This is a genomic window from Cyclobacterium xiamenense (genome assembly GCF_042140265.1).
Taxonomy (GTDB): Bacteria; Bacteroidota; Bacteroidia; order Cytophagales; family Cyclobacteriaceae; genus Cyclobacterium; species Cyclobacterium xiamenense_A.
This window is the reverse complement of record NZ_CP159481.1, coordinates 230,687-692,059: the sequence shown is the minus strand read 5'-3', so window position 1 is coordinate 692,059 and position 461,373 is coordinate 230,687. Positions and strand designations below refer to the sequence as shown.

Below are 461,373 nucleotides of genomic sequence, written 5' to 3'. Positions count from 1 at the left end.
GCCACCAGCACCACGACCATGGCCGAAACCGTGGAACTCGACTGAATCAGGGCCGTAGTCAACAAGCCTATAAACAAGCCAACAAAGGGATTGCTGGTCGCCATAAATAATGTATTGGCAACCTCGTTATTCAATCTGGCCAGGGAATACGTCAAAAAATCAATGGATACCATGAAGAGCAGCAAACCAAAAATAACGGTGACTGCCAAAATCAGATTTTTCTTATAGGTATTTCCGGCAGGAGCGGTGGTCATTCAAAAATGGGATTAGAAACGGGCCCTTTCAGCTTGCAAAATACGGACAGACAAAAGAGAAATACACACTTTTTGGATAAAACTTGTGTTAAAAGTTAAATCTTCTGTCCATTGCTGGTAGAAACGATTAAAAAGCAAAAAAGCTCGGCTAAGAAATAAAATTTTCTATTTTTGACCGGAGAAGGGCGGAAGAGATTGCGCTACATTCCGGCCTGGTTTCTACCTTTGGGTGGGGACTTAACAATTTGGTAACATTATCCTTAGAAAATCTTGTTTAATTTGCGACCGTATTCCACCGGCAAATCCAGCTTATGGCCAAACTAAAAGATCAAAACATCAACCAGGATGCTTTATCCAAAGCCGCCTATTCCCTTTTTGATTTTACCAAAAAAGAAAAATCCTTTCTTTTAATCATTTGTATTCTGATATCCATTGCCGGAATCATTACGCCTTATACCTACGCGGCCATGTGGTTTGGTTTTGCGCTGGCGGCTTATTCTGCCATCGCCAACGATAGTATTCAGACCATTGGTACCTTCATTGCATCCAATCAGAATAGAAAATGGTACTACCTATGGCTATTCATGGGCTTGATTTTCGTGGGAACGGTGACCTATAGCTGGTTTACCTACAACGGAGACGTCAGCTACCAACGCCTGCAAGTAGACGGTCTGGACAAAGCTCCCCAAAGCTTTGTTTTTTTGCAAATAGCAGCTCCGATCGTATTGTTGATCATGACCCGTCTCCGAATGCCGGTATCAACGACCTTCCTGCTGCTAAACGTTTTTACTTACAAAGCGGGAACCCTGCTCGGGGTGATGCAGAAAAGTTTTATCGGATATTTTTTGGCCTTTTTTGTGGCCATACTGGTATGGTACGTTCTCGAAAAGTTTGTGACCAATTACCTGAAAGGAAAGCCCGGAAACTACTGGTACGTCTTGCAATGGATTACTTCCGGCTGCCTGTGGGCAGTCTGGATCATGCAGGACGCAGCGAATATAGCGGTATTTCTTCCAAGGCAGTTGGGTGTTTGGGAATTTTCGGCCTACACGGGCTTTGTGTTTTTGGGTCTGGGCGCCCTCTTTTACATGAAAGGGGATAAAATTCAGGGTATCGTCAACGAGAAGACCCGGGTGACAGACGTACGGGCAGCCACCATTGTGGATTTGGTATATGCCGTCATACTGTTTTATTTTAAGGCCTACAGCAATATGCCCATGAGTACGACCTGGGTTTTTATTGGACTACTGGGCGGCCGGGAACTATCCATTGCCCTGGCCAAATCTAAAAAATTAAAAAAACGCAAAGCCCGGTTGGTGCGCGCCTACCGTCTGGCCAAAAACGACTTGGTCAAGGCGGGCATCGGACTGATCGTGTCTCTGGTATTGGCGTTAATCATCAACGAAGGTGTACGCAAAGAAATTCTGGAGCTGTTTTTTTAACATAGGAATTGGAACGGTACTCGGACGAATATTGGATGTACGAAGCCCTCAAACAGGCGGAAATTGCCTTTGAAGAGGGCGAAATCCCAGTGGGAGCAGTTATCGTGGTGAGAGACCGGATCATTGCCCGGGCCTACAATCAAACCGAAAAACTTACCGATGTGACCGCCCATGCCGAGATCCTCGCCATTACCGCGGCTTCCAACGCCCTGGGCGCCAAATACCTGTCCGAATGCAAACTTTACGTCACCCTTGAGCCTTGTCTGATGTGTGCTGGCGCCTGTTTCTGGGCCCAATTGGGCGAACTACACTACGGGAGTGCAGATCCTCATCGCGGCTACAGCCGTATTCCTCAGTCCCTGCTCCATCCAAAAACGAAAGTCAGCAGCGGCCTGTTAGCAGATGAATCCAAGAATTTATTGCAGGCATTTTTTAAAAATCTGAGAAATTAGATATTCAAGAGAATAAAAGAACCATTTTGAAGGTTCGTTGGTTTGTACTAATAGGTTTTTCAACACGAACCTACACCATCAACTAACTTTATGTTTCACTAAAAAACAGAAAAAATGGCTTTTGAACTTCCTAGTTTACCTTATGAAAAAAATGCATTGGAGCCCCATATCGATGCAAAAACCATGGAAATCCACCATGGAAAACACCACAACGCCTACGTAACCAAGCTAAACGATGCCATGGCAGGAACCGACCTGGCCTCCAAAAGTATCGAAGAAATCATGCAGGGGATATCCTCCGCTTCAGGAGCTGTGCGAAATAACGGGGGAGGCCATTACAACCATTCACTTTTTTGGACGATCCTTTCACCTAATGGAGGTGGAGCTCCCACCGGAGATCTCGCTGCCGCCATTGATAAAAAATTCGGATCCTTTGACAAATTCAAAGAGGAATTCTCAAATGCCGCTGCTACCCGATTTGGTTCCGGTTGGGCATGGTTGAGTGTTGCCAATGGAGAATTGCAGGTAAGTTCCACCCCAAATCAGGACAACCCGCTGATGGACATTGCGGAAACAAAAGGAACACCTATCCTGGGTCTGGACGTATGGGAACATGCCTATTACCTGAATTACCAAAACAGAAGACCCGACTACATCGCAGCTTTCTGGAATGTGGTCAATTGGGAAGAAGTGGCCAAAAAATACGCTGCTGCAATCTAAGCAAAGTAAACGCAACAGCTTTCGACTGAAAAATCCGTCCGGTGTATACCGGACGGATTTTTTTTTGTCCGCTAACCGTACAGGCCAGGTGTCCGGTATTGACACAGTAGCTAAATTCCTCCTTTATTCATCTATCTGATTTTCTGATGGTTATGTATTTTTATATGGTTTGGCACCTTTTTCCCATGGCATAGGCTGAACCGAATCAATGCAAACTATCATGAACGTCACCAGGCACATCTTTATTACCGCCTTCTTTTTTCTACTTGGCTTCAGTCACCTGGCAGCACAGGACCCAACGGCTACGGTCTCAGGCACCATCCGGGACGACGCCGGCGCGCCGGTACCCTATGCAAATGTCGTCCTGCTCGATGCAGCTACCGGGGAATTGGTAATCGGCACCGTGTCTGAGGAAGGGGGCGGATTTCTTCTGTCGGCTCCAGCCTTGCGGGAACTAACCCTCAGTATCTCAAGCATTGGGCTCGAATCCTTCCGAAGCGAGGCCTTTCGTCTGGACCCGGGGACGAAAAAAGATTTCGGCAGCCTGCGTTTGGGATCTGAGCTGGCAGGATTGGACGAGGTAACGGTAAGAGCCGCCCGTCCGAACGTAGTAATTCAAGCCGACAAAACCGTGGTAACCGTGGAAGGTACCGTATTGGCGGAGGGCAACACCGCTCTGGACGTCATCGGCCGTTCTCCCGGCGTCTTCGTAGACGCGGACGGGAACATCCAATTGAACGGACGCACGGGCCTTATTGTCCTGATTGATGACCGGCAAACTTACATGAGTGCAGCCGATCTGGCTAATTTTCTCCGGGCGATGCCAGCGGATAATATCCGAAGCATTGAAGTGATCCAAAACCCTCCGGCGAAATACGATGCCGAGGGAGCTGCCGGAGTGATCAACCTCGTCTTGAAGAAAAACACGATCAATGGTACCCATGGGAACCTTCATGCCGGCAGTCAATTCAACGGCCTGCACACGCCTTCTGCAGGGGCCACCCTGAATGTGAAAAAAGACAAGTGGACCTCCAACGTCGGCCTGAACTACAATCAGTGGGGTAGGTTTACGGATCTGGAAATTTTAAGACGGTTTCAATTGGAAAATGGCCTGTCTGCCTTTGACCAGGAGGCCCGTCTAAAATTACTCCGAAACAATCTGTTCTTCTCCGCCGGGACGGAGTACCAGATCAACGACAGGCATTCGCTGGGAGTCAACGTACAGGCTTCCGGACAAAAAGGTACCGAAGACGGAAACTCGCTGACGGCAATCACCAATCCTGACAATGCAAATCTCAACTACCTGAACGCATTGAACGATTCCGAATCGGACAATACCCGGACGTTTGGAAACCTTCACTATACCGGCAAACTCGATACCCTTGGCACAAAAATCTCTGCAGATATTGATTATACCCACATGGATGCCGGCAGCCTGAGCCTATTGAGTAACCAATATTGGCAGAATGAAAACAGCTCCGCCGGGAGTTCCGACAGAATTCGTACGGCAAACGAAATGGACTATACCATTTTTACTGCAAAAGTTGACTTCACCAAGCCCCTTGGAGCAGAAAAGGAACTGGAAACCGGATTAAAGGGAAGTTGGGTACGCTCGGATAATCTGTTGGATATTTCGAAAAGCGAGGAAGAAGGACCCTTTGCACCGGACCCCAACAGCAATCGTTTCATCTATCGTGAAAACGTTCTGGCTGCCTACGCTTCTTACAAGATGCCACTTAGCGAAAAACTACGCTTTCAGGCAGGACTTCGGGCAGAATATGCAGCCATAGAGGGCCATTCGGTGACTCGATCGGAGATCAATACGCAGGAATACCTGGACCTCTTTCCCAGTGCCTACCTGCAGCATCAGGTGTCCGAAGACTACCAAATCGTGTATAACCTGAATCGTAGAATTACCCGGCCGTACTACCGGCAATTGAATCCTTTTGTCTTTTACATTGACCCGCTTACTACAGAAGAAGGGAACCCCAAGCTCCGACCGCAATATGCGAACAACCTGGAGATGAACCACATCCTCAAAAACGCGTACCAGTTTTCCCTCTCTTTTTCTCAAACCGAAAATGCCTTTGGCCAAATCATGGTCCAAGACGAGGAAACCCGGAAAACGAGCATACAGATGCAAAACCTCGACCGCATCCAACACCTGAGCCTGAGGGCGGTGGTACCCGTAGAGTTTGCCGAATGGTACAGCACCAGCAACATGCTGCAGCTCAACGGCAATACGTTCCAATCGCAGCTGGGTGAGGAATTGCTGGACGAAAAACAATTTTCATTCATGGTCCGAAGCCAACACAACCTGCTGCTTCCCAAAGGCTTTAAGCTGGAAATGGTGGGAATGTACCGGAGCCCCTTTAGGGACGGGCAGTTGGTCATCCAGGGCATGAGCTGGGTGGATGCCGGTATCACCAAAACCTTTTACGAGGATAAATTGAGCCTGACCCTGAATGGATCCGATATTTTCCGAACGATGAAATTTAAAGGAAACATTGATTTCGACCGCATCGATACCGACGTGAGACAGTACAATAGCATGCAAAGTATCCGGTTTACCCTTCGCTGGAAGTTCTCCCAGGGAGAACAATTCAACGTGAGCCAACGAAGCGGCAGTACCGAGGAAAGAAACCGACTGGAATAAGTTTAGATTAGGTTTTTTGAATTCGCTAAAAACAGCATCCGGTGGATGCTGTTTTTGTTTTATCAGACACGAGGCCGGCAATGGCCCGCCTACTGAAAATGGTATAGAAAAATGAGGTGTGCAGCCAGTGCAGGCTTTCGCTCGCCCTTGATCTCAATTTTTACCTTCATTTCGGTTTTTATCGTTCCCCTGAGGTCGCTGATATTCGCCAGGGTGGCGGTCATTCGAATTTCGTCGTTTACCTTCACCGGATTGGCAAATCGGAGGTTCTCAATTCCATAATTGACCATCATTTTGAGATTATTTACCTGCACGATCTGGTTCCAGAGAAAAGGGACCAGGGAAAGGGTCAGGTATCCGTGGGCAATGGTGCCTCCAAAAGCGCCTTCCGCCCTGGCTTTTTCCGGGTCCGTATGGATCCACTGATGATCCAGGGTGGCATCTGCAAACAGATTGATCTGTTCTTGGCTCACCCGGTGAAAATCCGACTGCCCCAATTCCTCACCAATGTACTGTTGGAAATCTTCAAAGCTATTTATGATCAGTTTGCTCATCGTTGGGTTGGTTATAAAAAAATAAAAGTATCAAAACCCCTTTGATTTTAAAAAGAAAATCCAAAACAATACCCTTCTATGCCTAATTCTGGTCCAAAACCGCTAGCTTTTTTTACGGTAATACAAAAATCCCAGCACCAGGGTACTCAAGAAAAACAACAAAGTGGTCCATTCGTAACTTCGCTTTCCCTGTTTTTCCTTCCGGATGGCTTCGTCCTTTTCGGACAATGCGCGCTTCAATTTGACAATGTCGGCCTCGGCTTTTTGGGCAAGGTACTTGTAATCCTCTTTCTCGTAGCTGATCTCCGTGGTTTCTATGTCCTTCAGCATTTCCAGCTCTTGCATGATCTGGTTGTCCTTACGGATGATACGATCCATCCAGCGGTTGGTCGCAGTCATGTCTTTTTTCGTTCGGTTGCCAAAAAGGCCCGACGTCTTGCTTTCCGATGCCTGCCATTCCTGATGGAGGGTTTCCCGTTCCCTCAGGAGTTTGTTCAATTTTTCCTGAGCCATCGCCAGGGGAGTCAGGGTCATCAACCCTGCCACCAGCCAAAAAAATTAAATCCTCTTTTTCTTTGTCGCACAATTCCTTTCCATAGCTGCTTTTAGTTCCTGGAATTTAGCCCCACTCAAAAAACATGCCTGAATCCGGGTCATCTTCCCGGGATTCGAGACGAGGAAAAGCCTTAGGCACCATTGCCGGGCAAAAACTCGTTCAGCACCTGCCGCAGGTAATCCCTGTCCAGATGGGTATAGATTTCCGTGGTCGTGATGCTCTCGTGGCCAAGCATCTCCTGCACTGCCCGAAGGTCGGCGCCGCCTTCCACCAGGTGCGTGGCAAAGCTGTGCCGAAAGGTATGTGGACTGACTTTTTTGGTGATTCCGGCACTTGCGGCTGTCTTTTTAATTATCAGAAAGACCATTACACGGGAGAGTTTTTTTCCACGGTTATTCAAAAACAAGTACTCCTCGTGCCCTTTTGCAATGGGCCCCTGGTTGCGCACTTCCTCCAAATAAATCCGAAGGTAGCGTGCCGCTGATTTTCCCACGGGCACCAACCTTTCCTTACTACCTTTTCCCATCACCCGCAAAAATCCGATGTCCTCAAAGTAATGACTCTTTTTCAGGTGGATCAATTCGGATACCCGTAGCCCGCTGCCATACAGCATTTCCAGCATGGCCCGGTTTCGGTGCCCTCCCGGAGTGCCCAGGGGAACGGCATCCAGGATCCGTTCAATTTCCGGAAAACTCAGCGTATCCGGCAGCGTTCGGGTAAGCTTGGGGGCCTCCAGCAGCAGAGCAGGGCTATCCTTAAGCTTGTCCTCGTAGAGCAGGTACTTGTAAAATGCCTTCACGCCCGATACGATACGGGCTTGGGAAAACTCGGAAATTGAGCTGTCGGCCAGGGAGTTGACAAATAGCCTCAAATGGTGCAATTCCGTGGTCAGCGGCGTTCGCTCAGGAAAATTGCAGGTCATAAACGCCGCTAATTTTTCTACGTCCTGACGATAGGCCAGCAGGGAGTTTTCGCTCAGGGAGCGCTCAATTTTAAGGTAATAGCCAAAACCGCTGATCTCCTTTTCCCAACTCATCAGGCAAAGGTACGGGGTTCCGGTCGAATTTGAAAAGCAGCTCCTAAGAACAGTCAACCTACATACCGAAAAATCCCAGGAGTAAGTCCCTTGCTTCCTGCCCGGTTTGCCCGCGATCTACCCGGACAAACACTGTTTTCCCTGGTATTCCGCATTAACCACCAAAATCTGATGGAATAAATCCCCGAATTACCGGCGATTGTTTACCTTTGTCGCTTCTCTCAGTACCATTCATAAACGCCAGAAAACGTGAAAATAGCGATCATAAACGGACCCAATCTAAACTTGTTGGGAAAACGGGAACCGGAAATTTACGGTAGCCGCTCGTTTGAAGAATATTTTGAGACCCTGGTTCGGAAGTACCCGGAACTGGACCTTTCCTATTTTCAGAGCAACGGGGAAGGGGAACTGGTGAACTACCTGCATGAGGTGGGGTTTGAGGTGGACGGTATCTTGATCAATGCCGGTGCCTATACCCACACCTCCGTTGCCATCGGGGATGCCCTGGCTGCCATAACCAGCCCTGCACTGGAAATTCACATTTCAAACATTTACAAACGGGAAACGTTTCGACACAAAAGTTTTCTGTCCAGCCAATGCCTGGGCATGATCGCCGGGCTGGGCCTATTGGGGTACGACCTGGGAATACAGTACTTTATAGCCAAAGAAAATTCCAACCAATGATGTTAACATTTGCTCCGGGGCCTTCCAAAGTATACGATAAGCTACCCGACTATTTCCAGGATGCGTACCGGGATGGGATCCTTAGTGCCAACCACCGCAGTGCTGTTTTCATGGATTTGTACCGGGATACGGAAAAACGTATGAAGGAAAAACTAGAAATTCCGGCCGACTACCGGCTATTGTTTACCTCCAGCGCAACGGAAAACTGGGAGATCATCACCCAGTCCCTGGTAGAAAGTGCTTCTTTTCATGTTTTTACCGGGTCTTTTGGGAAAAAATGGTTTGGTTTTGCCCGCCACATTCTTCCGAAAACGGGGTCATTGGTCCTGGATAAAAACGAGCCTTTTGCTGTAGAAGACCTGGCAGTAGGCCCTGAATTTGACGTGCTCGCCATCACCCAAAACGAAACATCAAACGCCACACAGGTGTCAAACGCCACGCTGGCCGCCATTGGAAAGAAATTTCCAGACAAGATGCTGACCGTGGATACCACCTCCTCCATGGGGGGGATCTACCTGGACTTTGGGCTGGCAGACGTGTGGTTTGCCTCCGTACAAAAATGCTTCGGGCTGCCTGCGGGCCTGGGCATCCTGATTCTATCTCCGAAAGCCATCGAAAAGTCGAAGCAGAAAGGAGAATACGGCCGCTACAACAGCCTGAATTTCATGTTGGAAAATGCGGATAATTACCAAACGCACTACACCCCAAATGTGTTGGGCATCTACCTGCTAAACCGCGTGTTAGGGGACATGCCAGGCATTCGCGTACTGCAGGAAAAAACCGAAAGCAGGATGAGGCAATTGGAACAACTTGTGGAAAATTCCTCAGCACTGGAATACCTGGTGACTGAAGCCGGCAACCGAAGCCGCACCGTGCTGGGAGTAGGGGGAGAAGAAGGCTTTATCCAATCCATCAAAAAAGCAGCAGAGGCACAGGGCATGCAAATGGGCAGTGGTTACGGACCGCTAAAGCCGACCAGTTTTCGGATCGCCAACTTCCCGGCCATTACCGACGGGGAATTCAACAAATTGATCCACTTTCTGGAAGCGTATTGATACCATGGCGACATGTTTGATTTTAGGGAAATACTTTCGATCACGTTGATCCTCTTCTCGGTAATTGATATTCTGGGCTCCATCCCCATTGTCATCAATCTCCGCAAAAAAGTAGGACACATCCAAAGCGGCAAGGCGACCATTGCTGCCGGTGTTTTGATGGTACTCTTCCTGATACTGGGCCGGTCCATCCTGGAACTATTCGGCATTGGAGTGGAAGACTTTGCGATCGCCGGGGCATTGATCATCTTTGCCCTGGGAGCAGAAATGATCCTGGGCATCGAGATTTTCAAACCCGATCCGGCAGCGAGCGCCACCAGTACGTCCATCGTACCTATCGCCTTTCCCCTGATCGCAGGTGCAGGAACCCTGACCACCATCCTTACACTTAAATCCGAATATTCCCAGGCCAATCTTGCGGTGGGCATTGTCCTAAACCTGGTTATTATCTACCTGGTCCTCAAAAGTACCAATTGGCTGGAGCGAAAATTAGGGCAAACCGGACTGGATGTATTGCGACGGATTTTTGGCATTATTCTGCTTTCCATCGCGATCAAAATATTCAAAAGCAATGTTTTTCCAGAAGTATAATCCCCGCCAACCGCAAGTCCGGGAAAGCGGGGCCTTAACCGGCTAAATTATCCGATAATTTATTTTTATCATTTTTGAATTGCCAAAAAAAGAATTACTTTTGTCATCGCTTTGGTCGCACAAGCACGGGGTGTAGCGTAGCCCGGTTATCGCGCCTCGTTTGGGACGAGGAGGTCGCAGGTTCGAATCCTGCCACCCCGACACAACGCCTAAAAAACCTGCCCTTTTCCGGCAGGTTTTTTTTATCTCTTTTTTTTCAAAAAACGTAGAAAATCCAGCCCAGAAACCCAGAAGTACTTTAGTGTCCAATAGAAGGCGATTCGAAACTATTTTTCACGGAACTTCGGGATTTTCATCCGAATCAGTCCAATTACTTTCATACGATCTGCACTAAATCCACCTAGGAACACCGTATCAAAAATGTTGGTTTTAAAGAATTATTTTCGATATATTAACAACCAGTAGGATCGTTAAGGCTGCTAGATCTTAACAAACATAGTCTGGTACATTCCCAAAGAACCATCAATATTTTTCACATTTTCTCTCAGCTTACCTAAATTCTAAAAATACCGTGGAAATGACTCCCTCAGTGATATATCTAGCTAGGAAAACTCCAAATAAAGCTGATTTTTCCAGGCCTCCCGGAATCAGTACATCGCGTCCAAAAGGATTGCAACTAAAAGAATCTATACAGCTCAAGGCCAAAGAGCTTAATCGAACTTCAGTGGCCATAGATGTTGACAAAGGTGATGTACTCAAGAAAATTTTTGTTGGTGTTGAACTGGAAAATTAGTAACTAGGGAAATAAATAAAAGCAACGGAAAAAGTGAATTAGGAAATAGTTGTTATGAATGATATTGTAACCATTCAAACGGAAATAATAGAGAACTTTCAATTATTTGAAGATTGGGAAGATAAATATGAATACCTTTTAGAGTTTGGCAGCGGAGTAAAACCTTTGGACGAGATTGAAAAATCAGATCATAATTTGGTTAAAGGTTGCCAATCACGCGTATGGCTGTTGAGCGAGTTTCAAGATGATCGAGTCTGGTACAGAAGTGATGGGGAGGCTCCTATTCCCAAAGCAATTGCGGCTTTACTGGTAAAGGTTCTTTCGGGCCATGCGCCTGAAGAGGTTGTAACCGCGGATATAAATTTTCACAAAGAAACAGGACTGGCGCTGTACTTATCGCCAGCAAGAGTTAAAGGGATTGAGTCGATGATTTTGAAGTTTAAATCACTGGCTGCTAAATATTTAATCAAGCATTAATGTCAAGAAAAATTGACTATATCATAGATGAAATTATCGATCAGTATTTATACGCTGATGATACGAACAGACCTTGGATTATTGGTTTTAGCGGAGGAAAGGATTCGACCGTATTGCTGCAATTGGTTTGGAAGGCAATCGAAAAAATAAAAGAATTTTCAGGAATTGTTAGAAGAGACATTTATGTGGTTTGCAATGATACGATGGTTGAGAATCCAATCATAACAAATTATGTAAATAAGGTATTGAGTAAAATAGAAGAGGCCGCACGTGACCAAGATATGCCAATCTATGTCAAAAAAACGACACCAAGACTTGAAGATTCCTTTTGGGTCAACTTGATCGGGCGTGGCTACCCTGCTCCAAACAATTCATTCCGATGGTGTACCGAGCGATTGAAGGTGAAGCCTACTTCGCGGTTCATTTTAGAACAGTTAGACATTACCGGAGAGGCCATTATACTGATCGGAACCAGAAGCGATGAAAGTGTAAGCCGGGCCAGGTCCATAAAGAAACATGCCGTGCGTGGAAAACGGCTCACCAAACACCCGAATCACCAAAACACGTTTGTATATGCTCCTATCAAGCACATGATGCTTGAAGAAGTATGGTATGTGATCAAGGCTATGCCCTCCCCCTGGGGTTCGGATAACGACGAATTGTTCCAGATTTATGCCGATGCCAGTGCTGATGATTACGAATGCCCGACAATGGTGACGAATAAAAATCATTCATCATGTGGTCAAAGCCGCTTTGGTTGTTGGGTTTGCACCGTGGTAAAAGAGGATAAATCAATGTCGGCCTTGATAGATAATGGAATGACATGGCTGGCGCCATTGCTAAAATACCGAAACGCCATAGTTGAAGAACGCAACATGGTCAAAAACCGGATGGATGAAAGGCGAAATGGCCAAAAAGTAGAAAAGGGAAAAGGAACTTATGAGCCAGAATACAGGGCCAGCCTCCTCAAACGGCTTCTAGAAACTCAATTAGAAATACAGCAAACTTTCCCGGAGCTCGAATTAATTACTAATCAGGAATTGGTGGCTATCCAGGTGATTTGGTACCGAGATTTTATATTCGACCAGAAGGTTTCGACAATTTACAATGCTGTGTATCGCAAAGAATTGGATATGAAAAATCACGATGAAAATTTCCGGAAGGAAGAGGAACTCCTCAAAAAAGTATGTCAAAAGGACAAAAGGTTCGAATTAATACAAGACCACTTATCGCTTCTTAAAAACAAAGCACTCTTGACTCGGAAGAGGGGGTTAAAAGAGGACCTAGAAAGGCGTATTGAGGAGTACATTAAAAAAGAATAGGGCTTTATGTTCATTAAGGAAATTGAACTGAACAACTTTAGAATCTATAAGGGCCGAAACCGGGTGGAGCTCTTACCAACAGAAAACCGTAACATTATTGTTATTAGCGGGAAGAACGGCTTTGGGAAAACCACTTTTTTGATGTCACTGGTATGGTGCTTATATGGCCGCCAAATGGAAAAGGTAGATGAGCTTTACAAAAAGGAAATAGAGGACAAAGGAAATTACGGTAAATACATAGGTAACAGTCTGAACCGATTGGCGGAAGCCGGGGGAGAAACCAAATTTTCTGTTTCGGTTACTTTTACTGACGTTAAAATTCCGGACATCACCTGCAATGAGGTAAGTATTAATCGCTCTTTTGATATTAAGACAGGTACAAAAGATGAACTTGAAATACTCATAGATGGCCATCCAAATCAGATCATTCAAGATTTGTCAGTGAACAATCAGGATGGTGGAGAAGTTTTCATTCGCGAGTTTATTTTACCCCTAGAAATTGCCAAATTCTTCTTTTTTGATGCCGAGAAAATAGTTTCGCTCGCCGAAGTAAACTCTTCTGAGCAACGTAAAGCGTTAGGCACCGCATATTCCCAGGTACTGGGTATTCATAAATATGAAGAACTGAAAGAGCAATTGATAAACATACAAGATGATTACCGCAAAAAAGCAGCACAACCAGCAGAGAGGAAAGCATTTATAAAAGTTGAAGCTGAGATAGAACAAGTAGAGATCGACATTGAGGAAGTCAACCTGGAAATTGACAAAAAGGCCCATCTAAAAGCAGAGTATAAGCACGAATCAGATCAAATTCAACGAACATTAATTCGTGAAGGAAACTACATGTCAGTTGACCAAGTCAATGAACTCAAAGACCAAGAAGAGGCGCTCGATAAAAGGATTGGAGACTTACAAAATGAGTTGAAACAATTGTTTGACCTAATCCCATTTGGCCTAGCTGGCGAGACTATGATTGAAATTTCAAAACAGGTAGCGGACGAACGCATACGTGCGCAAAATGAATACAAAGAAGCGGATGTTGAGAATAAGGCGAATCAGTTTTTAAATGATCTAGAAAAGGTTAAAAATAAATCTAACATTGTTGTTGACACCAAGATTAGGCGCTTTTATGAAGATCGGATAAGAGAGTTAATTAAAAAACACTTTTTTGCCGATATAGCTGACTTACCGGCTGACTTTGAGCCTCTACATGACTTTTCTGAAGTTCAAACCAATGAGTTGAATGGAATCATTCAAAACCTTCAACATTCATTTAAAGGAGATTTTAAGAAAATCAATCAGCAGTACGCGGCAACAAAATCAGAGATAGAAGGCATAAGAAGAAAATTACGGGATGCAGAGAAAAATGCTGCTGATACTTACATTGCGAGCCAACGAAAAAGGAAAGAGGTGTTGGATAATCTGATCAGTGAGACTGAAGGGGATATTGACAGGCTAAATCAGTCACTCGGTTCACTGAAAGCCGACTTAAAAACACACAGGCAACGGCAAGAAGAGTTGCGGAAGAAATTGGATGTTCTCAGACGATAACAAGGCCAAAAATGAGATCATAGAAGAAGAAATCAGAGATCTCAAAAAGTTTATTTCACAGTTCAAGGAGGCCAAAAAGAAATCACTCGAAGAAAAGATTAAGAAAGGGTTGAATACGCTGATGCATAAGAAAGATTTTATTTATCGGGTTGAGGTTAACATTAGTGTTTCTGGAGAGGATGTAGAAATCACACTCTTCACTAAAGTAGGTAACAAAGAGCAAAAGGTAGATAAAGGCTCATTATCGATGGGTGAGCGCCAAATGTATTCCTCCGCTCTATTAAGTGCCTTGGTCGATGAGTCGAATATTGAATTTCCCGTATTCATCGACAGCCCCATGCAGAAATTTGACCAGGAGCATGCGAAGAACATTATCCAGCATTTTTATCCCTCAGTTTCAAATCAGGTGGTGTTATTTCCTTTGATACATAAAGAGCTGACTCAAGGTGAGTATGAACTTTTGAAAAAGCGTGTAAGCCGAAGTTTCCTTATTGACAATCTGAGCAATGATAGTTCAACCTTCCTTGAAGTTGAACCAGATTTACTTATCCAAAAATATGATGAGCTCTATGTGGCATCAAATTAATATACATACATCTAAAGCCAATAAAGAGGTTGTCCAGAAGCTTTCGAGGAAAATTTTGGGTGGAGCTACAGAGAATGTGATTGCCCGTATTGCTTTAGGGTACTCTTTACAAACAGGACGTAAATTTACAAGTGGCGAATTCAAGCTGTACGATTCAGGGGGAAAGAATACAAAGAGCATATTCTTTTTGATGCCAAGTACAAGGACTACTTTGTAGCCCTCATTTGCCAGCACTACGAAGTGCATAAAACGAATGACAATATCCCAAGATACATCAAACTACACATTGATCACGGTTTAGAAGCGATTAATCAGCTTTTTGAAAGCAACCCTAAATACACCATCTTCGATTTTCTTACCGACCATTTAGAAAACGGTATCGCTAGCCTGGAAGATGTTGAAGTAAGCCTAGACGCGGTAAAGAACCTGAGCCAGAAAATTCAAAAGGGGTACTTTGCTTCTCCGCTAAAAATTGAAATTGGAAAAGAGATTAAGGAAGATGGCTCACCGATTTTCCTGAACCTGAACAACACAGAGAACTACAATAATTGCCATGTGGCAGTTGCCGGAAATTCCGGAACCGGTAAAACCCAATTTGCCCTGGAACTATTGTTCCAGTTTACTCAAGCTTCAAATGGTCAAGTTAACTTTATCTATCTCGACTTTAAAGGGTTGAAAGATGATGACTTGGTTTTCTATGAGCCCTTTTTCAAACGTACCAAGGCCAAGTTTATCGATGCACCGCAAACTCCTTTCCCTTTAAACCCGCTGACGTTCATCGACAATGTTAACGATAAGAATAAGTTGATGGGGATCAACAAGTTTGTCGATATCATTGCAAAGTATGCCAACATTGGCAAGAAGCAAGAACAAAGCCTGAAAGACGCTACAAAAGAGGCATTCTTAGAGAAGAAAAGTGGTGAGTACCCTACTGTTAAAGATGTGAATGATAAGCTCTTAGAACTTTATGGTGATAAACGAGATACGTTGACCGAGGTGATGGAAGGTTTGAGCGAATTAGAGGTCTTTGATAAGAAACCTAAAGGTAGTTTCCTGAACCAGAATTACTATCTATCCCTTTCGGGAGACTTGCCAAATTCTGTGCGCTTTACTTCCATTTTCCTCATCATCAATTACATCTACAACACCTTTATGAACATGGAAAATACCCCGGTAGAAAATGATTCCAAGGGTATGCGCTATGTCTTGCTGATTGACGAAGCACATGTGATTTTTAAGGAAAAGAAGTCGCAAGACCTTCTTGAAAAAATACTGCGAGAGATACGGTCGAAAGGTGTTTCGGTGGTACTGCTTTCACAGGGAATTGAGGAATTCAACCAACCAAGTTTTGATTTTTCGAGCATGTGCGAAATCGCATTTTTGCTTGACATCAAGAACAAGGGAAATATCAAGATGATCAATAAATTCCTCGGCTTAGGGGATGCAGAAGGCCGTAAGGTCGCCCGAAGCATGGAAAAAATTGAAAAAGGACAAGCCATTTCCAATATCAAAGAATTTGATGTAGGAAGATTGTTTGAGTTGAAACAGTTTAAGGATAGTTAGGTCATGGCGATAAACCAAGGCGAAATAGAAGTGTCAAAGAAAACCTTGCTTCACATAAGCGAAGGTATCTATAGAACAGAAGGTAGTTCTATCAAGGAATTAATCAGCAATGCCTTTGATGCAAAAGCCACAAAGGTGGTGATCAATACTAACTATCCCACTTTTGATATTCTAACATGCCAGGATGATGGTGTCGGTATGACTGAGGGTGAGTTCCTCCGAATCGTTCAAGGAGGAATTGGCGACAGTCCTAAATCCACAATTTCTCAGATAAATGCAGGCGACAGACCAACAATTGGAAAATTAGGAATCGGAATACTTGCTATTGCTCAAATATGTCGCAGTTTCACAATAATTAGCCATCATGAAGAGTCGAAAACTGGTTTTAAAGGTCGTATGGTTTTTAGAACAGATGTGGATAAGGTTGCAAAGAAAAAATCGCTTGAACCAGGGGATAAACAAAAGAACTATGAAATAGGAACATGGGAGTTAGAAGAACGATACGAATACGATAGTAAAAAGAAAGGCGTCTTGATTTTCACAAAAGATTTACGTCAGTCTTACGCAAAAAGATTTAGAGAAAGTAAAGCAATTTTGCAGGCTCCAAAAAATGATACCCCACTTAATTTCTCAACTCTGCTCGACTACTTCTATATAAATGATTACCGGGCAATAAAAGAGCTTGGTCCATACTATGAGCTTATCTGGGAGTTATGCCAGCTTGCTCCGTTGCCATACTTTAACGACACGCCACTAAGAGAGGAAATAAAAGATCATATTACTGTTTATCCTTTCGAAAATGCAGGACTACATAAACATGGACTAAGTTTTATCAAAGCGAAACAAGCAGAGTTAAAAGCATTTGACTTCACGGTAATATTTGATGATATAAGACTATATCGAGGAATTAAATTACCGTACCCCATTTGGCGACATAGCCACCTACAACAGTGTCAGTTCTTCTATTTTGAATATGATAATATAGTACGAAAAAGGCCCTTGAAATTTCAAGCCTACTTCTTCTCCCAGGAGTGCGCAATAAAACCTCGGGATTTGAAGGGACTTCAAATTCGGATCAAGAACGTTGGAATTGGTTTGTATGATGCCACTTTCATCAAGTATGACAAAATCGAATCTCCAAGAGATAACTGGATTTCTGGTGAAATTTACGTTCATGAAGGGCTTGAATCTGCTTTGAACATAGATAGGGATAGCTTCAATGAGAATGATGAACACTATTTCATTCTAAAGCAGCAGATTCATAGATTTCTTAGTTCAAAGGTGTTTCCTACCGTTTCCAGCCTGCAAAGGAAACGGAACAAGGAAAAGCGAATCCGTGATGCGGAGTCAAGGGTATTGGAAATGCAGGAAGAACTAGAAGTTTTATTTAATGAGTACTCGGAATTTGATGTAGAGTTTCGTGAAAATGGTCAGGAGTTAATCGTGGACTTGGATGAACAGACTATTTCGTTCCCCAACGACATTCTTCTAGCCACATTCAAAAAGCGTAGGGATTTTTTCTCCACCAACATTTTGGAGTTTATAGAAGTGTTCAGACATTCATTGGGAGACAATAGCGATGTCAGCGATGGGATCAAAAAACTAACCTCAATCATTCTCGGCTAGCAGATATGAGTAAGAATCTCAATTATAACACTGATGTCGTAAAGCACTATGTCCGCTATTACGGGTGGATAAAGCCTTTTAAATCCATTTTGAACTTCGTTGATGCTGAAATTAAAAAGGGACGCAGAGATAACAATTGCAAATACTTAACCTTTTGTGCCGCCCAAGCAATAGATGTGTTTCTTTTTGAATATCTCAAATACCTGTATCGAAATGAAAAAACCAACAGGTTGGAAAACGTTTACTTCTGTGAAAACGATGAAGAATCCTTCTCGATCATTCAAAAAATGATTGGAAGTTCCGAGCAAGGCTTTTTTGGAGATTTCAAGCAGATCATTTTGCAAGATGAAACCGAACAAATAGGAAATATTGATGACCCTTTTGATGAGCCGGAAACGGAAGACGAGAGAGAAAAACTCAGACTAATTGAACTAAAGAAGGGGCTGCTGGCGAAATTTCCGTTTGATGTGATTAACCTTGATATCTACGGCAACTTTTTTCCAAACTCGGAAAAAAGGTATTCAGATGCATTTCAGACATACAAAGGTGTACTTGAACAACAAAAGCGAGGTAATACTTGTAAACGGTTCTTAATGTACTTGACCGTTTATACGCCTGTTTTAAATAAACCACGGTACGTAAACCCTGATGTCATTACATCTTTTGAAATGGTTCTTTTGGGCAACCTGGTTTACCCAGAATTTGAGCAAGCGTTTTTAAACAAGTATGGACACACCGACCCGAGAAACATTGAAGTGTATCAAAAATTCATCTTAGGCTTTACCAAACAGATTCTGTTTAAAGAGACATATAAGCTCGGATGGAAACCTAAACTACATAACATGATGGCTTACGATAGAATCCATCACGACAATAATGCCAAGTACAAGATTACAACATTCGTCGTGGAGTATAGGAGGGATTCCGCCTTAGATGGTTTTGACGATTTTGATGGAAATGTTTACGAAGAAATTGAAGAAGATTATAAGGCGCAGCTTTTCAATATAGTCACAAATAAACCGGAGTATGTACCTTCCGAAGACCAAATTCCGAAAGAGGTAAGTGAAAACTTACTCAGTACGGTTGCCTTCAGAAATGCATTTTTGAAAAAAATAGGGCTTTACAAATCAGAAATCTTTGATTAGGCTTGTCGATAAACATAAAGCAGCTATGACAAATAATCACAACTTCTCGCACTAAAGCTGCAACTAACATTAACAAATGTTGACCGACCAGCCCGATAGGCCCGCCTTAATTAACCCTGCGCCAGAAAATGATACATATACGAGCCAAAACACCTATCTTTCCCTCAAAAAATGAAATGAGGCATTCGACCACCCATGCGCTGCTTTGGCTGCTGCTTTTTATTCCTTCCGTATTGTTTGCCCAACTCGCGGACTCCATCGCCATTGTCACAAAGGAATGGAAGGCCACACCCATCAAACGGGGGGTGGTATGGAAAAAAGGCCATTTCGAAGACCTCTTTCAAAGCCAGCAGGAGATCAATTTTGTCGAAATTGATCTCAAAAAGCACGGCAAAAAACTGGGGCTCGCAGCAGATTCCAGCCTACTGAAAAAAACCAGCCAATTCGCTGCTGAAAATCAGGCCATCGTTGCAATCAACGGGGGCTTTTTCGATATGAAAAACGGAGGATCCGTCGACTACATCAAGGTGAAGGGAACTGTCATCAACAACACCCGGGTAAAAACCGACCGGGGGAATGCCCTGCTAATGCTTTCAAAAAAAACCATCGCCATCCTCCCTACCGAAGGGGTTGATTACGAAAACAGCGCTTTTCCAAATGTGTTGCTTTCGGGCCCGCTCTTGCTCCAACAAGGGAAAGCGACCAACCTGGAACAAAACGCATTCAACAAAAATCGCCATCCCCGCAGCGCACTGGCCCTGACCAAAGAAGGGAAACTCTTGCTGCTGGTAGTGGACGGTAGAAATGCACGCGCACAGGGAATGCGATTAGAAGAATTGGCAAAGGTATTGCGCTGGCTGGGCGCACGGGATGCCATGAACCTGGATGGTGGGGGAAGTAGCAGCCTGTATGTCAACAGCAAAACCAAAACCGGACTGGTCAATCACCCTTCCGATAACGGGGCATTTGATCCGGAGGGAGAACGACCGGTAGCCAATATTCTTTACCTGAAATAACACCCTCCTCCGGAATCGCAGGAAATCAACACGTTTTCTTACGCTCCGCGCCTTCCCCTTTCTTTTTGCCTGGATCCGGTAAAGCCACCGGATACATCCAAGCAAAATACTGCGGCTCGTCCGCTACAGGCACAGCCCAATCCATGCGTTCGTACGTTTACGCAGCACAGGTACCTCTATCAAATCTATAAACGCAACTCTGTTGCATTATAAATAAAAAACCGTAGTTTTGCACTTCTGTTGCCTGTAGAGAAGCACCGCCATGAAAAGTCATTTTATAGGGTTCCATTTGGATTTTGTCGGTTTTAGCACCTCGCTGCTTTGTGCCATCCATTGTGCAGCCCTCCCCTTCCTGTTGAGCCTTGCTCCCCTAACGGGCCTTCAATTCCTTGACCATCCGGCGATCGAAACCCTCATTATTTTTCTGAGCTTCTTCATTGCCAGCTTTGCCCTCGTGAAGGGCTACCGCAGGCACCACCAACGAACGTTGCCCTTTCTGCTAGTCAGTGGTGGATTTCTTCTCCTCACAATAGGCCATCTCCTCCACGGTACCTGGGCAGAGACGCTACTTGTCACGCTTGGCGGAGGTAGCATTGCCCTGGCCCATCTAGTCAACTGGAAGCTTATCCGGCAATCGGCTACGGCATGCAAGCCCTTCAAAAAATCTGTCAAACGATGAAAAACATTAAAAAACTACCCGTGACGGTGCTCAGCGGATTTCTTGGCGCAGGAAAAACCACCGTACTCAGGCACCTGCTGCATAACCGACAGGGCCTAAAGGTGGCCCTGATTGTCAACGATATGAGCGAAATCAATGTAGACGGCCAACTGATAAGGAATGAAATCAGCCTATCACGCACCGAGGAGAAATTAGTTGAAATGAGCAACGGATGCATTTGCTGCACATTGCGGGAAGATCTGATGCTGGAAGTAGAAAAGCTGGCAAAGCAAAATAAATTCGATTACCTACTCATCGAAAGCACCGGAATATCCGAACCCATACCGGTAGCCCAGACCTTTTCCTTCGCCTCCGGTGAAGAACTACTTGATTTGAGTAAATTTAGCCAACTGGACACCCTGGTCACGGTAGTGGATGCCTTCAATTTCTTCGCTGATTTTGGGACTGCGGATACCCTTGTGGACCGGGCCATGACAGACGATCCACACGATCAGCGTTCGATCGTTAACCTGTTGACCGATCAAATTGAATTTGCGAACGTGATCCTGCTCAACAAAACAGACCTGGTGTCTGAGGAGCGATTGGGGCTGTTGGAAGGCATCCTGAGTAAACTCAACCCGGAAGCCCGAATCATACGTAGCACCTACGGGCAGGTGGACCCGAAAGAGATTCTTCACACCAAACTATTTGACTACGACCGGGCGGAGCAGGCCGCCGGATGGATCAAAGAGCTAAACAACGAACACCTCCCGGAATCGGAAGAATACGGCATCAGTTCCTTTGTATTTCGGGATCCCAGGCCCTTTCATCCGGAACGCTTCTGGCAGTATGTCAATCAGGCTTGGCCTGCTGGAATCATCCGTAGCAAAGGCCTTTTTTGGCTGGCTTCACGACCCGATCAAGCCCTTATCTGGAGCCAGGCCGGAGGCTCTTTAAAGGCAGAGGTTTACGGTCGCTGGTGGGCCGCCTCCTCCCCGCAGGAGCGACTGCTCCATCCGCAGTTCCTGGAAAATCGCGGCGAAATCGAGAAAAAATGGGATGCCACCTGGGGCGACCGAATGAACGAACTGGTGATCATCGGCCAGGATTTGGATCGGGAAGCAATCAGCAGGGAGTTGAGGGATTGTCTGGATCGATCGGCCCTGCCCCATTCTGCCCTGCCGTATACGGATCCCTGGCCAGTCTAACATACCGCCGGGCTGCTTTGTCTACTCCGCTAGCCATTCCCACCTTTTGGCCCAGTCGAGTAAAAACTCCTCCCGGAATTTGGCAATGGTCTGCGCCCCTTGCTGGTCTTCAATAAACAACGCCGGATCCGGGCGGTCACTGTACCAATGGGCACCCAGCGGAATATCGGTAGCGGAGGCCTTGCCCGGCCAGGGATTGGTACTTGTGTAGCCACCTCGCAATCCATGTAGCTCGGGAAACCCACTTTCTGTTTCGTAACTACCAGTTTCGGCTCGCTTGGGGGAATACCGAATACCGTATCTCCCCTGACCCAAGTAATAGCCCGGCCAAACCTGATCTTCGATTTTCATCCGAAAGCAAATACTATCGGCTGGTGCCGCTCGCCTTGTTCCTTCAAACTGCCATTCCAGGGTAGCATAGGCCGGCAAGGTATCCATTTGCTGACTCGCTCCATCAAAAATATGTCGGGCACTACGGGTTATCCGTACGAAACTTCCGCCCCAACTTTCACCCTCCGGTTCCTCTGGATTTCCATGAAGCAGGTAGGCCAGAGATGGTGTGTCTCCCATTTTGATTCGACCCCCGTAGTAGTCCTTAAATGCCTCGCCCATTGCACCCTTCCCCTGGATATAACCGGCATAATAGGCCTCTCCTTTTAGATGATCTGGAGATTCCGAATCCATGAACCAGCCCCGATACGTAGCGTTCGCTTCAATCATCCACAAGTCCGAATGGTTTTGCGCAATGTATGCATAGCTGTTGACGCTCCACTTTTTGTTGGGGCCACCAATCCAGTAGATACGAATCTTGTCTTTTATATCGGGAGCATCGTGCAGTGCCTGCGCCAGGTCTTCCAGGCCGCCCCAAACCAATACCCACAGGGGTCGCTCGCTTTCCCTCCGGGCACAGCGGATAATCCAGTCCGAGCCTTCGGTAGACCGGGCATGGCCCGCATACGGTGCACTGCTCAGTGCGCCCTGTTTGGACACGTCACGCAGGTAGCCCGGCGAAGGGAAATGCTCCGACCTTGAAGCGAGCCGGGGAAAGTCTTCCTCATACAGATCGATTATTTCCAGAATTGCTGATTTTCGCCCCCCGCCAAAAGGAGATGAAACCAGACCTTCGATGGACACCCGATCAGCATACATAAACAAGTGAATCAGTGACTGAAAATCGTCTGGGTCTGTCCCTCCCACATCTGTACTTACCAAAACCCGGTGCTTTACTTCTTGGGCAGGTAAGGGCGAAACAAAATACAAACAGAACAAGCTGAGCACTAACCCCGGTATTCGAAAAACAAAAGGCATACAGCGGTTTATTTTAGGTCGTTACAAACGTCGTTCCCACGGTTATTTGCCGCAGGTTAGTCAAATGTAAAAAAAAGCAAAACAAAGGCAGTACCCGGCATTGGGGAAAATTTAATAAATTGTCGAAATGAAAACACTTTCGATCTATTTCCTGACCAATGTCTTCCTACTGCTTACTGGCACTCTAACCGCCCAGGAAACGCTGGAAAAAAACCGAGTGCTTGTGCTTACCGACATTGAAAATGAACCCGACGATGCGCAGTCACTGGTTCGATTTTTGACCTATGCCAATCAATGGGATGTGGCAGGTCTTGTAGCCACCACTTCACGGCACCAGCCGGATAAAACGGCCGCCTGGCGCATCCTGGAGATTTTGGATGCCTATGATGACGTTCGGGATAACCTCGAACAGCACGAGAAGGGTTACCCGGAGGCTGCCTATTTGCGGTCGTTGGTAAAAGAGGGCAAAGCCAGCTACGGCATGGAAGCGGTCGGGCCGGGAATGGATTCCCCGGGCTCCGATTGGATTATCCAAACCGTGGACCAGCCCGATCCGCGACCCCTCTGGGTACTTGTCTGGGGTGGCTCCAATTGCCTGGCGCAGGCCCTTTGGAAGGTGCGGCAGACCCGTTCTTCTGACGCCCTCCATCGCTTCGTCGCCAAGCTACGCGTGTATGCGATTTCCGATCAGGACGACAGTGGTCCCTGGCTAAGGAAAAACTTTCCAGCGTTGTTTTACATCGTCAGCCCTGGTGTACACAGCCTGGGAGCCTATCATTTTGGTACCTGGTCCGGCATCAGCGGAGACAAATTTCATGGCAGATTTGCTGGGGGAGACTTTGAAATCGTAGACAATCCCTGGCTAGACGAACACATTCGAAGCAAGGGACCCCTGGGCGCCGAATACCCCATTACCGAATATTTGATGGAAGGAGATTCGCCGAGTTTCCTGTACCTGATTCCAAATGGTCTGGGCAATCCGGAGCATCCCGATTGGGGCAGCTGGGGAGGACGGTACGAGTATTATCGGCCCCGGACGGAGGCCTGGTTTTCCGAACCCGAGACCCGCCCGCTCTGGACCGATGCCATGGATGAAGTCCTGGGCGCAGACGGTGCCTGGCATACCAGCAATAAAGCCACCATCTTTCGCTGGAGGAAGGCATTTCAAAACGATTTTTCTGCCAGAATGGATTGGACCATCAAGAGCTATTCGGAAGCCAATCATCCACCGGTTCCCCGGTTGGGCATGGAGGAACGCCTACAGGCAAAGGTCGGCGATCGGATCGACCTGAATGCGACCGAAAGCTTTGACCCGGATGGAGATAATCTGCAGTTTCATTGGTACCTCTATGGAGAGCCCGGAGAATTCACCCTTTCCAATGGACGCACGGCCACGCCGCTAACCATCGTCAATGCAGACCAGGCCAATGCGCACTTTGTAGTTCCGCAGCCGGGTAGAACAGGCGCCCTGCACCTAATTTTGGAAGTAAGGGACGAAGGCATTCCTGCCCTTACCCGTTACAAGCGAATCATTGTGGATGTTCTCCCCCGGTGATCCGTTTGGAAGCATTAAGTAAGGGAGCCTAAGGCGACGAACGCTTGCGTATACCGATGAAAAAAGCAGTGAACCCGAGGTTTCGGGGAACGTTCCGGTCCGAAATGTGGATCCGATCGGTCGGGTGGATGTCCTTGCAGGGCCTCCTTGCCAACGCCAGGCTTCTTTTTCCTGACGAAGGAGCCCTCGCCAGAGGTACGCGTCGCCCTGATTTCCATCCCCGGAAGACAGGAAATAGCGGTAGCTGACGGTACTCGCCCTGCCGGTCGCGAATCGGTAACATTCAGCTCGGATAATGGAAGAGCTGCTAAAAAACAGAGAGCTGATTTTGTCCTTCGGCGTACATCGCAAGGCCCTGTCCTTGCCAGCCTAAAATTTGAGAATGTATTCTTGCAGGTTATCGCTTCGCTCCATATTCAGCTTTTTGCGGAGTCGGTAACGGGCGATTTCTACGCCCCGAACCGAAATGTTCATCAGGTAGGCAATTTCTTTGGTCGAAAGGTTCATGCGGAGGTAGGCGCTCAATTTAATCTCTTGTGGACTTAGGTTACTGTAGGTCTTTTTAAATCGACTCATAAAATCACCGTGTACCTGATCAAAGTGGATTTCAAACTGCTCCCAGTCCCTGTCTTCGGCAATGTTTTTTTCGATGGTTTTGATCACTCGCTGAATTTCAGCCTTCACCTCCTGGTTTTTGCTCTTTTTGGTAATGGCACTCAGGTTGTTTCGCATCTGATCGATAAATCCATTCTTGTTTAAAAGGTGCATGGTAGCAGCGGCTAGCTCCTTGTCCCTGATTTTGATTTCCTGTTTTCAGGCTCTCGGTTTTCAGGCGTTCTACTTCCTTTCGGCTTACCTTCAACTCGGATTCCTTTGCCTCGATGGCTTCCCGGGAAGCTGTTGTTAACTCCTGTGTCTTCTTTTGAAATCTTTTTTCGGTCGTCCGGTAGAGGACGAAGGCAAACAGCGCCGATAAGAAAAAATACGTCAGATAAGCCACCCGGCTTCGGTACCAGGGGGGTAATACCTGAAAGGAAAATGTCGCCTCCGGACTGATTACCCCAAACAGATTTTTACTTCGGACGTGAAAGGTGTAGTTCCCTTCCCTGAGATTGGTATAGGCCTTTTCCCGCTGCGGTACCCAATCTCCAAAATTCGATTCAAACCCCTCCAACCAATACTGGTACCGTAAGTCTTTCTCGTTATTTGGCGTTGGATTGCTATTCTCGAAGCGCAGATTGGCCTGGAGATAGGGAATGACAATCGGATTCCTTGCCACATACTCTTTTGCATTTCCTCCAAAAATAAGTGAATCGGAAACCCCGGTAAGGTAGGCGGCCCGAATCAACGTCGGGAAAACCGGCGGTGAAAAGGTGTTGTCATTCAGACTAAACCGAACGAACCCTTCATTGGCAGCAAAAAGAACTTCGTTACCCCCAATGGGAGCAATATTCTGTAAATCATCATTCAACAGAGGTATTAGGGGATTGAATACCTGAACGCGTTTGGAATAGCTCCCGTCAACTTTCTTTTCCAGTACTCCGGTTTCCTTTTCTCCGATAAAGTAAATATTTCCCATTTGGTCTTCTGCCATGAAATGGATTAAACTCTGAGTATCAAAATGACTTGAAAAAAACGGATCCCTTTCAAAGGAATTAGCCGCATCATCGAATCTAAATATCCCTGCTTCCGTGGTGAACACCAACCGGTTGTTTATTTTCCAGACATTGTTGAGAAGATCGGTGGGCAGACCTTGATCCGAACCAAAGTATTCCACTTGCAGAACGTCCAGCCCCTCATCCAATTGCAATTTAAACAGGCCCTTGTAACCGTGTGCAACCCAGATGTTACCACGTTCATCTTGCTCAATGATCCGGCTGGATTCATCGAATCCGGTAATCTTTTTCAGGTACTGAATGGAATCCTCATTCATTTCAAAAAGGTGTAATCCGAAATAACCTCCGGACAGTAGCAAGTTGGGACGGTTCCTAAGAGGCTGAAAATTCCAAATTCCTTCAGGACCTTCGATCCGTTCCGCAGCACCCTCGTTCAAGACAAAGGCCCCGTCATTGTGGGCCACGAGGATCTTTCCCTTGATGCGCTTTATTTGATACACCTGCCCGGTGGAATTGGAAACCCGTTTGATACGGGTATCCTTCCCCGTTTCCGCCAAGAATACCCCGTTGTTGGTACCGAAATAAACGGTGCCCCGATCCATTAGCGCATGGTATCCCGTGCCGCTCAGCCCGGAAAACTGGTCAATTTTACTAAAAGGAAGGCTAAGCTGAACCAGACTCAGGCCATTGTTATGCCCCAACCAAAGGTTGCCCGATAAATCCTCAAAAAACGAAATGATGGAATTGTTGTTCAGCCCATTTTCCCGGTTGAGTTTGAGCAACTCGGTTCCATTTGGATCCAGGAGGTGCAGTCCATCCAGTTGCGTAGCGATTGCGATGCTTCCGTTCCGTAGCCGGAGCGCAGCATTGATGGTACGGGTTCGGATTCCATGCCAGAACTCCAGCCTTTCGCCGGCACTGGTGTATACTCCATCGTCCCGGGTGAAGACCAGGTGCTCATTTTGCCCATAGGGCAACAAGCCAGTCACTAATTTGTCTCCAAAAAAGGGCTGGATTACCCGAAAAGTACCGTTCTGGAGTTGTTTTAGGCCCAATCCTCTTTCGTTAACGAATAATTGGTTGTTGCTGAAATGAAAACTATCAAACCCAGTACTACTTTCGATGGCCTGGACAAACGTGTTATCCCTACTGAATTCAAAAATACGGTTACTTGTACAAAAAAATAGCTGTTCCTCTCCAATGTATACTTTCCACACTTCCTCCAGGTCTTGCAACGCTTCAGGTAGGCTGTCTTTTAAGGACTGAAACCGAAGCTGCCCCAGCGTATCGGGCGAAAAGATACCGAATTCCCCTTGTCCGGATGCATACACCGAACCGGTGTCATCCACTTGTACATGCCGAACCTTGGTACTGTTGGGAAGCGAAAATCTCCTCCAGCTAGCTCCGTCATGAACGAGTAAGCCATAGTTATTCGCCACATAGAGTATCCCACTGGCATGTTGAGAAATGGCATAATTCTGAATACCCCCCTGGTATTCCTGACTGGAATAATACCGGGAAAATGGCAATCCACTGGACTGAGACAGGCCCGGAACCATTCCTGAGAAAAAAAGGAATAGTAGGAGAAAGTGATGTAAATGGCCTGAATACCTCATACCTATTGTGAATATAGCTCTTTTCTGATTGATGTAATAGCCTTTTCCCAAATTGAGATTGTAAAAAAGAAAAATAAGCCTTTTTTTAATTTTCAGGCCTATTTTCAACCGATTTGTAGTGTTTTTGTGAAAAGGGTAATGGGTTCGTGTAGTACTATTGATGTAGCGATATTTTTCTGATTGTAAGAAATGCAAAGGAAATTTCGGTCGAAATAAATCCAAATAATATGAAACATGTTTTTGTTCTTTATGCGACCTTGCTCCTGTCGCTTAGCAGCTGGGCGCAGTCCAATGAGATCATTGGAAGGGTAACCGACGAAACAGGGTTTCCTCTTCCAGGAGTAAGTATCCTGAAGATAGGATCCAGTTCGGGAACGGTAACGAATATTGATGGTAACTTTTCCATCAATGCGAAATCAGGAGAGCAGCTTCAATTCTCCTATCTCGGTTTTAAGAGTCAAACGCTCACCGTCGAAAACAGCAACGAGCTCACGGTAGTATTGCGGGAAGATGTATCCAATCTGGATGAGGTCGTGGTTATTGGTTACGGAGCTTCCTCCAAGAGGGAATTAACCGGAGCAACGGCTCAGGTAAAAGGGGAGGCGATCGAAAAAATGAACATGCCTCGAGTGGATCAAGCCTTGCAGGGAAAACTCGCCGGCGTAAACATTTCCACCAATTCGGGGGCTCCTGGCGGGACTTCCAACATTCGGATTCGGGGTATCGGCACCTTTGGTGACAACGATCCGCTGGTCTTGGTAGATGGCGTGATTTACGATGCCGCCGGGCTGAACGCGCTCAATCCCAATGACATAGAATCAGTGAATGTTCTTAAAGATGGTACAGCCGGTATATACGGTGTCAGGGCAGCAAATGGCGTAATATTGATTGAAACCAAAAAAGGAACCCTGGGATCCAAACCCCAATTGGATCTCAGCGGCTATTATGGCGTACAGGAAACAGCCAGAAAGTTAGACCTGCTGAATGCCCGGGAATACGCGATCTTAAAAAACGAAGCCTTTGCCGCAGGTGGACAGGCCCTGCCATTTGCCAACGTGGAATTGGGTGAGGGGACCAACTGGCAGGATGCCGTATTCCAACAGGCACCCATTCAGGAATACAACCTTACCATGACCGGAGGTTCCGAAAAAACCAGTTATTCCATCGGCGGAAGCTATTTTGCCCAGGATGGCATTGTGGGGGGTGCCAAAGCCAATTTCGAGCGGTACAATGCCCGGATAAACTTCACCACCCAAGTAGCTCCCAAACTCAAGTTTTCCAATGTCTTGCTATTTACGCACGAAGAAAGCAGCGGTTTGCCTCAAGGAGGGATCGGATCGGTCCTTTACAATACCGTAAACGCCTACCCTACGGAGCCCATTCGTAGGAATGACCGCTATTCCTACCTGGAAAATGTAAACGATATCATCAATCCGCTCGCTCAGATGGAAAACACCTACAACAACAGCTATGTGAACAAGCTGGTGGGCAAGGAAGAGCTAGAATACGCCATCAACGAGCATTTTACCTGGACCGGAAGAGCCGGGTACAATTTTGCCATGGTGGATGCTAAAGCGTTTAACCCGCTAGTTTGGTACGGTCCAGGCAAATTTGCTAACAGCGCCAGAAATGCCAATCTGGATCCGGTACTGGTGGATGTGGGCGAGCTGGAAATTGAGCGGGGTGCCAGTGTATTTGAGTCACGAAATACTTTTCTGGACTACAATCTGGAAACCTATTTGAATTACGACCGCACCTTTGCGCAGCTGCACCGGGTCAAAGGAATGGTCGGGCTGTCCCTGGTGGGCAACCGAAGCGAAGGCTTGAACGGTACTGGGTTTAACATCCCCAACAACGACCTCGCTTTTGCAGACATTTCTGCAAACCAGGCGCCGGGTGGGTTTTTGAACAATACGGGCTCCTTCCAAAGCCGGCAGCGCCTTACCTCTGCCTTTGTCCGGGCGGAGTACGATTACAAAAAACGGTACTTGTTTTCCGCCATTCTCCGCAGAGACGGCTCCACCAATTTCGGCCCTAACAACCGGATCGGCTATTTCCCCGCCATTTCAGGCGCCTGGGTCCTTTCCGACGAGCCATTTTTTAATGTCAACGGCATTGATTTCATGAAACTCCGGGCCAGTTTCGGTGTATCCGGAAACGATCAAATCGGCTTGTTTCGCTACCGTGGTCTGCTCAATGGCTCGGCAACGTACGTGTTTAACGACCTTATTGTAAACGGAGCCGCCATCGGTAACACCAGTAATCCGGACCTAAAATGGGAAACCACCTACCAAACAAATATTGGTTTGGACTTTTCGCTTTTCGGTAACGTAGATTTTACTGCCAACTATTTTGTTAAAAACACCAGGGACCTGTTGTTTCAACCGGATGTATCCGCGCTACTGGGAGCCTATGGCCCCGGAGGTTCGCCGCCGGTAATCAATGCTGGTAATGTCATGAATCGTGGCCTTGAGCTGGAACTTGGCTACACCACGGCAAGAAGCCAGGGAGTAAACTTCAGTGTGGACTACAACCTGACCCTACTAAAAAATGAGGTGACGGCCGTTCCCCTGGGATTTGAATTCATCCCAGGGGCCCCCTTTAGTGTGGGAGGCAACGTGGCCAGTAGGTTTGAAAAAGGCTTTCCGGTAGGGTACTTTATTGGCTACCAGACCGATGGAATATTTCAAAATGCCGAGGAAATTGCTTCCAGCCCCGTGGATCAACCTGGTGCCCAACCGGGAGACTTTCGCTTTGTGGACCAGAATGGCGATGGAGTCATTAATTTTGGGGACGACACTGACCGAACCGACTTGGGTTCACCCATTCCAAACATGACCATGGGATTCAATTTTGCAGTAGACTACAAAGGGATTGATCTCGGAGTCAATGCCTACGCTGCACTGGGGCAGGAGATCATCCGAAATTACGAGAGGCAACAGCCCTTTGCGAACCAACTGGCATACAACCTAAACCGCTGGACCGGATCAGGCAGTACCAATGAGTTTCCAAGACTCACCACCGGAGCCACCCGAAACACCGCTTTCTCCGATTTCTACGTGGAAGACGGCTCCTTTCTACGGCTCCGAAACGTGCAGGTGGGTTATACCCTTCCGGGAAGGGTTTCACAAAAAATCGGCATGAACTATTTTCGGTTCTATTTGGCCGCCAACAACTTGCTGACCCTGACCCGTTACCAGGGCTTTGACCCGGACGTAGGTTCAGGAAACCCGCTATTTGCCGGGGTGGACAATGGGATATACCCACAGGCACGAACATTTATGGCTGGTTTTACCATTAAATTTTAACGACATGAAATACATACATCAATGGTCACTCGTCCTGCTTTTTGGGACGGCCACCGCATGCGATAGTTTATTGGATATCGATCCCGAATATACCCAGGATGCCGAAAACTTCTTTAACACGGAAGAGGATTTCAACCGGGCCATCGTCGGAGTATACGACATGATGCAGCCTGCCTACCTCAATCTATGGATCGGCGAAATCGCTTCAGACAATGCCATTGCCGGGGGAGAAAGCGTCAACGACTCCCGCGGACTGCACGAAATAGAAAACATGAGCCATGGAGGCGTCAATGACGAATTGAGAGCCGTACTTCGGGTCAACTATACCGGTATTGCCCGGGCAAATTACCTATTCGAAAATCAAGACAAAATAGATTTCGATGGAAAGGACCTGATCCTCGCAGAAGCCAAGGCTATTCGGTCCTATTTCTATTTCAACCTCGTAACCTATTTTGGCGACATGCCCCTGATCGTGGACCGTCGAATTTCCATCAACGAAATTCCTAACGCTCCCCGTACCCCAAAAGCCGAAATATACGCCCAAATTGAGTCCGACTTGCACGAGGCCATCGCCGTACTTCCCTGGACGGTGAGTGAAACCGGCAGAATGACCAAAGGAGCCACGATGGCCCTTCTGGGAAAAACCTTGCTCTATCAAGGAAAATATGCCGAGGCTGCTACCCTTCTAGGCGAGCTAATCGACACCAACGAGGCCGGATACGCGTTGTTTCAGGATTACGAAACCCTGTTTCTGGTTCAGAATGAGAACGTATCGGAGGATGTATTTACCATTCAATTCAGCGGATTGCAGGGCGGAGACTACGGTTGCCTTATTTGCCTGAATGGCAACGCAGCCGTGGGATTTCAAAGCATCCGCCAATACACTGGCCCGGTTTATGGCGATGGCAATAGCTACAACTTGCCTACGGACGACCTGTACCAAGCATACGAAGCCGGAGATATTCGCAGAGATGCCAGTATTTTAAACCTGGAAGCCTTTATCGCGGCGCAACCAAATCCAGATGAAATCACTTATGCCATTGGAGGCGGCGGCCACACCGGCTATTTCAACAATAAATACATCAAGCGACTGGACGAACTTGGTTTACCGGACGACGACTTAACCAGCCCCCTTAATTACCGCGTAATTCGCTGGGCAGATGTATTGTTGATGGCTGCTGAGGCATTTCAGCGATCTGGAAACGATGAGCGTGCACGAACCGAACTCAATAAAGTAAGGGACCGCGTTTCGCTTTCGCCAGTGAGTAATTCCGACGAAGCCCTCTACCTGGCCATTCTGGAAGAACGAAGACGCGAACTTGCCGGGGAAGGACACCGCTTCTTTGATCTGGTGCGTACCGGACAAGCGGCTGAAAAAATCGACGGCTTCGTCAGCGGAAAACACGAACTATTTCCAATCCCACAGGTGGAGATCGATCTGGCCGGTGGCAACTGGGAACAAAATCCGGGATATTAACTGCATAAACTCATGAAAAGATACCTAAACTTCATCGTACCGATGCTGCCACTGTTTTTGCTGGCTGCATGCTTCGAGGAATACACGCTTCAAGAAGCACCTCCGACAGAGGAAGAGGCCGATTTTAGCTTTCAACCTACCGAAGAAAGCGATAATATTCTTCGGTTTACCGCTGCCAATGACTTCTTTATAATGAACTGGGACCTGGGTAACGGAAGCTCCGGCACCGGATCCACGGTCACCGGTACCTATCCTTCCGCCGGTACCTACACGGTAAGCCTGACGGTTTTTAACGCCGGCGGCAGCGTCACCATGCGCAAGCAAATCGTCATCGAACAAACCGACCCCTTGCTTCTGGACAAACCCCTTTACAACCTGCTGACCGGTGGGGCCGAGGCAGCAGAAGGAAAAACCTGGAAAATAGATGCCGACAGACTGGGCCACTTTGGCTTAGGACCAAACCCTTCTCAAGCAGGCGATTTCCCCGAGTGGTACCAAGCCCAACCCAACGAAAAAGCGGGATCGGGCATGTACACGGATCGGTACACCTTCTCCCTGGCCAATTTTAATTTCGACATGGAAACCAACGGGCTGGTATACCTGAATTCAGCCCAGGGAAGTAATTTCCCAGGCGCTTTTGATCCGGGCGTAGGGGACCTTTCCGCTCCCTACGAAGCGCCTGACGGACTCAAATGGAGCATTGCCGAACCGGAAGACAACTACCCGGAACTGACCATCTCCCAGGGAGGATTTCTGGGTTATTTCGCCGGTGGACGAACCTATCAGATCATTTCTATCGAAGAAAACGAGATGTTGCTTCGCTTCGTGGACCAGGCCAATACCGGTTTTGCCTGGTATATTCGGCTGATTCCCGAAGACTATGTGCCGGAGGAGGAAACGACGGAACCCGAGCCCGAACCCATAGACCCGGGAAAATTATCCCTTCAATCGCTAATTGGAAATGGGACTAAAGCCTGGAAACTGAAACCCGCGGCAGGCGCTTTCGGAGTAGGCCCGGTACCGGGAAGCGATGAGTTTTATCCAAATGGACAGGATATTTCGGAAGATCGTGCCTGCTTGTTTAACGACCGCTTTGTTTTCAACGAGGACGGAACCTATACCTACGATCCGGTAGACGATATCTACGGAGAAGCGTATATGGGGGTAGAAGAAGGCTGTCAGCCGGCATCTAACCTGGTGGGAACCGCCGGAGAAGCCTGGGGAGCAGGAACGCATACCTTTAGCTATACGGACGCAACCGAGTCTGAAAATGCCCGCATCACGGTTACAGGAACAGGGGCGTTCATTGCCCTACCCAAGGCCTTCAATGGCGGAGAATACCAATCGGCCCCGCCTGAACCGGATCGAGCGGTCAGCTACGAGGTAATTGGATACGCAAATGAAGAAGGGGTTGAAGAACTGACGATTACTATTGATATCTCCGGCTCCGGTACCGTATATTGGACCTTCGTATTAATACCCGATACCGAATGATGCTGATTGTGATGACCAAGCTAGTACCAATACGGTTCCTTATGCCATTGTTGCTCGCCTTTTGTGGCTGCGAACAGGAGGAGGTGGATTCCCGGGTGGTATTGCCGGAAAACCTCGTAGTCTCCCTGAATAAACAAGAAAATGGCCAGGTTCAAATTGCCTTCACTGCAGAAAAAGCCAATTTCTTCCGGGTGAGTTTCGGAACCGAAGGGGAAATGCCGGAATTGGTGAGCGGAAACCAGGCCAGTTTCCGCTACACCGAGCCGGGAGTGTTTACGATTCGCGTACAGGCCCATGCCACGGAAATCGATTTTATCAGCGAGGAAACATCGGTCACCATCTCCGAGGCGGATCTGGGTCTGGGAATTCCAGACTCCGGATTTTCTTCTCCGGAGAGCTATGAGGGGTACTCCCTTTCCTGGCAGGACGAGTTTGAAGGGACAACGCTTTCCGACGATTGGGTGGCAGAAATCGGAGACGGTTGCCCGAACCTATGTGGATGGGGAAACAACGAGTTGCAGTTTTACCGCAGGGAAAACGCAGGCGTGAACGACGGCTATTTATTGATCACCGCAAAAGAGGAATCCATGGGAGGAAGGAACTACACCTCCGCCCGGCTAAAAACCCAGGGGCGGCAACAGTTCCGGTTTGGCCGGATCGACATTCGCGCTGCGCTGCCGAAGGGACAGGGTATTTGGCCTGCATTTTGGATGCTCGGAGAAAGCATTACCCGTACTCCCTGGCCCGCCTGCGGAGAAATAGACATCATGGAAATGATCGGCGGAGCAGCTGATGGCCGGGACAATACGGTACACGGTACGCTCCATTGGGATACGCAGGGGACCTATACTACCGCTAGCGGTAAAACCTCACTTGGGGAAAATGCCATTTTCAATGACCGCTTTCATGTATTTTCCATCATCTGGACCGACGAGACAATCACCTGGCTGTTGGACAACGAGGCGTATCACGAAATCCCCATAACCGGAGATGCGATGGACGAATTTCGCGAACCGTTTTTTTTACTGATCAATCTGGCAGTTGGCGGTAACTGGCCCGGAAACCCGGATGCCAGCACCAATTTCCCACAACAGCTGGTGGTAGATTACGTGCGGGTGTTTGAAAAAGAATAGTGCGTGTTGCTTTATTTATAAAGAGGCTGCTCATTTGAGACAGCCTCTTTTTATGCGCCCAAACCGGGAAGGACCAAGCGGGGCCGATCCCGGGATAGTACCCGCAACCTAACTTTTTGCGCAATGCGCTCCAACCTTTGTCGTACGCACAGCTAACCGGGCCTTTTTTGGTTTCTACCACCGGAAGGGGGCAGACACTTCCATTTGTACAGACCTGCCTGGCCGGTCGGGTTCCTGGGTTCCTGGCTTTCCGGTTTTCGGTCAGTCGGCGCCAAACTCAGGTGCAAATCCCTGCTCCATTGCTTCGAAAACAGGCGCATCGGATCTAGTCCCCTTCATTCCATCGGCTTCTAAGGTAGTGAGCGGCCATTTTGGGCCTACGGTCCCTGGTAAATACCCCTTTGTAATTGTAACCACCGAATCGAATGATGCCCTGACTGGTCTTGAAATCCGCAAAATTCCAAACGTGCATACCCGTCACGTAGTCTTTGGAATCAGCGACATCCAGATAGGCTTTGATAAATTCCATTTGGTATTCTTCCGTAAACATTTCCACTTGTTGGGCATGCATACCGGGATAGGCGTCTGCTCCAAATTCCGTGACGATGATGGGCTTGTTAAATTTTTCGTGGATCCCGTCCAATTCCCTGCTCAACATCGCCGCCCCCTCTGGTATATTTCCCGGAGAGGTGTACCAGCCCCAATACCGATTGATGCATATAACATCTGGAAGGGCAAACCACTGCGAAGGTCCTCCCATCACCCCTACATAAGTGACCAGGCGGCTTTTATCCAGTCTCCTGACCGTTTCGAAGTGCTCGGCAAATGCATCGTAGGCATTCTGGTCAAAGGAGCCCCCCGCATTAAAACCAATCTGTGCCTTGTCGTTTGGTTCATTCGCCACACACCACATGATCACCGAGGGATGGTTTTTATCCCGCAAAATCATTTCCTCAATGTATTGCTGATTCGCTGCCTGCCGCTGCGCCAGTTCCGCGCTATCCCCTTCAAAAAACATTCCAACGGCCGGAGTTTCACCAATAATCAAAAAACCCTGCCGGTCTGCCATGTCGTAGTAGGCTTCCTCATAGGGGTAGTGCGTAGTTCGAAAGGAATTGGCGCCTGTCCATTTCATCAATTCAAAATCCTTGACCATTACGGGGTAGGCCGTGCCTCTGCCCAGTACCGGAAAATCCTCGTGCTTGCCAAATCCTTTTAAAAACAACGGCTCTCCGTTTAGCAGTATTTGCCTGGTGTTTACGGAAACCGTCCGGATTCCCGTTTGGAGCTCGTACAGGTCTACCGGTTTGCGGTGATCCCCCAGGGCCACCGATACCGAATACAAAAAAGGATCCGCTGGTGCCCATTTTCGCACCTCGGGGATGGTTACGGTTACTTCAGCCAAGCCATTTTTAAAGGTCAAGGGCGCGAAAATCTCTTTCCCATCGCCGGATAGTACCACCTCGCCTGTAGAAACAGCCCCTTCCTGCGCTACGCGAACGGTAAGCAATCCCTCTTCCCCTTTCAAATCGGGAAGGAGCGTAATGTCCTTAATGTGGGATTTTTTTGGCACCGTAAACAGTACTACCGACCGGTTTAATCCCGCATAGGGAAAGAAGTCATAGTTGGCCCCCGGAAAACTGGAAAAGGAGCCGCCAGGGACTTTTCCGGTGGGTAACCGGGCCGGAGAAAGCTGATTTTCTACCTGAATGGTGATCCGGTTGGTTGCGTTCCAACGTACCTTTTCCGATATATCAAATGCAAAAGGCACATGCGCCCCTTCGTGGTAGCCCACGGCCTGCCCATTGATCCACACTTTTGCAGCATAGGTCGCATCGTTGATTCGAAGGTAAACGGGCTTCCCTTTCCAATCAAGCGGCAAAAAAGCCTCGGTCTCGTACCAAACCCAGTCCATATAGTCCCGCATATCGGTAAACTGTTCGTTCCAACTTCCCGGGACCGCAATCTCAGAATACTCGGTTAATCCGCGGTACCATCCCTGCGACAGTCCCTCATTGGAGGGGTCTGCTTTGAATTTCCAAATACCCGACAGATCCATCAATTCCCGAAACTCGTTATGAATCGGCCGAAGTGCGATATTTTGGGGATCGGCCGCGGGAAATTCCTGAGCGGAGGAGGGCCGGTACGCGGACAGGAACAAGGCAACAATAAGTAGCTTTTTCATGGCATAAATTTCTATTGTGTCTTTTTGATACAATAATAAACATTCTTGTTGACAATCAAAAAAAAAGATTGTTACTTGTCCAGACCATGAAAAATAAGATACAGCAACTGGAAAAGTTCCAGGCCGAAGCCAGAGCAACGTACCTTCCTTCAGTTGCTATCAATACCGTCATTTTCGGATTTGATGGGCTTTCGCTCAATGTACTCCTCATGGGCTTTGCCGAGAGCCCGTTGTATTCGCTCCCGGGAGGCTACGTGATGAAAGAAGAGGACCTTGAAGCCGCTTCAAGAAGGGTGCTAACGGAACGAACCGGTCTGGAAAACGTCTACCTGGAACAATTTTTTACTGCTGGAAATGTGGACCGGCTTAGCGAAGCAGTCGTGGAAAAAGAATTCAAAAAGCTCGGGTGGAAACCCGAATCACCCTCCTGGTTTAGCGAACGTAAGGTTTCTGTTTGTTATTATGCCCTCGTGGATCCCCAAAAAACGGTTCCTCAAAAATTGGACTTTTTCGTTCGGGACTTCATATGGAGGCCCGTTTCCAACCTTCCAGCATTGATGTACGATCATTCGCTCATCATCGAGAAAGCGGTGCAGCGTTTGCAATGGGACATGGACCGAAAGGTAATCTCCTCCAACCTGATGAATGAAACGTTTACCATGAACGAACTTCAAACCCTTTACGAAGCGGTCTACCAAAAACAATTTACCCGTACCAATTTTCACAGAAAGATGCTTCAGTCGGATTTCTTGGAACGTCTGGAGAAAAAGTACGAGGGGAAATCCCACAAGGCTCCCTACCTCTACCGATTCAAAAAATAATTGGTTCTGCTCCCACCGATGCCGGCTTTTTTGACGCGGTGATCACAGAAAGTAATGCGCCCAATTGCCGCGTTGAAAACGTTTGGAGAAACAGCTTTCGTTTTTTTTGGCAGACCATTGCTACGATTTGTAAAAATCCAGTCGAGGGTTTGCTATTTCCGCCAAATCAGTACCTACAGCACATACCTGGATAGGCGGTAGGCGTATCTACGCGAACAGGGATCCAACTAGGATTTTGAGCAAGCCCAGGTAATCGTCAACGGCAATTCGGCCCTGTTTTACTTTCAACAGCTCGCGATGGTTTCGTCTGATTTGGATTTCCTGATCCAAGTAAGTCGATTGCTTGCTTGCCTGATAGACCCCTCGTATCTGACGAAACGGCAAATAGAAAGCGGATCTACCGACGATATCCACCAACAATCGTTCATCCGTTCCGGAAAGCGTGATCCGATGTTTGGTACTTACCATCGATACATCCGCGTGCACTACTACTTTTTTCATCGGATGGCTATTTCGCCCCATCGGACGTGGTGATGCTCAATTTCCCGTTAAGCGTCCACTCGGTCTTCTCAGCGGATCCCACTTTTTTGTGCACGCCAATGCTAAAATCGTTGAAATCGTAATTGATGCGTGCATTTCTACCCGTCAGCTTATCGTAAAGCCCTATGGCCAAATCTGGCCATGTTTCTTGATTGGTTGTTCTCAGTACTCATTGGTTTTGTCATTTAATTCATCTACAAAACCCAAATTACCAGCCTTTGTTTAGATATTTTGTAATAAAAATAAGAGGAATGGTACAAAATAGCTTTATGAGCGTACCTCTGTCCTGCATGGTACCTACCGGGCCAATCGAGTCGGAAATACCCAGGGGGTATCCCTATCGACAGGGGTACGGCTATCCAAAACCTTTGGCTCAGGGCTGATTGGCCGGGACAGGCAAGGCCGTATCATAGAAGTACCTCCTGCACGTGTTACCAACGATTCGGACCAAAGAAAAGCGTAACCCACCGGGTATTCCTTCAAGAATTTCCCGAATCAATCAGGCCGGACTGCTCCTGCCTCCTTGCTCACCGCCTCCGGTCAAACGCTTCTTTGGCACCGTCCAGAAATTCGATGAAGGCCAGAATGTCCGTTTCGTAGCCAATGGGGCTTGCGAGTAACTCTTCCTCGTGGTCCAAGATCACGTAATAAGGCTGGGCGTTGTTATTGAAACGCGTAATCTGAAAATCGGCATTTTGCTTCCCGATGGTGGTTTTTTCTTTGTTGTCGTAGCTGGAAATGTACCATTCCGACTCGGGAAGGGGGTAGCGTTCGTCGATGTACAGGGCCACCATTACAAAATCCTCTTTTAACCGCTTCAGCACCCGTGGATCGGACCATACCCGAGCCTCCATTTCCCGGCAATTCACACAACCGTGTCCGGTAAAATCGATAAACAGGGGTTTGTCTTGTCTTCTGGCAGCGGCCAATCCCTGCTGGTAATCAAAATAGCCTTGAATCCCGTGTGGAAAATGAAGAAAATCAGCGTACTTGGGAACTTCCTCCAGTTCCTGCTCCGCGAAGGAAGCATTTTCCCTGCTTATCTTTACCAAATCAAAATCGTGGGTAGACAAGGGCGGCAGGTAACCACTGAGTGCTTTTAACGGTGCTCCCCACATGCCAGGGATCATGTACACCACAAACACGAACGTGGCCATGGCCAGCATCAGTCGAGGTACCCCCAGGTAGTCCAGGGGACTGTCATGCGGCAACCGTAGTTTACCGAGCAGGTAGAGGCCTAATAGGGCAAAAATTACGATCCAGATAGCCAGGTAGACTTCCCGGTCCAGTATACCCCAATGGTACACCTGATCGGCAATGCTTAGGAATTTAAAAGCCAGCGCGAGTTCCAAAAAGCCAAGCACCACCTTAACGGAATTGAGCCAGCCACCCGACTTTGGTAGCGAATTTAACCATTCGGGAAAGATCGCAAACAGGGTGAAAGGGAGGGCAAAAGCCAGAGAAAAGGCAAACATTCCCAAAATGGGTTTCAATAGTGCGCCACCGGCTGAACTGATGAGGATGGACCCAACAATTGGACCGGTACAAGAGAAGGAAACCAACACCAGCGTGAAGGCCATAAAGAATATACCGGCCATTCCACCCTTGTCGGCTTTGGCATCAATTTTATTCACCAATCCGGAAGGAAGCGTGATTTCAAACAGACCCAGAAATGCCAGCGCGAAAAAAATAAACACGCCAAAAAAGAACAGGTTCGGAAGCCAATGCGTGGAAAGCCAATTTGCAAACTCTGGCCCCTGCACGGCCGCGACGATTGTCCCGGCTACGGTGTAAATAGCGATGATGGAAAATCCATAAAGGAAGGCGTTTCGAAAACCCTGGAATTTGGAGTGCGCCCTGCCAGTAAAAAACGTAACCGTCATGGGGATCATTGGAAATACACAAGGCGTTAGTAAAGCCGCCAGTCCGGCAAGAAAGGCAATCAGCATAAAGCCTAAGAGGGAGGGTTCCGGCTGCTCCAGGCTGATTTCGGGGGAGGCCTCCGTTGAGGACTCGGGTTCCTGCTGGGAAAACAGGTCCGTATCGGACGTTTCGGAGGCGGTGGCAGCCCCACCCAGCGAAATAGAGAAATCCTCCTGGTAATTGATGCATTGGTTGGTAATATCGGAACACATTTGGTATTCCACGGTGCCCCGTATCTGCACCGTTTCCGACTCAATCTGCAAGGTTTGCCTGAATTCCCCCTCCTTGATAAAATACGTAACGTCTCCTTCCCAAACCTCCTCGTATTTGGTTTTCGGGTCGATGGCTTTCAGCGGGCCCACCGGGCGAAAACCACGTGGTTCCTCCCAAACGATTTCTGTAAGTAAAGGCCCCAAATCAGGATCGAAATCGTTGGAGTAGATGTACCAATTGACCGGTATGTCTGCTTTTAAAATCAGCGTGACTTCCTCACCCACTTCGGCCGCTGGATTATCGACCCGTATGTCCCATTTGGGAGGAGAAATAACCTGTGCATGAGCTGTAAGAGCCGATACCGTGGAAAACAAAAAAACAAGGAATAGAAAATAAGGTGCCTTCATAAAACTCATTAACCGTTGATCGAATCAGGAATCAAATCATTGCTTCTATTAAGTAAAAAGCGACTGGATTAGTTCCTGTGGAAAGCAAATGGAGGCTTACTGCTTCGCTTCTTGTGATAGTTGCTGAAAATACTTAAAAAACAACGCAATGGTCTCGATACCCTTAAGGTAGTTGGCCACTCCGTAATGCTCGTTGGGGGAATGGATCGCATCGGTATCCAGCCCAAAACCTAGCAAAATCGGGTCCAGTCCAAGGACTTTTTGAAACAGTGCCGTGATCGGAATGGAGCCGCCCTCCCGGGTTGGGATGGCTTTTTTCCCAAACGCTTCCTGAATCGCTGCCTCTGCCGCCTTGTATCCAATGGAATCCGTAGGTACCACGGCGGCCTGTCCTCCGTGATGCGGCACCACCTTGACTTTTACCGCGGGAGGCGCAATTGCCTGGAAGTGTTGCTCGAATAACTGCGCAATACGTTTGTGGTCCTGATCCGGTACCAGACGCATGGATATTTTCGCATAGGCTTTCGAGGGCAACACGGTCTTGGCACCCTCCCCGATGTATCCTCCCCAAATCCCGTTCACGTCCAGCGTAGGCCGGATACCCACCCGCTCGATCGTGCTGTATCCCTTTTCTCCATAGGTTTCTTCCACGTCCAGTTTTCGCTTGAACTCATCCAGGTCAAAGGGCGCTTTATTCAACTGCTCCCGGTATTCCGCATCGTATTCCTGCACCTGATCATAAAAGCCTGGGATGGTAATCCGGTTGTCTTCGTCATGAAGGGACGCGATCATTTTGCACAGAATGTTTATGGGGTTGGCTACGGATCCCCCGAAGGTACCGCTGTGCAGATCCTTGTTTGGCCCCGTTACCTGCACCTGCATGTAGGCCAGTCCCCGCAAACCCACCGTGACAGAGGGATGCTCCAGCGAGATCATGGAGGTGTCCGATATCAATACCACATCTGCCTTCAATTTTTCCTGATTTTGCTGAACGAAGCGGTCCAGGTTTTCCGAGCCGACTTCTTCCTCTCCCTCAATCATAAACTTTACGTTGCAGTGCAGATAACCTTCCGCCAACATGGCTTCAAACGCCTTTACGTGCATGTAAAACTGCCCTTTGTCATCTGCCGAGCCTCGGGCAAAAATGGCCCCCTCGGGGTGCAGATCGGTCTTCTTGATAACCGGCTCAAAGGGCGGGGAATCCCACAATTCGAGCGGATCGGCAGGCTGAACGTCGTAATGTCCGTATATCAGGATGGTAGGGGCTTCCGTATCTACAATTTTTTCCCCGTAGACGATGGGGAAACCAGCGGTCTCACAAATTTCCGCTGTGTCTACCCCGGAAGCAAGCAATTTTTCTTTGACAAAATGAGCTGCCCGTGCCACGTCTTCCTTGTACTTCGGATCCGCGCTTACGGAGGGTATTCTCAATAAGGCTACCAGTTCATCTAAAAATCGAGGGGAATTTGCTGCAATGTACCGCTGAATGGACATGTGTGTATCGGTCTTGGTTTCAAAGCCGAAATTAAAACTTTTTGGAGGATTTTACCTTATAATTTAAAACTAACCAACTTTCCCTCCTGGTTCGAACGCATGTGTGCCGGTATCACGTTGCGAATTTCATCAAAGAGTAAAGACACCAGTTTTTGTTTTAAAAAGCTTCGGGTCAGAATGATGCTGACTTCCCGCACAGGAGCTTCCCCGCGAAAGGGTCTCAGCCGTTTTTTTTCCTCCTCATTCAAGCTCTCTGTGGCCAGTTCCGGAAGTAGGGTGATCCCTTTGTACCGATTCACCATGTTTTTCAACCCCTCCAGCGAACCGCTTTCGTAGTGAAAATTCATCCGTTGAAACTTGTTTTGATCACACAGGTTGAGCACCTGATCCCGAAAACAATGCCCTTGCTGCAGCACCCAAAGGTCTTCGGACAGAATCTCTTCCGCACCTACCTGGGTTTGCCGGAGCAAGCCATGATTCTTAGATAGGTAGGCAAAAAATTTCTCGTAAAAAATCGGTTTTTCCACAATGCCCGCCTCGTGGAGCGGCGTTACCACCAGGCCAATGTCCAACTCGTCGTTTTTGAGTTTTTTCAGGATGTCCTCGGTGACCATTTCCTGTACTTGCAACTGCACCCGAGGATACTTCTGTATGAAGTTTTGGATAAAAAGTGGTAGCAGGTAGGGAGCGAGCGTGGGAATTACACCCATTTTGATCAGGCCACTCACGTCTCCCTTCATCTGTGCGACCAACTCAAAAATACCCTTACTTTCCGAAACGACTTTCTTTGCCTGCACAATGATTCGCTCGCCAATTTCGGTCGGTATCACCGGCATTTTCGACCGGTCAAAAAGGATCACACCCAGTTCTTTCTCCAGTTTACTGACCTGAGCACTCAAGGTAGGCTGCGTGACAAAACAAGCCTCTGCTGCCTGGCCGAAATGGCGCAGTTTGTCTACGGCCAAGATGTATTCCAGTTGTTGAATGGTCATTTTACCGAGCGTAAGGGATACGGATTTGCCTTCCTGTTTCCAAGGCCTTGCAAATATAAAAATCTTTTTCTTTTTATTTAGATTTGATATAAATAATGCCTAATTTTGTGCGCAAACGAATCAAGGCATGAAACGAATCCATTCCCTATTTCTATCGTCACTTCTTTTCGCGGCGTCTTTTTCTTGCAATCAAAAGGCTGCCGACCAGGAAGTTGTCAACGTTTATACGCACCGACATTACGAAGCCGACCAGCAATTGTTTGAAGCCTTTACGGAAAAAACCGGCATCCAGGTTAACGTGGTGAGTGCCAGCGCAGACGAACTGATCCAAAAGCTGGAGTTGGAGGGGGAAGGGTCACCGGCAGATGTACTCATCACCGTAGACGCGGGCCGGCTTCATCGGGCACAGGAAAAGGGCCTGTTTCAACCCATTTCTTCCGAAGTATTGAACGAAAACATCCCTTCCAAATTTCGGAATCCAGAGGGACTTTGGTATGGACTGACCTACCGGGCGCGAATACTCGCCTACCATAAGGAGCGGGTTAACCCCGAGTCGCTGGACTCCTACGAAAGCCTTACCGAACCGCAGTGGGAAGGACGAGTGCTTACACGATCTTCCGAAAATATTTACAACCAATCGCTTTTAGCCTCGATTATTGTGGCTCATGGCCCCGAGAAAGCCAAGGAGTGGGCAGCCGGTCTTTTGGCCAATATGGCCAGAGACCCGAAAGGCAGTGACCGGGATCAAGTGAAAGCAGTGGCTTCCGGGGAAGGCGACGTCGCCATCGTCAATAGCTATTACATCGGAATCATGCTGAAAGACTCCAATCCGGAAACGGTGAAGGCCGCCGAGCAGGTGGGCATCTTCTTCCCCAATCAAAACGATCGCGGGACTCACATCAATATATCTGGTGCCGGCGTCACCCGGCATGCCCCCAATAAAGAAAATGCAGTTCGCCTGATCGAGTTCCTATCCGAGGAAGAAGCACAGCAAGTGTTGGCCAACGTCAATTACGAATACCCAGTCAATCCAAACGTGGCCCCTTCCGAACTGCTTCAAAGTTGGGGTACCTTCAACGCCGACTCCATCAATCTTTCACTGCTGGGTGAAAACAACAGCCAGGCGGTGATGATTTTTGATGAGGTAGGCTGGAAATAAGCACACGAAAGAAACGATCGGAAATTGGAAGTTGCCAAACTGCGAATTTATTGGTGGAACCACTGGATGACAGGCACGTTACTGGCCCTGCTACTGATTGCCACCCCGATTTTTACCATCTTATTCGAACTGCTGCATCCTCCCGGAGAAAGCTGGACGCACCTTCGGGATACCCTACTGGCGGGTTATTTTACGAATACGCTATTGCTATTACTCGGGGTGGCCTTCTTCACGTTTTTGCTGGGAGTATCTACCGCCTGGATGGTCAGCAGCTATCAATTTCCCGGAGCTCGGCTTTTCGAATGGCTACTGATTTTGCCTTTGGGCTTCCCAGGGTACATCATGGCCTATACCTATACGGGCATGCTGGACTATTCGGGTCCCTTGCAGGCCTTTTTGCGTAACCGCCTGGACCTCCAGGTAGTGGGTAGTATTGTGGACATCATGAACCTACCCGGAGCTATTTTCATTTTATCCATTACCCTTTTTCCTTACGTCTACCTGCTCTCCCGAGCATCATTCCTCCAGCAGTCCCGTACCTTGCAGGAGGCTTCTGCACTTTTGGGAAGAAACGACTGGTACACCTTCCTACGGATCGCTCTGCCCATGGCACGCCCTGCGATCGTGGGTGGCATTGCGCTGGCGTCCATGGAAGTATTGAACGACTATGGCACGGTAAAGTATTTTGGAGTCAGCACCTTTACCACGGGAATATTCCGGTCTTGGTTTTCGATGGGGGATGTGACCACAGCCATCTACCTCGCGGCCATCCTGATGTTGTTGGTTTTTGGAATTTTGCTCCTGGAAAGCTTGCAACGGGGAGGCAGGCGCTTTGCCTCGAATAAATCGGTCTCCAAGCCGCTTGTGAAACGCCGCCTGTCCCCCCGCAAAAGCTGGATGCTGACGCTAATCTGTTCCCTTTTGTTTTTCCTGAGCTTCTTTGCACCGTTTCTGCAGATCTTGCATTGGGTAAGCCTGACTTACCAAGAAACGATGAATGGGGAGTTTTTTCGGCTAATATTGCGCACCTTCGGGCTGGCCGCTGGCACTGGCGGGCTGGTAGCGATAGTATCGGTTATCTTATTGTACAGCCTTCGTTTAAGCCCTTTTAAATGGTTAAAAAACGTGACCCGAATCGCTACCCTCGGCTACGCCATTCCAGGCGCGGTCATTGCCGTGGGAATCATGATTCCCGTGCTGGGTCTGGATCGCTGGTTGCAGGAAAGTCTTCCCGCAGACACCGTCGGAACGCTCCTTTCCGGAACCGTGTACGCCTTGGTATTTGCCTACATGGTGCGCTTCATGGCAGTCGGCTACCACCCGATAGACGCAGGATTTCAGAAGATTGGCATTCACGTAAACGAAGCTAGCAGGCTTTTGGGAAATAACAACTGGAAAACACTTTGGAAAATCGATTTGCCCTTGATCCGGGCCGGGTTTTTGAGTGGCATATTACTGGTGTTTGTCGATGTTTTAAAAGAATTACCCTTAACTTTGATCCTTCGTCCGTTTAACTATCAAACCCTGGCCACCAAAGCATTTGACATGGCCACCAACGAAATGATAGCCGAATCGGCCAATGCCTCCCTGATCATTATCCTCACGGGAATACTCCCCATCGTTTTTCTAAACAGGATGATCCGGAGGGTAAACCTATAGCATACTCAGAAATTTTTGAATGAACATACTCAGGCTGCAAGGAATCGATAAAAAATATTCGGCTTCTGAAGACTATGCGGTAAAGGATATTTCCTTTGATGTACGGAAAGGTGAAATTCTAGCCCTTGTGGGCGAAAGTGGATCCGGTAAAACCACCTTGCTTCGCCTTATTTCAGGATTGGAGCATCCGGATGCCGGATCCATCGTTTTGTCAGGAAATATCCTGGTGGAGGGAAATCGATCCGTCCCGGCCAACGAGCGCAATGTGGGCATGGTCTTTCAGGATTATGCCCTCTTTCCCCATCTGACCCTGCTTGAAAACGTGCAATTTGGGGTTCGGAAAACGCAGGGAAATCCGGTGGAAATCGCTAAAAACACCTTGCAACTGGTAGGGCTGAAAGAAAATTATGACAAATACCCCCATCAGCTATCGGGAGGGCAACAACAACGCGTAGCCCTGGCAAGAGCCATCGCCCCAAACCCATCCATTCTGCTTATGGACGAACCATTCAGCAATCTGGACGCACTCCTTAAAGATCAGGTTCGGGAAGAAATTCGGCAAATTATCAAACGAACAGGCGTTACGGCAATCTTTGTTACGCACGACACACGTGATGCACTTTCTACCGCAGATCGGATTGCCATCCTTCACAAAGGCTATCTCCAACAACTAGACCGTCCCAAAAACCTATACGAACACCCCGCCAACCCCTACGTGGCCAACTTTTTCGGTCGACGGAACCAGATCCTGGCTACTGCTACCGAGGATGGCTTTTATACCCCCTTTGGCTTTATTGCAGACGAGCGATCCCGCAATTTCCGGAATAGTGTCAAGCTTCTTTTCCGGCCTGAGGAAATAAAAATCAAAAAAAGCCTGAGGCAAGCGCTGATAGGAACCGTGAGGCAATGCGCTTATTTCGGTGATCACCAAATGGTCCTGCTCGCGGACGAATCGGGTAAAACCATCCACGTGCGGGCAAGCCCCACCCGCTATTTTGTCGAAGGAAGCAACGTGTTTTTTACCATTCGGTCCTTTAAAATAGAAGAAGCCTTCTGATAAAAAACGTCCTTTGCGAAAAACCGCAGGTGGGGCAAACCCTCTTTTTCATAGGTCGACAGCCATCCCGGAAAGCGGCGGCGGTTTCATTCTGCCGGATTTATTCTGTATATTTAATATCGGGCTACGGATCCTTTTGCTGTACGTCCATTTCCGGATTAGTAAACCCTTATCGAAATGAATCGCCTATACGTTGTTACAAATCCACCTGGATCCTCATTAATGCTGTTGTTCGCATGCCTGCTGGTACATGCCTGCGGAGCACCCACGAAGGAATCCGGGCAGGAAGTCTCCGGTAGCTCCGAAAGTTTTTTCACTCCCAATCCTCAGGTGGTCGCGGAAAAACCCTTGGAAACGCTTTCCATAGGAGATCCGGCGCCGGATTTCCGCCTGCCGGGTGTGGACGGCCAATACCATGAACTTTCGGATTACCGGGACAAGGAGGTACTGGTGATCAATTTTACCTGCAATCACTGCCCCACTGCCCAGGCATACGAACAGCGCTTCATCGATCTGGCTACTGCCTACAGCGAAAAAGGGGTCCAGTTTATTGCCATTTCTCCCAACTCCCCGATCGCGGTACTGCCCGAAGAGTTGGGGTATACCGATTTGAACGATGACTTTGAAAGCATGAAGATTCGTGCGGAAGAAATGGGTTTTAACTTCCCCTATTTGTACGATGGCGACACGCACGAATTTTCTACCGCCTACGGCCCTACAGCTACGCCGCATGTATTCGTCTTTGATAAAGACCGCAAACTTACCTATCAGGGAAGAATCGATGCCTCGGAAAAACCGGGTACCGGAAAGGCAGAGGATGCCATTTACGCCATTGAGAAAACACTCCGGGGAGAAGCGCTCGCTGCCGACCGGGCTACCACTCCGGCTTTTGGCTGCTCCATCAAATGGGCTTGGAAAAACGAATACACCCTCAAAGTAAACGACGACTGGAAGAAAAAACCGGTCAACCTGAGCAAAATTAACCTGGAAGAATTGGATCAGCTGCTGAAAAATGATAGCGATCGGCTTCGTCTGGTGAACTTCTGGGCCACCTGGTGTGGACCCTGCATCGTGGAATATCCCGAATTCGTAGAAATCCAACGCATGTACGGAGACCGGGATTTTGAATTCGTATCCGTCAGCCTGGACGATCCGGCATCGGCGGATAAAGCCCATAAATTTCTAAAGAAAAAATACTCCTCCACCACCAATTATCTGGTGGATACTGAAGACAAGTACGCGATCATCGACCTGGTAAAAAATGACTGGGATGGCAGTCTGCCACTGACCCTACTGATCGAACCCGGTGGAAAGGTACATTACAAAGTCCCCGGCACCATTGATCCGTTGGCACTTAAGAAGACCATCGTCGACCATCCCCTGATCGGTAGGTACTACTAATCTTCCGAAAAATAATAGCTTTCTTGCCAATTCCAGGAAATCTGGCAGAAGGGGCTGGCAAACCCAACCCGTTTGTTGGAACCCAGGTAATGAGCCGCTATTGAAAAGGGTTCTCCTCGTCGTCCTCGTCCATTCCCGGATTCCCCAGATCAAACATGCTACTAAACAAGTCCTTAAACTGCATACCGGTATCGAGTAGCTTCTTGCTTAACTGGCTGTACTCTGCCAGGCCATGCAAGGCAAACTCCATGTAGAATTCCTTTTCCTTCTCAGGAAGGTCTTTCACAAACTCGGTCACGATCTTTTCCAATCCGGGTACATTATGAAGTGCCGTTTTGTACGCCTTGTCACTATGCGACGCAAGAATATCTAACTCGTTCCCCTCTCCAAACCAGGACAATGGCAATACGTACGGGTTTCCTTCCTTGTCTTTCTTTTTTTGTTCCGGAGAAGGGAAATACCCGGTAAACAAACTTCGAATGGCTTTTCCTATTAAGTTATGGGCCACCAGACCTGCTCCTTCCTGCTCTCCTTCATAAACAAGTTCCACTTTACCGGTGATGGCCGGAACCACACCGATCAGGTCCACTACGCGCACCATGGTTTCGTTTTCATTGTTGAGGTACAGGCGGCGTTCGGCTGCGGAGACCAGGTTTTCATAAGCCGAGATGGTAAGTCGGGCAGATACCCCACTTTTCTCATCTACGTATTCACTCTCCCGGGCTGCGATTGCCAGTTGTTCGATCAGGTCTTTCATTAATTCCGGAACGTGGATTTTTTCCAACGGCCGGTTTGCCAGTTTGGCTTCCTGCGCGGTTATTTTTCTGCCAATTTCAATACTTTTCGGATAATGGGTGATGATTTGACTTTCAATCCTATCCTTTAGCGGCGTCACAATGCTGCCCCGGTTGGTATAATCTTCCGGATTGGCAGTAAATACAAATTGTATGTCCAGCGGCAACCGCAATTTAAAACCCCGAATTTGAATGTCTCCTTCCTGGAGAATATTAAACAAAGCCACCTGAATTCTTGCCTGCAGATCCGGAAGTTCGTTGATCACAAAAATGGAGCGATGCGAGCGAGGGACCAGCCCGAAGTGGATCACCCGTTCATCGTTGTAGGAAAGCTTCATGGTTGCTGCTTTGATGGGGTCCACGTCTCCAATCAGATCGGCCACGGATACGTCCGGGGTTGCCAGCTTCTCGGTATATCGATCTTCCTTCGCCCACCAGTCAATGGGCGTGTCATCGCCTTTTTCCCGAATCAATTCAATAGCGAAGGAGGAAATCGGCCGCATGGGATCGTCGTTAAGTTCGGAGCCTTTGACAACGGGCACGAAATCATCGAGCAGAAGCGTCATCATCCGGGCGATCCGTGTTTTTGCCTGCCCCCTTAGGCCCAGGAGATTGATGTTGTGTCCGGATAATATGGCCCTTTCTATATCTGGGATGACCGTGTCCTCGTATCCCCAAATACCTTCAAACACGTTTTGCTGCTGCTTGATTTTATGGATGAGGTTTTGTCTTAATTCTTCTTTTATGGATTTGCTGGTATAGCCGACGGCTTTCAACTGGCCCAGCGTTTGTATTTTTACTCGTTCTTTGTTGGTCATTTTTTCGTATTCCATGCGTTAAAGGCGTTTCGTTCGGTTTCTCCTGTAATCTTCGAAAATCAAATGACCCAGGCCTTTCAGATTACTGTAATAGGCGTTGCCGTTATTGACGGTAGTAAATTCTTTCACAAATTCCTTAAGATAAGGGTCGGAAGCAATCATAAACGTGGTGACGGGAATTTTCAATCGCCTGCATTGGGCAGCCAATTTCAACGTTTCCTTGAGAATTTTGCTATCGATACCAAAGCTGTTTTTATAGTACTTGATACCGACCTTGAGGCAGGTAGGTTTGCCGTCGGTGATCATAAAAATCTGCTTGTTCGGATTTTTTCGTCGCCTTAGCAAATCCATCGCCAATTCCAGGCCAGCTACGGTATTGGTATGGTACGGGCCTACCTGTAAATACGGGAGATCTTTGATCGCTATCTGCCAGGCATCGTTTCCAAAAACGATCACATCCAGGGTATCCTTTGGGTACCGGGTTTTGATCAGCTCGGCCAGTGCCATGGCTACTTTTTTTGCTGGTGTGATGCGGTCCTCCCCGTAAAGAATCATGGAATGCGAGATATCGATCATCAACACGGTGGAAGTCTGGGTACGCACTTCGCTTTCGACCACTTCCAGATCGTCTTCCGTCAGTAGGTAATCCCAGGAAAAACCGTGATTTATCTGAGCATTCCGTAAGGAATCGGTAAGCGCAATTTGGTCCAGGTTGTCACCAAACTGAAAAGGCCTTCGGTCCGTACCTCGCTCCTCGCCCGGGCCCGTGTGGGTGGTTTTGTGCTGCCCACCTTTTCCCTTTTTTAGCTTTCCAAAGATTTCCTCCAGTGCACTCTTCCGGATCGTTTGCTCGGATTTGCCGGTAATCTTGAATTCCCCCTTGCCCTGCTTTTCGTCAAGGTACCCTTTGCTTTTCAAATCTTCGATGAAATCGCCAATACCATAACCGGGGTTCGTCATTTGGTAGCGCTTATCCAGGTTGGTCAGCCAGCTAAGTGCTTCCGCCACGTCTCCACCGGTCATGGTGACCAGCTGAAGGAATATATCCAGGAGCTGTTCAAAGGTATTTTTGTCGGGATCCTTTTGGGGAGAAAATTTGGTGAATCTGAAACCTTTCATACGTACACAACAAAATTTAACTGCTGGAGGTTTTCACTTTCGAAAATACCTTAGTTATTTTCAATGAGTGCGGCGATCTCATCTGCCTGAAGGTGACAATTGAGCCATTCGCCCTCGAAACTGGCGCCGTACTTTTTATAAAAGCCAATCGCCGGTTCGTTCCAATCCAACACCTGCCACATCATACCCGTGCAGCCATCCTCCAGTGATTTGGCCAAAACAGCTTCAAAAAGTAGTTTTCCTGCGCCTTTCCCCCGTTGATCGGCCGTGATGATATAATCTTCCAAATACAGGCGTTTGCCCTTCCAGGTGCTGTACCGGTAGTAATAGATCGCCGTACCGATAATGGAAGCATCGTCTTCTTTTTCTACAACAAAAAATCCGTAAACGGGATGGGGACCAAACCCGTCCTCCTCCATTTGCTCTACCGAATTCGTGACTTCGTGCGGTGCTTTTTCATACAAGGCCAATTCCTGTATGAGGCGAAATACCGCCGGCAAGTCCGCCTTTTTTCCTTTTCTCACATGAAACATGTGTTGAAATTACTAAAAAGGAGCAAATTTGTCCCAAATATCCGCCGGTTTCTTACAAAATAAAGCACCGGAGCTGCAAGCAGGACTGGCTTCCCTTTTTATCTTTGGGAAACCAACGGCACATCCCATGTTTTTATCCGTCGACGCAGGAAATTCAACCATTGTTTTCGGCTTGTATAACGAAGAAACCGCTACCTGGCATCCAACGCTTCGGGTGGATTCCCACCGGAAAATAAGTGTCTTGCAGCTGGAGAAACTACTGGGTCACTTCTTTCTGGAAAACGATTGGAACCTGGAATCGGTGCATGGGATAGGATTAAGTACCGTGGTTCCTGATCTTGAGCCCGTCTTGATGCAGTGTTGCGAAAACTTTTTTGGCAGGAAACCCTACCTAATCAACGGCTACAGTTACGAAAAACTGCTCGTACAAACCGGCAATCCCCACGAAATTGGTAGCGATTTAATGGCGAATATTACGGCAGCATACGACGCATTCCGGGATGCCTGCATTGTGGTGGATTTCGGAACGGCACTTACTTTCAGTATTGTGGACGAGCAGGGTAAGGTCATCGGCATCAACATCTTCCCGGGTATCAAAACAGCCATCAATTCCTTGTTTAGCCGAACGGCCAAATTGCCAAAGGTACGGTTGGAGATGCCGGATTCCATTCTGGGAAAAACCACCGTTCACTCCATTCAGGCGGGAATCTTTTATGGGTATACTGCCTTGGTGAAAGGCATGCTCTCCTCCATAGCCGCTGAAACCAACCGTAGCTACAAGATCGCGGCTACCGGAGGTTTATCGCCCGTGATGGAGCATTTACACGATCGGTTTGACCTGGTGGACATCCACCTCACGCTGAACGGAATCCGTCAAATTACCAGGGCGAACAGCTGACCGTTGGCTGGGAAAAGATTTACAGCGCCGAATCAGTTGGATTATTACTCAAAAATCGGTAGTTTATTTGCCGTAAACGTCCACACATAAAACCATTCCGTTATGAATCCCCAACCTCAGCCTTTTGACTATTATCTGAATGCATTGAAATACAAGTACGCCAAGTTTGATGGCCGGGCCAGAAGAAGCGAATACTGGTATTTTGTCTTGTTCAACATCCTGGTGAGCATCGGCATTGGCATCATCGGCACTTTTCTGGACACTACCTTTCTAAGCGGGGTGTACAGTCTGGCCGTATTGATACCCGGAATTGCCGTCGCCGTACGCCGTCTCCACGATACGGGCAGGTCGGGATTTTGGATAGCCATCGGACTGATCCCGATCGTGGGACTGATTGTGTTGCTTGTATTTTTTGTAGAGGACAGCAAGCCAGACAATCAGTACGGCCCCAACCCAAAAACGGTCTTGTAGAAAAAAAAAGCGAGTCTTACTCAGACTCGCTTTTTACAATAACTTCTATAGGTTCTCCTGAACTATCCAGGAATTTGTACTCCGTCACCGGTAGTGAAGAATCTTTAATCAGACTGATCCATTTGTAATAGTTAAAAAACCATCGTATCCTTTTGGAAAAGATGCCGTGTGTGAAATAGGCATACAGATAAGGATGCAAGGCTATTTTAATCTTCGATTCGTTTTGGTGGGTTGCAAGATGGTTTAAATCTTTTTCCAATTTATCTGCTACCAGGATTGATGCCTGGATTTTTCCGGTTCCATTGCAGGAAGGGCAGGTTTCTTTGGTGACAATGTTCATTTCGGGTCGGACGCGTTGACGGGTGATTTGCATCAATCCGAATTTCGTCAGCGGGAGAATCGTGTTTTTAGATCGGTCATCCCGCATCGCTTCCTTCATTGCTTCGAAAATCGCCCGTTTGTTATCGGCCTTTTTCATGTCAATAAAATCAATGACGATGATACCGCCCATGTCGCGTAGCCTTAATTGTCTTGCAATTTCCTTTACCGCCACCAAATTGGTTTTGAGGCCGGTATTTTCCTGATCGTTTTCCTGGTTGGATTTATTTCCGCTATTTACATCCACCACGTGAAGGGCTTCTGTGTGCTCAATAATGAGGTATCCACCCTGAGGCAGACTAACGGTGGTTCCAAACAGGCTTTTGATCTGCTTTTCTATACCAAAACTTTCAAAGAGCTTTGCTTTTCCGTTGAAAAGCTTAACAATTTTTTCTTTTTCTGGAGCAATGGATCTTATATAAGATCGCATCTGATCGTAAATTACTTCATCCTCTACCGTGATTGCGTCGAACGATTCGTTGAGCAGGTCTCTGATAATGGAGGAGGCCAAACTCATTTCTCCGATGATTTTGTCTTTTACCTTGGCTTTTTGCAGCTTACGCATGCCATCTTCCCAGGTTTCAAGCAGATTTCTGAGATCTTTATCCAGTTCGGTGACAGATTGTCCATCTGCCACGGTCCGAATGATTACTCCAAAATTTGCGGGTTTGATGGATGTAATAAGCCTTGCAAGTCTTCGCCTTTCTTCGGCGCTACGTATCTTTTTTGATACGTTTACCGTGTCCGAAAAAGGCACCAACACCAGGTATCGACCAGCAAGGGAGAGCTCACAGGATAGACGCGGACCTTTGGTTGAAATTGGTTCTTTCACTACCTGAACCAACACCTGATTGTTTTTTGACAGCACCTGAGAAATCTTCCCAAGCTTGTCTATTTCAGGTTCGTTTTCGAAGCCCTTCAGGCTAGTTCCCTGGTGGCTTTTGTTTCGGATAAGTTTTACCAGCTTGTTAAGGCTGTTTACCCTTGGTCCAAGATCCTGGTAATGCAGAAAAGCGTCCTTTTCAAAACCCACATCAATGAATGCGGCGTTTAGACCATTGACAATTTTCTTTACGGAACCAAGATAGATGTCTCCAACTTTAAACTTGTTGTCTTCCTCTTCTACGTGAAGCTCAATCAAGCTTTTGTTTTTCAACAAGGCAATGCGACTACCGTTTTGAGATGAATCAATTAATAATTCTGAACTCAAATTGTGTCTCTGTTATGAAATAAAAGAACTTTTTGATGGAAAGAAGGGTAAAAATTACTTCTTCTTGTGCCGATTTTTTCTTAATCGCTTTTTTCGCTTGTGCGTAGCGATCTTGTGTCGCTTTCTTTTTTTACCGCAAGGCATAATTTTATGGTTTAAAGTTTAACACTCATTTAAATTATAGTCTGTCCAGATAATTTTCGATCCCGGATAATATCTGCGGATCGTCCGTTTTTTCCCTCAGGGATTCCAACTGCTCCTTTGCACGACTGCGTTGATCCGATTCAAATAGGCTTACGCCCAAATAAAATTGACCCTGGATATTGTCAGGATGATTGGCAACCAGCCGCTCAAACCGCTCAACGGCTCGTTTGTACTGACCGCTTTGCATGGACAATATCCCCATGTTAAACAAGGCCTCCTCGTTGTCAGGATCTTGTTCAAGAATATCCCGCAACATGGTGATGCCCTGCATGGGGTTAGCGGAAGACACGTAGGTCATCGCCACCTTCGTCTTTAAATCCAGCCGATCGGGCGACACATCCAATACCTTTACCAGGTACTGCCGCGTTTTCTCGGCCAGTCTTCTGGTTTTTTCCTCTTCCATTGCAAACCCAAAGGCCTCGTAATACTGATTACCGGCTTTTTCCCAATTTTCAGGACCCGGCACCTTCTCCGCGATCAGCCCGAAATAATAGGCAGCGCTATCGAGTTTACCGCTTTTCTGGTAAACCCCGGCAATGGAATCAGCAAATATAACAAAATTTTCGTCATCCGGTTCCCCTTCCATTTCGGCCATCAGCTTTTCGATCATTTCCTGATCGGCCGCATTCAGGGAGCCGGCGTGGGAATTTGCCTCCGGGTTAACGTCAGATCCCAAACTACTTCCGCTATCCGCCATCCCTGATTGCTGATCATTATCCACCACCACCAGGGGTAGAGAATAAAGAAAATAAATCAGCACCAGACCTGCTGCAACGAAAATAATTTGGGATCTCTTCATCTTTTCTCTTTACCAGGGATTAATCCTGGGGAGCCAATTCTTTAACGCTTTTGCTATTCTTGATTTTTTCGATAAAAGATTTTGATGGCTTAAATGCCGGAACGTAATGTTCGTCAATCACGATTGCCGTGTTTTTAGAGATGTTTCTAGCAATTTTTTTAGCCCTCTTTTTATTGATAAAGCTGCCAAAACCTCTGACATAGATATTTTCTCCCTCTGCCATTGAATCTTTAACGACCTTGAAGAACGCTTCCACGGTTTGTGTAACATCGTCCTTCTGAATTCCTGTCTTCTCCGAAATCTTTGTGATTACCTCTGCTTTAGTCACTGTCTTAAAATTTTATTGTGTAATTCCTTAGAGGCTTAACCTCCTATTAACCAAGTAATTTTGGGAGTGCAAATTTACAATAACCATTCCAATTAAAAAATAAAATGGATAAAATTACCTTGTTTTGTTAGATAAGTGGTGAATAAGCAAATTTTAAAAATTTTGAATAGCAGCAATTTTACTGAAAAACTTCTCCGTTGGTATCCCCTTCATCGTCGGGATTTACCATGGAGAGCAAGCCGGGATCCATATATCATTTGGTTGTCCGAAATCATTCTTCAGCAAACCCGGGTGGCCCAGGGTTTGCCGTATTTTCATGCCTTTGTCAGCCGTTTTCCACGCATAGAAGATCTGGCAGCAGCCCCAGAAGAGGAAATTCTCCGAACCTGGCAGGGACTGGGGTATTACAGCCGGGCCCGAAATCTCCATGCCTGTGCCCGGGAAATCGTCCGGGAGCGAGGAGGTAAGTTCCCGGAAAACTACCAATCCTTGCTAAATTTGAAGGGTGTAGGGCCCTATACTGCTGCGGCCATTGCCTCCTTTGCTTACAAAGAACCCGTAGCAGTGGTGGACGGAAACGTGTATCGGGTGTTGGCCCGGTATTTTGGGATATCCGCCGATATCGCCTCCCATGCGGGCAAAAAAGAATTTCAGGCCCTTGCTGACAAACTCATTTCAAGCGAACGTCCGGACGAATACAACCAGGCCATTATGGAATTTGGCGCCCTGCAATGCGTGCCAACGAATCCGGATTGCGGGAATTGCCCTCTTTCGCCCGACTGCCAGGCCAAAAACCGGGAACTGGTGGGCAGCCTGCCACACAAAGAAAAAAAGACGAAAATCCGTTCCCGGTATTTTACCTATCACCACATACAGGTAGCCGGACATGTTGTCGTGCGGAAACGCACCGCAAACGATATTTGGCAGGGTTTGGTCGACTTTCCCCTGGAGGAGTTTACCTCCCTGGAGGACATTATTTCCCCAAGACCTGAAAACCTGTCAGTCGTTCGGGAGCTTGCTCCGCTTGGACCGGTTTTTGACCAGGCAACGGAGCAACCGTTGAAACACCTACTTAGTCACCAGAGAATTTTTGCCTCTTTTGTGAAAATTTCCATTCCGGAGAACCGAAAAAGCGGGCTTGAAAAATGGGCGATTGAGAACGGGTTCCAACTGGTGGACGGGCAAAGCCTGGAGGATATGGGCAAGCCCAAATTGATGGTTCGGTATTTGAATCAAATAAAATAATTCAGTATATTTAAACTGCAAGGAGTACATCCAATCTGACAAAAAACGACATACCATGGCAGGAGTTAATAAAGTAATTTTAGTAGGCAATTTGGGGGCCGACCCGGAGGTAAAACACCTGGAGGGGGACAAAGTGGTAGCCAATCTACGGCTGGCCACCACGGAAGCGTACAAGGACCGCAACGGAAACCGTGTAGAAAACACCGAATGGCACGATCTGGAGCTTTGGGATGGGCAGGCAAAAGTAGCTGAGCAATACCTTCGGAAAGGAAGTCAAATCTACGTGGAAGGTAAAATTAAATCCGATACCTGGCAGGACGAGCAGGGCAACAATCGAAAGAAAACGAGGATTCGTGTGCTTAGTTTTACCATGTTGGGCTCCAGAAATATGGGGCAGGACACCGCGTCAACCGGATCGGGACAAGCTACCGGTACTTCGGAAGGCATGCGTGGTAACCAAATGGCACAGCAGCCATCCTTTGAAAATGAGGAAGATGGATCGGACGATTTACCGTTTTAAGCCGACAGGATTCCATTAAAATTCTGTAGTTTTGCAAAAAATAATTTTCATACATTAATGGACGACCCCTACCCGAGTTTGCTGCTGCTGGCAGATGTTCTGGCTGTTTCACCGGTATACGTGGTATCCAATGCGATTCTATTCGTCGTTTTATTGGTCATTTCTGCATTGGTTTCCGGCTCAGAGGTAGCTTTTTTTTCGTTGAACCACGATGATATTGCGGCAATTCAGGAAACGCAGGATGCGCGCTCTGAAAAAGTAATCGCATTAATTGAAAATCCACAGAAACTGCTGAGTACAATCTTGATTCTCAACAATCTGATCAATATCAGTATTGTCACACTTACTACCTTTTTTACCTGGACTGTTTTCGGAACGGACACCACTGCCATCGTTATCATCCTTTTTCAAACCGTAGGCGTTACCTTCGCCATCGTTTTTATAGGAGAGATCGTACCAAAGGTGTATGCAAATGCGGCAAGGGTGTCCTTTTCACGGTTGACCGCCACCTTTTTACACTTTTTTTCCGTACTGCTCAGCCCCCTGTCCTACGCACTCATGGCCATGAGTAACGTTATCGAAAAACGTATCGAGCGGAAAGGCTATTCCTTGTCTGTTGATGAATTGCATCAGGCCTTGGAAATCACCTCGGTGGATACCAGTAATAACGAACGGGACATTCTGAAAGGCATTGTCAATTTTGGCACCCTATCTGTCAAGCAAGTGATGCGTTCCCGGATGGACCTTACGGCAGTAGACGTGGAAATGGATTTTCATGAATTGATGGATAAAATCAATAAAAGTGGCTATTCCCGGATACCCGTATACGAAGATACCATCGATCAAATCAAAGGAATCCTTTACATCAAAGACCTGCTAGACCATATCGACAAAGACGAGCATTTTCGTTGGCAGGAACTGATTCGAAAAGGTTACTTCATCCCGGAAAACAAAAAACTGGCAGACCTATTAAAAAATTTCAAAAACAAACGGGTCCACATGGCCATCGTCGTGGACGAGTACGGCGGAACATCCGGCCTGGTGACCCTGGAGGACCTGATTGAAGAAATCATTGGAGACATCAACGACGAATTCGATGACGTGGAAGAGCACCTCTTTCGAAAAATCGACGAGCAAACGTATATTTTTGAGGGAAAGATTTCGCTGAATGACTTTTGCAAAAAGCTGGATTTGGACATTCAGTTGTTTGACGAGGTCAAAGGGGAAAGCGAATCCCTGGGAGGCTTGTTGCTTGAATTAAACTCCAACCTGCCGAAAAACGGAACCAAAATCAGATTTGAAAATTTTGAGTTTACGATCATGGCCGTAGACACCCGGAAGATCAAGAAAGTAAAGGTGGTATTGGATGGTCTGCTAGATAAAAACATTCCGGATCAATCCGACTGATTTGGAAGCCAGCCAACCGGACTATTAAAAGATTCAGTTTAAATTTTATGAGAACCGGTTTATTTTTCTGATTTTTTTTTGTAGTTTTAAAATTACGAAAAGAGAACCTGTATGGGCTTTTGGGCTGCTAAGCTTCCTAAAAATCGGCTAAAATCCATGCCGTAAAGTTCAAAATAAACGTAAAATAAGCTCAATTACGTTCTGATTAAGGGGTAATCTGTTATTCCGTTAATCATAATTTTTTATTTGGTTCTGAACATTTCTTTCATTTTTGTTTTACCTTTATTGTCGAGAATTTAAATTTTGAAAAATTTATTGTGAATTTTTCAAACCGATTGCAATACCTATTACAAAAAAATATACCAGAATGAATCAAGGATTATATCGTTCACAGTTTGAGCACGATGCCTGCGGAATTGGGGCTGTTGTAAATGTGAAAGGCCAGAAAAGCCACGAAACGATAAGTGATGCTTTGCTGATGCTGAGCAATATGGAGCATAGAGGAGGAAGAGGAAGTGATCCCAAAACCGGTGATGGCGCCGGTATCCTCATCCAGCTCCCCCATACGTTCTTGAAAGAAGTGACCCTTAGGTTAGGTTTCGGATTACCGGACGAAGGAAGCTACGGTGTGGGCATGGTCTTTTTCCCCAGAAATAAACAATTATATAGGAAAAGTAAGACACATTTAAACCGGCTTATTCAGGAGCTTGGTTTCGAATTGCTGGGCTATCGGTCCGTACCCACGGACGAAACGGTTCCCGGATCCGGTGCCCTGGAGGTAATGCCGATTATCGAGCAGGTTTTTGTCAAACATCAGGATGGGCTTTCCGGTATCGAACTGGAACGTAAATTGTACGTGCTGAGAAATTATGCCACGCGGATCATCAACGCTACCATTCCCGGGGTCAACGATGCCTTCTATTTTGCGAGCTTCAGCAGCCAAACCGTCATTTACAAGGGACAGTTGCGCACGGATCAGGTGCTAACTTTCTACAAGGACCTGCAAAATAATAAGCTCACTTCGGCGATTGCATTGGTGCATTCTCGATTTTCTACGAATACTTTTCCTAACTGGCGATTGGCGCAACCCTTCAGGTTTTTGTCCCACAATGGTGAAATCAACACCATCCGGGGCAATTTGAATAAAATGCGGTCCAAGGAAACGCTAATGAAAACGGCGCTATTTACCGACGAGGAACTTCAAATGCTCCTGCCCATCACCAATGCCAAACATTCGGATTCTGCGAATCTGGACGCCATGGTAGAGCTATTGACCCTTTCCGGAAGAAGCCTACCCCACGTCATGATGATGCTGGTGCCGGAAGCCTGGCAGGATAACAAAACCATGGACAAGAAGAAGAAAGCCTTTTACAAATTCCATGCATCGCTGGTAGAACCCTGGGACGGCCCTGCCGCGCTATTGTTTACCGACGGAAAATCCCTGGGTGCAACCCTGGATCGTAACGGTCTGCGCCCTCTTCGGTATTTTGTGACGTCTGACGATCGGCTTATCTTATCCTCTGAAGCAGGAGCCTTGCCTATTCGCGATGCCACTATTTTAGAAAAAGGCCGGATCAGTCCGGGTAGAATGCTACTCGCCGATCTGGCAAAAGGAAAAGTCGCCTTCGATGAAGAAGTCAAAGCCGAAGTATGTAACCGGAAACCCTACGATGCCTGGATTCGAAAAGAGCGGCTGAAGCTGCGGCTGATTCCGTCACCAAAGGAGCTTTCGCTACCCTACACCACCGAAAACATCCGGAAGCGACAAACGATCTTTGGATACAGTCAGGAAGACCTGAAAGTACTATTGGCTCCCATGGGGGATACTGCCTACGAGCCCATTGGATCCATGGGTGCAGATACGCCACTTGCCGTTTTGTCCAAGCAAAGCCAGCACATCTCCAATTACTTCAAGCAGTTGTTTGCGCAGGTAAGTAATCCTCCCATCGACCCCATCCGGGAACGATTGGTCATGTCGCTCTTTACCCGAATCGGTGAAAGTCACAACATACTGGAAGAAAGTCCGCAACACACCCGGCAGATCCACATCTCTCAGCCAGTTTTGCTAAACGAGGACCTGGAAAAGCTTAGAAATCTGGAAGATAAAGGGTATCGTTCTGCCACTTTGCACGCGCATTTCACAGCGGATCACCAACCCGGTCGCCTACTGGAGGCATTAAACCGCCTCTGCCAGGATGCGGAAGATGCGATCACGGCAGGGAAAAATATACTTATCATTTCGGATAGAGACTGCAAACAAGAAACGGCCCCCATTCCATCACTTTTGGCCGTTGGAGCGGTGCATCACCACCTGGTCAATCAGAAAATCCGAACGAAAGCAGGAATCGTGGTGGAAGCCGGAGATATCCGTGAAACCCACCATTTTGCTACCGTAATCGGGTACGGTGCCAGCGCCATAAACCCGTATCTGGCTTTGGAAACGCTTCTCTACCTCAATGAGAGCGAGATGCTTTCCAAAAAAATACCGCAGAAAAAACTGTTTGAAAATTACAAGGACGCGATTGGAAAAGGCCTGCTCAAGGTCCTGTCAAAAATGGGGATCAGTACGCTGCAATCGTACCAAAGCGCACAGATTTTCGAAGCCATTGGTTTGGGTCCCGAGGTCATTGAAAGGTGTTTCAAAGGCACCGTCAGCAGAATCAGCGGGGTATCCTTTGACGAATTGGCCGACGAAGTACTGGTACGTCACCATGCGGCTTACGAGACCGAAAGTCCGTTGCTGGAAGCAGGAGGGATTTACCAATGGAAACGGCGAGGCGAAAAGCATCTGTTCAACCCCGAAACCATCCATTTATTGCAAAAGTCTACCCGACTGGGCGATTACGAACTGTACAAAAAGTTTGCGAAAAAGATAAACGATCAAACCAAGGATGCATTGACCTTGCGTGGGCTCCTTGAGTTCAAAAAGCGTATTTCCATTCCCGTAGAAGAAGTGGAACCAGTGGAAAAAATCATGAAGCGCTTCGCTACGGGTGCCATGTCGTTTGGGTCCATTTCCCACGAGGCCCATACCACCCTGGCCATTGCCATGAACCGAATCGGTGCCAAAAGCAACAGCGGAGAAGGTGGAGAAGATGAAATTCGCTTTGAGAAAAAACCAAACGGGGATTGGGAACGTTCCGCAATCAAACAGGTGGCCTCTGGAAGATTCGGTGTAACGAGTAATTACCTCGCCAATGCCGATGAGTTGCAGATCAAAATGGCTCAGGGAGCCAAGCCCGGAGAAGGCGGACAGCTGCCGGGGCATAAGGTAGACGACTGGATTGGCCGGGTGCGGCACTCCACACCAGGCGTAGGATTGATTTCGCCTCCGCCACACCACGATATCTATTCGATAGAAGATCTGGCGCAACTTATTTACGACCTCAAAAATGCAAATCGAAAAGCCAGGATCAACGTAAAATTGGTCTCCCAGGCAGGCGTGGGTACCGTGGCCGCAGGCGTAGCCAAAGCCCAATCGGATGTCATATTGATTTCCGGTGCCGACGGGGGTACCGGCGCTTCTCCCCTAAGTTCCATACGTCACGCCGGTTTGCCCTGGGAGTTGGGCCTTTCCGAAGCGCACCAAACCCTGGTAAAAAACAATCTGAGAAGCCGGGTAACCCTTCAAACAGATGGACAATTGCGTACGGGTAGGGATCTGGCCATCGCTGCCCTTCTTGGTGCAGAAGAATGGGGAATTTCTACCGGAGCGCTGGTGGTAGAGGGGTGTATCATGATGCGAAAATGCCACCTCAACACCTGTCCGGTTGGTATTGCTACCCAAAACCCCGAACTCAGAAAGCTATTTACCGGTGATCCCGACCATGTGGTGAATTACTTCCGCTTCCTTGCTGAAGACCTGCGGGAAATCATGGCTTCACTGGGCTTCCGTACCGTAAATGAAATGATCGGGCAAAGCGACGTATTAAAAGCAGCCAACGGGCAAATGAACCATTGGAAATGGGATAAATTGGATCTAAGTCCGATTTTCCATAAGGTAGAAGTGCCGGACCATGTAGGCGTTTACAAGCAAATTGACCAGGATTTCCGACTTAAAAAAGTACTGGACAGAAAGTTAATCCAGGCGGCCACGCCTGCACTGGAGCAAGCAAATCCGGTAAGGGGAAATTTTGAGATCAAAAACGTAGACAGAACGGTGGGAGCCATGCTTTCCAACGAGGTTTCCAAGTTTTTTGGAAGTCCCGGATTGCCGGACAATACCATTCACTTCCGGTTCAAAGGTTCGGCAGGACAGACCTTCGGTGGTTTCCTGGCCAAAGGTATCACCTTCGAGCTGGAAGGAGAAGCCAACGACTATTTTGGAAAAGGCCTTTCCGGAGGAAAGTTGGTTGTCTACCCCAGCCGTAATGCCAATTTCATTGCCGAGGATAACATCATCATCGGAAACGTAGCCTTCTACGGGGCCACTTCGGGCAAAGCCTTTATCAAAGGCAAAGCGGGAGAACGCTTCTGCGTCCGGAACTCGGGCGTGGAGACAGTGGTTGAAGGTATCGGAGATCATGGCTGCGAATACATGACCGGTGGTTTGGTAGTGATTCTGGGTGAAATAGGCCGAAACTTCGCTGCCGGTATGAGTGGGGGTATTGCGTACATTTTCAAAGAAAATATCGGTAATATCAATAAAGAAATGGTAGACATCGATCCACTGAATGAAGACGATTTCGCTACCATCAAAGCTTCTTTACAAGAGCACTTGGAATACACTTCCAGCAATATCGGCAACAAAATACTGGAAGATTGGGAAGCAAACAAAGCACGCTTTATCAAAGTTATTCCAAGAGATTACAAAGAAGTATTGAGAAAAAGAGCGTTGGAAAATACAAAAACATTAGTGTAATATGGCGGATAAGGAAGGATTCTTAAAATACAAACGACAGCTGCAAAGCTCACGATCGCCTGAAAATAGGAAAAACGATTACAAGGAAATATACAAACCCTTGGATCCCAAGGTATTGAACCAACAGGCAGCCCGCTGCATGGATTGCGGCATCCCTTTTTGTCACAACGGTTGTCCCCTGGGCAATGTGATTCCGGATTTTAACGATGCGGTTTATCACAAGGAATGGGAATTGGCCTACAACATCCTTCGCGGAACCAATAATTTTCCTGAATTCACCGGTAGGATATGCCCTGCCCCTTGCGAAGCAAGTTGTGTACTTGGAATCAATAAAGACCCGGTAGCCATCGAGTTGATCGAAAAGAGCATTGCCGAAAAAGCCTACGAACTTGATTTGGTGAAGCCAAAAATTCCGGCTCACCGAACCGGCAAAAAAGTAGCCGTGATTGGTTCCGGCCCTGCAGGTCTTGCTGCGGCCGATCAATTGAATCAGGCAGGCCACGAGGTTACGGTATTTGAAAAAGATAAAGAAGTAGGCGGCCTGCTTCGGTACGGTATCCCCGATTTCAAAATGGAGAAATGGGTGATCGACCGAAGGGTGAATGTCATGAACGAAGAGGGCGTTATTTTTAGTAAGGATACCGAGGTTGGATTCAATATCAAAGCTGAAAATATTCTTCAAAATTACGACGCCGTCGTTCTGTCCACCGGGGCACAGCACCCGCGGGATCTGAAAATCAACAACCGCGACGCGCAGGGTGTACACTTTGCGATGGATTTTTTGGGCCGTCAAAACCAGGTAATTGCCGGAGAATTGGATGAAAATCCCATCAATGCAAAAGGTAAGCACGTAATCGTTATTGGCGGCGGCGATACCGGAAGTGATTGCATCGGTACGTCCAACCGACACGGAGCAGCCTCCGTAACCCAGCTAGAGCTGCTTCCCAAACCTCCGCAAGCCAGGACTACACTTAATCCATGGCCAGAGTGGCCCATGACCCTGCGAACGTCCAGTTCTCACGAGGAAGGTGCGGAGCGGGTATGGTCGGTACTTACCAAGGAGTTCACGAAGGACGCAGACGGAAAGGTTACCGGGCTGACGGTAGTGGAGATCGAATGGAAGGAAGAAAATGGAAGGATGCAGTTTTACGAAATAGAGGGCACCGAAAAGACGCTACCCTGTGACCTGGCCTTACTGGCAATCGGATACCTGGGTCCCAAGTCGGGACTGCTAGAGGCCTTTGACGTGGAATTGATGGAAAACGGGCTGCCTAAGTCCAAAAATTACCAGAGTTCTGTCCCCAAAGTCTTTCTTGCAGGAGACATGCGTCGGGGTCAATCCCTGGTGGTATGGGCCATCGCTGAAGGCAGGGAGTGTGCTGTAGAGGTGGACAAATTCCTCAGTGGAGGGAAATCCTCGCTGGCCAGAAGGGATCAATCCTTCTACTCGTACGAGCAAAGCGAGGCAGAAGCCTGATGTGTCCGGTACGTAAGATTCAAAAAAAGGCAGTTTGAAAAAGCTGCCTTTTTTTGTTTCTAAAGCCAATAAATTGATTTTTAAGTTGTCTTGGTTCGGTTGCGTACCCTCCCTGATCATCGTGGGAGGCGGGATCACCGGATGGTACCGGGGCGAATCCCGCGGCTATTTCCTCCCCCCGTACACCGACTTGACGGGTCGCTACGCCCCTACCCGATGAAATGATCTCAGGCTTTCCTGAGCAGGGAAAAATATACCGGCGAATCAGAAGGCCTTCGGGAGCTTCCGGCTACCTTCGGAAAAAAGGTCCATACCCACCGCTTCGCCTCACTTCCACCTGCATTCCTCACCATTTTTTAACTTCCGTATGCCCTAGATGACACGGGGTAGCTGCCCGGATGGAGTAAAGTAAAAAAAAATTCTACACGCGTGGCAGGAGAGCATAATTAGGTCTTTATTAGATTAAATCTAAATAATAATTGTATATATTTGACGGTGATTTAGATGAAGCCGTAGCTGACCGAAGATTCATGCAGACAACTGGGCCGCGTATCCCAAAACGGCCGGACGCTCCCACCGACTCAGCTTGAGTCGAGAAGTGGCGGGAGATCGCTTTCCCACGATCCTTCTCCGAACTTGCCGCGCAGACCCTAATGGCTACCCGGTAGCGCTGGGGAGTCCAGGCGCTGAGGAACCTATTGCCCTTGATTTGAATTCCTGCCGGGTAGGAAAGTTAGCCCCTTAACTGGTAGGAAAAACCACCAATAATTGCCTGTAGCATGCAAACACCTGACACCAACTTGTCCTGGATTAGGATCCGAAAATGTATCAACGATATTCACCTCTGGGCCGGATTGATTAGCGGCCTTGTGCTACTGATTGTATGCCTGACGGGCACGCTCTATGTGTATAATACCGAAATCAGGGAATGGGCTGCCTCTCATCTGTATCGCGTAGCCGAGGTGCCTGAGGAACAACGCAGATTGACTGTTGAGACCATTCTTGGCAGTGGACGGGAATTCATCGAAGGAGATATCAAAGGCGTCAGGATTCCCTACGAGGCCAACCGCAGCATTCAGGTCGTCGCCAGGGCCGAGGGAGATCAAAGTCGTTTCGGGACGACCTATTTTTTCGATCCCTATACCGCTGCCTACCTGGGGAACAGCAAAGAACCCAATCCGGCAGCAGAAGTGATGGGATACCTGTTCAGCCTGCACCGCTGGCTGCTTCTGGATAGAATCGAAGAGCCATTGATCGGAGAATTGGACAACCGCAAGCTGGGAAGTTACATCACCGGAAGCGCTACCCTGCTGTTCACACTGGGCGTCCTGACGGGGCTGGTCATTTGGGTGCCGAAAAAAACCCGGTATTGGCGGAAGGGACTAAAAATCAAGTTCGACAGCAATTGGAAGCGGATCAACCACGACCTGCACAATACCCTGGCCTTCTATTCCGCCATCGTTCTTTTCCTTATGGGGGCAACGGGTCCCTATTGGTCCTTTCCCTGGTACCGGGAAGGACTGAAAAAGACCCTGGGTACTTACCAGGAGTGTAAGGAAACCGGCCCGGAAAAAGGTCTTGCAGCGGATAAAGCAGCCAAAGATACTGAAGAGGTAGCGGTGTTTCCCTTGGATGAGTATGTAGAGGTCGTGGAGCGAGCCTTGCCCTACAGTGGGAGCTACAGCATCGATTTGCCTCAGCAGGGCTCCAGGGAAATTCGCATTCGCAAACAGAGAGCCGGCTTTTTTGCTCCCGCCGCCGCAGACCAGGTGGTAGTGGATGCCGGCACCAAAGCAATAACGGAAATGTCGCTATTTCGCGACCAACCCTTTAACCAACGTGTCTCACGATCCATCAAAGCACTGCATGTAGGGAACGTGTACGGCTCATTTAGCAAGCTGTTGTATTTTATATCCTGCCTGATCGCCACCAGCTTGCCCGTAACCGGCACGCTGATCTGGATCAATAAGATGAAAAAAACCAAGCAGACCCGAAAAACAGCAAAACGGCAAGAGGCCCTGGCTTCCTATTGACGGTTCTACCTGCCTAAGCCGAAAACGATGCGGTAAATACCGGGATCAATCCGGGAAAAGGCTTGCGTCCATATTGGGGATGATACGCAGGGCATTTTTGTAATACACTTTTTTGAGCACCTCGTCAGGCAAATCCAGACCGTACATGCGCCAGAAGGCATGGTATTTCTTGTAGTAGGGAAAATACTCATCGGCTGTTTCCAGTACCCGGAAATACGTATAGAACTCTTCTTTGTTGTAGGCGTCCTTTCCAAAAAGGATCCGATCCTGGTACCGGATAAAAAATTCCCGGGCCATGCGTGGCTGCCTGCCGAATTCGGCAATTACCGCCCCAATCCCAAAGTTTACATTGGGGTATTCCTCCAGGTGGCGCCCGGCCTTCCCCAGATCGTTGGCCATCCAGCCCATGTGGGCATTGATAAAGGTGGTTTTGGGATGCTTGCGAAACACATGGTGTTGTTCGGCAATGATTTGTTCGAAGGGGGCGGGATTATCCGGGCCTCGTTTTCGGTTAGGATTGATCTTTAACTCCAGCCAGCGCTCGTTGCGAGCATCCATGGGCTGCCAAAAAGGAGCAGGGTCTGCCGCATGTATCAGCACCGGAATGCCGAGTTCGCCGCACTTTGCCCAAATCGGATCCAGATCAGGATGGTCAATGGGCACCCGATTCCCATGGATGTCGTTGATCGAAAGTCCCAGGCTTTTGTAAATCTTCAAGCCATTGGCCCCGTTTTTTACATCTGTTTCCAGTTCTGCGACTGCCTTTTCTACCCAATCTTCGCTTCCAAAACCGTCGAATCCCAGGTTGGTAAACACGATAAACCGACCTGGAGCCACCCCGTTAAACCGACGGATCATCGAATTCAAGTAGGCCTGTGCGTCTATTTCACTCCGGCTTCGGGCAAATCCCTTCCCGCTTAGATTGACCATGGTGGCCATGTTCAATTCATCCATCTCGGCGACCAGACGATGAACGAGTGCCTGAGTCACGTTCCATTGATGGCTGTGAATGTCAACAAAGGGGAATTTAGCGGATTTTACCGGGTTTTCGGGAACTACCAGCGTGGATACGGGCTCGTATTCCTCGAAACCCATTTCCTGAGCATCGGCGGCAAGCGGACAACATACGAGCAGAAGAAACAGGCAGGGAAGCAGCGATTTGGCGAAGGAAAAAAGGGTGAAGTACATAGGAATCGGGTTTGGATTAGCCTTGAATTTACAACAGAAAATTTAATCTTCCAGCACATTGACGCGGCTTCTTTCAAAAGCTCCGCGCATTTCGTACCGCATTCCTCACAGCTGTCGATTTTCACGGGATATGGAGATGAAATTTTAGCGCTACGAGATTTTAATGTACTTTTAAGCGTTGATTTGACGAACGATTATGATAAAAATCTATACGGATGGTTCCTCCCGAGGCAATCCGGGCCCCGGGGGATACGGGGTAGTACTGCTTTACAAAGACTTGCGAAAAGAACTGGCAGAGGGCTTTCGCCTGACCACTAACAATCGCATGGAGTTGTTGGCGGTTATCCGGGGCTTGGAAGCGCTTAAGGTAGAGGGCCTGCCCATTACTATTTACTCGGATAGTAAATACGTAGTGGATGCCATCCAAAAAGGATGGATCTGGGGATGGCAGAAGAAGGGATTCAAGAACAAGAAAAACCCCGACCTTTGGCAAAAATACGTTCCCCTACACCTTCGGTTTAAACCGAAGTTTCATTGGGTAAGGGGTCACGATGGGAACATAGAAAACGAACGCTGCGACCAATTGGCCGTCGCTGCTGCCTCTGGCTCCGGGCTGAAGGTGGACGAGGGATACGAAACCGCGGATAACAAGGGGTTGTTCTAGGGATGGGAAATAGTTTCTTTCAATTCAAGCAATTTTCGATCCGGCAGGATCGCTGTGCGATGAAACTAAGTACCGACGCGGTCATTTTAGGCGCATTGGCTCAGGCTGAAATACCAGATTCCATGCTGGATGTAGGAACCGGTACCGGCATCCTTGCGCTGATGCTCGCCCAACGATACAGACACGCAGTGATTGATGCTGTCGAATTGGATCCGGAGGCAGCCCGGCAGGCAGGCGAGAATTGTGCGGCAAGTCCCTTCGCCAACCGCATTCGGGTACACCACCGTGATTTTTCCGAATTTGCCATCGATTCGCAGCAGGAATTTGATTTAATTCTGAGTAATCCTCCCTTCTATGCGGGCCAACTGAAAAGTGGTCGAACCACTATTGATCTTGCGCGGCATGAATTGGGCTTGGATTTTGACGGGCTTTGGAATGGCATACAAACACTTTTAAAAAAACAGGGCGTTTTCTGGCTGATACTACCGCCGGTAGAAATGGACCGGTTCCGATCGATTGGAAGCAGCCGGGGCTATACCCAGGTCAAGCGGATACAAATTTACGACAAACCCGACGCAAAGGCCCACCGGGAGGTTGCGGCTTTCGCTCGCAAGGAGGAAGCAGCCCTCCAGGAGTCCATGCTCGTACTCAAGAACGCCTCCGGCTCCTACACTTCCGAGTACCGCGAGCTGTTACGGGGTTTCATGCTTCATTTTTGAGATGACCTGTTTTTTTTTTCGCCTGAATTAAATTTGAACCAATTACCGCCAAAGCGCAAGAAGCCACCCCAACTACCTTCCGACTTGCATGAAGGGAGGTATCGTTTTCCATTTTCGCAAATCAAACGGGTTTTGTATCTTTCCTGCCATGGCACAATTTCAAGGGCAGTTTATAGTCTTTTGTTCTCTTTTTTGGGGATATCTGTTCGCAGATTTACCGCCTGACCCAGCACTCACCGTAGTCAATCTAAACCTTCGCTACAACAATCCCGACGACGGAAAAAACCGCTGGGAAAACCGGATTCCCCTTGTGAAAGCATTCCTCGCCGAGTCTGCTGTAGATCTGCTGGGATTTCAGGAAGTAACTCATCGCCAGCTACTTGATTTACAACGGATAATGCGGACATACGAATCGGTCGGCCAAGGTCGTGCGGATGGATTGACCAAGGGGGAATACAACCCCATTTTCTACAAGAAAGACAGGTTTGAATTGCTGGAATCCGGTACCTTCTGGCTATCCGAAACCCCGTCCGTTCCGGGCAGCATTGGATGGGATGCCCAACTTCCCCGGATTGTTACCTGGGCAAAGCTTTATGACCTGGCATCTGGGAAAACCCTTCTGCACGTCAACACCCATTTTGACAACAAAGGCACCCGGTCCCGTTTTGAAAGCATTGCTCTGCTTTCTGCCAGGATCCGGGAACTAGCCGGCAACTTGCCCGTTATTGCTACAAGTGACTTCAACATTCGCAAGGATCATCCCCGGTACGGCTCCAAGCCATACCTTCAGCTGATAAAAACCTTGAAAGAAGATCTGAACATGGAGAGCTCCGAATTTCTTGCCTCAGGGGTCATTTCTGCAGGTGCTACCGGAAATGGATTTGAAGCCGACTGGCAGCTCAGACCTCCCCACGCGGTGGATTACATCTTCGTCAACGAAAAATTTATCGTCCATACCTACGAAGTAAGGCATCTCCTAAGGGATGGAATCTTTATCGCGGATCATTGGCCCGTTATCGCAAAAATAGCTTTTTCCCATTGAACCCGATTGGTTTTGGAAGAGCGGTTTCGGTGGCCCTTTCAGTTGGATGGGCCTGGCGAACCTGCCTGGAAAAGCTTGCTTTGGCTTTCCCCGGCAGTAGTGAAAGGGGTTCCCGGAAAATGCCCGGTTCAGAAAACGAAAGCAAATAAAGCTATCGCAGACAACGGTTGAGTTTGTGGCGGGGACCCGTCGCAGGAGACAGATGCTACCTCTCCATCACCGGGGCACAAGCAACCCCAGGGGGAACGGTAGCCGATGCTATCCGTCGTGCTTTTGGACACGGTCTGCCGAAATGCCTGGAACGAAAATCGTACCCTATGGCCTAGGCTGCCCCAAAGGAGTGGGCCACGCATTTGTTCTTCAGAGAGGTTTTGTAGGGCCATTTGATGCGCCGGCAACATTTCTTATAGAGCACCGATACAGCGGCAGCTTGCTCCGGGTGAATGGGCAGCCTCGTGTGACGGTAGACGGAAAACCGGTACGGATTTTTGTGAAGCAGTTGACGAATCCATTCGAAAATCAAGCCTGGAAGGGATTCCGGCTGAAAAACGTACCGGTCAACGGTCCATTCTATTCGCAAAAAGAAGGTGGGAAACACGAGACGCTGCTTGTCTTACCAGCGCTGCTTTTTTGATTGGAACTTGCTGATACAATTGCAGCGCTTTTCCGGGCGCGTTTGTTTGGGGGCAAATTTCAACGGGCTATGGTGCTCGGAAGGGTTGGCCCTATCGACAGCAATCTTTCGGTCCGCAAGACGATTTTCGATTTACCCGATTACCGGCCTTTCAAAAGTTTCGCGATATTTCACTAAACTTCCTTTTGCTGATCCCGGAGCTGCGGAGTCTTATCCTCGCTCAAGCTCCTTACAAAACCTTTTACAAAGCTAGCCAGCCAATCCAGGAAAACGATAAAAAGCCAGAAAGAGACGAGAAGAATGCTTGCAAGGATTTTGGCTACAAAAACAATCAAGACTACTCCCAAATAAACCACCTATAGGGTGGCTGCATTTTTTCCTCGGATGTTAACGCCTGCAATAGAAATACTGGAATACCTCGGTTTAATAAAATTGAAAGTTCCCAAGCTGTTTTTGGCCGATCCACTCCCACCACTTTTTGAAAGATTCCAATCAAAGGGCCTTTTTCTTAACCTGCCAATCAATTGAAATCTTCCATTCTGCCATCCTACCCGGAAACCTTTGCCTATCCGCTGATGCAACCGCAAGCCATGGTGTGAATGGACGGTCAGTCCTCTTCCGTTCTTTGAAGCAGACAATCGACCCGCCAATCCTCCCGTTCGGGATAACCTTACCTGCTTGCCTTTGTACTCAAAACGCTTCATTGCTCCTCTTCTTTTTGTTTTCACCTGAAAAACAATAATCGATCAAAGCAACTAAATGTTTACGTTGCCCTTTGTCAGCAACTAGCGGTACCTCTGCGTATTACTTCGGTCAACTGCCGGGGATTGCCGGAAAGAATTAGTACCTTGACCAAGTGGGGTGCAAACACAGCGGCAGCAGCGCGCTCGGATACGGAGCAGAATGGGTTTATCTTTGGCTTCTCCGATTCTTGGCCCGATTGCCCGGAACTTCTAACTACAACCACATTGAAAATACTACTTACCGGAGCAACCGGATACATTGCCCAGCGTTTATTACCAGTACTTTTACAAGAAGGACATCAAGTGATCTGTTGTGTCCGGGACAAGAACCGCTTCAATAGCCGCCGCTTTGCTTCGGAAAACCTCCGCGTTATTGAAGTCGATTTTTTGGATGCAAAAAGCCTGCTGACGATCCCTGAAGAAATTGACCTGGCTTATTACCTCATTCACTCCATGTCTACTCAAAATGGGAAATTTGAAGAAATGGAGGCTACCTGCGCCAATAACTTTCGGGACCGTCTCGAAAATACCCAGGCCAGGCAGGTTATTTACCTAAGTGGAATCGTTAATGAGGAAGAATTGTCCAAACACCTCTCTTCGCGTAAAAACGTCGAACATATCTTATCCAACGCCCGTTTTGCCCTGACCACCCTCAAAGCCGGGATCATTGTTGGCTCCGGCAGCGCCTCCTTCGAGATCATCCGGGACCTGGTAGAAAAACTACCGGTGATGATTGCGCCCCAATGGCTAAAAACCAAATGTCAGCCCATAGCCATTCGAAATGTCATCGAATTTTTAGAGGGAGTCATCCTGAAAGAAGAGACCTACCATCAAAGTTTCGATATCGGCGGACCGGACATCCTTAATTACAAAGAGATGTTGCTCCGTTTTGCAAAAATCAGAGGGTTGAAGCGAAGAATTGGGATCGTGCCGGTCATGACCCCAAGGATTTCTTCGTATTGGCTGTATTTTGTCACCTCCACCTCTTATGCCCTGGCCCAGAACCTGGTGAATAGCATGAAAATTGAAGTGATTTGTTCCCCGAATAACCTGGCGTCCACCTTGGGCATTACTCGGATCGGCTACGATGACGCCATCCGAATGGCCTTCGATAAGATCGAGCAAAACCAGGTTTTGTCCAGCTGGAAGGATGCGCAAACCAGCGACCGCCTCCAGAAAGGGCTTACGCAATACATGGAGGTACCGGTAAACGGCTGCTTTGTCGAGGTACGCAGGAAAGAAATCAGCGATCCGGAGCCTGTACTTGAGGCTGTATGGAAAATCGGGGGAAAAACCGGCTGGTATTATGGCAATTGGCTCTGGGAAATGCGCGGATTTTTGGATCAGTTAGCAGGCGGTGTCGGCATGCGCCGGGGACGGAAAAGCGAGACAGAAATTTCAGCCGGCGACACCCTGGATTTCTGGCGCGTACTGATTGCCAGCAAGGAGGAAAAACGGCTCCTGCTCTACGCCGAAATGAAATTACCCGGAGAAGCCTGGCTGGAATTCAAAATTGAAGACAGGGTATTGATCCAGACCGCTACCTTTAGACCCCTGGGCTTATTGGGTAGGTTGTACTGGTATTCCGTGATGCCCTTTCACGGATTTATTTTTGGAGGGATGATTAAAAATATAGCGGCTATTCAGTAACTTAAGCACTGAAGTTTCACCTCTGAAAAGGACAGCGCTGCTTTTTCCGCAGTTTGTATACCCTGAGGCTGGAGTGTACAAAAATCCTTGGATACGAAGAACTACCCCGGTATTCGAGCACGGAAACCGGATTACTTTGGGCAGTCTGCAGCCAAAATCGAAGGCCGGCAGAAAGGTTAGACGTTTTGCTACGCAGCAGGACCGCTCGCAGTCCTTCACGAGAAGGGAGGTTTGCGCGCAGATAGCACCTGAGGAGCTACCGAGCCTTTCACTTGCCTGCCTTACCAGTGCCGGAAATTTGGACCTTTCACAGGATAACATAAAAAGAGCCGACCAAAAAATAAATTGCGATGCACGAACGCCTACTAAGTACTGCACCTGGGAGGAATTTGCTGCTACTAGCCCTGTTCGGATGGGCCTTTGGCTGCCAATCCGTATCCCAGGAAGCTAACACACCCTTTTCCGCAGCGGTAGCTCCTTACAAAGGGAAGCCCGCCCTATTTCTAAATGAAGCGCCGGTAGCTCCGGTACAATATGGGTTGACCGACGTGCCTGGCGGCCGCTGGTCCTGGGAGGAAATTCCCCAGCACAATATCCGGCAATTTTGCGAACAGGGAGTACGGCTATACCAGTTGGACCTGTTTTTGGAGCAGTTTTGGCAGGCGGACGGAAGCCTGGATCTCTCTCTTGCCAAAAAACAGGTAGACGGTGTCCTGGAAGTTTGCCCCGATGCCGGGGTGGTTTTTCGATTCCACCTCAATGCGCCCAAGTGGTGGATGGAACTACATCCGGAAGAGATGACCTTATACGACGGCGTAGAACCCATGCCGGATGAACAACTTGGCTTTAGCCGCCTGGTGGAAGCAGATGCCCGAATTCCGATTCGGGCCAGTTTTGCCTCCAAACGCTGGCAATCCGAGGCCAGGGAAAAATTGGCTGCCTTTTGCCAATCCTTTTCAAAAACTCCACAGGGAGATCGACTCATCGGAATGCACCTGGCAAACGGAGTCTATGGAGAGTGGCATCAATGGGGCTTCATGCGCAACGAAGCGGATTTTAGTTCTGCCATGGAAGCCCATTTCCGCGAATGGCTGCAACAGAAATACGGTAGTCAGACCGCCCTGCAGCGGGCGTGGGCGGACAGTACGGTTACTTTTGCTCGTGCAAGAATTCCCGACACCGAGGAACGCAGCCATACCTCTGCCGGCATCTTCCGCGATCCGCAAGCCGAAAGAAACGTCATCGATTATTACAGCTGCCAGCACGAGTTGGTTGCCGATCTGATCATCGATTTTTCTTCCACCGTGAAAAAGAATTGGCCCCGGCCCATCCTCACAGGAGCCTTTTACGGGTACTACTTTTCCGTATTTGGCCGGGAGGCCGCCGGAGGGCACCTGGCACTTCAGAAGGTCCTGGCCTCGGATCAGGTCGACTACCTGAGCGGACCCCAATCCTACTATCCGGATAGTGGCTACCAACCAGGTGAACCTTACCGGTCCAGGACGCTCAACCAATCCCTATTGCTCAATGGAAAACTATGGCTGGACGAATACGACCAACAACCCAGGAGAGTCTGGCCCTATCAGGGATTGACCGAAAACCGGGAAGCCTACGAACAAGCCCTGACTGCCAATGTATCCATGATTCGCCGCAACGTCTTGTACCCGCTGCTGAAAGGGCAGGGCCTCTGGTTCTACGATTTTGGGCCGGCCAGCATGCACCTCCACCCAAATAACCAACGAAACGACCAGGCCGGTACCAACGGCTATTGGGACCATCCGCGGTACATGGAAACCATCGGTACCTTAAAGGCCATTGCCGACACCCTGCTCCACCAGGAATACGAGTCCGGGTCAGAGGTACTTGCCGTGTTCGACACGGAAAGCATCAAATACACGAGAAGCACCCGGCAGCAACCCTGCCCCATTACCCCCCAATTGATCAATTACAGCAGCCTTGCCTTGTTTTATTCGGGAGCCCTTTTCGATGCCATACACCTTGCGGATTTGGAGAAAGCAGACTTATCCTCTTATAAAGCGGTGGTTTTCTTCAACACGTTTGTAATGGACGCAGGCAGCAGAGCACTGATAAAAAATAAAGTAGCGGCTGAAGGTCGGCATCTGGTTTGGATGTATGCACCGGGATACCTGGACGGAAATGACTACCAATCCAGGTTTGTTTCGGAATTGACCGGAATCAACCTAAAGACAACCCACTACGGTGAAGCCCTGAAAATTATTTTTGGAGATACCTGGACAACCCTCGACCCAATGGAGGCTACGGCAGCCTATGATCCCGTCTTTTACCCGGAGGATCCCGAGATGACCCAACTGGGTAGCTATCAGGGCCTGAATTTGCCCGCAATTGGCAGGAAGGAGCAGGCAACCCATACGGCCTGGTACAGCGGAGTTCCCATAGTTAACCCGGAAGTGTTTCGCCAAATCTGGAAAAAAGCGGGGGTAAGCATCTATACAGACGCCGGAGATATCGCGTATGGAAACCGGGACTGGATCATGATTCATAGCAAAACTGCCGGTACCAAAACGCTACCGGGTGGGAAGGAGATTGAAGCGAAAAGCGCTCCTTCGACCCTCTTGCTGGAACGCCAATCGAACCGGCTCCTTCTGGAATAGGCCCTTGTGAAGACCTGGTTTACCTTCCCATGGAGCTGCTTCGTTTTCTTTATTTTTGAAGCAGATGCCTTCCCAGATACTGTACGGTGGCTTCGTTTACCCGAACCCGGTTCGAAAACTGCATCCAATGGTGCGTATCTCCCGGAATGACCAGATAGTCGTAGGGTTTTCCCAACTCGTCAAAACGCCGGACCAGATCGGCGCTGTGATAAAATCCCACGTTGCGGTCATCGTCCGAATGAATGAACAAGACAGGGGAGGTCCATTGATCCAAATCTGCCATGGGAGAGGATTCCCAGGCGATTTGTTTGGCCGCTGCATAGTCCGGTGCCACTTCAACGCCCTCGGGCAGCTCGTACCGATGATCCATGTCGTGCACGCCACTGATGTCAACGCCTACCTTGAACAAGTCAGAGTCGCGGGCCAATGCCAAGGCCGTCAGGTAACCCCCATACGAACCTCCATAAATGCCGATGCGCTCTGGGTCCACTTGCTCCAAACCGGCCAGGAATTCACCCGCGGCCTTGATGTCCTGGTATTCGGCAGCTCCCTGATAGTAGGTGCCTGCAGGCCGATGGAAGTCGTATCCGTATCCAATACCCAGCCGGTAATTCACCGACAGCACCACAAAGCCCATTTCGGCCAGCTTTTGATTAATGGCATAGGTATTGGAATAATAATCCATGTAGCTCCAGCCCAAAAGCATCTGCCGCTGTGGTCCACCGTGAACGAAAACCACGGCTGCTTTTTCGCCGGGCCGCCAGCCGATTCAAACAACTGCCCGTACACCCGGGTACCGTCCCCGGCGGTAAAGGATACCTGTCTGGGGACCACCAACGCTTCCGAAGGAAAATCGGCTGGAAGCAGATTTTCACCCAGCAAACGGACCTTGCCCTCCCGTACAACTGCTGGAAGCAAAGGCCGCTTCGGTGTCGCAGAGAAAAAGGCGATTTCATCCCCCTGACCGGTAAAAACCGGATAGGCTTCGATGCCCGCTCCGGAGGTCTTCCAGGCGAACGTTCCGCTGGTCAAATCAACCGTAGCCAGATGGCGTCTATCCAGGTCGCCCGGCAGGTCTCCCCCATTGGCCGCAAAAACCAGGCTTTTTCCATCGGGATGCAGGGAGAGCTGCTCCACCATAAATTCCCCCGGCGTGAGCAACCTCGCCTGCTGATCCTTCAAATGAAACGAATACAGGTGTGGCCATCCGTCTTCGTAGGACAAGTACACCAGTTGCTCCTGTACTGGCCAATGCAGGTTAAATCCACCCTGTGTGGTGGGTACCGAACCGGCCAGCGTTTCCGGAGCCTTCCATTGTCGGACGGCTCTTCCGGACTGCACGTTCGCCGTCCAGATCTCCCAGGGTACGTGGCGCTTTTCCAACAAGGGCAAAGCCGCTCCGGAGCCCCCCAGGGTACGTACAAACGCAATGGATTGTCCATCCGGTGACCAACGTGGCGACCGGTCCCGTTGAAAGGAGGGAGCAAGCCATTTCACCGGAGTGGAACCGTCCCGGTACACGCCAATCAGCGCGTGCGTCCCCCTATCGGCTACAAAAGCCAGTTGACTGCCATCCGGAGAGAAACGAAGCTCCCCGAGCCGACCTCTGTTTTGAATAATGGCTTTCGCAGGGGCCTCGCTTGCCAGGTCCTTAATCCAGACTTCGCCGTTTTTGATAAAGGCCAATTGATAACCCTCTCCCCATACGGGGTAATCTCCGCTGGTCAAAGGACTGGCTTCTCCGGAAGCCAGATGTAGTGTCCAGATTTCCACGCTGCTCAATATTGGCATGTTTTGGGTGTTTACCGGTCGGGAAGCGTTACCCCCGCCATGGTCTCCTCCCCGTACAAACACCAGGTACTCCCCATCCTTACTAAACTGCAAACTACTGATTTCCTGACCATCGTCTTCCTGAAAATGGGTCATCCTGCGGACAGCATAATCGGGCGCCTCGGCAACGTATACGTTCCGTTTGCCTTGCTCGTCCATGGCCCAGGCAATTCTACCCTGGGGAGCATGAGCGGTGAGTTCGGAAGGAAAGGAAAACCGGGAAACAGAAAGGGTGCTAAAACCTTGAGCAAACGACAAACCGGGCAGTGCCAGTACAAGAAGGGCCAGTACTAATCCTAAAATCGATTTGGATTGGGGCATATAAAGATCGGGTTCAATAATTCGCGTGAATAAAATACAGTACCTTCTGAAGTTCGGTTTTCTGGACACTGGAGCTGCCCGTATAATTGTTAAAAAAGGTACTAAAGAGCAGTGTTTTGCCGCTTTTGGTAAGCAGGTATCCACTTAGCGCCGCGCTCATGCTCAGCGTGCCGGTTTTTGCATAAATATAGGGCGGTTCTCCGGGGTCTGCAGGGTACCAGTTTCGGATGGTGCCGGATTCACCTCCAGCGGGAAAATACGCCTTGATCTTTTCCATCGGCACCTCCTGCTGAATTTTTTCAAGCAATTTGATGACCGATCGGGGAGTAAACATGTTTTGTGGGGACAGCCCCGATCCATCCACCCACTGCGGTTTGTCCGGCAGGTCCGCCAGTAAACTGTCGGTGGCATAGGCGATGGCTGCGTCCATGTCCAGGGAGTCAAAAAGCGCATCTGCCACCAATACCATCAGTTGTTCTGCAAGAAAATTATCACTGATTTTCATCATTTCGGCATAGATGGAATCCACTTTAGCGGTTTGCAGCGTTTGATGGCGCGTGCGGGTATACCCCCGATCATCAATCAGGTTGATCTCCCGGCCAACGGCTTCCTGAAGCAGGTTTTTGGTCAGGTTCGAAGAGGTAATAAAAGGTTTGTCAGTTTCAAAAGCCAATTCCTTTACTTCCGGGTTCAATGCATAGTAAAACAAGTTTCGTTCGAAATCCCGGCGAATGGAATACTTTTCCGGCAGTTCACCCATCTGTTTACTCAGCGGTAGAAAAGTGCTGTTGGGATAGACGTCGGCGATGGGGGAAGCAGCGATTTTGGAATACCGGACTACATTCCCATAGATTGGCATGGCCGATCGTTCCGCAGCAAAGTAATACGGGTACCAATTCCAGGTCCATCCCCGACCGTACCGCGGTACCTGCTCAAAATTATCGACCATATACAACGCTTCGGGACGATCTTTTAAAAATCGAAGGACCGTACTATCCTGAAAATCCGGGTGCAAGAGGGAGGGGTCCCCTGTCCCCCAAAACAAGAGCGAATCTCCCTTTTCAATATAATTAAGGCCGTTGACGCGATCGTCTCCCAGCACTTTGTAGCTGGTATAGAAAGTAAAGATCTTTGTATTCGAAGCAGGTATAAAATACTTTTTCTCGTTAAGGCTGACCAGTGTTTTTTCTTTTACCGGATCGTATAACATGAATCCCATGTGTCCTTTTTCAAAGACCTCGGAGTCGTAGACGGATTTTTTCACTTTTTGTACCGTGCAGGAACAAAAGAGCAGGAGTAATAGCCAGTAAATATGCTTCATGGGTTAAATTTAACCCTGCCTTGCCAATAAAAAATAAAAAGCTAAAAAAAATATCGAGGTATTGGCCGTTTTTTGGGAAAAAAAAGGGCTAATTTTGAGTCTCATCCTCTTTTTTAAACTGCATGCACTTCTTGATCCAGGCAAGCCCACGGAGGGAAATGGCAGCCCTATCCCGGCAGAACTGCCGAGCAGACCCTGGCCCGGCCGGCTGGCCTTGATCCTGCGGTAAAACATCTTCAGTAAATGGAGGCGCCCGGGCATGAAAAAGCCTTTTGATCATTGCTTTCAATCGGGTAAAATGATTACTTTTCCTTCAACTATTGCAGACAATGCCTGACCAACTGAAACGACACCGGCCCGAACCGGACTTGGGGGAGGCAAGGCACCCGATTGGCTGCACGGATAGCCTTGAAATTTACCAAATCGGTCTGGGGAAGGGCTCTCCCGAGCTTCCGGCTGCGCCAAAATATGACCTATCACAACCAAACAGCGAATCAATGAAAAAATATATTGGCTTTTTTGGCTGCCTTTTTCTCGCACTTTCCGGTACCCTCTTTGGCCAAGGAAATGACGCCGATTGGCCTGCCTACGGAGGTGATCCGGGCGGTATGCGGCATGCTGCGCTTTCCCAAATTACCCCGGAAAATCTCCATCGGTTGAAGGTGGCCTGGACCTACCGCACCGGAGAATTGGCATACTACCAACGAAATAACGCCGCAGAAAAAGCCGCATTTGAAGCCACGCCTTTGATGGTGGAAGGCGTTTTGTACCTAAGCACTCCCAGCAATCGGGTCATTGCCCTGGATCCAGCAACCGGCGCCGAAAAATGGACCTTTGACCCAAAGGTTGACTTAACGAGGGATTATTCCGAAATCACCTCCCGGGGCGTATCTACCTGGCCGGGGCCGGATGTGGTGGGAAAGGATAGGAAACGAAGAATTTTCCTGACCACGATTGACGGTCGTCTGATTGCACTTTCTGCCGCAACCGGAAAACCTATTCCCGAATTCGGAAGGAAAGGCACCATTGACTTGCGCAGGGGAATCGGCCCCATCAGCGTCACCTCCCCTCCGGCGATCATTGGAAATACACTCATCACCGGCTCATCCATGGGCGATAACCAACGGTTGGATTACGAACGCGGAGTAGTTAGGGCCTTTGATGTGTTGACGGGTAAATTAAAGTGGCGTTGGGATCCCATACCCCGCAAGGCCGACGATCCGGCCCGGGCTACCTGGAAGGGGAAAAAAGCAGCGCAGACCGGTGCCGCCAATGCCTGGTCCATCCTGTCGGTGGATCCCGAACGGGACCTGGTATTTATCCCCACCACGAGTCCGAGTCCGGATTATTATGGGGGAGAACGCGTCGGTAGGAACGAGTACGCCAATTCAATAGTTGCTCTCCGGGCCAGCACCGGCAAGCTGGTCTGGCACTTCCAGACCGTACACCACGACCTCTGGGACTACGACAACGCTGCCCAACCCGCATTGATCACAGTAGATCGGAAAGGGGAACCAATACCGGCAGTGGCAGTGGGAACGAAGATGGGGCATATTTTCCTCCTCCACCGGGAAACCGGAAAACCCTTGTTTCCGGTAGAGGAGCGACCTGTTCCTCAAAGCAAGGTGCCCGGGGAAAAAACCTATGCCACCCAGCCCTTTCCGGTGTTGCCCCTACCCGTAGGGCCGCAGCAGGTCCGTACAGCAGATGCCTGGGGATTAACGGAAGCCGACAGGCAAACTGCGGAAAAGCGAATCGCATCCTTACTTAACGAGGGTCCGTTTACCCCTCCGAGCTTGCAAGGTACCATGGTGGCCCCCTCCAATGCTGGCGGAGTGCACTGGGGAGGGGTTTCCTACGATCCACAACGAAGCCTCCTCGTCACCAACATCAACCGTCTCGTAGCCGTTATCCGGCTGATCCCCAGAGAAAAACTAAAGGAAGAGGAAGGAAAAAACGAGGCCCTACTGCGGGCAGAAACCGGACTTCAGGAGGGAACCCCCTATGTCTTGAAAAGGGATTACTTGTTTACGAGAAGCCAGGAGGGATTGCACATGCAGACAAAACCGCCCTGGGGAAACCTACTGGCCATCGACATGAATTCCGGGGAACGCAAATGGGAAGTACCGCTGGGATTTATGTACGATCCCCAAACCTATCCCGATGCGGTCAATTGGGGCTCCATCAATTTTGGGGGCGCCTTGACCACGGCCAGCGGACTGACGTTTGTAGCCGCATCCGTAGATGGTTTTTTCCGGGCCTTTGCCACCGAAACCGGTGAACTACTCTGGCAAAGCCAGCTTCCTGCAGGTGGCCAATCCACCCCCATGTCCTATCAATTGAACGGGAAACAATACCTGGTGATTTCAGCGGGCGGGCATGGCAAGTTGGGTACACCACTAGGTGATTACGTCGTAGCCTATGCCTTGGATTAAATGGGGTATGGCCCGCATTTTTCCCCGTTCTCGCCCACACCGCTTCTTCCTGCATCCGAAAAACGACCGGGTTTCCGATTCAATGGGCATTGCTTCAACCGGAACAACCTGCTACCGTAAAAATAGATTGAGGTGTACCGGGGTTCATTGGGATTGAAAACGCATCGGCTTGGGTAAACCCGAAATAGGCAATAAGCCTATCTAGTCCAGGTCACACAGGTAGTACGAACTAAAATTGCTTCAAAATCAGTCGCTACGCTGCGGTTTTCGATTTCACCCTAGCAGCGCGATGCCTCAATCTCCAAACAGCCTGAATTTCTTGCCGTTTCAATTCTCATAACGATTGGTTTTGCTTAATCCGGGCCAAAGGGAAGGTGCGGTATTTTCCAGCGGTTCATAGAACGCAACGATCAGTAGGGGTCGCAAAAAAAGAAAGGGCGAAGTTTGACACTTCGCCCTTGAAAATCTGAATTAACTTGCCTGTTCTACTGATCCCACCAGATTCGATCCAGTAGGGTTACGGTTGGAACATTTTGTCCGTTTCTGCTGACTTCATTGTCCGGATAAGCGAGCCTTCGGATAAATTGCCCGTTCAAATCGGGATTGAGGTTATCCGGCACGGTCATGTCCTTATAGCCATAGTCAAACCTCCGGGCATCGTTCCAGGTTTCCGGATGAAGAAAAAGGGCTACCCATTTTTCTTTAAGTATGGTATCCAGAGTGAGGGATTGTGCTCCCACGGCCACACTTGGGTCGGACAAATAGGCATCCTTCTCCGCTTGAGGTACCTCCAGCATGTCCATGTGCGCTTCGATCCCGGCCAAATAAGCCGCATAGGCTCTTCCCGGATCCGTCGATAAAGCGGCTTCCGCTTCGATAAATTTTTGCTCCGCAAAGGTCGCGATCAATAGCGGCGACAATTCGGAAGTATAGAACTGCCCGGGAATAAGGGTGGATCGGGCACCTTGCTCTGGCGCATCTCCCCGGCCCGCCCCGTTGGTCACACCGATAAATTCTCCCTCATCGGTGGTTCCAATCATCAAGCCCAACCTTGGGTCCATTGCAGGATACGAGGTGCCGTCCAGCGCTTCAATAAATTGGCTGGAAATCCACCCGCCCAGGAGCAGGTTTGCGTTGTTAATGGCCACCTGGGCCCAAGGATTGAAGCGCTGCTCGAAGAAGGTCACGTAGGCATCGTCTTCGTTGCCCGAAAACCCATTGTCGAGGGCAGCGAGCAACTCGCTTTCGTTGTAACTACCGGTACCTTTGGTGTGAAGCATAAAACGGGCTTTGAGTGCATTGGCAAACTTGCCCCACTTTTCCACGTCTCCCTGGAAGATAAAATCATCTGCTCCCATGGAAATGGTGGTGCTTCCCGCGAGGTTTTGAATGCCACTGTTCAGCAAACGCATGATTTCGGCATACAACTGCTCGTCGTCGTCGTACGCGGGAGTGACGGCACTGAAATCAAAGCCTTCGGAATAGGGTACGTCGCCGAAAATATCGACTGTCATTCCCAGGTTTAATGCCATCAGGACCTGTCCTGCACCCAGGTAATGTCCTGCATCGGATTCCTCGGCTTTGCTGATCAGGTCGGTCAGGTCGGTCATCACGTTGTACAAGTTAAACCAGGTACCGCTGTAGTTAACCGGATCCATCACATCGGAGGAAGTCGCGGGATTCGGCGATGCCAGGTACTGCACGTAATTGGAAGTAATGCTCCCGACACGCTGCACATTCAGTGCCGTTTCGTACGTAGCGTTGGTCATCAGGCCCGTAATGGGTGCATCCTCGGGATTATTCGGATTTTCATTGACGTCCAGAAACTCTTCGCAGGAAGAAATTCCTACCAGAAGTAACAGACCAAGTAGTCGGATATGTATCGATTTCATAATGGCTGAAAATTAAAGTCCAAGGTTGAGGTTAAAGAATACGCTTTGTACTCCAGGGAAGCCAAGGCCGGTAAAGCCCACGGCATTTCCCCCGGCTCCGGCCGAAAAGGATTCCGGATCAAAGCCATCCCAGGGCGTATACAGGATTATGTTATTCGCTGCCACCGATACTCTGGCAGAGCGGAACGGTGTGCTATCCAAAATCCCAGGGCTCAGGTTGTAACCCAATGTGAGATTCCTCAACTTTATAAAACTGGCATCGGTAACAAAGTTCTCACTGGTAGTCCGGTAGTGATTCCTCCAGTAGCCGGCCCCGTAGTTTACCCCATCCGGGCCTACGCCTTGCCCCAGCCACACTTCCTGGGTATTGGGCGATCCATCTGCCAGGACTCCTTCAAACACCCGGAAATCTTCACGGGCTTCGGTAAACTCGTTTTTACCAAAGGCAGAAAGGAAATTTGCAAACTGGTTGTATTGCTCTACACCGGTTCGGAAGTCCACCAAAAAGGACAATTCAAAACCCTTGTAGGTAAAGTCGTTGCGGATACCGCCGATCCATTTGGGCACGGCATTCCCCAGCACCAATTGGGCGCTGTTTCTAATCGGAAAGCCGTTCGCTCCAATGACTACTGGCAAGCTTCGGTCAAGAAACAGGTTATCCGGATCAGATCCAAATCGCTGGTATGACCGCCCGAAAATATTTCCATAGGCCTCTCCCTCGATCAGTTTCATGGTAACGGTAGATCCTGCGTAGCCGAACTGGCTGCCCACCACAATCTCATCAATCCCTTCCCGAATGGCCTTGATCTCGTTGTTATTGATGGAGAGGTTGGCATTGATGGACCAGGAAAAATTCTGCGTTCGAACCGGGGTACCGCCTAAAATAAACTCGAAACCGCTGTTTTCAATTTCCCCGGCATTCGTGATATAGGAAGAGAAACCGGTTGCATCGGAAATCGGAACCGGTATGATTTGATCCTGCGCATTGGACTTGTAGTAAGTCACGTCGAAATTAGCCCGATTGTCCCAAAAAGCAGTCTGCAAACCGAATTCCAGGGAGGTGGTTAGCTCCGGTCGTAGATTCGGGTCGCCAAAGACGGAGTTCCGGGTAAACCCTACCTGTCCGTTCAAGGGGAAAATGGAAGGGGACGCATACGTAGCTCCCAGGATGTGGGGATTGGTGTCTTTTCCTACTTGCGCCCAGGAAGCTCTCAATTTACCAAAGGTAACCCAGGAGGGCAGGCTTAGGTTTTCGCTAAACACGTAGCCCAGGTTTACCGAAGGATAGAAGAAGGAATTGTTGTCCTTCGGCAGCGTGGAGGAGATATCGTTTCTTCCGGTAAGATTCAGAAACAGAAAGTTTTTGTAATCCACCATCAGGTCTCCGTAAAACCCTACCAACCTTCGCAGACTTTTGCCCTGACTAGCGAAGATTTGGGTGGTATTATTCAGGTTGTAGAATTCTGGAATGACAAAATTCTCTCCCCTCGCCGTAACGCGATCAAAACGCCGCTCAAAGATATCGTTCCCGAGCCGAAGACTTGTGTTCCAGTCAGAGTTGAATTGCTTTTTCAGCGTTACGTAGAAGTTTGAGGTAAGGTCCCGGCTGTTGATACGGGTTTCTTCCAGCAGCCCGGTAGAGCTCAGAGCCACCTCTCCATCGATTCCCTTCGGTCCGGGTGTAATCTCGGTTCGGGTATCGCTGTAGAAGTCGTTCCCCAATCGGTAAGAAAAGGACAACCAATCCGTCGGGTTGTAATTTAAGTTGATGTTCCCGATGATGCGGTTCACATCGTCCTCGTAGGTAGCAAAGCGAGCGTCGTAAATAGGATTGGTATTGCCATAGGTACGCATGGTGCCGTCTTCGTTGATATAATCCCGGACGTCGGTCGTTTCGGACCAGTACATCATGCGTTCCATAAATCGATCGTGGGGGACACGATTTCCTCCGGTATTGGAAAAGTTGATGGAGCCGGAGAAGTCAAATTTTTCGTTGGCCTTCACCGAACCGGAGAGTTTGGCGGTAGTACGGTCCCAGGTGGAGAAAGGAATAATTCCGTCCTGAGTCAAATTACCTATGGAGCCATAAAAGGTGGCTTTCTCATTTCCGCCGGAGATACTGACGCTATTGTCTATCTGTACGCCCGTGTTAAACGCCCGGTTCCAGTTATCCTGATAGCGATGATCGGGTACGGTTTGTTGCACCTCACTGATCGGCGCGCCCCAAGAGGGCCAGAAACTATTGGGTTGGTATTGTCCACTAAAGCCCTACCCGTACTCGTCCTGCAGCAAAGGCAAGCGGTTCAACTCTTCGAAGCCCACAGATCCGCTGTAGTTGACGCGGATTTGCCCTTCTTTTCCTTTTTTTGTCGTAATGATGACCGCTCCGTTTGCCGCGCGTACCCCGTACAAAGCAGTGGCTGCTGCACCTTTCAACACGGACATGGATTCGATATCGTTCGGATTGACATCGGCCATACGGTTCGACAGTCCTCGGGGTGTTCCGCTGGATTCGATGGTAGAGTTGTCTACCGGCACACCGTCTACTACGAATAGCGGCTGGTTGTCTGCACCAGGATCCAGGGAGTTGATTCCCCGAATGATGATCCGTGCCGATTGACCCGGTGCACCTCCGGAATTGGTAACTTGTACCCCCGCTACCTGTCCCTGAAGGGCATTTACCAGATTGGGCTGCTTCATTTTGGTGATGGCTTCCGAATCAATGCTCTGCGCGGAGTAGCCCAGTGATTTCTTTTCCTGGGAAATACCGAATGCCGTGACGATGAATTCGTCCAGGTCGCCCGCTTCCGGACTCAAGGCGATGTTCAAGGTTTGGCGATTTCCCACCTGTTCGGATCGGGTACCGAATCCAATGAATGAAAAAAGTAAGACCGCATTCGGACCGGGCACATCCAGGGAGTAATTCCCTTCCAGGTCGGAAACCGTACCGTTGCTGGTTCCTTCGATTACGATGCTCACACCCGGGAGCACTTCCCCATCTTCTGTGGAGGTAATGGTGCCACTAACGGTCCGCTGCTGTGCCAGCAGAAAGGACCCCTGCAATAGAAAGCAGGTAAGTAACACGAAATACGTGGTAAATTTTCTTTTCATACGTTTGTGTTTGATTTGGTTTGAATCGTTTTTTCATGGGAATTTTTGCAATCAAGGCCATTTGGATCGATAAGGCCCGCAAAAATACACCCAAAATCTCAAGTAATTAAACCCTTCCTCGCCGATTTGGTTCACTATGTGTCCAAAACTCAAATTTAAGGTAGGCATAAATTCCAGTAAAACGAAAAGCTACGGTACTTATTTGTTCGAAGTTTAAAAGAAAAGTTCAATTTTTGACTCGCTTAATTCAATGCATTTGAGGCAAATTCCAAGTTTTTGCCGTATGTTTAGAAAGCGATAGGCCGAAATACCCATGGAAAAAAACAGGAAAATCAGCAGTAACAGTAGCCTGGAAATTGTACAGCGGGAAGACCTGGACGCCATTCGTCTCAATCTGGCCCATCTGGCCCGAAAGGCGGCGGATTTGGCCTATGCACCCTATTCGAACTTTAGGGTAGGCGCCGCTGTGGTTCTGGAGGACGGACAGACCTTTTGGGCTAACAACCAGGAAAACATTTGCTTTCCCGTGGGCGTCTGCGCAGAAAGAATCCTGCTCGGATACACCCATGCCAATTTTCCGCACCTCAAACCGGAGATATTGGTGATCGCAGCCCTGAAATCAGACAATAGCGGACTGGCAACGGTGACCCCCTGCGGGCTTTGCAGGCAAAGCATCAGTGAATTCGAAATGAAGTTCAAGGCTCCCCTCGAAATCCTGATGTGCCGCCCAGACGATACCCTCCTTCGTGCTTCGGGAATCGATCAGCTTTTGCCTTATAAATTTGAAGACCTGAATCGGTGATAGTACCCCAGTCCCTTACGTATGCCCACCGTCATTTGTATTACCTAAGTCAGCCGATTTCGGGAAAAGAAACCAGCCTTTGGATCGTTTTTCACGGATACGGGCAGCTAGCCAATTATTTCCTGCGAAAGTTTGCACCGTTTACTTCCGAAGATCGGCTGATCGTCGCTCCCGAAGGTCTCAACCGACAGTACCTGAACGGCTTTTCCGGTCGGGTCGGAGCGAATTGGATGACCAAACACGAGCGCTCTACAGCCATCGAGAATACCAATATTTACCTCAACGCCTTGATGAGCGAGCTGCTTGCCCGGCTTCCACACCTTCAAGTGGTACACAGCCTGGGCTTTTCGCAGGGCGCGGCCACCATGAGCCGTTGGATCTGCCAAACGGACATTTCCCTGGACAAGGTGATCTTTTGGGGCGGAGCGCCTGCCTACGACCTGGAACCCGATTTGCTTCGCGAGCAGCTACAAAATTGCCGGGTCCTGGTTGCACGGGGAGAAGCCGATCCATTTCTGGAGACCGAACAATTCCGGGAAGCCCAGGCGCGGATGCTGGAGGCAGGAATACCGGATTTGCGCACGTTTACCTACCCCGGCGGACACGAACTGGAGCCCGCATTGCTCAAACAACTATTTTTGATGTAATTTTGCGGGATGAGCGTGGTATACCATCTGGGCATGTATTTGCTGGACTTTTTGATGAACATCGGAAGTCTGCGATCGAAAAAGCTAAAACAAGCCGTGGAAGGCAGAAAAGAGCTGTTTGATTCCCTCGACCGCTTTCGAAAAAGTCACCCTAGTCCGTTGGTATGGTTCCACGTGGCTTCCCTTGGGGAATACGAACAGGCCAAGCCCGTTATTGCCGCATTTAAGGAAAAATACCCCCTTTGGGCCGTAGCGGTTTCTTTTTTCAGCCCCTCGGGGTACGAACAGGTTCGGAAGAAAAAACAACGCTGGGTAGACTATTTTACCTATATTCCGATCGATACGCCCGTAAACGCCAAAAGATTTGTAGAGACGCTGGCGCCCGATAAGGTCCTTTTTGTAAAATACGACCTTTGGGCAAACCACCTTCGGGAAGTGAAAAAGCGAGGGATTCCTTGTTTTTTGGTTGCCGCGTCGTTTAGAAAGGAACAGGTATACTTTTCCTGGTACGGGGCATTTTTCCGCCGGATTCTTTTCCGCTTCGATTACGTGTATACCCAAAATTCCTCTTCCCTCAAACTATTGGAAAAAATTGGCTACCGGCAGTGTATACAGACCGGCGACCCGCGTTTTGACAACGTAGCCGCGATTCGCCTCCAGCCAACGCCGTTCCCTCGAATTCGAAACAGTATCCACCAGCCCCTCATGGTGCTGGGAAGTGTCTGGCAAGCGGACATGGACCTGCTCATTCCCTGGATGAATCAATCCCAGGACAGGCAGTTTATCCTTGCTCCCCACGATATCAACCCGGCCACCATCCACCGGTGGCAGCAAGCCATCCGGCTCCCTTCCCTTACCTATACGGCGTTTGAATCCGCAGAAACGCCCCCGAATTGGAAGGTATTAATCATCGACAACATCGGCATGCTCTCCTCCCTGTACCAATTTGCTCGATGGGCCTATGTGGGCGGTGCCTTTGGCAAGGGGCTCCACAACATATTGGAGCCGCTGGCATTCGGCATTCCGGTTCTGTTCGGAAAGGTCCGACAGGTCTCTAAATTTCCGGAAGCGGGCATCAGCCAGCAGTACGGTTGCGGGTTTCCCGTCAAAAACGGGAAGGAATTGGCAGAGGTTTTGGAACGGCTGACCGACGCCGCCGCCTACGAAAAAAGCAGGCAAGGGGCAAAAAAGTTGCTCAGGGATAACCTGGGCAGTGCCGAAAAAACCATCGCACACATAAAAACGCTGGAATGGAAGGAAGGGTAATCAAAACCACGGGCTCCTGGTACGCTGTGCAAACCTCCGACGGTCTGCTGAAAGCACGCCTTCGGGGCAAATTCAAACAAGAGGAGCTGAAACTGACCAACCCCATTGCCGTGGGGGATTATGTTCGACTCGACAAAGAAAAAGATCAGGAAACGGCGGTGATTTCGGAAATTCTCCCCCGGGAAAACTACATCATTCGAAAATCAACCCGAAAACAACACTTTTCCCACATCCTGGCCTCCAACATTGACCAGGCCTTCCTAATGGTCACCGTCCGAAACCCCCGGACCTCACTGGGATTCATTGACCGCTTCCTGGTTAGCACCGAAAGTTTTCGCATTCCGGCCACCCTACTGGTCAACAAGGTGGAAACCCTGAGCAAAGAGAAAGACCTGGAATACAAGGAATTGATCCGGGAGCTGTACGAGCCTCTGGGCTATCCGGTACTGGAACTCTCCGCCCTGAGCGATCCGAACCTCAGCGAACGGTTTATCCCCCTGTTAAGAGAAAAGACCACCCTGATCGCCGGACATTCGGGTGTAGGCAAATCCACCTTGCTTAACCGATTGATTCCGCAAGCGCATCAGGCCACTCAGGAGGTCTCCCGATTTTCGTCGAAAGGGGTACATACCACCACCTTTGCCGAAATGTTTCCACTGGCTACGGACAAGGGTTACCTCATCGATACACCCGGCATCAAGGAATTTGGAATCCTGGACATTGGGGAGCAGGAATTGTCGCATTATTTTGTGGAAATGCGCGCGTACCTGGGCCAATGCAAGTACAACAACTGCACCCATGTGAACGAACCGGGGTGCAAAGTCATCGAGCAACTTGAAGCGGGATACATCCACCCCTACCGGTACGAAAGCTACCTGAAAATACTGGACGAAGAGGACAGCCACCGCTAAGAAAATCGGGCCGTTTCCAAAGAATCTATGCTGCGTCGCCAGCGAGTATTTTAGTGCTTTGCTTTGAAAGCAGGGTCTTTTCGGTTAATTTCATTAAAATTTTAACAAAGGCATGGAAATGACGCAACAGGGAAAAACGATGGTATTGAACCATCGACAGATCCAACAAAAAATAACCCGAATCGCCTTCGAAACTTTCGAAAGGAATGCAGAAAAAGAGGTGCTGGTAGTGGCAGGCCTCACGGGAATGGGTTATGTGCTGGCCGAACGAGTGGTCGAAAAACTGCGGGAAATTGCACCCATCCGCCTGCATCTTATCAAAGTAGACCTGGATAAATCTCAGCCAAACATACACGAGGTGCACCTCTCCGAACAGGTACCCCTGAAGGATGCGGCCGTCATTCTGGTGGACGATGTGTTGAATACCGGAAAAACCCTTGCCTATGCCATGGTTCCTTTCCTGGAAGCCGGGGTAAGGCAGATGGAAGTGCTGGTCCTGGTAAACCGAAGCCATAAGTTGTACCCGGTAGCTCCCGATTACACGGGTTTTGAATTGGCCACCACCCTTAGCGAACACATTACCGTAGATTTAAACGCCGACGCATCCACCGTTCACCTGCACTAGCCATGTCTGTAGATCAATCCTCCCATTTGAAGCGGATCACCACCCACATCCTGCAGGAAATGAAAAAGCGGAACGAGAAAATTTCCATGCTCACCGCCTACGATTTTTCCATGGCCGAAATTGTAGATGCGGCCGGTATCAACATGATATTGGTCGGGGACTCGGCTTCCAATGTCATGGCAGGCCATGAAACCACCTTGCCGATTACCCTGGATCAAATGATTTACCATGCCACTTCAGTGGTGCGGGCGGTGCAAAGGGCATTGGTAGTCGTGGACATCCCCTTTGGCTCGTATCAGGGCAACAGCTCCGAAGCCCTACGATCCGCCATCCGTATCATGAAGGAGTCCGGCGCTCATGCCGTAAAGGTGGAGGGGGGCGCAGAGATCAAAGAATCGGTGGTCCGGATTTTAAGTGCTGGTGTGCCGGTTATGGGTCATTTGGGCCTTACCCCTCAATCGATCTATAAGTTTGGCACGTACACCGTCCGGGCCAAAGAAAAAGACGAAGCCAACAAATTGCTGGAAGATGCAAAAATACTGGAGGCATGTGGCTGCTTTGCACTGGTCCTGGAAAAAATTCCCGCCAAACTGGCCAAAAAAGTAGCCGCGCAGGTGGCCATTCCCGTCATTGGGATAGGAGCTGGCCCGGATGTGGACGGGCAGGTGCTGGTATTGCACGATATGCTGGGCATCACCCAGGAATTTCAGCCCCGCTTTCTCCGGCAATATGCCGATATCCGCAGCACCATGCTGGAGGCGGTCAACAATTACATCAAAGATGTAAAAGCAAAGGACTTTCCCAACGAAAAAGAAAGCTACTGACTTTCCAGAAAGGCCAGTAAATCCTTCAGGTCCTGATTGCTAAGGCGCCTTTCCAGGCCTTCGGGCATCAGGGATGCCTTTGATAGACCGTATTCCGAAACATCCGCTTTCTTTACCCGGATAAACCCTTCTGCCTGGGTATACAACTTGATGCCTTCGTCCCCCACATCTATTTGCCTGCCTTCATAGCGGGTACCGTCTTTCATTGCCAGGTACCAGCCTTGCCATTCCGGGCTCATTTCCTCGGATGGCAACAGTATGGAACCAATTAGTCCCTTTCTGTCCTTTGATTTGCCTACATTGCTCAGGTCGGGTCCGAGGTCCCCGCCCCGGCCTTCCGCCAGATGACAGGTGGAGCAAAGCGAAGTATTGGAATAAAAGACCCTCCTGCCCCGGTCCGGATCGGCGGGGCCTGCAAGCAGAGCGTGCCACGCTTCCAAATCCCGCGGATCGGGTCGTTTGCTGGTATCCTGTGACAGGGCCAGCATCAGTTGCTGCCGCAGGCCTTCGCTGTCACAACTGCTTCCGTCGTTCAATACCCGTTCCATGGCTAGTTTCACCTCATCTTGTCCGGTTTTGTCCCGCAGGTACCTTGCTGCGGCTATGGCCAGATTTTCACTAGACACTTCCAATAGGGGAATAACTTCCCTCCAGGCCTGAAGAGGTTGGCGGGAGAGGGCGGAAAGTGATTCTGCACGTACCTCGATCGGCCTATCGGCTGACAGACTGACCTGAAGCAGGGCTTCGGCTACTTCCGGGTCAGGTAGTTGGGCAAGGGTCTGAATAATTTCCATCAGCAGCTGCTCCTCTTTTTCAAGGGATAAAAATTCCAGCAGAAGGTCTTTCTGCATCGCCGGATCTTCCAGGTAGCGGAGGGCATGGGCCCTCATCGGTGATGGCTGGGAGGAATCAGAAACTATATCAGCAATGAAGCCCTCCGGTAGTTTCAAGGGGATCCGTTTGGAAATTTCTTCCTTTCGGGAAATGTATGCGTTTAAAAACTCTGGCTCCAGGAGTTTAACCGTTTCCAAATCAGGTTTTCGAATAATGGCGTCGTAAACTCGCCGGTGGTAAGGGCCAATTCCAGATTTGCTCGTTGAGAGACCAATCCCTGGCTACCGATCCATATCAGTGCCATTTTTCGGATCTCAGGATCAGGATCTTTCAAAAATTGACCTGCAAGTTGAGCCCCATCGGGATGTTTCGATTCCTTCAGGGCCAACAATACGCCTAGCCGCACTTCCGGGGAATCGTGCCGCATGGATTGCACCAGTTTTTCCCGGTGCATTTCTTTGCTTAACCCGATCACAGCAGCATGTCTTACAAAGGGATCATCCGATAGCAGGTTGTTGAAATGCCGATCAAAAGGAGTGGAGTCTGAAAGCAATTGGTTTAACTGTTTCACCTTTTCATTGGCTTTTGGGGGATCATACAGGCTTCTTTGGGCTAAAAGTTTTGTATTTTCTTTTGCCGAAAGCTTCCATACCTTACCTTTTCCGTGATTGGGGTACACCCGTTCTACCCAATCGGTAAAATAGATCGTGCCCTTACTATCAGCGGCAAAAGCCACCGGCCTGAAGTCCTTGCCTCCCTGCAGGATTACCTCTGTAGCTCCCGTTACCGACAGTCCATTTTCCTTCGTAGTGATGCGGACAATGCTGCTTTCCTCCCAAATGGTACAAAGCATTTGATCATCGTAATCCCGGGGTAACCTGCCCAGGTTGGCGTTCAAGAGTCCGGAAGGCGATTCTCCCAAGGAGACCGCATACGGTAAGGTACCCGGCAATTCCCCATTCCAGGCCAGATAGGGGTGGATACCGCTTCCGCCAAACAAGGACTGGTAGCCAAAGTCGGAGCCTTTTACCGCATGTACCAGGCGATTGGGGCCGCGGCTGTCGGGGTCGTTATCCGCTACCAGCAAGCGGCCGTAGTTGTCAAACTTCAGGTCAAACGGATTCCAATAGCCGGTGGAAAAGATTTCAGGTTCGGAGCCATCTGTTTTGGCACGGATGATATTGCCCCCATCTCCATAACCCGATACTTCCTTGCCATCACTTCCCTGAAAAATCCAGTAGGCTGCTCCGGTGTTGCCCCGGCCAATGTACATATATCCTTCCCTGTCAAAGGTGATGCTCAGGATGGCTGCATGGGCATAGACTTGTTTGGGTTGGGTAAAGGCCATGAGTTTTTCACGTCGCTCACTGATGCCATCCTTGTCTTCATCGTAGAATTTCCAGACCTCCCTGGAAGTAACCGCGTAGAGGTACCCTTCCGGGGAAAAAGCCAAATTGAGGCCCTCCACAAGTTCTTCGGCAAAAAGGGTTTCCTGGTCCCAGCTGCCGTCACCATTGCTGTCCTCGTACACCTTGATCCGATCACTATCGGGACCCGGGTAATCGGATGGCCGTAAGTGCGTGTGGGACTCCAGGACGTAGACCCGATCCTGCGCATCCACTGCGATGCCGACAGGAGTGACAATCTCCGGGTCCTGCTTCATCAGCGTGAGTTCCAGCCGCTCGTCCAAAACGGTGACTCCCTCCACTACCCTTGGCCCGGACGTTTCCTCGTGGCTTCCACAGGAGAAAATAACAGGTACCGTTAACATGATTCGTAGAAATAGGAATAGCTCTGGTTTATTTAATGGCATATCGGTGTTGTTTGTTCTTTCTGAAACGCTGAGTAAATGAAACCTGACAGATTTTACGCTTTCTTATTTTTTCATGGGTTTTTATTCATCAAAACGCAACTAAGATCAGCGGATGATGGCATAAAGCAATCACTATTTCTGGTATTTTTCGAACAATTGGTAGGCCCGGGTCAGGTCATTTACCAGGGTAGCCTCATTGATTGGTGGTGCCATTTCTACCAGCAGGTAGCCTTCATAGCCATGTTCCAGCATTTTCTGAATGACACCATCATTGTCAGTAACTCCCTGGCCAAAGTTCACCACTTTGTGAACGCCCATTTTTTCGGTGTCCTTGATGTCTATGTGTAGGATTTTTTCGTGAAATCTATCTACCACCTCCATCAGGTCCACATGGGAACCATTGAAATGGGCATTGTCCATGCAAATGCCCACATGAGCCGAATCGACCGCTTCGAAAATTTTTTCGTAGTCCTCAATGAATTCAATATTATTATTGGCGTGGTTTTCCAGCAGGAGCAGTACGTCCATTTCTTCGGCAGCAGGAGCCAATTCACGCACGATTTCCACGACGGCTTCGGGGCCTCCGGCTTTCCCCCTTCCGGAGCCGGTAAATTTCACCCTGCGGCAGCCAAGTTGCTTGGCCGCCTGCATGTTCCAGAGTTTGTGGGTCACATCCTTGATGATATTTCCCTCGGCGCCGAAGGAACTGCCCTGTACGCAGATGGGTGTCAGGTGGTGCCGCTCGCAGCGCTCCTGTATGCTGCGGATACCCGATGGGGTAAGGTTTCTGGCATACCAGCAGTTGAACTCCACATTTTTAAAGGGGAGTTGGGGAATGATTTCGAAGGCTTTCTCAAAGTTCTCGTCCCCAAAACCGTCGCAGGTAATGGTGGCGATGGCCAATTCTACTTTTTTTGCCGGGCTTGACGAGTCAGGAAGATTTCTCAGCGAATCGGGCGGAAAAGATGCCAGGCTTGCCAGGCCCAAACCTGCTTTTTTAAGAAATTTACGCCGGTCATGCGTTGAATCCTGAAGGTTTACGTTTTTCATGCGCTGCTTTTTATAGTTCCCTAAAATACTAAAAATTAAGATCAGCAAACGTTTTTTTACGGCTTTAATCCCAGGTATACCGTTAACCAAGGATCATGGAACGCAGGCCCAATCAACCCGTCCTTCCATCCCTAACCTGACTAAAGTTTGTATTTACCCCACGGGTATCCGTTGACAATCGAAATCGGAGGCACTTTGAAATGGCGGATACCGTAGAAAAGCTGTATGGATTCTCGTTCGGTACGGGGTTCAGCTTTCGCCATGGCAAATGGCTCTTTTCTGAGTCTTATCTGTTTACGATACGGAAGATAACAGGCTGAAGCGACATGCTTCACCCATTCGTTCATCTGCCTAATCTGTGGTGCAATCTTTGTTTTTACCACCGATTCGCACCGATTTTCACAGATTTTTTAAGGGCCAGGATTGACCTCACTCAATAGCACTCTCCGCCCCTTTTTTAATCTGTGTACATCTGCGTAAGCTGTGGTGCATCCCTTTCTCTTAACCACAGATTTTTATACTTTTTGCCATTTAAAAGCCGAGCTGGAATGGGTGTGGTTTGTAACCACATTCCTAATATACGTTGGCATACGAAACCTCAGGCAGCTGCAGTGCCGGATCGTAACGGAAAGCTATAATGAATTTCGATACAAAAAACAATCAGTTTTAGCCATTGCAAATGGCTTTCGGGCGGCTCCTATCGGTTTATAACTTCGGAGGTGTCAGGGTGAAAGGACATACTGCACCCAGCACCAGTCTTCACCCCGTCTCAATTCTTTTTTCCTGACTGGGTGTAGATTGTATCTACATCCCTTATATTACTTAACTTAAGCGACTGAGGCATTTGCAATGCCGGGTATATGGTCAGAACGTTAGGGAAATCATTTCTGAAAGCTTGTACATTTAGCCATTGCAAATGGCTTTCGGGCGGTTCTTATCTGTTTAGACTCCGAAAATACCAGAGTGAAGTAGCAAAGTTCACCCAGAAAACTATTCTTTATCTATATCAATCTGAGCTATTTGGAGTGCTCTTTTTCGATAAGGATTTAAGGAATATCCTCCATCTCCCCAAACCAGACCACCGCATATTCCTTATAGATTCCCACGCCCATAGCTTTCCAGTTGGCCGCATTAAATGGTGGCAAATTGGCCAGGACAGCATGGTGACCCGGGCTTTTTTTCCAGACTTCCAGGGCCTCTTCCGGCTGGGCGGCGGCAGAGTGCCAGTAGGCAATTTCGTAACCGGGGCTATCGTATCCGGCGATTTCCTTAGGCTTGTCCCACATGCAGTTGGGGTCCTTGTGATTGTCGGTATAGCAGCAGTCCGTCCAGGGCCCTTCCCTGGACCAGGAGTGCATGTTGCAGCGCTTGTTGGGACGGTAGTTTTCCATCAGGTCCCGTGCGTGGACTTTTGCAACTTTGCTCAATGCCGCCGAAAAAGGGACGGCAGGAAGGCTCCGGCTTTCCCGGTACCGATTGATTGCGTCAAAAAGTTCCTTTTCCTTCGGCGAATCCTGGAAGGGGCTCGGATTGCGGGGTGCAAGGCCTCCGACACAAACCCACCAAAAAAGCATCAAATACCCTATCATTTGGCCATCATTTTTGGAAGAATAAACGTCGCCGGCCCACAAATGTTATCCCCTCACAAAATTGGTGCATTCTGTACCATCGGTCTTTTTATACGGTTTTTTTTCGTATTTTAGCGCCTCAATTGAATCAGGCGTTCATTTTTAACGAAATCGAAAAATAATGAGTGACAAAACCCCTAAAATTCTTTATACCCTTACCGATGAGGCACCGGCTTTGGCCACCTACTCTTTATTGCCCATCATCAAAGCATTCACGGATTCGGCTGGAGTGGTGGTAGAGACCCGGGACATCTCCCTTTCCGGAAGAATCATCGCCACCTTCCCGGAATTTTTAACACCCGATCAGCGGATCAACGATGCACTGGCAGAATTGGGCGATATCGCCAAAACGCCGGAGGCCAATATCGTAAAACTCCCCAACATCAGTGCTTCCATCCCTCAGTTGAAAGCTGCGATCAAGGAACTGCAGTCCCAGGGCTATGCCCTTCCGGACTATCCGGACGATCCCAAAAACGAACAGGAAAAAAACATTCGAAGCAAATACGACAAGGTGAAGGGCTCCGCCGTGAACCCCGTATTGCGGGAAGGAAATTCAGACCGCCGGGCACCGCAAGCCGTTAAGCAATTTGCCCGAAAAAACCCGCACAGCATGGGAAAATGGTCAGCGGAATCCAAGTCCCATGTATCCAGTATGAGCGAAGGGGATTTTTACGGCAGTGAAAAATCACTGACCCTCCCAGCCGCAACCAGTGTATCCATTCAGTTGCACCAGGCCGATGGAAAGGTCACCACCCTTAAAGAAGGGCTGGCATTGCAGGAGAGCGAAATAATCGATGCCGCCGTGCTAAGTACCCGCATTCTGCGCGCGTTTTTGCAGGAGCAAAAAGCCGAAGCCAGGAAACAAGGGGTCCTGTTTTCCCTGCACCTGAAAGCCACCATGATGAAGGTGTCGGATCCGATTATTTTTGGCCATGCCGTGACGGTATTCTTCGCGCCTGTGTTTGAAAAGCACGCCGAAACACTCAAAGAATTGGGCGTAGATCCAAACAACGGTTTCGGTGACCTGATCGCCTCCCTGGAAAAATTGCCGGCAGACAAACGAAAAGCCATTGAAGCCGATATCGAGGCCTGCTATGCCGACAGTCCGGACCTGGCCATGGTCAATTCCGACAAGGGCATCACCAACCTCCACGTGCCTAGTGACGTAATCATCGATGCTTCCATGCCGGCCATGATCCGCAGCAGCGGAAAGATGTGGAACAAAAACAACCAATTGCAGGATACGAAGGCGATCATTCCGGACCGTTGTTATGCCGGTGTGTATCAGGAAACCATCGATTTCTGCAGGGAAAACGGGGCCTTTGACCCCACCACCATGGGTTCCGTACCCAATGTGGGACTAATGGCCCAAAAAGCCGAAGAATACGGCTCGCACGACAAGACCTTTGAAATCGCCTCCGATGGCATCGTGACCGTATCGGACGATAGCGGAAAAATACTGCTGGAGCACCCCGTGGAAAAAGGAGATATCTGGAGAATGTGCCAGGTAAAGGATGCGCCGGTACAAGATTGGGTGAAACTTGCCGTCAACCGTGCCAAAGCCACCGGGGCACCGGCCGTATTCTGGCTGGATAAGGACCGGGCACACGATGCTCAGCTGATACAGAAAGTAGAAACGTACCTGAAAGACCATGATACCGAGGGGCTGGACATTCGCATCCTTTCTCCGGTAGCTGCCACGCGCTTCTCGTTGGAACGCCTGAAAGCTGGAGAAGACACCATATCGGTCACAGGGAATGTTTTGAGAGACTACCTGACGGACTTGTTTCCAATCCTGGAGTTGGGTACCAGTGCCAAGATGCTGTCCATCGTACCCCTGATGAATGGGGGCGGCTTGTTTGAGACCGGTGCCGGTGGTTCCGCTCCCAAGCACGTGCAGCAATTTGTGGAAGAAGGGCATCTCCGCTGGGACTCTCTGGGTGAATTTCTGGCGCTAGCCGTCTCCCTGGACCACCTGGGAGATACCTTCGCTAACAAGCGGGCCAAGGTATTGGGGAAAACCCTGGATCAGGCCACGGCGAAGTTCCTGGAAAATGGAAAGTCTCCCTCCAGGAAAGTCAATGAAATAGACAACCGGGGCAGTCATTTTTACCTGGCGATGTATTGGGCGGAGGCCCTGGCCAATCAGGACGAGGACGAAGCCTTGAAAAAAATATTTGGTCCCGTAGCCAGGGAGATGGTAGCAAAAGAACAAGCCATCAATGAGGAGTTGATCGCAGCGCAGGGCAAGCCCATGGATATCGGTGGCTATTACCGGCCCGATGGGGAAAAGACCTCCAAATTGATGCGGCCCAGTGCTACGTTGAATAAGATACTGGAATCCATTGTCGCTTAGTTTAATTACTTACACCTTACTTAAAAAAAGCCGCTGAAATCAGCGGCTTTTTGCTTTTGTAAAAATACGCGAAAAAACCCCCCTCGCCCCCTTGAAAAGGGGGAATAGCGGTAAGGCTGCTTTCAAGCTGGATTTTATCCAATCCAACGGGCTGAAGGAACTCTATCGTGATTCCGTATCCGTAAATTCAAACGTATCCAAATCCCCCTTACCAAGGGGGAAACAGGGGGATTTACTACCAAAATAGAAAATCGATCGAGAAATATACCTTTCATTCCCAAAAAAAAGCCGCTTTAATCAGCGGCTTTTTTTGCTTATACTAACTACTATCACAATCTTTTAATCCGGATATTCCTGAACCAGACATCGTCATTGTGATCCTGCAAGGCGATTTTACCTTCCTTAAAGGTAGCAAAATCCTCCCATTGCTTGAATTTACTATCGGCAACCATGGCCTTCCAGGCATCGTCCCAGAGTGTGGTTTCCACTGTTTTTACACCATTCAGAAAGAACTGCAGTTGCCCATCTTGAACTTTGATTTCCGTGAGATTCCACTCTCCTACCGGTTTGGCGGCCTCCTCGGAGGATTCGATCAGGTCGTACAAGTCCCCGGTGCGGTGGGTCACGATCTGCCCGTCGCGGTGGCCGTCGTTATCGAGCAACTGGTATTCCGGACCCGTATGGTAGGGAGCGCCGTAATTTCCATTGTCCTGCACGTGAAACATGATGCCACTGTTCCCATTTTCAGAAATCTTCCATTCGATCTGAAAGTGAAAATCCTCATAGGTATCTCGGGTCACCAAATCTCCTCCGGTAGCACCTTCTTTTTTCTTTTCCGAATTAAAGTACAGTACACCGTCTGCCGCCTCCCAGGCCTCTCCAGGCTGATCTTTTCCGTATCCTGTCCAGCCGGTAAGGCTGTTGCCATCAAAAAGGCTGATCCATTCTTCTTCCGTCACGATAATTTCTTCGATTTGTTCGTCAGAGGCGGTATTTTCCTGGGTTCCGGGGCCACAGCCCCAAACCAACAGCGAACCCAACGCCAACGACAGCGGTAGTTTTCTCATCTTCTTATTTCTTTAGCAAGAGTACGTAGCGAACCAAGTCCTTGGCATCGTCTTCAGACAAAGCCGGATGCGCCGGCATGGGAATTTCTCCCCAGACTCCAACGTTCCCTGCGATCACGCGTCCGGCGAGCATTTCCACGTTTTCTTCCGTCGTTTCATATTTGGCAGCTACGTCCGCGTAGGAAGGCCCGACGATTTTACGTTCGATCATGTGGCAACTCGGGCAGTCGTTTTGCTTCATCAACTCCACACCACGGATAAAAATGGGATCGTCTTTGTACTTTTCCTCCAGGCTGATTTCCTTCACCGGTTCCGGTGCAGCAGGCGCGCTAGAAGAAGAAGCAGATTCCGAGCTGTTACCAGAACCACCACAGGATACAGCCATCATTGATCCGGCAATGAGGGCCAGGCTTAATTTAAGATTTAATTTCATTGTTCGTTATAAATAGATTAATTGATTCCTAATATTTTTTTGTTCAATCCCTCGTCTGCTCCCGTAGAAGCAAAGTCATCAAAGGTTTTCTCGGTTACCCGGATGATCTTTTCACTAATGAATTTGGCACCTTCAATAGCACCGTTTTCCGGGTGCTTCAAAGCGCATTCCCATTCCAACACGGCCCATCCATCAAAATCATACTGTGATAACTTGCTGAAAATGGCATTGAAATCCACCTGCCCGTCACCAAGGGAACGAAACCGCCCGGCGCGTTCTACCCAGCTGGAATAACCGCCATAGACACCCTGACGTCCGGTAGGATTGAACTCCGCATCTTTGACGTGAAACATTTTGATACGGTCTTTGTAAATGTCGATAAACTCCAAATAGTCCAGGCATTGCAAAACAAAATGACTGGGATCGTACAAGATATTGGCTCTTTTGTGGTAGTTTACCTTTTCGAGAAAGCGCTCGAAGGTGACTCCGTCGTGCAGGTCCTCTCCGGGATGTAGCTCGTAGCACACATCCACTCCCTGTTTATCAAACTCGTCCAGGATGGGCAACCATCGTTTGGCTAGTTCTTCAAAGCCGGTTTCCACCAGACCTGCGGGACGCTGGGGCCAGGGATACACCGTATGCCACATCAATGCGCCGCTAAACGATGCGTGGGTGGTCATCCCGAAATTTTTTGAAGCTTTGGCAGCCCACATCAATTGCTGAGTAGCCCACTGTTGCTTTCCTTTCAGATCCCCAGCCAATTCCGCCGGCGCAAAAGCGTCGAATAGTTCGTTATAGGCAGGATGAACAGCCACCAATTGCCCCTGTAGGTGGGTGGAAAAATCCGAAATCTCTACACCGGCCTCTTTAACGGTAGCCTTGATTTCGTTCACATATTCCATGTCCTCTGCCGCCCGCTGCAGGTCTATCAACCGGGCATCCCAGGTCGGAATTTGAACGGCCTTGTAGCCAATGCTTGCTGCCCAGGTACAAATGTCTTTCAGGTTATTAAAAGGTGCGGTATCGTCCGCAAATTGAGCCAAAAATAAGGCGGGTCCTTTAATGGTTTTCATAAGGGTTCGTTGTTTTAAAGTTCAAATTTAGTCCATTTTTCATTAGATTTCCCACTTTTCACGACATGTTCTACAAAGGCCATGCCGCGCAGTCCATCTTCCGCGCCGGGGAAATCTTCCCATTCTTTTTTGGGAGTCTCTCCATTTTTGCGCGCGTACAGACAGCGGGCAAAATTACGGTAAAGGTTGGCAAATGCTTCCAGGTAGCCTTCCGGATGCCCGCCTGGGGTCCGGAGATTTTCCATCGACCAGGAAGACAAATAGGGAATATTGCCTCCGGTCCGATACACCTGATCGGGTGCTTCGGGGTGTCGCACGATCAGCGTGTTGGCATTGTCTTGCTCCCATTCCAAACCAGCCTTATCTCCAAACACTCGGATTTTGATATTGTTTTCAGCACCCGTGGCTATTTGCGTCGCCATCAAGACACCTGAAGCGCCGTTATCAAATTTGAGCAGAACTGCACCGTCATCATCCAGGGTCCTTCCTTCCACCACGATGTTCAGATCGGCACACAACTTGGTCAGCTTCAGTCCACTTACGTACTCCGCCAGATTAAAGGCATGGGTACCGATGTCCCCCATGCAATTGGCAATGCCACTTTTGGAGGGGTCGGTTCGCCAGATCGCTTGTTTGTAATCCGTCTTTTCCAGGCTGGTCCACAGCCAGCCTTGCGGGTATTCGACGTACACCTTCCGAATTTCTCCCAGGACTCCCGAAGCAATCAGGTGTCGGGCTTCCTTTACCATGGGGTACCCGGTATACGTATGCGTCAGGCAAAACAGCAGGCCTGTCTCCTCAATAATTTTATTGAGCGTTTTCGCCTCCTCGTAATTAAAGGTCATGGGCTTGTCCAATACCACATGAAAGCCATTTTCCAGCGCTTTTTTGGTCGGATCAAAGTGAACGTGGTTGGGCGTGACGATGGCAACGAAATCTATTCGGTCTGCCTCTGGCAACTGCTTTTCTTTTTCAAACATCTCGTCGTAGGAGCCGTAGACCCGCGTTGCAGGCAAAAACAGTTCCTTACCCGTTTCAGCGGATTTCTCCGGGCTGCTGCTAAACGCTCCTGCAGCCAATTCGATCATGCCGTCCATTGCTGCGGATATCCGGTGTACGGCTCCGATAAAAGAGCCCGGTCCGCCACCGATCATGCCCATTTTAAGTTTTCTGTTGCTCATTCGTCCAATCTTTGGTTTTTTGGTTTTTAAAGTTCCAGTATAACGTCTATATTTCTAAGGGAATAGGCGAAATCAAGGTCCCCTACCGAACCTGAGTACGGCCCGGTTTATTGGTTTCCTTACTTTCTGAAGTGATAAATTTACATTAAATTGGCTTAATTTTAAATATTTCCCAGAATAGTTTGAAGGTCGGTACCTACCGCTTTTCAACAGACAAAAAACATAATTCGACCTACCATGACAACTGCCAACCGATTTAAGCTTTCCCTGATGATGTTTTTGGAGTTTTTTGTCTGGGGCTCCTGGTACGTGACCCTGGGTACGTTCCTGGGAAATAACCTGGAAGCCAACGGGGCACAGCTCGCCGCAGCATTTTCTACCCAGTCATTCGGTGCCATCATCGCTCCTTTTATAATAGGACTAATCGCCGACCGGTACTTCAATGCAGAAAAAATTCTTAGCGTGCTGCACTTACTCGGAGCCGTACTGATGTACCTGATGTATCAAGCGGAAAGTTTCACCGCGTTTTACCCCTTTGTACTGGTATACATGCTTATTTACATGCCCACGCTTGCATTGGCCAATTCGGTTTCCTTCAGCCAAATGAAAGACCCCTCCACCGAGTTTAGTAGCATTCGGGTATGGGGTACCATCGGCTGGATTGCCTCGGGTCTGATGATCAGTTATTTCTTTGTGTGGGACAGTCCGGGAGCCATCGGCGAAGGCGCGCTGCGCAATACATTTCTGATGGCCTCTATTTCATCGGTGGTATTGGGCCTGTTTGCGTTGAGCCTGCCGGCTACGCCTCCCGCTACCAAGCGTGCGGGAAAACAAACCCTGTCCGACCTGCTGGGCCTGGATGCCCTGAAACTCCTTAAAGACAAGGATTTCGCTATATTCTTTGTGTCCTCCGTCCTCATTTGCATCCCATTGGCTTTTTATTATCAAAACGCCAATCCGTTTTTATCGGAAGTGGGGCTTGCCAATCCAACCGGAAAAATGACGATTGGACAGGTTTCGGAAGTACTTTTTCTGCTTCTCATGCCCTTCTTTTTCCGAAAGTTTGGGCTAAAGGTCACACTGATAGTCGGCATGTTGGCCTGGGTAGTACGCTACGTGCTGTTTGCATTCGGAGATGCGGGTGAGGGCACCTATCTCTTGCTTATCGGCATCGCCCTGCACGGCATTTGCTACGATTTCTTCTTCGTATCGGGACAAATCTACACCGACTCCAAAGCCGGGCCGCGGTACAAAAGCGCCGCACAGGGGTTGATTACGCTAGCAACCTACGGCATCGGAATGCTGATCGGTTTTTGGATCGCTGGCATCGTGTCAGACCTGTATTTTGATGGTACCGTACACCAGTGGGAGAACATTTGGCTGATTCCTTCCGGGATTGCCCTGCTTGTTACGATCCTGTTTACCTTTTTCTTTACGGACAACGATTTTCGAAAAGCCAATGCCCTGCGAAAGCAGGAGAAAAACATTCAGGAATCCAGTAAGTTATCCTTAGAGTAGAAATAAATAAACCTAATTTAGAGCAATTATAAATTGAGAAATGGAAAAAGAGGAAATGGAAAAAATCTAACGTTTTCTTTGAAAATATCAATATAATTGCACAACCTAAAATAAACAAGTAAAGTATATGGCCAATCAAAGTTATGACGCTATTGTCGTTGGGTCTGGAATCAGCGGCGGATGGGCGGCAAAGGAACTCACGGAGAAGGGACTAAAAGTTCTTCTGTTGGAAAGAGGTCCGGACGTAAAACACGTGCAGGATTATAAAAATGCTACCAAAGCTCCCTGGGAAATACCACATAGAGGGAGAAGAACGATTGAAATGTTGGAAAACCACCCGAACCTACGTCGGGATTACGTGTTGAACGAACTGAATCTCGACTGGTGGGCACACGAGGACGAATCGCCTTACATTGAAAAGAAACCGTTTACCTGGTTCCGCGGCTATCAGGTGGGCGGGCGATCCCTGCTTTGGGGCAGGCAAAGCTATCGCTGGGCCGATATCGACTTTGAAGCCAATGCCAAACAAGGCATTGCGGTGGACTGGCCCATTCGGTACAACGACCTGGCTCCCTGGTACAGCTACGTGGAGAAATTTGCAGGCATTTCCGGAAACCGCGACGGACTGGACATCCTTCCTGACGGAGAGTTTATGCCGGCCATCCCACTTAATTGCGTAGAAAAAGACATCGCAGATCGGATAAAAGACCATTTCAAGGGTTCCCGGGTGATGACCAACGCACGGGTAGCGAACATTACGCAACCCCTGCCGGGCAGACCCGGATGCCAATACCGGAACAAGTGTTCCCTGGGATGTCCGTTCGGCGGCTATTTTAGTACCCAGTCTTCTACCCTTCCCGCGGCCGTTGCTACGGGCAACCTGACACTACGGCCCTGGTCGATCGTCACCCGGGTGATTTACGACAAGGATTCCAAAAAAGCCACCGGCGTAGAAGTTTTGGACGGAGAGACCAACCAAACCTATGAATTTGACGCCAAAATCGTATTTCTTTGCGCTTATGCGTTTAACTCGACAGCCGTTTTGATGCGTTCCGCGACGGATATTTGGCCGGAGGGCCTGGGCAGCAGTTCTGGAGAATTGGGTCACAACGTAATGGATCACCATTTTCGCCTGGGGGCCAACGGCACCGTCGAAGGATACGAAGACAAGTATTATTTTGGTAGACGTCCGGGAGGTTTTTATGTACCCCGATACCGAAATACTGGAAATGAAAGCCGGGATTATGTACGAGGCTTTGGCTACCAGGGCGGTGCCAGTAGACAAGGCTGGAGCCGAACGGTGGCCGAACTGGATTTTGGTGCTCCCCTGAAAGCGGAACTCACCGAACCAGGCGCATGGTCCATCGGAATGACGGCTTTCGGAGAAATCCTTCCCTACCACGACAACACCATCAAGCTCAGCAAGACCGAAAAGGACAAGTGGGGCATGTACGTATTGGAAATGAGTGCGGAGATACGGGATAACGAAAAGAAAATGCGGGTAGACATGATGAACGACGCGGCAGAGATGCTGGAAGCGGCCGGTGTAAAAAATGTCTCTACCTATGACAGGGGATACACCTTCGGACAGGGTATCCACGAAATGGGAACGGCCCGGATGGGAAGGGATCCCAAAACCTCCGTGTTGAATGGGAACAATCAGGTTTGGGATGCCAAGAATGTGTTTGTAACCGACGGTGCCGCCATGGTTTCCGCAGCCGCACAAAATCCCTCCCTTACCTACATGGCAATGACCGCCCGTGCGGCTGACTTCGCCGTGAAGGAACTAAAGAAAGGTAATTTGTAATACCCAAAAAGAAATCGACATGAATGCAATGAATAGACGAGAGGCCCTGAAAAGTGTGGTACTCATGATGGGAGGCACCATGGTGGGAGCCAACGTGATCCTCACCGGTTGTGCCCCTGAAAAACAAATTGAAGGCCTGGACTTCTCCGAAGAGGAACTGGCCTATATGGATGAAATCGGTGAAGCCATTATTCCGGAAACCGACACCCCGGGAGCGAAAGCTGCCGGCATTGGTGCCTTCATGGCCATGATGGTCAAAGACACCTATACCGAGGAACAGCAAAAAACGTTCATTAACGGATTGAACAGCCTCAAGGCCGATTTTAAATCCGAAACCGGAAAGGCGTTTATGGATGCCTCGGTGGACGAACGCACGGCCTTCCTGAATCAACTGAACAAAGCGGCCATGAAAAAAATGAGCGAGGGAGATTCGACTCCCAATTACATTCTGATGATCAAAGACCTGACCCTGTTGGGCTACTTTACATCGGAAGTGGGCGCCACCCAGGCACTGCGCTTTATCGAGACACCCGGCAGGTACGATCCCTGCATCGACTACAAAAAGGGAGACAAAGCCTGGGCCATCTGATCGACCCCGGTTTGTCGTTTTCCAAAGCTACCAAAAGCCCACCTTACTGGTGGGTTTTTTGGTTTTATTCGGAGCATTTGTTGGATAGGAACGTGATTATTGGTATACTGAGGGTAAAAATTACGCTGCTTACATGACCTATTTTGTTCTGAACGCCCTTTTTTCGCTTCATTTTCTTTTGACATACAATTTCAGCGATCTGATCAACAAAAACGAGCCCATAACCCCACCGCCCGCAGCCAGCGTCCACTCCGAAGACCTGGAACGGTTCTCTGCAAACAAAACCATTCCTCAAGAAATCCGGCAGGTGGCACTGGAAGCCCTGTCCTATTTTCCGGACCTGATACCTACGAAAATAGATTTTCAGTTTAAAAACGCAATACACGGATCTGTAATGCAAGCGCAACCCAAGATCTCCTCGCTCCTTTTTCAAAACAAGCAAAACAGAGCCTATCGCATCAAAATCAGCCGGCACCTTGTCCTGGAGGACGAAGCGCTGCCAATTGAAAGCCTGCCCAGGGACGTACTCCTGGGATGGATTGGCCACGAACTTGGGCACATCAAAGACTACCTCGATAGAAGTGCCGTCAATTTACTAGGTTTCGGCGTCAAATATTACCTATCGAATACCTTCCTTTCGGAGGCAGAGATCGCAGCAGACAGCTATGCGGTTGCCTACGGGCTGGGGGAGAAAATTATCGCTACAAAAAACTTTGTACTGAACCACGAAAAAATCCCGCTGGACTACAAAAAGAAAATCGAAACCCTTTACCTATCTCCCGGAGAAATCCTTTCCATGGTCGAAACAGCGGAAGAATCCTCGACGGAGGAAAATTAATGGATGCGACAGCTGAAACAGCGGGCGGACCGCTTGCACCGTAAGAAAGCCGGATAGTGTCAAGGGGACAAAACCATCCGCTCAGGTAGGAGTTTAAAAGACTCAACCCTTCCATCGCTGGATTCAAACAGGTAGACCATGACGCAAGAATTGCCCCTATTTCCTTTAAAACTCATCGCTTTTCCCGAGGAAAATCTTAACCTCCATATCTTCGAGCCCCGGTACAAACAATTGATCAACGATTGTCTCCAGCTTGGGAAGACTTTTGGCATTTGCACCTTTCTGGATAAACTAATGCCGGTGGGTACGGAAGTATCCCTGCTTGAGATTACCACCAGGTACGATGACGGTAGACTCGACATCAAAACCAGAGGCTTGCGCACGTTTAAGATCCTGGAATTTGAAAACCCCATGCAGGGGAAACTGTATGCGGGCGGGAAGGTATCCTTCGTCCCACTGCAGCTGGACGCCTCCCTGGAAAAAAAGGCTGATTTTCGCAAATCGCTGGAAGAACTGTTTAAATGGATGCAATTTTCCGCGGACCTGGAAACTACCCCACTCACTTCCTTTACCTACGCCCATAAAATGGGACTAAGCCCAAAACAAGAATACCAACTCCTGGAACTTGAGACCGAAGAGGAACGACTGGATTTTTTGGCCGCACATTTGGATAAAGCGATTCCCATCCTCAAAGAGATTGAGGCTTCCAAACACCGCATCAAAATGAACGGTCATTTCAAATACCTGGATCCATTAAATTTTTGACACGTCGGACTTCTTGATGTAGGCATCCCGGTTGCCCCAGCGAATTCGGTACCAGATATCCTCGCTGGAATGGATGGTCACCCGGTGCCCCATTTCCACCCGCTTCACCAGATTACCAGCAGCTGAGGGTGCATCCATGATCAATACAGGGCTGCCTGTTACGATCGCTTTTTCGGGAGGATCGGTAAAGTTATTCCCCACAAAAACCAGCAGCAAGAAGATAAATGCAGGAATCAGAAAGGGGGATTGCCTGGCCGACGAGAGGTAAATCATGATCAAGGACAAAACCAACAAGAGCGCGAAAAAGGCCGTCAACTCCATCTTGTAATCGAGAATGACAGACAGGAATCGGTCCTGATCGGAAATCTCGTACCCCTCCAGTCGATTCTGGTCCGTCAGCGACTTGATTTTATCGATCACCGAGGGGTTTGGGTTGTAGTCGTAATACTTGGATAGAAAAAGAGAGGCTTTTCCAAAATCTCCCATGCCTTCCGTGATAAAACCCATCTTCAATAACATAGCCGGCGAGTAGGTCTCCTCCTCGTACAGAATCTGCTCGTACATTTGCAAGGCTTCCTTGTATTGTTTTTGAGAAAAGAGGCTATCGGCCTCCTGAAGCAGGGAAAGGCTCTGCCCCTGACAATCAGCCTTCTGGGGAGAAATCAGCGAAAAAGCCAACAAAAAAACAATAAAGATCCATCTAAGATTTGGCATTATCAATCCAGTGCTTTAAATTTGCAGTCCAATTACGGAAAACTCGTGGGGAAAACCAAGTTTTCTTTTGAAATTATCAAGCGCTGAAAAGCAGGTAGTTGGCATCATTCGATTCCGTAGCTCAGCTGGTAGAGCATAACACTTTTAATGTTAGGGTCCTGGGTTCGAGCCCCAGCGGGATCACCATAAATAGAAAACTTGTTCTTCGGAGCAAGTTTTTTTGTTTTTACACCTCCCGGTCTGGGCGAGAAGTTTATCCCGAAGAAGGGCTGGCCAGCAGGCTGATTCGGGAAGCCCCAGCGGGAGGACAAGCCGTGAAGAAAATGCCCAGTGGGTATTTTTAGGCTTGGGCCCGGCTGCAGGGCTGGACGCGATTTCTTAATGCCTTTTTATTTATTGTTTGTTTTCTACCGACGCTAAAAAAGTTAGAAGTTTATCCCGAAGCAGGGCTGGCCAGCAGGATGATTCGGGAAGCCCCAGCGGGAGGACAAGCCGTGAAGAAAATGCCCGGTGTACATTTCATTAGCTGCTGTCCACCTGGCCTGCAGCAAGCTATTTTTAATGAATGCCTGTTTCCCGGGTGAGGCAGATTTTCCCCCTGAAGAGTATCTTTATTTTTGGAATGTGTTTTGCTCTCTTTTAAAGGAATTGAAAAATTACCAGGGAGGCAGGTAGATCCGTCCTCTGGCATTGATTGAATCTTAAAAAAAGAAACAACGCATATGTCTAGTCCAGAACACAAAAAACTAATTTGGGAGCTGATAAAACCCATTAAGGTGGGGATGCTCGTCACCAAAACAACTGAAGATAGCGGAGGCATGAGGGGACGTCCCATGAGCCTTGTACAGGATGCCTACGATGGCACTTTATTTTTTTACACGTCCAAGAGCGATGCAAAGGCCTTTGAAATCGCAAACGATACCGACGTCTGCCTAACCTTTAGTAATCCAAAAGACAACGTGTACGTATCGTTGACAGGAAAGGGCTCCGTCACGCAGGACAAGGAGTTGATCGATAGGTATTGGAATCCCTGGGTCGCTGCCTGGTTTGAAAACGGAAAAGAAGATCCCGACCTGGCAATGCTAGAAATTAAAATCAGCAAAGGCGAACACTGGGATTCAAAAAACAACACCTTGGTTCAAATTTTCGAACTCGCGAAAGCCAATATAAAACCAGCGACTACCCCTGATTTGGGCAAGCATGAGAAGTTTGGCAAGGAATAGCGGTACCAATTCCTCTAATCGCTACGACTATGCCCTGAGGGTTTTGTAGAGGGCTCCTCCGGATGAATGTTTGGATAGATTCCTGATTTACCAACCATACTGCCGCTCATATTTTGATGTTTCGCTTTTAAATTTTGTAATTTGTGGATGTTTTATTATTTTTAACTCACTACCTGATCCTTCCAAAAAAATGGCTGGCCTCTTTCCTTTTTCCTTCACCCTAGCCTTCCTTTCAACCTGGCTGATCTTTTCCAGGACGCCGGATTCGCACGAACTAGCCGCAGGGACATTTGTCGGAAGTTTTGATTTCATCGCCAGTCAGGATTATCCCAATGGTACCACCCGCAGCGATACCATTTCCTATTTTTTTGGCATCCGGGAGACTGCAGTCCTGATTCATTCCCGCAATAATCAACCCGATATGCGATTGGTTATCAATCCTACTGATTCAACCATTACCGGGCTTTTTGAAATGCAGGGCAATAAAGGAGGCTATGTCTTGCCAATGAACGAACAGTATTGGCCCGGCATGCGGCATGCTTTCCCGCCTGCGGGAAGTACCGTTCAGTCCGCGAAAACCCCCTCGGGTGATTCCAAAATAATCGAAGGCTATTCCTGCAGAAAAGTGCTCACGGAAAGCAGTGACTATTCCGCTGAACTTTGGATGACCGACGAAATTCCACTCTCCATGCCGCAGCTGTTGAGTTACCAAGCCATAGGTGCTGGAAAATCACAAAAAGAAGTGGAACAATTTAACCAATTCAAGGTCAGCGGACTTCCGCTGGAAATGACGCTGACAAGCAAAAAAGGAAAAGCAAACGTTACCATTCGCCTCACCAATTTCCGGAAGAGCGTAGACGAATCGATCTTTAGCAAGGAGGGGCACAAGCTCGCTACCATCGAATAAATGAGAACCCCCGCAGTATTTCAGCTGCCCCTATCCTTTTTCATACCGCCCCAAAAAACCCTTACACCGGATCCGGGACCAAAACAAGTGCATCCCTTGTCCCGACAAACGCCTGGTCAGCACCAAAAGACAATAGATCGAATGTATTAAATTAGTAAAGAAGCTGTTTTGGGTAAAAAATCCGTTATTTTTATCTTTGTGAAACCGATCGTTTAACGAATACCCATGCTCCACCGTTGTTTTCTCCCCATTATTGTACTGCTGGCATTCGGCTGCGCTCCCGACCTTCCGGAGGGCGTTGCAACGGCTATGGACGAACTACCAGAGCAATTGGATTTTAACGTTCACGTAAAACCCATCCTGTCCGATAACTGCTTTTCCTGCCATGGACCGGACGAAGCGGCCCGGCAGGGAGGCCTGCGCCTCGACCTGGCAAAATCAGCACTCACCCCTTCTGAGGAAAGTGGAAAAACTCCGATCAAGCCCGGGAAACCGGGAAAAAGCGAACTCGTGCATCGCATTCTTTCCGAGGATGCTGCGTACCAGATGCCCACACCGGAGTCCCACCTCCAGCTTAGCGACCGGGACAAGGCCGTACTTATTCGGTGGATCGAATCCGGGGCAGCGTACAAAAAACACTGGGCTTTCATTCCTCCGGAAAAACCCGAACCTCCGGCACCTGCCATTGCCGATTGGTCCGAACAGCCCATCGATCGGTTTGTTGCCCAAAAATTGAAAGAAAATCAACTGGCTCCGAGTCCCCGGGCATCGAAGGAACTGCTCCTCCGTCGGTTAAGCCTGGACCTGACCGGTCTGCCGCCGACGCTGGAGGAGTTGGATGCCTTCCTGGCCGACGACTCCGAACAGGCGTATGTACGGCAAGTGGATCGATTGTTGGCCTCTCCTCATTACGGCGAGCAAATGGCCATGCACTGGATGGACCTGGCCCGATTTGCAGATACCCATGGCTATACCGTAGACCGGTACCGGGACATGTCCCCCTGGCGAGATTGGGTCATTGACGCCTACAATCAGAATATGGGATACGACCGCTTCATTACCGAACAGCTGGCGGGCGACCTGCTTCCCAACCCATCAAAGAACCAATTACTCGCTACCGCATTTAATCGGATCCACCCCCAAAACATGGAGGGAGGCATTGTGCAGGAAGAATTTCGGGTGGAGTACGTAGCAGACCGTACGAATACCCTGGGAAAGGCCATCATGGCGCTGAGCCTGGAATGCGCCCGCTGCCACGACCACAAGTACGATCCGATCAGCCAAAAAGAGTATTTTCAACTCAGCAGTTTTTTCAATCAGGTGGACGAAGCAGGACAGATTTCCTGGGACAATGCCATGCCGGTCCCTACCATGCTTTGGACGGATGATGAAAAAGATGCACTGCTGGCAATGTTGCAGACGAATATCGATGAGGCCAGGGAAGGCCTGAATGCGATCGTGCGAGCAGAAAAACATCTTTTTGAGGCCTGGTTAAGCGATCAAGGATACAAAGATACCCGCTTCTACCGTCCGGCAGCCTCACTGCTGGCTCATTTTGATTTTGACGAGGTCCCGCTGCGGGACCGGCTCAATCCTTCCGTTACTGGCATCATGGAGAGCATTGGCGAAAAGAGCAAGCAGCCCCCATTGGTGGATGGCTACCGCGGCAAGGCGGCTGCTCTAAATGGAGATGCCTGGCTGAAAATGGGAGGAGTCGGAAGTTTTTCCAAAGACCAGCCCTTTAGTGTAGGACTTTGGGTCACTATTCCGGAAGAACTGGAAAACGGCGCTATCTTTCATACAGGTGACGGCGCCGTCCTCTACAACCGCCGGGGCTATCATTTGTATCTGAAAGACAACAAGCTGGAAATGATCCTGGCCCATACCGCTCCTTACAATGTCATCAGCAACCTAACGCTGGAGGGAATCCCAAGAGATACCTGGATCCATCTTTTGATGACCTACGATGGGTCCTCCACCGCTGCCGGCATCAAGACCTACCTGAATGGGAAGCGCATGGCAAGTGAGCCCATTCGGGACAATCTCTACAAAGACATTCTATTTGGCCGGGACAAAGAGCCCGGCATTCAAATCGGTGCCGTGTGGCGGGGCAAAGGGCTAAAAGGCGCCGCAGCCGACGAGCTAACGGTTTTCAACAAGGAATTATCCGAACTGGAAATCAGGGAATGGCTGCAACCCGACCTTCTGGAGGAGCTACGCCGTAAGTCTCCAGATGCCTTGACCCCGGAAGAACGAGCCGCGCTGGAGTCCTTTTACTGGCACAATCTCTCCTCGGCTTACCAAAAGCAGTTCAAGGCCTTAATAGCTGCCCGAATGGAACATTCGGCTACGGTAGAGCCCATACAGGAGGTCATGGTGATGGATGAAATGGACCCGAAGCGACCCACCTATGTATTGGAACGGGGGGAGTACCATGCTCACGGAGAAGAAGTACAACCGGGAACACCCGAAGCGGTATTGCCCATGGCGGATAGTTACGAAAAAAACCGTCTCGGATTGGCCAAATGGCTACTGGACGAGCGGCACCCCCTGACCGCCCGGGTAGCGGTCAACCGCCTCTGGCAACAGTTTTTTGGCAAAGGGCTCGTTGCCACCGCGTCTGACTTTGGCAATCAGGGTGAAATGCCCAGCCATCCGCAGTTACTCGACTGGCTGGCGGTGACGTTCCGGGAATCCGGATGGGACGTAAAAAACCTACAAAAAATGATTGTGCTGTCCGAGACCTACCAGCAAGCCTCGCTGACCTCTCCGGAATTGCTCGAAAAAGACCCGGACAACACCTGGCTTGCGCGAGGTCCCTCGGGACGCATGCCTGGAGAAATGATCCGCGACAATGCCCTTCTGGCCAGCGGGATGTTGGGCAAACGCATTGGGGGACCCAGTGTAAAACCGTACCAGCCCGAGGGCTTGTGGTCGGTAAACGGCGGCCAATACACGGAAGATACCGGAGAAAACCTGTTTCGCCGTAGCCTATACACTCTATGGAAACGCTCCGTTCCCCATCCTACCCTGCACATATTTGATTCCCCGGAACGATCGGAATCTACCATCCGAAGGCAGGAAACGAATACACCGCTGCAAGCGCTGGTGTTGATGAACGATCCCATCTATGTGGAGATTTCCAAAGTGATGGGTGCCCGGATTGCCCGTCACCCGGATCCGAAAAAAGGCATACAGGAGGCTTTCCGAAAGCTTACCGGCCGATTTCCTACCGACAAGGAACTGGGCGTATTGCTGGGCCTACGGGAGCAGGAAATGCAGTCCTTCTCAACGAACCCGGAAAAAATGAAGGGTTGGCTGGCTACCGGCTCCTATCCCGTTCCGGACAAGCCCGACCCGCTACCCTGGGCAGCCAACTCCGTGGTGGCCAGTGCCATCCTTAATTCCGACGCGACCATTACCAAACGATAACATGTGTCATCACTCAGATAAATACCGCTTTTCGAACATACAGGACCTACACGAACTGGAAAAAAAAATGGACCGCAGGGATTTCCTTTCCAAGACCGCCATGGGAATGGGCGCCCTGGCCCTGGGTTCGCTCTTTTCTCAGGAGGGACTGATGGCAAAAAGCCTTTCCAAAGGCGGGGGCCTTCCCGGCCTCCCCCACCATCCCCCCAAGGCAAAACGGATCATTTACCTGTTTCAAAGTGGGGGACCCTCCCAATTGGATCTGTACGATTACAAACCCACCCTGCAACGCATGCAGGGGCAAGACCTTCCTCCCTCCATTCGGGGGGAACAGCGCCTGACCGGCATGAGTGCCAATCAAAGTGTCTTCCCGATCGCCCAATCGGCCTTCGAATTCAAGCAATACGGAAAAAGCCGCGCCTGGGTAAGTGAACTCATGCCGTATACGGCGGAAGTGGTGGACGAACTCTGCTTCATCAAATCCATGATCACCGAGCAGATCAACCACGATCCGGCCATCACCTTCATGCAAACCGGCCACCAACTGCCCGGAAGGCCCTCCACGGGCGCCTGGATGTCTTACGGCCTGGGCTCGGAAAATCAAAACCTGCCTGGCTTCGTTGTCCTGGTATCCAAAAATGCAGTCCGTGACCAACCCCTCTACGCCCGGCTGTGGGGAAATGGTTTCCTTCCCTCCCAACATCAGGGCGTGCAATTTCGCTCGGGAAAGGATCCGGTGCTGTATCTGGGAAATCCGGAGAACTACGAGGGTGAGGACCGAAAACAAATGCTGGACTACCTCAAACAGCTCAACAACCTACAATTTGATACCTATGGCGATCCGGAGATCAACGCCCGTATTGCCCAGTACGAAATGGCCTTTCGCATGCAGACCTCCGTTCCCGAGGTGACGGATCTTTCCGACGAGCCGGATTGGGTTTTTGACTTGTACGGTGAAGACAGCCGGGATCCCGGTACTTATGCGGCCAATTGCCTGCTTGCCCGCAAACTCATAGAAAAGGATGTACGCTTTGTGCAGCTCTACCATCAGGGCTGGGATCAACACGGCAACTTGCCGGGAGGTATCCGCAACCAATGCGCTAAAACCGATCAGGCTACCGCTGCCTTGATTAAGGACCTGAAACAACGAGGCCTGCTGGAGGATACCCTGGTCGTGTGGGGGGGAGAGTTTGGCCGTACGGTTTATAGCCAGGGTACCCTTACCGAAGACAATTACGGCAGGGACCACCACCCCCGGTGCTTCACCATGTGGATGGCTGGTGCGGGCGTAAAACCCGGCTTTTCCTACGGCGTCACGGATGATTTTGGTTACAATGTGGTGCAGGACCCGGTGCACGTGCACGACTTTCATGCCAGCCTTATGCACCTGTTTGGTGTGGACCACGAGCAGTTGATCTTTAAACACCAGGGAAGACGCTTCCGGCTCACCGATGTGGCCGGGAACGTGATCCATGACCTGTTTGCCTGAGTTATTTCTTCAGAAAAGCCGAGTACATCCAAACCAACTTTTCCTGTTCCCGGATATAATCACTCATCAGGGCGTTGGTGCCCTCGTCGCCGATTTCTCCGGAAAGGTCCAACAATTCCCGCTGCAGGGTAATGATGCTTTTTAACGAGGCCAGGATGTTTTCTACCGCTTTCATACCATCGGTTACTTCCTGGCTTTCGGCAATGGCCGAGCGCTCCTGATACTTGGAATACCGGTGCTGCGGGGCGTGGCCCAGCGTCAAAATGCGTTCGGCGATATCATCGATTTTTACCTGCAGATCGGTATACAGCTCCTCAAATTTTAAATGCAGTTCAAAAAACTTGTCCCCTTTGATATTCCAGTGATACCCGCGGGTGTTTTGATAGAATATCGAATAATTTGCCAGTAAAACGTTTAACTTATGAGCCAACTCTTCCGAGCGCTTCATATCCAGGCCGATTGCGTTTAAATTTTCCATTTTTTGATCGAATATACGTTGATAATTGTACGCGTTAAATTTAACCCATTTCATCCAGACTATCGTCCCAAAGAAAGATAAAACCGCGTTTTTGTTACTGGCTAACCCGTCTTGTGGCGTATCTGGACACCCATTCCCAAATCCATCCAATAGGAACGATGGCCCTCATCGCCAACAGCTACCGACTAAACCGTAATACGAGTAAATGGTTCGGCTACGTTTCCAGGTAGTAAAAAATCTAGCAGGTTTTGTACACCCAACGGCTATTACTGGCTGCCTACAGGCAAAATCATAGCACCTATTGGTGGTAGTATTACAACCGATAGCTCAGTTCAGGTCCCCAAAAGCTACTGCGGATGCGCACCTGAGAATCTAAAAAGACACCTGCCTGCAGACCCAAGTGCCAGCGGGTGCCCAGGGCCTTCTGCACGGAAATTTGGCCGGGAAAGATAAGTCCTGTTTCGTATTGCTCAACCAAATTAAATCCCCGGTAAGCCCCCAGCTCTTCGTCAAACAGGATCGGCTGATAAAAGCGGTTCCCGTGCATAGCAAGGCCCAAACCCAACCCAATCTGCCCCTTCAGGCCCAATGGAAACGGAATTTTTCTCCGAAAGACAAAATAAAAGTGATCCGAATTGACCTCTCCCCTTGTGGGAAAGTTTCCGATCAATACGGGAGTATCTGCCAGTGATTCGCGGTAATACACATTGGAGGAACGTGTAAAAACCGTACCCATGGCCCATTCCGGCGTGTAATCGTACCTAAGGTCGAGCGACACGTACCATCCTACTGCGGGCCGTTCGTAGCCATACTCCCGATTCAGGTGAAAATACCCCAGCCCCAGCCTGCTTTCCAGACCTTGTGCGCATACCGCCTGCCCCGTGGCGATGAAGAGTCCAAGTAAAAGAATTGCCCTGTTTCTCATAATTAAAAATGAAACCGGATTTCCGGACCTAGATGAAAACCACCAACGGCGTAAAATGGTGTGAGGAATACGCCCGTTTTAACGCCAATCGATCCATAAGTACCGAGTGGCTTGGAGAGATTGAGTAGTATTGGCATGCTAAAGTCCCGGCTAACTACCGGCAGACCCGACTGCCCGTCCCGCTCGTCCGGATAGCTCGACAGGAAAAACCCCGGACCAGTACCCACCGCCAGATTCCAATTTTTTCCAACAGGAAAATTCCGCTGCAAGGTCCAGAAAATTGAATGGGTCTGCACCCTGGAAGCCGCCGGTAAACCTTGTTGCTGATCCGCACTCGGGGCATAGGTAAACCGTCCAAATTGGTAATGCGATCCCAGGGAAAGCTTTCCCGGAAAGCGGTAATCGAAACTCAAACCGGTGAAATGGCCCAAACCAGCGCCCTCATAACGTCCATAATCCATAGGTGTAAAAAGGCCGGCTTGTGCCCCAATGCTGTACTGCTGCGCCCGAACGCCAAAGACGCCCCAACTCGTGAGCAGAACCAAAAAGAACACCCGAATTTTTAATCGGATGGAAGAATTGAAACTTCTGCCTGCTTTATCTGTCGATTCCATTGTCTCCTCAAGGAAAATGCAAATGGACGAAAAATATTTTCGGAAAACAACACTGGTTTAAGAGATTTTCTGGTAGCGTTCTTTCAAATCATCCAGATCTTGTCCTTCCGCAAATTGCCTTTTAGCTAGATTCCAGGTCATCTTTGCGTGCTTTCGGATCGCCTGCTTTTGCTCCGCCGTTACGGCAAATTTTCCCAGTGTTACCATGGCTTCCATGAGCCGGATTAGCACCGCGGGACTATCTTTGGCATATTGGCGTATGGCATTGAACGCCGCGTCCATCATGCCATCGAAGGTGAGTACATCGGCAAATATCCGTAACCGGCCGGCATCGTCCACGCGATAAGGCGAGGGAAACCGCACCCGGGTAAGGTAAGCCAGGCTACTGCTAAGATTGTCTATACAGGATATCGCCGTGTAGGGATCGTTTACCCCCGGTGAGAGTGCCCGGGCTGCTATCTCCACCATTTGGTGAATCGCATGCTCCGCATCTTGTTGAGGTGTTCTGGTTTTTCCACCCAAAAACTGCTGTCTTAACCGATCCAGCGCCGCTTCTTCTAGTTTTTCGTAGGCATGTACCTCAGCTAGTTCCAGGCCCTTTATCAAATAACTGCCCGGCCGGTGGTACAACTCCAAAAACACATCCAATTCACACACCACGTTGATTAATTCCTCGCTGTCGATGTACTGCAGGTAGCCGTCAAAACTGCATTCCAGGCGTTGCGAGATGGGATAACCGCCCTTTACTTTTTCCGGATCGAGGCGAAGCGGATTCCCTTCGTCTCCCATCGCCTGCGGAAAAAGGCGCGTTAAATTCCGATGGAGATTTCCCGAAATGTTGGCAATGATGTAATCTGCCTGAATGCTGGTTGCCACGTGGTGAATAAAGACAATCAATAACACTATGTTGGCGATCGCCATCATCAAGGCAAAAGCCACGGAAAAAACCGGAGTAAACTGCATCGCTCCGGTATCTTTTACAGTGTTGAGCACAATCAGGCAATAAATAAACAAAGAAACGTACGTTCCCAACACCGTCTGATTGATCCGGTCGTACATGAAATTCTTCACCAGACGGGGACCAAATTGATTGCTCGCCAAGGTAAGGGCCACCAATGTGATGGAAAAAACCGTTCCTGCAACACCAATCATGGCCGCGGCTATGGTGGTCAGAATCCCTTTTGCAGCGTCCGGACTGCCGGGAAAGAAAAACCCAACTCCTCCGACAGGCTCAAATTGGGAAAGGTTGTCTCCATACACCAGGCCAAAGGCGAGAAGTACGCCGAGGAAAATGATGAATACGGGAACGAACCAAAAAGTGGATTTGAGTTCGGACCACCAAAACAACAATTTTTTCATGCTGGTGAGCGGGAAGTTACTGAGGGAAGGTACCCAAACTGTCGCACATATCCATTTCGGGAGTGAATTTTTACCCGTATAAGGCAATTTTATTTTTTTCGGGTAAAGATAGCTACGATTGCCGTGGTCAATATTCCCATTATTGGAGCTCCCACAATACCCTGTATCAGGTAATTCGTAAAAGAGAAATACGCATCCGCTGCTTCCTGCTCCATTTTTCCAGATTCCACCGCATAGCCCCTGGCGTTTTCAAGAAAATCGGGAGTGATGAGGGACAAGGTGAGCCACAGGGTAAGCGGCGAAAGAAGGGTGACTACCAGGGTTATGAACAGTCCCGCTTTGAAACCCTGCCCGTAACTCATGGTACCGGCGTAAAACTTTTTCCTTTTCTCTAATAGCCCCAAAACGTAAATCGCAATGGCAGGAATTGCAACCAGATTGGTATAGATGGCATGCTGCTCGATGTGGGCATCGTGTAGTCCGGCCAGCCGCTCCAATACCATCCACAGCAGACTCATCAGCGCAAAAATGATCCCCCACTTTATTTCTATCGCGTACTTTTTCATTAAGAGCAGGTTATTTGTTAGAATGGAAGCCAATAACATTGCCCTCGGTATCCATGCAAATGGAGCAAAACCCATTTTCCCCGATGGGAAATTTCGCCTGCAGTACCTTGCCTCCGGCTGCGGGAACCCTTTCTTCTTCCACCGAGCAATCCTCACAGGTAAAATACACCAGCGTACCTCCGGCTCCCGGCTTCGTGTCCGATGATTTCACCAGTGCCCCGGCGGCATTGGATGCATCCTCCACCCAGGGGAAAGCAACCATTTGCATATCGCCGGTTTCGGTTCCCTCCGGAACGGGCATGTCCGACAGCGTTTCCGCCAGTACCGTCGCGTAAAATTTTCTGGCTCGATCCATGTCTTCTACATAGATCTCGAACCAGGTCACAGGATTGGTGTTTCGTGCCATGGGTTGGTTGGTTTGATTTCCACTAAGTTAAAAAATTGTTCGGCATTTTTTCTTGTCCTAAGACAAGAAATACAAGCTATCCGCGGATTTCCTTACGTATTCTGCTGAGCGAACTGTCAGTAATGCCGAGATAGGAGGCGATGTACTTCAAGGGCACCACTTTCACGATCTCCGGTTGCTCTTCCTGCAGACGGAGGTAGCGCTCCCGGGCGGTTTCCGTAATCATTCGCAAGGCCCGCAACTTATGGGTGAGCAGCGCCTGGGTCATCCATTCCCGGCCCCAGGTGGCAAATGCCGGTATTTCGTTAAACAACTGCTGAAATGCCTCCAAACGGATTCTCCATACCCGGCAATCGGTAAGCGCCTGCATGTTTTCTTCGGTAGGTAGCCCCAGAAACAGGGAGGCTACCTCAATGGCTATTTCACCCGGACCCGTAAAACCTGTGGTGATGGCATCTCCGGAGGGGTTTGTCGCAAAGGAACGAATCATTCCCAGGTCCAGGCAGTAGTACGCATCCGCCCGCTGTCCTTCTTGCAGCAAAAGCGAGCCTTTTTTGAATTCCCGGTATTCGTGAGCCGCGGCAATGCGGTTTAAGTCCTCCGGTAGAAGCCCGGGGCTTTTGTAAAATTCCGCTACTAAAAAGCGGGGTTTTTTCCCGGTTGCGCGGGATGCTTGAGGAAGGTTCTTTCCCATGATTCAATCTATGTTTTCTCCCGGAGGAAACAGCCCCATTTTCAGCGCGCGCTCCCTCCATTGATTTCTGGCCAGTTCCTGCATGTCGCTTACCCCATCCGTTTCGTCCTGAATTTCCAGGCCCAATAACGTTTCTAAAATATCCTCCATGGTGACGATACCCGCCAGACCTCCGTACTCGTCGGTTACCATGGCCAGATGCTCCCGTGCTTGCATCAGTATTTCCAATACTTCCGGGATGGGATCGTCTGTTTGTACCACCAGGATGCTTCGTTTCAGGTCCTTGAGTACGTAGCCAAACTGGTCCTGTGCCAGCCTCTCCAACACGTCGTATTTCAGGATGTAGCCGGTTACCTGATCGATTCGCTCTTCGTAAATGGGAATCCGGGAAAACTTCCTGATGCTGCTGTCCAGCAAAAAGTCTTTTAAACTCGTGCTTTCCTCCAGGGCTACCGTCACGGTGCGGGGAGTCATCACGTGATGCACCAAAATGGACCGAAACCGAATCAGGTTGTAAATGATTTTTGACTCATTTTCTTCAAAAACCCCATCACGCGTGGCCATATTGGCCAGGGCGGCCACTTCCTCCCGAGTGGTCTTGTTTTCGTCCCGACCTTTAAAAAACCGGGTCATCCACTCGGATACCTTTACCAGCGGATAAATGGACAGGATCATGAAGTGAAGCACCTTACCCATTACCGGGGCCAGCTGCTTCCAATAGGTAGCTCCCAGGGATTTTGGAAAAATTTCTGAAAAAACCAAAATGGCCAAAGTCAATAGTGCAGAAATAACTCCAAAGTAAGCTTCTCCAAAAATTTTGGTTGCCTGGGCTCCCACTCCTGCCGCGCCCACCGTGTGTGCAATGGTATTGTAGCTCAGAATAGCCGCCAATGGGCGGTCTACGTTGGATTTTAAATTTGCCAACTGTTTGCCATACCGCTTGCCGGACTGTTTCAGCGACTCGATATAGGAAGGAGTAATGCTCAAAAGAGAGGCCTCCAGCGCCGAGCACACAAAGGATACTCCAATGGCTAAAAACAAATAGAAAAACAATAAAAACATCTGGTTACATTTTGTTTACCAGGTCCCACGGCAGGCCCGGAGCACGCTCCTTCTGGGAAGCACCGTTCCTACCAGTATACGTATACTTTTCCCCGGCTAGTACCGGATTCCAGCAAACGATGTGCCGCTGCGATGTCCGCGACAGGAAAACTTGCGCCGATTTGGGGACGTATGGCCTCCTTTTCCCAGAGGCTGACGAGCGCCTGCAGACAAGCGCCGATGGTATCAATCCGCTGGTCTGCCACCCGGAGCATGTTTACACCGATCAGCCCCTGGGATTTCATCATCATGAAAAGCGGACTAAGAAATCCGGTTTTCAACAAGAAAGCCAGATCGGATAGCAGGTTCTTCTTCTGGCCGGATCGATCCGATCCTCCGTAGCAAAACAACCGTCCTCCTGGCGCCAGTAATTTCAGGTCCCGTTTAATGCTCTTTCCCGCAACCGAATTGAAAATAAGATCCAGTTTACGCTTACCAAATTCTCTTTCCACCGCCTTCACGTAATTCACTGCCCGGTAATTGATCGGCCATTCCACGCCCATTTCTTCCAGGTAGGCCAACTTTTCATCCCGGCCACAGAGGCCTATCACCCGGACCCCCTGCATTCGACACAGCTGGGTAAGCGCCGTTCCGACTCCTCCCGCACAGGCATGGATCAGTGCGAGGTCTCCTGCCTGTAGGCGAGTCAGGTAATTGCTCATAAAATAGGCCGTGCAATATTGGGTCGCCAGCGCACAGGCCTCGCCCGCAGGCATGGCTTCCGGAATCGGCACCAGCGCCCGGTAATCCACCAGGGCCCGATCGGCGTAGCCGCCAAAACGGGTAAATGCCACTACCCGCTTCCCGACAATTGCATCCGGTACCTCGGAACCTTTGTCCACCACTTTGCCTACCACTTCGTAGCCCGGAACAAAGGGAATGTTCGGTGCCTCCCGGTACAAACCTTTCCGGGCCATGACGTCTGCGTAATTCAAGCCAAAACCCTCTACCTCCACGAGGACCTGAAAATCACGGGGTGTGGGATCCTTTGCTTCGAGTAGCCGAAAGGCCTCCCCGGCGGTTCCGTACCGAACGATCGCTAGTTGTCGCATGGAGTTCTGAGAATGTATGGATCAATATAGGGTATTTTTACCTTAGAGAAAACCGTAACCGCCTCCGTAGGCCCGGGTACCCGGCGGTTTTCACCCTCATCGGTCGGTTTTTTTTAGTTTTTCCGCTATTCCAGTCCCAAACGAGGCCGACAGTTCCAACGATAATCGCTATTTTTAAAGACACCAAAACCACCAAACATGACACATCGACTCAACCGCAGAAAATTTCTCCACTATACCGGAATGGCCGGTGCGGCATTGTTGCTGCCCGGTAAGGGTACGGCCAGCAACTATCCGGCATTCGCATCCGATGAAATCGGGCTTTCCAAATGGGAACTCGAAACCCCCTCGCTATGCCTGGAGCTGGAGGTCATGGAAAGAAATCTCAAAAACGTACACGAAAGACTGGCCGGTAGCGGCATTGGGGTCCGCCCGCATATCAAAACCCACAAATGCCCCGCGTTAGCACAGATGCAACTGGACGCCGGCGCGATAGGGGTTTGCGCGGCAAAATTATCGGAATCAGAAGTCATGCTGGAAAATGGCATTTCTCAGGTACTGATGACCGGAGTAAACGTAAGCCCTGTTAAAATAGAGAAAGCAATGGCTCTGCGAAAAAAACACCCGGGATTTATCCAGGCAGTCGATAACCCCGTAAACGCTCAGGATCTTCAGGATGCCGCCAAGGCAGCCGGCATCGTCGCCGATGTGGTGGTGGACCTGGACGTGATCAAACGGTCGGGCGTCCGGACGGGTCCGCCCGCTCTGGAATTGGCGCAGCTAGTAGACCGCTCTCCCAACCTGCGCTTTATGGGAATTTTGGCCTACGACGGGGGTGCCCAACATGTCAAAGGCTACGCCGCCCGAAAAGCCCGCACCGATCAATCCTTCGAACCGGTGGTGGCAACCTACGAAAGCCTGGTAAAATCCGGATTGAACGTGGAAATCTTCAGCGGTGCAGGCACGGGTACCTACGACATGATGGGCGAGGTTCCCGGGTTCACCGATGTTCAGGTAGGTAGCTACTTGTTTATGGACGCCCAGTACATGGCCATCGGAAGTGAAAACAACGAGGAACTGTATGATCATTTTGACCCTTCGCTGACGGTGTTGACCACGATCATTAACACCAACTATCCCGGACGGCTGATCACCGACTCGGGAGCCAAGGCCCTAACCATCAACAAGCCGAGCGGAATCGTGATCGGTGAACCGGGCTTTACCTACAATGCCGGATCGGACGAATACGGTACCGTCACCTACTCCGAAGCGAACCGGGACTACAAGGTAGGAGATCGGTTGGAGGTGATCGTTCCCCACTGCGACCCGGCCGTTAACCTGTACGATCGCATCTACGGCATCCGAAGAGGAAAAGTAGAAATGATCCTACCGGTATTGGCCAGGGGCATGTCCCGTTAGTATTGAAAGTCCGACGGCCAGGCCAATGCCCTCAGGAGTCCCCTTCGGAGGATTCGGCCGGTTTGGGTTTGGCCGTCAACATGCCCAGCATCATGGCCAGGGAGGTAAGAATGATTACCTGAATGATCAGCGAATCGTTCACGACAGCAATGGCCGCGCCGCCGGGGATGCTCAGGTAAAGCAGGATGGTCACCAAACCACGCGGCGCAATGAAAACCAAGGGCAACAGTTTGGTCTTAAAGAGCTTTAATACCAGCCCGCGGACGAGAAAAATTCCCAGCACGATCGACACCGACCAAATGAGCGTTTCGGTGTTGATCAATTCCCGGGTATCGATCAGAAAACCAAACACGAGAAAAAACAAGGTGCGGATGAGAAACGTCAGTTCCAGCGTCAATTCTTTGAATTTCTTGATCTCCTTTTTAAAGCTTTTTGTGTGCAGATTCTTTATCACGACCAGGTGACGAAGTTGAACCAGGTTCCCAATAAATAAGCCAAACAAGAGGATAAAAATCAACGCCGGCAGGTGATAGAGTTCGGAGACAGCAAAAATGAGCACGATCACCAGGATAATCGGCGCAAACTTCACCGGGTGCTTGATCTTACTCAGCAGATAGGCCAGAATGATACTGGCAAAGAACGTAATGATCAATATCAAAACAATTTCTCCCAGAAAAAAGCCAATGGAGCCTGCTCCGATCTTTTCATTTTCGAGCAGGAAATTGAAAAAGATCACGCCAAAAATATCCGATAGGCTGCTTTCATAGGTCACGAATTCCTTGTTTTTTGCCGACAGGTTGCTCACCGAGGGGATGGCGATGGCACTACTGATGATGGCAATGGGAATCGCATTGATTAATCCTACCTTCAATCCACAATCCGCAAACTGCATGAACGCAAAGGCAAAAAGAAAACTTAGGGCCAGGACCGGAATAATGGCAATTAGCACCGTTCGACCCACAAAGGAAAACTTGGATTGGTCAAAATCCAGTTCCAGTGATCCCTCCAACACAATCAGGATCAAGCCTATGGTGCCAAGAAAAGGCAATACGGTGGAAAGGTCTGGAATCTCCAGCCAAAAGATATCCGCGAGCTGACTTACCGCCCAACCCAGGGCAAAAAGCAAGACAACGGGCGGTATTTTCGTTCTCGCTGACGTAATGTCAAAAAAATACGCCGAGAGCATCAATACACACAATGCGATAATTATCGGTAAGGTCATGTATTCGGTTTTTGAATAGGCCAATCGGTAATTCTGTGCTGCAAGCAACACTTCCCAACCGGCTGTTTGTTGGTTATTGCTAAAAATACAACAAACAAAGCCAAACAAAAAACCTTACTTTCCGGATCAGAGAATTTTCATTACTTTGTTTTACGAAAGAAGCGCCGTTTCCCATGAAACCTTTACTAGGATTTTTCCTGATCGTCACCTTGCTTTGCCTGCCCTACCCCGGCAGCTCCCAAAGCAGGCTACCCCGCGGTAGCTATCCCCCTGCGCTTACCTTTGAGCATTTTCCCAACAGGCTTTTCGCCTTTGTGTGGCGAAATTGGAACCTGGTCTCCGCCGAAAAAATGGCCCGTCTGCTGCATTGCGAAACCTGGCAAGTGCGGGACATTGCCCAAGCCATGGGCCTGGAAGAGAAAGAGCCGCTTTTTCCAGCGTATTCCAGGCAATTGTACATCAGTTTGCTTCGGAGGAATTGGCACTTGCTTCCCTACGAGCAACTCCTGGAACTCACCGAGCTGTCAGAAAACCAGCTGGACTTCGCACTAAAGGAAGATGACTTTCTCTTCCATAAATTTGGCCGCCTAAAACCCCGGGTGGAACGGCTGCAGTATTCGCTTCCCACCGCAGAAGCCTGGGAAAAAGCCGCGCAAATCTATGGCCAGGTAGACGGGCATATCCAGCCTCCGCTACCGGAAGAACCACGCTTTGCCTTTATTGAGCAGTTGAGCCAGGTCAGGTCTTCGGCAAACCCATCCGAAAACGCCGGTTCTTCCGGGAAGGGACTTCGGTTGATTTATTCCTATTTCGGCGTTTTTGGCGACCCGCTAGTGGATCCCAAAAACGACCCCTTCCCCGATGGGCTTTTGCAAAAGCTGGCAGAAAAAGGCGTCAATGGTGTCTGGCTACACGTGGTACTGAACCAGCTGGCACCCGGCGGCGCCGACTTTCCGGAATTCGGTGATCGGTCCTCCGAAAGGCTGGCAAACCTTCGGGAGATGGCCCGGCGTGCGCAAAAATACGGGATTTCCATCTACCTGTACATCAACGAACCACGAGCAATGCCGGCACGTTTTTTTGCCTCCCGACCGGATATGGCTGGCCTGAGTAAGCAGGGATTGACCACCCTTTGCACCAGCAACGAAAAGGTACAGCATTGGATCAGTCAGTCGCTGACGCATGTTTTTGAACAGGTACCGGAACTCGGTGGTGTTTTTACCATCACGGCTTCCGAAAACCTGACGAATTGTGCTTCCCATGGGGGAAAAGCCGCCTGCTCCCGGTGCAGCAAACGCCCCTATGCGGAGATTATCGCAGAGGTCAATCGGCTGATAGCCGAGGGAGTACACCGGGCCAAACCTTCGGCACGCGTGGTTGCCTGGGATTGGGGATGGAACGGCCACGGCCCCGCGCGGGACGTGATCGCAGAATTACCCGAAGACGTGGAACTTATGTCCGTCAGTGAATGGGGCCTCCCCATCGAACGAGGAGGAGTGGAAACCCGCGTTTCCGAGTATTCCCTGTCGGCCGTGGGACCGGGACCCCGCGCCCTCGATCACTGGGCCGCAGCCAAAGAACGGGGGCTGAACACCGTGGCCAAGGTACAATGGAATAGTACCTGGGAGCTCTCCGCCCTCCCCTGGCTACCGGTGATGGACCTGGTCGCCAAGCATGCGGCCAATCTGAACCAGGCCGGGGTAGACGGGTACATGCTGAGTTGGACGCTGGGTTCCTATCCTTCGCCAAACCTGGAAATTGCCCATAAATTTTCTCAAAACCCCAGCGCCACCGTAGAGCAGGTTCTGGACGAACTTGCCTGGGAACGCTATGGCAGGCAGCGGGTATCCCTGGTCCGCAAAGCCTGGACGGGCTTTAGCGATGCATTTCAGGAATTTCCCTATCACCAAAAGGTCGTTTACAACGCGCCCCAACAATACGGCCCCGCCAACCTGCTTTTTTTGGAACCTACCGGATATGCATCCACCATGGTGGGTTTTCCGTACGACGACCTGGCCGGATGGTCCGGACCCTATCCGCCGGAGGTGCTGGTACGTCAGTTTGAAAAAGTAGCCCTGGGTTGGAAAAAAGGCCTGGATTTACTGGGGGAAGCAGCTGCACTTCCCTCCACGGATCTGCAGAAAGAAAATCTTGCCGAAGATCTTATCCTGGCAAAAGCGGCCTACCTGCACTTTCTTTCGGTGGCGCAGCAGGGTCGTTTTATTTTGCTTCGGGAGCAATGGCGGCGATCGCCCAGCCCTTTCGTATACCTTCAACTGAGAAATTTGCTGGAAATGGAGATCCAAAGTGCCGCTCGCCTGTATGCGCTGGCACGGGTCGATTCCCGAATAGGGTTTGAGGCCTCCAATCAGTACTATTACCTGCCACAGGACTTGCTGGAAAAAATCATCAACTGCGAACAGCTGCTGGATACCCTGGCGGTACAAGCAGCCAGTCTACACCGGGGTACCGGCTGGCAATAGTGGGGCTTCAACCGCTTCCTTTTAGGCGTAGCCATGCGCAGGGCGCCGCTCCACCACCCATCCTAACCGGTATTTCTATGGCTCGGCTGGCACCCATTTATTGGCTTTGAAACCGAATTGCCGCTGACCTGATCCTCACTTTCCCCTGACACCGAGCCCTTCATTTCCCTGCCTCTTCGCCTGGCTAATTGCACCCCTACCTATCCCCTACTTTTCAACCAAAATAGGCAAAGACCACGGAGTGCGAATCTTCAGGCGAAGGGGGTCCACCAAGAGTTTCGGCGGGCCGGGGATCCGGGCGATGCCCGTTTGAACCGAAAAAACCCGCAGGCAATCGGCAACAAAATGAGGGAAGCCATTGGCAGCTACTAACGGAATTATTTCGTACCTTATCACCCGTATCCACCTACCCACATTGGTTTTAGTAAAAATACCCATTTCCCGACCCATTACATTTGAACGGCAATGAATAAAATAATCGTCGGAATGCTTGCCCTTGTTTTGGTTGCCGTTTCGGTACAGGCACAGCAGGCAGATGCGAGGGCAGCTAAGAGAGCGCTGGCCGAATACCGACTAGATCCTCATGCTTCTACAGCCAAGCTTAAAAAAGCAATAGCGGCCATTTTGCCGGAGCCTGCTGGTGAAGATGTATCCGATCCGAGATTTTACATCCTGAAAGGGGAGATATTTAACACGCTGGCTAGCCAGATTGTGCTTGTGAAACAAACCGGCCTGGGTTCTCTGGAAGAACTTCCGCAAGTAGACGGGGTAGCGCTCAAGGCTTTTAACGCCTTGACAACGGCTGTGGAAAAGCATGCGCAATCCGTAAACTCACCGAGCTATCTTCTTCGGGATGCGATGAAAGGTATGCAGGAGGCGCAAGGGATGCTGTACAACTTCGGGAGCTATGCCTTCGAAGCCCTGGACTACGGATCGGCTTATTTACACTTCTCCTCGGGTCTGGCTTGCCATGAAATCCTGAAAAGCCAAGGCGAGGGTAGCGTTTTGGATGATGCCTACGCCCTGATGGACCAGAAATACGTGACTGGGATGGCGGCCCTGAACAACCAGATGCCCGAAGCGGCCAAGCCACTTCTTGAAGAGCTCTACCAGGCGAATTACGATAATCCAGCTATCTATGAAGGCTTGTATACCGTCCATGCCAACGGCGAAGCCGCGAACTTGGATGCCGCCTATCGGTACCTGAAGACCGGTCGGGAAAAATATCCCCAAGACGCATCGCTGCTTTTTGCCGAGATCAATCATTTCCTGAAGCTCAGCCGACTCGACGAGCTCACCGATCGTTTGAAAACGGCCATCAATCGTGAACCGGAAAACCAATCACTCTACCTCACCCTGGGTAGCGTATACGATAACTTGTACCAGCGTGAATCCAGTGCCGGAAACAGCGAACAGGCCGACAAATACTTCGACCAGGCTTTCACGTATTACAGTCAGAGCCTGGAAAAAGATCCGACTAATTTTGATGCGCTGTATAGCACCGGCACCCTGTACTACAACCGCGCTGCGAGCCTGACGATGACGTTGAGTGAGATGTCCGGGGACTTTAGCGCAGCGGGTAGGGGCCAATTCGAAGCCCTGGAAGCCGAGGTATTCGCCGCCTTTGACAAGGCGCTTCCCTATTTCCAGAAGGCAGAGGGGATCAATCCCAATAGCGTTGAGACGCTGATCGCGCTTAAGGAGATTTACGCCAGAATTAATGAACCGGAAACTTCCGATGCCTTAGAGGAACGCCTGGAACACCTGCGAAACGGCGGCACCAACGCAACCTCTTTTTTCAACAAATAGCCGCCAAGACCGCTGGCGAATTGCCAATCTCCCTTGTGAAAAAATCAGAAGCGATTTTTTGTCTTTTATAGGCAGCGATGTTCGAAAACCAAAAATGGTTTATTCCCTGCCGATTCAGGCACCCGATTGCCACCGGATTCTCCAGCTCAGTGGTAATGGGATTTTCAGGTTCAGTAAACCTTGTAACCGTTGCCTGGGAATTCGTGCGCTGCCCATACGTGGTTTTTACGGCCTTACGCACAAAATTCTTCTCGGTAGGGGCGTGCGTAACCGGGAAACCAATCTGCTCGTCCCAATCGGTCAATTTGAGAGACTGAATAGTTCAACCCGAATTAAACGTAACCAGAAATGGTAGGCTGAATACCGGCTATAGGGCGCGTCCGATTCAAAACCATTCGGTACAGGTACACCTTTACCCCTGTTTCACCAAAACGATACCAGGGGTACAGGCGACCGGAAGAAGCTTTTTTCGGCGGGATTCGAGGCTTGCCGCCTTGCTTACCATAGAAAAGAAGCCCCCGGGGAACTGATTTTTACACAGCAGGAAAGCTGCGCATTTTATACTAGTGGACTTGTCTTTGTCCTTCATTCTCCTGGCGATTGCCTTCGCTGGGAGCGGTCGCTTTTTTCCACAAAGGCCCCACAGCAAGCAACAGTACCAGAAGATTAAAGAATACATTAGACGGATTCCCTGAAGCAATCGATCCGGCGGAGTCTACCAGAAACCAGCAAATAACGCCCGTTAACATTGACTTGCGAACGCCTTCCGGAGCCGCATCGTAGACCCACCGGCGTAATGCCCAAAGCGTTGCTCCCCAGCCGATCAAAAAGCCGCCAGTCAATGCGGATAAAAAACGGGTGGTTGCTGCGTCAAATTGCTGCGCCCCATCCAAAGGAAAACTTAATAGGTCCAATGTCCAACTGGCAGGACCGGAGGTTTCAGGCATGGATCCCAGAAAGAAAACCGGCCCAAAAGAGGCAACCACCAGGGCCGATACAAGAAGGTACTGTTTGTGCTTGGTTTGTGTCATCGCTTGCGGGTAGCTTGTTTCTTATCGTTGAATCAAAGGTAAGCAGACAAGGGATGGGATTGTAGACGCATCCGTACAAACCGCTTAACGGAAACTACTGGCCAGTGCCTGTAGCCGGATGAAGTAGTCGGTCAACCAGTCTCGGTGGAGGTTTTGGGGATTGATTTGCAGGAAAAAGTTTTCCAACGCCAACTGAAAAATGGCGTCAAGTTGGCGCTGATTGAGGCGCAGGTTTAAGTCCCTCACCCAAACCAACACAAAACTGTCTCCGACCAGCTCGTTTGTTTTTGCAAGGGTACTTGCGAAATCGGGTCGGTTTCGGTGGATGCGCAACTGTCTGTTAAAAAGCAAGTCGGTTTTGTGTGCCAATAAGGCATCGATGAGATCCGGAAAAATGGCCCCGGCCTGTCGCTCCTTTTCCGCCAGGTCCTGGGACTGATGAATGTGTCGTTCCAGCAGCACCTGGATAAAGACTTCCCTATCGGCAAAATGGTGATAAAACGAGGACTTGCTGATGCCCATCTTTTTTGCCAGACGTTCAATTTTTAGGGCCTGATAGCCTTCCCGGGCAAAAATACCGTATCCCAGGTCTATCCACACCTCTTTGTTTGCAATCACGTGGAGCTTTTTTTAGGGCCTGTAGCCGAGGTTCCTGCCTAAGGTATCGATTTATTAAAAAACTTCCTCCAAAAAACCAAAAAAAGAATTTGAACCCTAGTAGAGCGAACCCAACAATGTACCGAACCGATAAGCCGGACGAAGTTAGAAAATTACAAAACGGCTAAAAGCGAATCCGGCATCCCTTCTATGCGGTATATGGTTTAAAAAAATGACCGCACAAAAAGGGATTGAACCATAGAAGGGCATGGAAAAACGTAAAAGCGGGTTACGTAAGCTTATCCGAACCGGTCTACTGGACAGGATGCAAAAATTATGGAAGGGATGAAAGCGTATTTGGGCTCCCTTATATGCGGTATATGGTTCAAAAAACTGACAGATCAAAAGAGCTGAAGCAGGAAAAGACCTTATTGCTACTGCAATTTATGCTTCTCCCGCTGCACAAATTCCCCAAAACCAACGGCTTTTCTTCCCAGCAATTCCTCCACCCAATCGGAAGTTTGCGGAGTGGGTTGAAACCGGGGAAGGTAATGCAATAGGATCATCACCAGAATGTACGAAGTCGGTACTCCCTCTTTTCGCTTTTGCAGGTAAAACTGCAACAGGTTGGGAGACACAAATGCAATCTTTCTTCCCAGTACCTTGCTCAACAGGTCACACATGGCCTTGAAATCCAATGGCTCGGAATTTGTAAGCTCGTAGGACCGATTGCGGTGGGCATCCGGATGCAGAAGGACCTCCGCCGCTACCGCCGCCAGGTCCCGGATATCAATCAGCGTAAACCGGGCTTTTCCGGCCGGGAGGTAGACCCGGCTTCGTTTGCGGATGTCCTCGCGCAAGGTGGTGGTGAAATTTTGCATAAAGTAAGCGGGACGAAGAAAGGTATACGGAATCCCCGAGGCCACTATCCGTTTCTCAATCTTGTGGTGAGGGATCAGGCTGCTTTTCTCCGCTCCCTGCACCGAAAGAAACACCAGGTGCCCAATCTTTGCCTCCACGCAGGCAGCGATCAGTGGATCAAAATACTTCTTTACGTTGGAAAGCTGCGGTGGGCGCAACAAAAATACCACCTGTATACCTGCCAATGCCGCAGGAAATTCATCCGGACGATTGAAATCAAATTCCACCGGCTGTACTGCAGGAAAGCGGCGCAGAAAATCGACGGACTGTGTGGCATTTCGTAGCCCGGCAAAAATCCGGTGTTCCGTACCAGGATGCTGCAAAAACCGGCAGACTTCCTGCCCCACATTTCCACTGGCTCCGCTGATCAAAATGTTCATCCTATTCGCTCACAAAGGGCATTTGGTGAATAAAGGTTTCGTCTTCTACCTGGGTCAGGATAAAATCCGCCAGGTCGGCACGGCTGATTTTGGTGCTGGCATTCACACCTACCCATCCCACCCGATAGGCCCCTTTTCGGGGAGCATCGGTCAGGCGCGGCCCGCGTACAATGACCCATTCCAAGCCGCTTTCCGCCAATACTTCGTGATGCCGGATGGCATCGTTCAGAACACGGGGAACGGCCAGTTTCATAACGGTGCGAATCAGTTTATCGGCAAATTTGGGCCGGTCCTTCTCCGGAAAGGGCAGCCCTCCACCGGACAGCGAAACGATCGCTGGTACGCTCAAACGTTTCATCGCTTGGATGATATTCCGGGTGCCTTCGGTTTGCAACCAATCCGGGGAACCCTTGACATGCCCAAACAGGCTCACCACCCGATCTGTACCTTCCACCGTGGCCGCCACCACATCGGCGTTCAGTACATCTCCCCCGACAATTTCCAGTGCCGGGTGACGAAGGTTTATCTTTTCCGGATCACGGGCCAGGGCCTTTACCGAATAGCCCTTTTCCAGGGCCTGGGACAAAAATAGGCGGCCGGTTCGGCCGGTCCCACCAAATAAGGAAATTTTTTTCATGATGTGCTTTATTTTTCTATAATACTACGTAGATTTGACCTACCTGCATACCGGTAGGGTACTAACCTTTTTGTACGTATGAAATCCATTCGCATTACCGCTCGTTGTCCGATACGCACCACCCTGGAATTGGTGGGGGGAAAATGGAAATTGTTGATCTTGTTCCAGCTTATGGAAAACCCATTTAGACCGTCGGAATTGAAGAAGCGAATCCCCGATATCAGCGAAAAAATGCTCATACAGGAGCTCAAAACCCTGGTAGAAAGCGGACTGGCCCTTCGGAAAAACTTCGGCGAGGTACCGCCGCGGGTGGAATATTCGCTGACCGAAATGGGTCGGGAGGTACTGCCATTGATCGAAGAAATGCGAAAATTCGCCGGTCGGTACGAGGAAAACCTGTTGCAGCAGCGCAACTCCGGTACTTGAAAAAGTACGGAATACGAAGGGTTAAACCATAAAAGAGCATAGAAGCGAGCACGAATAAGTCCGCGGAAAGGATCTGACCGGGTTATTTTGAAAATTTCAGAAGTTCGTTCATCCTATCTTATGCCCTATAGGATTTAAAAAAAGAGCGGAATCGTAGCAGGGCATTGAAGGACATAGAAGGGGGTAGGAACAAAATCGCGCAAACCTCTCCGCCAAGACAGCATCCAAAAATGGGGAACGGAAGAAATGGGAGTTCGGAATCCCTTCTATGCGGTATATGGTTTAGAAAACTGGGATAGCAAATGGGTTGAATCCTAGAAGAGCATAAAAGAGCGTAGAAAGCGGAGTGAACCGTAGGGACTCACCGGTCACCTGGCAGGGTAACGGATGGATAAAACCGGTAACAAGCATAGCGGTCCTCCGCTGGAAAAAACATCTGTTTTGTAGTCAATTGAGGAATTTCAATTGCTGGAAACAAGGGTGTAGCTGTTTTCTACGGGGATTTTGCTGCGTTCCCTACAACGAATGCCCTAGCTAATCTTGCATTTCATCAGTTCCGTCAGGCTGCAGGTAAAGGGCAAGGCCGAAGCCCTTCCGGCCTTATAGCGCGAAAGGCGCCTAAAATCCCAGACAGCCCCTTGAAATTCCGGGTCGCTTACCGGTTCCAATTTTACCAAGAGGTAATGATCCTGAGAGGGATCGGGGTAGTTTTTCTTAACCAGGTCCTCCCTGGAATTAACCGATAGGCCATTGCTTACGATTCGCCAAAGTGCTCCTGAACTCCTTTCTCCTTTGGTATGGAGGAGCAGGTATTTGGCATCTACGGTTTCTTTGTCCAGAATAAGAGATCCTGCGCCAGTACCCATTCTGAAGTTGTAAAGTTTATGCCGTTTTATCCAATGGTAGTGTTCTGCCGATTGGTAATACCCAATCAATACGAATGTCTCATCCGGCAGAAGTCCACGATTGTTGTAAAAGGCCTCTGGTAGAGCTTCTCGTACCTGATTTTCCGATTGTGGTGGATCTTTATGGATAGCAAAGGTTCTAAAGGCCATTTTCTCGCGCTGCGAAGCCCTATTAACGAAATGATCCAGGATTTCAAGGAGGAAAGCCTTTAGTTCACCAATGCCACTATCGGTTTTCGACGGCCGAACCGGGAAAGCACCAAGCCCTGGAATAATTTCGTGGAATCCCCTTTTAGTCAGGGTCTTTTCTCCCGGATACAACACATAAGCCCCACCGGTTCTTCGAATGGCGTCCTTGTAAGCGTGCATTTTTAGCAAATCCGCATTTTTGTAGATGCCTTTTCGGTTTTCATTTTTTTCTTCATTCAGTCTTTCTTCTAAATCTGGATTCAGGTAATCCGACATATTAGCTATTTTGTACTTCGCATCAAAATGAACGTGAACGATTAATTCCTGCAATTCAGCCTCCTCTTCCGTTATTCCTACCGGCCAGAAAGATAGGCTATAATCCGGCCGAAGGGCTGTGGTCCAACTACCTGAAGCCGGGTAATCCCTTTTTCCTGAGAAAGAGCGATTGTACGTAAAACGAATATTGATTTTTCTGCTGCCTGCATCGTAGATCCCATGGAGAGGAATCGTTTTACCCTGCTTGATGCGGAGGCTTAAGCCATCGTCGGTAGGTTCAATTAAATCGGAAATGTCCTTTGGAGCAATAGCTAGGATTTCCTGAAGCAATTCCAGCAGTTTAAAAAATAACCAATATTCGTACAAAGTGGCGATGTCCTTTTTGCCCGCTCCATAAACATCCTCCCCTCCTTTCCAGATCAGTTTTGCCGCGAGGTCGAATAATAGCCAAACATGCAATACTTCTCGATAGCCTTCCTTTCTTTGAAGCACGGGGCTATTCAACTTTAGGGTAGTTGGGTTTGAGATATCTCTAAATACGGTATGGTGCAATTGACCCTCCAGCTCCTGAATAAGCAGGTAAGACTCATTATATAGTTTTTTATGATTCTTAACCTTGGCTATGGAATTAATATCTGAGCAGAATTTTAAAAAGGTTTCGAGTGCATATTTGATAAACCTATTTTCAGGAGTATCGACTGAATCTGCTTTTCGAACAGCCGCAATTCGCTCTGGAAGCGTTTCAATTCCAAATCCTTGCAAATAATGATTTTTGGGCAAAACAGTTCGATTTCCCATGCTGAGTATTTGCCGAATATTTGAATTAGAAAACCTCCGGACATTTCGAATATCCCTGGCTTCAGAAATATCCGCCCATTTGGTAACAGGCATGCTGACTATTCTATGAACAGCCTCAGCAAATTCATCGGTTCCTATCACCGATTTGACAAAAGAAAAACGCTGATAAAGGGATTTGCTGTCCTGATTAAAATCAATTTCAAATCGATGGGATACAGGTGAATTGGCCTGCAATAATAAATCGGTACATTTCTCGGTGATCATGGCCAACATATCCCGATAATCATCCCGGTATCCTGATTTAACGGACTGCACTTCCAGGAAAATGTCGAATATTTTTTCGCCGGTCTCTTTCCTTATCAACGGTAATTCGAGGGTTCCCACATAAATATTAGGAGCGATAGTGCCCAGGTTGGGCCTGCGCTTGTGTGCCTGGACGATGCTATCGAAAGGATCTTCAAGCAGATAATCTTCACTGTTTATCTGATAATCGTAATAACAGCCCTCCACCAGCTGAATATTTGCTTCATTATTTTCTGAGGCGCTTTTTGAGGCATCAAAAAGTGTTTTTGGCTGTCGGGAATCGATACATAGACGCAATCCTTCACGTACAGAATCTAGGTTAATCTCTATGGAGTCCGAAGATATCATGGATTAGGCTTCAGCAAAACTAGCAAATCCATGGTCTAAAGCCCCTTTGTACATCCTCGTAATCTTTTCCAAAGACAAGGGATAGATTACCCTGGCATCATTAAAATCAAAATCTTCCCTATCAAAAACTTCTGTCAAAACATTTGTACGATCTGAAAAACAAAATGTACCCAACGTTTCTAGTACCGGACAAAGCTTTCTTCGGGAACCGTGGAGCTTGGGCAGTAATTTTTGCATGATCGCTATATCTATTTTCTGCGCCTTTGTAAGGTTACTGTCTAAAACGGAAAGGTGATGGACTAATCGCAAAATCTCTGTGGCACTCCTATAGCCGAATTCTGCTCCTGTCTTTTTTAACTCCCCAAAGAATTGTATCAATGCCTCATTTATCTCATAATCTGATTCCAACGTTTTGCTTGACGCCATGTCTAAAAAACTTTTAGCCATTCCTGAACCCTTGCCGGTTAAGGCATTCATGTTAATGTTTTTAATATTGTCCAGGAACTTTTTCATTTCATCCTGTGTCACCCGAAACTCAATGGTATTGGCTCTGTCCAGCACCTTTGGGCTGAACATATTGGTAGTTTCGTCTATGTTGACTGTTCCGATAATGAATAAATTGGAGGGAAGAGAAAGTTGATTCGGCAGCTCGTTATCCGATGTCCCTTCTGAGTACAATGGTATCGTCTCGTCAGATTCCATTACGCTCAAAAAATCCGCAAAGTACCTCTCCACGTGGCTTAGATTCATTTCATCCAAAATTAAAAAATGAGGAGAATCCGGACGATTGTTTGCTAGTAGAATTAAATCCAATACCCCGTTATCTGGTTTTACATATTCCCCTGGTTTTAATGCATTGGGATAGCCTAATAAAGGTTCGCGATTCGTCCAATCGGCGCCAACTGGAATAATCCGATACTGGTTTTGATCCTTACAAATCCACTGCACAAAGGCTTGGGCTAGCTTTGTTTTTCCAGACCCGGATAGACCAGTAAGGATTACGAAGGGCTTCGTCAATAATGAGCCCGTTAACCTTAAAATTAGTTCATCGGAATACCACAGTCCTGAGTCTCTAATATCTTGCAATAGCTGAATTCTATTGAAAGGTAATCCCTCTATTGTATCAATATTTTGCAAATCGGAAGTCAAAATATGAGGCAAGTTTCCATTAGATAGTCCTAAATAGGCCCTATTAATCAAAGTCAACAATTCTTTTGGGCAAGGAGTTAAATATGCACCCTGTCGAAGTTCTAACTTATTATTATAGAAAACTTCCGATTGGGAATTTATTTTATCAAGTATTGTTTTGTTGTCAGCGCTTAAAATACTGTTGCGGGAGATTTCTGGATTTATTTCTTCATAATCTTCCAACTCAATTAGGTAAGCAGGCCCATCCCATTCTGTTCCAGAAATGCCATGAGATTCAACAGCTGATTTCCTTACCTTAGATACACCGGCTATTTTAGAGTTATTCACCAGGTGAATAATAATATCACCTTGTCTAACTTCTCTCATGTTTTTGTAAATATCCGCTCCCCTTCTATCCTTTTGAGGTGACCAAAGTGCTTTTCCAAGTGCACGATCGCCCTCTATTCTATCCTCGCGTCCATTTACAATAGTTTTTTCAATCCAGTATTTCATGGCATAAATTATTATTCGTTACTTTTTTCTTCCTTATGCTGTAACTTTCGCATACATCTGCCACCATTGTTTCTTAGGTAAAATAATTAACTCATCAATGCCCACATCATGAGTTTTTGGACGCCTTGATTGATTCATATCTTCTGTAGATAACTATTAGCTAAGTCGTAAATTTCTCAAGCTTGCCAATCAACCAAGTATATTTAATTGCTTTCTCCTCGTTTACTTGCTTGATCGATTCATGTTCGCATTAATTTAAGCCCTTAAAATAGCCTAAATCTTTCATTTATCTCATTTTACGATAGACTTTTCAATCTCTTCCCTTTTTGTCCGTCCGAGCGTAGCAAAAAAATGCCTCATTTGGATTCTTGTCTTTGGCTTTTGAATCGGTAACAACCAAATGTACCTAAAAGCGCATTGGTGTTTTCAACATCTTGGACAAGAAAAAGTGAATAGGAGAACCACGGGGAGTATAAAAAGTGGTGAAGCACTTCACTTTACCTTTTATGCGGGAGTAATCTGTGTTTTCAGTGTTGTTCCTATTTTTCACCACTGATTCACACCGATTTCCACCCATTTTTTGTTGCCTCAAACAAACCAGCTTATCCCTAATTAATCTGTGCGAATCTGTGTTATCTGTGGTGAGTGACATTATTCCGTAGCTGCCTGATACGCCTCGATACCTCCCACCACTGGCAGCCTCAGCGAACTGGCATCCAGGTCCACCGTCAACTCGGTACCGGGCTCGGGCCAAAGCGTAAATTCCTTGTCGCTGGAAAAAATCAATAGGGCGATCTGCTGACCCTTCGGAATGACCTGGTCGTCGGGCTGCAAGTCAAAACTAACCGTGTAAAACCGGCCCGGTTTCAAGGGCTCGCTTTCTGTCAGGGAGCGGTGATTCTGCGGGTCCGCCCATCCCCGGGTAATGATATTGTCGGTGATTTTCGTATTTTTCCGCTCGTTCCAGGGCAGGGAGACCAACCATACGGACAAGTTGGCGGCTGCTTTGCTGGAGGCCAATCGAAGGGTTATTTCCGGCAGGCCGGACAGGTGCAGGTCTTCCTTCAGTGAAGGACTCACAAACAACAAGCGGTGATCGGTGAGCTCCGCCTTTGCCAGCGAAGCCCCGTCAAAAGAAAAATTATCAATCAGGGTCTCCCTTCCTTGCCGGGCGGGTTTCTCCAGCTGCAGCTTTCCAGCGGCAGGAGCCGCACCTTCCAAAAACAGCGACACGGACTCGGATTGAGGATGGGGATAGGCTTCGTAGGGAGTGGGATTGTCCTGACTGTCCCCCTCTCGCACAATCCAAACTTCCGGGTCCTCTTCCACGCCATTGTCCACTCCGTGCAGGTAACGGGTAAACCAGCGGTTCATCATCCGCAACGGTGGCGGGCCGCCGTGCCCGTCCTGGTGGTAATATACCTGCACCGGAAGTCCCATGTCCCGTGCTTTTTTATAGATCCTGTAGCTGTGTTCGGGCATCACGTTCCAATCGTTGAAGCCATGGGCCATCAGCAGGGCGGCCTTCATGGGCTCCATTTGGTTCAGGTAATCCCGGCCTGCCCAGAAATCATTGTAATCCCCGGTGACCCGGTCCATCCCGGCTTTCATTTCGGTATCGCGGATGCGGGCATTGTTACTTGCCCGTTTGGCCGGATCCCCACTGTGAATAAAGTCGTACAGCACGTCAATGTCTTCGCCCAGGTAGCCCCCCGGCGAACGTACCAATCCGTAGGAACGGTAATAGTGGTAGTAGGAGGTATTGGGTGCAATGGGAATGATGGCCTCCAATCCCTCCACACCGGTGGTTGCGGCAGCCAGGGGCAGGGTGCCGTTGTAAGAGGTTCCCGTCATGCCCACTTTTCCGGTGGACCAGTAGGCTTCCACCCGCTCACCACCCAGGGGAGCGGTATAGCCCCGGGCCCTTCCGCAGAGCCAATCGATCACGGCTTTGGGGGCCAGCGACTCGTTTTTGCCACCCACGGTCGGGGCTCCCTGGGAAAGGCCGGTGCCGGGGGAGGAAGAGTGGACGACAACGTATCCGCGGGGAACCCAGGTTTGCAGGTGTGAATCGGAAATAAAGGGGCGGTTATTGCGGGCGGTCACTTCCGGTGAAACCCGGCTCTTTGGCGGGGATCCCAATTCGTGGCGCACGTCCCAAAAAAGGCTGTCCACATCGGGTGCGACCCCGGCGAAATAGGGGCTACTGACGTAAATCACGGGTAGTTTCAATCCCTGGTATTCGGTCTGATAGGGACGGGTAACGGAAACGTGCATGCGGTCGGGTTGACCATCCGCATCCGAATCGAATTCGGTTTCCACCCATAGGTCGTGCCGAATCCAACGAGACGGATCCTTGAAGGCCGGTACTTCCTGGGCCTCCCCGTCCAGAAAATAGGGCTTGGCCTCCGATTGGGCGGCCAGGGGTGAGACAACTACTCCGGTTGCCAGCCAAAGGCAAAGGGTCAATAGGGGATGGTTTCGCTTCTTCATGGCTCTAAAATAGGGATTTTTTGAAAGGTACCGAAATGAACGGCCAACCGCCTGCCGCCTGGCTGTGGAAAAGTTGCCCGAAGAAAAACCGCCCGAATGAAGCCCCGGCATTTGACCAGGGCGCCCTTCCCAATCGCCCGGCCCCACAGGGACGTCTCCGCGCGGATTCGGTCCCCCTGTCCGCTAAAGGTATTGCCTGTTGCGGTACTTCCTTTTTTCTAAAAAGAACCTCGTACGGCTTCGGATTCGCTTTTTTCAAAAAAGTTTTAAACTATTCTGATTATCAGTTGTTTAAACTCCGTACTAACTAAAATCAACAATTGATTATGAAACGAATGATGTATGTATCCGCACTCCCTGCACTGATGGCCTTGCTCTGGGTGACGGCTTGCGGAAGCCCTCAAAAAGAAACCACGGAAGAAGAAACGGAGATGACGATGGAAGAAGCAACACCCGAAGAGGTGGAGCCTTCCATTGTAGACATTGCGGTGGGCTCGCCGGACCACGGAACGCTGGTTACCGCTTTGACTACTGCCGAATTGGTAGAAACGTTAAGTGGTGACGGCCCCTTTACGGTATTTGCACCAACCGATGCCGCTTTTGCCGCCCTGCCGGAGGGAACGGTGGCCTCCTTGCTGGAGCCGGAAAACAAGGATCAACTCACGGGAATTCTGACCTACCACGTCGTTGCAGGAAAAGTCATGGCCTCGGATCTGTCGGACGGGCAGGTAGTGGAGACACTTAACGGCGGCACAATTACGGTTTCCATTGCCGGAGGCACGGTGCAAATCAATGGAGCCACCGTGACGGCGGCCGATTTATCCGGAAGCAACGGGGTGATTCACGTGATCGATGGCGTGCTTTTGCCTGAATAAATGGTTCAATAAGCACCGCTTTTTCGGCCGAAGTCGCAAAACGCATTAAAACATTATTGCTCTACCTAACCAACGGGAGGCTGTCCATTTCTATGGGCAGTCTTTTTTTGTAAACCGGGGACGGAAAAGGGGATGCACCCGGGCCGCTCGTCCAGCGGTCTGCTGAAACCCGATCAAAGCCCAGGGGAGAAAGGACGCTGCCAAACCAGAAAAATTGACTATTTTCGAAGCAGATACCATGTCATTTCCTTTCCGCATGAACCGTAGACACTTTTTCCAAAAACTCAGCCTGGTTGGCGCGCCACTGTTGGCGCTACCAATGCTTTCGTTTGAAAATCGGGTTTTTCCGAAAACCGGCCGATTGAAATTCATTACCGCCTCCGATGGGCATTGGGGGCAACCGGGCACCGATTACGAAGTGGCGCACCGTGAACTGATCGAGGCGATCCACCGGGAAAAGGATGTGGATTTCGTGCTGTTCAACGGAGATTTGATCCACGACGATGCAACCTTGCTTCCCGAGGTAAAGGGCATTTACGATCAGCTGCAGGTGCCCTATTACCTGGCTCGTGGCAACCACGACCGGGTTTCCGAGGCGGAGTTTTTCCGCATCATGGGACAACCGACCAACCATGCCTTCCCGGTCGGGGACGACATGGGCGCAATTATCCTGGATTGCTCCAACGAAAAAGGGGAATACCGCTGCGTGGATCTGGATCTGGCAAAAACGTTTCTCGACGAGTACGCCGATCTTTCGCATGTTTTTGTTTTCGTACACATCTCACAAAACGATTGGACCCGGCACGGGATCGATTGCAAGCCCTTGTTGGATTTGCTGGCCTCCTACCCGGCGGTCCGCGCCACCTTTCATGGCCACGACCACGATGTGGACGGACAGATGATTTACCGCGGCAAACCCTTTCTCTGGTCGGGGCACTTCGGTGGCTCCTGGGGCAACCCCTTCCCCTCTTATCGGGTTTGCGAGGTAGACGCTAGCGGCAAGGCAAGCACCTACCTTAAAACAATCAGGGAAGGAGTCATTCTAAATGCGCACAGCCTCTAAGCCGGACTTGGCGTCAATGGTTCCTTGATGCTGCCAGCCAAAGCAACACTGCCCCGGAACTGACCGGCGGGTTTCACGGCATTGGTTTTCCGTCTACCCGCCAGGTATCGTCCATGGCAGCACCCACTTTTCCTTTCACCGCCTGCAGTAGTTTTTGTGGATCGTAGCCCTTTCCCTCTTTGAAAACCAAAACCGGATTACGGATAACCCGCGGATCTGCCTGCAGGTCTCCGTCCAGCAGTAGTAGGTCGGCACGCATGCCCGGCTGCACCTTTCCGATATCCGTTCTTCCCAGTAATCGGGCCCCATTGGCGGTCAGAATCTGCACCGCGGCTTGCGGCTCGAATCCTGCCTCGATAAACAGCTCGTAATTCTTTTGATCCCCGTATCCCGGCAATACGTGCAAACCCGGGTCCGGTCCCGCTGTCAGTAGCCCTCCGGCCCGAAAAAATGCCCGGTCAAATTCTAGCGATCGAAGGAGCCACGCTTCTTTGACACCCCCTTCTCCTGCGCGGGACTCTCTTTCTTTCCGCCTCCGCTGGTACGCCTGGACATGAAAGGCATCCATGGCCTCCAGGCTTCGTGGGTCGGCGAGGCCCCTGGCCTGGGCTTCCAAAATGGCGGGGGTACTGGAAATGGCAACTCCCTGCTTAATCAGCAACTGTATCAACTCTTGAACGACCGGCTCCTGCACTCCCAGCGTGGATCGAAAATCCACATTACCCGAACAGGTTCCCGGCACCCGGTCGGAAGCGAAATCAAAGGCGTGGATAAACCCGTGTTCGATAGCATCAATCCCGATTTGTGCCGCCTCGCTATAGCTCGTTGCACACAGGTGTCCGGTGACTTTGGCCCCCTGCCGGTGGGCCTCGTCTACGATGACGCGAAGATCTTCCGGTCGGGTATTCCGGTACACTTTAAACCAGGCCACACCCTGTCGGGCCCAGTAGCGGATGGTATCCCGAACCTTTTTCTCCTCGGTGAATCGCACGAAATGATCCCTTCCTTGCCTTCCGGTAAAATAGGGAGAAGAGGGAATGATCTCCGGTCCCGGGTAACGTCCCTCTTCGATGGCCCGGGCCAATGCCAATTCCTCGGCCGGATGACCCGTTCCACAGGTTTGAATGGTTGTGACCCCACAAGCGAGGTATAGCTTGGGGCCGGTGTAGAGCAACGCTCCCTGAGGCAAACGGAGGTGGTTATGGGTGCCGATCAGGCCCGGTAACAGTGTCATGCCCGATGCGTCCCAGGTTTCGTAAGCTTCTGGAACGGGCACATCTCCGGAGTGGCCAATCGCCAAAATACGGCCATTTTTGATCAACACCGTTTGGTCCAAAAGGGCGGGATTGCCCGAACCGTCGAATACTTTTGCGTGTACCAGGGCAATCGAGTCTGCCGATGTCTTTATAAATGCAGCTGCCGTATCAGAAACGACCAATGGTTGATTCCAGACAAGGATACGCAAAAGGTGAACGAGTAGGTAAACGGTAAAGGGATTCATTTTGCTGCGGTAAATTCATCCAGGATGTGTCCATCCAGGTCGTATGCATGGAATTGCATCCGCGTGGAATCAACGTTGAGTATGCCGTAATGGTGTTTTTTGATTAGCCGGTCCATTTGTGGCGCTTCGGATTGCTCCCCCTGGGGTTCCAGGCCTCCTCCTGCCCCACCTACCACCAAAAAATGTACCGGATTACCGGAAAACTCGAGGGATAAACGCTCGTAATCGTGTGTATGGCCTGCCACAACCAGGTCCACCAGGCCTTGATGAAAAAAAGGCTCCAACAGTTGGCGGATCGTCCATTCCCCGGGGTAGCCCGGCCATCCTTGAGAATAGGGTGGCTGGTGCAGCAACAGCATTTTCCAGCGGGCAGTTTGCCAGGCTTCGGACCGCATGTTTTTCTCCAGCCATTCCCGCTGACGGGTACCTTCCGGTATGGATACCGGAAAATGAAGGTTTGGATCCAGGCTTAGAATGGCCAGGGGACCGAACACCTGCACGCCAAAGGTCGGGGTTTCCGGCAAAAATAGATACCGATGGAGCTGCCGGGCATACAAATCGTCGTAGTGCCCGTCGTAGTCATGGTTGCCGGGTACAAGGAATTGAGGGGTTTGCATGCGGGCAAGCAGCTGCAAAAACCGCGGATAGGCCCCTTCCTCCGAACCGTTATTGACCAAATCACCCGCTCCCAGGCTGAGATCCACTTGCTTAGCATGGACGGCATCGGCAACCTCCCGAAAGGTTTTCCATCCACCCTGCGAATCGCCCCAAAGTGCCAAACGGATGGATTCATCGGCAGGGTCGGGAGCAGTCAGGCTAAAATGCCCCTGGTACGATTTGTTTTGGTAGAGGTCAAAGGAAATCGTTTCTCCCGGTTTCACTGGATGGGTAAAAATGCCATCACTGGATTTTACCCGCTGTTCTTCTCCCCGTTTGGTGCGCAGCAGGGCTGTGCCGGCAGATTCACTCACCCATCGGATAAAGGGCTTCCCGGACGTTCCCCAGATCAGAACGGGTTCGGTAAATAAAATGGGGAATTCCGTGAGGCGGTCCCTCAGTTCGGGAAAGGATAATTCTTCGCATTGTTTCAGCTGTTTCGGGTCCTGCAACAATTCCAATTTACGGTCCACGAGGAAACCTTCCCGGATTTGCATTTTTTTGTCCTGCCAGGCCAGGTAGTCCTCGTTGGAGAGGAATTGGACCCGCCGGAGCCCGCCGGCCATGGCGTTATTGACTACCCGAAGTCCCAATTCGGTCTTCCCTCCGGTCGGCAGCACAAAATAATCTCCGGCCCCGGCCCGTCGAACACGCCTTCCGTTCATCCAGCATTGTACCCCATCGTCTGCATCTACCAGCAAAATGCCGGGTTCCAGCGTTCCTTCCCAGCGGTACCAAAAAGAATGATTGGGCAAGGTGAGGCGGTGGGGCAAAGAAACTGCCTGGGACTGTAAAAAATGAGCGGGCCATTCTCGATCGATCCCGGACATAGAGTCCGTGCCCAGAAATATCCAGTTGGTATCGAGAAGCTGCAGTGCTTCTTCCGGCAGCCGGGGATGAAAAAAACCAGCGGCTTCGTGGTCGTTGTACAAAAAGACCTCTTTGAAGGTCGCTTTTTCCGGCCCGGTGCGGCAGGCCGGCAGCGCAAAAAGCATGCAGAGGAAAAGAATCCGAAAACTCATGGCAGCACCGCCTCAATGGCTGGGTCTGCTTTTTCATCCGGATAGGAGAGGCCCAGCAGCTGGAAAATGGTGTTGGGAATCATTGCCGCATACAACCCGGCGTCTGTTTTTACCTCACCGAGGGAAGGACTATCGGGTCCAATGGCGGCTATCCAAATCTCACGGGAACGGGGAATGCCCGATCCATGCCCCGTCCAGGTAGACTTTTCCACCCCTCTTCCGTGGTCGGTGGTGACGATCAGGGTGGTTTTGTCTGTATATCCCGGGGTAGTCTGAATGTATTCCCAAAGATCCTTCAAGTAGGCATCAAATTGGCGAATGGAATGCAGGTATTCGTCGTAGCGGTTGTCGTGCGCCCAATCGTCCGGTTCTCCATAAGCTATCAAGACCACTTTGGGCCGTTGTTTTTTAATCGCCTCCATCGCATAGTGATGGGTAAAGGGATCCAACCTGACGCCGGCCCAGGGACCTCGGATTTCCGCTTGTAAGCGATTGATCAGGCGTTCCGTGTCGCTCAGGTTGGGACCGGTTGCGGTGGAAAATCCGGCGTTCACCGGTATGCCACTCCGCTCCGTATTGATAATGTAAGGGAACACATCCCAGCTGCCAAAGGCAAGGACCTTTCCCCGGTAGGCGGGCATCTGCTGCAGGTGTTCGAGCAGGGTGATGTTCGGATTGTTGTTTTTATCGTTTGAGGTGATACGCGCATCGTCTGCCCTACCGGTCAGTATTTCGTTGTAGCCCGGATAGGAAAACAACATGTTGTTTCGCAAATCTACCCGGTTGCCCAGGTAGCGATTGCCATGCAGCTGCCCCGCTTTTGCCAACGTGCTCCAGGTAAAAGGCATCAGCAGCTCCCGTCTGCGTGAGGGATCCGTATGCCAGTACTCTTCCAATAATTCGCCTTGCTTTTCAACCATACCGGTATCGTCGACAAACAGCGAATCGGCGCCCCGAAAGAGTTCCTGCCAACGCAGGCCATCCACGGTGATAAGGAAAACGTTTTCTGTCTTTGTGGTTTTTTGTGCATGAGCCATGCAAATCGGTAATGCAAAGCCAATCAAATATAGGACAACTTTTTTCATCGGTTTATACGGGGTTTGGTAGCGGCCATTCGATTCCCCTTATGGAAATCGCGGCGAAATCAGGTACGGGGTATCCCCTGTGAAAAGGATCCGGATCGGGCGAGCGTTATCTCGTGACATTAAATATATGGATTTTGACGGTGACCATTCCGGTTAATTGCTATTTTTCTGGAGAGGATACCGTTTTCGGCCATCCGGTCAGGTCCAAGAGCTTTTTTCCGGCAAGCTACTGCCGATTGGGTCCATTGAAAAGGCAGCGATGCGCCTCCTTACTCGGCAGTGAATTCTGCCTGCTGATGCTTCAAAACAGTAGCCGTTACCAACAGCTGGCCCAAATGACGCTGGCTATGTTCGGCTGCGTGAAAATAGAGGCCCATGACCGTGCTGGGAAGCTTTTTTCTACCAACAACTCTGATTTCCCGAAGGCTCGCTTCGCTGGTTCGTTTAAAAATTTCCAACGTTTCCGTTACTTTTTGGTCAAAGCGGTGAATGAGGACCTCAGTACTCAGCGTTGGATGTGGTTTCGATTCCTGACGAAGGTATTCCCATTGGGCTTTGGTTAACTGCTTCCCTTCGGCATAAGCAATGAGACGGTCCAAGACGCCCGTTAAGTGCAGCAGATGGAAGCCAACCGATGCCCTTCCTGCCAGGGATACCCACAAGCGTTCCTCGGGAAAACCCTTCAAGCAGCCGGGTAACTCTTCCCGGGCCTGCAACAAGGCATGGGCCGCCGGCTGCAGAAAGAAAGGGATATCCGGGACGGGTCCGCGTAACCAAACTTCTGGCTTACTTGTCGTCATCGTGATCTACTGGTTTTTCCTGGTCCGAATCAATCAAGCGTGAAAGAAGAAATACTTTCCTTCCCTTATCAATGCCTGGGCAATTTCCCTCCGAAGCTTCGTTGGGTTAATCGTTTCTCCATAGCGGGTGAACCGTTTCAATCCCAGTAAAAGAAACTTTTTTTCATCAGCCGAAGCAAACGAAAGAATGGCTTCCCTTCCGGCCGCCTGGATTCGTTCGACGGCTTCGTAAAGGTACACGCTGCTAACAGCCCGGTGGTAGGTCACTGCCTGCTCTCCGCGCTCTGCCAGAAGTTTTTCCGAACGCAATACAGTGGATTCGGCCGCATAAATCTCGATCAAGATATCGGCGAGGTGCATCAATAGTTCTTGTTCCCGCTCCAGCTTGTCTCCCAAGCTATTGGAGGCCTGTCCACCAATCATTAAAAACACTTTTTTCAAGTTCTTTAAAACTTCTTTTTCTTCGGAGAATGGCTCGGATAGATCCGGTTGGGAAAAGTCCGGTACGCCCTTCAATTCTTCTGCCACCGCCATCGCCGGTTGCATGATGGGCAATTCACCCTTTAAGGCCCGTTTGAGTAACATGCCAACCATCAGCATGCGGTTTATTTCGTTGGTTCCTTCGTATATTCTGGAAATCCGTGCATCCCGGTAGGCGCGTTCCATGGGAGCTTCGGCAGAATAGCCCATTCCTCCGTAGATTTGCACGCCTTGATCCACCACGTAATCCAGTACCTCCGATCCGTGTACTTTGGCGATGGCACATTCAATGGCAAATTGCTCCACCCCTTTTAAGCGGGCTTTCGCCGGGTCCATCCCCTCCGCTTCCAGCGCATCGATCCGATCTTCAATGTCTTGACCGGCCCGATAACACAGGGATTCACAGGCAAAAGTCCGGATGGCCATTTCGGCCAACTTCGCCTGTATGGCACCAAAAGAATCAATCGTAACACCAAACTGTTTTCGTTCAGCGGCATAACGGATAGCCAGACCCAGTACGCGGCGACAGCCGCCCAACACGCCGGCACCCAGTTTGATGCGGCCAATATTCAAAATGTTTACCGCTATTTTAAACCCGTTTCCTCGCTCGGAAAGCATGTTTTCCACGGGTACCGGGCAATTGTTAAAAAACACCTGCCGGGTGGAACTGCCCTTGATGCCCATTTTGTGTTCTTCTTCGTTCATGGTAATCCCGCCGAAACCCTTTTCTACCAGGAATGCAGAAAGGTTGGCGTCGTCGTCCACTTTTGCGAAAACAATAAAAAAATTGGCAAATCCCGCATTGGAAATCCACATTTTTTGCCCATTTATCAGGTAGTGGGTTCCCTCCGGGTTCAGGGTAGCTTTGGTCTTTCCGCTATTGGCATCCGAACCCGCATCGGGCTCTGTAAGACAATAGCAGGCAGCCCATTCGGCATTGGAAAGTTTGGGGAGGTATTTTTCTTTTTGGGCGTCATTTCCGTAGTACAAAACGGGAAGTATCCCAATGCCCGTGTGGGCACCATAGGTCGTTGAAAAGGAACCGGCTGCTCCGATAATATCGGCTATTAACATGGAAGTATTGAAACTCATGCCCAAGCCCCCATAGGTTTCGGGGACCGAAATGGCCAGCAATCCCAACTCCCCCGCCTTTTTCAAAATAGCGGGAACCAGGTCCGGCTGCTGCATGCTGTCGATATCATCCATTCGCACCAGGATCTCCCTGTCCATAAAATCCTGACAGGCCTCCGCCATCATCATTTGTTCTTCGCTAAACGATTCTGGGATAAAAATATCGGAAGCAGCGGTATCCTTGATAAGGAATTCGCCTCCATTTAAGCTATTTTTTTTTCGTAATTCTTCCATGGTTTATTCATTTGAGAACGGTCATTGGCTCCAAGATGCGGGGCACCGGCCTTTTCAATAACGTTCGAAAACGCCCGCAACGCCTTGTCCCCCACCCACGCATGCAGTCACCAGTCCGTATTTTTTTTCGCGCTTCTTTAATTCATTCAGAATCTGTACGGATAGTTTGGCTCCGGTACATCCCAATGGGTGGCCCAATGCAACGGCTCCTCCGTTTACGTTTACGATCGCAGGATCAAAATCCAGCGCCCGGATTACCGCAAGCGCCTGCGCAGCAAACGCTTCGTTCAATTCAATTAAATCAATTTCCTGCAAAGAAATACCCGCTTGCTTCAGTGCCTTAGGAACGGCATATTTTGGTCCGATACCCATTATTCGGGGTTCCACGCCCGCTACAGCATAGGAAAGCAAGCGTGCCATGGGTTCCAGACCCAAGTCTCTCATCATACGCTCCGACATCACCAGCACGAATGCGGCCCCATCGGAAGTTTGGGAAGCGTTGCCCGCCGTAACCTGGCCTCCCTGTTTGAATACCGGTTTCAATTTGGAAAGCACCTCCATACTGGTACCCGGGCGAGGACCTTCGTCGGTATCGACCGTAAACTTTCGCTTCCGCCGCTTTTCCTCCTGATCCAAATAGGTTTCTTCGACTTCCACGGGGACAATCTCGTCTTTGAAGCGCCCCTCACGGATAGCGTTAATGGCCTTTTCGTGGGATTGAACGGAAAATTGATCGGAGTCTTCCCTGCTGATCCGATAGTCGTTGGCCAATTCTTCGGCTGTCAAGCCCATGCTCAGGTAATAATCCGGATGCTGGGAGGCAATCCCGTAATTCAACGCCGTCTTGTGGCCCATCATCGGTAGCAATGACATGGATTCCGTGCCTCCGGCAATGATGCAGTCGGCCATGCCCATATTGATTTTTGCGGTGGCCAACGCGATCGCTTCCAGCCCGGAACCGCAGTAGCGATTGACAATGAATCCGGGACATTCTTCTCCAAGTGCCAATAGGGAGATCATCCGTCCCATCTGCATCCCCTGCTCGGCTTCCGGAATGGCATTTCCCACGATCAGGTCTTCTACCTGTTTGCTTTCCAAACCAGGGGTGTTGGCAAGCAGGTGCCTGATAACGTCTGCCGCCAGGTCGTCCGGACGATAGAATCGAAAACTGCCTTTTTTTGCTTTTCCAACTGCGGACCTGTATCCATTTACGATGTATGCATCCATTTCTTTTTTGTTTTCGTGTACCAGCAGTAGTTTGATCAGCCGAAGGTGCCGTAGTCATTTCTTTCCGAGGAGGACGCGGCTACCTGATTTCGATTTCTACTGCGAGAGTTTTCCATGAATCAATTTCTCAAAGGTTTGCCTTTGAATAAAATACTATGAATCCGTTCGAGCGTTTTCTTTTCCCCCGTCAAACTCAGAAAGGCTTCCCTTTCCAAATCCAATAAATACCGCTCGCTAACGGTAGTCGGTGCTGAGAGGTCTCCGCCGCTCATAACCCAGGCCAATTTTTGCGCGATTTTGGCATCGTGTTCGGAAATGTACTTTCCATAACGCATACCGGTGATCCCCGCTTCTATCAGGGCAAGGGCCGATTTTCCCAAAACCCGGATAGCCGTGTTTTCTACCGGTTGGGTATAACCTGCATCCGCAAGTAACAGCACCTGTTCTTTCGCTTCTGCAAGTTGGCGTTTTCGATTAATGGAAACGGCATCTTTCTGCTCCAGATAGCCCAAGGCCCGGGCTTCTTCGGCAGAGGTAGATACCTTCGCCGTCGCAATATTCATAAATACCTCCTGCAGGCGATTCAATTCCACATCTCCGGCTACCAAATTTTTTGACACACGGGCGACCATTTCTTTGGTTCCTCCTCCAGCCGGAATCAAACCGACGCCCACTTCTACCAATCCCATGTACAATTCGGCATGTGCCTGAATTTTATCGGCATGCAGGGACAGTTCGCATCCCCCGCCAAGGGCCATATTGTGGGGTGCCACGACTACCGGGACAGAGGAGTACCTGGCCCGCATCATCGTGTTCTGAAACTGAGCGATCATTAAATTGATTTCATCGAAATCCCGGTCTCCGGCAAACATGTAAAGCATGGCCAGGTTGGCGCCAGCAGAGAAATTTCCACCCTCATTCCCGATTACCAAGCCTTTGTAAGATTTTTCCGCCATGCCAATGGCTGTGGTAATACCCGCCACCACCTCTTGACCGATCGAATTCATTTTGGTATGAAATTCCAGTCCAAGTACCTCGTCACCCAAATCAAATATGGTTGCTCCCTCGTTTTCCCAGACTTTGTTGCCGGCAGCTCTTAACGTGTCGAGTACTATGAATTCATCCAATCCCGGGATTTCCTGATAGGATTTGGAAACCTGATCGTAGTAGTGACGCTTTCCATTTTCTACCTTGTAAAACGAATCAATCCCGGTTTCCATCATTTCATACACCCAGTCCGCAGGCTTTTGACCCGCCGCCTCCATCTTGGAAACGGTCTCTTTGACACCCAGAATGTCCCAATTTTCAAAAGGTCCGTACTCCCATCCAAACCCAGCGCATACCGCCTGATCGATCCGATACAGCTCATCGGCTATCTCCGGTATTCTGAAAGAACAATAGCGAAAAAGGTCGTAGAAACTGGCCCGATAAAATTCTCCGGCCTTGTCTTCGTAATTTACCAAAAACCGAATGCGCTCCTTCAGGTTATCGATTCCTTTCGCCTTCTCAAGCGCTTCTATTTTAGGTTTTTCTACCGGCTTGTACTCGTAGGTCTGAAAATCGATTTCTTTTAGTTCTTTTTTTCCGTTTTCATGCCGGATCATATGAAAGAAACCCTTGCCACTCTTGTCTCCGTACCATTGGTTTTCATTGAGCACCTGCACACTTTTAGGAAGTTTGAATACATTACGCGATTCATCGTGCTCCAATACATTGTAGAGATTTGTCGCGACGTGCACGGTAGTATCCAATCCTACCACATCCAAGGTTCGGAAGGTAGCTGACTTTGCCCGTCCGATTACCGGACCTGTCATCTTATCTACTTCGGACACGCCCAATCCCATTTTCTCTATTTGATGAATGGCAGCCATGATCGCATATACCCCAATGCGATTGGCAATAAATGCCGGCGTATCCTTGCAAAGCACGGTTTCCTTTCCTAAAAACCGGCTACCATAATCCATTAAAAACGACAGGTGTTCAGGAGCCGTGGCTGGTCCGGGAATTATCTCCAATAATTGCAAATACCTGGGTGGGTTGAAAAAGTGAGTCCCGGCAAAACAGGCTTGAAAGTCGCTGGATCGGGAATCGGCCATTAGGTGAATGGGTATACCGGAAGTATTGGAAGTAATCAACGTTCCCGGTTTTCGGTATTTTTCGATTTTCTCAAACAGCTGTTGCTTTATCTCCAAATTCTCAATGATCACTTCTATGATCCAATCACAGGTTGCAATCGCCGGCAAGTCATCGTCAAAGTTTCCTGTTTTGATTCGTTCCACGTATTCTGCCAAATAAATCGGCGACGGCTTTGAACCTACGGCCTGCTGAAGGGCATCGTTTACCATGCGGTTACGGACCGCCTTGTCCTCCAGAGTCAATCCTTTCTCCTGCTCTTTCTTTGAAGGGGCCTTGGGTACGATATCTAAAAGCAAAACCTCTACACCGATATTTGCAAAATGACAGGCGATTCGGGATCCCATTATTCCGGAACCTAAAACAGCTACTTTTTTGATCGTTCGTTTCATAGATAGTTTGGTTATTTCCGGGAGCTTATGCCCTGTACGGGAAATTATTTCTGAATGGTTTCAATGACACGATGAATTTTGTTAAACAACGCAAAAAAAGAATTTAGCTCTGTTTCTGTTAACGAACTTTTCATCTTTTCGTTAAACGCTTTTATTGTTTTCACCGCAGCCAGTTTTTTTTGCTTTCCCAACTCGGTCAAAATGATCCGAACCGATCGCTTGTCCAGCGCATCCGGTTGCCTAACAATCAACTTTCGTTCCTCCATCGACTTTAATATCCGCGTTAGACTTCTGCTTTCCAACCCCATCATGGGAGCGATTTTTGTAGCCGCTGTCCCCTCCTGTGAATGGATATTAATCAATACAAATCCCATGGAAGCAGTGATTCCCTCTTTCTGAGCTTCCTGGTTATAAATCCTCGATATGGAGTGCCAACAGCATTTGATATGATAATCGATGGTTTCCTCTTTCTTCATTCGACCTATAATTGATTCAATTTACTAAAAAAAATTATGCATGCATAATAAACGTTTTGTTTTTTCGGCACGATCATCGACGATTATCGGACAAGATTCCTGTCAGCGACTGTACTCATTCCCGTAGGAAAAAGAATCAGATCGTCAGTGGTATTTGGCAGCCGTTTCAACGCAAGGGTACAATGGCGTTATGCACATCCCTATAATTAGTTGATTTTTAATTTTAAGAAGAAATTACTGTTATTATTAAGAGGTGGATATGTGGGTAAGCGGAGGGCCAGGATAGTTGTGGACATGCTCTGCCAGGTTCTCAATCGCTATTCACATACTATCCACGACAGTTTTTTAGGCTAGAGTCGAAAGAAGACTGCTTTTTGGTTTTTCTGTGAATAGAGTGGATAACGGACAGCGTATGTTTTGGGGATAAATTTTTGTGTGCGAAGTGGTGGATATTTGTGTATAACCCAGGCATTATCCCCAGGAATTATGTTTGGCCTGGCAGGTAGTGTTTTTTGTGAGCTGCGGGTGTGCATGACATTGCTTTGTACCGGAGTTTTCCTCATTTACCAGGTGTTTGTGAACAATTGGGATGTATTAGATTTAACTATTTGATAATCAATTCATTAAATCCTCTTCTTCTAGTATAAGTATTTCCAGAGGCAACCGAATGGATTGGGTTTCCCGGATGGATTCTTCCGTGTTCGCAGGGAAGCCGGATTTTCGTCTGGGTTCAATGATCAGGTCTTCCAATGTCCAGCCTCCTCGAACGATCAATTCGTCTGTTTGTTCTTCTGCGTCATAGAAGTAGTAAATGGGTTCAGGTTGCCGTAGTAAACGATAGTTTCCGGGGTCCCATCGTTTGTTTTGGTTTTGATCGACTATCACTTGGATTTTATAGGTGGTTGCTTCGATATTCGTGAAGGAAAAATAATTGGTATCCGTCAGGTATTGCTCGAGGACCGGCTCGTCGCTGGTATTGAGTAATTGTACCAATAATGGCCGTTCATTGGTGGCAACAACACCTGAGATCCCATCGGCGAGATTATCGGTTTTTAGTCTGCTAAAGGTCGTTTTTATTGTTTCTTCGTTCCATTGGTTTTCTATGTCCTGGAACGTGGAATCGCTGGCGTTGAGGGTTAATTTAGCAATGGTTAAGGTATCGGGCACGCGGTAATTGAGCTGTAGCCGGGTTCGTAGGTGGGTACTATCTGAGAAGCTCAGCATTTCCGGGGTAATGGGGATGCGACCCGCGCTATCGTAGGAAAAAAAAAGGGAGTCGTACTGGATCTGATAAAGGGGTTTATTAAACGTTAGCATAGCGTTTATTTCGTCGATGAATTCGTTTGTCGCATTGCTTGTAACGGTTAGTTTTTCTTTGTTTCGTTGACTTTCCTGGAAGTTTGCGTATAGCAAGGTGTCTACTCGGTTTCCGACGGAGTCTTGCAGTTGCAAACGGATTTGTGTACTGTCATTCTGCAGGTTGCGGTGATACAGGCGAATGCTGTTGTCCTGCTGCCGATAGAACAGGGATTCGTTTTTATCGGGGTGATCGATCTGAAAATCGACGATGGGTTTACTTAGGACTACGTCGTAGTTGGTTCCTGTACCTGAGGAGCGACTGATTTTAAGCTCGGATAAGTTGGCTTTTGCCAGGTTGATGTGTAAATCCGTTACATTGGTGTTTATGTCAACTGGGTCGGTGAGGAATCCATAGGCCTCGTTACGGTATTCTGCCTTCAACGAGTTGTTGTCGTCATACCAAGCGTAGGCTTTAAATTTACCAGCTTTAATGTTGGTGATAACAAATCCACCCGCTGAGTCTGCCTGCGTGATGTAGTAGGGTGGCGCAGTGAATAGGTCGGTGGTATCCGTTTCCCGATAGAGGCCTATCAATACATCTTCAAAATTAGGTTTATCGAAGGGTTGCACAAAGTCCACAGTACCGGAGAGTTGTAGGCTATCGATGGTTGGTCCGGTGGAGAACACAAGTTTCAGGCGTTCGGCCGGGTTTTTTTCGGTGATGTCCTGTATGCTGGTTTGGAAGTTAAAGAGGTAGGTTGTGGTATCTTCCAGTTCTTGATTCAGCGTAATTGTCACCCGGTTCTTATTCGCTAAGAATTCTACTTTTTCTGTTTCTATCCTGGGGGTAATGATGATGGATTGGTTGGGTGTTTCCAGCGTGATGTATTCGTCAAAATCCAGTGAAATCTCCTCGGGTTTAACTTCTGTGCTTTGATTGGTTGGATTGGATCCGATCAATACCGGGGGATCTTCGTCTTTTGGCCCTCCCATAGGAGAGCTTTGCTTGGCGCAAGCGCTAATCAAGAGAATCGAACATCCCAGGAGGTATCGTAGTAGTTTCGTCATTTTTTCTTGAGGACAAAAAGTAGACTGGAGTAATTGTTTGCGTGTTTTTTTGCTTCTTGATTTGATCGGTAGCCGGATTGGATTGCTTTGAGAAAGGTATTGGCTGATCCCAGGTATTGATGGCTTAGGAGGGACACGTAATAGCTGTCGAACTTCATTGGTAGCGTGTCTACAATTCTGCATCCGTGCCGTTCTGCCAGGTAGTGCATCGATCGTATATTGAAGTGGTACAAATGCCTGGGTACATCCCATGCCGCCCAATTTTCTTTAAATGCGGATGCATCTGCTGCGTCCCGATTGGGTACGGCAATAAAGAGCAAGCCTCGTTTTTTCAATCGGTCCAGGAGTATCTTGAGTGTCTTGTTTAGAAGATGTACGTGTTCAAGTACATGGAACAGGGTGATCACATCAAATTTCTTTTCTTGTTTGAGAGCTTGTAGGTTTGGAACGAGCGGAATTTCCAGGTCATTTCTGGCGATTTCAGCGGCCGTAGCATTTGGTTCCATACCGTAAGCCTCCCAACCGTCCTTTTGACAGGTTCTCACGAAGTGGCCGATGCCGCAACCAAAGTCCAGGAGGCGTCCTTTTTTTGTATAACGCGTATTGATCCAGGCAAGTTTTTGGCGTAAGGTATAGGTTCGTACGAGTTTATAGACGATATCGGTGATTCCTTTGCTTTGTTTCTGGTGGGAGATGTACCGATCCGACGTGTAGTAATGGGTGCTATTGTCTGGGTCCGGCCTGGGGTTGGTAAACCAAAGGTCACAGTTTTTGCAGGCACAGATGATAAAGGATTCCTGGCTTATGGCTTTGTCTTCAACGATAATATGATTAGTGAAGAGCCCACTTTTACATAAGGGGCATTTGGTTAACCGTTCGTACATGTTACCTTCCTAAATAGATGGTCAATATTGACATATCTGCGGGTGAGACGCCACTAATTCTAGAAGCCTGGCCCAGGGTTTCCGGGCGAATTTTTCCTAATTTTTGGCGGCCCTCGGCAGAAAGTGCTTTGATGGCAGCGTAATTCATTCCCGAGGGTATGGCAAGGTTTTCCAGGTGACTCATCTTTTCGACCATTTGTCGTTCCTTTTCGATATAGGAAGCGTATTTTATTTGGATTTCTGCTTGTTCTTGTACGGCTTTTGGGTAGGAAGTCAACGTGGATTTCACGTGTTCCGGGCTGCCGTCAATTAATTCTTTTAAACCGATTTGGGGCCGTTTGAGCAGTTTATCGGCGGTGATCTTTTCTTTTATTGAGGCAGTGTTTAATCGTTCCAACTGATTATTGATCTGATCCGGGCTGTAGCGTATTTGTTGCAGGGTATCGATTAGCTCTTCCGTTTTCGCTGCTTTTTCTCTCATTTGTTGGTATTGTTCCGCATCTGCAAGACCTTGTCGGTATCCCGATTCGGTGAGGCGAAGGTCGGCATTGTCCTGGCGTAAGAGAAGGCGGAATTCAGCCCGGGAAGTAAACATGCGGTACGGTTCTTCGGTACCTTTGTTGATGAGGTCGTCGATTAGCACACCGATATAGGCCTCTGATCGTTTGATAACAAAAGGTTCTTTTTCGTTGACCTTGTTATGTGCGTTCATGCCGGCGATCAATCCCTGACAGGCTGCTTCTTCGTATCCGGTGGTGCCATTGATTTGCCCGGCAAAATAAAGGTTTTCGACCAGTTTGGTTTCCAGTGTTAGTTTGAGCTGTGTGGGTGGAAAGTAATCGTATTCGATGGCATATCCGGGTCGGAACAGTTTCGCGTTTTCGAAACCTTCAATCTTCCGCAGCGCCTTGTACTGCACTTCCTCCGGCAATGAGGTGGAAAATCCGTTTACGTAGATTTCTACCGTGTTCCAGCCCTCCGGCTCGACGAATATCTGGTGGCGTTCCCTCTCCGCAAAGCGGTTGATCTTATCCTCTATGGACGGACAATAGCGGGGACCCAGTCCCTGGATTCGGCCGTTAAACATGGGAGATCGGTCAAATCCAGTCGCTAGTTGTTCGTGCACGGCTGTATTGGTATAGGTAATCCAACAGTTGCGTTGCTCTCTTACCGGGCTGGTTTCAGAGGAATAAGAAAATTTTTCAGGGAGGGGATCTCCTTCCTGGACCTCCATACGGGAGTAATCGAGGCTACGGCCATCGACGCGTGGGGGTGTTCCGGTTTTCATGCGACCTGCTTCGAACCCCAAAGCTACCAGAGTTTCGGTGATGCCTTTGGCGGCTCGTTCGCCGGTACGCCCCCCACCCATTTGTTTTTCGCCAATATGTATGATTCCATTTAAGAAGGTGCCGTTGGTGAGGACAACTGCACGACTACGTATTTCCAGTCCCAGGCTGGTTTTTACACCGATTACCCGATGATCTTTTACAAGGAGGTCTGTGATCATCTCTTGCCAAAAATCAACCCCTGGTGTTGCTTCCAGTGCCAGACGCCATTCTTCCGCAAAGCGCATGCGATCGTTTTGGGTTCGGGGAGACCACATGGCCGGCCCTTTGGATCGGTTGAGCATGCGAAATTGGATCGTGGATTTGTCAGAAATGATTCCGGACTTTCCCCCAAGCGCGTCGATCTCCCGTACAATTTGTCCTTTGGCCACCCCACCCATTGCAGGATTGCAAGACATTTGAGCGATCGTGTTCATGTTCATGGTACAGAGCAATACACGCGACCCCATTTTGGCTGCTGCGTGAGCGGCTTCACAGCCCGCATGCCCGGCCCCTACTACTATTACATCGTATATTGGAAACATAATTTCTCTTTTGGTGTTCCACGTGGAACAGTTAGATTAGGTTTTGGTCTTTTGGTGTTCCACGTGGAACAGTAATTTTGGAATAATGCGCCACCGCCTGATCTTCCTCTTTTCGCATCCGGTGTTTTTCGGATGGGCTTTTGTCTTTGTATCCGCACAAATGGAGCAAGCCGTGTGCGATGACGCGTAGAAGTTCGGCCGGGTAGGTTTCGCCTTCTTGCTTGGCGTTTTCCCGCACGCGGTCGACGCTGATAAACACATCGCCTTCAATGGTACGGTCTTGTTCGGACTGATCAAAGGTAACGATATCGGTGTAGGTATCGTGTTTCAGGTAGTTGAGATTGATTTGGTGCAAATAATCGTCTGTGCAAAAGACATAATTTAAAGAGTCGATACGGTAACCTTTGGCAGCAGCGATAGCGTGTAGCCAGCGTTTGATCCGGCGACGTTGCCTGAGTTGCGCATTTATCCCTTCTTCAAAGAAGTTGACAGCCATGTTAATTCATGTAAAAAGTGAGAATGATTCGGCTACCCTCTTTTTCAAATTGAATTTCGTCGCATAGGTGCTTCATGATGAACACCCCTCTCCCACCCGATTTTTCCAGGTTTTCCGGAGCGGTGGGGTCGTTTAAGTGGTGGTAGTCGTAACCCTCCCCCTCGTCCTCAATGATGAACTTAACCTGGTCTTCCAGAAATTTCAATTCCAGTCGAACGCTCTTTTTTTTGTTTTCTTTGTTGCCGTGAATGATCGCATTGCTCACACATTCGGTTACGGAAATCATGATATTGCCGTATATGTCATCGTTGATGTGAAACTTTTCCCGGGCATTATCAATGAAACTCTCTATGATTGTGATGTTTTCAATCAAAGATGGGATTGATATTTTTATTGATTTCATTGATTGTTTAGGCTTTAATCATGATTTAATTAGTAGTATCTCCTAGCGCTATCAGGACAGGGCAGTGATCCGAATGGTGTGCATCCGTCAAAATCTCGGCTTGCCTTATCCGCTTGCTAACACCCGGTGTGGTCATGTGATAGTCGATTCGCCAGCCCTTGTTATTGGCCCGGGAATTCGCCCGGTAACTCCACCAGGTGTACTGATCCGGTGATTGATTCAGCAGACGGAAGGTATCTGTAAAACCGGAATCGGTAAATTTATCCATCCATGCCCGTTCTTCGGGCAAAAAACCGGAAGTATTTTTATTGGCTACAGGATTGTGTATGTCTATGGCTTTGTGGCAAATGTTGTAGTCCCCACTCAAAATGAGGTTTGGATGGGTCTTTGTCAGGTCTTGACTGTATCCGTAAATATCGTCCAGGAATCGGTATTTGAAATCCTGGCGAATATCTCCGGTGGTACCGGATGGAAAATAAGCACTGATAAATGAAAAGTCCGGATAATCTGCCCGTATCATCCTGCCTTCATCATCGTAGTCTGCGATACCCATGCCGTACGTTACCTCAAGGGGTTTGGGCTTCGTTAAAATAGCTACCCCGCTGTATCCCTTTTTAACCGCAGGATACCAGTACACCTGATACCCCATATCCTCGAATTCCGAAAGGTCTACCTGGTTTTCCAGGGACTTGATTTCCTGCAGCCCGATGATATCCGGATCGGTTGCCTTCAGCCAGTCCGAAAAGCCTTTTTTTAGGGCTGCGCGGATTCCATTGACGTTGTAGGATACGATCTTCATTTGATGTCTATTTCAAATTCGTCTTCGAAATACTCCAAAACATGAATCTTGAGCATCTTTTCTTGTTCCATGGCATTCAAATGTGGCAATGTTTTTTCTAATTTCCAATGTGGCCAACCGTCCTGATCAATAAAATCAAGGGAATAAAACCCGGAGCGACTCAGGATCCGGCAGACCGCAATGTGCATCAAATCCTGTTTTTCTTCTTTTGAAAAATTTCTGGGTCCACTGCCCAATTCCTGTACGCCGATGATGAACAATACGGCATTTAGGTCCGTTGGTTTTTTCCCCAATAATTGCTGTAATCCTACCAGTAGTTTGCCCCACCTTTTCTCAAGATCCAAATCCTTTTTCACCAATGCCATGTCTGTTTTTGTATCTGGCTAAAAAAGCCCTTTTCTCACGTTGGTATTTTTGGTACCTTTAATTGTATGACGGTCCTACAAAGATAGCAGGTTAACCGGCTCGTTACGTATAAACAACCCATTTTAGGTATGCGTTTCAATTATTGGCAGGATTTTATCTCTTTGGTTTTTCCTGAAACCTGTTGTATTTGCAAACGCAGCCTCTTTCCTTTTGAAAATCAGCTCTGCAAAATATGTATTTCTCGTCTTCCGCTGACAGATTACCACCTCATTCCCGAGGATAACGACCTTAAAACCAAGGTTTTGGGCCTTGCTCCGGTAGGTAGGGTCATTTCTTACCTCCGGTTTTCAAAAAATGGCATGAGTCAGAAAATCCTCCACCAAATAAAATATAGAAACAGGCCGTTACTTGCCCGCCAGATGGGGTACATGTACGGCGACTTGCTTCGGGAAAGCGGTTTCACTGCTTGTTGGGACCTATTGGTCCCGGTTCCGCTTCACAGGAAAAAACAAAGCGCCAGGGGTTATAATCAAAGCGAGGAATTGTCCGGAGGAATGGCTGCGGCCTTGCAGGTACCTGCTGCCAACCTCCTGATTCGGGAAGTGCCCACGAAAAGCCAAACCAATAAGACCCGAATGGAGCGATGGGAAAATGTACGGGACGTGTTTGCTGTGAGGTTTCCGGAACGCCTGTACAGTCAACGCATATTGCTTGTGGACGATGTGATGACTACAGGTGCCACGCTGGCGGCATGTGCACTTTCCATGCAGCAGCACCATCCGAAAAGCATCGATTTTGCCGTATTGGCGGCTGGAAAATGATTCTTAGCCAAAAAGTTCATTCAAAATTCCCGCTAAGCGAATGCCGCCGGCCAGCAGACGTTCTTCGATCACCGGAAAACATCGGTAGCCGTATTCGTAAAAAAGACGTTTGTCTTCAGGCAAATCATAAATCAGTGGACGTAGATCCACGGCTTCCTGAAGCCATTTTTCCATTGGGTCGCTCTGGTAGGAACGTATGCGTTCCGTACTTGCTCTCCGATTCAGGTGTTCGGCAAGTTCCGTATAGCTCAGTTCTTTACCAGCTATGATTCGGGTATCCCAGACGGCATGCAGATTGGTAGGCTGATTGAAGTATGTGACTTTTACCTCGTTTCCTCCCCGGTCTTCCCCCGTGCCTACATGGAGCGGCTGGTGCAGGTCTCCAACCAGGTGGACCAGCATTTTTACGTATTCAATTTTGGCTTCTGTATCCAGATTCCCATCACTCAGGGCCGAAATGATTTTTTTGGTTTGACTAAACGCATCGCCGCCCGCTTCCTGTAGTGAGGGATCGTAGCCGCCTCCTGTTTTGACCGTAAGGTAATGCCAGGGATCCATGAACCGGTAATCCGGATCGGATTTGATTTCATCCATCCAATTGGAAACCATGGGAAGAGATTCGGAGCCAAGGAGTTGCTCCAGGGCTCGTTGGGCTTTTTTATTGAGGTGCCAGGCAGCAATTTGCCCCACCACCCGGTGTCCCGTCTGGCCCCATCCAAAGCTACTTCCTACCAGTAAGCAGCCAACCAGCAGGGCGAGTGCCATTTTTTTCGCAAGGATTACTGTCATTTTGTTAAAGGCTTTCCGGTCAGTGATTTAATTCTTCAAGGGCCAACCAGGCCATCAAACCGGTACTAAGGCCCAGGGCGTCCTCATCGATATCGAAGGTGGGCGTGTGTACACCGGAAACAATGCCCCTGGCTTCGTTTCGGGTGCCTAGCCGGTAGAAGCAACCGTCCATCTCCTGGGTGTAGTAGGAAAAATCCTCAGCAGCCATCCAAATGTCCAGATCGACTACATTTTCTTCACCCAGATATGCTTTCGCTGCCTGAATGGAACGTTCTGTTAGTTCCGGTTCGTTTTTCAGGAAAGGATATCCTCTCCGTACTTCGAAGTCTACGGATCCGCCCATTCCCTCGGCAATTCCGGTAGCAATTCGAATCATTTGCTCGTGCGCTTTCTGCCGCCAAGCTTCGTTCAACGTCCGGAACGTGCCCTCAATGTGTACTTCATTTGGAATCACGTTTGTTGCCCCTTCTGCCATCACTCTCCCAAACGAAAGAACGGATGGGGTTTTCGGGTCTGCTTTCCGACTTACCACTTGTTGTAGCGCTACCAAGATATGCGCACTGATCAATACGGGGTCCACCAGTGTTTCAGGCATGGCACCGTGCCCTCCCTTTCCTTTGACAGTCAGGTACAATTCATCCGCGCTGGCCATGTACATTCCTTTTCGGAACCCGACTTTTCCCACGGGTATCAGTGGCATGACGTGCTGTCCCATGATCGAGGCAGGGCGGGGGTTGGACAATGCATGGTCAGCAATCATCATCGAAGCGCCACCTGGAACTCTTTCTTCCCCAGGTTGAAACAGCAATTTAACCGTTCCTTCAAAGTGATCGTTTAGTTCGTGTAAAATCCGTGCAGTTCCCAATAAGGAAGAAGTGTGTACGTCGTGTCCACAGGCATGCATGACGCCAGGCCGGGTGGATTTGTAGGGTACCTCATTGGCTTCGTTTATCGGCAAGGCATCCATGTCTGCCCGCAGGGCGATGACTTTTTTCGAGGGGTTTTTACCCTCAATCAAGGCTACCAAACCGGTTTTTGCTTTGGGTTCGATGTTGTGGATCCCGATGGACCGAAGGGTTTCCGCTACAAAGGCTACGGTATTCTCCTCCTGGAAGGACAATTCCGGATGGGCATGCAAGTGCCTTCTGATCCGGATCGTTTCAGATTTGTAGCTGGCTGCGAGGCTTTGGATTTTATCTTTCAGCATTTTCTAGTTTTTCTTCTTCTTTTTTCTGTAGCTCCTGATCTTTGAGGTAGCGATCGGAAATAATCCGGGAGCCGGGAAAAACAGCTTTCATTTTTTCGTAGGTAGCCAGGGCCTCGATTTTGTTGATGTATCGGCCCACTTTTACCAGGTACCGGGGCTGTTCGTATTCCATATAGGTCTGTATGTCTGGAATTTCGGAATAGGCCTCGTTACGTATTTCAAATGCAGATTCCCTGTCTATGCCACTGTAAATCAATATGGTGTATCCAGTCAGAAACATTTCTTCATCGTTTTCATCGATGATTTCGTTGATCCGTTTTCCTAGCTCTTGATCAATAGGAGCGGCTGCTTCGCTGGCGTCCCATGCGGGCTCTTCCGGATCCGGAAGCGGATCGAATAGAATCCTGCTGCTTTCAAGGTTTTCAGAATAATCTGCATACATCTCGGCACTTCCTCCGCTGGTGCGGATATTGATGATGCCACAGCTACTGATAAGAAAGGCGCCAATGAGAATTGAAAGACTGGTTTTTCCTGCCATGGGTCTGCATTTTAATTGTCGATAATGATGCATTTTGCATCGGAAAGATCCTGTTCGATGCTTTTGAATTTTACATCTTTCTTCACCTTTCCATCCACATACTTTACGGTTACCTTATCATTTCTACCGTAGGTTTTATCCGATTTTCTGGGTTTTACCGGCTCCCGCGATGCAGTTGCCCGGCTGCTGGCAATTGCGGCTCGTTGACCCGATGGATTACCGAGGCTGCTTGCCGCCTCTGCTTTGGAAGCGGTCACTTTTGGTTCCGCTTTCTGTTGGGCTTGTGCCGCTTTCACTTGTTCCGGATCTTGTTTGGGGAGATCGGATTTGGAAATAAAGGAGACGATATCGTCGTTGAGTTTACCCAGAAATCGTTTAAACATCTCAAATGCCTCGAACTTGTAAATCAACAAAGGATCTTTTTGCTCGTATACGGCATTTTGTACCGACTGCTTCAAATCATCCATGTCCCGCAGGTGCTCTTTCCAGTTTTGGTCAATGATCGCCAGCGTTACGGTTTTTTCTATCGCCCGAATCAGTTCTCGTCCTTCGTTTTTCAGGGTAGATTCGAGGTTGACCACCACACCGATTTGTTTGATTCCGTCTGAAATCGGAACCATGATTTCCTTCACCGTGGCTCCCCGGTTTTTATGCACGTCCCGAAGAATGGGCATGGCCCTTTCGAGAATGGATTCGTTTTTCTTCCGGTAGCTTTCGTAAGCGGCATTGAACAAGGTCTTGGTGAGGGAAGGAAGGTCTTTTTCTTTCAACTCGCTGGCGGTAAATTGAAAATCGATTCCCAGCGAGCTGAACACATTCATGCGGAAGTTTTCCAGGTCTTCGGTGGACTTGGCCATTTCTATCAGGTCTTCCGAAACATCGTACATGATATTCAGGATGTCCAGTTCAAGCCGGTCACCGATCAGGGCATTTTTCCTTCGTCGGTAGACCACCTCCCGCTGGCTATTCATTACGTCATCGTATTCCAGCAGGCGTTTTCTGACGCCAAAGTTGTTTTCTTCTACTTTGCGTTGCGCGCGCTCTATGGATTTGGTGATCATGGAATGCTGGATGACTTCCCCTTCTTCCAGGCCCATCCGGTCCATTAATTTAGCGATTCGCTCAGAACCAAATAGCCGCATGAGATTGTCTTCAAGAGAGACAAAAAACTGAGAGGAGCCCGGATCTCCCTGCCTTCCCGACCGACCCCGAAGCTGCCGGTCCACTCGCCTTGATTCGTGCCGTTCGGTACCAATAATGGCCAATCCCCCTGCCTGCCGGGACTCCGGGGTGAGTTTGATATCGGTACCTCTACCGGCCATATTTGTGGCGATTGTTACGGTCTTCGGTTTTCCTGCTTCGGCCACCACGTCAGCTTCCCTGGCGTGTTGTTTCGCATTCAATACCTGATGTTTGATTTTTCGGATGGTCAACATCCTGCTCAGGAGTTCGGATATTTCCACCGAGGTGGTACCCACCAATACCGGGCGGTTAGCATCGGTCAGCTCGTTGATTTCATCAGCAACCGCATTGAATTTTTCACGGACAGTTTTGTATACCTTGTCTTCCCGGTCTTTTCTTTGAATGGGTTTGTTGGTCGGAACCACAATGACATCCAGCTTGTAAATTTCCCAAAACTCACCTGCTTCCGTTTCGGCCGTTCCCGTCATCCCGGAGAGCTTGTGGTACATTCGGAAGTAGTTTTGCAGGGTAACGGTCGCGTAGGTTTGGGTAGCATCCTCTACCTTTACGTTTTCCTTTGCTTCAATCGCCTGGTGCAGTCCATCGGAATACCGCCGGCCCTCCATGACGCGTCCGGTTTGTTCGTCCACGATCTTCACTTTCCCGTCCACCAGAATGTACTCGGTGTCCTTTTCGAACATGCAATAGGCCTTAAGCAGCTGATTAACGGTATGAATTCGCTGCGCCTTGATGCCATAGTCCTTGATCAACTCCTCTTTTCGTACCAGTTTTTCGCGGTCATCGATGGATTCGTCTTTTTCCAGATCTGCGATCTCACTACCGATATCGGGCAAGATAAAGAAACTGGCATTTTCATTTTTTCGCGTGATGGTTTCGATTCCATTGTCTGTCAGGTCGACGCTATTGGATTTTTCGTCAATCGTAAATAACAGCGGCTCGTCCGCTTCCGGCATGTTTCGCTTGTTGTCCTGCAGGTAGTAATTCTCCGTTTTCTGCAAAATCACCCGAATTCCCGGTTCGGACAAGTATTTGATCAACGGCTTGTATTTTGGTAGGCCGCGGAAGGCCCGAAAGAGGGCAAGGCCCCCCTCTTTCTCATTACCCTCTTTGATAAGGCGTTTCGCCTCTGTCAGGTAGTTTTGTACCAACTTTCGTTGTTCGTCCACCAGGGTAGAGACCCGAGGTTTCATGTCATAGAACTCATGTTGATCTCCTCTGGGTATGGGCCCCGAAATAATCAGCGGCGTCCGGGCATCGTCAATCAACACGGAATCGACCTCATCGATCATGGCAAAATGGTGTTTTCCCTGTACCAGGTCTCTGGCATCCCGGGCCATGTTGTCTCTTAGGTAATCAAAGCCGAATTCGTTGTCGGTACCGTAAACCACATCGGATGCGTATGCCTTTCTGCGGCCTTCGGAATTGGGAGGGTATTTGTCAATGCAATCTACCGTCAAGCCATGAAATTCAAACAAAGGGGCATTCCACTCGGAATCCCGCTTGGCCAGGTAGTCATTTACCGTAACAATGTGTACGCCTCTTCCCGAGAGGGCGTTCAGGTAGGCGGGCAAGGTGGACACCAGCGTTTTACCTTCACCCGTGGCCATTTCGGCAATGTTTCCCCGGTGAAGTGCTACTCCGCCCAGGACCTGCACGTCGTAATGCAGCATGTCCCAGGTAACTTCCACTCCGGCCGCGGTCCAACGATTGCTCCAGACGGCCTGATCTCCCACTATCTCTACGTAAGATTTCGTAGCTGCCATCTCCTGATCCCTGTCCGTAGCGGAGACGGTCAATTTCGTGTTTTCCTTCAAGCGTCTGGCCGTTTCCTTTACCACTGCAAAGGCTCTGGGCAACACCTTTTCCAAACTGACTTCCAGTGCTTCGTCCCGTTCTTTTTCTACCCGGTCGATTTCATTGAACAAGGCGTCCTTGGCCTGCACCTGATCGGGACTCAAGGCTTCAATTTCCTCTTTTAATCCGCTAATGCGCTCATCGAAGGTCTTCAGGTCTTCTTCGATAATCGCCCGGATGAGCAGGGTTTCGTTCCGCAACTCATCGTCGGATAACCCCGCTAATTTTTCGTATGCGGCGTTAACAAGGCCTACCACCGGGCTGAGTGTTTTGATATCCCGGTCAGATTTTGTGCCAAAAACTTTTGCTAACCCCTTTGCTATTGCTTCTATCATGTGTATTACTGCTTTATCGCGCTCGTTCTTTTTACTACTTTACTCCTGTCCCTTGCATTAGGTTGCTTCGGGCAGGGAAATCTTGCCGGAAAACACTTGTTTGGCGGGTCCCGCCAAAACAATCTGCTCAAAACCCCCATCGGGGTTTTTTACAAAACGTACTTCCAGCTGTCCACCCAAGGTGCTGATTTTTATTGATTGTTGGTTGCGTTGTGCGCCGTAAACCAGCGCACAGGCGGTGACTCCCGTACCGCAGGAAAGGGTCTCGTCCTCAACTCCCCGCTCGAATGTTCGTACTTGTATTTCGTTATCGGATAAGGGTTTCATGAAATTCACATTGGTGCCCCGGGGATAGGTAGCAAGGTCGTTTCGAATTGCTTTTCCCGTTCCTACTACATCGTATTGGTCCAAATTGCTCACCAGCCGTACGTGATGAGGGGATCCCGTATCTACGAAAAAGTCCTCTCCTGCCGGAAAAATCTCCTGTACAGGGCCCATCTCCAACGCTACCCAGTCTCCTGAAATTTTTGCCCGATGGGGTCCGTCAATAGCCAGGAAGTGGGTGACATCTGTGATGATTCCCAAAAATTTAGCAAAAGCTACCGCACAACGTGCCCCGTTTCCACACATGCTCTGCGTGCCATCTGCGTTAAAATAGAGCATTTCGAAATCGTAACCGGATTTGTTCTGCAAGAGAATCAAACCGTCGGAACCAATTCCGAATCTTCTGCGACAAAGCGCCTGGATTCGGGGAATCGGATTCGCACCCAGGGAAAATGCGCGCCCGTCCACCATAATGAAATCGTTTCCTGTTCCCTGATATTTGTAAAAGGTTATATCCATTTGATAGTAAAGCGGTTACGTTGCCATCGCTATCCGAGCATTTCTCGAAAGTTGTACGGAATCCGGATCTTTCACACTGCAAAAATCCAACCAATGAGCGAATGGAATACAAAAATAATCATCTTGTTTGAAATTACGGGGTTATATCGAATTAACTGTCGCAAATACCCGCTAAACCTCTGGCACCCTCTGCTGCCGGCACGGCCATGCCGCTCGTTTTAAAGGCTGGCTGCTCCTCGCCGGAAGCGAGGCAAGTTCGCAAAATCCAGGACCCGGAAAAAAATCACCTTGACGAACTGCCGGCCCTATTGGGAACCTTGGAGTCTGTACTTCCCAGGCGAAAGACAATTTCTACCCCTTCTTCAAATTAATTCGAAAGCGCTTGTTTCCTAGTCTGCCTTTTTTTTATTTGGTAGCTCATAGCGCACTATCCCATGAAAGATCCTCAAAGCCTCTCAGCAGTAGCCCAATTTCACCAGACTTTCAAGCACCCGGTTGTATCCGATCCAGGGATTCCTTCTCCGGCCCGCTGCCAGTTACGCGTATCGCTCATCCGGGAAGAGTTGCGGGAATTGGAAACTGCCATTGCCAATAACGATTTGGTAGAGGTTGCGGACGCCTTGTGCGACATACAATACGTGCTTTCCGGGGCCATTTTGGAGTTTGGTCTGGCGGAAAAATTCCACGCCCTCTTTGACGAAGTGCAGCGTTCCAACATGAGTAAGGCTTGCAAAAACAAGCAGGAAGCCGAAGAGACGGTACACCATTACAAAAAGAAAGGAACGGACTGCTATTTCGTAGCCTCCGATGGCCGGTACCTGGTCTACCGTTCGGAAGATAACAAGACATTGAAATCCATTTATTATTCACCGGCTGATCTGGCCTCTATTTTAGAAAAACCCTAGCCCATGCGCCTTTTCCTTCCATTGATCGTTTTATCCGTATTTTCTTCAACATACCTTTTCGCACAAAACAGCGCCAGAAATTACGGAATCAGGCTGGGCGTATTGAGCCCGGGTGAATGGAATGCAATCACCGATGTGCCGGGTGTGGCCGTGGGGCATACCACGCTGCTGGAAGGAAACGAGGTACGCACCGGAGTTACAGCCATTCTGCCCCACCCGGAAAATCTCTTTCAGATGAAAGTCCCGGCTGCGGTTTATGTGGGCAATGGCTTCGGGAAATTAGCCGGGAGCACCCAGATACAGGAGTTGGGAAACCTGGAATCCCCGATAGTCCTGACCAATACGCTGAGTGTCGCTGCGGGAATGGAAGGCATTTTGGATTACATGTTGTTTCTGGAGGGAAACGAAGAAGTGGGCTCGCTCAATGCAGTGGTTGGAGAAACCAACGATGGTTACCTGAACGACATCAGAGGGAGGCATGTCCGGCCTGCACATGTAGTCGAAGCGATCAAAAAAGCGAAAAATGGACCGGTGAGAGAAGGCAATGTGGGGGCCGGAACCGGTACGGTGTGTTTTGGATTCAAGGGAGGAATTGGTACTTCTTCCCGTACCCTGCCAGCCAACTTGGGAGGCTATACGGTAGGCGTGTTGGTACAAAGTAATTTTGGAGGGGTTTTGCAGATTGCTGGTAAGCCCGTAGGTAAAATACTCGGTCAGTACAGTTTCAAAAACCAGTTGGAATCTGCCGATGGTTCTTGCATGATTGTCGTCGCAACCGACGCTCCGGTAGATTCGCGTAACCTGGAACGAATTGCCAAACGGGCAATGATGGGACTTGCCCGTACCGGAGGAATCGCCTCCAACGGAAGTGGTGATTACGTGATAGCCTTCAGTACTGCCAAAGCGCTCATAGCCTCCCCGGGCACTGTAGCTCCGTTGGATAATGGGGCGGTTACCCCTTTATTTCTGGCCGCCATCGAGGCCACGGAAGAAGCCATCATCAATTCCCTCTTTGCCGCCGAAGACATGAGGGGAAGAAACGGGCGGCAGGTAAAGGCCTTGCCCAAAGAAGCCGTCCGGCAGATGTTTGCCGAATAAACCGAATCCCATGTCTCGTTTCCCTGCAGGGGAAGTTTTATTTTGTTAGGTAAAACCGAGTCCAATCAATATTTCTTTGTATACTTGAGCACGAGAACGTAATTTCGTTTCCAGGTGCTTCGTACGCAAAAAACTCATACAGCAGGTTGGCGAAAGGTGTTTTTCCTGACGCTTGCGTGTCTGATACTTCAGGCAGTGCAGGGTCCTGCGCAGGTACTCGATCCTTTTGTGCCTCGCGTTGGTCCCAACGGGCCGAGTACGTCCATTTACAATATTAACGGGGATTTTACCATCATTGGGAACACGAACCTGACGCTTGAGGATTACAGCCTGAATTTTCAGAACAACTACCCGATGGTGTACATCGACGAAGACGAGGATCCCGAAACATTTAATTCCTCGGCATCCACGCTGGTTTTTTCCAACGAGAACGGTGCGGACCCCAACTGTTCCCGGGTACTGTTTGCCGGGCTTTACTGGACAGGGCGTTCTTCTGAGCAAATGGAGTTTCGGGTGTCCAAATCCGGGATTACCCAAATCTATGACAAAAAGGAAGTAAAAATCAAAGGTCCGGGACAGGCAGACTACACCCGTGTTCGCGCCCAAAACGACGAAATCTGGTTTCCAGCATCTTACCTGGAACAGGACGGTTTGTTCGTAGGCTATGCCGATGTGACCGACCTGGTACAAGCCTCCGGTCCGGGCGAATACTGGCTGGCCGATGTGGCTTTGTTGGAAGGAACCGGTGGATCCATAGGGTTTTATGGCGGCTGGGGCATGGTAGTGGTTTACGAAAATCCCGCCATGCTGGCACGAGACGTGGTGGTTTTTGATGGCTTTGCCTATGTGGAATCCTACTTAAATGAAAACAATATTCTGGACCTTCAGGGATTTTCTGCAGTGGCTTCCGGACCGGTATCCGTGAAACTTGGCATCATGGCTGCCGAGGGAGAGCGGGGAGGCACCGGGGATTTTTTTGAAATTGAACGCGGTGTCAACTCGGGTGAGTTTATCCGATTGGAGCACGAAAGCAACGATACCTTTAACTTTTTCAATTCCAGTATTTATACCGGCGGAAACCCCCGAACTCCCGAATTAATCAACAATACCGGCATGGACCTGGCCGTTTTCGACCTTCCAAATGCAGGAAACACCATTATCGGCAACGGTCAAACCCGTACCCGTTTTAATTATGCCTCCGTCATCGACACCTATGCCATTTTTGGGATCACTTTTTCCATCTCGGCGCGTCGGACCCAACTGGAAGCCCTTCAGCAGTTTTCCGGAGACAATCCTCAGTTGGAAGAGGTCTATCAGGTAACGGGCGGCGATCCGCTGGATTTTCGTGTCGAAATCAGAAACAAAGGGCAGGAAGCCGTAACGGAGGGAAGACTAGAAATCCCCCTACCTCAACAGGTGATTTTCGAGGAGGTAGACGCTACCTGGCTGGACGGCAGTGGCAATCCGCCACAACCCTTTTACGACGCCTCCCTGGGTCCTGGAGGCAGCTTGGTTTGGGAGCTAGGCGAGGTCGCTGTTCCGGCAGATCCGGATGCCCTGCTGGGATACCTGGAATACCGCCTCCTCGCTCCCGATAATTGTTCCGGTCCGGCGGGTTTTCAATGTGCGGCTTCCTTTGGCTTAAGTGGGGAAGTGACCGGAAAAAATGCGGCCACCCAAGTGCCCTTCGCCAATCCGGTTATCCATGGGTTTGGTAGTGATCAGACCTGTGCTTTCACCCCCTTGACCGCCCCCCTTCGTTTTGAAGCGCGAGGGGAAGCCGGTGCTTGCGAGAATTTGGAAGATCCCCTGGCCATTCAGCTTTGCAATCTGAGCGGAGACGATATACCGCTGTCGCTGGTAACTGGCTATTTTCCGCCGGACACGCGTTTTTACGCCAGCTATCCAGTGGAAGCGGAAACGGTGGAATACACCGTCGAAAATCCCTTTCCCAAAATTGAGGCAGCCCAATCCTATGTGGCAGTGCTTGCCGGGGAAGGCGATTGTTTTCGTCCGTTTACTTTGAGCCATCAACGCATGGAGGTCCTTCCTATTGTGACCTCCTCTTACGACGGGGCTCAGGTTTCTTGTTTCGGAGCAGCAGATGGGGCGGTGCTCGCCCAGGTAGAGGGAGGCATTCCCCCCTTTACGTTTCAGTGGGACGATCCGGGGAATTCGACTACCGCCAGTGTGGAAAACCTGCCGGCAGGAACCTACACGGTAATTGTCACCGATAGCCTGGACTGCAGCGCTACGGGCACCGTCATTGTAGAGCAACCTCCCGCCCTGGAGATAGTTATCGATGAGTCGTTGTCGTACCTGAACCTCGGCTGCGACCCCGGTGATGCGGCTTCGGTAAGCTTTGAAATCTCCGGAGGGACCTTGCCCCTTCGTGCGGAATTGGTGCGCCTCGACGAAGAAGGCAGGGAAGAGATCGTTCAAAACCTGGATTTTGACAGCTCTCGAAATCTACGTTTTGGAGGGATGCTTGCGGGGAGCTACCTGATCCGGGTCGCGGACACCAACGGCTGTCAGCAAGCGACCACCTTCCTGGTCACAGGAGCCGAGCCGTTGGCGTACACGCATGCTATCAGCCCCCCACAGGGCTGCGAAGAGCTACAAACCGCTTCCATAGAAATTTTTCCTGCGGGAGATCCAAATGCCCTAAGTTACGCCTGGTCTACCGGAGCGACCACTCCTCTTTTAGCCAATATCGGCCCGGGAAGCTATTCGGTGATCGTTTCCAACGAGTCCGGCTGCAGCCGGGAGGAAACGTTTGTGATTGAAGCGCCGGAACCTCCGGTGTTTACCGTTGCCTCTTCTACAGAAGTGCTATGCGGGGAACCTGGTTTGAAAACGACCTTTCTGGTGGTTTCGGAGCAGAACGAAGCGGGGTTGGAGATTACGTGGAGTGGTGGAGAAATCTCAGACAATGGATTTACAATGAGCAGTTCTCAGCCGGGATCCTACACCGTCACCCTGACTGATGAGAAGGGCTGTGCTTCCACCCAGAATGTATCGGTCCTTCCCTATGCCTTGGATGCTACCTTTACCTATTCCGGACCCGGAGGGGTGACTACCGATGTGTTTATCGGAGATGGGGTATCCTTTGAACCACAATTTAACGGAAACGTTATTTCGTTTCGTTGGGATTTTGGGGACGGGACGCAGTCCACTGAAATGAACCCGACCCATGCGTACCGGCAGCAGGGCACCTACTGGGTGCATTTGGAGTTGCTGGATGGGAATGGCTGCACGGCTGAGTTTAACAGGGAGATCACCGTTCTGCCTTTTGAAGTACGCATGCCCGATGCCTTTACCCCGGATGCTCCGGATGGCAGCAACAGCCATTATTTTCCTGTTTTTACCAAAGTAGACGGCCTCGAATTCTGGGTGTTTACTAAATGGGGAGAAGTGATCTTCTATACCAGGGATACCTTGTCACAGGGATGGGATGGCAACTACCAGGGGAATCCGGCTCCTGCAGGCAGCTACGTGTACCGGGTCAATTATACCGCTCCCAATGGAGGTACCGAAACGCAATCGGGTTCATTTTTATTAATCCGCTAGTAGAAATCAAAAAAGCAGCACGACTTCCCTGGGAAGGGCATTGGGCAACTCCACCTCAAAAGGCTGGGCTCCCGCTGTACTCGGTTCTGGTGGGCTTTTGCACCCTCACCGAGGGAGCAGGGCATTGAGTGAAGCAGGTTTTTGTCGGATCGCTAGGCTGCTTTCAGTCCAAAAAGAGATTCGGAGGATTCTGCAGGCAATAGCACCCTCCGGTAGCTACCTATTCCGGGAATCAAGTTCCGCAGCGACAAATCGGATCTCTAGTCAATAAAATGCCGGGTCCTAGCTATTTTTCTCGTCGATAAATTGTTTTTGTACGTCATCCTCCTCCTCGGATTTGTTCGCTTCATCAAAAAACCGCTTTTGGTAGAGAAGAATGATGGCCACCCCAACAAAAATAGAGGCATCTGCGATATTGAAAATCGGCCAGAGGGCGGTATAGCTGCCTCCAAAAATGGGAACCCATTCCGGAACAAAGCCTTCCCAGATATCGATGTAAAACATATCGATTACCTGTCCGTGAAACCAGGGGTTGGGCGCATCAAATGGGGCATTGCCAAGCAATACGCCGTAGAAAACGCTATCGATCAAATTTCCAATGGCTCCGCCCAAGATCATGGAGATACAAAAAATGTATCCCGGGTGGGCCTTTTTTTGTATCAAGGCATACAAGTAATAGCCAATGCCAAACATCGCCACCAACCGAAAACTGGTTAAAATTAATTTTCCATATTCCGAGCCCAGTTGCATGCCAAAGGCCATTCCCGGATTGGTGGTATAGTGTAGCTTAAACCAATCTCCGAACACCTTGATTTGTCCGGCGGTACCAAAATCCATACCGTTGTGTACCAGCATTTTAACTGCCTGGTCCAAGAGGATCACGACTAGGGTGATGCCAAAATACTTGAAATATTTCATAGCCTAAACTTTCTCTACAGCGACGGAGAGTGTAAACTCGTCCATGTCTAGTACGGTTGGATGTACAATTTCGTTCTCTATCTCCAATGCCATTGCCTGGGTTTCGGTTTTGATATAGTCCGAAAAATGGCTCAGCGCATCGGTTACCAGCTGCTCCGAGGCTGCTGCCTGTATGCGTATTTTGTCCTGCACTTCCATCCCCAAATCTTTTCGCAGGTTTTGAATGCGGTTGACAAAATCCCGCGCAATGCCTTCCTCCTTGAGTTCGCTGGTAAGTGTAACGTCCAATGCAACGGTAATGCCGTTATCGCTGGCCACGGACCAACCGGGAATGTCCTGGGATTGAATCAAAACTTCTTCCAGCGAGATGACTTCTTCGGTCTCGTCCACCCGAATGTGCAGCTGTCCGGCGCGCTCGATTGCGGCGATCTCTTCCGGTCCCCATTTTTGAATGATTTGGTTGACTTGCTTCATTTTGGGACCAAAGCGTTTCCCCAAAGCCGCGAAATTGGGTTTGATGCTTTTTACCAAAATTCCGGAGGTATCGTCAATGTACTCAACGGATTTAACGTTTACCTCGGATTTGATCAGTTCTTCCACGTGTTGAATATAGGCCTGGGTTTCGGATTGCAGCACCGGAATCAGTATTTTATGCAGGGGCTGACGGACCTTCAGCTTTTCTTTTTTACGGAGCGAATGCACCAATGAAGAGATTTCCTGTGCCAACTGCATACTTTTTTCGAGCGGCTCCTGTATCAAAGTCGCGTCGGCATCTTGCCAGTCCGTAAGGTGTACCGACTGGGCGGCTTCTTTTTGGCTGGCAGTAAGGTTTTTGAACAACCAATCGGCATAAAACGGAGCTACGGGCGCCATTAACTTGCACAGGGTTTCCAGGCATTCGTAGAGGGTTTCGTAGGCGGCCTGTTTGTCGGCGTTCATTTCTCCCCTCCAAAACCGTTTTCTGGCCAGTCGTACGTACCAGTTGGAGAGCTGGTCCACGGTAAAGTTCATGATCCCCCGGGTGGCAGGGGTTACATCGTAGTTTTCGTACGCTTCACCTGTTGCATGGATCAGGGATTGCAATTTGGAAAGGATCCATCGGTCCAATTCCGCCCGGTTTTCCACAGGAATTTTGCTTTCCTTCTGGTAGACAAATTCGTCCAGATTGGCATAGAGCGCAAAGAAATTATAGGTGTTTTGAAGCGTACCAAAAAACCGGCGTTGAACCTCCGCTACGCCCTCCTGATTAAACTTGAGGTTGTCCCAGGGGTTGGCATTGCTAAGCATGTACCAGCGCAAGGCATCCGGCCCAAATTCTTTCAACGTCTGAAAAGGATCCACAGCATTTCCCAGGCGCTTGGACATTTTGTTTCCATTTTTATCCAGCACCAGGCCGTTTGCAATCACATTTTTAAACGCTACGCTATCAAAAAGCATCACAGCCAGGGTATGTAGGGTAAAAAACCAGCCCCGGGTCTGATCGACCCCTTCGGCAATAAAGTCGGCCGGGTAATTGGCTTTGAAGCGTTCCTCGTTTTCAAAGGGATAGTGCCATTGCGCATAGGGCATGGCCCCGGAATCGAACCAAACGTCGATTAAGTCGGGCTCGCGGAAGAGTTTGTCGCCCTTGGCTCCTACCAAGACAATATCGTCCACGTAGGGCCGGTGCAGGTCGGGTGTTTTTCCCTTAAAAGGGGATGCGGTCATGTAGCCTTTCGCTACGGCCCGTTCAATTTCCTCCTCCAGTTCGGCGATGGAACCGATGCAACGGGTCTCTGTGCCGGCTTCGTTTCGCCAAATCGGCAAGGGTGTTCCCCAGTACCGGGAACGACTGAGGTTCCAGTCCACCAGATTTTCGAGCCAGTTTCCAAACCGACCGGTTCCGGTAGATTCCGGTTTCCAGTGGATACTGCGGTTATGGGCGACCAATTGCTCTTTGTAAGCGGTGGTTTTGATAAACCAGCTTTCCAGGGGGTAATACAGAATGGGCATATCTGTACGCCAGCAATGGGGATAGCTGTGTTCGTATTTCTCTACTTTAAAAGCCTTGTTTTCGTTTTTCAGAATAATGGAAATAATGACGTCGGTGCTTTTATAGGCCTTGTCTTCTTCGTCTTCCAGCAAGTAGTTCTTGACGTAAAAATCATTTTCACTTAGCGTTTTATGGGCCTGAATCCCGTGGGTTTCCATTTTGGCTTTGAGGTACCTGCCTACAATGGGCAGGAATTTGCCTTTTTTGTCCACAATCGGGATTTCTTGTCCCCGCTCGTCTTTGACAAAAATACCCGGAACCTGCTGCTGTGTCAGGGTTCGAAAGTCATCTGCGCCAAAAGCTTTTGCCAGGTGAACGACCCCGGTGCCGTCTTCGGTGGTCACGTAATCTCCCGCAATTACCGAAAATGCAGGATCGGGAAGGGACAGTTCGGGAATGGGAAACAATTGCTCGTACTTCAGCCCCAACAGGTCTTTGCCTTTGAGATGTTCCAGGACCCGATAGGGAATAATCTTGTCTCCCGGTTTAAATTCGTTAAGTTCCTTTCCGCCGCCCTCTGGATGAAAATACGCGGACATTCGGTCCTTTGCCAAAATAACCGTTTCTGGCTCGAAGGTGTAGGGATTGAATGTTCGTACCTTTACATAATCCAGTTTTTCTCCAATGGCCAGGGCCGAATTGGAGGGCAGGGTCCAGGGCGTAGTGGTCCAGGCCAGGATGTAAACGTCTTTCTCTCCCCGCACCTTAAACTGAGCGGTGATAGACGTATCTTTTACATCCCGGTAACACCCCGGCTGGTTGAGTTCGTGCGAACTCAGGCCGGTTCCGGCTGCAGGTGAATAGGGCTGTATGGTGTATCCCTTGTAAAGCAGGTCTTTCTCGTAGAGTTTTTTCAGCAGGTACCAGAGACTCTCCACGTACTTGGCGTCGAAGGTGATGTAGGGATCGTTAAGGTCTACCCAATAGCCAATCTTTTCGGTCAAATCGTCCCATTCGTCCTTGAAGCGCATGACTGTTTCCCGGCATTTTTGGTTGTATGCCTCTACAGAAATTTTGCTGCCAATGTCTTCTTTGGTGATGCCCAGCTCTTTTTCTACCTGGAGTTCCACGGGTAGCCCGTGGGTGTCCCAACCGCCTTTTCGTTTAACCTGAAATCCTTTCTGGGTTTTGTAGCGGCAGAAAACATCTTTGATTGCCCGGGCCATGACATGGTGAATTCCCGGAGTGCCGTTGGCAGAAGGCGGTCCTTCGTAGAAAGTATAGGTAGGAGCCCCTTCCCTATTCGCGACCGATTTTTCAAAAATTTCGTTGCTTTTCCAAAAAGCCAATATATCTTCCCCAATGCGGGGGTACTCCACTTGTTTGTACTCCTGATATTTTTTCACTGCAACTAGAAACGGTTTTCGGTTTAGGTATTCCCTATTCTTGGTTTGGAGCAGCTGACAACTGCCTCAAAAGGAGGCGTAAAGTTAATAGAAAACCAGGGGATATGTATGGCAATTGTGTAAAAACTGCCAAGAACACAATCAATGCTTAAAAAGAAGGAAACGAAAGAAATCCTCCGAACGCAACTCCCGGCAGTGGATGCCGGAGGTTAACGATCGGAGACAAGGGACCATTTTTCCAGATTGGCCTTGTCAAGCAACAGCAGCAACCAGTCGCTTTGGGGATCGGGAACCTGAAATCTGGAGCTTATCCTGCCTTTCACCTCGGTCTTTTCTCCGGTTTCGGGGTTCAGCCAAAAGGCCACCTTTTCTTTTTTACGGAAGAGGGCAGACCTGACCGTCAGGGAATTTCCTTGCGGGCTGTATATCAAGACCCAGCTTCTGTCGGGACTGGCCAGTGCAATTTTTACGGGTCTCGCCCACCAGTTGACTCCCCGAAGCAGGGAAGGATCCGGCACCATCTGTTGCCATGGCAGACTGTCGAAAATTCTCCGAAGGATGCCCATTTGCCTGGCACCGGGAAGGTCAAGGGCTTCCTTCCAGGAAAACTGTGCCCCAAAAAGAGGTTCGGTTTTTCCATCGTACATTTGCCAGATCTCGTTGCATCCGTACGTATGGCCTGCGGCTCCGGAGAGCAAGTTCCAGTAGGCGGCCCGGCGTATATCGCTGGCATCCAGTCGCTGAAAGTGCCATTTATTTAGCAGGTTTGGAATGTTTTCGTAGCCAGGTTCACCGTCAATGATGGGCCTTGGCGGGTTGCGTTTTCTTCCTTTTCGGGTAAACCGATACTCCCGGAACCCTTTCTGATGGCGACTTTGGAAAAGATCTATGTCCAGCCAGCCAGCCTTTCCGAAGTGATCGCTGGCCAGGTTTCCCCCACTCGGATGATAGCTCATGAGGCAATGGGCTTGCTGGTTCCGGATACCGCCTGCCATTTGTTCAATGATTTCCCGATGCAGCGCTGTTTCCGGAATTCGGTCCCCGCCGAGAATCCAAACAATGTGCGGACATTTGGCATAGCGCTTGCCAAGAAATTCTCCGAAGGCTCGGGCGTTCGCCGGAGTGAAAACTTCCGGACCGCTGCCCCATTTCTTATTGAACTTGTCGCCCCAGGTAGGCAATAAGCCCAGGTACAAGCCCATTTTCTCTGCCATCGCCACTACCTGATCCACGTGCGCAAAATAGGCTTCGTTGGGCCGCGTCGGGTTGTCCTCGTGTAGGGGAACTTCCCCATTGGCGTTGGGGCGGTGCAACCCGTCCAATTCGGCCAGGACAACGGTTTGAATCAAGGAAAAGCCTTTGTCTTTCCGGTTTTGAAAATAAAGCTCCGTTTCGTTCAGGCTCAACCGGTGTAAGAGTTCCCAGGCGGTGTCCCCTACCCATAAAAATGGCTCCCCGTCGGTATTTTCCAGGTACCTTTGGTTGGCCGTTATTCGAAGCGGTTTCACAGGGAGGGGGGTAAATGTTGCATCCAGTTGATGAGACTCTCCATCCATCCTTTTTGGGTTCCCTCGCTATTTACAGACAGGGAAAACCCGTGTCCGCCGGTCGGATACAGGTGCATTTCTACGGGAATTTGTTTTTCTCGCAGCCCTTGATACATGAGCAAGCTATGCTCTACCGGAACGGCTTTGTCGTCCTGGGAGTGGAACAGAAAGGTGGGTGGGCTGTCTGCCCGGACCTGCGTTTCGTTGCTAAAATAGCTGACCCACTGCGGGTCGGGCTCTTTGCCGATGAGGTTGTTTCGGGAACCCATATGGGTAATGTGTTCGGTAAAGGAAATTACCGGGTACCCAAGAATCATAAAATCCGGACGGCTGGATTCGTGTTCAACGGCATCCTCATCGCCCGGGTTACCGGAATCAAAATGTGTACCCAACGTGGAAGCAAGGTGACCTCCTGCGGAAAATCCCATGATCCCAATTTGATCCGGATCTATGCCCCATTCTTCCGCATGGTGGCGCACCAGGCGAATGGCCCGCTGACCGTCAGCCATGGGTACCACGTGCGGTCGTGTTTGGGTTTCTGAGGAGGGCAAGCGGTATTTCAGGACGATTCCTGCGATTCCCTGGCTGTTTAGCCATTTGGCGATGTCCAGTCCCTCCCAGTCGTAAGCAAGTACTCCGTATCCACCCCCCGGGCAAATAATCACAGCTTTTCCGGTAGCGGATCTTTTGGCTGGAAGAAAAACCTGGATTTGAGGAAGTTGGACCTTGCTGATGACCAAAATGTCGTTTTGTTGAACGACCTCGGTGACGGCTGTTTCTTTCTGGAAGGGCACTTCTCCCGGATAGATATTCAGCGTGATGGGTTCGGTTTGTCCCCAGGAAACGTTGGTAACCATAAGCAAGCAGGCCAGGAGGTATAAGGAACGCATGTTTTTTGATTGGTATGAGTTAAGAATAGGCTTTGAGCATCAAGGCGGCACCGTAGGCAGAACCCAGGGGAAAATCAGAAAACTCCAATTCGTAGCCTTCCAATAATTCCGTTAGGAACCGGATAAATACCTTATTGTGTACAAAACCACCGTCAATATACACTTTTTTTGTATCCGACCCACCCTTTGCAAGGATGAGAGAGGCTACCTGCATTCTGGCCAATCCGTAGACCAACTGGTGGTAGGCGGTTTCAAAATCTGGAAAAGCCGAAATCTCCCAGCGATTTTCCGGAAAAATCGATTTCACCAGAGGGGTTCGGGCAATCGTTTCCGGATAAAAGGTACCCGGGGTTTCTCCCTCCAATAGGCGCTTTACCAATGCTTCATCCGGAAGGATGTCTTTGTAGTACTTGCTTTCTTTTCCGAAGAGAGCATTTAGTTTTTCCAACTGATGGTCCAGTTCGTAGCCAAGAAAGAATCGACTTGCTTTGACCGTTTGGCCATGAATGGATAGAAAGTTCAGGCAGTCGTTTTGCAACTCCTCCAGGCTTAGTTCTTCGTGGGGAAAGGGATTGAGGGTGATGCTCCAGGTGCCGGTCGAAATCAGGATAAAGGGTTCGTTGATTTTGATCAGATAGGAAGCCAATGCAGAAGAGCTGTCGTGGATTCCCACGCCTACCTGTACTTTTTTGCCACAAATCAACCGCTCAAAGCTTTGGGTGGTTGGTACCTGGCGGGGTAGTTTTTCGGCGATCCCTTCTTTATAGACCCATTCGTGGTAATCTTTCTTCGGAAAATCCCAAAGCTTGGTGTGACAGCCAATGGAGGTAGGTTCGCTCACTGCTTCACCGCTGAACAAAAATGAAATGTACTGCGGCAGGTGCAGGGAATACGCGACCTTCTCGAAAATTTCAGGTTTCTTTCGTTTCAACCAATACAGCTGCAGACCGGAATTCAGCATTCCCAGGGTAGGCGAAGCAGTGGCCAGGTTGATCGTTGCTTCGGGATAGGCTTCGTAGAATTCCCGGTGCAGGTCCTCCGGAAAGTCTTTCAGGTAGTTGTAAATAGGCGTCAGGGGCTTGCCATTCTCGTCGATGGAGACGAAGGAAGCGCCGTAGGTGGAGAAATTAAGGGCTTTGATTTCGTAGGCGGGATGCTTGCACAGCGCTTCTACGGTGTCTTTGGCCCAGCGGGTAATTTTCTCCAAATCGTCGCATTCGTCCCCATCGTCATCGGTGATCGTCGGAAACTTTACGTATTCTTCGTTTATTTCATTCAGGTCCTCATCGAACAGGAAGAACTTTTTGTTGGTTTTACCTATGTCAAAGATGGCAATTACCGGTTTAGGCATTGGATGGTTGGTTTAACGAAAAGAAGGGATACATTACAGGCCAGTGGCCAGGCTTTTGGTTCCGCGCTCCCCTACGAGTGTTTTTCGAACCTCCAGTTGGCGAAAAACGCGAATAGGGTGCAGGGCCGCCCCGGACTGAAGCCTCGCTTCGGCAATCAAGGGCCTCAGGTCCGTACGGAAGGCCTCCTGCAGGATTTCTTGCGCCAGCACAGGATCATTGCTATCCCGGGCGTTTTCCAGGGCTGCCCGATCCACGATCAAGGCCTGCGCATACGCCAGTTGAATGGCCTCCACGGATTGCAACAGGTCTTCCATGGGGTCCTTCAGATTATGGCTGGCATCGATCATCCAGGCGGGGGAAGGATTGGCCGACCTGGGGTCCTCCATTCCCTCAACCAATTCGTTGAAAATCAGAAATAACTGGTACGGTTTCATGGCGCCTACCGTGAGGTCGTCGTCACCAAATTTGGAATCGTTGAAATGAAAGCCACCCAGTTTTCCCTGCATCATCAGGGTAGCTACTACCTGCTCAATATTGGTATTGGGCAGGTGGTGTCCCAGGTCTACCAGGGTATATGCCCGCTCTCCTAGTTGGGAGGCCAGCAAATGAGACGTACCCCAGTCCTGAATAACCGTGTGGTAAAAGTAGGGCTCGTACGGTTTGTATTCCACAAATAACTTCCAGTCTGCAGGCATGCCCTCGTAGATTTCCTTGAGCGAATCCAGGGTCCGCTGCAAAGCTTTTCTGAAATTCATTTGGCCGGGAAACGAGGAGCCGTCGGCGAGCCACACCGTGAGGGATTTGGATCCCAGCATTTTTCCATATTGGATGACTTCCAGGTTGTGGTTTACCGCTTGTTGTCGCACACGGGCGTCCGTGTGACAAAGGGAACCAAACTTGTAGGAAAGCTCCTGATCGGGTTGGTCCTGGAAGGTGTTGGAATTAACCGCATCGAACAGTAATCCGTTGGCGGCTGCATGTTCCCTTATTTTTTCAACGTTGTCCGGAATGTCCCAGGGAATGTGTAGGGAAATGGCCCCTGACCCGGCGTTCAAGGCATGCAGGATGCCGACATCCGTGATTTTTTCTTCCAGTGAGCGTGGTTCACCGCCTCCGGGAAACCGACCAAAGCGGGTGCCTCCGGTACCCAGTGCCCAGCTAGGGATGGCGACCTGGAACTCCCGGATCTTTTTAATCAGCTCATTTACCTGGATGCTTCTTTGCGACAACCTGTGGCTTAGATACTCAAAACTCTCCCGGTGATCCGGGAGAGCTTGGTCATTGAGTGTATGGATTTGGTTTTTATCGAATAGCATGGTACTGATTTATCGTACAAACGCGGCTGCTACTCCGCCATCTACATTCAGGATATTTCCGGTACTCTTGCCGAGATGCCCGCCGACGAAGGCGAAAACGCCATTGGCAATGTCATCTACCCCGATGATTTCATTCATGATCGTGCGCTTGGCATAAAAAGCAGGCAGTTCCTCTACGGTGATGCCATAGGCTTTGGCACGACCTTTGGCCCATTCGCCTTCCCAAATCTTACTGCCTTCGATCACTGCATCTGGATTAACCACGTTGACACGAATTTTATCCGGGCCAAGTTCTGCGGCCAGAAGTCGGCTCATATGAACCTGAGCAGCTTTTGCGGTGCCGTAGCCCACGTTGTTTGGACCGGACACCAACGCGTTTTTACTGGCAATATTGACGATATCTCCACCTTTGTTTTGGGCCCTGAGGATGACTACCGCTGCTTTGGAAACGGCAAACTGACCTTTTACCAGCACGTTTTGAAGAATGTCCCAGTCTTTTTCGGTGGTTTGATCGATTGGCTTGGAGATGGCCAGCCCCGCGCAGTTTACGACGATATCCACGCCTCCAAATTTCAAACAGGCGGCTTGCAACGCAGCTTCGATGTCTTCCATCTTGGTGACGTCCATCAGCGAACCGGCGCCGGTATCCCTGTTGTAACTATCCACCGCCGCTTCCAAATTGCTTTGGTTGATGTCGGTGATGAATACACAGGCGCCTTCTTTGGCTAGTTTGTCCGCAATGGCTTTTCCAATGCCGCCTGCACCCCCGGTCACAAAGGCTACTTTACGGGAAAGGGGTTGTTCCTTGGGCATGCGCTGTAACTTGGCCTCTTCCAGCAACCAATATTCAATATCAAATGCTTCCTGCAGGGGAAGGGAAACGTATTCGGAAATCGCTTCTGCACCTTTCATCACGTTGATGGCATTGGTGTAGAATTCACTGGCTACGCGAGCGGTTTGTTTGTTTTTGGCATAAGAAAACATGCCCACGCCGGGCCATAAAATCACCACTGGGTTGGAATCTCGAATAGCTGGACTGTTGTCCCGTTTGTGGTCTTCGTAATACTTGGTATAATATTGCCGGTAATTTTCAAATTCTTTTTCCAAATACGCGGTCACCTCGCTCATATCGCTGAGATCCTTGTCGGCCGGAATGTCCAGTACCAGGGGTCGGATCTTTGTCCGCAAAAAGTGGTCGGGACAGCTGGTACCCAGCGGAGCCAGTTTTTCAAGGTCTTTACTATTGATGAACTCCAATACCCGCTCGTCATCAGAAAAATGGCCGACCATGCGGTTAAAGCTGGAAGCCAGCCCTCTTAAATGCGGCGCAAGCTTTGATGCTTGTTTTTTTCTCTCGGGCTCGGGTAGGGATTGAACCTTCTGTCCACCGAAGACCGGGCGTTCTTTTCCGTAGTTTTCTTCCAGGTATTGAGAGGCTTTGTCAATAACCTCCAGGCTGTTGATGTAGCATTCGTAAGAAGTCTCTGCCCAGGTAAAGAGCCCGTGGCCTCCGAGCATGATGCCCCGAATTCCCGGGTTCGCTTTCAAGGCTTCGTCCAGTTTCAATGCCAGGTCGAAACCGGGGCGCTGCCAGGGAACCCAGGCGATTTGGCCTTCAAATAGCTCCTGCGTGATCTTTTCTCCATCTTTAGAGGCAGCGATGGCAATGGCCGCATCCGGATGGAGGTGATCGATGTGTTTGAATGGTAAAAACGCATGAAGCGGGGTATCGATGGAAGGAGCCTTTGAATCCAGATCGTAGATGCAATGGTTGAAAAGAGCCACCATTTCATCTTCAAATTCCAACCCTCTGTACACGTTTTTTAACGAAAGTAGCTTGTCCATGTACAATCCTGCCAGGCCATTTCTTTTCAAGGTACCGATATCTCCACCTGAGCCCTTGATCCACATTACTTCGGTATCTTTCTTGGTAAGGGGATCTTTTTCGATGGTTTTGCAACTGGTGTTGCCGCCCCCGTAGTTGGTTATCCGCAAGTCCGCACCCAAAATATTGGACCTGTAGAGCAAAAGCGCGATTTGATCGTCTCCCAGAGATTTTGCCTTTTCCTCATCCCACAAGTAATCTACGTGCTTAAACGTGTCTTTTGTAATTGCCATATTAAAATTGAATAGATTTAACTGCTTTTAATTTTATAGATTTAGCGAATATAATTTATCATTAGTTTTTAACTGTCCTGTTCTATGCTGATTAGGAGGAAAAAACGCCAGCGCCTTGTATCCGGTGCTTCTCGCTTCGTTTTCACAAACTTACCTGAAATCATCAAAAAACATGTTTTTCTAGCCGGATTTCCTCGAATTTGCCCCAAAAAATTGCGTGAAAGAACGAATTAGGTATATGGAGACGGACTGGTGGCGGTCCACCCCCCGTCAATTACCAGACTTTGACCGGTAATGTGACGTGCCTGGGGAGATAGCAGAAAAGCGACTGCCTCCGCAATATCCTGAGGACGGGCCGGTCTCCCCATCGGGGTAATGCGGGACCAGGTTTCCGAATAGCTGGCCTCCTGGGCCGTACGCTCGGTAATCGTTGCCCCGGGAGCGACCGCATTTACATTGATTTTGAACGGAGATAGTTCCAATACCAGGGTCTTTGCCAACATTTCGAGGGCGGCTTTGCTCATGCCATAGGCGGCCAGGTTTTTGTGTGCCTGGTGGCCGGTTACCGAAGACATAAACAACAAACTGCCTCCTCTTTTTTGTGCGATCATTTGCCGGGATGCCTGCTGGGCCAGGAAAAAGCTTCCGGCCAGGTTGAGTTGCATGACCTTGTGAAAATCCGCTTCCTTGTAGCTGAGGAATTCTCCGAATAAGGTGATGCCTGCGTTGGCCACAACCAGGTCCAGGGAACCAAATGCTTTTACCGTTTCCCGGACCATTTGGCTAATAAAACCGGTGTCTCCCGCATCTCCCGGGCATCCTTTGCAAAAGCCTGGGTGGGATGCGTTGATCGTTTGGGTTGCTTTCTCGGTGAGTAGGGGATCCAGGTCGTTGAGCATCACGTACACTCTCCGGGAAGCAAGCAGGCGGCATATTTCGAACCCGATGCCGGTGCCTGCTCCGGTGATCAGCGCCACCTGCGGATCGGGTTGGTTTTGCGTATTCATGGTGTGTTTGGAATCAAGCACGCGTTTGGGAGGACCGGTGGGTCCTTCCCGAACGCATGCATGGGATTTAGTGAGAATCTTTGGTGACTTCACTTCCGGAATTTCCCTTTAGAAAATCCAGATCGGCCCCCAGATTGGCTTGTTCCACGTGTTTGACATACAGACTGACATAACCCCTTTCGGTCATTGCCGCGGGCTTTTGCCAGGCTGCTTTTCGTTTCGCAAGCTCCTCCTCAGAAACGAGTAGGTTCAGTTTTCGCTGTTCCACATCCAATTCGATCAAATCACCCGTTTTTACAACGGCAAAGTTGCCACCTTCTGCGGCTTCGGGTGTGGCGTGTAGGACCACGGTACCGAAACCGGTGCCGCTCATTCGGCCGTCCGAAATGCGAATCATGTCCTTGATGCCTTTTGCCAGCACTTTTGGTGGCAAGCCCATATTTCCTACTTCCGGCATTCCGGGGTAGCCTTTGGGCCCCACATTCTTCAGAACCATGATGGAATGCTCGTCTATTTCCAGGTCGGGGTCGTCAATTTTGTTTTTGTAATCGTCTATGTCTTCAAAGACCACCGCCTTCCCCGTATGCTTCATCAATTCCGGACTGGCTGCTGAGGGCTTGATAATGGCTCCGGTCTCGCAAAGGTTTCCCTTGAGGACCACGATTCCGGACAACGCGTTAAAGGGGCGATCGATCGAGGCAATTACCTTGTCGTTATAGTTTTCGAAACGCTCGTTGATTTTGCCGATTTCCTGCCCGGTGACGGTGATGGCCTGGTTATTCAATCGATCCTTTAGCTGCCGTATGACCGGCGGCAGCCCTCCGGCATAGTAAAAATCCTCCATGAAGTAGCTACCTGAGGGCTGAAGGTTTGCCAGCAGTGGTATGTTGGATGAAAAGGTATCAAAATCCTCCAGGGTAAGCGGGATACCCATTCTGCCCGCAATGGCTAGCAGGTGGATCACAAAATTCGTGGAACCACCGATGGCCGCATTTACCATGATTGCGTTTTCAAACGCTTCGCGGGTAAGGATGTCCGAAAGTTTCAGATCGTTTTCCACCATCTTTACGATTTCCATGCCGGAAAGATGCGCCAGTACTTTTCGTCCGGTATCCGGTGCGGGAATCGCCGCATTGCCCGGCAGGGAGAGACCAAGAGATTCCACCATGCAAGCCATGGTGGAGGCAGTACCCATGACCCCACAATGGCCATCGCTGCGACACAGCGCGGATTCCGCTACATATAAGTCTTCCTGAGTCATTTTGCCCGAGCGGGCTTCTTCGCTAAAACGCCAGATATCGCTGGTGCTTACTTCTGTGCCCCGGTACCTGCCGGTGAGCATGGGTCCGCCCGATACCACGATGGTGGGTAGGTTGACGCTGGCAGCGCCCATCACCAGGGAGGGGGTGGTTTTGTCGCAGCCGCAGAGCAGCACCACGCCGTCCAATGGATTGGCGCGGATCGACTCTTCTGTGTCCATGCTGGCAAGGTTGCGGTACAGCATGGCGGTTGGTTTCATGAGCGTTTCCCCGAGCGACATCACCGGAAATTCTACCGGATATCCTCCCGCTTCCAGCACTCCTTTTTTGACAAACTCTGCCAGTTCCCGGAAGTGAGAATTACAGGGCGTTAATTCCGACCAGGTGTTGCAAATGCCGATGATGGGTTTTCCACCCAGTTCGTGGGTGGGAATCCCCTGTTTTTTAAACCAGGACCTGTAAATCAGGCCGTCTTTGCCGGTTTTCCCAAACCAGCCCTGGCTTCGCCGTTCCGTTTTCTTCATTGTTAGGTTTGTATTGTCAAGTTGGATGAAATGCCTGCCGGAGGCAGCTAGTACTTTTTTTTCTTTCAAAGTATAAGATTAGTAAATGTTTGGTCAAAATAAAATATTCCGATTCAAAAACCCTTGCCTTCCCCCGGGAGTTATCATCAGAAATGGCAAATCCCGCAATCCGGCAGAAAGAGAGCTTTTCAGCTGTCAGGCTTTTCCGTTGATCCAGCGGATTTCTGAGGAGCAACAAATGATTCTGAATTGAAATGATGGAACTTTAGGGATTATCTCCTATTTTAGGCAGTCAATTAGTCACAAACATCAAATCGATAACCAATGAGTTTTGAAATAAAAGCATCCATGGATACCTACGATGTCATCATCGTGGGTTCCGGAGCGGGAGGAGGCATGGCCAGTAAGATCCTTTCGGAGTCGGGGTTGAGTGTAGCCGTGGTGGAAGCGGGAAGTGATTTTGATCCCGCGCTGGAAGAATACCGTACCCAACTCCGTTGGCCCTGGGAGTCTCCCCGTCGGGGGGCAAACACGGTGCGTGCATTTGGCGATTTCGATGCCGCTTACGGTGGATGGGAAATAGAGGGAGAACCCTACACCCGCAAGGATGGTACCCAATTTGATTGGTTCCGTTCGCGAATGGTGGGGGGTCGAACGAATCACTGGGGTAGGATTTCCTTGCGTTTCGGCCCGGATGATTTCAAGAGAAAAAGTATAGACGGGCTCGGTGATGATTGGCCCATTGGCTACGAAGATGTAAAACCTTATTACGACCGGGTCGACCAAATTGTGGGTGTTTTTGGTACCAAAGAGGGAATTCGGAATGAGCCCGATGGGTTTTTTCTTCCCCCGCCCAAGCCCCGACTTCACGAGTTGGCATTCATGAAGGGAGGTAAAAAGATCAACCTGCCCGTCATCCCCTCTCGTATTTCTGTCTTGACGCGTCCCGTAAATAACGAACGCGGAGCCTGTTTTTTCTGTGCCCAATGCAACCGCGCCTGTCAGGTATACGGGGATTTTTCTGCCGGAACGGTTTTGGTAAAACCGGCCATCAAAAAGGGAAAGGTGGATTTGTATACCTACGCCATGGTCCGTAAGGTAACCACCGATGAAAAAGGAGAGGCGACCGGGATTTCCTACGTTAGCAAGGTAGACATGCAGGAGTACAAGCTAAAGGCGCGGGTGGTGGTTTTGGGTGCGTCTGCCTGCGAGACCGCCCGGATCATGATGAACTCCAGCTCCACTCAGCATCCCAATGGAATTTCCAACAGCAGTGGAACCCTAGGGAGGTATTTGCACGATTCCACGGGCGCGAGCCGCTCCGCCTTAATGCCGGAATTTTTGGGCAGGGACAAATACAACGAAGATGGCGTGGGCTCGATGCACGTGTACACCCCCTGGTGGCTGGATAACAAAAAATTAGACTTTCCCAGAGGCTACCACCTGGAATTTGGTGGAGGCATGCGCATGCCGAATTATGGTTTCGGCTTTGGTATGGATTCCATGCGAAGCTACCTCAAAGACGAATTTGGAAAACCCCGGCCGAATGGAGGCTACGGAGAAGGATTGAAAAAAGACATTCGCAGTGTTTACGGAGCCACGGTTGGCATCGCCGGTAGGGGAGAGAGCGTACCGCAATACGACAATTACTGCGAGATAGACCCGCAAACCGTGGATAAATACGGGATTCCGGTGTTGCGTTTCCATTACAAATGGACCGACTACGAAGTTCGGCAAGCTCGGCACATGCAGGAGACCTTTGAAGAAATTTTTGATGCCATGGGGGCACAGGTGATGGGTAAAAAGCCTGGGGCAGAAACGCAGTACGGTCTGGCTGCGCCAGGGAGAATCATCCACGAGGTAGGTACCACCCGCATGGGGAAAGATCCCAAAACGTCCGTGTTGAATCCTTATTCCCAGGCCCACGAATGCAAAAACCTGTTTGTGGTCGATGCCGGTCCTTTTGTATCCCAGGCAGACAAAAATCCTACCTGGACCATCATGGCACTCTCCATTCGTACGTCCGAATACATAATCGATCAGTTGAAAAAGAAGAATATTGGGTAAAACGACCTGCGGTCCGTTAAAATCAGAAAGTCTGCACCCATGCGGACTTTCTGACTTTTTTATGTTAGGTATTTATCCCAATTTCGCCCCGTGAACTGGCAATACATCGCAAATGGACTGACGGAGGGTCTGCAGGAAATGAGTTGGCTGGAAGCGACCGCCGTTTTCTTCGGTCTGGCCTCGGTGTACTATTCCATGCGGGAAAACATACGGGTGTTTCCCACGGGGATTATCAGCACCCTTATCTACGTCTGGATATGCTTGAAGGTGGGCTTGTACGCCGACATGGGAATCAACGCGTATTATTTCTCCATGTCTATTTTTGGCTGGTACGTTTGGACCCACCCCAGGCCTGGAAAGAAGGCAGTACCCGTGACCTGGATGCAGGGAAGGGAAGTACTGGAAGCCCTGGCTTTGTTCGTGGTGGCCTATACCTTGCTATATATTCTGTTGCGTTTTTATACCGACAGTGACGTACCGTATTGGGATTCGTTTACCACGGCGACTGCCTTTGTAGGCATGTGGCTCATGGCCCGAAAAAAAGTGGAGAACTGGATTGCATGGATCCTAACCGATTTGGTATCCGTTCCGTTGTATTTTTACAAGGGGCTGATATTGACCTCGTTTCAGTTTTTGGTTTTTACGGTTTTGGCGGTGCTGGGCCTGATCGCCTGGATCCAGGCGGCCCGAAAATATGCAGCGACCGATGGATAAAGTGGTAATCATTGGTCCCGAATCTACCGGCAAAAGTTCGCTTAGTGCCGCACTTGCTGCCCATTTCAGAGCGCCTTGGGTGCCGGAATATGCACGGGAATACCTACAGCAGCTCCATCAGCCCTATACCTACGAAGACCTGTTGCAAATTGCCCGGGGCCAGCTGGCATCGGAAGACCAGCAGGTGGCTAAGGCAGACGAGCTGTTGTTCTGCGACACCGATTTGCGGGTCATCAGAATCTGGAGTGACTACAAATACGGGAAAACCCACCCCTGGATACAGGAACAAATCGAAGAAAGAGCCTATGACCTGTACCTGCTCACCGATATCGATATTCCCTGGCAGGAGGATCCGTTACGGGAACATCCCGATCCGATCCTTCGAAAGTACTTCCTCGAACAATACGAACGGGAGCTGGCGGCTTCGGGGGTTTCCTGGGTAAAAATATCCGGGACGCCGACCGTCCGCCTGGAGGCGGCCGTTCAGGCCATTCGAGCAAAACTCGGGAGAAGCCCCCATCGATAGTAAAGGGAAGACCAATTATCTTGTTCTTTCGCCGAATCTGGGATAATTTGCAGGGATTCCCCGAATCATGCTGTTGGTTACGGAATTTTTGAATATTTTCAGGATTATTCTCTAACAATAAACCAAACATACCGCTACATGCCTGCCCACAACGAACAAATGAAAAAGTACTGGAAACGCAACATTCGAACGGTACTGATACTGCTTTCGATTTGGTTTGTCGTTTCTTTTGGTTTTGGTATCCTTCTGGCCGAGCCCTTGAATGCCGTACGGATGGGTGGCTACAAACTGGGGTTTTGGTTTGCCCAGCAGGGTTCCATATTTACCTTTGTAATTATAATTTTCGTTTATGTATACCGCATGAACAAATTGGACGAAGAATTTGATGTCAACGAAAAATAACCCTGTAAACCTACGATCCCAGCTATGGATATTTTAACCTGGACCTACATTTTGGTAGGCCTGTCTTTTGCCCTGTACATCGGCATTGCCATTTATACCCGCGCAGGCTCTACAAAAGAATTTTATACCGCAGGAGGAGGTGTATCACCCTTGGCCAATGGCATGGCCACCGCGGCCGACTGGATGTCGGCGGCATCCTTTATTTCGATGGCGGGCATCATTGCCTTCTCGGGTTACGACGGTTCGGTGTACTTAATGGGCTGGACCGGGGGTTACGTTTTGTTGGCCCTTTTGCTGGCTCCCTACCTGCGGAAATTTGGGAAATTCACGGTTCCCGACTTTGTAGGTGATCGGTATTACAGCAACAAAGCCCGTGTGGTGGCCGTGTTTTGTGCTTTGTTCATCTCATTTACCTATGTTGCAGGGCAGATGCGGGGGGTAGGCATCGTATTTTCCAGGTACCTGGAGGTCGACATCGAAAAGGGCGTGATTATCGGCATGACCATCGTGTTTTTTTATGCGGTATTGGGTGGCATGAAAGGCATTACCTATACCCAGGTCGCGCAATATTGCGTGTTGATTTTTGCCTTTATGGTTCCCGCGATTTTTATTTCCATACAACTTACGGGAAATCCCGTACCGCAGCTAGGCTTGGGAGGAACGGTGCAGGACGGCAGCTACCTGCTGGATAAATTGGACGGCATTTTGGTGGATTTGGGTTTTCACCAGTACACGGCGGGCAGAAAGTCGGTGACCGATATATTCGCGATTACGCTTGCGCTAATGGTGGGCACGGCCGGCTTGCCGCACGTCATCGTGCGGTTTTTCACTGTACCCCGAGTAAAGGACGCCCGGCTATCGGCAGGCTACGCCTTGGTTTTCATTGCCATTCTCTACACGACGGCCCCAGCTGTGGCGGCCTTTGGGATATATAATGCCATCGATACGGTAGCCGGACAGCCGGTGGACCAATTGCCGGACTGGGTGGAAAACTGGCAAAAGACCAATCTTATCGTCGTGGATGACGCGAATCAAGACGGGGTAGTACAATACCTGGCCGACCCGGAAACCAATGAACTCACGGTAGACAAAGACATCATGGTTTTGGCAGCCCCGGAAATCGCCGAATTGCCCAATTGGGTAGTGGGCCTGGTAGCTGCTGGCGGGATGGCTGCTGCCTTGTCCACGGCAGCAGGACTGCTTCTGGTTATTTCTACCTCCGTATCTCGGGATCTTTTCCGCACCTTCGTACCTCAGATGACGGAAAAAACGGAATTGATCATCGCCCGCTTATCTGCTGCAGTGGCGGTGGTAATTGCCGGCTATTTCGGCATCAATCCTCCCGGATTTGTCGCAGAAGTGGTGGCGTTTGCTTTTGGGCTGGCAGCCGCTTCGTTTTTTCCGGTGATTATCATGGGGATTTTCTCTACCCGAATGAACAAGGAAGGCGCCATCGCGGGAATGGTGACCGGTTTGATCTTTACCATGGCGTACATCGTGTATTTCAAGTTTATTAGTCCGGAAGCCAATGTGCCGGAAAACTGGTGGTTTGGCATTTCTCCGGAGGGCATCGGCACGGTTGGGATGCTGATAAATTTTGTGTCCTGTTTTCTGGTGTCCAAATTTACCGCGCCGCCCCCAGAAGATGTGCAGGAGATGATTCAGGATATTCGTGTTCCAAGGGGAGCAGGAAAGGCCCATGATCATTGATCTTGATGATCCATACCGGGGCTATTGGAAGAAAAAATGATTGCATTACCATAAGTTTATAGCATAATCAAAACCTAAAATATCAGACGATGAGTGATAGAATTCATACCTTGAGCGGCTATTTTCACGAATACCAGAAAAGCGTAGCGGATCCGGAAAACTTCTGGGCCCGAGTAGCGGATTCGTTTCATTGGAGAAAACGCTGGGACAAAGTAGTGGACTGGAATTTTGAGGGACCGGATGTGAAATGGTTCCTGAATGGGAAATTAAATATCACGGAAAACATCCTGGAAAGGCACCTGTATACAATTGGCGATCGCCCGGCCATAGTCTGGGAGCCCAACGAACCGGGTGAAGAAGGCCGGACGCTTACCTACCGGCAACTGCATGCAGAAGTATGCCGGTTTTCGAACGTACTCCATGAAAAAGGCGTGCAAAAAGGCGATAAGGTAATCATTTACATGCCCATGGTGCCTGAGGCGGCAGTGGCCATGCTGGCCTGTGCCCGGGTGGGAGCCATTCACTCCGTGGTGTTTGCAGGATTTTCCAGCAATGCGCTTTCCGACCGGATCAATGACTGCGAGGCAAAAGTAGTCCTTACCTCGGATGGTAATTTTCGGGGCAAGAGAAAAATTCCAGTGAAAGCGGTAGTCGACGAAGCCTTGGAAAATACCGCTTCCGTAGAGACGGTGATCGTTTACCAACGTACCCGGCAGGAGGTCACCATGAAGGAGGGCCGGGACTTTTGGTGGCACGAAGCCATTGCCGGTGTGTCTACCGAGCACCAGGCCGTGGAAACCGACAGCGAGGACACCCTGTTTATCCTGTATACTTCCGGCTCCACCGGCAAGCCCAAGGGGGTGGTACATACCTGCGGTGGCTACATGGTCTATGCCAAGTATACGTTTGAAAACGTTTTCCAATACAATCCGGGAGATGTCTACTGGTGTACGGCCGATATTGGATGGATTACCGGCCATTCGTACATTGTTTACGGACCCTTGTTGTCCGGAGCTACTTCCATCATGTTTGAGGGCGTCCCCACGTATCCGGATGCCGGACGGTTTTGGGCCATCGTTGATAAATACAAGGTCAATCAATTTTATACCGCACCAACTGCCATTCGTGCGCTGCAGGCCTACGGTACGGAGCCCATTGCTCCTTACTCGCTGGAATCATTGAAAGTACTTGGCTCCGTCGGAGAACCCATCAACGAGGAGGCTTGGCACTGGTACCATACCCATATTGGAAAAACCAAGTGCCCGATAGTGGATACCTGGTGGCAGACCGAAACCGGAGGCATCATGGTGTCCCCTTTGGCCGGGATAACTCCCACAAAGCCCGCGTACGCCACCTTGCCCCTTCCGGGGATACAACTGGCAATCATGGATCCTGAAGGAAAAGAACTGACCGGAAATTCGGTGGAGGGAAATCTCTGCGTGAAATTTCCCTGGCCCGGAATGATTCGCACGACGTATGGAGATCACGAACGGTGCAAGCAAACCTATTTTTCGGCGTATAAAGGCATGTATTTTACCGGGGACGGGGTAAAACGAGATCACGACGGGTACTACCGCATACTCGGTAGGGTCGATGATGTGATCAACGTTTCCGGTCACCGAATGGGTACCGCTGAAGTAGAAAATGCAATAAATGAACACCCATTGGTAGTCGAGTCCGCAGTGGTAGGCTATCCCCATCAGGTCAAAGGACAGGGAATCTATGCCTACGTAATCTGTGATATGACGAACCGTACGGAGCAAAATTTGGTGAACGAAATCAAGGACACGGTGACAAAAATTATCGGGCCCATCGCAAAACCAGATAAAATTCAGATCGTTCCGGGTCTTCCCAAAACCCGCTCGGGCAAAATCATGCGGCGTATCCTTAGAAAAGTAGCCGAAGGCAGTATGGACAACCTGGGAGATACCTCTACCCTCTTGGATCCGGAAGTAGTCGATCGGATCATCGAAGGTCGAATTGAGTAAATTCATTTTCATTTCTGACACTCGTCGTTGATTCTGTGCACGGAACAATCCGTGCGCCTTCCTCTACTTCTTAGCAACCCGTTTCATGGCCAATGTCATCGTCAACCGGATCATCGATTTCCTAAAGAATTACCCGCCTTTTAGTTTTCTTTCGGAAGAATTGCTCGGGCAGGTCGCCCGAGAGGTGGATGTGCTGTACTTTGAAACGGATGAGTTGCTGTTTCAAAAAGGTGATCCCGCCAAGAGTTATTTTTTTGTGGTCAAGGAGGGGGCGATCAAATTGACGGACCAGGGGGAAGAAATGGAAGAGACCGTGGAATTCTGCGACGAAGGCGACGTCTTTGGTGTGTTGGCACTACTGGGAAAACGGCCCTATATACTTAATGCAAGAGCCAATGAACCCAGTTTGGTGATCGCGGTACCGGTTGGGGTTTTTGAAACCATCCTAAACGAAAACAGTCAGGTCAGCCTTTACTTTGCTGCAGGGTTTGCTGCCGGTCAGGTGGTGGTACGTACCGGTCTGTCGCAGGAACAGAAAGTCAAGGCACTTTTCGGAACGAAGCGAAACGAAAATGGGCTGATGTTGTTTTCCGGGCAACGGACCATTCGCTACTCCGAGCCGGTGATTCATTGTCCGTTGGAATCGACGGTTGCGGCGGCGGTGGCAGAAATGGCCCGGGCCAAAGTAGGCTCCATATTGGTAGTAGACCAAGACCGGCACCCCCGGGGAATCATTACGGACAAGGACCTTAGAAATCGCCTCATCGCCAGGGGGCTGTCCTACGAAACGCCGGTAGAGCAGATCATGAGCCATCCCGTGATTACTGCCAAAAGGGACCTGGAATTTTCCCAGGTGTACCTCACCATGATCAAACACCGCCTGCACCATTTGGTATTTACCGAGGACGGAAGCCCGGATTCTGCGGTACAGGGAATTATATCAGACCACGACATACTGCTATCCCAGGGAAATAGTCCCGCCGTGTTGATCAAAGCCTTACAGGAAAGCAGGGACGTGCACGACTTGGCCAAGCTCAGAAACCAGGCGGAAGAAATGCTCCGCTACTACCTGGATAACGAATTGGCAATCGATTTTATCGCCGGAATTCTGACAGAAATCAACGATACGATCATTTGAAAAGCCATCGAAATCGCCAAAATCAAACTGGAGCCGGGATTTCCAGAAGTTCGGGACCTGGAATTCTCCTTTTTGGTATTGGGTTCCGAAGGCAGGGGCGAACAACTCCTAAGAACGGATCTGGACAATGCTTTGGTTTACCAGGACGTGCCCGAACAGCTGCGGGAACAGGCGGAAACGTTTATGCAACTTCTGGCGCGCGAGGTGATGGAGGTGCTGTTTTCTTGTGGCTTCCATTCCTGCCCCGCGGAAATGATGGCCACGAACCCGCAATGGTGTCAGCCGCTCGCCCAATGGAAACGGTATTTTAGCGAGTGGATACGCGAGCCCGATCCGCAATCCCTGATGATGGCCAGCATTTTTTTTGATTTTCGTTCCGCTGCTGGCAAACAGGCGCTGGCGGATGCATTGACCCAACACGTATACGAGGAAATCGAACAAGGGAAGGTTTTTCTCAATTTTTTGGCAAAGAATGCCTTGCTAAATCCGCCGCCCCTGGGTTTTTTCAGGAATTTTCTGGTAGAGAAGTCGGGCAAACATGCCGAGAAATTCGATATCAAACTACGGGCGATGATGCCTTTGGCTGATGCTGCCCGGGTGTTGGCGCTAAGCCACCGGGTAGTGGGCATCAACAACACCTTCAAACGGTACGAAAAACTGGCCGAACTGGAGCCCAATCAGGCATCCCTGTTTCGCGATGCAGGGAAAGCGTACGAGATTTTTATGCGTATCCGGGCTCTGGAAGGGTTGGCCTCCGAATCTTCCGGACGGTTTATTCTACCGGACCGTCTGGGAAAATTGCAGCGGCAATTGTTGAAAAACGCGTTTTTTCCCATCGATGAAATCCAGAAAATATTGAAGGTTCGCTTTCAACTGGATTATTTTGGCAGCTGATATGAATTGGAAAGCGCTGTTTGGTTCCTCCCCCCTGCCTAAGCCGGAGTATATCCGGACCTACGAGAAATCGCTGGAACGAAAAATTGCAAAGAGCAAGCCCCTGTCTGAAGTGGCATTTTTGGTGTTGGATACGGAAACAACCGGTTTGGATACCAAAAAGGACCAGATTCTTTCCTACGGGGCCGTCCAGGTAGTCCACAACCGAATCCGGATTGCTACTTCCAGGGAATTTTACCTCAAACCCAAGTTTCGGAACCGGGAGGCGATTAAAGTTCATGGCCTCGTACAGGAACGTCCTTTCGTAAGCCGGGAGGTATTGGTTCGGTCATTTCTTGAAGATGCCGCCAACAAGGTTCTTGTGGGTCACCACCTCGGTTTTGACCTGGCTATGCTTGAAAAAGCGGGCAGATCCCTGGGCTTGGGGAAAATAAAAAATCCCGGGCTTGACACCTACGATCTGGCCGTCCGCCTGGACCTAGGCAGGTATTACGATCCCCGGGCCATCTCCGGTCGCGATTATTCACTGGATCGGCTTTGCGAACGATACGGAATTGGGCTGGATGACCGGCATACAGCTGCCGGGGACGCTTTTTTAACGGCTCAATTGCTGATCAAACTATTGAAACTGGCGGCAGTAAAGGGCATTCGGAGCTACGGAGAATTGATGGGCTGAGTTAGTCAAGAAACTGTGCGTCCAGCTGTCCACTCGCGCGAACATGAATCACCAAATCGCTACGGGTAGGATAAATTCCAGAAATACCGATTTGGGGATCTTGCAGCCGTACCCGGGCTACAGGAATTTGCCATTCCCCGAATTGAGCCAGTAGCGTTTCTGCCTCCTTCAGGTACTGCTGCATGGGAAAAATGGCCCGCTTTTCCAGATTTTTACGTATTTTTCTCCGTTTGGACCAGTTAACGGTATTGGTTAACATATTTTTGGTTTTCACCTTAAATTCGATGTTTGTAAAGAGAATGCGTTGCTTTTGCGCATCAAAAACGGGTTTACCTGCCAGGTAAAATAGCCCGTTCAGGTCTTTCTTACCTTCCCGCAAGCCAACGAAATCCATGGAAAACAAAAGACGCTCTCCAAGGTGTCCCACGGAGATTGTTCCGGGCCGCATACGGGTTTTGCTGTTCAAAGCGATGCTGCTGTCTGCCAGGGATTCATTCAGCTGCCTGGCAATCTCATCGAAGCTCAGCGATATTGGCAGGGTAATTTCCAGGTCGTTGCCCTGTACCTGGCCCAGAGTCAGTGCTGGGAGCGGCGACAGCTCGGTTGCCAGCGGTCGGTCTTTCTGGCTGACCATTTCTGCGGTAAGGCCGATACCCAGTTGAAGTTCCTGGTCCGGGGTGAGTTCCTGGTGCATACGCAAGCGCTCGGGACGAGGAAACACGTAGTTTCCCGACAGTCCGTTGGCAATGTAGCGGGGCTTTCCGAAGCTATCCCAAAAGGTTTCCGCGAGGCGTCGAAAATCCAAGGCGGCCAGCGCGCCGCTTCGTAATTGATTTTCCATGATGGCGACCATCTGACGCTTGACCAAGGGTTCAAAATCGAATTGTAGTCCCAGCACATCTAAAGAAAGCGGTTTTCCGAATGAGCGAATTTCCAGATCCTGGATATCAAAACTCCAATCTTTTTGTAACACGGGAAGAAAATCAATCTCAGGAGACAATGCCTGTTCGAAAGGCAGGGCCGTCGCGATGCGCTGACCGAAGATGCGCTTTTCGAGCCGGAGGGTTCCATCGGCTGTCAAGGGCATGCCCAATTGAAGCTTCCCTTGTTCGGTCGCAAACAGAGACAGGTTTCCGGTTTTTTCGAGGTGGACATCGGCTACCAGTCCGTTTCCCAACGAAAGGTCCTTTTCGTCCATCAGCTCCTGGTTCAACTCGCGATTGATCCGATTGGCAATGGATCCGAGAGGAATGTGAAGCTGAAGGTTTATCCTCGCGGTGGCCTCGGGAAGCGGAGGAGGGGGCGCCGGATTGTCTACCTGAAGGCTGCGGCAGGCTACTCCTGAAAGCAGCAGCATCAAAAAAAGAAAGTAACGGTTTCGGTGACAGCTCATGGCAGTAGAACGCAGAAATTGAATAAATCGGTTGACCTCAGGTAATAAAAAATTACGTAGCCGGCACAAATATAGGACTATTCCAAAATTTTGTGCAGCGGTTGAACTTTAAAGCCAGCAAAATCGGTTATAAAATTCGAAACAAATCACGGTATATGAGCTGGAAAAAATTAGCGAGTTTATCTCAAATAGAGCAATTAAAGGAAGAAAGCAAGGAGAAACCGGTGGTGATTTTCAAACATTCCACCCGATGCTCGATCAGTAGCATGGCCTGGAACAGAATGGAACGCAGTTGGAAAGCAGAAGACAGCGAGCGTTTGTCCCCCTATTTTCTGGATTTGATTGCGCATAGAGAAATTTCCAACGCCATTGCAGAGGAGTTTGCGGTAGCCCATGCTTCTCCCCAGGTGATTGTCATTCGAGATGGGAAGGCCGTTTATAACAACAGTCATATGGGTATCAATTACCGGGAAATTGTTTCCGTAGAGAGCTAAGTTTCGGTACGGGATCGCATTCGTCCCGGTTATCCGCCATTGAATCCTGAATTTTTCCCTTTATACTTTTTTTTCCCTGCCGTTAAACCGGAATGCACTTTTGCAGTCTAATCCTCACACAAGTTAACAAACGAACACGATGAGGATTTTTACGCTTATTTTCTTTTTCCTGGCCATCTCCTTGATGGGAAGTACCCTTCAGGCCCGGCAGGATCGACCCAGTCCCCCACAGATACGCGGCAAGATTGTCGAGCAGGCCAGCCAGGACCCCATGATTGGCGCCAATGTGGTGCTTAGAACGCAGGGCGATAGCCTGATCAATTCCACCACTACCGGTCCTGATGGAAATTTCAGTATCCCCTACCCGCGTTTGCCGGTATTCAAATTGGAAGTATCTTATGTAGGCTTTGAGAAAGTGACCCGGGAATTTTCCCGAGGCATGCCCCTTGATTTGGGTGTGATCGCCATCCGGGAGGACAGTCAGCTCCTGGGAGAAGTCGTGATTGAAGGCCAAACCAGCGTGGGCGAAATGAAAGGAGATACGGCAGTTTTCAATGCGAGTGCGTTCAAAACGAAGGAAAATGCCATGGCGGAGGATCTTATTGGTAAGTTACCGGGCGTCACCATAGAAAATGGACAGGTGCAGGCACAAGGCGAACAAGTTCAGAAAATACTGGTAGACGGAAGAGAGTTCTTCGGAAGTGATCCCTCTATCGCCCTCAGGAATTTACCGGCAGATGCCATTTCCAGCGTGGAGGTTCTGGATCAGCGCTCCGATCAATCCCGCCTTACCGGCCTGGACGATGGGAATTATGCGAAGACTATCAATATCATTACCAAAGGCAATATGCGGAATAGCTATTTCGGCCGGGTGTACGGAGGCTATGGTACGGATAATACCTATTCGGTGGGGGGAAACATCAATTTTTTTAACGGAAACCGACGAATCTCCATCATCGGCATGTCAAACAATGTCAATCAGCAAAACTTTGCCTCTGACGATCTACTCGGGGTAAGTGGAGGCCTGGGGGGTGGCGGACGCAGGGGCGGTCGAAGAGGCGGTCCCGGTGGAGGAGGCAATAGTTTTGGCGTGCCTGCGAATAACGGGATTATCACGACCAATTCCCTGGGCGTAAATTACAGCGACAAGTGGGGCGAGAAGATTAATTTTACCGGAAGCTACTTTTTTAATGCCACCGACAATACCGTCTTTGAAAATACCAATCGGGAAACCGTCATCACCGAGGACCAACGGCAAGTGTATCAGGAAAGTCAGATCAGTACAATTACCAATAACAACCATCGGATGAATGCGCGGATGGAGTACGATATCAACGAAAAGAATGCGTTGATCATCAGCCCCAGCATCAATTTTCAGGACAATTTTCGGTACAGCAACCTGGAAGGTTTGAATCTGGACCAGTCCCTGGACTCCCTGAGCGATACGCGAAATCTAACGGAAAACGAAACTCAGGGCTACTCCATTTCCAACAACCTAACCTATCGGTATAAGTTTGACAAAGTGGGCAGAACGTTTTCTGCTGATTTATTTACTTCCTGGAATCAACGGGACCAACTGACCGACCTGATTTCGTCCAATAAGGACTATGTGCGAAATGCATTCGATACGCTGGTTCAGGAAACCACCGCACTTTCGGATGGCTTCAACTACCGGACAAATTTCACCTACACCGAACCCATTAGTGAGCGATCCGTCGCGACCCTTTCCTATCAGATCGGTAATAACAAAAGCGCTGCCGATCAAAAAACCTTTCAGTTAGCCAACGAGCAGGGCATAATGGTCCTGGACACGGCTTTGAGTAACGAATTTGACAATAAATTCCTTACCCAACGAGCTGGATTGGGATATCGGTACAACAACAAGGGACTGAATATCAACATGAACCTGGACTACCAGTATGCAGTATTGGACAATCAGAGTGAGTTTCCAACGGTGGGCACCTTTTATCGGGATTTTAAAAACCTCATGCCTACGGTTACCATGAATTACCGTACCGAGGGAGGTACCAGCTATCGGTTTCGTTACCGTACCCGTACCGATGAGCCCAGTGTCAACCAGCTGCAAAACGTGATCAACAACAGCAATCCGTTGAACCTTTCGGTGGGCAACCCTTCCCTTGGACAAAGCTACAATCACTCCATGTTCGTGAACATGTCTCGGTTTAATATGGAGACGAATAAAACGTTTTTTGCGTTTTTGTTCACGAATTTCAACAGCAATTTTATCGGCACGAGTACCTTCGTAGCTCCTCAGGATACCCTGATCAATAACGAGGTCCTGCTCAGGCGGGGCGGGCAAATCACCAGCCCGGTCAATCTAAACGGGCAAATGAATGCCCGGCTATTCCTAAGCTACGGCACCAGCATCCCGAAATGGAAGACCAAGGTGAACCTGAATCCAGGTCTTAGCTACGGACGTACGCCGGGAATTATCAACGGACAGACCAATACCAACGAGAATATCGACATTCGGCAAGGCGTCACATTTGCCAGTAATATCAGCAAGGATGTGGATTTCACCCTGTCCACTACCGGTACTTATACCATTGTGAACAGCAGCTTGCAAAGCAATCTGGACAATAACTATTACATTCAAAGCAGTAACCTCCGGTTTTATTACTCCCCGAATGACGGAAAGACCTTTATCGCCAATAACGTCAACAACATGTTGTACCGAGGCCTTTCAGAAGGGCTGGACCAGTCCGTTTGGTTATGGAACATCGAAGCAGGCTACCGATTTCTTAAAAACAATAAGGGAGAGTTAAAAGTGTATGTCTTTGACCTATTGAAACAAAACAATAGCATCTCCAGAAGTATTTCCGATGTGGCGGTTACCGATACTTTCTCAAACGTACTCACCCGGTACGGCATGATCTCTTTTACCTATATTATCGGTAACTTCAAAAAGTCCGATTTGCCAGACCAGGAGCAGCGACCGGGAGGGTATTCGGGTGGAAGAGGTGCCCGAAGCTGGTAAATTATCCGTATATTGGTCAAGACCAATACGAAAATGCGATGACGAAGGAAATCAGGCTCAGGTGCTGGATTACCATTGGAGGAGAGAAATTTTTCGGACCGGGCCGGGTAGAATTACTCGAACGCATCCAATCGGAGGGCTCGCTTTCCAAAGCAGCCAGGCAAATGGGCATGTCCTATAAAAAGGCTTGGGACATGGTCAATGACCTGAACAGCCGGGGGAGCGAGCCCTTCGTACGCCTAAAGAAAGGGGGCGAAAAAGGCGGTGGAGCAGAACTTACCGACCATGCCCTCCTACTTATCCGACGGTTTAAAGCCCTCTCCGAAAAGTTGAAGAAAATCAGCAGGGAGGAGTCCGGGTGGGTGGATTCCCTCTGAACCGCGGGTCGATCTTCCAAAATGGAAAAATATCGGCCCGGCATCCGGCAGGTGATTTTTTGCTTTTAGGCAAATTTCGATATATATTTATGCATATATCGATCCTTGTTACTCGTACTGTATTCGATGAAGCCTCGTTTTGCTCCCCTCTGTTTTTTACTCTGTGTATTTTTGAGCGCTTTCAGGCCAGCATTGGCCCAGAAGTCTGATCATCCATCCCTTCGTTTGCATGGTCTTTTGCCCCAACCGATCGAGTTGACCATGGATGCAGTGAGGCAGACGGGCGTTCGGGAAGTAGAGGTATTGGGCAAGGGTGGAGAAAAGGTCCGGTACAAGGGGGTGAATTTATCCGCTGTGCTCAAAGAGGCAGGGGCGCCCTTGGGTGAGGCGCTTCGGGGGCAGAATATGGCTCAGTACCTGGTCGTCCGTGCCCGGGATGGGTACCGGGTCGTTTTTTCTTTGGCGGAAATTGATCCAGCACTCACCGATCAGGTCGTGTTGCTGGCGTTTCTATCCAATGGAGAACCTCTTGGGCCGGGTGTAGGCCCCTTTCGCCTGGTGGTCCCGCAGGACAAGCGACAGGCGAGGTGGGTGCGAGAGGTTACCGATATCGAAGTGAAAATAGCAAAGGAATGAAATCCGGAAAAGTAGCCCTTTTTGTTGTTGTTTTTAGCCTCTCAGGGATGTCCCAATCCTGGGCGCAGCGGGAGAAACCCATCCTGGTGGCTGCAGCCTCTGATCTGAAGTTTGCGCTTGACTCCCTTATAGCCGCGTATTCGAGCGAACATTCCGCATCCATTGAACCCATTTATGGCTCTTCGGGCAAATTATACGAGCAGGTTTCCAACGGAGCTCCGTTTCATCTATACATGTCGGCGGATATCCGGTACCCCGAATTATTGGCTGAGAATGGTTTTGCCGCTTCCGCAATTTACCGGTATGGGGTGGGCAGGTTGGTACTATGGAGCAAGCGGCGGGATCTGGACCGATTGGGTATGGATGCATTTAAGCAAGACTGGGTAAAGAAGATTGCCATTGCCAACCCCGATCACGCACCCTACGGCAAACGCGCGGTGGAAACCCTTACCTACTATCAGTTGTACGGCGACCTTCGAGATAAAATGGTTTTGGGTGAAAACATTTCCCAGGCCGCTCAGTTTGCGTCTTCGGGCGCTGCTGATTTGGGGCTGATCGCCTTATCTCTGGCAGTTGCTCCTGCTATGAAAAAATTCAACAGGTCACACTACCTGATTCCGGAGGAAAGCCATTCCCCATTGATTCAGGGGGCAGTTATCACCCGCTATGGGGCGGATAGCGACATCGCGGCTGCGTTTATGGCCTATTTACAGACCGAAAAGGCCATTGCCATTTTTCGAGAGTTTGGTTTTTCTCAACCCACCGATTGATGGATTTTGGCCCTTTTGTTCTAACCCTCCGGCTCGCCCTGTTCACCACCTTGTTATTGTTTTTGATCGGGATTCCTCTGGCCTATTGGCTTGCCTATAGCAGGCTTCGGATCAAGTACGCCGTGGAAGCCGTGGTCAGTTTACCGCTGGTGTTACCTCCAACGGTTTTGGGCTTTTATCTCCTGGTTTTTCTGAGTCCGGAAAACTCCCTGGGAAGTTTTCTGGATCGCTACCTGGACCTTCGCCTGGTATTCACCTTTCCAGGCCTTGTTCTCGCCTCGGTGATTTACAGCCTTCCCTTTATGGTGCAGCCCTTGCGTTCGGGATTTGCCGGCATTCCCAGGGCCTGGATTGATACCACACAAACCCTGGGAAAGGGGCGGTGGGTAACCCTGACACGTGTGATGCTCCCCAACATGAAAAGTGCCTTGCTTACGGCTGCTGTATTGTCCTTTGCGCATACGGTCGGAGAGTTCGGGGTAGTACTAATGGTAGGGGGAAATATTCCTCAGGAAACGCGGGTGATTTCGGTCGCCATTTACAACGAGGTGGAAGCGATGAACTACGCTCAGGCCAACACCTACAGTTTGCTACTGATCGGATTTTCGTTTCTGGTTTTGCTAGGCACTTATTGGATCAATCACGACAAAAACAGCATGTTGTCCTATGATTGATATGCACCTGGAAAAATCCCTGTTTGGTCCGGAGGGTAGACTTACCCTGCGGGTTTCCTGTCACCTCGAAAAAGGAGCATTTGTGGGGCTGTACGGCCCCTCGGGCGTGGGAAAGTCGAGTGTATTGCGTATGATTTCGGGATTGATGAAACCGGAAGCAGGCCAATTGAAAGTAGCTGGTGAGGTATGGTTTTCCAGCGAGCAACAAATAAACCTGAGACCCAACAAACGAAATATAGGCATGGTATTTCAGGAGCATTCGCTTTTTCCAAACATGACCGTCCGGCAAAATCTGGAGTTTGCCTTGGAAAAGGGGCAGCAGGCAGCGATTGTCGATGAGCTGCTGGAGCAAGTGGAGCTAGCGAATCTGGCCGATAAAAAACCGATCACGCTTTCGGGTGGGCAGAAGCAAAGGGTAGCCCTGGCCCGGGCAATGGTGCGCAAGCCCGGGTTGCTGTTGTTGGACGAACCCTTTTCGGCCCTGGACATGAAGATGCGCGGAAATTTGCAAGAATACCTGATGCGGTTTCACCAGGCGTACGGGCTGACCACGCTACTGGTGAGTCACGATGCTTCGGAAATCGGCCGCATGGCCCAGCGGGTTCTGGTAATGGAGCATGGAACCTTTAGTTTTGACGGTCCGCCTGAGCAATTTTTTTCCCGGTAAGTTTTCGTCAATTTTTTTTACCTGCTTTGTATTTATTAATTATTGAGCAAATTTGGTATTTTACTTTGAAATTTCTCAACGGAAATCCAAAACAGGAACAACTGGCGGCATTTCGCCTCCTGTTCTGGAACATTCGTATCCCTAGTTATCAGGTATCCATGAAAGAAGTCTCGTCCTTATTGCAACGCATGAACGAACGCGTGAATGGCTGGAAAGGTGTCGGTGACCAACGGCACGTTTTCCTTGGCTGTTATGCGTTGATGAGTCAGGCCATGCACGAAGCCATTGACAAAGGGCAGTTTGCCAATGCCAACTGGGTTTCCAGCTTGTTGCTTCGGTTTTCAGAATATTATTTCGATGCCCTGGACTGCTACGATCGGGATCCTGAGCGCTCGCCGCTGGTGTGGCGGCAGGTTCACGACGCCTGTTTGCGCTCCGAAATCAACGTCACCCAGCATTTGTTACTAGGGGTAAATGCGCATATCAACTACGACCTACCCCTGGCGCTTTACGATTGCCTGAGGGAGGGTTGGGCGCAATTGCCTGAAAAAGAGAAGGAATTACTACGCGCTGACCATGAATGGGTAAACGAGATCATTGCCCGGACGGTTGACACGGTCCAGGAAAGCATCGTTAATCCTTCCTCCTGGTCCATGGAAGCGTTGGATGTGCTTATGGGCCGGCTGGACGAGTGGTTGCTTTCGAAGCTCATCAGTTCTTGGAGGAACGATGTTTGGCAGGTAAACCTACAGCTTTTGGAAAGTTCTTCCGAGGAACAGCGGAAGCGTATTCAACAGGAACAGGAAGCATTGGTGGTAAAACGGGCGCACCAGGTAATCCGTTACCTGTAAGCAGCTCATTTCTTTTCTATCGGGATCTGGAGTTTTTGCGGTTTGCAAAGAAGGCTTGCTTCTTTCGTTGCTTTTCCTTGTTGTGTTCTTTCTTTTCCTGGGCCGTCATGGGTTTGTCGGTTTGGGGAAAAGGATTGTTGTCTGCCACATCAATTTTCTGCCGGATTAGGTTTTCAATGGCGCGTACGTCTCCGTTTTCTTCCGGCTCGCACAGGGAAATGGCTGTACCGGATTCCCCGGCTCTTCCAGATCTCCCGATCCGGTGAACATAGGTTTCCGGATCTTCGGGAATATCGTAATTGATAACGTACTGGAGCTTGTCGATATCGATGCCCCGTGCGGCAATGTCGGTGGCCACGAGTACGCGAATGGACCCATCTTTGAATTGGTTGAGCACTTTTTGCCGGTGGTTTTGCGCTTTATTGCCGTGAATGGCAGCCGCCTCTATGCCGGCCCCTTTTAGGTTTTTCGTTATTTTATCCGCCCCGTGTTTGGTTCGTGAGAAAAGGAGGACCTGGTCAATTTTTTTGTCTTTCAGAATATGGAAAAGCAAGTCTTTTTTGGTGGACTTGTTGGTATAATATACCTTTTGTTGCAGGGTTTCGGCGGCCGAAGAGACGGGACTCACCTCAATTTTGATTGGATCGGTTAGTATTTCATTGGCGAGGCCTACGATATTGTCGGGCATGGTGGCCGAGAAAAAGAGGGATTGTCTTTTCGAAGGCAGCAATTTCAGCAGCTTTTTGATATCATTGATAAAGCCCATGTCCAACATGCGGTCGGCTTCGTCCAGAACAAAAATCTTGATTTGATCCAGTTTGATGTACCCTTGATTGATCAGGTCCAGAAGCCTTCCAGGCGTGGCGACCAGCACGTCTACGCCCCGGTTCAGGGCGCTTACCTGCGATCCTTGTTTTACACCCCCGAAAATAACCGCATGCTTTAGTCGGGTATATTTCCCATAAAACTCAAGGTTTTCGTGGATTTGTATGGCCAGTTCCCGCGTAGGGGTAACGATGAGTGATTTGATACGGACGCGGCCTTTCTCTTCCGAAGAATCGGTATGAAGGAGCTGAATGATTGGCAAGGCAAAAGCTGCGGTTTTGCCGGTACCTGTCTGCGCACTACCCAGAATGTCTCTTTTGGCCAATACCTGCGGAATGGCTTTTTTTTGGATGGCTGTCGGCTCAACATAATTTTTTTCCTGAAGCGCTTTCAGTAAGGGTTCTATTAAATGTAATTCTTTAAATGTCATGTAATCGTATGTTTCGAATGACCGAAAATGGTCTTAAATTGAATGGTTGATTAATTTTTGTGGAGAAATGAGTGGCAATTGGTACCTTCGGGTGGCAATGGATACCCTTTTCCAGCCGCGGGACCTGCACCTTTACCCCATCCTGAGGCAGCTTAAAAGGAAAATTCGCCTGTGCGGAAAAACTCTTTTTTTCGCGATCCAACAGCTGTTTCTTGCAGTCGTTTCGTTTATTCCGGTTAAAGGTAGTGAGATTTATTGAAAGGAATGCGGGAAGCGACCTGAAATATTTGTTTTCCTGGTTAACCCATACCCCTTAAACGAAGGTTTTTCGGCATTTGGTTCCATTCATTCCCGGCAGGTTTCACCCCTTAGCTGAAAGAAGGAGGCTATCCTGGACTGGAAAGAACCGGAACCCAGTCCTGTCCTCAGGAAAAGGGGTAGAACTTTTGCCGGCATGGCTGGGTTTATAGTGGAAGTATCTTAAATGCATGAAAAAAGAGCGGCTTTTACTATGGACGCTGGCAGCGGTCAATTTTACCCACATCGTCGATTTTATGATCATGATGCCCCTGGGCCCCCAACTTATGCGGGTCTTTGCCATCTCTCCACAGCAGTTTGGCCTATTGGTATCCTCCTATACGTTCAGCGCTGGCATCAGTAGCTTCATTGGGGCCTTTATTTTGGACAAGTACGATCGGCGAAGTATTTTTCTCTGGGTGTTCGTGGGTTTTCTGATGGGGACGCTGGCTTGCGCGCTTTCACCCAATTATGGATTTCTACTCGCCGCGCGAATTGTTTCCGGATTGTTTGGTGGGCTTACGTCAGCATTGATTTTTGCCGTGATCGGGGATGCGGTTCCAGACGGTAGGCGGGGAAGGGCCATGGGACTGGTGATGGGGGCTTTTTCCGTTGCATCCGTTTTTGGAGTTCCCTTTGGCCTTTTTATTGCCAGCCTTTCCAGCTGGCACGCTCCATTTTTCTTTCTGGCGGTATTGGCAGTGGGGATACTTTGGTTGATTTACCGGTACGTACCCAGCATCACGGCCCACCTGTTGCAGCAAGGCGAAGGCCGGCCAAATCCCCAGCAAGTGATTCGCAGGGTTACTGGCAACGCCAATCAGATGCGCGCCATTTCTCTGACCGTGCTGATGATGTTGGGCCAGTTTATGATCATTCCTTTTTTGAGTCCCTTTATGGTATCCAACGTGGGTTTTTCGGAATTGGAATTGACCTATATTTACATGGCCGGGGGTTTTTTTACGGTGTTTACCTCTCCCTGGGTGGGTAGGTTGACGGACAAATACGGAAAGGTCCGGGTTTTCTCCGTATTCATGACCTTAAATGTGATCCCGATCGGAATCCTAACACACCTGGGAGTTACTCCCGTATTTCTTGCCTTGTTCGTGTCTACGGTTTTTTTCATCACCTCAAACGGCCGGATGGTTCCAGCGGCTGCGCTCATTACCGGTACCGCCAAACCTGAAAACCGAGGAAGTTTTCTTAGTTTTAATGCTGCCGTACAACAATTGAGTGCCGGCTTGGCTTCGTTTTTAGCAGGCATGGTGTTGGTGGAAGGAGCAGATGGACGATTAATGAATTTTGAATGGGTGGGTTACCTGGCCATTTTGCTAAGTCTCCTCTGCATTCCGCTGATACGAAGAATACAGGTAGTGGACACGGAGGCGGTGCTGGAAAAGGTACCGGCTGGCGCCACCGTAGAAAAATAGCCCGAGGAGCGCAGCTCGCTTTTTGGGCCTACAAAGCTAGAACGATGATGCACCGATTGCTGGGACACTTGCTGAACGCCCTCGCCCGCTTCTGGTCAAAGCAAGCGGGAAGGACGACTTTTTACCTATTTTGCCGGCCAATCCGAAGACGCCTAAGCGGTTCGGAGCGCGCGTTTCTGCAGGCAGGAAACCCGCAAAAAATACACTTCAACGGGCAGAAGATTTGTCTGTATGAATGGGGAAGCGGTCCGAAAAGCGTACTTTTTTTGCATGGCTGGCAAAGTAATTCCGCCCGATGGCAACCGTACGTGGAGGCCCTGAAGGGTTCAGGTATTCGCGCGCTCGCGTTCGATGCACCCGGACACGGGTTGAGCAGTGGCAGGCAGTTTACCATACCCGAAAACGCCGCATTGATCCACCGGGTGATGACCTCGGTATCGGGGATAGAAGCGGTGATCGGTCATTCCCTGGGTGGGTATTCCTATTTGTATGCGCGGTCCCTACATGCGCTTCCCCGAATTGAGCGGTTGGTTGTTCTGGCCTCTCCGGTTACACTTGATGCCTTGGTTGGGGTATTTAGCCAGAGCCTTTCCCTGCATCCGGATACGGTAGGCTGCATGATGAAGGAAATGGAAGCCAACACCCCGGAAGGGTTGCAGTCCTTCGCGTTGGAAAGGCTATCGGAAACGCTATCCCTGCCCGGGTTAATCGTCCACGATCGGGACGACGATCGAATTCCTTTTTTCCATGCGGAGCAGCTGGCTGCGGTCTACCCGCAGGCAAAACTAATCGCCACTCGTGGTCTGGGTCACCGATTGCGTTCCGAAGAAGTGGTCCAAATGGTCGCCGGATTTGTAATCGGATAGGAGTTGAGAGCGTGTGAAATAAAAGAGTAGTGCGCTGCCCTTCAAGGAGAAGAGAGCATTTCATTTTTGTCAAGGCTACATCAGCCTATTCTTCTCAAAAAGAAAACGCTAACCCTATGTCTGCTGGGTGGGACCCAGGGTATTATTTTTTGTTTACCTTATGCATTAGCACCTTTGCTTCGGACTTAAAATGCTTCAAAATCAGCCGCTTTATTCGACTTTTCGTGTTCACTGCAGGGGCAGCCATGCCTCCGTCTCCAAAGCGACCGATTAACTTGCGCTATAAGCACTTCCAAATATCCGGGACAGGCTGTCACGAACCCTGAAGTACAATCCGGGTTTAAAGGAACCGCTACGGGTGAATTCTACGTATTTTTTTGGGTGGCAAGCTGAATCAGTTAAGTACAGGGTTCGATATTTTCCCCTCTGCAGCAACGATGAGATTTTCAGTGTTAGAAGGGCTTCGTAGAATGGTTATTTGCCCGGACCTTTAGGCAGGGTAAAATGAAACTGGCTGCCCTTTCCTGGCTGGGAGGTTACCCAAATTTCGCCACCATGGTTGCTGACGATCTTTTTGCAGGTAGCCAGTCCCAGACCGGTTCCGGCAAAAGTCTGTTTGTTGTGGAGGCGGTTAAACGGTTGGAAAAGCCGGGGTAGGTCTTGCGGATCGATACCAATGCCATTGTCTTCGACCGTGAAATGGTATTTTTGGGGATCCTGCCGCACACGAATGCGAACCATCGGTTGGCTGTCTGGAGGAATAAACTTCAAGGCATTGGATATCAGGTTCAAAAATAATCGATAGATCGAATTTTGATGACCCAGTAGTTGCAGGTCCTGCGAGGGAAGCTCCAAGTGGGCTTTTTCATCGGAAATTCGTTTCTTTAAGTCGTTTTGTACCAGCGCCAATACCTCCCTCAATGAAAAAACCGACATGGAGGTCAATTCCCTTCCGGCTTTGGAGTACTCCAGAATATCCTTGATCATCTGCTGCATGCGGATGGACCCGTCCATGGCGTAGTGGATGTACTGAAGGCCTTTTTCGTCGAGCTGTTTTTCGTATTTCTTTTTTAGCAAGGAGGTGAATCCAGAAACCATTCGCAAGGGTTCCTGTAGATCGTGCGCGGTGATGGAGGCAAATTGCTCCAATTCCCGGTTGCTCTTCTCCAGCAATTCGTTCAATTCCTGCAGTTGTTGCTCGGTCTTTTTCGTTTCGGTGATATCGATGATAATGGCTACGAGTGCCGGCTGCCCTTCGTACCGCATTTTTTGCAGGTGCACTTCCACGGGGTACCGTGTCCCATCTTTCCGCTCGTGGACTGTAACAAAAATTAATTTTTCCTGCTCTTCGGAGATCAACGGATCAATGAACGATCGAAATTCTGCTTCTCCAAATTCGGGTTTGATGGTATAGGGCGTCAATTTTTGAAGTTCATCGATGCCGTAGCCAATATTCAGCAAAGCACCCCTATTCGCATAAGAAAAACGAAGGCTTTTTGTATCAAAAATGTAGATCTCGTTCAGGCTGTTTTCCATGATGTTCGCCAATTGCGACTTCATGGACTGGGCCTGCAACTGTTCGGTATGATCGTTTAAAATTGCCATCACGCATTTTCGGTCGTTATACACCAGTTCGTGAATCAGCAATTCCCCCTGCAGGAGTTCGCCCGTTTTTGTACGGTGAATGGAGGGATTTATTTTCTCAGGGACCCCTTTTCCCAGAAATCGCTGGATACCCTCGTAAAATAGGCCAATTTCGTCCTCCTGTAGCAGCATTCCCATGCTATATCCCAGGATTTCATGTTTTTCGTATCCATAACAACGCAAGGCAGCCCGATTGATTTCCAGGATTTCCAGCGTATCCACATCCAGAAGTATTTTGGGTAATGGGCTGAGATCAAATAACATGCGGTAATTGGCCTCCGATTCTTTGATTTTATTTTCGGCCAATTTTCTCTCGGTAATGGTTCGGGCAAAAAAAGCGGCTCCGGTTATCGTCCCCTGCTGTCGGATGGGGTGGGCACTTAATTCAATCCAAATCTCCATGCCGGATTTTAGTTTTTCCGGCCTGCAATAGGTTTCCGTAAAAGATTCGCCGGATAGCGCGCGACGAAAAAAGCCGCTAAAAGCCCGATGCATGTCCGCAGGGATCAGCTCTGGAAATAGCGCTCTGGAGCCCGGAAAGACCTTTTGACCGAGCAGCTGTTCCATCTTTTCGGCAAAAGCATCGTTAAATGCAATCAATCGATGGTTGGTATCAATGCTCCAAATGTCATCGGTAGTCGTATTGATCAGCGCATCGCTGTTCACCCGGTCCAGTGCCCGCTGCTTTTCCATTTCCCGGTGCAGCCGGTAGCTTTGGCGCAATACGCGTTGCTTTTTCCGGTCTTCCAGTAAGGTGGTAACCTGGCCCGCCAGCAGCGTAAGGCTGTGCTTTTGCTGCTGGTCCAGTACGGATGGCTGGGTATCCAGTATACTTAGAAAACCCAAGAGAAATCCATTGGGAGAAACGACGGGAAACCCCGCAAAAAAGCGGTATTCGGGACCCAGTTTCCCCAGGCGGAGGCCAGCGTCCTGGCAGTCCGCGACAACGATTGGTGCATGCGATCGCTCCTGTTGCGCGTTCAAGGGAAAGGCGATTTCGGTATGGCCGTTTTGCTCAACACCAAAGGTAGATTTAGTAAAGGACCCATTCTTTCCCAGAAATGAAAGCATTGAGACGGGCGTTTGTCCGATTCGGGCTGCCAACTCGGTCAGGGCATCGTATTCAGCCTCGGGTTGGCTGTCCAGAATATCGTACGAATACAACGTGGCCAATCGTTCCTCTTCGTCCGGTTTTGTAGAAGTGGATTTTTTCATGAAAAAAAATTCCGAAGTACAAATTTGGAAATTTTCCTAATTAGGATTACCAATAAATGTAAATTTAATGGAATTTGTCTGAAAAAACACCCTGCGTCAAAAAAAGTCCCTGGCAAAAAAGAAAAGGATTTTCAGTTTGCCAGGGAGGGTTTACCAACAAGCCATCTGATTAATTCAGTTTAAAACGTATCGGAACACGTATTTTTACCGGTACCTCTACTCCTTTGTGTTTCCCCGGGTTCCAGGCAGGGGCCGTTTCCAGTACCCGGACTGCCTCGTTATCCAAAAGGGGATTGACGCCCCGGACCAGGCGAACATCGTTAACACTCCCCTCGGTATCTACGGTAAATTGTGCATACACGGTTCCTTCGATGCCATCGGCCCGGGCTGATTCCGGATACCTGAGGTTTTCCTTAAGGAACGTGTTCCAGCCTTCCAGGCCGCCGACAGGGAAGGGCATTTCTTCCACTACATCAAATACTTCTCCACGCATCACCCGCTCGGAAATCTGTTCCGGGCCGTTTTGATCCATAACGGGCTGTTCTTCCGTGGATTCGCAGGAGAAAACTACCAGTAGCAGGGTAAGTAAGGGTAGCGACAAGGCGTAGCCAAATCGGGCCAGCGGTGAGGAATGAGATCGGTACATCATCGTTAATCGTTTTTTGAGTTGAAATTGATTGAAATTGTTTACCAGGGAACGCGGAGGAAGCGGTTGAATTACCTGTAAGAGTAGGTCCGCGTACGCGTCTTTGGAGTGTTTTTGTGTCATTTGCCGGTCTACCTGGTACTCGTGTACCTCCAGGAGTGCCTTTTCGAAATACCGTAGCACAGGATTGAACCAGAAGCTAATTTTTACGAGTTGAAACAAAAGCAAATCCAGGCTGTGGAGGTAGTTTGCGTGGGCCGTTTCATGGGCAAGTATCCAGTCGCGGTTCGTGGTTTCGTCTGCAGGTGGTTGCAGAAATATCCAACGAAAAAACGAGGAGGGTTCAAAGTCCGGGTGCTCCAGAAGCGTAAACCTGCCCCAGGAGACCTTCTGCGCCCGGGAAGCTTTTTGATAGAGTAGAGCCAGACCTACCCCCAGGCGACCCACGAAAAAAGCGACGCCACACCAATAGATTGCGATCAGGATAGGTTCCAGGCCCAACCAACCAAAGGTAGATGCCCCGCCGGGTTCACTTGCGTAGAATTCGAAAACGGGAAGATCAATCGCCAGCGCATCCCTGAACGCCGCCGTAGATTCGTTGAGCGGCAGTCGGAGCGCAGGGATCACCCAGGCCAAACCAAAGCTGCCCAATAAAAAGGCGCGGTTCCAGGCGAAAAAGGTGGTTTCTGCGAGAACGAACCGGTAGAATAAGCCTAGGACAGCGAGGCAAAAACTTGCTTCCAAAAGATAAATGAGCAGTGGATTCATGACTTTTTCTGGTTTTTTAATTCTTGCACCAATTTTTCCAGATCCTCCAAATCCTTTCCGGAAAGCTTTTTCTCTTTTACCATGAAGGACAGCACGTTTTTGGCAGATCCTTCAAAATAATTGGTGACCAATTGATTGAAACTTCGGTTTTGGTAGGTTTTCTTGCCGATCAGGGGAAAATATTCGTGGGTGGTGCCGTATGTGCGGTGATCCAGAAAGCCTTTTCTTTCCAACTGTTTCATGATGGAAGCAAGCGTAGTATAGGGCGGTTTTGGTTCCGGATACGCGTTTAAAACGTCCCGGACCAGCGCTTTTTCCAGCTGCCAAACGATGGCCATTACCTGTTCTTCGGTGGGTGTCAATGTTTCCATAAACCAAAGATATAGATATAAAATTAGTTTTCCTACGAAAATATCGTAAAGTTACGAATTAATCGTATTAGTCCTTTCGGAGCCGGCTTTTTCCTGGAATGCCTGTTCAAAGCAAAGGAATACGCTCGGGAACATTGCAAGTCAACGGGGGATTTTGTACATTCATCTACGTAAAATCACATGTCATGGAAAAATACCGCCTTTCGGTCAATGGAGAAATGCAGGAAGTTACCGCTCCCGCTGATATGCCCTTACTTTGGGTAATTCGGGACCTGCTATCACTTAAAGGAACCAAGTTTGGTTGCGGGCAAGCCCTTTGCGGCGCTTGTACGGTTCACGTAGACGGCGTCGCCACCCGTTCCTGTAGTTTGCCGGTTTCGGCGGTAGGAGACCGGGCGATCACCACCATTGAAGGCCTGTCCGCGAACGGAGATCATCCCCTGCAGCGGGCATGGGAAGCGCACATCGTCCCGCAATGCGGGTACTGTCAATCCGGGCAACTCATGAATGCCGCAGCGCTTCTCGCAGAAAACCCCAATCCCAGTGAATCGGAAATAGAAGCGGCCATGGCGGGCAATCTCTGTCGCTGCGGTACGTATAACCGCATCAAAGAAGCCATCCAAACCGCTGCCTCCCAGTCCTAACCCCCATTGCTCATGCTACCGAACCTTCCGTTTTTCTCAAAAAAACAACCTATCGACAAAAGTAGGGTATACTCACCTGGCAGAAGAGAATTTTTGAAAATCAGCTCCCTGGTTGGGGGCGGCTTTCTGCTCGGCGTCAATTTTCAGTGTGCCGGACCCAATGGCGAAACGCGCACCTTCGCCCCGAATGTCTACCTGAGAATAGGTTCCGACAATACAGTTACCATCATCGCCCACCGTTCCGAAATGGGGACGGGTATACGAACCACCCTTCCCATGGTGGTGGCGGATGAGTTAGGCGCGGACTGGAAGACCGTTCGTATCGAACAAGCGGTAGGCGACGAAGCCACCTATGGAGATCAGAATACCGATGGCTCTTATTCGGTACGCATGTTTTTTGAACCCATGCGCAGGGCGGGAGCTACTGCCCGCCATATGCTTCGCCAGGCAGCTGCCGAGCATTGGGGCCTGGATATTTCCGGCTGCGATACCCGGGATGGCTTGGTGGTCCACGAAGCAAGTGGAAAGGAAGTTTCTTTTGGAGATCTGGTGGAACGGTTGCAGGAAATGCCTGTTCCGGCAGAAGATAGCCTGGCATTGCGATCCCTTTCCGATTACAAGCTCGTGGGAAAGGATGTTCCGATTTACGATATCCGGGAAATTACCCAAGGAAAGGCGCGATTCGGAGCGGATCTGGATCTTCCCGGTCAACAAATAGCGGTGATTTTGCGAAGTCCCGTGGTTGGGGCAACGATTCGTTCCTATAAAGAAGATAAAGCCTTGCAGGTACCTGGGGTCAACCAGGTGATCAAAATATCCGGGAACGGCTTGCATCCGGGCTTGAATAAACCCCTGGAGGGATTGGCTGTTTTGGCCGACCATACCTGGGCAGCCATGAAAGGGAGGGAAGCGCTGGAAGTGGACTGGGAGCTAGGTGATAACAAGGATTATCAATGTGCCAGCCAGATGGAGGCCATGATTGCAAGTACCCTTCAGGAGGGTCGCCTACGAAGGGAGAAAGGGTCCGTGAAAACCGCCTTTGCTGGCGAAGGAAAGACGTTCGAAAAAACGTATCGGGCGCCCTATTATGCCCACGCCACGATTGAGCCCCCCGCCGCCCTTGCTCATTACAAAGAAGACGGAAGCGTTGAAATCTGGGCACCCACCCAACACCCCCAATGGGCCCGGGATTCGGTAGCGGAAGCTCTGGACATGGATGTCTCCCAGGTAACGGTTCACGTGACCTTGCTTGGCGGAGGATTTGGAAGGAAGTCCAAGCCGGACTTTGTGGTAGAGGCTGCATTGCTGTCAAAAGCGATTCTAAAGCCAGTTCGGGTACAGTGGACCCGGGAAGACGATCTTCACCATGACTTTTACCATTCCCATAGCGCACAGCGGATCAAAGCACAGTTGGATGGCAGCGGAAAATTAGTGGCTTGGAACCACCATACCGTTTTTCCTGCAATTGGAGGTACTTCCAATGCGGAGGAACTGCATCCTTCTGACGGAGAGATGGGATTGGGGTGTACCGACTTTCCTTACGATGTTCCCCATATCCGGATTGAATCCCACGAAGCGAAAGCCCATACGCGGGTCGGCTGGCTGCGCTCGGTCAGCAACATTCACCATGCCTTTGCTACCTGTACCATGTTGGACGAACTGGCGGAAGATACAGGAAAGGATCCTGTGGCCTACGTTCTTTCCCTGCTCGGTGAGGACCGGAAACTCTCTTTCGGGGAAGAAATGAAAGGGGCCTATCCGAACTACGGCGAGGCCATAGACGAATATCCCTGGGATACTGCCCGCATGAAGGAAGTGATCCGTCGGGTAGCCGCCGAGGCGGGATGGGAAGCCGGGATCAAACAAGGAAAAAAATTGGGATTCGCGGCACATAAAAGCTTTCTTACCTATGTGGCCTGTATCGTAGAGGTTGCAGAAGATGCGTCAGGAAACCTGATCATTCCGGAAGTGCATTACGCCGTAGATTGTGGGATTGCCGTCAATACAGACCGTATTCGCTCCCAATTTGAAGGTGGAGCCCAATTCGCTACCAGCCTGGCGTTGCTCTTCCGCCATACGATTTGAGAGTGGGCAGGTAGTCCAAAACAACTTTGATGGCTACCAGATTATTCGCATGCCACAATCCCCGAAAAAGATTTACACGCATATCATAGAGAGCACCGAAAAACCTACCGGAGTGGGGGAACCACCCGTTCCCCCCTTTATCCCGGCCCTGTGCAATGCCTTGTACCAATTAAAGGGAAAAAGAATCTACGAACTACCAGTGAACGAAGCCTTGGCTTGATAGCCTGACCTTAAATTCTCTTGGGCTACGATCCGTGCCCATGGGCAACGGATTTTTGAGGACGTGATTGCTTCTCATAGGCTACAAACAGGAATGGCAGGTACTTGATACCATCGGTCTCCAATGTATCCGAAGGTCCGGATACCCCTGGGTTCCACCGCCCCGGGCTGATTCGTTTTTGGCAGGAAAAGCCGCATCGAAAAAAAATTCATCGGCGTAAATACAGAAATTTTGGTTTCCGCTTGAAGCCCGCGCAGCTCCATTAGGAAAGGAGTATCTGGTTTGTCGCTAGGGCTATGGGCAGGAGTCAGATTCAGAAGGGTAGGAAAACAGCCCCACAGCGAAATAGAAATCGAGGGATAATCCACCCGGCGGAACGATTCTCTATCGGAGTTTTGGAATGATCGTTCCAAAACTTTATATTTATCCCCTATCACCATTTTCCAATCTTGCCAATGCCCAGAAACAAGTCTTTCAATGAAACAGTACTCCTTACCAAAGCGATGGAGCTGTTTTGGAAAAAAGGATACCATTCTACCTCTGTGCAGGATCTGGTCGATCACCTGGGAATCAACCGCGCCAGTCTATACGATACCTACAAAGGCAAAAAAGACCTGTTCATGAGGGCTTTTGAAAACTACCGAGAGACCACCAAGCGTAGGTACTACGAGCTATTGTACGCCCAGCCAAACGTCTTGGAGGGCTTTCGAAGACTTTTTCAATACGTGGTACGCGAAAATACCGATCGTAGGGGTTGCTTTTTAGTGAACATTACCACCGAATTGGTGCCGGAAGATGGCGATTTGAAAGCCATGCTTCGGGAAAATCAGATTCAATTTGAAAAGCTTTTTTTTGATTACCTGAAATCCGGTGAAGCGATGGGCGAATTTTCCAGAGGAAAAGACCTAAAGGCCTTTGCCAATCTTCTTTTTACCCTTTACAATGGGGTGCAGGTCATCTCCAAAATAGAATCCGCCCCCTCCCGGCAATTGGCTGCAGTGGAGGTGGTGTTGCAGCTTCTGGAGGAATAGTGAAAATCCTTCCGGATTACTCCGTTTCATGAACACCGCCCGTTGGTTCACACTACCGAGAGTCTTACCGAATTATCTCGAAAGGGCTTCCAATTGTTCTTTCCATTGGTTTCGCCTACCCGGTAGGGCACACCCAACTCGAAATTACAATCCCCTTCCATAAAAAATGGAGCAACTGAGTTTTTCTCATCTACATTCAGACGCTTCCAAACTTGGGTTTCTTTGTTGAATGTATCATTCGGATCATGGATAAATGGATCGAGACATCTGTATTCCGTACCTGTCTGAATGATTTCTTCCGTATCCCCGGTGGTAATGAAAGCTATTACCGGCATGTCGGTACCGTAACCCTCTACGGTATCCATAAAGGAAACGATAGAAGCAAAAGGCTTTTGGAAACCAACACCCGTTTTTTTCGGCATGAATCCGATCAGGAGCAAAGGGAATACGGTACGTGACCTGATAGGTTTTCAGGTGTTCTGTAAAAACTATTTTATCTTTAGTAAGGCTCCAACCAAGGAAAACGCCGTGGATAGTTGACAGCAAAACCGGGGCATGGGTACGGATAAGTATGTATGGATTCCTGCCTGAGCACGGGAACATCTAAGTAACAACTAGTCCGGAACTATCAAAAATCAACGAATAATAAAACCGGGTTATCTCCCTCCTGAACCATCGGGCTGTCGTCCGGCAATTGATCTGCTTCAAGTTTTAGGTAATCCGGGGCTTGTGCGATGAATACCAGAAACTCGTCGAATACCCCAACGGGATGGTAAAAGGCCGCTAAGTCCCTGGTAGAAGCAATCCTTTTTTTTGCTTGCAGGTCACGCTTGTCCAAAATGATTTGATGGTTTTTACGCTCCCCGTCCGCTTGTACATCTACTCCGAAAAAGGCCTTCTTTTCGCTTTCCCAGTGCTGGGAAATGACGGCAAACCCTTGTTGGCTGAGCATTTCGAACCCGGCCATCCAATCCATCTCAAAAAACCGTTCGGGAATACGGTAGGTTCCAAAATCAAATTGATAGCTAGGAGCAAGACTGTCCTCCAGTATCTGGTAGGTACGGTTGTTGTAAATTTCATGGAAAAATACGGACCCATTTGCTGCGTAAAAATTTTTTTCCTGCATGGGCAAAAGCGCATGGGTATTCGGTAGAAAGGTCTTTACTGTTTTCCCCTGCTCGTCAATAATCGCCAGCCTGTTTTCGACAAAAGGAAGATTATAGCTTCCGGAAGCGGCATAGTAGCCCCCGGGTAATTTCGCAAAGGACGTTCCGTAATAATCCAGCGTCAGTTGTCCGGTCATTTCCCCATTTCTATCAAGCTGAATAATGGTAGACCGATCTCCTTTAACGCTAAGGATTTCCAGGCCTTCCGGCGTCGGAATAAAATCATTCACGCTTTCAATGCGGTTCGGTCCGTCTCCAATTTCGATAAACCTGCCAAGGTATTTTCCATTGAGGTCGTACCGATGAATGGCATCCCGGGCGCTTTCATCAAAAACAAAACAGGCCTTTTCAGAAAATTTTACCGTAAGATAGTCTCCCAAAAGGTTGGCAGAAGTAGTTTCCAAAGGAATTACTTTTTCAATCGCGTAGGCTGTAGGGTTTAACTCGATTGCTTCCAATTCCAGCAAGCGTAGGTCCCCGTTTTCAAGGGTCTCCCGCTGGCAGGAAAGCAGGAGCAACAGGGCCAGGGGATAGGCGTAATAAAGCAGCTTTGGTTGTTTTTTCATTTGAAAATTTTCTTTAAACTAAAAAATTAGCATCCAAAATCAAAGGATATTACAGACAAATAATTTTTTACAACTAAAAAAAAAATTGATTTTTCGCCATCGTTGAGTGAGGAGCCTATCGATTCTGCATAAAATCAGCTTGCCTATCTAAAACCGTTCGTTGATCCGCGTTTTCTCCAGAGAGGGTATGCCTTTTTTTTCGGATTGAAGATTAAATGCTCCCCTTCTAATCCTTCGGATAATTCGCACTCGTTTTGAAACGGAGGGAAATCTGGACTAGCATTGTTCGGTAGGTACGGGTCTTGAATCTGTAGCAGGAAACGAATTTTTCCAGTAGGAGTGGTAACCCATCTACTGCTATTGCTTTACGATTCGCTCGTTTCATTCGCTTTCGGAGAACAAGCGTACCCCATCAAAAAAACGTGGCTGTAGGCTGGGTTGCGTGAACGCCAGACTCAGGCAATATTCCCGGTCCATAAGAAAACTTCTCACCTGCCAGTCCCGGATAGCACTTCGTTCGGGCATTTCCATTTCCTGTCTTCCGTCAAGTAAGGTATAATCCATCAGATGATCCGTAATGCCCAAGCCCATACCTTTTAGGAGCGCCTCCTTGCGTGTCCAGAGGGTATAAACCGACTCAGTGGGCCGAGCGGACTGCCGAATGAAGGCAATTTCCCGAGAGGAAAAAATGTAGGGAAGTAGCTCCTCAAAAGAAAACCGAGGATCGACACGTTCGATGTCTATTCCCACTTCGCTGCCGGCAAGTGCGATGACAACCCAGTCGCCCGCATGGCTACTGTTGAAATGAAAATCCTCTCTACCCACCAGAAATGGTTTACGGTACCGGTTTTTTCCAAATTGGAGGGCGTCGGGGTCTTCATTCAAATAGATCTGCAAAAGCTTTCTAAGAAGTCCCTTACCCAAAATGTACCGGATCCGATCTTCTTTTTGGGCAAATCGATGGGCCTGCCGCAGTTCTTCATCGGACAACCGTTCTTTGAGTACGTCGATAGAATGGCCTGGGAGAAAGAGGGGAATCCTCCAGACGTCAAGAAAGCTTGCGGTTTGGGTCGGGTTCTGGCCATTCCATTCCGGAGTACTCGTCGTTTCACAAAAGACACTGATGCGCTGCATGTATTATACTAGCGGTTCGTTGATCCTGGGGAAAGATAGGCATTTTTTTTTACCCTGGACTAGTTACCATCTGGTGGGATCATCGGGTGCTCGATCCAGGTCGTCTGGAACCCCGTCTCCATCCCGATCGGGACGGCTTCCGCTATCGGTAAACAGCAATTGCCAGGATACGGGCAAATACGTGCGCAGGATTTCGGTCTCGAAATCGGCGGTAGGGGAAAAACTGACCTGCGTGGCAATAAAAGAGAATCCCAGATCAGGAAATACTTTTACGTCCACCACAAAAACCCCCGTAAATCCCTGTGAGCGGATCATTCGGGAGGCAAAGGTTTGCTGCATGCCGGTGCCGGGCTGGCTGCCGCTGCCATTGTTGCTGCAAACGACTTCTAAATTTTGGCCATTGCCACCCACAAAATTAAGAAACCGGTTGATTTCTGACTGCAGTACCTGGGTAGCATTGGTCGCCGAATTGACAGTTTGCAGGTAATAACGCCACACTCCACGGTCATCATTTCTCAGCAGGTTGACCCCGATCAGCAAGGGGACATCTTGCCGAAGTTCGACGGGTGAATAGCCACTGGCATAGGTGAATCCGAGCAGTGGATGGCCGGAATGGATGAAATTCCCTCCCACCTGGGCTACCGTGGGAACGCCTCCCGGAATATCTCCCCGATTCCCCCCGTTGGAGAGGTCCCAATACAATCCTTCAACCCCACTGGCGCTGGCACACAATTGGGAAGTCACATTACGAATGTTTTGGGTGCTTGGTTCTTCGTTGGTGCTGCAAGAAATCGTAAGGAACAGCAGGACTGGAATTAATACAACGCATGCTCTTTTCATGGATAGTTCTTTTTCTGTACATCGAAGAAAATACCTTTTGTCATCAAATGGTGGCCAATTAATTTTTCTTGAACGAGGAGAGGCAGCGACTCCAGGGCCTCTTGGACGGGAGTACAAGCGGACAGGGAGCAAGCGCTCGCATTGCTGATTGCAATACCTTAGGGTTTTTGGGCGTTTCCGGGAAGTCCTGGTTTTTGGGAGACTTACGGTCCCGGCCTTGTTGCTGGCGGGTAATCATGTGAGGCTAAGAAGGAACCGATTTTCACCGTGATTTTGAGGATACTTCTCCGAGGTAGTCAGGGATGGGCTGGTTGATTGGTTTCCGATCCAATGAGGCTGGTAGATCGACACAGGTGTCGGGACCAACCTTGTGTGCCGGCCGGGGCTTCCGGTAGGATCCATGGCCTACCAGACTGTACCAAAAAAATGAAGTTTCCCACATCATTAGTGTAGGTTATTTTTATTATTTGGAAGATAATTTCGGATTATCTATTTTTATCGCTCAAAGAGAGTGGATTGATTTTTTTATCAGTAGTTGAAAAAAGGAGATGGAAAAACGAACGTTCGACCTGGGCGGGAAAAAACTGTTGGTAGTAGACGATGACCCGGTGGTACGCCTGCTTCTGAAGATTACTTTTACTTCATGGCGCAACACGCTTTTTGATCTGGCCGCGGACGGGGCGGCCGCGCTAAAACGAGTGGCCGCCACGGGTTACGACTTGATTTTGATGGATTTACAAATGCCGGTCTTGGACGGGTTTGAAACTGCCAGAGCCATCCGCTCCGGTCAGGCCGGGTTTGTCAACCAAAAAATCCCCATCATTGCCATCTCGGCAGATCTTTCCGAAGCCGCCCGCACAAAATGCTTAAGTTTGGGTATCGATGAATTTCTGCTGAAGCCCCTGGACAGTGGAACACTGCACGGGAGTATCCAATGTTTGTTGGGAAACCAGTTACCGCCGGGCAGGATAGGCTAAACGGGTTTTCTCCCGGAAAGCTGATTGCAATCCGTTAGGTGGTTCAGGTGACAGGGCTTCCCCCATCGGCTAAAATCCGCGAAATACAGCCAAAGGTATGGTAGGATCACGTATATTCGTGATAAAGAAGCTCTGTTCGCATGGCAAGTATCGCGTAATTGACGACAAACGGGATTGGCTTGCCAAGGCGGAGGCAGGCCCGCAGGCAAGTGGGCATTAATTCCTTTCCAAATGAAAAAACTCTACCAGTGGATTCCTCTGATTCTCCTGATTGCGCTTGCCGGCTGCCAAACCGGTTCGAAAGAAAAAGGCGAGACCAAGCCGGTGATCCGAGAATCAGGTGAGAAGAAGGCTTCCTCTCTTCTGGAACAGCCAGCGAGTACCCTGGCCCGTAGCTATTGTACGGGCTGTCATTTGTTTCCAGAACCTGACTTATTAGACACGACCACTTGGAAAACGATTCTTCCGAGGATGGGTCATTATTACGGGATATATGCAAACGATACCATTCGGGACTGGCTATTGGAGGGAGGCAGGGCCGGACAAATCGTGGAGCGACAGCAGGTGTTTCCCAAAACGCCGATTATCGATTCCCTTATTTTCGAAAAGATCTCCGGGTATTACCTGGAACAGGCTCCACCCCAGCTACCCCGGGAAGATAGAAGCCCCGTTCGCGAAGGCCTTCCCTATTTTCGGCTGAGAAAGCCAGGTAGCAAGACAAAAAATGCCATGACGCTCATGGTAAAGATAGATGCCCCAAACCGCTTATTTATCAGCGATGCGGGTAGATCCAGCCTTTCCATCGTTGATGCCGATTTTCAAGTCATCAAAACAGCCCGCAGTCCGGAGGGAACGGTCTGGATGCACACCGACGAGAAAGGGAGTTTGGCGCTGGTAATCGGTACCTTTAATCCTACCGACATGGACCTGGGCTTTGTCATGCAGCTTCCCGATGCCCCCGGTCAGCCTACGCCCATTCTGGTGAGCAATCTGCAACGTCCCGTTCACCTGGATCGGGGCGACCTGGACGGTGACGGCCTGGACGATTTAGTCATCTGTGAATACGGCAAGCAGACCGGTAGTCTGGCTTGGTGGAAGCAGGAGCGAAACGGGACCTTTCAAAAGTATCTCTTGCGCAGCAAACCTGGCGCCACCAAGGCCTATATCCGAGACCTAAACGGTAATGGGAAAAAAGACATCATCGCTCTTTTTGGGCAGGGAGACGAGGGTATTTTTATTTACCACAACCAGGGAAATGGAAAGTTTGTAGAGGAGCCGGTTTTGCGGTTTCCACCCAGCTATGGATCCAGCTTTTTTGACCTGGTTGACTTCAATGCCGACGGGCATCCGGACATCGTATACACGGCTGGAGATAATGCCGACTACGATCCCATTACCAAGCCGTATCACGGTATCCGTGTGTTTACCAACAACGGGCGCAATCGTTTTGAGGAGACGCTCTTTTATCCCCTACCCGGAGCGTATAAGGCGGTCCCCGCAGATTTTGATGGGGATGGAGATCTGGATATCGCTGCGATTTCCTTTTTTCCAGATTATGAAAATGCGCCGGAAGAGGGCTTTGTTTACCTGGAAAACAAGGGAGAAGGTCAGTTTGATGCCAGTACGTTTCCCGGTTCGTCTGGGGGACGTTGGATGGCAATGGATGTGGGAGATATAGACGGAGACGGAGACCTTGACATTTTGTTGGGCTCCATGGTGTTTGGTACCGATTATACCCGCTATTTCCAACAGTGGGTGGACGGAGACCTTCCCTTTCTGTGGTTGGAAAATACACTGCAATAGCAAGGGGAAGTGGTACGGATACCATGGATTTCCCGAATAGCCCCTTCGTCGGGATGAATGCTACCTTAAAGTTTGGTTACCAGTTCTACCAGCCGATTGGAGTAGCCGGATTCGTTGTCGTACCAACCGACTACTTTGACCAGGTTTCCCATAGAGGAGGTGAGTCCGGCATCCAGAATGCAGGAATGGGGATTGCCTACGATGTCTATTGATACCAGGGGATCTTCGGAGTACTCAATGATTCCTCTGAAATCCGTCTGGGATGCTTCGTAAAATGCCCGATTGATTGTCGCAGCATCCACCTCTTTGTCCAGCAATACGATCAGGTCGGTAAGCGAGCCATCGGGCACAGGGACGCGCATGGCAGAGGCTTCGATTTTTCCACGCAGTTCCGGCAAGACCACCTCCATCGCCTTGGCGGCATGAGTGGTGGTGGGAATGATGGAATAGGCCGCTGCCCTGGCTCTTCGCAGGTCCCGGTGCGGAGCGTCGTGGAGGTTTTGGTCGTTTGTGTAGGAATGCACCGTGGATACGTAGCCCCTGACGATTCCGAAAGCCTTGTCCAGTACCCGAACCATGGGAGCCAGGCAATTGGTGGTGCAGGAAGCATTGGATACAATGGCTTCGTCTCCTGTTAGAATCCCGTCGTTTACCCCCAACACCACCATGGGTACCTCTGGGCTTTTTGAGGGAGCCGTAATGACAACCTTTCTGGCTCCCGCTTGCAGGTGCAGCGCAGCACCTTCCCGATCGGTGAATTTTCCGGTAGCTTCCAACACCACATCGACATCCAGCGCTCCCCAGGGGATACAGCGCGGATCTTTTTCTGCAAATATCCGGATGGTCTGCTCGCCTCTTTGTATGTTGCCGCCTTTTTCTACCAACCGATGGGGGTATTTGCCATGGACAGAGTCGTATTGCAAGAGGTGTACAAGCGTCTTTGGATCGGTAAGGTCATTTACTGCTACCAGGTCGAGATCGGGTCTATCCAGTATTAGTTTAATGGTGAGACGACCGATTCTTCCGCAGCCGTTGATAGCAATTCTTTTTTTCTTCATAGGATATCGATCCGCCGAATTTAAGAAAGAATTTCAAAAATGCCCCCCAATCCTGATTATATACGTAAGGAATCCACCGGTTTTTTTTGCACCGGTTTCATGTATCGGAAATTTCCTGGCAGGTAGCATAGTTGCTGCCTTAAACTGCCCGAAGCACCGGTTTGCAAGACCAGACTAGGGGCTCCGTATTACCTCGATTTTCCGACGTATTTCTGGAATTTTTTAGCAGCGGGGTCGCCGGTTACAGCCCATCTATACCCGTTAAAATAAACGCGTAGGCAAAATACCGGAGAATTCGGAACAGGCTTAGCAGGAGATACGTCCTGGTATTCAAGCCGCCCACGCCGGCGAGTAGCGAAATGGCAGAAAACGGCAAGGGGGTAATGGATGCCACAACCACCAGGTAACCGCCATATTTTTCAAATAAATGCACGTATTTCTTCAGCTGTGGAAATCTAGCGGGGCTGACCCAATCTTTGTCCCGGATCCAGTCGCCCAGGCGAAAGTTTAGAAAGCCGGCTCCGTAAGAAATCAAGGCAAGTACAGCAATACTAATGAAATATGGACCGATACTTCCGGTTTCCAGCGACCAGAGCATAAAGACTTCCGGGGGAATGATGCCGAAAAGAATCTCGGACCCAACGAATATCCCCAGGACTAAAGCGGGATTGTCGTATACGCTTCCAAACCAGGCGTAACGCTGCTCTTCGGTGCTAAAATGCCGAAACACCATAAACAGGCCTACTAAAAGCGCCAGGTAGAAAAAGCTTTTAAGTAAGTTTACAAGTAAAAATCTGGCCCTTTCCCGGGTTTTTTTACTAGACATAGTTGGAAAAGACGATGGAGGAAGCGCCCCCTTAATTTTCAGGGCGATAGGCCTCTTCGTAAGGAGACCAAACTTCGTAAATGGGATTACCCGTGCTGCTCAGTCCACTGTGGTGCCATTTGCCGTCGATTATTTCGTAGTCAAAATTAAGTTCGGCACCTACCCGGCTGTCATCTCTGGAGAAAAACGTGATTTTTTCGGTGTATTTGCCATCTTTTGCCTCATAGGTACCTCCACCGGTGCCACTAAATTCCTTGGTCTCGGAATTAAAGGCGATCCATTGGAACCTACCACCACTGAGAATTTTTACCGTCCTTCTGGCTCCCGGGGTCATCTCGGATAGTTTCCCATCCCGTTTTCTACCGGTAATTACCCAATTTCGGGTCAGGTCGTCTTTCTCAGAGGATACCTTTTCCCAGATTTCGATCAAGTCCTCCCCTTTGATTTTTGTAGAGATGACCATGCGATTGTTGGCAAAATCTAGCGTGTAGCGATTGGTGGTCCCAACCTGTTCCGGATCTAAGGTTAAAAAGTCCAGTTGCTCGGTATAGCTGTTTTCATTCAATTGGAATTCTCCTCCACCTGCATAAAGAAATTTGTCGCCAGCAATTTCCTTGGCTCCGAACGCGAAATAGCCGTCCTGGTAAATTTTGACATACTCTCTATCGTTGATAGCTTGCCCGTTTTGATGGGTGAGTTTCCAGGCACCTTCCAGGTCTTGCGCCAGCAGCTGGGAGCAACAGGCTATAAGTACGATAACTAGGAATGACTTCATGGTTTGTTGGCATTTGTAGACAGGTTAAATTTACTGATTAATTTGTGTTTCGCAAGGTACCCCTTGTTTATTTCCGGAACTCCGGCTAGCAGGCGCTGCTGCAGGGAATTGCAGGAACAGTATTTTCCCCAGGGATGTCGTTTGCGGGTCTTTTGAGACACCATTTGACCTAACCGATCCTGCATGTAAGAACCCCTAAAATCCCTGTGACGGTGTTGTTCCCGGAATAAAGCGGACAGGCTATCTTGCCCGCAATGGACCCATGCCCTACCCTTGGCCGAAGGTTTCCTGGCCCGCTTTGCTACCGAACCGGCGGACTCCTTCTGCTACACCGACTAACCGTCCTTGGTTAGAAGCAACGCTTCTGTCCAGTGTTGACCCGCTAACAAGCAGACGGGTGCTCCTGCGAACGTACTGACCCTCACCATCCAGGTGATGGGTACAAACCGCAACGCTATTCCTGGGATGGATTTCATCGAAGGCATAGAAATTTCTTTGACGGGGATTACCTTTTCTGTAGATTATCTTCGAAAGCTGAACCAGAACGGCAGAACACCCAGGTAGGTGGGGTATCCCGGCGATCTGTGACGGTAAAAGCATTTCAAAGGAAGAAAAACGGCTAGAAAAAACACCGAAGAAGAAAACCACTTTCCAGGGATTTTTTTTCAGGCCTCACACAAACCCATAAATAGCAAAGGACCATGAAAACACTCTTTCGCATACTTTTCGGAATCTTCGCCACGGTTCATTCGGTTTCGGCGCAATCCCCGGTAAAAATTGCGGTGGTAGGACTTACGCATTCACACGTACATTGGATCTTGGGTAGGGAAGACAAAGGAGACGTAGAAATTGTAGGCATCGTTGAATCCAATGATGACCTGGCACGCAGATTCTTGGGCAGGCACGGCTTACCCATGGATTTGGTCTATCCGACGATGGAAGCCCTTTTTTCAAAAGTCCGACCGGAGGCGGTCACGGCTTTTGGCTCCATTTACGAACACCTGGAAGTGGTGCAGGCTTGTGCTCCCAGGGGGATTCACGTGATGGTGGAAAAACCGCTCGCCGTGAGCAGTGCCCATGCCCGCGAAATGGCTGAGTTGGCGAGGAAGCACGGCATTCATCTGCTGACCAATTACGAAACGACCTGGTATGCCAGCAACCATGAAGTCAAAAAGCAGCTTTCCGATCCGGCGGTTATCGGTCCTTTGAGACGAGTGGTCATCAACGATGGGCACGAAGGCCCGATGGAAATTGGCGTCAATAAGGAGTTTTTGGATTGGCTAACCGACCCGGTATTGAACGGAGGTGGAGCGGTGATAGATTTTGGCTGCTACGGTGCCAATCTGATGACCTGGCTCATGGATGGACAAAGGCCCATTTCGGTAACTGCGGAGTTGAAGCAGATAAAACCGGACATTTACCCAAAAGTCGATGACGAGGCCACCATTCTGCTGGAATATCCCAAGGCCCAGGGAGTCATTCAGGCTTCCTGGAATTGGCCCTTCAGCCGGAAGGACATGGAGGTGTACGGGAAGACAGGCTACCTTTTGGCAAAAAATACTACACAATTGGTCAGCAGAATGGCTGGAGAGCGCTCCGAGTCGGTTCGCAATCTGCCGCAACGACCCTATCCTTATGACGACCCCTTTTCCTACCTGGCAGCCGTGGTTCGGGGCAAGGTAGTGGTGAAGCCCACCGATCTGTCCTCGCTGGAAAACAACCTGGTGGTGGTGGAGATTCTCGATGCAGCGAAGGAAAGTGCGGCAAAAGGCCAGCGGATTTATTTAAAATGAGAGTCGGGTATGCTTTCCGTAAAATAGCGCAGTCGAAAGGCTTGAATCGCCGTTTTCCCTAATTGTTCGGTAAGTTTGAAATTGGCTACGGCGCCTACCCCGGCACCGATTACCGGAATAAGTTGCGCCAGTTTGGCCAAATCCATGTAATCCCGGTATTCGAGTTGGAAACTGCGCCAATCGAAACCTTCAAAATTGCCAGGCAGTTGCTCGGCGTACTCCTTCCAATTTTCCAGCAGCAATACCGTTTCATTTCTGGTTTTCTGGCTGGAAAAGGCCAGTTTGAAGATGGTCAGTAAAAAGACCCGTTCTTTAATATCCCTAACATCGTAGCCATAGGCTGCTGCCATGTCAAAAAGCATTTTCATTTTGATAGCCAGAAAGGCGGGAAGGTCGGCAAACCCCATTAAGATTCCGCCCGCCCCTGTAATCGCTCCTTCCACCGAGGCCGTTCGCTTGTACAACCGGATGGCTTTTCTGGCTTTGTATTCCTTCAGTCGCAGCAGATCCACGGGATAGGGTTTGGGACCTACGAATTCGTTCCCGATCAATACGCCTTTTACCATTTTTTCTATGGCAAAAGTGATTGCCTGATGAATTTTTTCTGGAATCAGGTTATTGATGGATCGCTGGGTGCCACTGGTAAAGCGATTGACCAAAGAGGGTTTCTTTTTGGTTTGCTGCAACCAAAGGCGAAGTTCCTCCCGGGCGAGGTTTTCGTACATGTTTTCGGCAAGATTTCCAGACTCGGACATGACCGTCGGTGTTGGTGGTTTCTTGTAGGTTTGCTATGGAGATGGGGTTTGGTGCCCCTCACCGCGCCGGGTGGTCCGGCTTGTAGTTTTCCGACTGCCCTTTTGGAATACTCAGGCTTTTCCAGGTCCCGGAGTGAAGCATTTTGCCCAGATAGATCAACTGTCCCACATGGGAGGCATAGTGCGTAAGTTGCCGGTTGATGGCATCGATAACGGTATGGGGCTCGTTGCGAATAAACACGGTGGTGTCAAGATGTTCCGAACCGATGGGTTCCAGGGCTTTGAACAATACCTCCCAGCCCTCTTCCCATAGCTGCATCATTTCGTCCCTGCTGCGGATGTCGTTTTCAAACTCGGCATCTCGCTTTCTCCAGGATTTCTCTCCGTCTGAATGGAGGAAATCCGTCCAGCGCGAATGCATGTTGCCCGCCATGTGCTTGACAATTGTGGCCACGCTGTTGCTATCCGCATTGTATTGCCAGAAAAGTTTCTCGTCGGGAATCTGTTCCATCGCTTTTTCCCCCTGGCTTTTGTAAAAGCGAAAAAGCCGAAGGCTGCTGTCCAGGTAGTTGGTAAACGGGTTCATGGCGTTCGTTGATTAGAGGGATAGAAAAACCGACACTAGAAGGCTCAATTTACCGGAATTTACCCACAAAAAAAAGCTCATCTACGGCAGCCACGATACCTGGATCAATTCAATCCAAAAGCCCGTTTGATGGCATCCACCTGATCCAACTTTTCCCAGGTAAACAGTTCTACGTCCAGGCTGATGGAGGCCTTGTCCGGGGAGAAGAAGGTTTTGGTCACTACCTCACTTTCCCTTCCCATGTGCCCATAGGCGGCCGTTTCTTCATAGATCGGGTTTCGTAATTTGAGTCGGTTTTCGATGGCGTAGGGGCGCATGTCAAACAACCTGTCTATTATTTTTGCAATTTCTCCATCCGACAATTTCACCTTGGAGGTGCCATAGGTGTTAACAAAAAGGCCCATGGGTTTGGCCACGCCTATGGCATAGGAGACCTGTACCAACACTTCGTCGGCAACTCCGGCTGCCACCAGGTTTTTAGCGATGTGCCGGGTAGCATAGGCAGCAGACCGGTCTACTTTGGAGGGATCCTTTCCCGAAAAAGCTCCCCCACCGTGGGCTCCCTTTCCGCCGTAGGTATCGACGATAATTTTTCGCCCGGTAAGTCCCGTGTCCCCATGTGGCCCACCGATGACAAATTTGCCGGTAGGATTGATGTGGTAGACGATATCCTCGGTAAATAACTTCTGTAGCGATGGGGCCAATTGCGCTTTCACTCTGGGAATCAAAATTTCGATAATGTCCGTTTTGATTTTTCCTAACATGGTGGCTTCGTCAGCAAAGTCGTCGTGCTGGGTGGAAATCACGATGGTGTTTATTTTTTCCGGCGTGTGGTCGTCCCCGTATTGGATGGTTACCTGTGCTTTCGAATCGGGTCTCAGGTAGGTTATTTCCTTGTTTTCCCGGCGTAGAACCGCCAATTCCTTCAGTAAACGGTGGGAAAGGTCCAGCCCCAGAGGAATGTAATTGTCCGTTTCATTGGTTGCATAGCCAAACATCATGCCCTGATCGCCAGCTCCCTGCTCCTCCGGGTCGCTTCGGTCCACCCCCTGATTGATATCGGGAGATTGCTCGTGTATCGCAGACAACACCCCACAGGAACTGCCGTCAAACATGTATTCACTTTTGGTATATCCAATTCGATTGATCACATCCCTGGCTATTTTTTGAACATCCAGATAGGTGTTGGATTTGACCTCCCCTGCCAGCACCACCTGTCCGGTGGTTACCAGCGTTTCACAAGCTACTTTGGAGTTGGGGTCAAAGGCCAAAAAATGATCAATGATGGCATCTGAAATCTGATCGGAAATTTTATCAGGGTGTCCTTCGGATACAGATTCCGAAGTAAATAAATAGGACATACAAAGCGTTTTTAAAATGAAGAGGTAAATTTACAGCTTACGGCTAAAATTAAAAACTATATTTTCACCTGCAGGCGCTTTAATAGCTGTAGCGCCTCTTGAAAACCAGCGGAGCGTAGAAGGAAAGACCCAGTGAGAGGTACATGATCGCCCCAAAAAACTGTACCCATTGAAATACCTGACCTCTTCCGTAACTCCCAAGGGAGGGAAAATAATGGGCCAGAATAAAGAGTATATAACTCTCACCAAACGAAAAAAGTACCAGCGAAGCAATCCAGAAATAGGGCAGGGACAAGAGATTTATATCCTTGTACCGACTCTGCGCGAGCAGGTCTTTGAAAAAGATAATGCTGTAAAACAATACCAACCCATGTCCAAGCAGGTAGGCATAGGATTGTACGCCGGTGAACGGTGATTGCAAAAACACAGAGATGGCGCCCCCCAGGATCAGGAAAACAAGGATGGTAGGTACGACTTTTTTCTGTAATTGGCAGGAATACGGCAACTGGCTGAAAAGCAACAGCATAAAGGTTGGTCTGAGGTAGACGTAAAGGGCATTGAAAAGCAGAAAAGAATCGCTGCTGCCTCGTGCCTCCCATACGGATTCGGTAAGTAGTCCGGTAATCAAAATCAGTAAAACCAGCATCATGGCCCGTGTGTATTCTTTCGGAGTATTCCCGAAAACCAGGTAGGCTCCTGTCGAGAAAATTCCTACCAGCAAAGCGATGCAATAAAAAGAAACGAGCATACAATAGTATCTTTATCGCCTGCAAGTTATTAAAACTAAAAATCTCAGAAAATACCCGATTTGGGGTATTTTTTTTTCATTTTGGCTAAAAAAAGAGCCGATTCACTAAGAACCGGCTCTTTCAATGCTATAATTTTCAGAAAAAGGGAGTTGCTTTAGGCTACTTTTTTTGGAGGCGCACTGGCTTCGCTGGCTAACTCTCGTTTCATCAAATCCACCACTACGGGAGTAGCGATGTATATGGACGAATACGTACCTACCAACACCCCGATCAGCAACGCAAAGGAGAAGCCCCTCAGCACTTCGCCACCAAAGATCAAAAGTACAAGTACCACGATCAGCGTAGTGGCGGAGGTAATGATCGTTCGTGCCAGGGTTTGGTTGATGGCATCGTTAAACATCTGTACCAATTTTCCTGTGCCCCGGTTGGAGATATTTTCCCGGATTCGGTCAAAGACAATCACGGTATCGTTGATGGAATACCCGATGACGGTAAGTACCGCAGCGATGAACACCTGATCAATTTCGAAGGTTGCACCCAATGCACTGGCAATGGCAAATGCAGCGATGACAAAGAAGGTATCGTGGATCAGTGCAATGATGGATGCCAGGGAGAATTGCCATTTACGGAAACGAAGCAATATATACAAGAATATTGCAACCAGGGAGAAAAACATCGCTTCCATGGAGGAATTTTTGATATCGTCTGCCACCGTAGGCAAGACTTTATTCGATCCGGTAATGGCAAACGCTCCTTCCTGCATCTGCGTCGCATCTTCGATGAAACTGAATCCGGTGACGGTCGCGATACCTTCCCGGATTTTTGCTTCTACTTCCCGCGTGGCCTCTTCGGTTTCGTCATTTACCAGGTAAGAAGTGGTCACCTTCAACACATTATTTGCGCCGTAGGTTTTCACTTCGACCGCCCCGTCAAATTGACTGTCGAGCCCAACTTTCAACTCAGAAGCCGGTACGGGTTCGTTGAATTCCATAATGTAGTACCTGCCACCCGTAAAGTCCACACCAAATTTCAACCCGGTAGTGAGTGCCAGAATCATCCCTACTACAATTATGGAACTGGAAATCAGGTAGGCAACTTTTCGTTTGCTGAGAAAGTCTACGGAAAGATCGGAAAGCAAATTACCAGCAAAGGGTGTCGCAAAGGAAATGCTGCTTTTGTCACCCTTCTTGCTCATCCAATGGACAATGACACGGGTGATAAACACGGCGGAGAAGAACGAGGAGGCAATACCAATCATCAGTACGATGGCAAATCCTTTAACCGGTCCTTGTCCCAGCGCGTACAATATTGCCCCGGTCAGGAAGGTGGTGACGTTGGAGTCCAGAATGGCGCTAAAGGCTTTGTCGTACCCACTGCTGATGGCCTGAAGAATGCCCGCTCCGTTCCGCAATTCTTCCTTGATTCGCTCAAAAATCAGAACGTTTGCATCGATGGACATACCGATCGTCAATACAATACCGGCGATTCCCGGTAGGGTAAGTGCGGCTCCCAATTGTGCGAGAATACCCAGAATAAAGAAGATATTGAAAAGCAGGGCTGCAATGGCGACAAATCCTCCTTTGGAATAGTAGGCAACCATAAACAGAACCACCAATACCAATCCAGCGATCATCGAGTTGATCCCCTGGTTTCTGGCTTCGATACCCAGCGTGGGACCTACGATGGCCTCCTCTACGATATTGGTAGGTGCTGGCAGTGTACCGGACTTCAAGATATTGGCAAGGTCTTTTGCCTCCTCCATGGTAAAATTACCAGTGATTTCGGACTGACCGGAGGGGATCTCTCCCTGTACCGTGGGTGCGGTGTACACATAGTTGTCGAGTACCACTGCGATACGCCGGCCGATATTTTCTGCGGTAAGACGCCTCCAGTTACGAGCACCCTCTGCATTCATTTGCATGCTGACAGCCGGCCGGGAGGTTTGGTCAAGCGATTGACGTGCGTCGGTAATCACGTCTCCTTCCAAGGGAGCCTGCTCGGTTCCCCTCGGTGCTTTGATGGCGTGCAATTCCAACAGTTCCATTCCATCCTGAACCTGAGGTTTGACCGACCACATGAAGCGGATGTCACGGGGGAGCAGGGATTGAACGTCGTCTCTCTTTAAGATTCTATTGATGGCGATGGTATCGCGCAATTCGTAAACCAGGCCGTAATTGGCCTTGAGTAGCGAGAAAATAGGAGAAACGTCCAGGCCCAGGGAATCCTGGTCCGTGGCGCCTTCCGCCAGTTGGCGGGCAAGGTCACTCTCCAGATCCGTAGTGTCCGATAACGTCTCCAGGTCGTCTGCATTTGCCTGGGGTTGTTCGGTTTTGGCCTCCTCTACCAAAAACGCATTCACTTGTTGCAAGGCATCTCCGAATTCGTTGATTTCCGCCACTTCCCAAAACTGAAGTTTCGCCACGCCCTGTAGCAAATTCCGAACACGCTCCGCATTGTCTACACCTGGGAGCTCTATCTGGATTCGTCCGGTGTTCTGGATTCGCTGAATATTCGGCTGAGAGGTTCCAAAGCGGTCGATACGTGTTCGTAAAATGTTAAAGGATCGGTCGATGGCGTTTTCCACCTCATCCTCGATGATGTTCAGGATGTCAGTATCCGAGGATTCCAGTGAAATGCGTCCCCTGTTTGCTGCGGTAGCAAAAATGGTGTTTAGTTGACGGTCCCCGGCTTCCTGCTGCCAAGCCTGGTAAAAGAGACTTACGAAGCTTTCGTTGACCGTTCTGGACTGCTCAACTGCCGTTGCGATTGCCTGGTTAAATGCCTCGTCTTTGCTGCCTCCGGAAAGGCCTTTGACGATCTCTATGGGAGAAACCTCCAGGGTTACGTGCATGCCGCCCTGCAGGTCCAATCCCAAACCCAATTCGGTATTTTTTACCTCTTGATAGGTGAAGGGAATGCCCAAAAAGTTGTACACGGGTTCCCGCCACACGGAATCCAGGTAGGTCTGCCGCTTGTCGAAGTCGATATTGCCCGATTCGTCGGTTGCATAAGTGGTGGCTTTCTTCTGGACGCTATTGGAGACCAGCGTGAAGGACAGGTAGTACAAACACAGCCCGGTAATGACCACCGTTAAAAAAACGATAATGCCTTTATTTTTCATGATGCTATAATAAATGAAGTTAGTTTTTTATTGACTAGGAGATGTTGCGGGCACCAACGAAATGGTTGCCAGCATCGAAGAACGATAATAGGAGCAGGTGTCGCTCAGGGAGCGTTTACAGAAATTATCTGTTCAAAAAGTATTTCAAACAGCCGGTTGAAAGGGGGGGCGCGCCGGCATCAAAGTTCAATGGGGGGTTTCCAGCAACCGATACTTCGTAGATCAACTGGTACGCATGGTCCACCACCACCAAAGCGAAAGGAACCACGGCATCGATAGCCGCATGAATATACGCTTGTTCCTCTCCCGGGTCATCGGTAGATTCGTCTCCGTGTCCATCGAATTGAAGGTGGATCAGATCGCTATCCGCACTCAATCGAACAGCAAATTCCGACACGGAAACAAAGGAACAAAACAAAAGCACCATCAAAAGGCTAAACCTTTGACGTCCGGTGCTGGTAGTTGTTTGTCTTCGTTCCATGGGCCGCAAATATAGAAAGAAATTTTTATTTACACTTTGTTTTGGCAAGATTTTTAAAACACAAAACACTTGTATACCAATGCATTAGCCACGAAGGGCTGGCCAAACTGGCTCTATGTCTGGGAAAAGGGCAGGCCACTGCGCTGTTAGGAACGGGAAATCTTCACCTGTAGAAACGTTCGGATTACGTCAAGCGCCTTGTCAAAACCGTGGTTATTGGGGACAATTAGGTCTGCATCCTGCTTGAAGGGTGCAATGTATTTTTCATAGGTAGGCATGACGTGCTGCTCGTACCGATAAAGTACGTCGTCCAGGTCATAGCCTCGTTCAACCTTATCGCGTACAATCCTGCGCTTTAGTTTGATGTGATCTTTCGCATCAATGTAAACCTTGAGATCCAGCAGGGCGGCAAGTTCGGGATAATACAAAACAAAGATTCCTTCCACCACGACTACCGATGCGGGCTCAAAGGTCAGCATTCGTGGCGTTTTATTGGGATTATTGAACGTATACTCCTGACGGTGGACTCGTTTCCCTTGCTGCAGCGCACGGATATCCGTCGCGTATTGTTCAAAATCAATGGAATCGGGTGTATCAAAGTTCGTAATGCCTCGTTCGTCAAGCGGCTGCAAGTTGCGGGGTTTGTAGTAATTGTCCTGAGAGATCAGGCAGACCTGTCCCGGATCGAAAGCGTGTAACAAGCGATCCAGAAAGTGGGTTTTTCCCGAAGCACTTCCTCCGGTGATGCCAATAATAAACGGATGATTCATGGATTGGTAGGCGTGTCTGTTAGGAAGGCTTGTTTTTTCCGGTGGCGCCTTTTTTCAGGAAATCGGATAACTTTTGAACGGCTTTTCCCCGATGGCTGATGGCATTTTTTTCCTGCAGGGATAGCTCTGCAAAGGTTCGATCGTACCCCATGGGACGGAATACCGGGTCGTATCCGAAACCCGATTGTCCCGACCGCTGCCGCAGGATCTCACCCGAGACCTTCCCTTCGAAGGCATGCGATTCCTTTCCCAACAGCAAGGCGATGACGGTTCGGAAAGAGGCTTTCCTGTTTGCTTTGCCTTGCATGCGGTCCAGTAGCAGGGTAAGGTTCCGGTCATCACTGCGTGGTTCTCCCGCAAATCTCCCCGAATAAACGCCCGGTGCCCCGTCGAGGGCTTCTACCTCCAGGCCGGTATCGTCCGCAAAGCAGTCAACTCCGTAGTGCGTTTGTACATACCGTGCCTTTTGAAAGGCATTGTGCTCCAAGGTATCGCCGGTTTCAGGGAGTTCTTCCGAACAGCCTATATCGGTCAGCGATAAAATCTCAAATTCTTCACCCAGGGCAGCTTTCACTTCCTCCAGCTTTTTGGGATTGTTGGTGGCAAAACAGATTTTCATACGGTGAAAATAAGGCAGCTTAGCGGGGAATGGAAATAAGACGGACCATTTTTTCCAGGTACTGTTGGTCGGTAGCATCAAAATGTGCCAGATTTTCCGAATCGATATCCAATACCCCCACTACTTTACCCGAAGAAAAAGAGGCACAACGATTTCGGAGCGGGATGCGCTGCTGCAGGCGATATGCCCCGGAAACGCGTCCACGTCCGGTACAACCTGTGTTTCTCCTTTTTCCCAGGCTTTTCCACAGACGCCTTTTCCGTAGCCAATTCGGGTGCAGGCGACCGGTCCCTGAAAGGGCCCCAGTACCAATTGATTCTCCCTGACCAGGTAGAAACCTACCCAAAGAAAACGAAAGGCCTCTTTTAAAAGGGCAGCCGTATTTGCCAGGTTGGCGATCGGATCGGTTTCTCCTGCCAGAAGTGCCTGAAGCTGGGGCAGCAGGATCCGGTACCGTTCGTGTTTCCCGGCATTCTCCGGAAGATGCAATGAGTTACTCATGGTTTTTATAGATTTGCAACAGGTCCTGATCCAGTTTGAATTGCTCCACGGGAAACCCGGGGAGCGTTGCTGCGGGTATTCCCTGTCCAAAATTGGTGTTTCCGGTAAATACCCGTGCTTCGTCCCATAGTCCCTGTTGAATAAAATCCCGAAGCAAGGCCGCTCCTCCCTCTACCAGCAAACTTTGGATGTTTCGTTGCTGCAGGTCGTTCAGTATGTCCTGCAGCCCAAAGCCTTCATTCAGCTGTATCCATTGGGTTTGACGGGTCCTCTTGGCTCGTTTTTCGTTGTAGATCAGTGTGGGCTGGGAATCGTCGAACAGGTGCAATTCGGGAGCTAGGCTTAACTCACGGTCTATCACCAGCCGAAGTGGGTTTTTTCCGGTCCAGTCACGCACATTTAGCCGCGGATTGTCGTAGTAAGCCGTGCGGGTACCCACCAGTATGGCACTTTCTTCCGCACGCCAGCGGTGGACCAGTTGCCGACTCAGGGGATTGCTGATCCACTTGCTATCGTAATTGGTTCGGGCGATGAAGCCATCGCGTGTTTGGGCCCACTTCAGCAGGACATAGGGTCTTTTTTTCTCCATTTGGGTAAAAAACCGACGGTTTTGGTGGCGGATTTCCTGTTCCAGAAGGCCGGTTTCTACCTGTATTCCTGCTTGCTTGATTCGGGCAATGCCCTTGCCTCCTACCAGCGGGTTGCTATCCACCGCCCCGACCACCACTCTTCCTGGCTGATGGGAAACAATTAAGTCGGCACACGGGGGTGTCTTGCCATGATGTGCACAAGGTTCGAGGGTGACGTAAAGGGTGGAGGCAGGTAACAGGCCTTTTTCCTTCACGCGGGCTATGGCCATGGGTTCGGCATGGGCTTCTCCGTACTTTTCGTGGTAGCCTTCTCCGATCACCTGCCCCTGATGTACGATGACACAGCCCACCATGGGGTTGGGGCTTACCTGTCCCAGACCCAGGGAGGCCAATTCCATGGCCCTGCGCATAAAAAACAGGTCCTGCGCAGTTTGGTGGGAGTGGGCAAGATGTAAATCCTTTTGCATCAGGGGTTTTCGATTCGAAGGTTAATGGTTGGTAAGGTGACCAGGGTGTCCGGTTGGGTGCCTACCAACAGGGTTGTATCTGCATATCCGGTGGGCGCATCTACAAACAACCGGTATTCGGTTGGTGGCAGACCTTTGAAATAAAAACCGCCGGTGCTTCCGGTCAAGGTGGAGAGGGTATCGGTCGAATTGATCACAAAAATATGGGGGAGGATTCCCCTTGGCAGCACGGTCCCCTGGATGGCAGCGGTTTGTTCGGTGACGAAGGCCCTTAGTTTGGGTACCAGGTGAAAGGTGTCTCCCTGCCCCTGCCGAACGGATTGGGCCAGATCAAAATCGAGGTACAAGTCGTAGGAAAGCCCCGGCTCCAGATGGATGTCCAGGTCCAACTCCAATAATGCATCCAGATCGGGGTCTGCGATCAAATCCGTACGGTTTTCCCCCTGAATCAGGTACATTTCCTGTCCCAGCTGCAGCCGGATACCGGATATCGTTCCGGATTGAATCTCGGTACGCCCGATCAATAAGCGTTGATCGTCCACCAGGTCGCTTATGCGTACGGTATTGCTTGCCGACTGATAGGGTAGATTTATCCAGTTGGCATTTTCGGCGCTGCCCCGGACTCCTGCGGGCAATAGCTCCACTCCCAGCACTTCGATCCAAACCTGATCAAAATCCCCCGGAGCGTCCACTAGTAAAACATTTACCAACGAGCGGTTTTCCAAAGAGGTATCCTCGCAAGCAGCTACTGCGACCAGCAGCGCACTGAAATAAACGAACCGTCTAAACGAAGCCATACCGGTAATTTTTGCGGCTAGAACCGCCATCTTCAAATTTTGGTTCCCGGTAACTACGGGATTGCATCACTTCTTCCATATTCTGCCGTCTTCGGTAATGTACCATCGCTGGGAGGCATCCACCAAAGAAGGCGTGGAAATCTTAAACCGGGTAGCGCTTACTTCAAAGTGTAGCTCCGGTAAATCGCTCTGGGACCGCAACGCTTCGAGGCTACTCGCGTAATGGCCTTCCTCAGCATAATATTTTCGCTGGGCATCGTAAAGTTCCCGCAGCGCTCTTTTGACATTTTCGTCCGGATTGGGGAGATAGGAATCTGTACCTGTTCCCACCGGAACGCTTGAAAATTGCACAATGCCCCATCGGTCTGGCAGGTGCATGTTGATCAAACCCATGGGGGACCAGACCCAATTGTCCTCGGGAAAGGGTTTCCCGGTTGCCGGATTGATTTTCTTTTTGTACCCGTTCTCAGCGGGTTCAATTTGCCACTGTACCCGCGAAAAATTAATTTTCCATTGGCTTCCTGACGCCGGAGCCTGGTAATTGTTGCCCGATTGGGAGAGACTTTTCCAGGGAATGGCCATTTCTATTGACCAGGAATCGTCCTCATCTGAGGGGTCGTTTAGCGTTCCCTGCAGGTGCAGCGCATGTTGAAAGTCGTTGATGTTCCAACCGTTGATGGGTTTTCCACCGTCGCGGTACGGACGGGTAAGCATCAGGTCCCAGACCGTTCCAAGGGCATTGATTTCCAATTCGTAGTAATGGTGGGTATCTCCATCTGGATCGATAAATACCTCGATATCGTTTTCCTGAAAGATTACCGATTCCCTTTCCGTGTAGGTTGCCCACAGGTCAGTTTCTTCCAGGTGCACGCCTATGTAAAGAAATTCTTTGTCCCACAGCATTTTCATTCGCGTCGCTTGCCCGGGGGTTGGAAGCTGCGGACCCTGTATGTCTTGAAAAAATTCCGACCAGGGGGCTTTTTGCCAGGATGAATCGGTCAATTTTCCGTCAATGGTAAGCGGTTCTGCGGTAAAATAGGCCAGGTAGTGCTTCGGTTTGGGAAGGGACTGGGAATACACTACCCCGAAAGTGCTACTCAGGATTAGGGAAGCTATGGCGAGCAATTTTTTCATAAAGAACGTATGTTTTATAGGCCGTGGAAGCATGTAACGATCACAAAAATAGAATAAATCCAATGGGGAATTGAGAAAAAACCGAGGATGGGGGCAATAATTCTTTTTGCGGAGCTTGTCCTGAGGTTCCTGCCGGGCCATTTTTTCTGGATCCACCTGCCACTTTCCCGAATAATACAATCCGGCAATCCTCCAAAAATGGTTCAGGATAGGACGATCCACCTACTTTTCTATATGTAGTTGCTGCGATTTTGAAAGATTATTCTTAACTAGAGGGGCAGAATCCGCTTGGTTCGGGGCGGAAAAAATCAAACGGAGCTTTTTTCTCATTCCGTTCGGAAACCGTCGGTTTTCCTGGAAAGCGGAAAGGAACCAAATAGGAAAGTCAATGTATCCAACGGCAGGTATGCGTAAACTACGAAAAGATGACATTGCCATGGCTAAAACAGGTGTATGGCTGCTCCTGCCGGTATTTTTTGCGCTGATTTCCGAAATTGCCGCTCAGGGAGATACCTTGGCGCTGCGGAACGGTGATCGGATTCACGGGGATATAAAAAGCATGGACAGGGGAGTATTGAAGATTGCTACCGACTACAGCAAAGAGGATTTTAAGGTAGATTGGGACGAAATAGCCTTCCTTCGTACCACTACCCGCTTCATCATTATGAGTAAGGATAACCACCGCTTTTTGGGAAACCTTTTGACCAGGGATTCTACACGTGTGCTGGTGATGGACGAGGGTGACACGCTGGCAACCCTTTCCTACCAGGAGGTGATTTTTCTGAATTCCCTGAAACCCAAGTTTCTGGATAGGCTTTCCGCCTCAATTGGCTTATCCTACAACTTCACACGAGCCAACAATCTCCGGCAGTTTAATGTACGAAGTACTGTAGGTTACCGGGCAAAAAAATGGTCCATTACCGGAAGTTACAACGATTTGCGCTCGTTTCAGGAAGGATCGCCTTCCATCCGGCGGCTAAATGCAGACGTACAGGTTAGCTATTATTTACGGAAGAATTGGTTTGGTGTAGCTGCGGTAAATTGGTTATCCAATACCGAACAATTGATCCAACTCCGGACAGTAAGTAAAGTCGGCCTGGGAAAATACCTTTTCCGGACCAATCGTGCGAATTGGGGATTTGCCGGAGGCATTTCCTTCAATAATGAAGTTTTCGCCCAAGATGGAACCAATCCAAGAAACCGAAGTGGCGAGGGGTTTATTGGCTCGGAGCTAAACCTTTACGGCATGGATGATCTTCAGTTGAGCTCCCAACTGGTGGCTTATCCCAGCCTGACGGAGGGCGGAAGGTGGAGAATCGACCACTCCTTCGATATTAAATACGACCTGCCGTTAAACCTATATTTGGGCCTGGGGTTCACGGTCAATTTTGATAACCGGCCCAGAGAGAATGCAAGTCGGTCTGATTACGTATTTCAGACCTCCTTCGGCTGGAAACTATAGCATTCGCGGAACAATGGGAAGGAACCTACCGGATAATTTTTTCCAAAAAATCGGCGCATTGGGCCGATTTTTGTTTTGGTGTTCATCTGAGATATTCCCCGTTGATCGATTCAATTTGGGCCTCGGCCAAGTATTCCTTGGAAAGCAAACCAATTCGTAGTATCTAGGAAGGATCAATTGTTTCCGTTTTTGTAAAAAATAAGAGCGGATTGTAAGGTACCTCAGCAGGAGAAGTAGTCATGAGAAAACGTAAAATTAAAGGTGTTGGAATAGTATTTTTTCTAGCCGCATGCAGTGTTATTTTTTCGTGTAGTGAAAAGAAAAAAAATAAAGCGAGTGCAGCCGCGATCAAAGAGTTTCCGGTAATTCAGGTAGTAGCGAAGGATACAATCCTACACCGGGATTATGTAGCGGACATCAAAGCCATTCAAAACGTGGAATTGAGGGCCCGGGTAGAGGGATTCCTGGAAAAGGTCTATGTGGACGAAGGCAAGGAGGTAAAAAAAGGACAGATACTATTCAAAACGAACGATCAGGAGTACAAGGCAGATTTGGCCAAAGCAAGGGCGAATTTAGAAAGTGCCAAAGCAGAGGCAAAAGTCATGGAGTTCGAAGTGGAACGGCTGAAAATCATGGTGGACAACAACGTGATTTCGGAGTCCGAGTTGAACCTGACCCGCGCGAAATACGACGCCGTGATGGCCAAAATAGAAGAGGCCAGGTCGGCGGAAGCCAATGCAGCTGTGCAGCTATCGTATACGGAGATTCGTGCACCATTCAACGGCATCACGAATAGAATTCCGCTGCGCACCGGTAGCTTGATTGATCAGGGCAGTCTATTGACAACCGTATCGGACGTGAGTTCGGTCTACGTGTATTTCAATGTATCGGAACGGGAGTATTTGGAATACATTAAATCCAAGGACGAAACGGCAGAAAACAACGTGGTGGAATTGGTGCTGGCAGATGGCTCACCGTATCCATTCAAAGGAATGATTGAAACCATGGAGGGAGAGTTTAACGCGAACACGGGATCCATTGCCTTTCGTGCCAGGTTTCCCAATCCGAATAAAATCTTAAAACACGGGGCCACCGGAAAAATAATTTTGACGAATCGCATACGCGGGGCCATCATTATTCCTCAAAAAGCAGTGTTCGAAATTCAGGACCGGAGTTTTGTATACGTAGTGGACGAGAACAACCAGGTGGAAATGAGAAGCTTTGTTCCTCGGGCCCGCTTTTCGCACTATTACATCGTGGAATCCGGGTTGGAAGCCGGCGAGCACCTGGTTTTTGAGGGCATTCAAAACATTAAAAACGGGATGACGATCCAACCCAAAGTAATGGCTTCGGAAGAACAAGTTCCGGATTCCGTTGCGGAGGAAAATGCGATTGCCGAAGCAGTACCCACCCCCTAAGCGAAATCTGTTATGTTTAATTTATTTATCAAAAGGCCGGTTTTATCCCTGGTCATTTCTTTATTTTTCGTCTTGTTGGGGCTGTTGTCTTTTTTTACGCTGCCCGTGCAATTGTTTCCGGACATCGCACCCCCTTCGGTGGCAGTCCGGACCAAATACCGGGGAGCAAATGCCGAAGTGGCGGCGAAAACCGTCGCTACCCCCCTGGAGAAAGTGATCAACGGCGTGCCGGGTATGACGTACATGACTTCGGTAAGTAGCAACAGGGGAACAGTCATCATCAAGGTATATTTCGAAGCAGGCACCGATCCGGACCTGGCGGCCGTAGAGATTCAAAACCGGATTTCAACGGTAGTGAACGAATTGCCCGAGGAAGCGATCAAGGCAGGAGTGACCGTGGAAAAGCAAGTGGAAGGTTTGCTGATGTACATCAATGTGGCCAGTGATGACCCCTCGCTGGACGAAGCGTTCATTTACAATTTTACCGACTTGAACGTTCTCCAGGAATTGCGTCGGGTTGACGGCGTCGGTCTGGCGGAAATCATGAGTACCAAGGATTACTCCATGCGGGTGTGGCTCAAACCGGACCGGATGACAGCCTACAAGGTCTCAACGGACGATGTGGTGGAGGCCATTCGCAATCAGAATGTGGAAGCAGCGCCTGGGCAACTGGGCATCAGTTCGGGTAAGGACATGCAGATGCTGCAGTACGTGCTGAAATATACCGGTAAGTTTTTTGAACCAAAGCAATACGAGAGTTTGGTGATTCGCGCCAATTCCGACGGCTCCATTTTACGATTGAAAGATATTGCGGACATCGAATTTGGAAACCTGAATTACGGAAGGATTGCCAAATTGGATGGCAAGCCAGCCGCTTCGATCATGGTGATCCAACGACCGGGATCCAATGCCAGCGAGGTCATCGCAAACGTGAAGAAGAAAGTAGAAGAAATAAAAAACACCACCTTTCCCGCGGGAATGGATTATAAAATATCGTACGATGTTTCCCGCTTTCTCGACGCCTCTATACAGGAGGTGCTGGTTACCCTGGTTGAGGCATTCATTCTGGTCTTCCTCGTGGTGTTTATCTTTCTGCAAGATTTTCGTTCCACCCTTATCCCCACCCTTGCAGTACCGGTAGCCCTGATAGGCACCCTCTTTTTCATGCAGTGGTTGGGTTTTTCCATTAACTTACTGACGTTGTTTGCCCTGGTATTGGCGATCGGTATCGTGGTGGACAATGCCATCGTGGTTGTCGAGGCCGTGCACGCGAAAATGGAGAAGGAAGGCCTGGCACCCCGGGCAGCCACCTTTGCAGCAATGAAGGAAATTAGCGGAGCCATTATCGCCATCACCATGGTGATGTCTGCTGTATTTATTCCGGTAGCTTTCATGTCCGGACCGGTAGGAATTTTTTACCGGCAATTTTCACTGACGCTGGCTTTTGCGATCTTCATCTCCGGGATCAATGCCTTGACACTGACGCCGGCGCTTTGTGCCCTGCTCCTGCAGAATCATTACGGAAGGGAGAAAAAACGCACATTGCTCCAGCGGTTTTTTGATTGGTTTAACCGCACCTATACGTTTTTCGAAGGGAAGTACTACCAATACATTACCTATCTCGTTCCCCGGCGTGGTGTCACCACCCTCATTCTGGTGTTTTTCTTTGCGGCGACCTGGGGCATCAGCAAGGTATTGCCAACGGGCTTTATCCCGACCGAGGACCAAAGCATGGTCTATGTAAATGTAACAACCCCTGTGGGTGCCACCGTGGAACGTACGGAAAAGGTGCTCGACGAACTCATTCATCAATTGGAGGGAAACGAGGCGGTGGAATCGGTCTCCAGTTTGGCCGGCTATTCCCTGGGCAACGGACTTTCCGGAGCCTCCTACGGGATGGCCATGGTTAATTTGAAATCCTGGGATGAACGAAAGGACCTGCCCATACAGGAAACGCTGGACGAATTCAGGAACCTGTCTTCGGGAATATCCGATGCGAAAATCGATTTCTTTTTGCCGCCGACGGTTTCGGGTTTTGGTAATTCGAGTGGCTTCCAGATGAAGGTGCTCGATCAGACCGGCACCGGAAACCTGGATCGGTTGGCAACCATTACCAACGAATTGGTTGAAGCCTTGGAAGCGGCTCCGGAAATCAACAATGCGTTCACCGATTTTGACCCCACCTTTCCCCAGTTTCTCGTGCATATTGACCAAGACATGGCCGCAAAAAACGGCGTCACCATTGCCAAGGCGCTTAGTACCATGCAAGTGTTACTGGGGGGAATGTACGTGTCGGATTTTGTCCGGTTTGAGCAGATGTACGACGTGATGGTTCAAGCCGGCCCGCAATACCGGGCCAGACCGGAAGACGTGATGAACCTGCAAGTCAAGAATAACGTCGGGGAGATGGTCCCCATTTCCTCTTTCCTTACCATGGAAAAAGCCTACGGACCGGAACAACTCACCCGCTTCAATATGTACAACTCTTCTACGGTAAAGGGTTCCGCTGCACCGGGCTACAGCAGTGGGGACGTGATCGCAGCGATCGAGCGGATTACCGCAGAAAAATTGCCGCAGGGGTACAACCACGACTGGTACGGCATGTCTCGGGAAGAGGTGGGCTCTGGAAATCAAGCCATCCTCATTTTCCTGATCTGTCTTTTGTTCGTGTACCTGATACTTTCCGCACAATACGAAAGTTTTCTGCTCCCTTTACCGGTGATTCTGTCACTTCCGGTAGGTGTGTTCGGTGCCTTTTTTGCCCTGTATGTTCTCGGGCTGCAAAACAACATTTATGCACAGGTGGCGCTGATCATGCTGATCGGGCTGTTGGGTAAAAATGCCATTTTGATTGTGGAATTTGCCATCCAGAAAAGGGAAGCCGGGCATACGGTAATACAGGCTGCAGTGGAGGGGGCGGTTACACGTCTCCGGCCCATCTTGATGACCTCTTTTGCCTTTATAGCGGGTCTGCTTCCTTTGGCCATGGCGACTGGAGCCGGTGCACTTGGTAATCGATCCATTGGTACAGCGGCTGCCGGGGGGATGTTGATTGGAACCATCTTCGGATTGATCATAATTCCCGGATTGTACGTGATCTTTGCCCATTTTACCTTGAAAACGAATGATCCCGAACCGGAAATGGCCCTGAAAGAAGAGGAGCCGACGGTATCTTTTTCGAATAACTGAACCACGCACTATTCATGCTTTCACCCAATAAGTCATTCTTTCTCCTCGTTTTTGCAGCAGGCGCATTGTCTCTGGTGTATTCCTGCAAGAGCATCGATGTTCCGGTATTGCCGGAAATGGAGCCTGTTCCCGAAACGTTTCTGGACATAACGGACTCCTCCAGTATCGGAGACATTTCCTGGGAATCTTTTTTTAATGATCCCAATCTGGTAGGATTGATAGAGACCGGATTGGAAAACAACCTGGACCTGCGTGTGGCCCTCGAACGGATCGAAATCGCCCGGACGCAATTTCGCATCCGCAAGGGAGCAATTTATCCAAGCATGGACGGTATTGTGCGCTACCGCTCGGGAGACATTCGGCCCAATCTGTTGGGAGGCACCATCAACGGCGACCGAAATGTGGTGAACCGCCTGGAGAACAACTTTATCGGGTTTCAAAGTACCTGGGAGATTGACGTATGGGGCAAGCTCAGGGATCGGAAAGACGCTTCCTTCGAGCAATTTCTGGCTACCGAAAACGGAAGGCAAGTGGCGATCACGAACCTGGTGGCCGAAATAGCCAAGTTGTACTACGAATTACTCGGTATGGACATTGAACTGGAAACCATCGAGCGGAACATTGAATTCCAGGAAATGGCGCTGGAGCTTATAAAAATACAAAAAATGGCCGGTCGTGCCACGGAGCTCGCGGTGCAGCAGTTTTCTGCCCAGTTGCTCTCCACCAAAAGTCTGGCGATCGAAAAGCAACAGGAAATAATCGAAACCGAAAACAACCTGAATTTTATATTGGGCCGATTTCCAGAGCCCATCGTCAGGGCCTCTTCGCTGCTGGAAATCAAATTGCCTTATGCCATGGACGTAGGCCTTCCGTCGGACATGTTGCTTCGCCGGCCCGACATTCAGCAGGCGGAGCACGAGCTTCGCGCAGCGAATTTCAGCGTGGAGGCCGCGCGAAAAGAATTTTTCCCCTCGTTTAGTTTTACTCCTTATGTCGGATTAAACGACCGAAGTCTTCCGGCCGCATTGGAAATGCCCGGCGGGCTGACGATCGGTCTTTTGGGTGGGCTGACGGCTCCGATTTTTGCCCAAAACAGAATTCAGGCAGGCTTCGACCAGGAAGTAGCCGGCAATAAAATTGCGCTGTACAATTACCAACAACGCATCCTGGACGGATACCGGGAAGTCATGAACAAGCTGCAGCGGATCGAAAACCTTCGTACCGTATACAGCCTGAGGGACGAGGAAACGGCCGTGCTGTTGAATGCGGTTTCTACCTCTAACGAGTTATTCCGTGGCGGTTATGCCACCTACCTGGAGGTAATTACGGCCCAATCCAGAGTTTTGGAAGCCGAGTTGAACAAAACCAACACCCGTATCCAGATGTTTCTCACGGTCGTGGATCTTTACCGGGCACTGGGCGGCGGCTGGAAATAGGAAAATTTCTTTTTCCTCAGTCCCGGGCTTTGTATTTTTGGGCCCTATGATGAACTGGGAAAAACTGTTACTGCCGGAAGGCTTTCAAGCTGCGGACGCCGGGAGGCAACGTAGCCAATTTGAAAAAGACTACGACCGGATTATTTTTTCTGCACCCTTTCGTAACCTGCAGGATAAAACCCAGGTTTTTCCCTTACCCGAGCAGGATTTTGTTCATACCCGGCTGACGCATAGCCTGGAAGTTTCCAGCGTGGGTCGTTCGCTGGGGAAATCCGCCGGCACTTTTTTGCTGGAAAAATACCCTGCATTGAAAAATACCCAGCTACAGTCGTTTGACATTGGGGGAATTGTGGCGGCGGCCGCCCTTGCCCACGATATCGGAAACCCTCCCTTTGGTCATGCCGGGGAGGAAGCCATCTCCGATTTTTTCCGGTTTCACCCGTCCGGTCAGCGTTGGCGGGAAGAATGTTCGGCGGAAGAATGGGAAGACCTGACCCATTTTGAGGGAAATGCGCAGGGTTTTCGCATGCTCCTGGACCGAAAAAATGGGATTTTCATTTCTTCCCCCACCTTGGCAGCATTTACCAAATATCCTCGCCCCTCCTGGACTTCGGCGACGGATCAGAAACGACGCAGCCAGAAGAAATTTGGGTTTTTCACCACCAACGTTGCCGAGTACGGATCACTCATGGAACTGATGGCGATTCCTCAGCTTGCCGAAAATTGCTGGATGCGGCATCCACTTGCCTTCCTGGTGGAAGCGGCGGACGATATCTGCTACAACATCATCGATCTGGAAGACGGATGTACGATGGGGCTGGTGTCTCAGGAAAAAACCATTGCCTTGCTTGCTGCGATTATCGGAGACCGTTTTTCTCCAAAGAAGTTAGAAAAATACCCCGGAAATCGTCAGAAACTCGCTATTTTACGAGCCATGGCCATCAATCAACTCATCGAGGAGACGGACCAGGTGTTTCGGGAGAGCGAGCCGCTGCTATTGACTGGGGCTTTTGATCAGGCATTGACCGATCGCATTCCCTCTGCGGAGGCACTGAAGGAAATCAGTAACCTGTCCATTGAGAAAATTTACCGCTCCCAGCCCGTGCTGGAGAAGGAAGCCGCAGGATACCAGGTCTTGGAGGGCCTGATGGACACCTTTGGCACGGCCCTGTACCATTACCATTTCTGCAGCGATCAATTTTCCGGCCAAAACCGAAGCATTCTCCGTTTGCTTCCGGATGAGTTGACCCTGGTCCCGACCCAATCGGCGTATGTCCTGCTGCGGGGACTGCTCGATTTTGTATCCGGCATGACCGATAAATACGCCCTTTCGTTGTACCGACGTGTAAAGGGCATCTCCCTGCCGCACACCTGATCCTGCCTGTATCCTTTGCTGCACTGCCCGGGTTGCTGGTTAGGAAATCCACTTTTCTGCCGGGTGTCTGAAAGCCCCTTCTTCAACGAAGTTTTTCAGGCAATCCGGGAAAAATGAAAAACGTTTTTTATAGGTCCAACACCTTTTTTGATTGGTTCAGCGAGCAGCAGCCCCTGGTTTGGAGGGTCGAAAATGTGGATAAAATTGTGGATAAACTGATGAAAACAGGTTCAAGCTCCTCGATTGCCGGGGTTTTGGGACCTTCAGTTTCCGAATGCGGTAAGGACCAATTTTCTGACTCCTCCGTAGTCCCGAAATTCCCCCAGGTAAATACCCTGCCAGGTGCCGAGGTTTAGTTTTCCCCCGGAAACAGGAATTTGTACCGAAGCGCCGAAAATACTTGATTTAATGTGCGCAGGCATGTCATCAGGCCCTTCATAGGTGTGGATAAAGTGTGGATAGTTCTCCGGGATCAGGTCGTTGGCAAAGGTTTCGAAGTCTCGACGAACCGTGGGGTCGGCATTTTCATTGACGGTCAGTCCGGCAGAGGTATGTTTGATCCAGACTTGCAGCATTCCCGTGTTGATTTTGGCCAGTTCGGGAAACTTATCCACAACCTCTCGGGTAATCAGGTGAAAGCCTCGTTTGAAGGCAGGCAATTGAATTTCTTTTTGGAATATTTTCATTGTTTTCTTTCAAATGGTCGAATCTCAAATATAAAACATTTAGGAATACCCATTAATTCTTTATATTTAAAGCGAAGCGATTCCACAACTTAAACATACCAAACGAATGAAACATTTCTTTTCAACCATTTGCCTGGCCTTGGTTTTTCTAGTAAGTGTGCCGGCCATGGCGCAGCAGACGGCCCGGGTGCTTAACCTGGAAGATGCGCAACGGATATCCGACGCAGCAGAAGCCAGAGCGAGGCAAGACAATTGGAACGTCGTCATTGCGGTCCTGGATGCGGGGGGGCACCTCATTGCCTTGCGTCGCATGGATGGCACACAAATCGGGAGCGTTGATGTAGCGATGCAGAAGGCCAGCACGGCGGTAAAGTTTAAAAGGCCCACCAAAGTTTTCGAAGATGGGGTCAAATCCGGAAACGTGCACATACTTAGCCTTGGAATAGCCGCAGTGGAGGGCGGGCTGCCCATTCGCGATGGAGACCAGGTGATCGGTTCCATCGGCGTAAGTGGTGTGACTTCCGCCCAGGATGGCATCATCGCTGCGGCCGGGCTAGAGGCGTTTTAATTCTACTTGTACCAATAGAGGACCGGGAATTCGTTTCCGGTCCCTTTTTATTTTATGCAGAAAGAAAAAATACTTCCTTCCAAGTTGCCCTACGTGGGGACAACCATATTTACCGTTATGTCTGGCCTGGCTACCCGGGAAGGAGCCTACAATTTATCCCAGGGTTTTCCGAGCTTTGATTGTTCTCCCCGGCTGAGTGAATTGGTAAGCCATTACGTGAAAAATGGGTACAACCAATACGCTCCGATGAGTGGGGTCCCCGCTTTCAGGGAAAGCCTGGCCGAAAAAACCAGTCGTGTGTACCAGGTGGATTACGATCCCGAAACAGAGGTAACCATTACCTCGGGAGCGACCGAAGCTATTTTCTGTGCGGTGACGGCAGTGGTGTATCCCGGAGACGAAGTGATCGTATTGGAACCGGCCTACGACAGTTACGTTCCCGCGATCGATTTAAACGGGGGCGTTGCCGTGTATGTCACGCTGGATTCGCCGGATTTTAAAATCGATTGGGAACGCGTAAAAGAGAAAATTTCGCCGAAAACCAAAGCCATCATGGTCAATACGCCTCACAATCCGGTCGGAACTGTTTTTAGCCAGGAGGACTTGAATGCATTGGCCGAATTGGTGCGCGATACGGATATGTATATCATCAGCGATGAGGTCTATGAGCACATCGTTTTTGACGGGGACATACACCGATCCATGATGACGCACCCGGTCTTGCAAGAACGGACCTTTGTATGCGGATCGCTGGGAAAAACCTACCATACCACCGGATGGAAAATCGGCTACTGCCTGGCACCGAAAGCCCTTTCGAAGGAGTTTCGGCGTATTCACCAATACATCACGTTTAGTACGGTTACTCCCATGCAGTACGCGCTCGCTGATTTTCTGAAATTGCCCGAGCATTACGAGCAGTTAAGTGCTTTTTACCAGCGGAAGCGGGACCGTTTCAACGAGGCGTTGAAAGCCTCCCGTTTTCAGTTTACCCCTTCCAAGGGCAGTTTTTTTCAAATCGTTTCCTACCGTGCCATAACGGATGAATACGATTACGATCTGGCGATCCGCCTGACCAAAGAGATTAAAGTTGCTTCCGTTCCCGTATCTGTGTTTTATGCGAACAAGAAGGACGATAAATTGCTTCGGTTTTGTTTTGCCAAGGACGACGAACTGCTGGACAAAGCCGGAGAGATACTTTCCAAACTTTAACAATTGATTGCATGCTTAAATTAGGTTTTGTTAGCGCCATTTTGGCGGAGAATAGTTTTGAAGAAGTCATTGATTTTGCCGCGGCCGAGGATTTTTCCTGTGTGGAGATCATGTGCTGGCCCAAAGGAAAAGCGGAAAGGCGCTATGCCGGGGTCACACACATCGATGTAGCCGCTTTGGACGAATCGCAGGTCCACCATTTGCGAACCTACCAACGGGAAAAGGGCGTTTTTGTCTCCGGTCTGGGGTATTATCCCAACCCCCTGGATCCGGATGACCGCAAAGCAGAAGCAGCGCTTTCCCATATTTTGGCGGTGATTGACGGAGCAGAAAAGCTGGGAATCCCCGTGGTAAACACGTTTATTGGCAGGAATCCCTCGTTAACTATTGAAGATAACCTGGCGTTATTTGCCGAACGGTTTCCGGCCGTGGTACGCCACGCAACCAAAAAGGGCATTCGGATCGGGATCGAGAATTGTCCCATGTTTTTTACCAATGACGAATGGCCCGGTGGTAAGAACCTGGCGATTTCTCCGGCAGTTTGGGAGAAAATGTTTTCCATCATTCCGGATCCGAACTTTGGGTTGAATTACGACCCCTCTCATTTGGTCTGGATGCACATGGACCCCGTTCAGCCGATCTACGAATTCCGGGAACGCCTGCACCACATACACTTGAAGGATGTAAAACTTTATCCGGAAAAACTCAATCGTGTTGGAATTCTGGCCAATCCCCTGGAGTACCATTCCCCGAAAATCCCCGGGCTGGGAGACGTTCCATGGGGCAAGTTTTTTGCGGCACTGACCGACGTGGGTTACCGGGGACCGTGTTGCATAGAAGTAGAGGACAAAGCCTACGAAAAATCACGTGAAGATGTACGGATGGCAATCTTGACCGCCAGAAATTACCTCAGGCAGTACATTCCCATTGCTTGATTAAATGGTTAGGATGCGGGGATTTGCTTCGTCGATCGTTTCCCGCGTCCACTCCTTTTCCTCTGAATCCAGTTTTTCTTTTTCGCTGTCCTGTCCGTTGCCAGGCGCGAGCTCAAACCGCGCATACATGGGAAAATGGTCGGAGGAGATCGAAGGAAGGCGTTTGATTCGTTTCAATAGAAAATCGCTGGAGAGAAAAATATGGTCCAATGGCCAACGAAGGAAGGGGTATTTTGCATGAAAGGTGTTAAAAAAGCCCCGGCCTTTTCGCGGATCCAACAAGCCGCTGATCTTCTGGAAAAGCCGCGTGGTACGGGACCAGGCCACGTCATTCAGGTCCCCAAAGACCAGAACCGGCTGATTGCCGTTTTTCACGTTTTTTCCTACGATCAATAACTCCGCATCCCGTGGAACGGAACTGTCGCTCTCGCTGGGGCTTGGCGGCTCGGGGTGCAGGCAATGGATCTGCACTTTTTTCCCGGACGGAAGCACGACTTCAGCATGAATCGAAGGAATATCGGCTTTCACCAGGTAGCGTACCTTCACGTTTTCCAGCGGAAGGTTGGCATACAGGTGCATGCCATACAGATTGTCCAGAGGGATTTTGATTTGATGGGGATAGTCGGGCTTCAATACGTCCAACTGCTTTTCCCACCAGGTATCGGACTCCAGGGTCAACACCAGATTGGGTCGGTATTGACGTACCAGGGAAATCAGTTTACCCGCGTTGCGGTTGGGTGTGTATACATTGCTGACCAAAAGCGAAATCTCATCGTCGTTTTCCTGCCGGTTACTGGTACGAACTTCTTTTCTGGAAAAAATGGTATAGGGAACGATCTTTCTTGCCTGAAACAAAACACTGCCGAGTACCCCGGCTAACAAAAGCATATTCCAGGGGTTCGTATTCAGGAAAGGAATAAAAAACAAGACCATGGTGACCAAAGAAAGGAATAGCAATTGCAGTCGGGGGAAATCAAACATGCGTACGGTCCAATGCCCCAGTTTTAGCATGCTGGCGGCAACGGCGAGCATGCTAAAGGCGGCAAGAAAGATTCGAATCAGGTTCAGCACTGGTTCCATGGTCGAAGCTGGGTAGAAGGGTCGGAACTTGGTCTTTATTTTTAAATAAAGCACAATATATACGAAAGGGGTAGATTTATTTATAATTTTAGGCAAGAAATCACCAAAACCAACCATGACTTTTTTGAAAGCGTTTTTCAGGCAGGAGTTCGAAGCCCGGGGAATCGACATGTCCAACGAACCCTTTATCCAGGCCCTGGAAATTGCCTTGCATACCAATAAATCGTTGTTCCTTACCGGTAAGGCCGGTACCGGAAAGACGACCTTTTTGCACACCCTCCGTCGAATAAACAGCGCCAAAAACATGGTGGTGGTGGCCCCGACAGGTGTTGCAGCCATAAACGCCAAAGGAAAGACCATTCATAGTTTTTTTAAAGTGGACCCCAGGCAGCTTTTTTTGCCCGGAGACCCCCGGTTACAACCGAAAGCAAGCGGCAACAGCGGCTCTATTTTTGATACGTTTCGGTATTCCAAAAGTCGGCTAAACCTGATCAAAAATCTGGACCTGCTCGTGATCGATGAAATATCCATGGTTCGCGTGGAACTTTTGGACCTGTTGGACCAGGTTTTGCGCCTGTTTCGTAGGAAAAGGCACCTTCCCTTCGGAGGCGTTCAGCTGGTTCTGATTGGGGATCCCTTTCAATTGCCGCCGGTGGTGCGTGAAAACGATTGGTCGCTGCTTTCCACCCACTATGAAACCCGCTTTTTTTTCAGCGCCCATTCATTTCAGCAGTTGCAGCCCTACCATATTGCGCTGCAAAAGATTTACCGGCAGAAAGACGAGAAATTCAAGGATTTATTGAACCGCATCCGGGAAAGCAGGCACAGCCAGGAGGACATTGAATTTCTGAATCGAAGGGCAGCGGCCTATCGGTTCGAAACTGTTGGACCAGGGATACATCATGCTGGGTACCCACAACCACTCGATTCGCCAAATCAACCAACAAAAGCTGGACATGCTCGAAAGTCCGGAGCGCATGTATCCGGCCACGCTCGAAGGAGATTTCCCGCCTTCCATGGCCCCTTTTGATCCCATTGACCTCACGCTCAAGGTAGGCGCGCAAGTGATTTTTATGAAAAACAACCCGGAGAAAAAGTATTTCAACGGGATGATCGGTAAGGTGGTGGAAATGGAGGACAACAAAGTGATGGTCGAAAACAACGAGGGCTTCTTTTTGGAAGTGGAACGTGAAGTGTGGGAACACGTGGACTTCACCTTTGATGAGGCAGAGGGCAAGGTCAATTCGGAAGTGATCGGCAAGTTTACCCAGTTTCCGCTGAAACTTGCCTGGGCCATTACGGTACACAAAAGCCAGGGGCTTACGTTTGACAAATGCATCGTGGATATCGGACGTTCCTTTGAGGCGGGTCAGGTTTACGTGGCCCTCAGCCGGTGTACGAGCCTGGAGGGCCTGGTTCTACGGGCACCCATTGGCATGCAGAGCGTAAAAGTAAGCCTGGACAGTCTGAATTTTAGCCTGCAGCGGCAGGAGGAGTCGCAGATAGAGCAGGAACTGCAAGAACAACGGGCCTTTGCTTCCCTGCCCCATGCCTTTCGTGCGTACAGAAATGGCGACCTCACCACAGCAAATGCCATTTTTCAGGAAGTACAGCGAATCCACGACATTACCGTGTACGCAAAATGGAAGCAATTTTTACAACTCAAATCCTGGCTGGATAGGCGTCAAAAGCGAAATACGTCCTCCTAACCCGTTGACGTGCAGGAAGTGAAATAAATTTTTTTTCCTAAACCTCTTGTTAAATACATTTTAAATATATAATTTTGTATTTGACAGCAATAAAAATGTTTTTAAAGCATTTAAATTTTTAAAAAGGAGGGGTTTTGGAACGGTTTAAACAGCGAAAAAGGTTTCTACTAGGCGTAATGCTATCCGCGGCAGCGTTGGTTTTTTTCAATCCAGGCGAAAGCCGTGGCCAATTGGCTTGTGAGGGCACGTTGCCGGTTAATTTCGGTAGACCTTGGGTGCGTCCCGCCGACAACTGGGACGGATACGTTTTTCAATTGGACCCAGCGTACCTCCCGCAAAATGACTGGAACAGGGATTTTACAGGGCTTTCCGGTGCAAACCGTGCATACAAAGGCTATCTTTTGCGAGACGGCGTGGACTTTTTATCCACGTCTGGACTCGCATTCGATACTCGGTTTTCCGACTACAGCGTCGATGGTACGAGCCGGGATCTGGATTTTTTTCCTACCGGGACGACGCCCACCAGCGCAGGTGGCTGCGATACCCAACTTTCCCATTTTGGTGTGATCCTGCGAAGCAAAAAAACGATCACCGAGCCCGGAATTTACCGTGTCCGGGTGGGCAGCGACGACGGTTCCTTTTTTCGCATGTTTGAAAACGGCCTGGTTTCGAACCTGACCCTTGATGTCAACGGAGACCCGGTCACGCACGACAATTGGTACAAGGACGGAAGCGATGGGTTGTACAACTTTGTTTACTCCCAAAACATCCGGAATTATTACGTGCCTTTTGATGGAGGCGAATCGATTTGGATGGACCTGCACTATTATGAAAACGAAGTAAACAGTAGATTGAGTTTTGCATTCGAACTGTATTTTGGCCCCGGAGAAGTGGCCAATCCGGGGGATGCCACCGGCGTCCGATCCTATTGTGGCATTGCACCCGACCCGGAGCCTTTCGAATCGCTCGGACCGGCAGTTTTTGCCGAGGGATCCGAGCCAACCTATCAGTGGGAATACACCACGCTAAGCAATCCTACGGAGAGCGATTGGCTTCCGATTGCCGGTGCCACGGGCCTCACCTATGATATTCCCCAATACGATGCACTAACCCCGGCGAACGCCTGGACCGGTACCCGGTATTTCCGAAGAAAAGCAGAAAACGAGGTGGTCGACGGAGAGGGAAACACGCAGGTGAATACCTTCGCTTCGAATGTGTTGGAGGTGACCATCGACGTAATCGCCGATCTGGATCAGGCCGAATACGGCACCAATGAATGGATCGGACACATTTATTCCGGAATTAGAAATTACGACGCACAAGACTACCTGGGCCGAATGACGGAAACTGCCGTTTTTGTGCAGGACTTTGATTACAATGGGCTACCTTCTTCACCGGTTACCTTTACACCCGATTACGGCTGTCCATTTCTGACCGACCGGTTTTCGGTGCGGTACAAGATGCGGTTGGACGTAGAACCGGGAACCCTGAATTTCGCCGTTCGTGTAGACGACGGGTTCCGTTTGAGCGTTGACGGGGGGGCTACCTGGTTGCTTTCCGGGCAGTGGGCGTCTGGAGGAAGCACGGCTCAGGAATATACCGCCCAATTTGATGTGCCAGAAGGCTTGGACCAGTTGGAAATGGTGCTGGAATATTACGAGAATACGGGGGGAAACACCCTGGACTTTGATTACGAATTTGTGAGTCTGGTTTTGCCACTACGCTGGGGTAGGTTTGAGGGCAAGCCTTGTGGATCGAGCAATTGCCTGAGTTGGGAAACCTTGCAGGAAAAAAACACGAGCCATTTCGTCATCGAGCGTTCTACGGATGGTGCTGTCTGGACGGCGCTGGATGAAACCATCTCCTCCAGCGGGAACTCCAACGCAAGGGTACACTACCAGGCCGTGGATAGCTCGTTTGAATCTATGTGGACCTACTACCGGATCAAGCAGGTAGATTTGGACGGGGCGTTCGGGTACTCCGAGGTGATACGGATTTCCAATTCTCCGGACAGTGATTTTGTTCGGCCTTTCCCCAATCCAACAGTGGATTTCATTCACTTTGGAAAGGTGGGAGAAGTGTCTCAAGTGACGCTGAGCAGCCAGGATCAGCGCATACAGCAGCACCCGGTAGTAATAGAAAGCACCGAACACGGGTACGGTATCGACATGCGTCAGTATCCGGCCGGGATGTATTTTCTCACGCTTCAGACCAGGATCGGATCGAGGACGTTCAAAGTAATCAAGCGGTAGGCCAATACCGAGGGCTTAATTTATCAGAACATTTTGTCATTTCTGGGGTTCGGTTGGTATCTTTGCAAGTTATGGGAGCAAGCAATACCGAAAATATTTCGACGCTGGAAAATCTGGATTCGAAGTCTTTTATCATCATAAAAAATGCCCGGGTTAACAATTTAAAAAGCCTGAGTCTGGCCATCCCGAGAAACAAGCTGGTAGTGGTCACCGGCTTGTCAGGTTCCGGAAAATCCTCCCTGGCCTTCGATACACTTTTTGCAGAGGGGCAACGGATGTATGTGGAGAGTCTCAGTTCCTACGCGCGGCAGTTTTTGGGCCGGATGGAAAAACCGGAGGTAGAATACATCAAAGGCGTATCTCCAGCCATTGCGATTCAGCAGAGCGTTACTACCAAAAATCCAAGATCTACCGTGGGTACGACCACGGAAATATACGATTACCTGAAATTGCTGTTCAGCAGGATTGGAAAGACCTATTCTCCGGTGAGTGGTGAAGAGGTAAAACACCATACCGTCACGGATGTGGTGGATTTCATTCACTCGTTTGGGGAGGGGACGCGGGTACTCATCAGTTGCCCGCTGCATCTGTTTTCTGGCAGGGGAAAGGGTAAAGAATTGGAAGTACTTTTGCAAAAGGGCTTCACGCGGGTGCTGATCAATGGGGAAGCGTATTTTGTAGAGGAATTGCTGGAAATGGACACCTTACCGGCAGGTGATTACGAGATTCTTATTGACCGTGTTTCCGTAAATCTGGATGACGAGGACAACCAATTCCGCGTGGCGGACAGTGTGCAGACGGCATTCTTTGAGGGACAGGGGACTTGTGGTGTGGCGGTACCGGATCAGGGAAGGTGGGTGTTCAGTGACAAGTTCGAATTGGACGGAATCCGATTTGAGTTACCCTCTGTCAATTTTTTTAGTTTTAACAATCCCTACGGTGCCTGCCGAACCTGTGAAGGTTTTGGTTCGGTTTTGGGAATTGATCCGGATTTGGTCATTCCCGATAAGCGCTTGTCGGTCTTTGAAGGTGCGATTGCTCCCTGGAGAGGCGAGACGACCAAGAAATGGGTAGAACCGTTACTAAAAAACGGGATTAAGTTTGATTTCCCAATCCACCGGCCTTACGAAGATTTGAATGAACAAGAAAAGGCGGTCCTGTGGACCGGAAACACTTATTTTAAAGGATTGAATGATTTTTTTGCATTTATCGAAAGCAAGCTGCATAAAATTCAGTACCGGGTAATGCTTTCCAGGTTTCGGGGCAGGACGACTTGTCCCGATTGCAAAGGGACCCGCATACGAAAGGATGCCTCCTATGTAAAGATCAGCGGTAAGTCCATCACCGATTTGGTCCTGTTGCCCATAGACCAGTGCCTGACTTTTTTTGATGGCCTGTCACTATCCGAAAACGATCAAAAGGTAGCCCAGCGTCTGCTGAAAGAAATATCAAACCGCCTTCATTACCTGGATCAGGTGGGCTTGGGATACCTCACGCTGAACCGGCTGACCGGCTCGCTTTCCGGAGGAGAGTACCAGCGAATCAAGTTGGCCACCTCCCTGGGCAGCGCCTTGGTGGGCTCGATGTACATTTTGGATGAACCAAGTATTGGGTTACACCCCAGAGACACCGAGCGCCTTATTTCCGTGTTGAAATCGCTTCGGGATTTGGGCAACACGGTCATTGTTGTGGAACACGAGGAGAAAATCATTCGAGCGGCCGATCAGGTAATCGACATTGGCCCGGATGCGGGAGTACATGGGGGTGAATTGGTCTTTCAGGGAGGCCTGGACGAACTACTGGCCGCTGGAAATACCCATACCTCCCGGTACATCAGTGGTCTAGAATCCATCAGCCATAAGACACACAACCGGAAGTGGAAGGACCATATCTTGATCCGGGGAGCCAGGGAAAACAACCTGAAAAACATTACCGTCAAAGTGCCGCTGGGCGTGCTGACGGTCGTTACTGGCGTCAGTGGCTCCGGGAAATCTACCCTGGTAAAAAAGGTGTTGTATCCTGCCTTGGGAAAAATCCTGGGTACGGTGTCAGAAGAGTCGGGAAAGTTTGAAAAACTGGAAGGGGACTACCGAAAGATAACGCGGGTCGAGTTTGTGGATCAAAACCCCATCGGTAAATCTTCCCGATCCAATCCGGTAACCTATGTTAAGGCCTATGACGGCATTCGCGCGTTGTTTGCAGACTTGCCCCTGGCGCGTCAGCGAGGCTATAAGCCAGCATTTTTTAGCTTTAACGTAGATGGGGGAAGGTGTGAAGCCTGTCAGGGAGAGGGGACGCAAAAAATTGAAATGCAATTCATGGCCGATATTTACCTGACTTGTGAGTCCTGCAAGGGGAAGCGGTTCAAGAATGAGATACTGGATGTGACCTACAAGGAAAAGGACATTGCGGATGTATTGGCAATGAGTATCGATGAAGCCATGGAGTTTTTTGAGGGAAAATCCGCCATCATTCAGCGGCTACAACCCTTGCAGGAAGTGGGACTGGGCTATATCGGCCTCGGGCAGTCGTCAAATACCTTGAGCGGCGGGGAGGCGCAGCGCGTAAAATTGGCTTCTTTCCTGGGAAAAGGAGAAACCCGGGCCAGGGACCGCATATTGTTTATATTTGATGAACCTACCACCGGTCTTCATTTTCACGATATCAAAAAACTCTTGCATTCCATTAACGCCTTGATCGATCAGGGACATACGGTCTTGATTATTGAGCACAATACCGAGGTGATAAGAGCGGCAGACTGGGTGATAGACCTGGGACCAGAAGGTGGAAACAAAGGAGGATCGGTCACTTTTGAAGGTGTACCCGAGAAGCTCATGCAGCAAACGGACAACCATACAGGTCATTATTTACAGGAACTTGGTAGGGCCTCTTCGGTGTAGCACCCCTGCGAGCTGGGGTAAACGGAAGCGCTTATGCAAGGCGGAAAACCACCTGCTTTCCAGCGACGGCGACATACGGCAGTACCGGATACTCCGAAGAACGGCTCGGTTTTTTTGGGGATACGTTTACCCCAGGTATGCAAATCAATGGAAAGCTGTAGGTAAAAAACCGGAGTTGCACCGCATAAGTCGGCGGGCACTATGCCTTGCTAAAGGGTCAGGTTAACACCAGCATGTGAAATGCGCAGCAGCAATAGCAGCTGATAGGTACGCCTTTTGCCAGGAATGCTGGCACTCATTGCTTTCGCTTTGCTATTTCCGGCAGAACACGTTCCATCGCGCCGGGTTAGCCGGAATGGGCCGATTGCTGCGGTGGTTTACGATTCGGAATACGGGTTGCCTGCGCGCATTTTCGTTGGCGATTTCCCGCCCGTTATTCACCGGATGTGGTCGCTATCTACCTTCCCTGGTATTGGGCTTTCAATTATTAAAAATTAAAAGTAATTTACCCTTTCAAACGGTACACAGCGTCATGCTGCCGTTGAATCAAGTCATACTAAACTGTAGCCATTCATCGCGAGTTCCATGTTAGAAAGAGTAAAAAGAGTTATTTTTTTTGGTACCGTCGTTTCGGTACTTGTGATTGGTACTGCCTCTCAGGTTGAAGAAGCATTCGAGCCATACGAACAAGAGATTCCCGGAACGGGTAAATCCTTTTCCCTCGTTCCCATTCCGGAGGGAACCTTCCGGATGGGAAGCAACGAGGGAGCGGCTGACGAAAGCCCCGTACACGAAGTAAAAGTTGATCCCTTTTGGATGGCCTCGCATGAGGTGACCTGGGATTTGTTTGAATTATTTTTGGACAAGGGGTTTGAGGCGTCTACCAGCGAAGGCCCCTTACCACCGGAGGTAGACGGACTTACCAGGCCCTCCATTCCTTACCTGGACATGACTTTTGGCATGGGAAAGGAAAACAAACCAGCCATTGCCATGACCCAATACGGAGCCATACAGTTTTGCCGGTGGCTGTACCTAAAGACCGGAGTGTTTTTTCGGTTACCCACCGAGGCAGAATGGGAGTATGCTGCCAGAGCGGGTTCCGAAACAGCCTATTTTTTCGGAGACGACCCGGCAGCACTGGATCGCTACGCCTGGTACGCGGACAACAGTGAGGGCGTAACCCATGCGGTTGGGCAAAAAGAGCCCAATCCCTGGGGCTTGTACGACATTCTAGGCAATGTAAACGAGTGGACCCAGGATCATTACGAGCCCGATGCCTACGAGGGAAGGGACCAACCTGCCGTGAATCCCTTACACCTGTCCGAGGAATTGTATCCGAAAGTGATTCGTGGGGGCAGTTATGACAGCGAGGCCGGACATTTAAAAAGCAGCAAACGGTTTGCCAGTACCGCCGAATGGAAACGGATCGATCCACAGATTCCAAAAAGTCAGTGGTGGTTTCCTGAGGCTCCTTTCTTGGGGATGCGGGTAATTCGCCCGCTAAATCCTCCAGATGCCGAGGAAATAGCAGAATATTTCGGTAAATTACCAATGGAAGACTATTAATAATCTAACTCAAAATACAATGAAAGTCAAGAATACCAATCAAAGAAGGGATTTCATCAAAACCTCTGCCGTGCTTACGGGTGGGGCCATGCTCAGTCCGTTCGGTCTTCCCGGGGCCTATGCTGCTGGGGAAGATGCCATCAAGATCGCTGTTATCGGTTGTGGGGGCCGGGGTACCGGAGCTGTTTTCCAAGCATTTGAGACGGGGCACAACATCAAATTAGTCGCCATGGCCGATGCGTTTAAAGATCGGTTGGACCAAAGTTACGAGCGAATTTTCAAGAAATACGGCAAGGACAAAGTAGTGGTGCCGGAGGAGATGAAGTTTGTGGGCTTTGAGGGGTACAAACATGCGATGAAAGAGGCCGATGTAGTCATCATCGCTACGCCTCCGGGTTTTCGTCCCGATCATTTTGAGGAGGCAGTCAAACAAGAGAAGCAGATATTCATGGAAAAACCTGTCGCGACCGATGCGGTTGGTATACGGCGGGTGTTGGCAGCAGCGGAAATCGCCAAAGCCAAAAAGCTAAACGTGGTGGTCGGTTTGCAGCGGCATTACCAGGACAACTACATTCAAACCATCGAACGCATCCATAACGGCGCCATCGGCGACATTATCGGAGGACAAGTTTTTTGGAACGACGGTGGCGTATGGGTTCGCGAGCGGCAGCCCGGACAAACGGAAATGGAATACCAAATGCGGAACTGGTATTACTTTAACTGGCTTTGCGGTGACCACATTACCGAGCAGCACGTGCACAACATTGACGTGGCTAACTGGGTAAAAAATGGATACCCGGTGAAAGCCGAGGGAACCGGTGGCAGAACCGTTCGCAGGGGAAAAGATCACGGAGAAATTTTTGATCACCACGTGGTCTTGTTTACCTACGAAGATGGGACCGTGATTCACAGTGAGTGTCGTCATTTTCCAGGGGCCACGAACAGAGTGGATGAGAGTTTCCAGGGAACTTCTGGTAAAGCATACATGAACGCCGGCCATGTGGGAAGGTTGAGTGACTACAAGGGAAATAGCCTGTACGACCACGATGGAAAAGGGAACGCCAATCCCTACCAGGTAGAGCATGACAAGTTGTTTGCCGCCATCGTTAAGGGTGAATACAAGTTTGCCGATGCGGAAAATGCGGCTAAAAGTACCATGAGTTCCATTCTCGGAAGGTATGCCACGTATTCCGGCAAGGTGATCACCTGGGATGAAGCAATTAATTCGAACATTAACCTCATGCCGGAAACGCTGGCCTGGGATGCAACACCCAAGGTGGTGCCTAACGAGGATGGGTATTACGCATTTGCTGTTCCAGGACAAACCAATGTAGTATAAGCCGATGAGACGAAGAAAATTCATACAAAACGTATCGCTGGGAACAGCTGCCGCGGGGTTGGCTGGTGTGGGCACCTTGAAAGCAGCACAGCCCGGCTTCCGGGAGGCCGATGAGCCCTTTAACCTGGACTATGCGCCTCATTTTGGCATGTTTAAGGAGCACGCCGGTGAGGACCTATTGGATCAGATTACCTTCATGCACGAAAGGGGTTTTCGAAGCCTGGAAGATAACGGGATGACGCGCCGGACGCCGGAAATGCAGGAGAAGATAGGCAATCATCTGGCGAAACTGGGCATGACCATGGGGGTGTTTGTTTTAAACAAGGGTGGAAACGGAGCCAACACGCTTGCTGCCGGTAAAAAAGAGCATGTAGACATCTTTTTGGAGGGCTGTAGAAACGCGGTGGAAGTGGCCAAGCGGGTCAATGCAAAGTGGACGACGGTGGTACCCGGAGATTACCAGAGAAACCTGCCCCTGGACATTCAGACGGCGAATGTCATCGAGGCATTACGAAAAGGAGCGGAGATACTGGAGCCGCACGGGCTAACCATGGTGTTGGAACCCCTCAGCGATACCCCCAACCTGTTTTTGAGGTATTCCCCGCAGACCTACATGATCTGTAAAGGGGTAAACAGTCCCAGTTGTAAAATCCTGTACGATATTTATCACCAACAGAAAAACGAGGGGCACCTGATTACCCTCATGGACACGTGTTGGGACGAAATCGCTTACATTCAGATTGGGGACAACCCCGGTAGAAAAGAACCGGGAACCGGAGAGATCAACTACCAAAACGTATTTAAATTTATTTACGAAAAAGGGTTTAAAGGCGTTTGTGGAATGGAGCACGGCAACTCCATGCCTGGTAAGGAAGGGGAAGCGGCTGTAATTGCCGCTTACCGAAAGGCGGACAGTTTCCTTTAGAAATAAATCCAATAAAAAAGGGCAGCCGTTTCGAACGCTGCCCTTTTTTTTAGGCCACCAGGCCCTTCCTTTTTAAGATGGTTTCAACGAATTTTATTTCGTTTTGTGAATGGAATATCTTGAAGGGCAGGTGAATGAATTGGGCTTTGGAAAGCACAAGTATATAGGCTTGGTCCTTGATTTGTGCTTTCTTTATCATCTCCCATTTGATGGGCATTCCTTGCTTGCTATTGATTTTCATCATGACCTGCCGGCTGTCGATCTCGTAGGAAAGTTTTTCAAACATCACCTTGTTTTGCTCCATCTGCGTGACTCCGGCAAACTGTATTACCCAGAAAAGCCAATACAAGGCATAGGCAAGCAGGGCCATGCTGATCCACCACCAGGAGGCTATCCAAAAATATCCGCATGCAATGGCCAGGGCGATCAATGCCACCCACCATTGTTCCTTAAAAATGTTTACCAATCCCTGTTTAATATAGGTACCTGTTTCCAGTTTGTATTTTTTGGTTTTTACAATCATGTTTTGCTTTTCATTTTTGATCCGCAAATATCCTATGTAATCGCTTAGATAGCAAGTTAATTTGGTTTCCCTTTCTATTTTTATTTTTTTCCAACATTGCCCCCAATCTCAGGGTTAACTTGTTGATTTATTAAAATTTATATTGTAATTTGATTTGAAATCTTTGGATATGATGAGTAGCCTGGTAATCGATTTGGTCTTGTGCGGCGTGGCCTACGTGGTGTTAATTTATTTCGTGGCCACCCTTACCAAAGCCAAAATCAACAAAAACCGAAAAAACAACGACGACGATGGAGACGGTGGTGTGGAAGACTTCACTCCTCCTAAAATTGACCTTCCCCCGGGAATCGTGTGGCCCTCGGAAGACAAGGAAAAATCAAAAAACCCGGTTATCTTTTAATACGCTTTTTGGCTGCAATTTTTGCAGATTCCCTGAATAAGCAAGCTCATTTCACGTGGCTTGTACCCCCTCGGTAAACGTAATTTGGGTAGCGCGATCTCTTCCAGGCAGTTGGTATTGCCGCACACCTCGCACTTGAAATGCACGTGCTCGTGGTCATGATGAGGTACCTCTGGTCGGTGATTGCACAGGGCATATTTCGCTGCCCCGGTATCATCCAGTACCTTGTGTATCAGGTCATTTTCTAAAAATGTTTTTAAGGTGCGGTAAATCGTCACCCGATCAAAATTTTCCTTTAAGGCTTCTTCCAAATCGGAATGCGATAACGCAACCTGCCTGCCAAGAAACGTTTCCAATACGTCCCTTCTACAGCTTGTCACGCGTAAATTGCTTTCCTTTAAAATTTCAGCAGTCTTTAATGTCATCACTTCCGGATTGATCCAATATAATCTTTCTAGACGGTTTTCAGGTGTACAACCCCGGTTTAGCTGGAAAGATTCCCATTCGATTGCTAGCGCTTGGTTTTCAGACTCACCTCATTTTTTTCCAACCCCTGAAGACCAGCACACCACCCGCCGCAGAAACAACGGTTGCCACCAGGGCGGAAAGGGTTTCGCCATAGATCCAAAAGCCGGCGGCAAACAGCGCTGCATATACCATGATCGAACCAATGAGCATCAGTCCGATTTCCATGGGCAGCTGACCTACTTCTTCTTTTTCTTCGGGATATTTGGCCAGGAGGTTTTTCCAGCCCCAACTTGCGGGCCGTACCTTGCGGTAAAACGCAAGCAGGACGGTATCGTCTTCCGGCTTGGTCAACAAGGTGACCGCCACCCAGGTGATGGTGGTCAGGGTTACACCGAATAACAACTTCAGGTAAGCCATGTCATCCGGAATGGGCCAAAAGCCCAGTTTGTTGTGAATGGATTCGAAATAGATGGCCACCAAAAAGAAACGACCATGGCCGAGATTTCGGTGTATGCATTTATTCGCCACCAAAACCACCGCAAAATAAATATCAAACCGGTGCCTGCTCCGATTTGTAACAAGATATTGAAGGCCTCGAGCGCATTGGAAAGGACAGTGGCCAGCAAGGCTGCCAGCACCATCAGTCCTACGGTAGAAATCCGACCCACGGCTACCAATTCCTTGTCGGATGCATTTGGTTTGACGAACCGGGAGTAAAAATCGTTGACCACGTAGGAAGACCCCCAATTCAGGTGGGTGGAAAGCGTCGACATCACTGCGGCGATCAGTGAGGCCAGTACGACCCCGATAAGACCGGTGGGCAGGAAGGTCAGCATGGCGGAGTAGGCCAAATCGTCGCCAAGTTTTCCGGCTTCGATATTGGGGAAGGCCTCTTGCATGTCACTTAATTGAGGGAAAATAATCAGTGAGGAGAGTGCGATGATAATCCAGGGCCAGGGACGGATGGCGTAGTGCGTAATATTGAATAACAAGGTGGCTCCTATCGCATTCTTTTCATCTTTGGCAGAAAGCATTCGTTGGGCAATATATCCCCCTCCTCCCGGCTCGGCTCCGGGGTACCAGGTGGCCCACCACTGAATTGCAAGGGGCATGATAAATAAAGGGATCAACAGGTTCCAGTCACTGAAATCCGGTATGATGTTAAGTTTATCTGAGACATTGGGGTGGGTCAGTAGGTTGTTCAAACTGCCGATTTCAGGCAGGTTTACCACGTAAATCGCCGCACCGAAAGCGCCTGCCATGGCGATAAAAAACTGAAAAAAATCGGTTAACAACACGCCTTTCAGACCCCCGAGCGAGCTGTAAAACACGGTTACCACCGACACAATCAATAGCGTTTCCCAGGAGCTGAGGCCTAGCATTACCCCAAATATCTTAATAGCTGCCAGGGAAACCGTGGCCATGATTACCACATTGAAAAAGACACCCAGGTACAGGGCCCGGAAAGCCCGCAAAAACGCTGCGCCTTTCCCCCCATACCGTAATTCGTAAAATTCCAAATCGGTGGTGACTTCCGATCGTCTCCACAACTTTGCGTATACAAATACCGTCAACATACCGGTCAATAAAAATGCCCACCAGACCCAGTTTCCGGACACACCGTTTTTTTCGAACAATGTCCGTGACCAGGTTTGGCGTATCGGCCGAAAAGGTGGTTGCTACCATACTTACCCCTAACAGCCACCATGGCATGTTTCTTCCGGAAAGAAAAAATTCTTTGGCATTTTTGCCGGCCGTTTTGGAGGCAATCACCCCGATTAGCATGGATATAACAAAAAATGAAATGATTATTGCCCAATCGATGATTGAAATATTCATGGTGAATGTGGATTAAGATGGTTTGTAGGTCCGGGTTCCGAACCGAGGTTCGACCACTAAAGGTTTTGGTAAAATTTTTCTAAATAAATAAAACTTTTTCGATTATTTTTAATAATTACAGAATATTTTCCCGGGGACCAAAATGAATTCGATTCCCGGCAAAGCGACTTCCGGTCGGGTAAATATAATCTCTTTCGTGTATATATAGACAAAAGAATTGTAATTTTACCCTTACGAACAGGAAAAATCAGTAAAAAAATCGGTAGAAACCGAGCCAAAGAGACTATGAACAAATCGGTATTGGATGCGTTGAAAGCAGCCTACGGATGGGAAACGGACCAAATCAAGCAAAGCAGGTTCGGATCGGGCCATATCCATAAGACCTACCTGCTGAATCTCGACGAACAATCCTACATTTTGCAGGAGTTTAACGATCAGGTTTTTTCCCGTCCCGGGCGTATTTCTGGCAATCTGGCCTACCTCATCGAGCAGTTTGATCCGAGCGAACTGCCTTTTGCGCTGCCCATGCCTGTCACCAACCGGGAGGGTGGTTTCTTTACCCGATTGGACGGCGGTCTTTTTCGTCTGTTTCCCTTTGTGAGTGGCATCACCAGGGATGCCATCGATCGGCGAGAGCATGCGAAAATAGCAGCGGAGGCCTTTGCTCGTTTTATTCGACTATTTTTGCCGGCAGATGCGGGCAAACTCCAAGATACCATTCCTCATTTCCACGATTTGGAAATGCGCTACAAGCAATTCGACGCGGCCTTGCAGCAACCGAAAATCTCCCTTGACGAAGCGACCAAACGAATGATTGATTTTTACCAGGGAAAGAGCGACCTGGTCGACAAATACTTGCATTACCGATCCAGGCTTCCGCTGCGCGTCACACACAACGACACAAAGATTAACAATTTGATATTTGCCGAAAACCTTAGCCGGGTCAATGCGCTTATTGATTTGGATACCATCATGGGGGGCTATGTGTTTTTTGATTTTGGTGACCTGGTGCGCACGGTCGCCTGCACCCGGGACGAGTCTTCCCTGGACGGGGACGGCATGGATGTGGATATGGAAAAATACGGCGGGCTTCTGGAAGGATTCTATACCGTGTTGGCGGGGAAAATCGGAGGCGAGGAATTGGAATCGTTGCCTTTTGGTGGGGAAATGATGACCTTGATCATGGGGGTTCGGTTTTTGACCGACCACTTGAATGGAAACGTGTACTACCAGGTAAATTACCCCGAGCAGAACCTGCACCGGGCGCGGAACCAGGCGGCATTGCTGGACGCGCTGATTGCAAAACGAACGGCTATCCAGGCATTGGAGGAAAAGTATAGAAATGAATTATCGTTGTGAATGCACGCTAAATCCTGCAAATCTTGACCGGATTTTTTGATACAAAAATCGAGTTTCTGAAAGGCGTAGGACCTCAAAAAGCCGCATTGCTAAACACGGAGTTACAAATCTTTACCTTCGGGGAGTTGCTCCAACATTATCCCTTTCGGTACGAGGACAGGACCCGGTTTTACAAGATCCGGGAAATTCACGCGGATCTCCCCCTGGTGCAGGTCCAGGGAAAAATTTTGTCGGTACAATCCATTGGTGAAGGAAGAAAACGACGCCTGGTGGCTCAGTTTGCGGATGAAACCGGCAGCCTGGAACTCACCTGGTTCAAAGGCCTGAGTTGGGTCAGTAAAAAACTGGTCAAGGGGGTTCCCCTGGTCGCCTTCGGCAAACCGCAGCGGTTTGGCGGCAAATTTAGCATGGCCCATCCGGATTTGGAGCCGCTCGCCGGTGGCAGGGACCAAGCACCTTTTTTTCAACCGGTATACCCCACCACCGAAAAACTGAGGCACCGCTTTCTGGATAGCAAGGGCATATCCCGAATTTTAAAGAACTTGCTTCCGCTCGCCCTGCCCAAGCTACCGGAAACCCTACCGGCAACCTTGCTTGAATCCCTGAACCTGCTGGCGAAGCCGGAGGCGATTCGGGAGATTCATTTTCCTTCCGGAAGCGATTCCCTGCGGAAAGCCCTGTACCGGTTAAAATTTGAGGAGTTTTTCTTTTTGCAGCTTCGGTTATTGAAGTTAAAATTGGCCCGTACCGAGAAATACCGGGGAAGGGTACTGGACCAAACACAGCTTTTGACACGTTTTTACCACGATATCCTTCCCTTTCAACTGACCAATGCGCAGAAACGGGTGATCCGTGAAATCTACAACGACTTGAAATCCGGTTTGCAAATGAATCGCCTCGTGCAGGGAGACGTGGGCTCCGGCAAAACCATCGTCGCATTTATTTGCCTGTTGGTCGCGGTGGATTCCGGCTACCAAACCTGCCTGATGGCGCCCACGGAGATCCTCGCCAACCAACACTACGATGGCCTGGAGCCCTACGCCCGGCAAATGGGTTTAAGGATCGCCCTCTTGACCGGCTCAAGTAGCAAAAAGCAACGAGAGGAGATTCATCGGGACCTGGCCTCGGGAGCCCTGCACCTGCTGGTCGGTACCCATGCGCTGTTGGAAGATGTGGTGAAGTTTCATCGATTGGGTTTGGCCATTATTGATGAGCAACATCGCTTTGGTGTGGCGCAGCGAGCAAAATTGTGGGCCAAAAATGAGGACTTTTACCCTCATGTGTTGGTGATGACCGCAACGCCCATTCCACGAACGCTTGCCATGACCTTGTATGGAGATCTGGATATCTCGGTCATTGACGAACTTCCGCAGGGGCGCAAAGCCATTCAAACCGTGCATCGGTACGACAAGGATCGGCTGCGGGTTTTCGGATTTTTAAAGAAGCAGATCGAACGGGGTCGGCAGGTGTACATCGTCTACCCGCTCATTGAGGAATCCGAAAAGAGCGACTTAAAAAGCCTGATGGACGGGTACGAAAGTGTGTGTCGGGCTTTCTCGGGATACCCCATTGGTATTTTGCACGGAAACATGAAACCGGCCGACAAGGAATACGAGATGAATCGTTTCGTCAAAGGCGAAACCAAAATTATGGTGGCCACCACCGTGATCGAGGTGGGCGTGAACGTACCGAATGCCAGCGTAATGGTGATTGAAAACGCGGAGCGATTTGGCCTGTCCCAGTTGCACCAACTGCGGGGCAGGGTGGGCCGTGGGGCCGAGCAATCCTACTGCATCCTAATGAGTAAGTACGAGCTTGGAAAGGACAGCCGCTTGCGTTTGGAAACAATGGTCAGGACCACCAATGGTTTCGAAATCGCCGACGTGGATTTGCGCATCAGGGGGCCTGGAGACCTGTCCGGCACCCAGCAGTCCGGTATCACGGACCTGAAAGTAGCCGATCTGGGTAAGGATGGGGCAATTCTGGCGCAAGCCCGGGAGGCAGCCCGTGGGGTATTGGAAAAAGATCCGGATTTGCATGCTCCCGGAAACAAGCCCATTGCCGATCAGCTGGCTCGGTTGCGAAAAAATGAATTGAACTGGAGCAGAATTTCCTGAGGTATTCTGCGCTGAGGCGCATATTTATTGGAATTCGCTGTAAATTGGTATGTTTTTGGTGTTTTTATCATAAAGTTAGCGACGCGATGAGGATAAATTTAGTAATTGGTGGGTTTTTAATTGGGGTTTCTTTGATCGGCTCTTGCGTGCCACAGAAGAAATACCACGAAGTGAATATAAGGAATGCAGAGATGATGCGTTCTTTGAGGGATACCGAAGATCGACTGGACAGCACGCAGCAAAAATTGGTAGAAGTACGGGAAGAGAAGGCCGAACTCGAGCAGCGCCTGGTCTCCGAACGCCAGGAAAAGGCGGATCTGGAAGCACGGTTGGACCGGGCCATGTCTACGTCTTCTTCCGTCCGCCAGGAGTTGACGGAAAAGGAGCAACGGCTGTCGGAGCAGCAGCAGCGATTGGATTTGCTTCAAAACCTTCTGGACGAGCAGCGTTCGGTGATGGACGAGTTGAAAGCCACGATCGATAAGGCGCTGGTACAGTACCGTTCGGATGAGTTGCAGATCAACGAGCAGGATGGAAAACTGTACGTATCGTTGCAGGACAAGCTTCTTTTTTCTTCCGGAAGCGCCACAGTCAATCAGGACGGGAAAGAAGCGCTCGCAAAACTGGCCGTGGTATTAAACAACAGCCCCGAAATCCAGATCATGGTGGAAGGGCATACGGATTCGGTTCCGATACGGGGGAGATTTGAAGACAATTGGGAGTTAAGCACTGCTCGTGCCACCGCCATTGTTCGGCTTCTGACGGGTACCCTTGGGGTGGAGCCCGAGCGGGTGATTGCCGCTGGTCGGAGCTTTTACGAACCCAAGGCATCCAACGAAACGGCGGAGGGTCGGGCCAAAAACCGGCGGACGGAAATTATCCTCACACCGCGACTGAACGAGTTGTTTCAACTCTTAAAGTAAGCTATTCCAGACCCATGAACTACAGGTATTACGCCGCATACAAGCCCTTCGGGATGTTGACCCAGTTTAGCGGTGAAGGCGAGACGTTGGGAGCGCTCGGGGATTTTCCACCCGATGTGTATCCGGTTGGTCGGCTGGACAAAGACAGCGAAGGGCTGTTGTTACTGACCAACGATCCCCGGCTGAATGGTCTTCTTTTGGATCCGGTACATGCACATGCGCGCACCTACTGGGTTCAGGTGGAAGGAGACATGTCACCCCAGGCGCTGGAAAAACTCGGGCAGGGATTGCCCATTCGCATCAAAGGAAAGCAGGTACTAACGGCGAAAGCCAGCGCACGGCTTCAGCCGGAGGCCGAAGCCCTGTTGCCCGAGCGAATTCCTCCCATTCGCTACCGGAAGCACGTGCCGGATACCTGGATAGCGCTAACATTGAGGGAAGGGAAAAACAGGCAGGTACGAAGAATGACGGCTGCGGTGGGTTTTCCTACCCTTCGACTGGTGCGCTGGGCCATTGAAGGGCTTACCGTAGCGGGGTTCCGGTCGGGAGAAGTGAGAACGTTGGAACCGGATGAACTGGAAACCTTGCTGGGGATTTCGCTCCTGCAGTCGGGCTCCTTACCTAAAAAACGTTGAAATTTGAGCTGGGTAGAAATAAGAAGCGGTTCTGAATTGGGATAAACCGTGAATTATTCTAATTTAGGCTTCTATTTTATGGCTGAGCCTAAACCAATTAATTGTAACCATAACACATCAGTATGCATCAGGAGAAGATACAGGAAGTCATTCAAGAAGTAAAAAAGATTGTTGTCGGTCAGGACAAAATGGTCAATCGACTCCTGATTGGCCTGTTTACCAATGGACACATTCTCCTGGAGGGGGTTCCGGGCCTGGCCAAGACGTTGACAGTTAACACGTTGTCCAAAGTGCTGCATTTGGATTTCAAGCGCATACAATTTACTCCCGACCTGTTGCCTTCGGATTTGGTGGGTACGATGATTTATAACCAGCTCAACGCGAATTTTGAGGTAAAAAAGGGACCAATTTTTTCAAACATTATCCTCGCCGATGAAGTGAACCGTTCTCCGGCCAAGGTGCAATCCGCGCTACTGGAGGCCATGCAGGAAAAGCAGGTGACTATTGGGGAAACAACCTACCTTCTGGACAAGCCTTTTCTGGTGCTGGCTACTCAAAATCCCGTGGATCAGGAAGGGACCTATCCGCTTCCCGAAGCACAGGTAGACCGTTTCATGATGAAGGTAAACATCGATTATCCTTCCCGTTCGGATGAATTGGAGGTCATGCGCCGCATGACCAATGCCCACTTTGCTTCCGAGGTACGTCCGATATTGGACAAGGAAGATATTTTTGCCATTCGAAATGCGATCAATGAGGTGCAGATCGCCGAAGCACTGGAGAATTACATCATAGAACTGGTATTTTCTACACGATTTCCAGAGAAATACGGCATGCAGGAAGAAGCCAAGTACATACAATTCGGCGCTTCTCCCCGGGCATCCATCAATTTGAATTTGGGTGCAAAGGCGCTCGCATTCATGGATGGGCGGGACTACGTCTTGCCGGAAGACATCAAAGGGATTGCGGAGGACGTACTGAATCACCGAATCATCCTAAACTACGAGGCAGAAGCCGACAATGTCAGTACGCGGGATCTGATCCACAAAATCCTCGATAAAATTCCTTTGAACAAGGTGGCTGGTATCCGCTAGGGACGGCGATTTTGGTGAGAAGGGTTCGGAATGGATAAAGACAAGTTATATTGGCTGTTACAAATTTTTGGTTGGCTGTGTTTTGCTCTGGTCAACTTGTTTTTTGTTTCCCTGGCCAGAGGCATCACCCCCATACAGATCGGCGCCTATTTTTCTTTGGCAATTTTCTATTTTCTGTCGACCCATTTTTTCCGGTTTCTTATTAAGAATAACAATTGGTTGGGATTTGAACTCACCCGATTGATCAGTCATGTATTGATAGCGGTGCTGATCTTGAGTTTTTTAAATACCCTGGTACAGGTGCTGATCAACTGGATTTTTGGCACCCTGCACCTGATGGAAGATTTTCGGCCGCTGGTGCTGTTGGCCAACTTGTTTACCAGCTTTCTGTTTTATTCCTTATGGTCACTGATGTACTTTCTTTTCTATTTTTTGGATAACTACAACTCCAGCCTGAAATACCAGGCAAGGATCAACGAGATCAAGCTAATTCATCTGCGGAACCAGTTGAACCCGCATTTTATCTTCAATGCGCTGAACAGCGTGCGCGCCCTGGTGGACGAAAATCCGGTCAAAGCCAAATCGGCCATTACCCAGCTTTCCAATATTCTTCGGTATTCCCTGATTATGGACAAGCACAAAACCATTCCATTGGCAGAGGAGATGAATACGGTGAAGGATTACCTAAATCTGGAAAGCATCCGTTTTGAGGAGCGGTTAAAGGTGATTTACGACGTAGAAAAGAAGGCATACGACTATAAAATACCCCCCATGATGCTACAGACCATTGTAGAAAACGGGATCAAGCACGGGATTTCCAATTTGATGAAAGGCGGATTAATTGAGATAAAATGTACGATAGGTCTGTTGGACGATTTGTATATTTGGGTGCGCAACAGCGGCCACCTCAAGCAGGACAAATCTCCGAAAAAGAAAGGGGAAGGACATGGTATTGCCAACACCGTACAGCGGCTAAAATTGATTTATGGAAATCGGGCCAGCTTTAAAATTTTTAATTACGGGAACGAATTTGTCGTTACAGAAATTAAAATACCAAAACAAAACCTTAATTTAGAATAAAATTTGTATAGATATGCGCGTACTAGTAGTAGATGATGAACGATTGGCAAGGAAGGAGCTCATTAATTTATTGAACCAAAATGACAACGTCGAAGTATTGGGGGAGGCCACGAATGTAGAAGATGCGAAAGAAAAAATTGAAGAGCTGCAGCCCGAGGTGCTTTTTCTTGACATCCAAATGCCCGAAAAAACCGGTTTTGATTTGCTGGAAGAACTCGATGTCGTCCCCCTGGTGGTGTTCATTACAGCCTACGACGAATTTGCGCTTCAGGCCTTTCAGGTAAATGCCCTGGATTATTTGTTGAAACCCATCGAACCCGAGCGCTTGACAGATACGCTTAAAAAGCTGGAGAAGAAACTGGAGGAGCTGAAAAAGGAAGAGGAATCCGTCGCCAAAAGCCCCAAAAGCAAACTTTCCCTTAGCGATCAGGTCTTTGTCAAAGATGGGGACAAGTGCTGGTTTGTAAAGCTTTCCGATGTTCGTTTGTTTGAATCAGACGGCAATTACATCAAAGTGTATTTTGAAACCAACAAACCCATGATTCACAAATCGCTTAATGCCCTGGACGAACGACTGGATGAGAAGGCGTTTTTCCGTGCCAGCCGCAAGCATATCATTAACCTGAGCTGGGTGGAGTCCATAGAGCCCTGGTTTAACGGAGGACTGGTGGTGACCTTAAAGGGGGGAGAGCGAATCGAAGTAAGTAGAAGGCAGGCCGCCCGTTTTAAGGATCTAATGAGCCTGTAAGTCGAATTCACCCACTCCCTTTTCTTCTTTGCACATTTTATTGGGGTATTGCTGCATTAAATTGTGTTTTAATTTGTAAATTGGCCAAAACAGCTTTTATTTAAACTTTTCCCTTAAAAAAACAGACCATGAAAGAAGAACGGATACTTATCGTTGAAGACGATGTAAATATTTCCGAGAACATTGAGGAAATTCTGCAGCTTTTAGGTTATGTAAATATTGACATAGCCAATTCGGCAAATCAAGCCATCAAAGTAGTTAAGAAATACCGTCCCGACATGGTCTTTATGGATATCAAGTTGAAGGGAGACAAGGACGGTATCGAACTTGGGGAAATCATTCAGCAGATGGTAGATGCCCCTATCGTTTACGTCACCTCCTACAGCGATCCGGCCATCATCGAGCGTGCGAAAAGAACCCATCCGGCAGGTTTTATCGTGAAGCCCTTCAATAGCAACGATATCCACGCCATGGTGGAAATCGTGTTGTACAATCAACGGACCAGGCCGGCCCTTTCGGAAGGAGCTAGCGCCAAAATTTCCGAAAGCCCCTACCTGGTAGTCGACGCCGTGTACATCAAAGCGGATAATAGTTTTGAGCGGGTAGATTATTCCGACATCTACTACGTGGAAGCGAATGGAAACATGGTAACCATTTTTACAAAAAATAGAAATTTTACGATCCGAAAGTCCATGAAGGACATGGAAGAGAAATTGCCCTCTAACCTTTTTCTACGGGTACAGAAATCTTACATTGTCCAACTCGGTCAGATAGAGAGCTTCAATACCAAAGAGATCAATCTGAAGACCGGCGATGTGGTTCAGGTGGGCAGGCAATATTACAACAGCTTTCTGGCCAAGCTCAATACCATCACAGAGAGTTAAACCTACAGCAGTTCGTTTGCCAGATTGGCCAATTCGGACCGTTCACCCTTTTCCAGTTTGATATGTGCATACAAGGGATGGTTTCGTACCCGGTCTATCAAATACGAAAGGCCGTTGCTCTGGCTGTCCAGATAGGGCGTATCGATCTGAAATACATCCCCGGTAAAGACGATTTTGGTGTTTTCTCCGGCCCTGCTGATGATGGTTTTTACCTCGTGCGGGGTTAGGTTTTGTGCCTCGTCCACAATAAAAAAGATATTGGAAAGGGAGCGACCGCGAATGTAGGCCAGGGGTTGAATCACCAGCTTTTCCTGTTGTACCATGTCGGATATCCGCTGGTACTCTTTGTCGCTCTCTTTGTATTGGTTTTGGATAAACTTCAGGTTGTCCCAGAGCGGTTCCATGTACGGATTCAGTTTGGATTTGATGTCTCCAGGCAGGTACCCGATGTCTTTGTTGCTCAGGGGCACAATGGGTCGTGCCAAAAAAATCTGCTTGTAGTTGCTGCGTTGTTCCAGTGCTCCGGCCAGTGCCAGCAGGGTTTTCCCCGTTCCGGCCACCCCCTGTATGCTTACCAGCTTAATTGCCGGATCCATGATGGCGTGCAAAGCGAATGCTTGCTCCGCATTTTTCGGGCAAATATTGTAAGCCTTCGATTTGGAAATTTTCTGGAAAGACTTTTCTGAGGCGCGGTAGAATGCCAGAATGGACGCATTGGGACTGCTTCCTTTCAAAATATAAAAGGTATTGTTCGCGGGAATAATTTTCCGGCGTCTGCCAAATACCTCGGCTCCCTCCAGGCTGCTTTTCTCGTACAGACGATTGATGGTATCCTGGCTTACGTCCTCGATGATCTCCTTTCCGGTGTTTTCAATTTCGGTAATATTTTTGATCTTGCCGGTTTCGTAATCTTCCGCCGGAATATCCAAGGATTTTGCCTTGAGCCGCAGGTTGATATCCTTGCTGACCAGGATTACTTTTCGCTTTTTTTCTGTCTGCCGCACGCTAAGCGCAGCATTCAATATTTTATGATCGTTTTTTTCCTCCCCAAAGATTTCATTCGCATTGAGTGCGTTGTCGGGATTCATCATCACCTTAAAGGAGCCTTTCGTTTTCCCGTTGAGCGGGGTCCAGTGTTGAATCATTTGGTCCTTTGACAACCGATCCAGCAAACGAATGAATTCCCGGGCTTCAAAATTTTTGGTGTCGTTGCCTTTTTTAAACTGATCCAGTTCTTCCAATACGGTTATTGGAATGACCACATCGTGTTCGGCAAAATTCATGATGGAGTGATGATCGTACAAAATGACAGAAGTGTCCAGAACAAAAATCTTCTTTTCCTGAGTGGTTGCTTTCTTCACCATACAAACAAAATTGGAGTGGAATGACGATTAATAATACTTATTTTAATCGAAAAAGTGGAAAGAAATCGTTGAAATAAATCCCTCTGGAGCTGCTCTTAACACAGAGGGTAGGCTAACCAGCTAATTAGCTGTCGCTTACAGGGAGGAAGGGCATGCCGTCGGTTTTTTTCAAAACCCAGGCTGACGGCAAATAGCGGTCAATTGCCTTCGTTCCAGATATCCCAGGCCGCTTCTGCCTGAAGGTGCAGCATCTCCAGGCCGTTTTTTGTTTTGGCGCCCCGTTTAGCGGCTTCCTGCATCAGGCGGGTTTCCTCCGGGTTATACACCAGATCGTAATACCACTGATCGGGCCCGAATAGGGAAACAGGGATTGGAGGCAGGTCGGCAGTGTGGGGATAGGTGCCGACGGGCGTGGTATTGATGATCAAAGGATAGCTTTGAACCAATTGCGGAGATGCGGCGAGCGCATCGTATGTTCGCGTGGTCTTCGAGTCAGGCCGGGGCGATCGCGAGATCCGCAGGAAGGGCATGTGCAGGTCTTTTAAGGCCTGTGCAACGGCCCTGGAAGCGCCCCCGGTACCCAGGATCAATGCTCCCGGTCGCTCCTCTCCGATCCAGTTTGACAGCGAGGTTTTAAAACCGAAATAGTCCGTGTTGTAGCCGATTAATTCCAGAGGTGTGATTTTGATGCAATTCACCGCACCAATCTCCTTACAGGCAGGGTCCAACCGGTCCAGGTAAGGAATGACTTGTTGTTTGTAGGGTATGGTGACATTCAGCCCCACCAGTTCCGGTTCTTTTACCAGTAGTGCCGGGAACGATTGAATTTCGGGCAACTCGTACAGATCGTACTGGCAATCGGTGATCCCTTCCCTTCGAAACTTTTCCGAAAAGTAGCTTTTTGAAAAGGAGTGCGTCAGCGGAAACCCAATCAATCCGTATTTTTTCATTCTCTATTGAAATTATGCGCGACCCGATCGATGCCGACCACCAAAACCACGCCGATCAAAAAAGCAAAAATCGCAAATAGAAAGGCTGGCTCTTCTCCCGTCTCAATCAGGTAGACGTGAGGAAGGATGTTTTCTGTCAGTAGGGGTTTTTGAATACCTGAACTCGATATTCGGTAGGAAAGCACCTTTTTCCAGGGCCAGATTTTGTTGATTGAACCGATCATGAAACCGGATAAAAAGGAGAGGGTCAATGCATGGTAGTTTTTTAGAAACCAGGAAATCACCCGACTGAACAGCAGCAGACCGCTGATGCATCCCAGGGCAAAAGTTCCCAGGATCAATACGTTTCGATCGTTGACGGCAGTTAGAATAAACTCATATTTCCCGAGAATCAACAGGAGAAAGCTTCCTGAAATTCCGGGTAAAATCATCGCGCAGATGGCGATGGCGCCTGCAATAAAGGTAAACCAAAGGTTGTTCGGCAAGCTCATCAGGGGAAGCTCGGTAATGAAATAGACCAGCAGGGCACCCAAGGGAAACATGAGAATGGCCAGCAGGTTCCATCGTTTGACATCCCGTAAAATGATGATGGCGCTGATCAGTATCAATCCGCAGAAAAACGACCAGAGGGGGATGGGATGGGTTTCGATGAAATAGGTTATGGCTTTTGAGAAAGCAAAAATGCTTGTGAGGATGCCAAGAAAAAGCACCAATAGAAATCCCCCGTTCACGTGCTTCCAGAAAGCAAGGAGTTGAAAGCGTCTGAGAAGCCGTAGTGCTTCCAGGTCAAAGGAATTGATGCTCTCCAACAGTTCCTGATAGATCCTGGTCACCAAAGCGATGGACCCTCCGGATACTCCCGGCACAATATCCGCACTTCCCATACCCATTCCCTTGAGGAACAATAGTATCCAATCGCCTATTCGCTTCATTGTTTGCCCTTATTTGTCGTTGACCCGATGAACACCAGGGGGGTTCAGGGATTGTTTAAAAAGAAATCAAAAGTATCTCCTCGCAGGCCTAATCGCAGGGTTTCCAACGGGATGATTTCATTGGGGGCGATGTTGCCAAGGTTTACATTTGATCCGAGAAGCTTGATGAACCATACTTGCTGTTCTTTTTGGGGAGCTTCCCAAATGATTTGTTCCTCCGGAATCTGTGTGAGTATTTCCTCTACGAGTCCTTGCCGTACTTCCCCCGAGTCACGGAACAGGCCCACGGTGCCCCCTTCCCGTGCTTCGCCGATGACCTTCCAGGCTCCGGCATCCAGTTCTTTTCGCATTTGTTCGATCCACTTATAGGGAGGTATGATTTTAGCAGCATCTTTGGAGCCTACCTCTGACAATACGGTCACTTGTTTGGCCAGTGTTTCGATGTAGCGGCACTTTTGGTCGTGGTCCAGGGTGATGGACCCATCGGATACTTCCGCAAAACCGAGCTGGTATTCGTCTAAAAGACGCGTGTAATCGTCAAATTGATTTCGGATGACAAACGCTTCAAAAAGGGTACCACCGAAGTACACCGGAATGTCGGCAGCACGGTAAATATCAATTTTTTCCCTTAATTTTTTGGTAACAAATGAAGTTGCCCAACCCAGTTTCACAATGTCTACATAATCTCCGCTGACTTCAATAAAATCCTCTACCTCTCTCAGACTGAGCCCTTTGTCCATGGCCATAGTAAATCCAGAATTTCGGGGCTTAACCGTCCGCGAAGGAATGCTCTTTAGAACGTAATTCATTCAATGAAATTTTGATAGTAGCGACAAAAAAGAAAATTATCTTTTAAAATCTTCTCTGTACTGATTGATAATTTTATAAATTGCTTTTTGTTGCTCCAGTTCGGGCATCAGGTCATAAAGCAACTCGTGTTTTTCGAAGTCCAAAGTTAATGCATTTTCCAAAATTGAAAAGGCTTCTTTGTATTTACCTGTCTTGATCAGGTAGACCACCAGGCGGTAATACAACTCTGCCTCTTCCGGCAGTTCCTCCATGCCTTCTTTGATCACATCTTCGGCTTCTTCAAACCTGTTTTGGTCGAAATATATCAGGGAAAGGTTGATGTAGGTTTCGAGGATACCCGGTTCTAGATTGATGGCCTCTTCGTATGCCTCCGAGCTCGCTTGCAGGTTTCCCAATTCGTATTCGGCGCCAGCCAGCCCGACCCAGTAGTTGGCGTTTTCCGCCGAGAGTTTCAGTGCCTTTTTGAAATAGTGTATGGCTTCAAAATATTTCTTCTTCTTCATCATGCACATGCCCAGACCAAACCAGGCATCGTCGTATTCCGGGTCAAGTTTTGCGGATTTTTTGAAATACTTGAAGGCCATGTCAATCTGATCCAGTTTTTCATAGGAGGCGGCCATGTAACAGCAATTTTCTGCATTACTCCCTTCGCAATGAATGGTGTTTTGGTAAGCCTCCAGTGCTTTTTCGTACTGATGGGTATTCATCAGCGCATTTCCCAGATTGAAATAGGCGGAGGCAAACGTGTCATCGATCAGCAACGCATAATCGTAGGCGTCGATGGCTTCTGTAAATTTCCCCAACCGATTGTAAACCACTCCCAGATTGTACCAGGCATTGGCATTGTAGGGATCCTGATCGATGAACTCCCGGTAAAAATCCAAAATTTCATCGAAGGAACCCTCTTCTTCGGTCATCATGGCCAGTTGAAAAAGCGCATCCTCGTGGTTGATTTTTAATTTTACCACTTCCTTAAAACAGGTGATGGCCTCCTCCATTTTTTTCTCGTTGCGGTAAAAGTTACCCAACAGGTAATAGACCTCCGCCTTGTCCTCTGCCAGGGGCAGAAATCCATTCAGCAATTGAATCGCTTCCTCGGATTGATCCAACAAAGAAAGGGCATTCGCCATGGTCAGTACAATTTCCTCGTTGTTTGGTGAAAGGTTATTCAGGTTTTCCAGGAGCTCCAAGCTATCCTCCAACTCGTCCAGAAATAACAGGGACTGCGCCATCAGCAGTTTTATCTCTACGGAAAAGGGGAATTTTTGCAGGGCCCACTCACAGGTTTTGAGGGCCTTTTTGTATTTCAAATGATCGTGATAGTACCTGATGATATCCTCCAGTTCTTCTTCGCCAAAAAATAGATCCAGATTGGATTTAAGGGAATTCTCAAACCTCTGTACCAATTCCTTCTCCTGATCCGAATGATTGTCAAAATCTCCTGTCATAGGTTTGATATAAATTTTATGTTTAAGATACCAATTATTTTTGTTGCAGGGAATATTCCTTACATAAATTCCTTCCCGCGTTGCTACTACTTCCTACGTTGGTTGTTCTTCCGAATGGGCCCATTCAAACGTTTCCTTCAGGGGCCTGCCTACGATTCCGGTTTTTGCGCGCATCTTGCTACTGTCGTAGCCCACTCGTGTCTGGGCTGCCAGTATGCTTTGGCGACTGATGGGAAGCTTGTTCGGGGAAAACAAATTGTGAATCCGGGACCAGCGGACCACCCACCCGGCCAGCCAGTTGCTAAGGGGAAGCGCGGGTGGTTTTTTATCAAAAACCCCTGCCATTTCCGTAAAGAAGTCACGGTAGGGCAGGCTCTCTTTACTGATGATGTACCGTTCGTTCCAGGGGCCAGACTCCATGAGTTGCAGCATGGCTTGAACGGCATCTCGTATATCGATGTAGTTGATGTTGCCTTTCGGGTAATAGCGGTTTCCATCCAGGACATAGCGGTAGATCTGACTGCTGCTTCGTTCGTCGGAAATTTTTCCAAGCAATACGGAGGGGTTGAAAACCATGACCTCCAGGCCTTCCTGCGCGCCACGCCAGACTTCCAGCTCAGCCAGGTGTTTGGAAATGGCGTAAGGCGTGTTCAACTCGGAATTGATCCATTTTTGTTCCTCGGAGATGGACAACTGGTTTTCCTGCCTGCCAAGTGCCGCCACCGAACTGATAAAAACCAACTTTCCCGTTCCATGAGAAAGCATGGCATCTACCAGGCAGGCCGTACCGTAGGCATTGGTTTTTAGCAGTGCCTCTTTTTGGGAATCCTGGAAAGACACCAGGCCGGCTGCATGCACCACGAGATCCTGTCCCTCACAGGCATCCGCCAACATTTCCACATCGGTGATGTCCCCTTCGTACCAGGAGATTTCGTTCTCCAGATTTCCAAGTAGGGAAGCCCTGCTTCCGGTTCTTCGGGTACCCGAAATGCTTGCTTTTCCGGCCAGACCCTTTGCAAGGTAACTGCCCAGTAAACCGGTAATGCCCGTAATCAGTATCTTTTTCAACGCGTTAACTTTATCCGGTACTTACAATTGTCGGTTCCAAAGGTCCAATGCCTGCAACTTTTCGTAGTATTTTTCCTGAGGAAGCTTTTCTAAGGCATCGAGGTATTTTTCATTGTGGCAATCGGTGCCGACGAGTTTTACCAAGCCCCGGTCTACGATTTTTTCGGCAAATTTCTTTACCCCTTTTGAGTAATACCCCGTGAGCGAAAGCAGGTTTAGCTGAAACGGAATATTCCGGTCCACCAGCGACTCCAGCGTGCTGCTCTCCTGGTGCAGGTACAGGTACCGCTCCGGATGCGCAAATACAGGCTGGTAACCCGACATTTCCATGCGAAAAAAGGTCTCCAGCAGGATGTGCGGCTTGCTCATAAAACCGGTTTCGACGAGCACCAGCTTATTTGTTCCAAAACTGAGCAGGGGTTCGTTCTTTTCGACTTTTTCGAAAAAGATTTCGTCCAGGTAGTATTCCGCAGCGGCTTGAAGTTCAATGGAGATCCCCGCCTCCGCAACCGCAGCCTGCAACTTCTTCAAGCCGGGTAAGATGGTTTCGGGAGTATTCTTAAAAAACTCACTCATGATGTGGGGTGTAATGATGAGTTTTTTTAACCCGTAGGAGGCCAGACGGTCAATCAAGACCAGGGATTCTTCCATGGATTGCGCGCCATCATCGATTCCTGGAATCAGGTGACTGTGCATGTCTGCGCGCAGCCAACTCAGGTCCAGTGCCTGCTGTTGGGGTGTTTTTTTGAATTTGACAAATAAATCGAATATAGACATTAAAGTCCTCCTCTGCTTATTTCTTGGAATTTTTCCAGATCGGGCCAATGTTGGTCCTTTTCGGATAGAAGTGGATCATCCACTCCCCAATCAATCTGTAACTGCTTATCGTTCCAAATAATTCCACCCTCACTTTCTTTGTGGTAGAGGTTGGAACACTTGTACGTAAATACGGCGTCTTCCCAAACAGCAAAGCCGTGGGCAAAACCTGTCGGAACGTAAAGCATGTTTTGGAGCTTTTCATCCAAAACCACTGCATGGTATTGCCCGAAGGTGGCGGAGCCTTTGCGGAGGTCTACACAGACATCCAGCACTTTTCCGCTGATCACCCGCACCAGTTTTGCCTGCGCATGGGTGCCACGCTGAAAATGAAGCCCTCTTACGATACCCGCTTCGGAATAGGATTGGTTGTCTTGCACCCATCTCGTATTCATTCCGTGTTTTTCGAATAAATCTTCGCGGTAACTTTCCAAAAAATAGCCCCTTGCATCTTTGAAGATTTTTGGATAGATTTCAAAAACATCTTTCAGGGCGGTCTCTCTGATTTCCATGGCTGTCTATGTTTAATGTCTAAAAACGACGCAATTTGGCGAATTCGCTTTAAAATATATCACAATAAAATGAATTTTGCCATCTCCTTATCCAATTGCCGCTGAAATTCCTCACGTGAGAGATATCCCGTTTCCAATAAAAAATTGGGACGGTGAATCTATTGCCGTACTTTTGCGTTACACTTAATCGGGAATAGCCTCAATGTCTGAATACACCATGCATGAGTAAATACAATAGAAAACTGGCAAGATTGGTAGATACCGCGCCCAAGGAGGAGACGGCAGTGTTGATTGCATTGATTCATCAGCATGAAACGGAACAGCTGGTGCAGGATCACCTGGACGAATTGGCCTTTTTGACGGAAACCCTGGGGGCCAAAGCCATCCATCGGTTTACACAGCGAATGGAAAAGCCCGATGCCCGTACGTTCGTGGGGTCGGGTAAATTGGAAGAAATCAAGTCCTATATCGAGTTTTTTGCGGTGGACATGGCTATTTTCGATGAGGATTTAAGCCCTTCCCAGGTAAAAATATTGGAAAACGAGCTCAAAATAAAAGTATACGATCGCTCCATGTTGATCCTGGACATCTTCTTAAGCAGAGCACAGACGGCACAGGCCAAAACCCAGGTGGAATTGGCCCGGTACCAATACCTTTTGCCCCGACTTACCCGCATGTGGACGCACCTGGAACGACAAAGAGGTGGAACCGCTACGCGGGGAGGAGCCGGAGAAAAAGAGATTGAAACAGATAAACGTGACATCCGGCAAAAAATCGATTTGCTCAAGGAAAAACTAAAGAAAATCGAAAAACAAGGATACACGCAACGCAAAGGAAGGAAAGGGATCGTTCGGGTTGCACTGGTGGGGTATACCAATGTGGGCAAAAGTACCCTCATGAACCTACTGACCAAGGCAAACATACTCGCAGAAAACAAACTGTTTGCGACGGTAGATTCGACCGTACGCAAAGTGGTGTTGGAAAACATTCCCTTTCTGATTTCGGATACGGTCGGCTTTATCCGGAAATTACCTACCCATTTGATTGAATCCTTTAAGTCCACCCTGGCAGAGATCGAAGAGGCAGATTTGCTGATCCACGTCGTCGATCTTTCCCACCCGAATTTTGAGGACCAGATTGCAGTGGTCAACCAAACCCTGAATGAAATGGGTGCGGGCGATAAGCCGGTGATCATGGTATTCAATAAAATCGATGTGGCTCCAAGAATGCCCTCTGAAGAAGAACTGATGCTCATGTCGGCGCATGAGGTGGAAGAAGCCAATTTTATAGACTTTGAAAAGCTGGAAGAAAGCTATGCCAAAAAGTCTTCCATCACGCCGGTCTTTATGGCCGCGGCCAATGGGACAAATATCGAGGGCTTCCGAAAGGTAGTTACCGCCGAAGTAAGGAAAATTCACCAAAAGATTTATCCCCATTACCTGGAAGACGAGGTGCTGGATTTGTCCCAGTACGAAGTTGAGGAATGATTAATCCATCCGAATTCGCCATTCCTTCGGATAATAGTTGTTCGAACGGTTGCCCAGGTTTTTGACCCATCCGATACCCAAACCCTTATAGTTAACCAACACCCATCCCCGATCCGCTTTGGAAAGGGCGATGGGTTCTTTTTTGAGGTAGCGGATCGCCTCCTCCCTGGTTAGTTCCTCCCTGGCATAGGAGGATTTGGGCAACATACTCAGTGCCCAGGCCGGCCCGGGAAGGAACGTGTCCCGTACCCAATCACCCAATTCCACGCCGAAATACTGCACATTCAGCCGGATGGCGATGGTTTCAAACCTGGGAACCCAGCGGGATGGAAGCGCAAACAAATGGTTGTTGTATTGGTAGTAGGAGAGCGGTTCCGGGACGTCCAACTTCGGAAAGGACGGATGGTTTCGGACCTTGCCAGGAAGCCGTTGCAGGTGGGGATGCCGGAAGTCTTTCGCCTTTTTGGGCGATTTTTCGTTGGCTTCCGAGGGCGGGCGCTGAAGCACCGCCATAAAGAGGCCTTCTCCCGGTACCTTGTGGGGATAAAAGCGGTAAACAGGGAAGACCCCCTGTTCTGTTTTGCATTCGCTACGACTGATTTGCCAGGCTGGATCGATGGGGATTTCCACCGGTTTGTAACCAAAGTTTGCCGCAAGAAAACGAACATTTCCCTCGTTTTCCAAGGGGTTGTAGGTGCAGGTAGAATAAATGAGGTAGCCACCGGGTTTGGGTAAGGCCGCCGCTTCCTGCAAAATGCGGGACTGCCTGCCCTGGCACAGGTGTACGTTTTCCGGGGACCATTCCTGAATGGACTGCGGGTCTTTTCGAAATAGTCCTTCTCCCGAACAAGGCGCATCCACCAATACAAAGTCAAAGGATTCGGAGAGCGGCGCAAAATGTGCGGGGTCATTTTGCGTAATTACCGTATTTCCCAGTCCCCATTTGATGGTGTTTTCCTTGAGTACCTGATTTCTACTCTTGATTACTTCATTGGCCAGCAACAGGCCTTTATCTCCCAGGAAACTGCTGATCAGCGTGGATTTCCCACCCGGCGCAGCGCAAAGGTCGAGGGCGAAGGGTGCCTCCGGAAGCGCCAATTGGTTCAGGACATGGCTTAGAAAACCGGAGGATGCTTCCTGCACGTAGTAGGCACCGGCATGAAAGCATGGGTCCAATGTGAAGTTGGGACGGGCCGGCAGCCGGTAGGCATGCGAGGACCAGCCAATTGCCTGGCCATTCGCTGGAGCAGGCATTCCTTTGAAAGGATTGAGGCGGATGCTTACCGGAGCAGGTTGTTGAAGCGCCTGTAGAAAATGATCCCATTCCGACTCGCCCAACTGTTGTTTCATTGTTTCTAAAAACTGAGCGGGAAGGACTGGGTATTCGTTCATTTTCTTATCGGTTTGTTGGTGGGTTCTTTCGGAGGGAGAGAAAACCATCACTTTCGGCTCCTGCCTTCCTCCGTCTGCCGTTTCGACTCCCGGCTGCAGTGGAATCGGGGCCGAAGAGCTGGGGTAAAAATACAGGAAAAAATGCTTTGCCCGCAATGGATGCGGCGGAAAGGAGTAATTTTGGCCAAACCTCTCAAACGTACCGAAGGGACAACTTTTCCCTGGCGAAACCGTGGAAGGAATACCGTTGCGTACGCTAATCGGATTGTGTAGTGAAAAAACTATTTGTTTGGACAGGCCGGATTTTTCTCGGACTGTTTTTGTTTTCCATTCTGGCCGTGATGGCGGCGGGTGTTTTGCCCGTGTGTGTTACACCCCTGGTGGGTATCCGGGCGGTGGAGCAGCTTCTGGACAAGGAGCGAGCGTTTCGCCTGGAAAAGGATTGGGTTCCCATGGAGAAGATTTCGCCCTTTCTGTACCGGGCAGTGATCGCCTCCGAGGATCAGAAATTTCTGGAGCATCATGGATTTGACTGGGAGGCCATTCATGCGGCACTGGAAGAAAACCGCAGTGGAAAACGATTGCGGGGTGGAAGTACCATTACCAACCAGACAGCGAAAAATGTTTTTTTATGGCCAGGTAGGAACCTGCTGAGAAAGGGATTGGAAGCTTATTTTACCGTGCTTATCGAGTTTTTTTGGTCCAAGGAGCGCATTCTGGAAGTGTACCTGAACGTGATCGAAATGGGGGAGGGCATTTACGGGGCAGAAGCTGCCGCTCGGGTTTATTTTGGGAAAGCGGCGATTGACCTGAACCGGCAGGAGGCGGCGTTGATCGCGGCCGTGTTGCCGAATCCCCTGCGGTGGAGACCCGACCAGCCCAGCTCCTACCTTCGGCAACGGCAGGCCTGGATCTTGCGCAACATGAGAAATCTGGGAAAGCTCACCTTAAATGGTGAGCGATAGACCTAATTCCTGATGAGGTTCCAAGGCCCGGTGGTAAACCGGGCTCGGTGCCGATGCCGGCAGTCCACGATTTACCAACCAATCGCCTGAATATCGCCAGGGATAGGGGGAATTATGCAATAGAAAAAGACTTTGGCACAGCCAGATACGCAACTACGTTTTACTTATGGCCAAATTAGGAACCTTGTCTAAAATACCTACCTGGAAGCCAGCTGCCATACATTGGTACTATTAGTCAAAATCGCGATCCGGGCAAATAATTCCAAACCAACTGGCTAGTTTGAGAACATCATGGACAAATACTGTTGTTTTACTGGTAAAAGCCCTATCTTTCGCGCTCACTTTCGTTATCAAATGTCAGCGACGCTAAAGCTCAAACCCTGGGTGTTTTTTCCGCCGGTAGTTATTTTAGTAATGACCCTGGCTTTTGGCGTCACCTACAGCGATCCCTTTCTTCGACTGGCTGAAAGAACCAAGGACGGAATGCTCAATCAGTTTGGTTGGCTTTTTTCGTGGAGTGCGTTTGCTTTCCTGATACTATTAGGGACTGCCTATGTGCTTCCATTTGGCCGGACCAAAATTGGGGGAAGGCTGCTGTTCCAATCTTAAGCAAATGGCGCTGGTTTGCCATTACACTCTGTACGACCGTTGCCACGGGTATTTTGTTTTGGGGCATGGCTGAACCACTTCACCATCTCCACCGGCCTCCACCGGCATTGGCGATTGAAAGTGGCTCCAGTTTGGCAGCGGTCTTTTCGCTGGCCACACTACACCTACATTGGTCGTTTACCCCTTACGGCGTGTATACGCTTGTGGGATTGGTTTTTGCGCTTTCCTACTATAATTTACACCAGCCCTTTAGTCTGACCGCTAGTTTAGCGCCCATCTCAACGAAACTCGCGGGTAATCGCCTCGGGAAGCTTATCGATGTCATATGCTTATACGCGCTGGTTCTCGGAATGTCGGCATCGCTAGGTACCGGTATGTTTGCCATTACCGGAGGCCTGGATTTACTAATGGGTTGGACTAAATCGGCTTTGCTTTTAGCCATGATTGGATTTTCGATCGTTTTTAGCTTTGTGTTTTCTGCCGTTAGCGGTCTGCATCGGGGCATAGCGATTCTTTCGGACGTCAATGTGAAAGCCTTCTTCGGCCTTGCAGTTTTTGTACTGATCACCGGGCCTACGCTCGATATTCTTAGCTTGGGTTGGGAAAGTGTGCAGGATTACGCGGTAAATTTTTTTCCAAGAAGTGTCAATTTTGGCGATAGGGTTGATCGGCAATGGGAGCAGGACTGGACCCTTTTTTACCTGGCGAACTGGTACGCCTGGGCGCCTGTCGCAGCATTGTTTTTAGGCCGTATTGCCGTCGGATACACTGTTCGAGACTTTATTTTCTTCAATCTCGTATTCCCTTCTCTGTTCACAATAATTTGGATGAGTATTTTCGGGGGTACTTCCCTGACTTTTGACATGCATGAAGGCCAAAGCCTTTTTGAAACAATGGAATTGAAGGGGGAAGAGATCGTTATGTTTCAGGTGTTGGGCAGTCTGCCTTTTGGACGGATAATTAGCCTTGCCACGTTGGTTATGGTTTTTATATCCTATGTGACTGCTGCCGATTCCAACGTCTCCGCCATGTCAGCGATCAGCACGCATGGAATCAGCCCAAATCAGCCCGAAGCTCCACTTTGGGTCAAACTCGTTTGGGGGTCGATTATCGGTATAACTGCGTGGTTAATGGTTTCTACAGCCGGTATAGAGGGGATTCGAATCCTATCCGTAATGGGGGGATTCCCGGCATTATTTCTTGTGATCGTTGTGGCCGTAGGCCTCGTTAAAATGATTCTAACCTCGGGGGCACGGCGGTCGGACGAGGAACAGCCTTTTTGAGTTGGTAAAAAATACCCCCGCCTCCATGGGACCAAATAGGTGCTCGAACACCTATCTGAATAAGCCCCCGGTTGATCCAGAAATTGCATGTTCCGAAAGCATGATACGATCCCATCGCCTCGAAAAAATTATCGTTGGGCGTATAGCCTTTGCCGGGAAGAATAATTACCCCGTTTTCACACTGCTTAAAAAAACTACAGATATAGTCGCATAGTTGCAGGTATTGCTCTTTGCTAAGGTGGATGGACTCCAGGCGCTTCTGGTTTTTGGGCAATTCAGGGTGCAAGGTTACATGCATGAGTGTGGGACTTGGGATAAGCATCGCCCGCGCTGCTACTTTAGGCTTTAAGTTGGCCCACTCGTCGACTTCCAGGTAGAAACCGCGGTCACCCCAGCCGATGCCAAGAAAATTGTTCTCGGCGAAGGGTGTGTGAAAATGACGGCAATCAAGTACTTCCTTCCAGTTGAAATAGGGAGAAATACTTGGGAGTACATAGTCAACATGTACACCATTGGAAACGACAAAAATTTCGATATCCCGTTGGATGTTTAGAAACTGTTTATTTACGGGTATTAGGAAACAAAGCAAACCAGCGAGGCTGTACAAGAGGACAAATAAAACAAAACTGAACACTATTCCTCCCAAAATCGCCAGATAAATCATAAACGTCAAGAATTTTTCACAAAGAAAGGTTCCGCCTATGAATACAAGGTATTCCAAACGCTATCTTTTTGTTACTTTTTTGAGAGCCATTCCCTACTCGGGGAAAGGTACGTGCTTTTTGAGACGAAAGGAACCGGTTTCTGCTGCGGTAATACTACACAACCCGCCTTGGTAGATTTCTGAAAATCCCGTTTAACCTCCGCCTGCGAGAGGCTGTAATCTTGCACAGTTCGCGGAATTCGAGTGAATGATTGGTAAAAATGCACCAGCCCTATTTTCTGATCAGGTTTCTCAGCCTTGTGGTAAACCGGGGACGGTCTTCCAGGACATTGAGGTCGTCCTCGGAAATGCGCTTGACACTTTCGATGGTATAAAAGGCCTTCTCATCGCTTTCTTTCAACTTACTGATAAACCCAGGAAGGAGTTCGCGCTTGATGACGGTAAATAGGAGAATGACTTTGCCGTACCGGCCCTCCGCACCCACGGAAGTAAAGCGGTACTCTTTTTCCTTCATGTAATCTACCAGTTCAGGCAAGGGCTCAGGGGTAATGATGCGTACCAGCACCCGACCCAGTGCAAGGCGTTCTTCGATCACCATCCCTACATAGGTGCCCATGGCGTATCCACCGGCGTAGGCGATGTAAGAAAGGGGATTGTTGATATTTTGGAAAATCTGCCCGATCGCCAGCAGCCAGATGAGTGCTTCAAAGAATCCAAGCACCGGCGCTACGGTTCGTTTTCCATTCAGCACAAACATGATACGCAAGGTATTGATGGACACGTCCACGACCCGTGCTAGGAAGATAAACAAGGGCATGAACAGGTAGTCGAAAAGCGTTTGGGAAATGCCTATGGATTCCAGTAGTTGCTGCATGAAAAGGAAGTACGGTGCACGATTCCAAAAGTAAGGAAATTCGCGGAAAATTTGACAGGAATTTTCCGGACTTTGTATGGAATCAGATCGTGCGGTTCCTTCCCGCAAAATACCCGAAGGTGATAAACAAAACGGAAGATCCCAACATCAGGTACACGAGCAGGTTCCAGTCCTGCCAGCGGTCGAAAGCCATCCCAAATAGCATGGGGCCAAAAGCCGCCAAAAAATAGCCTGCAGATTGGGCCATGCCGGACAGGCCGGCAGTGTATCGGTCATTCCGGGTACGCAGAGCGATCAGCGTATAGGCCAGACTGATGCTGGCGCCCATGCCCAGGCCCACCACTCCGATCCCCAGGGCGTTGAGCCAGATGATCGGGGAGAAGAGTGTACTGAAGCCAAGCAAGTAGATGATTCCAATGGAGACGGCCAGTCCGGATTGCTGGGCAAATCGCGTGGCGACCACCGGAGCCAGCAAAGTTCCCAACAAGCCCACGACCTGCATCATCGAGGCCATCAAGCCTGCATCGGTGGCGCTAAGTCCTTTATCGATCATCATGTCCGGAAGCCAGGTAATCAGCGTAAAAAACAGCAAGGATTGGACACCCATAAACAAGGTCACCTGCCATGCCAGGCGGGAGCTCCAGACGGATTTCCCGGGCTCGGCGGCCTGTTTCGCAGGTTTTGGGCTGAGCTTTAGCTGGGGCCACCATATAAGTAGGGCCAGAAATAGAAACGAACTCCAAAACAGCAGGGATCCTCTCCAACCCCAGCCCATGTCCACCGCGAGGGGTACGCTTACGGCCGTAGCAATGGCTGCCAGCATGGACATCCCGGTGCTAAACATACCCATTACCGATCCGGTCCTGGTGGGCATTCGGGCTTTTACCAGGGGGATCAGGAGCACGTTGCAGATAACAATACCAATGCCGGTGAGCGCGGTTCCCAGGTACAAGGCAACCGGACCGCCTGAGACCCGCATTACCGAACCCAGGCCCAGCACCAGGAGTCCTGTAAAGATGGCCTTTGCCTTGCCCAGGTAGTCGCCGATACCGGCAGCAAATAGAGAAAAGGTCGCAAAGGTGAGAAGCGGCAGGGTAGTTAGAAATCCCGCTAATCCATTGGAGAGGTTCATGTCTTCACGGATAAATGGAATCAGTGGTCCCACCGCGGTAATGGAAGGACGAAGATTAAAAGACACCAGCAAAATGCCTAAAATCAGCCAGCGATCGCTGGATTTGTCTTTCAAATCAATCATAAAAATTTTCTGCAACTAGATAAAAGACCGCCGCCCCGTACACTTAGGCTTCCCTGTTCAGGGTGTTGGCTTCGTATTGGCTGCGAATTTCATCAATTTCCTGCTTTTCTCCTATGATTGACAATTCATCTTTCGCTTTGAGCACGGAATTGCCATGAGGAAAAATGATTTTTCCCTCTCGTTTGATCACTGTAATCAGCGATTTTTCGGGGAGTTTTAGCTCCTGAATCATTTTTCCGATTAGCACACCGGAGGGTTTTCCAGGTTCAAGGACAAGGTTGACAAAGCGCTCGTCCCGAAGCAGAATCTGCCGCAATTCGCCTTCGTCGCGAGCCAGTAACCACCGTTTCGGAAAGTTTTCGTTGTCCAGAATTTCCGCCAGATGGGCCAGCATTCGGAGGTGTTGGCCCGAATGCTTTTTTGAACTGATTAAAAAGAGCACGGCGTGTAATTTTTTGCTCCAGTCTTTCTTCTTGCTCTTGAATAATTCGAAGTAGTCAAACTTTACCGGTACGCCCTCACGGTAGCGCGCAATAGCAACTTCCGATTCCATGTCCTCTTCAAAGCGTACATGCTTCAGGGCAGTGGTTTTACCAATGGCAATCAGGCCCTCTTCTTTTTCGTCTACCAGGGAGGCAAGTATCGCTTTTTTTCTCAGGCCGGTTTTTGATGAAAAATGTGCCGAAACCGTATCCAATAGCCGTTCGTAGCTTAGTTTTTCGGCATCCGCATCCACTATCAGTGCCCTGCTGATCACTTTTTCGTAGGGATCTTCGTCCCGTAAGCCTTTTTCTTTCATCATGGACCAAAGTTCCATTTCGAGTCCATCGTACCGACGCTGGCCCAATTTGCTGTACACGTGAAACATGGCACCCTCCCGTTTGACCTTGTCCTTGGCATAGCTAAAGTACCAGAAGATACTGGCGCCGATGATGAAAAAAGTGAAGATTAAGGAAAGAAAGCCCATTTCAATGATCAGAAATACGGAAAACAAGAGGCCGGTTATCTGTACCCAGGGATAATAGGGCGAACGAAATCCGGGGTCGTAGCCTTTTAGTTCGCTTTCCCGCATGACAATCACGCAAATATTCAAAAGGCCAAAAAGCAGGAGCTGAAAGGTACTCGCGATTTTAGCGACCGATTCCACGTTGAAAACCAACAGCAAAAAGACCATTAGCCCCGTCGTGGCCAGCGTGGCATAAAAGGGCGTTTGGTATTTTCCCAGTTTTCCGAAATACCCAGGAATCAGTTTGTCCCGGGCCATCCCCAGTGGATACCGGGCAGCCGACATGATTCCCGCATTGGCCGTGGACGCGAAAGCAGCGATAGCGGCCACCACCACTAGCATCAAGCCCGTCTTTCCGGGGAGCCAGGTCATGAAAACTTCACCGGCCGTAGCAACGGGCGTCAAATCCGAAAAGAACACGTCTTTGTCCAACAGCGACACCATGATAAACACCCCGACCACGTAGATGCTGGTAGCCGTTGCCAGGGATAAAAACATGGCTAAGGGAATGTTCTTGTCGGGATTATGCACCTCCTCTGCCACACTGGCTACTTTGGTAAGGCCCGCGTAGGAGACAAAAACCAGGCCTATGGATGCAAAGAATCCCTGTGTTCCGTTTAGAAAGAAGACATCGTATTCCTGTCGCAGGTGATTAAAAAAATCGAATTGAAATACGCGGGCCAGGCCCTGTACGGTGTAGAAGGTCAGGATGAGCACCAGCGTTGCCACCAATACCTTTTGCAACCAACCGGCTTCTTTTGATCCGATGATATTCGTAAAACCAAAGGTTAACGTCAGGCCTATGGCCACGGGTGTGATCGGAACATCGATAAAAATGGCTACGTAGGCGCCCATTCCTATGAGGGCAAATGCACTTTTGAATACCAGCGCAAACCAGGAGCCAATACCCCCGATGGTTCCAAATAATGGACCCAAACTCCTGTCAATAAAATAGTACGCGCCCCCCGCCCTCGGCATCGCGGTCGCAAGCTCGGCCACACTTAGCATGGTGGGATACATCATAAAGCCGGCGACCAAATAGGCCAGCACCACCGATGGACCCGTCATGGCTGCGGCCAGGCCGGGCAACAAAAAGAAACCCGAGCTAAACATGGCTCCCGTACTGATGGCGTACACATCAAATAGCCGTAAGGTCTTTTTCAATCTTTTTCCGGACATGTCTCTGGCCTTAACGTTGCTGACAGGTTCTCACGATAACCAAACCGGTACGGGATAAATCTACCAAAAAAAGTAATCATTAGTCATCGTTTACAGGAGAAAAACGCAGCCACGGCACCTAATGTTTTGAGTTTGTGACGTCCCCACCGATCGCTCCAAGAGCCCTTTCCGAAGGATTTTTACTCCCAAATAAAAATTTAACACGCATAAATTTGTAATTCACATAAATAATACTGTACTTTGAAAAAGATATTTGCATTGTTTCATAGTAACAGAGAGCAAGATGAGGGGAACGATAATTTTTACATTGATTTTTCTAGTGATTGGCGGTACCGGGCTGGAAGCCCGGCAAAACGCCTGTACGGCGAGGCAGGAAGCCGCTCCACACCGGGTATTGGACCTGGGAGAAAACGGGCTTTTGGAAGGAGTTTACACGGCAAAGCGGCAGTATACCGTCAGACGATACGCTGCCTCCCGGAAGAAAGACTGGGAAATTGTCCTGCCCACAAATTCCCCGAAAGCCGCTATGGCCCTGATTGCCTCTCCGCAGGGGGAAGCCGTTTTTGTGGTGGAATTTTCTGCAGCAGTCAAAGGTCCCGGTACTGCGTCGATCCGGTACATACAGGAGGGCCAGGTGCTGAGAAGTTTATCCTTTGAAGACCAGCAACAGTTGATGGGGGCTTCCTTACATGCCGTATTTGCGGATGATAGTTACCTGTATTTCCTCGCGGCTGCCGAAGATCCGGATGGATTCAGGCTGGGAAAGGCGCCAACACCTTCCTTCGTATTGAATCGTTTCCGCATTTCGGATTTTCAATTCGATCAGGTCCAGGTAAGGCTTCCAAAAATTCCCGTGAGCGAGTGGAATCCCCAGTGGACCTTTGCCGGGCAGGTTGGCTCGGAAAAATACATGGTGCTGAAGGACGCCGATCTGGCATCCAATACCCTGCACAGCCGGATAGTCAGCTTTGACCGGGACGGTCGGCTGGTTCGAAATTTTGCACTGGATTATACTCCAAAAGGACAGGCCATCCGTCCCTCGTTTCATGTGGACGAAAACGACCGCAGTTTTTTGCTGGCGGCGGATTACAACTACCGGGATTATTCGCCGTTCGGACCCAATCCTTCGGGAAGCGCTTACCGAATCGGAGCTTTCTTTGGACTTTCCCTGGACGAACGCAGTGGGGCTTTCTACCTCAGTGGACTTTCTGGCAAAGAATCCTTTGGAAAAAATCCCTTCCGCTTCAAAGCACAGTCCTACGACGGTTTCTTTCTCAGCAAATTTGACGCAAGCGGAAAACTTCTTTGGGAATCCGGACACGTAGCAGACGGGGACCTGATTTCCGAGCGGGACTTTTTGCGCAGGTATGCTCCGGTTTACAAGCATTCTGGGATTGCCTTCAACGATGATTCGCAGGAGGTACATTACCGGATTCGGGTGGGATCCAACGAATTCAGATTTGTACTGGATCAGGAAGGAGAGCTATTAAGCATGGGCAAAAACGGCCGCATGGTCTCCAATCGGGGAACCGAGTGGACGCCGGTTACCACCTTCCTTCCGGATACCGCATCCTCCACGGATGGACTGTTCCAGTCCGCTGCGGTTAGTATGGCTTCAAATGGGGAAGAGCGGGTAACTCCCGTCAAACCTACCCTGGCATTTTAAAAACAGTGGGTGGTTGCAATTGCCGGGTGAGGAGATTAGGAAAGGATCTCCCGGATGACCTTTCCGTGTACATCCGTCAACCGGAAGTCTCTGCCTTGAAATTCGTAGGTAAGTTTTTCGTGGTCAAAGCCCAGCCGTTCCAGAATGGTGGCTTGCAAGTCGTGCACGTGCGTGCGTCCTTCTATTCCGTAATAGCCGATTTCATCCGTTACGCCGTGTACCGTTCCTTTCTTGACGCCGGCACCGGCCATCCACATGGTAAAGGCCTCTAGGTGGTGGTCTCTTCCATCGAAGCCCTCACCCGTACGTGCTTCCATCATGGGCGTGCGTCCAAATTCTCCTCCCCAGACGACCAGGGTTTCTTCCAGCAGCCCTCGCTGTTTGAGGTCCTTGAGCAATGCAGCGATGGGCTGATCGATGGCTTTGCAAGAGCGGCGCATTCCAGACCCAACCCCATTTCCCGCACCTACGCCGTGGGTATCCCAGCGGTTGTCGAATAGCTGAATAAACCGGACTCCTTTCTCCACCAGCCTCCGGGCCAGCAGGCAGTTGTTGGCAAAAGAAGCCTTGCCGGGTTCGGTGCCGTACATTTGGTGAATGTGGGCGGGTTCGTCGTTGATATTCATGGTCTCCGGCACCGAGGTCTGCATGCGGAAGGCCAGTTCGTATTGGGATATACGTGTGAGAATTTCCGGATCCCCGGCTTCTTCGTATTCAAGCCGGTTGATTTGGTTGATGGCATCGATGGATTTCTTCCGGAGTCGTTCGTCAATGGACACCGGATTGGATAAAAACAACACCGGATCCCCTTGCGAGCGGCATTGAACACCCTGATACACCGTCGGGAGAAAACCGCTGCCCCAGGCGCTTTTGCCGGCACTGATGGCTCCTCCGCCCGAGGTGAGCACCACGTAGCCCGGCAGGTCCTTGTTTTCAGAGCCCAACCCGTACACCGACCAGGCCCCCATGCTCGGTTTCCCCAATCGGGGACTCCCGGTGTGCATAAAGAGCTGGGCGGGGGCATGGTTAAATTCGTTGGTATGCATTGCTTTCAGGAAACTCACCTCGTCTACCATCTGGGCGAATTCGGGAAGGTAGTCGGAAACGAATGCACCCGACTCGCCGTGTTGCGCGAAGGAAGCCTGTGGGCCGAGCAGCTTGGGTGTACCTTTTAGAAATGCAAACTCCTTTCCCTCCATTAACGAAGCAGGCGTGTCTTTACCGTGCAGTTTCTCCAGCGTGGGTTTGTAGTCGAAAAGCTCCAGATGGGAGGGGCCACCCGCCATGTGCAAAAAAATGACGCTTTTGGCTTTCGGCGCAAAGTGGGGTCCCTGCCCCGGAACAAAGGCATTTTCCGCGGTGGATCGATGCTGATTTCCACAGCCCATCAGGGAACCCAAAGCCAGCGCCCCCAGTCCGGAAGTGCATTTTTTAAGAAAATGGCGGCGGCTATTGTACTGTGCTTTACGTAGGTATGCTTCTTCCCAAATACTCATCTTATCTTCTTGTTACAAATTCATCCAAATTGAACATGGCATTGCTTACCAGGCGCATGGCAGCTAGTTCTGGATTTTCATCCAGGTCCGCACCCTCCTGCCGATAATAGGCCAGAGACTCCTTGTACAGCCGGTGCAATACCTCCACTTTTTTCTGATCTGGCGTCCCCGCGGTGATCAACTGCAGATGCTTCTCTATGCCTGTTTTGATGTCTGTATCGTATTCGTCCAATATTTTTTCAGCCCAGGCAGTGGCTGCTTCCAGGAAAACCGGGTCATTCAACAGCACCAGGGACTGAAGCGGGGTATTCGTACGTATCCTGCGGGAGGTGCACACTTCCCGGCTGGGATTGTCGAACGTAACCATGGATGGATAGGGATGGGTGCGTTTCCAATAGGTGTATACCGCCCGTCGATACGCATCGTCTCCTTCGCTCTTGTTCCAGAATTTCCCTCCGAAACTGATGATGTGCTCGGGTTGGTAGGGCATCACACTGGGCCCCTTTAGCTCGGGGTTCAGTAGCCCGCTAATGGCCAATGCCTGGTCGCGGATGGTTTCCGCAGGCAGGCGGGTTCGGGATCCCCTGGACAGGTAGTGGTTATAGGGGTCTTTTTTCAGTTTCTCCTCGCTGACCGAAGACGCCTGTCGGTAGGTGCTGGACAGGACGATTTGTTTGATCAGGGATTTTACCGACCAGTTCAACTCGTCCCGAAAGCTGACCGCGAGCCAGTCCAGCAATTCGGGATGGGTGGGAGGAATGCCCTGGCTTCCGAAGTCTTCCAGGCTTTCTACCAGTCCAAAACCGAAAAGTTGCTCCCAGATACGGTTTACCATGACCCGGGCAGTCAAGGGGTTTTCCTCGCTGACCAGCCAACGCGCCAGATCCATTCGGTCCGGGTCAGGATCGGAGAGGTTGCCCATGATCTCGGGAATACCGGCTTGCACCTCGGCCCCTTTGGTTCTCCAATCACCCCGTTTCGAACACGTTCGTTTTTCTGGCCTTGTTTTCCGGTAATTCGCCAAGAATTGGAGTCTCTACCGGCTCAAGGTCTTGCAAGGCCTCCAGTTTTTCCTGTAGCTCCCGGGGATACCGATCTTTTCGGGGCGATTTTTCCTGGTAATACAGCCAATCCACCCGTACCAGGTCCTGGGCAAAGATGCGGTCCTTTTTGAAGTAATAGTACAGGTCCCTTTTTCCGGCAACCTCCCGGATGGGCACCGTCAGGGTTTTCCACTGCTCCGGCCGGTTCCCGGGAAAGCCGGTGCCGGTAACACCAAAGGTGCCTTCGCCTATTTTTTGCCCCAGGATGGAATCCAGCCGGATCTCTACCTTGGCTCCCGTAAGGGAGGCGTATCCCAGCGAGATGCTGGACACATTTGTCAAATCTACCTGCTCGAACATGATCCAGGAACTGTCTTGTACCTGCCAGATCGAGGCCTGGTCGTGCCCGACCAATTCGATAAAGCGACTTTTGTCTTGAAATTCTTCGGCTTCTACCCGCCGCTGACCCAGGGTGTACAGCAGCTTTTCCTTTTGTCGGTGCAAAAACTGACCGGAAATTTCCGGCAGGCGATCTTCCGGATCCAGTCGCTCGTTTATCCAGCGTAACAGTTGACCTACCTTCTCCCGTTCTTCGGGCTCATAGGTAAAAACCTTGGGCTGTTCGTTGTAGAGGTCCTTGTCCCGGGTATTATTGAAAAACGCCAGGGATTTGTAAAAATCTTCGTGTCGGATGGGGTCATAGGGATGGCTGTGGCATTGCACGCAGGCCATGGTCGTGCCTTGCCAGACCTCAAAGGTGGTCCCTACCCGCTCCATGACAGCAGCCACCCGAAATTCCTCATCGTTGGTGCCTCCTTCATCGTTGGCCATGGTATTTCGGTGAAAGGCGGTGGCCAGCAGGTCCTGTTCGGTGGGATTGGGGAGCAGGTCGCCGGCGAGCTGCGCGACGGTGAACGCATCGAAAGGCATGTCCTGGTTGAAGGCGTCGATCAACCAATCGCGGTATTTCCAAATTTCCCGGTGCAAGTCTTTTTCATAGCCTTTTGAATCGGCATATCGTGCCAGGTCCATCCAGAAAGACGCCCATTTTTCCCCAAAGTGTGGCGAATCCAGCAGACGATCTACCGCCTTTTCGTAGGCATCCGGCGAGGTGTCCGCGGTAAAGGAGGCGTAATCTTCCAGAGAGGGAGGAATCCCCGTGATGTCCAGGGCCAACCTGCGGAGCAGGATTTCTTTGGAGGCGGGAGGATTGGGAGTCAGGTCCAATTCGCCTAATTTACGAAAAACAAAGTGGTCAATCCCATTGGTTGGATGAAGGTCAGTCGGAACCGATGGGAGCGAAAGGTTTTTATCCGGAGGGATGTAGGCCCAGTGTTTTTCCCATTTGGCTCCCTGGTTGATCCATTTCTTGATCAAATCAATTTCGGAGGGGGACAGCGGCTCCTTGCCCAGGGGCATGCGCATTTCCGGATCCTCGTGGTTGAGGCGGCGGACCATTTCCGAAGCTCCGGCGTTTCCCGGAACGATGGCCGGTTTTCCGGATTCGGTGGGCATTTTGGCTTCGGATTCAAACAGCAGAGAAAATCCGCCGGATTGCTTTACACCTCCATGACAGGAAATGCATTTCTGATTGATTATGGGACGAATGTCCCGGTTATAGCTTACCTGCTCCTCTCCGGGCCATGCCCAGAAAAAAAGCCCCGCCGTAGCAGGGAAAATAAACAGGAGCATGCGTTTCCTCATTTTTCTATTCGGTTGGCTGTGAAAATAGCTGTCTAAAAGTAGTAATTTATCGCATCATTTTCAAAACCCAATCCTGTACCCTTATATGCGGTTGGTAAAAAACTATTTGGGTTTTCGATCCAATTTCCGTAATTTTTCATAGAAAAACAGGATAGTACAGGGTAGTATCTTCAGGTGATTTATTTACACTTGTAGAAGCAGGTCGTTTCCTCCATGGGAAATCCGTAGGGATTGCTTGCTTTTTCCTCCGAAAATTAGACAGAAGGGTTTTTTAAGCCATGGTTCCGGACGATCGATACGGGATGTATTACGAACAATGCACACATGATGATGACAATCAAGAATAAAGACAAAAGGTTTGTTTTCGCTGCTCTACTTGGGCTCCTGGTGCTGCTGGTCCCGGCCGGTAGCCTGCTAGCGGCTACCTTGCAAGATACCGGGGAAACCTTCTGGTTGTGGCGGTTTTTGGGGAGGTTGCATCCACTCGCCGTCCATTTTCCGGTGAGCCTGTTGGTATTTGCGGCCTTGCTCGAATTGTTTACCTTAAAAAACTATGCCCACAAATTACGGCCCGGTATTGACCTGTTGGTTTGGGCCGGCGTCGCCGGCGCGTTGATTGCAGCCGTGTTGGGCTGGTTACTGGCCACTGTGGAGGATTACGGCGGGACTACGGTCGACATACACCAATGGACCGGCGTAGCCACTGCGGTACTTGGCCTGGGGCTGCTGTATTTTCTTCGGAAGACGAAAGGAGGCAGCGACCTGGCCGCCGTAAAAGCTTTTCGATCCCTGTTGTTTTTTTCTGCACTAGGCGTATCGCTGGCGGGTCATTTTGGAGCTTCTCTTACCCATGGGGAAGACTACCTGAGCAGTACGCTTCCCTGGAACGAAGCGGAATACGAATACACGGGAGAAGCGATCTCAGCAAATCTGGCCGCCTACGAAGGTACCGAAGCGCTTAGCGAACAAAAACAGGTAGAGCTGGTCGGGAAAGTGCGGGCCATATTTGCGCATAATTGCTACAAATGCCACGGGGAGGCGAAAATAAAGGGAGAGTTGCGGTTGGACGAGAAGGAATTTGTGTTTGCCGGTGGCGAATCGGGTCCCGCAATCGTTCCCGGTGAATCCGGTCGCAGCGAATTGGTACGACGCATCAAGCTGCCCAAGGATCACAAAGAGGCCATGCCTTCCAAGGGACAGCTTTTGTCTCCCAACGAGATTGCACTGATCGCCCTGTGGATAGACAAAGGGGCGCCCTGGCCGGATGCTGCCAATGAAGTCAGTGAATTCCGGGTAGCTGAGTTGGCGCCCCGACGACCCAACTTGCCCCCCGCAAGGAAAGGGCTCACACAACCCATCGATATCTGGGTGGATGAATACTTCAAAACCCAATCGATTTCCTGGAAAGAACCGGTAGACGACAAGACCTATTTGCGGAGAATTTACCTGGACATCATCGGCTTACTGCCGAGTCCGGAAGCGTACGAGGCATTTCAGAAAGATACCCGGCCGGACAAACGTGCCGCCTGGGTGGAAACCCTGCTGAACCGAACCGATGACTACGCTACCCACTGGATGACCTTCTGGAACGACGCCTTGCGAAACGACTACACGGGAACAGGCTACATCACCAAGGGCAGGTTTGCGATTACGGATTGGTTGTACACCTCGCTTCGAGACAACAAGCCCTACGATCAATTTGTGAAACAATTGCTCAACCCTACGGAGGAGTCCAAGGGCTTTATTGAGGGCATACGCTGGAGGGGAGACGTAAACGCCAGTCAGGTGACCGAGATGCAGGCCGCCCAGAATGTTGGACAGGTGATTCTCGGATTAAATTTAAAATGTGCCTCCTGCCACGATAGCTTTATCAGTGATTGGAAACTGGAAGAAGCCTATGCCTTTGCGAATATCTTTGCCGATACTACCCTGGAAGTGAGTCGCTGCGAAAAGCCCATTGGGAAAAAAGCAAGTACTAAAATCCTGTGGGAAGAGCTCGGAGAAATCGATAGCACGGCCAGTCGATCTGAAAAGCTGGAACAGCTGGCCAATTACCTGGTACAGCCCGCCAACGGGAGAATGTACCGGACCATCGTCAACCGGATCTGGAAACAACTGATGGGAAGAGGGCTGGTGGAGCCGGCGGACGAGATGGATAACCTGCCCTGGAGCCAGGATCTGCTGGATTGGTTGGCCACCGATTTCGAGGATTCGGGCTACGATCTGAAAGACTTGATATACAAAATTGCCACCTCCCAGGCCTACCAACAGCCTTCCATAGGCGTGGAAGACCCGCTGATGTTGGTGGAGGAAGACTTTGTATTTGAAGGTCTGGTACGCAGAAGGCTTACCGCCGAGCAGTTTTCCGACGGAGTCAGCCAATACATTCACCCTGTGTTCGACGAGGAAGCGTTGAAATACAACCCCAACGAGCTGGCAGTGGCCGAGGAGGCAGACCTGCCGTTTGCCCGGGCCTCCCTGGTTGCCAACAACGAGTTTCTCAAGGCCTTGGGTCGACCCAACCGGGAGGTGGTTTCTACCAGCCGGGACAGTCAGGCCAGTCTTTTACAAGCATTGGAGCTTACCAACGGGACCACCTTGAACCAGGCGCTGAAAGAAGGCGCGCAGAGATGGAAAGAGAAATACAACGACGGTGATATCATCGTTCACGAAACCTACCGGAAATTGCTGGGAAGAGACCCCCATCAAAACGAGTTCAATGTGGCCATGGAGGTACTGGGTGAGGACCCTTCTCCGGAAGCCGTACAAGATTTATTTTGGGCTGTTTTGTTACTTACTGAATTTCAACTAATTTACTGATAAAACGCATTTGCAATGAATTATAACTGGAGAAGAAGGGATTTTCTAAAGAAGACGAGCGCTGCCACCCTGGCAGCGATGGCAGCAGGTGCTCCCCTGTCCGGATTTCTTGGATCCTGTAGTTCCAAAGAAACGATCAAGAGTACTGCGGATACCGTGATTCTGCTGTACATGGCCGGAGGGATGGCGCATACCGAAACCTTCGACCCGAAAAAATACACGCCCTTTCGAAAAGGAATGGAATCCAAAGAGGTGTTGAGTACCTTCCCCTCCATTCCTACGGCGTTGGATGGGATCCAATTTTCGGAGGGATTGGAAAATATCGCGCAGGTTATCGACCGCGGAACACTGATTCGGTCCTACGTGGCGGCCGATTTGGGACACATCCTGCATACCCGTCACCAATACCACTGGCATACCTGCTACGAGCCGCCGCAATCGGTGGCCGTACCCCACATGGGGTCTTGGATGGCCAAGGAATTGGGCCCGGTGAATCCGGTGATTCCTCCTTTTATCAACATTGGGCAGCGGTTTACCGTGGGTGAAGGAGAAGAGCTTAAGGCTTTTCATAGTGCGGGTTTTCTGGGAAGTGAGTACGGGCCGTTTTTGATTCCCGATCCTACTTCCGGACTGGAAAGCGTGCGCCCTCCGGTCGGCATGTCGACCAAGCGCTTTGAGGCAAGAAATCAGCTGTACGAACGCCTGGTGCAGGAAAGCGCCATGGGTGAATTTGGCAGCGATTACCAAAAAGAATCCCTGAAGCGATCCATGGAGCAGGCTTACCGGCTGCTAAACTCGCCGGAGGCCAAAGCCTTTGATCTCAGTCAGGAGCCGAAGGAAAAATACGATATTTACAATACCGGGAAATTTGGTCTGGGCTGCTTGATGGCCAAAAGGCTGACCGAACAGGGCGCGAGGTTTATTAGCGTTACCTCAGAATACGAACCGTTTGTCGGCTGGGATACCCATGAAAACGGGCATACCCGTTTGGTAGGCATGAAAAAACTGATCGATGCCCCGATCGCACAACTCGTAAAAGACCTGGATGAAAGCGGGCGATTGGATCGAACGATGATCATCGTGGCCAGCGAGTTTAGCCGGGACATGCTGACCGAAGGAAGGCCCGGAGCAAAAGTGAAGGATCAGGTACAAGTGCCGGATATTATTGAAGATATGAAAAATTACGGCATGCACCGGCATTTTACAGATGGTTGTTCCATCCTCATGTTTGGCGGAGGCGTGAAGCGCGGGCATGTATATGGGAAGACTGCCGACGAGCGGCCCTGCAAAAGCATTGAGAAACCCATCAAAATTGCGGCTTTGCATCAGACCATTTATCACGCATTGGGGATTCATCCCGAAACCAATTACGAAATCGAAAAACGTCCATTTTATACCACTCCTGATGGAGAGGGGGTAGCGGAAATGGACCTATTGGCTTAACAACACACCATGAAAGAAAACGCAAACCCGAGAAGGGAGTTTATCCGAAAAACAGGCCTTGCCGTTGCAGCCGGCGCCCTGATTCCCAATGTCATTTCTCATAAAACCCACGCCATGAAAAAAGAAACCATTTTGGGACACGGCAGCCACCGTTACCGTGTCGTCGAAGGATGGGGAAAACTGGACCCTGCTAAAAACCCCGTGAACGATTGCCACGAGATGGTGGAGGATGCAAAGGGGCGATTGATCCTGTTGACCAACGAAACCAAGAACAACGTCATCATTTATGACAAATCGGGTAAATTGCTGGAAACCTGGGGGACCACCTATCCCGGTGCCCACGGCTTGACCATTAGTGACGAGGGTGGGGAAGAGTTTTTATACATCTGTGACAATACCCGGAGCCAGGTCATCAAAACCGATTTGAAAGGAAAGGAAATCATGGTGCTGGATTATCCCAGGGAAACCGGAAACTACGCCTATCCCCGACAGTTTGTTCCCACCGAAACGGCCATCAACCCTGCCAATGGGGACATTTACGTGGTGGACGGATACGGAAAGAATTACGTCACCCAGTACGATGCCAACGGCAAGCTCATCCGGCAATTTGGCGGATCCGGCGATACGGACGAGACCTTTAACTGTTGCCACGGCATTTTGGTGGACACCCGGGACAAAAATAACCCGACCTTGCTGATTACCGATCGGGGAAACATGCAGTACAAGCGCTTTACCCTGGACGGCCAATACATCAAAACCATTCCCACTCCGGGTTCGTTTGTATGCAGACCGGTGCTCCGGGGGGATACCATCTATGCGGCTGTTTACCGAAGTACCACGCAGGCCTATCCAAATTCCGGGTACATCACCATTCTGGACAACCAGGACCGGGTGGTTTCCACGCCAGGAGGTACCGCTCCGGAATACGTAAACGGAAACCTGCAGGAGCAGCGCAAGGATAGGAGCTTTCAGGGCTTCATGCATCCCCACGATGTCTGCGTGGACCGGGACGAAAACATCTACGTGCCCCAGTGGGCTTCTCAAAAGACTTACCCGATAAAACTCGAACGGGTATAATCGTTTCGTGTAGAGTTGCGAAAATCACCTGAGTGAGGGTCGGTATTTGAAAAGATACCGGCCTTTTATGTTCCCCCCGACCCGTTCCCTGCAGGAGGGCGACCAACGGATTTCCTGGCCGGCTAAAAAAGCCCGGGAGGCAAAGCCCGGTATTCTACCGAAAGGAAAGGGGAGGATTTTATCCGCCGATTGAAAATGCTTTGGCTTTATGCCTGAAATTCGCTAGTTTTTACCAACCGTACGGCAAGGCGATGCCCAAGGACCGGCCCGCTTCTTCCCGTATCTACTGTCTGATGCACCGATAAACCCATGTCCCATGAAAAACCTGGTAGTTTTCTTTTTTCTTTGTACGCTTCTTTCCAGTGCGCATTCCGTTCGCGGACAAGGAGGTCCAGCCCCCGAATCTGTAATCATCACCAGCCATTCGGGTGCAACCCAGGTGCGGAGCGGTGAAGGAGGAACCTTGCTGGTAAACGTCACGCCGGAAGACCAGCGCCGGTTTATTGCCCGCGGACTGCTGCGCTACAGCGACCTGGGGGCCAAAGGGGACGGGACATCGGATGATATCGACGCGATCGCCGCTACCCATGCAGTTGCCAACCAGCAGGGACTTTCGGTGAAAGCCGACGAGGGCGCCCGGTATTACATCAGCGGCAAAGTGCGTATTGCAGAAATCCAAACCAATACCGATTTCGGAAACGCCGAGTTTATCATTGACGATAGGGAGGTAGCAGACCGTACCCAGCACGTGTTTTTGGTAAGTTCCACCCTTCGTCCCTTTGACCTGGAGGGGATTACCTCGCTCAAAAGAAATCAGAAGAAACTGGATGTTCCTTTTCCCGGCCCTTGCCTGGTCACCGTGACCGATGCCAACGTCCGGCGGTATATCCGGTACGGACCCAACCAAAACGATGGTTCTCCACAGACGGATATTTTTATTGTTGACAAAGAAGGAAACGTGGATCCGAATGCACCGATCATTTGGGATTTTGACCAAATCACCGAAATCACCGCGCTACCCATGGACGAGATTCCCCTGACCATTACGGGAGGACGGTTTACCACCCTTGCCAATCGGGCCGAGTCGAAATACACGTACTATAGCCGGGGCATTGCCATCCGACGTTCCAACGTGCTGCTGGAAGGGCTGGAGCATCGGGTCACCGGAGAAGGAGAACAGGGTGCGCCCTATGGGGGCTTTCTCAATTTCCGCGACTGCTCCGATGTGACGGTGCGGAACACGGTCCTTACCGGGCACAAAACCTACCGGACGATAGGTTCCGCCGGCGTCCCCGTATCCATGGGTACCTACGACATATCCCTGAGCCGTTCCATCAACGTGTCCTTTGAGCATTGCAGCCAGACCAACGACATCAACGACCGTACGTACTGGGGTATCATGGGCTCCAATTTTTGCAAGAACCTGATCCTGGACCACTGTGTCTTTTCCCGCTTCGATGCCCACATGGGTGTGGCCAATGCCACGGTCCGACATTCCACCCTGGGTCATATGGGCATCAATGCCATCGGCACGGGTACCTTTCTGGTGGAAAATTCCACCCTCAACGGCCGAACGCTGATCAATCTGCGCTCCGACTATGGCAGCACCTGGGAGGGAGAATTCATTATTCGGGATTGTGTATTTATTCCGGCCGGAGGGGCGGAGACGAGCGCCAGCCTGATCGGCGGCTCCAATTCGGGAAAGCATAATTTTGGCTACACCACCTACATGCCGGAGCGCATCCTGATCGAAAACCTGCACATCCGCGATGCCAACCACCCCGAAAATTATCAGGGACCGGCTATTTTTGGCAATTTTAATCCGGCCATGACCGATGAATCCTATGTGGAACAGTACCCCCACGTGCGTCCCGAGGTAGTTATTCTGAAAAATGTGACCACAGAAAGCGGGAAGGACCTGCGGCTTAGCGACAATCCGTATCCGTTCCGGAATGTAGAGATCCGTAAGGAATAAGGTGCGTTACCGGGTATACGGACGAGCGCGGTCCCGCCGAAATTCCTGAGGTTAGCAAGCAGCCATCCTATTTTGAAGAAGTTTGGGATTCAAGGTAAGGCCTGAAAAACCGGCTTTTTGGATCACAGGACAGCCCGGTAAGACAATTTGTTTGCACCTCGGGGCTAACATAGTACATGTTTTTGGCAACAAATTGGTTGGCAGTTCATCGGCTTTCCGCCTACCTTTATTTCGGCGGCGTATCGGTGCCTTGGTTGGGATCGAGAACTGCCATTTCCATAAGAAACGAGACGATGCGTAAAAAATCAGCTACGATGGATCGGTATTTTTTTGGGGCGATGGTGCTGATTTCGTCATTTTTCTTCGCCTGTGGGGCGGATGACACCACCGATGGGCTGCAGCAGCCGCCTCCCAATGTAATCCTGATCCTGACCGACGATCAGGGGTACGGGGATATCGCTGCGCACGGCAACCCCTATTTGAAAACCCCTCACCTGGATCAGTTATACCGGGAGAGTGTGCGGTTTACCAATTTTCACGTGGACCCAAGTTGCTCGCCTACACGGGCCGCCCTACTGACGGGGCGTTATTCCTCCCGTTCGGGCGTCTGGCATACCATCGGGGGAAGGTCCTTGTTGCGCCGGGATAAACTGACCTTGGCTGAAATCTTTCGGGATGCCGGCTACCAAACGGGGTATTTTGGCAAATGGCACCTGGGCGAGAATTACCCGTACCGGCCAATGGACAGAGGCTTTCAGGAAACCTTGGTTCATGGGGGCGGGGCATCTTCCATCCATCCCGATTACTGGGGTAATGATTATTTTGACGATGTGTACCGGCACAATGGCGTATTCAAATCGTACAGCGGCTATGCGAATACCGTATGGTTTGAGGAAGCATTAAAATTTATCCAGGATAACCGGGAAACGCCATTTTTTACCTGTATTGCCTCCAATATCCCCCATGCGCCCTTGCTGGTTGACAGCAGTTATTCGGAACCCTATCGATCGCAGGTGTCCGACAGGATCGCCAATTACTACGGTATGTTGGCAAAGTTTGACGAGGATTTGGGACGGTTTCTGCAGGAAATCGACCGGATGATGCTCCGCGAAAACACCCTGGTGATCTTTATGACGGATAACGGACCGGGCCCCTGGTTTGGTGGCATTGTCCTGGATGAGGACCTGTTTGTAGAAGAAGGGTACAATGCCGGGATGCGGGGTGCGAAGATCCGTGGATACGAAGGGGCACACCGGGTGCCCTTGTTTGTTCGCTGGCCTTCGGGAGGCATTGGGGGCGGCCGGGATGTGGACAAACTTGCGGCTCATATCGATCTACTGCCCACGCTGATAGATTTGGCCGACCTGGAGGCGCCGGAAGGATTGGATGTGGATGGGCGGAGCCTCCAACCGCTATTGACGGATTCACCGGAAGCATGGCCGGATCGCAGCCTTTTTGTGCACAACCAGCGGGTACCCTACCCCGAAAAATACAAGGATTTCCAGGTGCTAACGGAGAGATGGCGATTGGAAGGCCGCGATAAAATCGAGCTGTATGACATTCGATCCGACCCGGGGCAAACACGGGATCTAGCTGCCGAAAACAAAGCCGTTGTGGATTCCCTGGTCAACCAGTACGAGGCCTGGTGGGAATACCTATCGCCTGATTTTGAGGGGTACAATCCAATTGTCGTTGGCAACGCGCAGGAAAACCCCTCCATCCTCTACGCCCACGATGCGCATAGGAGCGAGAAGGGCCTGGTTTGGGCGCTCGATGTGGATCAGGAGGGCTTGTACGAGGTTCACCTGTATCGCTGGCCGATCGAATCCGGCAGAAGGATCGTGGAAAACGAAGGCGCCACCTTTCGCCACAACCTCTCCCCCACATCCACGCTGGAGGAGGATCGTTTTCGTTTCCAAAGCGATGCAGCTCCTACACCGGCCCCCATCCGTAGCGCGCAGTTACAGCTAGGCAATCTCAACCGGCAGGTAGCCGTTACTTCCGACATGAGAGCCGCCAGCTTTCTGCTTGACCTGAAACCCGGTGAAACCTCCCTTCGGGCCTGGTTTTCCGGAGATAAAAATTACAGCGCCAACTACGTGCGGGTCCATCGAATCGGTCCGGCGGTCCAGCCGGATACGACAGGGTATGAGGCGCTTCCTACCGGTCAGTTGCTAGGCAGGGAATCTGTTGACTAGTCGTTTTTCGGAGGGCCGGTAGCAGGTAATACCGGTTGTGAAGCGGTTTGGCTTGGTTGTCCGAAGGTGCTGCTGCGCTCTTCTAGCATTCCATTTTCTTTTTGAAACCATAGAAGGCATATAAGGGGTATCATCGGAGCAGCTTGAATTTTTGACCTCCGTCGAGAGGCAGGGTTTAGTAGGGTTGTCCGGGTCCCCTTTTATGTTCTTCTATGCGCCTCTATGGTTCAACTCATTTTTTACCATATAGGCCATATAAGAGGTTTTGGATTGGTTGCAAGGCCATGCGGTACCGAAATGAAAAAGCTAGTTGATTTTTTCCGGGATTTTTCTACCTTTAACTATTCCGGCAGCCAACTAACCGCAATGGCTGCCGTTAGCGAAAAGGTTGCTATCGTCTAAAAACCGAGCAAGTAGTCATGATAAAAAGAGGGATCACATTCGTATTGCTGGCATTTTGGACAAACGGATTATTCGGACAAAGCATTGCTCGGGTTGAAAATATTCGTATTGATTCCGAAGCCCTGAATCAAAAAAGGGAGATATTGGTCTATACACCCATTGAATACGATCTAAGAAAACACGAACTGTTTGATGTGATTTATGTTTTCGATAGTCAGGACCGGGAAAAATTTGATTACGTCAGTTCCAGTATCGCCTTTCTTACGGACAGAGACCACGACCGGGCTTTTATGGTGGTAGGTATTGCTTCCCCTTACAATGCTGAGCTGGATTATTCGAGAGGGGATGATTTTTTACCCGTTTTAACCACAGAAAAATCCATTGAATGGTACGAGCCTCATTTTGGTAACGTGTCAAACTTTCTGGCGTATGTTTCGGATGAAGTGATGCCCTATATCGAGTCAAATTACCGTACCAAAGGGCGCAGCATCGCCGTTGGGCACTCGCTAGGTGCTTCGTTTATACTGTATGCCCTGATTCAGAAGCCAAACCTATTCGACGCTTACATTGCCATTTCGCCCAACCTGGCCTATGACAACGATTACCTGGCAAAGCAACTCATGGGGTTTGACTACGCGGCGCTTCAGGACTTCACGTACCTCTATTTAAGCCATGCGAATGAAGGAACGAACTACTGGCCCGAATGGAAACCTGCCAGAGAAAAGGTATACGGTTTTTTTACGGATACATTCAAGGGAGACAAATTGGATGTGAAAATAGAAGGATACGGGGAGGAGAACCACATGAGTACCTTTCCGGTCAGTGTAAGAAGTGCATTCGACTACTACTTCCGCACGATTTATGAAAAACAAGAAAATCGATTATCCGAGAAAGAATATGAGGTCCGTATCCGGGTAACCGTACCCGACAAAAACGATGAAATCTTCATTACCGGAAATCAGGAGAATCTAGCCAACTGGAATCCAAATAAAATACAGCTCAAAAAAGTATCGGATTATACGCGAGCCATAACCCTGAAGGTAAAAAGTATCGCAGCCTTTAAATTTACCAGAGGGAGTTGGGAGACCGAAGCGGATCTAAAAACCGCTCTCGGAACTGTTAAAATAAAACCAGAAAATCAAACCAATTACGAATTTGAAATCGAAAGCTATTTCGATAGGTACTGAGCAGTAGAATTTTTTTCCCGCTCTTTTTCCTTTCTTTTGCGGACATTCAATTTACCCCCTCGGATAAAAAGCCCGTTCAAGCATTGGACCGGAGAAATGATTCCTGTATGTAGGCTAATCCTCCGTCTTACGCGGGATGGACTACCCAAGGTAAATCGTATAATATAATTACTATTCCAAAAATATATGCCGACCAAAAGGGGTGTTAATTAGCAGGAAAGTTTGTGCATGTAAAGCCTGTGTAACACTCTCCATTTGTTGGACCAAAAGTGTCAGTTGTTAACTTAATTTATTTTTTGATGATGCTTTTAGTTATGATGCTTTCCCTATCGTACATCGGCAGGCGCAGACCTTGCCCTTTGGAGTTTACAGGAGCTCGGTCCCTGTGAATGGCCTTTCCGGTGCATAAACTTTTCGCTTTTAAAGTAAAATTCCGGTAATTCGTAGCTAGAAAATCTGCTCCATGGAAAAGAAACACATCGCCCTGATTATGGGGGGCTATACGGGGGAGGCGGTGGTCTCCGAGAAAAGCGCCGCGGTGGTGGCCCAACACCTGGACCGGGACCGCTATACGGTGTACCCCTTGCATATCTATCCCGGAAATTGGTACCTGGAAGGGGAAGATGGGACGCATTATCCGGTGGATAAAAATGCCTTTACGGTCCTAAAAGAGGGGCAACCCATCCGCTTCGACGGTGTCTTTAATATCATCCACGGCTCACCGGGCGAGGATGGGAAACTGGCAGGGTATTTCGACATGCTGGGTATCCCCTATACCACCTGCGACGCGCTGACTTCCGCCATCACCATGAACAAAGGCTATACCAAGGCCATACTCTCCGGTATCGCAGACCTGCACCTGGCCCAATCCCTGCAGCTGTTTTCCTACGGTCCGGAAACGGCCGCAGAAGTGCTGGCCCAGCTGCGCCTGCCTTATTTTGTCAAACCCAATAACGGGGGCAGCAGCATTGGCATGAGCAAGGTCAGGGAAGCCGGGGAACTGGAAGAAGCCCTACGCAAGGCCTTTGCGGAGGACCGGCAGGTACTGGTAGAGGAGTTTGTCACGGGAAGGGAGTTTTCCATCGGTATCTACCGGGCTAAAGGAACCGTGACGGTGCTTCCGGCCACGGAGATCATCAGCTCCCGGGAGTTTTTTGACTTTGAAGCCAAATACAGCCCCGGCGTCTCCGAAGAGATCACCCCGGGCCGCATGGACGAATCAGAGGTGGAACGGGTAAACCGGATTGCCGAACAAGTGTACCGAAAACTCAACTGCAAGGGCTCCGTTCGCATGGATTATTTTTTGGAAAAAGATACGGGCAGGTTCTTCTTTATCGAAATCAATACCGTGCCGGGGCAGACGGAAACCAGCCTGATTTCCCAGCAGGTGCGGGCAACGGGCAAAACGCTGAAGGAATTTTATACGGAGTTAATCGAGGAAATGTGGACCTAAATGGCGGATACTAACCGGGTACGGATCAACAAGTATTTGAGCGAGGTGGGCTATTGTTCCCGCCGGGCAGCGGATAAGCTCATCGAAGCCGGCCGGGTCACCATCAACGGGAAGGTTCCGGAAATGGGAACGAAGATCGGAGCGGGAGACAGCGTGCGGGTGGATGGGAAATTGATTGCGGAGCCGGAGGAAAAGCCCGTTTACATCGCGCTGAACAAACCGGTGGGTATCGTATGTACCACCGATACGGAAGGGGAAAAGGACAATATCATCGATTTTATCAACCACCCCCGCCGGATTTTTCCCATTGGACGCCTGGATAAACCCAGCGAAGGCCTCATACTACTGACCAGCGATGGGGACATCGTCAATAAAATCCTACGCGCAGGCAACCGCCACGAAAAGGAATACCTGGTCCGGGTAAACAAGCCCCTTGCGCCGGATTTTATCGAGAAGATGAGCAATGGCCTGCCCATATTGGGCGTCATGACGCGCAAATGTGAGGTGCAACAGCTGGGTAAAAACAGATTCAAGATCATTTTGACCCAGGGGCTCAACCGGCAGATCCGGCGCATGTGCGAATACCTGGGCTATCGGGTGGTCTCCCTGAAGCGTATCCGCATCATGAATATTCGCCTGGATGTACCCACGGGCCAATGGCGCGACCTGAGCGAACCCGAATTACAGGAAATCCAGCAAATGCTCCTCCACTCCTCCAAAACCCAGCCTTGAAAAGTGGGGTATATAGCCTGGAAAGCCGTTTTTCGCCATTTTCGTTGAAAAATAGTCAATCCCTTGATCGAATCTTTAGCCAATTTTATCAAAAATAAAATAAAAAGACTAATAAAATAAAAATACTGTAAAAAATCAGTTATTTTATTGCTATAATTTTATTTTATGGTTTGATTTATTACCTTTGACATATCAAACAAAGACAAACGGTCTTGAGCGGTTGTACCAACCAAAAGTTTTGACACGATACTGTAGGATGATGAAACCTGCCTTCGGCAGGCGAGTAAAAAGCTGCGACGCTTTTTCGTTTTCATCTTCATGCAAATTAAGATCACACACACTGTAGGGTGATGAAACTGGCAGACATGCCCTCCTGTCTCGGGGGTGGAGAGTCCGGAACAAAGCAAATAGCGAGCTCGTATTTTGCCTAACCGCTCCGTGGAGGTTCGAATCCTTCTCCTACAGCAGGTTATTTTGGGTTTATTGTTAATTGACTAAAGCTATGAAACACTGTTTCATGGCTTTTTTTGTTCGGTTTCGGGCAATTGGGGGTAAAAAGGGCCTGCCGCGGATCCGAAGTGTCGAGTGGCAGCTATTCCCTTCCCTCGGTTCCCACACGGAAGGATCGGGCAGGGCAAACCTTTATCTCGGGCAAAGCGGCTGTCAATCGGATCTCGCTTACCGCCTTTTTTCCCGGGGGCTAGTAAAATTCCCAGCGCACAAAAAGGCCGTAGTTTTCGCCAATCGATTTTTCAGGTCCGTATTGGTCCAGGTTGGCGCCCAGGCCAAAAATCAATTGATCCTTTTTTACGCCACCGCGCAGGTAGACAAAACTCCGGTTGTGCTGCCCTTCGCTCAGTCCCCGATTGTAGAGAAATTGTAGCCTGCTGTATAGCGACCAGCCCTCGCCGAGGGGAGGCCGGTATTCGTACAAGCCGAATAGGCTCAGGTCGTTTTTGCCGTTGAGAAAGTAAGAAGCGATAGTGACAGCAAGAAAGGTCCGGGATGCGTACACATGCTGGGGGCCGACAACGGGCGAAAAACCAACGGCATCGTTGTTTTCCACCCCTGCCATCAGGCCAAAACCCTTTTTAAACGTATAATTGACCTGCACGGGAATGGTCAGGGAGTTTTGCTGCCTATCGTTTCGGTAATTCGCAGCAAAGGTTGCGATGCTCAGCAAGCCAAACCGGCTCTGTTCGGTGAATTTCTTGATCACTTCCATTTGAAAAAAGAACCGGTCCTGTCCGAAAAGGACCTCTACCGGCAGGGGTGGCTTCGGCTTCTGTGCCCGGGCAGCAAGCGGTACGAGGGTAAGTAGGAGGCAGGCAAGCAGCAGGGCTGGGTATATTTTTTTCATGGTGCGTGTTTCCTGTTTTGTGCAACGCATGACCCAAGATTAAATTTCCAAATTTAATAACCATTCCTGCTCGTTCGTAGGCTTTAGGATTTTGGTTTTAGTCTCTTTTGATTTTGGTAAGGTATAGCTCAGCTGCTTTATTTCCTTGATCTCGTTTATGGCTTTTTCGGGAGATAGTCTGATTTGGTTAATAATGATAAGCCTTTCGAGTTCTTTATATACCGTGTAAGCTGCAAAACAAATACAAATGTGGGCCTCTATCCGGTTTCTGAGCCTGTGATAAACCGGTCGGATTCTTAGGTCTGTCTTTGATATTCTAAAGGCTTTTTCTATTTGCCATAGCTGTGAATATTGGCCAATAATCTCCTCCCTGCTGAGCAGAGTGTTGGTTATATATCCTTTCAGCCCATCCCAGATTTTATCGGCATTATATTTCTGATAATCAATGTTCACGCTGGCTTCTCCTTCCAATCTAAGGTATTTGTTGTACCCTCGGTTGTTGATGTGTTGCTTGCTGATCTCTTCCGGTTTTTACTTTCGATTCCAGTCTTTTCAGCCCCTTTTCCCGGTTTTTTTCATCCTTTTTAGCCCTTCCTGCTGAATAGCTGACAATCAACCTCCCGTTTTTTGATTTTATTTCTTGTGGCCTGCCTTCGGCTACCTGAAGGGCAATTACTTGCTGTTTTATGACTTCCGTCTCATTTTTCACTCTTCCTCCCAGTATGTATTGGTAACCATGTTCTTGCAAAGCATCAATATTGGCTTGGGATAACAGGGCCGCATCTGCAACTACTATGGGTGTGGCGATATCAAACTTCTTTTGAAAGTTCTGGAGTACAGGTATTAAAGTTTTTGTCTCCGATGTGTTCCCCTCAAAGATTTGATAGCCGATGGGATAGCCATTGTTACTGACCAAAAGTCCGATCATGATCTGGGGATGCTGATGCTTGCCGTCCTTGTTGAAACCCGGAATCCGGTAATCATCGGGCTCTGAGGCCTCAAAGTAAAGGGTAGTCATGTCATAAAAGACGACTCCGATACGACCATCCAAAAGCTTTTTGGTGTAGTTAAAAGTTGTTTTCTCGATAATAGGTTTCAGACTTTGATCCACCTGGTCAAGAAAACGATAAATAGAATAGACACTGACATCTACTTTTAGATGTTTCTTAAAGTACTCAACGGTCTTTAGCTTGCTTCCAGGATAAACCAACCGACACAAAACGAGATTTTTAAAATAATCGAGTGACCCGCCCTGCGGGAAGCCTATTTTTTGGTATATCCTGCCTAAAACAAGTTCTGCTCCAACCTTCTGCAAATGGTCGTTTGAGAGGCTTTCTACAAAACTTTCTACTACCAGATCATCATGTTCAACAAACAGCGCAGAAACACCTTTCAAACGTTCAATTTCATTGTTAGCAAGCAATAAAAGCAGTTCTTCTTCCCTCTTGGTGTGGGCAATGCCCACCGTTTTGATCAATTTGTTTTTCCGCTTAACCTTTCGGACAATCTGAATGCTTACCGAACCACTTCTATTCTTGTTCTTTCTAACAAACATAGGCTAAAAATAGCCCCGCATGACCCAAAATTCAAATCTAAAAATCGTAAATAACTGAAAATCAATAGATATAAAAAAGAGCGATCACGTCGCGCACAAAACAGGAGCCGAATAGGCTCAGGTCGTTTTTGCCGTTGAGAAAGTAAGAAGCGATAGTGACAGCAAGAAAGGTCCGGGATGCGTACACATGCTGGGGGCCGACAACGGGCGAAAAACCAACGGCATCGTTGTTTTCCACCCCTGCCATCAGGCCAAAACCCTTTTTAAACGTATAATTGACCTGCACGGGAATGGTCAGGGAGTTTTGCTGCCTATCGTTTCGGTAATTCGCAGCAAAGGTTGCGATGCTCAGCAAGCCAAACCGGCTCTGTTCGGTGAATTTCTTGATCACTTCCATTTGAAAAAAGAACCGGTCCTGTCCGAAAAGGACCTCTACCGGCAGGGGTGGCTTCGGCTTCTGTGCCCGGGCAGCAAGCGGTACGAGGGTAAGTAGGAGGCAGGCAAGCAGCAGGGCTGGGTATATTTTTTTCATGGTGCGTGTTTTTACGGCTGTGCATCACAAAGGTAGGCTACCCCGGTAGCCCAAACCTTGCCCTACCGCAAGGATTTGCTGCCAAAAACGTCATAGTTGGGATTTCAACCGACTCAGGGTATAGGGCGTCACGCCCAGGTAGGAGGCCACCATTTTGCTGGAAAGCCGGGTTAAAATGCCCGGATGCTGCTCCATTACCCACTTGAGCCGTTCCAGGGCGGGCAGGTGTAAAAAGTGATAGATCCGCTGCTGGGAAGTCACATAGGCCATTTCCAATAGGTGGCGGTAGGCTTTGTTTACCTGCGGCACGGTTTCTACCAATTGCAGGTAGTCGGTTTTCGATACCTGCAAAAGTTCGCAGGGTTCTGCGGCCTGTATGTACTCTCGGGAGGGTTTGCCTTCGATCAGGCTGGATAGTGCCGTCGCAAATTTGCCCTCGAAGGCAAAATAGCGGGTGGCGATTTCGCCGGCGGAATTGATCGAATAAAACCGCAAGCAGCCTTTGACCACGAAAAAGTTACATTGACAAATCTCCCCTTCTCGCAAAAGAACCTCGTTACGCTTTACTTTTTTGGGGGTAAAAAATCGGGAAAAGCGAGCGAATTCTTCCTTTGTTAACGGGGATTTTTGGTGAAAATACCTGAATAGGCTATCGTGCGCGGCAGTCATTCAGCTAATGTAATCAAATACCCGCATTGTCAACTGCGAATCCCGGTAATTCTGCATGCTGGCTGTAGGGATTAACCGGCGCAGATGGCTCGGATATCCCTGCCGTTGAAAAGTTCAAAAAAAAGCCCCGTCAAATGAACCATCGCTTTGTGATAACATAAAAATAATCCCTTAAAAATAAAAATACTATAAAAAATAAGCTAAAACGTTGCCATAATTTTATTTTTCGAATCTATTTATTACCTTTGACATATCAATCAAAGACAAACGGTCTTGAGCGGTTGTACCAACCGAAAGTTTTGACACAATACTGTAGGATGATGAAACCCGCCTTCGGCAGGCGAGTAAAAAACGGCGACGCTTTTTCGTTTTCATCTTCATGCAAATTAAGATCACACACACTGTAGGGTGATGAAACTGGCAGACATGCCCTCCTGTCTCGGGGGTGGAGAGTCCGGCACAAAGCAAATAGCGAGCTCGTATTTTGCCTAACCGCTCCGTGGAGGTTCGAATCCTTCTCCTACATCAGGTTATTTTGGGTTTATTGTTAATTGACTAAAGCTATGAAACACTGTTTCATGGCTTTTTTTGTTTCCCCGCGATTGGTTCCGGTTCGAACTGCCGCAAGGGTCGATTGGGGACCGAAGGCGCAAAAAAGCCCGGGTCCAATCGAATCCCTCTCCGGGTACCTTACACGGTGAAGCCAAACCTATTTTTTTGATTCCGGTATGGGATTGCCGTTAGAAAAAAGCTATCTTTTGCATATGTCCCTGGCCGGGGGATTCCTCCGGTCGCGATGGGCTGGTGAACAAAAGGTAGTCGATGTAACGATGAATTTACCACAATCTTGGAAGAAAAGAGCAGGCAATTGCCCGCCAGGATGGGCGGCAGTACCCGGGATTTTCAGGGGGATTGGTTTGCTTTTGCTGCTGAACCTATCCGTTGCGCAAGCGCAAAACCAGTACGAATTTGGGGCCATTACCCGGGGCGATCGGCAGGAAAAGTCCCTGAGTCTGGTAGTTACCGGTCATGCCTATGCGGAAGGGGCTGAATGTATCCGGGAGACACTTCGTGCACAGCAGGTGCCGGCCTCTTTTTTCTTTACCGGGGATTTCTACAGAAACCCCGGGTTTGACGAAATCATCCGTGCCTTAAAAGCGGATGGCCACTACCTCGGCGCCCATTCCGACCAACACCTGTTGTACGCGAGTTGGGAAGACCGAAACGAACTGCTGCTTACCCGGGAGCAATTTGTCGCAGATTTGCGGGCCAATTACAAAGAAATGGAGCGGTTTGGGATTGCTCAGGAAGCAGCCCCTTTTTTCTTACCTCCCTACGAGTGGTACAACGATAGCATCGCAGATTGGACCCGTGCAATGGGCCTTCAACTCATTAATTTCACCAGGGGTACCCTGAGCCACGCCGACTACACCACGGAAGACATGCCGAATTTTCGGAGCAGCGAACAGATTTTCGAGAGCATCCGGGCCTGGGAATCTTCCCAGCCGGACGGGTTTAATGGCTTTATACTGCTGGTCCACGTAGGTGCCGGACCGGGGAGGGCCGATAAGTTTTTCCGTCGCTTGCCGGCACTCCTCACCCTCCTGCGCGAATGGGGGTATTCCTGGGTTTCCCTGGAGGAATTACTCGGTCCTGTTCCATGATATTTCTCATGTTTTTGCATGAGCCCGGTGGGGGGATTTCCCTGCCAAAGGCCGTAAATTTAGGCTAATAAAGCAATTCGAATACGTATGAACCCAAAATTAAACGTTATGAGGTTAACAAATAAAGTAGCATTGATCACCGGTGGCGCCGGAGGCATAGGATTGGCCACCGCAAAGCTTTTTTTGGCAGAAGGTGCCAACGGGGTCGCCATTGTAGACTTCAGCGATGAAAATCTGAAATCTGCGGAGAAGGTTCTGGGTACGGATAAGGCGATGTATATCCGGGCAGACGTCAGCAACGCCGGCGATGTGCAACAGTACACCAGGCAGGTAAAAGAAGCCTATGGAAAGATAGATGTCTTGTTTCTCAATGCGGGAGTGGAAGGCGTCGTCAAGCCCATGGAAGACTATCCGGAGGAGACCTTTGATCAGGTGATGGGCGTAAATGTGAAGGGGGTATGGCTGGGCATGAAGTATGCCTTTCCGATCATGAAGGCAGACGGTGGGGGATCGGTTATCATCACCTCCTCGGTCGCGGGCCTGCGAGGTACCGCCCAGGTAAGTGCCTATGTGGGCAGTAAACATGCCACGATCGGGTTGATGCGGGTAGGTGCCCTGGAGGGAGCGCCGGGTAATATACGGGTAAATTCCATTCACCCTTCTCCGGTGGATAACCGGATGATGCGTTCCCTGGAAGAAGGTTTTGCTCCCGGACAGGGCGATGCGGTAAAAGAAAATTTCACCAAGATGATTCCGCTGGGCCGGTACGCGAGCAACGAGGACATTGCCGATTTAGCCCTGTTTCTGGCATCCGAGCAGAGCAAATTTATCACCGGAGCCACCTATGTGGTAGACGGGGGTTTCACCGCCTAGCCGCCAAAATTTAAGCGATCAGGCCTGGGCAGCATCAAGCTTTGCACCGCATTTCCGGCAAAACAGGGCATCCTCGCTATGGCTTTGTGCGCCGCAGGCGGGACAGTGTTCGGCTGCTGCTTCCGGGCTTTTTGCCCGCTTGGTTTCGTCCAGCCTTGCTGCCGTCAATTCAGAGCTGACGATACCGGTGGGAACAGCGATGATGGCATAGCCCATCAGCATGATCAGGGCGGCGATGAATTGCCCAAGGTCGGTGACGGGAGCAATGTCTCCGTATCCCACGGTGGTCAGGGTGACAATGGCCCAGTACATGGAACGCGGGATCGAGGTAAACCCGCTTGCCGGCCCCTCCACAATGTACATGACCGAGCCCATGACCAGCACAATGGTCAGCACGGAGCCTACGAAAACCTTGATTTTCGCCTGGCTGTGCTTCAGTGCGGTGGTCAATAAGGTGGCTTCCCGTACGTACTTGGGGAGTTTCAATATCCGCAAAATGCGCAAAAAGCGCAACGCACGGATAACGGTCAGGTATTGGGTTTGAAAAAGTATCAGGCTTAGGTAGGTCGGCAGGATCGCCAGTAAGTCCACCAAACCGTAAAACCCAAAAATATACCCCCGCTTGTTGTTGCTGAGCCAGATACGGAAGCCGTATTCAATGGTAAATACCAGGGTAAAAAACCATTCAAGGCCGTACAAGAGGGAGCCATAGTTGGTGTGGATTTCTTCAACGGAGTCCAATACAACAATGCTGACACTCATCAAAATCAACACCAGCAGCACCAGATCGAAATATTTTGATGCCCGGTCATCGGATTCATACACGATGTGCGCCAGTCTTTCTTTGGAGGGAAAATCTATCATCGATTGTGGAAATTAATAAGGGTCAGTTGTAGCTTTCCGATCCTGTAAATTACGCATACTTTTTGTTTATAGAAATGCAGTCGCGGAGAAGGATATTTTTTTAGCGGCCCGAAGCCGCAACTCAAATCTTCTTAGAAGAGGTAAATTCAAAAAACTTTTTAATATATTTGCAGTTCAAACCCATAAAAACGACGTATAGAATAAAAAAATTGCTGATAATCTATTGGGTGCATTCATAGGTTGTTCTAACTTGTTTTGAGAAATTACCGGTAAAAAACCATCTTCTATCCCAATTACCCCAGATGGGGGGGAAATAATGAGGAGGATTGGTTTTTCCCAGAATGCAACCCGATAGGATGGAAGCGGTGCTTTAGACAGCGGAAACAAACGACGGCTGGCTGGTACAGGGAGGGTCGAAATAGTGAATGACCTTTTCGTTCTTTCGGGTTTTGGGGGGGAGATATTCGGTTGATTGAGAAGCAGTACGTAGGGCAGGTCGACCTGCTGCCCTATCAGTCGCCTGGAGGGAAACATAAAAAAGCCTGTCAAAGCACAGCCTACCGCTACCGAAGGCACGATAAAGGCAAGCAGAAAGAACTACAATGAATGGGGAACGGTTTTTGAATGAATTGACAGGCAAGTCCGTTGATAGGGGGCCAACAGTACTCGATTTATTTCGACGGCAGGTGACCGCCTATCCAGAAAAACCGGCAGTCAAGGAAGGTTCGAAAAGCTATACCTATGCAGAACTCGACCGATTGTCCGATCGAATTTGCCAATTCCTGCACCAATCGGGTTTTGAACACCAATTCCTCGTTCCGGTTATCATGGATCGGACGTATCGGTACCTGTCTACCATTCTCGGCATTGCCAAATCGGGGAAGGCCTTTGTACCCCTTCACCCGGAATGGCCGGAGCGCAGAATAGCGAAATTACTGGAAGAGCTGGATGCACCTCTCCTGATTACCGATGGAAATTTTCATGCCCGATCCAAGAACATCGCGGTGTTTCCATTTGCTGAAGCGGTGGAGACTGCCTCCGAAAACCCTCATCCTGTTGTCCCGGTTCATCCAGATACGCCTGCGTACATCCTGTATACTTCCGGTAGCACCGGATCACCCAAAGGCGTGCAGGTAAGCCACCGCCAGTTGTACGGTGCCACGCAAAACCGCATCCACCAGTATCCGGGTATCCCTCACTTATTGCTGATCCCTCCGCTGACCTTCGACGCCTCACTGGCGGCGATTTTCTGGCCCCTGTGTACCGGAGGCAGTCTGGTCATGAGCGCTACCGAATCCATTCGGGAGTCCGAAGAACTTCCTTCGCTACTCGCGGGAACCAATACGCTGCTTTGCGTGCCTTCCTACTACCGGTTTCTCCTGGAAGAAGGCGTTTTAGACGAGCAACAACAGCTGGAGCGGGTCATACTGGGCGGAGAAACGGTACCCAAATCCCTGGCCCTTGCCCATTTCCGGCAGGGCAGACAGGTGCGGCTGTACAACGAATACGGCCCCACCGAAGCCACGATATGGGCTACTGTGGAGGAAATCACGCCGGAGGCGGACCACATTGCCATTGGAAAGCCCTTGCCGGGAGTTAGCTGCTACGTGTTGGATCCCGAAACCGCTGAGCGACTGCCTGCGGGAGCGAGTGGAGAACTCGCAATTGGCGGAAGCCAGGTGGCCCAGGGCTATTGGAAGGATCCGGCCTTGACAGCCGCTCGGTTTCTCCCGGATCCTTTCAGTAAAAAGAGCGGAGCAAGGCTGTACGCGACAGGGGATCGCGTCCGGATGCTCCCGGATGGACGTTTTGTATTTGAAGGAAGGAATGACCGTCAGGTAAAGTTTCAGGGAAACCGCATCGATTTGGCAGAAATCGAACAGGTACTACTCGATTCGGGGAGGGTCAAAGAAGCCCTTGCCCTGATTGCTGAGCCCGGCGGGACAAATCCGCAACTCCTGCTTTTTATCGTACCGAAGGAAGGGCTGGATATAACCTCAGCCAGGCAATTGCTCCGACAGCGGCTGCCTGCCTACATGATTCCGGGGAAAATCGTATGCAGGGATCAATTTCCGCTGACGGAAAACGGCAAATTGGATCGGGATGCACTGTTGGGCGCACCGAGCGAGGCGAGGAAAACGGACAGGAATTCAGAAGAAGAGTGGCAGTATGTAGCAGAAGCAGTAGGAGAGGTACTTGGCGTACCGGCGCCGGACGCGTTTGCAAATTTTTTTGAAGCAGGCGGGAGTTCGCTGGCAGCGATGCGGCTGGTGGCTCGTTTGAACCAAAAATACAAGGTCGCACTGCGGGTTTCAGATGTATTTGACCATCCTACCATCGCCAAATTACATGAGTTCGTGCGGACAGGTCAGGCCGCCGAGCCTGCAATAGCTGCGGATGGCGGTTCCCCCCGGCACCCAAAAATGCAGGCACCAACGACCACTTTTTACCAACAGTCCCTGTGGCTGGTGGATCAATTGGAAGGATCCCTGGCGTATCACCTACAGGCGGCTTACCTCCTGACCGGAAAGCTGCACGTGCCAATGCTGGAGGCAGCCCTTCGGGCCATAGTAAAAAAACACAAAGCGCTCCGTACCTGCTTTCTGGGAATTGACCGGGTTCAACTGAAATCAGAAGCGGATTGGAAACTGAGCCTTCATCAAAGCTCGGAACAAGAGTTTTCCGAATCGCTGTTTCAAGCAGGCTTCACGACGTTTTTTCAGGAGCCCTTTGACCTGCGGGAGGACTTTATGGTGCGCGGTAGGTTGGTGTCCTACGGCAGTGACAGGCACGTTTTGGGTCTGGTTTTTCATCACATCGCATTCGACGATCGTTCCATGAAGATTTTTCTTCGGGAATTGTCAGAAAATTACCTTTCCCTGATGGAGGGGCGCCCGTTGAGCGCAGCCCCTGATTCAGCAGTGCTTCCGGTCCTTGCTCCAAGCCAGCACCATGCACCCGAGGATCCCGTGGCCAGGGCGTACTGGGAAAAAGCGCTGGCGGGATGGGAAACGCTGCAATTACCAAAGGATTACCCGCAAGTAGCTGCCGCACCACGTCGGGCAGGCATCCTGCGGTTTTCGCTGGATCGGGAAGAAATTGAGCCGATTAGGACACTTGCAAAAGAAAATCAGGCCAGCTTGTACATGACGTTTCTGGCTTTGTTTAAGGTCTTGCTTTACCGGTATACCCATCAGGTCGATCTCTGTGTGGGTAGCCCGGTCCTTGACCGAAATTTTCCAGGGTCCGAAGAGCAGATCGGCTACTTTATCAACCCCCTTCCGCTACGGTCGCGGATCCGGCCGGAGGATACCTTCGAACAGTTCTTGCAAGCCATCAAAAAGGGAGTGAGGGATGCATTGGCCCATGCTCATTTTCCCTTTATAAAATTGGTAGAAAGGTTCTCCTCGGGACACCAACAGGGGAAACCGTTTTTCAACACGCTTTTCGTGATGCACGAGGGAAGTGCGGCTGCAAAGAACCTGTACTTACCTGAGGTGGGGGTCCGGTCGCTGCAGGTGGATCCAATAGCTGCTACGTACGACCTTACCTTCAGCCTGGCAGGTGAGGCCTCCGGTCTGCAGGGGAGCATTGAGTACGATGCCGGGCAGTTTCGTCCGGATACCATCGCGCGCATGTTGCACCATTTCCGGTACCTGTTGCAAAATGTATCTCGGGAGCGTGCCTATCGGGTCAGGAAAATGAGCTTGCTTTCTTCCCGGGAGATTGATGCGCTTTCCGGTCGGGAACAGCTCCCTACCCCTCCGGAGCACCGCAGTTTTTTGGACCGTTTTGGGGAACAAGTGGCGAGGATGGGGCCTGCCACGGCCTTGCTGGCAGCCGGGGAACAAGTAGATTTTTACGGCCTGGATCAGCGTGCCAACCGGTTGGCCGATTGGTTGATACTGGAGGGCGTCCGGGAAGGCGATAACCTGGTCCTTTTGGCGGAGCGGGGAATAGACATGGTTGCGGCCATAGTAGGAATATGGCGGGCCGGTGCCGCATACGTGCCGGTGGACCCGGCCTACCCCAGGGAGCGAATTGCCTATATCATCGCTGATTGCGGCGCCTCTCACTTGCTGGTGGACGAGGCATCGATTGGCCTGCTTGACTCAAACCATCCAGGAAAAATTCTTCGTTTGCAAGAGGGATTGAAACCAAGCTCCCGCATCGTATCGGAGAGGCCGGTTTTGTCCCCGGATCAGCGCGCTTACCTGATTTATACCTCCGGGTCAACAGGAAAACCCAAGGGGGTATGCCTGACTCAGGCGAATCTGGCGGCATTTCTGGATTGGTGTGGCAAAGAATTTACCTCGGAAAGCTACCGGCTGATGTATGCGGTTACTTCCGTCTGCTTTGATTTGTCAGTGTTTGAGCTGTTTTTCCCACTGGCCTATGGGAAGCCTGTCCGAATCCTCCAAAATGGGCTAGAGATTCCAGAATACCTGCCAAAGGATGAAGGCGTGTTGATCAATACGGTACCCAGCCTGGTGCAGAAGTTGCTCGAAGAAAAAGTGGATCTATCACAGGTGGCCTTGCTAAACATGGCCGGTGAGCCCATACCGGAGCAGCTGGCGAGTGCATTGGACCTGGATAGGCTTGCTGTCAGAAACCTGTACGGTCCTACCGAGGATACGACCTATTCCACCTGCGAGCGCCTGCTTCCTGGCCGGACGGTATCCATTGGCCGACCCATCTCGGGTACGTATGTTTACATTCTGAATGCCGATTTGATGCCTTGCCCGGTCGGGGTACCTGGAGAAATATACCTGGGAGGAAGCGGATTGGCCGGGGGCTATTGGCAACGACCCGGGTTGACTGCGGAAAAATTCATCCCAGATCCTCTGGCGAAGGGAGAAGGGAAGCTTGTGTACAAAACGGGAGATCGTGGAGTCTGGCGGGCGGATGGGAAGATTGATTTCCTGGGTCGGCTGGATAATCAGGTCAAGGTGAACGGCTACCGAATCGAACTGGATGAAATAGCGTCCAGTCTGCGTACCATTCCGGGCGTAGCAAATGCGGCAGTGGTGCTGCAAAAGCGCGGAACACGCGAGGAAAAGGTCTTGGCTGGTTTTTTTACCGCGGATCGCCCCCTGGATACCGGGAGCGTCATGGAAGCGTTGGAACGGGAGTTGCCGCGTTACATGCTCCCCGCCACCCTGTCGCAACTGCATCGATTTCCATTGACTCCGAATGGGAAAATTGACCGCAAGCAGCTGGAGCAAATGGCTACTGATGTCCCGGAGCAGGGAGGATTTATCCCGCCGGCATCCGTGCTGGAAAGCAATCTTCTCGATATCTGGCGAAGTGTGTTGCCGTCGAAGGAGTCGGGTGTTCGGGATAATTTCTTTTTGTCGGGAGGAAATTCGCTTCTGGCTCTCCGGCTACTCGGACGAATCAAGGAATCGCTCGGGCTGGAGATCAGTGTGCGGGAGTTGTTTGCCCATCCGACGGTTTCGGCCATGGCCGATCTACTTAGCAACAAAGAACAAAAGGACGCCTCTCAGGTCCGGATCCTTCCCCGCAGGCCACGGCCAGATAAAATCCCACTGTCTTTTGGACAGGAAAGCCTTTGGCTGACCGACAAATTGGAAGGCTCCAGCCAGTACCATATTCCGGTACTCTTAAAACTCACGGGGGAAACCCGTTCAGGGGTATTGCAGGAAGCCATCAGAAGCATTCTGGAGCGCCACGAGGTATTGCGAACAGTAATCAAAGAACGGGGAGAGGAAGCTTCTCAACAGGTACTTCCGGTTTTGGGCTGGGAGCTGGAGGAGGCTTTCAGTATATCGGGAGCACCCTATGCCGGCTGGCCGGATCGGGACATGATCGAGTTTTTGGAACGGCCGTTCGATTTGGGAAAAGACTTTATGATCCGTGCCAAAAAATATCCACTGCATCCGGATGCCTGCTTGCTGTTGGTTGTGGTTCACCACATTTCTTTTGACGGATGGTCCATTCCTGTCTTTCTTAACGAGCTGTTTGCCTTGGTAAAGGCCGAAAAAACAGGGGAAAGCCTGTTATTGCCTCATCTGAAAATCCAATACGCCGACTACGCCCTCTGGCAGCGAAACCGCCTGAGCGACGCGGCACTGGAGGGAAAGCTGCGGTATTGGAAAGAAAAGCTCCGCGGCATTCGCCCATTGAATTTTCATGAGGAGGGAGATTTTTCCCAGAGGAAATCCCACGAAGGTGCGATCCACGATATCCCCCTGGGGCCGGCCCATAAAAACCGTCTGCAGGACATGGCAAAGCAACTCGGAATGTCGCCTTTTATGATTTTGCTTGCCGGATTTAAGGCGCTGTTGGAGCGAAACAGTGGACAACAGGACCTCTGCGTGGGCACGGCCATGGGGGGAAGAAATCAGACGGAAACCGAACCATTGATCGGGTACTTTGTCAACCCGCTGCCCATCCGTAGTTACCTGAACCCGAATGATTCGTTTCAGGAAATCTTGCTGGAGGTAAAGAAAAATGTCCTGGAAGCATTCGAGCACCAGGAAGTTCCCTTTGAAAAAATAGTAGCAGCCACTGCCCAGCACCGGCAATTCGGAGTCAATCCGCTTTTTCAGGTCATGTTTGTGATGGAGTACGCCGATGAGGTTCGGAATACCGCACCGGGATTGTCCATGGAAGTACAAACCATCCCACAAACCACGGCTAAGTTTGATCTGACGTTTTTGGTACAGGAGAGTAACGCCGGTATTCGGATCAGGATGGAGTATTCCAGAGAAATTTTTGATGGCAAGCGGATTGAGAACCTGGCATCTCAGTACCTTCAGATATTGGAATCGGGAATGTCCAACCCTACTCAAAAACTTTCTCAGATGGTACAGGATCCGTCTTGCAGGGGAATCGGGAAGGTGGAAACATCCAACGGAATAAGGCAGCAGTTCGTACCGATTCAACGGATGATAACAAGGGCCGCAATCCGCAACGGAAAAAGAACGGCTGTGTTCTTCGGAACTCAGGAACTGACATTCGACGATCTAAACGCACAGGCCAACCGTTTGGCGGCGCATTTGTTGGCGCAGGGAGTAACGAAGGGGAAGGTGGTGGGAATTGTCCTACCCAGATCTCCCGAGTTCGTGGTCGCTATCCTGGGCATCCTTAAGGCAGGTGCTGCATACCTGCCGTTAGACCCCGAGCTACCCGCTCAGCGCATTGGATTCATGCTGGATGATTCCCGTTCATTTTTCCTTACCCGGGCTGGGGAGAAGCAGCTCAGCACGATGCACGCCAAAAAGATGCTCTGGGAGGAATTTTTAACCAAGGCATCCAACTATCCCAACCTGGACCCGGAAGTCGATTCCCTGCCCGAAGATCCCGCGTATGTTATTTACACCTCCGGTACGACCGGAAAACCGAAAGGCGTGGTCCTGGAGCACCTTAATTTATTTCACTTCGTGGGGGTGGTAACTGAAAAACCCGGAATTTCCGCGGAAGATCGGATATTGGCTGTGAGTTCGTTTTCCTTCGATATCGCCCTGCTGGAAACCCTCGTGTCCCTGGTATTTGGCGCCCAGATCGTCATCCTGGACCGGGAGCAGCGTAGGGAACCGAGGGTCATTTTGGAGGAAATTGAAAAACGTGCCATCACGGTGATGTTCGCTACCCCCTCACACTGGAAAATGATGTTGGAAGCCGGTTGGGACCGAAGGATTGAAGGGTTGCGACTGATCAGCGGGGGTGAGCCCCTGGAATCAGGCCTGGTCCAGCGATTGTTACCGCTTGGAGCCGAATTGTGGAACGTCTACGGTCCTACCGAGACGACGGTTTATGCCACCATCAAACGGGTGAGGGACGCAGAGCGGAACATTACCGTCGGCAAGCCGGTGACCAATACGGAAGTCCACATTGTGGACGGGAACGGAAATCCCCTTCCCAAGGGTAGAAAGGGTGAAGTGTGGATTGCAGGATACGGGGTAGGAACGGGTTATTTAAACCAGCCGGAGCTGAACCGCGAACGATTTGTAGAAAAACACCTAGAAGGCGGTCTCCCGTATCGTGTATACAAGACGGGAGATCTGGGCTGGATCAATGCGGCCAATGAGTTGGTGATCAGCGGTCGGATGGATCATCAGGTAAAAATTCGCGGGCATCGAATTGAATTAGCTGAGGTGGAAAGCGGCCTTCGTCAATTGGAAGGAGTCCGGGAGGGCGTCGTCCTGCTGCGAAGGGGCCCGCACGAACAAGACTTTCTTCAGGCGTTTTTGGTTCCAGTCGACAACGATGGGATGGAACATGGCGAATGGAAGTATCCCGGAGAAAACCAGATCAGACAGTGGAAACAACAACTGGGCAAACACCTCACAGAGGTGATGATCCCTACCCAATTCTTATGGGTCAAAGACTTTCCCTTATCCGAAAATGGGAAAGTAAATCGTTCCGCGCTGCCCGATCCCGGAAGTGGTACCGTCTCCTCTTCGGAGGCCTCAGAGGCGCTGAATCCGGAAGAGAAATTGGTAGCAGAAATATGGAAAAAGGCCCTGGGCCTGAATCGAATACACAAAACGGATAACTTTTTCGAAATAGGCGGGCATTCCCTGACCGCTGTAAAGGTGATGGTTCAATTGGAAAAGGTCTATGGGATTCGATTGCCACTTTCGGTGCTTTTTAAATACCCCACCGTCCAGTATCTATCTCGGGCCATTAAGAGCGGTGTGCTGGGGGACAGCGAATGGAAAAGCCTGGTAGCGATAAAGAACACCGGTTCGAAGCCTCCCTTGTACATAGTCCATGGCGGGGGATTGAATATTCTGCCGTTTTATGCAGTGGCCAGGGAAATGGATCGGGAGCAGCCCGTTTTTGGCATTCAAGCCAAGGGACTGGACGGGGTGGAGGAGCCCTTGCGGACGGTGGAAGCCATCGCTTCCCAGTACCTCTCAGAAGTATTGCAGCAAAATCCAAACGGACCGTATCTTTTGGCAGGATATTCGTTAGGAGGAATTATCGCTTACGAAATGGCCTCCCAGTTGAGAAAAATGGGAAAATCGGTGGAAAAGTTGGTGCTGTTTGACACGTATGCCTTTCAAAGCAATTATCGCAAGCCCTTCGTATTGCGCATCCTGGAAAGTCTGCGGTATTTTTTCGGCAAAAGGATATTTGATGTGGAGCTTCTTTTCCGGCATCCGTCAATCTTTCGCCGAATAAAAAAGGCTTCCTGGGAAAGGAAAGTCCGAAAGGTTCGCAAACTATTTCGGCCAGAGCAGGATAAGGCGGAAACCTCTTTGCTCAAAACCTACAAGCGCGTTGAATTCGTTTACAAAGAAGCATGCAAGGAGTACCAAATAAAGCGTTACGAAGGGCCTGTTGACCTGATCAAAGCCCGGATCGCTGCGAGCTATCTTCCGGATAAGGAAAACTTCGGCTGGAAACCCTACGTCAGGGAATTGCGGGTATGGGAGGCGGATGGGGAACACATTACGATGTTGTCTCCCCCAAACGACGCCTCTTTTGCAGGGCTATTGCAGCAGATATTGGATAAAAAAAAATGAAAAATAATCCCTATACAATCTATTAATTCAACTCAAATGAAAAAGCTACTGATTTACCCCCTATTTCTGCTGGCAGTACTAATGGCCTGTACCGTGGACGATCCGGATCCGATTCAAGAGCCGGAAGAACCGGAAGAGCCGGCGAACCCTATTGCCAGAGATCCCGATATTGTGGTACCTTTCGATGAAAATACGACGATCGTGTTCACCCCCCAGGAAGAAGCTGCCGAGCGACTGGGGACCTCGGACTCCTACACACAAGAGTTGAGTAAGTTTGACCTGATTTCCAGGACAAAAAACAAGGAGAGTGACGAAGAGGCGGACTACCTGACCTATGCTTCCCAACAGGCACAGGCCTGGACGGAAGAAGAAAAGGAAGTTTTGGAGGAACGCATCCTGGGAATCAAAGATAAAATTGATGCCCTGGGTCTGAAGCTGGAGTTTCCGGAGGAGATCCTCCTTGTCAAATCCACCATGGACGAAGAAGGTGGTGCGGTGAGCTACACCCGGGAAAACTACATCGTGGTCCGTGGCCTGGTCAACGAGAGCTTTCTGATTCACGAGTTGTTTCACATTCTGACGCGCTACAAACCCGAACGAAGAACGGATCTATTCGAGACGATTCATTTTACCGAAAGCAACCGAATTGTGTATCCGGAAGGGATTCGTGATTTTGTGATCACCAATCCGGATGCGCCTTTCTTGGAGCACACGATCACCTTGCAGATAGACGGGGAATCGGAAGAGGTAGTATTTGTACTCATTTCTGAAGAAGAATGGGACGGAGGCTCGTTTTTTACCTATCTGAAGCAACGCCTGATGTTTGTGGATGGGCCTGACGATGGCAAACAAGCCACCCTGGTAGATAACATGCCGGTGCTCAAAAACTTTGCTGCAGCAACCGATTTGAAACAGAAAATTGGAAACAACACGAATTACACCCTTCATCCGGAAGAGATACTGGCTGAACATTTTGTCATGCTGGTGCAAGGGCAGGAAGTACCCGAACCATCCTACATTGAGGCGATGAAAGTGGTCTTGCAGCAAGAATAGTAGAACGGCATGGACGCGGTTTGACGGAAAAAGCCCCTGAGTATTCGTTCAGGGGCTTTTGTCGTTTTACCAGCCGCCGCCTCCGCCGCCACCGCCACCGCCGCCGGAACTACCTCCACCACCACTTCCTGACTTGGATCCCGGGGGGCTGGAGGAATTGCTAAGGGCGGATCCAAAGGATTTTCCCAGGCTGGACGAAAAGCCTGCCAGGGACCCTGCCGCGAAGGCCGACCCGGCGTACCAGGAGGGACGGTACCGGGTGGCAGCAGATTTTTCTTCGGATAGGGAGGCAAGCTTGTTTTCCATGGCCTTGCCCCAGGCTTCGCCCACATCCAACGCAATGGCAAAGGGTAGGAATTTTTCAAAAACCTCCGGCGTTACTCCGGGTGGATTGTACGTTTCGAGTAGCGGTTTCTCTGCGGCATTGAGGTACATGCGAAATCCTTCGATTTGGTCCATCACTTTCCGCCCTTTCTCCGTAGGCGCTTTCATCAGAAATGCAAAGACGACATTGATCAATCCCAGAATAAGCGCCATGAGTAAAAAGCCGTAAGGAAGAGGTTGGGCATCAAAAAATATAAATTGTGCCACGGGAAAGGCAAGCAATAATACTAAACTGAAACCTTCGCCAATAATCGTTCCCAGCTTCACGTAGCCGTAATCCAGGTAATGCATTACCGTTAGAAAAACCTTGGCGAGAAGGGTCAGCAGGAATATCGAAAAGACAAGCCCCATGATCACAAAGATATTTTCTTCTTCCAGGGATTGATCGATTACTGACTTCACTCCCAGAAAAAGCATCAGTGCCGAGAGGAGAATGCCGGGAATCAGCCAGACCGTATTGGGCTTAAAATGGGACCCTTCGTATCGGCCGGCCAGGTCGTTTTTCAATCCTGTGAGCGCCCCACCTATTTTTTTATGCTCCTTCTGTGTCAGTGTGATTTGTTTTTCTTCGGCAAAGAGGCTGGAAAGAATCGTTTGGTAACCTTTATTGCCTGTTTCCATCACGTTCACTTGTTCCAGAACATATTTTTTTCTCTTTTCTTCGATAATTTTCAAATAACCACCCGTTGCCAGTTCGACGATCGCCGCCACATACGCTTTGGTGTCGAAGCCCATTTTAAACAGATACCGTACGGCGGCTGCATCCAACCCTTCGGGTATGTCAAAAATCGGATAAATACCTCCCTTGTGGGGGTCTTTCCCTACCCGATTCCAGGCATAGTAATAGTAAAGAGATGCCGCAATAATTCCCAGCAGCAGCCATAAAATGCCGCCATTGTCACGCAGGAAACTTCGGGTTTTTTCCATTGCGCCGGGCGGTTCTATAAGACCTTTTTGCCAGGAAACCGCCAGGGTCAACGGTTCGCGGGGATTGAGCGGTTCCGTGAGGGCCACGTACAATTCGGTGTCGGACTCCTGTTTGATTTCACAGGGACAGCCCGTACTTCCTACGGGGCCCGCGTAGGCAGCAAACTGTCCGATCTTGCCTCCTTCCGGTAATACGATTCTTGCAGAAGCCTGATTGATCCGAAAATCCCATTGGTCGCCGATAGCATTCCAGTACAGCTCGTCAAAATCTTCAAAAAAGCCTATCTGCCGGTCGGTTGTATACCGAATGGTATAGGTGTACACCCCGGGATTCAGAAACGTGTTTTCGTCTCCTATGCGAACGACCTGGTAATCGCCCTGCCGAATTATTTCGTAGGGTTCGCTCGATCCGTCTTTTTTTATTTCCACCACATCGAAGCCCACCCGTACCTGATTTTGGTAGCGGTCCCGGTAGACGACCGGAAAGCTACGGAAAATGCCCCGTTTGATTGCATTTCCCGTGCTTCTTACCTTGATCTCTTCGGTAACGTACAGCGAGCCATCCAATTGGATGTTGATTTCACTGTGATAGGAAAGGATTTCCTCTTGTTCCTGTGCTGCTAGCGGACCCAAGGTCAGGCCCAGTAGCAGTACCAACACGAATACCTTCGAATAGTTGTGCATGTCAGTTCAGATTAATTTCGGGAACGGCCCTGTCGGAAGCATCTGTAAGCGCAAAAAAGTCGAATTTTTCAAAGCTAAAAATCTTGGCGACAAGATTGGATGGGAAGGACTCAATTTTGATGTTGAGTTCGCGTACGGTACCGTTGTAATACCTTCTTGACTTTTGCAGGGTATTTTCGATTTCCGAGAGTTGTTCCTGGAGTTTCAGGAAATTTTTATCCGCCTTCAGCTCCGGATAGGCCTCGGCGACTACCAACAACCGCTGCAGTGAGCGGCCCAACTCCGAGGCGGTCTTGGCCTGGTTGGGAATACTTTGATCGGCGATGCTTTGGTTTCTGAGTTCTGTGACATCCTCCAGGAGCTGCTGTTCGTGTTTGGCATACCCTTTCACGGTGGTCACCAGATTGGGGACCAGATCTGCCCTGCGTTTCAACTGAACGTCAATGCCACTCCATCCTTCACGGGCATTGTTTCGCAAGCGAATGAGGCGGTTGTATAGGACGATGGTCTGTATAAGAAGAAGACCAATGAGGACTGCGGTGATGATCATGGACGGTGCGTGTAAGGGTGATTATCCGATTAGGTGAGTAAAGTAGAAAAATTTTTTCAAAACAGGAACGTGTAATTGATTTAATGGGTAGGATTTTTATTGATAGGGATAAACGCTGTTCATTGCTGCGTTAAGCAGGGTATTTGTTTTGTTTTTTGGAAACGGTCGGTTCACCGTTTTTTTGCGCAGGCTGGCGGAAGTTTTGTCGGTAAAAGCCATTTTGGTAAAATAAAAACGGCGGATTTTTTTCGGGTGGGGAAGGATTAACCGGAAGTTTCGTTAATTTTGATTGAAGACAATCCTCTAAATAGAACCATTCATGGATATAGAAAAATTTGAAATCCTGAAGCGAAATTACGAAAAGTTTATTCAGGATGCGGAGCGAGCGATCCATCAGGAGTCTGCCAAGCAGCAGACACGGTCGGTTTGGTTTGATCGGCAGACCATCGAAAAGCTTTTGGATCAAACCGATCCAAAACAAGGTGGAATCAAGATTTATCTGGGTATGTACGACAAAGACACCGTGTCGGAACAAGGCGAAAGAGCTAACCGTTCGGATTATATTGGGAAATTAACGGTGATTCTTACTGCTTCGAATGACAATGACGATCCGGGGCAGCAGACCATGATCGTGAACGGTGGCAAGGTATGTCCTCCCGACTGCTGAGACTTTTTTTAGTACCCATTCCTACAAGCCTCCGCCATGACAATCACTGTGTATCTTTACTGTATTGCAGTGGGTTTGCTATGCTCGCTCCTGTATTTTCCTTTTGGGAAAATACGGTCCGAAGATAAACGGGCCCATGCCTACATTTTTTGCATCATTCTCTATGTGTTGGCTTTTGAGTTATACGCCCATTACCTCGTGCAAAACGGGCAAAAAAACGTGCTTGTTTACAACATCTTCTTTGTATGTGGGGAAACCTTGCTAATCTTGGTCTATTTGAGATCCCTGGTGGACCAGTGGTCGATCAAAAAGCGGATCGATCAATTCATGCTGGTTTTTCTTGCCTGGGCCGTGACAAATAGTATCTTTTTCCAAAATCCTACCCAGTTGTTTCAGCAATACACCCATTTGCTTGGAAGTTTTGGGGTCGTATTGGTAAGTTGCTACCTGCTGTACCGCATCTTTATTTTGGAGGGTTTTTGGGACAGACCGCTGCTGGGCGTACCCCATTTTTGGAACATTGCCGCCATTCTTCTTTTCTATTGTCCCAATTTCATCTACTTCGGGGCATTGAATATTCTATGGGATATTGATAAATGGTACCTGACCATCTTGGCCTCGATGAACCGGATTTTTGCTGCGATGCTCTACCTGATTTTCGGTCTTTCGTTTTACTCCTCCTTTATCTTTTCTGCGAATAGAGATGGAAGATAATGCCTTGCCTACATTTTTGGCTATCCTGACCGGGGTAGTACTCATGGTCATCATGGCGGTATTTATCGTCACGATCGTGATCATCCACCGGCAGCGGCAGATCAAAAACCGGCATAAGATCCAGCTTCTCAAGGCAGATTATGAAAACACCATTCTGAATGCCGAAAAGGAGATCCGGGAACAAACCCTGCTCTTTGTTAGCCAGGAATTGCACGACAATATTGGCCAATTGCTTTCCCTCACAAAGTTGGTCTTGAATAGTCCCAACGGATCGGGAATTTCAGAAGGTAAGAAACTGATCAATCAGATTATTCGCGAGGTACGTAGCTTATCGAGGTCCATTAATAAGGATTACCTCAATGCATTGAAATTCGAGGATTTTCTGACCGATGAATTGGCCAAGATCGAAAAGAGTGGATACTGCAAGACCTCTTTCGAAAAAAAAAGTAGATTTTTTTGACAGCCTGGAAGGGGATAAGAAGTTGGTTGTGATCCGAATGGTGCAGGAGTGCCTGAATAACGCGATCAAACATGCATCTCCCCAGCTGATTTCCATTCATTTGGTGGAGGAAGGAGGAATTCCCACCTTACTTATCCGAGACGATGGGGTTGGCTTTGATACCCATAGCGAGTCCTCGGGATTGGGCATTAAAAACCTGAAATCCAGAATCAAGGCGATCAACGGTCAGGTAGATGTCGTTTCGGGTCCCAACAAGGGTACCCAAATAAAAATTCAGCTAGAGAACGCAATTTACGCTAACAATGACACCTAAAACTAAAATCGTTCTGGCGGACGACCACAAATTATTCGCTGCGGGTATCGAAAACCTGCTTTCTGGAGAGGAGGATTTTCAGGTGCAAGGGGTGTACCACAACGGCAAAGAACTGCTGGATGCTCTGGAAACGAACAAAGCAGATTTGTTGATCACGGATATGAACATGCCCGGGCTTAATGGACTGGGGATCTTGCAATTCATTAAGAAGAGGCGTTGGAAGATTAAAACCATTGTGCTGTCCATGTACGACGAGGAGGAAATATTTAAAAAATGCATCCAGCAGGGAGTAGACGCCTATGTGCTGAAAAATGCAGATCCCGATGAACTGATATTTACCATCCGCGAAGTAATGGAAGACCGCTACCTGGCTCGTTTTGAACAGGTGCTCAAACAGGCAGAAGAAGATGAATTTGACCAATACGATCGTTTCAAAACGGCCTTCAAACTGTCTAAGCGGGAGCTGGAAATCCTGAAATGGATCGCTCGGGGAAAAAGCAATAAAGAAATCGCCGACCAGCTATACTTGAGTGTACATACGGTAGAAACGCACCGAAAGCACCTGCACCGGAAGTTGGAGGTTTCTTCCGTGGCAGAACTGGTAAAAAAAGCGCTGGAGATGGGCCTTGGCTAAGGAGTCATGGGGATTTGAGTCGGGCAATCGGCGTGATACCTGCCTTGGTCTTTTGGTTTACCTTAACCAGGATTTCTGCGTCCAGAGGTACAAATAGGTCCACCCTGGATCCGAATTTTATAAAGCCAAACTCGTGTCCCTGCACCAGAGGATCGCCCACATCGACGTACCATTTGATGCGCCGGGCCATGGCTCCGGCGATCTGCCGGACCATCAGTAGTAGTCCGGAAGGATGCTCCAGCACGAGGGAGGTTCGTTCGTTTTCGGTGCTGGATTTCGGGTGCCAGGCTACCAGATATTTTCCCGGATGGTATTTAAAATACTTCACCAGGCCCGATATGGGAGACCGGTTAACGTGTACATTTAAGGGAGACATAAATACCGATACCTGTATCCGCTCTTCCCGTAGAAACTCGTCCTCCCGGGTTTTTTCGATGGTCACTACCTTGCCGTCTGCTGCTGCATAAATTAACTCCGGATCATCGGGCATGGGAATGGCCGGGTTTCTGAAAAACTGCAACACGGCCAGGTAGCCAAGGATGCTTCCGAGCATCACCAGATTTAACAACAACTCCTTTTCCGGCAGCACCTGATGCAAGAGGATATTCAGGCCGGCAAGAATAAAGAGCATCCAAAACAACAACGATCTTCCTTCTTTATGAATGGTCATGAGCGAGCAACTTTGATTCCAGGGCACCCATTTCGGTCAGAAATTTCCCCACACAAAGCGGGCGGGGGTACCCGTTAACGATTTACAATATTAGAATTTTTTCGGGTAAGAATTAAAAAATTTTCAAAAATGCTACAATAAACGGCGTGGATAAGAGTAAACCGTCAAACCGATCCATAAAGCCCCCATGACCCGGAAGACCCTTTCCCGAATCTTTGATGGCAATGCTTCGCTTAAAAAGGGATTCGATCAGGTCTCCGTAGGTGCCTGCGATGATGATGATGGTCATGATACAAAACCACTGCCACTCCGGCAATACGGTAAAGTTCTTCGAGATAAAATAGGTGATAACGATCGCAGTAAACGCTCCGCCTAGACTTCCTTCCCAGGATTTTTTTGGCGAAACCCGTTCGAAAAGCTTTGTTTTTCCAAACTTCGTTCCTGCGAAATAGGCACCCGAGTCGCTGGCCCATAAGATCAGCAACGAGCCGATGACGATCTCAAAATGAAAGGTTTTGTCCACCGAAAACGCGGCGACCGTCAATAAAGAAAAGGGGATAGCTACGTAGAAAATCCCCAAAATCGTATACGCGATCCCCGTAAAAGGCTTTTTGTCAGATTTCCGGTACAGCTTGATAAAAAATATCATGGAGACCAATGGAAATACCAAAAAGTAATAGGCGATGGGAATGATTTTCATCTCTTCCAGGAAGGTAAAGGCAAAGATCAACAGTCCTACAAAGGTCCCAAAACTCTTTAGCGGCAACATGCCGTCCAGGCCCGATAATTTGTAGAACTCCATTTGCGTGAAGCCCAGCAGGACAGCAAATACCACGAAGTACGCCCACTCGCTAAAGATGGTGCTGCCGATAATTATCGCCGCTCCAATCAGAGCGGTAATGATCCGCTGTGCCAGGTTGCTATAATTGCTGATGCTAAAACGAGATCTCATTATCAACGATATTAATGGCCCGGATGGCTTCATCGGCGGAAACCATCACCTCAATGCTGCCGTGAATTTTGTAAACGGGGTCTTTTTTATTCAGAATGACGGCCCGGATACCTTTTTCTTCCAAAACCCCCTTGACGATTTCGGCCCGGATCGGGGAATCAGATTCAAAAACTTTTTGCCATTTACTCATGCGCTTCGGTTTTGTGCCGGCTGAGGAACCGTTTCCAGGAAAGTAGAAAAACGACCAATCCAATCAGGACGTATTCCCAATGCAGCTCCGTAGCATTTTCCATGTCGTATTCGATCAGATCCAATTTGTTGAAGTATACCAGAAAAAGGGTAAAGGTATTGTTTAGTATATGGGCCAGCATGGGAAATACCAGGGTACCTGAATACAGGTACAGGTAGCCAAACAAGGCGCCGAGCATCATCCTGGGAAGAAACCCGTAAAATTGAAGGTGGATGGCCGAAAATAGAAAGGCTGTTAGCCAGACGCCCAGGTGGGCATTGTGCGTATAGGCGTGCATTTTTGGCTGGACAATTCCCCTGAAAAGGTATTCTTCCCCGATTCCGGCCAATACACCGATCACCAGTATGCCCATGAGCAACTCCCCGGTACTGCCAAAATCGGTCAGGTAGAGGGTCAGTTCCATCAGTTGGTCTTCCTTCGCCCGAAGAATGGCTTCCAAGCCCTTCCAGGCCTCGGGAAGTTCCATGTTCATGTTGAGGTACACCCATAGGGAATTGAACAATACAAACCCGATCAGGATGGGGAAAACCAACCCAATTTCCTGCAGCTTTTCCGGGCTGAATTGGCGGGGAAGCTGCAGGGTTTTTTTGTCTACCAGCCGAACAAACAGCCAGCCGCCCAGCCAAAATGCCAACCCTCCGCCCAATCCCTGTATAAACAGAAATGCCATTCGCCCATTCGGATGATCCAGTGTCCCGCTCAAAAGAGCGGGAAGTTGATCGAAACCAATTCCGAACAAGAAAGGAATCAGCCCCACAGCAAGGGTTTGAAGGATGGCCAGGGCGCCAAACACGAGTAAGATCAAAACCGAAAAGGAAAGCAACCAATGCTGCTGTACCTGATACCCCGGTCGATGTTCGTAGATTTCCATAGACAGGTTAAATTTACACGAAATAGCCTGTACCACAAGCCAGTTTTTTGTTTTGCATGGAAATTAAGTGCCGGGAAAAGTCCCGGAAAACGACTAACGGTATTGATTTTCAAGGAAAAACACTCATTTTTGCATAAAATTTTAGCGTGTGATTAAAATCGGAGATTTGAATCTCGGGGAATTTCCTCTTTTATTGGCCCCGATGGAAGATGTGAGCGATCCGCCGTTCCGGGCCGTGTGCAAGGCCAATGGGGCGGATTTGATGTATACAGAGTTCATTAGCTCGGAGGGTTTGATCCGCGATGCGGCCAAATCCGTCCAAAAGTTGGATATTTACGAATACGAAAAACCCGTAGGAATCCAGATTTTTGGAAATGAGATCGCCTCGATGAGAGAGGCTGCGGCCATCGTAGAAGCAGCCGGTCCGGATATCCTGGACATCAATTACGGCTGTCCGGTCAATAAGGTGGCTTGCAAAGGGGCTGGGGCTGGAATTCTGTTGGACATTGACAAGATGGTCTCCATGACGGCCGAAATCGTCAAGGCCGTTTCCATTCCGGTTACGGTAAAAACCAGGCTGGGTTGGGACGAAAACACCATTCGTATAGAGGAAGTCACGGAACGATTGCAAGACGTGGGCATACAAGCCATCAGCATTCATGCACGGACCCGAAAGCAAATGTACAAGGGCGAAGCCAATTGGGAATACCTGGCAGCTGTCAAAAGCAATCCCCGCATTACCATTCCGGTATTTGGCAACGGGGACATAGACAGCCCGGAAAAAGCGAAAATCTACCGGGAACGCTACGGGGTAGATGGGATCATGATTGGCAGAGCGGCCATAGGCTATCCTTGGATTTTCAATGAAATCAAGCATTTTTTTGCGACCGGGCAGTTGCTGGAGGGACCGGATCTGGAAGAACGTGTAAAGGTAGCCAGAAGGCATTTGGATTTTTCGGTGGAATGGAAAGGCGAGAAATTGGGACTGCTCGAAATGCGCAGGCACTACACGAATTATTTCCGGGGTCTTCCTCATTTCAAACCGTACCGCACCGCCCTCGTTACCAATGAATCCTATACCGAAACCTGTGAACTCCTGGAAGAAATAGCCCGGGTATTTGCTGACGCTGAATTGTGAAAAACCATTGTTCCGAAAAATTCCGCTCATGAAATCGAACCCTCTTCTACATGTCAGGTCACGAGGGTAGAAACCAACTGAAACAATGGGCAATGTTGGTAGTACTGGCATTGATCTGGGGCAGTTCGTTTATTTTGATAAAAAAGGCCCTTCTGGTATTCTCTGCAGGCGAAGTGGGTGCATTCCGGATCGTGATGGCCGGGGCAGTTCTGCTTCCCTTTGCCCTACCTCAGGTGAAATTGCTACGGAAGAAACAATTGATCTACCTGTTGACCATTGGCTTTGTCGGTAGTTTCATTCCCGCATTTCTCTTTGCTACTGCACAAACGAATCTTTCCAGTTCCCTCGCGGGTGTTATCAACGCACTTACTCCCTTAATGGTCGTAGCGGTAGGCGCCTTTTTCTTTAATGCACGAATTACAGGCAGGAATGCCCTGGGACTGACGATCGCTTTTATCGGAGTCGGGATCCTCGTGCTGGCGGGAGGAGGGGCTACCGGCGGGGAGCCGTTTTCGGACATCAACCTGTTTGGACTACTGGTGGTGGCAGCCACCATCTGTTACGGGTTCAATGTGAACATCATCAAGTTTCGTGTCGAAGAAATCGAGGCAAAAGGGATTACCGCGGTTTCTCTCATGATGGTATTGCCCCTGGCAGCCATGTATCTTTGGGGTTTTACAGACTTTTCATTTAAGTTGCTGCACGTAGAAGGTGCCTGGAGAGCCGCAGCGTACGTTGCGGCCCTGGGAATCATCGGTACGGCCGCCGCCCTGGTCCTCTTTAACGCCATGGTAAAACGAGTGACCCCGGTTTTTGCCAGTTCGGTAACCTATCTGGTACCGATGGTCGCGTTGTTTTGGGGTGTTTTGGACGGGGAGCAGCTGCTTCCCTTGCATTACCTGGGGATTCTTGCCGTAATCCTGGGGGTTTGGCTCGGCAACCGAAAACACGGTGTCACAAAATAATTCCTTGCCATACGTTGAATTATTGCCCTAAATTTGCCTAGTTTGACTTTACATAGTAACCCGATATGTTTGACAATTTCCTGAACTTCGATATTGACGCCACGCTGCGGAACAGGATTCTTCAGACGCTGCTGATTGTTTTCATCATGTGGCTGATCAACAAGGTCTCTGTACGGCTGATTTATCGGGGCGATGCCGTGGAGCTCAGGCGCCAATATCACTGGAGAAAAGTCATCGAATATACCTCCTTTATCATCGGTATCCTGATCATCGGTAACCTGTGGATCAATAATTTTCAGTCGGTAACCACTTTTTTTGGACTATTGTCTGCAGGCATCGCCATTGCATTGAAGGATATCTTTGTCAATATCGCCGGTTGGGCCTTTATCTACCTACGCAAACCCTTTGATGTGGGGGACCGAATCCAAATTGGCGAGGTACAGGGCGACGTGATCGATTTACGCCTTTTCCAGTTTTCCTTGCTGGAAATTGGCAACTGGGTGGATGCGGATCAAAGTACCGGCCGGGTCGTTCACGTACCCAATGGCAAGGTGTTTCTGGATGCACAGGCCAATTATTCAACCGGCTTTAATTATATCTGGAACGAACAAAAGATTTACATCACTCTTCGAAGTGATTTCAGAAAAGCAAAAGACATTCTACTGGAAATCCTGAACGAACACCTGAAGGAGGACTTGCGGTTGGCGGAAAAAGTCTTTAAGAAAGCCAAGCAAGATCACCTCATCGTTTACAAGCAATTTACCCCTATGATTTTCACAAAAATCACCGAACGGGGCATCCAACTTTCCATGCGCTACCTGTGCGACCCAAAAAAAAGGCGGATGTTTGAACACGCCATCACCGAAAGCATTCTCGAACGACTTGGCCCCGAGGATAACATACGAATTGCCTACCCTACCTCCACGGTATTGTTGCACCAGGACAAGGTGCACCCGGATACCCACCCGGATTCGAGGAAACGGTAGTTACCCCATTATTTTTCCACCCGGGAAGCTAGTTGCTTTTTTTTCACGATGTCGGCTATGATGGATCGGGCATGAACGATGGTGTTTTCAATGAAGAATTCCCGGGTATTCAGGCCGCCACACACCACGCCTGCCAGATACAATCCGGGGACGTTGGATTCCTGGCTTTCTGAATCGTAGCAGGGCTGTCGTTTCTCATCGAGGCTAAGTTGCACGCCTAATTGGTCCAAAAGGGTGAAGTTCGGTTTGTACCCGGTCATGGCCAGCACAAAATCGTTTTCTACAGCTACCTCCCCCTCTGGCGTATGCAGGAGAACCTCTTTCTCCCGAATTTCTTTCACCGTGGTATTGAAATAGCCCTTGATGGACCCTTCTTTGATTCGGTTTTCAATATCCGGCAGGACCCAGTATTTTACCGTTTGATCGATTTGGGGTTTCATGACGACCATGGTTACCTCCGCACCTTTACGCCAGGTTTCCAAAGCAACGTCCACTGCGGAGTTTCCACCGCCAACGACCATTATTTTCTGTCCGATATAAGGCCAGGGTTCTTTGTAATAATGCGTTACCTTGGGCAGATCCTCGCCGGGCACGTTCATGGTATTGGGCAAATCGTAAAAACCCGTTGCTACTACCAGTTTTTCGGTTAGGTAGACTCCTTTTGACGTGTGTACCAAAAAATCGTCTCCTGTTTTTTCCAGCGTTTGTACCTCTTCGTACAAATGGATCGATAGTTTATAATGCCGGACAATCCGCCGGTAGTACTCCAGGGCCTCCGGCCGCGTAGGTTTATTGGCAATGGACATGAATGGAATGTCTCCCATTTCCAGTTTTTCCGACGTGGAAAAAAAAGTCATGTTCACCGGATAGTTAAAAATCGAATTGGTCAGCACCCCTTTTTCGATGATCCGGTAATTCAAGCCTTTTTTTTGGGCTTCAATCCCGCAGGCCAACCCAATCGGTCCGGCGCCGATGATGAGTAACTCCAACTTTACCATATGAATATAAACAGGAAATGGAACGCATAGTTCCGGTTTACCGCGAATTAAGACGAAATGTACATTCCGTCACTTCTTGTTGTGGAACGGTACGCACCTCGCGTACGTGGACCTGTCCTTGTCGGTCCCATAGTAGTGCAGTGGTGTTGACCGTGCCGTAATAATCGTCTACCCGAATAAACTGAGCCGATACCGCCCTTTCCAATTCAGTTGTCAGACCGGTAGCCGGCAGTTCATCCGCGGCTGCCAGATCGGTGGACTGAAGCAATCCGTGCAAATCGTCGATTTCAGGGGTCTTTCGGGACAATAGCTCCTCAAACTGCCGCTTGGCCATCCTTACTTTTGGCCAGGGACTGTCGAGCAAGGCATTTGAAATCGCGTGAACGCCCGGGTTGACGATCGATATGCCATTGCCATAGTTGGACAAAACATACAAATTCTTCGTATCGGAGACCAGCAGGTTAAATCCGTTGTATTCGTGTTGAATGGCTTCGACTCTTTTTAAATAGTCTTCCGGATTTTCCTCACTTTCCAGAAATCCGGTCACCAGTTCGCCTCGGGATCGCTGACGAGGAACCTCGTTGCGGATATCCCGGTAATTGGTCAGCGCCGCAAACCTTCCACTGGGATGAAAACCCATCCAGGTGCCGCCTTCCTTCAGGTCCTTTCCCGCGTAGATGCCGTTTTCCCATTGGTGCAGGGACTGCGTTGGCCGGTTGAAGTACTCGTCACGGTTGGCTACCAAGATCAATTGGTATTCGGGATGTTCGTCCCAATTAAAAGATATCAGACACATGCTGCAAAATAAGGAAGGACAACCGTATGGAAAAATCAATTTGACGTAAATTTTTACCGATCTTACTACGAAATATTTCGTATATTCTTGGAAATACGAGAGGAGTCGTATATATTGCCTACGAAATAAATCGTACAATCCATGCAAGAACGACCTACCAGCGCAGAACTGGAAGTATTAGCCATTTTATGGGAGCTGGAAACGGCCAGTGTTCGCCAGGTACACGAGCGACTGGCCAAGGAAAAGGATACCGGCTACACCACCACGCTGAAGACCATGCAAAACATGCACGCCAAGGGATTGCTCGCCCGGGATGACAAGAAACGAACCCACGTCTACCAGGCGCTTGTGTCCCAACAGGACACGCAGAAATCCCTGGTCAAGCGATTTATCCGAAAAGCTTTCGGAGGCTCTGCCAATAAACTTGTCATGCAAGCGCTGGGTCAAAGCCAGCCCTCCAGGGAGGAAATAGAAGAAATACGTGCGTTTTTGGATCAAATAGAAAAGAAAAAGTCATGAATTTTCTCTGGTTTTCCCGCTCTTTATCCGAAGTAGTAGGCTGGACACTTGTGCATTCCTTTTGGCAATTTCTGATTCTGGCTGGGATTTATTGGATGCTGCTGCGGTTTCGATGGGTTCGATCCGCATCGTCCAGGTACCTGGCCGCATTGGTGACCCTTGCGCTAATGGCCGGTACCTTTTTTGCCACGCTGGGGTACGAGCTTCGGCTGGTCGCCCCGCCGGGCGATGCTTATTTTGGCGCCTGGCAGCCCCTTCCCGAGGCCGTAATCGGAGCGCAGGGTAGCTGGTCATTGGAAAAACGGATACTTTCCAGCCTGTTTTTAGATCGCGCGCTCCCCTACCTGGTTCACATCTGGCTGGTGGGAGTCTTGTTTTATATGCTCCGCATTTTCGGAAACGTTGCCAGCCTTCGGCAACTAGAGCAGCAGTCTTCGGTAGAAGTACCGGATTGGATGATCCAGAAGGGCCGTTTGCTCGTGCAGCGAATGGGCATTCGAATCCCTGTTTCGATCCGGGCGAGTACGGAAGCCCATATTCCCATGACTTTTGGACGCATGAAAGCGATCGTATTATTTCCGGTAGCGCTGATTGGCGGCCTCCCACCGGCTCAGGTGGAAGCCTTGCTGGCGCACGAACTGGCCCATATTCGCAGGTATGATTATCTCGTAAACATCGGTCAGTCGTTTTTGGAGTCAATTTTCTTCTACCATCCGGCATTCTGGTGGATTACGAATTCCGTCCGTGAAATACGGGAGCAAATCGCCGACGATATTGCCGTCGGCGCCGGGGTAGTCCCAGAAGAATTGGCCCATGCGCTGGCCTTTGTTGCCAATCAATCCGGCGGTCATGTACCTGACCTGGCCCTGGCCGCCCAACGATCCGCCTTTCCAACACTGCTGCGAATTCAACGCCTACTGGGAAAGCAATCGGGAACGCGCATACCCCTGCCACCGGGCAGCAAAATCCTAAGTACCATCGGGATGTTTGGCGTTGTGCTGTCGTTGGGGATGGCTTCACAGCAATTCTCCAACTCCAGCCGGGTGCTCACTACTTACCGGGTACCCTCTCCCTCGGTTCCGGCTCCTGCCTGGGCACCGCCTGATCCTGTCCACCGGCGTGCCCCCTCCTGGCCTGCCGCACCTTCAACGCAGGTAGCAAGCGATTCGGTAGGGTTGCAGCAGGTGCTGGAAGGTAGTCCAGAGATGCCCGGCTGGCTAGCACCCCTACCTCCGCCACCTCCGCCGGTCAGGCCGGAATCCATCTACCCGGATAGTATTCCAGATTTCCCTGCACGTTTGCTGGAGGAATTGGGCGACAGTCTCCAACGGTACGCCTTCAGAATCATGCAATTGCACCAGGATTCAACGCAGCGCGACATGGTCCACAAGCAGTCTTTCGACCGGAGGATGCGGGAACTTCAGGAAGGAATGGCAGTGTCCCAACGAGCACTTGAGGATCAACTACAGCAATGGGAGGCGGAATTCAAACCCAGGATGCAGGAATACAGGGCCAAGGTGGAGGCCTGGAGAAAGGAAGTCGAACCAACCATCCAGGAGTTTGAAGCGAGCGTGGAAGCATGGGGAAGACTGCAGCGGGAAAAAATGAAGCAGTTGGAAGGAAAAATTCGGGAAAAAGAAGCGCAAATAAAGGCCAGGGTGGAAAGGCCTGAAGGGGAAAGGGGGGCAATCCCTTGATTGCCAAAGGCGAAACTTCCCGCGAGGAATGAAAACCCCCATCGGGACGAATCGACCTGGCTACAGGCGGGCAATCCAGTAGGGATAGCCCGATGATTGGTCCAGGGTGAGTTCCGGGCAGGGAGGTAGCAAGGCGAGGAAGTTCAACAATGCTGCCTGACCGATGTCACCAAAACCATCCAAGCCGAAGGTGAAATACGCCCGATCCCGCCAACTTAGCGCGGTGTACTCCACTTGAATTCCCTGAGTGAGGTAGGTTGCATAGGGGCGAGCCGTCCACGCGCCGGTGTCAGAAGGAGCGATTTTTAAAGCCCATCGTTGTTTCCGGAGGGAAATCGGATCCGGGTACCTCCTCTCTTCGAGCTCAGTTGGCAGAACCCATTTGTCCCAAATTTCCAGGTAACCGGCCTGTGAACCATTGAAATGGAGCGGAGTCCCCTGTAGCCGTCTTTTTTTGAGTTCTTGTTTTCCTTCACGGATTTTCAGGCTCAGGTCCTCCCGACCGGGGATGGGGTAGTACAGGTCCGTTCGCGTTTCCGATACCGGCTTCGAAGGGAAACCCTCCCGGATAAACGTGTTCAATTCCGGAACCGGTTTGGAAAAAAACCAGCGTATTTCCAGGCTGGAAGAATCGGGTGGCTTGGCAGAAAAGGTATCCAAATGCATGTGTTTACGGCAGGTGTTCATACGTAAAACTTGAACTTTTTGTGAAATATTGTGGCTGCAGAGTGACTTTTTCGAGTAGATCCCGCAGCATGTCTTCCCGGAGGCAAGCGGCCTACCCGGTCAGAATCTTCCAAATACCAAAAAAAGGGCAACAGGAACGTGCTTTCCTGTTGCCCCGGAAGTAAGATGTGTGCAATCCTTGTTTTTGGAGTTCGATTACTGAAACACCTTCCACTTCATTCCCACATAGGCGGTGAGACCGGCCATATCCGATTGGTCAAAATTCCGGTAGCTCATGTTCCCCAGCATCCGATAGCCCGCGCCCAGGTTCAGGAGTAGCGAGCGGTGCAGGTTGATCTCAAGCAATGCAGTAGGTTCGATCTGCAGGAAATTTGCTTCGCCCAGTCCGGCGTCTCCGAGTTCGTTGTCCATTTGGACCTCACCGTATCCGAGGTAGAGCGGAAAGGTTACGTGCACGAGCTTGGATGCGTTCCAGGTATATTCCACAAAACCACCCAGGGACCAGTAGTCCATGTACACATCCGGGACTAGCTCGCTTTGTGGGCGGATATCGTTGACAGAAGTAGCAAAATAGCCCCCCAGGGAGAAGGTGTCGCGAAAGCTAACGCCTCCCCTTAGATTGAAAAGGGTAGCGTTGCCACCGTCCATCTGCGTAAATCCCAGAGAGGGAGCGATAAATCCGCTCAGATTTTCTGTAGATAGCGGAATTCCGTTTCGAATACGGTTTCGGGTTCTCCGCTGTTTTGCGCAAATAGGAAGTTTGGGTAGACGGTTGCACTAATAATGAAGGAAAGGAAAAGAATGTTTGTTTTCATGGTTACGGTAGATAAGATAGTATGGTTGAATAAACTAGTTGGAAGCCGGTAAGCTAGTAGGCGAGGGTGAGCTGATCGCCACTGTCGTCGAATTGGATATCCTGTTCCGTCTTAACCCGAAAGTACCAATCGTCCGTCAATTCATACAGGGCGGAGTTTGAGGGGAAGGTCATGGCTAGCTCTGTCTTCCCATCGTCGCGAAAGACCCGGTAAGTTCCGCTAATTTCCTGACTTTCGGAGGTAGCCCGCACGGATCCATCCGCATCAAATTTGAAAACAAATGCCTCAAAAAGGGAGGTTTTGTCGCTGTCGTCTTCGATAAAGCGAGTGATGCGGGCTCCTTCTGAAGCCACCAGGACATCAATCAGTTCGGTGGTCGTAGGTGCACCAGAGGTTATCGGATTGCCTGTGTTGTCTGACGTTATTGAAGTGTTGATTTCGGAAGATTCTCCATAGGCGAGTGTAAGCTGATCGCCACTGTCGTCGAATTGGATATCCTGTTCCGTCTTAACCCGAAAGTACCAATCGTCCGTCAATTCATACAGGGCGGAGTTTGAGGGGAAGGTCATGGCTAGCTCTGTCTTCCCATCGTCGCGAAAGACCCGGTAAGTTCCGCTAATTTCCTGACTAGCGGAGCTTGCCAGCACGGTTCCATCGGCAGTAAACTTAAATTCAAAGCCCTCAAATCGGGAAGTTTCGTCCCGGCCATCTTCGATGAATCGGGTGATTCGGACGGTGGTGGAAGCTACCAATGTCTCCGTTAGCTCTGAGACGGTGATGGTTTCCTTGGACAATTGCTCATCCGGGCTGGAGGAATCCACTCCCATGAGGTCACAGGAAAGCAGGCCAAAGAGGAAAATAATTACAGGAAATTGTCTCATGGGAAATTTAGTTTTGTTTGAAATTTTGAATCGAGAAGAGACCCATTTTCAGTCCGACCTGGAAGGTAAGGTTGTTTCCTGCTGCCGGAACGCCGGCAGCTTCCTGTACGTGGGCACCCATTATCCGGTAGCCCAGGCCGGCATGTAGCCGCGCAAAACGATGCAGATTGACTTCCAGTTGAGCACCTGGCTCGAAAAACAGGGTTTTTGCTTCTTCGTAGTCGTAGTACCTGCCTTCTTCATCGATTTCGAGTTCCATGATCCCCAGCGCAAAGGGGAAGCTAAAATGTACCAATCGGGACGCAAAAAGGGTGTACTCGATAAATCCCCCTGCCTGGAAAGAGTCCATGTGCGCGTTGGACGGAAGCATGTTTTCAAAAGAAGCCGGACGGATATCGTTTAACATCTGCCCGTAAAATCCACCAACTGTCAGTTTGTCGTGGAAGATGACGCCTGCCCGAAAGAGGGCGAATGCTGTACCCTCGCCTGCGACCTGGCTCAGTTGAACGCCAGGGTCTACCATAAACCCAATTTTCTCCAGGGAGACTTTTTTAGCGAAAAGTGTTTCGGGGCTGTCCTGAGCACTGGCCAGGCCTACCGTGATTGTAAATAATCCTAGCAAAAGGAGTGACTTTTTCATGTAGTTGTTGATTTGGTTTCACTGGCATTACGCCGCTGCTTTCCGGAAGCGTTGCCTGAGGATTGAAATTTTTTGGAAATTTTTTTTTTGAAACCCCCGGACAGCTTTCTGGGCCCGGGCACCGGAGGTCAGTTGCCGTATTGTCGGACCCTAGTTTTCGTGCAAGGAGGGGCTAAAGGAAGCATTGATCCGGTTCGGTCAGGGGAGTACGTTCCCACAGGCTTATCCTGACGTTCCCGCCAATTGTTTCCCCTTGGCTTGATTTCCTACCGCTGTGATCCGGACACGTTCGGTGTCGAATGATAGCAGGAACCCGAAAAGTTCCCTGCCCTTCGCTCAGAACCCCTCCTATACAGTGACAGCCGGACTAGCGATCCGCTTCATCCAGTCGATTCGTATGTGTTTTGAGGTATTTCACTACCAGATAGAGCATCCCGGTAAGCAGGCATAGGCCAAGTAAGTAGTAATTGTAGTTACTATCTTGTCGCAGGTATTTTCCGAAAATATCGAAAAAGCAAAACAGGAGGAACAACGCGAAAAGTCCATTTTTTTCTTTTTTCAGCACTTTCTTCCAGCTAAACGGGTACGTTGGTTTTCGGAAAGTCTTGATTGCGGGCAGAAACGCCGGAACCCCCTCGGCCCAATCGGCATAGGTTTTTCCGAACCTTTGCTGTAGAAATTTTTCTTCGGCATACATGATTCGTTCGTAGTATAGCCAAAATAGAAAAACAAAAGAGACGGTGAACCAAAAGTTTCCGGTTAGCATGGCCAGCCCGAGCCACATCAAAAAATTACCCAGGTAAAGCGGATGGCGCACCACAGAATAAATTCCCGTGGTGTTCAGCGATTCGGCCACCTGTCCCTGTTTGGTATTTCTTCCGGAGGTGTTTTTTGGGGTATGCCCGACGGTATATACGCGAATCAAAAATCCAAGTAGAGGGGTACATAAAGCCGCAATCTCCAAAAGCTTGTTCGCAGATGTGTTCGTTACCAAGAACGAATCCGGGTGAATTGCGGCCTGTACATGAATTAGCGTGCCAATAAAAATAATTACCAGCGGTAAAAAACTCCTGTGTTTGAAAAGCCAGTTTCCTTGTTTCTCCAATTCTTTTTTTAAAGCCATTTTTATTGATAGGTTAGGTGAATAAACGCGCATGTTCTCTTAGGAACTGCGGGGCATTTCAACGAACTAGTCCGACCAGGGTATGCAAACTAGCGGTTCCTTCAATGTTGTAAGCGAGCGGTTACCCAAAGCGCTACTTGTTAAGAAAAAACAAAGATTTTTTGGTCAGTGAATGCGATCGTTTTTTTATCTTTCCCCCGTATTACGCTATATATCTAGCAATCCGTTGCCTGGAGCAAGAATTTTTTTGAGTGAGGCAACCGTTTTGGGCGTTTTCAACGTGATGTATTCAAGATGAACTTACCCGATTCCAAGGAACTCCAGGAGCTGATTCGTCTCTGTCGCAAGAATAATCGGAAAGCAGAGGAGCGCTTATTCAAAATGGCTTATCCCCTGGCCTTAAATGTGTCTCGTCGGTACACGACGGACCTGGACGAGGCACGGGTGGTAGTTAATGAGGGCATGCTGAAAGTATTTCGGCAACTTGAGACCTACAGCCCGGATTTGAGTTTTGGTGGCTGGGTCCGCCGCATCATGGTCCATTCGGCCATTGATCATTTCCGCCGTAAGAAGCGGTACGAAGATCGGCACCGAAGCTACGAAGAGGCACCGCTTTCCTCTTCATTTGACGATGACCTACTGGATAAAATCAGCGCCGAGGAAATCCTTGCCCTGGTACAGAACCTCTCTCCCGCCTACCGCACGGTATTTTCCCTGTATGCGGTAGAAGGGTACACGCACCGGGAAATCGCCGAACAATTGGGTATTTCAGAAGGGACCTCCAAATCCAATTACGCAAAAGCCAAGGCAAGCATGCAAAAGGCGTTGGCCGCTCTCCACCTCGAAAAGCAAATCAATCATGGCTAAGCAAGATCCATTTGAAAAGAAAATCAGGGACAAGCTCGAAGGGCTTTCCTCCCCGGAAGACGAGGAGGCCTGGGAAAAATTTGCCCCGCTGCTGCACCAGCCGAGCGCTCCTTTCTGGAAGCATTGGTTATTTCCCTACCTGTATCTATCGGTTCTTTTTCTGGCTGGCCTTTGGTGGTATGCACCAAGGGACGAAAACCTACTTCCCGACTCACGGTATCAAAAGGAAGTAACGGCGGTAGTGGATACGGTATACCTCCGGGACACCGTGTACCTGATCGATACCGTTTACTTATACCGAACTAGTTATACGCAGCAGGAGACTGGCCCTGGCTATCCGGCGGGCAATCCCCTCATCGGTTCCGGGGAAAATATCTCCGAATCGCAGGGCTTGTTAGATGCAACGAGCGTTGACCGGTCTACCGGCCCGGGTCAACCGGTATTCAGAGCAGACAAACCGGCAGATCTCGGTACGGAATCAAGGCTAGCGGATACCCCGAACGGTTCCTTCTCCAACAGAACCGCTGAGCAGTTAGGTGTGCGGAACGATTCCCTCGTTTCAGGTGGGCCGGATCCGGATACCGGGTCCATTTTGGCACAGTCCGCGGACAATCAACCCAAGCGAAAGTCCCTGGCCGCCCCTGCACCGGTCGCGCCGGAAGAATTTGTGATGCGCACAGACAAGGAACTGGTGGTGGGAGATACCAGCAACCTAAACCAAACGCCGGTTCCCGAAAAAAGCAAGGCTACACTTCGTCTGGAGGCCGGTACATCCTTGCTTTTTCCGATCAGTCGGTTGATTGAGTACTATACGCCTAATCAGCAGGGGGTTCACCTGGGCGTGGAATGGGACAATGGATGGGGGCTGTACCTTGGGGCCATACGAAATCAGGTAGAAGGAGAGTTGGACGATGAGGAAATCATGGCGCTGGATCCGGCATTGGTGGATGGACTGCCCGAAGTGCCGCAGGATATTAGCAGCCTGGACGAAATCTACCTGACCAATCGGCAGTGGTTTTTTCCGCTGGAACTGCGCTGGCGAAGTCCTAGCTTTGCGGGAGTGAGTTTTGAAAGCGGTTTTGGGATAGTGGGTAACTACCTGTCCCGACAGGACATTATCTACGAATATGAAAATAATTCAGAGCTGGAATACCGGTATGCCTCCGATCCCCTTCGCCAGTTTACGATCAGTCATGTACGAATGGGTATTGGAACCAATTATCGGGTAGCCAGGCGTTGGAAACTGTTTTTGCGGAGCCAATACTGGCTCCCGGTATCCCGAACGGGCCTGTTTAAGGACCGCACCCACGGAGTGGAGGTTGGCGTCGGTGTTCATTTTCTGCTTGGAAAATTGAATTGACTTCCTGCGGCCGGAACGCTGTCGGCAGTACCCGGGTCAGCTGAATCTGAAACAGCAGCAGCTTTGCCTGCCGGAAACCTGCCCGGGTAGTATATCCGGATGCAGTGGGGCCTGAGTTCCCCTGGGGCAAGTGGCAAAAAAAACCACCCGGTATCCAAGGACACCGGGTGGTTGAATCCCGGGGAACCGGGTTTTTATTTCTGACCGAGCAATTCAGCGGTTTTCCTTAGTCTGGGACCATCTCTATGGATAGGAAAGCGAGGTTTACCTTTTCTGCTTGATTCAAGGGTTCTATGACAAGGTACAGGTCTTGCATTCCCTCCTCCGGTACGTTTTCAAACGATAGCAGGAAGTCGTATCCGCTTCTACCTTGTCCGGGTTTTTTACGAAGTACCGACTGGCCGATTCGTGGGCCGTCCGGAGCTCCCACCCGGGCTTCTATCTGGTAACCGAATGCGAACGGATTTTGAGAACCGGCCGTAAAATCAATGCCTTTCAATCCGGCAAGGTCAATGTTTTTCAGGGACAGGTATCCCCGCTCCGTGGGGGCAACCAGGATTTTCTGCCCTTCAAAATCTACCAAATCGAACCCGGAGCTTTCGCTCCATTCGTCAAAGCCGATCTTGCTGTTCCGCAAATAGGCGGTAGTAGCACTACTCAGTGGTTTGGTATTTTCGCCTCCACGGTCCGTGAAACTGGCATTCAGGATCATGACACCATCGTTGGATAGTGCTTTTCCCTGAAGCGGATCCAGCCTTCCGGAGGGTGGAAGGCTGGTTTCCAGACTTTCCAATTCCTCAAGCGAAAGCACCCAGGCAACAATTTTCCGGGCATCGCCTTCTTTTAACGAAGGATTGGCTGGCATCATGGTTTCTCCCCAGACGCCGGACCCGCCTTTAATGATCTTATTGATCAGGTGATCCGCTGCCTCTGGATCGTCGGCATATTTTTTGGCAACTGCGGTGTATGCCGGACCCACAGAGACCGCGTCTACCTGATGACAGGTTTTGCAGGTCAGCGATTCCATGATACTTTTTCCTGCCATGGCTTCCGACATGATCTGATGCCCCATAGCGGCCTCCGCCTGATCAAATCCCTCGATATAATCCGCTGAAACGTAGAGGTTGGAAAGGTCATTGCCGGCTTCGGGATCATCCGGATCGAGCACGATCACCTCATAGGCAACGGGTTTTCCCGGGAAATAAAAGGAGGAATTGCCGGCAAACTGAATGTGTACTTCGGGCGCTACGTTTCCTGCATACACGTTCAATACCGAGCTTTTGGCAGCTTCTTTCTCGCTATCCCGGACCGTTACCGAGATATCGTAGTCGCCAATCGATTCGTAGGTATAGGTCAATGTCGGTGCGGTGGTTTCGATGGATTCTCCGTTTCCGAGATCCCAGGTATAGGTTAGGGCATCTTTTTCCGGATCACTGGCAGTAACGGCCAGCTGAACCTGTAAGGGTAGGGTTCCCGACGTTTTATCCGAGGTAATCCCGGTAACCACTGGTGCGCGGTTGCCTGGGTTGTAATTTATGACGGAAAGGGCTGCGTCTTCATTGGCGCTGAACCAGCCATTGCCGTATTCCAGCAGGTACAACTTTCCGTCGGGGCCCAATTCCAGGTCGATGAGTGCATTTTGTCGCACCTCCTCCATGAACGGCTCCATTTTGACATAGTCCCCGTTTTCATCCATGGTGACTGCCTTGATCCAGCCACGAATCCAGTCGTAAATAAATAGCTTGCCATCGTAATAATCAGGTAACCCGCCCCCATTGGGGAACAAGTCCGAGTAATACACCGGGCCAGCCATGGCGTTTCTACCGCCGGTTCCGACCTGCGGGAATTCCGGCGATTCGATGTAGGGATAGTAGATAAATGCCGGTTGGGCGGGAGGTAATTCGTTCAATCCCGTATTGTTGCGCGAAATGTTCACAGGCTTGAGCGGATCAAACTGTATTCCAGATTTTCCGGCGTCAAAATCGTAGGCATTGTAGGGGTAATTGTTTCCGACAAAGAAAGGCCAACCAAAAAAACCTGCTTCTTTTGCCTGGTTTACCTCGTCATAACCCTTGGGACCACGCACCCCCAGGCTGTCTGCCCGGGCATCGGGTCCCACCTCGCCCCAATACAGGTAGCCGGTTTTTTGGTCCACACTGATTCGGTAAGGGTTTCTGTTGCCCTGTACATAGATTTCGGGTCTGGTTCCTGCGGTTCCTTCCGGATACAAATTACCCTCAGGGATGCTGTAAGAACCGTCTTCATTCACTTTTATGCGGATGATTTTTCCGCGAAGGTCGTTGGTGTTCCCAGAGGACCTCGCTGCATCGTATTGTTCAAAACCCGGTCGGTCGTCCAGTGGGGCGTAGCCTTTCAGGGTATACGCCTGGTTGGGTTGGTTAAAGGGCGTGGAATTATCTCCGGCCGATACGTAGAGAAGTCCTTCGCTATCGAAGGCAATGGATCCTCCCGTATGGCAACAAATGTCCCGCTGGGAATAGAATTCGAGGATCACCTGCTCGGAATCCATTTTCCATTCATCGGATTCAAACTTAAAGCGAGACAGTCGGTTCACTGATTTGTCCGTGGGACTATAAAAAACATATACCCAGTGGTTATTTTCATAGTTTGGGTCTGCTTTGATACCCATCAGGCCCTCTTCTGCATTTACTCTCGGCACATCCGTTTTCCAGTAGACGTCCAGGTGAGCCACCTGGCTGGTGGTGGAATCCCCATTTTTGTAGAGCATGATTTCTCCCCTGCGTTGGGAAACCAAGATGTCCAGATTGGGCAGAATGGCCATCTCAGTAGGTTCGGTAAATTCTCCTTTTACCAGGTTGACTTTTTCAAAGCGATCGGCCTCCGGAACCCGTTTGCTACTCGCCCGGGAATAGTCTAGTTTTTTATTCCTGCCGATGGCATAGCGAATGCCCTCTGCCAGGTGCCGCAGGAAGAGTTCTTCCCGAAAGGATTCTTTGGTATGCCCACCACCGGTGTAAAAGGCCCTGCCTCCGTCGTATTCGTGGTACCAGGCGATGGGGTGCTCGCCCATATCTTCTCCCCCTTCGTAGCTGCTTTCATCCAGGGTCATCAGCACACGTACGTCCGGGTTCCAATTTTTGTAGCTGTACCATTCGTCTGTTCGGATCCACTGGTCCGGTAGGAAGGAGGTGCTTTCATGGGATTTATCTACCACATCCAGCTTGCCTTCCTGGACGTTGGGGTGCGGGTCGTTGATGCCCGGATGGTCGGAAAAATAGCCGCCGGTCATTTTCCCATACCAGGCCCAATCGTATTCGGTATCCGCCGCCGCATGGATGCCCACAAAGCCTCCACCTGCTTGTATGTAGCGTTCAAAATCTGCTTCCTGAAAATGATTGAGTACATCCCCGGTAGTGCTTAGAAAAACGACTGCACTGTATTCCTTGAGAATTTCCTCCGTGAAAAGCGCTGCCTGGGTGGTGGTGTCCACCAAAAAGCCGTTCTCTTGTCCCAGTTTCATAAGTGCCTGCAATCCCTCGGGGATGGACTCGTGGTAATATCCTTCGGTTTTCGCAAAAACCAATACTCTGGGCTCGCCGGATCTTGTGGAACAGGCACCCAGGAAAATCATGGCAATAAAAAGGGCCAGAAAGCCCTTCGTAATCGTGTTGCTATACATACCTGAATGTTAATTTTGCAGCAATATAAAGAATATCTTTTTTTTGGCAGCTTCCTTCATCAAAATTGTAGTTGAAGGGTATCCTGGCGCCAGAAACTGTAGGAAGGGCTACCTTTTTCCGAAACAACGTTTTTTGGCGTTTGCTTCCAGATCTCAATCGAGGTCAGGACAGCAGCGGCGGCGATTGCCAGAGCAGGTAAATGAAAAATGCATTCAGTGCGGTCGCGGAGATTTTGTTCATCCACATACTCATGCCATGAGACACATAGGTGGTGGGGTTTTTTTGAGCCAAAAAAAACCAAATAGAAAAATAGAGGACCACCGGAAGCATGGCAAGTAGGAAAATCCAAATCGCCCAGGGCTGATTTGTGTAGTAGAAGTAGGCAGCAAAGGCAAGGCCACCTAGCAGCAGCCAGATCGACGAAAACCCGAAGGTGCCCGATAGGCCCAGCTTGAGACTGAGTGTCTGATCGCCGCGTTTTTCATCTTCCTCGTGTTGGTAAATTTGTGTAAGCGGGTAGGAGCCCAGAAGTAACACACTGGTCAGGGTTGCCGGCATCCAGAGGCTTTCGGGAAGCGGCCAGATAGCCGGCGAATCGGCCAGGCCTTCTATGCACATCCAAAAAGTGAAGGCTCCCTGAAAAAACCCGGCTGTAAGCCAACTGATGTAGGGGTATTTTTTTAGCCGGATGGATGGATGACTGTAGGCCATGGAAACCAATCCGTAGACCAGGACCATCCAGAAGAAGGCCGTGCCAAGGTATAAGGCAAGCCCCAGCGCAATTACGAAAAACAAGAGGGATAAGTAATACAGGTCCAGACTTACTTTTTTCGGGTTTTTTAAGCCTCCGATGCTCTTTTCATCTTTGTCAAAATAACTGTTGTACCCATTGCTTGAGGGGTATAAAAATAGGTGGAGAACCATCCAAACGATAACCGCACGAAAGGCATGGACCTCTGGCAGCGTGGCGAGGGCAAAAAAATAGACCGGCATCAGGTAGTAGGAAAAGGGAATTCGCAGGTGTTCCCAACTTGATTTCTTGAACATAGTTAGAAAGCTTGATAACTTTTCGTCACGGCAACTGTTTTTTACTTATCTTGAAAATTACAATAAAAATAAGCTAAAATAAAATCCATGAATAGCCAAATCGTCAGCATTGGGCTGGCTAACCCGGGAGAACCCATCCCACAGGACAAAATCAGTCGCTTCATGCAACTGGCGCATGGGTTGGACCCTCTGGAGAGCAGAAAATTGGGTTTTATTTACCGCAAATCGGGGATTCTGGAGCGATACAGTGCCCTAAACGATTTCAACTTCGACGATCCCGATAAGTTTGATTTTTTCCCCAATAATAAACGCCTGGAGCCTTTTCCAGGTACGGCCAAGAGAATGGAGGTATTTCGGAGTGTAGCCCCTGGCTTGGCGCAAACAGCCATTCGACAATGTCTGCAGGGGGCAAACATGCAGCCTTCGGAGGTGACCCATCTGATCCTGGTTTCCTGTACGGGCATGTACGCACCCGGCGTGGAAATGGACATCATTCAGACCATTGGGTTTCCCAATACAATCGAGCGCTACGCCATTCATTTCATGGGCTGTTATGCTGCTTTTAACGGGATTAAACTGGCAGACAGGATTTGCCGAAGTGAACCCAAGGCCCGGGTACTGATTGTGGGCGTGGAGCTCTGCACCATTCACTTTCAAAAAGAGTACAGCGAGGACAACGTAATCGCAAATGCACTCTTTGGGGATGGAGCTGCCGCCGTTATGGTTAAAAACGCAGAACGTGGATTGGGTATCCTCAACTACCAGAGCAATATTCTTATCGAAGGAGAAACCGATATGGCATGGACCATCGGTGATTTTGGTTTCGAAATGAAGCTAAGCAAATACATTCCAGATTTATTGAATCGAGGCATCCATGAATTACGAAAAAACCTTCAAAGCAAGTTCGATATCGCGCAGATCAATCAATTCGCGATTCATCCGGGAGGTAAACAGATCCTGAAAAAAATTGAATCAGCCTTTGGTATCGAACAGGTACAAAATGGACACGCCCACCGAATTCTCGAAAAATTCGGGAACATGTCCTCGGTAACCATTCTTTTTGTTCTCGCGGCTATCCTGGAAGACCCGGGCATGCAGGGAGAGGTATTGGCCATGGGTTTTGGTCCCGGACTCACCCTGGAAACCTTATTGCTTCGGAAAACATGAGCAAGTTTGCGAACCGAAGTTATACGAAGGAATTGATGGACGATCTGCATTGCAGCGGCAAGGAGCTCGAGCAAACCTTGGCCGAACTCCGTACCATTAACTGGCTGTTGGGGGGGAATCGAGTGACGACCTCCGGAATACGCTACCTGATTGGTAAAAACAGGCAAACGACCCACCGAATTGCGGATTTGGGCTGCGGGAGGGGAGACATGGCATTGGTTCTAAAGAAATGGGGGGATCGCCACCGGTATTCCCTCGAAATAACCGGCATTGATGCCAATCCTCACATCATCGCGTTGGCCCGGGAGACCATACAATCGAAGTACCCCGAGATCGGATTCAGGGTGGGGAACGTGTTTGATACGCAGTTTTTGGACCGACCGGTGGATATTCAAACCTGCACCTTGTTTACCCACCATTTTACCGACGAAGAACTGATCCGGATGCTGTGTAATCTCAAGGAACACACCCGGGTCGGTATGGTGATAAACGACCTGCACCGGCATTTTCTGGCCTACTACAGCATCAAAGGACTGACAGCTGCTTTTTCCCGCTCCCGCATGGTGAAAAACGATGCGCCACTTTCGGTTTTACGCGCGTTCAGAAGAACGGATTGGGAGCGGATATTACGAGCGGCGGGAATTACTACCTATAAAATTTCGTGGCATTGGGCATTCAGATGGCAGGTTATTTGTTGGTTTTGAAAAAATAATTCTAATTTGAGATAATTTTAACGCTAAAATCTAATCAAACATGGAATTGGAAAACCTGGACTTTGAAGGCATGGCCGCAAATGTGGCCCCCCTTTTGTTGACCGCCGCAAAGAGTATTCTCATTGCATTAGTTGTTTATTTTATCGGTAAATGGGTTATTCACTTTACCTTACGGGCAACCGATAAGATTTTTGTCAAGTACGAGGTGGAACCGTCCCTTGCTTCGTTCTTGAAAAGCTTTTTGAAGGGCTTGTTATACATTGTCCTGATTCTTGCAATTTTATCCACGGTAGGTGTGGAGGTAACCGCCTTTATTGCCGTGTTGGGTGCTGCGGGTTTGGCCATAGGTCTGGCACTTCAGGGCTCCCTGGCCAACTTTGCCGGGGGTATCCTTATCCTGATCTTTAAGCCCTTTAAAGTAGGAGATACCATCGAAGCACAGGGGACCCTGGGTTCGGTCGAAACCATTGCCATCCTCTACACCACGGTTCGAAATTTTGACAACAAAGTCGTCACTATTCCCAACGGCGCACTCGCAAACAACAGCATCGTGAACTTTTCTGTCAAACCGACCCGCCGTATTGACATGTCGGTGGGGGTGGCCTATGGTACCGATTTGAAAAAAACGAGACAAGTCATCCTGGATACCCTGAAAAAAGACGAACGCATACACGCCGATCCCGCGCCAGCGGTTTACTTTACAAATTTTGGAGATAATTCCCTGGACCTGACGGTTCGTTGTTGGGCCAATGCCGATGACCTATGGCCCGTTTTTTGGGATAGCATGGAAGCGCTAAAAGAATCACTGGAGGCGAACGCCATCGAAATTCCCTTCCCGCAGCGAGACGTGCACCACTTTTTTCCTGAGGGAAAGCCAGAAATAAAAGGGTAAAAAAGCCGGAGCCTCTGACACTACCAAGTTAAGAGGCTCCGGGTAAACCCTACACTAAAAAATTAACCAACTACCAAAATTAACCAACTTCACTTCCGTCCCACTCGTAATTAATCTTCAAAAAAATATACTCTTTATTCAACGGCTGCCACCACAATCTTCTGAATTGAACGTGAACAGCACTTGTTGATTTCCCCTTCCTTTTAGCTGCAAACTACCCTGAGAAGGGATAGAACTTCCGGCAGACATGCATTCCTGCAAATACACCACCGGGCTAATTATTTCAAAGAATGTTTTTTCGTCATCCAAATCGGTTGCGATGGTTCCGTATCCCTCAAGGTAAATCCGAAATCCCCTTTCTTCTGTCGATAGTTTCAAATCCTTGATATGCACATGATCCAGCATGTAGGTAACTCCTTTTAACGAAGTTATTTGAAAATCGCTACTCACGGACGAAAAACGGATGCTCTTGTTTTCGTACTGAAATCCTAGATTTTCCAGTATTCTCGTCCCTTTCAATGATTGCCCATTCAGGGAAAAGTTTTCAAACCCGATGCTGGCGGTGCTTCCTTTTGCCAAAAACGAATCGGTGTAAGCGATAGTGACGATTCCTTTTTTCTCAATACCTCTTTCGCTTACGCAGCCAGTGCCGAAATCTATCGTCATCCTGCGGTTTTTCTCGTCTCGGACGATAACCGAGCCCGGACAATCGGACAGATTCAGCATGGGAGCAATCCTTTCCTGCATTAAATTTTGCTGCGTCATGGCAGAAAACACCAGCAGGTCCAACTCCTCCAACAAGCCCATCGTGTTTGCCATCTCCTCTGAAGACACCATACCCGGTAAACTGTCCCATTCCGCTTCCTCTACGGACTGACAAGAAAGAAACAGGAACGGGAGGGCCAATACAATCCACCTAACCAACGTAAATCCCGGAGCTCCCATGGCAATCGTACTTCAATGATCTTTTGTTTATGAACGAAATGTACTATTGAAAAATGTTTTAAACCAAAAAATTTCCAACTTTCTTCCTTTAAAAATTAACAAAGCATATAATTGATTTTGAAAAACAAAAATCAGGGTATAGCTGCCGATGTGCGCTAAAAATTGTGCTTTCCGTTCAAAAAAATGAATTTGAAATCAGGAAGAAAATGCACTACGTTTTAAGTGGCCGCTTTTTGCCGGTAAAAATAAAATTCAATCTGAGATAAGTATAATTTTCTACTCAATACGTTCCGCGTGTTTCTTTTCGGACCGGCTGATTTTCCGCCGCTTGGGACCGGCAAGTAGGGGTTTGGGTCTTGTTCCACTGCCCGGGATGACACTGCTTTTTGTCGTTTCGAGGGCATAGGGTCGGTCCTGGCGCGGCGGGGTCAAAATTCTTTTTATCTTTGGCCTTTCACTCGTTACATTCGATTCATCCATGAAAACCAATTTTGATTTAAGGGAGCCGGAGAAGTCACTTGAAGGTGCCCGGGAAAAAGCATTGCTTCTTTCCTTTGGGAGATTGGTACTTTTCTTTGCGATAGCTACCGTGCTGGTCGTCGGAATTTCCGAATCAAACTGGATCGCCCTGCTGTTTTTACCTTTAAGTGCCTTGTTTGTGGCATTGATTCTTCGGTTCAATAAGCAGAAGGATCTAGAGCGTTTTTACCAGGCGGTGCTGGAGATGAATGGATTTCGCCAAATGCGCAAAGAACGAAAATTTGCAGGATTTGATACCGGGGCCGACTTTGTTGACGCCCGGCACCCGTATTCCAGCGATCTGGATCTATTTGGAAACCACTCGCTGTTTCAGCTGCTCAATCACACGGTCAGCCAGGGGGGACGAAACCGATTGGCTCATTGGATGAAGTACCCGCTATCTCCGGCTGAAGCAAAGGAGAAACGGGAAGCCTTGCTCGAACTCAGCGAGAACGCGGATTTTTTGACCACGTTTGAAGGACTGGGCAAAGCATTTTTAAAACAGGAAAAAACCAAGGCGGGCTTTTACGCCTGGTTACAAAAGCCGATCTATTGGAAAACCTTTTTCCTGTTGCCGCTTTGGATTGGACCGATCATGGGGCTCGCGGTCCTGATAGGGGTTTTATTTGGCTGGATTTCCAGTGCCTACCTAAGTTTATTTATCGGACTGGGTTTGCTTTTATTGGGAGCCGTATTCCGGCCATTGATGGAAGCCATGAAAGTCCTTCCGAATGACAATGATTTGAAAACATTACAAGCCTGGGCTGATCTGCTGGAAAGGCAGAAATTTCGGCACCCTTTGCTGCTGCGTTTTCAGCAACCGGTAAAGAGCCACGGTTTTCTTGCTTCCAAGGCCCTGGGGCAGTTGCAAAGTCTCACATTTTTGGTAGAAAACCGCATCAATCTGATGTACCTGATTTTTAATATCTTTTTCTGGGCGGACTTTTTTGTGTTGTTCCGACTGGTTCGGTGGCAACAGAAGGTGGGATCCCATATGAGGGATTGGGAAGAGACGTTTGAAAACTGGGAGGCACTGGTTTCCCTGGCTGCCTTTGTACGGGAAGAGGGCTTGGGTGCGGACGTGCATTGGTCTACCCGGGAAGTATTGCAGCTAAAGCAAGTCAAACATCCCTTAATTAGACCGGAAGATTGCGTTGCGAATGATTTCGATTTCGGCGAGGGACAGCAGGTGGTGTTGCTTACCGGATCGAATATGTCGGGAAAGACTACCTTTATGCGCACGGTGGGCATCAATTTGGTTCTGGCGGGTATGGGAGTTCCTCCTTGTGCAGAAGCGATAACCTGTGGTCCCTTTCAGCTGTATACCAGCATGCGAAATACGGATAGTCTCGGTGAAAGTGTTAGCTCATTTTACGCCGAACTCGCCCGGATCAAGGGCTTGTTGGACGAAGCGGCGGCTGGAAAGAAACTATTTTATTTGCTGGATGAAATCCTGAAAGGGACCAATACCGCGGATCGAATTATGGGTAGCGAGGCCTTGATTCGGCAATTGGCGGCAAGTTCTTCCAAAGGAATCATATCCACACACGATATCGAACTTAGCGATATGGAAGCGGTAATGCCGACCCTGGTGAATTACAGCTTTCACCATGACATCCGGAAGGAAGAGATAGTTTTTGACTACCGAATCAAGCCCGGTCCCTGCCCGAATTTTAATGCGCAAAAGCTCATGGAACTCATGGGTATCCGCCTGTCAAAGACAGCCCCGGACAACCAATAATTAATTCTGGCACAACTATTGGTGCCTTAAACCTAAAATTTATAACCAATAGTAACCCACATCACTATGAGTTCTTTATTGTATGTCATCGCCATCATCCTCGTCGTCGGATGGATTTTTGGAGCTTTTGTTTACAGCGTCGGGGGACTGATCCATATTTTATTGGTCCTGGCGGTAATTGCGGTGCTTTTCCGCCTCATCGGCGGTAGGCCTGTCTAATTCGCCCGGCAGGGAAAACCACGCTTTACCCTCGGTTTTTTTATTTCCATTCGGTAATTATCCCTATTTTTGGGGCGTAGAATATAACCAGCATTAAGGCAGATGGGGCAATCGAATTACCAGAAACAAGTACTAGGCATATTGGGTGGCGGACAACTTGGGCGAATGCTCATCCAATCCGCTATCAATTACAACCTGACCGTGCATATTTTGGATCCGGATGCGGAGGCTCCCTGTAAACACCTTTGCAGCAAATTTATTCAGGGAGATCTGAAGGACTACGATACGGTCTATGCATTTGGCAAAGCATGTGACGTGATATCCATAGAAATAGAGCATGTGAACACCGCTGCACTGTACCAACTGGCGCAGGAGGGTAAAAAGGTTTTTCCCCAACCTCACATCATCGAACTGATTCAGGACAAGCGAACGCAAAAGCAGTTTTATCTGGATCGGGGTATTCCTACCGCACCCTTCGTGCTCACCGAAAACAGGGCCGATGTGGAGCGGCACCTGAGTTTTTTGCCGGCGGTACATAAATTGGGAAAGGAAGGTTACGATGGACGGGGCGTTCAAACCATCCCGGATGCCGGTGCCATCGGAAAAGCCTTTGATGCGCCGGGACTGTTAGAAAAATTTGTGGATTTTGATAAAGAACTGGCGGTGATTGTTGCCCGAAATGAACACGGAGACGTGAAGACCTTCCCCTCTGTGGAATGTGCCTTTCATCCGGTACACAACCTGGTAGAGTTTTTGTTTTCTCCAGCGAATATCTCGCCGGAAACCGATCGGAAGGCCCAGGCATTGGCGCTGGAAGTCATCGAAAAGTTAGGCATGGTGGGTTTACTGGCCGTGGAACTCTTTGTCACCAAATCTGGCGAAATCCTAGTAAACGAAATTGCCCCGCGGCCGCACAATAGCGGGCACCATACCATTGAAGCGAATTTCACTTCTCAGTTTGAACAACATCTGCGGGCCGTCATGGGCATGCCCTTGGGCGATACGGGCATTCGAAGCGGAGCGGCTATGGTCAACCTGCTGGGTGAGGCCGGCTATACGGGTGACGCATTGGTGGAGGGGCTGGACGAAGCCATCCGGGAAAAAGGTGTATACCTGCACCTGTATGGCAAAAAGTTAACCAAGCCTTTTAGAAAAATGGGACACGTGACCGTGTTGGAATCGGATACAAATCGGTTGAAAGAAAAAGCGCAGCGAATCAAGGAACTAATCAAAATAAAAGCATGAGTAAGGTTCAGGTAGGAATCATCATGGGTTCTCAGTCCGATTTGCCGATCATGGCAGAAGCGGCGAAATTCTTGGAAGAAATTGACGTAGCCTACGAGCTGACCATCGTATCGGCCCACCGAACGCCGGGGCGAATGATCGAGTATGCCGAAACGGCCCGCGACCGAGGGATAAAGGTGATCATCGCAGGAGCAGGAGGGGCGGCCCATTTGCCGGGGATGGTTGCTTCCCTGACTACCTTGCCGGTTATCGGCGTTCCCGTAAGGTCATCTAATTCTATCGACGGATGGGATAGTATTCTGTCCATTCTGCAGATGCCCTCAGGCATACCGGTGGCCACCGTAGCGCTGAATGGAGCCAAAAATGCCGGTATCCTGGCAGCTTCCATGGTAGGCGCCTTCGATCGGGAGCTCGGCGACCGCCTTGCGGCTTTCAAAAACTCCTTGAAAACGAAAGTAGAGGCGAGCGCCCGGGAAATCGAGCAAAAGGGCTGGAGAGAGCTATTGGGAGAGTAGCGGGTTTGGTAAGAACTGTTATTTTTTCATCTGTTTCCATGTTGATTTTTACTTATCAGAACCTGTCCCGATTCTCAATCGAGAGAATTTTTGCATCCGTGTACGGTGTGTGTTGGGAAGTGTTTAATGGGGTCAATTTTCTGCGTTTAAAGAAAACATACGGATGGACCAGCGAAAAATACATCGGTACCAGGCATCTTGAATCTGGACAAAAGGGAGGATCTGTTCGTACAGTCGGTAAGATCAATATCGCATAAAACCCCCTGAAATCGGTAGTTGCTTTTTTCCTGCTGGGATTTTTCCTCTCGGCCTGCACGGATTCGGAAGCCCCAATTCTTCCAGAGGTGCTAAAGGGAACCCGGATAGAACGGTTTGACATGGAAAACGAGGGCTTGCATTTCGTCCGGATAGAAGGTTTTGGTTTCTACGATAATGGTTCCTTTGGGCGCCGGATGGGGTATCGAGATCCCGATACCCATGTGCATCTGGGTGGTACCTTTTATGGAAATTTGGATGAGCGTAGCCCGGTGAGCCCTTACTCCGAGACCCGGGCAGACCTGGCGTTACAGGAAAACGGAAGCCGAAGGGAAATGTACGCTCCCTGTGATCCCCTTTCTTCGGCACGATGTCGTCCAAAAAACACGTTGCATAAGCAGTCTCCGCTCTAATTGTCGGGATCGGTGGCAGCGTTTCCCTAATTCCCGGGATCCTGCCAACATGATTTCAGCCAAATTTTCACTTTAGTTTCGAATGCATGGAAACGTCGGTAAATGCCTGCGACCCCCTACTTATCGGCGTTCCGCCAATTGCTCCGCAGGTCCGTGAATGTTACCCCTCAGGTCTACTACCAGGAGATTGACGTTGCGATTTGAAAATGGTTCAGTAGGTCAGGCCGAAGCCAAAGGGATACAGCGTATCTTCCTGCGGGTATCCGGGTGCATCAGGCGCCTGATCGACTACCGCCTCCGGCTTATTAGCCAGGGCGAAGGGCAGTTTGCCTTCCGGCTTGAACTTTCCCGTCAGGACGTCCAGCAGGGCAGCATCACTGACTCCAAAGGTAGCCAGAATTGCCCCCGCATTGAGAAAGCCACTGTTTTCGTCCAGCACGTAGGGCTGCCGGAAATCGATCGCCAAAATGGTATTTTCCGGCCCCATCTTTTCCATAATGCTTTTTATCTCAGCTAAGGAAGGGCTGATTTTCCAAGAGCTGGAACCCTCCATATCGGAAAATGCAAGCCAATCAAGTTCCCGGGGATCTGCACCGCCAAACATCCGCCCACTTTCCCGTCCGCTGTTGCTGACATTGACCCTGATGATGGCATAGTCGGCGTCCTCGCTGATTTCCGCAGGTGTACCATTTTCACCTTGTTGATCACCGGCTAAGGCCCTGATCCCTGCCCATTTGGAGTCTTTGAATACCTCGTGATTCACGCCCATGGTATAAATGGAAACCGTGTCTCCCTTTTCAGGCAGTCCCAGGGGAAGGTTCATTTTGTTTTGAAGCAAGACAATGGATTTTCTTTGGGCGATATCCGCTTTCCTTTGGTGGGAAGGATTGCCTAGCAGGTAAGCCGCCCGGTTGGGGTCCACATAGGGATTTTCAAACAATCCCAATTCAAACTGTTCTCTCAGAAGCCTTCTTACGGATAGGTCTACACGGCTTTCCGAAAGCTTACCGGATTGGACCAAATCCAGGATTTGCTGGTTGTCGTTGAAGCCCGATAGTACGTCTGTACCAGCTTCTATCGCTATAAGAATCTGTTCCTCTACGGTCTTGTCTTCAAGCCCCCATGCCCGGTCGCCGATGATGCCGGTGTCAGAGTTGATATAGCCTTTAAAACCTAATTTTTCGCGCAGCAGCTCGGTGAGGATACCTTTGGAAAAGGCCATACCCACATCATTCGGCAGGTAAGCCTGGCCAACGGGTATGCCATAATAGGCCATGATAGACGAGGCTCCGGCATTCACGGCTGCCTGAAACGGGGCCAGGTGGTAATCGAAATTACCTGCGGGATACGCTTGGTTTTTGCCGAAGTCATAGTGAGGATCGCCGCCCCCTTCCTGGGGACCACCCCCGGGAAAGTGCTTGATTGTCAGCGCCACGCTGTTGGTACCGAGTGATGGGCCCTGAAGGTTTTTGACCAGTGTAGTGATGATGTCAGAAGCCAGCTTGCTGTCCTCGGTAAACGTTTCGTGTACACGGTACCAACGGGGTTCTGTGGACAGGTCAGCCATGTACCCGTACATGCCACGCAGACCAACGGCAGTCCATTCTTTGGCCATGATTTGGGCAAATTCAGCAATCAGTTTCATATCCCGGGTGGCAGCCAGACCGCTTTCCTTTGGCCAGGCCGAAAAAGCGCCTGCGGAAACATTGATCCCGGCCCTGGCATTAAAATCTACATGGTTCCGTGCATTGGATTTGAACACCACGGGTATGCCGAGCCTGGTGTTTTCAGCCAGTTCCTGAATGGAATTGGTAAATTGCGCAGCTTCAAAGGGAGTGATCTCCGCTCCTCCAAAACCAGTGCTCCCACCGGTTCGAACAGGATTGTTTTTCAACGCATTTCTAAAAACAAAACGGGTCATCTTTTCATCTTCGACGAACTGCACGGCCCGCTCGTCCATGCGACCATACGGCGCGGCATTCAGGGTGTTGATCAGTAGCATGCCTACCTTTTCATCCAGGTGCATTTGGCTCAGCAGGTTTTCGATCCGCTGTTCTACCGGCAGTCGCCAGTCCTCATAGGGGTCCAGTCGATTGTTTTTATTTAGATCCTTAAAGATCAGGTGCCCTTCATGCAATTCGGCCACAGCCCGGCTTTCTATGCGGGGTTGATGGGAATAACTGCCCTGCGCAAAGGCCTGAACGTATACAAATAAAATAACCAGTAGGAATCGGATTTTCATGCTTGCTTTAGTTTCCAAAGTTCTTTTGACAGATTTCCATCATTTGTTTTTCAACCGTATTTTATCAGAATGCCTACAGATCAACCGGATCCTGTCGGCTGATTAATTGGTATGACTCGCGATGCCTATCTTGGAGCGCCGCTTCCCGGGATGTCTGGGGTTGGCGTTTTCCTGCAGCCATTTCACTGCCCGACTGTAAGGGCGGTATTTCGGGTACTCCTGACGGGAAACCTCCTCCAACCGACTCATCCGTCCTGCGCTGGCACCACCCAAAGCCCCTATAATCGTTCCCTGCCAGACCGCAATAGGGTTCATCTGAAAGCCAAACTTGATGGTTGGTTGAGATTTCCTGATAGGTCATTTCCTGCAATAATGCCAGGAAAACGATTCGAACCCCTTTCCCGGTACAAATCTCCGGCTTGCTTGCATTTCAATTTCCGATTCATTACTCCTGAATTTTTTACCGCCTTGCCAGCGTAAAAACCCAATGTCGGTATTTTTTATTATTCCAGAACGATTTTTGCCCCGGAAATTCGAACTATTCAGGATGCCCTGGGGCGGCATCCATTTTATTTCTACTTCACTAACCGGGGGCAAATACTAGCTGAGCAGATTAAACCGAATGAGCAAATGACCCTCCCTTCGCCACCGTATCCAGCCCCTGCCTACTTCCTGAAGATCCTGGTTTAGCAAGATTACCTGAGCCCAATCTGCCTGTATTTTCACCGGCCTTAAAAACGCGTAAGTGGTTTGGACGTCGCTTGAGGTCGGTAAGGCTCGCGTTTTTACTTTTTCTCCCGTATCCGGCAGCAATTCCACCGAATTTACCCGGAGCAAAAATTCCGGCCAGTACATCACCTTTCCCGCCTGTTTGCTCAGGTACGCGGTTTGCCCGGTTTGTGCATTTACAATCACTTCCACGAATTCTTCGGTAACACTCTTGATTTTAAAATAAAGGATATCGTAGTCCATTTTCAGGATTTCCGGAACCAGCCAGGGTGGGGCTGTCGCAATTTCAAACTGGTTGTATTCATTTTTAATGAAGGTCACGCTATCCTGGGGGGCATGCTCTAGAATGGATTTTTCCAAATTCGGGCGGTTGTAGAAATAAAGAGTGGGCTTGTCAAAGATATTGGGGCTAAAAAACCCCATGCCAGGATCGGTATTTTGGAAATGGCTGGCCGACATATTGCTTACCAACGAGATCAGCATGCCCTGCTGATCGGGCTTTTGGATAGGAACAGTAGGTTTTTCCCGGTAAGGTCCGCTTTCCTCTTCCCGGATTTCTTGTCGTTGCTGGTACCGGTAGTAGGTAATGCCGTACCCCAAAAGCAGGCAGCCCAACAGCACCCAGTTTCCGATCACGATCTTTTTGTGAACCAGGTGGTAGGTGAGAAAAAACGAGACGATAAAGGCCAACCCTGCAAACAAGACTCCCCACCCCAAAACAATCGCTCCGGCGGCCAATCCCTGGTTTTTTCCGGCTTCGATCCATCCCGCAAAAAACACCCCCGTTAAAAAAAACACCAGTAAACAAAGGATGTTAAACAGAAGACTGGCGGGTTTTAGTAGCTTTTTCATGATTAGAACGTTAGGGTTTCGACTAGTTTTTCCGATTGCTTCACCTCGAGGGTAAGGGTCTGGGGTTGCCGATCCTTGTATGCGCCGATCGGAGCGACTTTTACCCTGTATGTACCTGGGTTTAGTAGAAACTCCCTGCCCCGATCGTAGGTGCGTCCACCGGCAACATTTTTGCCAGAGGAGGCTTCCGTGATCGTTACGATGCTATCAATGGACTTGTCTCCCACCCGGGCATCGATAAAGGCGGTTCCTGTTTGAAAGTCGTAGCTGACGGGCGTCGTGCTTCCTGCGTCAATGGCAATGTTTTCCAACTCAGCATAGGTATCCAAGCCGTTCATGGCGAGAGCCTGAACGGTGATCTTGTACAAACCGGGGTTTACCTCCATTTCTTTGGTGGATTCATAGGTTCGAACAGAGGCGACGACCTGTCCGGTTTGATCAATCGCTTTTACCATGGCATCCCAGTAGGTTCCGTTATTGGTGATAGAAACCCCGAATTTACCGCCATCAAAACTGATTTCTTCATGCACCAGGCTGTCTTCCCTACTTTTTATTCCGGAAACGGTGAGGGTTTTCATATCACTGCCTTCGAGCGGCCTCACCTCAAAATTGTACGTGCTCGGCGGCAAATAGAAATAGGCCATATCGCCGTAGGTACGGGCACGTATGGGATCTCGCTTTGCAACGATATCATAGGCTTCTACCAGTGCATCAATGGGTTTCCCGTTCTTTAGCGTAGATACCGAAACGTTATTTTTTGGTTGGTCAACGGTGGAGGCAGTGGCCACATTCAAGACTGCCCCCAGGTCTGCGGCATCCGATGCCGGAAAATACCGCCCTTCACCGGCCTTGGCAGCACATTTCAACGGCTCGGTGTCTTCTTCGACCAGGCCAAACCCGATGATATGTAAACGAAAATCAATCCCTTCGCTTTTGGCTTCCGTTACAAGGCTACAAATGTCGCCGTCACAGGATTCAATCCCGTCGGTTACCAGGATGACGGTGGCCTTGGTTTTTGCTTTCCTTAAACGATCGATTACCAGGGAAGCAGCATAGGCCAACGGAGTCATTCCCAAGGGTTTGATCGAGTGCAATGCGGCGATGAATTCCGGTTTCGTTCCTTCGCTCGCATCTACCAGAAACTCCACATCCCTGCAATCTCCCTTATTTCGGTGTCCGTATGCCACCAGGCCGATTTGCTGGTTTTCGGGAAGGTCATTTACGGCGTTGGTCAATACCTCAGAAGCGATTTCCATTTTGGTTTTTCCCGCAAGCTGGCCCCACATGGAGCCGCTGGCATCGTAAATAAAGATAATCGGAGCCTGGGTACCGCTTTCCTGCGAGTGCCCGGACAGGCAGGGGAAAACGGCCAGGAAAACAAGGATAAGAAATTTCATAAGTGCTGATTTTTAGGGGGTTGAGATTAAATGTAAGAAAAAAAATCGAATTTTTTAGCCGCTTTGCTTCCGTTCAGATAGGTTCCTGCCAGGTTGCCTTTCCACCTGGAGAAGCGCCAGCCCCGGTTATCGCATACCGGTATCGGCCTCCCAGCACCTATTTGAGGCAATGGGGAAAACCCTGTCATGGAACGTGCCGAAGTACTTTCACCTTCCGAATCGACAACCATTTTTATGAATAAAGACCTTTTCCGAAGAGGGCTGGATTTCATTATTGGTCCAAAATGCGGGACTAGGGCAGGTATTCCGGAAGAATCAAGGAATGGTTTTCGGCTATAAAAATTAATGATTGGAAATCAGGACATTTGTAGGGGTCACTACGTATAAACAATAAAGAAGGCAGCGCCCCCTGCAAATGAAATCGCTTCGTTCCTATCTGTTAACCGTAGTTTTCTTAACCCTTATTGGATGTACCGATACGGAGCAGCTCCTACTTCCTGAAACACTTAAAGGTACCTGGGAAGAAGTCTACGACATCAACCATACTGGATTTCCCCTGGTTCAGGTAGAAGCCTTTACCTTCTTTGACAACGGCGCCTACACCCGTTTTATGGGGTACCGGGAACCCGGGCTGGATCGACTATTGGGCTACCGCTTCTTTGTGGAAGGGACCTATCAATTGGAGGGAAGTCGACTCCTACTGCAGGAAACGGATCGCAGGCTCCATGTGGGGCAACTCCTGTACGGAGCGTTAGACAGGTTAAGCCCGGTAAACCTTTACCCAGAGTCCCGGGCGGAACTGTCGATCAACGAAAACAAAACGCTCCTGGAGATGTACCTTCCCTGCAACCCCATTTCTTCTGCCCGCTGCCAACCAAAAAAAGTCTTTCGTAAACGAATGGTGGAATTCTCCGGGATGTAGGCAAAAACCCTCTGAAGCAAGGCCTGCGGCAAAGGAACCTGCCGCCGGCTTCAAGGCTTGTTTTTTGGCAGGATTAAAATGGCAAAATATCGCCTTCACTTTCATCAGAAAAGGTACTGACATCGGGCAGGTCTTGTTTTTGGTTTCCGGCGGCGCCTCCGCTTGTACCGTTGTCTGCATTGTTTACCCGCCAAATCTTGACATCCGTGTACCAACGGCCGTTGTATTCCCGGCTTTCTACTTCGATACTGGCTGTAATTTCCTGTCCTGCCTGGATATTAAATTGATCGATCTTATCTCCCCAAACGGTTAGGCAAACTTTTTTCGGGTATTGGCCGGGGGTTTCCAGGATATAGTCACGTTTTCTCCAGGTGCCGTTTCTTCCGGTACCCGATTGCTCGTCCAGTGCCTGTATGATTTTTCCGGATAGTTCCATGTGTCGTCGGTTGGTTGATGAAAAAACGAAGGTAATTAAAAGGGGGCGGATATAAAACTGTAGGGCCGACGCTGGGTTTATTCCGGCCGAATTTTTTTCATAGGACCCGCTGAAAACGCAAAAAGCCAGCGGTGTATGGGTGTACCGCTGGCGATGCATTTTTTGAGGTCGGTTCCAATCAGCCCATATTCTTCACCGCATGGTCCACCGCCCGGGCGGCAAAGGCCATATAGGTCAGGGAAGGATTTTGTGTGCTGGTGGATGTCATACAGGCACCGTCGGTCACGTAGACGTTCGGGCAGGCATGAATCTGGTTCCATTCGTTCAGCACGGAAGTCTCGGGGTCTTTACCCATACGGGCGCCTCCCATTTCATGGATATCCAGACCAGGTGCCCGCTTATCATCCCGTGTCCGGATATTGGTAAATCCTGCGGCTTCAAACATCTCGGTCATTTGCTCCAGGTAATCCTTGATCATGGCTTCATCGTTGGCATCGTAGTCCAGGGATACCCGCAACTGCGGAATGCCCCAGGCGTCTTTTTTGTCCGGGTCCAGGCTGACCTGGCTCGCTTCCTTGGGAATGGTCTCGCCCATCATGTGCGAACCCACGCGCCAGGGGCCGTATTCTTCACGGGTCATGGCCTGTTCCAGTTCTTCTCCAATGCCGGAGTAATCGTTAACCATGCTTCGACTCGCGCTGAATCCGGCGGCATAGCCCCTTAGAAAATCGGTTTCCTGCTTGTAAACGTTTCGAAAGCGGGGGAAGTATCCGGATGTGGGACGTCTACCTTCGGTGATGTATTCTTTCAGCCCGTCAAATTCCGCGGAAATACCTGCCCGGTAATTATGAAAAGCGACGTACTTACCCAATACCCCGCTGTCATTGCCCAAACCCTGAGGGAAGCGACTTGAGGTGGAGTTCAACAGGATCAGATTGGTATTGAGTGCGCTGGCATTGACAAAAATCAATTTTGCATAGTATTCCGTGGTTTCGTTGGTGTTCGCGTCGATTACCCGTACACCCGTAGCTTTGCCTTTGGCTTCGTCGTAAATGATGGAATGCACCACGGCACGGTGTTGCATGCTCAGGTTTCCCGTTTTTGCCGCCCAGGGGAGGGTGGAGGAGTTGCTGCTAAAATAGCCACCAAAGGGACAGCCTCGCTGGCATAGGGTGCGATTTTGACAAAGCGTTCTGCCTTGTTTGGCATAATATTCGGCATTGCCGGTGATGTGGGCGCAGCGCGCCACAATTATTTCTCGTTCGGGGTAGTTCTTTCGAAGGAAGTCTTTAAAATACAATTCACCTGCCGTTAGTTCGAAAGGAGGTAAAAACTCCCCATCCGGCAGGTTATCGCGTCCATCCTTGTTGCCGGACACACCGATAAACTTTTCCACATGGCTATACCAGGGGGCAAGGTCCTTGTAACGAATGGGCCAGTCTACGGCAAATCCATCTCTGGCCGGTCCCTCAAAATCAAAATCACTCCACCGCTGTACCTGTCTGGCCCAGAGCAGGGATTTGCCGCCCGTTTGGTAGCCTCGGATCCAGTCAAAGGGTTTTTCCTGCACATAGGGGTGCTCTTTGTCCTTGACGAAAAAATGCTGTGCGTCTTCCCGAAAGGCATAACAGCGGCTCACCACCGGATTTTCCTTTTTGATTTCTTCGGGAATGGCCCCGCGGTGTTCAAATTCCCAGGGCATTTTATTGGTGGTCGGGTAATCCTGTACGTGTTTTACCTCTCGCCCTCGTTCAAGCACCAGGGTCTTGAGGCCTTTTTCGCAAAGTTCTTTTGCGGCCCATCCCCCACTCATACCCGAACCGATGACAATCGCATCGTAGCTATTGTCTTGTTTACTCTTTATGTTCAAATTCGCCATGGCCTGCTTTTTTTATGCGTTTTCAATTTTTTTGCTTCCATAGAAGCGAGCCGGAACCAACTCGTACGGTTTTATTTCCGTCATAAAGTACTCGGAGTTCAGGTAGCCCTGAAGGGCAAAGCGTTTGACCGTACGGATAAATGCGGTGGCTGTCTTTTGTTCCTCGCTTTCCCCGTCCAGTGCCAAAGTAGACCGCAGGCAGGCTTCGGCTTCCGTTGGATTCATTTGCGAAAATTTCTTGCCGAATTGACTCTTCGAAAAGGACTCCCATTGCTGCAAGCCGGAGACAAAGGCTTCCTGTTGCCCGGTATCCAGGCAATCGTTGCACATGACAAGGACGAAATCCTGAAGCTGCAAGTCAGGCCCCGATTTCAGAACGTTACCGGGGAATACCGTTGCGATGACTTGGGTCAGCAATTCTTTTTGAGAAGTGCTTATCCTTAGGTTTTGATAGGCTTGCAAGACGGATTCCTGGCCGAAGTCGCAGGCGGGCATGAGTACCGCACCGCCGGTCAGAATAGCCAATTGCTTCATGGCTGATCTTCTATCCATAATCGTTTATCGATTGGTTGTGTTAAGAGGAACAAGTTATTGATTTTTTGATTACCTGCCACAGGTTTTTTTTACCGGTGGTTAAATCCGGTAAAAATCAATTAATTTTGTGCCCTAATCTTATTATTTATCCGTATCCCAAACGCATGTTTCGAAACCTACTGTTACTACTCGTAGTATTCCTTCCGTTTATCACCCTTGCACAGACACGTATTCAGGTACTTGATGCACAGTCCGGAGAAGCCGTTCCCTTCGTTTCATTGAAAGCGAACGGCCTGTCTCCCGTTGTCGCCGATGAAAACGGGCGAGTCAACGTATCGCTGGAGCAAGCAACTGAAATTCGCTTTTCTCATGTGGCCTACGAACCCCAGGAATTGCTTGTGCCGGTATCGGGTACATTGGTCGTTTCCCTACAGCCTGCGGCAAATGCCTTGTCAGAGGTGGTGGTTAGTTCCTTTGATACGGAACGCCCGCTTTTGGAGCAGGCAGCGGGAATCGTCAGGGTGTCCGAGGCGGATTTATTTCGCTTCAACGAGACTTCCGTGGTACATGCATTCAATACAAAGCCGGGCATTCGGGTAGAAGAGCGGGCGCCTGCCAGTTACCGCATCTCAATTCGGGGGAGTTCCTTGCGTGCACCATTTGGTGTGCGGAACGTAAAAGTGTATTGGAACGGAATTCCGTTTACCGCCGCCGATGGAACCACTCCGCTCAACATGCTGGATGTAGCCAATCTGCAAAATACCGAAATCATCAAGGGCCCTGCGGGAAGTATCTATGGCGCAGGAAACGGCGGGGTGATCAGCTTTACCAGCAGTCCCGAAATCACGGAAAACAGGATCAGCACGGATCTTTCCTTCGGGGATTTTGGTATGACTCGGTATCGTTTCGGTCTCAGCCAGCAAATGGAAGAAGGCGGTATCAAGGTTTCCTATGTCCGGCAAAAAGCCGATGGATATCGGGATCACACGGCCATGGACCGGGAGGTAGTGCAGCTTACCGGGCATTTTAAGCCTTCGGAGAAGCAGCTAATCACCACTCAGCTGTTGTACTCCGATCTGTTTTACGAGCTTCCCGGTGCCCTCACCGCGAGTCAGGTGGCCGAAAATCCCCGGCAGGCGAGACCCGGATCCGCCGCACAGAATGCCTCCATTGACCAGCAGTCCATGTACGGAGTGCTTTCGTACGATTACCAATTTCACCCCAAATTCAGCAATAAAACCTCCGTCTATATCAATACCGTAGCGTTCGAAAATCCCTTTAACCTGGACTATAAAAAGGAAACCCAGTTTAGCTACGGCGGGAGGACGAGTTTTACCTACGATGGTACCTGGGGGAGCATTCCGGTACGCCTCATCGGAGGTGGGGAATACCAGTTTTCAACTACAGCTGCGCAAAACTTCGGTAACCGGGGAGGACAGGCGGACACGATTCGGTTCAGCGATCAGCTGCTTACCCGGACGGCATTTCTATTTCAGCAATTGGAAGCCGAATTGTCCGAACGATTTTTGTTGACGCTGGGCTTGAGTGAAAATTTTTCCAGCTTTGACATTGCAAGAAACATTGATGCCATCCGGAGGCTGCCTTCCCAGGCCAGGCGCACCTTTGACCCGGTGATTGTACCCAGAGTAGCTCTGGCTGCCAGGCTGAATGAGCGATCTGCGGTTCATGGGAGCATCAGTTCGGGCTTTTCACCTCCCACCATCGACGAGGTACGGACCAATGAAGGAACCATTAATTTGGACCTGGAGGCAGAAAAAGGGATCAATTACGAGGTTGGCTACCGTTCCAGTTTTCGGCAGGGGCGGGTGAATGTGGATGCGTCGGCCTTTTACTTCAAGCTGGACGAGACCATCACCACCTTTACCAATCCGGATGGAGTCGTTCTTTTCAGAAATGCCGGAGCGACCGATCAAAAGGGCGTTGAAGCCCTGGTGGATTATGCGTTGATCCGAAATCAACTGTCGTTTATTCAGGAATTAAAAATAACGCATACCTATACCGGCCATTTTTTCACCTTTGCTGATTTTCAAAAGGGCGAAAACGATTTTTCCGGAAATGATCTCACCGGTGTGGCGCCACATACCGTCGTAAATCAATTGGACCTGCGAACAAGGCCGGGTTTCTACCTGAACTTCACCCATCAATTTGTGGACGATACCCCACTAAACGATGCCAATACCGTCTATCAGGAGGATTACCACCTATTGAATACCCGGCTTGGCTGGAGAGGTAGTGCAGGAACTACCCTGGATTTGGAAGTGTTTGCCGGAGTAGAAAATCTGGGGAACGCCAGTTACAGCCTGGGCAACGATCTCAACCCGTTTGGCGGCAGGTATTTTCAACCGGCTGCGCCAAGAAACTTTTACGGCGGAATAAAGGTTGGATTAAAATACTAGCAAAAACATGAATAACCGACCCGTATTTAATACAGAAGAAGTCAACAAGATCCTCCGGAACCGCAGGTCGCAGTTTGTGGCCCAGTTTAAAGAAAACGATCCGGTGGAAGATCACATCGTCCTGGAAATGCTCGAAAATGCCAATTGGGCACCCACCCATAAATTGACCGAGCCCTGGAGGTTTGTAGTGTTTTCAGGAAAAGGACTGCAGCGACTGGCCGATTTTCAATCCGCTCTGTACAAGGAGCGAAGCGAGAAAACCGGAAAGTTTATCGAAGCTACCTATACAAAACTGAAAGAAAACCCGCTAAAAGCCTCCCATATCATTGCTATCGGAATGAAACGAGACCTCCGGGCGAACCTGCCAGAAATGGAGGAAATTGCAGCCGTTTCCATGGCGGTGCAAAACATGTACCTGACGGCAAGTGCTCATGGTCTCGCTGCCTATTGGGGCACCGGTGGACCTACCTTTTGGCCAGAAGCCAAGCCCTTTTTTGGTCTGGAAGAAGCCGACATGCTCATGGGTTTTTTCTACGTGGCCAAACCAGCCTCCGATCGCTGGCCGGAAGGCAAGCGGAAACCCATCTCAGAAAAAGTGACCTGGGTAAGGGAATGATGATTCGGGAAAGACAAGGATCGGGGGGGCTTGCTGCATATCCTGCGATGATAGGCATTCTCCTGCTTTTGCTGCTAGGTTCCTGTTCGAAGACCTACGTCCCAAAGCCGATGGGATACAACCGAATCGATCTTCCGGAGCGAGAATTTGAAGCATTGGAGATGGATCTTCCGTATACCTTTCAGCATTCCACGCACCTGCAGGTGGAGCCGGATTCCTTTAACATGGCAGAAAAAAACTGGATCAACCTGCATTATACCTCTCTTGGTGCGCGGGTGCACCTGACCTACAAGCCGATAACCGGCGGTCGGCAAAACCTCAAATCCTATCTGGACGATGCCCTTACGCTGACCTTTAAGCATCAGATCAAGGCTTATGGAATCGACGAGAGCGTCGTCCGGACCCCTACCGGGTATACCGGGCTGGTGGCCGAGCTCAGCGGCGAAGTTCCTACCCAGTTTCAGTTTTTTGTAACGGATTCCACCGCACATTTTTTGCGGGGCGCGCTGTATTTTAAGACAGCCGTTAAGAACGACTCCCTGGCGCCGGTCATTGAGTATATCAAAACGGACATGATGCATTTGATTAATTCTGTCGAGTTTAATTGATAGTTCCGATTACTTGTCGTACCTTACGCTACGGTATGACGACGACTATCCTTAATCGGCTATTTTTCTGAAATACAAAGCCACCCCCTCCCCAGTCACGCATATTACTATTCACCTATTAAATGACTATTGTATGGCTACGCCAAAATTTTCCAAGCCTACCCTAAATTTTCACCAGGAAGTGAAGCGAAGGGTGAGCGACTATTTTCGGGAGGGAAAGCTCACCCGATCGGGCAGCAGGCCCCTTTACGTCAAGGCCGGCATCATGGTGCTCTCCTTTATTTTGATTTATTTTCACTTGGTTTTTTTTACGCCCTATTGGGCGATAGCCCTGATAGAATGCTTGCTATTGGGTGCGTTGACCGCGTTTATCGGATTTAATGTGATGCACGATGGTGCACACGGCAGTTTCAGTGACCGGCCTTGGGTCAACAGGCTGGCAGGTCTTTCCATCAATTTCCTGGGGGCCAATGTGTTTATGTGGAAAACCAAACACAACGTGGTGCATCATTCCTTTACCAACGTGGAGGGAGTGGACGATGACCTGAATGCCCGTCCCTTTCTGCGGCTCTCTCCCAGCCAAAAGAAGTTTAAGATTCATCAATTTCAACACTACTATTTTATTTTCACCTACTCCCTGCTGTACCTGTATTGGGTGTTTTTTACGGATTATAAAAAATACGTAACCAAAAAGGTGGGCATGGTTCCCATTCAGAAGATGAAGCTTTCGGACCATATCAGTTTTTGGGGCTTCAAGGCCATTCATTTGGTATTATTTGTGGCCATTCCCATCTACACGCTAGGCTGGTCTTCCTGGCTGATTGGGTTTATCGTATACAGCTTGTTTGCCGGACTGCTGCTTACCTTGGTGTTTCAGCTGGCCCACAGCCTGGAAGAGACGGCTTTTCCCCTCCCTTCGCCGGAAAACAACAGCATGGAAGACGAATGGATGATTCACCAGATACGCACGACCGCTAATTTTGCAACGGGCTATACCTTACTGACCTGGTTTTTGGGAGGCTTGAATTATCAGGTAGAACACCACCTTTTTCCAAAGATTTCGCACATTCACTATCCTGCTATTAGTAAGATACTCAAGCAGGCCTGCAAGGAATACAACGTTACTTACCTGGAACACCAGAAGTTGCGCTGGGCATTTCGTTCGCATGTCCGTCATTTAAGAGTTTTGGGAAGGGGGTAAGCAAGAGACTTTCCGATTTGGCATTGCCATTTCTACCCATTACATTTGCATCAAGATCATTAGGGGTGCCCCAATATACCGGGCTGAGATCATACCCATATTACCTGATCCGGGTAGTGCCGGCGAAGGGAAATGAGAAATAGCTAATCGTACGTACTGCTATTGGGTAAACAATGAAAAAAGGAATACCCCTTTATTCCTTTGATGTTTAACCGAACAAATGAATTGTTATGATTCGCATGTATCTGACCCTGGCAGTTATGCTTTGGTCCCAATGGGCTTTGTCCCAACACCGCATTCAGGGTATTGTTCAGGACGCTGAAGCCGGAATTCCGCTCCCCGGCGCCACTATCACCCTCGAAGGTACAAAAAGAGGCACGGTCTCCGACCGGGAAGGAAAATTTGAATTAAGGGATCTGGCGTCCGGTGAGTGGAAAGTAGTGGTTTCGTATGTAGGGTACCGTTCCGGAGCCTACCCGGTTCGACTACCTCAGGAATCGCCCCTGCAAATTCGCCTCACTCCTGCCACCTTGACCACCGAAGCCTTCATCGTCAATGGAACCCGGGCGTCAGCGACCACCCCTACCACCTTTCAAGTCATTGACAAATCGGATCTTTCCAAAAACAACCTTGGGCAGGATTTGCCATTACTTTTAAATTACACCCCCTCGATGGTCACGCATTCCGACGCGGGTGCGGGCGTGGGCTATACCGGCCTGCGTATCCGCGGTACCGACCAAACACGGATCAACGTGACAGTAAATGGTATCCCATTGAACGATGCGGAGTCTCACGGTGTCTTTTGGGTAAACATGCCCGATTTTGCTTCCTCTGTGGAAAACATTCAAATTCAACGAGGAGTAGGTACCTCCACCAACGGGGCCGCCACATTTGGCGCCAGCCTCAATATTCAAACGGATACCAAACGAGAGGAAGCGTATGCCGAGACGGATCATTCGGTCGGTTCATTTGCCACACGAAAGCATACCGTGAAGGCAGGTACCGGATTGATTGACGATCGCTGGGCCGTAGATGCCCGGCTGTCCCGAATTAGTTCTGATGGCTATGTCGACCGGGCATTTTCGGATTTGAGGTCTTATTTTGTATCGGGCGGATATTACGGGAAAGACCACGTGGTAAAAGTCAATATCTTTTCCGGTGCAGAACAGACCTATCAGGCCTGGAACGGAGTTCCGGAAAGCTTGCTTGCGTCCAACCGTACCTATAACAGCTATACCTACGAAAACGAAACCGACAACTACCAGCAAGATCATTACCAGTTTATCTATGCGGGAACATGGGGAGCCAACCTAAAGGCCAATGCTGCCCTTCATTACACGCAGGGTCAAGGCTATTACGAACAATTCAGACCGGAGGATAATCTTCTGAGCAATTATGGGATAGAACCGATCGTTATCGGTAGCGAAGTGATCAGCCAAACCGATATTATCCGCAGGAGATGGCTGGACAATGACTTTTTCGGAGCCGTTTTTTCCCTGAATTACGTGTCGCGAAACGGACGCCTCGATGCAATTCTGGGCGGTGGGGCGAACCGCTACGATGGCGATCACTTTGGAGAAATCATCTGGATGGGCGTCAGCGCCGATACGGATATTCGAGACCGCTACTACGACAACGTGGCCGTAAAGGACGATCGAAATGTGTACCTCAAAACTACTTACGAGGTATTGGAGCGCTTATATCTCTTCGGTGACTTCCAATGGAGGAACGTCTACTACCGCTTCGACGGTATTAACAACGACCTCCGGACGATTACGGGGAGCCAAAATTACAACTTCTTTAATCCCAAAATCGGGCTGTCCTTCGAAGCGGGACAGGGAAAAACCTGGTATGCCTCCTACGCTGTAGCTAATCGGGAGCCCGTGCGCAGGGATTTCACCGATTCGCCGCTCACCGAAATCCCACGGCCAGAAACTCTCAACAATATCGAAGCGGGAATCCGCGTGAGCCAAAACCGGTACCAATACAGCGCGAATCTCTACTACATGGGGTATCAAGACCAATTGGTACTTACGGGCCAGCTAAACGATGTGGGCGCCTATATTCGCGAAAATGTCGGTAGCAGCTACCGGGCAGGTATTGAATTGGATGGAGCCTGGCAGCTGGATTCCCGCTGGACGATTGGAGGAAACCTGGCATTCAGTAGAAACAAGATCGATGCCTTTACCGAGTATAACGACATTTATGACGAAAATTGGGAATTTGCAGGGCAGGAAGCGATCGGCTACCAGGATACCGACATCGCCTTCTCGCCAAGTTTTGTGGGGGCTGCCCTGGTGGATTTCCGACCTGTGAAAGACCTGGAAATCAGCTTGCTCAACAAATACGTAGGGCGGCAATACCTGGACAATACCCAACAAGAAAACCGAAGTCTCGATCCCTTTTGGACCACAGACCTGCGCCTGTCCTATAGCTGGTCCCCGGGTTTTGTAAGGGAAATGGTATTTTCCCTTAAGGTAAATAACCTGTTTAACGAGCTATACGAGCCCAATGGCTATACTTTTAGCTATTTTGTCCCCTCGGAAGGAAATACCAATCGGAAATTGGTTACCGAAAACTTCTATTACCCCATGGCCGGTACCAATTACCTGGGCGGCGTATCCATTCGTTTCTAATGTCTTGATAAACGAAAAAAACCGTTCCCAGGCGCAGCTGGCCTGCCGTTGGGAACGGTTTATTGAATGGGTGCTCCGTGGGTTTGCCGGATAAGCAGCCGGGAAACGTAGGCGGAGTTTTTCAGTAGGTTGACCGCGAGGGAAGAAACGAATGGAGCTCCAAAAAGCTGTTGGATTTGTCTTCCAAGCATCAGTCGGCCCTGAAAATACCGGTTCCAATTTTTCTGATAGGCCTCCTGAATTTCCTCCAGACGCTGGTTTTCCCGGAAGGCGTCGGCGACCAGTTTTGCGGTATGAATGGCGATGGCCATGCCGTTGCCACAGAGAGGAGTAATCATTCCCGCTGCGTCCCCCAGCATCAGGATCTGGTTTTCTACCGGTTTTTTGGTGGCAAAGCTGATCTCATTGATCACTTCTGGTCTTTCCCATAAAAAATGAGCCTTTTCAAAAATTTCCCGTATGTGAGGATTTTCGCACAGGTACCGTTCCTCCATGGCACCAATACTGCCGGCGGTTTTTAATTGTTCCCGACTCCCCAGGTAACAAAGGTTGAAGTGACCGTTCTCGACTTTATTAATGCCCAGGTAGCCACCTTTGTAATTGTGCAAGGCTACCGTTCGCTCGTCCATGCCTTCGATCTGCACGTGGTATTTGATGCCGATATACGGGCTTCTTTTTCGGATGAAACTTCGGTTCAGTTTTTTATCGATCTTGGATCGCTTGCCGTAGGCCCCCAGCACAAATGCTGCCGGTAGGGAAGCGCCATCATCGGTTTGAACCAGAAAGTGCCGCTTATCGGGCAGGTGCCGAATGTCGGTAACCTGGGTTTTTTGTAGAAAGCGCACGCCCTGCTCCAGGCATTTTTGGTAAAAATGGTAATCCAGTACGTACCTGCTGATGCCAAACCCTCCCAGGTCAAGCGGGAAGTCTGCATGCATGCCATTGACGGCGCTGAGTCTGAATTGATCAATGTGGGGCGGCTCGTATGCATAAGGAAACAAGTCCTCCCGAATCAGGAAGTCTTTTACTTCGTTGGACACGTATTCTCCGCAAACCCGATGAAAGGGATAGGCTTTTTTTTCAATCACCAATACGTTTTGCCCCTGCCTGGCCAACAAATAGGCGGCTGTCAATCCGGACAAGCCGCCGCCAACAATAATAATTTCATTTTCGAACATGTATGTCTTTTTAAACGACCCAGTCCTGGGATGGTTTGAAAAAGGAAGGTCTTATTTTAATGGTAGAATTCCATTCCGGATTGGGGAAGGATTTAAAAATAATCGATTAATTTCGTCTTTCCACTAAATCCAATGAAATGAAGAATAGCAATTCTCTTCGGAAAGCAGGTCCCTTGCTGCTCTTATTAGTAAGTGTTGTTTTCAACCTGATAGTTGTCACCGATGCAGAAGCACAGCGGAGGAAGCGGACCTATCCCAAAGAGAAGGCCGCGCAAGCCGAAGACAAGGAAGCCCCGAAAAAGGAAGTGTCCAAAGATGGCTTGAAACCTTATCAGGAAGTGATCAAAGAAGGTGCGCAGAGTCGAAAAGGCCTTTTCGATGTGCATTTGGTGGACGAGGACTATTTTTACGAGATTCCGGAGGAAATGCTAGGCCGGGAAATGCTCATGGTCACCACCATTGCAAAAACGGCCTCCGGTATTGGGTACGGTGGAGAGCGCACCAATACCCAAATGCTGCGGTGGGACAAAAAGGACAACAACCTGCTACTTCGGGTAGTTTCCTATTCCAATACCGCTTCCGACTCCCTCCCCATTTACGATGCCGTAAGGAATTCCAATCTGGAGCCAATTTTATACCGCTTTGATATCAAGTCAAAAGGGAAAGACGGAAAAGGATGGGTCATTGAAGTCACGGATCTTTTTTCCAAAGACGTTCCCGCTCTGGGTTTGCAAAAAAGTCGTCGCACGCAATACAAGGTCTCCCGGCTGGACACCGATCGTTCCTACATCGATACCATCCGTTCCTTTCCTATGAACATTGAGGCCCGGTATGTGCTCACATACGCTGCCGCCGCACCTCCTTCCAATGCCAGCACGGGCTTGATCACGGTCGAGATGAATAGTAGCATGGTGCTGTTGCCGGAAGAACCCATGATGCAGCGATTGGCAGACCAACGGGTCGGATGGTTCAGTACGCGGGTGACCGATTATGGTTTGGATGCTCAAAAAGCAGCAAGGCGTACCTATCTGGACCGTTGGCGGCTCGAAGTAAAAGAGGAAGATCTGGAGAAATTCAAAGCAGGGGAATTGGTAGAACCCAAAAAGCAAATTGTCTATTACATCGACCCGGCTACGCCGAAAAAATGGGTACCGTACCTGAAAGCCGGTGTGGAGGATTGGAATGCGGCCTTTGAAGCGGCCGGTTTTAAAAACGCAATCGTGGCAAAAGATGCCCCCAGCCCGGAGGAAGATCCCGAGTGGCATCCAGAGGACGCCCGGTACTCCGTGATCCGCTATTTTGCTTCCGATATTCAAAATGCCTACGGTCCGCACGTCTCGGATCCGCGTTCCGGTGAAATCATCGAATCAGATATCGGCTGGTACCACAATGTGATGAACCTGTTGCGCAATTGGTTTTTTGTCCAAACCGCGGCCATCAATCCCGATGCACGTGGTGTCGCATTCAAAGACGAAGTGATGGGTAGGTTGATCCGTTTTGTGTCGGCCCACGAAGTTGGACACACGCTTGGCCTGCCCCATAATTTTGCTTCTTCCTTTGCCTATCCGGTAGATTCGCTGCGTTCCGCAACGTTTACCCGGGAATTCGGGACTGCTCCTTCCATTATGGATTATGCCCGTTTCAACTACATTGCCCAACCCGAAGACAAGGGGGTTCACCTGTATCCGGAAGTGGGTCCCTACGACAAGTATGCCATCGCCTGGGGCTACCGGCTCATCCCGGAAGCCAAAACCCCGGAAGAGGAACAGGCGATTCTGGACCAATGGATACGCGAAAAACAAGGAGATCCGGTATACCGATACGGCCGGCAGGGCAACCCGTACGATCCAAGTACCCAAAGCGAAGATCTGGGTAACGATGCCATGAAAGCCTCTGCCTATGGTATCGAAAACCTGAAACGAATCGTCCCTAAGCTCATCGAATGGACGGCAGAGGAAGACAAGCCGTTTAAAGATTTCAGCGACCTGGAGGAGCTGTACGGTCAGGTCTTGACCCAATTTGGCCGGTACATGGGCCACGTGCGAACCAATATCGGGGGGATTTATGAGGTTTACAAAGCAACGGGTCAGGAGGAGGAGGCCGTCTATACCCATGTGGACAGGGCCCGGCAAAAAGAAGCCATGGATTTTCTCGCGAAGGAGCTGTTTACCACGCAGGACTGGTGGACCGATGAAGCAATTACCCGCAGGACGCAGGAATTTGGGATAGTAGACCGGATTCGAAGGTTACAGGTAACTACACTCAACGGAATCTTGGAATGGGGTCGCCTTGGTAGGGTGATCGAAAACGAGGCCCTCAACGGAGACGCCGCCTATGGCTTGCTTGAACTGATGGATGACCTGAGTAAGGGCATCTGGTCGGAACTAGCGAAGGGAGCCCCGATCGATGTCAACCGCAGGAGCCTGCAGCGCGCGCATTTGGAGCGATTGGACTATTTGCTTTCGGAAGACGAAAGCGGGCGCGTAGCTTCCTCGCTAAACGCCTCTCAGTCAGATATTCGGCCCGCTGCCCGTGCCAGCTTGAAAACGCTACAACTACAGATCCAGCGAGCCATTCCCAGAACCAACGATCGGATGAGCAAACTCCATTTGGAGGATTGTCTCGAACGCATTAAAAAGGTGCTGGAACCCTCGTAAGAATACGCATGCCGATTTATAAAAAAAAAGCTGCCTTCCATCTGGAGGCAGCCTTTCTAGTTACCGAATGCCGTAGACACCCTTCTGGGCGAAGCAGTTCGGTCTTCATTGAAACAGGTTAATTTAATTTTCTTTGACCGCACAGGTTTTTATTCCAAAGAGGGTGTACAATGGACAAAAGCTGACCAGGCTGGTTAGCAGAAAGATGACGGCAACGGCAATAAATACAAGCCCCAGGGTGGCCGAAACCGCACCTGTGAAATACAGGTAGAGGGCGACGATGGCGATTAGCGTCCGCAATACCCGATCGATGGTTCCCATATTCTTTTTCATGGCACAAAGGATTTTTGGTTTTTAAAAGGTGTATACACTGCCACAAATGGTAGCAGTGCGTTGATTATCAGGTTTATGTTTCATTAAATGTAAGCATTTTTTCAGTTGGATGTGTGTGACAGCAGTCACTTTAAGCAATCAAATGCTGAAAATCGAGGGTAATCGTCATCCATGCTGCATGCAAGGCTGCTTTTTACTGGCAACCGGGCTGTATACCACGGGTGCCCTGCGTTTTGGACAATGCCGCTCGGAAAGGAGCATCTGGTTCCACTTATTTGTACCGGGTTTCGATGAGGATGTCATCTTCCAGGGTCCGGTGCACCGGGCATTTGTTGGCGATTTCCAGCAGGCGGTGTCGTTGCTCCTCGTCCAAATCCCCGCTAATGCGCAAATTTCGGGTAAAGCGACTAATTTTGGAGCTTTTGTCTTCCACACGATCGCCATCGTTTCGGTGCACTTTGTCGTGATCCAGGTAGACATTCACTTCCTCTAACGGCCATTTTTTCCGTTGGGCATACATCTGCAGGGTCATGGCGGTACAGGTGCCAAGGGCTGCCATGAGTAAATCGTAGGGTGTGGGGCCCAGATTATTGCCGCCGACCGATTCCGGCTCATCCGCCAACAGGTGATGGTAGGGGGTCTTTACCTCTGAGGTATACCCCTGCCCGGCTAGCCGAACGGCTACTTCGTGGCCCTTGGTATCGTTGGGCACCACCGGTGCCGGGATGTATTTTTTTGCCCAGGTGCTGATTATTTCACCCACGTACTCGCTATCAACGGTGTTGGATAGCAGGTGATCGGCACCGTCGAGTGAAACAAAACTCTTGGGATGGAACGCACGCTCGTAGAGCTGTGCCGCATGCTGTATGCCAACAACGCTGTCTTGGGGTGAGTGCAGGATCAATAGAGGTTTTTTGAGTTGTGCCAAAAATGTACCCAGGTCCTTCTTCTGAAGATCTTCCACAAAGGACTTATGGATCCGAAAGCCCCTGCCGCCAATATTCACCCGGGAAGCGCCCTGCTTTTCAATTGCCTCTAGCTGATCGTCAAAAAGGTGGGAAATGTGTTTGGGGTCAGCAGGACTTCCGATGGTGACCAATGCCTTGACCGTTGGTAAGGAGCCGGCAGCAAAAATGGCGGCCGCCCCACCAAAGGAGTGCCCGATCAACAGGGCCGGGGCCTGATAGCGCTCCTGCAAATAAGTCGAGGCATCAATCAGGTCACTGATGTTGGAGGAGAAATTGGTGTTTTCAAAGGTCCCCTCGCTGCTTCCAAGTCCAGTAAAATCCAGGCTCATGACGGCCACGCCCATTTGCGAAAGGGTGTTGCAGATGGTTTGTACCGCGTTCAGGTTCTTACTGCAGGTAAAGCAATGGGCAAACAGGGCAAAAAACCTGGGATGCCGATCCAGGGGATGGTAGATAAAGGCAGCGAGTTCGATTCCTTCGCTGTTTTTAAACCGTATACGTTCTTTTTTCATGCATCTATCGATTTACAGGATTAGAAAAAGGAAGTTTCGGATAAGTAAACGGATGCTTTCCGGAACTTCCATTGTTACATGCTTACATTCAGGTAAAGCTGAGGTTTTTTTCTTGTTTAGGAAACAAATTCTTGCGGATAATAAAAGCAAACGGGACCATAAGTACCCGAGGTGGTAAAACCGAAGCAATGGCCCTCATGCGTCCCGCATTGCTCCCCTCGGCGCCGGGTGCTGGAATTATGAAGAACCCAACCAGCGCTACGGATTTACCGCTGAGAAAGAGAACGTGCCTCAGCCAGGCAGAAGCCCCCAGATAGAGGGGGAGATAGCAGCGCGGGCAGTGCTCAGCACCAGCGCCGAAAGACACTGCGGATAGTAACCGGGCCTGTTTTTTTCAGGCAGGCGCGAATGCCCCAGCATTCGATAGCCAGGCGCAAACCGAATACATCAAACCATACCGTTCCGATACTTCCGGCAATGATTCTGCGGTTCCAGCGAACCGATTGCCCACCAAATCGAATTTATTGATGATGGTCTTCGACTTGGGCCAAGGAGGCTGCTTCGGGAAAATCCACGGGAACCTGGGTTACATTGTGTAGCATGTTGGTGATGGCTTTTTCGCCAATCGCCACGATGGTGTCCACCAGGTTTTCTTTGGTATACCCCGCATCAAAATAATTTTCCAGGACCGGATCATCGATTTTTCCAGCGTTTTCCATCACTGATTTGGCCAGTTTTGCCAAGGCATCGAATTTTGGGTTAAATGAGGCAGTCCCTTTTCGTAATTCCAGGATTTCCGCTTCTGAAAAACCATTCATTTTGCCGATGGTCGTATGGGCGGCCAGGCAATAGGTGCAGCCATTTATCTGGCTAACCACCAGGTTGACGACCTCTTTTTCCTTGTTATTCAGACTGGTTTTGCCATTGGCAAATGCCGTATACCTGCCCAGGGCACTGCCAGACAGCGCATAAGTGGCGTAAATATTGGGGATGAATCCCACACCGGCCTCGATTTTCTCCAAAATAGCCTTGTTTTCGGGGCTTACGGTTGATTTTGTGGGTACGTCAAATTTAATGGTACGCATAGCTTTTTGTTGTTTTGTTTTTTTGATGCTACAAAGTTGCCATGCCGGGAGCTGGGGAAAAATTGCAATACCGCCCTTTGGCTTGTCAATTATTCCCGAAAAGTGAAAAATCGGTTAGGAATGGGCAGGAAAATGGTAGAGGGAACGAAAATACTCAGTGAGTTTGGGTAGTATCTAGCGATGAAACGAAACGGATGATTTCGTCAATCATTGTTTCCCGTTCGGTAAATGGGATCAGGTGCCCTTTGTTTTCCAGGGTCTTTACCTCCAGCCATTTGGCGGGAATTTTTTCTTTGGAAAAAGACACGTTGTCGTAGGGAACCAGGCCGTCTGCGTCCCCGTGGATGTGCAGCACCGGTTTTTGAATTCGGTACCAATCGTTGATGAAGGTATTGAGTTCTTGTTCGTGGCTGTATTTTTCGTCAGCGGCTACCTGGAGTGATCGTGGGGCCATCCATCGGGTAGCCGGATACAGCGCCAGCTTACCAAACCAAAGGTATTTTTCTTGCGCTGGGTCGATGGCCGGTGCAATCATCACCGTACCGGTCAGCCAGTCGGGGTTTTGAATGGCGATGTACCCCGAAATGGTACCCCCGAAAGAATGTCCGATGGTAACCACATTGCTGGTAATTCCGGAGAGTTCCAAGATGCGTTGGATGGCCCGGTACTGTTTTGGAATGGGCTGATAGCTCCCGTATTCCGAGTACCCGTATCCCGGACGATCGACCGCGAGCAGGGAATAGGCTGCCCGCAAGCGCTCGCTTTTCAGGTAGGTTAAAAAAGCAGATGAGGAGCCCGGCGCCCCGTGGATAAACAACAATACTGGCGCCTCGGGATCTTCATGCTTGTACCAGAGCCAGCGAAGCGTATCCGAGGGGTCGTAACGAATTTGGTAGGGTACTCCTTCTTTTGCCATGGTTCGGTAGAGCGTTCGGTCGTTCTCCCGGAAGGAGAAGCAAGCAGTGCATAAGCCTAGCAACGCAAGGGTACAGCCTGCCAGGTAGATGCGTGGATACCTCATGTGCTTTTTCTATTTGGTAACGGTGTTTCGCCTGCTCTGGTTTTGCTTCCGGTTCGGATTTGCCTCGGTCTGGCCAGGACCGGTCCGTTGACAAAAGGGGTAAAGCAGGATGAGCGCATCACGGAGCTGCCCGGACAGGGGAATGACTCAAATTTATAGCCGTTTTGGAAGCAACCGCCCGTTTGATTCCACTTCCTTAGGCTTGGAAATTGTTTTTGTCTCGAAAGTTCGGTTTATTGCATGAAAACGGAGGAAACATGCTGGCTCGATGGATGGTTCTGTTACTGCTTATGACTGGAACAAATTTACCTGCACAAGAATATTTTAAAACGCAGTATGCCGGTGTCTGGCAACGGCACCTGGACTATTCGAAAGCCGTGGCGGAAGCCATGCCCGAAGCGAACTACGATTTCAGACCTGCGGAGGGAGCCATGTCGTTTCAAGAGCAATTCCTTCATATCGTAGACAATATTAGCATGCTCACTGCTCTCCTAACGGGGAGTCGTCAGGAGTTTTACCAGAAATCAGCGGCTACGGGTTTTAAAAAAGATGAGGTGCTTCGGGTGCTTTCGCATGCGAATGCTCACGTGCTGGATTTGATCCATCATGCCACCGATTCCTTGCTGAATGAAGAAATAACGTTTAGGGGCGTGCCGATGTCCAAACAGAATATTTTTTACTTATTGCGGGACCATCAGGCCCATCACCGGGCACAATGCCTGGTCTATCTCCGGATGAAAGGTGTGGCCGCCCCCGGCTACGTCGGCTGGTAAATCTTTCGGCGACCAAATGTACTTTCCGTAGCGATTTGGTGAATTTTCGGCAGAAAATAGGTGTTAATATCGCATGAACGGTTCCCTTTCCCGAATAATGGGTTTTCTTGCTTTGGTCTTCTTTGCAACTCCGGTTTTTTCACAGAGCCTTCCCTTTAGAACCTTGCTGAAGACCACGTACGACAAGGATTTCCCCCTGGTCTATCCCGAGCAAAAAGAGTTACTGGAGGAGGCGGTGCTATTGGATACCCGGGAACGGGAAGAATACTCCGTCAGCCACCTTCCTGGTGCCCAATGGGTTGGCTACGAAACCTTTACGATGGAATCGGTGACGGGAGTTTCCAAGGAGGATACCATCGTTGTTTATTGCTCCATTGGGGCGCGTAGTCAGGAAATTGGCAAAAAACTGAAAGCCGCCGGCTACGAGCGCGTGTACAACCTCTATGGCGGGATTTTTCATTGGGTCAACGAGGAGAATCCGGTAGTCGCGCCGGATTCCATTCCCACGGATCGGGTACATACCTACAATAAGGTCTGGGGCATCTGGCTAACGAAAGGGGAGAAGGTGTATTGAGGGAAAAAAACGTTGTGAAACAGGGCCCCGCTTTTCCAAGAATAAGCGGTCCTTTTCCGTGAACTACAAATGATAGCGAACAGGTCGATGCAGGCAAAAATCCAGTTCTTTCGCTTCAGCCAAACCGGATACCGGTTGGCGTTGTCGAAAAACGTGGAGCTTTGTCTAGCTAACCGACTATAAAATCTGCCGCAATGAAACTTCTCCTTGTTTATGTTCTTTTTCTAGTGAATGTTGCCTGTGGCAATTCCCAATTGGGTGGGGTACAAACACTTCCACCCTCCCATGACCTTTGGGACGACTTGTTGCGGAAGTGCGTAGACGAAGACGGGATCGTAAATTATCCCGGATTTATCGCCGATAGTGCCCAACTGAACGACTACCTGCAGCTACTGGCACAAAACCCACCCGATAGAGAGACCTGGTCCCAGGAAGAGCAACTTGCCTATTGGATCAATGCGTACAATGCCTTTACAGTCAAATTGATCATCGATCACTATCCGGTAAAGAGTATCCGGGACATCGGCCCCTCCTTGGAAATTCCCCTGGTCAACACGGTCTGGCACCTGGAGTTTTTTGAGATCGGTGGGAAGCCGGCCAGCCTGGATGAAATAGAGCACAAGATTTTGCGCAAGGAGTTTGCAGAGCCTCGGATTCACTTTGCGATTAACTGCGCCTCGGTATCCTGCCCCAAACTGCTCAACCGTGCCTTCACGGCAGAAAAGCTGGAGAACCAACTGGAGTACGTGGCCCGGGAGTTTATCAACGATCCCAGCCGTAACCAAATCGGCGTGCAACGGGCGGAGATTTCACCGATTTTTTCCTGGTTTAAGGAAGACTTCACCCGTACAGGCAGCCTGGCGGACTTTCTGAATCGGTACGCGCGTACTGAATTGAAACCCACTACCAAAATCCGCTTTGCCGACTACGATTGGCGCCTGAACGAATAGGGAATTCCTGGCAAGGAATTTTTTCGCATCCGGTAAAAACCGCAGCAGGTACACATCGAGTATCTTGGGATCGTTTGGAAGTTGATTTGCTTCCCCGACACCGAACCTCCCGGCCTGATCGTCCTTACAACCTCCTTTCATTCGGCAGTACATCGATTCGAAGTGCCTCTGGTACGTGTAGGTAGTGATCGCCGAAGGCTTCAACTCAATTTTCTGGCCGATCTCAGAAATAGGGTTCGTTTCAACTGCCGTGGCTTTTTTTAGCTACTTCCTGCTCAAAACCAGCGGAAATCCACTGGTTTTGAGCAGTGGCGGAGACAGAATCCCCACAGGGCCGAAGGCAAAGGCTATTTGTGTGGCGACCCGACCCGACCCCGTTTTTATCTACATGCATGGTTGGAAAACCGCTCCCGGAATTCCCGGGGAGGCAGCTGGGTTTGTTTTTTAAAAAAGCGGTTGAATTGCGAGGGGTCTTCGAACCCCAATTCCCAGCCAATCTCTTTGGATGACATTTCCGTGTACAAAAGGAGCCGCTTCGCTTCGAGCGCCATGCGATCGTGGATGATTTCCAAGGGGCTTTTATCCCCCTGCCGGGCGAAAATATTGGCAAGTGTTTTTGGGGAGCGGTGCATCAGGTCGGCATAATCGCTTACCCGATGGTAGGTTTTGAAATGCTCCTCAACCAAAACGTTGAAATGGCGGATCAATTCGAGTTCCTGTTCCGGGACCTTTCTTTGGATCAATTGCTTGCGCGCCAAGCGGGAAATCCGGATGATAAACCGCTTGAGAAGTAGGCGAAGCATCTCCTCCTGGTTTTGGTCACGGGTATCGAATTCTTCCTGCAGTACGCTTACCAGGGTGCGCAATCTACCGTTTTCTGCATCGTCCAGTTCGACCACCGGGGTATAGTTGGAACCAAAAAAGAGAAAGCCGTTGCAGGAAACCTCGGAATCGTGTGTGTGGATGCAATAAAAGCCCCGATTAAAGGCTAATAAAAGCACCTCCGGAACCGCTTGCTCCGGAAGCAGGGTAATTTTTTGAAGGTAGGTGCAACTCAATAAGTGATTGGCTTCGAGAACCAAAGGTTGCTCGTCTACCAGTAAGAGCAAAGGTGCTCCCCCATAATTCCAAATAAATTTCAGGTGGTTCTCGGTCTCTTTCAGGGTGTTCCTAAAATCGTTGCCGTCTGCCAGGTGAAAACTGCCTGCTACCGATGATATTTCAAATACCTTGCGCATGACGTACCAATCAAAAAGCCAATCCTACCGTCATCCCAATCCGGAAGTCGTTTTTATAATTTTCATTGAGTGCATGTACGGCTCCGGGAGGTTCGGTTGCTTCGGTGGATGCCAGAGGCAGTCCGTAGCCCAGAAATCCGGACAAAGCAAGCCGATTGTAGGTGTACCGATACCCTGCATTCAATCCCGAAAAGAAAACCCTGTACCGATGTTCCACGGGATTACTACTGTTTGTAGCTTCTTCTCCCCATCGGTATTTGGCATAGAAGCCAGCGAAAATGCCGCTTGCGAGACCGGCTTTGGCTGAGAAATAATACCGGTATTCCAGCGCAAGAGAATTGGCTTGTTGGTCTTTGTCTTCACTCAATGGGTTGAGACGGTGTTCCAGCCCCAGCCATATGCCTCGGTCCTTAAAACTGTGCTCATAGCCAAGCACGAGGTTTTCCGAGGGCAGTCCCAGGACGTTGATTTCAATGCGGTTGGTGTAGGGCTGTTTTTCTTGCGCAACTGCGTTAAATGAGAGGAAGCCGGTAGCGAAAAAAACCGGAATCAGAAAAATAGGGGACTGCCTCATAAGCTAGGTAGATTCCGTACTGCGTTGCCTGCGAAATTTAATGGTGGATGGGGCGATGCCAAAATGGGGGTCGATGAGATCGGATATTCCCTGCTCGAAAAGGCCGATCTTTATCAATGCCTGGTGGTGTATGCTGTGTTCCAGGCAATAGGCCAGCTCCCGCTGAAACGAGGAAGGAATGGTACAGGTTTTATCCGCGTTGACGGCATAGGCGGCTACCAAGGTAACCGCTCCGGTAATAGGTGCCGATTCCAGCCAATGCCCCACCTGACGAATCAGCGCGATGGCTGCCCGGGGGTCTTGCTCCAGTAGCAAGGTACGTTTTCGAAGATCGTAGTTTATTGCCCCACCTTCGCGGTATGCCTGTGACAAGCAGGTGTAAAATTCAAGTATATGGCGGATATGTTGGCCAATGGATGCGCCGGACAGGTAGTTCGAGGGGAATTGGTAGTGTTCCGAACTCATTTTCTCAAGGAGCGAGGCAATGCTGTCAAGGTTTTCCTTACATTCACGTTGCATGGGCTTAGGGGTTAAAGATTTCTTTGATCCGCGTATTTGCCAACTCTTGAAATCCCATCACGGCTACCTGGGTAATGTTCGGCTTCCAAAAGGAACCTCCGTCTATTTCCAGATAAATGTGTCTGATTTTCATCACCCGTTCGTTGATTTTGGCAAAAACGGCATAGTTCCCGAAAAGGTCTTTTTTGATAGTGAATATTTTTTTATCATAAGATACAAATTTGAAGGTTAATCGGTCTCCATCGTGGGATAGAATCCGAATGTCGTAGCCGAATTTTTTCTTGATCCAATTCACGGGTACCAGCTCCCCTGTCTTCTGGTTGTCCAACCATTTTAAGCTAACGGGATTCTCTTTTCGGAGCAAGCCGGCCTCATCCAGGTGAAGGAAATAGACGATTTGATCCTCGTTCAGACTGCGCTCGATCGTAAATAGGACCTGAGTATCTTGTGCCAAGACCTGATTCAGCATGAAAAAACCCAGGATGCATAAGCCATTACAAATGCCACTCATGAGGCTCTTGATTTTAATCTTTGCGAGAAGAGACGCGCCCGTCAGAAAATCCTGACAGAAAAAGTGAAAAAAAATTACGTGCTATTTTTTCCAGGCTTTAAAATGTGCCCAGGCTTCTCCCGCTTTGGCGGGTTTGAAGCCCAATTTGTTGTTCTGCAGACTGATGCGGTAGATAAGTTGCCAATGCCGCAGCAGCGTACGGATGCCGGTAAAAAAACGTGCATCGGGATCGTAAATGTGTGCCGGCTCTGCATTGACCCCGTTTACCTCAAGAATTTTGATACCCTCGGCGTTTTTGAATGCGGCTTCAGACGGGGCTTTCAAATCAAATCTCCCGTAGTAAAAATTCGGTAATTGATCGCTCAGCGCATCGAAGAAATTCTGTAATTCCGGGCAGATCAGCCGATTGCCATCCAGGAATTTTGTGCCGCGGTTGTGATTACCGATGGGTTCCAGGATTTTTTTGGTGCCGGCTGGTAGGATTTCCGAGGCATCGATGGCGGGGTTGTTCAGCAAAGCATCAGCTACCAGCCGTGCCCGGGGAAGGCGGTAAATAAGCTGTTTCAAAGAGGATAGGCCATCGCCGGTAACCGTCAAAAAGTCCTTTACGACAAGTGATGGAATTACTCCGGACGTCTTTTCGGGAAAGCGGTAGTAAAATACGCCAGCTTCAAACGTGCTCTCGATGTATTCCTGCACCAAAAAATCAACGGAGGATTTGAGCAAGTATGCCTCCAATTGGCTTTCATCCAATAACAGGACCACGCCTCTACCCCGTTCGCCCCGGTCGGGCTTGGCGATCAACGGAAATTCCAGTTTTTTTTCAGCTATGCGCGATCGGACCAAGGGCAAGGGACTGCCGGCAGGTACAAATAGGGTAATGGGTTTGAATGTATCGGGAAAATGATTGAGTTGTTTATACTTGCTGCAATTGTACAGCCCACCCATTTCCATTTCCGGATTGGTCATGGAAAAGAAAAAGAAACTTCGGGCTTTGATCGAGAGAAAGAGGTAGTAAAAAAACACCGGAAAATAAATCACCCAGGTGGGCCAGTATTCCCAGTGAAGTAATTTGGTGGTGAAGGTAGAGCGTTTGGTGCGGCCCATGGTTGACATTAGAAGGATTCTGCAAAATATATATAAAAACCGGTAGAATCGGGGGTGAAGCTGTAGTCAAACCGAACATTGGTTCGGTCTTTTTTGCTTACGCGTACCCGTAATCCGGCACCTGCTGCCGGGTGAACGTTTCGAAACAGGTCGGTTCGTAGGTCCGGATAGACCCTTCCCAGGGATCCAAAGAGCAACGAATCCAAAACGACCGACCAGCTGCTGCCGATATTCAGACTGCAAAATCATCAGGTGTTTGTCCCGGAATCGGCCCTGGTAATAGCCTCGATGTAGGAGAGGACCACCCAGAGTGGGCAGGGTCCGGTAGGGCACCGCCCCCAGGGAGAATTGAGCGACCCATTGGTTGGCCCAGGTAGACCGCTCTCCCAATTTCCAGTAATGGCGGATATCCAGGGAGGCAAGGCCAAAATAGATCGGATTTTCGTCGGCGCTGCCCAGCCCGAACAGGGGGGTAATTTCCAGATAACTTCCACTGGATGGGGAAAGAATATGGTCCCGTCGGTCCCACATAAAGGAAGGGCCCAGGCTGAGATAGGAATAACCTTTTTCTCCCGTTTCGGGTAGGATGTCGTCGAATAGGGCTTCGTTTTCGGGAATTTCCGGCACCAGCCACTGTCCCTGAAGCGCTATCCCCAGATAGGTATTGTTTTCCAGCTTACTGTAGCTTTTGCTGCTCAGTGTAAAGGCAGAAAATTCGTAGAGTGCGCGCTGGGCTTCCTTCGTATCGTTGCCCAGCCCGTAATAGTATTCGGGAAACCTCCGGTAGTCCAGGCTGCCGTTTAAAAAGAACCGGTCATCGGCTGTGTACACCTGCCAGGGAACGGTGAGGAGGTATTGCCGATTTTGGGTGTAGGTGGCAAAAAGTCGGACATTGGATTTCCGCTGACTACCTTTGGAATAATAGCTGTAAAAGGCAAAAGCTTCAAAGGCAATTCGGGTTTCCGGGGTATAATAGGCCAAGGGCAACGCTTTGAAAAGGGTACTGTCTTCCTCGTTCTCCTGAGCCAAAACAGGAAGCATGCTGCTTGCCAGAAGCAGGAGGCCGATGGCCAGGCAAGTCCGTTTCGCTATGGTACGGTGGGGGTGCAAGTTTAGGTGTAAATTTCCGTTTCGTAATGCGGGATTAAGGGGTATTCCAGGCCTGCTCCAGGGAAGGAATCAGCAACCGTGGATTTTGGGGCTGTTCCCTCGACAACCAACTGGCGAGGCATCCGTTCCAGAACAGCAAGAAGGTTGACAGCAGACCTGTGGCCGAACGGGGCCCGGAGTTCCCGACAGTGTTGCAGCAGCTCAGCAGTAACCCCCAGTGTATTTTCAAAGGGCGTTAACCGATTTTTCACTTCCGAACTCATGTGCCTTCGTTTTGGTAGGTTTTTTCCCCTGCAGCTCACCCAAGATGCCCGCCATCGGGCCGATGGCGGGCAAATGGGTTCCGGAAAGCGTACCAACGGAAAAGCTGTTTGCCGATAATTGGCTTTAGTTTTCAACAAATAGGTCCAGATAAACATCGTCGGACATCACCCAACTGCTGCCTCCCACGCCAAAGTCCCTTCGATCGAGTTCGCCCGAGATAGAGAATTGGGTTTTTTCGCCAACTTCCCTAATTGCTACGGCCAATTCGACGGGAAGGGTTTTTCCCTTGATGGTCAAATCGCCTTTCACCGTCAGGCGGTTGGGCTCCGGGGCGCTTACGCTGGTAGAGCGAAAAGAAATGGTCGGGTATTTTTCTGCATGAAAATATTCTTCCTGTCGCAAATGATTGTCACGCTTATTGATACCTGTATTAATGGAATTCACCTGAATGGTTGCCGTAAACTTGCTGTTCGCCGGTTGTGTTCTGTTGTAATCCACCGTGGTGGTGAAGGAGTCAAACTGGCCTTCTACCGTTAATCCCAGGTTTCGAATGGTAAATTTGATGTACGATTCTTCCTGGGTGCCTTCCCATGCGACAGGGTTCTCCAGCGGTTCCGGACTTGCTATCCAGAACCAAAGCAATACAACGAATGTGATTTTCATGGTAGTTACCGTTACGGTTTATTTTGTAAAAGGATTGTAGGAGATCGCCAGGAACACCATTACCGGTTTGGCTCGAAAGCGATCGTTTGCGTAGGTGAGCTCCTGAGCGGTGGTGTATTCCGAAAAGGTCATGTCCATTCCCCCCCTGAGCCAGGTTTTCTCAGAAAGTGCATAGGCGATGTAAAACTCCGATTTTAGCTGCCCCAGATCGTTGTCACCGACCAGGAGTAAGTTAAAGGAGGAGGGGCTGGATTCCAGCGTCTGGGGATATTGTCCGGTATTTTCGGAGGAGATAAAAGTCGCGTTTTCGCTGGCTCCAAAACCCAATCCGATCAGGTCGATGTTGAATCCCAGTTTGAATTTGGAATTGAATTGGTACTGCAAATTTACCAGAGCACTCAAGCCCATGGTATGGGGACTGTTTACCAGCAAGGTATCGATGGTAGCGTCCTCACCCGTGAGGTCCGCGGGTGCCGTGATGTAGTTCAGGTTGCTTCCCGTAAATCCAGAAAACCGAAGGCCGTATCCCAGCCTAAATTTATTCGAAGAAAACATCCCGTAGTCGGTATTCCAGGACAGTGCATAGGAGAAGCTGCTGCTTTCGCCCATGCCCAATGCCAGATCAATATTGGATGCTTTTTTGGGCAGGGAAGTCGTTTGAGCCTGCACACAGGTGACTGCAAGGAAAAACGCAGTGAGGAACAAGTAAAATTTCAATAGATTTTTCATGGTTGATTGTTGATTATTGGTTAGCGTCGTTGAAGTGCTTGAGCAATATCTTCTGCCGAGGCACGGTTTTTATAGTCCGGATCCAAATGCCTCCAGGTTATTTTTCCGGGAGCTTCGATGATGTAGGTGGCCGGGATGGGCAATTGTGTGGTTTCGTCGGCGATCGATTTATTTCCGGAGAAAAGCCCGGATTTTGTCTTCACCGGCTTTTCAGGCAAATAGGCCACATCAAACCTTCCGGCAATTCGATTTTCTTCGTCGTAAAGTAGGGTAAAACTGGCGCCGGTCTTTTTGATGGTTTTCTCCATTAGCTCGGGCTTTTCCGGGGACACCGCAACTACCCGGGCTCCTTCCCGATAAATCAGTTCCAGTCCGGCTTCCAGTTCGCTCAAATGCCGGTTACAAAACGGGCACCAGTTGCCCCGGTAGAAGAACAGCACCACCGGACCATCGGCCAAGGCCTCAAACAGGTCAAAGGCGTTTCCTTCCTGATCGTAGGCAATGAAATTCTGGATCGAGGCGCCAAGGGCTAGCCCTTTTGCCTCCTCGATGGATTTGAAATCTCCTTGGGCGCGAAGCGCAGAATAGCTGGTAGTCAGTACAAGCAGTACCATTAGAAGTGGAGAGATGCGCATGGTTTATTGATCAAAATTCATGGAATACCCTTCTTCAGCGAAATCAAATGCAATGGCTGGAAAGGCCCTTCCCCTCAATGCGGGTAGCATCATAGAAGTGCATAGGTCTCTCAGGATCCGCGTGCTAGCCAGTCGGGGCAATGCAGTAGTTGCTAATTTTTTCATGGTTTTCACAGGTTGATTCTCTCTATTCTCAGAATTGGGATGGTGGGTGCTTTTTCTATCCTTGCAGGTGGTGGTTCGTTGATGGCCGTAGGGAGGCATACCGTTTGCCTCTACGACGCCCAGGCTCATTGGGAGAAGGCCCGCGACGCGGGAACTTTGCTGGAAGCGCTTTAGGACAGCGCCGGGGAGTGCTGCTTTACGGCCGGAAAAGTCGTTCCGGTTTTCCTGATGTAGTGGGCGTGGGTAGGTACTCGGTTTCATGGCGAATTGGTTCATCTGCTCACCCTGAAACTGAGGAGGAATCGGACCATAGGTACCACGGAAAGCTTTGCCCGCGTACCTGTAAATCTTCCATCAGCCAGGATAAAAATTTGTTACCTGATTTTGCTGAAAGAGTAGTCGGAGAGAAAGGGATTTCCTGACAAAAAAATTATTTTTTCTTTATTTCTTCGATAATTTCTACTTTCTTCTGTTCGGACAAACGTTCTTCAGGCGTCCCTTCGGAGTGGATCCATTTGGACAGGGCTTTTTCAATGGTTTGGCTTTGGTGTTGGTATAGCTTACAGACCAGACACAGCTTTACATGCAGATAAAGTCTGCATTTCTCGTGAAAGGTAAGCGGGAAAACGGCCTTTTTTTCAATCAATGCCGTCGCCTCTTTACAGGAAAGAAGCATGAAAGTCATGATTTTTTCTAGACTCATAGTCGTGTGATCAATTTGCGCCAAACCAATTGACTTCCAGGCATTTTTTTAGGAGGAGTTTGGCCCTGTGTAACACCTGCCAGTAATTAGTCTTGCTAATTTCCAATTCCTGACATATCTCCAGGGTTTCTTTGTCGAAAATATACTTGGAGATGACGGCAAGGCGCCACCTGGGGGGCAGATCTTCCATGCACACCTTCATCACGTCGTTAAACGCGGGGTCATCCAGCAGATGGGTTTCATTGGACCAGGCGTCCTCCAGTCCATTGGCTTTCCAGTTGCCGTTGTCGTTGAAAAAGCTATCTGTAAATTGGGAGGCCTGATCGTCCAGGTGTAGGGTCTTTTTGGCTGCCTTCCGGTAATGGTCGATGATTTTGTTGTTTAGAATCTTGATTAGCCAGGTTTTTGGACTACTTTTCTCCAGAAATCCGTCAAAATTCTTGATGGCGGCCAGAAAAACTTCCTGCACCAGATCTTCCGCTACTTCCCGGTTACCGGTTTTATGAAAGGCCCAACTAAATAGGTAGTCGCCGTGGTCTTTTACCCACTCACTGACGGTTGCTTGCCTGGATGCCTGTTTGGATTCGTTTTTCATGAACACTCCTGGAGTGAATGGATTGGTTAACAAGGGCTTAAATAAAAATAAAAATTTCCACTTATCAATTTTTTTTACCAGTTAATTCATCTTTTTTGCCGAATAAATACAGATCCATCGTACACGAACTTGCAGGAAATGTCGGAAAAATGAGACCGAGGCTTGCAAAACCAAGATGTATTAAAAATCGAGAAAAAAATGTGCAGCTTCCGCACATTTGGCAGTACTTTCTTATTTTAGCCTCAGGATAACCGAAAAGTAGGTAGATGGATACGAACAAACGATACGCCGATCAGGTAGCCGTGATCACCGGCGCGGCGGATGGCATTGGCAAGGCAATTGCCCAGCGGATGGCTGCTGAAGGGGCCAGTCTGGCCTTATGGGATCTAAAAGAAGCGCAATTAAAGGCCCTGGAAGCCGAATGGCAGGCAAAAGGAATACAGGTGATCACCCGTGTGGTGAATATTTCCGAAGAAGAGGAAGTAAAAAATGCCTTTCAGGAAACCATGGACGCCTATGGACGGCTCGACATTTTGGTGAATTCTGCCGGGATCGTCGGTCCCACGCAGACAAAAATTACCGATTACCCGACCGAAGCCTTCGATGAAATCTATCGGGTCAACCTGCGGGGCTCTTTCTTAACGAGTAAGTATGCGCTAAAATGGATGGAACCCTCCGGAAAGGGGCGGTTACTTCTGGTTGCTTCCATTGCCGGCAAAGAAGGAAACCCGAACATGGTGGGCTACTCGGCTACCAAGGCAGGAGTTATCGGATTGGTGAAGGGGCTGGGTAAAGAATACGCCACTACGGGAATCACCATAAATGGACTGGCACCTGCCGTGATACGGACGCCTATGAATGCCGACACGGCTCCGGCACAACTGGAGTACATGGCTTCCAAAATCCCCATGCAGCGTCTGGGTACGGTAGAGGAGGCCGCTGCTCTTGCATGCTGGATTTGTTCTGGAGAGGCGAGCTTTACCACGGGTTTTATTTATGATTTATCCGGTGGAAGGGCTACTTATTGAGGGACGAGGACTGTAGGAAATTCAAGATGATGGCCTGGCTTTCGCTCTTTCTTTCAAACATGCCCATGTGGCCGCAATTTGCAAGGACATGGAAGTCCGTAACGCCGGATTTATGTTCCAGGCTGGCTGTGAGTGGAACCGCCGGATCCTGATCCCCACAGATCATCAATTTCGGACCAGAAAAATTTTTCAATGTTTCCAGGTGCTCGCTTCGGTCACGCATGGCCCGGGTGTAGCCGATTAGACTTTCTTTGGGATGCTGCAGCCCCCTTGCAACCAAGTTTTCGATGACTTGCCCACAGGCTTCACGGTTTTCTGCCGCAAACAGGGGAGGCACAAAGGAACGGATAAATGGCGCTACGCCATGCTTCTCCAGAAAAGCGACCGTTTGATTTCGGGTTTCTTTTTTTGATGGCGTATCGGCAAAGGCCGTGGAATGAAACAAGCCAATGGCTGATAAAGATGGGTTTGACAATCCAGCCATTTCCAAAACCAGGTAGCCTCCCAGGGAATGACCCAGCAGGCAAGCATTTAGAATGCCTTGCTTCACTAACCATTGCCCCAGGATTTGGGCTACAGATGGGATGGTAAAACCTTCCTCGGGTGCCTTACTTTCTCCAAAGCCGGGTAGATCCGGACACCAGACTTCATAGCTGTCTGCCAGGGGCCTGGCAAAGTCGGTCCACATTTCTTTGGTTTCACCAAAACCGGGCAGCAATACCAGCGGTGTTCCATTTCCCGATTTCCAATAGGCGATGTCAGGCATATTTCATCAAAAGGTCTAAAAGTTTGCGATCCAGTTTTTCACCGTACCAGTCTTCATAGTCCACATCCTCCCTGCCGGAGTTTAATACCCCAAAAGTACCTGAAAACTCCCAGAGACCAAAACCTATCCCATGGGCATGCTGTATGTCCAGGATGTCTTCAAACCAGGACAAAAAAACAGGGTGCGGCGTTTTGTTGTAACAGCCCAATTCTCCGCAATGTACGCCCACCCCTTTTTCCATCAAGGATATCCAGGGGGCATAGTGTTTTTCCAGATCCTCCCGGCTGTAGTATTTTTCATTGTGCATGCCGGGCCAAATCGGCTCTTTGAGGTTTTCCGGATCTTTGTACACCCAAGAGGCCTTGTGATGGGAAATGTGCATGGGGAAATAACCCCGGCAACTTTGGTGCAGGTCCAGGTCCGCCAATTCGGGTACCGCCATGCCGCCGCCCCCATTACCGTCCGCAATGACGAGTCGGTTTTTTTTGACCGATTTGATGGTATTCAGGGCTGCCTGGGCCACTTTCCGGTATTCTTCTACCGGTACCGGCCCTCCGGGAGAGTGCTGATCATTGGGATTTTCCCGTTTAAAGGGCTCATTGACCAGATCGAAACTCAATTTTTTGGAAGAGATATTTTTGTAGCGTTTTGCCCACATTTCCCAATGGGCGCAGAAGGCATCTAATGCCTCCTGATCTTCCCATAGATTGTAAGGTTCCTGAAAGCCGGCATTGATGCAGAAGCCCGGTGCCCGGTGCAGGTTCAGGCTGACATGCAGCTTTTGTTGGTGACACTTATCGATCAGCGTATCAATTTCTTCCAGTCTTCTTTCGTCAAATTGCATCACCTCTTCGGGAGTGATGGGCTTGCTGCGGTCAAAATCCAGGTAACTGGGATAGGATATGGGAATGCGGACAAAGTCAAAACCCCAGTCGGCCATCCACTCAAAATATACGTCCTTGCTCTTCCTTCCCTTTTCCGGATCCGGATTAAAAAAATCCAGCAAATTAAATCCCCGCCAACGCGGCAATTTGTTTTTGGCTGCTGCGAAGCTGCTTTGCTGAAGGGAGAGTCCGATCCCTGCGGTGAGGAGCGCGGACTTTTTGAGAAAATCTCTTCTGGAATTGGAATGGAACGACATGGGCTTAACAGGTTATTTGGTTCGTATCTGGCATTGAATTACCAAGAGCCAAAATAAAAAATAAATACCAATAAACCAGTGATCCTTTTTAATGGACATCCAATCTTCATGAATTTCCAGGACGCAAAAGAATTAACCACATAGCCCACATAGGACACATGGTTTTTTTCAGCAAAATCTGGAATTTGTTAAGGGGTCATCATTCTGAAGGAAGTTCCCTATGTGAACTATTGTGACGATGTGGTTAAAAAAAATGCCAAGGAGATAAGATACCTCGAAAGGATATCCATTATTCGTAAATTTCGAGCACCCGAACTGGGTGAGTTTGCAACTACATCCCAGGTGTCTGATTGGGTACGGAAACGAGGCATTTGTAGTGCCGGAAACAAAAACAAGCCTAAAAAAATCGGTTTTAAAAATGCACCCGATTAGCCATTACAAAGGGCTTGTTGGCGGGTCTTTTCTGTTTTGACTCCGAAAATAGTTGAGTGATTAGCATACTTCACCCAGTACGGGTAAGTTATTGGGTTTGGAAAACCTGGATTACGGAAGTGTTAAATAAGAGTCATTTGCGAAAAAATCCCCGTTTGGAAGGGGGAATTGTGTACGTTCGACTCGGTAGTTATCAAGAGTTTGCAATTTTGGCGCCTTTGCCCAAATCTTGTTATCTTTAGTAAACATTTTCAGTTTGCGCAAAATATGGAAAAGCCCCAAGATAAAGTGAACGAGCCGTTTTCCGCCTATGGACGCTATTCCTATGCGGATTACCTTTCCTGGCAGCTGGAGGAAATGGTGGAGCTGATCCGGGGAAAAGTATTCCGGCAGGCGGCCGCAGCTCCTCGTAGAATCCATCAGGGGCTTACGGTAGCCTTGGTTACTAGATTTCACGAGTTTTTAAAGGGAGGAAGCTGTAAGGTGTATACCGCCCCTTTTGATGTGCGCCTTCCGGTTGCTTCCAGAAAGCATGCAGACATCGATACCGTGGTACAACCGGACCTCTGTGTGGTATGCGACCCGGAGAAGTTGGACGAGCTGGGCTGCGTAGGTGCTCCGGACCTAATTGTGGAGATCTTGTCTCCGGGGAATAATCAGAAAGAGCTGCAATTAAAGTATGATGTGTACGAAGCCTCTGGTGTAAAGGAATACTGGGTCATTCATCCCGACGAGCGTACCTTACTGATCTATACCCTGGAAGGTGGAAAATACCGACCCTCCCGGTTATTTACGTTGGGAGACGAAGTCAAGTCTCAGGTTCTTTCAGGTTTTGTCATGGATCTGGATGAAGTGTTTGGGGAGGTGTAAACTTAGGCTTTCAGCGATGCGTCTTTGATTTTTAATAGCCTGAGTTCGACTATAAAACTTTACGAATTATAGAGCCTATACTTTCATAAAATTGGTATTTATATGATGAAGAAAACCTAATTATCATGACTCATCCTGGAATTGGACGTTCATAAAAAAATCCCCCTAACCCCCTTATTTAGGGGGATTTAGTGCAGTCTGGTTTTTTTTATTTACTGTACAATAAACCTAATCCAGAATCGAATTCAGGTTAATAGCCTTGAAAAATAATCACAACCATGATATTATCATCACAGCCTATAGAACAGACATAGGGTAGACTATCAATAACCTCTTTTCAGTATAGCTTCCCGTTTTCAGGAAAACTTTTCAGCGTGTTAAAACTTCAAATTTTCAGAAACGGTGGTTCCGAGCATTTCTTTTGCAGCGGACACAATCCCTTCCGGATCGAATCCGCACTCCCGGTGTAATTCTATCTGTTCGCCGTGCTCGATAACTTCATCGGGTATTCCCAGTCTTTTAACCCTGGATTGGTAATTGTGATCTACCATCCATTCCAGAATGGCGCTGCCAAAACCTCCCATCAGACAACCATCCTCGATGGTAATGACCTTATCAAATTTTGTAAAAACCTCGTGCAGCATGGATTCGTCCAAAGGTTTGACAAATCGCATGTCGTAATGGGCCATGTCGATGCCGTTTTTTTGGAGTTTTTCTGCCGCTTCCACTGCATAGTTCCCCACATGACCAATACTCAAAATGGCCAGGTCTTTTCCTTCTCTCACGATTCTACCTTGACCGGTAGGAATTTTCCGAAGGGCTTGCTTCCAATCGGGCATCACGCCCTGTCCCCGGGGATAGCGAATGGAGTAAGGGCCGTTGTGCTCGGAGGCCGAAAACATGAGGTTTCGTAGCTCCTCTTCGTTCATGGGCGCACTGACCACCAGATTGGGCAGACACCTGAAAAAAGCCAAATCGTAGGCACCGTGGTGGGTGGGGCCGTCCGCCCCGGCAAAACCGGCACGATCCAGACAAAAAACCACCGGAAGATCCTGCAGGCATACATCGTGGATCACCTGATCGTAGGCCCGTTGCATGAACGTGCTGTAGATGTTACAAAAAGGCGTCAACCCCTGCGTTGCCAGGCCGGCAGAAAAAGTGACCGCGTGTTGTTCGGCAATGCCCACGTCAAACGACCTGTCCGGATACGCTTTCATCATGAAGTTCATGGAAGAACCGGAAGGCATGGCCGGGGTAACGCCTACAATTTTTTCGTTTTCTCCAGCGAGTTCTACCAGGGTATGTCCAAATACGTCCTGGTATTTTGGGGCTTGGGGACTGGTGGGTATTTTTTTGGCAATTTCTCCGGTGATTTTATCAAATTTTCCGGGTGCGTGCCATTTGGTCTGGTCTTTTTCAGCCGGAGCAAAGCCCTTCCCTTTCACCGTGATGCAATGCAGGATTTTTGGTCCGGGAATGTCTTTCAGGTCGTTTAAAACTTCTACCAGGTGGTTGACATCGTGTCCATCCACAGGTCCGAAATAACGAAGGTTCAGGGATTCAAACAGATTACTTTGTTTGAGTAGCGTGGATTTGATGGCGCCTTCCACTTTGGAAACCACCTCCTGCGCACTAAATCCAAATTTGCTGATTTTCCCGAGCAGGCTCCAGACTTCGTCCCGGACTTTGTTGTAGGTGTGAGAGGTGGTGATATCGGTTAAGTAGTCCTTCAATGCCCCTACGTTGGGGTCGATGGACATGCAATTGTCGTTCAGAATGATCAATAGGTTGGTATCCGATACGCCGGCGTGATTCATGGCTTCAAAGGCCATTCCACCGGTCATGGCACCGTCTCCAATAACGGCTACATGTTGTCTTTTATCGGCTCCTTTGTACTTGGAGGCCATGGCCATCCCCAGGGCGGCTGAGATGGAAGTACTGGAGTGCCCCACGCCGAAGGCATCGTAAGGGCTTTCTTTTCGTTTCGGGAACCCGGACAGGCCTTTGTACAGGCGATTGGTATGAAACGCTTCTCTCCTACCGGTAAGGATTTTATGTCCATAAGCCTGATGGCCCACATCCCAGATCAGCTGATCGTCAGGTGTATTCAGCACGTAATGCAGCGCAACCGTCAATTCAACCACACCTAAACCCGCGCCAAAATGCCCTCCAAAAACGGAGACGTGGTCAATGATGAATTGCCTCAATTCATCACAGATCTGAACCAATTGGTCTTTACTGAAGTTTTTTAGGTCGTCCGGAGTATGGATTTCCCTGAGTAATATTCCAGGTTCTACTTGCATATGCCGTTTCTCTTTTCAAAAATTTATAACCCTGGGGGCAGTAGAATGTTTAATCAAGTACCGCCATTTGTTTAAACCCCAGAGGCCTGAGGGAAATTGTTCAGATGCCTATTGATTTAAAAAGATATATGATATCTTTGATCACAATAAGAAATACAATAATAACAAAAAATAATCGTATCCGGTGAGTTTTGAAATCAAATTACCTTTATTCGAGGGACCATTTGACCTGATGCTCTTTTTCATTGAAAGAGACGAACTGGATATTTACGACATTCCCATTTCCAAGATTACCCGCGATTTCCTGGATTACATCCACCAATTGGAAAAAATGGAGATTGAGGTGGCCAGCGAATTTATTCTCTTTGCCGCAACCCTAATGAAGATCAAGTCAAAAATGCTCCTTCCCCGCCCGGAGCTGAATGCCGAAGGTGAGGAAATCGACCCCCGTGAAGAACTGATCCGCCACTTGCTGGAGTACAAGAAATACAAATCGGTGATCGGAGAGCTTGCAGCCATGGAAGGGGAGCGGATGAGCAAATTTTCCAGAGGAAACGTGCTCGCCGAGTTAAAGCAACTCACTCCGAGCGATCAGGTCGATGCAGAGTTGCAGGATTTGGATCTGTATCGGCTGTTGACGGTTTATCAAAAGGTATTGACCAAATATGCGCACCGCAGCGATGAAACCAAGCACACGGTCATACAATATCCGTATACGATCGAACAGCAAAAAACGCTGGTGTTGGATCGACTAAACGAGAAGCCACGCATACCTTTTTCTGATTTTATCCTACTGAAACCGGATAAGATCTTTGTTATTTATACCTTTTTGGCCATTTTGGAATTGCTTCAGCTGGCACTGGTCACCATCAAACTCGGGGAGGGATTTAACAATTTTTGGGTGGAGAAACTGGATGCGATACCTGTAGAAAACTTATGAAATTAGACAATAGGGAAATTTTTAAAACCTTAAATCCAAATAAGGTTTGGGTTCCTGTATTGATCGGGATCGGCATCGTGTTCTTCATGTTTTACATGGACCCAACTGTCAATGCCCAAACCCTGAGAGGGGTGTTTGATGCGTCCGCCTGGTCCTTGCTGTTGGCCTTGTTTTTTATTTTTATGCGGGACGCAGGTTATGTGTTTCGGATTCGCGAAATCACCAACCAACACCTGACCTGGGGACGAGCGATCTACGTAATTATCCTTTGGGAATTTGCCTCCGCTGTCACGCCTTCCATTGTAGGGGGAACGGCAGTGGCCGTGTTTATTCTGCACAAGGAAGGAATTCCCCTGGGCAAAGCCCTGGCATTTACCATGCTGACGGCCATAATGGACAATCTGTTTTTTGTCCTGGGAGCACCCGTGATCCTGTACATGGCCCAGGGCTATATTTTTCCGGAAAGCCGGGTATTGGAAATGCGGCTTGGAAACAGCCTCGAATACCTTTTTTGGGTAAGCTATTCCCTGTATACCTTGTACTCCATGCTCATGGCGCTGGCCTTGTTTTATCGGCCCCGGGTTTTTAAGTGGATTTTGTTGAAACTGTTCTCAATCAAATGGCTAAAAAAATGGAAATATCAGGCCAATAATTACGGGGACCAGATCATCGAGGCCAGCAAAGAATTTAAGGGAAAGAATCTGAAATATTGGTTAGTCATTGTCTTCTCGACCATCTTTATCTGGTCTTCCCGGTATTTCATGTTGAACGCACTGATTTCTGCTTACGAAAGCCTGTCCTTGTTTGAGCACGTAGTGGTATTTGCCCGGCAGATCATCATGTGGATTGTGATGATGATCAGTCCCACTCCCGGAAGTAGCGGCACGGCGGAATTCTTCTTTGCCCAGTTTTTCAATGAATTTCTGACCGGATACACCTTTGTGACCAGTATTTTGTGGCGGATGTTTTCCTATTATCCGTACCTGCTACTGGGAGCCGTATTCCTTCCGCGCTGGATTCGGCAAGTGTTTTTTAGTAAGAAGAAATAAGGCAACTGCGAGTTCGTTAGCGCGAGGGTCTGGCATCCAAAATCAATACCCAGTCTTGCCCGGCACTTGGGGGATGAATCCGGCAATCGGGACCGCTGCTGATGTGTCCGGCCGCGATTTGGTATCCGGTTCTGGGATCGTACCAGGTAGCCTTCAGGGTTTTCGATTGCAAGGAGCGGGTATCGACGCCAATGACTTTGCCCGTAGGAAAATAGACCATGGCATAGCTGCCTTCCCGGTCTCGGGTAGCGACGACATGGTGTTCGTCGTCCTCTTGCGGGTCCACGATCATCTCCTGTGCCGGGATACGGCTCAAAAACGGCCGGCTGAGCATCAGGTTTTTCAGGTGCTTGACCTGATGGGCCATGGGTAGGTCAAGGGCTTCTTTCCAGGGGCGCAAGGGGCCGTTGATCCCTTCCCGATCCGGCGTATACATCTGCCAGACGGCATGGCAGCCATAGCTTTGCCCAAAAGCCCCGGCAAATACGTTCCAGTACATGATTCGGCGAATGTCCTCCGGCACGCTGTAGCCCAGCTCTTTGGCATTGAAGCAGTTGGGGTGGTCTTCGTAGAGCGGTTCGGCATCCAGCGTAGGTTTGACAGGCTGCAATTGATAGTCGTGGCGGATTTTTTGGTAAGTGGGTTGATTCGCACAATGCCCCGTCTGGTGCATGTTGAAGTCGAGCCATTCGTCCCGATGAAACCAATTGCTGGAGCCGCCCGGGGCAGCGGGCTGCGGGTGAAAGCTCATGAGCGCGCGTTTTTCGTTCCCCATTCCCTCCACTAGTCCCTGCGCCATGGACCTCCAGATGGCCTCATCCGAGCTGCCTTTCCGGGGATTTCGGTCCCCTCCCAGTACCCAAACAATGTTCGATTGGTCCCGGTAGCGCTTTCCCAGCCAGGTTCCAAAGGAACGGGCGTTTTCGATGGTAAAAACTTCGGGCCCCTTGCCCCAGGAATGGGTGAATACCTTATCGCCCCAGGTAGGGAGCATGGCAACATAAATTCCCTGCGCGGCGGCCATTTTAATGACGGTGTCCACGTGCGAGAAATAGGCTGGATTGGGCTGGTTGGGATCATTACCGATCAATGGTGTTTCCCCGTAGGGATTTGGGCTGTTCAGGCCGTCAATTTCAGCGAGGGCCACCGCTTGTACTACGTTAAACCCTTGTTCAGCTCGCTTTTTCAAATAGAAAGCAGCCTCTTCCCGGTCGCAGCGGTGAAAGAGTTCCCAGGCCGTGTCCGCCATCCAAAAAAAAGGATCCCCGTTTTCGGTTACCAAAAAACGCTGGTTTTCGGCTACCTGCAATCGAGGTAAGGTCTGCTGTCCAACGATACGACACAATGGGAGCAAAGCCAGAAGAAGTGCTAGAAATGATTTGGTTTTCATGGAGAATGCAGGATTAATGCCTGCACGCAAGATAGAAAAAAACGAAAACAGCGCGAAGAAAACCCGGCAGCCGGCCGGTAAATGTTAAAAAATCCTAAAATTTCTCCCTTCCTTTCGAGGGGCTTGAGAAAGGAAGGGAGCTGGATTTATCCTATTTGGTCGAAAGCACTGAAGAAAAAGTTGCTTTCAATGAGGGCATTCTCATCGGAATCGGACCCGTGGATCGCATTGGCTTCCAGAGAGGTGGCGAAGCGCTTCCGGATGGTGCCTTCGGCGGCATTTTCCGGATTGGTGGCTCCTATCAAACTTCTGAAATCGGCTACGGCATTGCTTTTTTCCAGGATAGCCGCGACAATAGGTCCCGAAGACATGTACTGGCATAAATCGGCATAGAAGGGTCGTTCTTTGTGTACCTGATAAAACTGGCCGGCAAGCTCGGGGCTAAGCCGGGTGGCTTTCAGGGCGATGATCCGGAAGCCCGCGGATTCAATCATTTCTAAAATTGCCCCGGTATTTCCTGCACCGAACGCATCCGGCTTGATCATGGTAAAGGTTCTGTTGGTCGCCATAAATGAATTGCTATTGGTTGATTTGGCCGTAAAATTACTTCTTTTCCTGGAAAGACCGAAGGAAAGGTTCCATTTCCGCAGAAACGGCCTGAGCTCAGGGAAAATGCCATTGGGAATTTCAGAAAATTATGCAGAACTTTGTCGTCCGTGTTTTTTAAAAAATACGGCAGTCAATTATTACACATGCAGAAATTAGATCTATTTAAAGAACAGATTTCATCCGCTTCGTCCAAAAGAATTATCATCACCACCCATCATAAACCTGACGCCGATGCCCTGGGTTCCTCCCTGGCTCTGGCGTTGTATTTGCAGAAGAAAAACCACCAGGTGACGGTGGTCACTCCTTCAGATTACCCTTCTTTTCTTCACTGGATGAAAGGAAACGAAAATGTGGTAAACTTTGAAGACGCGCAACAGGTGGAACGAGCCCGGAACCTCATTCAAGAGGCCGATATTATCTTTTGTCTGGATTTTTCAAACCTTGGCCGGCTGCAAGGCATGGAAAAGCCCGTACGGGAGGCCGATGCATACATGGTCAATATCGACCATCATCAGGATCCGGAGGACTTTGCAGACTTCAGTTTCAGCAGCACGAAAGCCGCCGCTACCTGCGAATTGCTGTATGATCTCATTGTGAAAGTAGGCGACAAGGAATTGATTGATAAAGACATTGCCGAATGCCTTTACTCCGGTATCATGACCGATACAGGTGGCTTCAGGCATCCCAATACCACAAAAAACGTGCACCTGGTGACGGCCGAACTGATTGATCTGGGGGCCGATAATTCGAAAATTTCCCGGCTGATTTACGACACCTATTCGGTCAATCGATTAAAGTTTCTGGGGTTTGCGCTCACCAGAAGACTGACCATCCTGCCGCAGTTGAATACTGCGTATTTTGGAATCAGCAAAAAGGACCTCAGGAAATACCAGTCCCAAACCGGCGATACCGAAGGCCTGGTCAATTATGCCCTGTCGTTGGATGGGATCAAGATTGCTGCGCTGTTTACCGAGCGAAAGGACGGCGTGAAAATTTCTTTTCGATCTTCAGAAGAGGTGGCGGTAAATAAGTTTGCAGCAACTTTTTTTGAGGGAGGGGGGCATAAAAATGCCTCCGGAGGTATATCCAAACTCCCCCTTGAGGAAACCATGAAGCGTTTTGAAAAATTAGTAAGCGAAAACAAACATATTTTATTCAATCAATTAGCATTAGTCGATGAGAAAAATCAATAATTTAGTTTTAGGTGCCCTTATGCTGGCCGCGAGTACGCTGATGTATTCGTGTAAAAAAACCGAAACGACTTCCGACGGTATTGAATATACCTACGTGAAGCAAGGAGACAAGGTGACCAAAGATGGGGAATTTGTTGTCTACCATTTTACCGCCAAAACCGGAAGTGACTCCCTGTTTATCTCGAGTTACGATCAGCCGGTACCCCCTTATTTGCAACACCTGGACTCCGCCGAGGCAAGGACCGGAATTGACGAAATTTTCCTGAACCTGAATAACGGCGATAGCATTGTCGTTTCTGCCACTGCGGAACAAATCTTTACCGCGGACGGCGTTCCGCCCTTTCTAGAGAACGACGAAATGGTCACCATCCAAATCGGTGTGATCAACGTCCTGGAAGAGGCTGTTTTTGAAGATTACTTCAACGACCTGGTGGCAGCCCAACAAGAAAAACAAGCCGCGGAGGCGGGAGTAAAGCTGGAAGAGGATGTAAAAACCATCGAATCTTACATCGAAGAAAATAATCTGGATGCTAGCAGGACGGAATCGGGTCTCTTTTACGTCATAGAAGAAGAAGGTACCGGTGCGCAAGTTGAGCAGGGAGACAAAATCTCCGTGAACTACACCGGCTATGTTCTGGACGGAACGGTATTCGACACGAGTGTGGAGAGCAGAGCTAAAGAAGCCAATACCTACGATGAAAATCGCCCCTATGAACCCTTCACCTTCAATGTCGGACAAGGAATGGTGATTCCGGGATGGGACGAAGGCTTGCAGCTATTGAGGAAGGGTGCGAAGGCCAAACTATTGATCCCTTCCCCCCTCGCATATGGTCCTAGCCAGCGGGGCGCGGTCATTGTACCCAACTCCATTCTGGTTTTTGACGTAGAAGTTACCGACGTTGAAAAACAATAATGCATCCGCTGAAAACAGCGGCGCTATTCAAACAAAAAAACTACCATGAGGAAGAGCCCATTCATTCTGGTCTTGCTGGTTGCTTTCAGTTCCTGCATTTCCGATGAGGAAAACCTGGACGTGCAATTTGAGCAGGATCTTCAGAAGATCGAAGAATACATACAAACGGTAGATACGGAATATTCCCGTAGAGAGACCATTGAAGAAACGGGTATTGTACTTTTATTCACCGAAGAGGTGGAGTCCGAAGAACTGCCGCAGGTGAGGGATTCGCTCTTTGTGAATTATACGGGAATGCTCCTGGATGGGACCGTATTTGATACGTCCATAGAACAGGTCGCTCAGGATAATGACGTATTTAATCCGAACCGTACCTACGCGCCTTTTCAGGTAATACTAGGGATATCCAATGTTATCAATGGCTGGCACTGGTCCCTTTCGCAAATGAAGGAAGGAGAAAAGGCCATTGCCCTGATCCCGTCCGCCTATGCTTATGGAAGTCAGGCCAACGGTCCGATTCCCGCCAACTCGGTATTGGTGTTTGAGCTTGACCTGGTCGAAGTACGACCCTATCAACCCTAATTTTCAGAAAGTATCCTTCCATGAGAAACGTACCAAAGTTACTTGCTCTATTTTTTGTTATTATATGGAGTTTTTCCTGTGAAGATCAGTTGAATCGTTTTGGAGGCCCGGTGTACGACCGCGAGGGAAATCTGGCAATTGATCGGGAAATTATCGCAGACTACCTGGAAACTGCTCCCTACGACAGTTTGTATCGCATCCATGATCCTTCGGGGGTGGTCGTGATCGTCACGGAAGAAGGGATCGGTTCCCGGCCGGAATCAGGCAACGTGGTGTATGCAAACTATACCGGCTCCTTGCTGGACGGCAGCGTGTTCGATACCAACCTGGAAGATGTAGCGCAAGAAAACGGTATCTACGATGAAGAACGAAATTACAGGATCTTTTCGTTTTTCGTCGACCTACCTCCCTCTCAGGGGGGAGCGATTCAAGGATTTAGTCTGGGTTTCAAACGTTTGCGAAGCGGAGCCAAAGGAACGATCATCATCCCTTCTCCCTACGGCTACGAAGACAGCGAAAATGTGCCGCGGGTACCGGCAAACTCTGTTTTGGTATTCGACGTGGAATTTCTGGGAATGGATTAGGAAACAGGCAATGTTTCAGTCGTAATTCCATTGAATAAAACCCGGCCTGGCCGGGTTTTATTGATTTGGCGTATTCCTAAACCGGATGCAGGAAAGGATGGGATGGAAACGTTCATTCCGGACAGGACTTTGGGGCTGCCGGGTTTTTTTTGCGGAAATACGTACTCTGGCTGGGCGGACCGATACCGGTTGACAAAACCCATCGCTGCCGTCCTTGGCTTACCATTACATCCGTCGCGGCCTCCCCTCAACAAACCTGATGGTCCGTCTCAAAAAAAGCGGCTGTCTCTTCACTGAGGCAGCCGCTTTTAACTAATGCATTCCGAATCGGGCTTTTGGCTTACATTTTTGCGCTGTAGTTAGGAGCCTCTCTCGTGATGCTCACATCGTGCGGATGGGATTCCCGGACACCGGCCGCAGTGATTTTTACAAACTTGCCCTTAGTCATCAGGTCCTCGATGGTGGCCGTGCCGCAGTAGCCCATACCGGCCCGAAGTCCTCCTACCAGTTGATACAGCACTTCGGAAACCAGTCCCTTGAAAGCAACCCGTCCGACGATTCCTTCCGGAACGAGCTTTTTGATATTGTCCTCTGCATCTTGAAAATACCGGTCCTTGGAACCGGATTCCATGGCATCCAGGGAACCCATTCCCCGGTAGGATTTGAATTTTCTTCCCTCAAAGATGATGATTTCCCCCGGGGCTTCCTCGGTCCCTGCCAGAATAGAGCCGATCATTACGGAGCTTCCTCCAGCCGCCAGGGCTTTCACCACGTCTCCGGAATAACGGATACCCCCATCGGCGATGACCGGTACTCCCCGTTCTTTCAACACCTTGGCACATTCCATGACCGCGGACAATTGCGGCATGCCTACGCCCGCAATGACACGGGTGGTGCAAATACTGCCGGGACCTACGCCTACCTTGACGGCGTCAGCACCGGCATCTGCCAGGGCGATGGCAGCCTCTGCCGTCGCAATGTTTCCGACGATCACCTCCAAATCCGGGAAGGTTGCTTTGATCCGTTTGCAGGTTTCGATCACGCCTTTGGAATGGCCGTGTGCCGTATCGATCGACACCACGTCTACACCGGCAGCTTTTAAGGCTTCCACCCGGTCCTCGATATCCGGTGTCACACCCACCGCTGCGCCCACGCGCAACCTACCGAATTCGTCCTTACAGGCAAATGGCTTGTCCTTCCGTTTGAGAATGTCCTTGTAGGTGATCAAGCCGGTTAACTTGTAGTCTTCGTCTACGATGGGTAATTTTTCGATTTTGTATTCCTGAAGGATCTCTTCTGCCTGTTCCAGGCTGATGCCCGCTTTCGCAGTGAAAAGATGGTCTTTGGTCATGATTTCCCGAACCGGTCGATTCAAGTCTTTTATAAAGCGTAAGTCCCGGTTGGTAATGATCCCCTTTAGGTAGCGATCCTCATCCACTACCGGTATGCCTCCAATGTTGTATTCACTCATGATCGCTTCAGCATCCCGAACCCGTGCATCAATGTTCAGGGTGATGGGGTCCAGAATCATCCCGCTTTGTGAGCGTTTGACCTTACGTACCTGAGCGGCCTGCATGTCAATGGACATGTTTTTATGAATAAACCCCAGTCCACCTTCAAGCGCTATGGCAATGGCCAGCTCCGCCTCGGTAACGGTGTCCATGGCTGCGGAAACCAGGGGAATCTCCAATCGGATATTTCTGGTAAGCTGTGTGGAGGTATTGGTGTCGCGTGGGAGCACCTCGGAATATCCGGGTACAAGAAGCACATCGTCATAGGTGAGTGCTTCAAAAAGGAATTTATCAGTATGTGGATTCATGGCAAATGGTTAGTAACCCTATTTGCCCGTCAAAGATACGCTGTTTTTTTCATGCAAATCAATACTTGAAAGAAAAAATATATACGTTTGCTCCCGATTCGGGCCCGTTCCTGGAATTTTCTTTGGAGAAATGCTCCCTGGCTTAAAAACGCAGGATTTGCCGGGCCAGCCGCTTGGAAATGGCCTCCATGCCCCGATCATTCGGGTGTCGCGCCACGCTTTCGTTTGGAAACTCGTCCAGGGCCATGTACTGTCCGTCTGTTCCCAGGTCGGAAAGCTCAACTACCTCCCAACCCTGTTGGGAAGCAGCATGCAGCAGCTGTCGATTTACCTCGGGATTGGGCCAAAAAGTCGTGGTAATTACCACCCGCGTTTCCGAAGCGACGAGATAGGCAGAAAACCCTTGCAAGGCCTCGGAAAAATTCCATTCCTGTAATGCGGCCAGGGAAACGTTTTCACCCAGCCGAATGACCAACAGGTCTGCGTCAAACTCCCGCAACTTCCGGTACCGGGAATGGTCCATGGTACCGAAGAATTTTTCAAAGGGGAATACATTTTCGCGAATCATTTCCAGATCGGGCAGCTGTGCCTCAAGTGTATCCGCCAACCTGGAAAAATAATCCCTTTCCGGTGAGCTGGCAGCCATTCCCCAGTCGGCGTGCCAGCCAATGGAAGGTTCCGGCGGATGATAGGTGATGCTGTTGCCGATGACCAGGATTCGTTCGATGGCAACAGCGGGCGCTTCCTTCGATTCGCAGCCGCCCCACGCAACCGCGAGTACCAGAAAATAGCAAACGCAACGCATCATTCCCGCTTTCGCAGTTTGGCGATGTAGAAACCATCAAAACCACTTTCGTGCGCCAAAACCCGGTTTTCCTCCAAAAGCTCGAAGTCCGCTCCTGCTGGGCTTTGTAAAAATGCGGCTACCTGTTCGGTGTTTTCGGCCGGGAGTATGCTACAGGTGGCGTATACCAGGAGTCCTCCGGGTTTCAGCATGGAGGGATACTGGGCCAGGATGTTGCGCTGAACTTCCTGAACGCTGGCAATAGATTCAGGGCTTAGCTTCCACTTGGTGTCTGGGTTTCGTCGCAGAACCCCCAATCCCGAACAAGGTACGTCCAGCAACAGGCGGTCGGCGCTTTCCTGGAGGCGCTTGATGGTTTTGCTACCTTCGATGGCTCGGGTTTCAATGATGGAAACGCCGGCACGGCGGGCCCGAAGTTTGGTGTTCTTAAGCTTCCATGCTTCGGTGTCCAGGGATAAAATGCGCCCCTTGTTCTCCATGAGTGCAGCGAGGTGCAGCGATTTTCCTCCTGCTCCGGCACAGGCATCAATCACACGCATCCCCGGTTTGGCTTCCAGGGCCTGCGCTACCAGCTGAGAAGAAGCGTCCTGTAGTTCAAACAGCCCTTCTTTAAAAAGGGGGGTACGGAACACATTTTTTCGCTGCTGGAGGACCAGGGCATCCGGGTAGCCCTTGGCAGGACGGCTGCCAATATCCAGCGCTTCCAGTTGCTCCCGCAGTTTAGAGCGACTCGTTTTTAGTGTGTTTACCCGCAGCACGACTTCGGCCACCTGGTTCAGGCAGGTCAGTTCATCCTCCCATTGGTCTCCCAGTTGCTGCTGGCCCATTTCCTCCAGCCAATCGGGAATGGACTGCAGCAAGGCACGATTGCTGATTTTTTCTCTTTTACGGGCAATCGCTTTGGCATCAATTCCCTTGAATTCCTTCCAGTCTGGCAATGCCCTGCCCTGTTGCACCCAATACGTACCAAACCACTGGTAGTAATCCTTTCCCGGACTAAGGTAGCCAATCAACCGCTTCCAACGGACGATTTCGTACACGCTTTCGGCAATAAATGCCCGATCTCTGGCGCCCCACTTTGGGTTGGATTTTAATACACGTTCGATCACCTTATCGGCATGGAGGTTTTTGCCAAAAATCTCTTCGAGTGCCCGGACTACTCCATTTACCGTATTGGGGAAAAGCTTCATAAATCATTGTTGGTATGTGCCGGCAAATATACATAAATTAAACAGGGAAAATGGAAAGCACACCGGTTAGGGTCCGGCAAGACCTTTAGAATTTGGCGTTATTTTGGTAGTTTTGGACCTATGGGAGAAAAGAAATGTCCGCACTGTGGCAAATGGTCCGATTGGAACCAGAAGTATACGGATACCTGTACCCACTGTGGCAAACCATTGGGAGGTACCGACCTGGAATACCAGGAAAAGAGAGCCGCTCAGGAAAAGGCCAACGAAGAGCAATGGATTTTTTACATCAAGGACAGCGATAGTACCCTCGTAAAACGTTTAAAAATGGTCGGCAATTTTTTCTATACCCTCTACATCGCTATCATTACCTTTATTGCCTGGTTAATCGCCGTTTTACCTGGATAATGCCTGTTTATTCTAATATCTGGTTTTTACTTCCGGTTGTCTTGTTCTGGGTCAACCAATACCTGGAACGGGTGCAAGAGGTACGCCTTCCCCTCGTACACAGTTACCTGGATGATTTGCTGGCCATGCCGGTAATTTTGGGATTGACCCTGCAACTGTACCGTTGTATTCATCCCCTAAAGGAGCGTTTGGTGTTTTCTGTCGGGCAGGTGCTCGTAGGCTTCGTGTACGTAAGTCTGCTATTTGAGGTGCTTCTACCGGCCTGGTCCGCTACCTACGTTCGAGATGCATGGGACGTCGGCTGCTATTTTCTGGGCTCGGCGTATTTTTATGCATTGATTAATAAAAAACCAAGCGAAAACAAAAAAGCCGACTATGGCCATTACACTTAAAACCATTCACAAACGCTGCATGGCGGAGCTAGCCGGCAACTATCCCCGGGAGGAGGCCAACAGTCTGGTCGGCTGGTTGATGGAGGCCTTTCTGCGAACCAATCGTACCGATCTGCTTTCCGACAGATCGGTAGACGCCATTCCCCAGGCAATGGAAGCAGCACTCACCCGGCTAAAGCAGGGGGTTCCAATCCAGTACATCCTTGGAAAGGCACCTTTCTATGGAAGGGAGTTTCTGGTGGGTCCCGAAGTATTGATTCCCCGCCGGGAAACGGAGGAGCTGGTGCACCTGATTTTAAAAAATTCCTCCGGAGAAATGGATGTCCTGGACCTGGGCACCGGATCGGGCTGCATTGCCATCAGCCTGGCGCTGGAATGGAAGGCGGCACGGGTTACCGCATTGGATATTAGCCCGGTGGCGTTGGCCCTGGCCCGGAAAAATGCATCCCTCCTGAACGCTTCCCTGGATTTTATACGTGCGGACATGCTTGCACCTCAATTGCCCCTGGGCAGCCTTGACCTGATGGTCAGCAACCCGCCTTACGTTCGGCATCAGGAAAAGGCGCTCATGCATCCAAACGTGTTGGACCACGAGCCGCACGGCGCGCTATTCGTTCCAGATGAAGACCCGCTACGGTTTTACCGTGCGCTGTTTGGTCATGCCCAAAAACATCTCCGGCCGGGAGGCATGATGTATGTGGAAATCAACGAGCAGTTTGGACAGGAGGTGTCCGGCCTGATGGCAGCAGCCGGGATGACCGGGATTCGGGTGTACCAGGATCTTCAGGGTAAAGACCGCATCGTATGGGGACAGATGTCATGAAAGTACCCGCTAAGTGCCCAGCCAGAAAAGCCGATTGCTTGAAAAGGCATGCATGCCCTCTGTCAGCTCCAGGCTGGTAAGGTACCGAATGGGAAAAATCCGGCTACCCTCCGGCGAACGGTGTTCGACAAACTGTCCCTCTTCTCCAAGTACCTGAATCGAGCATTGAGGCAGCCATTTTCTGAGGCGACCGAGTTTGGCCGGAAAATACCGATGGCCATTGCTGAAGAAAACAAGGTCCAGATCGGCCAAATAGGGATCCAGTTCGCTGCAAGCCGCCGGGTTAAACGGCAGTACATTGACCGCAGCATGCCCGGATTGTATGAGATAGTCTAGTCCTACGGAAAGATACTGCGTTTTTTTAGCCGGAAGGAAGCGCAGGGGAAACTGTTCTTCCGCCAGGTCTGGGTTTTTTTTCGCATAGTCGGGTTCGGCCAGGACTACATCCACCTTGATGCCCATCGAGAGGACCTCCAGAATGTTTTCTTCGGTGGCGAGGATGGTAGGAACCCATTCCAGTAATTCGGGAAGTTCGGGAATGTTCCAGTCTTCCGGACTAAGAAGCAACAAGGCAGGTTCCTGCTGTTCGCGTACAACGTGGTGGGAAGACATGTATGTAAGGTGTTTTGGTCTCGAAGCATTCCAGTAATGGGGACAAAAGTACGCAAATTTTCTGTTACGAGCGCCAAACGGGACCTTATCCATTTTTCCCGGGGGCCTGACCATTCCCTTAACGGTGAAAGAAGAATTGGCTTGGTGGAAGGGCTGTAAGATTGGATTTTTTTTATAATTTTGACAGCGAAGCACGGATCGGGTAATCCGATAATACAGGAGTAGATCGCGGATGCTCTGCTGCGAGCGTTACCGACCAGTGTTTCGTAGAGATTGTGTACATAACCGACAGACGCCATGCCCATTTCCCAACCGATTAATTTCACCAAATGGATTGAAGATAACCGCCACCTGCTCAAGCCCCCGGTGGGAAATCAACAGATGTACCTGAAAAACGAGGACTTTATCGTCATGGTAGTGGGCGGTCCCAATGCCCGAAAGGATTACCATTACAACGAAGGAGAGGAGTTTTTCTACCAGGTGGAGGGAGACATTACCTTAAAGGTGGTGGACGAGGGCCTGATGAAAGACATACCCATAAAAGAAGGGGAAGTGTTTTTATTACCTCCGCGAACGCCCCATAGCCCCCGCAGGCCAGCCAATACCGTGGGTCTGGTCATTGAAAGGTACCGCAATCCCGGGGAGAAGGATGGGTTTTTGTGGTTTTGTGAAAATTGCGGCCACAAATTATACGAGGAATACGAAACCATTACGGATATCGTGAACCAATTGCCACCCATCATGGAGCGCTTTTGGAGCAACCCCACGCATACTACTTGTACGAATTGCGGAACCGTGATGAAAAAATAACGGAGGTCTCCCACTACACCACCTTGCCTTTACCGACAAACCTATGCCCAACGTTGCCTACGAGTTAAGCAGGGAATTTGCCCAGCAAATGGATGAAATCGATCCATTAAAGGCTTTTCGGGAACAGTTTTTCCTGCCTGAAAAACAGGGGAAACCGGCAATTTATTTTTGTGGCAATTCCCTTGGGTTGCAGCCCCGCACAGCGGCATCTTACCTGCAGGCTGAATTGGAAAAATGGGCAGAAATGGGCGTGGAGGGCCATTTTGAAGGGAGCGTGCCCTGGGTGGATGCACGTAAACCTTCCAAACAGCAGCTGGCCCGTTTGCTGGGAGCAGGTACCGACGAAGTGGTGGCGATGAACGGGCTCTCTGTCAATCTGCACCTCTTGTTGGTCTCCTTTTACCGACCGAAGGGAAACAGGTTCAAGGTGCTGACCGAGGTGGGTGCCTTTCCGTCCGACCAGTACGCCCTGGAATCTCAAGTCCGATACCATGGCTACCGACCGGAGGAAGCCTTATTGGAAATTGCCCCCCGCCCGGGGGAACACCTGCTCCGAACCGCTGATATTCTTGAAAAGATTCGCCAACACAAAAAGGAACTGGCCCTGGTGATGCTCCCCGGAGTGCAGTATTACACGGGGCAGTGCTTTGATATGGAAGCCATCAGCAGGGAAGCCCGGCTTCACGGAATACCGGTGGGCTTTGATTTGGCACATGCCATTGGCAACGTGCCCCTTTCCCTGCACGACTGGGAGGTGGATTTTGCCACCTGGTGTAGCTACAAATACCTGAATGCAGGCCCCGGAAACGTGTCAGGGGTTTTTGTTCACCGCAAGCATGGCAGTGATCCTGAAATTCCGCGGTTCGCCGGATGGTGGGGACATGTGGAAGAAAAGCGTTTTGCAATGGAAAAAGGCTTTATCCCCATGAAAGGGGCGGATGGTTGGCTATTGAGCAACGACCCGGTCCTTGGGCTGGCGGTATTGCAGGCCTCCCTGGACATTTTTGAAGCGGCCGGTATGGAAAGAATACGGGCAAAATCTGAACTTTTGACCGGCTATCTGGAGTTTGTACTCCGGGAAACAATCGCTGCCCGGGATGCGTTAGAAATAATAACTCCTTCAAAACCAACAGATCGAGGGTGTCAATTGTCCCTTCTCGTCCACAAAGGAGGCAAATCGCTGGTAGATACATGGACGAAAAACGGACTGGTAGCCGACTGGAGAAATCCCAATGTGGTTCGCCTGGCCCCCGTGCCGCTTTACAACAGTTTTCAGGAAGTGTACGCGTTTGGAGAAATTCTTAGGGCGTCGTTAGATGGCTGACGGGTATACATCCACAAAAAGACCTATTCAACAACATCATGAAAGAAAAAATTGACCTTTTGGGGGCGGGATTGATTGGCTCCCTGCTCGCCATCTACTTGAGAAAAAGAGGCTTGGATGTATCCATCTACGAGAAGCGCAAAGACTGGCGGAAGCTGGAAGCTTCCGGTGAAGGGCGCTCAATCAATATGGCCTTAAGTTTCCGAGGCTGGAAAGCCTTGGAGAAAGCCGGCATTCGTGAAAAAGTAGTGCCGCACATTCAGCCCATGTACGGAAGACGTATCCACGACGAGCATGGAAATACCTTTTTCCAACCCTATGGAAAGGACAATCAAGCCATTTATTCCATTAGTAGAAATGCTTTTAATAAACTTTTGTTAGACGAGGCGGAGGCACTGGGCGCTACCCTTCATTTCGAACACAAGGTAGAGCAGGTGAAGGTGAGCGATCGGGAAGTCAGGTTTGGTTTGCCGGATGGGGGTTCAAAAACCATTCGCTCAGAGGTATTGATTGGATCGGACGGTGCCTATTCCTCCCTGAGAAATGCGTTTCAAAGCCAAATTCGTTTCGATTTTAAGCAGCAATACATTTCCCACGGGTACAAAGAGCTATCCATACCTCCTGCACCCAACGGGGACTTTGCCATGGATCCAAATGCCCTACACATTTGGCCAAGGGGCAAGTTTATGCTGATTGCACTGCCAAACCTGGACAAATCATTTACCTGTACCCTTTTCCTTCCCTTCGAGGGTTACAAAGTGAGTTTTGAAAACATTCATGACGATCAGGACGTGGAACAGGTCTTTAAAACTCATTTTAACGATGCCCACGCACTGATGCCAAATCTTCTGGAAGATTTCCGGAACAATCCTACGGCCGCCCTGATCAATACCGAGTGTTATCCCTGGACGGAAAACAATGCCTTGCTCATTGGAGACGCAGCCCATGCCATGGTTCCCTTCTATGGACAAGGGATGAACTGCGGTTTTGAAGATTGCTATATCTTGGATGGATTGGTAGAAAAATACGGAACGTTTTCCTGGGATCTGGTATTTGAGAAATTTCAAAAGGGGAGAAAGGCCGATACCGATGCCATCTGCCAGCTGGCAATGGACAATTTTGTAGAAATGAGTGATAACGTAGCTGACCCGAAATTTTTGATCCGAAAAAAGATCGAAGCCCGCCTGCACGAACTCTTCCCGAAGGAATGGGTGCCCCTGTACAGCATGGTCACTTTTTCGGACATGAGGTATTCGGAGGCCTATGCCATCGGAAAAATACAAGACAAGGTAATGGACGAAGTGATGCGCGACCCACTGATCACCCAAAATTGGGACCGTCTGGATTACGAAGACATTTTGCAGCGGGTGGAAGTATCCGGAGCCGTTTGAAAAAATCAAATCTGTAAACCATGGCGTTGGTTAAATCCCCGTACTCCCTGTAAGCCTCCGGTATGCAGGACCAATAGTCGGCTTCCTTTTGGGAAGCATCCCTCCCGGATCATCGCCCAAAGGCCAAACATCATTTTCCCGGTGTACACCGGGTCCAGAGGGAGTTGCGCCTGCCGACGCATGTCTTGGAGAAAATCAATTAGCTCGGCATTGAATCGGGCGTAGCCCCCAAAATGGAAGTCCGTAGAAATTTCCCAGTCGCAGTGCGGACGTATTCCCTGTGCTTGCATAAGTTGGGCTACCTCCTTGCGAATAAAGTCGCCTTTGAGTGCCGAGAAGCCAAGTACCCGTTGTCCGGGCAGGGCAGTAGCGGCGATGCCGGCAAAGGTGCCTCCGGTACCCACGGGTAAGGCGATTACGTTCATGGCGGCGTCTGCTTCCGTCAGGATTTCCCGCGTGCCTTGAATGGCCAATGCATTGGTGCCGCCCTCCGGTATCAAAAAGAACGCCCCAAATCTCCGTTCCAGAGCGCCCAATAGCTCGGGGGATTGTTTTTCCCGGTATTCCGACCGCGAGAGGCAGTGTAGCTGCATGCCGTTGGCGACTGCGTCGGATAGGGTCGGATTTAGCGGTAAGGGAGTTTCTCCGCGAATGACCCCAATGGACCGCAAGCCGGATTGCTTGCAGGCAAACGCGGTCGCATGAATATGGTTGGAATAGGCGCCCCCGAATGTTACTACCGTGTTTGCCTTTTGCTTTATTGCTTCCTGAATATTGTAGCGTAACTTGTAATACTTATTGCCTTGCAAACCAGGGTGCATCCGATCCAGTCGTTTGACAGTGAGCCGCACGCCCGTTTCCTCCAGAAGGGGGTGATTGAGCGTTTGGTAGATGGGGTAATTGGCAGGTTCCACGTCAACTAGTTTTGTGATTTTGCGTTAAAAGTCTACTTGTTTTTTATTATATCCTAATTTTGCACCATGACAGCATCCCATGAAGACGAATTGCCCGAGGAGGAATCCTATTTTGAGCCCTACGAATTGCGGGTGGACCCCGGGCAACGGCCCTTGCGTATCGATAAGTTCATTACCGACAAGGTGGCCAATAGTAGCCGAAATAAGGTACAACAGAGTATTTCTGCCGGGATCGTAAAGGTAAACGGGCAGCCGGTAAAAGCCAACTACAAAACAAAGGCTGGCGATGTCATCTACTTCGTCCTGGAGCGGAGCCGCAAAGACACGGAGGTGGTGCCCGAGCCCATTCCATTGGATATCCGCTACGAGGACGATCACTTGCTGGTGGTCAACAAACCGGCGGGCATGGTGGTGCATCCGGCGCACGGAAACTGGACCGGGACGCTCGTCAATGGTTTGGCTTATTATTTCAATCAGCTTCCCGAATTGCCGGGAAACAGCGGCAGACCCGGCTTGGTTCACCGGATCGATAAGGATACTTCCGGCTTGCTGGTGGTGGCCAAATCCGAACAGGCAATGACCGACCTGGCCGGCCAATTTTTTGATCACAGCATTCAGCGCACCTACCTGGCACTGGTGTGGGGGGAGCCTTCAACAGCCGGGGGAACCGTGGAGGTGCCCATTGGGCGGGGGATCAAAGACCGAAAACTCATGCAAGCCTATCCGGAGGGTACCGGTGGAAAATCGGCCGTAACCCACTGGAAATTGCTCCAGAGATTTCGGTACGTGAGTTTGATCAGTTGTAACCTGGAGACGGGTAGAACGCACCAGATACGGGTACACATGAAATACATTGGGCATCCCCTGTTTAACGACGCCGCGTACGGAGGGGATAAAATCAGAAAAGGGACCCAATATGCCCGTTATACCTCCTTTGTGCGGAATTGTTTTAAGCTTCTTCCCCGGCAGGCCTTGCATGCGCAGTCACTGGGTTTTATCCATCCCATCAGCAAGGAACCGCTGTATTTCGAGTGTGAACTTCCCGAAGACATGGCTTCGGTGATAGAAAAATGGAGAAATTACATACAGATCGAGGAGTAAAGGTTGTTGATTTGTTAATCGAAAGTTTTAAATCGAGGTAATTTTTACAAAAAAAAACCATTTTAGGCCATAATTTTGAGTGATGTGAAAAAATCTACATTTTCTAATGAAAATATTTCTTCCAAAGGCGAGTTTTATTACATTTGAGGAATCAAAACAATATTTGGTGATTATTCGTTGCGGGATAATCGTTCTAGGTTGGTTTTGATCCTGATTTGTAGGATGTTGAAATTGGCAGACAAGCCCTCCTGTCTCGGGGGTGGAGGATCCGGATTTATCCGGTGTACTGGATAAAGCACACATCGAGCTCAATGTGTTGCCTAACAGCTCCGTGGAGGTTCGAGTCCTTCTCCTACAGCGGTTTTGTGAAATCCGGCAACTTGCCTTTTTTGGGGAGGGTTGCCGGATTTTTTTTGTAAAAACCCTGTCATTAAAGTTTCTTTTGTCTCTTATTTTTGAATAATATCCACTTTATTTTGTATTCTTGATCTGGAAATGCAGAAAGAAAACGTACATACCCGTCCAAAGAAGGACCGCAAAGGGCGCCTGCTAAAAATAGTGGCTGCCCTGTTGCTTTCAGGGGTACTGCTGCAGGTCACCCTTTACTTTGGTGGGGACTGGCTGTTTCGGGAATTCATCAAGCGGCAGGTATCAACGGTGTCGCAGGGGAAATATGTGGTGGACTTCGATAAGTTGTACCTTTCGGTCTTTCAGCGGGGTATCTTTGTGGAGGGTTTTTCGCTCATTCCTACCGATCCGGCTATTTTTGATGCAGCAAAAATTCCCTACTACCGGATCAATATTGAGGAGTTGGAGTTATTGGGTTTGGGTTATTCCCCAGACTCCAAACAGCTATCCGTGGGGACCTTGCGCCTGACCTCGCCCAGCGTGCAATCCCGGCAAACATCTGGAGAAACAGAAGAAAACAGTGAGAGTCCCCTGCAGTTGCTCGAAAACGAGATTCAAAAATCGCTGGGTGGGGAAATCCAGGAAATTGTCGTTCGTGATTTTTACGTAGATCAGGCCAATCTGCTGATCGAAAACTTCATCAGCCAAAAATCCATTTCTGCATCAAACACCAACCTCTATGTGCAGAACATTCGTGTTGGAGGAGAAAAGCAAGTGGCCCTTCCATTTGGTTTGCAGGGATTTCGGCTGGATTTTGACGATTTTGAAATCGTTTTGTCCGACAGCATACACCGCGTCACCGCAGACAAAGTCGCTATCTCCTCCCTGGAGAAGCGGATCAGTGCCGAGAAACTGCAAGTGGCTCCGGACCTCAAAAAGCCAGCAGATGTCTATTACGAAATCTCCCTGGACCAATTGATGTTGGAAGAAGCCGACATCATGGAAATGTTTCGTACTTCGGAAGTCAACGTGGGTTCGTTGAATCTGGAAGGTCCCAATTTTGTTTTGTACACGGACCGGACTGCCCTGGAAAACGAACGCAGAACAACCGATCTGTACGAATTGATCCGGGACGTGCTTACCTCCATTTCCGTCAACGAACTCACCATCGATGGAGGACAGTTCCTTCAGCGAGGGGTGGACGACCCCAATAAAAACCGTATAGAAGCCGAGGACATCCATTTCTTCATGGAAGAGGTGTACATCGGGCAGGACGAGCAGCTGAAAGCGAATAGTTTTTTCTACTCCAGGGATGCGGTTTTGGAGATCGATCGGGCCAGGATATCGCTTGCGGATGAGATCCATTGGGTCACAGGAAGGAATATCTATTTGTCTTCCTCGGAGGATCGTGTAACGATCAATGAAGTGGAAATCAACCCGATTGTAAACGAAGACAGCCTAAGGGACCTTTCCTTGTTTGAAATCCAAGTTCCCCAATTGGACTTTGCCAATGCCAACCTGAGAAAGGTTTACAACGAGAAGATAGTCGATATCGGCGAGCTCCTGATTCGGGCACCAAAGGTGGTCATTCGGGATATCCTGGGAAGTTCCGGGAATTCCGGGAAAGTTCCCAAACTCTCCTCCCTGCAACAGTTGACCCAGGGTTTTTTAAAAGCCATTTACATACAGCGGTTGGAAATGCAGGAAGGCAGCCTGGTGCTGGACAACCACCTCAGGGTGCGGCAGGACAGTCTTTCCTTTGGTAAAATCGATTTTGTGCTGGAAAATTTTCAGCTGGACGAGCAGCAACGCAGCGATTCCTCTTCCAGAATCTTTCTGGCTGAAAACCTGCAACTAGAGATCGAAGATTATGCACTGAAGCTTTCCGATAACCTGCACTTGTTCTCCGCGGATCGAATCCGCATCGATACCCAGCAGGAGCGATTGCGGATCAATGGATTCCGGCTGCAACCCCACTCTCCCGAGGAGGTGCTGCAGCTGTTGGAACGCTACGGAAGAACTACCGTGTTGGACATAGAAATTCCGGAGTTTTTGGCCACGGGCGTGGACATCAATCGGGCCTATTTTCAGGAAAAGTTATTCATCAATCACATCGATATTCCCAGCCCGAATATCCAATGGACCAAATACATTCCAAAAGACAACGAAGAGCAGGCAAAATTGGAACGGGGCGATATCCTGAACCTGATCACCAATTATTTCTTGGTGGTGCAGATCGACTCTTTGAGCATCAACGAAGGGTCGTTCGTTTACGACAACTTTGCCAACGAGCGTTTTCGGTCCTTTGCAGAAAACGATATAGCCGTAAACATCCGGAATTTTTATCTGGATGAAACGGTGGATCCAGCCGATAATCGCACCCTGTTTGCCGAGGAAGTAGATGTCAATCTAAAGAATTATCTGTTCAATATTGCCAACGGCAAATACAGCATCGTGGCAGAACGGATCACCTTCAATTCTGCCAAAGAGGAGATCAATACCTTCAATGTACAGCTAAATCCCAATCGCTACCTGGACTCCAGGGTAAGTATAGAGGCCACGATACCCGAACTCAGCTTTCAGGGGGTCGATCTGGAAGCTTTTTTGTTCGATAATACCCTGTCGCTCTCCCAATTGAGGCTGATGGATGCGGGGGTGAAGTTATCCATCAACAGGGGCTATGGAGAGGAAACAAACAAACCGGAGGAGGGGCGGCGAAACAGCCGCAACCTGCCCAAAACGATCGAGACGATCCAGATCGATTCCATCCTTACCTCCAACGCTTCCTTTAACGTGGCCTTTTATCAGGAAGGAAAAGACCTGGATTTGATTCGGACCGGAATTAACCTATCCATTGCAGACTTTCTTCTCGACTCTGCCCGGCTTTCAGAAGGAGACATCGCCAGTTTTTTCTCAAACATAAGCCTGGAGGTGGACGACTTTTCGCTGGCGTTGAAGGATAGCATTCACACGCTCAACTTTTCCAAGATCGGCTTTGATTCCGGTGAGGAGGAGATTTTGGTGGAGAACCTGCGCGTACAGCCCAGCCAACTGGAAGGCATACGCGGGGTACCCATCATTCGGGCCAATGTCCCACGCGTTTCGGTCAATACCCGTTCCCTGCAGAGCTTTCAACGTACCGGAAGGCTCGATGTGTCCCTGCTTCAATTGACCGATCCCGATGTGCGAATCTACCTGGACGGAGAAGAAGCCATCACACTCTTACAGCAGGAGGAGGAAAAAGAAGTCGCACAAAAGGTGTTGGAGCAATTGATTGTCCGGGATTTTTCCTTGACCGGAGGAAAACTATCCCTGATTGATAAGGCGGATACCAGCAAGGTTACGGCCTTTCAAAACCTGCGTCTGATTCTTAGTAACCTGAATTTTGATTTTACCCAAAAGCAAAACATTACCTCGTCCTTCTTTTTCAACAAGGACTTCCAATTCGAGCTAAAAGACTACGAATTGGAAATGCCGGATAGTCTGAACAGGTTGCGGATCGGTCAGGTCTTGATTTCTGAAAACGAATTGGTACTGAACCATGTTCGGTATTTTCCCAAAGCCGGTACCTATGCCTATGCCAGGCAGGTAGGCAAGCAAACGGATGTCGCGGACGTATACATTCCGCAACTGGTGGTGAGCGGGTTGGATGCCGCCAGATTCATTGCCGAAGAAAAACTGATCGCCCGGTCCATGACTGTTTCCTCCCCCTATGCTGAATTATTTCGGGACAAACGGGTTACCGAAGACACCACGGTCGTGAAACCCATGCCGCAGCAGGTAATGGAAGCGATGGGCATGGTGATCGATCTGGATACCTTGATCGTCACCAATGGCCGTCTTCGGTACCGTGAGTTTCCGGAAAAAGGGATGGTCCCAGGTGAACTTACCTTTGGTCGGATGAATGCCCGCATGTATCCTTTTCGGCTCGGCCAGATTGATCAGAAGCGAGATTCCGCCAGGGTAGCGGCTACGTTCCAAATCAATGATACAGCGGAGTTGGACGTGCAGTTATCCATGCGCTTCGTTCCTCCGTACCCCATCACTGTGAAGGCCCGTGTGGGGGCTTTTGAACTGCCGGTCATCAATTCTATTTTGGAATCCAACGCCTTCGTTACGGTGGAAAGAGGGCGGATTCGCGAAGGGGAATGGGAATTTGTCGCCGACCAGGATCATGCCATCGGCGAGATGACATTGAAATACAACGATTTGAAAGTACGGTTGCTGGAAGAGCGGACCTTGAGAGAAGCGGGGGGCCGAAAGGGTATCCTCACCTTTGTTATCAATGCCCTCGCCATGCGGAAAAACAACCCCCGTCCCATCTTCGGGCGCCTGGTCGCTTCCCCCATTTATTGGGAACGTGTTCCCCATAAATTTGTCTTTAATTATCTCTGGAAAGCTACTTTTTCCGGACTCATGGGAAGTTCAGGCCTGATGCAACCGAAGATTCCCAGAAAAGAAGAAGAGGAAGGTACCCAATAGGATGAAAGTACGTTTCCCTTTTTCAAATGGTAGGTGGCCTCAATAATTTATTTTAGATTTGCGATCGTTAAAAGATCAAATTGCCCATGCAAAGCCAGAAAATAGACCAGATCAAAGCTGAAATTGCCGCGGCCCGTGCCAAAACGGCGGCGGAGCTAGAGGCGTACCGGATGCGGTTTATTAGTAAAAAAAGTGTGGTTGGAGCGCTTTTTGCCGAAATGAAATCCATCCCAAACGAGCAAAAAAAAGCGTTTGGACAAGCCGTCAATGAGGTAAAGCAGCTTGCGGAAGAGAAATTCAGACACCTGATTGAGGCGGTGGAGAGCGGTTCGAAAGGGCAGCGAGGCCCCGGTCCGGACCTGACCCTGCCTCCGACCACCTGGGCAGTTGGGGGCATTCATCCCCTTACGGCCACCCGGCAGCGTATCGTTGAGATTTTTGAACGGATCGGTTTTAATCTGTCCGAAGGGCCCGAGATTGAAGACGACTGGCATAATTTCACGGCATTGAATTTTCCGGAAAACCACCCGGCCAGGGAAATGCAGGATACTTTTTTCATCGAAAAGAATCCGGACATTGCCCTGAGGACCCATACCTCTTCCGTTCAGGTGAGGGTCATGGAAAACCAGAAACCGCCCATTTCGAACCCTTTCGCCGGGGCGGGTATTCCGAAACGAGGCGATATCCGCCCGTGCCCATTGCATTTTCCACCAGGTAGAAGGCTTGTATGTGGACCAAAATGTGAGTTTCTCCAATCTGAAACAAACCCTTTATCATTTTGCCAAGGAAATGTTTGGGAAGCACACGCAGGTGCGTTTTCGCCCCTCCTTTTTCCCCTTCACCGAGCCCAGTGCGGAAATCGATATTTCCTGCCAGTTGTGCGGAGGCAAAGGGTGCAACATTTGCAAGGGCACCGGTTGGGTAGAAATCGGTGGTTCGGGCATGGTGGATCCCAATGTGTTGGAAAATTGCGGCATCGATTCGGTGAAATATACCGGTTTTGCTTTTGGAATGGGCATCGAACGCATTGCCATGCTCAACTACCAAATCAACGATTTGCGCTTGTTTACCGAAAACGATATACGTTTCTTGCAACAGTTCAAGGGACTGGTCTGAGCCTTTGCAGTGGCTTCCCCGGGTCGGCGCCGTTCAGGTGTGTCGCCCGCGGGGTATTGCCCGTAGATTTACGATATTTTCTTAGTTTTGGTCCATGATACCCATGAAAACCCTCATTTTGCCGATCAAAAGGAAACTCCAACGTCAGTGGAAAGCGCTGCGTTTTCAATTGAGTGCTTCCAACCATCCACTTTTTATTGGGTTTTACCGGTACCTTTATGCGCCCGGAAAGGGCAGCCTGAGCGAGTTTCTGCACCACTATTCCCAGTCAAAGAAAGGCGATTTTACAGTGATTCAGGTGGGGGCCAATGATGGCATCACCCACGATCCCATTCACAAGTTCATCAAAAGAGATCGCTGGAAGGGCGTCTTGCTGGAGCCCCAGCCCCAGGTGTTCCATCAGTTTTTGAAAGAGATATATGCTAAAAATGAGGGGATTACGCCGGTATGTGCAGCCATTGGCGAAAAAGACGGAACGCAGCCGATCTACAAGATTGGTTTTTCCGATATGCGGTGGGCCACGGGCTTGTCTTCCTTTTCCCGGGAAAAAATCGAAAGCGCATTTGAGGAGGGAATCGTCGCGGCCAATTGCATGAAATTTGGTATGGAGATTCCCGAAGACCGGGAGCAATGGATCAGTCAGGAGGAGGTAGAAGTGATCGCTCCCCGGACACTGATGCAGCGCTACGGCATATCCAAGATCGATCTCCTGCAGGTTGATGCAGAGGGCTACGACCTGGAAGTGATCCGGATATTCGACCTGCCAAACAGTCAGCCTGCCGCCGTCGTTTTCGAAAATGTGGGATTAGTGGAAGCAGATTACGCCAGCTGTCTGTCGCTGCTCGAGGCGAACGGATACGGCACGCGAAAGTTTGGCCCAAACACCCTGGCGCTGAAAAAAGACGAACCCCTGTACCCAACTTTTTTTGCATCATGACGCGGGGATTGGTTTCCGTGGTCATTCCCTGCTACAATCAGGGCAGGTATCTGGAAGAGACCGTACGTTCCGTGCTGGCATCTACCTATCGGCCGCTGGAACTGTTGCTGATCAACGATGGTTCCACCGACGATTCCCTTGAAAGCGCCCGTTTGCTGGAAAAAAAGTACCCCGAGGTTCGCGTCATTGATCAACCGAACAGCGGAGTAGCCCGTGCGAGAAATACCGGAATACGGGCAGCCAAAGGTGAGTTTGTGCTGCCGCTGGATGGAGACGATACGATTTCGGATGCCTACATTGGGGAGGCCGTTGCGGTACTTCAGCAGCAACCGGAGGTAAAGGTGGTGTATTGTCAGGCAGTAAAATTTTCAGAGACAGGTCAGAAGGCCTGGAAACTTAAACCGTTTAGTTTGCGGGCACTGGCGAGAGACAACATGATTTTTGTATCGGCTCTCGTTCGCAAATCGGATGCGCTGGCTGTGGGAGGGTTCTCGGAAGACATGCGCATGGGCCGGGAGGATTGGGAATTTTGGATCAAAATGCTCAAAACCGGAGGTGACGTGGTTCAATTGCCCTTCGTTGGCTTTTATTACCGCCTGAGCCCCGGAAGCAAACGAAAAAGAACCGGCACCCGGCAAAAAAAGCGGGAGCGAATCGCCTACCTCAATCAAAAGCATGCGGATTTTTTTCTGCAAGAGCTCAACGGTCCGTTGCGCTTTCAACGCTCCTGGTCCCGCAGGTACAATACCTTGCTGCGGTGGTTGGGGGTATTGTGAACGGGTATAGTTGAGTGCAGTCCGGCCAAAAGAGCAGATCTCACCGTATTCGAGCGGTTTGCTATCGGCAATCTTTTTTAGTAGCCCGGGTGCGATTTCTACCGTCCGTGCGATTGCCTGAAGATCGGGCATTCATTCTTCATTCAAACGATTGGTTGGCCGGAAAATAGGAGATGTTCCGAACGTTACGGGTTGGGTGTACCGTTTGGAAAAGTTCACCCTGGGGTAAATTGACAGAGTAGGCCAGGACGCCGTGAGCAGGGGATGGAGGATTTACCGGTAAGGTAGCAGCTGATCGTCTCCTGAGCCAGGTACCGGTGTCGCGGTGCAGGTCCTGAGGTTCAAGAATACCCCCAAACGCAAAAAAAACCCAATTACATCCTGCAAACGGGGTTTTTTGTAGCCTCGACAGGAATCGAACCTGTATCTAAAGTTTAGGAAACTTCTATTCTATCCATTGAACTACGAGGCCATATTACCATTACTCCAAAGATTTCAAAAATTCTTTACCGATGCCAGACTTTAAGTAAATTTCTTTTTCTCTGGCATTTTGCCTTGTTTCCGCGATCTCGGTATAAATTATGATCCAAGGCCTGAAGCCTTTTGTGGATTTGGTTTTTCCTGAATTATGCTCCCTAAGCCTTTTCTCGACGTCTCTCGTGAACCCGACGTAGATGCGTCCATCTTGAAGGCTTTTGAGGGCATAAACTGTATAGAATTCTGTCATACTATCAGGAAACTTCCCTGCCTGCCGGCAGGCAGGTATTCTATCCATTGAACCCTGCCTGCCGGTAGGCAGGTACGAGGCCATATTACCATTACTCCAAAGATTTCAAAATTTCTTTACCGATGCCAGACTTTAAGTAAATTTCTTTTTCTCTGGCATTTTGCCTTGTTTCCGCGATCTCGGTATAAATTATGATCCAAGGCCTGAAGCCTTTTGTGGATTTGGTTTTTCCTGAATTATGCTCCCTAAGCCTTTTCTCGACGTCTCTCGTGAACCCGACGTAGATGCGTCCATCTTGAAGGCTTTTGAGGGCATAAACTGTATAGAATTCTGTCATACTATCAGGAAACTTCCCTGCCTGCCGGCAGGCAGGTATTCTATCCATTGAACCCTGCCTGCCGGTAGGCAGGTACGAGGCCATATTACCATTACTCCAAAGATTTCAAAATTTCTTTACCGATGCCAGACTTTAAGTAAATTTCTTTTTCTCTGGCATTTTGCCTTGTTTCCGCGATCTCGGTATAAATTATGATCCAAGGCCTGAAGCCTTTTGTGGATTTGGTTTTTCCTGAATTATGCTCCCTAAGCCTTTTCTCGACGTCTCTCGTGAACCCGACGTAGATGCGTCCATCTTGAAGGCTTTTGAGGGCATAAACTGTATAGAATTCTGTCATACTATCAGGAAACTTCCCTGCCTGCCGGCAGGCAGGTATTCTATCCATTGAACCCTGCCTGCCGGTAGGCAGGTACGAGGCCATATTACCATTACTCCAAAGATTTCAAAAATTCTTTACCGATGCCAGACTTTAAGTAAATTTCTTTTTCTCTGGCATTTTGCCTTGTTTCCGCGATCTCGGTATAAATTATGATCCAAGGCCTGAAGCCTTTTGTGGATTTGGTTTTTCCTGAATTATGCTCCCTAAGCCTTTTCTCGACGTCTCTTGTGAACCCGACGTAGATGCGTCCATCTTGAAGGCTTTTGAGGGCATAAACTGTATAGAATTCTGTCATACTATCAGGAAACTTCCCTGCCTGCCGGTAGGCAGGTACGAGGCCATATTACCTCGGGGAAAGCGTTGGATTTACCTTTGTAAACCCAGTATGTGTTGCTTTTTTGAGACGGCTTAGACCTGAAAGCCCCGAAAAAACACTGCAATTTAAACCATAAATCTACTACAACGCAAATAAAAGTCAGCCAGATTGTTCTTTTTGATTTTAAAGTTTTATCTTTGCAGTCCAAAAATTAACGATGGACGGGATCCATCAATTCACTAAACGTCAAATTATTATGGCATTAAAAATCAGATTAGCACGTCGGGGCCGAAAAAAAATGGCCATCTACGATGTAGTAATTGCTGATGCTAGAGCTCCACGGGATGGACGCTTTATCGAGAAAATCGGATCGTACAATCCAAACACCGACCCGGCCACCATTACTATCAACAACGACCGCGCGTTGAAATGGTTGATGAACGGGGCTCAACCTACCGATACAGTGAAGGCCATGCTTTCGTATCGAGGTGTGATGTTGAAGAAACATTTACAAATAGGTGTAGTAAAGGGTGCGATCACGCAGGAACAAGCCGATGAGAAATTCCAGGCTTGGTTGGAAACCAAAGAGCAAAGCATTGCCAGCAAGGTAGATAAAATACAATCGGCGAAAGACAGTGCCAAGAAGGCTGCATTGGAAGCCGAGGCGGCTAAAAATCAGGCTCGACTGGATGCCATCAAAAAACGCGAGGAAGAAGCCATCGCTGCGGCTGCAGAAGCGGAAGCCAAGGCGGCAGCAGCGCCTCAGGAAGAAGCGCCTGCTGAAAGTGAAGGAGAAGAAGCACCTGCACCGGATGCAGCTGCATCTGACGAAGAAAAAGCCTAAAAAACTCCCCATCCATGAACAAAGACAATTGTTTTCAATTGGGCCATATCGCCAAAGTTCATGGATTGCATGGAGAGGTTCTTTTGGTTCTTGACGTGGATTATCCAGAGGATTACGAAGATCTGGAACACGTTTTCGTGGAAAGAGGAAACCGCTTGGTGCCCTTTATGCTGGAGCACATGGTGCCTCAGCCCAACAATAAGTTTCTGGCCAAATTTGAAGAATTTGACCAGGTGGACCAGGTGAAGCCCCTGGTGGGATCGGCCTTGTACCTGCCGCTATCCCTGCTTCCGGAACTGAAAGAAGATCAGTTTTATTACCACGAATTGGTGGGATATACCGTAACGGACGAAACGTTGGGACCATTGGGGGAGGTAAAGGTGATTTATGACCTGGAGACACAGGACTTGATCGGCATGGACTACCAAGGTAAGGAAGTGCTGATTCCCATTCAGGACGGAATCCTGCAAGGAGTAAATAAAGCAGAAAAAAAAGTTTTCTGCCGGCTGCCGGAAGGGCTGCTTGACATCTACCTGGAGGAATAACATGCGTATTGATATCATTACGGTATTGCCCGGACTGTTGGAAGGGCCTTTTTCTCATTCCATCCTGAAACGGGCGGAGGACAAAGGATTGGCCACCGTAAAAGTGCACGATTTGCGGCCCTATGGCATCGGAAAGCAAAAAAGCGTAGACGATTATGCGTTTGGCGGTGGAGCAGGTATGGTCATGATGATCGAGCCGATCGTGCGTTGCCTGGAAGCGTTAAAGAAAGACCGTGCCTACGATGAAGTCATTTACATGACACCGGATGGGCATACCTTTGATCAGCCCATGGCCAATGCGCTTTCCCTCAAAGAGAATCTGATCATTCTCTGCGGGCATTACAAAGGAGTAGACGAGCGGGTTCGGCAGCATTTGATCACCAGGGAGGTAAGTATCGGTGATTTCGTCCTTTCCGGGGGAGAATTGGCGGCTGCCGTTGTGGCAGATGCCGTGATTCGCTTGCTTCCGGGAGTGTTGAACGACGAGACCTCCGCATTGACGGACTCCTTCCAGGATGGCCTGCTGGCGCCTCCCGTGTATACAAGACCGGCTGTCTATAATGGATGGGGCGTTCCGGAGGTGTTGCTTTCGGGGCATGCGGCAAATATCGAATCATGGCGATTTGATGAATCGGTACGCCGGACCAAAGAAAGAAGGCCCGACTTGATTGGCGGGCGCTTTTCTTCGGAAAAAGGCGGTAATACGACAGAACATAACGATAGTTGAACCAAGTAAGGATACCCGAGTCGGTGTCCGAAAAAGCGATAAGCAAACGAATAAAGCAATGAGCGAACTACTAAAATTCGTAGAACAGGATTACAAAGACGCCCGGTCAAAATTCCCAGCTTTCAAAGCGGGTGACACGGTCAATGTCCATGTGAAAATTACAGAAGGAAACAAGGAACGTATCCAGCAGTTTCAGGGAACAGTAATCCAACGGAAGAATGTCAATACCAATGGCGAAACGTTTACTGTTCGGAAGGTTTCCAACGGGATCGGCGTGGAACGGATCTTCCCTATCATTTCCCCGAGTTTGGAAAAAATTGAGGTCCTCAGGGAAGGTAAGGTCCGAAGGGCCCGGTTGTTTTACCTGAGAGGAAGACAAGGAAAATCCGCCCGAATCAAGGAAAAAATCAGGGTAAAAAAATAAGTTTATCCTTTGCGTGAAAAAAAGGGGAGCATCGTGCTCCCCTTTTTTTATGAAATTCACTTTTTGACTGCCGGACGGTCGGTATCCGGGAGATGCGGGTAGCCCTTCCTCCCAATCTGTTTTCTGTTCCTGACTTTTTGTACGCCGTTCGCTGAAAAATCTATTCAATTCTGCATTATATCTCAATAATGTTTCCTTTATACAGGATAGTACAGGATAGACTTGTATGGTTTTTTGAGTTTATTCCATTTGTATAAACCAATCTTAACCAAATACAAAAGATTATGAAAACAAGTTACCAAATGCTCCTCCATGGGATTCGGGGTGCAATAGTAGCGATTCTTTTGGTAATGACCCATTCCGGCTTTGCCCAGGATGCGGGCCAAATTACCGGAAGGGTCATTGCCAGCGAAGACGCCGAGCCCCTTCCGGGCGTATCCATTCTGGTAAAGGGTACTACCCGTGGCACCGTCACGAATATGGACGGTGAATTTGCCCTGCAGGCTTCTGCTGGTGAAACACTTACCGTCAGCTTTATTGGATTTGAGACCCGGGAAGTTGCCGTCACCGGCGGACAAACTACCTATGAAATCAGCATGGATGCTTCCATAGGAGACCTGGGAGAGGTAGTCGTAGTGGGCTATGGTTCCCAGCGAAAGGCCGACATTACCTCTGCCGTTTCGGTGATCAATATGGAGAACATCGGGGAAGTGCCTACCACAAATGTCACTCGCTTATTACAGGGGCAGGCAGCCGGGGTACAGGTGCGACAAAACTCCGGTAGACCGGGCGAGGAAATGGAAGTCACCATCCGCGGAATCGGTTCCCTGGGCGCCGGTAGTCAGCCGCTATACGTGGTCGATGGGTTTCCTGTGGGAACGTCCCTGGGACAAAACCTAAACCCGGCAGATATCGAAAGCATGACGGTACTAAAAGATGCCGCTTCTACCGCCATCTACGGAGCCAGAGGCTCCAATGGTGTGATCCTGATCACCACCAAATCCGCAAAAGAGGGAACCGTAAATCTGGATTTCGTGGTCAACCAGGGGATTCAAAACGTGCCGGATGGCCGCAGAACCCGGATGATGAACGGACCGGAGTTTGCGCAGTTCAAGCACGATAGTTTTGTGGACCGGATCCGCTACTTCGAACAGCGGGAGCCGGCGCTTGAGGAAATTCCGCTGGAATTCCGGTTTCCGGAGCAGACCACCGTTTCTACCGATTGGTTTGAAGAAATCATGAATCAAAACGCACGGTTTCAAAATTACAACGCCACCCTTTCGGCGGGTAAGGGAGACATCCGCTCCCTGGTTTCGGTAGGGTATATCAATCAGGAGGGGGCCGTTATCGAAACCGGTTTCGAGCGATTTAACGTCCGTGCCAACATCGATGGCAAGATCAATGACTTTATCAGTATGGGCTGGAACATTGCTGCCTCGCATTCCCGCGAAGACTATGCATCTACCGATGGCAGAAGTGCATTGATTGGCAGGTCGCTTTGGGCGGATCCGCGCTATCCAGTGTACAACGAAGACGGTAGCTTTAATACCTTCATCGGGGGTACACATGGCGTATTCGGTACCGCCAATGTGGTGCAGGAGCTCATGGAAATGGAGCGCACCCGTAATGAAAACAACCTCCTGACCAATGGCTACCTGGAATTTACCTTTCTCAAGGATTTCAAATTCAGGACCTCTGTAAATGCCATCCTGGAAAACACCGATCAAAAGGAGTTTCGTCCTTCCACGCTCGCAGGTCCTGGATTTAACCAGGCTCCGCCCCGGGAGGCCACCCTATTGCAGCGCAGAAACGAGGTGTTGAACATTGCTGCTGATCAGTTGCTTTCGTACAATAAGATTCTGGGTAACCACCGGGTAGAAGGCCTGTTGGGATTTTCTGCTCAAGAAGAAACAGTTAAATTCCTGCAGGGCAATGGTAACGAGTTTGCCAACGATCAGGTACGTTACCTGAGTGCCGCCATCCGGCAGGTTTCCAGTTCGGGTGAGGCCGATTGGAGCCTGATGGCCTATTTCGCGAGGGCCAATTATTCCTTCAATGACAAGTACCTTTTTTCTGCTTCCTTTAGACGGGAAGGTAGTTCTCGCTTTGGTGCCAATAATAAGTGGGGGAACTTCCCTGCCTTTTCGGCCGGATGGCGTATTTCTGAGGAATCCTTTATGCCCCAGACCAACTGGATTACGGATTTGAAACTAAGAGCCAGTTACGGAATCACCGGCAACAACGCCATTGGTAACTACTCCAGTCTGTCCAATATGCGTATCTCCAACTACGTACTGGGAGGAGCCATTGCAAACGGGCAGGTGCTGTCCAATTTTGCCAACTCCAACCTGGGCTGGGAGCAATCCCAGCAAACGGATATTGGGCTGGATTTGGCCATGTTTGACAACCGCTTGATTTTCACCGCAGAATATTACAATCGACTTACGGACAACATGCTGCTGTCTGTGGAGATGCCGGTGATCTCCGGCTTTACCCAGTCGCTGGATAACGTCGGGCAGGTGCAAAACCGGGGCCTGGAGCTGGCACTGGATTACCGCACGCGCATCAGCCAATTGAACCTGCGGAGCAATCTGAACCTGACCATCAACCGAAACAAGGTACTGGAGATCAGGGGAGAAAACGATGAAATCTGGTCCGGAGGCTTTTACAGCACCTACAATGTTTCCCAGGTAGGGCGTCCGCTGGCCATGCTGCACGGATTCCGCATGGTGGGTATTTTCAATACAGAAGATGAAATCGAAGCCTGGCCTACCCAGGATGGGGCCATTCCCGGCACGTACAAGTATTTTGATGCAAATGGAGACGGAGTCATCTCCTACGACCAGCAAGACATGATCGAAATCGGTAATCCACATCCCGCCTACATTTTGGGATTCACACTGGGTGGCGATTACAAAGCCTTTGACTTTAACTTCATGTTTACCGGAGCCTTTGACTACGATGTATTCCGAAACATTGAGGCTACGACCATGAACATGGACGGGGTGTTCAACATCCTGCAGTCTGGAGTCAACCGTTGGAGATCTGCCGAAAACCCGGGAGATGGCCGCGGTGCCACCACCAATACCTGGAAATGGCAGCGGGAATCCAACTCCCGGTACGTGTACGATGCCACACACGTATGGCTTCGAAACATCACCCTGGGGTATACCGTACCCAAAAATCCGGTGTTATCCAATACACGGGTATTTTTCAGCGCGGAAAATCCCTTCCTGTTTACCTCTTTTCCGGGCACCAATCCGGAAATCAACCGAAGAGGTGGGATAAATATTGGCGTGGATGACGAAGCGTACCCCATGCCCAGGACCTTTACACTGGGAGCGACCATCCGATTTTAATCCTTAAACTACCGAAGAGATGAAAAAATACATGCATATAAAATTATTCTGTTTGGGATCCTTGCTGGCCGTTACGGCTTGTGACGAAGAGTTTCTAAACAAAACCGATCCCACGGTACTGGTTGCGGATAATTTCTATCAGACGGAAAACCAGGTGATTCAGGCCGTGAATGGGGTTTATGGACAGCTGCGACCGCTGCATTTGAATCAGTGGCAATACACCGAGTTTATTTCGGACAATACCACCTTGCACTTCAACCCGGGCAACCGGGGTCAGGGGCCTGCCCTGGAGGCCTTGGAATTTTGGCAGTACAATGCGGCTACCCCCAATATTACCAATTTGTACAACAGTACCTACGGGGTGATGGTCAATGTGAATACCACGCTCCAAAAATTACCGGAATCAGCGGCAAGTGAGGCCATAAAAACACGATCCGAGGGCGAGTTAAAGTTTATTCGAGCCTATTTGTACTTTCATCTCGTTCAACATTTTGGAGATGTGATCGTGATTACCGAACCGGTGGCTTCCCCGGCCGAAGCCTTCGAATACGAAAGACAGCCCGTGGAAACCGTTTACCAACAGATTCTTTCGGACCTGAATGCGGCCGTGAATGCGCTTCCCGTAAGCTACGGTTCGGACGATGTGGGAAGAGCTACCAAAGGAGCCGCCTTGAGTTTACTTGGGAAAGTGCATTTAACCCGGGGAGACTATGGACCGGCTATTGAGGCCTTGAATCAGGTAACCTCCCTTGGATACGACCTGTTACCGGACTACGCAGACGTCTTTGACCCTCAAAATAAAAATCATCAGGAATCCGTCTGGGACATACAGTACCAGGGAGACAATCAGTTCGGCGTTAACAGTAACTTTATCTATACCTTTGCTCCGCGCGAATCCTTCGGTGCAGTGATTGACTTTCCGGGCCAGGAAGGCGGGGGCTGGAATACCCCAAGCAAAGACATCATAGCTGCTTACGAGGACGGAGACTTGCGCAAGGAGGTTTCGCTCAAGGAGGGGTATACCAATCTCGAGGGGACCTACGTGGGCGTTCCCTTTATCAACAAATTCAATCACCCCCACTCCATTCGGGGGGTAACCAACGATAACTGGCCCGTCCTTCGCTATGCAGACGTGCTGCTCATGTTGGCAGAAGCCATCAACGAGCAAGAAGGTCCCAATGGAATGGCCTATGGCTACCTTAATCAGGTGCGGGAACGGGCAGGTTTGGAACCGGTGAGTGGTCTAAGCCAGGCGGCGTTTCGGGAAGCAGTTCTCCAGGAGCGAAGGATCGAATTGGCCTTCGAGAATCACCGGTGGTTTGATTTGAAACGGACCATGGGGACGCAGGAACTGGTCGGTTTTCTGAACGACTACGGTTTGCGAGAGCGGGCGGATCCCACCACCTCCAGGGAGGGAATTCCGTTTTCAAACGGAGATTTCATCTTTGAGGCGCACGAAATACTATTTCCGATTCCTCAGGACCAAATACGCATCAATTCCGCGCTGATTCAAAACCCCGGTTATTAAAAATTGGCGTTTTTATTAAAAAATCATCCCTCGGAACCCCAGCGATCTGCTGGATGTTCCGGGGGATTTTTTTTTGATCAACTCTTTTTCTCCTCAGTATAATATTTTATCAAATGGATGATTCATTTGATTTTGCCTGAAAAAAGCAATGGTTTCTACAGACAAACAAAATTTACCATCAGATAAGGCTCGTTTTCAGATGGTTACAAACTATAGATTTTTACGCATCGGTGCCTTGAGTAAAAGCCTTTTCAGCACAGTGCAGGATAGTTCTTGTAAAAATATCTTTTTTATTTAAGAAAATATTCACGGATACTGCCGTGGTATTTTTACTAATAATCCATTCAAATAACCAAATTTATTATGAAAAAAGATTGTTACCCAATTTTGGATAGCAGGCGCTTGATCACCTTACTCGCGGCCATGCTATTGACATTTGTTTCCTACGCGCAGAGCACGGTCTCTGGCGTGGTTCGCTCAGAGGGAGACAATGAAACGCTGCCGGGCGTATCCGTTTTGGTAAAGGGGACCACCCGAGGGACGGTCACCGACCTGGACGGGCGCTTTCAGGTAGAAGCGGCTGCCGGAGAAGTGTTGTCGGTCAGCTACATCGGATACACTACCCGGGAAATACCCGTACAGGGCGGACAAACCGAGTATGAAATCGTGCTGGCCTCTTCCATGAGCGACCTCACCGAAGTGGTGGTCGTGGGGTATGGTAGCCAGTTGAAGAAAGAGATCACCGGGGCGGTTCAGACCGTACAAGGAGACGACCTGCTGGACATCCCGGTTCCCTTAATGGCGCAGAAACTGCAGGGCCAGTTGGCCGGGGTGCAAATCAACCAAACTACCGGACAGCCTGGTCGGGGAATGAACGTACGTATCCGGGGACAGTTATCCGTATCTGCGGGTAGTGAACCTTTGTACGTAGTGGATGGGTTTCCGATCACCGGAGACATCTCCAGTCTTAATCCGGACGAGATTCAGGACATCACCATTCTGAAAGACGCTGCCTCTACTTCCCTTTATGGATCCCGGGCGGCTAACGGTGTGGTACTGATCACCACCAAAAGAGGAAAGGCCGGACAGTCCACGGTGTCATTGAACGTGTACCGGGGTCTGCAAAATGTGCCCCATTACAACCGCCTGGAAATGATGGATGCGGTGGAATTTGCACAGTTTAAGAAGGAATACTTCGAAGATGCCGGACGTCCGGTACCCGCCATGTTCCAGAACCCCTCTCAATACGAAGGCCAAACTCAGGACTGGTACGATGCCTTGCTTCAGACAGCTCCTATTTCCAATTACAACCTGACGATCAATAACAACACGGAAAAGATGCGGACGTCGGTTGTGGCGGGTTACTTCGATCAGGAAGGCGTGGTATTGAACACCGACTACGAACGGTTTTCCTTGCGAATCAATTCCGACTACAAGGCATCGGATAAGTTAACCGTGGGCTTCAACCTTGCACCCACTTACATTCGTGACAACATTCCCAGGACCGATGGATCCAGAGGAACGGGTATATTGTTTAACGCCCTGCATACCTGGCCCAACATGCCCATCTATGACGACAACGGTGAGTTGACGTTTTTTAACCGATTTCCAAGTGAAACCGGAAACATCTTTGCCTATCCAAACTACGTACGGTCTGCTTTGGAGATTACCAACGAGACCAAGCAGACGAATTTACTTTCCAATGCCTACGTACAGTACCAGCCGATCGAAGGCCTGGAGATCAAATCGACCATTAACGCAGAGATCAGAAATAGCAAGTATTTTTACTTCAATCCTTCTACGGCCACGCCGGGGATGAACCAGGCAATCCCAACGGTAGCACGCTCTACCCGGGATAACCGGGAAATATTTAGCTGGTTGAACGAAAACACGGTAACCTATACCAAGTCGATCAATGACCATAACTTCCAGTTGCTGGGTGGATTTACCAACCAGTACTTCCGATTGGATCGTACCCAGGTGGTAGGAGATACCTACGCCGATGATCGTCTTCCAACCGTTCAGGGAGCGCTAAACATTAGCAGAGGAGGAACAATCTCCGACGTGCAGGAGTGGGCGTTGACCTCATTCCTGAGCCGCTTGACCTACAACTACAAGGGCAAGTACCTGTTGACCGGATCCATCCGCGCCGACGGATCTTCCCGATTCGGTTCGGAGAACCGATGGGGGGTATTCCCTTCCGTATCCGCAGGATGGGTGATGTCTGATGAAGGATTCCTTAGCACCAGTGATAAAGTTTCCTTTATGAAATTACGTGGTAGCTACGGTGTGACCGGTAACAATAACATTGGTAACTACACCCAGTATGCGCTGGTAAACAATACCGTAAACCACGTTTTTAATAATACCGTGGTACCTGGAGCGGCGGTTACTTCCCTCCAAAACCCGTTCCTGGGATGGGAAACCACCCATCAGTTTGATATCGGATTGGACCTGGGCTTGTTTGACGATCGCATTCAGTTTGTGTACGATTTCTACACCAAAAACACCACCAACCTGCTCTACAACGTACAGATACCTCAGGAAGCCGGTTTTGGTAGCATTACCGATAACATCGGAGAAATTAAATTCTGGGGGCATGAATTTGCCATCACCAGCCGAAATACCCAGGGAAGACTGGTTTGGACCACCAATGCCAACATTTCTTTTAACAGGAACCAGGTAATGGAGCTTGCAGAAGGCATTGATCGCGTGTACGGCAATGTTCACATTACGCAGGTAGGACAGCCATTCGGACAATTCTATGGATTGAGAAAACTAGGAAACTACATGAACGAGGAAGACCTGAACAGTTCGCCTCAGGTACCCGGACGTTCTACGGTAGGTTCGATTAAGTTGGAAGACATCAATGGAGACGGTATCATTACGATCGGTGGAGACAACGACGACCGAACCATCATTGGCAATCCATTCCCGGATTTTACCTACGGTATCACCAATAATTTCAAGTACGGAAAGTGGGACATGAACATCATCACCTCCGGATCGCATGGAAATCAGTTGTACATGCGGCACTTGTTTAGTACAGCCAACCTGGACGGCGTGTTTAACATGGTGGCCAAAGCGACCGATCGCTTCCGTTCCCCTGAAGATCCGGGAGAAGGAATTTTCGGAACCACCGTGGGAGGTGGAAACGTAACCGGAATCGAACGAGACTGGGCAAACAGCAACTTTGTTTGGGATGCGTCCTTCTTTTCTATCAAAAATATCACGCTAGGTTTCAACGCCGGGGCCATTGCAAACGTGGTGAAGTCAGCCAGGTTCTATGCCTCCGTGCAAAACGTGTACATCTTTACACCGTATTGGGGTGGACCCAATCCAGAGGTTAGTCAGCAGAACAACGGTCAGGGAGACGGCGGAAACCTAAGCCCTGGTATTGACCTGACTGGCTACCCGGTTCCTCGTACCTTTACCGTCGGTGCAAACTTTACGTTCTAAAGAGCCTTTCATCTAAAATTGACTGAAAAATGAAAAAAATATCAATCTTTATAGCGCTACTGGGAATGACGATGTCAAGTTGCGAAGAGTTCTTGACCATTGCCCCGGAAACCGCCCTTAGTTCGGCAACGTTTTACCAAACCGAATCCGATTTCGAACAAGCTGTAAATGCCACCTATGCTCCTTTACGCTCGATAGCCAATAGCCGCTCCTGGCTGTTGTGCGAGATGCGTTCGGACAATACCATCTATGCGCGTAACATCAACTTTGGTGCTACGGAGCAGCAGGAAGATATTTCCGACCACTCTTTGCCGGATGATCAGGGAATTACGACCAACACACACGTATTGAACCAATACCGGCAGGATTACCTGATTATCGCACGTGCCAATCAAATTTTGACCCAGATCGACGAGGTCGAATTTAACCAGGCAGCGAAGGACAACCTGAAAGGACAGACGCTATTTCTTCGCGGGTATGCCTATTACGAGTTGGCTCGGTATTTCGGAAGCGTTCCGCTTCACCTGACCCCTGTGACTACCCGGGAGGAGGCCGCCTTGCCGTTGACTCCTGAATCCGAGATTTACACACAGTTGATCAGTGACATCCAGTCAGCCATTAACCTGCTTCCGGTGCGGTCTCAGCAGGGAGTGGGTCGTGCCTCCAAGGGGGCTGCCCAGATGCTGCTAGCCGACGTGTTTATCACCCAGAAGCGCTGGGCAGAAGCCGAGACCTTGCTGAAGGCCATTGTCAGTAGCGGGGAGTACTCGTTGATCGACAACTACGAGGATGTATTTTCCGAAAGCGTGGGCAATAAAAACAATGCCGAATCGCTGTTTGAAGTTCAATTTCTGGAAGGTCCCGAAGGACTCAACAGTAGCTTTTTGTACAGCTTTATGCCCCGGCCCATTTCTTTGCAGGAGTTGCAGCCCATTACCGGTACTTCCAACCCGCAGCCGCTGGACGGCGAAGGTAATAACATACCCACGCCAGATATCATCGCAGCCTATGAAGAAGGTGACCTGAGAAAGGATGCTTCCATTGCTTACGTGGAAATTGCCGGTAGTGACCGGGAAGATAAAGTGTATCCCTATATCAAGAAATACGCCAAACATCATGATTTGCATGGAAACCATGGAATGAACTGGCCCATTTACCGGTATGCAGAAGTCCTGTTATTCCTCGCTGAGGCCCTTAACGAGCAGGGCAAGACCGTAGAGGCTGCAGGATACCTGAATCAGGTACGGAATCGTGCCGGGTTGGCAAACAGTACTGCCTCCGGACAGACCGATATGCGGGAAGCCATCTTCAAAGAGCGAAGGGTGGAACTTGCCTTTGAAAACAAGCGCTGGTTTGACCTCACGCGGTCGGATCGGGTGCAGGAGATCATTGGGGATTTTGGTGCACGAGCGCTGGCAAATCCGTTGGATTACTACTATCCTGCGGGAGCTACCTTCCGATCTATCGCCTTTACGAACATCACCAAATACTATGCGCTTCCAGCTGCAGAAGCTGAGATCACGCCTCACTTCTAATACAGGCAGGAGGCAGGAAATAAGATAGCCCAGCCTGAGGACTACAGCGGAAAGCCCACTGGCTTTCCGCTGTTTTTTGGTTAAATATGACCAAAGGTGTAATTTCCACGTTACTGGCTTTAATAAGCAATGGATTTGGGTTAATTTTAAAGACGGTTCCCGGGCGATGCGTTTGCTTAGGACAGATTGCCAATTAATGATAACGATATGTATACCAACAACTCAATGAAAAACTGGCTGATGGCTGTATTGGTGCTCCTGATTGTGGGCGCATGCGGCGAAGGCGGTGGAGAACAAAAAGAGGTGGACCCGAAGGTTGCCAAGTTGAAATTACCTTCTGGCTTCGAAGCGGAACACCTGTATAGCCCCGGTGAAAACGAGCAGGGCTCCTGGGTAGGCATGACCTTTGACGACAAGGGCAGGCTATTGACGGTGGATCAGTACGGTGCGATTTACCGGCTGGAGGTTCCAGCCATTGGTGCTGATTCGTTGACACCCAAGGTGGAGAAACTGATTGTAGGAGAAAACGGAGACGATAAGATTGGAATGGGCTATGCCCAGGCGCTCTTATATGCCTTTAATAGCTTGTACGTCATGGTCAATCACCGCGCAAACGATGATTTTGACAAGAGCACAGGGATTTACCGGCTACAGGATACCGATGGAGACGATCAATTTGAAACCATTACTACGCTCCGTGAATTTACCGGTAGTCCGGGAGAACACGGTCCGCATAGCATGGTGGTGTCTCCAGACGGGACGTCCATTTATATCGTGGTAGGAAACCACATCGATGTACCGGAGATGGACCACTACCGGATTCCCAGAGTTTGGGAGGACGATAATCTGATCCCTGAAATCAAAGACCCCAGAGGCCATGCCAATAGCAGAGGTGCGCCGGGAGGATGGGTGGCAAAAATTGATCCCGAAGGAAAGCGATGGGAATTGATCAGTGTGGGGTACCGAAATCCCTTTGACATAGCATTCAACGAAGTGGGGGATTTGTTTACCTACGACTCCGATATGGAATGGGATTTTGGCATGCCCTGGTATCGGCCTACCCGAATCAACCATGTCACCAGCGGTAGCGAGTACGGCTGGAGAACGGGAAACAAAAAATGGTCACCGGACTACACCGATAATTTGCCTGCCGTGCTGAACATTGGTCAGGGGTCACCAACCAACGTATTCTACGGAACCAATGCAAAATTTCCCTCCGAGTACCGGCATGCCTTGTATGCCTTTGACTGGAGTTTTGGCATCATGTATAAAATCAACCTCAGGCCCGAAGGCGGATCCTATACTGCCACCGGCGAGGAATTTATTTCAGGATCGCCGCTACCACTTACGGATGGGGTGATCGGTCCGGATGGTGCGTTGTACTTCATGACCGGCGGAAGGAGGTTGCAATCCGATCTGTACCGGGTGCATTATACCGGAGATTTGAGTGACGACGTCGATGGTGGATTGACCGAAGCAGATTTGCCGGAGGCGCACAGAATCCGAAGAAGCCTGGAAGCCTATCATTCCGGTCCGCAGGCAGGGGCCGTTGACTTTGCCTGGCCGTATTTGAAGCACGAAGATCGCTTCGTTCAATACGCCGCACGCATCGCCGTGGAACAGCAGCCGCTGGCCGAATGGCAAAGCAAAGCACTGAGCGAGACCGATCCAAGGACCTTGACTCAGGCCATGATTGCGCTGGCAAGGCACGGCAGTGCTACGCAGCGAAACGCCATGTTGCAAGCCTTGATGGGAATCGACTACGCAGGGCTGAATGAAGAAGATCGACTGAACCTTTCCCGGGCGATCGAAGTAGTGATTGCCCGTCATGGAAACCCGTCTGGTGCAGTCAGGAGCCAGTTGATCAGTTACCTGGACACCCACTTCCCTGCAGAAAGTAATCGCTTAAACCGCGTGCTTGCCAAGGTACTGGTGGCCCTGGAGGCACCTTCTGCGGTACCTGAGCTCCTTGGCTTACTTGAAACTGCCGAAGACGATCCAAATTTTCAGAAGACCTTAACCGCCTCTTCGGATCTGATCATGCGAAATCCCCAATACGGATTGGACATCGCCAACATGCTGGCGAACGTACCACCGGCACAGCAAACGTACTATGCGACGGTTCTTGGCGGCGCGAAGGCCGGATGGGATGAGGAATCCTACGAAAAGTATTTCAACTGGACGCACAATGCCTTTCAATACAAGGGGGAAGAAGTTATGTTGGCTTTATCGATCGGGCTAGAAAGATGGCGTTGAGCACCGTCCCTGAATCCAAATTTGCGTATTACGACGAGCTTTCGGGAGGCAAAATGCTGACCGGCTCCGGGAACGACATTGTCGTGTCGGAGGTTCAGCCCGAGGGTCCTGGAAGACGATGGACGGTTGCCGAAGCAGCTCCTTTAGTGGAAAATCTTGAAAACCGGGATTTGGAGAAGGGAAAAGCGATGTACGGGGCTGCGCTCTGTAGCTCTTGCCATGCCATAGGAGGTGAAGGTGGAGCGGTAGGACCGGATTTGACCCAATTGGGTACTCGCTTTGCGCCGAAAGACATTCTCGAAGCCACGCTTGATCCCAGCGCTGTGATTTCTGATCAATATGCGGCTACCGTATTTGTGATGGGTGATAAATCCTCGGTCGTGGGGAGGCTGATTCGGGAAGATGACGAAAACTACTACGTTTCCCAAAACCCCTTTGCTCCGGATGTGATCAAAGAGGTGCCCAAGGAGCAGGTGACGAGTATCAAGGAATCCGAGGTATCGGTGATGATGCCAGGCTTGGTCAATCGCCTGAACGAAGAGGAATTAAAGGATCTGATGGCCTACCTGGTATCGGGAGGGAATCCAAACCATGAGGTCTATCAATAATTAGCACGATTAACATTTGTTTTCGGGCCGGGCAGCATTTGCCTGGCCTGAAAATTTTCACCCTAAATCAGCAAGCTATGAAGCTATTTTCTAATGTAACCTATCTGGCCCTATGTTCGACCCTCGCGTTTGCTTGTGGATCAGGCCAGCAGAACGACGCCGAAACCGAAAGCGTGGCAGAAGCCATTCAAGGTCAGGCCAACGATGGTTTTGTACAAATTTTTGATGGAACCTCTTTAAATGGTTGGGACGGAGACCCGACTTACTGGCGAGTGGAGGAGGGTGCTATCGTTGGAGAAATCACCGAAGAAACCAAATTAGACCGGAACCATTTTATCATTTGGCAAGGAGGACAGCCTGGCGACTTTGAATTCAAAGCAGAATTTAAAATCACCGAAGCGGGTAACTCCGGGGTGAATTACCGTAGTGAGCCGGTAGAGGATCTGCCGCATGCCTTGCGGGGCTACCAGGCAGATATAGATGGAAAGAACAACTATACCGGCCAAAATTACGAGGAAAGGAAACGTACTACCCTGGCCTACATCGGACAGAAAACCAAAATAAATCCGCAAGAGAAGGAGGGAAACCTCCGGGCGAACGTGGAGAGAAATGCATGGTTGGGGTTGGAAGTAGTAGAGGAGCTTGGCGACCGGGAGGAAATGAAAAAAGTGGTTCGGTCCAACGATTGGAACGAAATTCATATCGTAGCCAAAGGAAACCGGTTGCAGCATTACGTGAATGGAACCCTCATGAGTGACGTCACGGACGAAGACCCGGCCAACCGATCCATGAAAGGCTACCTGGGCATGCAGGTACATGTGGGACCGCCCATGCAAGTGGCCTACAGAAACGTCTATTTGAAGGAGCTTTGATGCCTCTTTTGTTCCGATGGTCCCGAAGGCATGTTAAAAGGTACCTGTAAGAACAGGATAGTTAATCTATACAAGGACTGTATATTGTATCAAAAATAGCGTATGATGAATTCCGGAAGGAAGCCCTGGACAGGAAAAGTAGGGAACGTACATCAGGTAGGAGGAATTGAAACAGCCGTTCTGGATAACGGACCCGGCAAGGGCGTGCGGGTGGCATGGGTCGATACAGGTGCTGGATTGCGGTACCAGGTGATCCTTGACAGGGCGATGGATATCGGAGCGGCCTTTTATGGAGCCCATGGCCTTGCCTGGTTGAGCCAGGTAGGCATTACCCCGGCCTCCCCCTTTTCCGACACCGGGATCGATTGGCTGCGCACCTTTGGAGGAGGCCTGCTGACCACCTGTGGCTTGAGTCACGTGGGCGGTCCCGAAGAAGATCACTATGGAAAGCGTGGCCTTCATGGCAGGATTTCAAATACGCCCGCCGAAGTGATTTCGATAAAGCAGCCGGATATTCTGAGTGGCGATCTGAACATGCACCTTTGCGGCATCATTCGGGAAAGCAGCGTATTTGGTCCGCATTTGGTATTGAAGCGAACCATTTCGGGGATTTTGGGGCAGCCTTACCTGAAGGTCGTGGATGAAGTAACGAACGAATCCAATGTACAAGCGCCGCACATGTTGCTGTATCACGTGAATTTCGGTTGGCCGCTGGTGGATGAAGGCAGTCGCATCCTGTGGAAAGGAGCCTGGCAATCCAGGGATGGGGATCCGAATAACCGGATTTTTTCTGAGAAAAACGATTTCAAATCCTGTCCGGCGCCCATGAAAGCGCACGAAGGATTCGGGGAAGACGTTGCTTTTATCGATCCCGATGTGGAAGCAGATAACCGCAGCCGTGCTGGAATTTACAATCCTTCGCTGGGTTTTGCCTTGCGGATGACCTTTGACAAACGGCAATTGCCCTGGTTGGTAAATTGGCAGCATTGGGGAGAAAATGAGTACGTGACAGCCCTGGAGCCCGCCACCCATCCGCCGATTGGTCAGGCAAAGGCAAGGGAAGAGGGATCCCTGATCCTGCTGCAGCCAGGGGAAAAGCGAACGTACGAACTGATGGTGGATATTGTGACCGGAAGTAAGGGAATAAAAACCTTTGTAAACGAAGAAAATTAATTAGCAGTACTAACGATAAATCAAATTAGAACCTATGAGTTTGGCAAAAAAAGCATTAGAAGAGGGACAGGGTATTTTGCGCCTGGCACCTACTTGGGTACCCAGATCTTTTTGTGTTCCCGGAAGGAGGATTAAATTACATCCCGATGACTATTACGTCCTGGGTGGGGAAAGAGGCGGTATTGATGAGCGTTGGCTTTCCTCCACCACGGCTGCCGAAAACGGACCGCTGACAGGCGAACACGAAGGCTTGAGTAAGGTAGTGGTCGGGTCTGCCGGCAAAGAGGAACTGCTGTTGCTGAAGGACTTGATCGACGAACTGCAAGCAGAGATCATCGGAAGCAGAATTTGGGACGAGCACAAAAGCTGGCCCATGTATTCCAAATTTTTTGACAACATGGGGCCCTTGCCCCACCATATCCATCACAACGACGAGCACGCCGCAAAGATCGGAATGAAGGGTAAGCCCGAGGCGTACTATTTCCCACCGCAATTGAATAATCATGGCGGTGATTTTCCCTATACCTTTTTTGGCATTGCTCCAGGAACCACGAGGGAACAAATCAAGGAATGCCTGATGAACTTCACGAAGGGGGATAATAAAATCACCAGTTTTTCGCAAGCGTTTAAATTGGATCCCGGCACCGGATGGGACGTGCCTCCGGGCATGCTTCATGCGCCGGGCAGTATGTGTACCTACGAGCCGCAGAAAGCCTCTGACGTATTTGCCATGTACCAATCCCTGGTAAACGAAGCCATTATTCCCGAAGAGTTACTTTGGAAGGGAACACCTAAAGACCGGATAGGCGATTACGATCAGCTGATGGAAGTAATCGATTGGGAACTCAATGTGGATCCGAATATACTGGAAACACGGTTTATGGCACCCGTTCCGGTGAAGGATATTGGGGAAATGGAAGCCGCCGGATACGTTGAAAACTGGATTTGTTACCGATCGGAAGCATTCAGCGCCAAAGAGTTGACCGTAATGCCCGGTCAGACCGTGGTGATTAAGGACCAGGCTGCCTACGGAATGATCATGATGCAGGGACACGGCACCATGGGTGTCTGGGATGTGGAGACCCCTGCGCTTATTCGCTACGGGCAATTGACCCATGACGAATACTTTGTCACAGAGAAGGCAGCCATGGAGGGAGTGAAGATAACCAATCATTCCAAGACTGACCCCATCGTGATGCTGAAACATTTTGGACCGGGAAATCCTGATCTCAACTTGTAGGCAGAGGGGAAATAGGGCTTGAATCCCATTTTTTATGGGATTCTTTCCAATATTGTGTAAATTGAACAGGCGGGCCGGCAGCAGGGATTTTCATCGTTCTTAGCCGGGCCGCGTACTCAGTTTTAAATTCTGATTTTAATTTATTATTCATAGCTAACAAAATAATCGTATGTCCCAAAATAATTTTCCAAAGTTACACAATGCGACCTGGCCTGGAATCGTAGGTAAAGGTCCGGATTCGGAACCCATCATTTCTTTTGACGAAATGTTGGAAAACACCGCCAAAGCAGAAGT

385 protein-coding genes, 3 tRNA genes, 4 pseudogenes and 1 riboswitch (2 of these 393 only partly in view) are annotated in these 461,373 nt (G+C 49.6%); of the genes and pseudogenes, 203 read left to right on the top strand and 189 right to left on the bottom strand.

Annotation, left to right across the window (positions count from 1 at the left end):
* Positions 1-254, bottom strand: partial view of a Na/Pi symporter gene (locus tag ABWH99_RS02910; protein WP_375584817.1) — the 5' portion only. 862 nt of this gene lie to the left of the window's left edge; 254 of the gene's 1,116 nt are visible here — the first part of the coding sequence; it begins with the start codon at positions 252-254; its stop codon lies beyond the left edge, outside the window.
* Between the two features lie 311 nt (positions 255-565).
* Here ABWH99_RS02910 and ABWH99_RS02905 point away from each other — a divergent pair, with 311 nt between their 5' ends.
* The 4 genes from ABWH99_RS02905 to ABWH99_RS02890 all read left to right on the top strand — a co-directional run bounded on the left by ABWH99_RS02905 (position 566) and on the right by ABWH99_RS02890 (position 5,524).
* The gene (locus ABWH99_RS02905; RefSeq protein ID WP_375584816.1) at positions 566-1,696 is read left to right on the top strand and encodes a hypothetical protein; all 1,131 of its coding nucleotides are present in this window, start codon (positions 566-568) and stop codon (positions 1,694-1,696) included.
* A gap of 8 nt (positions 1,697-1,704) precedes the next feature.
* Positions 1,705-2,148, top strand: a complete 444-nt coding sequence (locus ABWH99_RS02900; RefSeq protein ID WP_375584815.1) for a nucleoside deaminase — start codon at positions 1,705-1,707, stop codon at positions 2,146-2,148.
* Positions 2,149-2,262: 114 nt separating this feature from the next.
* Positions 2,263-2,868 carry a superoxide dismutase gene (locus ABWH99_RS02895; RefSeq protein ID WP_375584814.1) on the top strand — a complete coding sequence of 202 codons (606 nt, stop codon included), beginning with the start codon at positions 2,263-2,265 and terminating at the stop codon, positions 2,866-2,868.
* Between the two features lie 220 nt (positions 2,869-3,088).
* Positions 3,089-5,524: an outer membrane beta-barrel protein gene (locus ABWH99_RS02890; protein ID WP_375584813.1), complete on the top strand. Its 2,436-nt coding sequence runs from the start codon at positions 3,089-3,091 to the stop codon at positions 5,522-5,524.
* An 89-nt stretch (positions 5,525-5,613) separates the two neighbouring features.
* Here ABWH99_RS02890 and ABWH99_RS02885 read toward each other — a convergent pair whose 3' ends face one another.
* The 3 genes from ABWH99_RS02885 to ABWH99_RS02875 form a co-directional block, all read right to left on the bottom strand.
* Positions 5,614-6,078, bottom strand: a complete 465-nt coding sequence (locus tag ABWH99_RS02885) for a MaoC family dehydratase (protein ID WP_375584812.1) — start codon at positions 6,076-6,078, stop codon at positions 5,614-5,616.
* A 102-nt stretch (positions 6,079-6,180) separates the two neighbouring features.
* Positions 6,181-6,624, bottom strand: a complete 444-nt coding sequence (locus tag ABWH99_RS02880; RefSeq protein WP_375584811.1) for a Clp protease ClpB — start codon at positions 6,622-6,624, stop codon at positions 6,181-6,183.
* A gap of 140 nt (positions 6,625-6,764) precedes the next feature.
* Positions 6,765-7,670, bottom strand: coding sequence for a site-specific tyrosine recombinase (locus ABWH99_RS02875; RefSeq protein WP_375584810.1), 906 nt, complete (start codon positions 7,668-7,670; stop codon positions 6,765-6,767).
* A 249-nt stretch (positions 7,671-7,919) separates the two neighbouring features.
* On the opposite strand from ABWH99_RS02875, the gene ABWH99_RS02870 reads away from it, so the two are divergent.
* The 16 genes from ABWH99_RS02870 (at position 7,920) to ABWH99_RS02795 (ending at position 21,945) form a co-directional block, all read left to right on the top strand.
* Positions 7,920-8,354 carry a type II 3-dehydroquinate dehydratase gene (locus ABWH99_RS02870; RefSeq protein WP_375584809.1) on the top strand — a complete coding sequence of 145 codons (435 nt, stop codon included), beginning with the start codon at positions 7,920-7,922 and terminating at the stop codon, positions 8,352-8,354.
* Positions 8,354-9,409, top strand: coding sequence for an aminotransferase class V-fold PLP-dependent enzyme (locus ABWH99_RS02865; RefSeq protein ID WP_375586531.1), 1,056 nt, complete (start codon positions 8,354-8,356; stop codon positions 9,407-9,409). Before ABWH99_RS02870 ends, ABWH99_RS02865 begins: the two co-directional genes overlap by 1 nt.
* A 12-nt stretch (positions 9,410-9,421) precedes the next feature.
* Entirely contained in the window at positions 9,422-10,000 is a 579-nt protein-coding gene (locus tag ABWH99_RS02860; RefSeq protein WP_375584808.1) for a MarC family protein, read from the top strand.
* Between the two features lie 126 nt (positions 10,001-10,126).
* A tRNA-Pro gene (locus tag ABWH99_RS02855) sits at positions 10,127-10,201 on the top strand.
* 376 nt (positions 10,202-10,577) lie between these two features.
* Complete coding sequence (locus ABWH99_RS02850) at positions 10,578-10,793, top strand: hypothetical protein (RefSeq protein ID WP_375584807.1); 216 nt, start codon at positions 10,578-10,580, stop codon at positions 10,791-10,793.
* Between the two features lie 54 nt (positions 10,794-10,847).
* Entirely contained in the window at positions 10,848-11,270 is a 423-nt protein-coding gene (locus tag ABWH99_RS02845; protein ID WP_375584806.1) for a SufE family protein, read from the top strand.
* On the top strand, positions 11,270-12,592 hold the full coding sequence (gene dndC, locus ABWH99_RS02840) for a DNA phosphorothioation system sulfurtransferase DndC (RefSeq protein ID WP_375584805.1): 1,323 nt from the start codon (positions 11,270-11,272) through the stop codon (positions 12,590-12,592). The genes ABWH99_RS02845 and dndC overlap by 1 nt, the downstream gene beginning before the upstream one ends.
* Before the next feature lie 6 nt (positions 12,593-12,598).
* Positions 12,599-14,143 (top strand): AAA family ATPase, encoded by a 1,545-nt coding sequence (locus ABWH99_RS02835; RefSeq protein ID WP_375584804.1) that lies wholly within the window; start codon positions 12,599-12,601, stop codon positions 14,141-14,143.
* Positions 14,127-14,729 carry a hypothetical protein gene (locus ABWH99_RS02830; RefSeq protein WP_375584803.1) on the top strand — a complete coding sequence of 201 codons (603 nt, stop codon included), beginning with the start codon at positions 14,127-14,129 and terminating at the stop codon, positions 14,727-14,729. The genes ABWH99_RS02835 and ABWH99_RS02830 overlap by 17 nt, the downstream gene beginning before the upstream one ends.
* Positions 14,650-14,946: a DndE family protein gene (locus ABWH99_RS02825; protein WP_375584802.1), complete on the top strand. Its 297-nt coding sequence runs from the start codon at positions 14,650-14,652 to the stop codon at positions 14,944-14,946. Before ABWH99_RS02830 ends, ABWH99_RS02825 begins: the two co-directional genes overlap by 80 nt.
* On the top strand, positions 14,853-16,292 hold the full coding sequence (locus tag ABWH99_RS02820) for a DndE family protein (RefSeq protein WP_375586530.1): 1,440 nt from the start codon (positions 14,853-14,855) through the stop codon (positions 16,290-16,292). Before ABWH99_RS02825 ends, ABWH99_RS02820 begins: the two co-directional genes overlap by 94 nt.
* Before the next feature lie 3 nt (positions 16,293-16,295).
* Entirely contained in the window at positions 16,296-17,918 is a 1,623-nt protein-coding gene (locus tag ABWH99_RS02815) for an ATP-binding protein (protein WP_375584801.1), read from the top strand.
* 5 nt (positions 17,919-17,923) lie between these two features.
* On the top strand, positions 17,924-19,063 hold the full coding sequence (locus ABWH99_RS02810) for a hypothetical protein (RefSeq protein ID WP_375584800.1): 1,140 nt from the start codon (positions 17,924-17,926) through the stop codon (positions 19,061-19,063).
* A gap of 176 nt (positions 19,064-19,239) precedes the next feature.
* Positions 19,240-20,079: a phosphodiester glycosidase family protein gene (locus ABWH99_RS02805; RefSeq protein ID WP_375584799.1), complete on the top strand. Its 840-nt coding sequence runs from the start codon at positions 19,240-19,242 to the stop codon at positions 20,077-20,079.
* Positions 20,080-20,341: 262 nt separating this feature from the next.
* A complete protein-coding gene (locus ABWH99_RS02800; protein WP_375584798.1) occupies positions 20,342-20,758 on the top strand; it encodes a MerC domain-containing protein in 417 nt (138 codons plus the stop codon).
* Positions 20,755-21,945: a GTP-binding protein gene (locus tag ABWH99_RS02795; protein ID WP_375584797.1), complete on the top strand. Its 1,191-nt coding sequence runs from the start codon at positions 20,755-20,757 to the stop codon at positions 21,943-21,945. Before ABWH99_RS02800 ends, ABWH99_RS02795 begins: the two co-directional genes overlap by 4 nt.
* 21 nt (positions 21,946-21,966) lie before the next feature.
* Here ABWH99_RS02795 and ABWH99_RS02790 read toward each other — a convergent pair whose 3' ends face one another.
* Positions 21,967-23,253, bottom strand: a complete 1,287-nt coding sequence (locus tag ABWH99_RS02790; RefSeq protein ID WP_375584796.1) for a nucleoside hydrolase-like domain-containing protein — start codon at positions 23,251-23,253, stop codon at positions 21,967-21,969.
* A 127-nt stretch (positions 23,254-23,380) separates the two neighbouring features.
* Between ABWH99_RS02790 and ABWH99_RS02785 the strand changes: the two genes are divergently transcribed.
* Positions 23,381-24,808: a nucleoside hydrolase-like domain-containing protein gene (locus tag ABWH99_RS02785; protein WP_375584795.1), complete on the top strand. Its 1,428-nt coding sequence runs from the start codon at positions 23,381-23,383 to the stop codon at positions 24,806-24,808.
* 56 nt (positions 24,809-24,864) lie between these two features.
* Positions 24,865-25,056, top strand: a complete 192-nt coding sequence (locus ABWH99_RS02780; RefSeq protein WP_375584794.1) for a hypothetical protein — start codon at positions 24,865-24,867, stop codon at positions 25,054-25,056.
* Between the two features lie 121 nt (positions 25,057-25,177).
* Here the strand turns inward: ABWH99_RS02780 and ABWH99_RS02775 are convergent, their stop codons facing one another.
* Positions 25,178-25,492, bottom strand: a complete 315-nt coding sequence (locus tag ABWH99_RS02775; protein ID WP_375584793.1) for a helix-turn-helix transcriptional regulator — start codon at positions 25,490-25,492, stop codon at positions 25,178-25,180.
* Positions 25,482-28,040: a triple tyrosine motif-containing protein gene (locus ABWH99_RS02770; protein ID WP_375584792.1), complete on the bottom strand. Its 2,559-nt coding sequence runs from the start codon at positions 28,038-28,040 to the stop codon at positions 25,482-25,484. The genes ABWH99_RS02775 and ABWH99_RS02770 overlap by 11 nt, the downstream gene beginning before the upstream one ends.
* A gap of 227 nt (positions 28,041-28,267) precedes the next feature.
* Here ABWH99_RS02770 and ABWH99_RS02765 point away from each other — a divergent pair, with 227 nt between their 5' ends.
* The 4 genes from ABWH99_RS02765 to ABWH99_RS02750 are packed head-to-tail and all read left to right on the top strand — an operon-like array spanning position 28,268 to position 35,452.
* Positions 28,268-31,348 (top strand): SusC/RagA family TonB-linked outer membrane protein, encoded by a 3,081-nt coding sequence (locus ABWH99_RS02765; RefSeq protein ID WP_375584791.1) that lies wholly within the window; start codon positions 28,268-28,270, stop codon positions 31,346-31,348.
* Positions 31,349-31,352: 4 nt separating this feature from the next.
* Positions 31,353-32,825, top strand: a complete 1,473-nt coding sequence (locus ABWH99_RS02760) for a RagB/SusD family nutrient uptake outer membrane protein (RefSeq protein ID WP_375584790.1) — start codon at positions 31,353-31,355, stop codon at positions 32,823-32,825.
* A 12-nt stretch (positions 32,826-32,837) separates the two neighbouring features.
* Complete coding sequence (locus ABWH99_RS02755; protein ID WP_375584789.1) at positions 32,838-34,319, top strand: PKD domain-containing protein; 1,482 nt, start codon at positions 32,838-32,840, stop codon at positions 34,317-34,319.
* A gap of 41 nt (positions 34,320-34,360) precedes the next feature.
* Positions 34,361-35,452, top strand: coding sequence for a family 16 glycosylhydrolase (locus tag ABWH99_RS02750; protein ID WP_375584788.1), 1,092 nt, complete (start codon positions 34,361-34,363; stop codon positions 35,450-35,452).
* Between the two features lie 325 nt (positions 35,453-35,777).
* Here the strand turns inward: ABWH99_RS02750 and uidA are convergent, their stop codons facing one another.
* Positions 35,778-37,637: a beta-glucuronidase gene (gene uidA, locus ABWH99_RS02745; RefSeq protein WP_375584787.1), complete on the bottom strand. Its 1,860-nt coding sequence runs from the start codon at positions 37,635-37,637 to the stop codon at positions 35,778-35,780.
* 86 nt (positions 37,638-37,723) lie between these two features.
* Between uidA and ABWH99_RS02740 the strand changes: the two genes are divergently transcribed.
* Positions 37,724-38,458 (top strand): NUDIX hydrolase, encoded by a 735-nt coding sequence (locus ABWH99_RS02740; RefSeq protein WP_375584786.1) that lies wholly within the window; start codon positions 37,724-37,726, stop codon positions 38,456-38,458.
* A 207-nt stretch (positions 38,459-38,665) separates the two neighbouring features.
* On the opposite strand, the gene ABWH99_RS02735 is transcribed toward ABWH99_RS02740, so the two are convergent.
* The 5 genes from ABWH99_RS02735 to ABWH99_RS02715 all read right to left on the bottom strand — a co-directional run bounded on the left by ABWH99_RS02735 (position 38,666) and on the right by ABWH99_RS02715 (position 44,027).
* Positions 38,666-38,959 carry a hypothetical protein gene (locus ABWH99_RS02735; protein WP_375584785.1) on the bottom strand — a complete coding sequence of 98 codons (294 nt, stop codon included), beginning with the start codon at positions 38,957-38,959 and terminating at the stop codon, positions 38,666-38,668.
* 7 nt (positions 38,960-38,966) lie between these two features.
* Positions 38,967-39,131 carry a hypothetical protein gene (locus ABWH99_RS02730; RefSeq protein WP_375584784.1) on the bottom strand — a complete coding sequence of 55 codons (165 nt, stop codon included), beginning with the start codon at positions 39,129-39,131 and terminating at the stop codon, positions 38,967-38,969.
* Positions 39,132-39,525: 394 nt separating this feature from the next.
* Positions 39,526-41,541 carry a cytochrome c biogenesis protein CcdA gene (locus ABWH99_RS02725; RefSeq protein ID WP_375584783.1) on the bottom strand — a complete coding sequence of 672 codons (2,016 nt, stop codon included), beginning with the start codon at positions 41,539-41,541 and terminating at the stop codon, positions 39,526-39,528.
* 96 nt (positions 41,542-41,637) lie between these two features.
* Positions 41,638-43,035 (bottom strand): dipeptidase, encoded by a 1,398-nt coding sequence (locus tag ABWH99_RS02720; RefSeq protein ID WP_375584782.1) that lies wholly within the window; start codon positions 43,033-43,035, stop codon positions 41,638-41,640.
* 56 nt (positions 43,036-43,091) lie between these two features.
* Positions 43,092-44,027 carry a hydrogen peroxide-inducible genes activator gene (locus ABWH99_RS02715; RefSeq protein WP_375584781.1) on the bottom strand — a complete coding sequence of 312 codons (936 nt, stop codon included), beginning with the start codon at positions 44,025-44,027 and terminating at the stop codon, positions 43,092-43,094.
* 127 nt (positions 44,028-44,154) lie between these two features.
* Between ABWH99_RS02715 and ABWH99_RS02710 the strand changes: the two genes are divergently transcribed.
* The 4 genes from ABWH99_RS02710 to ABWH99_RS02695 all read left to right on the top strand — a co-directional run bounded on the left by ABWH99_RS02710 (position 44,155) and on the right by ABWH99_RS02695 (position 49,303).
* The gene (locus ABWH99_RS02710) at positions 44,155-45,186 is read left to right on the top strand and encodes a Fe(3+) ABC transporter substrate-binding protein (RefSeq protein WP_375584780.1); all 1,032 of its coding nucleotides are present in this window, start codon (positions 44,155-44,157) and stop codon (positions 45,184-45,186) included.
* 24 nt (positions 45,187-45,210) lie between these two features.
* Positions 45,211-46,845: an ABC transporter permease gene (locus ABWH99_RS02705; RefSeq protein ID WP_375584779.1), complete on the top strand. Its 1,635-nt coding sequence runs from the start codon at positions 45,211-45,213 to the stop codon at positions 46,843-46,845.
* 19 nt (positions 46,846-46,864) lie between these two features.
* Positions 46,865-47,902, top strand: coding sequence for an ABC transporter ATP-binding protein (locus tag ABWH99_RS02700; protein ID WP_375584778.1), 1,038 nt, complete (start codon positions 46,865-46,867; stop codon positions 47,900-47,902).
* Positions 47,903-48,079: 177 nt separating this feature from the next.
* Entirely contained in the window at positions 48,080-49,303 is a 1,224-nt protein-coding gene (locus ABWH99_RS02695) for a redoxin domain-containing protein (protein WP_375584777.1), read from the top strand.
* Positions 49,304-49,400: 97 nt separating this feature from the next.
* Here ABWH99_RS02695 and ABWH99_RS02690 read toward each other — a convergent pair whose 3' ends face one another.
* The 3 genes from ABWH99_RS02690 to ABWH99_RS02680 are packed head-to-tail and all read right to left on the bottom strand — an operon-like array spanning position 49,401 to position 52,567.
* On the bottom strand, positions 49,401-50,930 hold the full coding sequence (locus ABWH99_RS02690; RefSeq protein ID WP_375584776.1) for a magnesium chelatase: 1,530 nt from the start codon (positions 50,928-50,930) through the stop codon (positions 49,401-49,403).
* A gap of 3 nt (positions 50,931-50,933) precedes the next feature.
* The gene (locus tag ABWH99_RS02685; protein ID WP_375584775.1) at positions 50,934-52,034 is read right to left on the bottom strand and encodes a VWA domain-containing protein; all 1,101 of its coding nucleotides are present in this window, start codon (positions 52,032-52,034) and stop codon (positions 50,934-50,936) included.
* 50 nt (positions 52,035-52,084) lie between these two features.
* The gene (locus ABWH99_RS02680; RefSeq protein WP_375584774.1) at positions 52,085-52,567 is read right to left on the bottom strand and encodes a GNAT family N-acetyltransferase; all 483 of its coding nucleotides are present in this window, start codon (positions 52,565-52,567) and stop codon (positions 52,085-52,087) included.
* 28 nt (positions 52,568-52,595) lie between these two features.
* Between ABWH99_RS02680 and ABWH99_RS02675 the strand changes: the two genes are divergently transcribed.
* Positions 52,596-53,465 (top strand): type III pantothenate kinase, encoded by an 870-nt coding sequence (locus ABWH99_RS02675; RefSeq protein ID WP_375584773.1) that lies wholly within the window; start codon positions 52,596-52,598, stop codon positions 53,463-53,465.
* A 102-nt stretch (positions 53,466-53,567) separates the two neighbouring features.
* The gene (locus tag ABWH99_RS02670) at positions 53,568-53,936 is read left to right on the top strand and encodes a DUF805 domain-containing protein (protein ID WP_375584772.1); all 369 of its coding nucleotides are present in this window, start codon (positions 53,568-53,570) and stop codon (positions 53,934-53,936) included.
* Positions 53,937-53,952: 16 nt separating this feature from the next.
* Here ABWH99_RS02670 and ABWH99_RS02665 read toward each other — a convergent pair whose 3' ends face one another.
* From ABWH99_RS02665 to ABWH99_RS02655, 3 genes are all read right to left on the bottom strand, one after another.
* Positions 53,953-55,524 carry a ribonuclease E/G gene (locus ABWH99_RS02665; protein ID WP_375584771.1) on the bottom strand — a complete coding sequence of 524 codons (1,572 nt, stop codon included), beginning with the start codon at positions 55,522-55,524 and terminating at the stop codon, positions 53,953-53,955.
* A gap of 178 nt (positions 55,525-55,702) precedes the next feature.
* Positions 55,703-56,527: a tetratricopeptide repeat protein gene (locus ABWH99_RS02660; protein WP_375584770.1), complete on the bottom strand. Its 825-nt coding sequence runs from the start codon at positions 56,525-56,527 to the stop codon at positions 55,703-55,705.
* 19 nt (positions 56,528-56,546) lie between these two features.
* Positions 56,547-56,855: an HU family DNA-binding protein gene (locus tag ABWH99_RS02655; protein ID WP_375584769.1), complete on the bottom strand. Its 309-nt coding sequence runs from the start codon at positions 56,853-56,855 to the stop codon at positions 56,547-56,549.
* Positions 56,856-56,990: 135 nt separating this feature from the next.
* Here ABWH99_RS02655 and mutY point away from each other — a divergent pair, with 135 nt between their 5' ends.
* The 7 genes from mutY to ABWH99_RS02620 all read left to right on the top strand — a co-directional run bounded on the left by mutY (position 56,991) and on the right by ABWH99_RS02620 (position 68,398).
* Positions 56,991-58,100 carry an A/G-specific adenine glycosylase gene (gene mutY, locus ABWH99_RS02650; RefSeq protein ID WP_375584768.1) on the top strand — a complete coding sequence of 370 codons (1,110 nt, stop codon included), beginning with the start codon at positions 56,991-56,993 and terminating at the stop codon, positions 58,098-58,100.
* A gap of 55 nt (positions 58,101-58,155) precedes the next feature.
* The gene (ssb, locus tag ABWH99_RS02645; protein ID WP_375584767.1) at positions 58,156-58,620 is read left to right on the top strand and encodes a single-stranded DNA-binding protein; all 465 of its coding nucleotides are present in this window, start codon (positions 58,156-58,158) and stop codon (positions 58,618-58,620) included.
* A gap of 57 nt (positions 58,621-58,677) precedes the next feature.
* Positions 58,678-60,027, top strand: coding sequence for a gliding motility-associated protein GldE (gene gldE, locus ABWH99_RS02640; protein WP_375584766.1), 1,350 nt, complete (start codon positions 58,678-58,680; stop codon positions 60,025-60,027).
* Between the two features lie 367 nt (positions 60,028-60,394).
* On the top strand, positions 60,395-64,888 hold the full coding sequence (gene gltB, locus ABWH99_RS02635; protein ID WP_375584765.1) for a glutamate synthase large subunit: 4,494 nt from the start codon (positions 60,395-60,397) through the stop codon (positions 64,886-64,888).
* A 1-nt stretch (position 64,889) separates the two neighbouring features.
* Positions 64,890-66,365, top strand: a complete 1,476-nt coding sequence (locus ABWH99_RS02630; protein WP_375584764.1) for a glutamate synthase subunit beta — start codon at positions 64,890-64,892, stop codon at positions 66,363-66,365.
* Between the two features lie 34 nt (positions 66,366-66,399).
* Positions 66,400-66,585, top strand: a complete 186-nt coding sequence (locus ABWH99_RS02625; RefSeq protein WP_375584763.1) for a hypothetical protein — start codon at positions 66,400-66,402, stop codon at positions 66,583-66,585.
* Between the two features lie 559 nt (positions 66,586-67,144).
* The gene (locus ABWH99_RS02620) at positions 67,145-68,398 is read left to right on the top strand and encodes a PepSY-associated TM helix domain-containing protein (protein ID WP_375584762.1); all 1,254 of its coding nucleotides are present in this window, start codon (positions 67,145-67,147) and stop codon (positions 68,396-68,398) included.
* Between the two features lie 45 nt (positions 68,399-68,443).
* On the opposite strand, the gene ABWH99_RS02615 is transcribed toward ABWH99_RS02620, so the two are convergent.
* Entirely contained in the window at positions 68,444-69,493 is a 1,050-nt protein-coding gene (locus ABWH99_RS02615; protein ID WP_375586529.1) for an amidohydrolase family protein, read from the bottom strand.
* Positions 69,494-69,782: 289 nt separating this feature from the next.
* Between ABWH99_RS02615 and rnhA the strand changes: the two genes are divergently transcribed.
* The 6 genes from rnhA (at position 69,783) to ABWH99_RS02585 (ending at position 77,671) form a co-directional block, all read left to right on the top strand.
* Positions 69,783-70,250, top strand: coding sequence for a ribonuclease HI (gene rnhA / locus ABWH99_RS02610; protein WP_375584761.1), 468 nt, complete (start codon positions 69,783-69,785; stop codon positions 70,248-70,250).
* Between the two features lie 59 nt (positions 70,251-70,309).
* Positions 70,310-70,969, top strand: coding sequence for a tRNA1(Val) (adenine(37)-N6)-methyltransferase (locus tag ABWH99_RS02605; RefSeq protein WP_375584760.1), 660 nt, complete (start codon positions 70,310-70,312; stop codon positions 70,967-70,969).
* A 148-nt stretch (positions 70,970-71,117) separates the two neighbouring features.
* Entirely contained in the window at positions 71,118-72,011 is an 894-nt protein-coding gene (locus ABWH99_RS02600) for an endonuclease/exonuclease/phosphatase family protein (protein WP_375584759.1), read from the top strand.
* A 292-nt stretch (positions 72,012-72,303) separates the two neighbouring features.
* A complete protein-coding gene (locus ABWH99_RS02595; RefSeq protein WP_375584758.1) occupies positions 72,304-72,645 on the top strand; it encodes a hypothetical protein in 342 nt (113 codons plus the stop codon).
* A gap of 968 nt (positions 72,646-73,613) precedes the next feature.
* The gene (locus ABWH99_RS02590; protein ID WP_375584757.1) at positions 73,614-75,038 is read left to right on the top strand and encodes an SDR family oxidoreductase; all 1,425 of its coding nucleotides are present in this window, start codon (positions 73,614-73,616) and stop codon (positions 75,036-75,038) included.
* A gap of 350 nt (positions 75,039-75,388) precedes the next feature.
* Entirely contained in the window at positions 75,389-77,671 is a 2,283-nt protein-coding gene (locus ABWH99_RS02585; RefSeq protein WP_375584756.1) for a hypothetical protein, read from the top strand.
* Between the two features lie 49 nt (positions 77,672-77,720).
* On the opposite strand, the gene ABWH99_RS02580 is transcribed toward ABWH99_RS02585, so the two are convergent.
* Genes ABWH99_RS02580 through ABWH99_RS02570 form a run of 3 tightly spaced genes read right to left on the bottom strand, consistent with a single transcriptional unit; the run spans position 77,721 to position 81,143 of the window.
* On the bottom strand, positions 77,721-78,356 hold the full coding sequence (locus ABWH99_RS02580; RefSeq protein ID WP_375584755.1) for an alpha/beta hydrolase family protein: 636 nt from the start codon (positions 78,354-78,356) through the stop codon (positions 77,721-77,723).
* The gene (locus ABWH99_RS02575; RefSeq protein WP_375584754.1) at positions 78,284-79,822 is read right to left on the bottom strand and encodes a TolB family protein; all 1,539 of its coding nucleotides are present in this window, start codon (positions 79,820-79,822) and stop codon (positions 78,284-78,286) included. Before ABWH99_RS02575 ends, ABWH99_RS02580 begins: the two co-directional genes overlap by 73 nt.
* A 13-nt stretch (positions 79,823-79,835) precedes the next feature.
* A complete protein-coding gene (locus ABWH99_RS02570) occupies positions 79,836-81,143 on the bottom strand; it encodes a D-alanyl-D-alanine carboxypeptidase (protein WP_375584753.1) in 1,308 nt (435 codons plus the stop codon).
* A 497-nt stretch (positions 81,144-81,640) separates the two neighbouring features.
* On the opposite strand from ABWH99_RS02570, the gene ABWH99_RS02565 reads away from it, so the two are divergent.
* Complete coding sequence (locus tag ABWH99_RS02565; protein WP_375584752.1) at positions 81,641-83,578, top strand: pyrroloquinoline quinone-dependent dehydrogenase; 1,938 nt, start codon at positions 81,641-81,643, stop codon at positions 83,576-83,578.
* Positions 83,579-84,063: 485 nt separating this feature from the next.
* Here ABWH99_RS02565 and ABWH99_RS02560 read toward each other — a convergent pair whose 3' ends face one another.
* The 3 genes from ABWH99_RS02560 to ABWH99_RS02550 all read right to left on the bottom strand — a co-directional run bounded on the left by ABWH99_RS02560 (position 84,064) and on the right by ABWH99_RS02550 (position 88,581).
* The gene (locus ABWH99_RS02560; protein ID WP_375584751.1) at positions 84,064-85,470 is read right to left on the bottom strand and encodes a SusD/RagB family nutrient-binding outer membrane lipoprotein; all 1,407 of its coding nucleotides are present in this window, start codon (positions 85,468-85,470) and stop codon (positions 84,064-84,066) included.
* A gap of 12 nt (positions 85,471-85,482) precedes the next feature.
* Positions 85,483-87,675 carry a SusC/RagA family TonB-linked outer membrane protein gene (locus ABWH99_RS02555; RefSeq protein ID WP_375584750.1) on the bottom strand — a complete coding sequence of 731 codons (2,193 nt, stop codon included), beginning with the start codon at positions 87,673-87,675 and terminating at the stop codon, positions 85,483-85,485.
* 63 nt (positions 87,676-87,738) lie between these two features.
* Positions 87,739-88,581 carry a TonB-dependent receptor plug domain-containing protein gene (locus ABWH99_RS02550; RefSeq protein ID WP_375584749.1) on the bottom strand — a complete coding sequence of 281 codons (843 nt, stop codon included), beginning with the start codon at positions 88,579-88,581 and terminating at the stop codon, positions 87,739-87,741.
* A 313-nt stretch (positions 88,582-88,894) separates the two neighbouring features.
* Here ABWH99_RS02550 and ABWH99_RS02545 point away from each other — a divergent pair, with 313 nt between their 5' ends.
* From ABWH99_RS02545 to panB, 6 genes are all read left to right on the top strand, one after another.
* Complete coding sequence (locus ABWH99_RS02545; protein ID WP_375584748.1) at positions 88,895-89,383, top strand: cytidine deaminase; 489 nt, start codon at positions 88,895-88,897, stop codon at positions 89,381-89,383.
* On the top strand, positions 89,380-90,030 hold the full coding sequence (locus ABWH99_RS02540) for an alpha/beta hydrolase (protein ID WP_375584747.1): 651 nt from the start codon (positions 89,380-89,382) through the stop codon (positions 90,028-90,030). The genes ABWH99_RS02545 and ABWH99_RS02540 overlap by 4 nt, the downstream gene beginning before the upstream one ends.
* A 9-nt stretch (positions 90,031-90,039) precedes the next feature.
* Positions 90,040-91,296, top strand: coding sequence for a 3-deoxy-D-manno-octulosonic acid transferase (locus ABWH99_RS02535; RefSeq protein WP_375584746.1), 1,257 nt, complete (start codon positions 90,040-90,042; stop codon positions 91,294-91,296).
* Positions 91,281-92,207 carry a ribosome small subunit-dependent GTPase A gene (gene rsgA, locus ABWH99_RS02530; protein ID WP_375584745.1) on the top strand — a complete coding sequence of 309 codons (927 nt, stop codon included), beginning with the start codon at positions 91,281-91,283 and terminating at the stop codon, positions 92,205-92,207. The genes ABWH99_RS02535 and rsgA overlap by 16 nt, the downstream gene beginning before the upstream one ends.
* A gap of 118 nt (positions 92,208-92,325) precedes the next feature.
* Entirely contained in the window at positions 92,326-92,832 is a 507-nt protein-coding gene (locus ABWH99_RS02525) for a phosphoribosyltransferase family protein (RefSeq protein ID WP_375586528.1), read from the top strand.
* A gap of 2 nt (positions 92,833-92,834) precedes the next feature.
* The gene (gene panB, locus ABWH99_RS02520; RefSeq protein ID WP_375584744.1) at positions 92,835-93,656 is read left to right on the top strand and encodes a 3-methyl-2-oxobutanoate hydroxymethyltransferase; all 822 of its coding nucleotides are present in this window, start codon (positions 92,835-92,837) and stop codon (positions 93,654-93,656) included.
* On the opposite strand, the gene ABWH99_RS02515 is transcribed toward panB, so the two are convergent.
* The 4 genes from ABWH99_RS02515 to ABWH99_RS02500 form a co-directional block, all read right to left on the bottom strand.
* Positions 93,650-94,687 (bottom strand): hypothetical protein, encoded by a 1,038-nt coding sequence (locus ABWH99_RS02515; RefSeq protein WP_375584743.1) that lies wholly within the window; start codon positions 94,685-94,687, stop codon positions 93,650-93,652. The genes panB and ABWH99_RS02515 overlap by 7 nt on opposite strands.
* Positions 94,651-96,303, bottom strand: coding sequence for a PVC-type heme-binding CxxCH protein (locus ABWH99_RS02510; RefSeq protein ID WP_375584742.1), 1,653 nt, complete (start codon positions 96,301-96,303; stop codon positions 94,651-94,653). The genes ABWH99_RS02515 and ABWH99_RS02510 overlap by 37 nt, the downstream gene beginning before the upstream one ends.
* A 132-nt stretch (positions 96,304-96,435) precedes the next feature.
* On the bottom strand, positions 96,436-97,353 hold the full coding sequence (locus ABWH99_RS02505; RefSeq protein WP_375584741.1) for a sugar phosphate isomerase/epimerase family protein: 918 nt from the start codon (positions 97,351-97,353) through the stop codon (positions 96,436-96,438).
* Positions 97,354-98,399: 1,046 nt separating this feature from the next.
* Positions 98,400-98,942 (bottom strand): CAP domain-containing protein, encoded by a 543-nt coding sequence (locus ABWH99_RS02500; protein ID WP_375584740.1) that lies wholly within the window; start codon positions 98,940-98,942, stop codon positions 98,400-98,402.
* Between the two features lie 160 nt (positions 98,943-99,102).
* Here ABWH99_RS02500 and ABWH99_RS02495 point away from each other — a divergent pair, with 160 nt between their 5' ends.
* Positions 99,103-101,337, top strand: coding sequence for an NADP-dependent isocitrate dehydrogenase (locus ABWH99_RS02495; protein ID WP_375584739.1), 2,235 nt, complete (start codon positions 99,103-99,105; stop codon positions 101,335-101,337).
* Between the two features lie 329 nt (positions 101,338-101,666).
* On the opposite strand, the gene ABWH99_RS02490 is transcribed toward ABWH99_RS02495, so the two are convergent.
* The 4 genes from ABWH99_RS02490 to ABWH99_RS02475 are packed head-to-tail and all read right to left on the bottom strand — an operon-like array spanning position 101,667 to position 105,091.
* Positions 101,667-102,404, bottom strand: coding sequence for a DUF1080 domain-containing protein (locus tag ABWH99_RS02490; protein WP_375584738.1), 738 nt, complete (start codon positions 102,402-102,404; stop codon positions 101,667-101,669).
* 4 nt (positions 102,405-102,408) lie between these two features.
* On the bottom strand, positions 102,409-102,837 hold the full coding sequence (locus tag ABWH99_RS02485) for a c-type cytochrome (protein WP_375584737.1): 429 nt from the start codon (positions 102,835-102,837) through the stop codon (positions 102,409-102,411).
* Between the two features lie 17 nt (positions 102,838-102,854).
* Positions 102,855-103,910: a sugar phosphate isomerase/epimerase family protein gene (locus ABWH99_RS02480; protein ID WP_375584736.1), complete on the bottom strand. Its 1,056-nt coding sequence runs from the start codon at positions 103,908-103,910 to the stop codon at positions 102,855-102,857.
* 14 nt (positions 103,911-103,924) lie between these two features.
* Positions 103,925-105,091 carry a Gfo/Idh/MocA family protein gene (locus tag ABWH99_RS02475; protein ID WP_375584735.1) on the bottom strand — a complete coding sequence of 389 codons (1,167 nt, stop codon included), beginning with the start codon at positions 105,089-105,091 and terminating at the stop codon, positions 103,925-103,927.
* Positions 105,092-105,328: 237 nt separating this feature from the next.
* Here ABWH99_RS02475 and ABWH99_RS02470 point away from each other — a divergent pair, with 237 nt between their 5' ends.
* From ABWH99_RS02470 to ABWH99_RS02450, 5 genes are all read left to right on the top strand, one after another.
* On the top strand, positions 105,329-106,609 hold the full coding sequence (locus tag ABWH99_RS02470; protein WP_375584734.1) for an MFS transporter: 1,281 nt from the start codon (positions 105,329-105,331) through the stop codon (positions 106,607-106,609).
* Between the two features lie 127 nt (positions 106,610-106,736).
* Complete coding sequence (locus tag ABWH99_RS02465; protein WP_375584733.1) at positions 106,737-108,416, top strand: GMC oxidoreductase; 1,680 nt, start codon at positions 106,737-106,739, stop codon at positions 108,414-108,416.
* 28 nt (positions 108,417-108,444) lie between these two features.
* A complete protein-coding gene (locus tag ABWH99_RS02460; protein ID WP_375584732.1) occupies positions 108,445-109,005 on the top strand; it encodes a gluconate 2-dehydrogenase subunit 3 family protein in 561 nt (186 codons plus the stop codon).
* 133 nt (positions 109,006-109,138) lie between these two features.
* Complete coding sequence (locus ABWH99_RS02455) at positions 109,139-109,843, top strand: hypothetical protein (RefSeq protein WP_375584731.1); 705 nt, start codon at positions 109,139-109,141, stop codon at positions 109,841-109,843.
* Between the two features lie 138 nt (positions 109,844-109,981).
* Positions 109,982-110,608: an LON peptidase substrate-binding domain-containing protein gene (locus ABWH99_RS02450; protein ID WP_375584730.1), complete on the top strand. Its 627-nt coding sequence runs from the start codon at positions 109,982-109,984 to the stop codon at positions 110,606-110,608.
* Here the strand turns inward: ABWH99_RS02450 and ABWH99_RS02445 are convergent.
* Positions 110,597-111,322 (bottom strand): hypothetical protein, encoded by a 726-nt coding sequence (locus ABWH99_RS02445; protein ID WP_375584729.1) that lies wholly within the window; start codon positions 111,320-111,322, stop codon positions 110,597-110,599. The two genes, ABWH99_RS02450 and ABWH99_RS02445, sit on opposite strands and share 12 nt — an antisense overlap.
* 110 nt (positions 111,323-111,432) lie before the next feature.
* On the opposite strand from ABWH99_RS02445, the gene ABWH99_RS02440 reads away from it, so the two are divergent.
* From ABWH99_RS02440 to ABWH99_RS02420, 5 genes are all read left to right on the top strand, one after another.
* Positions 111,433-111,508 (top strand) — tRNA-Lys (locus ABWH99_RS02440).
* Between the two features lie 536 nt (positions 111,509-112,044).
* The gene (locus ABWH99_RS02435; protein ID WP_375584728.1) at positions 112,045-112,545 is read left to right on the top strand and encodes a pyridoxamine 5'-phosphate oxidase family protein; all 501 of its coding nucleotides are present in this window, start codon (positions 112,045-112,047) and stop codon (positions 112,543-112,545) included.
* 190 nt (positions 112,546-112,735) lie between these two features.
* Positions 112,736-113,452, top strand: a complete 717-nt coding sequence (locus tag ABWH99_RS02430; protein WP_375584727.1) for a DUF4412 domain-containing protein — start codon at positions 112,736-112,738, stop codon at positions 113,450-113,452.
* 225 nt (positions 113,453-113,677) lie between these two features.
* Positions 113,678-116,884, top strand: coding sequence for a DUF1553 domain-containing protein (locus tag ABWH99_RS02425; RefSeq protein ID WP_375584726.1), 3,207 nt, complete (start codon positions 113,678-113,680; stop codon positions 116,882-116,884).
* A 1-nt stretch (position 116,885) separates the two neighbouring features.
* Positions 116,886-118,373: a DUF1501 domain-containing protein gene (locus tag ABWH99_RS02420; protein ID WP_375584725.1), complete on the top strand. Its 1,488-nt coding sequence runs from the start codon at positions 116,886-116,888 to the stop codon at positions 118,371-118,373.
* Between the two features lies 1 nt (position 118,374).
* On the opposite strand, the gene ABWH99_RS02415 is transcribed toward ABWH99_RS02420, so the two are convergent.
* From ABWH99_RS02415 to ABWH99_RS02375, 9 genes are all read right to left on the bottom strand, one after another.
* Entirely contained in the window at positions 118,375-118,851 is a 477-nt protein-coding gene (locus tag ABWH99_RS02415) for a Dps family protein (RefSeq protein ID WP_375584724.1), read from the bottom strand.
* Positions 118,852-119,164: 313 nt separating this feature from the next.
* Complete coding sequence (locus ABWH99_RS02410; RefSeq protein WP_375584723.1) at positions 119,165-119,776, bottom strand: hypothetical protein; 612 nt, start codon at positions 119,774-119,776, stop codon at positions 119,165-119,167.
* Positions 119,777-119,778: 2 nt separating this feature from the next.
* The gene (locus ABWH99_RS02405) at positions 119,779-120,390 is read right to left on the bottom strand and encodes a hypothetical protein (protein WP_375584722.1); all 612 of its coding nucleotides are present in this window, start codon (positions 120,388-120,390) and stop codon (positions 119,779-119,781) included.
* A gap of 57 nt (positions 120,391-120,447) precedes the next feature.
* Positions 120,448-121,749 (bottom strand): DUF2254 domain-containing protein, encoded by a 1,302-nt coding sequence (locus ABWH99_RS02400; protein ID WP_375584721.1) that lies wholly within the window; start codon positions 121,747-121,749, stop codon positions 120,448-120,450.
* Between the two features lie 89 nt (positions 121,750-121,838).
* Positions 121,839-122,315, bottom strand: coding sequence for a DUF4199 domain-containing protein (locus ABWH99_RS02395; RefSeq protein WP_375584720.1), 477 nt, complete (start codon positions 122,313-122,315; stop codon positions 121,839-121,841).
* Between the two features lie 10 nt (positions 122,316-122,325).
* Positions 122,326-122,721 carry a VOC family protein gene (locus ABWH99_RS02390; protein WP_375584719.1) on the bottom strand — a complete coding sequence of 132 codons (396 nt, stop codon included), beginning with the start codon at positions 122,719-122,721 and terminating at the stop codon, positions 122,326-122,328.
* A gap of 76 nt (positions 122,722-122,797) precedes the next feature.
* Entirely contained in the window at positions 122,798-123,415 is a 618-nt protein-coding gene (locus tag ABWH99_RS02385) for a Crp/Fnr family transcriptional regulator (protein ID WP_375584718.1), read from the bottom strand.
* 3 nt (positions 123,416-123,418) lie between these two features.
* On the bottom strand, positions 123,419-124,477 hold the full coding sequence (locus ABWH99_RS02380; RefSeq protein WP_375584717.1) for a CNNM domain-containing protein: 1,059 nt from the start codon (positions 124,475-124,477) through the stop codon (positions 123,419-123,421).
* A gap of 68 nt (positions 124,478-124,545) precedes the next feature.
* Complete coding sequence (locus ABWH99_RS02375; RefSeq protein ID WP_375584716.1) at positions 124,546-125,568, bottom strand: zinc-binding alcohol dehydrogenase family protein; 1,023 nt, start codon at positions 125,566-125,568, stop codon at positions 124,546-124,548.
* Positions 125,569-125,766: 198 nt separating this feature from the next.
* Between ABWH99_RS02375 and ABWH99_RS02370 the strand changes: the two genes are divergently transcribed.
* The gene (locus ABWH99_RS02370; RefSeq protein WP_375584715.1) at positions 125,767-126,987 is read left to right on the top strand and encodes a DSD1 family PLP-dependent enzyme; all 1,221 of its coding nucleotides are present in this window, start codon (positions 125,767-125,769) and stop codon (positions 126,985-126,987) included.
* A 31-nt stretch (positions 126,988-127,018) separates the two neighbouring features.
* Here the strand turns inward: ABWH99_RS02370 and ABWH99_RS02365 are convergent, their stop codons facing one another.
* Positions 127,019-128,209: a sodium:proton antiporter gene (locus tag ABWH99_RS02365; protein ID WP_375584714.1), complete on the bottom strand. Its 1,191-nt coding sequence runs from the start codon at positions 128,207-128,209 to the stop codon at positions 127,019-127,021.
* 173 nt (positions 128,210-128,382) lie between these two features.
* On the opposite strand from ABWH99_RS02365, the gene ABWH99_RS02360 reads away from it, so the two are divergent.
* On the top strand, positions 128,383-130,692 hold the full coding sequence (locus ABWH99_RS02360; protein WP_375584713.1) for a hypothetical protein: 2,310 nt from the start codon (positions 128,383-128,385) through the stop codon (positions 130,690-130,692).
* Between the two features lie 465 nt (positions 130,693-131,157).
* The gene (locus ABWH99_RS02355; protein ID WP_375584712.1) at positions 131,158-132,501 is read left to right on the top strand and encodes a hypothetical protein; all 1,344 of its coding nucleotides are present in this window, start codon (positions 131,158-131,160) and stop codon (positions 132,499-132,501) included.
* 563 nt (positions 132,502-133,064) lie between these two features.
* Here ABWH99_RS02355 and ABWH99_RS02350 read toward each other — a convergent pair.
* The 4 genes from ABWH99_RS02350 to ABWH99_RS02335 all read right to left on the bottom strand — a co-directional run bounded on the left by ABWH99_RS02350 (position 133,065) and on the right by ABWH99_RS02335 (position 136,067).
* On the bottom strand, positions 133,065-133,532 hold the full coding sequence (locus ABWH99_RS02350) for a hypothetical protein (protein ID WP_375584711.1): 468 nt from the start codon (positions 133,530-133,532) through the stop codon (positions 133,065-133,067).
* An 84-nt stretch (positions 133,533-133,616) separates the two neighbouring features.
* A complete protein-coding gene (locus ABWH99_RS02345) occupies positions 133,617-134,150 on the bottom strand; it encodes a TetR/AcrR family transcriptional regulator (protein ID WP_375584710.1) in 534 nt (177 codons plus the stop codon).
* Between the two features lie 413 nt (positions 134,151-134,563).
* Complete coding sequence (locus ABWH99_RS02340; protein ID WP_375584709.1) at positions 134,564-135,430, bottom strand: NmrA family NAD(P)-binding protein; 867 nt, start codon at positions 135,428-135,430, stop codon at positions 134,564-134,566.
* A 1-nt stretch (position 135,431) separates the two neighbouring features.
* On the bottom strand, positions 135,432-136,067 hold the full coding sequence (locus ABWH99_RS02335) for an NAD(P)-dependent oxidoreductase (RefSeq protein ID WP_375584708.1): 636 nt from the start codon (positions 136,065-136,067) through the stop codon (positions 135,432-135,434).
* 78 nt (positions 136,068-136,145) lie between these two features.
* Between ABWH99_RS02335 and ABWH99_RS02330 the strand changes: the two genes are divergently transcribed.
* A complete protein-coding gene (locus ABWH99_RS02330; protein WP_375584707.1) occupies positions 136,146-136,493 on the top strand; it encodes a winged helix-turn-helix transcriptional regulator in 348 nt (115 codons plus the stop codon).
* A 530-nt stretch (positions 136,494-137,023) separates the two neighbouring features.
* Here the strand turns inward: ABWH99_RS02330 and ABWH99_RS02325 are convergent.
* The 3 genes from ABWH99_RS02325 to ABWH99_RS02315 all read right to left on the bottom strand — a co-directional run bounded on the left by ABWH99_RS02325 (position 137,024) and on the right by ABWH99_RS02315 (position 143,446).
* Entirely contained in the window at positions 137,024-139,312 is a 2,289-nt protein-coding gene (locus ABWH99_RS02325; RefSeq protein ID WP_375584706.1) for a DUF2357 domain-containing protein, read from the bottom strand.
* Positions 139,313-139,315: 3 nt separating this feature from the next.
* Complete coding sequence (locus ABWH99_RS02320) at positions 139,316-140,953, bottom strand: McrB family protein (protein ID WP_375584705.1); 1,638 nt, start codon at positions 140,951-140,953, stop codon at positions 139,316-139,318.
* 651 nt (positions 140,954-141,604) lie between these two features.
* A complete protein-coding gene (locus tag ABWH99_RS02315; protein WP_375584704.1) occupies positions 141,605-143,446 on the bottom strand; it encodes a Xaa-Pro dipeptidyl-peptidase in 1,842 nt (613 codons plus the stop codon).
* A gap of 326 nt (positions 143,447-143,772) precedes the next feature.
* Here ABWH99_RS02315 and ABWH99_RS02310 point away from each other — a divergent pair, with 326 nt between their 5' ends.
* Both ABWH99_RS02310 and ABWH99_RS02305 read left to right on the top strand, forming a co-directional pair.
* Positions 143,773-144,321 carry a fasciclin domain-containing protein gene (locus tag ABWH99_RS02310; RefSeq protein WP_375584703.1) on the top strand — a complete coding sequence of 183 codons (549 nt, stop codon included), beginning with the start codon at positions 143,773-143,775 and terminating at the stop codon, positions 144,319-144,321.
* A 256-nt stretch (positions 144,322-144,577) separates the two neighbouring features.
* Positions 144,578-145,384, top strand: a complete 807-nt coding sequence (locus tag ABWH99_RS02305; RefSeq protein ID WP_375584702.1) for a metallophosphoesterase family protein — start codon at positions 144,578-144,580, stop codon at positions 145,382-145,384.
* A gap of 73 nt (positions 145,385-145,457) precedes the next feature.
* Here the strand turns inward: ABWH99_RS02305 and ABWH99_RS02300 are convergent, their stop codons facing one another.
* The 15 genes from ABWH99_RS02300 to ABWH99_RS02230 form a co-directional block, all read right to left on the bottom strand.
* Positions 145,458-146,885: an amidohydrolase family protein gene (locus ABWH99_RS02300; RefSeq protein WP_375584701.1), complete on the bottom strand. Its 1,428-nt coding sequence runs from the start codon at positions 146,883-146,885 to the stop codon at positions 145,458-145,460.
* Positions 146,882-148,537 carry a metallophosphoesterase family protein gene (locus tag ABWH99_RS02295; protein ID WP_375584700.1) on the bottom strand — a complete coding sequence of 552 codons (1,656 nt, stop codon included), beginning with the start codon at positions 148,535-148,537 and terminating at the stop codon, positions 146,882-146,884. Before ABWH99_RS02295 ends, ABWH99_RS02300 begins: the two co-directional genes overlap by 4 nt.
* Positions 148,538-148,560: 23 nt before the next feature.
* A complete protein-coding gene (locus ABWH99_RS02290; RefSeq protein WP_375584699.1) occupies positions 148,561-149,649 on the bottom strand; it encodes an alkaline phosphatase family protein in 1,089 nt (362 codons plus the stop codon).
* A 269-nt stretch (positions 149,650-149,918) separates the two neighbouring features.
* Positions 149,919-150,449, bottom strand: a complete 531-nt coding sequence (locus tag ABWH99_RS02285) for a DinB family protein (protein ID WP_375584698.1) — start codon at positions 150,447-150,449, stop codon at positions 149,919-149,921.
* A gap of 33 nt (positions 150,450-150,482) precedes the next feature.
* The gene (locus tag ABWH99_RS02280) at positions 150,483-152,294 is read right to left on the bottom strand and encodes an acyl-CoA dehydrogenase family protein (protein WP_375584697.1); all 1,812 of its coding nucleotides are present in this window, start codon (positions 152,292-152,294) and stop codon (positions 150,483-150,485) included.
* Positions 152,295-152,348: 54 nt separating this feature from the next.
* Complete coding sequence (locus ABWH99_RS02275; RefSeq protein ID WP_375584696.1) at positions 152,349-153,521, bottom strand: thiolase family protein; 1,173 nt, start codon at positions 153,519-153,521, stop codon at positions 152,349-152,351.
* Between the two features lie 119 nt (positions 153,522-153,640).
* Positions 153,641-156,046 carry a 3-hydroxyacyl-CoA dehydrogenase/enoyl-CoA hydratase family protein gene (locus ABWH99_RS02270; RefSeq protein WP_375584695.1) on the bottom strand — a complete coding sequence of 802 codons (2,406 nt, stop codon included), beginning with the start codon at positions 156,044-156,046 and terminating at the stop codon, positions 153,641-153,643.
* A 44-nt stretch (positions 156,047-156,090) separates the two neighbouring features.
* Positions 156,091-156,522, bottom strand: a complete 432-nt coding sequence (locus tag ABWH99_RS02265; protein ID WP_375584694.1) for a MarR family winged helix-turn-helix transcriptional regulator — start codon at positions 156,520-156,522, stop codon at positions 156,091-156,093.
* Between the two features lie 615 nt (positions 156,523-157,137).
* On the bottom strand, positions 157,138-158,889 hold the full coding sequence (locus tag ABWH99_RS02260; RefSeq protein ID WP_375584693.1) for an Ig-like domain-containing protein: 1,752 nt from the start codon (positions 158,887-158,889) through the stop codon (positions 157,138-157,140).
* Positions 158,886-159,773, bottom strand: a complete 888-nt coding sequence (locus ABWH99_RS02255) for a class I SAM-dependent methyltransferase (RefSeq protein WP_375584692.1) — start codon at positions 159,771-159,773, stop codon at positions 158,886-158,888. The genes ABWH99_RS02260 and ABWH99_RS02255 overlap by 4 nt, the downstream gene beginning before the upstream one ends.
* Position 159,774: 1 nt before the next feature.
* Positions 159,775-161,643: a tRNA uridine-5-carboxymethylaminomethyl(34) synthesis enzyme MnmG gene (mnmG, locus tag ABWH99_RS02250; protein WP_375584691.1), complete on the bottom strand. Its 1,869-nt coding sequence runs from the start codon at positions 161,641-161,643 to the stop codon at positions 159,775-159,777.
* Positions 161,644-161,674: 31 nt separating this feature from the next.
* Positions 161,675-162,139, bottom strand: coding sequence for an rRNA maturation RNase YbeY (gene ybeY, locus ABWH99_RS02245; protein ID WP_375584690.1), 465 nt, complete (start codon positions 162,137-162,139; stop codon positions 161,675-161,677).
* Position 162,140: 1 nt separating this feature from the next.
* On the bottom strand, positions 162,141-162,542 hold the full coding sequence (locus ABWH99_RS02240; RefSeq protein ID WP_375584689.1) for an ATP-binding protein: 402 nt from the start codon (positions 162,540-162,542) through the stop codon (positions 162,141-162,143).
* 25 nt (positions 162,543-162,567) lie between these two features.
* On the bottom strand, positions 162,568-163,341 hold the full coding sequence (locus tag ABWH99_RS02235; RefSeq protein ID WP_375584688.1) for an exodeoxyribonuclease III: 774 nt from the start codon (positions 163,339-163,341) through the stop codon (positions 162,568-162,570).
* The gene (locus tag ABWH99_RS02230) at positions 163,338-163,700 is read right to left on the bottom strand and encodes a hypothetical protein (RefSeq protein ID WP_375586527.1); all 363 of its coding nucleotides are present in this window, start codon (positions 163,698-163,700) and stop codon (positions 163,338-163,340) included. The genes ABWH99_RS02235 and ABWH99_RS02230 overlap by 4 nt, the downstream gene beginning before the upstream one ends.
* Before the next feature lie 366 nt (positions 163,701-164,066).
* Between ABWH99_RS02230 and ABWH99_RS02225 the strand changes: the two genes are divergently transcribed.
* Positions 164,067-164,528 carry a ComF family protein gene (locus ABWH99_RS02225; RefSeq protein ID WP_375584687.1) on the top strand — a complete coding sequence of 154 codons (462 nt, stop codon included), beginning with the start codon at positions 164,067-164,069 and terminating at the stop codon, positions 164,526-164,528.
* A gap of 3 nt (positions 164,529-164,531) precedes the next feature.
* Here ABWH99_RS02225 and ABWH99_RS02220 read toward each other — a convergent pair whose 3' ends face one another.
* Genes ABWH99_RS02220 through dapF form a run of 5 tightly spaced genes read right to left on the bottom strand, consistent with a single transcriptional unit; the run spans position 164,532 to position 171,297 of the window.
* Positions 164,532-165,317, bottom strand: coding sequence for a S1/P1 nuclease (locus ABWH99_RS02220; RefSeq protein ID WP_375584686.1), 786 nt, complete (start codon positions 165,315-165,317; stop codon positions 164,532-164,534).
* A 19-nt stretch (positions 165,318-165,336) separates the two neighbouring features.
* Positions 165,337-166,524, bottom strand: coding sequence for a M20 family metallopeptidase (locus ABWH99_RS02215; RefSeq protein ID WP_375584685.1), 1,188 nt, complete (start codon positions 166,522-166,524; stop codon positions 165,337-165,339).
* Positions 166,511-167,062, bottom strand: coding sequence for a hypothetical protein (locus tag ABWH99_RS02210; protein ID WP_375584684.1), 552 nt, complete (start codon positions 167,060-167,062; stop codon positions 166,511-166,513). Before ABWH99_RS02210 ends, ABWH99_RS02215 begins: the two co-directional genes overlap by 14 nt.
* Before the next feature lie 11 nt (positions 167,063-167,073).
* Positions 167,074-170,454, bottom strand: a complete 3,381-nt coding sequence (secA, locus tag ABWH99_RS02205; RefSeq protein ID WP_375584683.1) for a preprotein translocase subunit SecA — start codon at positions 170,452-170,454, stop codon at positions 167,074-167,076.
* Positions 170,455-170,511: 57 nt separating this feature from the next.
* The gene (gene dapF, locus ABWH99_RS02200; RefSeq protein ID WP_375584682.1) at positions 170,512-171,297 is read right to left on the bottom strand and encodes a diaminopimelate epimerase; all 786 of its coding nucleotides are present in this window, start codon (positions 171,295-171,297) and stop codon (positions 170,512-170,514) included.
* Between the two features lie 434 nt (positions 171,298-171,731).
* On the opposite strand from dapF, the gene ABWH99_RS02195 reads away from it, so the two are divergent.
* The 3 genes from ABWH99_RS02195 to ABWH99_RS02185 all read left to right on the top strand — a co-directional run bounded on the left by ABWH99_RS02195 (position 171,732) and on the right by ABWH99_RS02185 (position 176,870).
* Positions 171,732-172,202 carry a hypothetical protein gene (locus ABWH99_RS02195; protein ID WP_375584681.1) on the top strand — a complete coding sequence of 157 codons (471 nt, stop codon included), beginning with the start codon at positions 171,732-171,734 and terminating at the stop codon, positions 172,200-172,202.
* A gap of 3 nt (positions 172,203-172,205) precedes the next feature.
* Positions 172,206-173,300 carry a P1 family peptidase gene (locus ABWH99_RS02190; RefSeq protein WP_375584680.1) on the top strand — a complete coding sequence of 365 codons (1,095 nt, stop codon included), beginning with the start codon at positions 172,206-172,208 and terminating at the stop codon, positions 173,298-173,300.
* Positions 173,301-173,495: 195 nt separating this feature from the next.
* A complete protein-coding gene (locus tag ABWH99_RS02185) occupies positions 173,496-176,870 on the top strand; it encodes a PKD domain-containing protein (RefSeq protein ID WP_375584679.1) in 3,375 nt (1,124 codons plus the stop codon).
* A gap of 282 nt (positions 176,871-177,152) precedes the next feature.
* Here the strand turns inward: ABWH99_RS02185 and ABWH99_RS02180 are convergent, their stop codons facing one another.
* From ABWH99_RS02180 to ABWH99_RS02140, 9 genes are all read right to left on the bottom strand, one after another.
* A complete protein-coding gene (locus ABWH99_RS02180; protein WP_375584678.1) occupies positions 177,153-177,788 on the bottom strand; it encodes a lipoprotein signal peptidase in 636 nt (211 codons plus the stop codon).
* Between the two features lie 3 nt (positions 177,789-177,791).
* Positions 177,792-181,166: an isoleucine--tRNA ligase gene (ileS, locus tag ABWH99_RS02175; RefSeq protein ID WP_375584677.1), complete on the bottom strand. Its 3,375-nt coding sequence runs from the start codon at positions 181,164-181,166 to the stop codon at positions 177,792-177,794.
* A 209-nt stretch (positions 181,167-181,375) separates the two neighbouring features.
* Positions 181,376-182,722, bottom strand: coding sequence for a DUF4038 domain-containing protein (locus tag ABWH99_RS02170; protein ID WP_375584676.1), 1,347 nt, complete (start codon positions 182,720-182,722; stop codon positions 181,376-181,378).
* The gene (locus ABWH99_RS02165; protein WP_375584675.1) at positions 182,671-183,603 is read right to left on the bottom strand and encodes an alpha/beta hydrolase; all 933 of its coding nucleotides are present in this window, start codon (positions 183,601-183,603) and stop codon (positions 182,671-182,673) included. The genes ABWH99_RS02170 and ABWH99_RS02165 overlap by 52 nt, the downstream gene beginning before the upstream one ends.
* Positions 183,604-183,622: 19 nt before the next feature.
* Positions 183,623-184,954, bottom strand: coding sequence for an FGGY-family carbohydrate kinase (locus ABWH99_RS02160; protein ID WP_375584674.1), 1,332 nt, complete (start codon positions 184,952-184,954; stop codon positions 183,623-183,625).
* Positions 184,955-184,987: 33 nt separating this feature from the next.
* A complete protein-coding gene (locus tag ABWH99_RS02155; RefSeq protein ID WP_375584673.1) occupies positions 184,988-186,271 on the bottom strand; it encodes a TIM barrel protein in 1,284 nt (427 codons plus the stop codon).
* A gap of 9 nt (positions 186,272-186,280) precedes the next feature.
* On the bottom strand, positions 186,281-188,389 hold the full coding sequence (locus tag ABWH99_RS02150) for a bifunctional aldolase/short-chain dehydrogenase (RefSeq protein ID WP_375584672.1): 2,109 nt from the start codon (positions 188,387-188,389) through the stop codon (positions 186,281-186,283).
* A gap of 230 nt (positions 188,390-188,619) precedes the next feature.
* Positions 188,620-189,396 (bottom strand): SDR family NAD(P)-dependent oxidoreductase, encoded by a 777-nt coding sequence (locus ABWH99_RS02145; RefSeq protein WP_375586526.1) that lies wholly within the window; start codon positions 189,394-189,396, stop codon positions 188,620-188,622.
* 67 nt (positions 189,397-189,463) lie between these two features.
* Positions 189,464-191,179, bottom strand: a complete 1,716-nt coding sequence (locus ABWH99_RS02140) for an IlvD/Edd family dehydratase (RefSeq protein WP_375584671.1) — start codon at positions 191,177-191,179, stop codon at positions 189,464-189,466.
* A 324-nt stretch (positions 191,180-191,503) separates the two neighbouring features.
* Between ABWH99_RS02140 and ABWH99_RS02135 the strand changes: the two genes are divergently transcribed.
* The 9 genes from ABWH99_RS02135 to ABWH99_RS02095 all read left to right on the top strand — a co-directional run bounded on the left by ABWH99_RS02135 (position 191,504) and on the right by ABWH99_RS02095 (position 201,294).
* Positions 191,504-193,246 carry a GMC family oxidoreductase gene (locus tag ABWH99_RS02135; RefSeq protein WP_375584670.1) on the top strand — a complete coding sequence of 581 codons (1,743 nt, stop codon included), beginning with the start codon at positions 191,504-191,506 and terminating at the stop codon, positions 193,244-193,246.
* Positions 193,247-193,336: 90 nt separating this feature from the next.
* On the top strand, positions 193,337-193,960 hold the full coding sequence (pnuC, locus tag ABWH99_RS02130; protein WP_375584669.1) for a nicotinamide riboside transporter PnuC: 624 nt from the start codon (positions 193,337-193,339) through the stop codon (positions 193,958-193,960).
* Complete coding sequence (locus tag ABWH99_RS02125; protein WP_375584668.1) at positions 193,953-194,486, top strand: AAA family ATPase; 534 nt, start codon at positions 193,953-193,955, stop codon at positions 194,484-194,486. The genes pnuC and ABWH99_RS02125 overlap by 8 nt, the downstream gene beginning before the upstream one ends.
* Before the next feature lie 138 nt (positions 194,487-194,624).
* Positions 194,625-194,888, top strand: coding sequence for a DUF4212 domain-containing protein (locus ABWH99_RS02120; protein ID WP_375584667.1), 264 nt, complete (start codon positions 194,625-194,627; stop codon positions 194,886-194,888).
* A 24-nt stretch (positions 194,889-194,912) separates the two neighbouring features.
* Entirely contained in the window at positions 194,913-196,598 is a 1,686-nt protein-coding gene (locus ABWH99_RS02115; RefSeq protein WP_375584666.1) for a sodium:solute symporter family protein, read from the top strand.
* Between the two features lie 89 nt (positions 196,599-196,687).
* A complete protein-coding gene (gene acs, locus ABWH99_RS02110; RefSeq protein WP_375584665.1) occupies positions 196,688-198,586 on the top strand; it encodes an acetate--CoA ligase in 1,899 nt (632 codons plus the stop codon).
* Positions 198,587-198,671: 85 nt separating this feature from the next.
* Positions 198,672-199,724, top strand: coding sequence for a CBS domain-containing protein (locus ABWH99_RS02105; protein ID WP_375584664.1), 1,053 nt, complete (start codon positions 198,672-198,674; stop codon positions 199,722-199,724).
* A 6-nt stretch (positions 199,725-199,730) separates the two neighbouring features.
* Positions 199,731-200,618: a DUF294 nucleotidyltransferase-like domain-containing protein gene (locus tag ABWH99_RS02100; RefSeq protein WP_375586525.1), complete on the top strand. Its 888-nt coding sequence runs from the start codon at positions 199,731-199,733 to the stop codon at positions 200,616-200,618.
* A gap of 1 nt (position 200,619) precedes the next feature.
* Complete coding sequence (locus tag ABWH99_RS02095) at positions 200,620-201,294, top strand: exonuclease domain-containing protein (RefSeq protein ID WP_375584663.1); 675 nt, start codon at positions 200,620-200,622, stop codon at positions 201,292-201,294.
* Position 201,295: 1 nt separating this feature from the next.
* On the opposite strand, the gene ABWH99_RS02090 is transcribed toward ABWH99_RS02095, so the two are convergent.
* Positions 201,296-202,651: a DUF4403 family protein gene (locus ABWH99_RS02090; protein ID WP_375586524.1), complete on the bottom strand. Its 1,356-nt coding sequence runs from the start codon at positions 202,649-202,651 to the stop codon at positions 201,296-201,298.
* 191 nt (positions 202,652-202,842) lie between these two features.
* On the opposite strand from ABWH99_RS02090, the gene ytxJ reads away from it, so the two are divergent.
* From ytxJ to ABWH99_RS02050, 8 genes are all read left to right on the top strand, one after another.
* A complete protein-coding gene (ytxJ, locus tag ABWH99_RS02085; protein ID WP_375584662.1) occupies positions 202,843-203,181 on the top strand; it encodes a bacillithiol system redox-active protein YtxJ in 339 nt (112 codons plus the stop codon).
* A 139-nt stretch (positions 203,182-203,320) separates the two neighbouring features.
* Positions 203,321-206,179, top strand: a complete 2,859-nt coding sequence (locus tag ABWH99_RS02080; RefSeq protein ID WP_375584661.1) for an outer membrane beta-barrel protein — start codon at positions 203,321-203,323, stop codon at positions 206,177-206,179.
* A gap of 38 nt (positions 206,180-206,217) precedes the next feature.
* Positions 206,218-206,556: a winged helix-turn-helix domain-containing protein gene (locus ABWH99_RS02075; RefSeq protein WP_375584660.1), complete on the top strand. Its 339-nt coding sequence runs from the start codon at positions 206,218-206,220 to the stop codon at positions 206,554-206,556.
* Positions 206,557-206,781: 225 nt separating this feature from the next.
* Positions 206,782-207,192 (top strand): molybdopterin-dependent oxidoreductase, encoded by a 411-nt coding sequence (locus ABWH99_RS02070; RefSeq protein ID WP_375584659.1) that lies wholly within the window; start codon positions 206,782-206,784, stop codon positions 207,190-207,192.
* Positions 207,189-207,962 (top strand): molybdate ABC transporter substrate-binding protein, encoded by a 774-nt coding sequence (gene modA / locus ABWH99_RS02065; RefSeq protein WP_375584658.1) that lies wholly within the window; start codon positions 207,189-207,191, stop codon positions 207,960-207,962. Before ABWH99_RS02070 ends, modA begins: the two co-directional genes overlap by 4 nt.
* Positions 207,962-208,636 carry a molybdate ABC transporter permease subunit gene (modB, locus tag ABWH99_RS02060; RefSeq protein ID WP_375584657.1) on the top strand — a complete coding sequence of 225 codons (675 nt, stop codon included), beginning with the start codon at positions 207,962-207,964 and terminating at the stop codon, positions 208,634-208,636. Before modA ends, modB begins: the two co-directional genes overlap by 1 nt.
* On the top strand, positions 208,629-209,303 hold the full coding sequence (locus tag ABWH99_RS02055) for an ABC transporter ATP-binding protein (protein ID WP_375584656.1): 675 nt from the start codon (positions 208,629-208,631) through the stop codon (positions 209,301-209,303). Before modB ends, ABWH99_RS02055 begins: the two co-directional genes overlap by 8 nt.
* A 65-nt stretch (positions 209,304-209,368) precedes the next feature.
* Positions 209,369-210,154 carry a DUF5995 family protein gene (locus tag ABWH99_RS02050; protein ID WP_375584655.1) on the top strand — a complete coding sequence of 262 codons (786 nt, stop codon included), beginning with the start codon at positions 209,369-209,371 and terminating at the stop codon, positions 210,152-210,154.
* Between the two features lie 16 nt (positions 210,155-210,170).
* Here ABWH99_RS02050 and ABWH99_RS02045 read toward each other — a convergent pair whose 3' ends face one another.
* Positions 210,171-211,409 (bottom strand): DEAD/DEAH box helicase, encoded by a 1,239-nt coding sequence (locus ABWH99_RS02045; RefSeq protein ID WP_375584654.1) that lies wholly within the window; start codon positions 211,407-211,409, stop codon positions 210,171-210,173.
* Positions 211,410-211,897: 488 nt separating this feature from the next.
* Between ABWH99_RS02045 and ABWH99_RS02040 the strand changes: the two genes are divergently transcribed.
* A complete protein-coding gene (locus tag ABWH99_RS02040) occupies positions 211,898-213,136 on the top strand; it encodes an MFS transporter (RefSeq protein WP_375584653.1) in 1,239 nt (412 codons plus the stop codon).
* Between the two features lie 44 nt (positions 213,137-213,180).
* Complete coding sequence (locus ABWH99_RS02035; RefSeq protein WP_375584652.1) at positions 213,181-214,002, top strand: alpha/beta fold hydrolase; 822 nt, start codon at positions 213,181-213,183, stop codon at positions 214,000-214,002.
* A 474-nt stretch (positions 214,003-214,476) separates the two neighbouring features.
* Here the strand turns inward: ABWH99_RS02035 and ABWH99_RS02030 are convergent, their stop codons facing one another.
* From ABWH99_RS02030 to ABWH99_RS02020, 3 genes are all read right to left on the bottom strand, one after another.
* Complete coding sequence (locus ABWH99_RS02030) at positions 214,477-216,861, bottom strand: PAS domain S-box protein (protein WP_375584651.1); 2,385 nt, start codon at positions 216,859-216,861, stop codon at positions 214,477-214,479.
* A gap of 169 nt (positions 216,862-217,030) precedes the next feature.
* A complete protein-coding gene (locus tag ABWH99_RS02025) occupies positions 217,031-218,275 on the bottom strand; it encodes a TonB family protein (RefSeq protein WP_375584650.1) in 1,245 nt (414 codons plus the stop codon).
* Positions 218,272-218,646: a BlaI/MecI/CopY family transcriptional regulator gene (locus ABWH99_RS02020; protein ID WP_375584649.1), complete on the bottom strand. Its 375-nt coding sequence runs from the start codon at positions 218,644-218,646 to the stop codon at positions 218,272-218,274. Before ABWH99_RS02020 ends, ABWH99_RS02025 begins: the two co-directional genes overlap by 4 nt.
* A gap of 185 nt (positions 218,647-218,831) precedes the next feature.
* Here ABWH99_RS02020 and ABWH99_RS02015 point away from each other — a divergent pair, with 185 nt between their 5' ends.
* The 4 genes from ABWH99_RS02015 to ABWH99_RS02000 all read left to right on the top strand — a co-directional run bounded on the left by ABWH99_RS02015 (position 218,832) and on the right by ABWH99_RS02000 (position 222,626).
* Positions 218,832-219,290 (top strand): (2Fe-2S)-binding protein, encoded by a 459-nt coding sequence (locus tag ABWH99_RS02015; RefSeq protein WP_375584648.1) that lies wholly within the window; start codon positions 218,832-218,834, stop codon positions 219,288-219,290.
* Positions 219,291-219,383: 93 nt separating this feature from the next.
* Positions 219,384-221,375 carry a molybdopterin cofactor-binding domain-containing protein gene (locus ABWH99_RS02010; protein WP_375584647.1) on the top strand — a complete coding sequence of 664 codons (1,992 nt, stop codon included), beginning with the start codon at positions 219,384-219,386 and terminating at the stop codon, positions 221,373-221,375.
* 49 nt (positions 221,376-221,424) lie between these two features.
* A complete protein-coding gene (locus tag ABWH99_RS02005; RefSeq protein ID WP_375584646.1) occupies positions 221,425-221,595 on the top strand; it encodes a hypothetical protein in 171 nt (56 codons plus the stop codon).
* Between the two features lie 455 nt (positions 221,596-222,050).
* Positions 222,051-222,626, top strand: coding sequence for a TetR/AcrR family transcriptional regulator (locus ABWH99_RS02000; protein ID WP_375584645.1), 576 nt, complete (start codon positions 222,051-222,053; stop codon positions 222,624-222,626).
* 47 nt (positions 222,627-222,673) lie between these two features.
* Here ABWH99_RS02000 and ABWH99_RS01995 read toward each other — a convergent pair whose 3' ends face one another.
* The 4 genes from ABWH99_RS01995 to ABWH99_RS01980 form a co-directional block, all read right to left on the bottom strand.
* Positions 222,674-222,991: a hypothetical protein gene (locus tag ABWH99_RS01995; RefSeq protein ID WP_375584644.1), complete on the bottom strand. Its 318-nt coding sequence runs from the start codon at positions 222,989-222,991 to the stop codon at positions 222,674-222,676.
* A gap of 263 nt (positions 222,992-223,254) precedes the next feature.
* Positions 223,255-224,358 carry a 6-bladed beta-propeller gene (locus ABWH99_RS01990; protein ID WP_375584643.1) on the bottom strand — a complete coding sequence of 368 codons (1,104 nt, stop codon included), beginning with the start codon at positions 224,356-224,358 and terminating at the stop codon, positions 223,255-223,257.
* Positions 224,359-224,739: 381 nt separating this feature from the next.
* Entirely contained in the window at positions 224,740-225,492 is a 753-nt protein-coding gene (locus tag ABWH99_RS01985; protein WP_375584642.1) for a 4'-phosphopantetheinyl transferase family protein, read from the bottom strand.
* A 63-nt stretch (positions 225,493-225,555) separates the two neighbouring features.
* The gene (locus ABWH99_RS01980) at positions 225,556-226,332 is read right to left on the bottom strand and encodes a hypothetical protein (protein ID WP_375584641.1); all 777 of its coding nucleotides are present in this window, start codon (positions 226,330-226,332) and stop codon (positions 225,556-225,558) included.
* Between the two features lie 548 nt (positions 226,333-226,880).
* Here ABWH99_RS01980 and ABWH99_RS01975 point away from each other — a divergent pair.
* Both ABWH99_RS01975 and ABWH99_RS01970 read left to right on the top strand, forming a co-directional pair.
* Positions 226,881-227,309 (top strand): response regulator, encoded by a 429-nt coding sequence (locus tag ABWH99_RS01975; protein ID WP_375584640.1) that lies wholly within the window; start codon positions 226,881-226,883, stop codon positions 227,307-227,309.
* Positions 227,310-227,540: 231 nt separating this feature from the next.
* Entirely contained in the window at positions 227,541-229,112 is a 1,572-nt protein-coding gene (locus tag ABWH99_RS01970; protein WP_375584639.1) for an FG-GAP repeat domain-containing protein, read from the top strand.
* A 65-nt stretch (positions 229,113-229,177) separates the two neighbouring features.
* Here the strand turns inward: ABWH99_RS01970 and gap are convergent, their stop codons facing one another.
* From gap to ABWH99_RS01950, 4 genes are all read right to left on the bottom strand, one after another.
* On the bottom strand, positions 229,178-230,170 hold the full coding sequence (gene gap / locus ABWH99_RS01965) for a type I glyceraldehyde-3-phosphate dehydrogenase (protein ID WP_375584638.1): 993 nt from the start codon (positions 230,168-230,170) through the stop codon (positions 229,178-229,180).
* Positions 230,171-230,411: 241 nt separating this feature from the next.
* On the bottom strand, positions 230,412-230,996 hold the full coding sequence (locus ABWH99_RS01960) for a VTT domain-containing protein (protein ID WP_375584637.1): 585 nt from the start codon (positions 230,994-230,996) through the stop codon (positions 230,412-230,414).
* 31 nt (positions 230,997-231,027) lie between these two features.
* Positions 231,028-231,771: a hypothetical protein gene (locus tag ABWH99_RS01955; RefSeq protein WP_375584636.1), complete on the bottom strand. Its 744-nt coding sequence runs from the start codon at positions 231,769-231,771 to the stop codon at positions 231,028-231,030.
* A 335-nt stretch (positions 231,772-232,106) separates the two neighbouring features.
* Positions 232,107-232,247 carry a hypothetical protein gene (locus ABWH99_RS01950; RefSeq protein WP_375584635.1) on the bottom strand — a complete coding sequence of 47 codons (141 nt, stop codon included), beginning with the start codon at positions 232,245-232,247 and terminating at the stop codon, positions 232,107-232,109.
* A 225-nt stretch (positions 232,248-232,472) separates the two neighbouring features.
* On the opposite strand from ABWH99_RS01950, the gene ABWH99_RS01945 reads away from it, so the two are divergent.
* Positions 232,473-233,564 (top strand): Gfo/Idh/MocA family protein, encoded by a 1,092-nt coding sequence (locus ABWH99_RS01945; protein WP_375584634.1) that lies wholly within the window; start codon positions 232,473-232,475, stop codon positions 233,562-233,564.
* Here the strand turns inward: ABWH99_RS01945 and ABWH99_RS01940 are convergent.
* From ABWH99_RS01940 to ABWH99_RS01885, 12 genes and pseudogenes are all read right to left on the bottom strand, one after another.
* Positions 233,552-234,319, bottom strand: a complete 768-nt coding sequence (locus ABWH99_RS01940) for an EcsC family protein (protein ID WP_375584633.1) — start codon at positions 234,317-234,319, stop codon at positions 233,552-233,554. The genes ABWH99_RS01945 and ABWH99_RS01940 overlap by 13 nt on opposite strands.
* Positions 234,320-234,377: 58 nt before the next feature.
* On the bottom strand, positions 234,378-234,905 hold the full coding sequence (locus ABWH99_RS01935; RefSeq protein ID WP_375584632.1) for a DUF1572 family protein: 528 nt from the start codon (positions 234,903-234,905) through the stop codon (positions 234,378-234,380).
* Positions 234,906-235,009: 104 nt separating this feature from the next.
* Entirely contained in the window at positions 235,010-236,266 is a 1,257-nt protein-coding gene (metK, locus tag ABWH99_RS01930; protein ID WP_375584631.1) for a methionine adenosyltransferase, read from the bottom strand.
* A 79-nt stretch (positions 236,267-236,345) separates the two neighbouring features.
* Positions 236,346-237,014 (bottom strand): hypothetical protein, encoded by a 669-nt coding sequence (locus ABWH99_RS01925; protein WP_375584630.1) that lies wholly within the window; start codon positions 237,012-237,014, stop codon positions 236,346-236,348.
* Positions 237,015-237,169: 155 nt separating this feature from the next.
* Positions 237,170-240,136: a protein translocase subunit SecDF gene (gene secDF / locus ABWH99_RS01920; protein WP_375584629.1), complete on the bottom strand. Its 2,967-nt coding sequence runs from the start codon at positions 240,134-240,136 to the stop codon at positions 237,170-237,172.
* Between the two features lie 124 nt (positions 240,137-240,260).
* Positions 240,261-240,617 carry a hypothetical protein gene (locus ABWH99_RS01915; protein WP_375584628.1) on the bottom strand — a complete coding sequence of 119 codons (357 nt, stop codon included), beginning with the start codon at positions 240,615-240,617 and terminating at the stop codon, positions 240,261-240,263.
* 146 nt (positions 240,618-240,763) lie between these two features.
* The gene (gene udk, locus ABWH99_RS01910) at positions 240,764-241,387 is read right to left on the bottom strand and encodes a uridine kinase (RefSeq protein ID WP_375584627.1); all 624 of its coding nucleotides are present in this window, start codon (positions 241,385-241,387) and stop codon (positions 240,764-240,766) included.
* A 19-nt stretch (positions 241,388-241,406) separates the two neighbouring features.
* Entirely contained in the window at positions 241,407-242,006 is a 600-nt protein-coding gene (locus ABWH99_RS01905) for a non-canonical purine NTP diphosphatase (protein WP_375584626.1), read from the bottom strand.
* 19 nt (positions 242,007-242,025) lie between these two features.
* Positions 242,026-242,507, bottom strand: a pseudogene (locus ABWH99_RS01900) (GAF domain-containing protein).
* A complete protein-coding gene (gene ribD / locus ABWH99_RS01895) occupies positions 242,500-243,564 on the bottom strand; it encodes a bifunctional diaminohydroxyphosphoribosylaminopyrimidine deaminase/5-amino-6-(5-phosphoribosylamino)uracil reductase RibD (RefSeq protein WP_375584625.1) in 1,065 nt (354 codons plus the stop codon). Before ribD ends, ABWH99_RS01900 begins: the two are co-directional and overlap by 8 nt.
* Complete coding sequence (locus ABWH99_RS01890) at positions 243,564-244,361, bottom strand: DUF4382 domain-containing protein (protein ID WP_375584624.1); 798 nt, start codon at positions 244,359-244,361, stop codon at positions 243,564-243,566. The genes ribD and ABWH99_RS01890 overlap by 1 nt, the downstream gene beginning before the upstream one ends.
* A 66-nt stretch (positions 244,362-244,427) precedes the next feature.
* Positions 244,428-245,495 carry a carbohydrate-binding family 9-like protein gene (locus ABWH99_RS01885; RefSeq protein WP_375584623.1) on the bottom strand — a complete coding sequence of 356 codons (1,068 nt, stop codon included), beginning with the start codon at positions 245,493-245,495 and terminating at the stop codon, positions 244,428-244,430.
* A gap of 406 nt (positions 245,496-245,901) precedes the next feature.
* Here ABWH99_RS01885 and ABWH99_RS01880 point away from each other — a divergent pair, with 406 nt between their 5' ends.
* The 5 genes from ABWH99_RS01880 (at position 245,902) to dgt (ending at position 254,375) form a co-directional block, all read left to right on the top strand.
* Positions 245,902-246,957 (top strand): DUF481 domain-containing protein, encoded by a 1,056-nt coding sequence (locus tag ABWH99_RS01880; protein ID WP_375584622.1) that lies wholly within the window; start codon positions 245,902-245,904, stop codon positions 246,955-246,957.
* A gap of 239 nt (positions 246,958-247,196) precedes the next feature.
* On the top strand, positions 247,197-248,375 hold the full coding sequence (locus tag ABWH99_RS01875) for an efflux RND transporter periplasmic adaptor subunit (protein WP_375584621.1): 1,179 nt from the start codon (positions 247,197-247,199) through the stop codon (positions 248,373-248,375).
* Between the two features lie 12 nt (positions 248,376-248,387).
* Positions 248,388-251,564 (top strand): efflux RND transporter permease subunit, encoded by a 3,177-nt coding sequence (locus tag ABWH99_RS01870; RefSeq protein ID WP_375584620.1) that lies wholly within the window; start codon positions 248,388-248,390, stop codon positions 251,562-251,564.
* Between the two features lie 14 nt (positions 251,565-251,578).
* Positions 251,579-253,000: a TolC family protein gene (locus ABWH99_RS01865; protein ID WP_375584619.1), complete on the top strand. Its 1,422-nt coding sequence runs from the start codon at positions 251,579-251,581 to the stop codon at positions 252,998-253,000.
* Positions 253,001-253,046: 46 nt separating this feature from the next.
* The gene (dgt, locus tag ABWH99_RS01860) at positions 253,047-254,375 is read left to right on the top strand and encodes a dGTP triphosphohydrolase (RefSeq protein ID WP_375584618.1); all 1,329 of its coding nucleotides are present in this window, start codon (positions 253,047-253,049) and stop codon (positions 254,373-254,375) included.
* 263 nt (positions 254,376-254,638) lie between these two features.
* Here the strand turns inward: dgt and ABWH99_RS01855 are convergent, their stop codons facing one another.
* Positions 254,639-255,061 (bottom strand): secondary thiamine-phosphate synthase enzyme YjbQ, encoded by a 423-nt coding sequence (locus ABWH99_RS01855; protein WP_375584617.1) that lies wholly within the window; start codon positions 255,059-255,061, stop codon positions 254,639-254,641.
* A gap of 106 nt (positions 255,062-255,167) precedes the next feature.
* On the opposite strand from ABWH99_RS01855, the gene ABWH99_RS01850 reads away from it, so the two are divergent.
* The 3 genes from ABWH99_RS01850 to ABWH99_RS01840 are packed head-to-tail and all read left to right on the top strand — an operon-like array spanning position 255,168 to position 257,773.
* Positions 255,168-255,629, top strand: coding sequence for a heme-binding protein (locus ABWH99_RS01850; RefSeq protein ID WP_375584616.1), 462 nt, complete (start codon positions 255,168-255,170; stop codon positions 255,627-255,629).
* Between the two features lie 54 nt (positions 255,630-255,683).
* Positions 255,684-256,838 carry a methionine aminotransferase gene (locus ABWH99_RS01845; protein WP_375584615.1) on the top strand — a complete coding sequence of 385 codons (1,155 nt, stop codon included), beginning with the start codon at positions 255,684-255,686 and terminating at the stop codon, positions 256,836-256,838.
* 11 nt (positions 256,839-256,849) lie between these two features.
* A complete protein-coding gene (locus tag ABWH99_RS01840) occupies positions 256,850-257,773 on the top strand; it encodes a sugar phosphate isomerase/epimerase family protein (RefSeq protein WP_375584614.1) in 924 nt (307 codons plus the stop codon).
* On the opposite strand, the gene ABWH99_RS01835 is transcribed toward ABWH99_RS01840, so the two are convergent.
* Complete coding sequence (locus tag ABWH99_RS01835) at positions 257,774-258,853, bottom strand: endonuclease/exonuclease/phosphatase family protein (protein WP_375584613.1); 1,080 nt, start codon at positions 258,851-258,853, stop codon at positions 257,774-257,776.
* 115 nt (positions 258,854-258,968) lie between these two features.
* Between ABWH99_RS01835 and ABWH99_RS01830 the strand changes: the two genes are divergently transcribed.
* The 7 genes from ABWH99_RS01830 (at position 258,969) to ABWH99_RS01800 (ending at position 269,544) form a co-directional block, all read left to right on the top strand.
* Positions 258,969-259,883, top strand: coding sequence for an AAA family ATPase (locus tag ABWH99_RS01830; RefSeq protein WP_375584612.1), 915 nt, complete (start codon positions 258,969-258,971; stop codon positions 259,881-259,883).
* On the top strand, positions 259,810-260,562 hold the full coding sequence (locus ABWH99_RS01825; protein WP_375584611.1) for a hypothetical protein: 753 nt from the start codon (positions 259,810-259,812) through the stop codon (positions 260,560-260,562). Before ABWH99_RS01830 ends, ABWH99_RS01825 begins: the two co-directional genes overlap by 74 nt.
* 134 nt (positions 260,563-260,696) lie before the next feature.
* On the top strand, positions 260,697-262,814 hold the full coding sequence (locus ABWH99_RS01820) for a T9SS type A sorting domain-containing protein (protein ID WP_375584610.1): 2,118 nt from the start codon (positions 260,697-260,699) through the stop codon (positions 262,812-262,814).
* A 71-nt stretch (positions 262,815-262,885) separates the two neighbouring features.
* The gene (gene uvrA, locus ABWH99_RS01815; RefSeq protein WP_375584609.1) at positions 262,886-265,714 is read left to right on the top strand and encodes an excinuclease ABC subunit UvrA; all 2,829 of its coding nucleotides are present in this window, start codon (positions 262,886-262,888) and stop codon (positions 265,712-265,714) included.
* Between the two features lie 585 nt (positions 265,715-266,299).
* Positions 266,300-267,280 (top strand): formylglycine-generating enzyme family protein, encoded by a 981-nt coding sequence (locus ABWH99_RS01810; protein ID WP_375584608.1) that lies wholly within the window; start codon positions 266,300-266,302, stop codon positions 267,278-267,280.
* Positions 267,281-267,299: 19 nt separating this feature from the next.
* Entirely contained in the window at positions 267,300-268,619 is a 1,320-nt protein-coding gene (locus tag ABWH99_RS01805) for a Gfo/Idh/MocA family protein (protein ID WP_375584607.1), read from the top strand.
* A 4-nt stretch (positions 268,620-268,623) separates the two neighbouring features.
* Positions 268,624-269,544 carry a hydroxypyruvate isomerase family protein gene (locus ABWH99_RS01800; protein WP_375584606.1) on the top strand — a complete coding sequence of 307 codons (921 nt, stop codon included), beginning with the start codon at positions 268,624-268,626 and terminating at the stop codon, positions 269,542-269,544.
* A gap of 49 nt (positions 269,545-269,593) precedes the next feature.
* On the opposite strand, the gene ABWH99_RS01795 is transcribed toward ABWH99_RS01800, so the two are convergent.
* Positions 269,594-270,067, bottom strand: a complete 474-nt coding sequence (locus tag ABWH99_RS01795) for a YcxB family protein (protein ID WP_375584605.1) — start codon at positions 270,065-270,067, stop codon at positions 269,594-269,596.
* A gap of 172 nt (positions 270,068-270,239) precedes the next feature.
* Between ABWH99_RS01795 and ABWH99_RS01790 the strand changes: the two genes are divergently transcribed.
* The gene (locus ABWH99_RS01790) at positions 270,240-270,467 is read left to right on the top strand and encodes a hypothetical protein (RefSeq protein WP_375586523.1); all 228 of its coding nucleotides are present in this window, start codon (positions 270,240-270,242) and stop codon (positions 270,465-270,467) included.
* On the opposite strand, the gene ABWH99_RS01785 is transcribed toward ABWH99_RS01790, so the two are convergent.
* Together ABWH99_RS01785 and ABWH99_RS01780 are read right to left on the bottom strand one after the other, a co-directional pair.
* Positions 270,464-270,892, bottom strand: a complete 429-nt coding sequence (locus ABWH99_RS01785; RefSeq protein ID WP_375584604.1) for a Fur family transcriptional regulator — start codon at positions 270,890-270,892, stop codon at positions 270,464-270,466. The genes ABWH99_RS01790 and ABWH99_RS01785 overlap by 4 nt on opposite strands.
* A gap of 106 nt (positions 270,893-270,998) precedes the next feature.
* Positions 270,999-272,774: pseudogene (locus ABWH99_RS01780) on the bottom strand (sodium:solute symporter family protein).
* A gap of 285 nt (positions 272,775-273,059) precedes the next feature.
* Between ABWH99_RS01780 and ABWH99_RS01775 the strand changes: the two are divergent.
* From ABWH99_RS01775 to ABWH99_RS01740, 8 genes are all read left to right on the top strand, one after another.
* Positions 273,060-274,133, top strand: coding sequence for a phosphotransferase enzyme family protein (locus ABWH99_RS01775; protein WP_375584603.1), 1,074 nt, complete (start codon positions 273,060-273,062; stop codon positions 274,131-274,133).
* A gap of 23 nt (positions 274,134-274,156) precedes the next feature.
* Positions 274,157-276,250: an ATP-dependent DNA helicase RecG gene (gene recG, locus ABWH99_RS01770; protein ID WP_375584602.1), complete on the top strand. Its 2,094-nt coding sequence runs from the start codon at positions 274,157-274,159 to the stop codon at positions 276,248-276,250.
* 86 nt (positions 276,251-276,336) lie between these two features.
* Positions 276,337-277,173, top strand: coding sequence for an OmpA family protein (locus ABWH99_RS01765; protein WP_375584601.1), 837 nt, complete (start codon positions 276,337-276,339; stop codon positions 277,171-277,173).
* A 14-nt stretch (positions 277,174-277,187) separates the two neighbouring features.
* Complete coding sequence (locus ABWH99_RS01760; RefSeq protein WP_375584600.1) at positions 277,188-277,808, top strand: pseudouridine synthase; 621 nt, start codon at positions 277,188-277,190, stop codon at positions 277,806-277,808.
* A gap of 122 nt (positions 277,809-277,930) precedes the next feature.
* A complete protein-coding gene (locus tag ABWH99_RS01755; RefSeq protein WP_375584599.1) occupies positions 277,931-278,902 on the top strand; it encodes an AAA family ATPase in 972 nt (323 codons plus the stop codon).
* Between the two features lie 30 nt (positions 278,903-278,932).
* The gene (locus tag ABWH99_RS01750; RefSeq protein WP_375584598.1) at positions 278,933-279,982 is read left to right on the top strand and encodes a sensor histidine kinase; all 1,050 of its coding nucleotides are present in this window, start codon (positions 278,933-278,935) and stop codon (positions 279,980-279,982) included.
* 13 nt (positions 279,983-279,995) lie between these two features.
* Positions 279,996-280,730 (top strand): LytR/AlgR family response regulator transcription factor, encoded by a 735-nt coding sequence (locus tag ABWH99_RS01745; protein ID WP_375584597.1) that lies wholly within the window; start codon positions 279,996-279,998, stop codon positions 280,728-280,730.
* Between the two features lie 128 nt (positions 280,731-280,858).
* Positions 280,859-281,614, top strand: a complete 756-nt coding sequence (locus tag ABWH99_RS01740) for a LytR/AlgR family response regulator transcription factor (protein WP_375584596.1) — start codon at positions 280,859-280,861, stop codon at positions 281,612-281,614.
* Between the two features lie 2 nt (positions 281,615-281,616).
* Here ABWH99_RS01740 and ABWH99_RS01735 read toward each other — a convergent pair whose 3' ends face one another.
* The 8 genes from ABWH99_RS01735 to rfbC all read right to left on the bottom strand — a co-directional run bounded on the left by ABWH99_RS01735 (position 281,617) and on the right by rfbC (position 289,514).
* Positions 281,617-282,978: a PhoH family protein gene (locus ABWH99_RS01735; RefSeq protein WP_375584595.1), complete on the bottom strand. Its 1,362-nt coding sequence runs from the start codon at positions 282,976-282,978 to the stop codon at positions 281,617-281,619.
* Positions 282,979-283,175: 197 nt separating this feature from the next.
* Positions 283,176-283,928, bottom strand: coding sequence for a shikimate dehydrogenase family protein (locus ABWH99_RS01730; RefSeq protein ID WP_375584594.1), 753 nt, complete (start codon positions 283,926-283,928; stop codon positions 283,176-283,178).
* Positions 283,925-284,860: a DUF368 domain-containing protein gene (locus tag ABWH99_RS01725; protein WP_375584593.1), complete on the bottom strand. Its 936-nt coding sequence runs from the start codon at positions 284,858-284,860 to the stop codon at positions 283,925-283,927. The genes ABWH99_RS01730 and ABWH99_RS01725 overlap by 4 nt, the downstream gene beginning before the upstream one ends.
* 44 nt (positions 284,861-284,904) lie before the next feature.
* A complete protein-coding gene (locus tag ABWH99_RS01720) occupies positions 284,905-285,669 on the bottom strand; it encodes a phosphosulfolactate synthase (protein WP_375584592.1) in 765 nt (254 codons plus the stop codon).
* A 36-nt stretch (positions 285,670-285,705) separates the two neighbouring features.
* Positions 285,706-287,118, bottom strand: coding sequence for a tetratricopeptide repeat protein (locus tag ABWH99_RS01715; RefSeq protein ID WP_375584591.1), 1,413 nt, complete (start codon positions 287,116-287,118; stop codon positions 285,706-285,708).
* Positions 287,119-287,211: 93 nt separating this feature from the next.
* Positions 287,212-288,186 (bottom strand): SDR family NAD(P)-dependent oxidoreductase, encoded by a 975-nt coding sequence (locus ABWH99_RS01710; protein WP_375584590.1) that lies wholly within the window; start codon positions 288,184-288,186, stop codon positions 287,212-287,214.
* 21 nt (positions 288,187-288,207) lie between these two features.
* Positions 288,208-288,963, bottom strand: coding sequence for a tyrosine-protein phosphatase (locus ABWH99_RS01705; protein WP_375584589.1), 756 nt, complete (start codon positions 288,961-288,963; stop codon positions 288,208-288,210).
* Positions 288,963-289,514, bottom strand: a complete 552-nt coding sequence (gene rfbC, locus ABWH99_RS01700; protein ID WP_375584588.1) for a dTDP-4-dehydrorhamnose 3,5-epimerase — start codon at positions 289,512-289,514, stop codon at positions 288,963-288,965. The genes ABWH99_RS01705 and rfbC overlap by 1 nt, the downstream gene beginning before the upstream one ends.
* A gap of 221 nt (positions 289,515-289,735) precedes the next feature.
* Between rfbC and hflX the strand changes: the two genes are divergently transcribed.
* Positions 289,736-291,001 carry a GTPase HflX gene (hflX, locus tag ABWH99_RS01695; protein WP_375584587.1) on the top strand — a complete coding sequence of 422 codons (1,266 nt, stop codon included), beginning with the start codon at positions 289,736-289,738 and terminating at the stop codon, positions 290,999-291,001.
* Here the strand turns inward: hflX and ABWH99_RS01690 are convergent, their stop codons facing one another.
* Complete coding sequence (locus ABWH99_RS01690; protein WP_375584586.1) at positions 291,002-292,393, bottom strand: tRNA/rRNA cytosine-C5-methylase; 1,392 nt, start codon at positions 292,391-292,393, stop codon at positions 291,002-291,004.
* A gap of 272 nt (positions 292,394-292,665) precedes the next feature.
* Here ABWH99_RS01690 and mtgA point away from each other — a divergent pair, with 272 nt between their 5' ends.
* The 3 genes from mtgA to ABWH99_RS01675 all read left to right on the top strand — a co-directional run bounded on the left by mtgA (position 292,666) and on the right by ABWH99_RS01675 (position 295,250).
* Positions 292,666-293,358 (top strand): monofunctional biosynthetic peptidoglycan transglycosylase, encoded by a 693-nt coding sequence (gene mtgA, locus ABWH99_RS01685; RefSeq protein WP_375584585.1) that lies wholly within the window; start codon positions 292,666-292,668, stop codon positions 293,356-293,358.
* 354 nt (positions 293,359-293,712) lie between these two features.
* Positions 293,713-293,967 (top strand): BCCT family transporter, encoded by a 255-nt coding sequence (locus tag ABWH99_RS01680; RefSeq protein ID WP_375584584.1) that lies wholly within the window; start codon positions 293,713-293,715, stop codon positions 293,965-293,967.
* Positions 293,871-295,250, top strand: a complete 1,380-nt coding sequence (locus tag ABWH99_RS01675) for a BCCT family transporter (protein WP_375586522.1) — start codon at positions 293,871-293,873, stop codon at positions 295,248-295,250. The genes ABWH99_RS01680 and ABWH99_RS01675 overlap by 97 nt, the downstream gene beginning before the upstream one ends.
* Here ABWH99_RS01675 and ABWH99_RS01670 read toward each other — a convergent pair.
* The 4 genes from ABWH99_RS01670 to ABWH99_RS01655 all read right to left on the bottom strand — a co-directional run bounded on the left by ABWH99_RS01670 (position 295,195) and on the right by ABWH99_RS01655 (position 300,213).
* Entirely contained in the window at positions 295,195-295,914 is a 720-nt protein-coding gene (locus ABWH99_RS01670; protein WP_375584583.1) for a TIGR02117 family protein, read from the bottom strand. The genes ABWH99_RS01675 and ABWH99_RS01670 overlap by 56 nt on opposite strands.
* 271 nt (positions 295,915-296,185) lie before the next feature.
* Positions 296,186-296,788 (bottom strand): DUF2179 domain-containing protein, encoded by a 603-nt coding sequence (locus ABWH99_RS01665; protein WP_375584582.1) that lies wholly within the window; start codon positions 296,786-296,788, stop codon positions 296,186-296,188.
* An 82-nt stretch (positions 296,789-296,870) separates the two neighbouring features.
* Positions 296,871-298,043, bottom strand: a complete 1,173-nt coding sequence (locus tag ABWH99_RS01660; RefSeq protein WP_375584581.1) for a CynX/NimT family MFS transporter — start codon at positions 298,041-298,043, stop codon at positions 296,871-296,873.
* Between the two features lie 43 nt (positions 298,044-298,086).
* Positions 298,087-300,213 (bottom strand): amino acid permease, encoded by a 2,127-nt coding sequence (locus ABWH99_RS01655; RefSeq protein ID WP_375584580.1) that lies wholly within the window; start codon positions 300,211-300,213, stop codon positions 298,087-298,089.
* Positions 300,214-300,511: 298 nt separating this feature from the next.
* On the opposite strand from ABWH99_RS01655, the gene ABWH99_RS01650 reads away from it, so the two are divergent.
* The gene (locus ABWH99_RS01650; protein ID WP_375584579.1) at positions 300,512-301,894 is read left to right on the top strand and encodes a hypothetical protein; all 1,383 of its coding nucleotides are present in this window, start codon (positions 300,512-300,514) and stop codon (positions 301,892-301,894) included.
* Positions 301,895-301,929: 35 nt separating this feature from the next.
* Here ABWH99_RS01650 and ABWH99_RS01645 read toward each other — a convergent pair whose 3' ends face one another.
* Genes ABWH99_RS01645 through ABWH99_RS01635 form a run of 3 tightly spaced genes read right to left on the bottom strand, consistent with a single transcriptional unit; the run spans position 301,930 to position 306,125 of the window.
* The gene (locus ABWH99_RS01645) at positions 301,930-303,390 is read right to left on the bottom strand and encodes a DUF1501 domain-containing protein (RefSeq protein ID WP_375584578.1); all 1,461 of its coding nucleotides are present in this window, start codon (positions 303,388-303,390) and stop codon (positions 301,930-301,932) included.
* 1 nt (position 303,391) lies between these two features.
* Complete coding sequence (locus ABWH99_RS01640; protein ID WP_375584577.1) at positions 303,392-304,312, bottom strand: DUF1553 domain-containing protein; 921 nt, start codon at positions 304,310-304,312, stop codon at positions 303,392-303,394.
* A 46-nt stretch (positions 304,313-304,358) separates the two neighbouring features.
* Positions 304,359-306,125 (bottom strand): DUF1549 domain-containing protein, encoded by a 1,767-nt coding sequence (locus ABWH99_RS01635; protein ID WP_375584576.1) that lies wholly within the window; start codon positions 306,123-306,125, stop codon positions 304,359-304,361.
* A 336-nt stretch (positions 306,126-306,461) separates the two neighbouring features.
* On the opposite strand from ABWH99_RS01635, the gene ABWH99_RS01630 reads away from it, so the two are divergent.
* The 8 genes from ABWH99_RS01630 to rluF all read left to right on the top strand — a co-directional run bounded on the left by ABWH99_RS01630 (position 306,462) and on the right by rluF (position 319,424).
* The gene (locus ABWH99_RS01630) at positions 306,462-308,957 is read left to right on the top strand and encodes a DUF1549 domain-containing protein (protein WP_375584575.1); all 2,496 of its coding nucleotides are present in this window, start codon (positions 306,462-306,464) and stop codon (positions 308,955-308,957) included.
* A gap of 15 nt (positions 308,958-308,972) precedes the next feature.
* Positions 308,973-310,400 carry a DUF1501 domain-containing protein gene (locus ABWH99_RS01625; protein WP_375584574.1) on the top strand — a complete coding sequence of 476 codons (1,428 nt, stop codon included), beginning with the start codon at positions 308,973-308,975 and terminating at the stop codon, positions 310,398-310,400.
* A 9-nt stretch (positions 310,401-310,409) separates the two neighbouring features.
* Complete coding sequence (locus tag ABWH99_RS01620) at positions 310,410-311,477, top strand: 6-bladed beta-propeller (RefSeq protein ID WP_375584573.1); 1,068 nt, start codon at positions 310,410-310,412, stop codon at positions 311,475-311,477.
* Between the two features lie 316 nt (positions 311,478-311,793).
* Complete coding sequence (locus ABWH99_RS01615) at positions 311,794-313,452, top strand: hypothetical protein (RefSeq protein ID WP_375584572.1); 1,659 nt, start codon at positions 311,794-311,796, stop codon at positions 313,450-313,452.
* 293 nt (positions 313,453-313,745) lie between these two features.
* A complete protein-coding gene (locus tag ABWH99_RS01610; RefSeq protein WP_375584571.1) occupies positions 313,746-315,650 on the top strand; it encodes an arylsulfatase in 1,905 nt (634 codons plus the stop codon).
* A gap of 419 nt (positions 315,651-316,069) precedes the next feature.
* On the top strand, positions 316,070-317,239 hold the full coding sequence (locus ABWH99_RS01605; protein WP_375584570.1) for an alpha/beta hydrolase-fold protein: 1,170 nt from the start codon (positions 316,070-316,072) through the stop codon (positions 317,237-317,239).
* A 463-nt stretch (positions 317,240-317,702) separates the two neighbouring features.
* A complete protein-coding gene (locus ABWH99_RS01600) occupies positions 317,703-318,692 on the top strand; it encodes a D-alanine--D-alanine ligase (protein WP_375584569.1) in 990 nt (329 codons plus the stop codon).
* On the top strand, positions 318,693-319,424 hold the full coding sequence (gene rluF / locus ABWH99_RS01595) for a 23S rRNA pseudouridine(2604) synthase RluF (RefSeq protein WP_375584568.1): 732 nt from the start codon (positions 318,693-318,695) through the stop codon (positions 319,422-319,424).
* A gap of 700 nt (positions 319,425-320,124) precedes the next feature.
* On the opposite strand, the gene ABWH99_RS01590 is transcribed toward rluF, so the two are convergent.
* The 5 genes from ABWH99_RS01590 to ABWH99_RS01570 form a co-directional block, all read right to left on the bottom strand.
* A complete protein-coding gene (locus ABWH99_RS01590) occupies positions 320,125-320,784 on the bottom strand; it encodes a hypothetical protein (protein ID WP_375584567.1) in 660 nt (219 codons plus the stop codon).
* A gap of 39 nt (positions 320,785-320,823) precedes the next feature.
* A complete protein-coding gene (locus ABWH99_RS01585) occupies positions 320,824-321,255 on the bottom strand; it encodes a transposase (protein ID WP_375584566.1) in 432 nt (143 codons plus the stop codon).
* Between the two features lies 1 nt (position 321,256).
* Positions 321,257-322,339: an IS1634 family transposase gene (locus ABWH99_RS01580; protein ID WP_375584565.1), complete on the bottom strand. Its 1,083-nt coding sequence runs from the start codon at positions 322,337-322,339 to the stop codon at positions 321,257-321,259.
* Positions 322,340-322,400: 61 nt separating this feature from the next.
* A complete protein-coding gene (locus ABWH99_RS01575; protein ID WP_375584564.1) occupies positions 322,401-322,871 on the bottom strand; it encodes a hypothetical protein in 471 nt (156 codons plus the stop codon).
* A gap of 90 nt (positions 322,872-322,961) precedes the next feature.
* Positions 322,962-323,540 carry a Crp/Fnr family transcriptional regulator gene (locus ABWH99_RS01570; RefSeq protein WP_375584563.1) on the bottom strand — a complete coding sequence of 193 codons (579 nt, stop codon included), beginning with the start codon at positions 323,538-323,540 and terminating at the stop codon, positions 322,962-322,964.
* 830 nt (positions 323,541-324,370) lie between these two features.
* Between ABWH99_RS01570 and ABWH99_RS01565 the strand changes: the two genes are divergently transcribed.
* Positions 324,371-325,204 carry a polysaccharide deacetylase family protein gene (locus ABWH99_RS01565; RefSeq protein WP_375584562.1) on the top strand — a complete coding sequence of 278 codons (834 nt, stop codon included), beginning with the start codon at positions 324,371-324,373 and terminating at the stop codon, positions 325,202-325,204.
* Positions 325,205-325,312: 108 nt separating this feature from the next.
* The gene (locus ABWH99_RS01560; protein WP_375584561.1) at positions 325,313-326,077 is read left to right on the top strand and encodes an SDR family NAD(P)-dependent oxidoreductase; all 765 of its coding nucleotides are present in this window, start codon (positions 325,313-325,315) and stop codon (positions 326,075-326,077) included.
* An 18-nt stretch (positions 326,078-326,095) separates the two neighbouring features.
* Here ABWH99_RS01560 and ABWH99_RS01555 read toward each other — a convergent pair whose 3' ends face one another.
* On the bottom strand, positions 326,096-326,941 hold the full coding sequence (locus ABWH99_RS01555; protein ID WP_375584560.1) for an ion transporter: 846 nt from the start codon (positions 326,939-326,941) through the stop codon (positions 326,096-326,098).
* A gap of 602 nt (positions 326,942-327,543) precedes the next feature.
* On the opposite strand from ABWH99_RS01555, the gene ABWH99_RS01550 reads away from it, so the two are divergent.
* Positions 327,544-336,438 (top strand): amino acid adenylation domain-containing protein, encoded by an 8,895-nt coding sequence (locus tag ABWH99_RS01550; protein WP_375584559.1) that lies wholly within the window; start codon positions 327,544-327,546, stop codon positions 336,436-336,438.
* Between the two features lie 36 nt (positions 336,439-336,474).
* Complete coding sequence (locus tag ABWH99_RS01545) at positions 336,475-337,491, top strand: hypothetical protein (RefSeq protein ID WP_375584558.1); 1,017 nt, start codon at positions 336,475-336,477, stop codon at positions 337,489-337,491.
* A gap of 66 nt (positions 337,492-337,557) precedes the next feature.
* Here the strand turns inward: ABWH99_RS01545 and ABWH99_RS01540 are convergent, their stop codons facing one another.
* Both ABWH99_RS01540 and ABWH99_RS01535 read right to left on the bottom strand, forming a co-directional pair.
* Positions 337,558-339,486 (bottom strand): DUF2207 domain-containing protein, encoded by a 1,929-nt coding sequence (locus ABWH99_RS01540; RefSeq protein WP_375584557.1) that lies wholly within the window; start codon positions 339,484-339,486, stop codon positions 337,558-337,560.
* Between the two features lies 1 nt (position 339,487).
* Positions 339,488-340,036, bottom strand: coding sequence for a LemA family protein (locus ABWH99_RS01535; RefSeq protein WP_375584556.1), 549 nt, complete (start codon positions 340,034-340,036; stop codon positions 339,488-339,490).
* Between the two features lie 319 nt (positions 340,037-340,355).
* Between ABWH99_RS01535 and ABWH99_RS01530 the strand changes: the two genes are divergently transcribed.
* The 5 genes from ABWH99_RS01530 to ABWH99_RS01510 are packed head-to-tail and all read left to right on the top strand — an operon-like array spanning position 340,356 to position 342,824.
* Positions 340,356-340,703, top strand: coding sequence for a hypothetical protein (locus ABWH99_RS01530; protein ID WP_375584555.1), 348 nt, complete (start codon positions 340,356-340,358; stop codon positions 340,701-340,703).
* A 36-nt stretch (positions 340,704-340,739) separates the two neighbouring features.
* Positions 340,740-341,417 carry a hypothetical protein gene (locus ABWH99_RS01525; protein ID WP_375584554.1) on the top strand — a complete coding sequence of 226 codons (678 nt, stop codon included), beginning with the start codon at positions 340,740-340,742 and terminating at the stop codon, positions 341,415-341,417.
* Positions 341,407-341,877, top strand: coding sequence for a hypothetical protein (locus ABWH99_RS01520; protein WP_375584553.1), 471 nt, complete (start codon positions 341,407-341,409; stop codon positions 341,875-341,877). The genes ABWH99_RS01525 and ABWH99_RS01520 overlap by 11 nt, the downstream gene beginning before the upstream one ends.
* Complete coding sequence (locus ABWH99_RS01515; RefSeq protein WP_375584552.1) at positions 341,831-342,190, top strand: sensor histidine kinase; 360 nt, start codon at positions 341,831-341,833, stop codon at positions 342,188-342,190. Before ABWH99_RS01520 ends, ABWH99_RS01515 begins: the two co-directional genes overlap by 47 nt.
* Entirely contained in the window at positions 342,180-342,824 is a 645-nt protein-coding gene (locus ABWH99_RS01510) for a response regulator (protein WP_375584551.1), read from the top strand. Before ABWH99_RS01515 ends, ABWH99_RS01510 begins: the two co-directional genes overlap by 11 nt.
* 4 nt (positions 342,825-342,828) lie before the next feature.
* Here ABWH99_RS01510 and ABWH99_RS01505 read toward each other — a convergent pair whose 3' ends face one another.
* The 4 genes from ABWH99_RS01505 to ABWH99_RS01490 all read right to left on the bottom strand — a co-directional run bounded on the left by ABWH99_RS01505 (position 342,829) and on the right by ABWH99_RS01490 (position 345,567).
* Positions 342,829-343,494 (bottom strand): phosphatidylserine decarboxylase family protein, encoded by a 666-nt coding sequence (locus tag ABWH99_RS01505; protein WP_375584550.1) that lies wholly within the window; start codon positions 343,492-343,494, stop codon positions 342,829-342,831.
* A 112-nt stretch (positions 343,495-343,606) separates the two neighbouring features.
* A complete protein-coding gene (locus ABWH99_RS01500) occupies positions 343,607-344,446 on the bottom strand; it encodes a phosphatidate cytidylyltransferase (RefSeq protein ID WP_375584549.1) in 840 nt (279 codons plus the stop codon).
* Positions 344,430-344,636, bottom strand: a complete 207-nt coding sequence (locus ABWH99_RS01495) for a putative signal transducing protein (RefSeq protein WP_375584548.1) — start codon at positions 344,634-344,636, stop codon at positions 344,430-344,432. The genes ABWH99_RS01500 and ABWH99_RS01495 overlap by 17 nt, the downstream gene beginning before the upstream one ends.
* Positions 344,629-345,567 carry a lysostaphin resistance A-like protein gene (locus ABWH99_RS01490; RefSeq protein WP_375584547.1) on the bottom strand — a complete coding sequence of 313 codons (939 nt, stop codon included), beginning with the start codon at positions 345,565-345,567 and terminating at the stop codon, positions 344,629-344,631. Before ABWH99_RS01490 ends, ABWH99_RS01495 begins: the two co-directional genes overlap by 8 nt.
* 148 nt (positions 345,568-345,715) lie before the next feature.
* Between ABWH99_RS01490 and dusB the strand changes: the two genes are divergently transcribed.
* The 3 genes from dusB (at position 345,716) to ABWH99_RS01475 (ending at position 348,656) form a co-directional block, all read left to right on the top strand.
* Complete coding sequence (gene dusB / locus ABWH99_RS01485) at positions 345,716-346,705, top strand: tRNA dihydrouridine synthase DusB (RefSeq protein WP_375584546.1); 990 nt, start codon at positions 345,716-345,718, stop codon at positions 346,703-346,705.
* Positions 346,706-346,755: 50 nt separating this feature from the next.
* On the top strand, positions 346,756-347,670 hold the full coding sequence (locus tag ABWH99_RS01480) for a DMT family transporter (protein ID WP_375584545.1): 915 nt from the start codon (positions 346,756-346,758) through the stop codon (positions 347,668-347,670).
* A 65-nt stretch (positions 347,671-347,735) separates the two neighbouring features.
* Positions 347,736-348,656, top strand: coding sequence for a mechanosensitive ion channel family protein (locus ABWH99_RS01475; RefSeq protein ID WP_375584544.1), 921 nt, complete (start codon positions 347,736-347,738; stop codon positions 348,654-348,656).
* A gap of 8 nt (positions 348,657-348,664) precedes the next feature.
* On the opposite strand, the gene ABWH99_RS01470 is transcribed toward ABWH99_RS01475, so the two are convergent.
* Both ABWH99_RS01470 and ABWH99_RS01465 read right to left on the bottom strand, forming a co-directional pair.
* Entirely contained in the window at positions 348,665-349,654 is a 990-nt protein-coding gene (locus ABWH99_RS01470; protein ID WP_375584543.1) for a YpdA family putative bacillithiol disulfide reductase, read from the bottom strand.
* 37 nt (positions 349,655-349,691) lie between these two features.
* The gene (locus tag ABWH99_RS01465; RefSeq protein WP_375584542.1) at positions 349,692-350,450 is read right to left on the bottom strand and encodes an NRDE family protein; all 759 of its coding nucleotides are present in this window, start codon (positions 350,448-350,450) and stop codon (positions 349,692-349,694) included.
* A 141-nt stretch (positions 350,451-350,591) separates the two neighbouring features.
* Between ABWH99_RS01465 and ABWH99_RS01460 the strand changes: the two genes are divergently transcribed.
* The gene (locus ABWH99_RS01460; protein ID WP_375584541.1) at positions 350,592-350,969 is read left to right on the top strand and encodes a BlaI/MecI/CopY family transcriptional regulator; all 378 of its coding nucleotides are present in this window, start codon (positions 350,592-350,594) and stop codon (positions 350,967-350,969) included.
* Positions 350,966-352,666, top strand: a complete 1,701-nt coding sequence (locus ABWH99_RS01455; protein WP_375584540.1) for a M56 family metallopeptidase — start codon at positions 350,966-350,968, stop codon at positions 352,664-352,666. Before ABWH99_RS01460 ends, ABWH99_RS01455 begins: the two co-directional genes overlap by 4 nt.
* 60 nt (positions 352,667-352,726) lie before the next feature.
* On the opposite strand, the gene ABWH99_RS01450 is transcribed toward ABWH99_RS01455, so the two are convergent.
* The 5 genes from ABWH99_RS01450 to ABWH99_RS01430 all read right to left on the bottom strand — a co-directional run bounded on the left by ABWH99_RS01450 (position 352,727) and on the right by ABWH99_RS01430 (position 356,812).
* Positions 352,727-353,353 (bottom strand): hypothetical protein, encoded by a 627-nt coding sequence (locus ABWH99_RS01450; protein ID WP_375584539.1) that lies wholly within the window; start codon positions 353,351-353,353, stop codon positions 352,727-352,729.
* Between the two features lie 195 nt (positions 353,354-353,548).
* The gene (locus ABWH99_RS01445; RefSeq protein ID WP_375584538.1) at positions 353,549-354,001 is read right to left on the bottom strand and encodes a hypothetical protein; all 453 of its coding nucleotides are present in this window, start codon (positions 353,999-354,001) and stop codon (positions 353,549-353,551) included.
* Positions 354,002-354,221: 220 nt separating this feature from the next.
* Positions 354,222-355,049, bottom strand: a complete 828-nt coding sequence (locus ABWH99_RS01440) for a hypothetical protein (protein WP_375584537.1) — start codon at positions 355,047-355,049, stop codon at positions 354,222-354,224.
* 7 nt (positions 355,050-355,056) lie between these two features.
* Entirely contained in the window at positions 355,057-355,689 is a 633-nt protein-coding gene (locus ABWH99_RS01435) for a hypothetical protein (RefSeq protein WP_375584536.1), read from the bottom strand.
* A 367-nt stretch (positions 355,690-356,056) separates the two neighbouring features.
* Entirely contained in the window at positions 356,057-356,812 is a 756-nt protein-coding gene (locus ABWH99_RS01430) for a methyltransferase family protein (protein WP_375584535.1), read from the bottom strand.
* Positions 356,813-357,106: 294 nt separating this feature from the next.
* Here ABWH99_RS01430 and ABWH99_RS01425 point away from each other — a divergent pair, with 294 nt between their 5' ends.
* A complete protein-coding gene (locus ABWH99_RS01425) occupies positions 357,107-357,679 on the top strand; it encodes an RNA polymerase sigma factor (protein WP_375584534.1) in 573 nt (190 codons plus the stop codon).
* Entirely contained in the window at positions 357,672-359,039 is a 1,368-nt protein-coding gene (locus ABWH99_RS01420) for a hypothetical protein (protein WP_375584533.1), read from the top strand. Before ABWH99_RS01425 ends, ABWH99_RS01420 begins: the two co-directional genes overlap by 8 nt.
* A 226-nt stretch (positions 359,040-359,265) precedes the next feature.
* Here ABWH99_RS01420 and ABWH99_RS01415 read toward each other — a convergent pair whose 3' ends face one another.
* Together ABWH99_RS01415 and ABWH99_RS01410 are read right to left on the bottom strand one after the other, a co-directional pair.
* Positions 359,266-362,700, bottom strand: coding sequence for a ThuA domain-containing protein (locus ABWH99_RS01415; RefSeq protein ID WP_375584532.1), 3,435 nt, complete (start codon positions 362,698-362,700; stop codon positions 359,266-359,268).
* A 163-nt stretch (positions 362,701-362,863) separates the two neighbouring features.
* Positions 362,864-363,748: a UbiA family prenyltransferase gene (locus tag ABWH99_RS01410; protein ID WP_375584531.1), complete on the bottom strand. Its 885-nt coding sequence runs from the start codon at positions 363,746-363,748 to the stop codon at positions 362,864-362,866.
* 87 nt (positions 363,749-363,835) lie between these two features.
* Here ABWH99_RS01410 and ABWH99_RS01405 point away from each other — a divergent pair, with 87 nt between their 5' ends.
* Genes ABWH99_RS01405 through ABWH99_RS01395 form a run of 3 tightly spaced genes read left to right on the top strand, consistent with a single transcriptional unit; the run spans position 363,836 to position 366,520 of the window.
* Entirely contained in the window at positions 363,836-364,915 is a 1,080-nt protein-coding gene (locus ABWH99_RS01405; RefSeq protein ID WP_375584530.1) for a type III polyketide synthase, read from the top strand.
* Positions 364,912-365,619, top strand: a complete 708-nt coding sequence (locus tag ABWH99_RS01400; protein ID WP_375584529.1) for a methyltransferase domain-containing protein — start codon at positions 364,912-364,914, stop codon at positions 365,617-365,619. The genes ABWH99_RS01405 and ABWH99_RS01400 overlap by 4 nt, the downstream gene beginning before the upstream one ends.
* Positions 365,620-365,668: 49 nt before the next feature.
* On the top strand, positions 365,669-366,520 hold the full coding sequence (locus ABWH99_RS01395) for a mechanosensitive ion channel family protein (RefSeq protein WP_375584528.1): 852 nt from the start codon (positions 365,669-365,671) through the stop codon (positions 366,518-366,520).
* Positions 366,521-366,658: 138 nt separating this feature from the next.
* On the opposite strand, the gene ABWH99_RS01390 is transcribed toward ABWH99_RS01395, so the two are convergent.
* A complete protein-coding gene (locus tag ABWH99_RS01390) occupies positions 366,659-367,465 on the bottom strand; it encodes a hypothetical protein (RefSeq protein WP_375584527.1) in 807 nt (268 codons plus the stop codon).
* Positions 367,466-367,943: 478 nt separating this feature from the next.
* On the opposite strand from ABWH99_RS01390, the gene ABWH99_RS01385 reads away from it, so the two are divergent.
* From ABWH99_RS01385 to ABWH99_RS01365, 5 genes are all read left to right on the top strand, one after another.
* Positions 367,944-369,725, top strand: a complete 1,782-nt coding sequence (locus ABWH99_RS01385; RefSeq protein WP_375584526.1) for a MutS family DNA mismatch repair protein — start codon at positions 367,944-367,946, stop codon at positions 369,723-369,725.
* A 66-nt stretch (positions 369,726-369,791) separates the two neighbouring features.
* The gene (locus tag ABWH99_RS01380) at positions 369,792-369,944 is read left to right on the top strand and encodes a lmo0937 family membrane protein (protein ID WP_375584525.1); all 153 of its coding nucleotides are present in this window, start codon (positions 369,792-369,794) and stop codon (positions 369,942-369,944) included.
* A gap of 102 nt (positions 369,945-370,046) precedes the next feature.
* Positions 370,047-371,189: a 5-(carboxyamino)imidazole ribonucleotide synthase gene (locus ABWH99_RS01375; RefSeq protein ID WP_375584524.1), complete on the top strand. Its 1,143-nt coding sequence runs from the start codon at positions 370,047-370,049 to the stop codon at positions 371,187-371,189.
* Positions 371,186-371,704, top strand: a complete 519-nt coding sequence (purE, locus tag ABWH99_RS01370; protein WP_375584523.1) for a 5-(carboxyamino)imidazole ribonucleotide mutase — start codon at positions 371,186-371,188, stop codon at positions 371,702-371,704. Before ABWH99_RS01375 ends, purE begins: the two co-directional genes overlap by 4 nt.
* A 344-nt stretch (positions 371,705-372,048) precedes the next feature.
* Positions 372,049-372,372, top strand: coding sequence for a hypothetical protein (locus ABWH99_RS01365; protein WP_375584522.1), 324 nt, complete (start codon positions 372,049-372,051; stop codon positions 372,370-372,372).
* A gap of 211 nt (positions 372,373-372,583) precedes the next feature.
* Here ABWH99_RS01365 and ABWH99_RS01360 read toward each other — a convergent pair whose 3' ends face one another.
* From ABWH99_RS01360 to ABWH99_RS01345, 4 genes are all read right to left on the bottom strand, one after another.
* A complete protein-coding gene (locus ABWH99_RS01360) occupies positions 372,584-374,614 on the bottom strand; it encodes a glycoside hydrolase family 3 N-terminal domain-containing protein (RefSeq protein ID WP_375584521.1) in 2,031 nt (676 codons plus the stop codon).
* A 102-nt stretch (positions 374,615-374,716) separates the two neighbouring features.
* Positions 374,717-374,929, bottom strand: coding sequence for a hypothetical protein (locus ABWH99_RS01355; protein WP_375584520.1), 213 nt, complete (start codon positions 374,927-374,929; stop codon positions 374,717-374,719).
* A 285-nt stretch (positions 374,930-375,214) separates the two neighbouring features.
* A complete protein-coding gene (locus tag ABWH99_RS01350) occupies positions 375,215-376,195 on the bottom strand; it encodes a hypothetical protein (protein WP_375584519.1) in 981 nt (326 codons plus the stop codon).
* A gap of 2 nt (positions 376,196-376,197) precedes the next feature.
* On the bottom strand, positions 376,198-377,592 hold the full coding sequence (locus ABWH99_RS01345) for a VWA domain-containing protein (protein ID WP_375584518.1): 1,395 nt from the start codon (positions 377,590-377,592) through the stop codon (positions 376,198-376,200).
* Positions 377,593-378,007: 415 nt separating this feature from the next.
* Here ABWH99_RS01345 and ABWH99_RS01340 point away from each other — a divergent pair, with 415 nt between their 5' ends.
* Positions 378,008-378,514: a hypothetical protein gene (locus ABWH99_RS01340; RefSeq protein ID WP_375584517.1), complete on the top strand. Its 507-nt coding sequence runs from the start codon at positions 378,008-378,010 to the stop codon at positions 378,512-378,514.
* 73 nt (positions 378,515-378,587) lie between these two features.
* Here the strand turns inward: ABWH99_RS01340 and ABWH99_RS01335 are convergent, their stop codons facing one another.
* From ABWH99_RS01335 to ABWH99_RS01325, 3 genes are all read right to left on the bottom strand, one after another.
* Positions 378,588-378,950: a DUF3127 domain-containing protein gene (locus ABWH99_RS01335; RefSeq protein ID WP_375584516.1), complete on the bottom strand. Its 363-nt coding sequence runs from the start codon at positions 378,948-378,950 to the stop codon at positions 378,588-378,590.
* A 178-nt stretch (positions 378,951-379,128) separates the two neighbouring features.
* A complete protein-coding gene (locus tag ABWH99_RS01330) occupies positions 379,129-380,829 on the bottom strand; it encodes a GMC oxidoreductase (protein ID WP_375584515.1) in 1,701 nt (566 codons plus the stop codon).
* Between the two features lie 12 nt (positions 380,830-380,841).
* Positions 380,842-381,381 carry a gluconate 2-dehydrogenase subunit 3 family protein gene (locus ABWH99_RS01325; RefSeq protein ID WP_375584514.1) on the bottom strand — a complete coding sequence of 180 codons (540 nt, stop codon included), beginning with the start codon at positions 381,379-381,381 and terminating at the stop codon, positions 380,842-380,844.
* A 146-nt stretch (positions 381,382-381,527) separates the two neighbouring features.
* Between ABWH99_RS01325 and ABWH99_RS01320 the strand changes: the two genes are divergently transcribed.
* The 5 genes from ABWH99_RS01320 (at position 381,528) to ABWH99_RS01300 (ending at position 388,841) form a co-directional block, all read left to right on the top strand.
* Positions 381,528-383,780: a TonB-dependent receptor domain-containing protein gene (locus ABWH99_RS01320; protein ID WP_375584513.1), complete on the top strand. Its 2,253-nt coding sequence runs from the start codon at positions 381,528-381,530 to the stop codon at positions 383,778-383,780.
* A 7-nt stretch (positions 383,781-383,787) separates the two neighbouring features.
* On the top strand, positions 383,788-384,396 hold the full coding sequence (locus ABWH99_RS01315; RefSeq protein WP_375584512.1) for a nitroreductase: 609 nt from the start codon (positions 383,788-383,790) through the stop codon (positions 384,394-384,396).
* 47 nt (positions 384,397-384,443) lie between these two features.
* On the top strand, positions 384,444-385,004 hold the full coding sequence (gene gldD / locus ABWH99_RS01310) for a gliding motility lipoprotein GldD (RefSeq protein ID WP_375586521.1): 561 nt from the start codon (positions 384,444-384,446) through the stop codon (positions 385,002-385,004).
* Between the two features lie 133 nt (positions 385,005-385,137).
* On the top strand, positions 385,138-386,205 hold the full coding sequence (locus tag ABWH99_RS01305) for a fatty acid desaturase family protein (RefSeq protein WP_375584511.1): 1,068 nt from the start codon (positions 385,138-385,140) through the stop codon (positions 386,203-386,205).
* Between the two features lie 51 nt (positions 386,206-386,256).
* Positions 386,257-386,353: riboswitch (TPP riboswitch) on the top strand.
* A gap of 82 nt (positions 386,354-386,435) precedes the next feature.
* A complete protein-coding gene (locus tag ABWH99_RS01300) occupies positions 386,436-388,841 on the top strand; it encodes a TonB-dependent receptor (protein WP_375584510.1) in 2,406 nt (801 codons plus the stop codon).
* A gap of 59 nt (positions 388,842-388,900) precedes the next feature.
* Here ABWH99_RS01300 and ABWH99_RS01295 read toward each other — a convergent pair whose 3' ends face one another.
* The gene (locus ABWH99_RS01295; protein WP_375584509.1) at positions 388,901-390,019 is read right to left on the bottom strand and encodes an NAD(P)/FAD-dependent oxidoreductase; all 1,119 of its coding nucleotides are present in this window, start codon (positions 390,017-390,019) and stop codon (positions 388,901-388,903) included.
* Between the two features lie 137 nt (positions 390,020-390,156).
* On the opposite strand from ABWH99_RS01295, the gene ABWH99_RS01290 reads away from it, so the two are divergent.
* Entirely contained in the window at positions 390,157-392,676 is a 2,520-nt protein-coding gene (locus ABWH99_RS01290) for a zinc-dependent metalloprotease (RefSeq protein WP_375584508.1), read from the top strand.
* Positions 392,677-392,799: 123 nt separating this feature from the next.
* Here ABWH99_RS01290 and ABWH99_RS01285 read toward each other — a convergent pair whose 3' ends face one another.
* The 4 genes from ABWH99_RS01285 to ABWH99_RS01270 form a co-directional block, all read right to left on the bottom strand.
* Positions 392,800-393,009, bottom strand: a complete 210-nt coding sequence (locus tag ABWH99_RS01285; protein ID WP_375584507.1) for a DUF2892 domain-containing protein — start codon at positions 393,007-393,009, stop codon at positions 392,800-392,802.
* 271 nt (positions 393,010-393,280) lie between these two features.
* Positions 393,281-394,489 carry an alpha/beta fold hydrolase gene (locus ABWH99_RS01280; RefSeq protein ID WP_375584506.1) on the bottom strand — a complete coding sequence of 403 codons (1,209 nt, stop codon included), beginning with the start codon at positions 394,487-394,489 and terminating at the stop codon, positions 393,281-393,283.
* Between the two features lie 521 nt (positions 394,490-395,010).
* Positions 395,011-395,574, bottom strand: coding sequence for a carboxymuconolactone decarboxylase family protein (locus ABWH99_RS01275; protein WP_375584505.1), 564 nt, complete (start codon positions 395,572-395,574; stop codon positions 395,011-395,013).
* Positions 395,575-395,728: 154 nt separating this feature from the next.
* On the bottom strand, positions 395,729-396,595 hold the full coding sequence (locus tag ABWH99_RS01270) for an alpha/beta fold hydrolase (protein ID WP_375584504.1): 867 nt from the start codon (positions 396,593-396,595) through the stop codon (positions 395,729-395,731).
* 257 nt (positions 396,596-396,852) lie between these two features.
* On the opposite strand from ABWH99_RS01270, the gene ABWH99_RS01265 reads away from it, so the two are divergent.
* The 3 genes from ABWH99_RS01265 (at position 396,853) to ABWH99_RS01255 (ending at position 398,892) form a co-directional block, all read left to right on the top strand.
* On the top strand, positions 396,853-397,368 hold the full coding sequence (locus ABWH99_RS01265; protein WP_375584503.1) for a DinB family protein: 516 nt from the start codon (positions 396,853-396,855) through the stop codon (positions 397,366-397,368).
* A gap of 73 nt (positions 397,369-397,441) precedes the next feature.
* On the top strand, positions 397,442-397,942 hold the full coding sequence (locus ABWH99_RS01260; protein WP_375584502.1) for a rhodanese-like domain-containing protein: 501 nt from the start codon (positions 397,442-397,444) through the stop codon (positions 397,940-397,942).
* A gap of 194 nt (positions 397,943-398,136) precedes the next feature.
* The gene (locus ABWH99_RS01255; RefSeq protein WP_375584501.1) at positions 398,137-398,892 is read left to right on the top strand and encodes a DUF547 domain-containing protein; all 756 of its coding nucleotides are present in this window, start codon (positions 398,137-398,139) and stop codon (positions 398,890-398,892) included.
* A gap of 380 nt (positions 398,893-399,272) precedes the next feature.
* On the opposite strand, the gene ABWH99_RS01250 is transcribed toward ABWH99_RS01255, so the two are convergent.
* The 13 genes from ABWH99_RS01250 to ABWH99_RS01190 all read right to left on the bottom strand — a co-directional run bounded on the left by ABWH99_RS01250 (position 399,273) and on the right by ABWH99_RS01190 (position 407,705).
* Positions 399,273-400,130: a helix-turn-helix domain-containing protein gene (locus ABWH99_RS01250; RefSeq protein WP_375584500.1), complete on the bottom strand. Its 858-nt coding sequence runs from the start codon at positions 400,128-400,130 to the stop codon at positions 399,273-399,275.
* A 10-nt stretch (positions 400,131-400,140) separates the two neighbouring features.
* Positions 400,141-400,704: a hypothetical protein gene (locus tag ABWH99_RS01245; RefSeq protein WP_375584499.1), complete on the bottom strand. Its 564-nt coding sequence runs from the start codon at positions 400,702-400,704 to the stop codon at positions 400,141-400,143.
* Between the two features lie 3 nt (positions 400,705-400,707).
* A complete protein-coding gene (locus ABWH99_RS01240) occupies positions 400,708-401,223 on the bottom strand; it encodes a hypothetical protein (protein WP_375584498.1) in 516 nt (171 codons plus the stop codon).
* A 4-nt stretch (positions 401,224-401,227) separates the two neighbouring features.
* On the bottom strand, positions 401,228-401,734 hold the full coding sequence (locus ABWH99_RS01235; protein ID WP_375584497.1) for a DUF4833 domain-containing protein: 507 nt from the start codon (positions 401,732-401,734) through the stop codon (positions 401,228-401,230).
* An 81-nt stretch (positions 401,735-401,815) separates the two neighbouring features.
* Positions 401,816-402,841: a hypothetical protein gene (locus ABWH99_RS01230; RefSeq protein ID WP_375584496.1), complete on the bottom strand. Its 1,026-nt coding sequence runs from the start codon at positions 402,839-402,841 to the stop codon at positions 401,816-401,818.
* A gap of 66 nt (positions 402,842-402,907) precedes the next feature.
* Entirely contained in the window at positions 402,908-403,951 is a 1,044-nt protein-coding gene (locus ABWH99_RS01225; protein ID WP_375584495.1) for a hypothetical protein, read from the bottom strand.
* A 2-nt stretch (positions 403,952-403,953) separates the two neighbouring features.
* Complete coding sequence (locus ABWH99_RS01220) at positions 403,954-404,214, bottom strand: hypothetical protein (protein WP_375584494.1); 261 nt, start codon at positions 404,212-404,214, stop codon at positions 403,954-403,956.
* Positions 404,215-404,338: 124 nt separating this feature from the next.
* Entirely contained in the window at positions 404,339-404,878 is a 540-nt protein-coding gene (locus tag ABWH99_RS01215; RefSeq protein ID WP_375584493.1) for a YceI family protein, read from the bottom strand.
* Positions 404,879-404,896: 18 nt separating this feature from the next.
* A complete protein-coding gene (locus ABWH99_RS01210; RefSeq protein WP_375584492.1) occupies positions 404,897-405,607 on the bottom strand; it encodes a hypothetical protein in 711 nt (236 codons plus the stop codon).
* 20 nt (positions 405,608-405,627) lie between these two features.
* Positions 405,628-406,242 carry a peroxiredoxin-like family protein gene (locus tag ABWH99_RS01205; protein WP_375584491.1) on the bottom strand — a complete coding sequence of 205 codons (615 nt, stop codon included), beginning with the start codon at positions 406,240-406,242 and terminating at the stop codon, positions 405,628-405,630.
* Positions 406,243-406,245: 3 nt separating this feature from the next.
* Positions 406,246-406,668 (bottom strand): hypothetical protein, encoded by a 423-nt coding sequence (locus tag ABWH99_RS01200; protein ID WP_375584490.1) that lies wholly within the window; start codon positions 406,666-406,668, stop codon positions 406,246-406,248.
* A gap of 169 nt (positions 406,669-406,837) precedes the next feature.
* Complete coding sequence (locus ABWH99_RS01195) at positions 406,838-407,110, bottom strand: hypothetical protein (protein ID WP_375584489.1); 273 nt, start codon at positions 407,108-407,110, stop codon at positions 406,838-406,840.
* Between the two features lie 10 nt (positions 407,111-407,120).
* Entirely contained in the window at positions 407,121-407,705 is a 585-nt protein-coding gene (locus tag ABWH99_RS01190; RefSeq protein ID WP_375584488.1) for a sigma-70 family RNA polymerase sigma factor, read from the bottom strand.
* Between the two features lie 266 nt (positions 407,706-407,971).
* Between ABWH99_RS01190 and ABWH99_RS01185 the strand changes: the two genes are divergently transcribed.
* Positions 407,972-408,733 carry an SDR family NAD(P)-dependent oxidoreductase gene (locus ABWH99_RS01185; protein ID WP_375584487.1) on the top strand — a complete coding sequence of 254 codons (762 nt, stop codon included), beginning with the start codon at positions 407,972-407,974 and terminating at the stop codon, positions 408,731-408,733.
* On the opposite strand, the gene ABWH99_RS01180 is transcribed toward ABWH99_RS01185, so the two are convergent.
* Together ABWH99_RS01180 and ABWH99_RS01175 are read right to left on the bottom strand one after the other, a co-directional pair.
* Complete coding sequence (locus ABWH99_RS01180) at positions 408,723-409,499, bottom strand: alpha/beta fold hydrolase (protein WP_375584486.1); 777 nt, start codon at positions 409,497-409,499, stop codon at positions 408,723-408,725. The two genes, ABWH99_RS01185 and ABWH99_RS01180, sit on opposite strands and share 11 nt — an antisense overlap.
* The gene (locus ABWH99_RS01175) at positions 409,492-410,640 is read right to left on the bottom strand and encodes a cellulase family glycosylhydrolase (protein WP_375584485.1); all 1,149 of its coding nucleotides are present in this window, start codon (positions 410,638-410,640) and stop codon (positions 409,492-409,494) included. The genes ABWH99_RS01180 and ABWH99_RS01175 overlap by 8 nt, the downstream gene beginning before the upstream one ends.
* A gap of 699 nt (positions 410,641-411,339) precedes the next feature.
* Here ABWH99_RS01175 and ABWH99_RS01170 point away from each other — a divergent pair.
* On the top strand, positions 411,340-411,942 hold the full coding sequence (locus ABWH99_RS01170) for a Uma2 family endonuclease (RefSeq protein ID WP_375584484.1): 603 nt from the start codon (positions 411,340-411,342) through the stop codon (positions 411,940-411,942).
* A 377-nt stretch (positions 411,943-412,319) separates the two neighbouring features.
* Here ABWH99_RS01170 and dxs read toward each other — a convergent pair whose 3' ends face one another.
* The gene (gene dxs / locus ABWH99_RS01165; protein WP_375584483.1) at positions 412,320-414,245 is read right to left on the bottom strand and encodes a 1-deoxy-D-xylulose-5-phosphate synthase; all 1,926 of its coding nucleotides are present in this window, start codon (positions 414,243-414,245) and stop codon (positions 412,320-412,322) included.
* A 184-nt stretch (positions 414,246-414,429) separates the two neighbouring features.
* Here dxs and ABWH99_RS01160 point away from each other — a divergent pair, with 184 nt between their 5' ends.
* The gene (locus ABWH99_RS01160) at positions 414,430-415,185 is read left to right on the top strand and encodes a segregation and condensation protein A (protein WP_375584482.1); all 756 of its coding nucleotides are present in this window, start codon (positions 414,430-414,432) and stop codon (positions 415,183-415,185) included.
* Positions 415,182-416,234 carry a lysylphosphatidylglycerol synthase transmembrane domain-containing protein gene (locus ABWH99_RS01155; protein ID WP_375584481.1) on the top strand — a complete coding sequence of 351 codons (1,053 nt, stop codon included), beginning with the start codon at positions 415,182-415,184 and terminating at the stop codon, positions 416,232-416,234. Before ABWH99_RS01160 ends, ABWH99_RS01155 begins: the two co-directional genes overlap by 4 nt.
* A 16-nt stretch (positions 416,235-416,250) precedes the next feature.
* Here ABWH99_RS01155 and ABWH99_RS01150 read toward each other — a convergent pair whose 3' ends face one another.
* Together ABWH99_RS01150 and ABWH99_RS01145 are read right to left on the bottom strand one after the other, a co-directional pair.
* Positions 416,251-417,624, bottom strand: a complete 1,374-nt coding sequence (locus ABWH99_RS01150; RefSeq protein ID WP_375584480.1) for a glycoside hydrolase family 140 protein — start codon at positions 417,622-417,624, stop codon at positions 416,251-416,253.
* A 146-nt stretch (positions 417,625-417,770) separates the two neighbouring features.
* Positions 417,771-418,193, bottom strand: coding sequence for a nucleoside-diphosphate kinase (locus tag ABWH99_RS01145; RefSeq protein ID WP_375584479.1), 423 nt, complete (start codon positions 418,191-418,193; stop codon positions 417,771-417,773).
* Between the two features lie 183 nt (positions 418,194-418,376).
* On the opposite strand from ABWH99_RS01145, the gene ABWH99_RS01140 reads away from it, so the two are divergent.
* From ABWH99_RS01140 to ABWH99_RS01125, 4 genes are read left to right on the top strand one after another with little or no spacing between them, the layout of a single operon-like run.
* The gene (locus ABWH99_RS01140) at positions 418,377-419,426 is read left to right on the top strand and encodes a bifunctional oligoribonuclease/PAP phosphatase NrnA (RefSeq protein WP_375584478.1); all 1,050 of its coding nucleotides are present in this window, start codon (positions 418,377-418,379) and stop codon (positions 419,424-419,426) included.
* Positions 419,410-420,339: an FKBP-type peptidyl-prolyl cis-trans isomerase gene (locus ABWH99_RS01135; RefSeq protein ID WP_375584477.1), complete on the top strand. Its 930-nt coding sequence runs from the start codon at positions 419,410-419,412 to the stop codon at positions 420,337-420,339. The genes ABWH99_RS01140 and ABWH99_RS01135 overlap by 17 nt, the downstream gene beginning before the upstream one ends.
* Before the next feature lie 45 nt (positions 420,340-420,384).
* Complete coding sequence (locus ABWH99_RS01130; RefSeq protein WP_375584476.1) at positions 420,385-420,921, top strand: FKBP-type peptidyl-prolyl cis-trans isomerase; 537 nt, start codon at positions 420,385-420,387, stop codon at positions 420,919-420,921.
* Between the two features lie 20 nt (positions 420,922-420,941).
* Positions 420,942-421,505, top strand: coding sequence for an FKBP-type peptidyl-prolyl cis-trans isomerase (locus ABWH99_RS01125; RefSeq protein ID WP_375584475.1), 564 nt, complete (start codon positions 420,942-420,944; stop codon positions 421,503-421,505).
* A 340-nt stretch (positions 421,506-421,845) separates the two neighbouring features.
* Here ABWH99_RS01125 and guaB read toward each other — a convergent pair whose 3' ends face one another.
* From guaB to ABWH99_RS01110, 3 genes are all read right to left on the bottom strand, one after another.
* On the bottom strand, positions 421,846-423,324 hold the full coding sequence (gene guaB, locus ABWH99_RS01120; RefSeq protein ID WP_375584474.1) for an IMP dehydrogenase: 1,479 nt from the start codon (positions 423,322-423,324) through the stop codon (positions 421,846-421,848).
* Between the two features lie 142 nt (positions 423,325-423,466).
* Positions 423,467-424,132, bottom strand: coding sequence for an SGNH/GDSL hydrolase family protein (locus ABWH99_RS01115; RefSeq protein WP_375584473.1), 666 nt, complete (start codon positions 424,130-424,132; stop codon positions 423,467-423,469).
* Entirely contained in the window at positions 424,129-425,319 is a 1,191-nt protein-coding gene (locus ABWH99_RS01110; RefSeq protein WP_375584472.1) for an RsmB/NOP family class I SAM-dependent RNA methyltransferase, read from the bottom strand. The genes ABWH99_RS01115 and ABWH99_RS01110 overlap by 4 nt, the downstream gene beginning before the upstream one ends.
* Before the next feature lie 120 nt (positions 425,320-425,439).
* On the opposite strand from ABWH99_RS01110, the gene ABWH99_RS01105 reads away from it, so the two are divergent.
* Genes ABWH99_RS01105 through prmC form a run of 3 tightly spaced genes read left to right on the top strand, consistent with a single transcriptional unit; the run spans position 425,440 to position 426,939 of the window.
* A complete protein-coding gene (locus ABWH99_RS01105) occupies positions 425,440-425,724 on the top strand; it encodes a hypothetical protein (protein ID WP_375584471.1) in 285 nt (94 codons plus the stop codon).
* Positions 425,724-426,116 carry a magnesium citrate secondary transporter gene (locus ABWH99_RS01100; RefSeq protein WP_375584470.1) on the top strand — a complete coding sequence of 131 codons (393 nt, stop codon included), beginning with the start codon at positions 425,724-425,726 and terminating at the stop codon, positions 426,114-426,116. The genes ABWH99_RS01105 and ABWH99_RS01100 overlap by 1 nt, the downstream gene beginning before the upstream one ends.
* The gene (gene prmC / locus ABWH99_RS01095; protein WP_375584469.1) at positions 426,100-426,939 is read left to right on the top strand and encodes a peptide chain release factor N(5)-glutamine methyltransferase; all 840 of its coding nucleotides are present in this window, start codon (positions 426,100-426,102) and stop codon (positions 426,937-426,939) included. The genes ABWH99_RS01100 and prmC overlap by 17 nt, the downstream gene beginning before the upstream one ends.
* A gap of 9 nt (positions 426,940-426,948) precedes the next feature.
* Here the strand turns inward: prmC and ABWH99_RS01090 are convergent, their stop codons facing one another.
* Positions 426,949-427,551 (bottom strand): thiamine pyrophosphokinase, encoded by a 603-nt coding sequence (locus ABWH99_RS01090; protein WP_375584468.1) that lies wholly within the window; start codon positions 427,549-427,551, stop codon positions 426,949-426,951.
* 297 nt (positions 427,552-427,848) lie between these two features.
* Between ABWH99_RS01090 and ABWH99_RS01085 the strand changes: the two genes are divergently transcribed.
* Genes ABWH99_RS01085 through ABWH99_RS01075 form a run of 3 tightly spaced genes read left to right on the top strand, consistent with a single transcriptional unit; the run spans position 427,849 to position 431,076 of the window.
* Positions 427,849-428,361, top strand: coding sequence for a 3-hydroxyanthranilate 3,4-dioxygenase (locus ABWH99_RS01085; RefSeq protein WP_375584467.1), 513 nt, complete (start codon positions 427,849-427,851; stop codon positions 428,359-428,361).
* Positions 428,362-428,404: 43 nt separating this feature from the next.
* Complete coding sequence (kynU, locus tag ABWH99_RS01080) at positions 428,405-429,685, top strand: kynureninase (protein ID WP_375584466.1); 1,281 nt, start codon at positions 428,405-428,407, stop codon at positions 429,683-429,685.
* Between the two features lie 38 nt (positions 429,686-429,723).
* Complete coding sequence (locus ABWH99_RS01075; RefSeq protein WP_375584465.1) at positions 429,724-431,076, top strand: FAD-dependent oxidoreductase; 1,353 nt, start codon at positions 429,724-429,726, stop codon at positions 431,074-431,076.
* A gap of 5 nt (positions 431,077-431,081) precedes the next feature.
* Here the strand turns inward: ABWH99_RS01075 and ABWH99_RS01070 are convergent, their stop codons facing one another.
* Positions 431,082-431,990 carry a 1-aminocyclopropane-1-carboxylate deaminase/D-cysteine desulfhydrase gene (locus ABWH99_RS01070; protein WP_375584464.1) on the bottom strand — a complete coding sequence of 303 codons (909 nt, stop codon included), beginning with the start codon at positions 431,988-431,990 and terminating at the stop codon, positions 431,082-431,084.
* Between the two features lie 66 nt (positions 431,991-432,056).
* Between ABWH99_RS01070 and ABWH99_RS01065 the strand changes: the two genes are divergently transcribed.
* The 5 genes and pseudogenes from ABWH99_RS01065 to ABWH99_RS01045 all read left to right on the top strand — a co-directional run bounded on the left by ABWH99_RS01065 (position 432,057) and on the right by ABWH99_RS01045 (position 440,750).
* Positions 432,057-433,091, top strand: a complete 1,035-nt coding sequence (locus ABWH99_RS01065) for an RluA family pseudouridine synthase (protein ID WP_375584463.1) — start codon at positions 432,057-432,059, stop codon at positions 433,089-433,091.
* A 495-nt stretch (positions 433,092-433,586) separates the two neighbouring features.
* Positions 433,587-437,921, top strand: a complete 4,335-nt coding sequence (locus ABWH99_RS01060; RefSeq protein WP_375584462.1) for a hypothetical protein — start codon at positions 433,587-433,589, stop codon at positions 437,919-437,921.
* An 86-nt stretch (positions 437,922-438,007) separates the two neighbouring features.
* Positions 438,008-439,037, top strand: a pseudogene (pheS, locus tag ABWH99_RS01055) (phenylalanine--tRNA ligase subunit alpha).
* A gap of 103 nt (positions 439,038-439,140) precedes the next feature.
* The gene (locus ABWH99_RS01050; RefSeq protein ID WP_375584461.1) at positions 439,141-439,974 is read left to right on the top strand and encodes an FkbM family methyltransferase; all 834 of its coding nucleotides are present in this window, start codon (positions 439,141-439,143) and stop codon (positions 439,972-439,974) included.
* Positions 439,971-440,750 (top strand): glycosyltransferase family 2 protein, encoded by a 780-nt coding sequence (locus ABWH99_RS01045; protein ID WP_375584460.1) that lies wholly within the window; start codon positions 439,971-439,973, stop codon positions 440,748-440,750. The genes ABWH99_RS01050 and ABWH99_RS01045 overlap by 4 nt, the downstream gene beginning before the upstream one ends.
* Positions 440,751-441,150: 400 nt before the next feature.
* Here ABWH99_RS01045 and ABWH99_RS01040 read toward each other — a convergent pair.
* The 5 genes from ABWH99_RS01040 to ABWH99_RS01020 form a co-directional block, all read right to left on the bottom strand.
* Positions 441,151-441,222, bottom strand: a tRNA-Arg gene (locus tag ABWH99_RS01040).
* Positions 441,223-441,231: 9 nt separating this feature from the next.
* Positions 441,232-441,561 (bottom strand): GIY-YIG nuclease family protein, encoded by a 330-nt coding sequence (locus ABWH99_RS01035; RefSeq protein ID WP_375584459.1) that lies wholly within the window; start codon positions 441,559-441,561, stop codon positions 441,232-441,234.
* 7 nt (positions 441,562-441,568) lie between these two features.
* Positions 441,569-441,898, bottom strand: coding sequence for a GIY-YIG nuclease family protein (locus ABWH99_RS01030; RefSeq protein WP_375584458.1), 330 nt, complete (start codon positions 441,896-441,898; stop codon positions 441,569-441,571).
* A 7-nt stretch (positions 441,899-441,905) separates the two neighbouring features.
* Positions 441,906-442,235, bottom strand: coding sequence for a GIY-YIG nuclease family protein (locus ABWH99_RS01025; protein WP_375584458.1), 330 nt, complete (start codon positions 442,233-442,235; stop codon positions 441,906-441,908).
* A gap of 7 nt (positions 442,236-442,242) precedes the next feature.
* Positions 442,243-442,488 carry a GIY-YIG nuclease family protein gene (locus ABWH99_RS01020; protein ID WP_375584457.1) on the bottom strand — a complete coding sequence of 82 codons (246 nt, stop codon included), beginning with the start codon at positions 442,486-442,488 and terminating at the stop codon, positions 442,243-442,245.
* Between the two features lie 277 nt (positions 442,489-442,765).
* Between ABWH99_RS01020 and ABWH99_RS01015 the strand changes: the two genes are divergently transcribed.
* From ABWH99_RS01015 to ABWH99_RS00955, 13 genes and pseudogenes are all read left to right on the top strand, one after another.
* Positions 442,766-443,353, top strand: coding sequence for a 30S ribosomal protein S16 (locus ABWH99_RS01015; protein ID WP_375586619.1), 588 nt, complete (start codon positions 442,766-442,768; stop codon positions 443,351-443,353).
* A 14-nt stretch (positions 443,354-443,367) separates the two neighbouring features.
* Positions 443,368-443,898, top strand: coding sequence for a ribosome maturation factor RimM (rimM, locus tag ABWH99_RS01010; protein ID WP_375584456.1), 531 nt, complete (start codon positions 443,368-443,370; stop codon positions 443,896-443,898).
* A 1-nt stretch (position 443,899) separates the two neighbouring features.
* The gene (gene trmD / locus ABWH99_RS01005) at positions 443,900-444,625 is read left to right on the top strand and encodes a tRNA (guanosine(37)-N1)-methyltransferase TrmD (RefSeq protein ID WP_375584455.1); all 726 of its coding nucleotides are present in this window, start codon (positions 443,900-443,902) and stop codon (positions 444,623-444,625) included.
* A gap of 58 nt (positions 444,626-444,683) precedes the next feature.
* Positions 444,684-445,049, top strand: a complete 366-nt coding sequence (rplS, locus tag ABWH99_RS01000) for a 50S ribosomal protein L19 (protein WP_375584454.1) — start codon at positions 444,684-444,686, stop codon at positions 445,047-445,049.
* 284 nt (positions 445,050-445,333) lie between these two features.
* Complete coding sequence (locus ABWH99_RS00995) at positions 445,334-448,408, top strand: SusC/RagA family TonB-linked outer membrane protein (protein WP_375584453.1); 3,075 nt, start codon at positions 445,334-445,336, stop codon at positions 448,406-448,408.
* A 19-nt stretch (positions 448,409-448,427) separates the two neighbouring features.
* Positions 448,428-449,936, top strand: coding sequence for a RagB/SusD family nutrient uptake outer membrane protein (locus ABWH99_RS00990; protein ID WP_375584452.1), 1,509 nt, complete (start codon positions 448,428-448,430; stop codon positions 449,934-449,936).
* A gap of 363 nt (positions 449,937-450,299) precedes the next feature.
* Complete coding sequence (locus ABWH99_RS00985) at positions 450,300-453,395, top strand: SusC/RagA family TonB-linked outer membrane protein (RefSeq protein WP_375584451.1); 3,096 nt, start codon at positions 450,300-450,302, stop codon at positions 453,393-453,395.
* Between the two features lie 29 nt (positions 453,396-453,424).
* Positions 453,425-454,930, top strand: a complete 1,506-nt coding sequence (locus tag ABWH99_RS00980; protein ID WP_375584450.1) for a RagB/SusD family nutrient uptake outer membrane protein — start codon at positions 453,425-453,427, stop codon at positions 454,928-454,930.
* 207 nt (positions 454,931-455,137) lie between these two features.
* A pseudogene (locus ABWH99_RS00975) lies at positions 455,138-457,794 on the top strand (c-type cytochrome).
* Positions 457,795-457,871: 77 nt separating this feature from the next.
* Positions 457,872-458,666, top strand: coding sequence for a DUF1080 domain-containing protein (locus tag ABWH99_RS00970; protein ID WP_375584449.1), 795 nt, complete (start codon positions 457,872-457,874; stop codon positions 458,664-458,666).
* 102 nt (positions 458,667-458,768) lie between these two features.
* Entirely contained in the window at positions 458,769-459,839 is a 1,071-nt protein-coding gene (locus ABWH99_RS00965; protein WP_375584448.1) for an aldose 1-epimerase family protein, read from the top strand.
* Positions 459,840-459,873: 34 nt separating this feature from the next.
* A complete protein-coding gene (locus ABWH99_RS00960) occupies positions 459,874-461,079 on the top strand; it encodes a hypothetical protein (protein ID WP_375584447.1) in 1,206 nt (401 codons plus the stop codon).
* A 169-nt stretch (positions 461,080-461,248) separates the two neighbouring features.
* Positions 461,249-461,373, top strand: the beginning of a protein-coding gene (locus ABWH99_RS00955; protein WP_375584446.1) for a sugar phosphate isomerase/epimerase family protein. The gene runs 907 nt beyond the window's last position; the window shows 125 of its 1,032 coding nt (coding positions 1-125); its start codon is at positions 461,249-461,251; its stop codon lies beyond the right edge, outside the window.

What these genes read in the sequence shown, in the direction of transcription:
- ABWH99_RS02905 (WP_375584816.1), top strand. Translation starts at nt 566, where the DNA reads ATGGCCAAACTAAAAGATCAAAACATCAACCAGGATGCTTTATCCAAA.
- ABWH99_RS02895 (WP_375584814.1), top strand. Translation starts at nt 2,263, where the DNA reads ATGGCTTTTGAACTTCCTAGTTTACCTTATGAAAAAAATGCATTGGAG.
- ABWH99_RS02890 (WP_375584813.1), top strand. Translation starts at nt 3,089, where the DNA reads ATGAACGTCACCAGGCACATCTTTATTACCGCCTTCTTTTTTCTACTT.
- ABWH99_RS02885 (WP_375584812.1), bottom strand. Translation starts at nt 6,078, where the DNA reads ATGAGCAAACTGATCATAAATAGCTTTGAAGATTTCCAACAGTACATT.
- ABWH99_RS02875 (WP_375584810.1), bottom strand. Translation starts at nt 7,670, where the DNA reads ATGAGTTGGGAAAAGGAGATCAGCGGTTTTGGCTATTACCTTAAAATT.
- ABWH99_RS02865 (WP_375586531.1), top strand. Translation starts at nt 8,354, where the DNA reads ATGTTAACATTTGCTCCGGGGCCTTCCAAAGTATACGATAAGCTACCC.
- ABWH99_RS02860 (WP_375584808.1), top strand. Translation starts at nt 9,422, where the DNA reads ATGTTTGATTTTAGGGAAATACTTTCGATCACGTTGATCCTCTTCTCG.
- ABWH99_RS02850 (WP_375584807.1), top strand. Translation starts at nt 10,578, where the DNA reads ATGACTCCCTCAGTGATATATCTAGCTAGGAAAACTCCAAATAAAGCT.
- ABWH99_RS02845 (WP_375584806.1), top strand. Translation starts at nt 10,848, where the DNA reads ATGAATGATATTGTAACCATTCAAACGGAAATAATAGAGAACTTTCAA.
- dndC (WP_375584805.1), top strand. Translation starts at nt 11,270, where the DNA reads ATGTCAAGAAAAATTGACTATATCATAGATGAAATTATCGATCAGTAT.
- ABWH99_RS02835 (WP_375584804.1), top strand. Translation starts at nt 12,599, where the DNA reads ATGTTCATTAAGGAAATTGAACTGAACAACTTTAGAATCTATAAGGGC.
- ABWH99_RS02830 (WP_375584803.1), top strand. Translation starts at nt 14,127, where the DNA reads ATGTTCTCAGACGATAACAAGGCCAAAAATGAGATCATAGAAGAAGAA.
- ABWH99_RS02825 (WP_375584802.1), top strand. Translation starts at nt 14,650, where the DNA reads ATGATAGTTCAACCTTCCTTGAAGTTGAACCAGATTTACTTATCCAAA.
- ABWH99_RS02815 (WP_375584801.1), top strand. Translation starts at nt 16,296, where the DNA reads ATGGCGATAAACCAAGGCGAAATAGAAGTGTCAAAGAAAACCTTGCTT.
- ABWH99_RS02810 (WP_375584800.1), top strand. Translation starts at nt 17,924, where the DNA reads ATGAGTAAGAATCTCAATTATAACACTGATGTCGTAAAGCACTATGTC.
- ABWH99_RS02805 (WP_375584799.1), top strand. Translation starts at nt 19,240, where the DNA reads ATGAGGCATTCGACCACCCATGCGCTGCTTTGGCTGCTGCTTTTTATT.
- ABWH99_RS02800 (WP_375584798.1), top strand. Translation starts at nt 20,342, where the DNA reads ATGAAAAGTCATTTTATAGGGTTCCATTTGGATTTTGTCGGTTTTAGC.
- ABWH99_RS02795 (WP_375584797.1), top strand. Translation starts at nt 20,755, where the DNA reads ATGAAAAACATTAAAAAACTACCCGTGACGGTGCTCAGCGGATTTCTT.
- ABWH99_RS02790 (WP_375584796.1), bottom strand. Translation starts at nt 23,253, where the DNA reads ATGCCTTTTGTTTTTCGAATACCGGGGTTAGTGCTCAGCTTGTTCTGT.
- ABWH99_RS02785 (WP_375584795.1), top strand. Translation starts at nt 23,381, where the DNA reads ATGAAAACACTTTCGATCTATTTCCTGACCAATGTCTTCCTACTGCTT.
- ABWH99_RS02780 (WP_375584794.1), top strand. Translation starts at nt 24,865, where the DNA reads ATGAAAAAAGCAGTGAACCCGAGGTTTCGGGGAACGTTCCGGTCCGAA.
- ABWH99_RS02770 (WP_375584792.1), bottom strand. Translation starts at nt 28,040, where the DNA reads ATGAGGTATTCAGGCCATTTACATCACTTTCTCCTACTATTCCTTTTT.
- ABWH99_RS02765 (WP_375584791.1), top strand. Translation starts at nt 28,268, where the DNA reads ATGAAACATGTTTTTGTTCTTTATGCGACCTTGCTCCTGTCGCTTAGC.
- ABWH99_RS02760 (WP_375584790.1), top strand. Translation starts at nt 31,353, where the DNA reads ATGAAATACATACATCAATGGTCACTCGTCCTGCTTTTTGGGACGGCC.
- ABWH99_RS02755 (WP_375584789.1), top strand. Translation starts at nt 32,838, where the DNA reads ATGAAAAGATACCTAAACTTCATCGTACCGATGCTGCCACTGTTTTTG.
- ABWH99_RS02750 (WP_375584788.1), top strand. Translation starts at nt 34,361, where the DNA reads ATGCCATTGTTGCTCGCCTTTTGTGGCTGCGAACAGGAGGAGGTGGAT.
- uidA (WP_375584787.1), bottom strand. Translation starts at nt 37,637, where the DNA reads ATGAAAAAGCTACTTATTGTTGCCTTGTTCCTGTCCGCGTACCGGCCC.
- ABWH99_RS02740 (WP_375584786.1), top strand. Translation starts at nt 37,724, where the DNA reads ATGAAAAATAAGATACAGCAACTGGAAAAGTTCCAGGCCGAAGCCAGA.
- ABWH99_RS02735 (WP_375584785.1), bottom strand. Translation starts at nt 38,959, where the DNA reads ATGAAAAAAGTAGTAGTGCACGCGGATGTATCGATGGTAAGTACCAAA.
- ABWH99_RS02725 (WP_375584783.1), bottom strand. Translation starts at nt 41,541, where the DNA reads ATGAAGGCACCTTATTTTCTATTCCTTGTTTTTTTGTTTTCCACGGTA.
- ABWH99_RS02720 (WP_375584782.1), bottom strand. Translation starts at nt 43,035, where the DNA reads ATGTCCATTCAGCGGTACATTGCAGCAAATTCCCCTCGATTTTTAGAT.
- ABWH99_RS02715 (WP_375584781.1), bottom strand. Translation starts at nt 44,027, where the DNA reads ATGACCATTCAACAACTGGAATACATCTTGGCCGTAGACAAACTGCGC.
- ABWH99_RS02710 (WP_375584780.1), top strand. Translation starts at nt 44,155, where the DNA reads ATGAAACGAATCCATTCCCTATTTCTATCGTCACTTCTTTTCGCGGCG.
- ABWH99_RS02700 (WP_375584778.1), top strand. Translation starts at nt 46,865, where the DNA reads ATGAACATACTCAGGCTGCAAGGAATCGATAAAAAATATTCGGCTTCT.
- ABWH99_RS02695 (WP_375584777.1), top strand. Translation starts at nt 48,080, where the DNA reads ATGAATCGCCTATACGTTGTTACAAATCCACCTGGATCCTCATTAATG.
- ABWH99_RS02690 (WP_375584776.1), bottom strand. Translation starts at nt 50,930, where the DNA reads ATGGAATACGAAAAAATGACCAACAAAGAACGAGTAAAAATACAAACG.
- ABWH99_RS02685 (WP_375584775.1), bottom strand. Translation starts at nt 52,034, where the DNA reads ATGAAAGGTTTCAGATTCACCAAATTTTCTCCCCAAAAGGATCCCGAC.
- ABWH99_RS02680 (WP_375584774.1), bottom strand. Translation starts at nt 52,567, where the DNA reads ATGTTTCATGTGAGAAAAGGAAAAAAGGCGGACTTGCCGGCGGTATTT.
- ABWH99_RS02670 (WP_375584772.1), top strand. Translation starts at nt 53,568, where the DNA reads ATGAATCCCCAACCTCAGCCTTTTGACTATTATCTGAATGCATTGAAA.
- ABWH99_RS02660 (WP_375584770.1), bottom strand. Translation starts at nt 56,527, where the DNA reads ATGAAGAGATCCCAAATTATTTTCGTTGCAGCAGGTCTGGTGCTGATT.
- ssb (WP_375584767.1), top strand. Translation starts at nt 58,156, where the DNA reads ATGGCAGGAGTTAATAAAGTAATTTTAGTAGGCAATTTGGGGGCCGAC.
- gldE (WP_375584766.1), top strand. Translation starts at nt 58,678, where the DNA reads ATGGACGACCCCTACCCGAGTTTGCTGCTGCTGGCAGATGTTCTGGCT.
- gltB (WP_375584765.1), top strand. Translation starts at nt 60,395, where the DNA reads ATGAATCAAGGATTATATCGTTCACAGTTTGAGCACGATGCCTGCGGA.
- ABWH99_RS02630 (WP_375584764.1), top strand. Translation starts at nt 64,890, where the DNA reads ATGGCGGATAAGGAAGGATTCTTAAAATACAAACGACAGCTGCAAAGC.
- ABWH99_RS02620 (WP_375584762.1), top strand. Translation starts at nt 67,145, where the DNA reads ATGCAAACACCTGACACCAACTTGTCCTGGATTAGGATCCGAAAATGT.
- ABWH99_RS02615 (WP_375586529.1), bottom strand. Translation starts at nt 69,493, where the DNA reads ATGGGTTTCGAGGAATACGAGCCCGTATCCACGCTGGTAGTTCCCGAA.
- rnhA (WP_375584761.1), top strand. Translation starts at nt 69,783, where the DNA reads ATGATAAAAATCTATACGGATGGTTCCTCCCGAGGCAATCCGGGCCCC.
- ABWH99_RS02605 (WP_375584760.1), top strand. Translation starts at nt 70,310, where the DNA reads ATGAAACTAAGTACCGACGCGGTCATTTTAGGCGCATTGGCTCAGGCT.
- ABWH99_RS02600 (WP_375584759.1), top strand. Translation starts at nt 71,118, where the DNA reads ATGGCACAATTTCAAGGGCAGTTTATAGTCTTTTGTTCTCTTTTTTGG.
- ABWH99_RS02595 (WP_375584758.1), top strand. Translation starts at nt 72,304, where the DNA reads ATGCCTGGAACGAAAATCGTACCCTATGGCCTAGGCTGCCCCAAAGGA.
- ABWH99_RS02585 (WP_375584756.1), top strand. Translation starts at nt 75,389, where the DNA reads ATGCACGAACGCCTACTAAGTACTGCACCTGGGAGGAATTTGCTGCTA.
- ABWH99_RS02580 (WP_375584755.1), bottom strand. Translation starts at nt 78,356, where the DNA reads ATGGATTATTATTCCAATACCTATGCCATTAATCAAAAGCTGGCCGAA.
- ABWH99_RS02575 (WP_375584754.1), bottom strand. Translation starts at nt 79,822, where the DNA reads ATGCCCCAATCCAAATCGATTTTAGGATTAGTACTGGCCCTTCTTGTA.
- ABWH99_RS02570 (WP_375584753.1), bottom strand. Translation starts at nt 81,143, where the DNA reads ATGAAGCATATTTACTGGCTATTACTCCTGCTCTTTTGTTCCTGCACG.
- ABWH99_RS02565 (WP_375584752.1), top strand. Translation starts at nt 81,641, where the DNA reads ATGAAAAAATATATTGGCTTTTTTGGCTGCCTTTTTCTCGCACTTTCC.
- ABWH99_RS02560 (WP_375584751.1), bottom strand. Translation starts at nt 85,470, where the DNA reads ATGAAATCGATACATATCCGACTACTTGGTCTGTTACTTCTGGTAGGA.
- ABWH99_RS02550 (WP_375584749.1), bottom strand. Translation starts at nt 88,581, where the DNA reads ATGAAAAGAAAATTTACCACGTATTTCGTGTTACTTACCTGCTTTCTA.
- ABWH99_RS02545 (WP_375584748.1), top strand. Translation starts at nt 88,895, where the DNA reads ATGGAAAAAAACAGGAAAATCAGCAGTAACAGTAGCCTGGAAATTGTA.
- ABWH99_RS02535 (WP_375584746.1), top strand. Translation starts at nt 90,040, where the DNA reads ATGAGCGTGGTATACCATCTGGGCATGTATTTGCTGGACTTTTTGATG.
- rsgA (WP_375584745.1), top strand. Translation starts at nt 91,281, where the DNA reads ATGGAAGGAAGGGTAATCAAAACCACGGGCTCCTGGTACGCTGTGCAA.
- ABWH99_RS02525 (WP_375586528.1), top strand. Translation starts at nt 92,326, where the DNA reads ATGACGCAACAGGGAAAAACGATGGTATTGAACCATCGACAGATCCAA.
- panB (WP_375584744.1), top strand. Translation starts at nt 92,835, where the DNA reads ATGTCTGTAGATCAATCCTCCCATTTGAAGCGGATCACCACCCACATC.
- ABWH99_RS02510 (WP_375584742.1), bottom strand. Translation starts at nt 96,303, where the DNA reads ATGCCATTAAATAAACCAGAGCTATTCCTATTTCTACGAATCATGTTA.
- ABWH99_RS02505 (WP_375584741.1), bottom strand. Translation starts at nt 97,353, where the DNA reads ATGAAAAACGTAAACCTTCAGGATTCAACGCATGACCGGCGTAAATTT.
- ABWH99_RS02500 (WP_375584740.1), bottom strand. Translation starts at nt 98,942, where the DNA reads ATGATAGGGTATTTGATGCTTTTTTGGTGGGTTTGTGTCGGAGGCCTT.
- ABWH99_RS02495 (WP_375584739.1), top strand. Translation starts at nt 99,103, where the DNA reads ATGAGTGACAAAACCCCTAAAATTCTTTATACCCTTACCGATGAGGCA.
- ABWH99_RS02490 (WP_375584738.1), bottom strand. Translation starts at nt 102,404, where the DNA reads ATGAGAAAACTACCGCTGTCGTTGGCGTTGGGTTCGCTGTTGGTTTGG.
- ABWH99_RS02485 (WP_375584737.1), bottom strand. Translation starts at nt 102,837, where the DNA reads ATGAAATTAAATCTTAAATTAAGCCTGGCCCTCATTGCCGGATCAATG.
- ABWH99_RS02480 (WP_375584736.1), bottom strand. Translation starts at nt 103,910, where the DNA reads ATGAAAACCATTAAAGGACCCGCCTTATTTTTGGCTCAATTTGCGGAC.
- ABWH99_RS02475 (WP_375584735.1), bottom strand. Translation starts at nt 105,091, where the DNA reads ATGAGCAACAGAAAACTTAAAATGGGCATGATCGGTGGCGGACCGGGC.
- ABWH99_RS02470 (WP_375584734.1), top strand. Translation starts at nt 105,329, where the DNA reads ATGACAACTGCCAACCGATTTAAGCTTTCCCTGATGATGTTTTTGGAG.
- ABWH99_RS02465 (WP_375584733.1), top strand. Translation starts at nt 106,737, where the DNA reads ATGGCCAATCAAAGTTATGACGCTATTGTCGTTGGGTCTGGAATCAGC.
- ABWH99_RS02460 (WP_375584732.1), top strand. Translation starts at nt 108,445, where the DNA reads ATGAATAGACGAGAGGCCCTGAAAAGTGTGGTACTCATGATGGGAGGC.
- ABWH99_RS02455 (WP_375584731.1), top strand. Translation starts at nt 109,139, where the DNA reads ATGACCTATTTTGTTCTGAACGCCCTTTTTTCGCTTCATTTTCTTTTG.
- ABWH99_RS02450 (WP_375584730.1), top strand. Translation starts at nt 109,982, where the DNA reads ATGACGCAAGAATTGCCCCTATTTCCTTTAAAACTCATCGCTTTTCCC.
- ABWH99_RS02445 (WP_375584729.1), bottom strand. Translation starts at nt 111,322, where the DNA reads ATGCCAAATCTTAGATGGATCTTTATTGTTTTTTTGTTGGCTTTTTCG.
- ABWH99_RS02435 (WP_375584728.1), top strand. Translation starts at nt 112,045, where the DNA reads ATGTCTAGTCCAGAACACAAAAAACTAATTTGGGAGCTGATAAAACCC.
- ABWH99_RS02430 (WP_375584727.1), top strand. Translation starts at nt 112,736, where the DNA reads ATGGCTGGCCTCTTTCCTTTTTCCTTCACCCTAGCCTTCCTTTCAACC.
- ABWH99_RS02425 (WP_375584726.1), top strand. Translation starts at nt 113,678, where the DNA reads ATGCTCCACCGTTGTTTTCTCCCCATTATTGTACTGCTGGCATTCGGC.
- ABWH99_RS02420 (WP_375584725.1), top strand. Translation starts at nt 116,886, where the DNA reads ATGTGTCATCACTCAGATAAATACCGCTTTTCGAACATACAGGACCTA.
- ABWH99_RS02415 (WP_375584724.1), bottom strand. Translation starts at nt 118,851, where the DNA reads ATGGAAAATTTAAACGCAATCGGCCTGGATATGAAGCGCTCGGAAGAG.
- ABWH99_RS02410 (WP_375584723.1), bottom strand. Translation starts at nt 119,776, where the DNA reads ATGAGAAACAGGGCAATTCTTTTACTTGGACTCTTCATCGCCACGGGG.
- ABWH99_RS02405 (WP_375584722.1), bottom strand. Translation starts at nt 120,390, where the DNA reads ATGGAATCGACAGATAAAGCAGGCAGAAGTTTCAATTCTTCCATCCGA.
- ABWH99_RS02400 (WP_375584721.1), bottom strand. Translation starts at nt 121,749, where the DNA reads ATGAAAAAATTGTTGTTTTGGTGGTCCGAACTCAAATCCACTTTTTGG.
- ABWH99_RS02395 (WP_375584720.1), bottom strand. Translation starts at nt 122,315, where the DNA reads ATGAAAAAGTACGCGATAGAAATAAAGTGGGGGATCATTTTTGCGCTG.
- ABWH99_RS02390 (WP_375584719.1), bottom strand. Translation starts at nt 122,721, where the DNA reads ATGGCACGAAACACCAATCCTGTGACCTGGTTCGAGATCTATGTAGAA.
- ABWH99_RS02385 (WP_375584718.1), bottom strand. Translation starts at nt 123,415, where the DNA reads ATGGGAAAGAACCTTCCTCAAGCATCCCGCGCAACCGGGAAAAAACCC.
- ABWH99_RS02380 (WP_375584717.1), bottom strand. Translation starts at nt 124,477, where the DNA reads ATGTTTTTATTGTTTTTCTATTTGTTTTTAGCCATTGGAGTATCCTTT.
- ABWH99_RS02375 (WP_375584716.1), bottom strand. Translation starts at nt 125,568, where the DNA reads ATGCGACAACTAGCGATCGTTCGGTACGGAACCGCCGGGGAGGCCTTT.
- ABWH99_RS02370 (WP_375584715.1), top strand. Translation starts at nt 125,767, where the DNA reads ATGACACATCGACTCAACCGCAGAAAATTTCTCCACTATACCGGAATG.
- ABWH99_RS02365 (WP_375584714.1), bottom strand. Translation starts at nt 128,209, where the DNA reads ATGACCTTACCGATAATTATCGCATTGTGTGTATTGATGCTCTCGGCG.
- ABWH99_RS02360 (WP_375584713.1), top strand. Translation starts at nt 128,383, where the DNA reads ATGAAACCTTTACTAGGATTTTTCCTGATCGTCACCTTGCTTTGCCTG.
- ABWH99_RS02355 (WP_375584712.1), top strand. Translation starts at nt 131,158, where the DNA reads ATGAATAAAATAATCGTCGGAATGCTTGCCCTTGTTTTGGTTGCCGTT.
- ABWH99_RS02350 (WP_375584711.1), bottom strand. Translation starts at nt 133,532, where the DNA reads ATGACACAAACCAAGCACAAACAGTACCTTCTTGTATCGGCCCTGGTG.
- ABWH99_RS02340 (WP_375584709.1), bottom strand. Translation starts at nt 135,430, where the DNA reads ATGAACATTTTGATCAGCGGAGCCAGTGGAAATGTGGGGCAGGAAGTC.
- ABWH99_RS02335 (WP_375584708.1), bottom strand. Translation starts at nt 136,067, where the DNA reads ATGAAAAAAATTTCCTTATTTGGTGGGACCGGCCGAACCGGCCGCCTA.
- ABWH99_RS02330 (WP_375584707.1), top strand. Translation starts at nt 136,146, where the DNA reads ATGAAATCCATTCGCATTACCGCTCGTTGTCCGATACGCACCACCCTG.
- ABWH99_RS02325 (WP_375584706.1), bottom strand. Translation starts at nt 139,312, where the DNA reads ATGATATCTTCGGACTCCATAGAGATTAACCTAGATTCTGTACGTGAA.
- ABWH99_RS02320 (WP_375584705.1), bottom strand. Translation starts at nt 140,953, where the DNA reads ATGAAATACTGGATTGAAAAAACTATTGTAAATGGACGCGAGGATAGA.
- ABWH99_RS02315 (WP_375584704.1), bottom strand. Translation starts at nt 143,446, where the DNA reads ATGAAGAAGCGAAACCATCCCCTATTGACCCTTTGCCTTTGGCTGGCA.
- ABWH99_RS02310 (WP_375584703.1), top strand. Translation starts at nt 143,773, where the DNA reads ATGAAACGAATGATGTATGTATCCGCACTCCCTGCACTGATGGCCTTG.
- ABWH99_RS02305 (WP_375584702.1), top strand. Translation starts at nt 144,578, where the DNA reads ATGAACCGTAGACACTTTTTCCAAAAACTCAGCCTGGTTGGCGCGCCA.
- ABWH99_RS02300 (WP_375584701.1), bottom strand. Translation starts at nt 146,885, where the DNA reads ATGAATCCCTTTACCGTTTACCTACTCGTTCACCTTTTGCGTATCCTT.
- ABWH99_RS02295 (WP_375584700.1), bottom strand. Translation starts at nt 148,537, where the DNA reads ATGCTTTTTGCGCTGCCGGCCTGCCGCACCGGGCCGGAAAAAGCGACC.
- ABWH99_RS02290 (WP_375584699.1), bottom strand. Translation starts at nt 149,649, where the DNA reads ATGAAAAAAGTTGTCCTATATTTGATTGGCTTTGCATTACCGATTTGC.
- ABWH99_RS02285 (WP_375584698.1), bottom strand. Translation starts at nt 150,449, where the DNA reads ATGACGACAAGTAAGCCAGAAGTTTGGTTACGCGGACCCGTCCCGGAT.
- ABWH99_RS02280 (WP_375584697.1), bottom strand. Translation starts at nt 152,294, where the DNA reads ATGGAAGAATTACGAAAAAAAAATAGCTTAAATGGAGGCGAATTCCTT.
- ABWH99_RS02275 (WP_375584696.1), bottom strand. Translation starts at nt 153,521, where the DNA reads ATGGATGCATACATCGTAAATGGATACAGGTCCGCAGTTGGAAAAGCA.
- ABWH99_RS02270 (WP_375584695.1), bottom strand. Translation starts at nt 156,046, where the DNA reads ATGAAACGAACGATCAAAAAAGTAGCTGTTTTAGGTTCCGGAATAATG.
- ABWH99_RS02265 (WP_375584694.1), bottom strand. Translation starts at nt 156,522, where the DNA reads ATGAAGAAAGAGGAAACCATCGATTATCATATCAAATGCTGTTGGCAC.
- ABWH99_RS02260 (WP_375584693.1), bottom strand. Translation starts at nt 158,889, where the DNA reads ATGACGAAACTACTACGATACCTCCTGGGATGTTCGATTCTCTTGATT.
- ABWH99_RS02255 (WP_375584692.1), bottom strand. Translation starts at nt 159,773, where the DNA reads ATGTACGAACGGTTAACCAAATGCCCCTTATGTAAAAGTGGGCTCTTC.
- mnmG (WP_375584691.1), bottom strand. Translation starts at nt 161,643, where the DNA reads ATGTTTCCAATATACGATGTAATAGTAGTAGGGGCCGGGCATGCGGGC.
- ybeY (WP_375584690.1), bottom strand. Translation starts at nt 162,139, where the DNA reads ATGGCTGTCAACTTCTTTGAAGAAGGGATAAATGCGCAACTCAGGCAA.
- ABWH99_RS02240 (WP_375584689.1), bottom strand. Translation starts at nt 162,542, where the DNA reads ATGAAATCAATAAAAATATCAATCCCATCTTTGATTGAAAACATCACA.
- ABWH99_RS02235 (WP_375584688.1), bottom strand. Translation starts at nt 163,341, where the DNA reads ATGAAGATCGTATCCTACAACGTCAATGGAATCCGCGCAGCCCTAAAA.
- ABWH99_RS02225 (WP_375584687.1), top strand. Translation starts at nt 164,067, where the DNA reads ATGAGTCAGAAAATCCTCCACCAAATAAAATATAGAAACAGGCCGTTA.
- ABWH99_RS02220 (WP_375584686.1), bottom strand. Translation starts at nt 165,317, where the DNA reads ATGACAGTAATCCTTGCGAAAAAAATGGCACTCGCCCTGCTGGTTGGC.
- ABWH99_RS02215 (WP_375584685.1), bottom strand. Translation starts at nt 166,524, where the DNA reads ATGCTGAAAGATAAAATCCAAAGCCTCGCAGCCAGCTACAAATCTGAA.
- ABWH99_RS02210 (WP_375584684.1), bottom strand. Translation starts at nt 167,062, where the DNA reads ATGGCAGGAAAAACCAGTCTTTCAATTCTCATTGGCGCCTTTCTTATC.
- secA (WP_375584683.1), bottom strand. Translation starts at nt 170,454, where the DNA reads ATGATAGAAGCAATAGCAAAGGGGTTAGCAAAAGTTTTTGGCACAAAA.
- dapF (WP_375584682.1), bottom strand. Translation starts at nt 171,297, where the DNA reads ATGGATATAACCTTTTACAAATATCAGGGAACAGGAAACGATTTCATT.
- ABWH99_RS02195 (WP_375584681.1), top strand. Translation starts at nt 171,732, where the DNA reads ATGAAAGATCCTCAAAGCCTCTCAGCAGTAGCCCAATTTCACCAGACT.
- ABWH99_RS02190 (WP_375584680.1), top strand. Translation starts at nt 172,206, where the DNA reads ATGCGCCTTTTCCTTCCATTGATCGTTTTATCCGTATTTTCTTCAACA.
- ABWH99_RS02180 (WP_375584678.1), bottom strand. Translation starts at nt 177,788, where the DNA reads ATGAAATATTTCAAGTATTTTGGCATCACCCTAGTCGTGATCCTCTTG.
- ABWH99_RS02170 (WP_375584676.1), bottom strand. Translation starts at nt 182,722, where the DNA reads ATGGATGGAGAGTCTCATCAACTGGATGCAACATTTACCCCCCTCCCT.
- ABWH99_RS02165 (WP_375584675.1), bottom strand. Translation starts at nt 183,603, where the DNA reads ATGCGTTCCTTATACCTCCTGGCCTGCTTGCTTATGGTTACCAACGTT.
- ABWH99_RS02160 (WP_375584674.1), bottom strand. Translation starts at nt 184,954, where the DNA reads ATGCCTAAACCGGTAATTGCCATCTTTGACATAGGTAAAACCAACAAA.
- ABWH99_RS02155 (WP_375584673.1), bottom strand. Translation starts at nt 186,271, where the DNA reads ATGCTATTCGATAAAAACCAAATCCATACACTCAATGACCAAGCTCTC.
- ABWH99_RS02150 (WP_375584672.1), bottom strand. Translation starts at nt 188,389, where the DNA reads ATGGCAATTACAAAAGACACGTTTAAGCACGTAGATTACTTGTGGGAT.
- ABWH99_RS02145 (WP_375586526.1), bottom strand. Translation starts at nt 189,396, where the DNA reads ATGAATACGCAAAACCAACCCGATCCGCAGGTGGCGCTGATCACCGGA.
- ABWH99_RS02140 (WP_375584671.1), bottom strand. Translation starts at nt 191,179, where the DNA reads ATGAAGAAAACGGAACGGCGAAGCCAGGGCTGGTTTGGGAAAACCGGC.
- ABWH99_RS02135 (WP_375584670.1), top strand. Translation starts at nt 191,504, where the DNA reads ATGAGTTTTGAAATAAAAGCATCCATGGATACCTACGATGTCATCATC.
- ABWH99_RS02125 (WP_375584668.1), top strand. Translation starts at nt 193,953, where the DNA reads ATGGATAAAGTGGTAATCATTGGTCCCGAATCTACCGGCAAAAGTTCG.
- ABWH99_RS02120 (WP_375584667.1), top strand. Translation starts at nt 194,625, where the DNA reads ATGCCTGCCCACAACGAACAAATGAAAAAGTACTGGAAACGCAACATT.
- ABWH99_RS02115 (WP_375584666.1), top strand. Translation starts at nt 194,913, where the DNA reads ATGGATATTTTAACCTGGACCTACATTTTGGTAGGCCTGTCTTTTGCC.
- acs (WP_375584665.1), top strand. Translation starts at nt 196,688, where the DNA reads ATGAGTGATAGAATTCATACCTTGAGCGGCTATTTTCACGAATACCAG.
- ABWH99_RS02105 (WP_375584664.1), top strand. Translation starts at nt 198,672, where the DNA reads ATGGCCAATGTCATCGTCAACCGGATCATCGATTTCCTAAAGAATTAC.
- ABWH99_RS02095 (WP_375584663.1), top strand. Translation starts at nt 200,620, where the DNA reads ATGAATTGGAAAGCGCTGTTTGGTTCCTCCCCCCTGCCTAAGCCGGAG.
- ABWH99_RS02090 (WP_375586524.1), bottom strand. Translation starts at nt 202,651, where the DNA reads ATGCTGCTGCTTTCAGGAGTAGCCTGCCGCAGCCTTCAGGTAGACAAT.
- ytxJ (WP_375584662.1), top strand. Translation starts at nt 202,843, where the DNA reads ATGAGCTGGAAAAAATTAGCGAGTTTATCTCAAATAGAGCAATTAAAG.
- ABWH99_RS02080 (WP_375584661.1), top strand. Translation starts at nt 203,321, where the DNA reads ATGAGGATTTTTACGCTTATTTTCTTTTTCCTGGCCATCTCCTTGATG.
- ABWH99_RS02075 (WP_375584660.1), top strand. Translation starts at nt 206,218, where the DNA reads ATGACGAAGGAAATCAGGCTCAGGTGCTGGATTACCATTGGAGGAGAG.
- modA (WP_375584658.1), top strand. Translation starts at nt 207,189, where the DNA reads ATGAAATCCGGAAAAGTAGCCCTTTTTGTTGTTGTTTTTAGCCTCTCA.
- modB (WP_375584657.1), top strand. Translation starts at nt 207,962, where the DNA reads ATGGATTTTGGCCCTTTTGTTCTAACCCTCCGGCTCGCCCTGTTCACC.
- ABWH99_RS02055 (WP_375584656.1), top strand. Translation starts at nt 208,629, where the DNA reads ATGATTGATATGCACCTGGAAAAATCCCTGTTTGGTCCGGAGGGTAGA.
- ABWH99_RS02045 (WP_375584654.1), bottom strand. Translation starts at nt 211,409, where the DNA reads ATGACATTTAAAGAATTACATTTAATAGAACCCTTACTGAAAGCGCTT.
- ABWH99_RS02040 (WP_375584653.1), top strand. Translation starts at nt 211,898, where the DNA reads ATGAAAAAAGAGCGGCTTTTACTATGGACGCTGGCAGCGGTCAATTTT.
- ABWH99_RS02035 (WP_375584652.1), top strand. Translation starts at nt 213,181, where the DNA reads ATGATGCACCGATTGCTGGGACACTTGCTGAACGCCCTCGCCCGCTTC.
- ABWH99_RS02030 (WP_375584651.1), bottom strand. Translation starts at nt 216,861, where the DNA reads ATGAAAAAATCCACTTCTACAAAACCGGACGAAGAGGAACGATTGGCC.
- ABWH99_RS02025 (WP_375584650.1), bottom strand. Translation starts at nt 218,275, where the DNA reads ATGAATCCACTGCTCATTTATCTTTTGGAAGCAAGTTTTTGCCTCGCT.
- ABWH99_RS02020 (WP_375584649.1), bottom strand. Translation starts at nt 218,646, where the DNA reads ATGGAAACATTGACACCCACCGAAGAACAGGTAATGGCCATCGTTTGG.
- ABWH99_RS02015 (WP_375584648.1), top strand. Translation starts at nt 218,832, where the DNA reads ATGGAAAAATACCGCCTTTCGGTCAATGGAGAAATGCAGGAAGTTACC.
- ABWH99_RS02005 (WP_375584646.1), top strand. Translation starts at nt 221,425, where the DNA reads ATGCCACAATCCCCGAAAAAGATTTACACGCATATCATAGAGAGCACC.
- ABWH99_RS02000 (WP_375584645.1), top strand. Translation starts at nt 222,051, where the DNA reads ATGCCCAGAAACAAGTCTTTCAATGAAACAGTACTCCTTACCAAAGCG.
- ABWH99_RS01995 (WP_375584644.1), bottom strand. Translation starts at nt 222,991, where the DNA reads ATGGATACCGTAGAGGGTTACGGTACCGACATGCCGGTAATAGCTTTC.
- ABWH99_RS01990 (WP_375584643.1), bottom strand. Translation starts at nt 224,358, where the DNA reads ATGAAAAAACAACCAAAGCTGCTTTATTACGCCTATCCCCTGGCCCTG.
- ABWH99_RS01985 (WP_375584642.1), bottom strand. Translation starts at nt 225,492, where the DNA reads ATGCAGCGCATCAGTGTCTTTTGTGAAACGACGAGTACTCCGGAATGG.
- ABWH99_RS01980 (WP_375584641.1), bottom strand. Translation starts at nt 226,332, where the DNA reads ATGAAAAGAGCATGCGTTGTATTAATTCCAGTCCTGCTGTTCCTTACG.
- ABWH99_RS01975 (WP_375584640.1), top strand. Translation starts at nt 226,881, where the DNA reads ATGGAAAAACGAACGTTCGACCTGGGCGGGAAAAAACTGTTGGTAGTA.
- ABWH99_RS01970 (WP_375584639.1), top strand. Translation starts at nt 227,541, where the DNA reads ATGAAAAAACTCTACCAGTGGATTCCTCTGATTCTCCTGATTGCGCTT.
- gap (WP_375584638.1), bottom strand. Translation starts at nt 230,170, where the DNA reads ATGAAGAAAAAAAGAATTGCTATCAACGGCTGCGGAAGAATCGGTCGT.
- ABWH99_RS01960 (WP_375584637.1), bottom strand. Translation starts at nt 230,996, where the DNA reads ATGTCTAGTAAAAAAACCCGGGAAAGGGCCAGATTTTTACTTGTAAAC.
- ABWH99_RS01955 (WP_375584636.1), bottom strand. Translation starts at nt 231,771, where the DNA reads ATGAAGTCATTCCTAGTTATCGTACTTATAGCCTGTTGCTCCCAGCTG.
- ABWH99_RS01950 (WP_375584635.1), bottom strand. Translation starts at nt 232,247, where the DNA reads ATGAAATCCATCCCAGGAATAGCGTTGCGGTTTGTACCCATCACCTGG.
- ABWH99_RS01945 (WP_375584634.1), top strand. Translation starts at nt 232,473, where the DNA reads ATGAAAACACTCTTTCGCATACTTTTCGGAATCTTCGCCACGGTTCAT.
- ABWH99_RS01940 (WP_375584633.1), bottom strand. Translation starts at nt 234,319, where the DNA reads ATGTCCGAGTCTGGAAATCTTGCCGAAAACATGTACGAAAACCTCGCC.
- ABWH99_RS01935 (WP_375584632.1), bottom strand. Translation starts at nt 234,905, where the DNA reads ATGAACCCGTTTACCAACTACCTGGACAGCAGCCTTCGGCTTTTTCGC.
- metK (WP_375584631.1), bottom strand. Translation starts at nt 236,266, where the DNA reads ATGTCCTATTTATTTACTTCGGAATCTGTATCCGAAGGACACCCTGAT.
- ABWH99_RS01925 (WP_375584630.1), bottom strand. Translation starts at nt 237,014, where the DNA reads ATGCTCGTTTCTTTTTATTGCATCGCTTTGCTGGTAGGAATTTTCTCG.
- secDF (WP_375584629.1), bottom strand. Translation starts at nt 240,136, where the DNA reads ATGAAAAATAAAGGCATTATCGTTTTTTTAACGGTGGTCATTACCGGG.
- ABWH99_RS01915 (WP_375584628.1), bottom strand. Translation starts at nt 240,617, where the DNA reads ATGGAACGAAGACAAACAACTACCAGCACCGGACGTCAAAGGTTTAGC.
- udk (WP_375584627.1), bottom strand. Translation starts at nt 241,387, where the DNA reads ATGAATCATCCGTTTATTATTGGCATCACCGGAGGAAGTGCTTCGGGA.
- ABWH99_RS01905 (WP_375584626.1), bottom strand. Translation starts at nt 242,006, where the DNA reads ATGAAAATCTGTTTTGCCACCAACAATCCCAAAAAGCTGGAGGAAGTG.
- ribD (WP_375584625.1), bottom strand. Translation starts at nt 243,564, where the DNA reads ATGCAAAAGGATTTACATCTTGCCCACTCCCACCAAACTGCGCAGGAC.
- ABWH99_RS01890 (WP_375584624.1), bottom strand. Translation starts at nt 244,361, where the DNA reads ATGGCTTCGTTTAGACGGTTCGTTTATTTCAGTGCGCTGCTGGTCGCA.
- ABWH99_RS01885 (WP_375584623.1), bottom strand. Translation starts at nt 245,495, where the DNA reads ATGAAAAAATTGCTCGCCATAGCTTCCCTAATCCTGAGTAGCACTTTC.
- ABWH99_RS01880 (WP_375584622.1), top strand. Translation starts at nt 245,902, where the DNA reads ATGCGTAAACTACGAAAAGATGACATTGCCATGGCTAAAACAGGTGTA.
- ABWH99_RS01875 (WP_375584621.1), top strand. Translation starts at nt 247,197, where the DNA reads ATGAGAAAACGTAAAATTAAAGGTGTTGGAATAGTATTTTTTCTAGCC.
- ABWH99_RS01870 (WP_375584620.1), top strand. Translation starts at nt 248,388, where the DNA reads ATGTTTAATTTATTTATCAAAAGGCCGGTTTTATCCCTGGTCATTTCT.
- ABWH99_RS01865 (WP_375584619.1), top strand. Translation starts at nt 251,579, where the DNA reads ATGCTTTCACCCAATAAGTCATTCTTTCTCCTCGTTTTTGCAGCAGGC.
- dgt (WP_375584618.1), top strand. Translation starts at nt 253,047, where the DNA reads ATGATGAACTGGGAAAAACTGTTACTGCCGGAAGGCTTTCAAGCTGCG.
- ABWH99_RS01855 (WP_375584617.1), bottom strand. Translation starts at nt 255,061, where the DNA reads ATGAAAATATTCCAAAAAGAAATTCAATTGCCTGCCTTCAAACGAGGC.
- ABWH99_RS01850 (WP_375584616.1), top strand. Translation starts at nt 255,168, where the DNA reads ATGAAACATTTCTTTTCAACCATTTGCCTGGCCTTGGTTTTTCTAGTA.
- ABWH99_RS01845 (WP_375584615.1), top strand. Translation starts at nt 255,684, where the DNA reads ATGCAGAAAGAAAAAATACTTCCTTCCAAGTTGCCCTACGTGGGGACA.
- ABWH99_RS01840 (WP_375584614.1), top strand. Translation starts at nt 256,850, where the DNA reads ATGCTTAAATTAGGTTTTGTTAGCGCCATTTTGGCGGAGAATAGTTTT.
- ABWH99_RS01835 (WP_375584613.1), bottom strand. Translation starts at nt 258,853, where the DNA reads ATGGAACCAGTGCTGAACCTGATTCGAATCTTTCTTGCCGCCTTTAGC.
- ABWH99_RS01830 (WP_375584612.1), top strand. Translation starts at nt 258,969, where the DNA reads ATGACTTTTTTGAAAGCGTTTTTCAGGCAGGAGTTCGAAGCCCGGGGA.
- ABWH99_RS01825 (WP_375584611.1), top strand. Translation starts at nt 259,810, where the DNA reads ATGCTCGAAAGTCCGGAGCGCATGTATCCGGCCACGCTCGAAGGAGAT.
- uvrA (WP_375584609.1), top strand. Translation starts at nt 262,886, where the DNA reads ATGGGAGCAAGCAATACCGAAAATATTTCGACGCTGGAAAATCTGGAT.
- ABWH99_RS01810 (WP_375584608.1), top strand. Translation starts at nt 266,300, where the DNA reads ATGTTAGAAAGAGTAAAAAGAGTTATTTTTTTTGGTACCGTCGTTTCG.
- ABWH99_RS01805 (WP_375584607.1), top strand. Translation starts at nt 267,300, where the DNA reads ATGAAAGTCAAGAATACCAATCAAAGAAGGGATTTCATCAAAACCTCT.
- ABWH99_RS01800 (WP_375584606.1), top strand. Translation starts at nt 268,624, where the DNA reads ATGAGACGAAGAAAATTCATACAAAACGTATCGCTGGGAACAGCTGCC.
- ABWH99_RS01795 (WP_375584605.1), bottom strand. Translation starts at nt 270,067, where the DNA reads ATGATTGTAAAAACCAAAAAATACAAACTGGAAACAGGTACCTATATT.
- ABWH99_RS01790 (WP_375586523.1), top strand. Translation starts at nt 270,240, where the DNA reads ATGAGTAGCCTGGTAATCGATTTGGTCTTGTGCGGCGTGGCCTACGTG.
- ABWH99_RS01785 (WP_375584604.1), bottom strand. Translation starts at nt 270,892, where the DNA reads ATGACATTAAAGACTGCTGAAATTTTAAAGGAAAGCAATTTACGCGTG.
- ABWH99_RS01775 (WP_375584603.1), top strand. Translation starts at nt 273,060, where the DNA reads ATGAACAAATCGGTATTGGATGCGTTGAAAGCAGCCTACGGATGGGAA.
- ABWH99_RS01765 (WP_375584601.1), top strand. Translation starts at nt 276,337, where the DNA reads ATGAGGATAAATTTAGTAATTGGTGGGTTTTTAATTGGGGTTTCTTTG.
- ABWH99_RS01760 (WP_375584600.1), top strand. Translation starts at nt 277,188, where the DNA reads ATGAACTACAGGTATTACGCCGCATACAAGCCCTTCGGGATGTTGACC.
- ABWH99_RS01755 (WP_375584599.1), top strand. Translation starts at nt 277,931, where the DNA reads ATGCATCAGGAGAAGATACAGGAAGTCATTCAAGAAGTAAAAAAGATT.
- ABWH99_RS01750 (WP_375584598.1), top strand. Translation starts at nt 278,933, where the DNA reads ATGGATAAAGACAAGTTATATTGGCTGTTACAAATTTTTGGTTGGCTG.
- ABWH99_RS01745 (WP_375584597.1), top strand. Translation starts at nt 279,996, where the DNA reads ATGCGCGTACTAGTAGTAGATGATGAACGATTGGCAAGGAAGGAGCTC.
- ABWH99_RS01740 (WP_375584596.1), top strand. Translation starts at nt 280,859, where the DNA reads ATGAAAGAAGAACGGATACTTATCGTTGAAGACGATGTAAATATTTCC.
- ABWH99_RS01735 (WP_375584595.1), bottom strand. Translation starts at nt 282,978, where the DNA reads ATGGTGAAGAAAGCAACCACTCAGGAAAAGAAGATTTTTGTTCTGGAC.
- ABWH99_RS01730 (WP_375584594.1), bottom strand. Translation starts at nt 283,928, where the DNA reads ATGAAAAAATACGGATTGATTGGGTTTCCGCTGACGCACTCCTTTTCA.
- ABWH99_RS01725 (WP_375584593.1), bottom strand. Translation starts at nt 284,860, where the DNA reads ATGAAGCGAATAGGCGATTGGATACTATTGTTCCTCAAGGGAATGGGT.
- ABWH99_RS01720 (WP_375584592.1), bottom strand. Translation starts at nt 285,669, where the DNA reads ATGAATTACGTTCTAAAGAGCATTCCTTCGCGGACGGTTAAGCCCCGA.
- ABWH99_RS01715 (WP_375584591.1), bottom strand. Translation starts at nt 287,118, where the DNA reads ATGACAGGAGATTTTGACAATCATTCGGATCAGGAGAAGGAATTGGTA.
- ABWH99_RS01705 (WP_375584589.1), bottom strand. Translation starts at nt 288,963, where the DNA reads ATGTCTATATTCGATTTATTTGTCAAATTCAAAAAAACACCCCAACAG.
- rfbC (WP_375584588.1), bottom strand. Translation starts at nt 289,514, where the DNA reads ATGGAAATCAGAGAGACCGCCCTGAAAGATGTTTTTGAAATCTATCCA.
- hflX (WP_375584587.1), top strand. Translation starts at nt 289,736, where the DNA reads ATGAGTAAATACAATAGAAAACTGGCAAGATTGGTAGATACCGCGCCC.
- ABWH99_RS01690 (WP_375584586.1), bottom strand. Translation starts at nt 292,393, where the DNA reads ATGAACGAATACCCAGTCCTTCCCGCTCAGTTTTTAGAAACAATGAAA.
- ABWH99_RS01680 (WP_375584584.1), top strand. Translation starts at nt 293,713, where the DNA reads ATGTCAGCGACGCTAAAGCTCAAACCCTGGGTGTTTTTTCCGCCGGTA.
- ABWH99_RS01670 (WP_375584583.1), bottom strand. Translation starts at nt 295,914, where the DNA reads ATGATTTATCTGGCGATTTTGGGAGGAATAGTGTTCAGTTTTGTTTTA.
- ABWH99_RS01665 (WP_375584582.1), bottom strand. Translation starts at nt 296,788, where the DNA reads ATGCAGCAACTACTGGAATCCATAGGCATTTCCCAAACGCTTTTCGAC.
- ABWH99_RS01660 (WP_375584581.1), bottom strand. Translation starts at nt 298,043, where the DNA reads ATGATTGATTTGAAAGACAAATCCAGCGATCGCTGGCTGATTTTAGGC.
- ABWH99_RS01650 (WP_375584579.1), top strand. Translation starts at nt 300,512, where the DNA reads ATGAGGGGAACGATAATTTTTACATTGATTTTTCTAGTGATTGGCGGT.
- ABWH99_RS01645 (WP_375584578.1), bottom strand. Translation starts at nt 303,390, where the DNA reads ATGAGTATTTGGGAAGAAGCATACCTACGTAAAGCACAGTACAATAGC.
- ABWH99_RS01640 (WP_375584577.1), bottom strand. Translation starts at nt 304,312, where the DNA reads ATGGGCAACCTCTCCGATCCTGACCCGGACCGAATGGATCTGGCGCGT.
- ABWH99_RS01635 (WP_375584576.1), bottom strand. Translation starts at nt 306,125, where the DNA reads ATGCTCCTGTTTATTTTCCCTGCTACGGCGGGGCTTTTTTTCTGGGCA.
- ABWH99_RS01630 (WP_375584575.1), top strand. Translation starts at nt 306,462, where the DNA reads ATGATGATGACAATCAAGAATAAAGACAAAAGGTTTGTTTTCGCTGCT.
- ABWH99_RS01625 (WP_375584574.1), top strand. Translation starts at nt 308,973, where the DNA reads ATGAATTATAACTGGAGAAGAAGGGATTTTCTAAAGAAGACGAGCGCT.
- ABWH99_RS01620 (WP_375584573.1), top strand. Translation starts at nt 310,410, where the DNA reads ATGAAAGAAAACGCAAACCCGAGAAGGGAGTTTATCCGAAAAACAGGC.
- ABWH99_RS01615 (WP_375584572.1), top strand. Translation starts at nt 311,794, where the DNA reads ATGAAAAACCTGGTAGTTTTCTTTTTTCTTTGTACGCTTCTTTCCAGT.
- ABWH99_RS01610 (WP_375584571.1), top strand. Translation starts at nt 313,746, where the DNA reads ATGCGTAAAAAATCAGCTACGATGGATCGGTATTTTTTTGGGGCGATG.
- ABWH99_RS01605 (WP_375584570.1), top strand. Translation starts at nt 316,070, where the DNA reads ATGATAAAAAGAGGGATCACATTCGTATTGCTGGCATTTTGGACAAAC.
- ABWH99_RS01600 (WP_375584569.1), top strand. Translation starts at nt 317,703, where the DNA reads ATGGAAAAGAAACACATCGCCCTGATTATGGGGGGCTATACGGGGGAG.
- rluF (WP_375584568.1), top strand. Translation starts at nt 318,693, where the DNA reads ATGGCGGATACTAACCGGGTACGGATCAACAAGTATTTGAGCGAGGTG.
- ABWH99_RS01590 (WP_375584567.1), bottom strand. Translation starts at nt 320,784, where the DNA reads ATGAAAAAAATATACCCAGCCCTGCTGCTTGCCTGCCTCCTACTTACC.
- ABWH99_RS01580 (WP_375584565.1), bottom strand. Translation starts at nt 322,339, where the DNA reads ATGTTTGTTAGAAAGAACAAGAATAGAAGTGGTTCGGTAAGCATTCAG.
- ABWH99_RS01575 (WP_375584564.1), bottom strand. Translation starts at nt 322,871, where the DNA reads ATGAAAAAAATATACCCAGCCCTGCTGCTTGCCTGCCTCCTACTTACC.
- ABWH99_RS01570 (WP_375584563.1), bottom strand. Translation starts at nt 323,540, where the DNA reads ATGACTGCCGCGCACGATAGCCTATTCAGGTATTTTCACCAAAAATCC.
- ABWH99_RS01565 (WP_375584562.1), top strand. Translation starts at nt 324,371, where the DNA reads ATGAATTTACCACAATCTTGGAAGAAAAGAGCAGGCAATTGCCCGCCA.
- ABWH99_RS01560 (WP_375584561.1), top strand. Translation starts at nt 325,313, where the DNA reads ATGAGGTTAACAAATAAAGTAGCATTGATCACCGGTGGCGCCGGAGGC.
- ABWH99_RS01555 (WP_375584560.1), bottom strand. Translation starts at nt 326,941, where the DNA reads ATGATAGATTTTCCCTCCAAAGAAAGACTGGCGCACATCGTGTATGAA.
- ABWH99_RS01550 (WP_375584559.1), top strand. Translation starts at nt 327,544, where the DNA reads ATGAATGGGGAACGGTTTTTGAATGAATTGACAGGCAAGTCCGTTGAT.
- ABWH99_RS01545 (WP_375584558.1), top strand. Translation starts at nt 336,475, where the DNA reads ATGAAAAAGCTACTGATTTACCCCCTATTTCTGCTGGCAGTACTAATG.
- ABWH99_RS01540 (WP_375584557.1), bottom strand. Translation starts at nt 339,486, where the DNA reads ATGCACAACTATTCGAAGGTATTCGTGTTGGTACTGCTACTGGGCCTG.
- ABWH99_RS01535 (WP_375584556.1), bottom strand. Translation starts at nt 340,036, where the DNA reads ATGATCATCACCGCAGTCCTCATTGGTCTTCTTCTTATACAGACCATC.
- ABWH99_RS01530 (WP_375584555.1), top strand. Translation starts at nt 340,356, where the DNA reads ATGGATATAGAAAAATTTGAAATCCTGAAGCGAAATTACGAAAAGTTT.
- ABWH99_RS01525 (WP_375584554.1), top strand. Translation starts at nt 340,740, where the DNA reads ATGACAATCACTGTGTATCTTTACTGTATTGCAGTGGGTTTGCTATGC.
- ABWH99_RS01520 (WP_375584553.1), top strand. Translation starts at nt 341,407, where the DNA reads ATGGAAGATAATGCCTTGCCTACATTTTTGGCTATCCTGACCGGGGTA.
- ABWH99_RS01510 (WP_375584551.1), top strand. Translation starts at nt 342,180, where the DNA reads ATGACACCTAAAACTAAAATCGTTCTGGCGGACGACCACAAATTATTC.
- ABWH99_RS01505 (WP_375584550.1), bottom strand. Translation starts at nt 343,494, where the DNA reads ATGACCATTCATAAAGAAGGAAGATCGTTGTTGTTTTGGATGCTCTTT.
- ABWH99_RS01500 (WP_375584549.1), bottom strand. Translation starts at nt 344,446, where the DNA reads ATGAGATCTCGTTTTAGCATCAGCAATTATAGCAACCTGGCACAGCGG.
- ABWH99_RS01495 (WP_375584548.1), bottom strand. Translation starts at nt 344,636, where the DNA reads ATGAGTAAATGGCAAAAAGTTTTTGAATCTGATTCCCCGATCCGGGCC.
- ABWH99_RS01490 (WP_375584547.1), bottom strand. Translation starts at nt 345,567, where the DNA reads ATGGAAATCTACGAACATCGACCGGGGTATCAGGTACAGCAGCATTGG.
- ABWH99_RS01480 (WP_375584545.1), top strand. Translation starts at nt 346,756, where the DNA reads ATGTCAGGTCACGAGGGTAGAAACCAACTGAAACAATGGGCAATGTTG.
- ABWH99_RS01475 (WP_375584544.1), top strand. Translation starts at nt 347,736, where the DNA reads ATGTTTGACAATTTCCTGAACTTCGATATTGACGCCACGCTGCGGAAC.
- ABWH99_RS01470 (WP_375584543.1), bottom strand. Translation starts at nt 349,654, where the DNA reads ATGGTAAAGTTGGAGTTACTCATCATCGGCGCCGGACCGATTGGGTTG.
- ABWH99_RS01465 (WP_375584542.1), bottom strand. Translation starts at nt 350,450, where the DNA reads ATGTGTCTGATATCTTTTAATTGGGACGAACATCCCGAATACCAATTG.
- ABWH99_RS01460 (WP_375584541.1), top strand. Translation starts at nt 350,592, where the DNA reads ATGCAAGAACGACCTACCAGCGCAGAACTGGAAGTATTAGCCATTTTA.
- ABWH99_RS01455 (WP_375584540.1), top strand. Translation starts at nt 350,966, where the DNA reads ATGAATTTTCTCTGGTTTTCCCGCTCTTTATCCGAAGTAGTAGGCTGG.
- ABWH99_RS01450 (WP_375584539.1), bottom strand. Translation starts at nt 353,353, where the DNA reads ATGAACACCTGCCGTAAACACATGCATTTGGATACCTTTTCTGCCAAG.
- ABWH99_RS01445 (WP_375584538.1), bottom strand. Translation starts at nt 354,001, where the DNA reads ATGGACGGTGGCAACGCTACCCTTTTCAATCTAAGGGGAGGCGTTAGC.
- ABWH99_RS01440 (WP_375584537.1), bottom strand. Translation starts at nt 355,049, where the DNA reads ATGAGACAATTTCCTGTAATTATTTTCCTCTTTGGCCTGCTTTCCTGT.
- ABWH99_RS01435 (WP_375584536.1), bottom strand. Translation starts at nt 355,689, where the DNA reads ATGAAAAAGTCACTCCTTTTGCTAGGATTATTTACAATCACGGTAGGC.
- ABWH99_RS01430 (WP_375584535.1), bottom strand. Translation starts at nt 356,812, where the DNA reads ATGGCTTTAAAAAAAGAATTGGAGAAACAAGGAAACTGGCTTTTCAAA.
- ABWH99_RS01425 (WP_375584534.1), top strand. Translation starts at nt 357,107, where the DNA reads ATGAACTTACCCGATTCCAAGGAACTCCAGGAGCTGATTCGTCTCTGT.
- ABWH99_RS01420 (WP_375584533.1), top strand. Translation starts at nt 357,672, where the DNA reads ATGGCTAAGCAAGATCCATTTGAAAAGAAAATCAGGGACAAGCTCGAA.
- ABWH99_RS01415 (WP_375584532.1), bottom strand. Translation starts at nt 362,700, where the DNA reads ATGTATAGCAACACGATTACGAAGGGCTTTCTGGCCCTTTTTATTGCC.
- ABWH99_RS01410 (WP_375584531.1), bottom strand. Translation starts at nt 363,748, where the DNA reads ATGTTCAAGAAATCAAGTTGGGAACACCTGCGAATTCCCTTTTCCTAC.
- ABWH99_RS01405 (WP_375584530.1), top strand. Translation starts at nt 363,836, where the DNA reads ATGAATAGCCAAATCGTCAGCATTGGGCTGGCTAACCCGGGAGAACCC.
- ABWH99_RS01400 (WP_375584529.1), top strand. Translation starts at nt 364,912, where the DNA reads ATGAGCAAGTTTGCGAACCGAAGTTATACGAAGGAATTGATGGACGAT.
- ABWH99_RS01395 (WP_375584528.1), top strand. Translation starts at nt 365,669, where the DNA reads ATGGAATTGGAAAACCTGGACTTTGAAGGCATGGCCGCAAATGTGGCC.
- ABWH99_RS01390 (WP_375584527.1), bottom strand. Translation starts at nt 367,465, where the DNA reads ATGGGAGCTCCGGGATTTACGTTGGTTAGGTGGATTGTATTGGCCCTC.
- ABWH99_RS01385 (WP_375584526.1), top strand. Translation starts at nt 367,944, where the DNA reads ATGAAAACCAATTTTGATTTAAGGGAGCCGGAGAAGTCACTTGAAGGT.
- ABWH99_RS01380 (WP_375584525.1), top strand. Translation starts at nt 369,792, where the DNA reads ATGAGTTCTTTATTGTATGTCATCGCCATCATCCTCGTCGTCGGATGG.
- ABWH99_RS01375 (WP_375584524.1), top strand. Translation starts at nt 370,047, where the DNA reads ATGGGGCAATCGAATTACCAGAAACAAGTACTAGGCATATTGGGTGGC.
- purE (WP_375584523.1), top strand. Translation starts at nt 371,186, where the DNA reads ATGAGTAAGGTTCAGGTAGGAATCATCATGGGTTCTCAGTCCGATTTG.
- ABWH99_RS01360 (WP_375584521.1), bottom strand. Translation starts at nt 374,614, where the DNA reads ATGAAAATCCGATTCCTACTGGTTATTTTATTTGTATACGTTCAGGCC.
- ABWH99_RS01355 (WP_375584520.1), bottom strand. Translation starts at nt 374,929, where the DNA reads ATGAACCCTATTGCGGTCTGGCAGGGAACGATTATAGGGGCTTTGGGT.
- ABWH99_RS01350 (WP_375584519.1), bottom strand. Translation starts at nt 376,195, where the DNA reads ATGAAAAAGCTACTAAAACCCGCCAGTCTTCTGTTTAACATCCTTTGT.
- ABWH99_RS01345 (WP_375584518.1), bottom strand. Translation starts at nt 377,592, where the DNA reads ATGAAATTTCTTATCCTTGTTTTCCTGGCCGTTTTCCCCTGCCTGTCC.
- ABWH99_RS01340 (WP_375584517.1), top strand. Translation starts at nt 378,008, where the DNA reads ATGAAATCGCTTCGTTCCTATCTGTTAACCGTAGTTTTCTTAACCCTT.
- ABWH99_RS01335 (WP_375584516.1), bottom strand. Translation starts at nt 378,950, where the DNA reads ATGGAACTATCCGGAAAAATCATACAGGCACTGGACGAGCAATCGGGT.
- ABWH99_RS01330 (WP_375584515.1), bottom strand. Translation starts at nt 380,829, where the DNA reads ATGGCGAATTTGAACATAAAGAGTAAACAAGACAATAGCTACGATGCG.
- ABWH99_RS01325 (WP_375584514.1), bottom strand. Translation starts at nt 381,381, where the DNA reads ATGGATAGAAGATCAGCCATGAAGCAATTGGCTATTCTGACCGGCGGT.
- ABWH99_RS01320 (WP_375584513.1), top strand. Translation starts at nt 381,528, where the DNA reads ATGTTTCGAAACCTACTGTTACTACTCGTAGTATTCCTTCCGTTTATC.
- ABWH99_RS01315 (WP_375584512.1), top strand. Translation starts at nt 383,788, where the DNA reads ATGAATAACCGACCCGTATTTAATACAGAAGAAGTCAACAAGATCCTC.
- gldD (WP_375586521.1), top strand. Translation starts at nt 384,444, where the DNA reads ATGATAGGCATTCTCCTGCTTTTGCTGCTAGGTTCCTGTTCGAAGACC.
- ABWH99_RS01305 (WP_375584511.1), top strand. Translation starts at nt 385,138, where the DNA reads ATGGCTACGCCAAAATTTTCCAAGCCTACCCTAAATTTTCACCAGGAA.
- ABWH99_RS01300 (WP_375584510.1), top strand. Translation starts at nt 386,436, where the DNA reads ATGATTCGCATGTATCTGACCCTGGCAGTTATGCTTTGGTCCCAATGG.
- ABWH99_RS01295 (WP_375584509.1), bottom strand. Translation starts at nt 390,019, where the DNA reads ATGTTCGAAAATGAAATTATTATTGTTGGCGGCGGCTTGTCCGGATTG.
- ABWH99_RS01290 (WP_375584508.1), top strand. Translation starts at nt 390,157, where the DNA reads ATGAAGAATAGCAATTCTCTTCGGAAAGCAGGTCCCTTGCTGCTCTTA.
- ABWH99_RS01285 (WP_375584507.1), bottom strand. Translation starts at nt 393,009, where the DNA reads ATGAAAAAGAATATGGGAACCATCGATCGGGTATTGCGGACGCTAATC.
- ABWH99_RS01280 (WP_375584506.1), bottom strand. Translation starts at nt 394,489, where the DNA reads ATGAAAAAAGAACGTATACGGTTTAAAAACAGCGAAGGAATCGAACTC.
- ABWH99_RS01275 (WP_375584505.1), bottom strand. Translation starts at nt 395,574, where the DNA reads ATGCGTACCATTAAATTTGACGTACCCACAAAATCAACCGTAAGCCCC.
- ABWH99_RS01270 (WP_375584504.1), bottom strand. Translation starts at nt 396,595, where the DNA reads ATGAGGTATCCACGCATCTACCTGGCAGGCTGTACCCTTGCGTTGCTA.
- ABWH99_RS01265 (WP_375584503.1), top strand. Translation starts at nt 396,853, where the DNA reads ATGCTGGCTCGATGGATGGTTCTGTTACTGCTTATGACTGGAACAAAT.
- ABWH99_RS01260 (WP_375584502.1), top strand. Translation starts at nt 397,442, where the DNA reads ATGAACGGTTCCCTTTCCCGAATAATGGGTTTTCTTGCTTTGGTCTTC.
- ABWH99_RS01255 (WP_375584501.1), top strand. Translation starts at nt 398,137, where the DNA reads ATGAAACTTCTCCTTGTTTATGTTCTTTTTCTAGTGAATGTTGCCTGT.
- ABWH99_RS01250 (WP_375584500.1), bottom strand. Translation starts at nt 400,130, where the DNA reads ATGCGCAAGGTATTTGAAATATCATCGGTAGCAGGCAGTTTTCACCTG.
- ABWH99_RS01245 (WP_375584499.1), bottom strand. Translation starts at nt 400,704, where the DNA reads ATGAGGCAGTCCCCTATTTTTCTGATTCCGGTTTTTTTCGCTACCGGC.
- ABWH99_RS01240 (WP_375584498.1), bottom strand. Translation starts at nt 401,223, where the DNA reads ATGCAACGTGAATGTAAGGAAAACCTTGACAGCATTGCCTCGCTCCTT.
- ABWH99_RS01235 (WP_375584497.1), bottom strand. Translation starts at nt 401,734, where the DNA reads ATGAGTGGCATTTGTAATGGCTTATGCATCCTGGGTTTTTTCATGCTG.
- ABWH99_RS01230 (WP_375584496.1), bottom strand. Translation starts at nt 402,841, where the DNA reads ATGGGCCGCACCAAACGCTCTACCTTCACCACCAAATTACTTCACTGG.
- ABWH99_RS01220 (WP_375584494.1), bottom strand. Translation starts at nt 404,214, where the DNA reads ATGAGTTCGGAAGTGAAAAATCGGTTAACGCCCTTTGAAAATACACTG.
- ABWH99_RS01215 (WP_375584493.1), bottom strand. Translation starts at nt 404,878, where the DNA reads ATGAAAATCACATTCGTTGTATTGCTTTGGTTCTGGATAGCAAGTCCG.
- ABWH99_RS01210 (WP_375584492.1), bottom strand. Translation starts at nt 405,607, where the DNA reads ATGAAAAATCTATTGAAATTTTACTTGTTCCTCACTGCGTTTTTCCTT.
- ABWH99_RS01205 (WP_375584491.1), bottom strand. Translation starts at nt 406,242, where the DNA reads ATGCGCATCTCTCCACTTCTAATGGTACTGCTTGTACTGACTACCAGC.
- ABWH99_RS01200 (WP_375584490.1), bottom strand. Translation starts at nt 406,668, where the DNA reads ATGAAACCGAGTACCTACCCACGCCCACTACATCAGGAAAACCGGAAC.
- ABWH99_RS01195 (WP_375584489.1), bottom strand. Translation starts at nt 407,110, where the DNA reads ATGAGTCTAGAAAAAATCATGACTTTCATGCTTCTTTCCTGTAAAGAG.
- ABWH99_RS01190 (WP_375584488.1), bottom strand. Translation starts at nt 407,705, where the DNA reads ATGAAAAACGAATCCAAACAGGCATCCAGGCAAGCAACCGTCAGTGAG.
- ABWH99_RS01185 (WP_375584487.1), top strand. Translation starts at nt 407,972, where the DNA reads ATGGATACGAACAAACGATACGCCGATCAGGTAGCCGTGATCACCGGC.
- ABWH99_RS01180 (WP_375584486.1), bottom strand. Translation starts at nt 409,499, where the DNA reads ATGCCTGACATCGCCTATTGGAAATCGGGAAATGGAACACCGCTGGTA.
- ABWH99_RS01175 (WP_375584485.1), bottom strand. Translation starts at nt 410,640, where the DNA reads ATGTCGTTCCATTCCAATTCCAGAAGAGATTTTCTCAAAAAGTCCGCG.
- ABWH99_RS01170 (WP_375584484.1), top strand. Translation starts at nt 411,340, where the DNA reads ATGGAAAAGCCCCAAGATAAAGTGAACGAGCCGTTTTCCGCCTATGGA.
- dxs (WP_375584483.1), bottom strand. Translation starts at nt 414,245, where the DNA reads ATGCAAGTAGAACCTGGAATATTACTCAGGGAAATCCATACTCCGGAC.
- ABWH99_RS01155 (WP_375584481.1), top strand. Translation starts at nt 415,182, where the DNA reads ATGAAATTAGACAATAGGGAAATTTTTAAAACCTTAAATCCAAATAAG.
- ABWH99_RS01150 (WP_375584480.1), bottom strand. Translation starts at nt 417,624, where the DNA reads ATGAAAACCAAATCATTTCTAGCACTTCTTCTGGCTTTGCTCCCATTG.
- ABWH99_RS01145 (WP_375584479.1), bottom strand. Translation starts at nt 418,193, where the DNA reads ATGGCGACCAACAGAACCTTTACCATGATCAAGCCGGATGCGTTCGGT.
- ABWH99_RS01140 (WP_375584478.1), top strand. Translation starts at nt 418,377, where the DNA reads ATGCAGAAATTAGATCTATTTAAAGAACAGATTTCATCCGCTTCGTCC.
- ABWH99_RS01135 (WP_375584477.1), top strand. Translation starts at nt 419,410, where the DNA reads ATGAGAAAAATCAATAATTTAGTTTTAGGTGCCCTTATGCTGGCCGCG.
- ABWH99_RS01130 (WP_375584476.1), top strand. Translation starts at nt 420,385, where the DNA reads ATGAGGAAGAGCCCATTCATTCTGGTCTTGCTGGTTGCTTTCAGTTCC.
- ABWH99_RS01125 (WP_375584475.1), top strand. Translation starts at nt 420,942, where the DNA reads ATGAGAAACGTACCAAAGTTACTTGCTCTATTTTTTGTTATTATATGG.
- guaB (WP_375584474.1), bottom strand. Translation starts at nt 423,324, where the DNA reads ATGAATCCACATACTGATAAATTCCTTTTTGAAGCACTCACCTATGAC.
- ABWH99_RS01115 (WP_375584473.1), bottom strand. Translation starts at nt 424,132, where the DNA reads ATGATGCGTTGCGTTTGCTATTTTCTGGTACTCGCGGTTGCGTGGGGC.
- ABWH99_RS01110 (WP_375584472.1), bottom strand. Translation starts at nt 425,319, where the DNA reads ATGAAGCTTTTCCCCAATACGGTAAATGGAGTAGTCCGGGCACTCGAA.
- ABWH99_RS01105 (WP_375584471.1), top strand. Translation starts at nt 425,440, where the DNA reads ATGGGAGAAAAGAAATGTCCGCACTGTGGCAAATGGTCCGATTGGAAC.
- ABWH99_RS01100 (WP_375584470.1), top strand. Translation starts at nt 425,724, where the DNA reads ATGCCTGTTTATTCTAATATCTGGTTTTTACTTCCGGTTGTCTTGTTC.
- prmC (WP_375584469.1), top strand. Translation starts at nt 426,100, where the DNA reads ATGGCCATTACACTTAAAACCATTCACAAACGCTGCATGGCGGAGCTA.
- ABWH99_RS01090 (WP_375584468.1), bottom strand. Translation starts at nt 427,551, where the DNA reads ATGTCTTCCCACCACGTTGTACGCGAACAGCAGGAACCTGCCTTGTTG.
- ABWH99_RS01085 (WP_375584467.1), top strand. Translation starts at nt 427,849, where the DNA reads ATGCCCATTTCCCAACCGATTAATTTCACCAAATGGATTGAAGATAAC.
- kynU (WP_375584466.1), top strand. Translation starts at nt 428,405, where the DNA reads ATGCCCAACGTTGCCTACGAGTTAAGCAGGGAATTTGCCCAGCAAATG.
- ABWH99_RS01075 (WP_375584465.1), top strand. Translation starts at nt 429,724, where the DNA reads ATGAAAGAAAAAATTGACCTTTTGGGGGCGGGATTGATTGGCTCCCTG.
- ABWH99_RS01065 (WP_375584463.1), top strand. Translation starts at nt 432,057, where the DNA reads ATGACAGCATCCCATGAAGACGAATTGCCCGAGGAGGAATCCTATTTT.
- ABWH99_RS01060 (WP_375584462.1), top strand. Translation starts at nt 433,587, where the DNA reads ATGCAGAAAGAAAACGTACATACCCGTCCAAAGAAGGACCGCAAAGGG.
- ABWH99_RS01050 (WP_375584461.1), top strand. Translation starts at nt 439,141, where the DNA reads ATGAAAACCCTCATTTTGCCGATCAAAAGGAAACTCCAACGTCAGTGG.
- ABWH99_RS01045 (WP_375584460.1), top strand. Translation starts at nt 439,971, where the DNA reads ATGACGCGGGGATTGGTTTCCGTGGTCATTCCCTGCTACAATCAGGGC.
- ABWH99_RS01035 (WP_375584459.1), bottom strand. Translation starts at nt 441,561, where the DNA reads ATGGCCTCGTACCTGCCTACCGGCAGGCAGGGTTCAATGGATAGAATA.
- ABWH99_RS01030 (WP_375584458.1), bottom strand. Translation starts at nt 441,898, where the DNA reads ATGGCCTCGTACCTGCCTACCGGCAGGCAGGGTTCAATGGATAGAATA.
- ABWH99_RS01025 (WP_375584458.1), bottom strand. Translation starts at nt 442,235, where the DNA reads ATGGCCTCGTACCTGCCTACCGGCAGGCAGGGTTCAATGGATAGAATA.
- ABWH99_RS01020 (WP_375584457.1), bottom strand. Translation starts at nt 442,488, where the DNA reads ATGACAGAATTCTATACAGTTTATGCCCTCAAAAGCCTTCAAGATGGA.
- ABWH99_RS01015 (WP_375586619.1), top strand. Translation starts at nt 442,766, where the DNA reads ATGGCATTAAAAATCAGATTAGCACGTCGGGGCCGAAAAAAAATGGCC.
- rimM (WP_375584456.1), top strand. Translation starts at nt 443,368, where the DNA reads ATGAACAAAGACAATTGTTTTCAATTGGGCCATATCGCCAAAGTTCAT.
- trmD (WP_375584455.1), top strand. Translation starts at nt 443,900, where the DNA reads ATGCGTATTGATATCATTACGGTATTGCCCGGACTGTTGGAAGGGCCT.
- rplS (WP_375584454.1), top strand. Translation starts at nt 444,684, where the DNA reads ATGAGCGAACTACTAAAATTCGTAGAACAGGATTACAAAGACGCCCGG.
- ABWH99_RS00995 (WP_375584453.1), top strand. Translation starts at nt 445,334, where the DNA reads ATGAAAACAAGTTACCAAATGCTCCTCCATGGGATTCGGGGTGCAATA.
- ABWH99_RS00990 (WP_375584452.1), top strand. Translation starts at nt 448,428, where the DNA reads ATGAAAAAATACATGCATATAAAATTATTCTGTTTGGGATCCTTGCTG.
- ABWH99_RS00985 (WP_375584451.1), top strand. Translation starts at nt 450,300, where the DNA reads ATGAAAAAAGATTGTTACCCAATTTTGGATAGCAGGCGCTTGATCACC.
- ABWH99_RS00980 (WP_375584450.1), top strand. Translation starts at nt 453,425, where the DNA reads ATGAAAAAAATATCAATCTTTATAGCGCTACTGGGAATGACGATGTCA.
- ABWH99_RS00970 (WP_375584449.1), top strand. Translation starts at nt 457,872, where the DNA reads ATGAAGCTATTTTCTAATGTAACCTATCTGGCCCTATGTTCGACCCTC.
- ABWH99_RS00965 (WP_375584448.1), top strand. Translation starts at nt 458,769, where the DNA reads ATGATGAATTCCGGAAGGAAGCCCTGGACAGGAAAAGTAGGGAACGTA.
- ABWH99_RS00960 (WP_375584447.1), top strand. Translation starts at nt 459,874, where the DNA reads ATGAGTTTGGCAAAAAAAGCATTAGAAGAGGGACAGGGTATTTTGCGC.